Here is a 391,912-nt window from a genome sequence, read left to right on the forward strand (position 1 = left end):
CATAGCAGGAACAAACGACTCGCACGGCCAAGCCTGCGGTCGATCAGGCATTCGCTTAACATCTTTGACGCCGCCAATGCCACCGGTTATGAGAAATGCCCACAGATGCCGGGCACGGGAACTGCTCGCAGCCCAAAAAACTTGCGCCGCCGCACGCTATGGTCTATAGCCAGCGCCATCCGCGTAGACACCCTTGGAGGCAACGCGGAATGGAGCGGTCCGGTCTTTCACCTTGTGACAGACAATACGGGCTGTTTCATGTCGTTTGTTGAAGCATGATCCCGAAAAGTGGAAACCGGTTTTCGGACAAGATCATGCGCAGATTATACAGCGAGCGACACTCCAGTAACATCGAAAGGAAATGCCATGAGCGAGACTTACGTGCTCAAGGCCGATCTGCGTACCCGGGTTGGTAAGGGGTCCTCCCGCGAACTGCGTCGCAACGGCCAGATTCCTGCAGTCATCTATGGCGACAAGCAGGAACCCCTCGCAATCGCCGTCTCCTACAAGGAGATCTTCTACAAGATTCATGGCGGTGGCTTTAAGACCACTGTTGCCACGATCGAAGTAGACGGCAAGAAGATTCAGGTCCTCCCGAAGGACTACCAGCTGGATCCGGTCCGTGACTTCCCGCAGCATGTCGACTTCCTGCGCGTTTCCGCGAAGTCGGTCGTCCATGTGAATGTTCCGGTTCACTTCAAGAACGAAGAAGCAGCTCCGGGCATCAAGCGCGGCGGCGTTCTCAACATCGTTCGTCACGACGTTGAACTGATCGTTCCGGCCAATGCAATTCCGGAAGCACTCGAGTTCGACCTGACCGGCCTCGAAATCGGCGACTCCGTCCACATTTCGGCAATCAAGCTGCCGAAGGGCGTGACCGCTGCCATCCAGGATCGCGACTTCACCATCGCCACGATTGCTGCTCCTGCCGGCCTGAAGTCGGAAGAAGCTGCTTCGGAAGGTGCTGCGGAAGAAGAAGCCAAGGACGGCGAATAATCGCTTTCCGCACAGAAGCGCTAACGCGCTTCTTATCCGAAAACCGGTTCCCACTTTTCGGGAAGCGCTACAGAAGGGGCTCCGAACCATGCTGCTCATTGCAGGTCTTGGCAATCCGGGCCCCAAATATGCGCATAACCGGCACAATATCGGTTTCATGGCGGCGGATGAAATATTCCGCCGCCATCGCTTTTCCAACTGGCAGAAGAAGTTTCAGGCCGAGATTGCCGACGGCGTGATCGACGGCGAAAAAGTGCTGCTGGTCAAGCCGCAGACTTTTATGAACCTTTCGGGTCAGTCCATCGGCGAAGCCATGCGCTTCTACAAGCTGACACCTGCCGATCTCGTCGTGATCTATGACGAACTCGATCTCATTCCGGGCAAGCTGCGCATCAAGACCGGCGGCGGCTCCGGCGGCCATAACGGCATCAAATCCATCGACGCGCATATGCAGGCCTTCCCCGGCGGCCAGAATTATCGCCGCATGCGGCTTGGCATCGGCCATCCGGGTGCGAAGGAACTCGTGCATAACTATGTCCTCGGCGATTTCGCCAAGGCCGACAATGAATGGCTGGATACGCTTCTGGGCGCTATTGCCGACAATGTGGGCCTGCTTGCCGCCAAGGGCGAAGACAACAGTTTCATGAACCGCATTGCGCTCGCCATGGGCGACGGCAATCAACGGCCCAGCGGTTTCAAGGCCGATCCCGCACAACTGGAAAAGGCGCCACCAAAGGCGCAGAGCCATATTCGCCAGGCGCGGCAGAACCAGAAGAAGCCGAATATTCCTGCCAGCGGCCCGATGGCTGAAATGCTGAAAAAGCTGCTTGGGAAAAAGGACTAAAACAGTTCCAGCAAAAGTGCGAAGCGGTTTTGCATGGGAGAATGCGTAAAAGTAAGCCGTTCCCAAGGGCGCGACGCCTCCGCCTCTTGACGCTTCACGGTCCGATGACGCATAGCCACAACAATAGAATTCTAGTCTGATAGGTACGATCATGGGTTTCAAATGCGGCATCGTCGGTCTGCCAAATGTTGGCAAGTCGACGCTTTTCAACGCGCTGACCAAAACGGCCGCCGCACAGGCCGCAAACTATCCGTTCTGCACCATCGAGCCGAACACGGGCGAAGTGGCGGTTCCCGATCCGCGCCAGAACGATATCGCCCGGATTGCCGGTTCGAAGGAAATCATCCCGACCCGCATCAACTTCGTTGATATTGCCGGCCTCGTGCGCGGCGCATCGAAGGGTGAAGGTCTCGGCAACCAGTTCCTCGCCAATATCCGCGAAGTGGATGCCATCGTGCATGTGCTGCGTTGCTTCGAGGATGACGATATCACCCATGTCGAAGGTCGTATCGATCCGGTATCGGACGCCCAGACGGTTGAAACGGAGCTGATGCTGTCGGACCTCGAAAGCATCGAGCGCCGCATCGTGCAGATCCGCAAGCGCGCTACCGGCAAGGACAAGGAAGCCCTCACCATTCTGCCGGTGATGGAAGCAGCACTGGAACTGCTTCAGAACGGTCAGCCGGTCCGCCTGATGCTGAAGGATATTGCCACAGAAGACCTGCTGACGCTGAAGGGCCTGAACCTTCTCACCTCCAAGCCGGTTCTTTATGTCTGCAACGTCGCTGAAGGCGATGCGGCCAAGGGCAACGAGTATAGCGCTGCCGTCGACAAGATGGCCGAGGAACAGGGTGCCCAGACGGTCATCATTTCGGCTGCAATCGAAGCGGAAGTTGCGCAGCTTCCCGATGAGGAAGCCAAGGAATATCTGGAAAGCATGGACCTTGAGGAACCGGGTCTCGATCGCCTGATCCGCGCCGGTTACAAGCTTCTCGACCTCATCACCTATTTCACCGCAGGGCCGAAGGAAACCCGCGCCTGGACAATCCGGCGCGGCACCAAGGCTCCCGGCGCTGCCGGTGTCATCCATACCGATTTCGAGCGCGGCTTTATCCGTGCCCAGACCATTGCCTATGAAGACTACGTCAAATACAATGGCGAAGTCGGAGCGAAGGAAGCCGGCAAGGCAAGGGACGAAGGCAAGGAATACGTCGTCCATGACGGCGATGTGATGCTGTTCCGCTTCAATACCTGATACGTTCAGGCCGCCGAAAACCGGCGGCCTTTTCTTTATGCCTACTCGGAGGAGATCGAGGGTGAGCAAGCCTCTGCCTAAATATGCTTATGAGGATATGGAGCCGGGAATGACCCTTCCCTTCGGTCCTCGTACGATCAACAAGCAAGAAATCATCGAGTTTGCCAGCGAGTTCGATCCGCAGCCGTTCCATCTTGATGAGGAAGCAGGCAAGGCGAGCGTGCTCGGCGGGCTGGCGGCATCAGGATGGCAGACCACCTCCCTCATCATGCGCATGGTCTGCGATGCCTATCTTACAAACTCAACGTCACAGGGTGGTCCCGGCGTCGAATTCACGCATTGGAAACGCCCCGTACTCGCGGGCGATACGCTGAATGGTGTGACGACCATCAAGGACAAACGCATTTCCAAATCGCGCCCGGCAATCGGGTTGGTGACGTTCCACCATGAACTGTTCAATCAGCGTGGTGAGAGCGTGTGCGAAATGCAGCATCCATGCATGATGCTGCGCCGCGATTACGATGCGACGGCAGGAGGGGCGTCATGAGTTTCCTGGAAGAAAATCTCGGGCAGAACCTCGTCATCGGCAGCTATACGTTTACTGCCGAGGAAATCATCGATTTCGCCAGAAAATATGATCCGCAGCCGTTCCATCTGGACAACGAAGCGGCAAAAAAGAGCGTCTTCGGCGGACTTTGTGCTTCCGGCTGGCACACCACTGCAGTGTTCATGAAGCTCAATGTCGCTTCCATCGTCAAGGCAACGAAGGAAGCTCTGAAACGCGGCGAGACGCCGCCGACATTCGGCCCCTCACCCGGCTTTGAAAACCTGAAATGGTCAAAGCCCGTCTATGCCGGAGATACGATCACCTACAAGCGCCTGGTCCACGCCATAAGGCCGCTCGCCTCCCGCCCCGGCTGGTCGATGCTGACCATGACGACGAGCGCCCATAACCAGAATGGCGAAGAGGTGCTTTCCTTCGACAATGCGGCGATGGTGAAACTGCCGCCCAAGGCTGATGCCTGAAATAACAAAGCCCGGAGCAATGTCCGGGCTTTTTCGTATTCTCAGTCGCCTTCAAAGGCCACGAGCGTGCGGACCGGCACGCCAAGAGCTTCCAGCTTCTTGCGTCCGCCGAGATCCGGCAGGTCGATGATGAAGCAGGCTGCGACGATCTCTGCGCCCATCTGAAGCAGAAGCTTCGCTGCCGCTTCCGCCGTTCCGCCCGTGGCGATCAGATCGTCCACCAGAATGATCCGTTCGCCCTTTTCAATCGCGTCGCGATGCATTTCCATTTCATCGATGCCATATTCAAGGCTGTAGGCAATGCGCACTGTATCGCGCGGCAGCTTGCCCTTCTTGCGGATCGGTACGAAACCAGCCGAAAGCTGATGTGCAATTGCGCCGCCGAGAATGAAGCCACGTGCTTCGATGCCCGCTACCTTGTCGACCTTGTTGCCTGCATAGGGATAGACCAGCTCATCGACGGAACGGCGGAATGCCTGCGCGTCGCCCATAAGCGTCGTCACGTCACGGAATTGGACGCCCGGCTTGGGATAGTCCGGAATGGTGCGGATCGCATCCTTCAAGCTGGCTTTAAATCCGGATTCCATTTTCCATCCTTTCAGGCGGCCTGCGGGCCGGTCAAGTTAATCAAGGCAAAGTTGGGACCAAGGACCTTTACACCCTCAAACGGGCAAATTGCAAAAGAAACCGCCCATTTCTGCCAAGAACATTGCGGCGACGCACGGTCATTTGCATGGCCTAATTGTGGCAAGGCTGATCTTCCAGTTCCAGCACAAAAAAATGGGCGCCCACGGCGCCCATCTTTTAATTCAGGTTGATCTATTGTCAGTGTTTAACATCCGACCAGATCGAACGCTTGGCGACATAAACCAGACCGGCAAAAAGGATCAGGAATATGATGACCCGGAAACCGGTCCGCTTGCGATCTTCCAGATGCGGCTCTGCAGCCCACATCAGGAATGCCGAAACGTCGCGTGCATACTGATCCACCGTTTGCGGCGAACCATCGTCATAGGTGACTTGGTCGTCGCTCAGCGGCTTTGCCATGGCCAGCGACTTGCCGGCGATGAAGTATGGGTTGAAATGCGTCCCTTCCGGAACATGCATCCCCGCTGGTGGCTGTTCATCATAGCCGGTCAGCAGAGAATGGATGTAGTCCGGACCTGCTTCGGCATATTGCGTGAATATGTCGAAGATGAAGGTCGGGAAGCCGCGTTCAACACCACGAGCCTTCGCGATCAGCGAGAAGTCTGGAGGAGCTGCACCGTTGTTCGCGGCCGCAGCTGCGTTCGCATTCGGAAATGGCGCCGGGAAGTGATCAGTCGGGATCGCCTTGCGGGTGAACATTTCGCCATCCGCATTCGGCCCGTCCTGCACTTCATATTCAGCGGCAAATGCCTTGACCTGCTCCGGTGAGTAGCCGAGACCTTCCAGCGTGCGGAAGGCCACCAGGTTCATCGAATGACAGGCCGAACAAACTTCCTTGTAGACCTTCAGGCCACGCTGAAGCTGTCCCTTGTCATAGGTTCCGAACGGACCGGCAAAGCTCCACTTTTCCTGCTTGGGATGGTGGATCGGGAAATGTTCCGGCTCCGCGGCATTGCCGCCTTCCTCAGCCGAGGCACCACCCAGGGCGATACCAAGCGCGACCAGCGGAGCAATACCGAAGGCAGCGAAATTCTTGAGGATGTTTTTCATTGTTACGTCCTTCATCTCTCTCGCTGGTTCAGCCCCGAGTTTCAACAGGGATTTCCACGGGGGTAACCCCGGCCTTGCCGCTCTTCTCCAGAACCGCCTCGGTGATCGAGTTCGGCAAACGCTTCGGCGTTTCGATCAGGCCGATGACCGGCATGATGATGATGAAGAAAGCAAAGTAGTAGAGCGTACCCAGCTGCGCCATGAAGACGTAGGAACCTTCCGCAGGACGCGAACCCAGCCAGCCGAGGAAGATGGCGTTGATCACGAACAGCCAGAAGAACAGCTTGAACCACGGACGATAGACAGCCGAACGAACCTTCGACGTATCGAGCCACGGCACGACGAAGAGGATTGCGATCGAACCGAACATGGTCAGAACGCCGCCGAGCTTCGAGTCGATCGGGCCGATGTTGAAGGTGATGGCGCGCAGCATCGCGTAGAACGGCAGGAAGTACCATTCCGGAACGATGTGAGCAGGTGTCTTCAGAGAATCGGCCGGGATATAGTTATCCGGATGACCGAGGAAGTTCGGCATGTAGAAGACGAAGTAGGCGAAGAACACGAAGAAGACGAGCGCGCCGAAAGCGTCCTTGATGGTCGCATAAGGCGTGAACGGCAGCGTGTCGGTCTTGGATTTGACTTCAATGCCGGTCGGATTGGTCTGACCCGTCACATGCAGCGCCCAGACGTGCAGGATGACGACACCGGCAATCATGAACGGCAGCAGATAGTGGAGCGAGAAAAAGCGGTTGAGCGTTGGATTGTCGACCGCAAAGCCGCCCAGCAGAAGCTGCTGGATCGGTTCGCCGATGATCGGGAAAGCCGTGAAGAAGCCGGTGATAACCGTCGCACCCCAGAAGGACATCTGGCCCCATGGTAGCACGTAGCCCATGAAGGCGGTAGCCATCATGAGAAGGAAGATCACCACGCCCAGAATCCACAGAAGCTCGCGCGGCGCCTTGTAGGAACCGTAATAGAGACCGCGAGCGATATGGAGATAGACGGCAATGAAGAAGAAGGATGCACCGTTGGAGTGCATGTAGCGCAGCAGCCAACCGGAGTTGACGTCGCGCATGATCTTTTCGACGGAATTGAACGCAATGCCCGTATCGGCAGCATAATGCATGGCCAGCACAACGCCGGTCAGGATCTGCGAAATGAGCATGAAGCTCAAAATGCCACCAAAAGTGTACATGTAGTTCAGGTTACGCGGCGTCGGATAGGCCACGAAGGAATCATAGACGAGACGCGGCAAGGGAAGCCGTTCGTCCACCCATTTTTCGATGCCGGTCTTCGGCGTGTATGTGGAGTGTCCACCACTCATGTCTTCTCTCCCCAAGACCTGTTAGCCGATCCTGATGACCGTATCGGAAGCGAACGCATATTGCGGAATGTGCATGTTCTCCGGAGCCGGACCACTGCGGATACGTCCGGCAGTGTCATAGGTCGAGCCATGGCATGGGCAGAACCAGCCACCGAAAGAACCGGATTCACCGAGCGGCACGCAACCCAGATGGGTACACACGCCGATCATCACCAGCCAGTTTTCCTTGCCCTCGCCTGCCGAGCGGGCGACATCGGTCGCCTGCGCATCCGCTGCGAGGTTGGCGTTACGTGCGTTCTGATCCTTGAGATCACCAAGAGCGGTTGTCTTGGCATCCTCGATTTCCTTGGCGGAGCGGTTACGAATGAAAACCGGCTTACCACGCCATTTGACAGTTAGCGATGCTCCTTCCGTCAGGGACGAAACATCAACCTCGATGGACGCAGCCGCGAGTGTCGAAGCGTCCGGACGCATCTGGTCGATAAACGGCCAGGCCAGTCCGCCAACTCCGACGACACCGGCCATTCCCGTCGCAATATACAAAAAATCACGCCGTGTCGGCTCAGCCGTGTCGTGTGCGCTCACGTGCCAATTCCTTTTCAACCTGCATGTTCAATTGAACTCTCCCCTCGTCCTCTTTTGCACTTGCGCAAAAGTAGTCCTGCAAGTGCTCACAGGACGAAATTCCCTCCATTTCACTATCCGGTTTATGCGCGTAAAAATCGCTTGTCCAGACACCAACCCCTTATGACGGCACGATGTCGCAGGCGGATTTGCTTGCTCAATTCAGGGAATGCACAGCAAAGCGATAACGCATTACAGACAGTGGAAAGCTTTCAGCTTTCACCGTTCCTCCCTATGAAACCGCCCGACTGGCGGGCCCAAAGTCCCGCATAGATGCCACCGCGGGCGATAAGTTCGTCATGCGTTCCCTCCTCCACGATGCGGCCTTGATCCATCACAACGAGACGATCGAGCGCTGCGATGGTGGAAAGGCGGTGAGCAATCGCAATAACCGTCTTTCCATCCATAAGGCGTTTCAAATTCTCCTGAATCGAAGCTTCGACCTCCGAATCGAGTGCGGAAGTTGCCTCATCGAGGATGAGGATTGGCGCGTCCTTCAAAATAGCGCGAGCGATAGCAATGCGCTGGCGCTGCCCGCCGGAAAGCTTGACGCCGCGCTCGCCCACAAAGGCATCGAACGACCGCCGCCCCTGGAAATCCTCCAGACTGGCAATGAACCCATCGGCTTCGGCCTGACGTGCTGCCTGCAGCAGTTCTTCGTCGGTCGCATCGTCGCGCGCCAGCATGATGTTGTCGCGCAGCGACCTGTGCAGCAATGCAGTTTCCTGACTGACGACCGCGACCGCCCGACGCAGCGAGGTCTGGGTGACATCGCGAATGTCCTGACCGTCCACGAGGATCGCGCCTTTCTCGACATCGTATAGGCGCAGGATGAGATTTACGAGGGTAGACTTGCCCGCCCCGGAATGCCCGACGAGACCGACGCGTTCACCACCGCGCACAGTGAGGTTGATATTGTCGAGAACGCCCGCAGCCTTGCCGTAGTGGAACGTGACATCCTGAACATCGATACGCGCCTTAGTCACCTGCAAGGGTTTGGCACCGGGCCTATCCTCAAGACCGAGCGGAGCAGAAACCAGCCGCATGGAATTCTCGATCAGTCCGAGCTGGCGCAGCATGCCATTGAGCTGCATCATGAGACGGCCAAGGAGCATATTGAGGCGCAGCACGAGGCCAAGCGTGAACGACACCTGCCCGACCGTGATGGCATTGCGCGTCCACAAATCGATGGCAATCGCCGCAACCGTCACGATCATCAGGCCGGAAAGTGCCGTGAGCGAAACCCGAACGCCGGTGAGTGAACGCATGAACGGAAGAAGCGCAGCAATGTATCCTTTGAAACCGTCGCGCAAATATTGAACATCGTCATTGACGGTATTCAGTTTGATTGTCTGGATGTTGGAATAGCTGTCAACCAAGCGTCCGTTTATCAGCGACCCCGCTTCGGCAGAAGCTTCCGCCTGGCGTCGGATTCGCGGCAGAAAATGACGTGCGATCAAAATGAAAACTGCAATCCATGCCAGCACGACCGCTGCCAGCGTCCAGTCCAGTCTTCCAATTAGAAATAGCGTGCTGATGCTGTATATGAGCATGAACCATACGACCTGGATCAAGCTTTGAATGAAATCTCCTGCAGCCTGACCGGCCTGCCAGACCTTGGTTGCTATACGCCCTGCAAAATCATTCTGAAAAAACCCATAGGACTGCTGTAATACATATGAATTGGCCTGCCATCTTATCAGGTTATAGAAATTGGGACCCATCACCTGCTCTTCCAGCAGCGTGTTGATCGCCGTCACGACGAGGCGGATTACAAGGACGGTTATGCCCATGAACAGAAGTTCTGGCCCTGCCGCTTGCAAAAGCGCCGACCAGCTTCGTTCGACGCCACCCTTACCCACCTGATCGAGAATATCGACCAGCCTGCCTGTGAAATAGAACAAGCCTGCCTCGACCAGCGGCAGCAATCCGCCAACCGCAAGCGAAACGGCGAGCGGCCATTTCGCTTGCCTCGCATAATGCCAGAGAAAGCCGAGAGTGCTTGAAGGCGGTCTCAGCCGGTCCGGTTCACGAAAGGGATCGACCCAACGTTCGAACAGGCTGTAAACCGCTTTCATCAATGGCTTCTGTCCTTATTGTACCAGCGCATCCTCGGGATTTTCATCGAATCCGAGGAAACCGCCGGACTGGCGGGCCCATAGACTTGCATAAATGCCGCCGAGCGCCACAAGTTCCTCATGCGTGCCATCTTCGACGATGCGCCCCTTGTCCATCACCACGAGACGATCAAGCGCCGCAATGGTGGAAAGGCGGTGCGCGATGGCAATCACGGTCTTGCCTTCCATCAAGGTGTTGAGACTATCCTGAATGGCTGCTTCGACTTCCGAATCGAGCGCCGAGGTCGCCTCGTCCAGAATGAGGATCGGCGCATCCTTCAGCATCACACGCGCAATGGCAATGCGCTGGCGCTGTCCGCCGGAAAGCTTGACTCCCCGTTCGCCGACATGCGCATCCAGCCCCTGCCGTCCCTTCGGGTCGGTCAGCAGCGGAATGAACTGGTCGGCCTGCGCCAGACGAATGGCCTGCTGGAGCATCTCTTCGGTCGCATCCGGCCGCCCATACATGATGTTCTCACGAACCGAACGGTGCAGAAGCGAGGTATCCTGCGTCACCATGCCGATATTGGCGCGAAGCGAATCCTGCGTGACTTTGGAGATGTCCTGCCCATCGATCAGAATGCGGCCCTTCTCCAGATCGTAGAAGCGCAACAGCAGATTGACCAGCGTGGACTTGCCAGCACCGGACCGCCCAACCAGACCCACTTTCTGGCCCGGCTGGATCGTGAGCGTGAGATTTTCGATAACCCCTTTGCCCTTGCCGTAATGGAAGCCGATCTTGTCGAAGTCGAGTTCGCCTCTGGTCACCTGCAATGCCGGTGCACTGGGGACGTCCACGACCTCATGCGAACGCGCAATCGTCGTGATCCCGTCCTCCACCGTACCTATATTTTCAAACAGGGCCGACATTTCCCACATGATCCACTGCGACATGCCGTTGAGGCGCAGAACCAGACCAATGCCCACAGCAACGGCGCCAACGGAAATCGCTTCATTCATCCAGAGCTGGATGCCGATTGCACCCACCGCAAACAGCAGAATGCAGTTCGCCATATAGAGCGTGAAATGAAACAAAGTGATGAGTCGCATCTGCCGATGCACCGTACCGAGGAAGCCATCGAGGCTTTCCTTCACATATGATTCTTCCCGGCTTGAATGCGAAAAAAGCTTCACGGTTGCGATATTGGTGTAGCTGTCAACGATACGTCCCGTCATCGATGAACGCGCATCGGCCTGCTGTTCCGAAATCACGCGCAGACGCGGGATGAAAACGCGCAGCAATATGATGTAGACGACGAGCCAGACGGCAAACGGGATCATCAGCACCAGATCCGCAGACGCTGCAATGAACAGCGTACCCGCGAAATAGACGATCACATAGTTGAGCACGTCCAGAAGCTTCATCACCGTTTCACGAACGGCGAGCGCAGTCTGCATCAGCTTGGTTGAAATGCGCCCGGCAAACTCATCCTGAAAGAAAGCCATCGACTGGCGGATCAGGTAACGGTGCATCAGCCAGCGCACGCGCATCGGATAATTGCCGAGCAATGTCTGGTGGATAAGCAGCGAATGGATCAGTACCACGCCCGGAAGGACGACCAGAACAACACCAGCAATCAGCGCAAGCCGCCAGCCTTCATTGCTCAGAAATGTCTCTCGCGACTGATGTGACAGCCAGTCGACAATATTGCCCATGAAGGCAAAGAGCGACACTTCGATCACGGCGATGAGCGTGGTGAAGATTGCCATGCCGATGATCCACGGCCAGGCACCGCGGGTATAATAAAGGCAAAAGGCTACCAGTCCGCGCGGGGGCTCGCGGGGCGGCTCTTCGGGATAGGCTTCGAGTCGTTTTTCAAACCATCTGAACATGGTGCACCTTTTAGGTGGTCCCGGAAGAATTGCCAAGACGGAAGAGGAACAAAACGGGAATATTTCTACAGATGTTTTCTGTAGAAATCACGACACCGGAGCTGTTGATGTTCCGGCTATTGCCGCTTTCGGTGCTTGCGGCGATCTGCATTTCGCGTTACCCGCATCATATGGAACTGCGCGTCGCACTTTACCAGCCCGACATTCCCGGCAACACGGGAACCATCCTGCGTATGGCCGCTTGCCTCGGCTTCGCGGTCGACTTGATCGAACCTGCCGGGTTCGACATTTCCGACCGGTCCCTGAAGCGTGCCGGCATGGACTATCTGGAGCAGGCAACCCTCACTCGCCATGCGGACTGGCACCACTTCGAAGACTGGCGCCTGCAGGCCAAGCGCCGGATCGTGTTGCTGTCCACCAAGGCAGCGATCCCCTATACGGATTATCGGTTTCAGGAAAATGACATTCTGCTCTTCGGGCGTGAGTCGTCGGGCGTACCCGACAATGTCCACAATTCCGCCGATGCACGGCTTCTGATCCCGATGATGCCCGGCGCGAGATCGCTAAATCTTGCGGTTTCGGTTGCGATGACGGCAGGCGAAGCTCTGCGCCAGCGGAGGGACAAGGTCGATTCCCTCCGGCAGGAATGACAACGCCAGAATTGCGCTTCGCGAAAGGACCGGCTTCGCAAAGCACCCCCGCCCCATCCGGTCTGAAAGGCTCGCTTCGTCCATGAACCTGTCTGTTCGTACACTCACTCTTGCTGCTTCCGCCGCTTCCCTGCTGGCAAGCGCTCCGGCTTTCGCCAAGGAGGCTTCGCCCATCGCGCCAAAGGTGATGGTCATCACCATGTTCGGCGAAGAAGCCAAGCCATGGCTTGAAGGCGAAAAATTCACGCAGAAGATCAAGCTGCCGGGCCTGAGCCCCGAATATCCAGAGATCGACTGCACCGCCGAAGGCCTCTGCCACATGACGACGGCGATGGGCTTCGCCAATGCCGCAAGCGCGACGGCGGCTATGGCGCTGAGCGACAAGCTCGACCTCTCGCACACCTATTTCCTGATCGCAGGCATTGCCGGTGTCGACCCGAAGCACGGCACACTCGGATCGGCGCATTGGGCAAAATATTCCGTCGATGCCAATCTGAACCACCGCATCGACATTCGGGAAGCACCGGAAGGCTGGCCAACGGACTTTTTCGGCCTCGGCGCTGCAAAGCCCGGCGAAAAGCCGAAATGGGCTGCCGGCACTGAAGTCTTCGAACTGAACGGCAAGCTGGCCGATTACGCACTGGCAACAACCAAGGGCATCGAACTTCTCGATAGCGACGCAGCGAAGGAATACCGCAAGCACTACACGCAGGAAGCGGCGACCGACGCACCAAAGGTCACGATCTGCGATACCGCTTCGGGCGATACCTACTGGCACGGCGCGAAGCTCGGCGAAGCCATGACCGAATGGTCAAAGCTTCTGACCGACGGCAAGGCCGACTACTGCACATCCCAGATGGAAGACAATGCCACGCTGACCTCGCTGAAACGGGCTGCCGACGCTGGCAAGCTCGATTTCAACCGCATCGCATTGCTGCGCACCGCGTCGAACTTCGACCGTCAGGGCAAGGACCAGACGGCTGCTGAATCGCTTGCCGCAAATTCCGGCGGCTTCCCGCTCGCCACAACCAACGCCTATCGCGTCGGGAAGGCCTATGCCGACAGCATCATCCAGAACTGGAATGCATGGGAAAAAGCACCGCAGACTGCAGGGAAATAAAACTCCAATCATTGAGCTGGCAGTTTTTTTGAATATAAATTGCCAGCTCAAACAAGCGGTTGATTCAAAGTATTATAAAAATTACTCCATCTCAAATTACACTATAATTGATATGGGGCTAGATAATGAAGAAAATTATATTCTTTATTTTTTTATATTCTTTGAACTGCAGCAATGCCATTTCGGCGGATATTTCAAATCAGAAAACCACAGATGTAAATTATACATTTTCTGGAAGCATCGGATACTCCTGGATCAAAGCTGACGAACTAGTCTACGACGAAGACAATAGAATAAGTCATCTTATCTGGAAGTCTCAAATGCCGATCTTAAACGGCAAGATAACGGCAGACATTGGTTCTGACCTTACATTCTCAGGAAACTTGAACGTCGGTCTGACTGGAAGCGGAAATTTACACGATTATGATTGGCTTTCCGACGTGGGTGGTTTCAGCGGATACGACTTTAACAACTGGACAGATCACTCTCTAAGTGAAACCGATTTAGACCGCTACATCAGTTTTGATGTCGCCCTGGGGCATAACTTCGTTATCAATCCGCAGAATACGCTGAATATTCATGGCGGATTTAAGTATACGAACGTGAAGTGGACGGCTTATGGCGGCGATTATGTCTACAGTTCGACCGATTTTCGTGACACTGAAGGAACATTTTCTGACGGAAAAGTAATAAGTTACGAACAGCGTTTGCCTGCGCTTTTCATTGGTTCTGAATGGACCACCAAGCTGGATCGATGGTCGTTCAGCGCTCTCGGACGTGTTGGTGTCACCGTTTCCGGCAAAGATGTCGACGATCACTGGCTACGCAACCTGCGTTTCAACGAAACATTTGACAGTGCGCCATACTTTGAACTTCAAGCCAACGCTTCCTATTCGTTTAACGAACAAACAAGCCTTTACGTCACTGCCGGGTTTGAAAAGCACTTGAAAATGAGAGGTGACACCCAAACTTTCGATCACTCCGACAACACGGTGAGCTTCGTGCCAGACGGCGCTGGCGCTTCGCTTCAGGCAGCAACTGTATCAGCTGGCCTGAAAGTAAAATTCTAGAACTTTGTTTCGATCGTGTCGAACAGACTCACGTTGAAACCAAAGCTTCCAACGTGAGGCAAAACGGGTAACGATATAACGAACCAGAATTGAAAGCGCCCCGGGCTTTTGCCGCAGGGCGTTTTTACAATGTCCTAATTGGAATCTCGATTCATTGAATTAAGCCGCTGGGCTGAACCAGTTCGCTAATCCGCAGTCGCCAGCCGGCGCATGGTAAACTCGATCACGTCATCCGGGCGCTCGCACCAGCTCTCGATTTCCGTCCAGTAGGCCGCTTTCGGGAATGTCTCGAACCATTCACGCGCTTTTTCACGTGCCGCCAGCCTCGGCAGGGTGAATGTCTCGCGAACGAAACCGTCGCGCGGCATCCGGCTTTGCTTCAGGCCTTTCTGGGCGCGACTCTTCTGCAGCTGCTTGCGCAAGCCTTCGAGCGGTGGACGGGGCGGTGCTGCTGTCATGCTATGCCCTCCCGGCAAAACCGGAAATGAATGACTTCCAAACCCTAGGTAGAGAAAGATAGGGGAGCGGGTCTACAAAGACGAGTCTTTTCTTGGGGAGAGGGTCTATACTACCCTGTGATCGCGCGCTTCGTGCTTTGCGCCTGCAGCGGACTTTGATAAGCCAAGAAATAATAGTTCATCCATTTACCCTTGGCTGCCTGATACCGCCGAGCGATCCGGCAAACCGCGCCGGAAGGAAACAGACAATGCAACGCGACGAAATTCCAGCAATCATCCCCGCGGACATCGAAGAGAAGAAACAGGCGGCACAGCGCTGGTTCGAGGAACTGCGCGACCGTATCTGTGCAAGCTACGAACAACTTGAAGATGAATTGCAGGGCCCACTTTCAGATCGTGAGCCCGGACGTTTCGTCCGCACGCCCTGGCAGAAGGACGAAGGCCGTGGCGGCGGTGGCGTCATGTCGATCATGCATGGCCGTGTCTTCGAAAAGGTCGGCGTGCATGTCTCGACGGTCTATGGCGAGTTCTCGCCGGAGTTCCGCAAGCAGATTCCCGGCGCAGAGGAAGATCCGCGTTATTGGGCGAGCGGCATTTCGCTCATCGCCCATCCGCAAAACCCGAATGTGCCTGCCGTCCACATGAACACGCGCATGGTCGTGACCACGCGCCAGTGGTTCGGCGGCGGTGCCGACCTGACGCCAGTTCTGGACAGCCGCCGCACGCAGGACGATCCCGATACACTCGCCTTCCACAAGGCTTTCCGTTTCATCTGCGAGAAGCACAAGGACATCGTCGACTATCAGCGCGTGAAGGACTGGTGCGACGAATATTTCTTCCTGCCGCATCGCAATGAACCCCGTGGCACCGGTGGCATCTTCTATGATTGGCTGCATTCGCCGGACGAAAAAGGCGGCTGGGACGCGGATTTTGCCTATACGCGCGACGTGGGACGCGGTTTCTCGGTCGTCTATCCGCATCTGGTGCGCCAGAACTTCAACAAGGACTGGACCGACGCGGATCGCAACGAACAGCTCATCCGCCGTGGCCGCTATGTCGAGTTCAACCTGCTTTACGATCGCGGCACGATCTTCGGCCTCAAGACCGGTGGCAATGTGAATTCCATCCTGTCTTCCATGCCGCCTGTGGTGAAGTGGCCGTAAAAAACTGAACGAAAAGGGCCGGTTTCCCGGCCCTTTTTTATATGTTGAATGCGGTATGATAGGCGACATCGCCCTGTGGCATATCGGGCCCGAAGGCCAGACACTGAAAATATTCCGCGGGCACACCCGGCAGTTTCAGCCGCGCATCGGCCTTGAAGCCGAAACGACCGTAATAGCCGGGATCACCCAGAAGAACGCAGCCTTTAGCTCCAGTCGCACGCAATAGCGCAAGGCCTTCGCGGATCAGCTTGCCGCCGATCCCCTCGCCTTGCCGGTCTGGACAGACCGAAACAGGGCCAAGCCCGTACCAGCCCTTGTCCTCGCCGCCGATCAGGACGGGCGAGAATGCGACATGACCCAGAATTTCGCCCTTATCTTCGGTAACCAGCGACAGAGTGAGTGCCTTTGCAGCGCGAAGCGCATCGACGATCTCTCCTTCCTTCTGGTTGCTGTAAGCCACGGTGCGGAATGCCTCATCCGTGAGGTGACGGATTTCGGCGGCGTCTTCAGACGTTTCCTTGCGAATATGCATGACGCTCTCCTTCACCGGTTATTGAGCTGAGCGCGAACATTTTCGCGCCCTTTGAACGAGATGCGATAAGGACTGCCCATTCGGGATTCGATCAGCCGCTTACGGCGCAATTGCTGGAAAACTGCCATCGTGCAATCGGAAAGCAGATAGCCTTCACGGGTAAAGCATTCGATTTCGCAGATATGTCCGTCTTCGCGCAGATGGCGGATGTAACCGCCCTGCGCCAGCACGTGCAAGACGCGCTGTTCCATGCGTGAGATATTCATTGTTGTTCTTGCCTGGATGGAAACCATGACAAGCACCAGCTCTCGCGGATGGTGAACCATCCACGGCCAATGCCGTTTCCGCTCCTGAACACTGCCAGTCAGACGCTCTCAGCGCCTGCCATCTTGCAGCTTGTTCGGAACGATCAAAGGCTTCCTACAATCTCCGGCATCAACAATTCCTCGTCATGGTATTCCCGGCAAAACCCAAAATGGCAGTGCGGCAGGGAACACATAAAAACAGGAGGGCGATAAGCCCTCCTGCACATTTATAAGCGCTGAGCGCCGCTGTCAAACCGTCCAGTTTTTCGGCTGGTTGCGCAGCTTTTCGGCTTCCGCATAAAACTTCTTTTCCCACTCATTGTGGTTATCGAGCCCCTCCTTGATGAACGGCGTGAAGATCGCAAGGTTCATCAGGCACCAGTTGACCAGTCGAGCCGGGAACTTGAGCGGCTTCACAAAGTCGACGAAAAGGACCACGCGCGTCTTGTCGGTATGGTTCCACGCCTCATGCTCATAGGCATCGTCGAAAATTAGCACCTTGCCTTCCTGCCAATGACAGACCTGATTGTCCACGCGGATGGCAAGCTGGTCATTCGGTTCCGGCACGATGAGACCAAGATGCAGGCGCAGCACGCCATTATAAGGTCCGCGATGCGGCGGCAGATGCTTGCCCGGTTCGAAGATGGAGAACATTGCCGTCGTCAGGCCGGGAATCTTGTTCACGATACGCCAGGTTTCCGGGCATGCCTTGATGTTCTGTTCCGACTTCACACCGAAACCGAGCAGGAAGAATGTCTTCCAGCGATTATCGGTCGAGATCGTTTTCACATCGGTCGAAATATCCTGAAAGGAAGGCAGCTCACTCTGACGCAGCAGAATCGTATCCAGCTCCTTGCGGATGGCAGGCCATTCCTTCTCGATCTCGGCGGACCAAGGGAAAGTCGCATTGTCGTAGACGGGCGGATTGCCGAGCTTGGCATATTTCAGATTGAGACCTTCGGCCCAGGATACGATCCCCATGAAAAAACGGGTGATCGGGCTTGGCCGGTCCATGGCGGCGATGCCTTCGGTGCCAAACTTCTGCTTCGGATCGGTCGCTGCTTTGTCTTGTATCGATGTATCGGGGTTGGACATCTCATATTCTTTCAAAACGCGCGCTGAAAAGTTTTCTTTGCCAGTATTGGGCCTGTTTTGGGTATGTTTCGCCCCAAAACCGGTTCCCACTTTTGGGAAACATGCTCCAGCTATAAAGCGATGAAACTACGGCTGAAATTTGCAAGCAAGCCATTAGCTATTCATTTTCAGGGCATTTCCAACAAAAGTGAGACACGGTTTTGTGTTCGGAAATGCCTGAGAAAAAGCGGTTAGAGCGAAACCGCTCTAACCGCGATCAAGTTTGTCCAGAAGCGTGGCACGGTCAAGACTAAAACCGGAGTCAATCCAGAAAGTTTCGAGAGACCGCAATGTTTCTCCAAGACCGGGGCCTTTTTCAATGCCCAAAGCCAGAAGATCACTGCCCGTGACAGGGAAAACAGGCGCATCGTAATGTTCGGCAGCATCGAGAAGACGTGCGAAACCACCGGCGCGGATCATCGCATCGTCGCTGCCCGCGGCATCGGCCCTCGCCGCCGCATAGGCCAGACGAATGCGGTCAAGCACAGCCTGCTTGCTGCCGCGATAGATAGTCTTCTTCAAAGCTTGCTCGGAAAGCTCCGGCTTGACCGCATCGGCCCGTGCCCAGGCTTCAAGCCGCGCCCTTTCCGCATTGGACATTTTCAGCCGCTTGCCCATCTCCTCCATCCGCACGCTGTCGGGTGGAATAATGCTTTCAAGCCGCAGCAGCGGATCAGGCTGCCAGCCAAGATCGGCCTCGGTCCGCACCAGCCCATGAATGGCGTCGATGCCCCATTTCTCGCTTTCAGGCAGAATGAGATTCAAGACACCGGCCTGTCGCATCCACAAAAGCGCGCGCGACGGATCGGGAGCGGACAGGAGTTTCTTCAGTTCCGACCAGACCCGTTCGGCGGAAAGTTGTGAAAGACCGTCCTTCAATCGTGCGCTGGCGCGCAAGCCCTCAGCCTCGGGCCGTCCCGAACCATACCAGGCGAAGAAGCGGAAAAAGCGCAGGATGCGCAGGTAATCCTCTCGAATGCGCTGTTCCGCATCGCCGATGAAGCGCAGTGTCCGGCTCTCAATATCGCCAAGCCCGCCCACATCATCGATCACGATGCCATCAGCCGTCACATAAAGTGCATTGATGGTGAAGTCGCGCCGTTCCGCATCGGCTTTCCAGTCGGTGCCGAAGGCGACCTTGGCATGGCGGCCATTGGTTTCAATATCCTGCCGCAGCGTCGTGACCTCGAACGGATGGCCCTGCACGACAACAGTGATCGTGCCATGCTCGATACCGGTCGGCACCGGCTTGAAACCGGCTTCATTTGCCAGCCTCACCGTATCCTGCGGCAAATGCGTCGTTGCCAGATCGACATCGCTCACCTTGGTGCCGAGCAGCGTGTTGCGCACTGCGCCACCCACGACACGCGCCTCGCCGCCATCGCGGTTCAGCGCCTTGAACAGGGCTTGCAACGGCTTTGCTTTCAGCCAGTCCGCCTTGCCGGAAATATTCATACTCTCGCTCAAACGTAGAGCCTTTCATAAAGTCCGCGAATGATACCGGCGGTCGCCCCCCAGATGAATCGCTCGTGATAAGGCATGGCGTAATAAAAGCGTTCCTTGCCGTTGAATACCCGGCTTTCACGCCGATGGTTCTCCGGGTTCATCAGGAAGGAAAGCGGCACCTCGAAAATATCGGCGACTTCATCCGGGTTCGGATGCACGTCGAACGGCGTTTTCACCACCGCCAGAATGGGCGTGATCGAAAACCCGCTACCGGTGAGATAACGCGGCAGATTGCCGATGATCTCGGCACGATCCGCCGCAAGCCCGATTTCCTCATTCGCCTCGCGTAGTGCAGCCCGTTCCGCCGTGCCGTCCTCCGGGTCGATTGCGCCGCCCGGAAAGGCGATCTGACCGGAATGCTTGCGCAGCGTATCGGTGCGTTGCGTCAAAAGCAGTGTGGCTTCCGATCCGCGATCCACCACCGGCACCAGCACGGCGGCGTCGCGCATCTTAGCCATCGTCATTAATTGTGTAATATCGGGATTGAGCGAATGATCGCCAGTCAGATCATCCCGGCTGGGACGCCACTGCCGAACCCGCTCGGCAAAATCACCGGCTGAAAAGGCTGGGAATTCACTCATTGCAGTGCAGCCTCCAGCGCATCGGAAGCCATGATCGGAAAGACCACGCCGCCAGAGCGAACCGCAAATGTCGGCACGCCGTCGACTTCGATTTCTTCGCCCAGCGCCACCAGATCATACATCACAGCACGCGCAATCAGCGCCTCCAGCCGCCCACGAACCAGCACATAGGGCTTCAATCCACCGCTTGTCCGCTCGATCACGAAGCGCAGGGGATGTTGCGCGTCGGCGGTCACGACATCTCCCACATTGGTGCGGAAGGTCAGCACCTGCGCATCGCCTTCGCCAGACACTTCCATCTCGACGACAACAAAATGCGCATCCTCGACGCGAATGCCGACTTTTTCCACTGGAGTTACGAGATAGGTCTGGCCGTCGTCGTCCTTGCGCAGCACAGTCGAAAACAGCCGCACAAGCTGTTTGCGCCCAATCGGCGTACCCATATAGAACCAGGTGCCATCAGCCTTGATTTCCATATCGAGATCGCCGCAAAAGTCAGGGTTCCAGCGCTCAACAGGCGGGATTCCGCGCTCTTTCGTCGCCGGACCACTTTGCGCATCCGCATGGGCGCGCGCAATCAGGGCTTCCAGCCCGCCGGTTCCTTCCGCGGTGCGCATCGAACTTTGCGGCGCGTCTTTGCCTTCAGGGGTGCTTTTTATCATCCGACTCGGTTATTCCTGCTCGAATGTGTTTAATATGCTCGAAGTCATGAAATAGTCACCGTTTCGCGGCTTGTCAGCACTATATGCGATTTATAAGGCACTTCCGCCAGAGCGGTCATATTGCGAGGTCCACATGAGCGTTATCGTTACGCCTGAAACCGCCAATCCCGAACAGATCGTCGCGGAGGCCGAACGGGCGCTCGCGGACATCGCACGCATCAAGGAAAGCGTCGGGACTGTGATCTTCGGTCAGGAAAACGTGATCGAGCGCACGCTCGTCGCCGTTCTGGCTGGCGGGCACGCCTTGCTGGTCGGCGTACCGGGTCTCGCCAAGACCAAGCTGGTCGAAACGCTGGGCACCGTGCTCGGCCTTTCCGGCCAGCGCATCCAGTTCACGCCCGACCTGATGCCATCCGACATCATCGGTTCGGAAGTCATGGAACAAGATGCCGACGGGCGCCGCTCCTTCCGCTATCTCAAGGGCCCGATCTTCGCGCAGCTCCTGATGGCTGACGAAATCAACCGTGCTTCGCCGCGCACGCAGTCTGCGCTTTTGCAGGCCATGCAGGAATATCATGTCACGGTCGCGGGCCAGCGCTACGACTTGCCCGCACCGTTTCATGTGCTTGCGACACAGAACCCGCTGGAACAGGAAGGCACCTATCCGCTGCCGGAAGCCCAGCTCGATCGCTTCCTGATGCAGATCGACATTCTCTATCCGGAACTGGATGCGGAACGCCGCATTCTTCTGGAAACAACCGGCGTTTCCGAGGCCAAGGCCTATGAGATCATCAACGCCGAACGGCTGATCGAAATGCAGACTTTAGTGCGACGCATGCCGGTGTCGGAAAGCGTTGTGGAAGCAATCCTCAAGCTGGTGCGCTCCGCCCGTCCCGATGCCGATAACGACCATGCGAAGAAGCACATCGCCTGGGGTCCCGGCCCCCGCGCCAGCCAGGCATTGATGCTCTGCGCACGCGCTCGCGCGCTCTATGAAGGCCGTCTCGCCCCATCCGTAGACGACGTGAAGGCACTGGCCGAGCCAGTCCTTCAGCACCGCATGGCGCTCAACTTTGCTGCGCGCGCCGACGGCATGCATATTCGTGACGTCATCGCAAATTTGGTAAAGGCTGCCGTCTGATGGTCATTGGCGCAGAAGTTTCCACCGCAGATCGCAAGGAGACACTTGCTCGCGCCCGTGCGCGGGCAGCGGCTATCCCCGATCTGCTGGTTGAAGCTCAGCGCGTGGTCAACACCGTCATGAATGGCTGGCACGGACGGCGCAAACGCGGTCCCGGCGAAAATTTCTGGCAGTTCCGCCCCTATGTGGACGGCGAATCCCTTGCCCGTATCGACTGGCGGCGTTCCGCGCGCGACGATCATACCTATGTCCGCGACCGCGAATGGGAATCCGCCCATACGGTCTGGCTCTGGTGCGATTTCTCGCCCTCAATGCTCTATCGCTCGCAGCTCGCGCCTGTTTCCAAGGAAGCGCGTTCGCTCGTGCTGACGCTCGCTCTTGCCGAACTTTTATCGCGCTCGGGCGAACGCATTGCCTTTCCGGCGCTGATCCAGCCTTTTTCTGCCCGCAACGGAGCTGAACGTCTGGCGGCAGCGCTGATGCACGAAGCGCCGGTTGCAGCACTGCCCGACATCACCCAGATCCGCCGTTTTTCGGAAGTCGTCCTCGTATCGGATTTCCTGCATCCGTTCGATGAACTGACCGATCTTCTCGACCGTCTGGCACAACGCGGTGTCCGCGCGCATCTGGTTGAAGTTGCCGATCCTGCCGAAGAAACATTTCCCTATTCGGGCCGCACCGAATTCCGCGATCCTGAAACCGGCGCCACGCTCGTCGCCGGTCGGGCCGAAACCTATGCGGACGATTATCGCCGCCTCTACATTGCGCGCCGTGAAACCCTGTCGGATTTCTGCAAGCGGCTCGGCTGGAGCTATACGGTCCACCGGACAGACAGGCCGACGGCGGAAGCACTGGCACGGCTTCACGATGCGCTGAGCACCAGCGGAAACTTGAGCGCCGCCCTGCCTGCAGCGGGAGGCGCGCGCACATGAATTTTCTGCCGCTCGCCTTCGGTTCGCCGCTCATTCTCGCGGGGCTGATCGCCCTGCCGGTCATCTGGTGGCTTTTGCGCATGACGCCGCCGCGTCCGCAGGAAGAAACCTTTCCGCCGCTTCGCATTCTGGCGCAGGTTTTCAAGCGCGAGGAAGTGCCGTCGAAAAGTCCATGGTGGATGACGCTGCTGCGGCTGCTCATCGCCGCGCTCGTCATTCTCGCACTTGCCTCGCCGGTCTGGAATCCGCGTCCGGTCGCACTGTCCGGCAATGAGCCGCTTGCCATCGTCATCGACAATGGCTGGGCTTCCGCCGAGGACTGGCAACAGCGGGTCAATGCTGCCGAAAAACTCATCTCCGATGCAGAGGGCAGCAATGCTCCGATCTACATCGTGGGTTCGGCGGAACCGGCCAACGCCGAAATCGGCCCCTATGACGGCAAGAGTGCTGCCGAGCGCCTTCAGGCACTGGAGCCGCGCCCGATCCCGGTTGACCGCAAGTCGGCAATGGACCGACTGGCTTCCACCTTGCCCGCGGATACAAAGGTCCGCCTTGCCTTCATGAACGACGGACTGGCATCATCAGATGATGCGGAAACCTTCGCAGAACTGGACAAGTCGGGGCATCTCGCCTCCGTTCTCTGGTATGGCGCGAGCCTCAGCCGCACTTTGGCGCTGACCGGCATAGACAACAAGGCTGACAGTCTGGAAGCCGTCGCCATCCGCCCGGAAGGCGTATCGGCTCCGCGCACGCTCACTGCCGCTGCCTATGACGACAAGGGACGCCGCATCGCCGAGGCGCCGCTTTCCTTCGCGCTTGGAAGTGCGGAAGGCACGGCACGGTTCAACCTGCCAGTGGAGCTTCGCAACGATTTCCGCCTGATCCGTGTCGATGGTATCGAACAGGCAGGCGCAACACGGCTGATTGATGCAGGATCGGAACGGCGCACCGTCGGCCTTATCGCCAGCGGTGACGGCGATCTGGCGCAGCCCCTTCTCTCGCCGCTGCATTATATTTCCCGTGCCCTGTCGCCCTATGTCAATCTGATCGAACCACGTTCTGCCGATCTTCTGCAATCCGTGCCGGAAGTGCTGGATGCAAAGCCGTCGATCCTCATCATGGCCGATATCGGCACGCTGCCACAGCCTGTCACCGAACAGCTTTCCAAATGGATCGAAGATGGCGGCACGCTGGTGCGGTTCGCAGGCCCGCGCCTTGCCGGTGCCAGCGACAATGATCCGCTTCTGCCGGTGAAATTGCGCAAGGGCGAGCGCGCCTTGGGCGGCACGCTGTCCTGGTCCGAACCGCAGAAGCTGCGCATTTTTCCTGACAAGGGACCTTTTGCCGGTCTGGCTGTCCCCGATGATGTGACCGTCACCCGGCAGGTTCTTGCCGAGCCGTCGTTCGATCTCAACGACAAGGCTTACGCCGTTCTTCAGGATGGAACGCCGCTTGTGACCGGCGAACAGCGCGGACGCGGCAATATCGTGTTGTTCCACATCTCTCCCGATGCCAGCTGGTCGAGCCTGCCCATTTCGGGTTCCTTCGTGGAAATGCTGCGCCGCATCGTGTCGCTGTCACAGAGAACCGGCGCGCAGGAAAATCAGGCTTCGGTCTCTCTGCCGCCCTACCAGCTGCTTTCGGCTTCCGGCGCGCTGACCCCGCCGACATCCGAGGCCAAGCCACTGATCGTCGAAAAGAACAAGCAGGCCAGCGTCAGCATCAACACGCCGCCCGGCTTTTATGGCAATGAGGACGGCTTGAAAGCGCTCAACATCTTCGAAGGTGCGAACATCAAGCTGCAACCCATTGCCCAGCCGACACTTTCCGTCGGAATAACACCTGCCTCCTATACATCGGACCAGTCGATTTCACTGGCGGGTCCATTCTTTGCGATCGCCGCAATGCTTCTCGCACTCGATACGCTTTTGATGCTGTGGCTGCGCGGGGCCTTCCGTCGCCGCATGAAAGTGCGTGCCAAGGTGGCGGGAATAGCTGTTCTGTTGGCCGGTTCCCTCGCCTTCAACCTTCTTCCTTCCGGAATGGGCGAAGCAAAAGCACAGACTCAATCCCAGTCTGGGGCTCAAGAGCAGGTGCATGACGACAGCAAGCCCGGAGACGAGACGATCATCAACTCCGTCTCGCAGACGCATCTTGCCTATGTCATCACCGGCAGCGCCCAGACCGACGACATCAGCAAGGCAGGCATGCGGGGCTTGAGCTTCGCGCTGATGGACAAGACCGCACTCGAACCGGGCGACCCTATCGGCGTCGACCCCGCCAAGGACGAACTGGCCTTTTATCCGCTGATCTACTGGCCTATCGACCCGCAGGCACCGATGCCGAGCCCGGAAGCGATTGCCAAGGTCGATGCCTATATGCAGCAAGGCGGCACCGTGCTTTTCGACACGCGCGACCAGTTGCAGGCCGGAGCCAGCCTCGATCCGTCCGCCTCACCCGCCAACCAGCGCCTGCGCGCCATTCTCGACGGCATGAACGTTCCGCCGCTGGAACCCGTGCCTGACGATCATGTGCTGACCAAATCCTTCTTCATCATGCCCGATTTTCCGGGTCGCTATGAAGGAAGCCCACTGTGGGTGGAGGCTTCGACACCGAACGCTTCGCCACGGGAGCGCCCCGTGCGCACCGGCGACGGCGTGACGCCGATCATGATTACAGCCAATGATTTCGCTGGCGCATGGGCTGTGGATGAGCAAGGCAATCCGCTGCTCCCGACTGTGCCAAACGATCCGATGCAGCGCATCTATGCCATTCGCGGCGGCGTGAATATCGTGATGTATATGCTGACCGGCAACTACAAATCCGATCAGGTCCACGCCAAGGACCTCATCGAACGGCTGGGGAACTAGCATGATGTTTTGCAGCCACGTCATCGCCCGATCCCGCTTCTCTTTTCCCCTCGTTGTGAACGCGAACGGCGGTAGGAGGTGAGAATGGATATCGAATTCGAACCGTTCCTCTCCACGCCCTGGCTGATTGCCATCCTCGTGCCGCTGGCGCTGTTGGTGCTGGCCACGATTGCGTTACGGATGCGCGGCGGTCTGATCCGTCTGCTGGCTGCGGCGGCACTTGCGCTCGCGCTTTTCAATCCCGTCATCATCAATGAAGAACGCGAACCGCTGAAAAGCGTGGTCTCGGTGGTCGTAGATCGCAGCCAGAGCCAGGAACTCGGCAGCCGTCGTGCCGACACTGATGCTGCCTTGAAGGCGGTGCAGGACCAGCTTGCCACCATGCCGCAGTTTGAAACCCGCGTGGTAGAAGCAGGTAAGCCCGGCGAAAACGAAGACGGTTATGCAACCCGGCTTTTTGGGCCGCTGGCACGTTCGCTTCTCGACGTGCCACCGTCCCGCGTCGCGGGCGCGATCATGATTACCGACGGTCAGGTGCACGACATCCCAGGTAACAAGAATGCGCTCGGCTTCGATGCGCCGCTGCATGGTCTCGTGACCGGAAAGCCGGACGAATTCGACCGCCGCATCCGCTTCAACAAGGCACCGCGTTATGGCATCAGCGGCAAGCCGCTCGAAATGTCGTTTACGGTGATCGATGAAGGCAAAAACCTCGGCAGCCCTGCGCCGGTCGAAATCCGCGTCAATGGCGAAACCGTCAGCGAGGAAGAAGCGCAGGTCGGGCAGGAAACACCCGTCACCATCACCTTGCCGCGCGCCGGTGTCAACATTGTCGAAATCGCCACGCCAGCGCTTCCCGGTGAAGTAACAGACACCAACAATCGCGCTGTCGCAACCGTGGACGGCGTGCGCGAGAACCTGCGCGTGCTGCTCGTTTCCGGTGAGCCGCACAATGGTGAACGCACATGGCGCAACCTGCTGAAATCCGATGCCGCCGTCGATCTCGTTCACTTCACCATTTTGCGCCCGCCGGAAAAGCAGGACGGCACTCCGATCAACGAATTGTCGCTGATCGCTTTCCCGACCCGCGAACTCTTCGTGGACAAGGTCAACGAGTTCGACCTCATTATTCTCGACCGCTATCAGCACCGCGATGTGCTGCCGCTCCTCTATTACGATTACATTGCGCAATATGTGGAGAATGGCGGTGCCTTGCTGGTCGCAGCCGGCCCGGAATATGCAGGCGAAATGTCGATTGCCCGCACGCCGCTTTATAGCGCCCTGCCCGCCATGCCGACTGGTGCCGTGACGGAAAAGGCGTTCTATCCGCGCCTCACGACGATCGGCAAACGCCACCCCGTCACGCGCGGGCTTGATGGCAGCGAACAGGAGCCGCCGCACTGGAGCCGCTGGTTCCGCACCATCGACATCACCGCGCCGCAGGGCGAAACAGTGATGAGTGGCGCGGACAACAAGCCGTTGCTGGTTCTCAACCGCGTCGGAAAAGGCCGCGTCGGCATGTTCCTCTCCGATCAGGGCTGGCTTTGGGCGCGCGGCTTCGAAGGCGGCGGCCCTTATGCTTCGCTCTATCGCCGTATCGCCCATTGGCTGATGCAGGAGCCGGAACTGGAGGAAGAGGCACTGACCGCCTCCGGCAATGGCCGCACCCTTTCCATCCGCCGCCAGACCATGGGCGATAATCCGGGTGTTGCAACCGTCTCGACCCCATCCGGCAAGGAATTGCAGGTCAATCTTGCGCCCAGCAAGCCAGGCCTGTTTGAAGGTTCGCTGCAAACGGACGAGATCGGCATCTTCCGGGTGAAAAACGGCGATCTGGAAGCACTGGCCCATGTCGGGCCGATCGATGCGCCAGAATTTGCGGACAGTATCTCCACAACGGATCGTTTGAAGCCACTCGCTGAAGCGGCCGGTGGCTCGGTCCATCGCGTGCATGCAAGTGCCGATAGTTCGGTCCAGGTTCCCACGATTACCGCAATCAGTGGCAACCGTAGCGCCAGCGGCAACGACTGGATTGGCCTGCGTGAAACCTCGGATACGCAGCTGAAAAGCGTCAATCGCCTGCCGTTGTTCTCTGGCTTCCTGGCGCTCGGCCTGCTGCTCTTCGTCTTCGGCAGCATGTGGTATCGCGAAGGGCGGTAAACCGCCCCTCGCTTTCCCCTTATTTAACTATTTTGCCCGGTTGGCGTGGCGCACGATGCCGCTGACACCGTTCAGCGCACCGGTTGCGAGTTCGCAGGCAAGCATCCGGCGCGGATCGACCGATGCTGGCATGACCATGGAGCCAGCAGGCACCATCTTGAAACCGAACGGACCGTAGTAGGGCTCGTCGCCGACGAGAATAACCAGCTTGTGACCGGCCTTCTTCGCCGCTTCCAGCGACATGCGCATCAGCTTGCCGCCAATGCCCCGCTTCTTCCACTCAGGCCGCACAGCAAGTGGTCCAAGCAGGAGTGCGGGCGTCTTGCCGACGATAACCGGCGTCTGCCGTACTGAGCCAACGACGATGCCGCCCATCAGCGCAACGAAGGAAAGGTCGAGGGCGTGCGGACCACCTTCACGGATAAAATGCGCGGCCCGGGTAAACCGGCCGGGTCCGAAGGCTTCGGCATTGATGGCTTCGATTTCAATGTCGTGCGCCGGGCATTCCTGCGCGTAGGTCAGTTCAAGCTGCTGCATGGGCTTAGATCGCAATAGGAGAAGTCGGGGACCATCAGGTCAATGGAATGCATTCCGCGCTTGGGCGCGGTTCAAGTTTCATCGTCGGATGAAAAGCATTTCCATTAATCGTTCTCCTTGGCGGTCGGCGTTTGAATGACCGCAATTTGGAAGTTGCATTACACCAAAATGGACAAAGGTAAAACTATTTTTTTCAAAATGGCGGTTTAGACTGATCTTTTTGGAACCGTTACGCACTGTTCACGGCTTGCAATGCTGCAAAATGGCGGTTCTCGCCCTATTCTCTTTGCAAAAGGAGAAATCACATGGGACTTCTGGTCGATGGCAAGTGGCACGATGTCTGGTACGACACCGAGAGCACGAAAGGCCGCTTTGAACGTTCGAAATCACAATTCCGCAACTGGGTAACGGCAGACGGCAGCGCCGGTCCGACGGGCGAAGGCGGCTTCAAGGCCGAGCCTGGGCGCTACCATCTCTACGTTTCATATGCCTGTCCGTGGGCGCATCGCACGCTGATCTTCCGTGCCCTGAAGGGACTTGAAGACGTCATCTCGGTATCGGTCGTGGACTACCTGATGGCGGAAGAAGGCTGGACCTTCTACGGCACGACCGGCAGCACCGGCGATGCACTTTACGGTGCGAAGCGTTTGCATGAGATCTACACTCGTGCCGATCCAAATTATTCCGGCCGCGTCACGGTGCCGGTGCTCTGGGACAAAGAGCGACAGACAATCGTGTCCAACGAGTCAGCGGAAATCATCCGCATGCTCAACACTGCTTTCAACGATTTCGGTGACGCTTCGCTCAACTTTTACCCGGAAGCGTTGCGCGGTGAAATCGATGCCCTCAACGATTTCGTCTATCCCAATATCAACAACGGGGTTTATCGCGCCGGTTTCGCCACCACGCAGGAAGCCTATGAGGAAGCGTTCGGGCAATTGTTCGCGGCACTCGATTCGCTTGAGGATCGGCTTTCGCGCCAGCGTTATCTGACCGGCGACCGCATGACAGAAGCGGACTGGCGGCTGTTCACGACGCTCTTGCGTTTCGATCCGGTCTATGTTGGCCATTTCAAGTGCAATCTGCGCCGTATTGCCGATTACCCGAACCTTTGGAATTACACGCGTGAACTCTATCAGGTGCCGGGCGTGGCCTCGACCGTGAACATGGAGCATATCAGGGGCCACTATTATCGCAGCCACAAGAACATCAATCCGACGGGCATTGTGCCGCTCGGACCAGAGATCGACTTCTCTGCGCCGCATGACCGCGATCGGTTTCCGAAAGCCTGACCGGACGGGACTGCGTTTTTCCTGCAACACTATTGTTAGAACATCAGCACTCTCTCAAATCTCTTGCGCCCCTTTGATTTCGATCAATGGGGCGTTTCGTTGCGCGGTCCAGATTGCACACATCACTACCCCCCAAGGCTAACAAGACTGACAAGACCGAACACGACTTAAGGAGAGAGAAGATGAACCGCTTCACGAGGGGATTGCTGGCCGCAACCGCGCTGACCTTTGCCGCGCCGGCAGCATTTGCTGCGGACGCCGTTGTAGCGCAGCCTGCATCTGAAATTCAGGCCATTCCGGAAGCCCTGTCGCCATGGCAGATCCGTGTGCGCGCACTCGGCGTCATCCCCCAGAATTCCGGCTATGTGAACGGCATTTCGGGTTCTGATCTCGACTATTCGAAGTCGATCACACCTGAACTCGACATCACCTATTACTTCACCGATAATTTCGCTGCCGAACTCATTCTCGGCACGACCTATGCCAATATCAACGGCGCTGGTTCGATCGACGGATTGGGCAAGATCGGCAAGGCATGGATTCTGCCCCCCACCCTCACCCTGCAATATCACTTCACCAATTTCGGTGCCTTCAAGCCGTATGTCGGCGCGGGCGTGAACTACACCATGTTCTACAATCAGGATGCGACTGGCGTTGAATATCTCAAGGTCAAGAATGCATTCGGCGGCGCGCTGCAGATTGGCTTCGACTACATGCTCAACGAGCATTGGGGCGTGAACTTCGACGTCAAGAAGCTGTTCCTGGAGCCCAAGTTCGATGCCACCCTGATCGGCGGCACGGAAGTCAGCGGCAAGGCCAAGCTCAATCCATGGCTGATCGGTACGGGTGTTACCTACCGCTTCTAAAATTACGCATGTCACGGTGAAGGCGCAGCCAATGTGCCTTCACCAAAGCGGAAGCGGTTCCAGATCGTGAAGCGCTTCCTGCAGACGCCGCTTGGTTGACGGCGTCGTCCCTTCCGGCAAATCGTCCAGAGGAAAGAAACCGCATTCTGCGATTTCCCGGTCCGGCAAACGCGGGGCCGTCTGTTCGAATTTCCTGCATACATAAAGCGCCACGTGGTCGCGCGGCGACGCATGCGCATTCTTGTAAAGCGCAAAAAGCTGCGGTGGGCCTTTCAGAACGATGTTGGCCTCCTCGCGCAGTTCCTTTTCCAGCGCCTGCCCGAAGGTCTCGCCGCGTTCGACGCCTCCGCCCGGCAGTTGCCATCCGGGCACATAGGTATGCTTCACAAGAAAAACGGAATTCTTGTTTTCATCGAAGACAATAGCCCTGACGCCCAGCGTCATCGGGCGTCGCATTAGAAAATAAGTATGAAATATGAAATGACGAAAGCGCATACCGTCTCTCCGCGAGGCAATATACCTCTATCCAAAACAGCAATGACATCAACAAAAAGTCGCTAAACAGGTTTCGGTTTCACGCATTATCCAGTAAATGGGCCTTATGTTTCGTCTCGCCCATATCTCCGATATACACCTTTCGCCTCTGCCGCGCGTGCGATATCGCGAATTGGCATCGAAGCGTATCACCGGCTATATCAACTGGCTGCGCAATCGCAAAAACGCGATGCACGGAACCGTGCTGGACACTCTCATTGATGATATGCAGGCGCAAACGCCGGATCATATCGCGGTGACGGGTGATCTCGTCAATCTGGCGCTCAATCTCGAAATCGATATTGCCCACGACTGGTTGTCCAAACTGGGTAGTCCGGACGATGTATCGGTCGTTCCCGGCAATCATGATGCCTATGTTCCGGGCGCGCTCGACAAGTCGTGCCGGAAATGGGAACCGTGGATGCGTGGTGACGGCATCGACAACAAAGACAATCGCCCGCAATTTCCCTATATGCGCGTGCGCGGACCCGTTGCGCTGATCGGCGTTTCGTCAGCGCGTGCGACGGCCCCCTTTATGGCGAGCGGCGACTTCCGGTCTGAACAAGGAAAACGTCTGGCCGCAATGCTGGATGAAGCTGGCGCTCGTGGGCTCTACCGTATTGTGATGATCCATCATCCGCCGATCTATGGTGCAACGCCTGCCCATAAACGCCTCTATGGTATTCGCCGTTTCCAGAAGATCATACGCAAACACGGTGCAGAGCTGGTTCTTCACGGCCATACGCATCTTATCACGCATTACGAGATCGACGGGCCGAACGGCAAGATTCCCGTTATCAGCGTGCCGTCTGCAAGCCAGAATTTCGGCGGCCATAAACCGGCTGCCCGCTATAATATATTCAATATCGATAAGCGGCCTGACGGCAGCTGGTCATGCCTCATGGAAGAGCACGGCGTTTCCGATGCCAGCGAGAAAATAACCAAGCTCAACGAGCGCGTGCTTTATTAATTCCAAAACAAAAACGGCGCCGAAGCGCCGTTTCTTGTCCGATTTTGGCTGATTCCCTAAAGTTGACGCAGTTTTCGCCGGGAACGGCAGCTCCAACTGATTTCTAAGAATTGCGGAACGTGATGTTGCACCCCTTCTGTCCTGCAGCTCGTTCCAGAGCCTGCATCTCGCCCTTTAGACGAGCAACTTCCGCAGCCTTGACACCATTTCCCTCATTGAACAGCAATACTGGCCAGAACAACACCAGACCGACGCCTGTTTTGATTGCATCATTTTTTGCTGCCGAGTTTTGACGCCCAACCGCCGTCGCCGCACTGGCAGAAAGACGAACACCTTCTTCTTTGAGAGCACGACAGGAAAGAGAACCATAAGCCGCTGATGATGCGTAACTTGGTTCAATTTTATTTGCCTGCGACGCACATCCGGAAATAACGGTTAAAGAAACAACACATAGTAAAATACGATTCATTGAACACCAATTAGTTTTAAATAATACACTAATCGATCTAAATGAAACGTTATCACATTTCAAAGGCTAATAATTGGAGGCTATTTTCGTGAACCGCCTCAACAATTGATAATTACCACAAGATAGGAAAAAGGCGGCACGATGTGCCGCCTTTCACTAGCGTTATGCTATTGAAACTACTTACCAATCACCCGGTTGGCAGCCGAGACAATAGCTTCCAGCGAAGCGCTGACGATATTGTCGTTGATACCGACGCCAAACAGCTTGCCGCCCGGATGAGCCATTTCGACATAGGAGATGGCCGAAGCATCCGAACCTTGCTGTAGCGAATGTTCGGAATAGTCAACGACCGACATCTTCACGCCGAGATATTTCGACAGCGCGTCGACAAAGCCGTCAATCGGTCCCGTTCCCTTGCCCTCGATATTCTTGGTCACGCCGTTATCGGTGATTTCGGCGGTCAGGATACGACGGCCCTTCTGTTCCGGATCGGGCATGGTGTGATGATCGACGAACTTGATGCGGGCATTGGGCTGCGTCACATAAAGCTGCTGGAACGCCTCGTGAATGCGCTTCGACGGCAGTTCCTTGCCTTCTTCATCGGTAATGTTCTGAATGATCTCGCGGAACTCGACCTGCAGGTTGCGCGGCAGGTTCAAGCCATAATCCGCCTGCAGGATATAGGCGATACCGCCCTTGCCTGACTGCGAATTGATGCGAATGATCGCTTCATAGGAACGGCCCACATCCTGCGGGTCGATCGGCAGATAGGGCACTTCCCAGATCGGCGAATTGGCCGAACGGCGCGCCTTCATGCCCTTGTTGATCGCATCCTGATGCGAGCCGGAGAAAGCCGTATAGACCAGCTCGCCGACATAAGGATGACGCTCGGCAATCTTCAACTGGTTCGAATATTCATAGACTTCCTTCATCCGGTTGATGTCGGTGCAGTCCAGCTCAGGGTCCACACCCTGCGTATACATGTTGAGCGCCAGCGTCACCACATCGACATTGCCGGTGCGTTCGCCATTGCCGAACAACGTGCCTTCAACGCGGTCGGCACCAGCCATCAAGCCCAGTTCGGTTGCAGCAATGCCCGTGCCACGGTCATTATGCGGGTGCAGCGAGACAATCAGGTTCTCACGATTGTCGAGGTTGCGGCACATCCATTCGATCTGGTCGGCATAGATGTTCGGCGTGTTCATCTCGACGGTCGAAGGCAGGTTGACGATCAGCTTGTTGTCTGCGGTCGGCTTCACGATCTCGATGACCGCATTGCAGATTTCCAGCGCCACATCCAGCTCAGTGCCGGTAAAGCTTTCGGGCGAATACTGGAAGCGATAACCGCCCCCCGCTTTCGCAGCCATATCCATGATCATCTTTGCAGCGTCGGTCGCGATCTGCTTGATACCGCCAACATCCTTGGCGAAGACCACGCGGCGCTGCAATTCACTGGTGGAATTGTAGAAATGGATGATGGGGGTCTTCGCCCCTTCAAGCGCTTCGAAAGTGCGCGTGATCAGTTCTGGGCGGCACTGGACCAGAACCTGCAAATCCACTTCGTCGGGAACATTGCCCTGTTCGATGGCCCAGCGGCAGAAATCGAAATCCGTCTGCGAAGCGGACGGAAAACCGATTTCGATTTCCGGGAAACCCATATCGACCAGCAGGCGGAACATGCGCTCCTTGCGGTCATGGCCCATGGGGTCGATCAAGGCCTGATTGCCATCACGCAGATCGACCGAACACCAGATCGGTGCCTTTTCGATACGCTTGGACGGCCAGGTGCGGTCATCGAGCTGCGGAACCGGGAAAGGCGAATATTTGCTGCCTGCAGTAGGCATGCCTTTGCGCTCGGAAATGGATTTCGATTGCGGCGTGGCGACGGACTGATTCATTTTCGTTTCCTCCCGGCTTTCGACGGCATTCAAGCCCGTCAAGCGCGGATACTACTGATCGATTATAAGGGTTTTCTGGAAAGGAGCACGGGCCTGCGACCGGAGATCGACCGCCGGACGCTCCTTTCAGCGAGCCCGGCGATCGCCGCTAAGGCCGAGGGTAAGAAGCGAGTTTAGAACGCAAACATCAACGCGCGCGCCGAAGGCGGCTGCGGAATGTTCCAAGGATGTTGCGTTTCTGATCGTCATGGAAAAGCTTTTACACGCGCGATTTGTACTGTGCAAGACAGTATTTCATTCAGGCGAAGGGCACCGCGCTGGTTCCCGGCGGCAGCTTGGCCTCATCCTCCGGCTCGACGTGGATCACCACGCGCGCGCTGTCGATCTGCTTCTTCAGGGCATCTTCGATACGGTCGCAAATCACATGGGCATCGCCGACGCTCATTTCCGCCGCAACGACCAGATGAAACTCGATGAAGGTTACACGGCCAGCGATACGGGTCTTCAGGTCATGAACTTCGATAGCGCCGCCCGCATTGGCCGAAATCACATCGCGAATGCGCATTTCCTCGGTCGGCTCGACGCCGATATCCATCAATCCCTGCACCGAGGAATTGATGACATGCCAGCCCTGCCAGAGAATGTTGATTGCCACCAGAATAGCAAGCAGCGGATCGAGTATGGCCCAACCGGTCACGACCGCACCGACAAGACCAACCAGAACGCCCACGGAGGTGAACACATCGGTCATGATGTGCTTGCCGTCGGCTTCCAGCGCAGGTGAGCGGAACTTGCGACCAGTGCGGATCAACAATGATGCCCACAAGCCGTTTATGACTGCGGCTACCGTGTTGATGCCAAGGCCAAGCCAGGGTTCATCGAGCGTTCGCGGTGATTGAAGCGCAAACCAGGCTTCGCGGAAGATCAAAAGTGCGGCGACCGTAATCAGAACGCCTTCCACAACAGCCGAAATATACTCGGCCTTGTGATGACCGAAGGGATGATTGTCATCGGCGGGCAGATAGCTGACGCGAATGGCCCACCAAGCGCCGATTGCCGCGATCACATTGACGATGGATTCCAGCGCGTCCGAATAAAGGGCCACGGAACCGGTCAATGCATAGGCCAGATATTTCAGACCCATCACACCAAAAGCAACGGGAATAGACCAAGCGGCAAGCCGCCGAACCTTTGCACTCGCGTCCATGATGAACCTTTGAATATCGTTATCTTGTCCCGAAATCGAGACGGGCCTACGCACAGCCCTTCACTCATTTGCTAGAGCGCGATTCGATCTGATTGAATCAGATCGGCGCTCTACGTGTTTGTTTTGAACCGCGCATCTGATCCGAAAACCGTTTCACACTTTTCGGGATACGCTCCAGCGCGCGGGACACATCCACAACGCATCTGGCATATGCAGCAGCAATTCACCGCCGTTCTATACCCCAGAAAAGCGAAACTTCGTACCCCTGTTTTTTCAGTTACGGCATTTAATTTTCTCCTGCAAATGCAAGGCATTACAGTTGCAAATGAGTTGCCAAAGCAGACAATGGGCAAGCATAGCAAGCGCACAAAAAAGCCAGCCGCAGCGATGGCTGCGGCTGGCTCGAAATCGGAACGAAAAGCGTTCGATCAGTAGTTGGTACGGCGCGCCTTGTTCTTGCCCGCCAGATGCGTCACCACATTCTCGATCATGCGCATTCCGGCGTTATGACCAAGCGTCATGATGGATTCCGGATGGAACTGAACGGCGGCAACCGGTTCCTTTTTGTGCTCGAAAGCCATGATGACACCGTCTTCCGTTTCCGCTGTGACCAGGAAATCGTCCGGCAGACGTTCCGGATCGGCGAAGATCGAATGATAGCGCCCGACCGTCACTTCCTTTGGCAGGCCCGAGAATATCCGCTCCGGCTTCGACACGCGAATGCGCGACGGCTTGCCGTGCATCGGAATACGCAACTGGCGCAGCGTACCGCCATAGGCTTCTGCCAGTGCCTGCAATCCAAGACAGACACCGAAGATCGGCAGTTCCCGCTTGCGCGCCTTGTCGATGGTCGCCTTACAATCGAAATCCTGCGGCGTGCCCGGTCCGGGTGACAGAACCACGAGGTCAGGCTTGACCCTGTCGAACACATCTTCGGCAACAGGCGAACGCACCGTCGAGACCGTAGCGCCGGTCTGGCGGAAATAATTGGCGAGCGTGTGCACGAAGGAATCTTCATGATCAACAAGCAGGATCGATATCCCCTCACCCACCTTTGCCGCCACGCGTTCTTCGGCAATTTGATTGCTCTTCTGCGCTTCACGCACAGCCGAGATCATCGCCGATGCCTTCAATTCAGTTTCGGCTTCTTCCTCTTCCGGATTGGAATCGAACAGAAGCGTTGCACCAGCCCGAATTTCGGCCACGCCATCCTTCACGCGGATGGTGCGCAGCGTCAGGCCGGTGTTCATGTCTCCATTGAAGTGCATCATGCCGATGGCGCCGCCATACCATGCACGCGGGCTACGTTCGTTTTCCTCGAGGAAACGCATCGCCCACAGCTTCGGTGCGCCGGTCACGGTCACAGCCCATGCATGGCTGAGGAACCCGTCGAAAGCATCCATGCCGTCGCGAAGCCGCCCTTCAATATGATCGACCGTATGGATCAGGCGCGAATACATCTCGATCTGACGGCGACCGATGACGCGCACCGAACCCGGCTCGCAGACACGGCTCTTGTCGTTGCGGTCCACGTCCGAGCACATCGTCAGCTCGGATTCATCCTTCTTGGAATTCAGCAGTTTCAGAATCTGTTCCGAATCCGAAATCGCATCTTCGCCGCGCTTGATCGTGCCGGAGATGGGGCAGGTTTCGATACGCCGTCCGTTGACCCGCACAAACATTTCCGGCGATGCGCCGACCAGATATTCGTTGTCACCCAGATTGATGAAGAACGAATAGGGTGACGGATTAATCGTCTTCAACCGGCGGAAGATTTCCGATGGCGCGGTATGGCAGCGCTCATAGAAGGTCTGGCCCGGGACCACTTCAAAGAGGTCGCCGCGCTTGAAGCTTTCCTTGGCGCGCTCTACGAGCTTCGCATATTCGCCCGGATTGTGATCGCCGCGCGCAAGCTTGGCTTCCGATGGTTTGAAGGCCTGTGCAGGCGTTGCCCGTGCGAGACCATGCGTGGATGAGCCACCGCAGGCGAATTCATAACGATCCACCCAGGCACGCGCCGCATAGTGATCGGCCACGAAGATTTCATCAGGAATGAACAGCACCAGATCGCGCTGATCGTCGGGACGCTTCAGCTTGTACTGAACGGGATCGAACTGGAACGCCAGATCGTAACCGAAGGCACCGTAGAGGCCGAGATTGGCGTCTTCCTCAGAGAAGAACAGACCGACAATAGCGCGCAGAACGGTGAAGACCGAAGGCATACGCGAGCGCTCTTCCTCGGTGAAGGTTCCGCTCGGCTCGGCAATGGTCAGCTCAATGCGGTTTTCTTCGGCCTTGTCGACCGTCACCTCGGCAAGCGCCTTCACTGTGTCCAGGATAGGCCGCAGAAGAATGACGCCGCGGGCATTCAGCGCTTCGATGCGCATGGTGCGGGCGCGCGAGGTGATGACCACCGGAGGATCGACGATAGCCGTGTCCCATCGCGTATAGCGGCCCGGATATTCGTAGTTCGACGAAAACACCGCACCACGCCGTTCGTTCAGCGCATCGATATAGGTCTCGATCGCGCCCTTATAGGCAGTGAGGTGACGCACGCGCTCGACGACGATGCCGCCTGCCGTCTCGTGCTGGAATATCTCGCTATCCGCAATCTTCGCATTCATGATCGGCTATCCCAAATCTCAACTGTTTCCGAATATTTCCAGAACCCGGTTTCCCCGCCAGTCTTATTCAAACAGCCAAACAAAAAGGCCGCCCGGATAATCCCAGCGGCCTGTTTTCTAAACGCAAATGCACAAACGCCTGCGTGGCCGCTTTTAGCGGGCCCACCACCAACCGTTGATGACGATATTGCGCGAAATGTTCATGGACGTACTGTTAGCGTTCAATGTGTTCGCTTGCAACCGGAAAATTCAGCCACCCAAATGTGCCACGCAGGCCATCTTCGGGACGAAGTTCCACAGGTCTCGCAAAAGAAAATCCGGACAGTTTTGGGGCTGTCCGGACTTCCTCAGAACCGGGATAAACGAAACGGAAGGAATGGGACGATTCCTCCAGTTTCAAACACCCCCTTACCCCATGCCAAAATTTACAGGTGCAATATAACTTTCAGTATGCGCACTATCCTTATCACAGGTTGCGCATAATTTACAACCTGTGATTGTTATTTGCATATATGCTTACGTTTAAGCCGAATTCATCCGAGTAGTTCAAAAATTTGTAGGACCACCCAACAAGTTTCATCTTGCGTCGGGGACCGATTTCGGATTGATTTCCGTGGCAACTCAAACACATATGCAAAAATCAAGAACAGAGCCGTCACACATAAGCGGCCATTGGGGACAACTGATGAAGAATCTCGATGCGATGGACAGGAGTATTTTGCGCGCCCTTCAGGAGAACGGGCGTCTGACCAATACCGAACTGGCCGATCGCATAAATCTCTCGCAGACGGCAACTGCCGAACGCGTCAAACGACTGACCCGTGAAGGGTATATTCTCGGCTATTCGGCGCGGCTTTCACCCAAGATGCTCGACCGGGCCATGCTGGTCTTTATCGAGATCAAGCTTGATCGCACCACGCCGGAAGTCTTTGAAACCTTCTCGACCTTCACCCGCAACAATCCCGACATTCTGGAATGCCACATGGTTGCGGGCGGCTTCGATTATCTCGTCAAAGCCCGTGTATCCGACATGGATCACTATCGGCGTTTCCTTTCGGAGGCGCTTCTTTCTCTGCCCGGCGTGCGGGAATCGCACACTTACGCCGTGATGGAGGAAGTGAAGGAAACCGCCTATATCGCCGTCTGAACCGGCGACAAGCCCTTCCTGAAGACATCGTTGCTGTCAGCAGAATGGCAGCAACGAACTCCCTACTTTTCACTTCAAACTTGCTATCGCTTATTTACGGGTATATACCCGCAATATGTCACATCCGTGTTTTTGTATCCTTCTGCGCCAGGCTGCCCGCAAGACATCGAGCGTCTATGACAACGCTCTGGCACCGCTTGGCATCAATGTCGCGCAGTTCAGTACGTTGCGAAAAATCCGTCGTGCGGGTTCCATCTCGCTGACCGAGCTTGCACATCTGTCCGAGCTGGATCGGTCGACCATGGGCCGCAATGCGAAGGTTCTGCAGCGCATGGGGCTGATCGAGCCTGCGGCCAGCGAAGACCATCGCGAGACCAGCGTAACGCTGACGGCAGACGGTCGCGATCTTGTGGAACGCGGCGGCCCGCTCTGGGATCAGGCGCAGGAAGAAATCGAAGCCAGGCTGGGAGAGGATGGCGTGGAACAGCTGGAAAGCCTGTTACGCAGCCTCGATTGACCGGAGACCGGCTGTCCCTTGACTGAAAACAATGACCTGAAGCCACGCGCCCGTTATGGAGCGAACGGTTTCGCCATCAAACGTATGGCTGGCCAAAAGCCAGCTTGAAACCAGCTTAAACCCGAAAGCGCCAAAGATGATTTCTGCCCGCCTTGCCAGCTTTCTCGCCCAGAGGAACATCCATTACGGATGGGTCGTCGCCGCCATCACCTTTCTGACCATGCTGGCGACAGCAGCTGCCATGGGGTCTGCGGGTATCCTGATCGAACCGCTCCAGCGTGAATTCGGCTGGACGAATGCGAATATCTCCTTCGCAATGGCGCTTCGCCTCGTTCTTTTCGGCCTGATGGGGCCGTTTGCGGCAGCCTTCATGAACCAGTTCGGCTTGCGTCGTGTGGTTGCAGCCGCTCTCATCATGATTTCACTGGGGCTTGTCGGTTCCATTTTCATGACCGAGGAATGGCAGATGGTTGCGCTCTGGGGCGTGGTGATCGGCCTTGGCACCGGCATGACGGCGCTCGTGCTCGGTGCAACCGTTGCAGCACGCTGGTTCGAAAAGCGGCGCGGTCTGGTCGTCGGCCTGATGACAGCCAGTAATGCCACCGGCCAGCTCGTCTTCATGCCGATCCTTGCCAGTGTCAGCCAGACCATCGGCTGGCGAACGTCGCTCACCATCGTCGTTTGCTTCCTTGTTGCCGCGCTTGTGTTGGTTCTCGCTTTGATGCGTGACCATCCGGCGGATATCGGCTTGAAGCCTTACGGCCGCACAGCGCCGCTCCCGGCACCCGGACCCAGAATGAGCTTCGGCACCATGCTGGCCTCACCCCTCGTCACGTTGCGCGAAGCGTCTTCAACGGCAACTTTCTGGGTCCTGTTCCTGACCTTCTTCGTTTGCGGCTTTTCCACAAACGGCCTGATCCAGACGCACTGGATCACGCTTTGCGGTGATTTCGGAATTGCGCCGGTCGGTGCGGCTGGCATCCTTGCCGTGATCGGCGCATTCGACCTGATCGGCACGATCATGTCCGGCTGGCTTTCCGACCGGTTCGACAATCGCTGGCTTCTGTTCTGGTTCTATGCGCTGCGCGGTCTCTCGCTGATCTATCTGACCTTCACCGACTTCACCGTCTACGAACTGGCATTGTTCGCCGTCTTTTACGGGCTGGACTGGGTGGCGACCGTGCCGCCAACCGTCAAGCTCGCCGCCGAGCGTTTCGGCCCGGAAAAGGCCGGGCTGGTTTTCGGCTGGGTGTTCACCGGCCATCAGATCGGGGCCGCAGCCGCAGCCGCTTTCGCCGGGCTCGTGCGCACCGACTATGACAGCTACACCCCTGCCCTGATCCTCGCCGGTGCCATGTGTTTTGCCGCTGCGGCCATGGTGTTCATCATCAACCGTCCTGCTGCAAGGCCAGTCCTGCAGGCTTCATGATGCTATACGCTTCCTGCCCTTCCTGTTCAGTGCCAGCACGCCGAGACTGATCAGGAAGGCGGCGAGCGTGTCGGTCCAACCGGGCACCTCGCCCAGAAGAACAAGCGCCAGAACCAGAGTGACGACAGGGATCAGTGCTGATAGCGCTGCCCCTGCCGCCGTTCCCAGCAGCACAACGGCACGGTTGAAGGCAAAGACGCCAAAGGCCGAAGTAAGTACGCCCTGATAAAAACCCTGCAAGGCAATATCACCCCAGGATGTCGCGCCAAGCCCCTTGGGCAGGAAGAACATATAGATCGGCAAATAGACAATTGCCGAGGTGACGGCCGCAATAGCGGTTGCATGCAGCCCGTCCATTCCCTTTCTGCGAAACACCATGACATAAATCGCCCACACGAGTGCCGCGACGAAAAAGAAAAAGTGCCCGAGCATTTCCGGTCCGCCCAGTTGCGACAAACCGGCGATCAGCATGGCGCCGATCAGGATCAGCACGACCCCGAACCAGCGCGATGGCGCAAGACGTTCCTTGAGAAGCGCCATACCCAGAACGGCAACCAATGCTGTCATCAGCCCCGGAATGAGCGCTGCTGCATGGGATGCCGGAGCATATTGCAGACCACAGGTGGTCAGCAGCGCATAGGGAACACCTGCTCCGGAAACCAGAAGCACAAAGCCGAGCGGACCGAGCTTGCGAAAGCCGAACCCTTTCATCAGAACCACCGGCAACAGCACCAGCCCCGCCACGCCGAAACGCAACGCGATGATGTCGAAAGGCGTCAGTGCGGTCTTGAACCCGAAACGGGTCAGGACGAACGAACCGGACCACACGAGAACCCCGGACAGCCCCCAGGCCAGACCGCGTATGGTATCGGAAGTCGAGCTTGTCGGGGTGGTTTCGGTAATTGCCGTCATGGTCACTCGCTGCAGGATGAGGGAAGAGCGCAGACTATTGCATCCCTGATATGCGCAAGCGTCACGGATAAGCGAGATATGAGATATTAGAGTTTCTTATGCCGCTTTGCTTCTGGCGTCCTGCGCCACGTCGCAGAACCGTTCGACCAGATGCCGGACCGGACTGTCGGCCCGAAAAACAATATAGACGGTGCGAAACGTCGGCGGATTGAGGCGGCGCGCCCGCAATCCGTGCAGATCGGCCCCCGGCAGACTGATTTCTGACAGAAGCGTCGTGCCGATGCCATGGCGCACCATTTCCAGCACCGTGGCAACGTCGCGGGTGCGCACCTGCTCGCTGCGCATTTCGCCGTCGCCATGAATGATCCTGTCGATAATCATTTCGCAGCCTGCTGCGGCGATCAACTGGCGATCCCGCAGGTCCCCGGCAGTGATTGTGTCGTTGCGCATGAAGGGGTCATCACGCCGTCCCACCACGACAAGTTCTTCACGGCCAACTTCCCGTGCTTCAAGCTCGGGCGTCGGCAGCGATGTAATGCCGAGATCGGCAATACCATCGCGCACCCATAGACTCACATCGTCGTGCCCGCCCTCGAAAGCGCTGAATTCAATGCCGGGATAAAGCCGCTGAAACGTCTTTCGCAGACCGGGCAGAACATATTCAAGCTGACTTGGAATTGCCGCGACGCGCAGCCGTTCGGGCGCGCTGGAAGCACTGCACCGTGCCTGCAGTTCTATCCGGTCGACTGCCGCGAGGGCGGCCTTGGTATCGGCAAGGATCGAATGCCCGAACGCCGTCAGGGCGGCTCCATCGCGCTTTCGCGCCAGCACATCGACCCCGAGGATTTTTTCCAATGTCGCAATCGCCTGACTGGCTCCCGATTGCGTGAGCCGCAAGCGCCGCGCAGCAGCACCGACACTGCCGGTTTCCGCGACAGCTTCAAGCAAACGTAACTGGACCAGACTGATCTTCATCGCTTTGGTTCCGGGCTTTGGCTCCAGCTCAATCTTTCAATAATGCATCGCCCCAGTCGGCGCGACGTGCCCAACGGAACAGATCGCCGTCGCGCTTGGCCAGAAGGCGTTCTTCCGCCCTGCCGTCATCCTTGCAGAGTTTAACCGAAACTTTGCCGCCGCCAACCCGTGTCGGCGCGATAACCCGCGCTTCCACTTCATCGACCGTCTCGCGCACCGCAGCAAGATAGATGAACTTCTCATCCTCCCACGGCACTTCGGCTTCCTTGGTCAGACGATGAATACGCGAGCGCGCAACGCGGCGCGAAAAATGGCACCAGTCAGGGGTGACCAGCGGGCAATCGAGCTGGTGCGGACAAGGCGCTGCAATGATTGCGCCTTCCGCAATAAGCGCCCGGCGTGCATCGAGAATGCGCTGCCAGCCTGCCGGTGTGCCGGGTTCCACGATCACCAGCATTTGCCGTGCCGACGCCCACAAGCGCTCAATCAGTGCCTGCCGCTTTTCAGGAGCAAGCTCGTCAAGCACATAGGCAATGGTCACGAGATCGGCTTGCGGAAAATCAAGTTTCTCCCGAACCACATCCCCTGCCCGCCAGTCGAGGTCGGAAAATCCGCAATTTTGCGAAAGATCGCTGCCCACAGCTCTGATCGCAGGGCTTGCCTCGATCATCGTTGCCGAATGAAGCATGGGCCAGCATTGCTTTGCCGCCCAAAGGGCGGTTCCCGGTCCTGCACCCACATCGAGCATGGATTGCGGCGCGAAATCGGGACAAACCTCTGCTGCACTGTCCATACTGGCGCGAACCGCCGCATAGGTCGCAGGCAAACGTGCTGCCAGATAGGCCTTCGCGGCAAGATCATCGGAAATATGCATGCGTCCGTCCCGCGTCTCGGCGCGGTAACGGCGTGAAAGCATTTCAGATGCGCGCTTCAGATCGGCCAATGCCACGCCCTCAAGCGCAGCATCCACCGCCTGTCGCAATGAAGCTGGCAGTTCCATTGCCGGTCAGCGCTCCAGAACCTGTTTCACATCGACCAGATTCGAACGGACACGCAGAATGTAGAAACCCATCGTGGTCAGATGCGACGGCGTGAACCATGCATCCGGGCTACCGTTGGAAACGATAAAAGGCTGCATGTCGAGCGCGGCCCGCATCTGCTTTTCCATCTCGTCCCACACACCGTCGAGGTGCTTTTCAGCCAGAACACCGCGGAAATCCGAATGTGCGGCGCGCAGCAGGCCGTAATAGGCATAGAGCTGACCATAGGCGAACCAGAAACGGTCATCTGCACGCGTATCGAACCAGCCGGCGTGGTAATTCTCGGCACGGTCCTTGAGGATGGCCGAAGTCGAACCGAGGTCGCTTGCGATACGGTCGACAAACTGGATCAGATTGTCGGCGCGGGCATCGAAGGTAGCCTGACAGTTTTCAAGCCGTCCGTTGAAGGAGCGCAGATCCTTGATCGCCGAACGGTAATAGCTCGGCGTCGGCGTCTTCGGACCGAACGGGCTCAGGCCGAAATACCAGGAATCTTCAGCAAACTGCAGATTACCGCGCGCCTTTTGCAGATCGCCGTCGATCTGCGACGTGCCGCGCAAACGGCCGATATTGTCGACGAGTTCAATCGCGGTACGGCGTACCGCTGCATTGATGCCGCGCTGGAACGACGCCTTGTTGTCGAGGAATGGCGTGCGATCCCAGTCCAGACCGAAAAGACCGGTCTTGTAGAGCAGCATGGATGAAATCCACGCGTTCTGGTTCACGTTGAAATCGGTGAGATCAGCGGCAACTTCCGCTATCGCCGAGCGTGAGCATTTGCGAGCTGAAGATGGGATTTGTGCCGCCTGAACCGGCTGATTCGCGGGAGCGGCATCGCCAGTCTGATTGGTTTCAGGCGTGGCAGCAGGCTGTTCCACGGGCGCTGCGGTGGACGGCGCTTCGGCCGGTGCGGCCTGCGCCTTTACCTCTTCGCCGGGCGTGGTCGCATCCTGATAGCTGTACTTGGCCGGATAGTCGGGATCGAAATTCGTCCATACCTGAGTCTGCCAGATGAAATAGACGTAAAGACCGCCAAGACCGATCACGACGACCGCAACCGCAACTTTCCACAAAATTCCGAGCCGCAGGAAAAGCCGCCACAAACCGCCGAGCGGAATGGCAATCAGGCGAGCAAGCGCGGCGATGAAACGGCCCAGGAAGGAAAAAACGCCCTTTACTGCATTCCACACTGTAAAAAATCCTTCCTTTTGCCCGAAAATCCGGGCTTTCCACCGCTTCTGCATCGCCCATGGACCTATGCATTACAAGTCCCGTTAGCAAGCAGCCAAGCCTGAAAAGGCTCCACGCTCTCAAATAGAGTGTGCTCATCTTTTCGACAACCTCGAAGCCCCATCCAACTGATTTTATCCGTCATTTTCCGCTGACAGGGTTGAATCCCGAGGGCCGATCCGTAACATGGCGCCAACTCGCTTCGGCCAAATGCGTGGCAATCCAGCCCGTTTCCCCTTGGCCGACGGTTCCGGAAAATGATGAGTGACAGCAGTTTCAAGTCAGGTGCGAAACGGTTTTCCGCCGGAAACTGCGACCAACGTCGCAATCGAGAACATTTTCGCCGCTGTGGTACTTGAATGGCGCAATCTTTGGTGTTTGCTAAAGCTGGAACCGGAAAAACAATCAATCCGTCAAAACGGCCCGGTAAATGGAGAGAACAATGAAGCCCGTATCGACCTATATGCTTACGCTTGCCTTGGGTGGGCTTGCCACGGGAACGGCAATGCTGAGCGCGCCTGCAACCGGTTTCGCCGCCGAACCTGAAAGCTGTTCGACCGTCCGTTTCTCGGATGTCGGCTGGACCGACATCACCTCTACGACCGCGGTGGCGACAGAAATCCTGAAAGGTCTCGGCTACAAGACGGACATCAAGGTTCTCTCCGTGCCGGTGACCTATGCATCGCTGAGCAAAAAGGACATCGACGTCTTCCTCGGCTACTGGAACCCGTCCATGACCGCCGACCTCCAGCCCTATCTGGACAACAAGACCGTCGAGACGCTGCGCACCAATCTGACCGGCGCGAAATACACGCTTGCCGTGCCAAAATATGCTTATGACGAAGGCCTCAAGGACTTCAAGGATATCGCCACGTTCAAGGACAAGCTCGGCGGCAAGATCTACGGCATCGAGCCGGGCAATGACGGCAACCGCCTGATCCTCGACATGATCAACAAGGATGCCTTCGGCCTCAAGTCATTCGAGCTGGCGGAATCGTCCGAGCAGGGCATGCTGGCGCAGGTCGCGCGCAGCATCAAGAGCAAGGAACCGGTCGTCTTCCTGGCATGGGAGCCACATCCCATGAACAAGCGTTTCGAAATCGCGTATCTCACCGGCGGTGACGATTTCTTCGGCCCCAATCTCGGCGGCGCCAAGGTCGAAACCAACGTTCGCACCGGCTACACGCAGGAATGCCCGAATGTTGGCAAGTTCCTCACCAATCTGGAATTCAAGCTCGATATCGAAAACGACATCATGGGCAAGATTCTCGATGATGGCGAAGAGCCTTCGAAGGCTGCGACCAACTGGCTGAAAGCCAATCCGGGCGCTCTCGACCAGTGGCTCGCCGGTGTAACCACCGTCGACGGCAAGGAAGGCCTGCCAGCCGTAAAGGCGGCACTCGGTCTTTAATCCCGACATGCTGCCGGGCGGTGACAAACGCGGCCCGGCAGTTTCAAGGATGCCCGCACCCTTTCTCTTTGTTTTACGCATTATCCTACGCAAATCGCATCGCACCTTTGCCGGAAATGCTCTAGCACGCAGCAGGAGACTTGATCGTTGAACTGGCTGACGGACTACAAGATCCCTGTCGGACCGACCGCCAAATCCGTGGTGGACTGGCTGACGGACAATATGGGCGGCTTTTTCGATACCCTCGCCGCCGTCATGCAGAGCCTCATTGACGGGCTGCTTTTTCTTCTCAAGCTCCCGCACCCTCTGCTTCTCATCGCAATCTTCGCTGTCATCGCGTGGCTGATCCAGCGTCGTATCTCGGTGGTCGTGCTGACCGTGATCGGCTTCCTGTTCATCATCAATCAGGGTTACTGGGATCGAACGCTCGAAACCCTGACCCTCGTTTTGTCAGCTTGCTTTCTCTGCATGGCCATCGGCGTGCCGCTCGGCATCGCCGCAGCCCATCGCCCCGCGCTTTACGCCGCAATGCGTCCTGTGCTCGATCTGATGCAGACCCTGCCGACATTCGTCTACCTGATCCCGGCCATTGTCTTCTTCGGCATCGGTATGGTGCCGGGTCTGCTTGCAACGGCAATCTTCGTTCTGCCTGCGCCGGTGCGATTGACCCACCTCGGCATATCGTCCACACCCTCATCGCTGATCGAAGCGGGTGAAGCGTTCGGTGCGTCGCGTTCTCAGCTCTTGTGGAAGATTGAGCTGCCTTATGCCATGCCGCAAATTCTTGCCGGTCTGACTCAGACAATCATGCTGTCGCTTTCGATGGTGGTCATTGCAGCCCTTGTCGGCGCAGATGGCCTCGGCGTACCGGTTGTCCGGGCGTTGAACTCAGTCAATACCGCACTCGGTTTCGAGGCTGGACTTGTCATCGTCGTGGTCGCCATCGTGCTCGACCGTATCTTCCGCGCCGGACGCGAGAAATAGCATGATCCCGAAAAGTGGAAACCGGTTTTCGGAACAGATCATGCTCCAACAAAGATCAGGAGCACGCGGATGACCATCATCGCACTCGAAGACGTCTGCATCATTTTCGGCAGCAATGTCGATGACGCACTTGCTCTTGCGGATCGCGGCGCCACCCGTTCCCAGATTCAGGCTGAAACCAATCTCGTGCTGGGCGTGCACAACTGCACACTCAACATTGAGGAAGGTGAAATCCTCGTTCTGATGGGGCTGTCAGGCTCTGGAAAATCCACGCTTCTTCGCGCAATCAACCGGCTCAATCCGATTTCACGCGGGCGCGTCCTCGTGCGGGAAGGCGAGCGCGCCATCGATGTCGGCAAGGCCGACCGCGGAACCCTGCGCCATCTGCGCACCGAACTCGTCTCCATGGTGTTCCAGCAGTTCGGCCTGCTGCCCTGGCGTACGGTTGAAGAAAACGTCGCTTTCGGCCTGGAAATTTCCGGTATGGGCAAGGAAGACCGCCTTGCCAAAGCGCGCGACCAGCTTGAACTTGTCGGTCTGCAGGACTGGGCCAAGCGCAAGGTTGGAGAACTTTCCGGTGGCATGCAGCAACGCGTCGGGCTTGCCCGCGCTTTTGCAACCGGCGCACCGATTCTGCTGATGGATGAGCCATTCTCGGCCCTCGATCCGCTGATCCGCACGCGCCTGCAAGACGAGTTGCTGGCCTTCCAGTCACGATTGAAAAAGACCATCGTTTTTGTCAGCCACGATCTCGATGAAGCCATGAAGATCGGTAATCGCATCGCCATCATGGAAGGCGGGCGTATCGTTCAGTGCGGCACGCCGCAGGAGATTCTCCTGCAGCCTGCCGACGATTATGTCGCTGACTTCGTTGCCCATATGAACCCGCTCGGCGTGCTTCGGGCAGGCGACATCATGGTGCCCTTCGATCGCCAAGCAGCGCCACGTCCTTTTGCGGCCACTGCCCGGCGCGAAACGCTGGTGCGCGAGTTGATGAATGCGGTGGCAGACAGCAGCGGCGATGTTGGCATCATCGAAAACGGCGCCATCGTCGGCAAGATTGCAGCAGATGACATCGTGCGCGCCCTCGCCTGGCATCAGCAACGCGGAACGTCCAGCTAGAGCGGAATGCGCTTATATTCGTTCGCGCTTTTGCTGGAGATGCTCAAAACAAAAAACCGCACATTTTCATGTGCGGTTTTTTCATTTCAGACTGCATATAGATGTAGATCAGCTATGCGCTGCCTGTCTGGCAGCAGCGCGTGCTTCCACGCGAGCCTTGATGGCATCGACATCCGCACGCGGCGTCGCAGCAAAAAGCTTCTTCGTATAGTCATGCTGCAGATTGTTGAAAACGTCGTCGCGCGAGCCGTATTCAACCACCTCACCGAAATACATCACCATCACCTCATCGGCAATGTAGCGCACGACCGAAAGGTCATGGCTGATGAAAACATAGGTGAGACCAAACTCTTCCTGCAGATCAGACAGCAGGTTCAGAACCTGCGCCTGCACGGACAGATCGAGCGCGGAAACCGGCTCGTCGAGAATGAGCAGCTTCGGGTTGAGCATCAGCGCACGCGCAATGGCGATACGCTGGCGCTGGCCACCGGAGAACATATGCGGATAGCGGTTGAAGTGTTCGCGACCGAGGCCAACCTTCAACAACATCTGCATAGCCTTCGCGCGGCGCTCCTCGGCTGACATGTTCGTATTCAGCAGCAGAGGCTCGGCCAGAACGTCACCGATCTTCTGGCGCGGATTGAGCGAGCCATACGGGTTCTGGAAAACGATCTGCACCTTCTGACGCATTTCGGGCGTCAGGCCATCGCGAGCGATATCCACATCCTTGCCGCCGATCTTCAGTTCGCCGGATGTCTGCGGGTCGATCATGGTGAGAATGCGTGCCAGCGTGGACTTGCCGCAACCCGATTCACCAACGATCGCCAGCGTCTTGCCTTTTTCGACCTTGAAGCTCACGCCCTTGACGGCATGAACCACTTTTGCCTTGCCGAACAGACCACCGCCAACATGATAATCGCGCTTGATGTCGCGCGCCTCGAGAACAATCTCGCTCATCGCGCTTCTCCCGCACCATTATTTTCAAAGACGAAATCGGAAACCGTCGGAAGACGATCACCGGTCGCATTTTCCGGCAGGGCCGAGAGCAGCGCACGGGTGTAAGGGTGCTTGGGCGCAGAGAACAGCGACAGCACGTCGGCATCCTCCATCTTGTGGCCCTTGTACTGCACGATCACACGGTCCGCCGTTTCAGCCACGACACCCATATCGTGGGTAATCATGATGAGACCCATGCCGTGTTCCACCTGAAGCCGCATCAGAAGATCGAGAATCTGCTTCTGAATCGTAACGTCGAGAGCCGTTGTCGGTTCGTCGGCGATAAGGAGCTTCGGGTTGCAGGCAATCGCGATAGCGATCATGACGCGCTGGCACTGGCCACCCGACATCTGATGCGGGAAGCTTTTCAGGCGTTCCGCAGCATCGCGAATGCCGACGAGTTCCAGAAGCTCGATAGCACGCGCACGGCTCGCCGAGCCGTTCATGCCCATATGCTGCTTCAGCACTTCCTCAAGCTGATACCCGACCGTGAAGCACGGGTTTAGGCTGGCAACAGGTTCCTGGAAAATCATCGAAATATCACGACCGATGATCTTGCGGCGCTCCTTGTCGGACATTGCCTGCAAGTCCTTGCCATCGAAGGTCATGGTGTCTGCGGTAACAGTTGCCGTCTTGGGCAGAAGCCCCATGACGGCAAGCATGCCGACCGACTTGCCCGAACCGGACTCGCCGACAATCGCAAGCACTTCGCCTTTGTCGACCCTTATGTCGATCCCGTCGACCGCCCTGAACGGGCCGGTCGAGGTGTCGAAAGAAACCGTGAGGTTCTTGATTTCAAGCAGAGCCATCGATCAGCTCCTCTTCAGTTTCGGGTCAAGCGCATCGCGCAGACCGTCGCCAATCAGGTTGATGGCGAGAACAGTGATCAGGATTGCCAGACCCGGGAAGGTAACAATCCACCAGGCGCTGGTGATGAACTCGCGCGCCGATGCCAGCATGGTGCCCCATTCCGGTGTCGGCGGCTGTGCGCCCATGCCGAGGAAGCCGAGCGCCGCCACGTCGAGGATGGCGTTGGAAAACGACATCGTTGCCTGCACCACAAGCGGAGCAAGGCAGTTCGGCAGAATCGTCTTGAACATCAGGCGCAGCTTGCTTGCACCGGCAAGCTTGGCCGCGGTCACATATTCGCGTTCCTTTTCCGCCATGACGGCAGCGCGGGTGAGACGCGAGAAGTGCGGCAGCAGAACCAGCGTGATCGCCAGAACGGCATTGATCAGACCCGGCCCGAGGATCGCCACCAGAACCAACGCCAGCAGCAGCGACGGGAATGCCAGGATAACGTCCATGATGCGCATGAACACCGTATCGACGCCGCCACCGAAATAGCCGGTGATAAGGCCGATGGTGATGCCGAGGCACATCGAAATGATGACAATGACAAAGCCCACGAGCAGCGAATATTGCGCGCCATAGATCAGGCGGGACAGAATATCGCGCCCCACTTCGTCAGTACCGAGGAGGAACTGGGTCGAACCACCATCTTCCCAGAAGGGCGGAACCTTGAGGAATTCACGGAACTGATCCGTAGGACCGTGCGGCGCAATCAATGGAGCGAAGATCGCCACCAGAATAATCGCGAGAAATACGAAAAGACCGATCACAGCGCCACGGTTGACGCTGAAATAAAACCAGAAGTCCTTCAGCGCACGCATCTTGCCAATGTCGCTCGCGGCTTCCGGCTGAATAGCTGAGTGTGTCATGATACCCTCACTTGTGCCGGATACGCGGATTGATAAGGCCGTACAGCAGATCCACGACCAGATTCACCAGCATGATGATGAATGCAATCAGCAGCAGTCCGCTTTGCACGACCGGATAATCGCGACGGAAAATGGAATCGAGCATCCATTTGCCGATACCGGGCCATGAGAAGATCGTCTCGGTCAGGATCGCACCGGCCATCAGAACACCGACCTGCAGGCCGATGGTCGTGATAACAGGGATCATCGCGTTGCGAAGTGCGTGCAGTCCGACAACGCGACGAACCGGCAGGCCCTTGGCGCGAGCGGTGCGCACATAGTCCTCGCCTAAAACTTCCAGCATGGCGGAGCGGGTCTGACGCGCAATAACAGCGAGCGGAATGGTCGCAAGCACGATGGTCGGCAGAATGAGATGCGAAACCGCCGAGGCGAAAGCCCCCTTCTGGCCCGACAGCAGGCTGTCGATCAGCATGAATCCTGTCACCGACGGAAAATAGTAGAGCAGCGATATACGACCGGAAACCGGTGTCCACTGCAGCACGCCCGAGAAGAAAATGATGAGCAGCAGCGCCCACCAGAAAATCGGCATCGAATAACCGACCAGCGAAATGCCCATCAGGCCCTGATCGAACCACGAACCGCGCTTGACAGCAGCGATGACGCCGGCAGGAATGCCAAGGAGAATAGCCACGATGATCGCGCAGATGGACAACTCGACAGTTGCAGGAAACAGCGCGAAAAATTCGACGAGAACAGGCTTCTTGGTCACCAGAGACTGACCGAAATCGCCATGCAGCAGGTGCCAGACATAGTCCAGATATTGCTGCCAGATCGGGCGATCGAACCCAAGTTGCGCCATCAGCTCGGCATGGCGCTCAGGGCTTACGCCGCGTTCGCCGGCCATCAGAAGCACAGGATCGCCGGGAAGAACCCGGACGAAGGCGAAGGCTACGATTGTAATGCCTATGAAGGTCGGAACCAGATAGACGAGTTTGTTGAATATGAAACGGAACATACAAAAACTCCGACCGGGTGCAGGGGATCACCCTACACCCGGCCGCTTGTGTTGTCAGATTTTACTCGGAAATATCAACGTCTTCGAAGCGATAATCGCCGAGCGGGCTCTGTTTGAAGCCCGTAACCTTGGCCGACATCGGCACAAAGACCGTCGAGTGAGCAAGCGTATTCCAAGGAGCCTGCTCCTTAAAGATTACCTGTGCTTCTTCGTAAAGCTTCGTGCGCTCTTCCTGGCTGGTCGAAACCTTGGCCTTCTGGATCAGGTCTTCGAACGGCTTGTAGCACCACTGGGCGCGGTTGTTATTGCCAACACCGGCGCAGCCGAGAAGCGTACCCAGGAAGTTGTCCGGATCGCCGTTGTCACCGGTCCAGCCGAGGATGACGGAGCCGTCGCGGTCCTTGTCGGACGACTTCTTGAGATATTCACCCCATTCCATCGAAACGATTTCAGCGCTGACGCCAACCTTGGCCAGATCGGACTGCATGAGTTCAGCAGTACGACGTGCGTTCGGCATGTACGGACGGCTGACAGGCATGGCCCACAGCTTCATCTTCAGATCCTTGACGCCAGCGGCTTCGAGAGCCTTCTTGGCAGCTTCCGGATCGTACTTGTCGTCCTCGACCTTGTCGTTGTAGCCCCACATTGTCGGCGGGATCGGGTTCTTGGCAACCTGGCCCTGACCCTGGAACACGGCATCGACGATGGCCTGCTTGTTGATAGCCTGGTTCAGCGCCTTGCGCACTTCCGGCTTGTCATAAGGTGCCTTCAGCGTGTTGTACGCGAAGTAAGCCACATTGAGGCCAGCCTGTTCGTCAACCTTGAGGTTGGAATCGGCCTGCAGGCCCTTGATGTCTGCCGGAGCAGGATAGGACATCAGGTGGCATTCGCCAGCCTTGAGCTTCTGCGCGCGAACAGCAGGATCGGTCGTGATTGCGAAGACGAGATCGTCGATCTTCGGCTTGCCACCCCAATAGTTTTCGTTGGCCTTGAAGCGGACGACGGCGTCCTTCTGGTAGGCGACGAACTGGAAAGGACCAGTACCGACCGGAACCTGATTGAGATCGTCCTTCTTGCCGTCGGCGGCAAGCTTGTCCGTGTATTCCTTCGAAATGATCGAAGCGAAAGGCATCGAGATATTTGCGAGGAACGGTGCTTCTGGACGGTTCAGCACAAACTTGACGGTATAATCGTCAACCTTGGTGATTTCCTTGATCAGCGCACCCATTTCCATGCTGTCGAAATATTCGTAGGTGATGCCAGCGGTGTACTGGTGCCAAGGATTGTCCTTGTTGCGCATGCGATCAAACGAGAAAATCACGTCGTCGGCGTTGAAATCACGGGTCGGCGTGAAATAGTCGTTCGAATGGAACTTGACGCCCTTGCGCAGATGGAAGGTGTATTCCAGACCATCGGCGGAAACATCCCAGCTTTCTGCGAGACCCGGCACAACTTTCGTCGTTCCGTTTTCGAATTCGGCAAGGCGGTTGTAGACCGGATGCGCCGAGGCATCGAACGTATCGCCGCCGGTATAGGCAGCCGGATCGAAGCCTTCAGGCGAAGCCGGCGAGCAATATACAAAGGTCTTTGCCGATGCAGCACCGCTCATCAGAGCCACCAGCGCGGTTGCTGCCAGGAGTTTTTGGTAGAATTTCATTATTGTCCGCCTCCACGGAAAAGCATGCCGCGCGCACCCCATTGCCCGCAGCTTGCGCTTATCGAAACGCGTGGACTGTCACTTTGCAAGCGCAATCTGTAGAACCAGTTCTCATTCTCAACGGGTTTTGGCCCCAATGGTTAGATTTTTATTCCATCAATCGATACAATTTCGAAATATTGCGCTAAAGCCCCTTGATTTATAATATTATTCGCACGCATTTTGCATGGGATAATGCAACTTATGCATCACCGACTCAGGCGCGACATCAATGCGCCCGATCAATCGGAAATTGCTTGCAGTTTTGAACGTCCGGCATAAGGACTCCACCGAATTCGCTGGCTCTATCGAATAAGGCACAGTACTAAGTGGACAATATGAGTCATATTTGAGTCTGACAGCCATGCCTGAAACCAATCCAATTCGCCCGACCACGCCTGAAGCCATTCAGCTTGCCAAAACCCTGTTGCGGACATCGCGCTACGGTGCCATCGCCGTTTTCGACGCTGCGACCGGCAGGCCACTGGCAAGTCGTGTCTCCGTAGCGACGGATATGGACGGAACGCCTCTCATTCTGGTTTCCGGATTGGCGGCACACACACCGGGGCTGCTGGCAAACCCGGCCTGCTCGCTTCTGCTCGGCGAGGTTGGCAAGGGAGACCCCCTCGCCCATGCGCGCGTCACGCTTCATTGTCAGGCCCGGAAAGTTGAGAGAACAGCGGCTGACTACCCCCGCATTCGGCGACGCTATCTCAATCACAATCCGAAGGGTTCGCTTTATTTGGATCTCGGAGACTTTGTCTTTTTCCGGCTTGAACTGGAAAGCGCCAGCTTGAATGGTGGCTTTGGCAAGGCATTCAACCTGACACAGGACGACTTGCTCTGCGCAGCGTCGATCAGCGCGGACTTTGCCGAAAGCGAGCAAAATGCGCTCGACAGCATGAACGAGTATCACGCACCAAAAATTGCGCAAATTGCTCAACAGCTTTTAAAAGCAGGAACCGTCAAAGATCAGCAGAAGGTGATAGGATTGGATCCGGATGGCGTCGACATCGCCAATGGCGACCTTGTTCTGCGTTACGTTTTTCCTTCGAATCCACCTTCCGTAAGGGAAGCTGTTACAGCACTGACCAAACAGTAAATAAAGCCCCCTGAAACAAAACCGCATTTTTTTTGGGACGAAATTGCACGTCTTTATACTGGATTGAATATAAGCAAGGGCTTTTCAAATTCTGCATATGGCATTATTTTCAATATGCATGCTTATGAAAATTCGCATGTATATTTTTAACTTTGTCGAGTCTTACGGGGGTATGACGGCAAATGAGCAACGAGAATACTTTCTTTGATTTAATTGAAAATGTAGATCAGGCTGCCGACTTCCTGTCGGCACTTGCTAACAATAAGCGATTACTAATTTTATGTAAGTTGCTTCATAATGAAATGTCGGTAGGTGCGCTTGCCAAGGCGATTGACCTTAGCCAATCCGCCTTGTCTCAGCACCTGGCAAAATTGCGAGCCCTTGACCTCGTTTCTACCCGTCGCGACGCGCAGACCATCTATTATATGGTCTCTTCGCCGCATATCGAGTTGATGTTGTCGACACTTTCAAGTCTGTATATGAGTCCAACACCGCGCAGACATAATCTGGCGGCAGTCGCTCACGCATAATCACATGAGGTCACAGCCGTGCGATGAACCAAGACACTCATTCGCACGGCTGCGTCCAGCAGATCGACGATCCGAACGACATCCGCTTGTCCCCTTATCGCGATATTCGCGAAAAGGATCTTGTAGGACGCCAGCAGCGGTTTATCGCTGAAGGTAAAGTGGTTCTGAACGTTCTGTTCTCATCTTCGGCACGTTTTGAGACAGAATCACTGCTCGTTCTGGAGAACCGGCTTGCGGGCCTCGGCGAACAACTCAGCCAATTGCCCTCAGAGGTTCCTGTCTATTCCGTTCCACAAACTGTTATGGACGCGGTCGCGGGATTTCATGTCCATCGCGGCATTCTTGCAGTAGGCCGTCGCAAGACGCCGCCAAGCCTTCAGGCAATGCTGGATACCCTGCCCGCAAAATCACTCGTCGTCGTTTTGTGCGGCATTTCCAATCACGACAATGTCGGTTCGATCTTCCGCAATGCCGCCGCTTTCGAAGCCGACTGCGTCCTGATGGACGATACGTGCTGCGACCCGCTTTACCGCAAGGCTATTCGGGTATCGGTCGGCGCCACGCTGAAAGTTCCCTATTTCCACGGTGGAAGCATTGATGAGATCATCGCTGCGCTGGGCGATGCCGACTTCAACCTGCTTGCGCTCAGCCCGTCATCGTCGCTCAGTGTCTACGATGCGACCAAGTACGGCCGACAGGCGCTCCTGCTCGGCACGGAAGGCGAAGGATTACCGCCACGCCTGCTTGAGAAGCTGCAAACAGCGCGAATTCCCATGTCCACTGCGTTCGACAGCCTGAATGTTGCAACCGCATCCGGCATCGCCTTGTCGCGCTTCAGCAAGTTTCAGTAGATTTCTCGTTGGCCTGACGATGGCAATACCGCTGCTATCAACCGGCCGTCGATGGCTGCCAATCCTGCGGCGATCATTGCCATGCCGATCAAATGCTTGGCTTGCAAAGTCTCGCCAAGAAAGAGCACTCCGAGCAGGATTGCACTAACGGGAATGAGAAACGTCACCAGCATGAGATTGACCGCGCCCGCCGTCGAAAGAATACGGAAAAAGAGAACATAAGCGAGTGCTGTTGAAAGAAGCGCAATACCGGCCAGCGCTCCCCAGACTGCCGCGCTCGGAGCGGCCAGCGTCCAGGGATGATCGACCAACAAAGCCACCGGAATGAGCATGACGGTCGTGGCCGTCACCTGGCCGGTAGCGGTTATCAACGGCGCGACCCCCATCGCTTTGAAGCGACGACCGAAAATTCCCGCCAGCGAATAAGAAAAAGCAGCACACAGAACCGCAAGCTGCGGCCACAGATTGCCTCCAAGCCCGCTGATGGCATCGGGTCCGATCATGATTGCTACACCGCAAAAGCCGATCAAAACGCCAGCAATCTTGTTCCTGGTGATCTTTTCATCCACCGTCAGAAAATGCGCAACAATGACGCCGAAGAGCGGTGTCGTGGCATTGAGGATGGAAGCCAGCCCGCTGGCAATCTGGGTCTGCCCCCAGACGATGAGACAGAAAGGCAGCAGATTATTGAGAAAGCCCATTCCGAAAAACGCCAGCCATACACGGCGGTCTTTTGGCAGCGACAGGCCCATCATGCGAATCAATACGACCAAAGCGAGCGCAGCCAGCCCCACCCGTAGCGTGACGATACTGAAAGGCGGCAATTCTCGAACAGCAATGCCGTTGAAGAAGAATGAACCGCCCCAGAGAACGGAAAGAACAAGAAGCATCGCCCATTCCTTCCACCCCATCATTTTCTGCGCCGTCATCTTCAAGACCTCTGAAGCCAAAGCTTGGAGTGCATCCCGAAAAGCGTGAAACGGTTTTCGGATAAGATGCGCATCAAAACAAAAAGTTGGAGCGCCGATCTGATTCGGCCGGATCAAAACGCGCTCAAAATACCGCTCACTATGAGCTTAGACGCAGCCAGTGCAATTGACTTCCCGTTTGTCGCTTTCAAACTCTGGAGCATGTATCTCGAAAGTGGAAACCGGATTCGGAATAAAGACATGCATAACAACGAATGCTCTAACTGAGATAGCATCTTGCTGACACACATAAAAAAAGCGGATGCTCTCGCACCCGCTTTTCATTCATCGATCAGAAAAAGCTTCAAGCTGCCGAGGCACTTGCCGTGTTGGCGACAAGGCGGCGCAACATCTCTTCTGCCTGCGGCTCGCGTTCCGAACGGCCAATAAAGCCGCCGCCAAAGACGCGCGCAGTGTTGCTTTCATCGGAATAAAGCACACAGGCCTGTCCCGGAGCGATACCGCTTTCACCATCGACCAGCTCAACCCAGGTCTGGCCATCGGCATGGCGCAGCACGGCAGGGCGTGGCGGTCGAGTCGAGCGAACCTTCGCGAATACTTCCGTTCCGCCTTCAGGCAAATCGCTGATCGGCGCATCGCCCAGCCAGTTGATGTCGCGCAGGAAGACTTTGTGCGTTTCCAGCGCTTCACGCGGACCGACGATAACCCGCGCATTGGCGGCATCAAGATGCACGACATAAAGCGGTTCACCCGTGGCAACGCCAATGCCACGGCGCTGGCCAACGGTGTAGTGTACAATGCCATCGTGGCGGCCGAGCGTACGGCCATCGATATGGACAATATCGCCGGGATTGGCCGCTTCCGGCTTCAGTTTGGAGATAATGTCGGAATATTTGCCCTGCGGCACGAAGCAAATATCCTGGCTGTCCTGTTTCTTGGCAACAGTCAGGCCCATTTCCTCTGCAATTTCACGCACCTGTGCCTTCGGCAGATGACCGAGCGGGAAGCGCAGATAATCGATCTGCTCCTGCGTGGTTGCAAACAGGAAATAGCTCTGGTCGCGATCCGTATCGACCGGACGATAAAGCGCACGGTGCGCACCATTGGCGCGGCTGCGAATGTAATGCCCTGTCGCCAGCGCGTCGGCGCCAAGATCGCGTGCGGTCTGGAGAAGATCGGCGAACTTGACCGTCTGGTTACAGGAGACGCATGGAATCGGTGTTTCGCCGCTGACATAGGAATTCGCAAATGGATCGATCACAGCTTCGCGGAAACGCGCTTCGTAATCGAGCACATAATGCGGAATGCCGAGACTTTCCGAAACGCGGCGGGCATCTTCGATGTCCTGTCCCGCACAGCAGGAACCAGCGCGATGAACGGCTGCGCCATGATCATAAAGCTGCAGCGTCACGCCAACGACATCGTAACCTTCACGTTTGAGAATCCCGGCCACAACAGATGAATCGACGCCGCCCGACATGGCGACGACAACGCGCGTGTCTTCCGGCTTTCCCGGCAGATCGAGGCTGTTCAGGCTCATGATTGATTCCAGCTTCCGGGCATACGCCCTGCTTCTCAAAATTTAGATTTCTGCGCCCTATATAGGCTAAAGTGCGGCAATTTGCCAAGGGTCCGGGAACAATCATTGTCCAGATTGCGACAGGCAAGGCACACTTCCCCGTGAGGTTTTCCAGACATATGTCGCAAAAACGCCGGCAATAGGGCGAAAACGAAAATTTTTCCAAGTCTTACCAGAGAGTTACCAGCTGCTTAGGTAATTTTTAAAGCTGTCGCGTTAGTCTCACACTCGATTAGGTCCTTGAGTGTTGTGTAGAGAGTACAATGACCGATCTGGTAAGACCGCGTATAAAATATGTTATCGGTCCTGATGGCAGCCCGCTGACCATCGCGGACCTTCCCCCCGCCAATACAAGGCGCTGGGTCATCCGCCGCAAGGCCGAAGTTGTCGCTGCTGTTCGCGGCGGACTTCTGAGCCTTGAGGAGGCATGCCAGCGTTATACATTGACGGTGGAGGAGTTTCTTGGCTGGCAATCCTCGATCGACGAGCATGGTCTCGCCGGTCTCAGGACCACCAGAATACAACAATATCGTCACTAAGACCTGTCTCGCCAAAACCGGGACAGGTTTTGGAAGGACGGGGATCATGGCCTCGGTGGAGCAATATCTTCCGCGCTTGTCATGGATCGACAAATCGAAAACCGGCCCACGTGGCCGGTTTTTATTTGCACATTCCGTTCCTATGTTGTGAACTTGATGCGTTGATCAGGACACGTATTTGTTCAGGAGGATGGCATGAGCGGGACTATCGAGATTCGCAAGGAAGACAGCTCCGACGGCGGACGCTATGCGGCTGTTCTTGACGGCAGCGAAGCCGAAATGACCTATACGAAGCTTGGTCCCTCATTGATTTCCATCGACCACACTTTCGTGCCGGATACGATGCGTGGCAAAGGCGTCGCGCAGGCGCTTGCCAAGAATGCCGTTCTGGACGCGCGGCGCAGCGGATGGAAAATCATCCCGCGCTGCAGCTTCATGCACGCGCAGGCGATGCGTCATCCCGACTGGTCGGATGTTTTCGGCAAGGAATAATCGCTGAACTAAAGCATGTCTCCCAAAAGTGGGAACCGCCTTCGCGGGGAAATCAGTCCACTGGGCTGATTTCTGATTTCGCAACAATGGGATAAAGATGCACGTAAAAACAAAGAGATAGAGCATTTCCAACGATTCGATTTAAACTGGAAATGCTCTATTGCAGGTCGCGAATGCGGCGCGCCAGACTTTTGGGGCCGGATTTCTTGTCTTTTCCTGTGTCAGATTTTTCTGCCGCTTCAAGAATTGAATGGATCGGAGATTCCGGTCCTTCTTTTTCAGCGGTCGCAGCCACCATGCGGGCGGCGAGCACGGCCATTTCTTCACGAAGCGCTGCATTCTCGCGTTCGATTTCGGCCAACTCGGGGCTGTCACTCGCGCCAGCATTCTTACGGCTATAGCGCTCGATTTTTTCCTGCGCGTCGGAAAGCTCGGATATCAGCTTTTCAAGCTTCTGCTGCAGTTCACCATTGCGCCGCTTTTCGCTTTTCAGTTCCGTTTGTGCAGAGGTCAACTGGGTCGAAACTTCGTTGTAACGTGCTGCGGCTTCCTTGCGATCTCGACGCATTTCAGTCATCTCGTTTGTCAGACGGCTGTACTCCGTCTCGCTTCCACTTATTTCGATACGCAAGGTATCGGCCAGTCCCTCGAGCGCGCTGTAGTGGCTTTGCATCCGTTCCAGTTCCGCCTGGAGGATTTCTGCCTTTTCCAGCGCCGTGTCACGCGCCGTCTCGGCTTCTTTCGTCACCCGCTCGTGCTCTTCCAGTTGCTTGTCGATCTCAGCCTGGCTTTCTTCGAGCAGCGGAATGCGTTTCAGCTCTTCATATTGCCGGGCGAGCGTCACCTTCTGTTCCGCGTTCTTGTGGCGTTCGAGCTTCAGCAATTGTTCCTGACGGCTGACCGCAACGGCGTGTTCGGCGCGCAACCCGTCGCGGTCGGCACGTATCTCGGCCAGCGTTATCGGCAGTTCCGCCTGAACCTGCCGGCGCGCCAGAAAAAAGGCGCGGCGCCAGACCGAAGGGCCGAGCAGAACCACGACGAAAACTGTCACAAGAACGCCGAATATGAAAAAGAGAGCGGACTGGATCACGATTTCAAATAGGCCCGAACGGTTTCAGACAAGTATTTCCTATTCATAGTGCGCAATCGACCGTCTTTCCAGCCAGCTAAAACAATCTCCGGCTGAAAAGACACCTATGCGCAACTAATCCTTAAAACGGATTCCACGTCGGCGCAGCGGACAGCTTCAGATAACCGATATTCACGCCCAGCCTCGCGCCCACACCGGTGCGGATCGGCACCAGCATGATGTTCTCGCGTTTCAGGACGTTGAAGCCGACACCCGCAATGACATAGGCAGAGCCTGCAACACCGGCATAACGACCGTAAAGGTTCTGGATGTCGTCGAGATTGTAGACGAGCATCATCACACGAGAACCCTGCCCGCCGAAATCCCAGCCAAGCGAGGGGCCTTGCCAGTAGGTCTTATGGTCGCCTGCGTTCTTGGTATAGAGCGTGCCTTCGCCGTAGGTCAGGCCACCGATGAAAGCGCCGGAGCCTTCTTCACCAAGAATATAGCCGTTGGGCAGACCAAAACTCTGGAACGCCTTTTCGACCGCGCTTGCGATGCCACCCGAAGTCGACCCGAAGAACCTGTGACCAGATTCGACGATTTCCTCGGCAGTGTATGTGTTCTGTGCTCTGGCCTGATTTGGCAGAGCGATGAAAGAAACAAACAGCGCCGCAAAAAACGCAACGAAGCACGCCGCATTGCGGAATCTGATTTGCGACAGGGATTGTATGGCCATGTAAAATTCCTTTTGGCTCTCCGCTCCTCTGTCTGACGGCCCTGTTAAAAGCCAGACCACGTCTCTTACGGACATTTCGGTCGAATCGCGCCTATTTTAGACCCGAATTTATTGTCCAAACCTTTAAGCATCGAAATTGGCTTTACGAAGGCATACGATTTCCAGCTTTTCACACTGATGTGAGGGAATGCCCGAGCCCGAAAGAACCGAAAAGAGAGCTTTGTTGCGGCGGTCCGATGGCGCGTGTATCCAGTTAAATCGATATTCCGGGCGATTCGCCCACCTTCATGCAGCGCGCAAACTCTGGCTTTGCGAACTGTCTCGTCAACCGATAACGGTCTGCTCATCCAATACGCTCGGACGAGCGGGATCGATCCGCGTTCCGGAGAAAACGCCATGCCAATGCCCGTTACCCTTTCTGCGCTCGACCTCGGTGCGCTTCTGTGCAGCAGGATCTGTCATGACATCATTTCGCCGGTTGGCGCGATCAATAACGGCCTGGAACTGCTGGAAGAAGGCGGAGCCGACGAAGACGCCATGGCGCTCATCAAGTCGAGCGCCCGCAATGCCTCCGCCCGCCTTCAGTTTGCCCGCATCGCTTTTGGCGCTGCAGGTTCGGCTGGCGTGCAGATAGACACAGGCGATGCACAGAACGTCGCCACTGAATATTTCAAGAACGAAAAGCCGGAATTCACCTGGGAAGGCACGCGTGTCCTTCTGCCCAAGAACAAGGTCAAGCTGCTTCTGAACATGCTTCTGATCGGCAATGCAGCCATACCACGTGGCGGCTCACTGGCTGTGCGCCTCGAAGGCGGAGATACCGAACCGCGCTTCGTCATCACCGTGAAGGGTCGTATGCTGCGCGTTCCACCGAAGTTCCTTGAGCTTCACTCGGGTGCTGCCCCGGAAGAGCCGATCGACGCCCATTCCGTCCAGCCTTACTACACTCTGCTTCTGGCCGAAGAAGCCGGTATGAAGATTTCCATCCACGCCACTGCGGAAGACATCGTATTTTCTGCTGAATAAGCGCCCCTGAGCGCGGGGCCGACCCGCGCTCACACTGGCAAACAGTCATAAAACCCTCTATCAGTCAGGCAACGCATTTCCAGTGAGATGTGCGTCAGAAGATATTCAGCGAAGGCGTGACAGCCAACACGCATTTGTGGAGGGGGACTGCATGGCGAATGAACCAATGACAGGTTGTTGCCTGCTGGTCGACGATTCCTCCGTCATTCGCAAAGTCGCGCGCCGCGTCCTTTCCGAAACCATTGCAGAATTTGCTGAGGCCTCAACCGGCCGGGAAGCGCTCGAAACCTGTTTTGCGCGCATGCCAGACGTCGTTCTGCTCGACTATGACCTTCCGGACATGACAGCGCTGGAGGTCGTAACCGAGCTCCGCGCCATGCCGGGCGGCGACCGCCCCCGCATCATCCTGTGTCTTTATGAACTCGATGTGACCCGCATTATGCGGGCGAAGCGCGCAGGCGCCAATGGCTACATCCTGAAGCCGTTTGACCGCGCCTATCTCACCGAACAATTTTCAGGCATCCTGTCCGCCTAAATCCGAAAGCAGTCCCCAAAAAGCAAAAGCTCCGCCGAAGCGGAGCTTTTTACATTTCGAAGCCTGTTGCCGATCAGGCGCTTTCGCGCATTTCCGCATCCGGCTCACGCAGCACATAGCCGCGACCCCAGACAGTCTCGATGTAGCTCTGGCTACCGGAAACAGCGTCAAGCTTCTTGCGCAGCTTGCAGATGAAGACGTCGATGATCTTCAGTTCCGGTTCGTCCATGCCACCATAGAGATGGTTGAGGAACATTTCCTTGGTGAGCGTCGTACCCTTGCGGAGCGAAAGAAGCTCCAGCATCTGGTATTCCTTGCCGGTCAGGTGAACACGCTGGCCGGAAACTTCGACCGTCTTCGCATCCAGATTGACCACCAGGTCGCCCGTCGTGATGACCGACTGAGCATGTCCCTTCGAACGGCGCACAATCGCATGAATACGTGCGATCAGCTCGTCCTTGTGGAACGGCTTGGTCATGTAGTCATCGGCGCCGAAGCCCAGACCGCGAACCTTGTCCTCGATACCGGCCATGCCGGAAAGGATAAGGATCGGCGTCTTCACCTTGGACAGACGCAAGGTGCGAAGAACTTCGTAACCAGACATATCCGGCAGGTTCAAGTCCAGCAGGATGATATCGTAATCATATAGCTTGCCGAGATCGATGCCTTCTTCGCCCAGATCGGTCGTGTAGACATTAAAACTCTCGGACTTAAGCATCAACTCGATGCTCTGTGCGATAGCACTGTCGTCTTCAATCAAAAGGACGCGCATCTCTTATCCCCTTTCCGCAGCCGACCCGATGTCCCTCACGGCAGCACACGGAACTATCGTTGCCTGTGCATGAAGGTGCCAGCAAATGGTTAACAAAATATGATTCTGCTTGGCAAGCATATTTCTGCCCTGTTTAGAAAATTCTCTTACGCGCCTGAATCATAAAGACATTCTCATTCTGATGACTCTAAAGCATCGCATTAAGAATCTTCGCTAAGCGATTCATCTGACTCTAGCTTTCGCCTGTTGCCGAAAAACCACACGAGGTTTACCGAGCCTTAAGTCCTAACGCGTATGATTAACTTCGCCGGTAAAGGAATGGTTACCAAACGAGCGAATTCTTAACTTTTTGTTTCGCTTGTTGAGCCCTTTCGGAAGAACGGCTGCGATGATTTCCCCTTTAGGGGCTTGGATTCGCAAGGAGATTCGGCGGTGGATCGGGTGCGTTTTGCTCGTTTACACCTGTTAATAAAGTCGGGGGGAACGCCCCAACACATGAAGCTGGTTGGTGTTCAAGGAGTATTGCGTATGAAGCCACGTGAAAGCCTAGTCAGGCTGAAACTGTTCCAGGTGAAGGAAAAACGCCGTCAACTGGGCCAGCTCGACCTGATGATCGGCGAGTTCGAACGGATGGCCGGAGAACTCGACGCCCAGATTCTATCGGAAGAGAAAAAAGCTGGCATCACTGACATCAATCATTTCGCTTATCCGACCTTCGCCAAGGCGGCACGCCAGCGGCGCGACAATCTCTTCGTATCGATTCGCGACCTGATGTCCCGGAAGGAAGCGGCCGAAGCCGAATTGTCGGCTGCGGAAACCGAACTGACGAAAGCCGAAGCGCTCGAAGAACGCGACGGTGGCAAGGCTCCGCGGGAAGTGATCGAGCGCCCTGTCAACCAGCGCCGCGCCATGATCGGCTGATCGAAGCGGCCATACGGAAATTCAAGACGCTGCTTTTGTGGAAAAGCGGCGTCTTGCCGTTTGCTGCAAGCACCTCATTTTCCTCAGTATATTGATATTTAGAAATCAATATTTCCCGAGTAAAATCGGATTTGCATAGCTTCCTCCCCAGATGTAGTGAGGAAGGGCAATGCAGAAAACCTCCCCCTCAGGGCCGAATTCGACCCCAAGCAAATTCAGTTTCAGGAACAGAGCCAAGCCAATCCAATGGGTCTTGCTGGCTGTGTTTTCCGCTATTCTGATTTTTGCAGGGGAAGTGCTGCAGCTACCTGCCGCCATGCTCCTTGGCGCGATGCTCGGCGCAATCCTGATGGCTGCAGGCGAAAGCACCTTGCGGGTTCATCGCTGGCTGTCGCTGTTAGCCCAAGGCGTTGTCGGCTGCCTTATCGCCCGTTCGATCACGGCGGAGTTTTTCACCAGCATGGGGCAACACCTGCCCGTTATCCTGCTCTCCGTCGGCTATGTGCTGTTTACCAGCACTTTTATCGGCTATCTGCTCGCGCGGTTTCGCATCCTGCCCGGAACAACTGCTGTATGGGGATCTTCTCCGGGCGCTGCCACCGCAATGACGCTGATGGCCGAAGCCCATGGAGCCGATGCTCGTCTCGTCGCCTTCATGCAATATCTGCGTGTAGTGCTGGTCGCCACAGCCGCTTCGCTCGTCCTGCGCCTCAGCACAGGCGTGGAGACCGTTGCGCCTGTCGAAATCGTCTGGTTTCCGCCCATCGACTGGTCCACCCTCGGCCCGACAGTGCTTCTGATTGTCGGCGGCTCGTTCCTTGGAGAAATTCTCCGCATCCCCACCGGCGCCATGCTCGTGCCGCTTATACTGGGCGCACTGCTTCAGGACACCGGTTTCATCACCATCGACCTGCCACCATGGCTGCTCGCGGTAAGCTACCTGCTTATCGGCTGGCGCATCGGCCTTGGCTTCTCACGCGCCATCATCGCTCATGCCGCGCGGGCTTTTCCAGCGGTGCTGACATCCACGCTGCTCCTCATTGCCGTTTGCGGACTGTTCGGCATGGCACTCGGTCACGTGCTGGGACTCGATCCGCTGACCGCCTATCTCGCTACCAGTCCGGGCGGCGCCGATACGGTCGCAATCATCGCAGCATCAAGCAATGTCGACCTGCCCTTCATCATCGCGATGCAGACCAGCCGCTTCTTCATCGTGCTTCTGGCAGGCCCTGCCATCGCCCGCTTCATCGCTGCGCGCATCGATAAGCGGATCATGAAAAAGAACCTTTAATACCAAGTCTCGTTGCGTTTGACTCATCGAGACTTGGTTAAGCCCGTGCGGCGATTGAGCATTCTCAGGGCGTGATGCGTTAGCATCTTAGCGCCCTGCTATAACAGCCCGATTGCCGAAACTGGCGGGGCCGTGTTACGCTTTCTGAATGACACAGGTTTGCACCCATCTCATGTTTCAGGGCAGTGCAGGCGCAGCTCTGGAAACATATCGTTCGATCTTTCCCGACTTCCTGATCGAGTCGATCAAAATCTATGACGAAGCGAGCGGCAGTCCCGGCAAGGTGCAGATTGCGCGTGTGACCTTTGCCGAACACCGGCTGATCGTCATCGACAGCCCCATTCCGCATCAGTTCGATTTCAATCCATCCATATCGCTGTTCGTCGATTTCCATGATGAGGAAAGCCTGACCAGCGTTTTTGAAAAGCTTTCAGAAGGTGGTGAGACGCTGATGCCGCTCGACAATTACGGGTTCAGCAAGCTTTTCGCCTGGATCAAGGACAAATACGGCGTTTCCTGGCAATTGAACTTACAGGCATGACAAATAAAAAACCCGGCTTTCGCCGGGTTTTTCGTCAATGAGGTTGAGATAGATCAGGCCTTCTTTCCGTGGAAACCACGGATGGCGCCGATGATCTTGTCATGATCGGCTTCCGACAGATAGGGGTGCATCGGCAGGCTCAGAATGCGGTTCGGCAGGCTTTCCGAAACCGGAAGTCCACCCGGCGCAACCGGGTAATGCTTGTATGCCGTCTGCTGGTGCAGCGGCTTCACATAATAGATGACCGAAGGAATGCCTTCCGCCTGAAGATGCGCCTTCAGGCCGTCACGGTTTTCGCTCTCGATGGAATACTGAGCCCATGCCGAACGGTTGCCAGCCGGAAGGGCGGGAACCTTGACGACATCCTTCAGCGCTTCGTTGTAGCGCTTGGCGATGCGGTCACGTGCTTCCATTTCGTCTTCCAGGATCGCAAGCTTTTCCAGAAGGACCGCAGCCTGGATCGTATCGAGACGCGAGTTGATGCCGATACGGACATTGTCGTACTGGGTTTCGCCCTTACCGTGGAACAGGACCGAGCGCAGCGTATCGGCCAGTTCGGCGTCGTTGGTGAACATGGCACCGCCGTCGCCATAGCAGCCGAGAGGCTTGGCCGGATAGAAGCTCGTCGCGCCGACATGGCCGAAAGCACCACACATGACATTGTCACGCTTGCCGCCGATCGACTGTGCAGCGTCTTCGATGACGAACAGGCCTTCGCGGTCAGCGATGGCGCTGATGCGGTTATAGTCAGCAGCCAGACCGAACAGATCGACCGGGATAATCGCTTTCGGCTGCAGACGGCCTTCCTTACGGATAGCGGCGATGGCAGCTTCAAGCTGTTCGATATTCAGATTGTATGTATCCGCGTCTACGTCGATGAACACCGGCTCTGCGCCAACCAGCGCAACAACTTCCGCCGTGGCAGCGAAGGTGAAAGACGGAACGAAGACGGCATCACCCGGACCGATGCCGCGTGCCATCAGGGGCATCTGCAAGGCGTCGGTGCCGTTGGCGCAGGCGATGACGTGTTCCACGCCCAGATATTCACCGAGCTTCTTTTCGAATTCGGCCACTTCCGGTCCAAGAATATAACGGCCTTCCGCAACAACCTTGGAAATGGCGGCATTGAGACGGTCTTCGATACGCGCGCGCTGCGCTCCAAGATCAATAAACTGCATGTTGGCTCCAATATATCTGGCCCGCACAAATGGATATGCGAATCCTCGGCAACCTATTTATTCGCTTGCGCCCTGCCCGGCTATGGCCAGAGCGTTCAAAGTTTTGCGATTCCTGTAACACCGCTTGACGCAGTTGACGCGGATCGCACGGCTCCCCTTTAGTGCGGGTGCCGGACAGTGCCTTCCGTGAGGATACGCAGCACACTGATTGCTTCCTTGCCATCGGTACGCGGCTTTTCGCGCGTCTCGATGCAATGCAGGAAATGCTGCAATTCGCGTGTCAGCGGCATGCCTTCCTCAACCGGGATATAGACAGGCTCGACGGATTTGAAAGACCACTGGTCGTTTTCCCGCCAGACTTCATGGCTGTAGAGCGCAAGCTTGCGATCCCATGGTTCGCCGTCATCGAAGACAGCCATGCCCTTTGTGCCGGTAACGGTCAGGCGGCGCTCACGATAGGCATTCAGGCGCGACGCAAACAGGTGGCCGCGGATGCCATTCGGAAAATCGAGATGAAGATGGGCGATGTCGGTGAGATGATCGAGTGTCGCAACACCCTCTCCGCGAACCGCGCCCGGTTCTTCCCCGGTGATAGCCAGGATCATCGAAAGATCGTGCGGCGCAAGATCCCACAGGGCATCGAACTCGTTGTGGAACTTGCCGAACCCGACACGATGCGAATGCACATAGCGAATGTCGCCGAGCTCACCGCTTTTCACCATGTCGAGAAGCTTCTCGAAGGCCGGGTGGAAACGCAGCACATGGCCAACCATGAACACGCGACCGTTTTCGCGGGCAGCTTCCACTTCGGCTTCTGCAGCCGGAATGTCGAGCGCGATCGGCTTTTCGACCAGAACGTCCTTGCCGTTTTTCACTGCCTGAATGGCATATTGTGAATGAAACTGAGCTGGCAGCGCCAGAACGATGCCATCAATGTCTGGATGCGTGAACAATTCATCGACGGGAATGCTCGGAACATTGAACTCGGTCGCGAAGCGTTCCGCCTGTTCTGCCCTTGAGTCCGAGACTGCCTGAAGGGCACCGAGGCTCTTCAGGGTACGAATGTGATTGCCGCCCCAATAGCCGCAACCCAAAACCGCAATACGAGGTGCCATAAAACTATGCCTTTGCTGATGCCAAGTTCCTTATCGGTGCAAATGATAGAAAACAAGACGAAAGCTATGCGAAGAGTGCTTGACAGCATTTCATTCCGCACATATACCGCCGCCATTCCTTGCAGGAACAACGATTTGTCCCACCGGAAACGGCGATCATGAAGTTGTCTCTGTAAAGCGACGCGTGGCGGAGTAGCTCAGTAGGTTAGAGCAGAGGAATCATAATCCTTGTGTCGGGGGTTCGAATCCCTCCTCCGCTACCATCGTTCTCCCTCTCCAGACATCTGTGTCAAATGCCTATAGCTTGACCGGCTATCGATGCGCTTTATGTTGTGCGCGTCATTATTTAACGTCGGCACCTTCATGCAAATCATCGCTCTCGATCATGTTCAACTGGCAATGCCTGAAGGTCAGGAGCAGAAAGCGCGCGATTTTTATGGTTCGACCCTCGGCTTTGCGGAAGTTCCAAAGCCTGAGAATCTGGCGGCTCGCGGCGGTTGCTGGTTTGAGAATGGAGCAATCAGGCTTCATCTGGGCGTCGAACGCCCTTTCGCACCTGCGCGCAAGGCACACCCTGCATTTCTGGTCGATAACCTCCATGACACGATCGCGCATCTGACGCGAGCGGGCATCGAAACCATCGGGGATGAGCCGCTGCACGGTTATGAGCGTTGCTACATCCACGATCCGTTCGGCAATCGTATCGAATTGATGCAAAAGATAGCCTGACGGCGATGGCCATCAGGCTATAAGTTTTAATTCGCTGCAGCTGCGATGATGCGACAAAGCCCTTCGCGTACCACCGACTTGCTGGTCGCCTGCCCCGCCTGAATACTGAAGATCGCATCGACACGAGTGCCTTTACCCTGCGCCCGTGCAGTGACGCGCAAGGTCTGGATGCGACCCGATCCGGTTGTTTCCTGAAACGCGTCAATCGAAGCGAGCTGCTTGTTGATCTTGATGCCAGAAAAGCCTTCGGCTGCGACGGCTTGCGCCAGACGCTGCAAGGCGGTCGACGATTTCACACCGGCAAAGCTTTGTGTCGAGCGATAGCTAATCGCTGTTACGAGTGGAACACCCTCGGACTTGAAATTCTGTTCGCACGAAGCAGCAAAGCCTGCCCCGGTTGTCGCCAGGGTCAACAGACCCGTAAGCAGAAACACCCGCATTCATCTCTCCCTCAACTATATTAGACAGTTAGACTATTAAATCGTGGCAGCGGCTTCGCCAACGGGAAGTTGATGGCCATGCGGCAACACTTCACTGGATTGTGGCCGACGCAGCGACTATATCCGGCCCAAAGCCCGCTACCCGGCGAAAGGCAATCGACAAGCGATCATGACTGTTCTCATCAACCAGCCTCACCCGTCCATCGATCCGGTTTCAATCGAGAAACTGGTGGCCACTTTCTATGGACGCGCACGCGAGGATGAAGTCATCGGGCCGATCTTTGCCGATGCGGTTCATGATTGGGATCATCACATCGCACAGATCGCCGCGTTCTGGTCGTCGGTTATTCTCAAGACCGGCAATTATGAAGGCCGCCCCATGGCGCCACATCTGAAACTGGGACTCAAGAACGAACATTTCGACCGTTGGCTCGACCTTTTCGAGACAACCGCACGCGAAATCTTCCCGCCGGAAGCCGCGATCATTTTCATAGACCGGGCACGGCGCATTGCCGACAGTTTTGAAATGGCGATTGCTACCAATACGGGTCAGATTTCCGCACCACGGCATTCGCGCCGCCCTCTTTAACCAAAAGAGGACGCAACCCTTACGGGCAATGCCACCCATCTTGTCATCGAATATTTAACTATATAAGCACGTCCGCAGAATAGCCGGGCCGCAATTCAGTTGCGTCAATAGAAAATAAAGGCTTGCGGGAGCAGATAAAGCCTGACGCACGATGGTGTGCTTGCGGATTAACTAATATTCGCAACATATCACTTGCATAAAGGGGCAGAATTTCGAACAGTTACCGCAGCTTTTTTGAAAGCTCGATAGATCGTGTATCGCGTCAACCCAGACGTGAAGTTTCGACTTGAGCGGATATGCAGGGAGTTAAACTATGAATGAATCCATTCGCGAACTTTTGGCCAAGGTCGGCGGCCTGCCGGGCCCGGTGACGGACATCGCCGACGATGCCGACCTTTACAGCGCGGGCCTGTCCTCCTTTGCATCGGTCCAGCTCATGCTTGGCCTGGAAGACAAGTTCGACATCGAATTTCCAGACCAGTATCTCAATCGCAAATCTTTTGCGAGCATCAAGGCCATCGAACAGACGATCACCCAAATTCTCAAGGACAAAGAGGCCGCATAATGAATGCCGGGGCGGGAAACAGTCTTTCAGAGCGCGTGGGCCGCGTTGCGGCCATAGCGGGTAAATTTTCCGATAGCGTCGATAAGGAAGGCCGCTTCCCGTGTGAAGCAATCGATGCGATGAAGGCCGAAGGTCTGCTGGGCATTCAGGTGCCGAGCGAATTCGGCGGCGAGAGTGCAGAGATCGACCAGATTGCAGAGCTGTGCTGTGTTCTTGGTCAGTCTTGTGCATCGAGCGCAATGATTTTCGCCATGCATCACATCAAGCTTTCAAGTCTGGTGGAGCACGGCCAGACGGTTGAATGGCACCGGGACTTCATGCGCAAGGTCGCAAAGGACCAGCTGCTGCTTGCTTCGGCTACGACCGAAGGCGGCATTGGCGGCGATCTGCGCAACTCGATCTGCGCCATCGAGGTCGAAGGTGATATCTGCCGTCTGGAAAAGAACGCCACCGTCATTTCCTATGGTACCTATGCGGATGCCATTCTGATCACATCGCGCTCCCACAAGGATGCCGCATCGTCGGATCAGGTGATGACCGTGTTCCTGAAGGACCAGTACACGCTCGAAAAGACCCATGACTGGGACACGCTCGGCATGCGTGGCACCTGCTCGGAAGGTTTTGTATTCCGTGGCGAGGCGGACAAGGTGCAGATCCTGCCGCATCCCTTTGCCGAAATCGCAGCCCAATCCATGCTGGCGCAGTCGCATACGCTGTGGAGTTCGCTCTGGTATGGCATCGCCGTCGATGCGGTCAACCGCGCGCAGGCATTCGTGCGCGCCGCAGCGAAGCGCAATCCGGGTGCGCCGCAGCCGGGCGCTCTGCGCGTAGCCGAAGCGTCCAACATGCTTCAGATGCTGAAATCCGAAATCGTCGCTTGCCTCAAGACCTATCGCGAAGCAAAGCACGATCCGGACAAGCTGGCCTCGATGGGCTTTGCGATTGCGATGAACAATCTCAAGATTGCCGCATCGCAGACGATCCTTCAGATCATCAATCATGCCATGCTGGTCTGCGGCATCATGGGCTACAAGAACGGTACGCCTTTCAGCCTCGGCCGCCATCTGCGTGACGCGCATTCGGCGCAGTTGATGATTTCAAACGAGCGCATCCTCGGCAATACAGCCACCATGCTGCTCATTCACAAACAGAACACCAGCCTTTTGGGGTAATTGCCATGGATGCTCAGAGATCATTTCTAGACCGGCTTTTCGATTCCGGTCTCCTGATCGACACCGGCGTGGAAGGCCTATACGGACGTTCCGGCCAGTTCGAAGATGTCATCCAGGCGTTTGAACGCCTGATCGACCGTACCGGAGGCAATGACGGCGCCGAAGCGATCCGCTTTCCACCCGGCATGAACCGCGCTTTTTTCGAAAAAAGCGGCTACATGAAAAGCTTCCCGCAGCTGGCCGGCACCGTGCACAGCTTCTGTGGCTGCGAGCTTGACCACGTCAATCTCATCAAATGCATGGATGAAGGCACGGACTGGACGCTGGAGCAAAAGGCAACAGACATCGTGCTGACGCCTGCGGCCTGTTATCCACTCTATCCGACTGTGGCCAAACGCGGACCGCTGCCGCAGGGCGGCGGGCTTTACGACCTGCAATCCTATTGCTTCCGTCATGAACCGTCGGTCGACCCTGCCCGCCAGCAGCTTTTCCGCATGCGTGAATATGTGCGCATGGGCACCGAAGCCGATGTGATGTCGTTCCGCCAGCTCTGGATCGACCGTGGCACGGAAATGATGAAGAAGGTCGGACTGCCGGTCGAAATCGACGTCGCCAACGACCCGTTCTTCGGACGCGCAGGCAAGTTGCTGGTCAACAACCAGCGCGACCAGAACCTGAAATTCGAGCTGCTGATCCCGATCACCAGCGTCGAAAAGCCGACCGCTTGCATGAGCTTTAACTATCATCAGGACCAGTTCGGCGTGAAATGGGGCCTCTCCCTCGATGACGGTGCGGTGGCGCACACGGCCTGCGTCGGGTTCGGACTGGAGCGCATCGCGCTGGCGCTCTTCCATCATCACGGTCTGGATGTTGAAATCTGGCCGGAAAACGTACGCAAGGAATTGTGGGGCTGATCACCACCATGCAGGCAGTTTTTCCGAACATCGCGCCCGACCGTTACACGCCGCACGCTTTGCATGCCCAGACGCGTATCTGGCCGGAAACCAACTGCTATGTCGATCTTTGGATCGAAGTGCTGGCAACATTGGGTGTCGCTCCGGAAGCCATGCTCGGTTTCACGCTGACACAGGATTTCGAGGGCGACCAGTTCACCTTCTTCAAGGTGCCGCTGGAAGACCTCGAAGCCCTTTATGGCGTGCGGGCGACGGAGCTTGCGATTTTCGACCGCGTGGAAAGCCATGTCGCCGAGCAGATCGCGCGCGGACGCCTCTGCATGATCGAAATGGACAGCTACTTCATGCCGGATGCGCATGGCGTCAGCTATCGCACGGAACATGGCAAGACGACCATCGCCATCAACCGTATGGACGTCGAAAACCGCTTGCTGGACTATTTCCACAATGGCGGTTTCTATCATCTCGAAGGTGAGGATTTCGACGGTGTCTTCCAGCGTCATCTGACGGAAGCCGAACTGCCCTTCCTGCCCTATACGGAATTCGCCAAGTTTCCGAAGCATGTGCCGGATGAAGCGCATCAGCGACGCGTTGCCGAAATCCTTCTGCCCCGCCACTTTGCCCGCAGGCCGAAGGAAAACCCTATTCGTGCCTTTGCCAGCGTGTTTCCGGGACAGGTTGAAGCAATCGCGGAACGCCCGTTCGGCTTCTTCCATAAGTATGCATTCAACACGCTGCGCCAGCTCGGCGCGAATTTCGAACTCGCGGCAAGTCATTTCGACTGGCTCGGGCAAGGCAGGCGCTTTGCAACGGCCTCGGCAGATGCCTTGCAGATTGCGGAAACGGCAAAGGCTGTTCAGTTCCAGCTCGCCCGCGCCGTCATGCGCAAGAAATTCGACGCATTGGCCGGAACGCTACAACCGGCGGCAGATGCCTGGGATCGGTTGACGGCAGCGCTTGCAGCGGAACTTGGTCGCGATGCGGCTTGAACTAAACCCGACCAAACGACCGCTCTCGACCGGCTGGCGGCTTGCTGTCACCGGCCCGGATGCGGCGCAAACGCCGCATGATGCCAAGTCCAGTACGGCGATCAATGGTGCGCCGGTGCCCGGCACAGTGGCGGAAGCTCTGGAAAAATCGGGGCATTTCGACCGAAACAATCCCGTAGCGCTCGATAGCAGGCAAGCCTGGTATTTCCTTGATATCGAGGAGACACCCGGCCCCGCCACACTCCATTTTGGCGGGCTTGCCACGATTTGCGACATCTTTTTCAATGGCGAATTGCTGCTGCAAACCGACAGCATGTTTCTCGGCCATGATCTGCCCGTTACACTGACCGGCAAGGACGAGCTTGCCCTCTGTTTCCGCGCGCTCGCGCCTCGCCTCAGCCAAAAAGGCCCGCGTGCCCGCTGGCGCACGCAACTGATGAACACGCAAGGTCTGCGCCTCATTCGCACGACCGCGCTTGGCTATATGCCAGGCTGGTGCCCGGAAGTGCATGCCGTGGGTCCATGGCGTCCGATTTCCATCAGCCGTTCTGATACGGAGACCATATCCGACATCGCCATTCAGGCAAGACTGACAGAAACCGGCGATGGCGAACTTCAGGTCAGTTTTACCTATAGCGGCAAGGCCGAGGCACCCACTCTCCATTGCGCGGGGCAGCAGATCGCCTGCGAGCGCCAGACTGACAATCATTGGACGGCAAGGCTGACGCTTCCCAATATTGAACCATGGTGGCCACACACGCATGGTAATCCAACGCTTCACAATGTCGAACTTTCGCTCGACGGCGGACTACGCCTGCTGGGGCGCACCGGGTTCCGCCGCATCGAGGTCGATCGCGGACCGGACCGCAAGGGTTTTGCACTCAGGATCAATGGCGAGAAGGTTTTCTGTCGCGGCGCAGTATGGAGTTCTGCCGATATCGTCCGCCTTCCCGGCGCGCGCGACGATTACGAACCATGGCTGAAGCTCGCGCAGGAAGCGGGCATTAACATGCTGCGGCTGAGCGGCATCACTGCCTATGAGACACCAGATTTCTATGCCCTCTGTGACGAGCTGGGCATCATGGTGTGGCAGGACTTCATGTTTGCCAATTTCGACTATCCGGTAAAGGACGAAGCGTTTGTCGCAAAAGTGCAGGCCGAAGCTTCACAGCTTCTCACCGCTGTCAGGCATGCGCCTTCGCTGAGCATCCTCTGCGGCGGTAGCGAAATCTATCAGCAGGGCGCAATGATGGGCCTGTCGGAAGCGACCTGGAAAGGCCCGCTTACCGAGGAAATCCTGCCCGGTATCGCCGGTAAACTTTGCCCGAATATTCCCTATGTGCCGAACTCGCCCTGCGATGGCGCCCTTCCCTTCATCAGCAATGAAGGCGTCAGCCATTACTATGGAGTCAGCGCTTATTGCCGTCCGCTGGACGATGCGCGGCGCGCGGAAGTACGCTTTGCGACCGAATGTCTGGCCTTCTCCAACGTGCCCGAAGCGCGCACGCTGAAAACCCATCTCGATGTACCCCCGGTTCACGATCCGCGCTGGAAAGCACGCGTGCCCCGCGACCGTGGTGTGTCCTGGGATTTCGAGGATGTGCGGGACGCCTATCTGGAGATGCTGTACGGCTATGATCCGGCACGGCTGCGGCGCGAGGATGTGGAACAGTATCTCCACCTTTCCCGCGCTGTCACGGCGGAAGTGATGGAAGCGACCTTCGCCGAGTGGAGACGACCGGGAAGCACCTGTTTCGGTGCACTTCTCTGGATGTTTCAGGACCTGCTGCCCGGTGCCGGTTGGGGCATGATCGATGCGACCGGCGAACCCAAAGCCTCATGGCATGGTTTGAAACGCGCCTTCCGTCCACAGCAGGTCGCCTTGACCGATGAAGGCGTCAATGGCCTCGCGATTCATGTTCTGAATGAGCAGGCAGAATCCGCTGATCTTTCGCTTGAACTGACCTGTTTGCGCGCCGGTTCGCAGCCGGTGGTTTCCGGCCGCCGTGATCTTTCAATTGCCAGTCGTTCAGCGATCACCATTGCCGCAACGGATTTGTTCGGCGCATTCTTCGATGTCACTTACGCCTATCGTTTCGGCCCTCCGGCCCATGACGTGACCGTTGCGCGACTGAAGCGCAATGACATTACGATTGCCGAGGCATTTCACTTTCCGCTCGGACGAACAAAGGCATTTCACGACGCCACTATCGAAGTAGCTCCCATCGAAGAGAACGGAAACTGGTTCCTCGATCTGAAAACGCCAGTTCTGGCCCAATCTGTCAGCATCGATGCAGGTGACTGGCGGGCTGTCGAGAACTGGTTTCACCTTGCTCCCAACGAGACGAAACGCATCGCCCTTGTTCCACGTAAGGCAACACTCGAAAAACCGTCTGGAGAAATCCGCATCGCCGGTTCGTCACGGATCGTCTGGTTCTAACCCCGCAAGGCCATTGCGCGGATCGCGCCGATATAAATCTCGCGCGAATGTTCCGGCGTCAGATTATGATCGGCATCCGGAATGATGGCGACTGACGCATTGTCGAAGCCCTGCAGCTTGGTGCCCGCCTGATCAAAATAGAAATTGAAATGTTCGCGCCCGATATCCTTTTCGGCATAGACCAGCGCCAGCGGCACCTCACGCTGCTTCAATTCGTCAAAAGCCGAATAGACTGCCCGTCCTTCCACTGTGCGGCTGCGCAGAAGCTTGCGTGCAAGCCCGCGAATACGCCCGACAACCCCGCGCGAGATGTTACGCAGGATGGCACGGATATCCAGTTCACCGCGAAACAAGCGCTGGAATGTTTCGGCGCGGAGCGCGCGGCTGCCATAATCCTCCAGCGTACGCTTGCCGTCGCGAACGGCATCTTCCACAGAGCGTCCCGGCGCCCAATAGAACGTCTCCGGATTGACGAGGACTGCACCGGAAATGCGCTCGTCTTTCAAGGCACTGTGGAACCCCAGAAAGGCACCGCTGCATCGTCCTGCGATAATGGGACGGCCCCAACCAATAGTGTCGAGATAGTCGAGTGCTTCGGCAACATCGGCCTCTGCCCCATTGGTATAAAGCACCTGTTCCGGCATCCCCGGATTGGGCGGGCTGTCGCCTGCATTCGCAATATCGAAGCGCAGCGACGCTGTCCCTTCCCGCGCAAGCTTGCGCGCCATATCGACGGTCGTACGCCCCCACCCGACACGTCGATCATAGGCTGCGGAGAGGAACAGGACCGTTCTGCCGCGCCGCTCACCCACGGGTGCGCAGAGAACACCTGAGAGGCGATTGCCGGAGCCGAACGAGACAGGTGTTTCCACAAAACCGTCACCCGTCAAAGTGCCGCCGAGTGCCTTTTCATCCGGCTTGTTCTGCGCAGGCTGCGAACCTGCCAGACCTGCCGCCCAGTCGACAAGCCGGTCCGCGACTTCCAGCGGCAGGCGCGAGATGACCGGGTTCGAAATCAGCTTGTCGTAATCGGTAAAAGCTTCAACCGTCACATCGGCGCCCAGCCCTTCCAGATGCGTTGCCAATTCGGCATCGTTCGGACGGTCCGTCCGCGCCAGCAAAAGGCATTGAGGCGCAGGCTTCGTCTCCAGCGACAGAAGATTGATCTTCTTTACATCGGCGGCCACTTCCGGCTGCATTGTCAACGATGCGATGGAAACGCTGTTCTTGATCCTTTGCTCGTCCGTCAGGCCCAGATCGGCATCGACCATACTCGACCAGACGGCCAGTTCACGCGTGTAGAACCGCCCGGAAATGACCGGCGCCAGAAGCGCCAACGCTGCGATGCCTTCGATCCGGGCCGCAGTTTCGGCAGCAATCGCTGCACCAAGGCTCTGTCCAATGATGATGACGCGGCTTGCCCCGGACAGGTCACGCGCCTTCCGGGCAGCTTCAGCAAGCGTATTGCGCCAGAGCTCCAGCCCTTTGGAAAATTCGATGTCGTCGCGTCCATCGCCCGTACCGGGCCAATCGAAGCGGAAGGAGCCTATCCCCTGCACCGAAAGTCCGTCGGCGATGATGCGCCAGAATTTGCGTGTCGTGCAGAGCTCTTCCAGCCCCCAGGGGCTTGCGAACAAGACAACCGTATCAAGAGATGGGCCAACAGGGGCCTGATAAAGGCCCAGCGTGTCGCAGAAGACGACCGGACTGGCGGCAGACCGCACAACATTCGCCGGTTGCCTGTAGGATGTTTCGTTTTCCACCCTGTCGCCCATGCCTGATGCACCCCATCACAGAAATCACATCCTGCAATAATGGAAATCGCGCAAGGCACCAAGGATTTATCGCAGCGACTGCGAAAACGTGCCCCTGCCGTGCATCAAGCGCGGCAGGGTTGCAACAGGTAGAGCCCGTCTTCCAAAAGTGGAAGCTGGTCAAAAGACCGGATCAGGCCGCTGGCTTGGTCTTTTCGCCTTCCAGCAGCTTTTCGTGACGCAGCAGCATGCCATAGAGATCGCGAGGCTCATCTGGATCGGCAAGAAGATCCAGCTTTTCGTAGAAGCTCGTGTCCTTCAGCTTGTCACGCACATAGCGCAGGGCCGAAAAATCCTCGGTCGCAAAGCCGACGGAATCGAACAGCGTAATCTGGCGGGCATCGTTGCGTCCGGCGATCTTGCCGGTGATGACTTCCCAAAGCTCCTTGACCGGATAATCTTCCGGCAGCTGCTGGATTTCGCCTTCGATGCGGGTCTGCGGTGGGTACTCGACGAAGATGTCCGAACGGCGCAGAATATCGCCGTGCAGTTCCGTCTTGCCCGGGCAATCGCCGCCAACCGCATTGATGTGCACGCCAGCGCCAACCATGTTGTCAGTCAGGATCGTCGCATTGGCCTTGTCGGCGGTGACGGTGGTGATGATGTCCGCACCCTCGACAGCCTCTTCGACCGTCTTGCAGGCAACGATGTCGAAACCGGCGCCCTGCAGGTTGCGCATGCACTTGGCAGTCGCTTCCGGATCAAGATCGTAGAGACGCAGCTTGTCGACGCCGAGCAGTGCCTTGAAAGCCAGAGCCTGGAATTCACTTTGCGCGCCATTGCCGATGATGGCCATCGTGCTGGAATTCTTCGGGGCCAGATGCTTGGCGGCTACTGCCGAAGTCGCGGCAGTGCGCAGCGCAGTCAGGATGGTCATTTCGGTCAGCAGCATCGGATAGCCGCTGCCCACATCGGCAAGAACGCCGAATGCCGTAACGGTCTGGAGACCTTCACGCGTGTTCTTCGGATGGCCGTTCACATATTTGAAGCCATAGAGCGTTCCGTCGCTCGTCGGCATCAGCTCAATCACGCCTTCCTTCGAGTGCGACGCCACACGCGGCGTCTTGTCGAAGTTTTCCCAGCGGCGGAAATCTTCTTCGACATAGTCGGCGAGTTCCTTGAGGAAGGTTTCCACGCCGACGGACAGCACCAGCTTCATCATATGATCGACGCTGACGAAGGGGACGATATTGAGGTTCGGTTGGGTCATTATTGCTCCTTGAGCGCATCCCGAAAAGTGCGAAGCGGTTTTCGGAACAAGATGCGCGTAATACAATTAGCTTGAGCATTCTGCCGCCGGATGGAACCACCCGGCGCTTCACGAATGCGGCCTCCTGAATTCAGTAATTGATGGTTGGACGGTCCATGACGCTGCGGCCCAAAAGGCTCGCCATCAGGTCGACCATCACCGTTGCGGTACGTCCGCGTTCATCGAGAAACGGGTTCAGCTCGACGAGATCGAGGCTCGTCACCAGATCGCTGTCATGCAGCATTTCCATGATGAGATGCGCTTCACGGAAGGTCGCTCCGCCCGGAACCGTGGTGCCGACAGCCGGCGCAATCGAAGGTTCAAGGAAGTCGACATCGAGGCTGACGTGCAGAAGGCCGTTTTCGTCCTTCACGCGCTTAAGGAAGCGACGCAGCAAGGCAGCAACACCATGTTCGTCGATAAGGCGCATGTCATAGACGGCAACATCGGTCTGCTTGATTGCAGCGCGTTCTGCCGGATCAACACTGCGAATACCCATCATGCAAACATTGGCGGGATCAATCGGTGCCGCCAGGGCCGGGAAGTAGCCCTCAAAGCCCTTCTGGCCCGTGTAATAGGCAACAGGCGTGCCGTGCAGATTGCCGCTGCCAGTCGTTTCCAGCGTGTGGAAATCCGTATGCGCATCAAGCCACAGCACAAATTGCTTGCGACCCTTTTCTGCGGCGCGGCGCGCAATGCCGGGAACAGTGCCTGCTGCAAGCAGATGATCGCCACCGAGGAAGATCGGAAAACCGTCTGCACTCTCACGATAAGCAGCTTCGCTGATTGCTTCGATCCAGGCGACAGCCTGCGGCAAAGCCTTGATCGCAGGATTGGGATGGGTCAAAGGGCGCAGTTCGGTCGGAGCCAGATTACCGAGATCGGTAAACTCATGGCCGAGTTCACGAATCGCATCCGCAATACCAGCAGCGCGATAACCGTCAGGGCCCATATTGCAGCCCAGACGACCAGTGCCTTCCTGAACAGGCAATCCCAAAATCTTGCAATGCATAAACTGCTACTCCAGAGAAATTATTGCCCTAGATTGACCATTTACGCTTGGCGATGTGAAGCAACCGGATTGGCAATTTTAACGGTTTGGTTTATCAGAATGTCGGATTGGCTTTTCAAAATGGAGAAAACATGGACGATCTGGATGAAAAGCTCATCACGCTTTTACGTCACAACGGACGGCGCAGTATTTCGGATGTGGCAATCGATCTTGGCGTTTCCCGCGCAACGGTCCGCGCCCGTATGGAACGATTGGAACAGTCCGGCGACATCATCGGCTACACGGTGATCCTGCGGTCCGATGCGGTTGATCTACCGGTACGCGGTATCATGATGATCGAAATCGAGGGCAATGTCGCCGACCGTGTGGTCAAGGCGCTCGGCGGTTTCTCGGAAGTTTCCGCCGTTCACACCACCAATGGCCGCTTCGATCTGGTAGTGGAACTGGGTGCTGCGACGCTCACCGATTTTGATGCCGTGCTGCGCCGCATCAGGCTGGTGCCGGGCATCAAGGCCAGCGAAACCAACCTGCTGCTTGCCACACCGCGCTCGACGCGGGCGCGTCTGTAACAAAAAGCCCGGCAATTCGCCGGGCTTTTTTCGCTGTTAGGCAAGAATCGGATAATCTGTATATCCCTTGGCGCCGCCGCCATACATATGCTGCTGGTCCAGCTCATTGAGCGGAGCATTATCCTTCAAGCGACGCACAAGATCAGGGTTCGAGATGAACGGCTTGCCAAAGGCCACGACGTCAGCGCGACCGCTTTCTATCTCTTCTTCCGCCAGTTCACGATCATAGCCATTATTGACCATCCAAGCAGCTTCGCCGCCAGCATCGCGATAAACCTGCTTAAGATGTGCATAATCGAATGGCTGCGGGCCCTGTTGGAAGTCCCGCGGACCGCCCGTTGCACCTTCAATGATATGAACATATGCAAGACCGTAAGCCGCGAGCTTGTCGAGCACATAGTCGAACAGCGGCTGTGGATCGGAATCCGACGCGTCATTGGCGGGCGTCACTGGCGAAAGACGAATGCCGACCTTGCCCGGCGCAACCGACTTGGTGATCGCATCCACCACTTCAAACAGGAAGCGGGCGCGGTTTTCGATGGAGCCGCCATATTCATCGGTACGATGGTTGCTGTCCGAACGCAGGAACTGATCGATCAGATAGCCGTTTGCCGCATGAATTTCGACGCCGTCGAAACCAGCCACTTCAACGGCATCCTTGGCAGCCTTGGCATAGGTCGCAATGATTTCCGGAAGCTCGCTCTTTTCAAGTGCACGCGGTTCAGAGGTTGGCGCAAATTCGCCGGTGCCATCGGGATGCACAAGATAGGTCTTTGATTTGGCGATGATGGCCGACGGCGCAACCGGCTTGCCGCCATTTGGCTGCAACGTGTTGTGTGAAATACGCCCCACATGCCACATCTGCACGACGATCTTGCCGCCTGCGCTGTGCACTGCGTCGGTCACACGTTTCCAGCCTGCCAACTGTTCGGCGGAATAAAGGCCCGGCACATCGGCATAGCCCTGTCCCTGATGGCTGATCGGCGTTGCCTCCGTGATGATGAGGCCCGCACTGGCGCGCTGTTCGTAATAGGTGACGTTGAGATCATTCGGCACGGCGCGCGGTGAGCGATTACGCGTCAGCGGTGCCATAACAATACGATTGGCAAGCTTCAGATCGCCGATTGTAACTGGATCGAACAATGTGGCCATGGATACATTCCTTCAAATGGGAAAGATTGGGCAAATGGGAAAGATTGGACTGGTGAATTAAAGATCGGATACAGCTTTGATGAAGGCGGCTATCGCCTCTTCATCACGCTTGTAGAACGTCCATTGGCCAACGCGGTGGGGCATGATCAGCCCCGCCTTTGTCAGCACGGACAAATGAGCAGAAACGGACGACTGGGAGAGGCCGCACCGTTCGAACTGGCCCGCGCACACGCCCATCTCCAGAGGCATGTGCTGATCGGAGAAATGGTTCTCCGGTTCCTTGAGCCAGCTCAAAATGTCGAGCCGCACTGGATTGGCGAGCGCCTTGAGTATCTCGTCCAAGGGTATAGATTGAACATCCGACATCGCAGTCACCTCGCTGATCTTTTGATACGTATCGTCATTTCCCGATATAAGTATTGAGTGAATCCGATTTATAAAGGGGTGTGCCGTTCACATGCGCGTGAACGGGAAAAGCGACGCCTTTCCTGTGGAACATCAATACTGCCTTGATTGCGCCGAACCGGCATCCGACTATGTTCGCCGTGACAGTCGAGAATTGGAAAATACATGGCGGACATTACCAAGCGCATTGCCGGGATCATCGCGGCGGAAATCAACGCAAAGCCGGATCAGGCACTGGCGGCCATCGGCCTGCTGGACGAAGGCTCAACCGTGCCTTTCGTCGCCCGTTACCGCAAGGAAGTCACCGGCGGCCTTGATGATACACAGCTGCGACAGCTTTCAGAGCGCCTCGCTTACTTGCGCGAACTTGAGGCGCGGCGCTCGTCCATTCTGGAATCGATCCGCGGACAGGAAAAGCTCACACCAGAACTCGAACTAAAAATAGCTGGCGCTCAGACCAAGGCCGAGCTTGAAGACCTCTATCTGCCCTATAAGCCCAAGCGTCGCACCAAAGCGGAAATCGCCCGCGAACGCGGTCTTGGACCGCTTGCCGAAGCCATTCTGACCGACCGCAGGCTGGTCCCCACCGAGATTGCTGCGCAATATGTCACCGGTGAAGTTGCCGATGTGAAGGCAGCACTGGATGGTGCGCGCGACATCGTCGCAGAAGGCTTTGCGGAAAATGCCGAACTGATCGGCAATCTGCGCAACTATCTCAAGGAACGCGCTGTTCTGCGCTCACGTGTGGTCGATGGCAAACAGGATGCAGGCGCAAAATTCTCGGATTATTTCGACCATTTCGAGCGCTGGGCAAATGTTGCAGGCCACCGGGCTCTGGCCATGCTGCGCGGACGCAACGAGGATTTCCTGTCGCTCGACATTGAAATCGACGCCGACGACACCTCGCCGGTAAAGCCGGTCGAACGCAAAATTGCAGCCGCCTATAATATCGGCGCAACCCTGCCCGGCGACCGCTGGCTGATGGAAGTTGCAGGCTGGGCTTGGCGCGTCAAACTCTCGCTCTCCCTGTCGCTCGACCTGATGCGCGACCTGCGTGAACGCGCCGAGGAAGAAGCCATCAACGTCTTCGCCCGCAACCTCAAAGACCTGCTGTTGGCCGCGCCTGCCGGTTCGCGGGCCACCATGGGCCTTGATCCGGGCATCCGCACCGGCGTTAAGGTCGCAATCGTCGATGGCACTGGCAAACTGCTCGACACAACGACGGTCTATCCGTTTCCGCCAAAGAACGATGTGCGTGGTACCCAGGCCGAGCTCGCAAGCCTGATCCGCAAACACAAGATCGAACTGATTGCCATCGGCAACGGCACAGGCAGCCGCGAAACCGAACGGCTTGTCGTTGATATGCTCACCGACATGCCAGCGCCAAAGCCGCTCAAAGTCATCGTGTCGGAAGCAGGTGCATCGGTCTATTCGGCGTCAGAAGCCGCAGCGAACGAATTTCCGCAGCTCGACGTATCGCTGCGCGGTGCCGTTTCCATCGCCCGCCGCTTGCAGGACCCTTTGGCGGAGCTCGTCAAGATCGAGCCGAAATCCATCGGCGTTGGCCAGTATCAGCATGATGTCGATCAGTCCCGTCTGGCGCGTTCGCTCGATGCGGTAGTCGAAGATGCAGTGAACGCTGTCGGCGTTGATCTCAACACGGCATCCGCCTCACTGCTGGCACGTGTGTCCGGTCTCGGAAAGTCTCTCGCCGAAGCAATTGTTGCGCATCGTGATGCAGCCGGTGCCTTCAAGAACCGCAAGGAACTTCTGAAAGTCGCCCGCCTCGGCAATCGCGCTTTTGAACAATGCGCGGGCTTCCTGCGTATCGCCAACGGCACCGAGCCGCTTGATGCATCCTCCGTTCACCCGGAAGCCTATGGCGTTGCCAAAAAGATCGTTTCCGCCTGCGGCCGCGATGTGCGCAGCCTCATGGGTGATAGCGCAGCACTCAAGGCGCTCGATCCGCGCGTCTTTGTCGATGAGCGTTTTGGTCTGCCAACCGTGCGTGACATCATCGCCGAGCTCGACAAGCCGGGCCGCGATCCGCGCCCTGAATTCAAGACCGCGACCTTTGCCGATGGCATCGATGACATCAAGGACCTGAAACCCGGCATGATGCTTGAAGGCACCGTCACAAACGTTGCTGCCTTTGGTGCCTTTGTCGATATCGGTGTGCATCAGGACGGACTTGTCCATGTTTCGCAGCTCGCCGACCGCTTCGTCAAAGACCCGCATGAAGTGGTCAAGGCTGGCGATGTGGTGAAGGTACGCGTGACGGAAGTGGATGTGCCACGCAAGCGCATCGGCCTGACGATGAGAAAGGACGGCGGTGAAGCCCCTGCCCCACGTGGTCCTGCAAACCGCGACCAGCGGCCTGCCAAAAACTTCACTCCACAGCGCAAGCAGGAACAGCCATCAACCGGTGGTTTCGGTGCCGCACTTTTGGAAGCGATGAAGAAAAAATAAGCTAAATCTTATTGCCGATTGGGAAGCCGGTTGAGACTTTTCTCACCGGCATTTCATCAGTGGGAATGATCCAGCCACCGCGAATGGCGATGCGAACCTCGTCGCCTTCTTCCAGTCGCACCGGATCGCGCAGTTCAAAATGCAGGTGAATATCCGGCTTTGTCAGAGGCGATGCCTCGATGCGGGAACCACCACCGCGATAGACTGAACGTTTGACCCGCACGGGGATGCCGCCGGTTTCGGTCAATGTCAAATCTTCTGCACGAACGCAGAGCTGTGCATTGGCACGCGGCATTTCAATGCCAGAACAACGCACCTGCGTCCGGCTTCCCAGCACCAGCGCCTCGCACTGTCCCGCCTGCGCAAAGGACACGACCTCCGCAGGCAGAACCATGCCATGCGCGATAAAGGACGCGACCATTTCGCTGGCCGGTTCCTCGTAAAGCTTGCGCGGCGTATCGAACTGCTGAAGCTTGCCATGATCAAGCACCGCAATCCGGTCGGCAAGCGCCATGGCCTCGGCCTGATCATGCGTGATGTAGATGATCGTCGTGCCGGTGCGCTTGTGGAAAGCCGCAAACTCGTCTTCCATCGACGCACGCAAATGCACGTCGAGATTGGCAAGCGGTTCATCAAACAATACCAGCGAAGGGGCTGCCACCAGACAGCGGGCCAATGCCACACGCTGCCGCTGACCGCCCGAAAGATTGGCCGGACGGCGATCACCGAAACCGTCGAGATCGACCAGCGCGAGCGCTTGCTTCACACGAGCCTCGCGCTCGGCTTTGGCAACTTTGGCCACCCGCAGACTATAGCCGACATTCTCTTCGACCGTCATATGCGGCCAGAGCGCATAGTTCTGGAAGACGATACCGACCTGTCGCTTCTCCGGCGGCACGTTCCCGTCAACATGGGAAACGCGGCTGTCACCAATGTGGATTTCGCCGCCATCGACGTCTTCAAAACCTGCAATCATCCGCAGAAGCGTGGTCTTGCCGCAGCCGGACGGTCCGAGAATAGCAACAAACTCGCCGTCCTTCACATCGAGCGACACTTCAGACAGGGCCTGAAACTCGTTGAAGGCCTTGGAAACAGAAGCGATTTTCAGTCGCGCCATGGCAGCACTCCGTTTGGAAGACGCCGCGCAAACAGATTTGTTGCAAGCATCAGCATGAATGTCACCGCAACGGCCAGAATGGATATGGCAGCCGCATAGGCGGAATCGCCCGCCTGTTCGAAAGAAAACATCACCACGCCCAGCGTTTCCGATCCCGACGCCCAAAGAAGCGCTGAAACCGTCAGCTCACAGAAGGCGGTCATGAAAATGAGCACGCCGCCTGCAAGCGTCGCCGGGGCGACCAGAGGGAATATAATGGTCCGCAGCCGATAGAAAAGCCCCGCCCCCGCAACGCGCGCTGCTTCTTCCAAAGCACGGTCGATCTGGTGCAGCCCGGCAACCGTTGGCCGCAGCGCCAGCACGAAGAAGCGCGCAAGATAGGCAAAGAGGATGATCCAAAGCGTGTTGTAGAGGCTGACACCAACCACTGGCAGCGGCTTTAAGAACATCAGCAGACAGGCAATCGCGAGAACTACGCCCGGTAACGCATAGGGCATCTCGGCTGCGAAATTGAGGATCGGCGTCCAGCGCCGTTTACGCCATGCCAGCATATAGGCAAGCGGAACTGCTATCAGCACCGCAAAGAATGCTGCCGCCAACGACAGAACCGCACTGTTGCGGAAAGCGCGCGCAGCACCAGCATGTTCAAGCAGCACGAAACGGAAATTCTCGGCTGTTGCCGTCGCAAATGTCAGCGGCACACCATAGGCCGGAACCAGAGCGGACAACGTAAGACCGATCAACGGCAGAAACAGCACGATAACAATCAGGAGCCATGCCGCGGCTTCCACCAACACGCGCCAGCGGCCAAGCGCGAAGGGTGCAGCTGGAAGCGACGTCGAAACAATGCGGAAATCACGACGACGCGAGGCATAATCCTGTGCTGCGATCCCTGCCATGGCGATCAGACCAATTAGCACAGAAAGCACCGCGACGCTGGAGAGCACCGCTGGCCCACCGCCTGCAAGACGCTGATAAATCAGCGTTGGCAAAACGAGATAATTCGACGGAATCCCCAGAAACGCCGGGATGCCGAAATTGCCGACACACGACACGAAAGCCAAGGCAGCAGCGCCGATAATCGATGGCGTCATCAGCGGCAGGATGATGGTGCGCAAAACGGTCCATTTGCTGGCACCGGCACTCAGACCCGCTTCCACCAGTTCGCGTGGGAGTTTGCGCAGGCCTGCCCGCACGATCAGAAAGACCAGCGGTCCATATTGCACGCCAAGCAGAAAAATAATGCCCCAGACAGAATAGAGCGGATTGCGGCTGCCAAGCGGCGGCGCCATGCCGATGATCTTGAGGAACTGGCTGGAAGGCCCGAAAAGCTGGAGCCACGCCAGCGCTGTTACCTGCGGGGCGATCAGCAGCGGGGTGACGTAGAAAAGCACAAAGACATTGCGCCCGCGCATGTTGGTGAGACCGACGAGCAGCGCCGCAACAATGCCAAACGCCAGCGCCAGCAGCGTGCCGCCAATGCCGATCTGCAGCGAATGCCATGTCGCTACCCAGGTCGACTGGCTGCCAAGCGTTTCCACCAGCGCCGAGGTCGAAAACTGCCCCTGCGGCGCGACCAGTTCGACCAGCAGCCTGCTCATTGGCAGAAGCGACAGAACCGCCACGATCAGGGTTACGCCAGCAATCAGGGCCGCATCGCGGCCCTGAAGATCTTTCATGATGCGCATCGAAATGCCTTATCCACCAAACAGCTCGGAGAACTGCTTCTTGTCGGCATCAGTCTGGTTGAGAACCTTCTGGGTGTCGATAGACATGATATTGAACTTGGTGCCTTCCGGCAGCCATGCCGGGCGACCAACGCCTTCCTTGGCAGGCAGATAGCCCTGCTCAAGTGCCAGCTTCTGGCCATCATCCGACAGGATGAAATCGACGAACTTCTTGGCACCGTCGACGTTCTTGGCGGTCGCCATGATCGCAACCGGTTCGGTCACGGCAGGCACACCTTCCGATGGGAAGACGAACTCGATCGGCGAACCCTTGGCCTTGGCATTGAGCGCCATGAAGTCAACCAGAATGCCATATGGCTTTTCACCGCTCGCAACCGACTTCAGCACGGCGCCATTGCCCTTGACGCTTGCCAGCTCATTGGCCTTGAGGTTCTTGAAGTAATCCCAGCCAATATCCTTGTTGAGTGCAAAGCCGCTCAGGAGATAGGCAGCAGCGCCCGAATAAAGCGGGTTTGGCATGACCACCTGGCCTTTGTAATCGGCCTTGGCGAGATCGGCCCAATGTTCCGGCTTCTGTGCGGCACCCGTGTTGTAGGCGATGCCAGTGGTGATCAGTTTGGAGCCGAAATAGGTCTTGTCGGCGTCATAACTATCCGCAGCAAAACCATCAACCTTGGCTTCCGGATAGCTAAGCAGGCGCTTGTCCTTCTTGAGACCTTCCATCGTCACCGCATCAGCGATCAGCAGAACGTCAGGCTGCGGCGCGCCAGCCGAAAACTCGGCGGCAAGCTTGGTGAGGAGTTCGCTCGTGCCAGAGCGGAAAATCTGCACATCGGTGTCCGGATTGGCCTTGCGGAAAGCTTCAACCGTCTTTGTCGCATCCGCTTCCGGCTGTGACGTATAGAGCGTCAGCGTATCAGCCTGTGCCACGGCAATGGAAAGAGCAAGAAGCGCAGGTACGACAGCAGCCCGCTTCAGCATCTTGTTCATGGGATTCGCTCCTCGAATTTCTGTATAATGTTCGCCAGCATGACCAGCGATGCCGGTACAATCCTGACGCGTGCGAAGTGATAGCGCGCAGATACTGCCATGGCGATAGGCACGATCATTTCCATTCATGGTGCACCTGTCAAACATCCTGCAACGTGAATCCGGAAAAGCAAAAGCCTCCCGGCGGAATCATAACCATCGGAAGGCTTGTAAGACATTGAATGTTTTGCCGAACAGCCATCCGTATCTCCAAGTATGGAGAAGATGCGGATGGCATTAGAGGAATTGCAATGCGGTTTTATGACAACCGCAAACGCATTCCCGGTAAAAAGATCAACAGATCAGATAACAATCTCGGCGACATGTGCAACCTGCGCACCCGCCTCGTAATAGGCTTCACGCAGACCGCGGAAATTCTGTTCCTTCGGATCGCTGACCGGCAGCGGCAGATCGTCTTCGTTAATCTCGCCTGAAACAAGCTGCGAAAGCAGTTTTCCGAAGACTGTGCCCGGCGCGATGCCACGGCCGTTGTAACCGGAGAATCCAACCACATTGCGCGCGAGGCGATGGAATTTCGGCAGGCTGTCATTGGTCATGCCGATCTTGCCATACCATTCGGCTTCGAACTCGACCTCGCCAATCTGCGGAAAAAGACGCTTCAACGATTTCTTCGCCCATGCCTTATGCACGGCAGCGCCGGTATTGCGCAGTGCGCCAACGCTTCCGAAGACAAGGCGGCCCTGTTGGTCGAAACGGAAGGATGAAAGGACTTCCTTCGTATCCCACACACCCTGACGTTCCGGCAGAATGCTCTTTTTCAGATTATCCGACAGTGGCCTTGTAGCCATGTTGAAATATGGCAGATGAACCAGCTCGGCGCGCACTTCCGGCCATGGCGCATTGGTGTAGGCATTCGTCGCCACAACCACCCAGTTGGCCGTCACGGAACCCTTGGCAGTCTTGACCACCCATTTGCCGTTCTTTTCTTCGGCACCGATCACCGGGCTTCCGGTAAATACTGTCGCGCCAGCGGTAATGGCGGCATGGGCAAGCCCGCGCACATAAGCGAGCGGCTGGATCGTACCGGCGCGCAGATCGAGCAGCGATCCAGCATAGGCCTTGGTTCCAACCTTGACTTCGGTTTCTTTGGCGTCGAGCAGCTTCACATTGGCGCCGCGGCGCGCCCACTGCTCATGGCGGTCTTCAAGTTCCTTCAGGCCCTTCTTGCCAACAGCGCAATGAAGCGTGCCCTGCTTCTCGACTTCACAGGCGATCTTGTGCTTCTCAACGATTTCGAAGACGAGCTTCGGCGCATTGCCGAGGACATCGAGCAACCGGTCACCATATTTCTGGCCAAGCACGCCGGGCAGATCATCCGGCATGACCCACATGCCCGCATTGACCAGACCCACATTGCGGCCCGAACCGCCATAGCCGATCTCGATACCTTCGAGAACGATGGCTCGCGTGCCTTTTTCGGCCAGATGCAGAGCGGTCGAAAGACCGGTGAAACCGCCACCCACAATCACGACATCCGCAGTCAGATCACCTTGCAGCGCATTCGTCTCGGGGGCGGCAGGGGCGGTCTTTTCCCAAAGACCATGGGAGCGCGGATCGTTCAGCATTGAGAGCAACCATTTTAAATAGTGGAATACGGGCACCCTGCCCGACTGTTTCTATTTCACGCCGCGAAAGCCGGTTGGACAGCGTTATTTGCGCAACAATTCATTCCGGTTTGGAATGAACCAACGGCGAATGATCCGTATTCCCTACCTGCCCGGCGATCCACTGACAAAACACCTGCGTCAGCGGATTTTCCAGCTTTCCTTCCGGCACGACGAGATAATATTCATTCTCGGTTCGCATCGGCTTCTCGAAAAGCATGACCAGCTCACCGCTGAGCAATTCCTGTTCAATCAGATAAAGCGGCAGGAGCGCGAAACCCAGACCGGCCAACGCCGCGCCAATGACCATCGAGAACTGATCGAAGCGATGCCCCCGATAGGCCGACCGCCCCTCGACACCGCAGCTTTCAAACCATTGCGCCCACATTTTGGGCCGCGTCGCAAGATGCAGCAAGGGCTCATTCTCAAGCTCTTCCGGGGCCGACGGATGACGCGCTTTCAACAGGGCCGGGCTGGCAACCGGCACGATGACCTCGCTGCACAGGAAAGTGCAGGTGGCATGTGCCCAGACCGGCTGTCCATAATGGATAGCCAGATCGAACGGCTGTTCCTCGAAGTCGAAGACACCGGAGCGCGACGCGACATTGATGGCAATGCCGGGATGCTTTTCGATGAAATCGGAAATGCGCGGCATCAGCCAGCGCGTGCCGAATGTCGGCAATGTAGCCACACTGAAAGAAGACGTTGATTGCGCCGAAGCCATGGCGCGCAACATCGTGTCCTCCGTCTGGTTCAGAAGACGCCGCACTTCCGGCAAAAATTTCCTGCCTGCGTCGGAAAGCAGAATGCGCTGGCGGATGCGTTCGAACAACAGAACACCGAGCTGGCTTTCAAGATCCTTGATCTGACGGCTGACAGCGCTCTGGGTGAGATTGAGCTCATGCGCAGCCTGCGTGAAACTGCCGTGACGGGCGGCACACTCGAATGCCTGCAGCGTGGCGATGTCCGGGATCAGTCTTCTGCTCAGCTTCATTCCATTCTCGCATTAACATAGTTGCTTTCGTCGCAAGCATAACCGCAAAACGGTCTATATGATACATTTTCATCATAATCCATGCATGTTCCTCCCAAACAAGACATGCACCACCCGAAGATGCCCCACTCGACGGAAATTTTCGCCATGAAAGACCAGAAATTCGTTTCACCGGACGCCATTCGCTCGGCTTTTTCGGCAGCAATGTCCGCCATGTACAAGCAGGAAGTACCTGCTTATGGCACATTGATGGGACTCGTTGCCGATGTGAACGCCAAGGTGCTTGCTGATGACAGTCACCTGCATGAACGTCTGACGGAAACAGATTCGCTTGAACGCATCTCTGAAGAACGTCACGGCGCGATCCGCCTCGGCACAGCTGCTGAACTTTCCATGATGCGCCGTGTTTTCGCGGTCATGGGCATGTTCCCGGTCGGCTATTACGACCTCAGCGCCGCAGGCGTTCCAGTTCATTCGACCGCCTTCCGCCCGGTTGACGATGCGGCACTGAAGCACAATCCGTTCCGTGTCTTCACCTCGCTTCTGCGCCTCGACCTCATCGCCGATGAAAAGCTGCGCGCTGAATCGGAAGAAGTCCTGTTGAAGCGCAACATCTTCACTGCCGGAGCCATCGCTTTTGTCGAAAAGGCTGAAGCCGAAGGCGGCCTCAACGACGACGACGCGAAAGCCTTTGTTGCTGAAGTACTGGAAACCTTCCGCTGGCACGATCATGCCAATGTCAGCGCCAAGCTTTACCATCGCCTGCATGACGCGCATCGCTTGATCGCCGATGTCGTGTCGTTCAAGGGCCCACATATCAACCATCTGACGCCGCGCACGCTCGACATCGACGCCGTGCAGGTTCAGATGCCGGATCGCGGTATTAACCCGAAAGCCGTCGTTGAAGGTCCTCCGACCCGCAAGTGCCCGATCCTTCTGCGCCAGACCTCGTTCAAGGCGCTGGAAGAAGAAGTATCCTTCGTCAATGCAGACGGCACCTGGACGCCGGGCTCGCACACTGCCCGTTTCGGTGAAATCGAACAGCGGGGCGTAGCGCTCACGCCGAAGGGCCGCGCGCTTTACGACAAGCTGCTCAACGACACCCGCGCCGTTGCCCGCCCTGCCCCAGACGGCTCGAATGCAGCTGAATATGTGAAGGCGCTGAGCGACACTTTTGCCGCTTTCCCGGACACATGGGCTGGCGTGCGTGAAGAAGGCCTCGGCTACTTCGCTTATTCGGTCAAGGACGCTGCAAAGCTTGAAGCTTACAAGCCGGGCACCGATATTGAGGTTCTGATTGAAGCTGGCGCGGTTCAGTTCGACCCGATCATCTATGAAGACTTCCTGCCGGTGAGTGCTGCCGGTATATTCCAGTCCAATCTGGGCGACGACGAAACACAGGAATTTGTTGAAAGCCCGAACCAGAAGCGTTTCGAGGATGATCTGGGTGCGAAAGTGCTTAATGAGTTCGAGCACTATGCCCGCATCGAACGCGAATCCATCGAAGCCGTTCAGGCAGGTCTAAAGGGCCTCGAAGCGGCAGAATAAACGCATAGCCCCGAAAAGTTGCAGACTTTTTGGACAGGACTATGCGCAAACAACTCATACAGAGAGGAATGCCATGAACACCGCTGTTAGAAAAATCGACGTGAAGAAGGAAGCCGCCGATCTGCTTTCCAAACTCGGCGTCGATGCATCCGCTTATACCGGCGGCGACCTTGCCGGTTTCAGCCCTGTTTCGGGCGAACAGATTGCTGCGGTCAAGACCCACAGCAAGGAAGATGCTGTCAAGATCATCGACAAGGCCGATGAAGCCTTCCGCGCCTGGCGCAACGTTCCGGCACCGAAGCGCGGCGAACTGATCCGCCTGCTCGGTGAAGAACTGCGCGCTTCCAAGGAAGACCTCGGCCGTCTTGTTTCGCTCGAAGCTGGCAAGATTCCTTCGGAAGGTCTCGGCGAAGTACAGGAAATGATCGACATCTGCGATTTCGCCGTCGGTCTGTCGCGCCAGCTCTACGGTCTCACCATTGCAACCGAACGCGCTGGCCATCGCATGATGGAAACCTGGCATCCGCTCGGTGTTGTCGGCGTTATCTCTGCCTTCAACTTCCCAGTTGCTGTCTGGTCGTGGAATGCTGCTCTTGCAATCGTTTGCGGCAACTCGGTTGTCTGGAAGCCGTCTGAAAAGACCCTTCTGACCGCTCTTGCCTGCGATGCAATCTTCAAGCGCGCGCTGAAGCGTTTCGGCGATGCACCGGAAGGCCTCTCGCTGCTTCTGCTCGGCGACCGTGAAATCGGTGAAGTCCTCGTCGACAGCCCGAAGGTTCCGGTCGTTTCAGCAACCGGTTCGACCCGCATGGGCCGCGAAGTCGGTCCGCGTCTGGCCAAGCGTTTTGCTCGCGCAATTCTCGAACTCGGCGGCAACAATGCCGGTATCGTCTGCCCGTCGGCCGATCTCGACATGGCTCTGCGTGCGATTGCTTTCGGCGCAATGGGCACTGCCGGTCAGCGTTGCACCACGTTGCGTCGTCTCTTCGTACATGAAAGCGTTTACGACGCTCTCGTTCCGCGTCTGCAGAAGGCTTACGCCAGCGTCACCGTTGGTTCGCCGCTCGAAACCAGCGCTCTGGTCGGTCCGCTGATCGACAAGGTTGCTTTCGACAACATGCAGAAGGCCCTCAAGGAAGCTGCTGCTCACGGCGGCAAGGTACAGGGCGGCGAACGCGTCGATGCTGGCCATGAAAATGCTTACTATGTGCGTCCGGCCATCGTCGAAATGCCGAAGCAGCAAGGTCCGGTTCTTGAAGAAACCTTCGCACCGATCCTTTACGTCATGAAGTATTCGGATTTCGACGACGTGCTGGCAAGCCACAACGAAGTTGGCGCAGGTCTGTCCTCGTCGATCTTCACGCTCAACCTGCAGGAAGCAGAACGTTTCCTCTCGGCTGAGGGTTCGGATTGTGGCATTGCGAACGTCAATATCGGTACTTCGGGTGCTGAAATTGGCGGTGCATTCGGCGGCGAAAAGGAAACCGGTGGCGGTCGTGAGTCGGGTTCGGATGCGTGGAAAGGCTATATGCGCCGCGCAACCAACACCATCAACTACTCGAAGGCTCTGCCGCTCGCACAGGGCGTTTCCTTCGACATCGACTAATCGATCTGATTTCAGATCAAAAGAAAACCCCGCTTCGGCGGGGTTTTTTATTGGGTGCGCCGAGCATGGCGCGTGGTGCGCAAGCATCGCTCGACCGGGATGGTATCCGTTCGATGACTTGGAGGTGAAAGTCCTCTACGGGCCCTGGTGATGGGAACCGTTAGCCGAACAGCAAGGGCGTTGTCGTAAGGCGGGGTCTGAAGGAAGCTGTAAGCAAAGTGCCGGCCTGACGAACAGGAAGCGCATAAGAGGCAGTCGCATCAGGGCAAGGGGGCCCATTTACCCAAAGCCCGATATCACCCGGATGATGCGGCTGTAGATGCGACAGGTATATGGCATGAAGGTCACGCGTCTTACCTCGGGAGATCTGTCGCCTCGCCACCGGCAACGGTGTGCTACCGCCGCTGAGAAGCGACGGAATAGGGCGGCAGAAGTCAGCAGATGCCGTAGTAGCCGTACCGGACGGCGAAGGGCTGAACATGAAGTGTCGGATGGAGAACGATCTTTCGATGACGACAGCAGATGCAGATAATGGAGCTGAAACGCCCCATGCCCATGCGGAAGGTAGTGGCCGGAAGCTGCGAGAGGATGCCTTGGGCGCATCAAACGTCACGGCAGGATCGTCCAACTCACAACCGAAGGACGCGATGCAACTGATGGAAATGATCGTCAGTCGCGATAACATGATAGCGGCCTTACACCGCGTGGTGTCGAACAAGGGAGCGGCGGGCATCGACAAGATGAGCGTTGGCGACCTGAAGCAGCATCTCGTATCGCATTGGCCGCGCATCAGGGAAGACCTGCTGGCGGGTCGGTATGAGCCAGCGCCGGTGCGCGGGGTGGAAATCCCCAAGCCCGGCGGCGGGAAACGCCTTCTTGGCATTCCCACGGTTCTCGACCGCCTCATCCAGCAGGCGATACATCAGGTGCTGATGCCGATCTTCGACCCAGGCTTCTCCAATTCCTCTTTCGGCTTTAGGCCGGAGCGGAGTGCCCATGATGCGATCCTTGCCGCACGGTCCTATGTGGCCGACGGTTACCGCGTTGTGGTTGATCTTGATCTGGAGAAGTTCTTCGACCGGGTAAACCACGATGTGCTGATGGCACGAGTGGCACGCAAGGTCTACGACAAACGGGTGCTGCGGTTGATCCGCCGTTATCTGCAAGCCGGGTTGATGATGGGCGGGATGACGACAATGCGAAGCGAGGGAACGCCGCAGGGCGGTCCCCTGTCTCCGCTATTATCGAACGTCCTGCTCGACGATCTGGACAAGGAACTGGAACAGCGCGGACATCGCTTCTGCCGCTACGCCGACGACTGTAATATCTATGTGCGGTCAATACGTGCCGGTCAACGGGTGATGGCTTCGCTCACCGCCTTCCTTGGAAGGAGACTGAAGCTGAAGGTCAACGCCACCAAAAGTGCTGTTGACCATCCATGGAACCGGGTCTTTTTGGGTTATACGATGACGTTCCACCGTATGCCCCGCCTCAAGGTGGCGGTACAAAGTGTGAAGCGTCTTCGTGGCAAACTGAAAGCCCAGTTCCGGGCTGGGCGTGGCCGGGCCATTGACGCCACCATCAAGGACCTAGCGCCGATCCTGCGCGGCTGGACAGCTTACTTTAAGCTGGCTGACGTGAAGGGGACGTTCGAGGAAATGGATGGATGGGTTCACCGCAAGCTGCGGGCTACCCTGTGGCGGCAATGGACGAAACCAGCCGCGCGCGCAAGAAACCTGATGCAACGAGGCATAAAGAAGGAGCGTGCATGGATAAGTGCCAGCAATGGCCGGGGACCATGGTGGAATGCCAGAACCTCACACATGCACGAAGCCCTACCGAATGCCTACTTCACCAAAATCGGGCTGATCTCGTTCCTGAAGGAACACCGACGCCTATACTACGCTTCATGAACCGCCGTATACGGAACCGTACGTACGGTGGTGTGGGAGGAGGGCCTAAAATGCCCTCCTACCCGATCACAATGCATCGACCGGTTGAGATTTTTGCAATGACGCGGCGAAAATGGTGCTTTCTCGAGAACCGGAGCGGAGTGTACTTTAAGGTACATGAGCACCGGAAGCGCAGAGAAGCGCCATTTGCAGACCGTCAGTGCGTAAATATCGACTGGTCGATCAGCCCATACGTTCGGAGGCGAAAGAACCAGGCGAAGCCGGAAATACAACCGTGCGATTGCCGTTGAGGAACGAGCGATGATGAATATGCGCGTGAACAGCGCGTGCCAGAACCTGCGCTTCGACATCACGTCCGATAGACACATAATCCGCCGCACTCTGTGCGTGCGTGATACGGGCGACATCCTGTTCGATGATCGGACCTTCATCAAGATCAGCGGTGACATAATGCGCCGTGGCTCCGATCAGTTTCACACCGCGCTCGTAGGCCTGCTTGTAAGGGTTCGCGCCCTTGAAGGATGGCAGGAAGGAGTGGTGGATGTTGATGATCTTGCCCGACATCTTCTGGCAAAGCTGATCGGACAGAACCTGCATATAGCGCGCAAGAACCACCAGCTCGGTGCCTGTATCATCGACAATATCCAGAAGGCGCTGTTCAGCTTCCGGCTTGTTGGCCTTGGTCACGGCGATATGGTGGAACGGGATGTCGTGATTGACGACAACCTTCTGATAATCGAAATGGTTCGACACGACACCAACAATATCGATTGGCAGAGCGCCGATCTTCCAGCGATAGAGCAGATCGTTCAGGCAATGGCCGAAACGGGAAACCATCAGCAAGGTTTTTGTCCGTTGGGCGTTGTCGTGGAATTCAAATTCCATCTCGAACGGAGCTGCCACGGGCGCAAAGCCTTCACGCAGCACATCAAGCGCTACGCCTTCTTCGGAGATGAAGCTGACGCGCATGAAAAAACGACCGGTATCCAAATCATCGAACTGGGCGCTATCGATGATGTTGCAACCCTTGCCCGCAAGATAACCCGAGATTGCGGCAACGATACCACGAGTGGACTTGCAGGTGACGGTCAGGACAAAATTATGCATCGGACTTCCTCAATTTTCGAAGGCGCAAGCCAAAGCGCGCGCCTTGAAACTAGTTCACGATGCGGCCTCCGCCATGCCAGAATGCGTAATGCACTGACCGGATTGCGCTATCAAGCGACTTTGGAAGAAAGATCGCTCTAATTTGATCAAAGATGCGGATTGCGGTCACGATACCGGGCGACAAGTTCCCGGTTCACCTCACCGGAGCCCGGCATGTTGGCGCTCAGATAAATTGGTGCGTCGCCCTTGCCCACCAGCTTCGCCGCCACATCGGCAAAAATGGCATTGAGGATCGTGACACCAAGCGCCGTCGAAACCGGACCGACCTTCAAAGAACTGCCTTCCACTTCCAGCACCGCATCGCCCGCTGGCGCATCATTATCCAGCACGACATCGGCCAGAGAAAGCAGCTGCGTGCGGCCCTTGGCGATGACGTTGGAATAGGTGACGGAAGTGACCGCGATCACGGCAGCCCCCTTCTCCCGTGCATAGCGCGCAGCCTCAATGGGAGCGGCATTCACACCGGAGTTCGACACGACGATCAGCACGTCACCTTCACGGATGCCATAGCGTTCGAGGATCGGCAGCACAGCTCCTTCGATCCGCTCGAAATGCGAGCTGGCAGCCGCTCCGTCCTGCAGCATGATTGCCCCGCAAAGGATCGGCACAGTGATTGCCAATCCGCCCGCGCGATAGTGCAGTTCTTCCGCCATCATGTGCGAATGGCCAGTACCGAACACATAGACGCGGCTGTCTGCCAGTGCGGCAGCAGTAACCAGCTCGGCGGCTTTGGCCATCGGCTCGGCAAGGCGATTACGCAGGCCGGTGAGCCGCGCAATGAGGTCATCAAAATAACGATCTGTAATTTCCGTCATCGACCTTACCCCGAAATCTGTTTTCCGCCAGAAAGCCATGTGGCTTTCGCAAACAGCCCATCGTCAAGATGGACGGCGTCCATCCGCATGCCGGGACGGAACGTTCCGCGATCGTTGAGATGCAGATAGCGCGCCGGATAATGGCTCGCCATGCGCAGTGCCTCGGCCAGCGTCAGCTCCAGTTCGGCCACGCCGAAACGCACCGCCGACGCCATATCGAGATCGGAACCAGCAATGGTGCCATCTGCCAGAACAAGCTTGGAGCAGATGCCGCCTGGCACACGGCGGACGGCACGCCCGTTGATCTCGAAGCTTTCGGAATCCGAACCGACCAGAGCCATGGCATCCGTCACGAAGAACAGGTGGGCATCTCCCCGTTTCGCCCGAAGAGCAAGCCGCAGCGCCATCGGATCGACATGATGGCCATCGGCAACGATACCGCACCAGATGTCGGGATGATCAAGTGCCGCACCAGCCAGCCCCGGTGCACGATGGCCAATCTGGCTCATGGCGTTGAAAAGATGGGTCACGCTTCGCGCACCGGCATCGAAACGCTTGAACGCCTCATCTGCCGTCGTGTCGCTATGGCCGATACTGACGACCACACCGCCGTCGCTCAAACGACGCACCTGATCAGGCGTGACCTGTTCGGCAGCAAGCGTGACCAGCAAGATGCCGATCTGCTTTGCCGTATGGATATAGAGCGCGATATCGACATCATTGACGGGGCGCATCAGTTCCGCCAGATGGGCGCCTTTGCGAGCCGGTGCCAGATGCGGTCCTTCCAGATGCAAACCGACAACGCCCTTGTCGGCCTTGACTGCCTCAATTGCCGCTTCAATGGCGCGATCGCGCACCGGCGTCGTGTCGGTGATCAGCGTCGGCAAAAGGCTCGTCGTTCCATATTTGCGATGCCCCTTGGCAATCGTGAACATGGTCTCGGGTGTCGGCAGGTCATTGAGCATACGCCCGCCGCCGCCATTGACCTGCGCATCGATGAATCCGGGTGCCAGAACGCCACCGTTCAGGCGCTCGACATCATAGGCTTCGCCTAGTGACGCTTCCGGCACGATGGCTTCGGTCTTGCCATCGCTGAACACCAGTGCGCTTTGGTCGTGAAAGCGCTCGCCGTCGAAAATGCGCGCGCCTGCTATTGCCGATTTTCTTGTCATACCGTCACCGTAACCTTGTTGAGATTGCGCGGCTTGTCTGGGTCAAAACCCTTGCGGCGCGTGACCGCTTCAATGACGCGGTAATAATTGATGAGGGAAACCAGCGGATCGAGATGCGCATTGCCTGTGCTAGCCGATGGCAGTCGGAAGCCCGGCGTTTCCGCATCGGATAGCGACACGATGCTCGCTCCAAACGAATGCAGCCGCTTCAGGGCCTGCATGTTGGTGTCGAACGCTTCATCGCGCGGCAGGAAGGAAATAATCGGGAAACCTTCTTCCACCAGACGCATCGGACCGTGCATCAGCTCTGCCAGAGAGAAGGCCTCCGCATGGATATTGGCGGTTTCCTTTGCCTTCAGCGCAGCCTCAAGCGCGATTGCAAAGGCCGTGCCGCGACCGCCGGTATAAAGCGAGCGGGCATTGAAAAGGAGATTTTCAACCGCTTCGCGACCGTCAGGACGTGTTGCAGCAAGCGCCTCCGGCAGGCGCTGCAGTCCGGCCTGCAGGCTTGCGTCACCGCTGGCCGACGCGACCACACCCGACAATGCCGCGACTGCGGCAATGAACGACTTGGTGGCAGCAACACTCTTTTCTTCACCAGCATTGAGCGCGAGTACCACGTCGGCGGCATTACCCAGCGGGCTATCGACAACGTTCACGACGGCAATTGTGGTGGCACCACCTTTTTTGGCAGCGTCCTGCGCTGCAACAATGTCCGGGCTCGCGCCGGATTGCGACACGGTAAAGTGCAATCCGTTCTTGAGCTTCAGCTTGGAACCGTAGACCGACGCCACCGAAGGCCCGATGGAAGCCACCGGAATACCCATGGTGATTTCCATCAGATATTTGAAGAATGTCGCCGCATGATCGGACGAACCACGCGCGGCGGTGGTGATGACGGCAGGTTCGTTCTTCTGGAAAATGCGCGCGATTTCCGCAAAGGTGCCTGCCTCCTTCTCAAGCAGACCGGCGACGACGGCAGGCGACTGTTCGGTTTCCTGCAGCATCAGGGAGGAAGGGCTGTTCATGGTCATTCTCCAATTTTCAGTTCGGCGACGAAGTCATAGGCATCGGCGCGATAGTGCGAACGGGTATATTCGACGATCCGGTCGTCCTCGAGATGCGAGACACGCTCGATCAAAAGTGCTGGCGCGCCCCGGTGGACACCGAGCAGGCGTGCCGTGCCGGGGTCGAGTGTAACCGCCGTCAAGCGCTGCAAGGCGCGCACCGGCTTATGGCCACGCCTTGCCAATGCGCCATAAAGCGAGGTTTCTTCGACGCGGTCCTGATCCAGATAATGGCGCGGGACCACAGCCCGCTCGAAGGCCATCGGCACACCATCGGCAAGGCGCAGACGATCCAGCCGCACCACCGTCGTATCAACGCCGATTCCCAGCCGGAAAGCCTCGTCGGGCGACGGCCTGTCAACCTTGTTGGTGACAACGCGTGCGCCCGGCTCCTTGCCACGCGACAGCATATCCTCGGAAAACGAAGTCAGGCGCCAGAGATGCTGGCTGATGCGGGCCGGGCGTTCGGCAACGAAGGTGCCACTGCCGCGCCGCGCCTCGACCGCGCCCTGGGTCAGCAGTTCCTTATACGCATTGCGAACGGTGATGCGGCCGACGCCAAGCTGCTCCGCCAGATCGCGCTCCGGAGGCAGTCCGACAGCGGGCGCAAGTTGCCCCTCCTCGATCAGTTCACCGAGAATACGCGCAAGGTTCCGGTAAAGCGGCCCCGTAAGCTGCGGATCGTGCAAACCGCGCTCTTCGATGGCCGTGATCAATGTGGTTCTATTCATGCTTCACATAATAGAACCTATATAGAACCAATAGCAAGTGACAATCTCATGAAAAAAGCCCGGTCATGACCGGGCTTTTTGTTTAATGCGATTGCGGAGCGGGATGCGCCTCGGCTGGTGGCTTATCTACGCCATGCTCGGGCTCCTTGATCCGGAACCAGGCGACATAAAGTGCCGGCAGGAAGAGAAGCGTGATTGCCGTGCCCGCTATGATGCCGCCCATCATGGCATAGGCCATTGGTCCCCAAAACACTTCACGCGCAATCGGGATCAGTGCCAGACTTGCTGCCGCCGCCGTCAGCGCGATGGGTCGCATTCGGTGCTGACTGGCCTGCGTCACCGCATCCCACGGGTGCATGCCCTCGGTGATATGCTCTTCGACCTGCACGATCAGAATGACCGAGTTTCGGATAAGAATACCGACCAGTGCCAGCACACCAAGGATGGCCACGAAGCCGAGCGGTTTGCCGCTCGGTAACAAGGCAGCCACCACACCGATCAGTCCAAGCGGCGCCACGGCGACAACAAGGAACAAGCGCTGGAAGCTTTGAAGCTGGATCATCAGGATTGTCGCCATGACGAACAGCATCAGAGGCACCACGGCAGCAATCGGCCCCTGGCTCTTACCGCTCTCCTCCACCGTGCCAGCAATCTGGATCTGATAACCGGACGGCAACTGGTCGGCGAAAGTCTTGATGGCAGGTGCCAGATCCTTGACGATCGTATCCGGCATCGTCTTGTCGATAATGCCTGCAGCAACCGTGATCGTAGGAATACGCGACCGGCGATAGACAACCGGCTGTTCCAGCTCATATCGGAAATTGGCAATCGCGGCCAATGGCACCGACGTCCCGTTACCGGTTGCGATCTGAAGACTTTGCAGCGTATCGATCGAATCGCGTTCGTGTTTCTGTGCCCGCACAATAACGTCGATCAGATAGATCGAATCCCGCACCTGAGTGATGGTGATACCGCCGACAACGCCATTCAGGGTCGTTGCAATATCCTTCGAGGAAATGCCGAGCTTTCTCGCCTTGTCCTGCATGACGTCGACGCGGATAACCCGACCCGGCTCGTTCCAGTTGTAGCTCACCACTCCAAGCCGCTTGTCGGAACTGAGGATGCCGGCAAAGTCCTGTGCGACACCGCGCAGTTTTTGGACATCCGGACCCGAGATGCGATATTGCACCGGACGGCCAACTGGCGGTCCAAGCTCCAGATACTTCACATAGACATCCGTCCCGACATAATCCTTGCGCAGAACCTCGTTGAATTTCTGCTTGAGCCTGTCACGCGCTTCGAGGTCCTTCGCGACAACGACCATCTGCCCGAAATAGGGATTTGCTGGCTGCACGTCGAAGGAGAGAATGAAACGGATAGCACCTTCCCCGACATACGTGCTCCAGTGATCCACATCGGGATTGTCCTTGAGCATCGTGGCTTCAAACTTCTCCATCTGGGCCTTGGTGTCGGTGATGGAACTGTTCTGAGGCAAGGTCCAGTCGAGCACCAGTTCCGGACGGTCGGATTCCGGGAAGAACTGCCGTTCGATAAAGCCCATGCCGAAAACCGAAACGAGGAAAAGTGCAATGGTCGTAATGATCGTGATCCACTTGTGCCGCATGGACGCAAGCAGGACCTGCGAAAATATCTGGAAAAGACGGCTGTGCTTTTCCTCATGCGCCTTCATTTTCTTCGGCAGGAAAGTGACACCCAGCAAAGGCGCAAACAGAACTGCCACGATCCAGGAAACAAGCAGCGAAACCGCAATCACTACGAACAATGTGAACGTGTACTCACCCGCCTGACTGTTGTTCAGTCCGATGGGGATGAACCCGGCAATCGTAACCAGCGTGCCTGTCAGCATCGGGAAAGCCGTATGCGAATAGACATAGGTCGCAGCCTTGTTGATGGGATCGCCGTGCTCAAGCCGGGCCACCATCATTTCCACCGCAATCATCGCGTCATCGACCAGGAGGCCTAGCGCGATGATGAGCGCACCGAGCGACACGCGTTGCAGGGAAATATCCATCAAAGACATCGCCAGGAAGGTGATTGCCAACACCAGCGGGATCGAAAGCGAAACGACAAAACCCGCTCGCACCCCAAGACTGACGAAGCTCACCGCCAGAACGATGATAACCGCTTCAAACAGAGCTTCGGTAAAGCCCGAAACAGCGTCCTTGACGACTTCCGGCTGATCGGCAACCTTGAAGACCTTGACACCGACCGGGAGTTCCGCCGTCACCTGGCTCATCATTTTGTCGAGTGCCGCGCCAAATTCGAGCAGGTTGCCATTCGGCTTCATGCCAATGCCGAGGCCGATCGCATCGTGCCCGTTCACCCGGAAAATGGATGCGGGTGGGTCGACATAGCCGCGCGTAATCGTCGCGACGTCGGAAAGACGGAAGAAGCGATCATTAACGCGCAGGTTTACCGCACGCAGATCCGCTTCCGAATTGAACTGTCCGCTGACGCGCACGCTGATGCGCTCCGGCCCGGCTTCGACTACACCGGACGGCGTAATGGCATTCTGGTCCTGCAAGGCCTGCAGGATTGCCTGCTGATCCAGTCCAAGCGCTGCAATCTGGCGGGTCGAAAACTCCAGATAGATCGCTTCGTCCTGCGCGCCGATCAGCTCGACCTTGCCCGCATTGGGCAATGTCAGAATTTTCGTCCGCGTGCTTTCGGCATAGTCCCGCAACTGTCGCATGGAAAGACCATCCGACGTGAATGCATAGACGTTTCCGTAAACGTCACCAAACTGGTCATTAAAATACGGTCCGAGAACGCCCTGAGGCAGCGTATTCTGAATATCGTTCAGAAAATGACGCACTTCGGTCCATGACTTTTTGACCTGCTCGGCCCGCGTCGTATCTTTCAGAAAGACGAACACAACCGACTTGCCCGCCGTGGTTATGCTGCGCGTATAATCGAGCGTATCCAGTTCTTCGAGCTTCTTTTCCAGCCGGTCCGTGACCTGATTGAGCGTTTCGTCGACGGAGGCGCCGGGCCAGTTGGCCTGTACAACCATCGTCTTGACGGTGAAGTCCGGATCCTCCTCACGACCAAGGTCAAGATAGGAAATCAGGCCCGCCACCAGAAAGACGAGCATGAAATACCAGACCAGAGACCGATGATTCAGAGCCCAGTCAGACAGATTAAATCCCTTCTTCACAGGCCCGTTCCTTTCTCGTCCAGGCGGACTTTCTGTCCTTCTTTCAACTCATGCACACCGGCAATCGCAACATAGCTTCCGACATCCACGCCACCGGCAACGAAACTGTTGCCGCGCCGTTCAGTCACCTGCACGTCATGAAGAGAGACCGTCTGTTTATGCGGATCGATAACCCAGATGCTTGTCTTGCCGTTTTCGTCGAGCAAAGCCTGTATCGGCATCGTCACAAGATTCTGTTCAGACCCGGCTTTGGCTGCCCGGATCGTCGCGCCAAGGCGAAAGCCTTCCGGAGGGTTGTCGAGAGCAATACGCACACGGCGTGTGCGTGTCTGCGCATCAGCCTGCGGCGCCACCTCGCGTACTGTTCCCTGCCCTGTCACTTTCGGATCGGCCTGGAGCTGTACATTGAATGGCGTGCCCTGCTCAAAATATTGCGTCATGCTGTCAGGAATATCGAGCACCGCTTCGCGAATATCGGGACGCGCAACCGTCATAACCGTCTGGCCAGCGGCAACCACCTGCCCGACTTCGGCATTCGTTGCAGAAATGACGCCATCATAATCCGGACGCAGCACAGCGTAACTGCGCTGATCCTGCGCCTTTTTCAGCCCTGCCCTGGCTTTTTCCAACCCGGCCTCTGCGCTGTCACGCGCCTGTCTGGCGGCATCATAATCGGCTTGCGAAACGTTGTTGCCCTTAAGCAGGATGCTCTGGCGTTCTTCGCTCGCCGCAGCGTTGGCATATTGTGCTTCGGCGCTCGCCAGATCAGCCCTCGCAGACTGAACGGCAAGATCGAGGTTGGATGGATCAACCATCGCAACCATCTCGTCCTTTTTCACAATATCCCCCACCTGAACAGGCCGATTGATAATTCGCCCAAGCACACGGAATGCAAGATCAGTGGAATAGCGTGGCTCAATCGTGCCTGCAAAACCCGTCTGCGTTACGGGCTTGGGCTCGACCACCATATAAAGAACCGGACGGACAGGGTCCGTCTCAGCCGTGTTCTCTTCACCTTTTCCGCAAGCGGCAAGCGCAAGCATGGCAGCGATAACAGCAATACTGCTCATGGTGCGGATGTTAGGAAACTGGATTGTCGCCTTCATTGCGCAACTTGTCCTTCCTGTTCCTGCACGACTTCGGTCGGTTCGCCGGAACGCAGCATTTGTGCGCCCTTCGTGACGATCAGCTCGCCTTCCTGCAGCCCGCCTTCCACGAGTAGCCGCCCCTTTTCGTATGAAAGCACCTTGATCGGAACCAGCGTTGCCACCTTGGAATCCTTCGAGAGCCTCCAGACGGCTGTACGCCCGGCATCCGAAGTCATTGCGCTCCATGGCAAAACGACCACCTTCACCGTGTCCATATGAACCGTGCCGGTCACTGTGGCCCCGAGTGCCATCTGAGGCGGGGTTTGCGCTATGCCGACCTTTAACCGTACGGTTCCAGTCTGCGCATCGACCACCGGCGAAATCTCACGAACCTTGCCTTCGGCACTTATCGACGCATCGGACAGCAGCGCAATCGTTACGTCCATTCCGATTTTGGCATGATTGACCAGTGTTTCCTGCACATCGAATACCGCGTCGCGTGGACCATCCTCGGCAATCGAGAACGCTGTCTGCGCAGCCTGCACGACCTGCCCGGCCTCGACATTGCGCGCCGTAATCACGCCTGAAACGGGTGCCTGCAATTCAGTGTAGGAGAGCTGATCGCGTGCATCGTTGAGCTGGCTTTCAGCGCTGGCAAGAGCGCTTTGCGTCGTTTGCAGGTTCTGGTTTGCCTGATCGTAGGTGCTGCGAGTGGTGAACCCTTGTGCCAGCAATGCCTTCTGTCGCGCAAAATTGGCCTGGGCCTGCACCAGCTGCGCCTGCGCGGCATCTTTCGACGCCTGTGCAACGCGCAGATTGGCCTGTTGCTCAACATTATCGATGCTGGCGAGAGGCTGCCCCTTTTCCACGTGCTGGCCGATCTCGACCAGACGCTGCACAACCTGACCGTTCAGACGAAACGAGACATTGACAAGCGACCGTGCCGCAATGGCGCCGGATAAGGTCAGTTTCGGTTGATAATCGCTGGCGACTGCCTTTACCGCTGCCACCGGCACGATGTCGAGCGAGTCGGCATGCGCCTGCAACATTGCGCCCGGCGCAAGCAGCCCCAGGCAAAAGAGCAGTATACGGGGTGCTTTGAAATGGGGAGCAAGCTGGCCCATAACGCGCCTCCACCCATTCTGCACGCTGTAAATGAATGGTTTTGCTGCCATTTACACGATTCTCACTGGTTTGGTTCTGTTGAGAATGCAACTAAAGCTTTGCAGAGAAAAGCGGCGTTGTAAAAGATGATGAATCATAGTTATCGCTATTAAGGTCTTTTCGAAAACACTTACTCAGGAGCAATCGGCAGGCATTGCCTTCGATCAGAGAATTTATAAGTAGAAATATATAGTTGTGTTGAATTTCAAGAATATAGGCGGCGGCTAACTCGTTGCCTCCTCGACAAGCCTTTTACCGGCAACATTCAATTCGTAACGTGTGCGTTGCGTGCGCGGATCGCGCTGTTTGATCCGCACATAACCATGGTCCTGCCCGAGCACTGAAATTTCCCGAAGCACAAGTGCATGAGCGATCCCCAGCGAACGCGCAAAAGTTCGGCTATCCGACGCGATATCCAGCGCTAGCGCGGCGATGATCCCGGCACCAAGCCCGGTCAAATTGCTGGACGCCGTCATCAAAGCGTCGACGAACGCCATATATTCCGCTTCGCCCTCATCCATCATGCAGCTGCCGATTTAAGGGGGCGGAACGAAACGATCACCGATTTCGATGTGGGCGTGTAGCTTTCATCACCAGAACTGGCGAGCGGCACCAGCACGTTCATTTCCGGATAGTAGCCCGCAATACAACCGCGCGGGATGTCATAGGGCACGAAGCGGAAGTCGCGCGCGATACGCTCCACGCCGTCATCGAATTCGCCAACAATATCAGCCCGGTCACCGGCCTCGACACCGATATCCGCCATGTCAGCTTCATTCATGAAGACGACCTGTCGTTCGCCATAGACACCGCGATAGCGGTCATCCATGCCATAAATGGTGGTGTTGTACTGGTCGTGGCTACGGAAGGTCTGCAGCACATAACGCCCCGGCGTGCCGCGTGCCTGCTGATGCTCGACAGCTTCCGGAAGGGCGCCGGTCCAGAATGTGGCCTTGCCCTTTGTCGTATTCCATTCCAGCTCACGGGCAGAATTGCGCAAATGGAAGCCACGCGGAACCCGTACACGAGCGTTGAAATCGTAGAAGTCCGGCAACACACGGGCGATATGGTTGCGGATAAGATCATAGTCGTCGGCAAGCTCCAGCCAGTTGACCGGCTGCGGCCCTAGCGTCGCCTGCGCCATACCCGCAATGATCGCCACTTCCGAACGAAGATGTGATGAAGCAGGCGCATTAATGCCGCCCGAACCGTGCACCATGCTCATGGAATCTTCGACTGTTACGATCTGGGCCACACCTCTGGAATTGAGGTCGATCTCGGTGCGGCCAAGGCAAGGCAGGATGAAAGATTCCTGCCCCGGCACCAGATGCGAATGGTTGAGCTTGGTTGCGACATGAACCGTCAGGCGCTGGCCGGAAAGCGCTTTTGAAATCAACGGACTATCCGGAGTGGCCCGGGCGAAATTGCCGCCGAGACCGATAAATGCCTGAGCCGACCCGTCGAGCATGGCACCGATGGCACCCAGAACGTTGTGCCCCGGCTCACGCGGAACATTGAAGCCAAATTCCTTTTCCAGCGCATCAAGAAATGCGACTGGAGGCCGTTCGTTGATGCCGACGGTGCGATCACCCTGCACATTGGAATGACCGCGCACCGGACAGAGACCCGCACCGGGCCTGCCAATATTGCCGCGCAGCAGCATGAAATTGGTGATTTCGCGGATCGTGATCACCGAATGACGATGCTGGGTGATGCCCATCGCCCAGGTGCAGATGACCCGATCCGATTCCATATAGATCTTTGCGGCGCACTCAAGCGACTGCCGGAGAAGTCCCGACTGGTCTTCGATTTCTTCCCACGACGTGCTGTCCACCGCAGCGCGATAGGCTTCCAGTTCCGCTGTATGTGCGCTGAGAAATTCCCGGTCGAGGATTGATGGCTTGCCTGCGGCGAGTGCGGCATCATCCGCTGCGAAAACCGCCTTGGCCATACCGCGGAAAGCGGCAAGATCACCGCCAAGACGCGGCTGGAAATAATCGCTCGCTATGGCTTCGCTGCCGCCATGCAGCATTTCAAGCTTGTTCTGCGGATCGGCAAAACGCTCCAGCCCGCGTTCGCGGATCGGATTGAAAACGACAATGCGCGCACCGCGCTCGGCAGCACGACGCAAATCACCCAGCATGCGGGGATGGTTGGTGCCCGGATTCTGACCGACAACGAAAACGGCATCGGCCATTTCGAAATCTTCCAGCAGGACAGTCCCCTTGCCGACGCCAACCGACTGTTTCAGCGCAACGCCGCTAGCCTCGTGGCACATGTTGGAGCAGTCGGGGAAATTATTGGTCCCATAAGCGCGTACGAACAACTGATACAGAAACGCAGCCTCGTTCGAGGCGCGGCCCGACGTATAGAACTCGACCCGGTTTGGGCTGTTGAAACTCTTGAGAATGTCGCCGATAGTCCTGAACGCCTCATCCCATTCGATGGCTTCATACTGATCGGTCGAAGCATTGTACCGCATCGGATGGGTCAGGCGCCCGGTATTTTCCAGATCGTAATCCGTCCAGTTGCGCAGCTGCGAAACCGTATGCTCCCGAAAAAAGGCAGGCGTCGTGCGCCGGTCGGTCGCCTCCCAGGCGACAGCCTTCACACCGTTTTCGCAAAATTCAAAAGATGAGCCATGTTCCGGATCACCCCAGGCACAACCTGGGCAATCGAAACCGTCCGGCTGGTTCGCCTTGAGAAGCGTGCGCGCGCCGGAAAGAGGAGCGCCACTTGCAAGCAATTGCTTGCCGCAGCTTTTCAATGCACCCCATCCACCCGCTGCAGCGGCTCGCTTGCCGATGAAACCGGTTTTGGTGGCCTTGCTCATCCGTTACCCTCTAACCCAGTTGCGGGACCGCCTTCTTCGAGTGGCAAAGATGCCTTGGGCGGGTGCCAATATCATAAGTGGAATTACACGGTCCTTCAATTAACCGCGAGGCAATTGTTATTCGATACTTGTTCGTACTTGATTTCGGCCGCGCGATCCGTCATGCGATTGGTCAAGAAAAATTACCACAAGGGGTGGGATAGATGCCCAACATCGTTGAAATCGCCGATCTGAAGCGGCTTGCCCAGCGCCGCGTCCCCAAGATGTTCTTTGATTACGCGGATTCTGGCGCATGGACCGAGTCGACCTATCGCTCAAATGAAGACGACTTCAAGAAGATCAAGCTGCGCCAGCGTATTCTCGTCGACATGACGAACCGTTCGCTGGAAACGACGATGATCGGCGAGAAAGTGTCCATGCCGGTGGCTCTCGCACCGACCGGCCTGACGGGCATGCAGCACGCGGACGGTGAAATGCTGGCAGCACAGGCTGCCGAAGCCTTTGGCGTTCCCTTCACCCTTTCGACCATGAGCATCTGTTCCATCGAAGACGTCGCTTCGGTGACAAAGAAGCCGTTCTGGTTCCAGCTATACGTGATGAAGGACCGCGATTTCGTGAAGAACCTGATCGGTCGCGCCAAGGCGGCTGGCTGCTCGGCATTGGTGCTGACACTCGATCTCCAGATTCTGGGTCAGCGCCACAAGGATATCCGCAACGGCCTTTCCGCTCCGCCGAAATTCACCCCGAAGCATATCTGGCAGATGGCAACCCGTCCCGGCTGGTGCCTCGGCATGATGGGCACGCAGCGCCGTACGTTCCGCAACATTGCCGGTCACGCCAAGAACGTTACCGACCTTTCTTCGCTCTCCTCGTGGACGGCTGAACAGTTCGATCCGCAGCTCAACTGGAACGACGTTGCCTGGATCAAGGAACAATGGGGCGGCAAGCTGATCCTTAAAGGCATTCTCGATGTGGAAGATGCCAAGATGGCAGCCAAATCAGGTGCCGACGCGATCATCGTGTCGAACCATGGCGGACGTCAGCTGGATGGCGCACCGTCCTCGATATCCATGCTGCAGCCGATCGTTGATGCCGTTGGCGACAAGATCGAAGTGCATGTCGATGGCGGCATCCGCTCCGGCCAGGATGTGCTCAAGGCCCGCGCACTTGGCGCTCAGGGCGTGTATATCGGTCGCCCGTTCCTCTATGGCCTCGGCGCCATGGGCAAGGACGGCGTAACGCTGGCACTCGACATCATCCGCAAGGAACTGGATGTCACGATGGCGCTCTGCGGCAAGCGGGATATCAACGATATCGATAAGTCGATCATCCATTCGATAAACTTCTGATAACGACAGGAGCCGGCCTCGCGTCGGCTCCTATACTTTAGAAATTGCTTGCCTAACATCGCGTCACACGCGAGTACCGGCGACTGATGCACCGCAAGGTTACTTAAAAATAACCAAGTGTTAAACATATCTCTTTACCATATCCGGCAGTACGGCTTGTGAGCCGTTTTTCTGTTCGGATTTGGAGTGGGAACCGATGAAGTGCACTTCCGCCATTGCCATCGTGGCTATCAGTCTGATGGCGGGATCAGGAGCGGCGTTTGCCGCCGACATAATTGCAGACCCTGTTATTGAACCCATGCCGGAACCGGTTAATTCGTCCGGCTGGTATATTCGTGGCGATCTCGGTTACAATTTCAAATCCAGCACGGATGGCGACTGGAGCTTCTGGAACCAGTTCGATCCGCCCTATCGCGGCATTGACGACACGCTGCGCTACGATGATTTCGACCTCAAGGCAGGCGCAACTTATGGCGTGGGTGTTGGTTACCGCTTCACCGATATGTTCCGCGCCGATGCCACGCTCGACTTCTTCCGTGCAGGCATCAACGGTCGCACCGCCTGTCCGAGCTATGTGAAATCTGCCAAGGGCTTCAATCCGGTCGAGGACAACTGCAACTACGAGGATTCCTCGACAGCCAATATCTGGACGGCCATGGCAAACGCCTATGTCGACCTGCCGCGTGTAGGACCTGTGACGCCTTATCTCGGCGCGGGTCTTGGCGCCGCCTATGTGCAATATGACGACTGGAAAACCCACGAAGTCTGCGCAGGCTGCACCTATTCCAGCGAAAAGGACGGCCTCGACAGCTGGCGCTTCGCAATGGCTCTCATGGCCGGTGTCAGCTACGATCTCACCGAGCAGCTCAAACTTGATGTCGGTTACCGCTATATGCGCATCAATGGTGGCAAAGCCTACGGTTTTGACGCAGCCGATCGCAGCACCAACCCTTACGGCAATGCCGAAGGACGGGGCGCCACCGGAACGCAGGCCAAGGACAATGGCTTCAACATGCACACGATCCGCGCCGGTCTTCGCTACGAATTCCGTTAAAGAAAGTGATCTTTCGGATAGAAAGCCCGGTCAGTGCCGGGCTTTTTTTCATTTCAGCCGCGTGAAGTCGGTGCTTTTGACAGAAGCACCGTGCGGATTGCGAAACTGGAATGGATGCGCGCGACACCGGGCAATCGCGACAGGATTTCCTTGTGAATGATCTCATAAGCCGCAGCGTTTTCGGCTTCGACGCGCAAAATGTAATCCGCATCGCCTGTCATGAGATAACATTCCTGAACTTCGGGGTGCCGCCGCACCGCTTCCTCGAAACGATTCAGAAACTCCTCTGTCTGCCGGTCAAGCGTAATGCGTACGATAGCGACGAGCCGCTCATCGCCGTCGGATGAACCGACGATGGCCGTATAACCACGGATAACGCCGCTTTCTTCCAATATCTGCACCCGCCGCAGACAGGCGGACTGCGAAAGCCCTACTTCGCTGGCGAGATGGCTGTTGGTCATGCGCCCATCACGGCGCAGGCAACGGATGATATTGCGGTCGATACTGTCGAGCGTTGGCATGAATAATCTTCAACCCTGGAGCTAAAATATGCGCAAGATGTGCGAAAATTCGCATAATATGCGACAAATAGCAAAAACATTCGAATAGTCTTCGACTAATATGCGAGCAAGCTTTGGGAGTGATGAGTCACAAGGTTTCTCAACCGAGGCTTATATGCTTTGGGCGGCAGACGATCCATATCGACAATGACCTTCCAGGCGTTCTCGTAGCGTAGTGAGCAGTTTGGAAAGAACCGTGCAAATGGTTGAGATGTCGATGCAATTTTCACAGGATGAGCGCGATCTTGCCGCCGGTGGCGTATTGACCATCGACCTGTCGGCGCTGCGTCACAATTATTCGGCCATTGCCCGTCATATCGCCCCCACCCGCGCTGCTGCCGTTGTGAAGGCAGATGCCTACGGGCTCGGCGCCAGTCGTGTTGCGCCAGCTTTTTACGATGCCGGTTGCCGTGACTTCTTCGTCGCCCATCTCGGCGAAGCGATAGCGCTGAAGCCGTTTCTCCAGCCCGACGCGACGCTCTACGTTTTGAACGGTCTTCAACCGGGAACCGAAGAAGCCTGCGCCCGCGAAGGCATTCTGCCAGTTCTCAACTCGCTGGAACAGATTGAAAACTGGGCGGCACTCGCCACCAGACAGGGCAAGAAGCTGCCCGCCCTGCTCCAGCTCGATACCGGCATGTCGCGTCTCGGCCTGTCGCCGAAGGAATTTGAACGCTTTCTTGAGAACGCCACGCTTCTGGATGCCATCGACATCAAGTTTGTCATCAGCCACCTGGCCAGCGGTGACGAACCGGAAAATGCGGCAAATGCCCGTCAGCTTGCCAATATGACCGCGCTGCTTGCGCGCCTGCCAAAACTGCCGGTTGCTTTTGCCAATTCCGGCGGCAGCTTCCTCGACAAGACCTATCATTTCGACCTCGCCCGCCCCGGTGTCGCGCTTTATGGCGTTGGACCGAAAAGCGAGATCATTCCTGTCCTCACCCTTTCGGCACGCGTCATTCAGGTGCGCGAGATCGACAAGGGGGCGGCGGTTGGCTATGGCGGCGCCTATATCGCCGAAGGGCCGATGCGGGTTGCAACGATTGCTGTCGGATATGCCGATGGCTGGTTCCGTTCTCTCAGCAACAAGGGTGCGGCCTTCTTTGGCGATACGCGACTGCCGATCATCGGCCGTGTGTCGATGGACTCAATCACGCTCGACGTCAGCGCATTGCCGGAAGGCACGCTGAAACTCGGCAGTCTTGTGGAGCTGATCGGCCCGCACCAGCGCCTCGAAGACGTGGCGCGCGATTGCGACACTATTCCCTATGAAATTCTGACTGCGCTCGGCAACCGTTATGCACGTGTCTACGTGGAGAGCGGCGCGAGCGACATAAAAGTATAAGACAAGAGGCGAACATGCAGATCACCATTCTCGGCAGCGGCGTCATTGGCGTTACGACCGCCTACTACCTCGCCAAGCTCGGTCACGAGGTAACCGTTGTCGACCGCGAAGAAGGCCCCGCACTGGAAACGAGCTTTGCCAATGCCGGTCAGGTTTCGCCGGGCTATGCCTCGCCATGGGCCGCGCCCGGCATTCCGTTCAAGGCCGCGAAATGGCTGTTCCAGAAGCACGCGCCACTAGTTTTGCGTCCGACTTGCGATCCGGTTCAGTATAGCTGGCTCCTGCAGATGCTCGCGAACTGCACCGACAGCCGTTACAAGGTCAACAAGACCCGCATGGTGCGCGTAGCCGAATATGCGCGCGATTGCCTTGTCGATCTGCGCAAGGAAACCGGCATCGAATACGACCAGCGCATGCAGGGCACGCTCCAGCTTTTCCGCGAGCAGTATCAGCTCGACGGTATCGGCAAGGATATTGAGGTACTGCGTCAGGATGGCGTGCCGTTCGAAGTCCTCGACCGCGAAGGCTGCGCCAAGGTGGAGCCGGCACTTGCCCGCGTGAAGGACAAGTTCGTCGGCGGCCTGCGTCTTCCGCATGACGAAACCGGCGACTGCTTCAAGTTCACCAATGCGCTGGCAAAGATTGCCGAAGGACTCGGTGTAAAATTCCGCTTCGGCGTCAACATCAAGTCGTTACTGATGTCCGGCGGCAAGGTTTCCGGCGTCGAGACCTCCGAGGGTGTCCTGACCGCCGACCGTTATGTCGTCGCTCTTGGCAGCTATACGCCTGCGCTCGTCAAATCGCTTGGCCTTAACGCCCCGATCTATCCGGTGAAGGGCTATTCCATCACGGCACCGATTGTCGACGAGGATCGCGCTCCGGTTTCGACGGTGCTCGACGAGAGCTACAAGATTGCGATCACCCGTCTTGGCGACCGCATCCGCGTTGGCGGTATGGCGGAAGTCTCGGGCTTCACCACGGACCTGCCTGCCGCGCGGCGCGCAACGCTCGATCTGTCGGTAACGGACCTGTTCCCCGGCGGCGATCTGAAAGCGGCAACCTTCTGGTCCGGCCTGCGCCCGATGACACCGGATTCCACGCCGATCATCGGTGCAACGCGCTACGACAACGTGTTCATCAATGCCGGTCACGGAACGCTCGGCTGGACGATGTCGTGCGGTTCCGGCAAATTGCTCGCCGACCTTATTTCCGGCAACAAGCCGGATATCCGGGCCGACGATCTCGGTATTTCCCGCTACGAATAGACTATTTGCACGAAATTGAATCGCCTTCCTCAAGGCGATTCAAAAACTCGGCGGCGTGCAGGCGCTGACGATTTCGCATGGCACCGGTCCGACGCAACGGAACCGGTGCGGCAGCTTGCTGGAAAAGTAATAGGCGTCACCCGGCCCCAGAATGCGGCGTTCACTGCCGACCGTCACTTCGATGCGGCCAGAAATGACGATGCCGCCTTCCTCGCCCTCGTGCATCAAAAGCACTTTTCCCGTATCGGAACCCGGCTCATAACGCTCCTTCAGCATCTGTAAAGAGCGCGAAAACAGATGGTCTCCCACCTGCCGATAGGAAATTGGGCCCTTGCCGATTTCCACCAGTTCCTCGGCCTGATAGAATACCTTGTGCGGCGCATCCGGTTCGAGCGCGAAAAACTCGGCCATGCCGATGGGAATACCGTCGAGAATGCGCTTCAATGCACCGACGGACGGATTGGACTGATTGGCCTCGATGAGGGAGATGGTGGAGTTGGTCACACCTGCCCTTTTGGCCAGCTCACGCTGCGACAGATTCTGCCGCATGCGCACATAACGAAGCCTCCCGCCGATATCGATGCTCATCGAACTCTTCCCCATGTTTATGATGTTCGATATAGCACAAACTTGATAATTATCCCACATAAAAACAATAGCTTAATATCTTGAAGAAAAGGACTTGTTGCACCTCGCAAAGCGTGGCCTGCTGCTTACAAATAGGAGGTAATTATGCTCACCAAAACCAACACGCCAAGCCTTGAGAACTTCTGGATGCCGTTCACCGCGAACCGGCAGTTCAAGGCAGCGCCTCGCCTGCTCGCAAGTGCTTCGGGCATGTATTACACCGACACCGATGGCAATCAGGTTCTGGATGGCACGGCTGGTCTCTGGTGCTGCAATGCCGGTCATGGCCGCAAGCGCATCACCGAAGCTGTCGAGCGCCAGATTTCGACCATGGATTTCGCACCGACCTTCCAGATGGGCCATAATGTGGCTTTCGACTTTGCTGAAAAGCTCGCGGCCATCGCGCCGGGCGGACCGGATGCAAAACTTGACCGCGTATTCTTCACCAATTCCGGTTCGGAATCGGTCGATACCGCACTGAAGATCGCCATCGCCTATCAGCGCGCCATCGGCCAGGGCACCCGCACCATGGTTCTGGGTCGCGAAAAGGGCTATCACGGCGTTGGTTTCGGCGGCATTTCCGTCGGCGGCCTTGTCAATAACCGCCGCGTCTTCCCACAGATTCCTGCCGACCATCTGCGTCATACGCTCGATATCGAGAAGAACGCCTTCTCCAAGGGCCTGCCTGCAAACGGCATCGAACTTGCCGACGATCTGGAACGTCTCGTCCAGCTGCATGGCGCTGAAAAGATCGCTGCGGTTATCGTTGAACCGATGTCCGGTTCGGCTGGCGTCATCCTGCCACCGAAGGGCTATCTGGAACGCCTCCGCGCTACGGCAGACAAGCATGGCATCCTCCTGATCTTCGACGAAGTCATCACCGGTTTCGGCCGCCTCGGCACGCCGTTTGCCGTTGATTATTTCGGCGTCGTGCCCGACCTCGTGACAACCGCCAAGGGCCTGACCAATGGCGCCATCCCGATGGGCGCAGTCTTCGCTGCCCGCAAGGTCTATGATGGCCTCATGACCGGCCCCGAAAACGCCATCGAGTTGTTCCATGGCTACACCTATTCCGGCCATCCGGTTGCCGCTGCTGCCGGCCTTGCAACACTGGAAGTCTATGCCGAGGAAGGCTTGCTGACGCGCGGTGCGGAACTTGCCAATCATTGGCAGGAGGCACTCCATTCGCTCAAGGGCGTTTCGAACGTCATCGACATTCGCAACCTCGGTCTGGTTGGCGCCATCGAACTCTCGTCGCGCAAGGATGCACCGGGCGCCCGCGCCTACGATGTTTTCGTGGATTGCTTCAAGAAGGGCCTGCTCATCCGCGTAACCGGCGATGTGATCGCGCTTTCGCCACCGCTGATCGTGGAAAAGGAACAGATCGACACGATCGTGTCCGTCATCGGTGACGCCATCAAACGCGCAGCCTGACCTTCACCCAAGTCATGCTGCCTTTTAGAGCGCATCCCGAAAAGTGTGCAACGGTTTTCGGACAAGATGCGCTCTATTTTTAAACTACGCATCGATTTTTAGACCGATGCGCTCGCCGCCGCTGTTCCCCTGCGGCGGCTTTTTTTTGATAACAGCAATTCATTCGCCGCTATCGGGAAATATCAAACCGCGATACTATTCAGAACGTATATTGTCTTGTTTCGGGAACCTTTTGGCCTCGCATACATCCAATGAAACTCCACAGGAGTTTGACCCATGCGTGCAAAAACAGCGTTACCCGCCACCTCTCCAACATTTCAGGATGATCTTGTCCTCGCCCAGTGCGCAAAAATGCACGATCTGGAAGCGCTGCGCAAAGTCATGCAGACCAACAATCAGCGGCTCTATCGTCTGGCCCGCGGCATCGTGCGCAACGACAGCGAAGCGGAAGATGTGGTTCAGGAGACCTATTTTCTGGCTTTCAGGAGTCTTGATCGCTTTCGCGGCCAATCCAGCCTGACCACGTGGCTATCCCGTATTGCAATTCACGAAGCCCTCGGTCGTCTGCGCAAAACCCGGAAGGTCGAGAAGCTTCTTGAGACCACACCCGACACAAACAATATCATCCCGTTTCCATCCGACATGAGCGTGAATGACCCCGAATGCAGTTTTGCGCAGCGCCAGATATTGCAGCTGGTCGAACAGGCAACGGATAATCTGCCGGAAATTTTTCGCCTCGTATTCGTCGCACGGGTCATTGAAGGCTTGAGCGTGGATGAAACAGCCGAATTGTTGAATCTGCGCCCGCAAACCGTAAAGACACGTCTTCACCGCGCCCGATATCTGTTGCGAAAACAGCTGGACGAGAAAATCGGCCCTGTATTACTGGATGCCTTTCCCTTCGCAGGCAAACGCTGCGAGCGGATTATAACCGCCGTTTTGGCGCGGCTGGACGAACTGACATAATGTCAGGAACCTTTTGAACTCTCCTGCATCCAATAGCTGTCACTAGAGCATTTCCAGCAAAAGTGCGAAGCGGTTTTGCGTAGGATAATGCGACGAAACAACTATCTGGAGCCCGTAAAAAGGCGCCGGACAAGGGAGAGTTCCATGTCTATTCGTTCAGTTGTATCCGTTGCTACAATTTGCATTTGCGGCAGTCTGTCTTTGGCAATTGCCCATGACGGAAAATTACACGATCCGGCGATAGCCCATATCGCCTACACGGCAGGCGCCATCGATGTCGCGGCTGCCAAACAGGCCCTCGAAAAATCCAAAAACAAAACGGTGCTTGAGTTCGCACAGACCATGCTGCGTGATCATGAAGCGGTCAATCAGCAGGCGCTCGCTCTGGTCAAGAAACTGAACGTCACACCGGAGGATAACGACACAAGCAAAGCCTTGTCCAAAGCGGCAGCAGAAGAACTGACCAGGTTGAGCAAGCTCGATGGCGCAGCTTTCGACAAATCCTATGTCGACAACGAGGTTGCCTATCATAAGGAAGTGAACAAGGCGCTGAAAACCGCACTTATCCCGTCCGCCAGCAACACTGAACTGAAGAGCCTGCTCAAAACCGGTCTCAAATTGTTCCAGAGCCATGAGCAACATGCCGAACACATCGCCATGTCTTTGAAATAGGACCGGTCCGATGAGATATGTTCAAGCTGTCACCATACTTGCCGGGCTGCTGATTATCAGTGTCCCGGCAGAGGCGAAAACGATTGAGATTACGGTCGAGAAACTTGCTTTTTCGCCGCAGAACATTGAGGCAAATGTGGGCGATGTGATCGAATGGAACAACAAGGACCCCATGCAGCACACCGCAACCGTAAAGGGAGGATGGGATATTCTCCTGCCACCCGGGAAGGTTACGAGACAGGTTCTGAAATCGCCAGAAGCGGTCAAATTTTACTGCCGTTTTCACCCCGATATGATCGGAAAGCTAACAGTCAAACCATGACGAAAAGCGCGCCGATGCGTTTGCCGGGCCGTAATGTGCAGGACCAGCCATTTATCCTCCCTGCGATGGCGTGAAATTCGCCACCAGCGCATGGCTGTCGCCGGGATAGGTAAAGCGTACATGTGTTACCGGCTGGTCAGCATTCCAGGTCTGGCGCTCGATCACCAGACAGGGCGCCCCCAGCGGAATACCGAGCATGCCAGCATTTTCCTGCGTGGCGGCAATCGCACGTATCGAGTGTTTTGCGCTACTCCACGGCACGCACGAAACCAGCCATGGTCCCGGTGAATTTTCAGCAAAGTCAGTCTGCGCAGCGGTCGGAACCGCATCCAGACTGATGATGCGCTCTTCCAAAGCGAAGACACGCTTGCCCGCATAGTGACGGCAGACGAGTTCAACCAGCGGCGTATGGCGCGGCATGTCGATATGCCTTGCATCGGCTGGTCCGCTCAATCGCTCGCGCCGGCTCGTCAGCTCGAACCTATAAGCGGCGCCAAGCGCTGCTACTTCATCACGAATATCGTGGATTTCGAGGATCGCTGCCTGCGATTGCGGAAAGGAAACAAAACTGCCGGATCTCCGCTTGCGCTCAATCAGACCGGCTTTCGCCAGCTGCGTCAGCGCCTTGTTCACGGTCATGCGTGAACAGCCATATTGTTCCGTCAGCTCGTGTTCGAACGGGATGCGATGACCGGGCAGCCATTCTCCCGACAGGATGCGCGATTCAATATCGTCCAGAATACGCTGATGCAGCGAAAGCACCGGTGCGTCCTTTACGATCAAATCTTCGCCAGCCATGCCATCTCCTGTCAGGCGAGTAATTCGCCGATCACTGTCTGGAAAGCACGCTCGGCTTCATCGCGCAAGCGGTGACGCCCGCCTTCCACCTGTTTAACGCCGCGCACCCATACATCGGACGGTCGTGCGCGACCGCCAAAAATCCAGCCATCGAGCACTGCGTCGCCTTTTGCATGTGGCAGACGCGCCGCATCAAGTGCGACGAAATCGGCCGAAGCCCCCGCTTCCAAGCCATCGCTTGCACGTCCCATGGCGATATTGCCGCCCGTCACCGCGCCATCGAACAATGCGCGGCCTGTCGAGCCTGCGTTCTCGGCCAGAACATTGCGCGCGCGGTGCAGGAGACGCTGCGAATATTCGTACTGGCGTAACTCATCGCTAATGCCGATCAGCACATTGGAATCCGAGCCGACGCCGAACTTGCCGCCTGCTTCGTGGAAGACCGTGGCATTGAAGGTTCCGTCGCCAAGATTGGCCTCCGTCACAGGACAAAGACCAGCAATCGCGCCCGCCTCGGCCATACGCTGTGTTTCATCATCGGTCATATGGGTCGCGTGGATGAGGCACCAGCGCGACGACAATTCCTGATGGTCAAGCAGCCATTCAACAGGTCGCTGGCCCGACCATGCAATGCAGTCGTCCACTTCCTTGACCTGTTCGGCAATGTGAATATGCACAGGCGCATCCGGCAAAAGCTTTGCCGCAAATGTCAGCTCATCGGGGGTGACAGCACGCAAGCTGTGCGGGGCGACACCAAGCACGGCACCATCGAAACCGACAAGCGCCTTTTGGCAGCCTTCGATTAGGCGCGCAAAGCTTGCTTCATCATTGATAAACCGACGCTGGCCTTCATTCGGAGCGGCACCGCCAAAGGTCGAATGCGCATAAAACACTGGCAGCAATGTCAGGCCGATACCCGCTGCCCCAGCCGCAGAAACAATGCGATCCGCCATCTCGGAAATATTGCCGTAAGGTGTGCCGTCGCGGTCATGATGCAGATAGTGAAACTCGCCAACGCGGGTGAAACCGGCCTCCAGCATGTCGACATAAAGCCGCAGCGCCACAACTTCCGCCTGTTCCGGCGACATGGTGAGCGCAAATTTGTACATGATCTCGCGCCAGCTCCAGAAGCTGTCAGCAGAAGGTCCACGCCGCTCAGCCAGTCCTGCCATGCCATATTGGAACGCATGGCTGTGCAGATTTGGCATGCCTGAAACGATCACTGTATGGTGTTCGTCGCCCGGCTGCGCGCTGACGCCAGTTTCCACAGATGCGATTTTTCCATCGACAATGCCAAGCCGCACATCATCCGCCCAACCTGTTTGCAGAAGCGCCTGACCGGCATGGATAAATTGCGTTTTTGTGGCTGCGGCAGACATTCGAACAAGCTCCTCATTTCGCCAAATTCACACGCCGATCTTTCAACAGATCGCAAATGGATGCATTTTTTCTCTTGGCGGCTCCGTTAATATGTATATACATTATTGAAAAACAGGGGAAGCGAGAAAACGCTCATGCCAGATAAAACAAGCTACATTTTCAGCAACGCCCGTATCGCCACCTTGGGTGAAAACGCCGAGGGTCTGGGGCTCATCGACAATGCAGCGCTCGCCGTGAAAGACGGCAAGATCGCTTATGTCGGTCCGGAAAATGCTCTGCCTGCTGAATATGCATCTTTCGAGAAAATCGACTGCGAGAACCGCCTGATCACACCCGGCCTGATCGACTGCCACACGCATCTTGTCCATGCTGGCAACCGCGCCCATGAATTTGAGCTGCGCCTGAATGGTGCCACTTACGAAGAAGTGGCACGTGCAGGCGGCGGCATTGTTTCCTCAGTCAAGAACCTGCGTGCTGCCAGCGAAGATGATCTGGTGCGCGAAACCCTGCCCCGTCTCGATGCACTGATCGCAGAAGGTGTCACCACCGTTGAAATCAAGTCCGGCTATGGCCTCGACCGTGACAGCGAAATCAAGTCGTTGAAAGCCGCCCGCCGTCTTGGCGAAGAGCGCGACGTGGCGGTCCGCACCACCTTCCTTGGCGCGCACGCCCTGCCGCCGGAAATGAATGGCGACAAGGCCGCCTATATCGACCGCGTCATCAACGATATGCTTCCGGCTATCGCCGCTGAAAATCTGGCCGATGCGGTTGACGGTTTTTGCGAAGGCATCGCCTTCCTGCCGGATGAAATCACCCGCGTCTTCGATGCGGCCAAGGCGCATAATATTCCGGTCAAGCTTCATGCCGACCAGTTGTCCAATCTGCATGGTGCGGCTCTAGCAGCATCTTATGATGCGCTTTCAGCGGATCATCTGGAATATACGGATGCGGACGGCGCTGCCGCTATGGCCAAGGCCGGAACGGTAGCTGTGCTGCTGCCCGGCGCCTACTACTTCATCCGCGAAACACAAAAGCCGCCGGTCGAGCTTTTCCGTGCTGCGGGTACGAAAATGGCGCTCGCCACCGACAACAATCCCGGCACCTCGCCGCTGACCTCGCTTTTGCTCACCATGAATATGGGCGCAACGCTCTTCCGCATGACGGTCGATGAATGCATTGCAGGCGTGACCCGCGAAGCAGCGCGCGCACTCGGGCTTCTTGATCAGACCGGCACGCTGGAAATTGGCAAGGATGCCGACCTCGCAATCTGGGACGTCGAGCGCCCGGCAGAGCTTGTTTATCGCATCGGCTTCAACCCGCTCTGGAAGCGTGTGTTCAAAGGCCAAATCTGAGTTTTTGTTTCAACGCGCATCTTATCCGAAAACCGCTTCACGTTTTTCGAGATGCGCTCTTTGGGAGTTTTCCATGACCCTCGTATTGAAGCCCGGCAGCGTGCCGCTTGAAACACTTGAAACAATCTATCGCGAGGGTCTCCCCGTCCGCATCGACACTGCTTTTCACGCAGGCGTCGAAAAGGCTGCGGCACGCATTGCGGAAATCGCGGCAGGGGATAAACCGGTTTACGGCATCAATACCGGCTTCGGAAAACTTGCCTCGATCCGTATTGCGGCGGGCGATGTCGCCACGCTCCAGCGCAATCTGATCCTGTCGCATTGCTGCGGTGTCGGCGAACCACTTTCGGAAAACATCGTGCGCCTCATCATGGCGCTGAAGCTGATTTCGCTCGGTCGTGGCGCTTCCGGCGTACGACTTGAAGTCATCACCCTCATCGAAGACATGCTGGGAAAAGGCGTGATCCCGATGATCCCGGAAAAGGGTTCCGTCGGCGCGTCCGGTGACCTTGCACCGCTGGCGCACATGACTGCGGCCATGATCGGTGAAGGTGAAGCCTTTTATCAGGGCGAACGCCTGCCGAGCGCGAAGGCGCTGGAAAAGGCCGGGCTGAAGCCGGTTGTGCTTGCTGCGAAGGAAGGGCTGGCGCTGATCAACGGCACGCAGACCTCGACTGCTCTGGCACTGGCAGGTCTTTTCCGTGCGCATCGCGCCGCACAGACAGCGCTCATCACCGGCGCATTGTCCACCGATGCCGCCATGGGATCGGACGCACCTTTCCACGAGGAAATCCACACGCTACGCGGCCATAAGGGCCAGATCGACGCTGGCCGGGCACTGCGCGCCCTGCTCGAAGGTTCCATCATCCGCCAGAGCCACCTTGAGGGCGACCAGCGCGTGCAGGACCCCTATTGCATTCGCTGCCAGCCGCAAGTTGATGGCGCTTGCCTCGACATTCTGCGTCAGGCAGCCCGCACGCTGGAAATCGAAGCCAATGCGGTCACCGACAATCCGCTCGTTCTCTCGGACGGTCGCGCCGTGTCGGGCGGCAATTTCCATGCCGAACCTGTTGCCTTCGCCGCCGATCAGATTGCGCTGGCCGTCTGCGAAATCGGCGCGATTTCGCAGCGCCGCATCGCGCTTCTGGTTGACCCCGCCCTCTCCTTCGGTCTTCCGGCCTTCCTCGCCCGCAAGCCGGGCCTCAATTCCGGCCTGATGATCGCAGAAGTCACCTCTGCAGCACTCATGAGCGAAAACAAGCAGATGGCGCATCCGGCTTCGGTCGATTCCACCCCGACCTCGGCCAATCAGGAAGACCATGTGTCCATGGCCTGCCATGGCGCGCGCCGTCTTCTTCAAATGACCGCCAACCTCAACGCCATCATCGGCATCGAAGCACTGACCGGTGCGCTCGGCGTCGAACTGCGCGAACCGCTGACCACCAGCCAGGAACTCTCCAAGGTCATCGCCGTGCTGCGCGGCCGCGTGCCGACGCTGGAAGACGACCGCTATATGGCTGACGACCTCAAGAATGCCGCTGAGCTGGTGGCTGACGGTGCACTTGCCGGGGCGGTTTCGAGCGGCATCCTGCCCGCGCTGGAGGCGTGATCATGAACCCGTTCGAAGTTCGTCAGGGAACCTCGCCCGTCATTCTGGGCCTTCCCCATACGGGCACGGATGTTCCCGACGACATCTGGTCACGGCTCAACGACAATGGCCGCATCCTTGCCGATACCGACTGGCATATTCACCAGCTCTATGATGGCCTTATTGATGGCGCAACCACGGTGCGCGCCACCTTTCACCGCTATTGCATCGATGCCAATCGTGATCCGGCAGGTGTCAGCCTCTATCCCGGCCAGAACACCACGACGCTGATCCCGGAAACCGACTTTGACGGCATTACCATCTGGAAAGACGGCGAAGCACCAAAGGAAGCCGATATTGCCGACCGCATCACGCGCTTCCACAAGCCCTATCACGACGCGCTTTTAGCCGAGATCGAGCGTGTGAAGGCGATCCATGGCGTCGCCATCCTTTATGACTGCCATTCGATCCGCTCGCATATTCCGTTCCTGTTCGAAGGCAAATTGCCGGATTTCAACATCGGCACGGACATGGGCAAGACCTGCGATCCGAAGATCGAAGCTGCCGCCGTTGAGGTTACGGGACGGGCCGAAGGCTACACGTCGATTCTCAATGGCCGCTTCAAGGGCGGCTGGACGACGCGCCATTACGGCAAGCCGGAAACTGGTGTTCACGCCATCCAGATGGAGCTTGCCCAATCCACGCATCTTGCGACCGAAGCGGTTCCCTTCGCCTATGACGAGGCCAGGGCGGACAAGCTTCGCGTGCATCTCAAAACCCTTTTGCAGCGGCTGGAAACAATAGCCGCAGAACTGAAATCCTGAGGAGAACACCATGTCCAATCCACGCCATAACGAGCGCGAAGTCCGCGCGCCCCGCGGAGACGAACTCAACGCCAAGAGCTGGCTGACCGAAGCGCCGCTTCGCATGTTGATGAACAACCTTGACCCCGATGTCGCCGAACGCCCGCACGAGCTGGTCGTCTATGGCGGCATTGGCCGGGCGGCCCGGACATGGGATGATTTCGACAAGATTGTCGCGACCCTCAAGACGCTCAATGAAGACGAAACCTTGCTGGTGCAGTCGGGCAAGCCGGTGGGCGTGTTCCGCACCCACAAGGATGCACCGCGCGTTCTCATCGCCAATTCCAACCTCGTGCCGCATTGGGCGACCTGGGATCACTTCAACGAACTGGATAAGAAGGGTCTTGCCATGTATGGCCAGATGACCGCCGGTTCGTGGATCTACATCGGCGCGCAGGGCATCGTTCAGGGCACCTACGAAACCTTCGTGGAAGCCGGTCGCCAGCATTATGATGGCAACCTCAAGGGCAAATGGATTCTGACCGGCGGCTTGGGCGGCATGGGCGGCGCACAGCCTCTGGCAGCCGTCATGGCAGGCGCTTGCTGCCTTGCGGTCGAATGCGACGAAACCCGCGCCGATTTCCGCCTGCGCACCCGTTACGTCGATGAAAAGACCCATAACCTCGACGAAGCGCTGGCCAAGATCGATGAATGGACCAAGGCAGGCGAAGCCAAATCCATCGCGCTCATCGGCAATGCGGCTGAAATCTATCCGGAACTCGTCAAGCGCGGCGTGCGCCCCGACATCGTCACCGACCAGACCTCGGCGCATGATCCGGTGCATGGCTATCTGCCAATCGGCTGGACCGTCGCCGAATGGCGCGCCAAGCAGGAAAGCGATCCGAAGGGCGTTGCGAAAGCCGCCCGCGCTTCGATGAAGGTGCAGGTTCAGGCCATGCTCGACTTCTGGAATGCTGGCATTCCAACCGTCGATTACGGCAACAACATCCGCCAGATGGCACTTGAAGAAGGTCTGGAAAACGCCTTCGATTTCCCGGGCTTCGTCCCTGCCTATATCCGCCCGCTGTTCTGCCGCGGCGTCGGCCCGTTCCGCTGGGCTGCCCTTTCCGGCGATCCGGAAGATATCGCCAAGACCGATGCCAAGGTGAAGGAGCTGCTGCCAGACAACAAGCACCTGCACAACTGGCTCGACATGGCAAAGGAACGTATCGAGTTTCAGGGCCTGCCAGCACGCATCTGCTGGGTCGGTCTCGGCGACCGCCATCGTCTCGGCCTCGCCTTCAACGAAATGGTCCGCAATGGCGAGCTGAAGGCACCAATCGTTATCGGTCGCGATCACCTCGATAGCGGCTCGGTGGCTTCGCCGAACCGCGAAACGGAAGCCATGAAGGATGGCTCGGACGCAGTCTCCGACTGGCCGCTGCTCAATGCTCTGCTCAACACCGCTTCGGGCGCAACGTGGGTGTCACTCCATCACGGCGGCGGCGTCGGCATGGGCTTCAGCCAGCATTCCGGCATGGTCATCTGCTGTGACGGCACCGAAGATGCCGATCAGCGCATCGGTCGCGTGTTGTGGAACGACCCGGCCACCGGCGTCATGCGCCATGCCGATGCGGGCTACGATATCGCGCTCGACTGGGCGAAGCAGCAGGGCCTGCGCCTTCCAGCCATCCTTGGCAACTAAGAAATCAATGAAAGGCGGCCCTTCCGGGGGCCGCCTTTTTCATAGCTGGATAATACGTAAATACTGGGGAATAACGATGACAGACGTAGCGCTTGGCCGTAATGAGCCCTCTCGTGGATCGGCGGCTTTGAAACTGGTCATATACAGCTTCATAGGCATATTTTTCTTTTTCGTGCCCGTCACCATTGGCGGTAAATCGACCATCCTGCTCGATCACGCCGCGACCGCGATTGCCACGCAGCTTCGCCCTGCCGCTCTCGTTTTCGTCTGCTTGCTTATCGCTTATGGTGCCTTTGCACCTTTCGTAACGGGCACGTGGAAAAAGAATGTAACCGAAAGAATTTTCTCGGTTCTGCGTCTGCTCGGCCTCATTGCGACTGCCATGTATCTCGCCAATATCGGTCCGGCTGCACTTTTCACGCCCGATATGCTGCCGTTCCTGTTCGACAAGCTCGTATTGTCGGTCGGCCTGATCGTGCCGATCGGTGCACTGGCACTGGCTTTCCTGATTGGCTATGGCCTGCTCGAATTTACCGGCGTCATCGTACAACCAGTCATGCGCCCGATCTGGCGCACGCCGGGCTGGTCGGCCATCGATGCCGTGGCATCGTTCGTCGGCAGCTATTCGCTGGCACTTCTCATCACCGATCGCGTCTACAAGGAAGGCAAATACACCGCCCGCGAAGCGGCAATCGTCGCCACCGGCTTTTCCACGGTATCAGCCACCTTCATGATCATCGTCGCAAAGACGCTGGGCCTTATGGACGCGTGGAACCTCTATTTCTGGACCACTTTCTTCGTGACTTTCATTGTCTCCGCGATCACCGCACGCATCTGGCCATTGAGCCGCATGGATCATCCGGGCGACCGCGATACCCCATTGCCCGAAGGCAAAGGCCGTATTCAAACGGCAATCGACACCGGCATCCAGCAGGCACAAAATGCCCCCAAGCTTCTGCCGCTTCTCGGGGCGACGTTCCTTGATGGCCTGCGCATGGCAGCCATGATCCTTCCCAGCATCATGGCGGTCGGGCTTCTCGGCCTGCTTGCGTCCAAATATACGCCGATCTTTGATCTTCTGGGTCTGGCGCTCTATCCGTTTACATGGCTTGCGCAACTGGCCGATCCGATGCTTGCCGCAAAATCCATGGCGTCCGGCCTTGCAGAAATGTTCCTGCCAGCCATCCTCTTGAAGGACGCCGATGTCGTTTTGAAGTTCGTCGCCGCCGTTGTCTCGGTCAGCCAGGTTCTCTTCCTGTCGGCCTCAATCCCTTGCGTCCTTGCCACCTCGATCCCGCTCAAGTTCCGGGACCTGATCGTGATCTGGTATATCCGCACGGCACTCAGCATCCTGCTAACGGCACCAATTGCCTTCTGGGCAGCATCCAATGGATGGCTCGGTTGATGGTCGAAATTCTCAAGGCCGAAAGTCATCGCCGTATGCCATGGAAAAATGGCGGCGGCGTTACGGTCGAAATCGCCGTCCATCCGGAAGGCGCGTCAGTCGATAATTTCGACTGGCGCATTTCCATGGCGACCGTCGCCAGCGATGGCCCGTTTTCCGTCTTTCCCGGCATCGACCGCACATTGTCGGTGCTGGAAGGAGACGGCATCTTGCTCGATGTCGAAGGACAGCAGAGCACCCTCACCTGCGAAAGCGTACCGCTGTTCTTCGCTGCGGATGCTCAATCCAGCGCACGGCTGATCGGATCGGCCATTACCGACCTCAATGTGATGACCCGGCGCGGACGGTTTGCCCATATGGTCCGGCGCCTGCCCGTCAACGGCACTACGCTCACCCAGGCCAATGGCAATCTGGTTCTTCTTTTCTGTGCCGAAGGTCAGATCGATCTGACACTCGCGGCGAAAACGACGAAACTTGAGCAGCATGATTGCGCGGTCGCCACAAACTGCGACGCCTTGCCTCTTGAACTAAAGGGGAAGGGAGCCGCTTACCTGATTTCGATTAGCCCAATCTGATCAGTAGTTTACGACTATTCCATCGAGAATGAAGTATTCAAAGAACCGCAACGAACTCTCTGGACAGACGATACGGTCCTGTTAATTTGGCAGGAGTAAGAGACAAAAAAGTCTCACTATAAAAGGGGTACTACACATGAAGAAATCATTGCTTGCCGGGGCGGTACTAGCAGCTTTCACGTTAACGTCTGCGGCGCACGCTGAAACTGCCGTTTCCCTTGGCTTTTCCGGCTGGACCGGCTTTGCTCCGCTGACGCTTGCCAAGGAAGCCGGAATTTTCAAGAAGAATGGCCTCGACGTCACACTGACCAAAATCCCGCAGGCAAGCCGCCATCTGGCCCTCGCTTCCGGTGATATCCAGTGCGCGGCCACCACCGTTGAAACATGGATTGTCTGGAACGCGGCTGGCGTGAAGACCAAGCAGATATTCCAGATGGACAAGTCCTACGGCGCCGATGGTATTGCGGTGCGTGCCGATGTGAATTCCTTCGCCGATCTGAAGGGCAAGACGGTTGCCGCTTCTGCTCCGGGTACGTCGCCCTATTTCCTTCTCGCCTTCATGCTCGCCAAAAACGGTATGACGACCAAGGACGTCAAGGTCGTCAATATGGAGCCGGGACCGGCTGCACAGGCTTTCGTGGCCGGCCAGAACGATGCCGCCATGACCTACGAGCCTTATCTTTCCACCGTGCGCGCAGCACCCGACAAGGGCAAGATTCTTGCCACCACGCTCGATTATCCTGCGGTCATGGACACGGTCGGCTGCACGCCCGATTTCCTTGAAAAGAACCCCGAAGCCGCCAAGGCGCTTGCCGACAGCTACTTTGAAGCGCTGCAGATGATCGCTTCCGACAAGGCGAAGTCCTATGAAATCATGGGCAAGGACGTGAAGCAGTCGGGCGAGGATTTCGGCAAGTCGGCAGACTATCTTCGCTGGCAGGACAAGGCAGCCAACCAGAAGTTCTTTGAAGGTGAATTCAAGGAGTTTTCAACCGAAGCCGCCGATCTTCTGCTGAAGGCGGGTGTGATCAAGTCGAAGCCCAATCTCGATGACATCGTGGATACAAGCTTCATCAAGTAACATCGCTTCATATGCAAGCCCGGACGACACGTCCGGGCTTCCTTATTTTCTGCCCGTCGAGTGCGGCGGATGCGCGACTAAACAGGAAAATATATGCAGCCCTTGCAGCCTATAGGCAGTCAGACCCGGATATTACTGGGCATTCTATTCTTCGTTCTCTTCTTTGTGTTCTGGGGTATCGCCACTCTGGGCGGTTTCGTTTCCCCGACATTCCTCGCCGACCCGATCACCATGGTCAAAGACGGTTGGGATCTTATCGCCAATCAAGGCTTTATGTCCGATATCGGAATGACTGTCTGGCGCGTGCTTGGCGGCTTCGTACTCGCTAGCGTCGTTGCCATTCCGCTCGGCATCGCCATGGGCGCATACAAGCCGATTGAAGCGCTGCTGGAGCCCTTCGTCTCTTTTGCGCGCTATCTTCCCGCTTCGGCTTTCGTTCCGCTGTTGATCCTCTGGTCAGGCATTGGTGAAACACAGAAGCTGCTCGTCATCTTCATCGGCGCGGTGTTCCAGATCATTCTCATGATCGCCGTGACGGTCTCCAATACGCGTCGCGATCTTGTCGAAGCAGCCTACACGCTCGGCGCGTCGAACAGCGGCATCATTCGCCGCGTGCTCATGCCTGCCAGCGCGCCAGACATTGCCGAAACATTGCGCCTCGTGCTCGGCTGGGCATGGACCTATGTGATCGTGGCCGAACTCATCGGCGCATCGTCCGGTATCGGCTACATGATCATCAACTCTCAGGCCCTGATGGCCACCGGCCAGATCATCTTCGGCATCATCGTGATCGGCGTCATCGGTCTGATCTCGGACCTTGCCTTCAAATATTTCAACCGCTGGCTCTTTGCATGGAGGTTCGCATAATGGTTACCCAAAGCGACCAGGAACTTGTCATCAAGGGCGTGAGCCGCACCTTTCCGGGCGTGCATGGTGGCAAGCCGACACTGGCATTGCAGCCGACCGACCTCGTCATCCCGAAAAATGATTTCGTGACCGTTCTCGGCCCCTCGGGCTGCGGCAAGTCCACGCTTCTTCGCATCATTGCCGGTCTCGACAAACCGACCACCGGCACCGTGACGCTGGAGGGCAATCCTGTCACCGGACCGGGTGCAGATCGCGGCATGGTGTTCCAGTCCTACACGCTGTTCCCATGGCTCACCATCCGGCAGAATGTCGGCTTCGGGCTTCGCGAAAAAGGCGTGCCGGAAAAGCAGGCGCGTGAAATCGTGGACAGCTATATCGACAAGGTCGGACTACGCGGCTTTGAAGATCACTGGCCAAAGCAGCTTTCGGGCGGCATGCAGCAGCGTACGGCGATTGCCCGCGCGCTCGCCAACGATCCCAAGATCCTGCTTCTCGACGAGCCGTTCGGCGCTCTGGACAACCAGACCCGCGGACTGATGCAGGAGCTTCTGCTCGGCATCTGGGAGCGGGAGCACAAGACGGTCATCTTCGTCACCCACGACATCGAGGAAGCCATATTCATGGCAACCCGCGTGGTCACGATGACGGCTCGTCCGGGCAAGATCAAATCGATCACGCCGGTCGATATCGCGCATCCGCGCACCTACCACGTCAAGGCAAGCCCGGAATTCTCCGAACTACGTCTGAAGTTGACCGAGGAAATCCGCAGCGAAGCCATTGCGGCAGCAAAGCAGGCTGCCTGAAAATAGCTGTTTCCCATTGCAGCCGACTGACCTATGAAAAGACTGCGACTTGATCGCAGTCTTTTCGTTTCAGGACACATCCAATCATGGCCGTTTCAGCAGAAGAACTTGAAAACCGCATCGTCTATGTCAACGGCGAATATGTTTCCGCCCGCGATGCGCGCATTTCCATCTTTGACCGTGGCTTCCTGTTCGGCGACGGTATTTACGAAGTGACTGCCGTGCTCGAAAGCAAGCTCATCGACAGCGAGCCGCATATGCGACGCCTGCGCCGCTCGACCGGCGAGATCGGTATTCCGATGCCGATGAACGAAGACGAGATCGTTGCCATCGAGCGTGAGCTGATCCGCCGCAACAATCTGACCGAAGGTCTGGTCTATCTGCAGGTGACACGCGGCGACGGGCGCGACCGTGATTTCGTGCCCGCGAAAGGCATGAAGCCTTCGGTTGTCCTGTTCACGCAGGAAGCCAATCTGCTCGACAAGCCTGCGCTGAAAACCGGTGCCCGTGTGCTTTCGCTGGATGATCTGCGCTGGAAGCGCCGCGACATCAAGACGGTCTGTCTGCTGCCACAAGCGCTTGCCAAGGAAATCGCCAAGAACGCCGGTTGCGATGAAGCGTGGATGATTGAAGACGGCTATGTAACCGAAGGCGCATCGTCGACCGCCTATATCGTGACCGAAGATGATGTCGTCGTTACACGCCCGAACAGCAACTCCATTCTGCCCGGCTGCACACGGCTTTCGCTCCTGCAGCTGATCGCCGAGACCGGCATGAAGCTGGAAGAGCGGCTCTTCACCATTGATGAAGCCTATGCGGCAAAGGAAGCTTTCCTCACCAGCGCAGGCACATTTGTCACACCGATCACCGTCATTGACGAGAAAACCATCGGCACGGGTAAACCGGGTCCAGTTGCCCAGCGCCTGCGCGAAATCTATCTCGACCATGCCCGCCGAACGGCAATCTGAAAACTGAACCGCCGCACGTCAGTGAAGCGGCTAAGATTTTGGTTATGGCGAGCCGAAAATGGTGGAGTTTGAGAACCGGAGCGGAGCGTACTAAAGGTACGTGAGCACCGGAAGCGCAAAACAACGCCATTTGCAGGCCGTCAGAGCCGAAATATCAGCGTTTCTGGTTATAGACGTCGATACAAACAGCCCCCAGCAGCACGATCCCCTTGATGACCTGCTGATAGTCGATACCGATGCCGAGGATCGACATGCCGTTGTTCATCACGCCCATGATGAGCGCGCCAATCACAGCACCCGTCACACGGCCCACACCGCCATAGGCGGAAGCACCGCCGATGAAGCAGGCCGCGATCACGTCCAGCTCGAAGCCGATACCGGCCTTGGGCGTTGCCGTGTTAAGGCGCGCCGCAAAGACCAGGCCAGCAAGCGCCGCCAGCACACCCATATTGACGAAAGCCAGAAATGTCAGCCGTTCGGTCTTCACACCCGAAAGCTTGGCTGCATGCCGGTTCCCGCCGACCGCATAAATCTGCCGCCCGAGCACGGTTCGATTGGTGAGGAACGCATAGGCCGCAATCAGAACGGCCATAATGATGAGGACGTTCGGCAATCCGCGATGCATTGAAATCAGCAACGACAAATAGGCAATCGCCGAGAAGAACAGGATGTTCTTGATGACGAAAAGGCCAAAAGGCTCGGTTTCCACTTCATGCGCGATATGACGCTGACGCGATTTGACATTCTGCCAGATCATGAAACCGGCCAGCAGCACGCCGATGATGAGCGATGTCAGATAGACGCCACCCGTCGTGCCGATGATTTCCGGAATAAAGCCGGACGATAGTTTCTGGAACACGACCGGGAACGGGCCGACCGATTGTCCGCCAAGCACGGCAAGCATCAGGCCCTTGAAGACTAGCATGCCCGCCAGTGTGACGATGAAGGACGGAATATTGAAATAGGCGACCCAAAAGCCCTGAATCGCACCGATAATGCCGCCTGCCAGCAGGCACAAAATGGCTGCGATGGGAAACGGCACGCCCCATTTGACCATCATCACAGCCGCGAGCGCACCGATAAACCCGCAGACCGAGCCGACCGAAAGGTCGATGTGCCCGGTGACGATGATGAGCAGCATACCGAGCGCCATGATGACGATATAGCTGTTCTGCAGGACCAGATTGGTAAGGTTCAGCGGCTTCATCAGCACGCCGCCAGTCACGATCTGGAAGAAGATCATGATCGCGACCAGCGAGATCAGCATGCCGGATTCGCGCAGATTGTTCTTGAGATAACGCCCCACGCTGCTTGCCGGAGCTTTCGATCCACTGCTTCCGATAATATTCTCGCTCATGGCCGTTTTCCCTTGTTCCGCATGATGGCGCGCATGATGTTTTCCTGCGTTGCGTCCTCGCCGGCGACTTCGCCGACAAAGGCACCTTCATGCATGACGACGATGCGGTCGCAGATGCCGATCAGCTCTGGCATTTCCGAAGAAATGACGACCACGCCCTTGCCGCTATCCGCCAGTGAATTGATGATTGTGTAGATGTCATATTTCGCGCCGACATCGATGCCGCGCGTCGGTTCATCGAGGATCAGCACGTCGGGCCCAGTGAAGAGCCATTTCGACAGCACCACCTTTTGCTGGTTGCCGCCCGAAAGCGTGCCGGTCTCCTGATAGACATTGTGGCAGCGAATGCTCATCTGTTCGCGATAGGAGTTCGCGATCTTCATTTCGCGAATATCGTCGATGATGCCTTTCGGGCTGACGCCGCGTAAATGCGCAAGAGAGATGTTGCGCGAAATGTTTTCGCCCAGGACAAGGCCGAGCTTCTTGCGATCCTCGGTCACATAGGCAAGCCCCGCCTTGATGGCCCGCGCCACAGTGGAAATATCGGCATTGTTGCCGTTGATACGCGCCTCGCCGCTGATATTCGTGCCCCATGAACGCCCGAACAGGCTCATGGCGAATTCTGTGCGTCCCGCCCCCATCAATCCGGCAATACCGACGATTTCACCTGCCCTCACCTTAAACGACACATTCTTGACCGAGTGCCGTTCCGGATGCAGCGGGTGATGCACCGACCAGTTGTCGACTTCGAAAATCACCTCACCAATCTTCGGATCGCGCTTCGGGTAGCGGCTTTCCAGATCGCGGTCGACCATCTTGCGAATGATGTCGTCTTCCTCGACCTCGCCCGCATTGCAGTCAAGTGTCGCCACTGCCTTGCCATCGCGCAGCACCGTGATCTTGTCGGCAACTTCGCGGATTTCATTGAGCTTGTGCGAAATGAGGATCGAGGTGATGCCTTGAGCACGAAACTCGCGCAGAAGCGCCAGCAATGCCGCGCTGTCCGTCTCGTTGAGGCTTGCGGTCGGTTCGTCGAGGATCAGAAGCCGCACGCGCTTCGACAATGCCTTGGCAATTTCGACCAGCTGCTGCTTGCCGACTCCAATATCGGTGACGAGCGTATCGGGCGATTCCGACAGGCCAACCTTCTGCAAAAGCTCGCGGGTACGCTTGTGCACCGTACTGCGGTCGATAACGCCATAGCTCGCCGGCGGATTGACGAGGAAAATGTTCTCGGCAATCGTCATGAGCGGTATGAGCGCCAGCTCCTGATGGATGATGACAATGCCAAGCGCTTCGGAATCGTTGATGTCGCGAAACTGTCGCTCTTCTCCGTCGAAGAAGATCGACCCCTCGTAGCTGCCATGCGGATAGACACCTGACAGCACCTTCATCAAGGTCGACTTGCCTGCTCCGTTCTCGCCGACAAAGGCATGAATCTCGCCCGGCATGACCGAGAAATTGACATCGCTCAGCGCTTTGACGACGCCGAAAGACTTGCTGATGCCGCGCATTTCCAGAAGCGGCTTGCCGGCGATTTCCGGCTTACCGTCAGACTGCTCGCGCAGGACAGGATTGGCTACATTCATCGCTCGCTCCCATTACAAATCTGCTTTGCCATTGCCCTCAACAAAAAGACAACGCTGTCAATCGCCGAGCCTACCCCAGCCGAAAGGCTGGGGATTTGGGGCAATGGCATGCAGAAAGGTTACGGGCATATCCTCCGATACGCCCGAGACCGCATTACTGGATCTGGTCTTCCTTGTAGTAACCGCTATCGACCAGAACCTGCTTCCAGTTCGACTTGTCGACGATCACCGGCTTGAGCAGATAGGACGGCACGACCTTGACGCCATTGTCATAGGTCTTGGTGTCGTTGACTTCCGGCTCCTTGCCGGTCATCAGCGCGTCGACCATATCGACCGTGACCTTGGCGAGTTCGCGCGTATCCTTGAAGATGGTCGAGTTCTGTTCGCCAGCGAGGATCGACTTCACCGAAGGCACTTCCGCATCCTGACCGGAAACGACCGGCATCGGCATGTCGCCACTGCCATAGCCTACACCCTTGAGGGACGACAGGATACCGATGGAGATGCCGTCATAAGGCGACAGGACTGCATCGAGCTTCTTGTCGGAATAATAGGCCGAAAGGATGGAATCCATACGGGCCTGAGCGGTTGCACCATCCCAGCGCAGCGTTGCGACCTTGTCCATGCCGGTCTGGCCGCTGCCGATGACTACCTTGCCGCTATCGATATAAGGCTGCAGAACGGACATCGCGCCGTTGTAGAAGAAGTAGGCGTTGTTATCGTCCGGCGAACCGCCGAAAAGCTCGACATTGAACGGACCCGGCTTGTTCTTGAGGTCCAGTGCGGTTTCGATGGACTGGGCCTGCAGCACGCCGACCTGGAAATTGTCGAAGGTCGCATAGTAATCGACATTCGGCGTATCGCGGATCAGGCGATCATAGGCGATGACCTTGATGCCCGCATCGTGGGCCTTGGCCAGAACATCGGAAAGCGTCGTGCCGTCGATGGATGCAACGACGAGAACCTTGGCGCCCTTGGTCACCATGTTTTCGATCTGCGCCAGCTGGTTAGGTACGTCGTCTTCAGCATACTGAAGATCGGTCTGGTAGCCGCGTTCTTTCAGCACCTTGACCATGTTGTCGCCATCGGCAATCCAGCGTGCCGAAGACTTCGTGGGCATGGCGACGGCGACAAGACCCTTGTCTTCCGCATGCGCCAGACCGCTAAAGGCAAGCGCGGCCATCGCGACTGCCAATGTTAGAGATTTCATGCCTGCCATTGTCTCACTCCCAAATTGGGACAGGCTTTTCCGCCTGTCGTTCTCCCAAAATTTCCGCCCCCGCCTTCCGGCCATGCGGAATTCCTCCGGAACAAGTTCTCAAGGGGCCGTCAGCCCGCGATCTTGTCCCATGCCGCAACCGCGCGCTCGGCGCGTTCGCGAACCTCAGCAACCGTCAGTCCGGCTTTGTAAAGACTGGAACCGAGTCCGAAGCAGCTCACTCCCGCTGCCCGATAGGTCGCAAAATCAGCCTCGGAAACACCGCCCACGGCGCCGACCGGAATATCCTTCGGCAAGACGGCGGATATCGCCTTGATACCGTCCGCGCCGAGTACGCTTGCCGGAAAGAATTTCAGCGCCGATGCGCCTGCACGGATCGCCGAAAAGGCTTCCGTCGGCGTGAAAACGCCGGGCATCGTCACCATGCCGTGCTGTCCCGCGCGGCGAATGACATCCGGCTCGACATTGGGGCTGACAAGAAGTCTGCCGCCAACATCGTTAAGACGGTCCACATCTTCGACGCTCAATACCGTCCCGGCCCCGATCAGCACGCCCGCAGGCGCAAGCTTCGCCGCCTTCTCAATCGAGACGAAAGGCTCCGGCGAATTGAGCGGAATTTCAATCGCCTCGAAACCCGTCTCGATCAGCGCTCCGACGATTGCTTCCGTTTCTTCCGGGCGAATGCCGCGCAGGATCGCGACCAGCGGATAGCGCAGCTTTGGCCATGCGATGCGGTCGCTCATTGCGCAGCTCCTTCGAAGGCGTGTTTTGCAGCCATGAACAGACCGTCTCGCACCAGCTCATCGGCTGAAACGCGCCTGACTGTCAGCCCGGCGATTTCAAGCGCGCTGGCATAGAGCGCGCCCATAGTGTCGTCTGAAAGGAGCAGCACTTCTTCGGGTTTGCCATAAAGCATGCGCCCGCCTGCCACTTCCAGCCCGATCAACAAGCCCGACAAACGGGCCAGCTGGTCGATCGGCTTGCGATCATGGACGAGCCAGCCTGCGCGAATGGAAAAAAGCGCGTTGGAAATCAGTGCCGGGTTTTCGAGTGACGCTCTGACACCGGCAGCGAAAGCCTCACCATTCGGATCGACCGCGCCTGCGCCTTCCAGCGCCCCGGCCAGCACCGACTTCTCCTTCAAAAGCGCGAACAATTCGCCCGTCATGAAGGTGCGATAATCGGCAAGGCCACCGTCGGCAATCCGCACCCATTTGGCATGGGTGCCGGGCATGACAACAACCGCATCATGCGTGCCGCCGTGCACAAGACCGAGCAGTTTTGTCTCCTCGCCACGCATAACATCGGGTGCCGTTTCGTCCCGACGCGCGACGCCCGGCAACATGATGACGTGACGGCGCGCGGGCACGCGCACCGCAGCCTTCACGATGCCATCCAACCCGGCGGGCAAGCTCATATAGGGCGCTTCGATCCAGCCGGTCCGCGAACCGGCCATGCCACAGATCACCACCGGCAGATCGTCCGACGCGCCGACAGAAGCAAGGTGCCGTTCGAGCGTTGGCTCGAAACCAGCTTCCTTTGCCTGCAGCAGACCGTCATCGCCACGGCTTTCGCCCAGCACATTGCCATCGACATCCAGCGTCCAGAGGCGAAACCGGGTGGTGCCCCAGTCCGCAACTGCCGCAAATGGCTTTTTATCGAGAGCCATCCGGGGAACCTTAGTGGTTATCTCGCGGCAGGCCACGCGTATGCGCGATATCCTGATACTTGACCGCGTTTTCGAGAACTGCACCGGTTTCCATCTGGCCGACAACGGCGCGCTGGATTTCCTGCCATGGTGTCTGGCTTTCCGGATATTTGTAGCCACCGGCAGCTTCCAGAGCCTTGCGACGCTCCGCCAGTTCTTCGTCAGAGATCAGAATGTCAGCGCTGCCGCGACCAAGATCGATACGCACGCGGTCACCGGTCCTCAGAATAGCCAGACCGCCGCCAGCAGCAGCTTCCGGGGAGGCATTGAGGATCGACGGCGAACCCGACGTGCCCGACTGGCGACCGTCGCCGATGCATGGCAGTGAGCTGATACCCTTTTTCAGAAGGTAATTCGGCGCGCGCATGTTGACGACTTCCGCCGCACCCGGATAACCGATGGGGCCAGCGCCACGCATGAACAGCACCGTATTCTCGTCGATTTCCAGTGCCGGATCGTCGATGCGGTGATGATAATCTTCCGGCCCGTCGAATACGACCGCCTTGCCTTCAAAGGCATTCGGGTCCTTGTCGTCAGACAGGTAGCGATTGCGGAACTCGTCCGAAATGACGCTGAGCTTCATGATCGCCGACGAGAACAGATTGCCGCGCAGCACGCGGAATCCGGCATGCTTCTTCAGCGGCTGATCGTAGGTCTTGATGACATTGCCGTCTTCGATGGTCGCGTTCTTGCAATTCTCGCCGATGGTCTTGCCATTGACGGTCAGCGCATCTTCATTGATGAGGCCCTGCCCCATCAGCTGATTGACGACGGCTGGCACACCGCCCGCATGATAGTAATCTTCGCCAAGATATTCACCGGCAGGCTGCAGATTGACCAGAAGCGGAATTTCCTCGCCATATTTCTGCCAGTCATCGACCGTCAGCTCCACGCCGACATGGCGCGCAAGCGCGTTCAGATGGATCGGCGCATTGGTCGAACCGCCAATAGCGGAATTGACGCGGATGGCATTGACGAAGGCATCCTTGGTCAGAATGTCCGACGGCTTCAAATCCTCATGCACCATTTCAACGATGCGGCGTCCCGATAGATAAGAAACTTCCTGACGGTCGCGATAAGGCGCCGGAATGGCGGCGGAGCCCGGAAGCTGCATGCCGAGCGCTTCGGCGAGCGAATTCATCGTCGTGGCCGTGCCCATCGTATTGCAATAGCCCGTCGATGGAGCCGAGGAAGCAACGAGCTTGACGAAGCCCTGATAGTCGATTTCGCCCTTGGCAAGCAGCTCGCGCGCCTTCCAGACGATGGTGCCGGAACCTGTACGTTCGCCACGGAACCAACCGTTGAGCATCGGGCCGACCGAGAGCGCAATCGCCGGAATATTGACAGTCGCCGCTGCCATCAGGCAGGCAGGCGTGGTCTTGTCACAACCGATTGTCAGCACGACGCCATCGAGCGGATAGCCGTAAAGCACTTCCACGAGGCCGAGATAGGCAAGGTTGCGGTCCAGACCAGCGGTCGGGCGCTTGCCGGTTTCCTGAATTGGATGAACCGGAAATTCAATGACAATGCCGCCCGCCTCGCGAACACCTTCGCGCACGCGCTTGGCCAGCTCCAGATGATGACGGTTGCAAGGTGAGAGGTCGGAGCCCGTCTGCGCGATGCCGATGATCGGACGACCGGACTGCAGCTCTTCCTGGCTCAGGCCATAATTCATGTAGCGCTCCAGATAGAGCGCCGTCATATCGACATTATCAGGATTGTCGAACCAGGCGCGCGAGCGGAGCTTTGGCGTTTTCGGAGAGACGGGCTTGTTCATTTCATTGTCCTGCGTGGGTGAGAGGCCGCGTTACGACAACCTCGATTCCTAATCTTCAAAAGCTTCGACGACATGCCGCTTTCCGAGCAGAAACGCATCGGCCACATGGGTCAGTGGAGCGAGATCAACATCCGAACGCCCCGCGCCGATCAATTGCACGAAACGCTTGTAAAGTCGTTGATATTCGCGGTCCGGCTCGGCCATTTTCTCGGTCCCGGCGATGGTGAGGCGGCTGCCGCCATGGCTGAGCAGAACCGTGCCCTTGTCGGTCTCGACGCGAATATCCCAGGTCTGCGGACCGGTCTGCCGCCAGTCCAGTTCGAACGAAACCGGTATGCCGCTTTCCGTTTGGAACTTGAGGTTGGCTGCGATGGGCGCCGCACGGTTTTCTGGAAAATAAAGATCGGATTGCGTCAGGAAGAAGCGCTCCGGCAAAATATGCGTAACGATGGAAAGCGCATTGATGCCAGGATCGAACACGCCAAGGCCGCCCGGTTCCCAGATCCATTGCTGGCCGGGATGCCAGTGGCGGACATCTTCCTTCCACGTGACCGAAACCGAACGAATTTCCGCATCTTTCAGGAATTCCCGCGCCGGCTCGACCGCTGCGGCTTCGCGCGAGTGCCACGTGGCGTAAAGCGTCACGTCTTCCGCTTGCGCAAGACGCTCCAGCGCCTGCACTTCCGAAATGGTTGCACCCGGAGGCTTCTCCAGCATCACATGCTTGCGCGCCTTCAAGGCTGCGTAGGCCTGGCTAAAGCGCCCTTGCGGCGGTGTGCAGAGCGACACCGCGTCAATGGCAACGTCGCTGCCCAGCAGCTCATCGATGTCGTGAAAAGACGGCAGGCCGTCCAGCCCGGCATTGCGACTGGCAATGGCTTTCAGCTCAATGCCATCGACGGCTTCAATCGATGGCAGATGCTGGTCACGCGCAATCTTGCCCAGACCGACGATTGCGAGAGCGATGTTCGGTTCCGCCGCCATGTTCAAAGCGCCTTCACGACAAGGTTTTTAGCTGCCGCCTGAGCCAGCCTGTTGACCAGCGGATAACGGAACGGCTTGGCAGAAATCTCGAACTGGTCGCCAGCTTCCGTCTTCACGCCTTCTGAGAAAGACAAGGTTGCCGTGCCAAAGAAATGAACATGAATGTCGCCCGGACGGCGGAACAGCTCATATTTGAAATGATGGTGTTCCAGATTGGCGATCGTATGTGACATGTTCGCTTCACCCGAAAGGAACGGCTTTTCAAAGATCACCTGATCGCCGCGACGAATGCGCGAAACGCCCTCCACATGGTCAGGCAACGCCCCCACATATAGCTCCGGCCCCAACGCGGCCTGACGCAGCTTGGAATGGGCAAGCCAGAGATAGTTCTGCTTCTCGGTCACATGATCGGAAAATTCATTGGCAAGGCAGAAGCCAAGCCGGAACGGCGTACCATCCAGGCCAATCAGGTAGATGCCTGCCAGCTCCGGCTCTTCGCCACCATCCTCGGCAAAGGAAGGCGAAACCAGTTCGCCGCCGGTTGCCACCAGCGCCGAACCGTCACCCTTGTAGAACCATTCCGGCTGCACGCCAGTTTCACCCGGCTTCGGTTTGCCGCCTTCGACACCCATCAGGAACATGCGCATGGAGTCGGTCGGCTTTTCAGCAGACTGCGCGGCCTTATGCATCTTGTCGCGACCGTCGGCGGAGCCAAGATGTGTGAGGCCCGTGCCGGCAACAATCAGATGTGCCGGATCGGCATGGGTGATGGGCAGACCGACGCGACCAGCCGCCAGGGCAGCGTCTATATCGACGGCTTCGCCCTTGCCGCTGCGTACGACTTGTTCCTCAAGGCTGATACCCGCTGCAATGGCTGCCGAGGCTAGCTCATAGGTCGTTGCTACGCCCTTGACGACATGCGCCGCTCCCTCCTCACTGCAGGCAGCCACACGCATTTCTCCGCTTTCATCGCGGAACTGGACCAGACGCAACATTAAACCTCCCATTTTCCGCATACCCGTTGCGGAATTCACCCCGACCGCTTGAGAAACGCCATAAGACGCCAATTTACGGCTCGTGTTATTAATATGACTATTTTGCCGTAATCCGCTTTGTCAAGCAAGCAGACGCCCCCACCGGGGCAGTTCGCGAGCCCTGCCCCTCTCGCACGAATACAAGCCTTTGTTTTATATATATAAATAGCAATATTGCGCGTTTGTCGCACCGGCATTTTATTGGGAAACGTCGAAAGGCTCTTGCCATAAAGTAATATTATATGCTTCATAAATGCGAAGGCCGGGAGGGCCTTATTGGGAGGAACCATCATGAAACGCACATTGACGGCCCTGACGGCCGCATTTTCTTTTGCCCTGATTTCGAGCGCATCTGCTGCATCGCTGACGGTTGGCTTTTCGCAGATCGGTTCGGAATCGGGCTGGCGTGCTGCAGAAACGGCCCTGACCAAGCAGGAAGCCGAAAAACGCGGCTATACGCTCAAGTTCGCCGATGCACAGCAGAAGCAGGAAAACCAGATCAAGGCCGTTCGTGGCTTCATCGCTCAAGGGGTTGATGCAATCCTGATCGCACCGGTGGTCTCCACAGGTTGGGACGCCGTTCTGAAGGAAGCCAAGGAAGCCGAAATTCCGGTCGTCCTGCTCGACCGCCAGATCGATTCTCCGGAAGACCTTTATCTGACCGCCGTAACCTCCGATCAGGTTCATGAAGGCAAGGTGGCCGGTGACTGGCTGGTGAAGGATGTGGGCGACAAGCCGTGCAATGTGGTCGAGCTTCAGGGCACCACCGGTTCCTCGCCCGCCATCAACCGCAAGAAGGGTTTTGAAGACGCCATCAAAGGTCATGACAACATCAAGATTTCCCGCTCGCAGACGGGCGACTTCACCCGCACAAAGGGCAAGGAAGTCATGGAAAGCTTCATCAAGGCCGAAGGCGGCGGCAAGAATATCTGCGCCGTCTATGCCCATAATGACGACATGGCTGTCGGCGCCATTCAGGCAATCAAGGAAGCTGGCTTGAAGCCGGGCACGGAAATCAAGATCGTGTCGATCGACTCCGTGCCGGACATCTTCCAGGCCATGGCGAACGGCGAAGCCAACGCGACCGTCGAACTGACGCCGAACATGGCAGGCCCGGCCTTCGACGCGATTGAAGCCTTCAAGGACAAGGGCACCGTTCCGCCGAAGTGGATCCAGACGGAATCGAAGCTCTACACGCAGGCTGACGATCCGAAGGCCGTCTACGAAGCCAAGAAGGGTCTCGGTTACTGATCCTCTCGTCCTCGGGCCGCGTTTGTCGCGGCCCGGAATGACCTTTGCAAAATGCAATGGAAGACTGCCATGGCTGCAAAAGACGCTCCATCGGCGGCCGCTATGCCGCTTCTTGAAGCCCGTTCGATCACCAAATCCTTTCTGGGCGTGACCGCGCTCGACCATGTCGATTTCACGCTCAACCGCGGGGAAATCCATGCATTGCTCGGCGAAAACGGCGCGGGTAAATCCACGCTTATCAAGATATTGACCGGCGCTTACCACGGCTTCGGTGGTTCGATCCTGCTTGAGGGCCAGCCGATTGCGCCTGCCTCCGTGGCAGAGGCGCAGACATTTGGCATCGGCACGGTCTATCAGGAGGTCAACCTTCTCGAAAATCTGACGGTAGCAGAAAACCTGTTTCTGGGACGCCAGCCGAAACGTTTCGGACTGGTCGACCGGGGCCGGATGGAAAAAGATGCGACGAACCTTCTTTCCCGCTATGGCCTCACCATCGATGTCGGCGTGCCTCTGTCCGCCTATTCAGTCGCCATCCGCCAGATCATCGCGATTGCACGTGCCGTCGATCTCTCGGGCAAGGTGCTCGTCCTTGACGAACCGACCGCCAGTCTCGATGCACGCGAAGTCGAAATGCTGTTCGGCGTGCTGCGCCAGTTGAAGGCAGAAGGCCTCGGCATCATCGTCATCACCCATTTTCTGGATCAGGTCTACGCCATCGCCGATTGCGCCACCGTATTGCGCAACGGACGGCTGGTCGGCAGCCGCAACCTGTCGGAACTGCCGCGCACCGATCTCATTTCCATGATGCTCGGCCACCAGCTGCAGGAGACTGTGCGCCGCCAGCTGACCGAGGAAGTAAGCCGCGACACGATTGCCCCGATCCGTTTTGCAGGCTTCGGCAGACAAGGCAGCGTTGCGCCGTTCGATCTCTCGATCCAGCCGGGAGAAGCCGTTGGCATTGCCGGGCTGCTTGGTTCCGGCCGCACCGAAACCGCGCTGTTGATGTTCGGTGTCGATCAGACCGATAGCGGCACCTTGACCGTCGACGGCAAGGAAACGAGGCTCCCCTCGCCCGTTGCGGCCATTGCGGAACGCTTCGCCTTCTGCCCGGAAGAACGCAAGACCGACGGCATTATCGGCGATTTCTCGATGGCGGAAAACATCGCGCTGGCGGTTCAGGCGAAGCGCGGCTGGTCCAGACCGATTTCATCGCGCGAGAAGACGGCGCTTGCGCAGCGTTACATCAAGGCGCTCGATATTCGCCCGCCCGATCCTGACAAGCCGATCAAGTTCCTGTCCGGCGGCAACCAGCAGAAAGCCATACTGGCACGCTGGCTTGCCACCGACCCACGCCTGCTGATCCTCGATGAGCCGACGCGCGGCATCGATATCGGCGCCCATGCTGAAATCCTGAAGCTCATCGGCGAACTTTGCGCTGAAGGCATGTCGCTGGTCATCATCTCGTCGGAATTCGAGGAGCTTGCCGCCGTTGCCAATCGCGTCATCGTCCTGTCCGACCGTCGCCATGTGGCGGAACTGAAGGGCGAGGAAATCACTGCCGACAATATCGTGCGTGCAATCGCTGAGACCGGAAGCGAAAAGGAAGCTGCAGCATGATTGCCCGCATGACCAGAAAACTCAAAAGACTGGCGCCGCAACTGGCCGCCCTTGTGCTCATTCTGGTGGCGAACACCGTCATCGCGCCTGGCTTTCTCGACATCTCGTTCCAGAACGGACGGCTTTATGGAAGCCTGATCGATATTCTGGTGCGCGCCGCACCCGTCGCCATTCTGGCTGTCGGCATGACACTGGTGATCGCAACGCGCGGCATCGATCTGTCAGTCGGTGCCGTCATGGCGATCAGCGGTGCTTTTGCCGCCTCACTCATCGTCGCGGGCTATCCACTTGCAATCGTCATTCCGGCAGCGCTTGGCGTCGGCCTTCTGTGTGGCTTGTGGAACGGCTTTCTGGTTGCGGTCTTCGATATCCAGCCGATCATCGCGACGCTTATCCTTATGGTGGCAGGTCGCGGCATCGCACAGCTTATCACCGAAGGCGCGATCCTGACCTTCAACAATGATTCCTTTGCGGCGCTTGGCTCCGGCTCCTTCCTCGGCGTGCCTGTTCCAGTCCTGATATGGATTCTGGCCGGTCTGGTCGTGGGCCTCGCAGTGCGTACCAGTGCGCTTGGCTTCCTGATCGAGGCGACCGGCATCAACCGTCGCGCAGCGATGCTGGCGGGGGTCAAGGCACGCTTTCTCCTGTTCAGCGTCTATGCGGTTTCCGGCGTCGGCGCTGCCCTTGCAGGGCTTATCGCGGCGGCGGATATTCGCGGCGCAGATGCCAACAATGCCGGGCTGTGGCTTGAACTCGACGCGATTCTGGCGGTCGTCATCGGCGGCACCTCGCTTAATGGCGGGCGTTTCTCGATCATGGCCTCGCTGCTCGGCGCGCTCATCATCCAGTCGATCAACACAGGCATTCTGATGGCGGGCTTTCCGCCGGAATTCAACCTCATCATCAAGGCCGTCATCATCGTGATCGTGCTCACCTTCCAGTCGCCGGCCATTGTCCAGCTCATTACCTTCCTACGCTCGGAACGCAAGGGCAATGGAGCCAATCCGGTCCGTCAAAGCCAGCAGGGAGCACGGCAATGAGAGCACTGCGCAATCTGCCCTTCCTGACGACGGTTGCAATCTTCCTGCTCGCCTATGCGATCTGCATCGTCCAGTTTCCGAACATGCTGTCGACACGGGTAATCGGCAATCTTTTGACGGACAACGCCTTCCTCGGCATAGCCGCCGTCGGCATGACATTCGTGATCCTTTCCGGCGGCATCGACCTGTCGGTCGGCTCGGTCATCGCCTTCACCAGCGTTTTCGTTGCCGTGATGGTCGGGCAGCTCGGCGTGCATCCGCTCGTGGCATTCGGCCTCGTTCTTGTGATCGCTGCATTGTTCGGGGCGTGGATGGGCATGATGATCCATTTCTTGCGGATCCCGCCTTTCGTGGCCACACTTGCGGGCATGTTTCTGGCTCGCGGTGCGGCATTCCTCATCTCGACGCAATCCGTGCCCATCGCGCATCCGTTTCTCGATACATTGCAGGGGCTTTATTTCCGCCTGCCGGGCGGCGGCAGGCTGACATTCATCGCCATGCTCATGCTCGCGGTCTTCATCGTTGGCGGCATCATCGCCCATCGCACGCGCTTCGGCGCCAATATCTACGCGCTTGGCGGCAACCAGCAGTCGGCGGAGCTGATGGGCGTTCCGATTGCCCGCACGACAATCGGCATCTATACGATGTCGGGTATCCTTTCCGGCCTCGCCGGGATCGTCTATACGCTTTATACTTCGTCCGGCTATTCGCTCGCGACGGTGGGGGTAGAACTGGATGCCATCGCTTCGGTGGTGATCGGCGGGACATTGCTGACAGGTGGCGCAGGCCTTGTGGCCGGAACATTCGTCGGCATTCTCATACAGGGGCTGATCCAGACATACATTGTATTCGACGGAACGCTGTCTTCCTGGTGGACGAAAATAGCAATCGGTATATTGCTGTTCCTGTTCATTGCTCTGCAACGAGGACTTGCGTGGTTCTCGGATCTAGGGCGCATCCCGAAAAGTGGGAACCGGTTTTCGGGCAAGATGCGCATTGAAACAAATAGCTAGCCAGGCAACGAATGAAGGAGGCCTGAATTGGGATTGCTGGAAACGGCCATAACCGGACGCAAGCGCCATAACAGCCACGCTGTCGTGGTGGGTGAACTGGGCCGCGGCATCGTCGCGGGAACCATTCCTGCAGGGTCCATCCTTCCGGGCGATCATGAATTGTCGCTGCGCTTCGGCGTTTCCCGCACCGTTCTGCGCGAGGCGATGAAAACCCTTGCCGCCAAGCGCCTCATCGAACCCAAGGCCAAGGTCGGCACCCGTGTTCTGGGCCATGCGAGCTGGAATTTCTTCGATCCCGATGTGCTGACATGGCGCTTCGAGGCAGGCTTCGATGAAGTCTTCGTGGACCATCTGGCGGAAATGCGCATGGCACTGGAACCGGCAGCCGCAGCGGCCGCTGCTGAACGCGCCACCAGTGACGAGATTGTCGAGCTTTACGCGCTCGCCGCCAAGTTCGATGATCCGAACCACACGCCGGAGTCCATCGCCAAGGTTGATCTGGAATTCCATCTGGCCATTGCGCGCATGTCCGGCAATCCGTTCATGCGCTCGGTCAGCGGATTGATCGAGGCGGCGCTGGCAATCTCGTTCCAGCTTTCATCACCCGCCTCATCGCGAGAAGGCATTGCCGAATGCGCAGCCAATCACCTGCGCATTGCCCACGCCATTGCGTCGCGTGATCCACAAAAAGCACGACTGGCCATGGAAAGCGTTATCAAGCTCGGCGTCGATCGTATCCGCGATGTGATCTGAGCATTTCCAGCAAAAGTGGGAGCCGGTTTTGCGTTCGGAAATGCGGTAACAAAGAGACAGAGCGGTTCTTACGGTTCTATCATACAAGAACCACTCTGAAGGTTACGATACCTTCAGATCAAACTGCGGCTCGCCGCGCAGCGTATTACTGACCGTGCAGATTTCCTCAGCCATTTCGGCGAGACGATGCTTTTCGTCGTCGGTCAGGTCACCGCCGAAATGGAAGGTGATGTTGAACCGTTCGATACGCGACGGTCCTTCATGCGCCTTGTCGCCCTTCACTTCCACCCGCACATCGGTCAGCTTTTCCCTTAGTTCGAGCTTCGTTGCGGCGATACGAGCGCTCAACGCCATGCAGGCCGCAACCGACGAATAGATGAGATCGAGCGGATTGAAGCCCGCCTGACTGACGCTGGTGACGATTTCAACCACACCGCCGGTCGGCGTGGTGATGACAGGCAGCTTTCCCTGCTGCGTTTCGGCGACGGCGCCCGTCTCGCGGGTTCTGACTTTCAGTTCGCTCATTCTTGAATTCTCCTGTAGTCCACATGCCGTGCCAGCCAGCAGCCGACGGTCATGCCTGTTATCTCGCCTTTGGCGTCACGATGGAAGACAAGTTTCCATTCGCCCGGCGACGGCGCGTCCATCGAGCGCTGCACCGGCAGCAGCCAGACATGCGGTCCTGCCTCATAGAGCGAATACATATCGCTCTTGCCGAGAAATCCTTCAAAGGCCCCGTAAAAAGCGCCGCCCTCATTGACGATCAGAAGATCGGCCTCAAGTTCGTCGCTGCGATAACGTCCAGCAATATCCTGCTTCGCCGCGCCTTTCAGGCGCTGCATCGTCAGGCTCAGATTTTCATCTTCACGCGCCAGATGGATCGTGTCGCCATCGCGGCGGATCGCGGTCATCGCGGAACGCGCCTCGTTCTCGCCTATTACGTCCATGATTTCCGGGCCGGTGCCGAAACGTGCCTTCATGCGTCCGCGTCCGGCATCTTCAAGGCTCAGCACGAGACCGGTTTCATGGTCGAGCCATGAGCCGAACCATGCGGCATCGGCTTCAACGCGAACCTGTTCCGATGTCCGAACGCCAAGCGCAATATTCATCAGCTTGAAGGCGACGTCGGAAGCTCCGCCTTCAAAATTGAACATGGCGATTGTCGAAAGGCGCTCATCGGCGCAATGCCAGCGCTGGCAGCGCCAGCCGCGCAAAGCCCCGCCATGGCCGGTCAGGCGCTTGCCGCCCGTTTCCTCGAATTTAAGGCCAAGACCGTAAGGCGCTGCTGCACCGTCGCTGAAAGTCTGCGGGCCGCTCAGGCGACGATAGATTCCGCTTTCGTCGTCGCGGGTCGCATCGATCAACTGTTCCCAGGCAATCATGTCGTCCAGCGACGCGCAGATGCCGGCATCGCCCATCCAGTGGATGCGATTGACGGCAGGCAGGAAGCCACGCACCGTGTCGCCCTCATAGCCCGTGCATTCATTGAACTGCGCGGTATCGGGAATAAGTTCTGCGGTCGTCATGCCCGCCGGCTGAAAAATGCGTTCCGACAGAAGTTCGATAAGCGTCCGGCCTGTATGCTGCTCGATCAGATCAGCCAGAATGCGGAAATTGCCGTTGCAGTAGGAATAATGCGTGCCCGGTGCAAAATGCGTGGTCTTCAGGCGGCGCAGCAGGCTTTGTGCCTGTTCGGGCAGAAAGACGCCTTCCGGATCGGCCCCGCACAGAACCGTCAGCGCCCAGTAATCGCGCAGGCCCGACTGGTTGTTGCACAGATCGCGCACGCTGGGACGCTTTTCAGCAAACTTGTCGAGATAGGCGGCAAGCGCATCATCAAGAACTTCCGGCTCGCCGACACTGTCGAGCAGAACGGCGCAGGTGAACTGCTTGCTGACCGAACAGATCGGCATGCACGTTTCGGGCGTCATCGCCTTGCGAGTGGAAAGATCGGCAAAGCCCCATGCATGGCGCAGCACGACCTTGCCATCTTTCAGCACCGCGACCGCGCCACCTGGCCCTTTATAGTGCTGCGGAATGGTGCGAACGAAGGTTTCAAGCGCGGAAAGATCGAATTTTGACATGATGCTCAGGCGACTCAGATGAAAATCAACAGCCGCCACGAGGCATCATTTTGTCCGTTCGATCAAGGCCATGGCCGCATGCGGATTATGCGCCTTATAGCCGCTGATCACATAGAGATAGACATCGCGGGCGATATGGTCCGCAACAGGCGGCGTCACGGTCTTCAACCCTTCGGCGGGTTCTCCCGCTGCTATCGCCTTGGCGCGTGCAGCCCACTGATCGAGATGACTTTCACCATAGCCAAGCGGCTCGCTTTCCTTCGTTCCCATGATGCGAAGATAGGCGAAAGGTGCGGTCATATCGGCGAATTGCGGAAAGTCGCTGTCGCCTGCAATCACCACCGCTACGCCATATTCGCGCAGCAAGGCGATGAAGTCCGGTGAATTGAAACTGTCGTGGCGCACTTCCACCGCATGACGCACATCGCGCCCGTCGACACGCTTCGGCAGAAGCTTCAAAAACGCCTCGAAGTCCACGGGGTCGAACTTCTTCGTTCCCATGAATTGCCAGTTGACCACGCCGAGCTTGTCCTTCAGTTCCATCATGCCGCCGGTCATGAACCGTTCAATGCTCTCACCCGCCTCCGCCAGGACACGGCGATTGGTGGAAAAACGCGGTGCCTTCAGCGAAAACACAAAGCCTTCCGGCGTTTCATCGTGCCATTTGGCGAAGGTCGTGGGTTTCTGCGGACCGTAATAAGTGCTGTTGATCTCGATGGATGTGAGCTTGCTCGATGCATATTCAAGCTGGCGCTTCTTCGACAGTTTTTCAGGATAGAAGCTCTTGTCCCACGGTTCATAGGCCCATCCGCCAATACCGACGCGGATCTTACCCGTGTTTTCCCTGGCCATCGCCATTCCTCCATACCGGTGCATCATGAGTTCATACAGTTTAGTCATGATGTTTAATCTGTATTCGCACCGCTGGCTATGTTCATATCAGCGTGCTTGACTGGGAGGAGAAGCAGGCGGCTGAACGTAAACTTTGCCGCGAGACTGAGGTTTATGCACCTGTCGGCCATTTGGGTGCGTCTGACCATGAGTTCCCGTTCCCCCAACACATGGATTGTCCCGGTTTTCGGGAGGATCTTTTTGAAAAGAGGCGGAGAAACCGTCCTTGCAAGGCGAGCCGGAATGGCGAGCGAGACATGGTGAGATTGAGGAAATGCATACAATGACGAGCAAACCCAATGCCCGTACCGGAGGCCAGATTTTGGTGGATGCGCTGCGCATCCACGGCACCGACCGGGTCTTCTGCGTCCCCGGCGAGAGCTATCTCGCCGCGCTTGACGCCTTTCATGATTCCAGCGACGCGATTGACCTGATCGTCTGCCGGCAGGAAGGCGGCGCGGCCTATATGGCGGAAGCCTATGGCAAGCTGACCGGCAAGCCGGGCATCTGCTTCGTCACACGCGGTCCCGGCGCAACAAACGCCTCTGTCGGTGTGCATACAGCTTTTCAGGATTCGACACCGATGCTGCTCTTCATCGGTCAGGTCGCCAGCGATCAGGTCGAGCGCGAGGCATTTCAGGAAATCGATTATCGCCGCATGTTCGGCCAGATGGCCAAATGGGTCGTCCAGATCGACGATGCCGCCCGCATTCCGGAACTGGTCAGCCAAGCCTTCCACCGCGCCGTCAACGGTCGCCCCGGCCCGGTCGTGATCGCCCTGCCGGAAGACATGCTGACATCCTATGCCACCGTCAGCGACGCACCAGCCTTTAAACAGGTTCAGATGCATCCAGGTGCCGACCAGTTGCAGGACATGCAAGCGCTTCTTGCAAAGGCCGAACGGCCTCTGGTGATCGTCGGCGGTGGCGGCTGGAATGCGAGAGCCATCAGCGATCTGCGGAAATTTGCCGAGAACATGCACCTGCCCGTCGCGGCATCCTTCCGCTGCCAGGACATGTTCGACAACACTCACCCGCTCTATGCAGGCGAAATGGGAACCTCGATCAGCCCCAAGCTGGCGCAGCGCGTGCGCGATGCCGATCTGCTGATCGTGATCGGTGCCCGCCTCGGCGAAATGACGACGCAGGGCTACGAACTCGTCTCCATTCCGGTGCCAAAACAGAAGCTCGTCCATATCCATCCGGGCGCGGAGGAACTGGGCCGCGTCTATCATGCAGACGTTCCGGTCAATGCTTCCATGCCTGACTTCTGTGCGGCGACGGCAAAGCTTGCGCCGGTTGCTGACCCGCGCTGGAAGGCATGGACCGACAGCGCCAATGCCGATTACCGCGACAACATCAAATCGCCGGTCATCCCCGGTGATGTGCAGATGGGCGAAGTGATGGAGTGGCTGCGCGCGCATCTGCCCGCCGACGCCATCATCACCAATGGCGCGGGCAACTATTCCGCATGGCCGCATCGCTTCTACCAGTACCGCACCTATCGCAGCCAGCTGGCTCCCACCAACGGCTCGATGGGCTATGGCGTACCGGCTGCGGTCGCCGCCAAGCTCACCGCGCCGGAACGCACGGTTGTTGCCTTTGCAGGTGACGGCTGCTTCCTCATGAACGGACAGGAACTGGCAACAGCAGCGCAGTATGGAGCCAATGCCATCTTCATCGTCGTCAATAACGGCATGTATGGCACCATCCGTATGCATCAGGAGCGCACCTATCCGGGCCGCGTTTCAGGCACCGGTCTCGCCAATCCTGACTTCGCAGCGCTTGCCCGCGCCTATGGCCTGCATGGCGAAGTGGTGGAAAAGACGGCTGATTTTGCACCGGCCTTCGAGGCTTGCGAAAAGTCCGGCAAGCCGGGCCTCATCGAAATCCGCATCGATCCGGAAGCGCTTTCACCGAAGATGAGCCTCAGCCAGATGCGCGAGCAGGGTCTGGCCAAGCAGCGATAGACGGACGCCAAATAAAAAAGCACGCTTTCTTCTCGGCCAAGAAGGAAGCGTGCAAAAAGACATTTTCAATCACAACGCCCCCGGCGTATCTATGATCCGGTGCAAGGGGGTGTACCGCACCGATAAAATGCCTTTCGGTCGCCGGAACGAGTGTCCCGGCAATCCCACGATCAGGCCTGCGCTTCTCCACAGACCTGCTGTTTGTCGAGCGCTTCGATCATCAGCTCCACCGCTGACGAGATCGGCGCGACAATCGGAATATCGAAGCCGCCACGCAGTTGTTCCGCAGCTTCCCCCAGCGGCCCACCGCCGATGATGACCGCTTCGGCTCCATCCATGATGCAAAGCCGCACCGCCGCTTCCAGTTCTGTACGCAGACGCGCGCCATCGCGCGCCAGCTTCTCAGGGTCTCCCGGCGTGCAGCGAATACCCGTATAAAGATGCGACAGACCTAGGCTTTCCGCCCGCGCCGCTATTGCATCGGCAAGATCCGGCGTTACCGTCGCAATGCCGAACCGTCGTCCATTCCGTGTTGCCTCGACCATCGAGGCCTCGCAAATGCCGAGAACCGGTACGGCCAGGCTCTCCTGCAGATGCACGACACCGGGATCGCCATAAGCGCTGACAATGACCCCGATGCAGTGTGAATTCTGCCCCCTGCCGATTTCTATGACCTGCGCCGCTGAAGCGTGCAGCTGCTCGTCATTGACGATCATCGAAGGGCTGCGTGTCGCAGTGGCGGCTTCGATCCGAAGCCGCCCGTTCGCCTTCCGCCTGGCAATATCGAGCATCATCCCGCTCGTTGCCTCTGAGCTGTTTGGATTGATCAGCAGGACATAGGGGGATGATGCAGTCATGTTCAGGCCTGTTCTTTAGCAGTTTTTGTGAAATCGACCGTCGGCTCGTCGGCTTCCGCCGGCTGCGTCAGGTCTTCCATGGACCGACCATAGGTTTCCGGCCCAAGCTGGATGCAGAATGCGAAGATGGCATACATCGATGCGGCAAGGCCGAAGACACCGAGCATTCCGTATGTGTCGAACAAGGCACCCGCAATCGTTGGCACGAAGGATCCGGCAGCCGAACCGCTCGCGAGGATGAGTGCCACACCGAAGCCGCGGATACGGGTTGGATAGAGTTCCGGCGCGTAAATCCAGATCGACGTGTTGAGCAACAGGACGAAGAACTGGAACAGCGCTCCGAAGAACAGCACCAGATAGATGTTCGTGCCCAGATAGATGATCGAAAGCGCTGCGGCACAGGCACAGACCGCACCCAGGCTGAGAACTTTCTTGCGCGGAAAGTAATAGCCGAATGCCGATGCTGCAATGGCACCGAGCACGCTGCCGCTCTGGATGATCATGCTGTAAAGAAGGCTGCCCGAAAGCGTGTAGCCCATCGAAACGAAAATCATTGGCATCAGCGTCAGGACGGAAAGTTGTGCGCCGTAGCTCATCAGGATCGCGATCGCCACAGGGACGGTGCGGCCAAGATAAGGCGCCTGGAACAGTTCCCTCCAATTGCCCTTGACTGGCTTGGTGTCACTGTCTTCCGACTTCGACAGATATTCAGTGACTTTCAGGTTCTTGGGTCGGAGTGATCCGGACGCCAGAATGGAAAGTACCTTGTTTGCTTCGTCGATCTTGCCTTGCGAGGCCAGAAAACGCGGTGTTTCCGGCACGTAACGGCGAAAGAAAACAACGAGGAAAGCGGGGATCGCCAGAACGGCGAAGAGCCAGCGCCAGTTGTCGTCGCCCGGAAAGAGCGTGAAAACCAGCAGACCGAAAGCCGGGGCGAGGAAGTTGCCGAAACCGCCTGCGCCGACATTGACGAGACCGGCTGCAGTTCCACGGAACTTCGGCGAACAGAATTCGGCAAGCATCGTAACGGCAGTCGAAATTTCGCCGCCGACACCAAAGCCGACAATGGCGCGTGCGAGACAGAGCCAGCCGAAGCTCGGTGCGAGCGCACAAAGTGCGGAACCGACGGTGAAGAGAAGAAGATTGATCGTCAGCATGACACGGCGGCCGTACCGGTCGCCAAGAATGCCAGACAAGAGACGGCCAATGGCCGCGCTTGCGAAAGTGATGGTATTGAGGAAGCCGATATCGGCGCCCGACAGACCCCATTGTTCGCGAAGGATCGGCCCGACGAGGCCAATCGTGTTCTGCTCGAAACTGTCAAAGAGACAGCCGATCAGGATCAGCGCGAGAATCTGCTTGTGCGCAGTTGTCACGCCGATATTTCCCAATGCATTTTCCATCTGCTTGATGGCCGGTGACGTCGCACCGGATTGTATCATTTGTTCCCCTGCCATAACGGTCCAACTCCCATGATATTAGCCGTATGAAATTATTTTTTCATAATCAAACATCAGAAAATCAATTTTTACAAGCATTTTTTTATCGTTTATTTTCAGATAGATAATCTGCTCAAAGCTTAGGCGAAAAAGATGCAAAAATAGTCAAAAGCTGCTAATAGTTAGGCAATCTGAAAATATGATTTCATCAGGCGGCACATGAAACCCACCGAAAAGTCCTTTCTGACCCGCGTAAGAGACGTTATGGACGAACTGCCGCCAGCCGAAAAAAGGCTGGGTGAATTCGTATGTGATTTTCCAGGGGAACTGGCGAGCTATTCGGCGTCGGAACTGGCAGCTCTCGCCCATGTTTCCAACGCGACCGTGACGCGTTTCGTACAGCGCCTCGGTTATGACACCTATGAAGAATCCCGACGCCATGCCCGTGAGGAAAAACAGACGGGATCGCGTCTGTTTCTGTCGAGTGCCACCGATGCGGAGAGCGGCCAGTCCCTGTCTTCGCATGTCGGTCAGGGCATCGCCAATCTGGAAAAGACCTTTCTTTCCATACGCGAAACACAGATCGATGCCGTTGTGGAAGCAATGCTCGGCGCACGCAAGACATGGGTATTCGGCTTTCGCAGCAGCCAGCCTTTTGCGGCCTATCTGCAATGGCAGATGATACAGGTGGTGGACAATATCGTTGCGGTTCCCGGACCGGGCCAGACACTTGGCGAATATATTGCCAGCATCAGCCCCGACGATATGGTCATCGTCTTCGCGCTTCGCCGCCGTATTGCAAAAATGGACGACATCCTTGCCGCCATCGAAAAGCGTGGTGCGAAACTTCTCTACATCACCGATGAAGGCGCGCCGTTCCGGGCTTCCGCGCAATGGCATTTTCATTGCCAGACACTGGCGCCCGGCCCGTTGTTCAATCACGTTGCGGTCATGGCGCTCTGCCATTTATTGACCACGCGGGCCATTGAAAAAGCAGGCGCTTCCGGACGAAAGCGCCTGCGTGATATCGAAGCCTCCGGCGACCTGCTCGAAGAGCTGTAAACCGGTTATTTTACAGGCGGCGCATACATGAGCCCGCCCTTGTTCCACAGCGCATTGATGCCGCGGTCGATCTTGAGCAGGCTGCCCTTGCCGATGGTGCGTTCAAACATTTCGCCATAATTGCCGATCTTGGAGACGACATTATAGGCCCATTTCGGCTCAAGGCCGAGCTGTTGGCCGCTATCGCCTTCCGATCCGAGGAAACGGCGCACGTCCGGCTTCTTGGAGTTCAGATCCGCATCAGCGGTGGCTTGCGTAATGCCCAGTTCCTCGGCCTCAAGCATTGCAAACAGCGTCCAGCGAACGATGTTGAACCATTTATCGTCGCCCTGGCGGACGGCAGGTCCAAGCGGTTCCTTGGAAATCACTTCCGGCAGAACGGTGAAAGCATCAGGTTCGGCAAGCTTCAGACGTTGCGCATAAAGTGCGGACGCGTCGGTCGTGTAAACATCGCAGCGACCCGTTTCAAATGCTTTCAGGATGCCATCGGCAGAATCAATCACCACCGGTTCATATTTGATACTGTTGGCGCTGAAAAAATCAGCGGCGTTCTGTTCGGTGGTCGTGCCCTGCTCGGTGCAGACCGAAGCGCCGTCGAGCTTCAAGGCGCTATCGATACCCAGATCCTTACGGATCATGAAACCTTGACCGTCATAATAGGCGGTGCCGACGAAATGGATGCCCATGCCCGCATCACGCGAAAGCGTCCAGGTGGTCTGGCGCGAAAGCAGGTCGACCGTGCCGGATTGCAACGCCGTGAAGCGTTCCTTGGTCGAAAGCGGAATGAAGCTCACCTTGTCAGGATCGCCAAAGACTGCCGCCGATACCGCACGACAGAAATCAATATCGAAGCCGGTCCATTTGCCCTGATCGTCTGGCGACGAAAAGCCTGCAACGCCCTGACTGACGCCGCAATTGATCTTGCCGCGCTCCTTCACGGTCGAAAGCGTATCCGCCTGCGCCCCACTTTGAGCGGACATGGCAAAGCCCGCCGCCAACAACGAACCCAAAACTATTTTTTTCATTGTTCCTCCTCCCAGAGTTTCAGGCCAGAGTTTCAGGCCAGAGTTTCGGCCCAGAGTTTCGGCCCAGAATTTCGAAAAAGCCGATCCATTGCCCGGCAGCACGCCGCCGGGCTTGTTGTTTGTTCAGTTATCCGACTACGAACTACTTCAGTGCAGCCGCGAAGCTGTCCTCCAGAACGCTCAGCAGATGATCGGCATTGGCACGTGTGAAGATCATCGGCGGGCGCATTTTCAGGACATTGTCGAACGGACCTTCAGTCCCCATCAGAATGCCGCGTTCGCGCGCGCCATCATTGATCTTCTTGGCCAGAGCCGTTGCCGGTTCCTTGGTCTTGCGATCCGTGACCAGCTCGATACCGAGGAACAGCCCCTGCCCGCGCACATCACCGATGATATCGAAGCGCTTCTGCATCGAGCGGAACCCGTCGATGAGATAGTTGCCGATATCAAGCGCGTTGCGGCGCAGATCGTTGCGCTCAATGACATCCAGCACTGCCAGACCTGCCGCGCAGGAAACCGGATTGCCGCCAAACGTGTTGAAATATTCCATGCCATTGTTGAAGCTGCTGGCTATTTCACGGGTCGTTACCACTGCCGACATCGGATGGCCGTTGCCGATAGGCTTGCCCATGGTGACGATATCCGGCACCACATCCTGCATTTCAAACGCCCACCAGTGGCTGCCAACACGGCCGAAGCCAACCTGCACCTCATCCGCGATGCAGACACCACCAGCCGCCCGCACCTTCGCGTAGACTTCCTGCAGATAGCCTTCCGGCAGGAAGACCTGACCGGCGACGCTCGGGATCGACTCGGCAATGAAATAAGCCGGGCCGCGTCCAAGGCTTTTTACGGCTTCGATCTGCTCGGCAATACTTTCAGCAAAGCGCTTGCCATGTTCTGCCAGCGGCCAATTTTCCGGCGCGCGGTAGCTGTCGGGGATGACGGCCTCAAACACGTGATCCGGACGTCCTTTGCCGCCCTTGCGCTTGTATTTATAGGGACTGAGATCGATCAGCTCCTGCGTTGTACCGTGATAGGCCCAGTCGAGCACCAGCGCATCGCGCTGGCCCGAATGCGCACGTGCCATACGCAGCGCCAGACTGTTCGCCTCACTGCCCGAGCAGGCAAACGAGGCCACCGTCAAACCTTCGGGCAAAGTCGCCGTCAGGCGCTCCGCATAGGAAACGATGTTGTCGTGCAGATAGCGCGTATTGGTGTTGAGGATCGCGGCCTGTCTGGCAATCGCCTCCACCACCTGCGGATGAGCGTGGCCGAGATGGCAGACATTGTTGAAGCAATCGAGATAGGCGCGGCCCCGATTATCGATCAGCCATGCGCCTTCACCGCGCACGAACTTGATCGGCTCGGAGTAGGAGATGGAGAGGTTCGGCAGCAGAATATCCTTGCGGGCGCTGACGATCTCGGTGCGCGTGCGACCGGTCTGGTGGAAGGCTTCCGCCGGAATATCGGCAAGGACTGCGGCATCCGGGAAGATATCGGCCCAGACATCAAGATAGGCATGTTCGCCGACGCCCAGAATTTCCGCTGCCGTGAGGCCGGTATCCGTCGAAATCTGGAAATGGAGATGCGGCGTCCAGCCACCATTCTCGTGCATGTCGCCCATCTGGCCGACGAGATCACCGGCGGCCAGTTTCTGCCCCGGCTTCAGGCGGGACACAGCCTCATGCGCCATATGGCCCCACAGCGTGATGAAAGGCGGGCAGCCTTCCGGCTGATGTTCCAGCGCAATCAGGCCGCCATAGCCAAGTGGCGCGGTCTCGATCTCGACGCTTTTCACAGTAGCTGCAAGCGGCGTGTAGACGGGCGTGCCTGCAGGCATGAACAGGTCAAGGCCCAGATGGTGGACACGCCGCTCGCCTTCGACAAAGCGTGAACGAAACGCCTCATCGGTATAGACAGTACGCTTTTCGCCCCATGGACCGATGCCGAGCTGCACATGGTTGCGGGCGCAGAAATCATCCCACCAGGCGGTGGCTTCCTTTGGGCGCTGCCCGGCAGAATCGACCGTCATCACATGAGCCGGGTCGCCATAGGGCACCAGCGCCTTGGTCATCGTCGCCGGATGCGGGCGAACGATGGGGGCGAGGTTCTTTCGGTTGGCATTGATCCATTCACGCACCGCACCAGCACCGTCTACAGCATCGAAACCGCATGCCTTGCGCAGGATGGCGGTGGCGAAGCGCGGGTTCATGGCATCAAGCTTGTGCAGAAGCCGCCATGCAGGTGCTTCGCTGATCGCAAGATAAGGATTGTCACCGGTCTTTTCGCGGCGCGAAGCCGACAGCGTGACGCTGGTGACGAGACGCATCGCAATCAGATCGAATATGAGATCGATTTCCTGCGGCAAAAGCGGATATCTCGCATGGAACCCGGCAGCGAGGGCTGCGGCTGCACCAATCGGGTCGTCCATATCCAGAATGGAATAGGCAGCGGCAATCGCCACTTCGGCAACCAGAAAAGTGTGAACCGCATCGCCAAAATCGATCAGCCCGGCAATACGTTCATTATCCTGCGGATCAACCAGCACATTCCAGTCATTGGCATCGCTATGGATCACCTGTGCACGCTGGAGCGGCAGCTTCGGCGCGATATCGCGCTCGAAACGGACAAGGAAGCGCTCGACGACAGCGCGGTCTTCCGGCTTGTCGATGAAATGCAGACGGTCACGCGCCCGTCCGGCGTGGCGCACATCCCAGTCAAAATCGCGCAAGGCACCCGGATGGATGAAGCCCTGCAAGGCGCGGTCCAGCTGCCCCAGCGCACCGCCCAGATTGTGCATCAGCGCCTTGGTGCGCTTGACCTCGGCCAACGGCGTGCCCGGCAGCCAGCTTGCCACCCGCAGCGCATGGGGCTTGCCCTTTTCCTTTTCGATAGAGGCCAGTACCTCCCCCGACAGGCTCGCTTTCAGGCGCGGTACGGCAAGCACCGGATCAGCCTTGGCCAGATGCTGCAGGAGCGCTGTCTGGAATTCGCTTTCAACGCGCGGTTCACTGGCATTCACGACTTTCAGAATCCAGTCTCCCGATCCATTGCCCGTCTTCAGCCGGAAATTGCGATCACGCTCGCTGTCGAGCGGCGAGGCACTCGCCGTCACGCCGAAATGAAGCTGGGCCAGCACTTCAGCCTCTTGCGGAGAAAAATCGGGGGCGGGATGCGAAATATCTGTCATGGGAGGCGCTTCACGGGTTGAATATGAATGGGAAGTAACAGGATGAGCTTGGCATGTCCGCGATTTTCAGGCATCAGACAAGGCGTCGGTCAGACCGGCACTTTGCCGGAATGGACCGGCACATTTACGATAATACGAAAGAACCGACCATGCGGGAACTGGATGCGAAGGATCGCGAGATACTGGCCATTCTCTCCAAGGAAGCGCGCATTCCGCTGAAAACCCTGGCGGGACGCATCGGTCTTTCGCGCAGTGCAACCGGAGAGCGTGTCGCCAATCTTGAGAAAAATGGCGTCATTCGCGGTTACAGGGCAGACATCGGCCAGATCGACAGGAACGTCATCCGCGCCATGATTCTGGTCAGCCTCAAGCGTACACCGGCGCTTGGCCTTCTCGATGAGTTGGCGCGCCATGCCGAGGTGCGCCGGGTATCGTCGGTGAGTGGCCAGCTCGATTTGATCGTTGAGGTTGAAGTCCCCACCATAGACCGCCTCAACAGCCTGCGTGATCTCATCGCCACCCATGAAACTGTAGAGGATCTCACTACCGCAATCGTGCTTCGCCGGGATATCGAGCGCGAAACCGTCTAAAATTCAGTTATACAACTTTAGTTTGGACTATTACAATTTAAGGTAGACATTCTACCATAAGTCGAACATAACGCCTCCGGGTTGAAAAGGAGGGGACATGAAGACGCTTAATCTATTCATTATCGGGTTCGGCTTTACCGCACTCGTCATTACTTGCATTTTCGCCATCGGCGGCGGCACTATCTGATCAGTAACGAACGACAATATCATGCCCTCAGCAGGGGTTCCCCGAGGAAGATTGCTGAAGATTCGCGCACAGCGCGGATCATGAAATCGCTCAGCACCCGGATTCGCGGTGCAGCCACCACATCTATGTGACAGCTCATCCAATATTCACGCACCAGATGCATCTCGCGCGGCAGAACCGGAACCAATTCCGGATGCCGGCTGGCGATGAAATAAGGCAGCACGCACAAGCCATAGCCAATCTGCGTGGCGATCAGTTGCGCATGAATACTGGAACTTTGATAGGTGCAGCGCTGCCCTGGCAGGATTTCGCGCATGTAATCAAGGCCCGGCGTGAAAACCATGTCGTCGATGTAACCAATGAACGGATGCCGGGCCATGTCCTCGCGTGTCCTGATCGGCGGATGCCGCTCCAGATAATCGCGATGACCATAGATGAAGAGCCGATAGGGCGTCAGCTTCTCGCTGTGATAGGGACCGGTACGCGGCATATGCAGCGTGATCGACAATTCCGCCTCGCGGCGCGACAGCGACATGATCTGCTGGATCGTCACCACTTCCACGAACAGGCTCGGATAGGATTGCGCCAGCACAGGCAGACGGTCGGCAAGAAAGAAATTGCCGAAACCTTCCAGCGTCGAGAGACGCACGACACCTGACAGCGCCGCCAGATTGCCGGTAGCCTCGGTCTGGAATTTCATCGCCTCGCGCTCCATGACCTCGGCAGAGTTCACCAGCCGTTCGCCGATGGGCGTCAGCAGATAACCGCGCGGATTGCGCTCGAAAAGCTTGGTCGCAAGGGCCTGTTCCAGGCGGTCGATCCGGCGCAGAACAGTGACATGGCTGGTGCGCAACTGTCGCGCCGCCGTGGAGAGCTGGCCGGTGCGCGCAACCGCCAGAAAATATTGCAGATCGTCCCATGTGAACTGCCGCATGCACCCCTCCCAAACAGTTGCGGTGGCTCCTGTCTCTCTGTCTGTACGTTTTCGAACAGACAGTGTTCAAAAATTGTTGTTCGTGTACGCATTTGTCAATGCTACCGTTTCAAAAAGTAGCTCCGTCGAAAATGCCAGACAGGTTTGCGTCAGGAGCTGCAATAAAGAAAGAAACGCCCGGGGCGGAGGAACAAATCGGGCGGAAGCAGAGGGCGAACGGCACAGAGGAAAAGCCGTTTCCTGATCTCGAAAGACTGCTTCACTACAGCATTAGCCGGAAAATCGGAATCGATTTTCAGAAAGCACAATGCGTAGATTCAATAGTTTAGAGCGTCGTTTGTACGTCCGTAAGGATGCATGGCGCTCTGAAGAATGCCGTGCGGGTTTTCCGTGGCGGTTTTGGTGTTATTGGGAGGAGCACTTCATGAAATGTCTCGCACTTGCAACGGCAGCGCTTTTCGCCGCCACGGCTATCTCGTCGGCAGCGGAAATTTCCGACGGCAAGGTCAAGATCGGCATTCTGAACGATCAATCCGGCGTTTATGCCGACTTCGGCGGCAAATGGTCGTTCGAGGCTGCCAAGATGGCGGCTGAAGATTTCGGCGGCAAAGTGCTCGATGCGCCGATTGAGATCATCACGGCGGACCACCAGAACAAGCCGGACGTCGCCTCGAACATCGCGCGCCAGTGGTACGACACCGAGCAGGTCGATTCCATCATGGAACTGACAACCTCGTCGGTCGGCCTCGCCGTACAGGCCCTGTCCAAGGACAAGAAGAAGATCACCATCAACACAGGTGCGGCCACGTCGGAACTGACCGGCAAGCAGTGCACGCCTTATGGCTTCCATTGGGCCTATGACACCCATGCGCTTGCAGTCGGCACCGGCGGCTCGCTTGTGCAGCAGGGCGGCGATACCTGGTACTTCCTCACTGCCGACTATGCTTTCGGCTATTCGCTGGAAGAGCAGACAAGCAAATTCGTCGAATCCAAGGGCGGCAAGGTTCTGGGTTCCGTGCGCCACCCGCTGGCAACCACCGATTATTCCTCCTTCCTGCTGCAGGCACAGGCCTCCGGCGCCAAGGTGGTCGGCCTTGCCAATGCAGGTCTCGACACGTCCAACGCCATCAAGCAGGCGGCTGAATTCGGCATCGTCGCCGGTGGCCAGCGCCTCGCGGCCCTGCTCTTTACCCTGTCGGAAGTGCACGGTCTCGGCCTCGAAGCCGCTCAAGGCCTGACGCTGACCGAAGGTTTCTACTGGGATCGCGACGATGAATCGCGCGAATTCGGCAAGCGATTCTTCGAGCGCACGGGCCGTATGCCGAACATGATTCAGGCAGGCACCTATTCCGCTGTCACCCAATATCTGAAGGCGATCAAGGAAGCCGGGACCGACGAAACCGAGGCCGTTGCCAAGAAGCTTCATGAAATGCCGGTCGAGGACGTCTTTGCCCGTCGCGGCAAGGTCGGTGCCAACGGACGCATGATCTACGACATGTATCTGATGGAAGTGAAGAAGCCTGATGAAAGCAAGGCGCCTTGGGATTACTATAAGGTTCTTGCAACCATTCCCGGCGATCAGGCCTACATGAAGCCGGAAGAAAGCGGCTGCCCGCTGGTAACGCAGTAAAAAGAGGCTGGTTGAATGAACGCAGCAACTGGCAATATGACGGCCCTGCATGAAGCAGGGCCGAACGATGGTGGCTCATCCGGCAAGACCGTTCTGTCGGCACGCGGACTGGGCAAGTCTTTTGGCGGCTTTCATGCAGTCAAGAATGTCGACCTCGATGTGGAACATGCTCGTGTTCACGCGTTGATCGGCCCCAACGGTGCAGGCAAGACCACTGTTTTCAACCTCCTGACCAAGTTCTTGCAGCCATCGAGTGGCGAGATCACACTTCTGGGCGAAACCATTACCAAGACCGATCCGGCCAAGGTGGCCCGCATGGGTTTGGTGCGCTCGTTCCAGATTTCGGCCACCTTTCCGCACCTGACCGTGCTGGAAAATGTAAAGGTCGCATTGCAGCGTCCCAATGGGCTTGCCACACAGTTCTGGCGCTCGCTGTCAGCACTCGACCGGCTCGACGCGCAGGCCATCGAGCTTCTGGAGCGAGTCGGCCTTGCCGATGCCCGTCATGCGCTGGCCGCCGATCTGTCCTATGGCCGCAAGCGCGCGCTCGAAATCGCCACCACGCTGGCGCTCGATCCGAAGGTTCTGCTGCTCGATGAGCCGATGGCGGGCATGGGCCATGAAGATGTCCATACCATTGCCGCCCTCATTGCCGATGTGGCGAAGGATCGCGCGGTCTTGATGGTCGAACACAATCTCAAGGTGGTGGCCGACATTGCCCACCACGTCACGGTGCTGCAGCGCGGCGAAATTCTCGCCTCCGGCGATTATGCCACCGTCTCCAAGGACGAGCGCGTGCGCACCGCCTATATGGGAACCGAACATGAATAGAGGCCAACCGCTATTATCCGTGCGCGGGCTCAATGCCTGGTATGGCGAAAGCCATGCCCTGCACGGCGTCTATAACAGCAATATACAGATGCGACAGATGGGCAAGATAGAGATGCGACATTTTTAGGTCGCGTGCTCTGTTCAGATCGAACGAGGAAAGGAAGACTGGCTCTCTATTGATGTGTATCAGTTTAGAGAGTTGCCATGTCTTGTTTGATTACTATGTCGCAGAGAGAACTCAATCGATTGGAAGTCATTCAGAAGATACGGGATCGCCGCCTGACCGTTATACAGGCCACCGCATTGCTCGATCTCAGCCGCAGCCAGATTCATCGTCTTTTACAGGCTTACGATAAACTTGGGAGTGCTGGACTGGTTTCGGGAAGACGCGGTCGCCTGAGCAATCATCGTTACAGCGAAGATTTCCGCAATGGTGTTCTGGATTTGGTGCGGGGTTATTATCGGGATTTCGGTCCGACACTGGCCTGTGAGAAGCTTGCCGAACGACACCAGCTTTCGGTCAGCAAGGAGACGCTGCGGCAATGGATGACGGTGGCTGGGTTGTGGACGTCGCGTCGTGAACGCAAGCGACAACTGCATCAGCCGCGCGGCCGGCGGGATTGTTTCGGTGAACTGGTGCAGATCGACGGGTCGCATCACTGGTGGTTTGAGGAGCGGGGTCCCAAATGCGCCCTCCTCGTTTATATTGACGATGCCACCGGCAAGCTTCTGCATCTGCGTTTTGCCGGATCAGAGAATACATTCGATTATTTTCATGCGACGAAGGCCTACTTGCAGGAATGGGGCAAGCCGCTGGCCTTTTACAGCGACAAGCATGGTGTGTTTCGCTCCACACATGGTTCAGAGAAAGATCGAACAAGCGGCCTGACACAGTTTGGTCGGGCACTTTATGAGCTCAACATCGATATTATCTGTGCCAATACTCCGCAGGCCAAAGGCCGTGTCGAGCGGGCCAACAGGACTTTGCAGGATCGCCTGGTGAAGGAATTGCGACTGCGCGGCATTGATACAATCGAAGCAGCAAATGCTTATGCGCCGGAATATATTGCAGACTTCAATGCCCGGTTTGGCAAGGAGCCGCGCAATCCGAAGGATATGCATCGACCGCTGGCCGGGCATGAGAACATCGACAGCGCGATGTGCCGGAAGGAAGTACGGACACTTTCGCAAACACTGACGCTGCGTTACGACAAGGTGCTGTTCATCCTGGAGCCGACGGAGCTTGCAAAGCGGCTGGCCCGACAGAAGGTGATTGTCTGCGATTATCCGGATGGCCGTCTGGAGATCATGCATGGAACGGACACCCTGCCCTATACAACCTTCGACAAGCTTCGTTCTGTTCACCGGTCGCCTGTTGTCGAGAACAAGCGATTGGATGACATGCTATCGATTGTGGCCGAGATGCAGGCAGGTCGGGAATTGCAACGCAGTAAGAGTGGACCACGCAGAACGGGGCAGACGAACCACATGTTTGGTGTTCGCGACGGCAGCACAGCCAACGGTTATCAGAAGCGTGAGCGCAAATCGCGCACCGCTTACATGAACGATCCTGAAGTTACTGCACGTCGGGAAAAAGCATTAGCCCGGTTGGCTGCAGCCGAGTGAAATGCCCATCTTTAATGACATTTGGCACTCTCAAAGCTAAAGCCGAAGAGGTGGATATTCACCCGCCCCCATTCCTCGCTTGCAACCCTGACCAGCCTCTCGGAATGGGGGCTGAACGTCAGCACCTGTCGCATTTCTATCTTGCTAAAAACGTCGCATCCCTAACTTGCTAAAACAGCGTCGACCTCGATATTTGGCCCGGCGAAACCATCACGCTTCTGGGCCGCAACGGCGTCGGCAAGACGACGACGCTGCGTGCCATCATGGGCATCATCCGCAAGCGCACCGGCACCATCACGCTCGACGGCAAGGACATCATGCGTGTGCCGCTGCATCGCATCGCCCATGCCGGTCTCGGTTTTGTGCCCGAAGAGCGCGGCATCTTTGCCACCTTGAGCGTGCATGAAAACCTGCTTTTGCCGCCTGTCGTCGCCAAAGGCAGTCAGGGCACGATGTCGCTTGACGAAATCTACGAACTCTTTCCCAATCTGCATGAGCGCCGTAACAGCCCCGGCACCAAGCTTTCGGGTGGCGAACAGCAGATGCTGGCAATTGCGCGCATCCTGCGCACCGGGGTCAAGGTGCTGCTGCTCGACGAGCCGACCGAAGGTCTTGCGCCCGTCATCGTGCAGCGCATCGGCGATGTGCTGGTGGAGTTGAAAAAACGTGGCATGACGGTGTTGCTGGTCGAGCAGAATTTCCGCTTCGCCGCCAAGGTCGCCGACCGCTTTTATCTCATGGATCATGGCGTGGTGACGGAAAACTTCCCCACCGCCGAACTGCCCGCCCGCATGGCGGCGCTCAACGAAGCGCTGGGGGTATGACACGATGACAATGATTTTTGGAATACCTTTGCAGGCACTTCTCGGGCAGCTGCTGGTCGGCCTCATCAACGGCTCCTTCTATGCCATGCTAAGTCTCGGCCTTGCCATCATCTTCGGGCTTCTGCGCATCATTAATTTCGCCCATGGCGCGCAATATATGCTGGGTGCCTTTGTCGGCTATCTGCTGTTGAGCTGGCTTGGCATCGGCTACTGGCCAGCGCTGATCCTCGCCCCGCTTATCGTCGGCCTCGGTGGCGCGATCATCGAGCGCGTGGCCCTGTCGCGGCTCTACAATCTCGATCCGCTCTATGGCCTGCTCTTCACCTTCGGCCTTGCCCTCGTGATCGAAGGCACGTTCCGCTATTATTATGGCGCTGCCGGTCAGCCCTATGCCGTGCCGCCCTCGCTTGCGGGCGGGCACAATCTCGGCTTCATGTTCCTGCCGAACTATCGCGCCTGGGTGGTCGTCGCCTCGCTTTTCGTCTGCCTCGGCACCTGGCTCCTGATCGAAAAGACCAAGCTTGGCGCCTATCTGCGTGCCGCGACGGAAAACCCCACTTTGGTCAAGGCCTTCGGCATCAATGTGCCGCTGCTGCTCACCTTCACCTATGCGCTGGGTGCAGCGCTTGCCGGTGTTGCGGGCATCATGGCCGCGCCGATCTATCAGGTCAGCCCGCTGATGGGGTCCAACATCATCATCGTGGTCTTTGCCGTGGTGGTCGTCGGCGGCATGGGCTCGATCCTTGGCGCCATCATCACCGGTTATGTGCTGGGACTGGCGGAAGGCCTCACCAAGGTCTTCTACCCCGAGGCTTCCAGCATCGTCATCTTCGTCATCATGGCTATCGTCCTTCTGGTTCGACCCGCCGGACTGTTCGGGAAGGAGGCCTGATATGGCTGATACTGCTCTCAAGACCGCTCTCAGGGCCACCGCAGCCCCGCGCGAAAGCAAGGCGCCTGCCGTCAACAGCCTCTCGGTCATCGTCCTCGGCATTGCCCTTGTGGGACTACTGGCAGCGCCCTTCATGGTCTACCCCATCTTCCTGATGAAGATGCTGTGCTTTGCGCTGTTCGCCTCTGCCTTCAACCTTCTGTTGGGCTATACCGGCATTCTGTCCTTCGGCCATGCAGCCTTCTTCGGCGGCGCGGCCTATATCACGGCCCATACGGTGAAAGTCTGGGGCGTCACGCCGGAATTCGGCCTCGTACTCGGCGTTCTCGCCGCAGCCGCCCTTGGCCTCGTCATCGGTTATCTCGCCATTCGCCGTCAGGGCATCTATTCGACGATGATTACGCTGGCATTGGCGCAGATGTTCTTCTTCTTCTGCCTGCAAGCCACCTTCACCCATGGCGAAGACGGATTGCAGGGTGTGCCGCGTGGATATCTCTTCGGCATCATCGACCTCAACCAGCCGATGAACATGTATTATTTCGTGCTGGCCGTGTTCGTTCTTGGCGTCTTCGTCATCTGGCGCATCATCAATTCGCCCTTCGGCATGATCCTGAAGTCGGTACGCGAAAACGAGAACCGCGCGGTTTCGCTCGGCTATTCCGTCAACCGCTACAAACTTGCAGCCTTCGTCATGTCGGCAGCACTCGCGGGTCTTGCAGGCGGCCTGAAGGCGCTTGTCTTCCAGTTTGCAACGCTGACCGATGTCGGCTGGCAGATGTCGGGCGAAGTGATCCTCATGACGCTTCTGGGCGGTATCGGAACACTCATAGGCCCCATCGTCGGCGCTGCCTTCGTCGTTGCGCTGCAGAACTATCTCGCAACATCCGACTTCCCGGTAACGATCGTGACGGGCGTCATCTTCATGGCATGCGTCCTCCTCTTCCGTAAGGGAATCGTAGGCGAGTTCTATGCATCGCGAATTGGAAAGAAACTCTTCGGCTAACCAACATTTCGGGAGCCGCACGCTCGTTCGATAGCGGCTCCGCCTTTTACTGGATATGAGATCATGACCGACACCTACGATTACATCGTGGTTGGCGCGGGCACGGCAGGTTGCGCCCTCGCGAACCGGCTTTCCGCAGACCAGAACCGCTCCGTGCTGCTGCTGGAGGCAGGCGGAAAGGACAATTACGCCTGGATCCACATCCCGGTCGGCTATCTCTATTGCATCGGCAATCCGCGCACCGACTGGTGCTTTACCACGGAGGCCGAACCGGGGCTGAACGGTCGTTCGCTCGGCTATCCGCGCGGCAAGGTATTGGGCGGCTGCTCCTCCATCAACGGCATGATCTATATGCGCGGTCAGGCCCGCGACTACGATCTGTGGCGTCAGGCCGGATGCGAAGGCTGGGGCTGGGACGATATCCTGCCACTCTTCAAGAAATCAGAAGATTATTTTGCAGGTGCCAGCGATCTGCATGGCTCGGGCGGCGAATGGCGCGTCGAGAGCGCTCGCCTGCACTGGGATATTCTGGATGCTTTCCGCGATGCAGCCGTCTCGGCGGGCATCCCCGCCACCGACGATTTCAATCGCGGCGACAATGAAGGCGTGTCCTATTTCAAGGTCAACCAGAAGCGCGGCATTCGCTGGAACACGGCCAAGGCCTTTCTGCGCCCGGCATTGGATCGCAAGAACCTCACCGTCGAAACCGGCGCGCATGTGCGCCGCATCGAGATCGAGGAGTTGCGCGCCACCGGCGTCACCTTCGACCAGAACGGCACCACCCGCACGGTGAAGGCAAAGCGTGAGGTCATTCTTGCTGCCGGTGCGGTCGGCTCGCCGCAAATTCTCGAATTGTCGGGCATCGGGCGCGGCGACGTGCTGCAGCAGGCGGGTATCCCGATCAAGCTGGAGCGCAGGCAACTCGGCGAAAACCTGCAGGATCACCTGCAATTGCGCTGCGCATACAAGGTCACCGGTATTCCGACGCTCAACGAAAAGGCAAGCAAGCTTGTCGGCAAGGCAATGATCGGGCTGGAATATCTGCTGCGCCGTTCGGGGCCTATGTCCATGGCGCCAAGCCAGCTCGGCGTCTTCACCCGCTCCGACCCGTCCTACGAGACCGCCAATCTGCAATATCACGTGCAGCCGCTCAGTCTGGAAAAATTCGGCGAGGCCGTGCACCCCTTCCCTGCCTTCACGGCAAGCGTTTGCAATCTGCGCCCTGATAGCCGCGGCTCGATCCACATCAAGTCACCGGATCATCGTTCACAACCGGCGATCAGGCCGAATTATCTCGCCACCGAAAGCGACCGCCGCGTTGCCGCCGACGCCATCCGCATCACGCGCCATATCGTGGCACAGGCTCCACTGCAGAAGTTCCGCCCGGAGGAGTTCAAGCCTGGCCCTGCTTACGAAACGCAGGAGCAGCTGGAAAAGGCGGCGGGCGATATCGGCACCACGATTTTCCATCCGGTCGGCACCTGCCGCATGGGGCAGGATGCGGAAGCAATCGTCGATCCGCGCCTGCGCTTCAATGGCATTGCGGGCCTGCGCGTGGCCGACGCCTCGGTCATGCCGACCATCACTTCCGGCAACACCAACTCGCCGACTCTCATGATCGCCGAGAAGGCCGCACAGATGATTATCGCCGATAACCGCTAGAACCAGATTTCCGAGTGCCCGGTCAGCGGAAATGGCAATCCGCTCACCGTCTCGTGAACGCAATTTCGGCATCATGGCTTCGACAAATTCTGAAATAATTTTCCTTGTTTATTGCCTGACAAAAGGGAATTATCGGCAACAAGGTGGGCAGGGGGAGAAAGATCATCTCAAAAGATCGCTTTCCGGGACCGGCTCTCCAAAGTTTTTAAACAAGGAAAACAAAATGTCGTCAGTCCTTTCCCGCTACACGCTGACCCGTCGCGCCGGTCTGAAAGCCCTTCTCTTCACCGCAGCCGCACTGACTGTCGGCTTCGCGTCGGCACCGAGCCACGCAGAAGACAAGACCATCAAGGTCGGCATCATGGGCGGTGAAGACGAAGACGTCTGGAAAGTCGTTGCCGAAGAAGGCAAGAAGCACGGCCTCAACATCGAGCGCGTGACCTTCAACGATTACAACCAGCCGAATGAAGCTCTGGAACGCAAGGAAATCGACGCCAACGCCTTCCAGCACAAGCCTTATCTCGATGAGCAGGTCAAGCAGCACGGCTACAAGATCAGCGTCGCCGGCTACACCGCCGTCTGGCCGATCGGCATCTATTCGCGCAAGCACAAGAGCCTTGACGAGCTGAAGGAAGGCGCTGTCGTCGGCGTGCCGAACGATCCGTCGAACGAAGGCCGCGCCCTTCGCGTTCTCGAAGAAAAAGGCCTCATCAAGCTGAAGCCGGATGCAGGCATTCTGGCCACGCCGATCGACATCGTCGAAAACCCGAAGAAGCTTGAGATCAAGGAACTCGACGCCGGTGTTGTCGGCCGTTCCATCGATGACCTCGATGCAGCCATCGTGAACAACGATTGGGCAGCAAAGGCAGGCCTCAAGAAGGAAGAGGCAATCGGCTGGGAATCGAAGGAAAACAACCCGTACAACAACTTCATCGCGGTCCGCACCGAAGATGAAAACGCCGAATGGGTGAAAAACCTCGTGGCTTCGTTCCAGAACGACGCCGTGAAGGCCGAAATCGACCGTGCCTACAAGGGCACCGGCATCCCGGCCTGGAAATAATCGCTTTTGAAGCTTGAAAGACCGCGCCGGAACCGTTTCCGGCGCGGCTTTTATTGACGTACCGACAAAAATTGCCCTAAAGCATCGCCACAGCAAAAGCTGATGGCTTGAGCGAGGCATCATCCTTCCTTGAACCTTAATAAAACAGCCGCTGTTCGCAGCGGCCTATCCAGACATAGAAGAAACGACCGTGACCATTGAAAAGCCACCCGCCACATCAGCGCCCATCGTCGAGATGAAAGACGTGCGCCGAATGTTCGGCGATACGGCAGCTATCAACGGCGTTTCGCTTTCCGTCGCGCGCGGCGAAATTCTCGGCATCATCGGTCGCAGCGGCGCGGGCAAGTCCACGCTGATCCGTTGCGTCAACGGCCTTGAAAAGCCGGATGCCGGTTCGATCCTGATCGAAGGTCGCGAAATCACTGGTCTTGGCGAAGACGCACTGCGCCCCTTGCGCCGCCGCATCGGCATGGTGTTCCAGCATTTCAATCTGCTTTCGGCCAAGACGGTTGCGGAAAACATCGCTTTGCCGCTGAAGATCGCGGGCAAGCCGAAGGCCGAACGCGCCAGGCGTGTTGCGGAACTTCTGGAACTGGTTGGCCTTTCCGACAAGGCAAAGCATTACCCAGCCCAGCTTTCCGGTGGTCAGAAACAGCGCGTCGGCATTGCCCGCGCCCTTGCTGCCGAACCGGCTGTGCTGCTTTCGGACGAAGCGACATCCGCGCTCGACCCGGAAACCACGCAGTCCATTCTCGCGCTGCTGAAAGACATCAACACCAAGCTCGGCCTTACCATCCTGCTCATCACGCATGAGATGGAAGTCATCCGCCGCATTGCCGACCGCGTCATCGTGCTCGACCACGGCGCTATCGCCGAGGAAGGTCCGGTCTGGAAAGTCTTTGCCAATCCGCAATCGCCCGTCACGCAAAGCATGTTGCAGGTGCTGACGCCGGAACTGCCTGCCGTCTGGCGCGACCAGCTGGAAAAATCCGGCGCCCTCGCCGTGCTGAAGGTAAAGCTGTCAGGCGCAGCCGCAAAAGGCGCTTTCTTCAACGATGTTTCCGCTGCCACCGGCGTGGCACCGCAGCTGATCCACGGCAGCATGGATACGATCCAGGGTGAGCCGGTCGGCACGCTCTTCATCGGCCTGCCCGCTGAGGACAAGGCGAAACTCGACGCCGCAATCACCTATCTCAACACCCATGCAGACGCCACGGAGGTACTCGGCTATGTCTCAGGCGATGCTTGATCTTCTCTGGCGCTCCTTCTGGGAGACCATCATCATGACCGGCTTTTCGAGCCTGATCTCGCTCGTCGTCGGTCTGCCGCTTGCCCTCATCATGATCCTGACTGAACGGGGTGGCCTCGCACAGAACCTGACGCTGAACACGATCCTCGGCGCCATCATCAATGGCTTCCGCTCGGTTCCGTTCATCATTCTGCTGGTGGCGCTCATTCCCGTCACGCGCTTCATCGTCGGCACGTCCATCGGCACATGGGCCTCCATCGTGCCGCTTTCCATTGCCGCTATTCCCTATTATGCGCGTATTGCGGAAGTGTCGTTGCGTGAAGTGGACCACGGCCTCATCGAAGCCGCGCGCTCCATGGGTGCAAACCGCTGGACCATCGTGCGCGAAGTGCTGGTTCCGGAAGCCCTGCCGGGCATCATCGCGGGCTTCACGGTCACGATCATCACTCTGGTCGGCGCATCGGCAATGGCGGGCGCCATCGGTGCTGGCGGTCTCGGCGATCTTGCCATTCGCTATGGCTATCAGCGCTTTGAGACGCAGATCATGATCGCAGTCGTGATCATCCTCATCATCATGGTTTGCGGCATCCAGTGGATCGGCGACCGGCTGGTGAGCCGTCTGGACAAGCGCAACCTGCGCGCCTGACCCTTTACTGGTCCGTTTATCTTTTCCTCTCGCGGAAACCCGCTTCCAGCGTGTTTCCGTCGGGATCGAAGACCAGTGCCGCGTAATAGCCCATCTCTTCCGGTCCCTGATAGCCCGGGCCGCCGCTATCCCTGCCGCCTGCCTTCAGCGCGGCCTCATGAAACGCCTCCACCGCCTCGCGGCTTCCGGCTGTAAACATCAGGTGCAGGCGGTCGCCGGGCTTGTCCTCGCCAGCGCCTGCACCATCGTGGCTGCCATGGATCCACAGAAACGGAACCGGCGCCCGCTCTCCCCCGCTGACGAAGAAACCGCTGCCTGATCGGGCAATGACCTCCAGGCCAAGTTCAGGCATGCAGCTTTCGTAAAAGGAAAGGCTGCGATTGACGTTACGGGCTTTGAATCCGATGTGATCGAAGAGCGACATAAGATTCAATATATCGCGGCCAACTATAAAGAAAAGCGGCGCTTTCGATTTTGGAAAACGCCGCTATCACTCTTCAATTCTTGATAATATCGAAGGTTATCCGCGTGTGCGGGCCAGACCGTCTTTTGCAGGCTGGTATTTCGGATCAAGCTGTACCGCGCGCGAATAGGAATTCGCAGCCTTGGCCTTGTCGCCATTGTGCTCGTAGACAAGCGCCTGATTGGCCCAGCTTTCCGCAATATTCTGATCGAGCGTAATGGCTGTGTTGAAATCATCGAAGGCATTGTCGTAGTCGCCGAGCGCCACATAGGAAATGCCGCGACCGTTATAAGGTTCCGGTGCCGTGGAATTGAGCGAAATTGCCTTGGAGAAATCCTCGATGGCCTGCTTGTGCTGGCCCTTGGCCTGATAGATCAGGCCGCGATTATGGTAAGCGCGACCGTCGGTGGTCTGCAGGGCAATAGCCTGATTGAAGTCGCTGAGCGCCTGATCAAGACGACCAGCCTGACGATAGACATTGCCGCGCCCGATATAGGCAGCGTCATATTGCGAATTAAGCTGGATGGCCTTGCTGTAATCCTGCACGGCCTTGGTGCTGTCGCCCATATAGCGATAGACCAGCGCGCGATTGGCATAGGCCTGATAGAAATTCGGGTTGAGCGCTATTGCCTGATCGAAATCGCGCAGCGCTTCCTTGTAGCGCCCGGACTTGCCATAGGCGGAACCACGCACATTGTAGCCTTCCGGATCGCGCGGATTGCTCTGGATCACGCTTGTCAGCGAACTGATGTTCTCGCTCGACCCCTGCGCCTTATCGACAGTGCTGAGTGCGGTGGTTGTGGAGCTTTGGCAGCCGGCAACGGTCAAAGCCAGAAGTGCGGTGGCAATGAGAAGGCCGTTTCGACCTGTTCCAGACGATTGCATCATCTTCAAGCGCGTGGGCAACGACTGCATTCCTTTCAGCTCGCATAGGGGCGCAAGGCCCTTCTGCCTCTTTTCCATCCCGTGCCAGCCCGGTTTGCGGGGCTAATTCATGCCGGGCTATTCTGTCTGTTACGGTATTATACTGGTCTCAACCAGCAGATAAAAACAGCAAAAAGGCGGCATATTCTTAAGCTTGGCTTGCCTTCGGATAACCCGCCTGACAGTTGAATATCCTAATTATTTGTTTTTACACATAATGGCGTGCAAGAAGTCCAGAAACTTTTCGTAACGCTGCATTAAAAATAGAGGCTCGAAGTTATGAAAATACATCTAGTGGTCTGATTCCGACGTTTGAAACGGGATTAATGTCGGACGGGTATCAAACGTCAAATTCAATCCACTAGCCGACATAAAATCGCTTCACACTGCGCGGGAAACAACCTCAAATATCTGAAGTCAAAACGTGCAAAATCCGGCGCAAGCTGAAGCCAGCACCGGAAAGCAAAAAAGGCGCTGTCCAGCAGCGCCTGTTTTCAAGGTCGATCAGCGAGCGCCCGGACGGCCGCCGATGAGGCCTTCACGCTGAGCGCGCTTACGGGCCAGCTTGCGTGCACGACGAACGGCTTCTGCCTTTTCGCGAGCGCGCTTTTCGGACGGCTTTTCATAGTGGCCGCGCATCTTCATTTCGCGGAAGATACCTTCGCGCTGCATCTTTTTCTTGAGAGCGCGGAGAGCCTGATCAACATTATTATCGCGGACGAGTACCTGCACGTGTATTCCCGTATCGGTTAGAATTTCGGTTAAGCCTGAGGCCGTTAGGGGGTCTTTTAACGATTTCAGCCGGTCTGACCGGCCGAGCAACGCCCAAAGGCTCCCAAGCTTCGCAACGGATACGCTGCAAATTGGTCGTGGCTAATACCAGAAAGAGCCTAGCCTGTCCACCTCAAGATGCAACTTTGCCCACCGGCTTGCGTGAAATACCGGCTTGCACACGAATTACTATGGCCGCAACCGCGCGAATAGGCTAAGCGGCACGCGTTTCCCGCATAATTCGGCCTCAATAGCTATGCATAGCATTTTGCCAGCAAACCGATAATGCCTCCTCTCAATTTATCCGATTCTCCCGATGCCCCTCCGCAAACGACTCGTTATCCAGTTCACAGGCTATGAAGGTCTGCACCCGAAAGCCGTCCGCGTGCGCCACGCGCAGGCCCTGAAGGATTTCGACCGCCTGTGGAAGGCAAAGACCAAGCTTCCGCCCATGACCGAGGGGCCTGACGATTGCGGCACAACCACTGCCGTCACCGTGGGCAATGGCTGGCAGACGGAAACCGAATTCTGCCAGTTCGGCACTGCGGATATTTTTGACGATTACGCCGCGCGCTCCACACCGAAGCGGATGCTGACCGGCTTTCACGCATTCCTGAACATCCTCTTCACCGGAACGCTGTGGCGCTATCTGACAACGAGCTGGCGCTTTGTCCTGTTTTTCCTTTGGCCGTTTCTGCTGTCGCTGGCGATTCTGGCTATCGCCGCCCTGCTCGCTTTCGCGCCAATGGCAACAGGCCTTTCCGCGCTGCATCTCTTGTGGTCGGTTCCACTTGCCGCCGTCGTCGCAACCCTGCTCGTGCGCAAACCCGGCGACCGGTTTTTCATGTCCTATCTGCTCGACGACTGGTCTGCGGCCTATGATCGTATCCACGGGCGCAACGAGAAGCTCAACCAGCGGCGCAAGGCTTTTGCCGAAGCCCTGAAGCAGAAGATCGAAGCCAGCAATGCCGATGAGGTCGTCATCGTTGCGCATAGTCTTGGCACGGTTCCGGCAGTGGAGGCGCTTGCCGACCTGCAGCGTGTGCGTCCCGATCTTCTGGCAAAACAGCCCGTGTCGCTGCTCGCCATCGGCTCATGCCTGATGATGATCGCTCTCCATCCCAAGGCGAAATCATTGCGCGAGGACGTGCGCGTAGTGATCGAGGAAAGCCCGGTCCTGTGGTCGGAATTCCAGGTGCTGACCGACATTATCCACTTCTACGGCTCGGACCCGGCCAAGGTTCTGAAGCTAGAGACCACCAACCCGCCGCTTATCAACCGCATCCGCTTCAAGAACGTGCACAGCGAAAACCGCTACAAGCGGTCGAAGGGCAATTTCTTCCTGATGCATCTGCTTTACATGCGCGGGGCGGAGAAGAAGAATTTCTACGATTTCGGCATGTTCCTGCACGGCCCGTTCTTCTTCCGCGATCTGATGACCGAACACAAAGGAAAAGCCGCCCCTCTCGATGAAGAAGGACGGCTTCCAGTTCGGCATAGCGAAGCGGCTTGAACTGCTTAAGCCTCCGGCGGCTCCACGACGGCAATCGTCAGCCAGGTGGCCGTCAGCGCAGGCTTCAGCGAGTTTTCGATTTCCAGCGTCACATCATAATGATTGACCACGCGACCTGACGGGCGGATATCCGCATCCGCCAGCTTGAAGCGGGCGCGCACGCGGGCGCCGGTCTTGACTGGCGACATGAAGCGCAGCTTGTCGAAGCCGTAATTGATGCCCATCGTAGCACCTTCCAGCATCGGAAGCGCTTCATAGGCCAGCGTCGAGAGCAGCGACAGCGTCAGGAAGCCATGCGCGATGGTGCCGCCAAACGGCGTTTCCTTGGCGGCGCGTTCCGGGTCGACATGGATGAACTGATGATCGTCGGTCGCATCCGCGAACTGGTTGATCATTTCCTGCGTGACTTCGCGCCACTCGGAACATCCGACTTCCGTGCCGATTGCCTCGCGCAACTGGTCGAGCGTGATTGCGTCTTTCATTCGCTGGCTATTCCTGCTGATGTGATTTGCCTTGTGTTTAACCCATAAAACTCAGGCGGCAACCAGAATTTCCCGTGCTATATCATCCCAGTGCGAGAAAACCCTATGCGCACCCCTGCCCGTCAATTTTTCGGCGTGCCCGGTATAAGTATGTCCGCCGCCCGTATAGCCGAATGCCGTCATGCCTGCTGCGATAGCGCCTTCGACACCGAAGGGAGAATCCTCGATCACCACGCAACGCGCCGGATCGATGCCCATCTTGTCGGCTGCAAACAGGAACAGGTCTGGCGCCGGCTTGCCGCGCTTGACCATGCTGGACGAGTAAACGGCATCGCCGAAATAATGGCTGATGCCGGTCTTTTCCAGGCTGAACGCGATACGCTCCGGCTGCGACGACGATGCCACGCAACGCTTTTGCGGCAGATCGCGCAGGAAGTTGGCAATGCCGATGGTTGGCTGCAGAGCCTCCGCGAACAGGATTTTCGTCTCGGGCCAGAACTGGCTCGTGGCCTCCTCCGGCAGACGGTGCCCGGTCATGTCCTCGATCATCTTCATGATATCGGCCTGCTTCATGCCGATGCCCTTGGCGACCGTTCCTTCCGGCAGCTTCATGCCGTGATTGGCATAGACCTGCTCGAAAGCCAGACAGGAAAGCGGCTCGCTATCGACAAGAACGCCGTCACAGTCGAAGATCACAAGATCGAAAGGGGATACGCTGCTCATTTTGGCTCCAGTGGCCCACTAAAGGGATGCATATTTTGTCGCGCAGTTTGGGGATGCGCGTCTGTCAGTGTTGATATAGAGACTGTTCATCCAATACGCATCTATAACAACATAAGCGTGACAAAATTACCGCGAAGAAGCGGCCTTGAAGTTTTGCGGAGAGTTTCATGACGACAAATGTGGCACTGGTAGGACTGGCGCGCGATCTCGCAGCGCGAGCGGAAACCGGCAAGCCGATCCGCATCGGTCTGATTGGCGCTGGCGAAATGGGCACCGACATCGTCACGCAGGTGGCGCGGATGCAGGGCATCGAAGTCGGCGCGCTCTCTGCCCGCAGACTGCCCAACACTTTCAAAGCTGTCCGCACCGCCTATGGCGACGAGGAAAACGCGCGAGAAGCCCGCACAGAATCCGCAATGACCAGCGCCATCGAAAACGGCAAGATTGCCGTCACCGATGACAATGACCTGATCCTTTCCAATCCGCTGCTCGATGTCATCATCGATGCGACCGGCATTCCGGAAGTGGGTGCCGAGACCGGCATCAAGGCCATCCAGAATGGCAAGCATCTCGTCATGATGAACGTCGAGGCGGATGTCACAATCGGGCCCTACCTCAAGGCCGAGGCCGACAAGCAGGGCGTGATCTATTCCCTTGGCGCGGGCGACGAGCCGTCATCCTGCATGGAACTGATCGAGTTCGTTTCCGCCATGGGGCACAAGGTCGTGGCCGCTGGCAAGGGCAAGAACAATCCGCTCAATTTCGACGCGATCCCAGACGATTATCAGGAAGAAGCCGACCGCCGGAACATGAATGTCCGCCTGCTGGTGGAATTCGTCGATGGTTCCAAAACCATGGTTGAAATGGCGGCCATCGCCAACGCCACCGGGCTTGTGCCCGACATTGCGGGCATGCACGGCCCCAAGGCAGCCATTGACGAGCTGAACCGCACTTTGATTCCGAAGGAAGAGGGCGGCGTGCTCAACAAATCGGGCGTGGTCGATTATTCCATCGGGCGCGGCGTATCGCCGGGCGTTTTCGTGATTGCCAAGATGGAGCATCCCCGCCTGGTCGAGCGCCTGGAAGACCTGAAGATGGGCAAAGGCCCTTACTTTACCTTCCATCGGCCTTTCCACCTCACCTCGCTGGAAGTGCCGCTCACCGTGGCGCGCGTCGTGCTGCACGGCAAGACCGACATGGTGCCGCTGCCAAAGCCTGTGGCGGAAGTCTGCGCCGTCGCCAAGAAGGATTTGCGTCCGGGCGATCATCTGGATGCCATCGGGCAATATTGCTACCGCTCGTGGATCATGGCGACGCCTGAAGCGCGTGCGGCCAAGGCCATCCCCTGCGGCCTGCTCCAGAACGGCACGGTCATCGCGCCGATCAGGAAGGGCGAACTCATCACCTATGCCAATGCGGCACCGCAGCCGGGCTCCAAGATCGCCGAACTGCGCGCGTTGCAGGACAAGATGATCTACGGCTGAAGCCCGATCAAAAACTCAAACAAAAAGGCGGCTCGAAGCCGCCTTTTTGTTTTCCAACCGGGCGCCCCGGCCTTATGAGATTCGGGGAAGTGGCGTGCCGAAAATGGTGAGGTTCGAGAACCGGAGCGGAGTGTACTTAACGTACATGAACACCGGAAGCGCAGAACCGCGCCATTTGCAGGCCGCCAGAACCCGAATATCGAAGGACTAGTGATCGAGGGCCTTCACAATACTCTCCACCATCTTCTTCGCATCGGCGAAGAGCATCATGGTGTTGTCGCGGAAGAACAGTTCGTTTTCCACGCCCGCGTAGCCGGAGCCCATGCCGCGCTTGATGAACAGAACCGTGCCAGCCTTGTCGACATCGAGGATCGGCATGCCGAAGATCGGTGACTTCGGATCGGTCTTCGCCGCCGGATTGGTGACGTCGTTCGCGCCGATCACGAAAGCCACATCGGCCTGCGCGAATTCCGAATTGATGTCTTCCAGCTCGAACACTTCATCGTAAGGCACGTTGGCCTCGGCCAGAAGCACGTTCATATGGCCCGGCATACGACCGGCCACCGGATGGATGGCATATTTGACTTCCACGCCTTCGGCCTTCAGCTTGTCAGCCATTTCGCGCAGCGCGTGCTGCGCCTGCGCCACAGCCATGCCATAGCCCGGCACGATGATGACCTTGGAAGCGTTCTTCATGATGAAGGCCGCATCGTCGGCAGAACCCTGCTTGACCGGGCGCTGTTCGACCTCGCCAGCCGGACCGCCGGACGTATCGCCGCCAAAGCCGCCGAGAATGACCGAGATGAACGAACGGTTCATGCCCTTACACATGATGTAGGACAGGATCGCGCCCGAAGAGCCGACCAGCGCGCCGGTGATGATCAGCGCCAGATTGCCGAGCGTGAAGCCGATGCCTGCCGCTGCCCAGCCCGAATAGGAATTGAGCATGGAGACCACGACCGGCATGTCTGCGCCGCCGATTGGCACGATGATCAGCACGCCGAACACCAGCGACAGAAGCACGATCAGCCAGAACACGAAATGGCTTTCGGTGTTCACCAGCACAACGACCAGCAACACGATGGCTGCGGCCAGAGCGGCGTTGATGACATGGCGTCCCGGCAGCATGATCGGCTTGCCCGACATGCGACCGTCAAGCTTGAGGAAGGCGATGATCGAGCCTGTGAAGGTGATTGCGCCGATAGCCACGCCCAGCGACATTTCGATCAGCGCCTGACCGTGGATCTGGCCCACTTCGCCGATACCGAAGGAATGCGGCGAGTAAATTGCGGCAGCGGCCACCAGAACGGCGGCAAGGCCGATCAACGAGTGGAACGCGGCAACAAGCTGCGGCATGGCCGTCATGGCGATGCGGCGGGCAATAACGGCACCGATACCGCCACCGATGGCAATACCGATGACGATCAGGACCAAACCGCCGAAGCTTGGACGCGCCAGCAGAAGCGTGGTGACGATGGAAATCGCCATACCGATCATGCCATACATATTGCCCTGACGGCTGGTCGTCGGATGCGACAGGCCGCGCAGCGCCAGAATGAACAACACGCCGGAAACGAGATAAAGGAAGGCTGCGAGATTAACGCTCATAATGGTTCAGCCTCACTTTTCTTTTTTCTTGTACATGGCGAGCATGCGCTGGGTGACCAGGAAGCCGCCAAAAATGTTGACGCTCGCCAGAATGAGCGCAATGAAACCGAAGCCGGTTGCCCAGCCCGAAAGCGAAAGGCCGACGGCCAGAAGCGCGCCCACCACGATCACCGATGAAATGGCGTTGGTAACGGCCATCAGCGGGGTGTGCAGCGCAGGCGTGACCGACCACACCACATAATAGCCGACGAAAATCGCCAGAATGAAAATCGCAAAGCGGAACACGAACGGATCGATCGCGCCGCCCGATGCGGCATGCGCGGCAGCCGCCGCAGCATCGCCCAGACCACCGGCGTTTTCCGCGGCCTGACGCACGGCGTCCACAGCCTGATTAAGGCCCTCAAGGGCTTTGTCGAGATTTGTATCGGCCATTATGCCTCTCCTCCATCAACTGGAGACTTGGGGGAAGACGTCGTCTTCGGCGCCTTTGCAGGTGCGTTTTTCGCAGGTTTGGCAGCTGCCTTCGGCGCCGCTGCCTTTGCTGCCGGTTTTTCCGCTTTCGGTTTCGGCGCGGCTTTTGGCTTGGCAGCCTTTTCAACAACAACCGGAGCCGGTGCTGTCTCAGCCTTGGCGAACGCCGGATGCAGGATCTTGCCCTGATGGGTCAGAAGCGTAGCCTTGACCAGCTCTTCTTCCGGGTCGATTTTCAGGACCTTGGCTTCCTTGTCGACCAGCGTTTCGACGAAGGCGATCAGGTTGCGTGCATAAAGCTGCGATGCGCTCGCGGCGATGCGGCCCGACACATTGAGGTGACCGACGATCCTGACACCGTTCACGTCAGCGATCTGACCCGCAACTGCGCCTTCGACATTGCCGCCGCGCTCGACCGCGAGATCGACCAGCACGGAACCCGGACGCATGGAAGCGACCATTTCCTTGGAAACCAGACGCGGCGCCGGACGCCCCGGAATGAGCGCCGTTGTGATGACGATATCCTGCTTGGCGATATGGTCGGCAACAAGTGCGGCCTGCTTCGCCTGATATTCCTTCGACATTTCCTTGGCGTAGCCGCCGGAAGTTTCCGCAGCCTTGAACTCTTCGTCCTCAACGGCGATGAACTTCGCGCCGAGCGAAGCGACCTGCTCCTTGGCGGCGGGGCGAACGTCGGTTGCCGTCACGACAGCACCGAGACGGCGCGCCGTTGCAATGGCCTGAAGACCGGCAACGCCTGCCCCCATTACAAACACCTTGGCGGCAGGCACGGTGCCCGCTGCCGTCATCATCATCGGCATGGCGCGGTCATAGACTTCCGCCGCATCGATCACCGCCTGATAACCGGCGAGATTGGCCTGCGACGACAAGACGTCCATCACCTGCGCACGGGTGATACGCGGCATGAACTCCATCGTGAAAGCCGAAATTCCGGCCTTGGCGAGTGCCGCCACGGCGTCTTCATGTCCGTAGGGATCAAGCATGGCGAAGAGCGCTGCGCCCGATTTATACCCTTTGAGTTCCGCGTCCGTCGGACGCCGCACCTTGAGCACCACATCCGCCGTTTTGGCATCCGCCACTGTGCCGATGCGGGCACCGGCTGCCGTAAACTCGGCATCGGGAATGCGCGATTTCTCGCCAGCGCCTTTTTCCACCACAACGTCGAAACCGAGCGCGATGAACTTCTTCACCGTCTCCGCCGACGCAGCAACGCGGGTCTCGCTGGGGTCACTCTCTTTCGGGATAAATAACGTCTGGGCCAAGCTGGTTTCCCTTTCGTGGCGTTCTTCCGGGGTTCCCCCGGTCAGGCGGCATTACGGGCTTCCGGGAAGAAGCCCTTTTAGAGCGCGTTTCGAACTGATTGAATCAGATCGAAACACGCTCTAACTATTGTTTTGTAACGCGCATCTGGTCCGAAAACCGTTTCACACTTTTCGGGATGCGCTCTAAAAATGAACTACAGACATGCATAAACCCTCGGCACGGTACCCCATGCCAAGGCATTCGATCAAATCGTGCGGGTTAATCCCGGTTCAGCACCAAAGCTGCATCGTGCGTCACCGGTTGGTCTCCATCCGGCAACGAAAGGATGCGCTAGAGGATGAACCAGGCAGCGACACAAACTAGAATGAAAAGAACGGTCGCAGAGAAGAAACCACCAGCAAAAAAGCCGAACGCCATGGCAATCATAAGGGCGACGAGCGCCACCGTGCCCCATTTAACCAGGCCCGTGAAACCGGCATAAGTTTTCTCATGCTCGGAATAATCCATCGGTGCGCCAAGTTCAGCCGGAGCCGTCGTATGATGTTCTGCCATTTTAGTTCCACCCATTCAGAATTTCCGCCCATACACCGTCATGTTAAGCGAAAATAACTGCAATCTTCAATGCGCGACCGAACAAACCGATGCTTTGACAGCAAGGCTTTTCGTCGCACCACCCTCTCTCCGCAGAAGCGGTTCCGCAATCTTCGTAAAGCGAAACCACCCCTCTGGCTACATTTAATTGTTTAATATCCGGCGATGTTTTTAGATTCTTATACGCCGAGGCCAGTATATTTCGCCGTCGGCAAAATCGTCAGCGGCACGGAACTGCTGCGCATGTCACCAAACATCGCATGGCGTTCATGCGGCTGCGACTTGAAAAACGGAAAGCGCACCGCCACCGCATCGCGAATATTGCGGATAGGTGCGGAACCAAGCCCGACCCTGATTCCATAGCCTTCATGTTCGCGCGCATCGGCCATGACAGAGGTGCCGAATATGCGCTTATAGAACGCCATATGTTCCGGCTTCACCGAGGCAAGACATTGATCTGCCGCGAAAAATTCGGATGCCATCGCCGCTATGCGCAGCGTGATATAGGGAATGGCCGGATATTCGCTCAATAGCTCGGGATCGGCGGCAAAACGGGTCGGATCGACAAAATGCATGCCGCTATTGAGCAGCGGATCAAGAATATCCGGGAACAATGCATAGCTCGTGCCGCGACGATGATCGGGCGTAATATGATGGATGCGCAGCGTGCTGACCAATTGCCCGTCCACATACACGCCATAGACGAAGGCATGGCTATCGCGGTCGATATCATCAACGATAGACGGCACTTCCGCCTCATGCATGACATTGCGCGTCCGGTAGGAACGGTAACGCAGACGGCCGATTTCCTCGAGGTCCTCCGCATGGACGATGCGGCGATATTCCACCCGGTCGAGAAACTGCAACAGCTGTCGCGCGAAATTGGACAATGGCGGTTTATCGCCTGTAACAGCTGTATTCGTCATGCAATCGATTTTCCGCACCCCACAAATCAGTGCGCAGAATATGCGCCTTTATCAGCGTGTAAAGATATAACTTTTTGCATTGCCTTTTTATTGCCCCATAAAAAACACTCCTTCGCCACAATTGGATTGTGCTTTTACACGTGACGAACGCGATAAAAATGCAAAATGGCCCCATCAGGGGCCATTTCACGAATTTGCCTTGATTTGAAAACGAGCCTTCAAAGCGCGTTGGCGATAGCCTGAAACGCATACATCGTTTCGTCCTTCATATCCTGCCCGTCGACATTGTAATTGGAATATGCCGAGGTCTTGGCAATGACGACACCTTTGGCAGGATTGACATAGATGAACTGCCCATAGATGCCAACGGCACTATAGTCGCCTTGCCAGTCAACCGGCGTCCACCACTGATAGCCATAACCGAACGGAATCTTGCCCAGTGCATCCTTGCGACCGGGCATCAGATAAGGCGCATCCGGCGTTACCGAATCGTGCACCCATTGCGCCGGCACAAGCTGCTCGCCCTTGAAGTTGCGACCCTCATTGAGATAGAGCAGGCCGAAACGTGCATAATCGCGAAGAACGGCGTTCATACCGGCCCCGGCAGCAGCTTCACCGGTGGGATCCACCGCCCAGTAGACATCGGCTTCCGCGCCAAGCTTTGACCAGAGTTTGTCTTTCAAATAATCCTGAAAACGAACACCAGTCGCGCCTTCCAGAACCAGCCCGAGCACATGCGTATCCGCCGACACATAGTGGCTGAGCGTTCCCTGGGGGCGTTCATTTTTCAGATGCGCGGTGAAATTTGTGATCGAGCCAGTCAGAAGTTCGACAGCATACCGAACGATATCGGAATTGAGATCACCATAGTTCTCGTTAAATCCGATGCCAGACGCCATCTGCAGCACGTTCTTGACCGTCACGCCCTTGTATCCGCCCTCGGCCAGCACCGGCGCATAGCGGTCGACCGGCTGGTTGATATCGATCAGACCGTCCCGAACGGCATTGCCGACAAGGAAGGAAACGACAGATTTCGACATGGAGAATGCGATGCTCTGGGTGGCCTCGGTATTCCCGTGATCATATTCCTCGTGGACGATCACGCCGTCTTTCAGAACAATGAAACCGGTCGTGCCGCCGCGCTTCAGCCAGTCGGAAATCTTGCGGGTCTCACCCTTGTAGACAAAAGTCTCCGGCAAGGGCCGCTCTTCTTTCGCCAACTGGCTGACTTCGCCCTCATGCGGGATTCGCACCGATGGATAGCGCCTGTAAACATTGCGGAAGTTTTCAAAAATTTCCGGCCCCCTGAACATCTGGGCATATTGATAGACCGCCCAGCTTTCGTGGATTTTCGTCCAGAAGACCGCAGTACCAACACCGGCAAGAACAACAAGCCCGATCAGTCCATATAAAGCATAGCGAAAAAATCGTTTCATCGCCTCCCCTTTAAATATTCAAATTGAATTTGATAGACATTTTATAAGCAAATAACGAAATACTTATATACATCCTCCTAAGACATTAAGAGCATGATACGTGCATCTCAAAAAATCCCAATTATTATATTTATATTCAAATTCCTGTGATTTACACGAGAAGTGGCAACGACATTGAGCGTCGTAGATGAGACATGCCAAACACTTCGCAGTACTTTGAAAAACCGCGAGAAGCTCGTCCAACACAAACAGTTAAATCTGAAATAATCAGGCGACGGTTCGCCCGCCGTCGCGGCGCGCTGCGGCTTTCGTGGTCATAGCGCTGATCGCTTCCACAGGCACAGGCATACCGAGAAGATAGCCCTGTACGAGATCGGCACCCGCCGCCACACGGATCAGCGCAAGCTGTTCCTCTGTTTCGACACCTTCGACTGTCACGCCCAGCCCAAGCTCGTGCGAAAGCTGGGTAACGCCGCGAAGCAGCATGAGCGAGCGCCGGTCGGTGGTGATGTCGCGCACGAAGGAACGGTCGACCTTCACCTTGGTCAATGGCAAGGTGTTGAGATAGCTGAGACTGGAATAGCCGGTGCCGAAATCATCCAGCGCGATATTGATCCCGGCATTCTTGAGCCGCTGCAACACCATCGAAGTCTTGTTGCGGTCCGAGATGATGGCGCTTTCCGTCACTTCCACCTCAAGGCGGTGAGCCGGAAGGCCTGATTTCTGCAAGGCATTGGCGATGTCGCGGGCGATGTCATTGCTTTTCAGATCGATGGCCGAAAGATTGACCGAAACGCCGATGCGGTCGCCCCATGACAGACAGTCGGCACAGGCCTGCGCCAGCATGAAGCGGGTAATGTCGGTGATGATGCCCATTTCTTCCGCAAGCGGAATGAATTCCGCAGGCGGCACAAAGCCAAGCTGCGGATGCTCCCAGCGCGCCAGCGCTTCACACGCAACAACGCGCAGGGACTGCGCGCTGACGATGGGCTGATAGACGACCTTGATCTCGCCATGCTCGATGGCAAGCCGCAAATCGGCTTTGAGTTTCTGGCGCCCGCGATATTTGGTGTCCATCGCATCGATGAAGATGGACCAGGGCTTGTCTTCCATGCTTTTGGCTTCGTAGAGCGCCAGATCGGCGCTGATATGCATGCTGCCGACATCGCATCTTCCGATTTCCTCGATCGCGATGCCCGCGCTGATATCGATATGCACCTGATCGCCGTCGAGATCGTAGACGCCGGTCACGACGGTCATGATATGATCCATCACGCCTGCAACGTCGGCCTCGCTGCGCAGATTGAAGACGAACACCACGAATTCGTCGCCGCCGAAGCGTGACGCGACGAAACGCTGCGGATCGAGCGAGTTCAGCCGCTCTGCAAACAGGCGCAGCAATACGTCACCGGTATGATGCCCCAACGTATCGTTGACATGCTTGAAATGATTGATGTCGATGACGATAAGCGCAGCCTGCGTGCCTGCTTGCTGGTGGGAACGCATGGATCGCACCAGGGTTTCGAAATAATTGCGGTTCGGCAGGCCTGTCAGGCCGTCATAACGCGCCATATGCTGAATGCGCGCTTCCGCTTCCACGCGCTGCGTCACATCCTCGAACATCAGGACGGCCCCCTCATTGAGGGTCTGATTGCCGATACATTCGATATAACGCTGGTTCGAAAGCTGGAAAATATCGCGCGTGCGCTTGCCCAGCAGAAGATCCTGCATGCGCACATGCACGCTTTTCAGGTCGTTTTGCGGAAACAGTCCCTTCTTCGCGCAATAGCGCAGCAGGACATCGAGCTTGCGGCCATGCAGCTTGGTGTGTTCGGCGATCTGCAACATCGCCTTGGCCTTATTGTTGATGACCGCAATGCGCTGCTGGCTGTCGAACATCAGCAAGCCCTGCGGCATGTTGTTGAGCGCCGCATCGAAACGCCCGGCCACAATGGACAGGCGACGTTTGCCCATGACTGCAGCGAAGAGAAACTCGCGCAGACCGTTTGCCATCTGGATGTTGGACAGGAAATACGGGATCAGCAGCAGGCCAATGATGACGTGAAACGGCGTTCCCGCCAGAATAAGCCCGGCCAGAACCGGAATCAGCGTGCAGGCCGACATCAGAACAACGGCTTTCGCCGATGCATAATTGCGGCCCACAATGGAAACGACCGAAGCAAGCAGCACGGTCAGGCTGGCAAGTTCGGCAAAGGAATCCCTGAGCACATAGCTTGAGAAGAAACACAACATGCCGAGCGTCAGGCAGACGGCGGATGCGCCGATCAGATAGCGTGTTTCCCAGCGGTCGAGATCGGCATGGGACAGCGACTGCTGTTTTGCCTGGTCGAACTTGTGCATGTCGAAGATGCGACCAACAGCAATGATGGCGAACACACCGCCAAAAACCAGATAGCGCCAGTCATCGGTTTTCACATAGATGACGACACAGGCTACAACGTGCGCGAGCAAGCCAAACCAGAGCGTGGTACGATTACCATACAGCGCTCTGAGAAAAGATAGCCGCACATCTGCAGGTATCTCAGGTTTACGGCTTTGCCACATATCGATGCATTTATCCCTTATACGGGGAGGCAATATCGCACTAATGACTTAAAAATATCTTTCGGGATATTAAACCACAAGCTGTCACGACAACCACCATAAGATGTATTCAGATATTTTTTAAGGAAAACCACAGACGCACAACCCTCAACGGGCAATCACAACCATCGGCATACATGTTTTAGTCGTCCTAATATTACTGAAATGGCTAAAATGGGAGAACAGGGACAGGTTAGTTTCCGCATTCCCGAGAATTAATCCAGATTAGTCGATGTGGATATTCTACCGCCAGACCCCCGTCCGTTAGAGAAAAAACCTGCCATACAAGTCACGACGCGGGAAATAACCGCTAAAGAAACTTCCAACCTTGTCAGAGCTGATGACCGCCATCCACGGTAATGACGGAACCCGTCATATAGCGACTGGCATCGGAAGCCAGCATCAGCACAACCCCGTCCAGATCCTCAGGCTCGCCGAGGCGCCGCATCGGGTTCCGCCCTTTGAAGTAGCCCCCGGCAGGACCTTGCAGCTGGTCTTCATTGATTCGCGTTGGAAACCATCCAGGGGAAATCGCGTTGACGCGAATATCGTGCGTGGCCCATTCCAGCGCCAGCGCCCGCGTCATCTGCGTCACGCAGGCCTTGGACATGGAATAGGCAGCGGCACCCTTCTGCGGACGCTCGCCCAGGATGCTGGTCGTATTGACGATGGAGCCGCCCTCGCCGCGTTCGATCATGCGGCGCGCTGCTTCCTGCGCCACAAAAAACGCACCGGCGACATTGACCTCGAATATATGCTCCAGCATATCGCGCGTCGTGTCGAGCGCGCGTGCCATATGCGCGACACCGGCATTGTTGAAGAGCGTCGTTATCGGTCCGAAGCGCTCTTCCGCTTCGTCAAAAGCACGCACGATTTCATCCGGATGGGTTACATCCGCCATGATTTCGAGCACTTCGCCGCCCGATGGGCAAATGCTTTCGCCTGCATGGGTGCGCGAGATCGAAATCACGCGCGCACCGTGCCCCGCCAGCACATGAACCATGCGCAGGCCCAACCCCGAAGACCCTCCCGTCACGGCAATAACCTTGCCCCTGACGGAGAAAAGCTGATCGTCAGTCATTCATCCCCTCAACTGCCAATCCCTCTTTATACCTTCCTAGAATATAGAGATCGGCATTTGAACCATCTTCGACCGTAAAAATCGGCTCAAATCAACACAATACACAGAAGGCACGACGAAAGACCTATGGCGCAGCCGAAAGACGACACCTGTTCGTGATTGCGCGACCCATTGCGGAGAAGTAAGGAACAGCGCAGATAAGAGCATAATCCGACTGGTGGATACGAACATTATGCCCAAGACTTCTCGCCCTCTCGTTGCCGTGCCGACAGATGTGAAGCCATTTGAAAACTACACCTGGCACGCAGCACCCCAGCAATATCTGGCAGCCGCCATCGACGTCGCAGGTGTAACGCCGCTTCTGGTGCCAAGTTTTGGCGACAAGATGGATCTCGATGCCATTCTGGATGCGGTGGACGGCGTTCTCGTCACAGGCTCCAAATCCAACGTCAATCCGGCGCTTTATGGCGTCGAACCGAGCGCCGCGTTCGAGCCCTATGACAATGCCCGCGATGCGACATCGCTGCCACTCATCCGCGCAGCCATCGAAAAAGGTGTTCCGGTGCTGGCCATCTGCCGCGGCATACAGGAGCTGAACGTCGCATTGGGCGGCACACTCGCCACCGAAATTCAGGAAATGGAAGGCCGGATGGACCACCGCGCCCCGGAATCCGAAAGCCAGGCCGAGCGCTTCGCCATCCAGCACCCGATCAAGCTCAACCCGAACTCATGCCTTGCGGAAATCCTCAAAGAAGAAAGCGTGCGCGTGAACTCCGTTCACCGTCAGGCCATCGACAAGCTTGCACCGCAGCTTGAAGTCGAGGCGGTGGCCGAAGACGGTACGGTTGAAGCCGTCTCCGTGAAGAATGCGAAGGGATTTGTCGTCGGCGTGCAGTGGCACCCGGAATATTGGGCGCATTCCGATGCTCCGTCGCGCAAGATATTCGAGGCGTTCGGAGAGGCTGTGCGTCAACATCGGGCAGTAGGACAGTAGGGGTAAAAGTTCGTTGCGGTCGTCCGCAATCAAAACATATTCCCCTACTCGCCTGACAGACTGCTTTAACCTTGCGCATGCACCGTTTCCGGCACCGGCGTGATCGCCTTGCCGGTGTCGAACCATGCAATGAGATTATCGATCACCAGATCCGCCATGGCCTGACGGGTCTTTTGCGATGCGGATGCGATATGCGGCAGCAAAACCGTGTTGGGCGCATCAAGCAGGCCTTGTGGCACTGACGGTTCGTTCGCGAAAACATCCAGACCTGCAGCAGCGATTGTGCCATCGTTCAGCGCTGCGGCCAGCGCATCTTCATCAACCAGCGAACCGCGCCCGACATTGATCAGCACACCGTCCGGACCGAGCGCCTTCAGCACTTCGGCATTGACTGCCTTCGCGGTTTCCGCGCCGCCCGGTGCGACCAGAATAAGTGTGTCCACCGCCTTGGCCAGCTCGAGCAGGGTCGGATAATAATCGTAGGCGACGCCTTCAGCCTTGCGACGATTGTGATAGGAAACCGGCAGTCCGAAAGCTTCGACACGATGGGCGACCGCCTTGCCGATGCGGCCAAGGCCGAAAATGCCGACCTTGCGCCCACGCAAGGATAGCTTCGACAGCGGATAGCGGCCTTCCTTCACCCAATTGCCTGCACGCAGGAATTCCTGCGACTTCGACAATTCCCGCACCGTATCAATCAGAAGGCCAAGCGCCGTATCGGCTACTTCATCGGTCAGGACGTCAGGCGTATTGGTGACCATGACATTTTTCGTACCGGCATGTTTTGCATCGACCGCATCATAACCGACGCCAAAATTGCCGATTATTTTCAGATTGGGCAATGCATCGATCAGCGCCGCATCGACGGTGGACATGCTGGCAATACCATATATGTCGCCTGCCCAGTCGGCATCGACCAGCGCCGCGTCACCGCGTGGTATGCGGCGCACCGAAAACTCACCGGACAGACGCTCGACGGCATAATCGTTGAAGTTTCCGAGCACCAGAACGGTTGCGTCGCGCTTGGTCATGACAATATTCCTCTGGATTCCTCTGGACAGCATGTCGCAGTTCGTGAGGGACCGGCGACCGGTCAACCCAAAGGCTGCAACCGGAGCCGGAGCGGGGGAAATCAGCCGTGTTTCGGCTTGGATGTCGATTGCCGGATATGCAGTTCCGGTTTGATAAGTTCCTGCATCGAAGAAACCTCGACGCCGTTGAGCTGGTCCAGCAGTGCGCGAGCGGCACGGCGTCCCACTTCACGCTGTCCGTTCCAGACGGTCGTCAGCGCTGGCGTTGCGATCGCCGCTTCCTCGAGATCGTCATAGCCGGTCACGGAAATGTCCTCGCCCGGCACCAGCCCGGCGCGAGCAATGCCGTTCATCAGGCCGATGGCGGTCAGATCGTTCCAGCAGACCGCAGCCGTCGGCTTGTCTTTCAGCGCCAGAAATTGCGGCGCGACTTCAAAGCCGCCCTGCTTCGTGCGCGGCCCGGCAATGCGCCAGTCGGGGCGAACCTCGAGCCCGGCCTTTTCCATGGCCTGCACATAGCCGCGATAACGGTCACGGCCCGTCGAGGTCTGGTCCGTGCCGCCGATCATCGCGATGCGCGTATGACCGAGCGAAATAAGGTGATTGGTGGCAAGGCCGATACCATAGGCATCGTCACCCCGGAAAACCGGCGCATGAACACCCTCGACGCTACGCGCGATCAGCACGACCGGCAGGCCGTTATCTTCCGCAAGCTGGATGTCTTCCGGCGGCGTGCCGATAGCGGGCGACATAATGACCCCATCCGCGCCGAGCTGCAAAAGCGTATCCATGAAGGTGCGCTGCTTTTCGAGCTGATCGTAATGGTTGGACAGGATGAAGGTCTGCCGCGAGCGGTCCAGTTCCGTTTCGATGGATTTGAGAATTTCCGCGAAGAACGGATTCATGATGTCATGCACCACGACGCCGACAATGCCGGAGCGTGAGGTGCGCAGGCTCGCAGCGCGACGGTTATAGATATAACCGATGGCGCGGGCATGTTCCTTGATCTTCTCGCGGGTCTGGTCGGCAACGAGGGGACTGTCGCGCAAAGCGAGCGAAACTGTGGCTGTCGAAACACCAAGCGCATCCGCGATGGTCGATAGCTTTATTTTCTGGGCCAAGTCGCCTCCCCAAAATGGTCCGTGCCGCAGTCGGAGACGCGGCCGCAACCTGACAAGGTGAGACGCGACCGTTCGTCTTGCGAACGGTTATGCCATTGCAAACCTTGAATTGGAAGCATTTTCGATAGCACGCATCTTGAAAAGTGTTTCACGGTTTCCCGCCAAGATACGCGTCAAAACAAATAGTTAGAGCTTGATAAGCGACAGGCCTATTCCACGTCGTCCTCTTCAAGCACTTCCGTTTCAGGCTCATCGGGAATGCGCGTGACGCCGCGAAGCGCAAGATTGCTCTCCATCCGGCTCAGCATCTTGAGGAAGGTCTTGCGATCTTTCTTGTCGAGCCCCTTCAGCATGTCCTTTTCAGTCTTGCGAATGGATTTCTCGATCGCCTTGATAGTCTCGAGACCGGTCTGCGTCAGATAGACATGCGACTGGCGCTGATCGGTCTCCGAGGCGCGCTTTGCCACAAACCCCTGCCCCTGCAGACGCGCAATGGTTTTGGTGATGGTCGGCGGACGCACACCCAGCCGCTGTGCAAGCACGCCCGGCGTCAGTCCGTCTTCCGCAGCCAGCTGCAGCATGACTGCATCCTGCCCTGCATAGAGCCCCTGTTCCAGAAGCCGCGTGGCCAGCACCGTCCGCGACAGTCTTGCCACGGATTGCAGCCGGTAAAGTACAACCGCCTTATTGTCCTTGCTCATCGCCACCTCGCCCTTGTTGGCACTTTGATGCGCATCCCGAAAAGCATCCAATGGTTTTCGGACAAGATACGCTGTTCAAAATAAACCAGTTGCTGTCGCCTGATCGATAGTCCCATCCATTCATATATCGTAAAATATTGTCCGACTTATGAAACAACAAGGCCCGGTTGCTGTCATGGCTAACGGACGTTACGCTCTGGGGCTCCATGAAATGAAAAAAGCGAGGAAAACATGACCGATCTGCGCGATCAAAACAGCGACATGATTGTCGTTCTGCCCCTTGGCGCTCACGAACAGCATGGGCCTCATTTGCCGTTTGAAACGGATACGATCATCGCCGAAGGCATTGTCGCGCGTGTCAGCGATGCGCTGCCTGCCGAGTTGAACGTCAATTTCCTGCCTGCACAGCCGGTCGGCTATTCCATCGAACACATGGATACGGAAGGGACCCAGAGCCTCGCCTTCGCCGAGGCCGTGAACCAGTGGATCGGCATTGGTGAAAACCTTCACGCTGGCGGCATTCGCAAACTGGTCATGCTGAACGCGCATGGCGGAAATTCGCCATTGATGACAATTGTCGCAACGGAACTGCGCACGCGGCTCGATATGCTGGCGGTCGCCACAAGCTGGACCCGCTTCGGCCTGCCGGAGGGCCTGATTACGCCGGAGGAAAAAGCGCTCGATATTCATGGCGGTTTCATCGAGACATCGGTGATGCTGGCGCTGCGCCCCGATCTGGTGGACATGTCGAAGGCACGCAATTTCTCCAACGCCCAGTCACGTTACGCCGAGGAATTCAAGTTCCTGCGCGCCTATGGCCCTCATGCCTTCGGCTGGAAGATGCACGATCTCAACCCGGAAGGGGTTGCAGGCAACGCTGCTGCCGCAACGGCAGAAGCCGGGGAAAAGCTGATCACCAACGCGGTGACGGGCTTTATCGAACTGCTGCGCGATGTCGACAGGTTCGATCTCGCCCGGTTCGAATTGCAACGTCTCGCCAATCAGGCAGGTTAGACACTGCAAGGCCCGTGTTCCAACTGGCGTGAATGTGATTAGGCGAATGTAATATTATAGCATTGCATATGGCATTCACGCTGCCCTTCCCTTATATGAATTGTCCTATCCGAGGTTTCGGTGCTGTGCCGCTCGCGCTGGCCGCGCACTGGCCATCCCGGACCACGATTTCAAAAGGCCACAACTTCAAGAGGCATAACCATGAGCCAGGCTGAAGCCCAAACCGAAGCTCCGTCTGAAACCAAGACGACCACTGAAGCTGGCCGCATTCCCGTGACCGTTCTGACCGGTTATCTGGGTTCGGGAAAGACCACTCTTCTCAACCGTATCCTGACCGAAAATCACGGCAAGCGTTACGCCGTGATCGTCAATGAATTCGGCGAGATCGGCATCGACAACGACCTGATCGTCGAGTCGGACGAAGAAATCTATGAAATGAACAATGGCTGCATCTGCTGCACCGTGCGTGGCGACCTGATCCGCGTGGTGGAAGGCCTGATGCGCCGTCCGGGTCGTTTCGACGCCATCGTTGTGGAAACGACCGGCCTTGCCGATCCGGTTCCGGTTGCGCAGACCTTCTTCATGGATGATGACGTGCGTGCCAAGACCGGTCTCGACGCCGTTGTCGCCCTTGTCGATGCCAAGCATCTGCCGCTGCGCCTGAAGGACAGCCGCGAGGCGGAAGACCAGATCGCCTTTGCCGATGTGGTGCTCATCAACAAGACCGATCTCGTGACGCCGCAGGAGCTGGCGGCCATCGAGGCGACCGTTCGCGCCATCAACCCGCATGCCATCATCCACCGCACCGAGCGCGCCTCCATTCCGCTCGACCGCGTGCTGGATCGCGGCGCCTTCGACCTGAAGCGCGTTCTGGACAACGATCCGCACTTTCTCGACCATGATCATCCCGATCACGTATGCGGACCGGATTGCGACCATGATCATGACCATCATGGTCACGACCATGGACATCATCATCATGCGCATGATCACGATCATCATGACCACCATCATGACCATGACCATGTGTGCGGTCCCGACTGCGGTCATGACCATCACCACGATCACGCCTCGCCGATCCATGATGTGACGGTGAAGTCAGTATCGCTCAGGGCTGGTGAAATCGACCCGGCGAAATTCTTCCCGTGGATTCAGAACATCACCCAGACGCAAGGCCCGAACATTCTGCGCCTCAAGGGCATCATCGCTTTCAAGGACGATCCGGACCGCTATGTGGTCCAGGGTGTGCACATGATTATCGAAGGTGACCACCAGCGTGCCTGGAAGGAAGACGAAAAGCGTGAAAGCCGCCTCGTCTTCATCGGACGTGAACTCGACCCCGCCGCCCTGAAGGCCGGCTTCGAAAACAGTCAGGCCCGATAAAGCGCTTCCGGTTCTGTTCGAACCGTGAAATGCTCTATCTGTCCATTTTTATGCATTTCCAGTAGAACTGCGCCAAGCATTTGCTGGAAATGCTTTTATCAATAGAGCGCATCCCGAAAAGTGTGAAACGGTTTTCGGATATGATGCGCGTTAAAACAAACAGTTAGAGCGCCGATCTGATTCAATCAGATCGAAACACGCTCTAGAACAATACCGGAAGCCGATGCCTACAGTAGCTCCGCTCGACCTTGAAGGTCATTGTCTTTATGCGCGCTTTGTCGGCGGCATTCCCTTCTTCGCAATGGCCGATGGCTCGATCCATCAGCTCAACAACGGCAGCAAGACTTCGGCAGCCCATGACGGACTGTTGAGCGCGACCGTTTCCGTTGACGGAAAGTCGCTCATCACTGGCGGCGAAGACGGTCGCGTGTGCCGTACCGACGCCGATGGGACGGTAACTGAACTTGCGAAGATCCCGCGCAAATGGATGACCGCCGTGGCAGCAGGCCCCGGCGGAACTGTCGGTTTTGCATCGGGTCGCACCGCCTGGGTGCGCACGTCTGACGGCAAGGTGCAGGAATTTGCGCAGGAACGCAGCGTCGAAGGCATTGCCTTTGCGCCAAAGGGCCAGCGGCTGGCGATTGCCCGCTATAATGGTGCAACCCTGATCTGGACCGGAACGGCGGCGAAGCCTGTCGAACTGGAATGGAAAGGCGCACATATCGGCGCAATCTTTTCACCCGATGGTCGCTTCCTCATCACCTCGATGCAGGAAAATGCCCTGCATGGCTGGCGTCTCGAAGATACGAAGCACATGCGCATGACCGGCTATCCGGCCAAGGTGAAAGACTGGTCGTGGAGCGCCAAGGCCAAGTGGCTGGCCACCTCCGGCGCCCCGGCAGCAATTGTCTGGCCTTTTGCGGGCAAAGACGGCCCGATGGGCAAGGCTCCCCTGGAACTCGGTCTTCGTGGCGATAGCATGGTGACATCCGTTGCCTGCCATCCGGTCGAGGACATTGCAGCCATCGGCTATAATGACGGCATGATCCTGGTTGCTCGTTTCGCCGACAGCAAGGAAGTTCTGCTGCGCCGCCCCGGCAAAGGCGCTATCACCAGCATGGGCTGGGATGAACAGGGCCAACGCCTCGTCTTCGGCTCCGAGGCCGGGGATTGCGGTGTGGTTTCGATAGCGGATTAGAGCGCATCCCGAAAAGTGTGAAACGGTTTTCGGAAAAGATGCGCGTAAAAACAAATGATTAGAGCGCCGATCTGATTCAATCAGATCGGCGCTCTAATTCCTGAACAGAAGCCGCAGGTCGCGGGGGAAACAGTCCAACGGACTGATTCCCCGTTTCATCCACACAAGCAGACTGCTTGCAGATCCTCAGACCTGACCGTTTCGTTTGGCACGAGCCATACCGAAAAGACCCGAAATCACCAGCGCAACACCGACGCCCATCACCCCATAACCCAATGCATTCGACGTTATGTCGGTCTGATTGGCAGAGGCAATGGCTGCAGCAGCTTCCGACGCGCCAGAGCCACCAGCCCTGGCATCCATCATCGCGACCATGCCGGGCTCGTTGCATTTCGGCAGCAACGACGATTTGGCATCGGCATTATCACCATAAATATTCTGGATGATTTGTTCGCAGCGCTGTTGATCCGCGCTGGAAACAGACGAACCACTGGCTTGGTAATAAAATCCGCCTGCCACAAGAGCCGCACCAATTACGGCCATCAGGACAGAAGAACCTTTAGCACTTCTTAGAATCATACGATTTCCTTATTTAAATCTAGAGTTGCTAATAGACCATACCAACACCGGACCAACAATCGTAATCCATCTTCAGCGGTTTTATCCTGTTCATACAGGAGGAAGAGAATTTCAGTATGCTTTCACGTCGTTCTATTGTCCTCGGCGGAGTATCGGCAGTCTTTTCGACAAATCTGCTCGTTGAAAAGACTTTCGCAACCGCCCCTGCCGCTGAGGTTGAACCGTGGGCACAAAAGCTGATTGCGGCAGCGGAAAGCCAGGTGGGAACGACGGTTCACTATGACCCCGCCTATACGCAGCTGAAATATCCCGGCGGGGACGTTCCTCTCGATCGAGGCGTCTGCACCGATGTCATCATCCGCGCCTATCGGCAGGGGTTGAATGCGGACCTGCAGGCCTTGGTTCACAAAGATATGCGGAAAGCTTTCACGCAATATCCGAGAAACTGGGGCCTGAAGCGCCCCGACCCGAATATCGACCACCGTCGCGTGCCGAACCTTGCCGTTTTTTTCAACAGGAGCAAAGCGGCCTTACCGGTTACAAAAGTTGCTGAGGATTATCGTCCCGGCGATCTCGTCGCGCAGATGCTTCCGGGAAACCTGCCGCATATAGCCATCGTTACACAGCGCTATAATGCCGAGGGCACACGTCTGTTGGTTGTTCACAATATTGGTGCGGGAACCCGGATAGAAGACCGGCTGTTTGAGTTTCCCATTACCGGTCACTTTCGCTACCGCGCAGATGCATGATCGCGAAGCCCGATCAGGGAAACTGACCGGGCTTCAATCAAGTCGATATTATTGTCCGCGTCTTGCAACCGCAGGCGCACCATCTGGTCCGAGCGATGCCACCCATTGAGTGATGGCAGCGATATCCTTTTCACCCAGCATATGATCCGCATCGATGGTGCGGGCATCGACGCGGGCGCCACCGGAGCGCAGAAGTGCGGAAAGCGCTGGCGCAAACGGTGAGTAGAGCTTGTCCTCTTCGCCTGTGATGGTCAGAACGCGCGCCTTGCTCAGATTGGCGACAGGAGCGTTATCCAGAACCGGCATCGAGCGCATCAGAATGGCGCGCTTCACCAGATCGGGGTGCAGCATCATGGTTGCAGCCAGAAGATTGGCGCCGTTCGAATAGCCCACGAAGGTTGCGTGGGTGAGGTCGAGATCCTTGTCATCGGCCAGACGCGTCAAAAAGGTCACGAATGCATTGGCTTCGAGCTTCACGTCCTTCTGGTCGAACTTGACCGGCGAGATGCGCTTGTACCAGCGTGTACCGCCATCTTGCATCACGCGACCGCGAATGCCGAGCAGTGTGGCGCGCGGCCAGATCTTGGAAGCCAGCGGCACAAGGCTGGTTTCATTGCCGCCCGAACCGTGCAGCAGGATCACCAGTTCATTCGAAGCATTTTCCGGTTTGTAGAAGCGATGAATGAACTGCTTGCTGCGCGAAAAATTCTGTTCCGGGGTCGTTTCCGTATCCATTTTCTTCTCGCGCATTGTCACGCCTTCACCCAGCTTGGGAGCGCCCTGCTCTTCTTTCATCGATGCAGCAATAGCGCTCAGAACCTTGCCCTGACCGTTCGTCGAAACGGGCTGTCCTTCGGCCAGAGCCGAGTCAGCCGCCACCGTGAATGCAGCTGCCGCCAAAGCGGCAATAAACATCTTCTTTACCATGATCTCAATATAGCCAATGAGACGTTAACGAAGGTTTGAAGGCAGCTCTTCCCGGGTGCGTCCCCACCCCTGCCGGCGATAATCACATGACCCGACACATCTCTCCGAAATCGCCCATGCTTTTGCGGGAAGCGCTTTCGGGATGCGCTAATGTAATGCCGTTAACAGCAGAGTTTTAGCGAGAATATGGCAGAATGCACGAAAAGTTACATTGTGTTACAATTCTGTTACGCCTTCACGCGATCTCAACAATGCGTGAACAACATCGTGTTCGCAAATTATCCATGCTTTTGACGCCTTTACGTGGGATCGTATCTGCAACAGCAGGCTAATCGTTTTGGAAGTGGGAGAGACCATGAGCAGCTTCAAACCCGGGCGTTTTTCATCCGCCCGTCTCACTTATGACGCGGTGACGCCCAAGAGCCTCTATCTGAACCGTCGCAACTTCATGGTTGGCGCGGGTGCGCTGGCCGCGGCTGGTGTTGCATCAACCGCCTTTGCCGAACCGCTCAAGGCGAAGGCTTCCGCCTATAAGGTCGATGAAAAGCTCACACCGCAGGATGCTGTCACGACCTACAATAATTTCTATGAATTCGGCACCGACAAGAGCGACCCTTCCGCCAATTCCGGCAGCTACAAGCCGCGGCCCTGGAAGCTCACCGTCGATGGCCTCGTGAAACAGCCGAAGGAATTCGACATTCAGGAACTGATTGCCAGGATGCCGCTTGAAGAACGCATCTATCGGATGCGCTGCGTCGAGGCATGGTCGATGGTCATTCCGTGGATCGGGTTTCCGCTCGCAAGCCTTCTGTCGCAGGTGGAGCCGCTTGGTTCCGCCAAATACATCGCCTTTACCGGCGTGGTGCGACCGGAAGAAATGCCGGGCCAGACCGGCCTCTTTCAGGTTCTCGACTGGCCCTATATCGAGGGTCTGCGTCTCGACGAAGCCAATCATCCGCTGACGATCCTTTCGGTCGGCCTTTACGGCGAGACATTGCCCAATGCGAACGGCGCGCCGATCCGGCTCGTGGTGCCCTGGAAATACGGTTTCAAGGGGATCAAGGCGATCACGAAGATCAGCTTTGTCGAAAAGCAGCCGCCAACCTCATGGCAGCAGCAGGCCGCCAACGAATATGGCTTCTATGCCAATGTGAATCCGGAGGTCGATCATCCGCGCTGGAGCCAGGCGACCGAACGGCGTATTGGCGAAGGCGGTTTTTTGGGTTCGGGCCGCCGCCCCACCTTGCCGTTCAACGGTTATGGCGAGGAAGTCGCCTCGCTTTATGCGGGCATGGACCTGAAGGTGAATTACTGACATGGCAGCAGCGGCCCAGACAGGCAAAAAGAAGACAGTTCGTCCCGGTGAATGGAAGATCTGGCTGCTCTATGCGGTCGGTTTCGTTCCGGCAGTCTGGACGTTCTATCTGGGCGCAAGCGGCAACCTTGGTGCCGATCCGGTCAAGACTTTCGAACACACGCTTGGCCTGTGGGCTCTGCGCTTTCTCATTCTGACCCTCTTGGTAACGCCGATCCGCGACCTGACAGGCATGGCTTTTCTGCGCTACCGTCGGGCGCTCGGCCTGCTCGCCTTCTATTATGCACTGATGCACTTCGCCACCTATATGGTGCTGGATCAGGGCCTGAACATTTCCGCCATCGTCACCGATATCCTGCGACGGCCTTTCATCACCATCGGCATGATCAGTCTGGTCCTGCTGGTGCCGCTGGCGCTGACCTCCAACAACTGGTCGATCCGCAAGCTCGGCCGCCGCTGGAACAGCCTGCACAAGCTGGTCTATGTCGCAATCGCTGGCGGCGCGATCCATTTCATCATGTCGGTGAAAAGCTGGCCCGCCGAACCGGTCATCTATGCCGGGATCGTCAGCGCACTGCTTCTATGGCGTCTGGTGCGTCCGCACGCCCGCAACCGCAAGCCTGTTTCCCGCCCGCGCGGCGAAGCAATGGCAGTAAAGAAATAAGCCCTGACACACCAATAACTTTCTACGGTTTCTAATGTAGAAACTTAAATTTACTATTCTAACCGTTACCCCATGACATAGGGATGCAAATCATGTCAGTATCCCGCCGATTTCCGCACACAGAATAATTCCTGACAGCGGCAACCGACGAATACGGAATGCATATGTCATCTCTCCTGAAATCGGCTCCCGTCCGCATCGCAGGCAAGTTCGTCTTCATTTTATTCGTCCTTATCTTTGCGATATGGGCCAGCTTTGCCATGTGGTTCCAGTTGCCCTTCGGCGATGCCATGCGCGGATCGATCATCGCCGTCTGGCTTCTGATCGCTCTGGGCGTGATTGCAGGCGAAAGACATTACAGCTGCTGGCGCAGGCGACTGGTCTTCTGCCTTCTGGCGCTGGTGATGCTCGGGGCATGGTCCACAGTCCGCCCCTCCCTCAACCGCATCTGGGCGCCCGACGTCGCCCGCACGGTGACGGGAAAGATCAATGGCGACATCGTCACCCTTTCCAATGTCCGCGATTTCACCTGGCGAACGACAGAAGATTTTACGCCCAACTGGAAAGACGAAACCTACGACCTCAGCAAGATTGCGACGGTAGACGTTTATCTGTCCTATTGGTCGGGCCCGGCAATCGCCCATACGCTTCTGTCATTCGGCTTCGAGGATGGCCGTCATGTGGTCTTTTCCGGCGAAATCCGCCGCGAACACCATGAAGTCTATTCGCCCATCGCCGGTTTCTTCCGCAAATATGAGCTGGCGATGATTGCCGCCGAAGAGCAGGACATCATTTATCTGCGCACCAATGTCCGCAAGGAAAACGTCTATCGCTACCGCGTGAAGCTGCCGCCGGTGGGCGCGCGCGAACTTTTCCTGTCCTATGTCGAGCTTGGCAATGAGCTGGCAGAGCAGCCGAAATTCTATAATACGCTGACCGCAAACTGCACCACGATCATCTTCCACATGGCGCGGGTGCTGGATCCGACCTTCCCGTTCGACTACCGCATCCTCCTGTCAGGCTACCTGCCCGGTTATCTGTACGATCACGGCTGGATCGAGAATGGCGGCACGCTGGAGGAAGCACGCAAACGCGCGTCAATCGACGCAAGAGCGCTCGCGGGTGGACGGGACGGCTTTTCGCAACGTATCCGCGAATAAAAAAACCCGCCGAAACCGAAGCTTCGACGGGGTTCGCATCGATATGAAGAAATTACACCGCAGCGGTGATGATGACTTCAACCTTGTAGTCTGGCGTTGCCAGCGCTGCTTCGCCGGTGGCGCGGGCAGGCGTGTGAGCCGGATCGACCCATGCATCCCAGACAGCGTTCATTTCGCCAAAATCCTTCATGTCGGCGAGCCAGATGATGGCCTGAAGGATCTTGGTCTTGTCGGAGCCCGCTTCCTTGAGAAGGCGGTCCACCTCGACCAGAACGGCCTTGGTCTGTTCGGTAACGCTGGCGCCCGGATTTCCCACCTGACCGGCGAGATAAACAGTGTTGCCGTGAATTACGGCCTGGCTCATGCGCGGGCCGACTCCAATGCGACGGATGCTCATGGTGAACTCCTCTCAATAATGCTCTTCTGCGGGACCAGTCCCGCATGTGAAAATGTTGCGCATCCTTATTAAAGCCCTAGTCTGCTTTGGCAATGCCAATGCCGGTCCGAATGATGCAATTTCAGTAAAAAGAACATTTCCAGCAAAAGTGCGAAGCGGTTTTGCGTGAGGATAATGCTACGAAACAAATACTTGGAGCAGTTCCAGCGACACCGCTCCAACTGGAACCGCTCCGAAGAGGAGGACAGCCATGTCGGAACCACTCGCCGAGATTTATCGCGACTATATTGCATGCCTGAACCGGCAGGACTGGGACGACCTCGGACTTTATGTGCACGAGGAGGCCATTCACAATGGCAGACCTTTGGGGCTTGGCAGCTATCGCACGATGCTGGAACAGGATTTCGAGGCGATTCCCGACCTGCGCTTCAACATAGAATTGCTTGTCAGTGAGCCGCCCTATATTGCCAGCCGGCTCAGTTCGACTGTACGCCGAAAGGGCTACTGTTCGGCCTCCCGGTCAACGGCAAACGGGTCCGGTTCGCAGAGAATGTTTTCTATGAGTTCGAGAATACGCTCATAAGGAAAGTCTGGTCAGTCATCGATAAGGCTGCGATTGAAGCACAGCTGTGATCATATCAAGCATGTCTTTTTCCCATCATAGCGGGATCAGAAATCAGTCCAGTGGACTGATTTCCCCGTGAAGGCGGCTCCCACTTTTGGGAGACAAGCTTTAGCGCCCGTCACCATTGACTCTTTGCCCCCCTCCCCCTATAAGCCGCGTCACGTTCGCCCGCGCGGTTTTACGGATGGTTTTGTGCTGTCCGTCGCAAGGGACAAGAACCAGCTCCTGTTCAATAGAGCGTGATCCCGAAAAGTGGAAAACAGTTTTCGGACAAGATCGTGTTCAACGGAAAAACAGAATCAAGAAGGGCCGCACACCGCGGTATTAAATAAATGAAGCGCACTTACCAGCCATCCAAGATCGTCCGCAAGCGTCGTCACGGTTTCCGTGCACGCATGGCAACCACCGGCGGCCGCAAGGTTCTCACCGCTCGCCGTTCGCGCGGCCGTAAGCGGCTTTCCGCTTAATCTTTTCCCGCGCTGCAGCGCGGTGAATAAAGAAATGAACAAGCCGAAACAAATACTCCGCCTTCGCAAGAGAGCGGAGTTTTTGGCTTTGAGGAATGGTGAAAAGCGACGTGGTCCACTGTTTCTTCTCGAAGTCCGCGAGCGGACCGAAGAAGAATCGCAAACCGCCAAAATCGGCGAAAAACCCCGTGCAGGTTTCACCGTAACGAAGAAAAACGGCAACGCCGTGATACGAAACCGCATCCGCCGCAGGCTTAGAGAAGCGGTTCGTTGTCACGCAGGGCGTGACATGGCGCCTTCGACCGACTATGTGATCGTAGCGCGCGAGCAAGCCCTCACTGCGCCCTTTTCGCGACTGACCGAAGAACTCTCCCGCCGCATCAAGGCGAAGAGTGAACGGCGGGGCGATGGGAAACGCCGAACGGAAAGACCGGAATCAGGACCCGTCAATGGAAAATAATCGTAATTTCTTCATCACCATTGCCCTGTCCATCCTCGTGCTAACGCTGTGGCAAGTGTTTTATCTGGGTCCGAAAACGGAAGCCCAGCGGGAGCAGGCACGCATTGAGGAGCAGCAGCAGCAGAAACAACAGGCGACGCAACAACAGGCGCAAAGTGGCGACACGCCGCAGATGCCCGCCACGTCAGGAAATATTCCCGGCCATAGCGATGTTGCAGCCGCTGGCGGCACGCTGACCCGCGAGGCAGCCGTTGCCCAGACGCAGCGCGTCGAAATCGATACGCCTTCGCTGCGCGGTTCGATCAACCTGACCGGCGCGCGCCTCGATGATCTCTTCCTGAAGAGATATCACGAGACCGTCGATGATAATTCGCCTCAGATCGAACTGCTCGCGCCCTCGGCGCTGAAGCAGGGCTATTTCGTCGAACTCGGCTTCACCGGCAACGACACGACCGGCCCGGTTCCGGGTCCGAACACGGTCTGGACCGTGGAAGGCAACAACAAGCTGACGCCATCCACGCCGGTCACGCTGACCTATACCAACGAGAAGAACATCACCTTCAAGCGCGTCATTTCGGTCGACGACGCCTATATGTTCGCCGTTGAAGACACGATCACCAACAATACCGGCGCGCCGATCTCGCTGGCCTCCTATGGCCGCGTGACCCGCTTCAACCAGCCGGAACATGCCAGCGCCACCTATGTGCTTCATGAAGGCCTGATCGGCGTCATGGGTCAGGACGGCCTGCAGGAAATCAAGTATTCCAAGGTCGAAGACGACAAGGACATTTCGTTCAAGGACGTGAGCGGCGGCTGGCTCGGCATCACCGACAAGTACTGGGCGGCAACGCTCGTTCCGCCGCAGGACGAAAAGTTCACCGGTCGCTTCTCGCACTTCACCAATGATCGCCCGCGCTACCAGACCGACTTCCTTGGCGCGCCGATGACCATTGCACCCGGCCAGGCACAGACGCTGAAGAACCATGTCTTCGCCGGTGCGAAAGTCGTTTCCAACATCAAGGCCTATGAAGAAAAGCTCGGTATCAAGCAGTTCGAACTGCTGATCGACTGGGGCTGGTTCTACTTCATCACCAAGCCGATGTTCTACCTCATCGACTGGATCTACAAGTTCTCGGGCAATTTCGGCGTCGCCATTCTGGTCGTCACCGTTCTCCTCAAGGGCCTGTTCTTCCCGCTTGCCAACAAGTCGTACAAGTCGATGGCACGCATGAAGCTGGTGCAGCCGAAGCTGACTGAAATCCGCGAGAAATATGCGGATGACAAGATGAAGCAGCAGCAGGAAATGATGCGGCTCTACAAGGAAGAGAAGATCAATCCGCTCGCAGGCTGCTGGCCAGTGCTGGTGCAGATTCCGGTGTTCTTCGCACTCTACAAGGTGCTCTATGTCACCATCGAAATGCGCCATGCGCCGTTCTTCGGCTGGATTCAGGATCTTGCAGCGCCCGATCCGACCTCGCTCTTCAACCTGTTCGGCCTCCTGCCTTTCGGCGTGCCGCACTTCCTGATGATCGGCGTCTGGCCGCTCCTGATGGGCATCACCATGTTCCTGCAGATGCGCATGAACCCGACGCCTCCGGATCCAACGCAGGCCGCCATCTTCACCTGGATGCCGGTGATCTTCACCTTCATGCTGGCTTCGTTCCCGGCTGGTCTCGTGATCTACTGGGCATGGAACAACCTGCTCTCCATTACCCAGCAGGGCATCATCATGAAGCGCCAGGGCGTGAAGATCGAGCTCTTCGACAATCTCAAGGGCCTCTTCAAGCGAAAGCCGAAAGAGGCGAAGAAATAGACTTGAAAGAACCCCGCTTCGGCGGGGTTTTTTGTGCCTTCATGTTGACAATACGGCTCATAACATTGATGCGTGTACACAAGAGAACATACCGACCGGGACAGAACCATTGAACCAGCAGGATAAGAAGCAGGCGGCGATCAGGGCCGCTCAGGCAGCGGCGGATGCGGTCCGGGAAGTCCAGGCGGCACTCGTCGAGGAAGGACGCCTGCTTTTCAAGAAATCGTGGATCTTCATCCGTGGCGTGCCATCGATGAAATTCTTGCCGCCGGAAGGTCCGGTCGAAATCGCTTTCGCAGGCCGCTCCAATGTCGGCAAGTCGTCACTGATCAACGCGCTCGTCAACAAGAAGGGCCTTGCGCGTACATCCAATACGCCGGGCCGCACGCAGGAACTGAACTATTTCGTGCCGGACGGCTATTCCGGCGAAAACGGCGATCTGCCACCGCTCGCACTGGTCGACATGCCGGGCTACGGTTTCGCCGAAGCACCGAAAGCACAGGTCGATGCCTGGACGCGCCTTGTGTTTGATTATCTGCGCGGACGCACCACACTGAAACGTGTCTATGTGCTGATCGATGCCCGCCATGGCATCAAGAAGAACGACGCGGAAGTGCTCGATCTTCTTGATAAGGCGGCCGTCTCCTACCAGATCGTGCTCACCAAGATCGACAAGATCAAGCCCGCGGGCGTACCGCGCCTTCTGGAAGAAACGCACAAGCTTACCTACAAGCGTGCCGCCTGCTTTCCGGGCATCATCGCGACCTCGTCGGAAAAAGGCGAAGGCCTCGACGAGCTGCGTGCAGCAATCGCATTGCTTATCAAGGAAGCCTGATACTATCTATTCTGACGCATGTCCTAATCCCAAAACCGGTTCCCACTTTTGGGGACATGCTCTAGCTCGGGCAGCTTTCCGGCTGCCCGTCCAGCCCTTGATTGAGGCGCTCGAAACGAGCGCTTACATGCCCCTCGCCGCGCTTGATACGCAGCACATAGATGCTGTCGAAATCATTGCCGCGCCATTTCGGCACCGCAGCTTTATCTCCGCCATTGTCCTTGAGCAGATTTCTGGCCAGCTTGTAGAGCTGCTTGTGTTCCCAGCCGACCAGTATCGTCGCATTGCTGTATTGCGGCTGCCCAAGTACCGCCTGCAATTTGCCGATCTCATCATAGCCGAAGCGCGTATCGACCGGCATCTGAAAACGGATGGCGGTCGGCTCCACCGTCGCCAGCGGTCGGTTATAGGCATAGGAAATACCGCTATCCTTCTTTTCCTTGGCAGGATCGGGCGCGAAAATGGCATCGGGCTTGCCGAAATCTTTTGCAATGACGGCAGGCAGTTTCAAGGAACGATTGAGCCCACGACAGCTGAGCTGTCCCATGCCACCTTTGGGCTTTTCTCCATGCCGGATGAGGATGATCGTTTCAGTCGTTGCTGCAGGCGCAGCACAGGATGCAGATGTGCCAAGCAGGCAGGCAAGAACAGTGAGGAATATTTTGCGCATGATGCGGTCTCTGAAAATCATTCCGGGTAAAAACCTGCATAGAGCGCAGACCGGCTTTTTGTTGGGCACGTTTCGGGCCGCAAATTCAAATAATCGCGACCGGGAAAGCGAAAAATAAGCAACTGCGGATTCCAATTACGATGAATCCGGTCTAGAAAAGCCTGCCTCTTTTTGCCCTGTCGCCTGCCATGGAGCCCGCGATGACGACACTTGAAAATCCCGAAATGCAAGCGCAACTCCTGTCCGCGGCCCTGCCCTATATGCAGCGCTACGAGAACAAGCATGTCGTTGTGAAATATGGCGGCCACGCCATGGGCAATCCGGAACTGGGCAAGGCCTTCGCGCGCGATATCGCGCTTCTGAAGCAATCGGGCATCAATCCGATTGTCGTGCATGGCGGCGGCCCGCAGATCCAGGCCATGCTGACCAAGCTCGGTATCGAATCCCGCTTTGAAGGCGGCTTGCGCGTCACCGACGAAAAGACCGTCGAAGTGGTGGAAATGGTTCTGGCCGGTTCCATCAACAAGGAAATCGTCGCCCTCATCAATGCCGAAGGCGAATGGGCGATCGGTCTTTGCGGCAAGGACGGCAACATGGTCTTTGCGCAGAAAGCGCACAAGACCGTCATCGACCCGGATTCCAATATCGAGAAGGTGCTGGACCTCGGCTTTGTCGGTGAACCGGCGGAAGTGGATCGCACCCTGCTCGATCTTCTGGCGCGCTCCGAAATGATACCGGTCATTGCGCCGGTCGCACCGGGTCGCGACGGCCATACCTACAATATCAACGCCGACACGTTTGCAGGCGCGATTGCCGGGGCGCTCGCCGCAACGCGCCTCCTGTTCCTGACCGATGTTCCGGGCGTGCTGGACAAGGACAAGAACCTCATCAAGGAACTGTCCGTTGCCGATGCGCAGGCGCTCATCAAGGACGGCACCATTTCCGGCGGCATGATCCCCAAGGTGGAAACCTGCATCGAAGCAATCCGCCGGGGCGTCGAAGGCGTTGTCATTCTGAATGGCAAGACCCCGCATTCCGTGCTGCTGGAGCTTTTCACCGAACATGGTGCCGGCACCTTGATCGTGCCTTAAGGATCGACCATGACCGATATTCCGGACAGAGCTGCCTTCGCCCATGTCACTGACTGGGTGTTCGACCTCGACAACACGCTCTACCCGCACGCCGCCAATCTGTTCTCGCAGATCGACGTGAAGATGACGAGCTATGTCGAGACTTTGCTGAAACTGCCACGTGACGAAGCGCGCAAGATTCAGAAGCAGTTCTATCTGGAATATGGCACCACGCTGAAAGGCCTGATGGAGTGCCATCAGATTGACCCGGACGATTTTCTGAGACAAGTCCATGACATCGACTATTCCTGGCTGACGCCCGATCCGGCGTTGGGACGGGCGATCAAGGCACTGCCGGGCCGTCGCTTCATCTTTACCAATGGTGATCGCGGTCATGCCGAACGCGCTGCCAGCCAGCTCGGAATTCTCGATGATTTCGACGATATTTTCGACATCGTCGCAGCTGGCCTGACACCGAAGCCTGAACGGGTCACCTATGACCGCTTCCTCGGCGCCTTCGGCATCGATGCGGGCAAGGCCGTGATGTTCGAGGATCTGGCGCGCAATCTGGTCGTTCCCAAAGCCCTCGGCATGAAAGCGGTGCTGGTCGTGCCGAACAATTTTGAGCCTACATTTTCCGAGATATGGGAAAGCGATCCCGAGTTCACCGATCAGGTGGACTATGTGACCGATAATCTGACCCAGTTTCTGGAAACCATAATTGCAGACCGATAGGCAATTCACCGGCCTTGAAAGACGCATCGACAAGGCCGCCCACCGCCTTCTCGACAATCTGCCGCGTCACCGGATCAGCGATGCGCTGATCGAGTTTCTGGTCTTCGGGCTGAAACAGGCATGGGCCTGCCTTTTCGGTGGCGCCATGCTGGCGCTCATCATCCTCACCCGCTGGTTCTGGCCGGATGGCGGCGCGGGGTTTATCACGCGCTACGATTTCCTGTTCCTGTCCGCCCTTGCTATCCAGCTTGCCATGCTGGTCTTCAAGCTGGAGGCGTGGGAGGAAGCCAAGGTCATCCTCATCTTCCATGTGGTCGGCACAGCGATGGAAGTGTTCAAGACCCATGCCGGTTCATGGGTCTATCCGGAGGAAAACTTCTTCCGCATTGGCGGCGTTCCTCTGTTTTCCGGCTTCATGTATGCAGCTGTCGGCTCCTATATGGCGCGCATCAATCGCATCTTCGATATAAGGCTGAACCACTATCCACCACTCTGGATGACCGTTGTTCTGGCCGCCGCGATCTATATCAATTTCTTCGCGCACCACTTCATCTGGGATATGCGCTGGCTGCTGTTTGCTGCGACCTTCGTCCTTTTCTGGCGCACGACGATGCATTACCGCGTCTTCCGCTTCCGGCTCAAAATGCCGTTGCTGGTCGCCTTTCTGCTGACCTCGCTCTTCATCTGGATTGCCGAGAACATCGGCACATGGTCGAAGGCCTGGCTTTATCCGAACCAGCGCAATGGCTGGGAACTCGTTTCAATGAGCAAGCTCGGCTCGTGGTATCTCCTGATGATTATCTCGGTCGTGCTGGTGACACTCGTTCACCGCCCTCGTCCCTATCGAGCAGAAGAAGAGCCGCAAAAGAAAACGCCCGACCATTTGGCCGGGCGCATCGAACAGAAAATCCGGGGTGATCAGAGCTTGTAAAAATCCTTGATCTGTTCCCAGGCTTCGTCGGCGGTTTCGACAAAGTTGAGCAGTTCGATATCGGCAGGCGAAATCGTGCCCTGCTCAGCCAGAAACTCGATATTGATCGCCTTGGTCCAGAACTCCTTACCGAACAGTATCAGCGGCACGCGCTCCATACGGTTGGTCTGGATCAGCGTCATCGCCTCGAAAAGCTCGTCCATCGTTCCAAAGCCGCCGGGGAACACGCAGATCGCCTTGGCGCGCATCAGGAAGTGCATCTTGCGGATCGCAAAATAATGGAAGTTGAAGCAAAGGTCAGGCGTAACATAGGCGTTGGGCGCCTGTTCGTGCGGCAGCACAATGTTGAGACCGATCGTCGGCGCACCGACATCGGCGGCTCCGCGATTGCCCGCTTCCATGACGCCGGGACCGCCGCCCGTCACCACGATGAATTCGCGATAATAGGTCGTCGCGGAATATTCGGAACAAAGCCGCGCGAATTTGCGCGCTTCTTCGTAATAATGCGCATTGGCTTCAAGGTTCTTCTTCTGAACCTCGTTCTTGGCTGCCCATGCCTCGCCGCCGGGCTCCGGAATGCGCGCACCGCCAAACATGACGACAGTGGACTTGATACCCCGGTCGGCCAGAATCATTTCAGGTTTCAGAAGCTCAAGCTGCAGCCGGATCGGCCGCAGTTCGCGCCGCGTCAGGAAATCATCGTCCGTGAAAGCAAGGCGATAGGCAGGGGCTTCGGTCTGTGGCGTCTGCGGTACGGTGCGCGCCTGCTTGACCGCTTCCTCAGAATTCGGGAATGGCGTCCAGCCAGACTTCTCCATCGGGTTCATGCTCTCACCTGCTCCTTCATTATCGCCATTCAACGCGTAATACCAGGGCGCTGAGATGCTGACGCTATCCAAGCCCTGAAAATGCTCAATTGCCGCACGGGCTTATCCAAAACTCGATGAGTCAAGCTCATCGGGTTTTGGTATAACAGCATCCATTCTGGCGCTAAATGCTTAATCTGTCTCAAACGTGGCACTGCAATCGGATCATGAACGACATTGACCCTCATGGCGCCTTCGCTTAATCAATTTCCCAGCAAACAGGCCGGACTTGTCCACGCCTGCCTTCCGCCGCCCCTTCATGGAGATCGCACCCTATGACCAAGCCAGACCTCGCCTCCCTTGAGAAGACAATCGACAAGGCTTTTGACGAGCGCGACGGTATCAACACGGCAACGCGCGGCGAAGTGCGCGAAGCCGTCGAACAATCGCTCGTTCTGCTCGACCGCGGTGAAGCCCGTGTCGCAGAAAAACAGGCGGACGGCAACTGGCAAGTCAACCAATGGCTGAAGAAAGCAGTTCTGCTCTCCTTCCGTCTCAACCCGATGGAAGTCATCAAGGGCGGCCCCGGCCAGTCCTCCTGGTGGGACAAGGTGCCATCGAAGTTCGACGGCTGGACAGCCAATGAATTCGAAAAGGCAGGCTTCCGCGCCGTACCGAACTGCATCGTGCGCCACTCGGCCTATATCGCGCCAAACGCGATCCTGATGCCATCCTTCGTCAATCTCGGCGCTTATGTCGATGAGGGCACCATGGTCGACACCTGGGCCACCGTCGGCTCCTGTGCACAGATCGGCAAGAACGTTCACCTTTCCGGCGGCGTCGGCATCGGCGGCGTTCTGGAACCGATGCAGGCCGGTCCAACCATCATCGAAGACAATTGTTTCATCGGTGCCCGCTCGGAAGTCGTTGAAGGCTGCATCGTGCGTGAAGGTTCGGTCCTCGGCATGGGCGTTTTCATCGGCAAATCGACCAAGATCGTGGATCGCGCAACCGGCGAAGTCTTCTATGGCGAAGTGCCGCCCTATTCGGTCGTCGTTGCAGGCACCATGCCGGGCAAGAACGTTCCCGGCGAAAACTGGGGTCCGAGCCTCTATTGCGCCGTGATCGTCAAGCGCGTCGATGAAAAGACCCGCTCCAAGACCTCGATCAACGAATTGCTGCGTGACTAGAGCATGCCTCCCGAAAGTGGGAACCGGTTTCGGGATAAAGACATTCTTAAAACAAATGGATAGCGCGTTTCGACAATGACTGAGAGCGTGCTTAAAAACAAAAGGCGACGCTGCTGGCGTCGCCTTTTTGCATTTAATGGTCGCCCCTTCGGATGGCGCAATGCCTCTGATCCGGGCAGTCCGGGGAGACACTGACGCCATCCTCCGGGGAGATTTCTTGGCAGCCCTTCGGCTGCCCCGCGTGTCACATGCGTGAGGGGGAGGAACGCAACGGACGATGCAGGGCGACCGACAGGCTCAGCCGTCAGAACAAATTAGTTCTGGTAGCTGGACGGGGAAGCGTCGCCGAAGCGATGAGCCGAGCCGTCCTGATTAACTGGCGCAGACTGACGAATGGCAGCCGGAGCCGTATAGTCGATGTTGCTGCGGGTCGAAGCGACCGGCGTTTCGCCAGGAAGAATGAAAGCCTTGTCCTGAGCAGCCATTGCAGGCGGCTGGCCAACGAACGGGTTTTCGGCATAGGCAGCACCAGCGCTAAGAGCGACAGCAAGAGCGGCGAGAGCAAACTTCTTCATTTCTTTATTCCTTTTCTCCATGGCGTCCCCGGCATCGGTGCTTAACCGGCTGAACCTTGAGACTGCATCTCAGGCATAGAGGGGACATTTGGTTAGCTGGGCCTTCGTGGCCCGCCCTACGGTGTCAGGCACATCTGGGAGGAAATGCCCCGACACCTTCGGGAATACATGCAATGTGGGTATTTCATTCATGCCCGGTCCGTCTGGACCGGAGAGGCTAAAAGTCCGAGCGGACTTTTAGTTCTGGTAAGAGGAAGGCGATGCGTCACCGAAGCGGTGAGCCGAACCATCCTGATAAACCGTTGCCTTGTTGATCGAGGCAGGAGCCGTGTAGTCGAGCTTCTGGCTCTGCGTTGCAACCGGCGTACGGTCATTTGCATAGAGATCGGCAGGTTCGCCGACATGTGGGTTTTCTGCAAAAGCGGCACCAGCGGTAAGAGCAAGAGCAGCGGCAGCAAGAACAATCTTCTTCATTTTCCTATCTCCTTGGAAAGTGGAGCGGCGTTTGTTCGTCGTTCCGATGCAGCTGAAATGGGTGACAGTGGGCAAAAGTTCCAGTCACGAAAATGTTTTCTTTATCACACATTTGTGCGGCCATTTTCTTGGAGGACGATAATTGAAATTATAAAATAATAACAAAATCAAATATTTAATTGATATACCAGCAATCACACGACTGTTACAAAGTGTCTTTTGTTCAAAATGAGCGAACAGTCTGTCCCAATATATTGTCCAATGAGAGTGAACAATGATGCGATTTTTCGCGAAATCGGTCCTTTGCAAACGACGCAAGCTTCGTCGAAATGACACCCTGATTTGCGGCTGGCATCGTTCAGCCAGTCAAATCAGCCCATACTCAAAAGAAAAGCCGCATCGAAATGCGGCTTGATGACATTCAATTGGACCAGCTCTTGATTGAACGCTGTAACCCCGATCAGTTGTTTGCAACAGCGACCGAACGCCCGGCAATGGAAACCCACTGACCGGAATTGGCAGGCGACTGCATCTTGATATAGCGGTACGAAGTTTTCTCGACCGGCAACACCTCGTCGCGCAGATTGTCGAGGATATAGTCGCCATGATCTGTGCGGGCGGTCAGGACGACATGCGGCTCGCTGCCCTGTACCAAAGTAATGAGAAGCTGTGACGGGCTGATACCCCGCGCCATCAGCTGGGCCCGCTTCATCAGGACATAGTCTTCGCAATCGCCCTTGCCGTTGACCGGAATGGTCCAGTAATCGCGCTTGCCATAATTATCCTGATCGGAGACCGGTTTGATGCGGCGATTGACGGAGCTGCTGACCGATTGCAGCAGCTTCGCGCGCTGCGGGGTCATCTTCATCGGCGGCAATACGCGATGCGCACCGCAATCGCGCTTGTTACGATCGCAGTACTCCTTGTGTCCGTAAGGAATGCTTGTAAGCCCGCCTGCTTCACTCCATTGCGCGGCCTTGGCCGGTATTGTCGTCGCCCCGAAGAGCACCATCATGCCTGCTATCGCAGAAGTGACAAAACGCATGCGCAGTTTCCCATTTAAAAAGAGTCCCCGTTGAGCGGCCCTTTGCGGGTCTCGTTATCAACTTATTTTTAACTAACGATGACAGGCCCCCTCCGGTCAAGGAAATTTCGTTCCCAAATTGAAACCGGTTGAGAAAAACAAGTGAAAGGCGAAACGATGCCGCCTGCGCGCAACCATCGGATTGCTGTTTCATCCGCCGGCTTCCGGCCTGTTTTTTCAACGCGCATCCTGTTCCGAAAACCGCTTCGCACTTTTCGGGATGCAGTTTGTTTCAACGCGCATCTTATTCCGAAAACCGCTTCGCACTTTTCGGGATGCGCGATAATCTCGCCGTCAGACGATTCCCTTTTCAAAAAAGTCCCGATCTCATGAGCTTAGCCGTCAATCCCGCCGATAACCTTGCCGCCCTCATCCGTTGTGCATCCGTAACGCCTGCCGAGGGCGGTGCGCTGACGGCGCTGGAAGCAATGTTGAAGCCGATGGGGTTTTCGGTGGAACGACCTGTCTTCCACGATGAAGACACGCCCGACATCGAAAACCTTTATGCACGCAAATCGGGCAATGGCCCGCATCTGATGTTTGCGGGACATACCGATGTCGTGCCTCCCGGCAATGAGGGCGACTGGAAACACCCGCCCTTTTCTGCCGCTATTGAAGAAGGCGTGATGTACGGTCGCGGTGCGGTTGACATGAAGGGCGGTGTCGCCTGTTTCGTGGCCGCAGTTGCCCGTCACATCGAAAAGCACGGCAGCATCAAGGGCAGCGTTTCGTTCCTCATCACCGGCGACGAGGAAGGCCCGGCCATCAATGGCACGGTCAAGCTTCTCGACTGGGCGAAGCAGCGCGGCGAAAGCTGGGATGCATCCATCGTCGGAGAGCCGAGCAACCCCAACGCGCTCGGCGACGCAATCAAGATCGGACGGCGCGGTTCGCTGTCCGGCACGATCACCGTCCATGGCGTGCAGGGCCATGCCGCCTATCCGCATCTGGCCGAAAACCCGGTACGCGGCATTACCACGCTGGTCGACAGCCTGCTTTATCCGGCTTTCGACCAAGGGACGGCCAATTTCCAGGCCAGCAATCTGGAAGTGACGAGCATCGACGTCGGCAACAAGGCCACCAACGTCATTGCGAACAAGGCAACGGCCTCGTTCAACATCCGCTTCAACGACACCTGGACGGCAGAGACCTTGCAGGCCGAAATCATCGCGCGCCTCGAAAAAGCCGCCAGCGACAATCGCTTGCGGCCGGGTCGCGAAACACCGATCAAATACGAACTCACCTGGCGCGAGCATCCGAGCCATGTGTTCCTGACCCGTGACGAAAAGCTGATCGGCACCTTGACGGATTCCATCGAGGCCGTAACGGGCAAACGCCCGGAACTGTCGACATCAGGCGGCACATCCGATGCCCGTTTCATCAAGGATTACTGTCCGGTGGTCGAGTTCGGCCTTGTCGGACAGACCATGCATATGGTTGACGAGCGCGTGGCCCTTGCCGACCTCGAAGGCCTGACACAGATTTATGAACGCTTCATCGCCGATTTCTTTGGGTAACGCATAGTCCCGGAAAGTCGCATGACTGTTCCGCCAGGATTACGCGAAAAATTGGGAATCTCATGCCAAGCCTGGACGATATTTTCAGATATTTCTGGGGCGTCTGGAAAATGATGCTCGGGCGCAAGGAAGGACTGGGCTATCTCGACATTTCCGCCGAGGGCTTCTGGTCGTCCTTCTTTGCGATAGCGATTGCACTGCCGCCGCTCTTCGCAAGCTGGGTCGCTTATGCCGCGGATCTGACGGCAGGTCGCGAGGAGGCAGGCTTGCGCTTTGCCATCGTCACGCGCGCAGCCTTCGTGGACATAGCGGCCTGGATTATTCCGCTCGTCATCATCGGCCTTATCGCCAAGCGGATCGGCATTGCCAAGCGTTATGCGGCTTTCGTGATTGCCACCAACTGGGGCAGCGCACTGCTTTCGTGGGTCTTCGCACCCATTACACTGCTACAGCTCTTCTTTCCCGGACGGTTCGACATCGCGACACTGTTTGCCTTCATCATGTTCGGCGCATCCATTGTGCTGAGCTACCGGCTGACTTTTGTCGCGCTGCAGCGCCCACATGCCTATGCGGCACCATTCTTCGCCTGCATCGTCTTTGGCTCACTGTTCCTGACCGTCCTGCTGCAGCAACTGCTCGGGATCGGCTTTGATCCGCACGCCTATTAAAGCGAAAGCCATTATATCGGCACGGGATGATTGAGGGCGCTGGCGATCTCGGCCATGACGGCACGGAGAGCCGGAACCGTCTTCATATCGGAATGAACGACCATCCACACCTCGCGTATGAGCGGGGCATGATCCGGCAGCGCTGGCACCAGCTGCTCCTGCGTCTCAGCCATGAAATCAGGCAACATGGCTATGCCTGCGTTCTCTCTTACAAGAGCGAGCTGCATCTCCAGCGTATTGGCGCGCAGGGCGATTGGCCGGGCACCAGCCAAAGCAAGCAAATGGGCCTGCTGCGGAGCGTCTTCCAGACTTTCATCATAAGCAATGAACTGCCATTCTTCAGGAGGAGTTCGCGCCAGATAATCCCGGCTCGCATAAGGGCGGAAAGCTTCCTCGCCCAGCCTGCGAATGGTGAGATCGCCGGTTGTCGGGCGCGCCAGGCGAATAGCTATATCCGCCTCCCTACGGTTCAGTGAACTGAAGCGCGCTTCTCCCATCACACGCATATGGATACCCGGATATTGTTCTGACACGGCAGCGAGCGGCTTCGTCAGTCTTGCAACCGCATAGGACGGCGGCGCGGTGAGCGTGATGGTCGCGCTTATGCCCGTATCCCGAACTGCGCTGAAACGGCTGATGGCTTGTGCCTCGGCCTGCATCTTGCGGGCAATCGCCGCAATCCGCTCGCCGTCTTCCGTCAGCAGAAAACGCCGCCCCCGGCGATCAACCAGTTTCAAACCGGTTTCGGATTCCAGAGCTGCCACACGTCGCGCAATCGTCGCATGTTCTACATTGAGCAAACGCGCGGCACCGGACAGAGTCCCCGTATCGGCCAAAGCCACAAAGTAACGCACGCTTTCCCAATTCACCATTGTGAAATTTTTCCCATACGCTGCGATCAAATCGGCAATTTTTTCCCGTTTCTCTATCCGCGATACTGCCACGGATTGCAACGGAGGCTGACTGATGGACTACGAGATCATTCTGAACGAAACAGGTGAAGCAGGGCTGCTTCAGACAGTCCCGCAGACACCCCGAAGCCCCGGTGCGGGCGAGATACGTCTTCGCCACGAGGCAATCGGCGTGAACTTTGTCGACATATACCATCGGACCGGCCTCTATCCGCTGCCGTCCTTTCCGGCAGTGCTCGGCGTCGAAGGTGCAGGCGTGGTGGAAGCTGTCGGATCGGATGTAACCGACCTCAAGCCAGGCGACAGGGTTGCCTATGCGGGCCTGCCAGTGGGGGCATATGCTTCAACCCGGCTTCTACCGGCCCAAAGGGCGCTGCTACTGCCCAGCACAATTTCCTCGCAGTCGGCGGCAGCGACCATGCTGCGCGGTCTTACCACCCACATGCTCCTCACCAATACATTTCCCGTTGGCCCGGATACAATCATGCTGGTGCATGCAGCCGCAGGCGGACTGGGCACTTTGCTGACCCGCTGGGGCAAGGCTCTTGGAGCAACTGTGATCGGAACGGTCAGCTCGGAAGACAAAGCCGAAATGGCGCGCAAAAACGGTGCCGATCATGTGCTCGTTGGACGCGATTGCGATTTCGTCACAGCCACCCGGCGTCTCACGGATGGACAGGGCGTTCACGTCGCCTATGACGGGATCGGTGGTGAAACTCTGGCCAAAACGGCACAATGCGTGCGCCCGTTTGGAACTCTGGCGAGCATCGGTCAGGCCGGTGGAAAAATCTCCCAGACCGTCATTGATGCACTCGGCAATCAAGCAGATCTTTCTTTCGTCCGGCCAAGCGTGATCGCTTACATCAACGATCTGGATAACTACCGAAACTCCGCTTCCAAGCTTTTCGACATCATGGAAAAGGGACTGACTGGAACGATTGGGGCAACCTATCTGCTGGGCGAGGCAGCACAGGCCCATCGTGCGCTGGAGACGGGAAAATCATCCGGAAGTTTGCTCTTGATTCCCTAGCGCGCGCTTCGCGTCTCAGTACGGAAAGGCGTAGTCCACACCAATCAGATAAAGCCCATAGGGCGGGGCAACCTGCCCGCAGGCCCTGCGATCTTTGGCTTCCAAAGCCGCCTGCAGATCATCCGCCGTCCAGCGGCCAACACCCACTTCCATCAGGCTGCCTGCGAAGGACCTGACCTGATTGTGCAGGAAAGACCGCGCCGAAACGCGCATTTCCACGTAATCGCCGTTGCGGATGACATCGAGCCGGTCGAGCGTCTTGACTGGGCTCTTGGCCTGGCATTGCGTGGCGCGAAACGTCGTGAAGTCGTGCTCGCCCAGGAGCCGCTTTGCTGCTTCGTGCATCGCTTCAGCATCAAGTCGCTTCTGCACCCACCATGCGCGCTGATAATCAATCGCCAGAGGCGCACGGCGATTATGGATACGATAGAGATAATGCCGGGCACGCGCTGAAAAACGCGCATCGAATGTGTCCGTCGTCTTCTCGACATTCAAGATGCTGACGCGCTCATCCGCCATGACGAGGTGCGCATTGACCGCATCGCGCACCTTGCCTGCACCCCAATCCTTGGTGAGATCGACATGCACGACCTGTGCGGTTGCATGCACGCCTGCATCGGTGCGGCCAGCCGCACTCAGCGTCAAATCTTCCCCGCAGAACTTCTTGAATGCCAGTTCGATGGCATTCTGCACCGCATGGCCGTTTTCCTGCCGCTGCCAGCCGACATAGGGCGTGCCGTCATATTCGACAGTGAGCTTGTAGCGCGGCACCGCTTACAGAACCTTCGAAACCTGTGCGCCACGCAGAAATTCTTGCGCGGGCAATGGCTTGCCGCCGGAACGCTGCAGCGTAACGAGCCGCACGGCCCCTTCCCCGCAGGCAACCGTCAGGCGATCATCCAGCACCGTGCCCGGTTCGCCGGACCCCTCACCCAGCGCCGAGCGCTGAAGCTTCACACGTTCGACAGCGCCATTGATTTCCATCTCGCACCATGCACCCGGAAAGGGCGACAGACCGCGAATGGTATTGTGCACGTCCTGTGCCGGCTTCGACCAGTCGATGCGCGCCTCGGCCTTGTCGATCTTGGCGGCATAGGTGACGCCTTCTTCCGCCTGCGGCTGCAAGGCAAGGCTTTCACGCTCAAGCGCGCCCAGCGCACGGATCATCAGGTCGGCACCGATCATGCTCAGACGGTCATGCAGTTCGCCTGCCGTCATGTCCGGCGTGATCGCAACCTTTTCGGCCATGGCAACGGGACCGGTGTCGAGCCCGGCATCCATCTTCATGATCATCATGCCGGTTTCGCTATCGCCTGCCATGATGGCACGCTGGATCGGAGCAGCCCCGCGCCAGCGCGGCAGCAGCGAGGCATGGCCGTTATAGCAACCGAGGCGCGGTGCATCCAGAATGGCTTGCGGCAGCAGCAGACCATAGGCCACGACAATCGCGACATCGGCTTCGAGGCTTGCGAAAACGTCCTGCTCTTCCACGCCCTTGAGGCTCTTCGGCGTGAACACCGGAATACCGAACTGTTCGGCCTTTTCATGCACCGGTGACTTGGTCAGCTCCAGCCCGCGACGGCCCGCCGGGCGCGGCGGCTGCGTATAGGCCGCAACAACCTCATAACCGTGACCGATGATGGCGGTGAGGATCGGCACGGAAAATTCCGGTGTCCCCATGAAAACGACACGCATTAAAGCACTTTCCCGGGCGCGCGCTGGCTGGCGAGCTTCTTGAACTTCTTGATGACCATATCGCGCTTCAGCTTGGAAATATGATCGATGAAGAGCACGCCGTTCAGATGATCGATCTCATGCTGCAGGCAGGTAGCCATCAGCCCGTCGGCTTCGATCAAATGCTGTTTGCCATCTGCATCGAAGTAATTGACCTTGATGGCGGCTGGCCGTTCCACTTCGGCATAATAATCCGGTATCGAAAGGCAGCCTTCCTCATAGGTGCTGACTTCATCCGTCACGCCGACAATCTCGGGATTGATGAAGACATGCGGCGCTTTCGGTTCATCTTCCTTGGCAAGGTCGATGACGAGCATGCGGATCGGTTCGCCTACCTGAATGGCGGCGAGGCCAATGCCCGGCGCATCATACATGGTGTCGAACATGTCGCCGGCAAATTTGCGCAGCTGGTCGTCAAAGCGCTCCACAGGCTTGGAAACCTGGCGCAGGACGGGATCGGGAAGGATGACAAGCGGTTTTACAGACATGGGCTTTCACGTAATGGCTCACGCGAGAATCGTCAATTACACTTTGCAAAATGTTCTCGTTTTGATCTCATCAAGACGATACGAATCAGCTAAGCTCTCTTCATGGAAAATCAGAATCTCCTGAATGAGCCGATTCTGCAGCTCGGTGCCACATCCTTCACGCTGGGGAATATCCTGCTGGCGGGTATCGTCGTGCTGGTGCTGTGTCTTGCGATTTTTCTGATCGCGGCGACGCGCTCTGCCCGACTTCGCGCGGTTGCGGAAGCACAGGCCGAGGACCGTGCCCGGGATGCAGAATATCGCATGGCGGAAATCCTGAAGGCACAGGCCGAGATGCAGGGCCGGATGCAGACCATGGCCGAGGTATTCGGCTCACGGCAGGCGGAACTCAACCAGTCGATCCGCGAACGGCTCGATGGCATGACGCATCGCATCGGCCAGACCATGACCGAACAGACCCGCTCGACGCATGAAAATCTCGCCAAATTGCAGGAACGTCTTGCCGTCATCGACACGGCGCAGAACAATATCCAGTCGCTCGCCGGACAGGTGGTGCAATTGCAGGCGATCCTCGCCAACAAGCAGACGCGCGGCGCTTTCGGCCAGTCGCGCATGGAAGCGATCATCGCCGACGGCCTGCCGCAGGGTGCCTACGAGTTTCAGGCAACGCTTTCCAACAGCACCCGTCCCGACTGCCTTGTACGGATGCCGAACAATGCACCCTCGCTCGTGATCGACGCAAAATTCCCGCTCGAAGCCTGGAATTCGATGCGCGAAACGGAACAGCCGGAGGCGCGCAAGGCAGCAGTCGCCCAGTTCCGCCGCGACATGGAAGTGCATATTAAGGATGTCTCGGACAAATATCTGATCCCCGGCGAAACACAGGATACGGCTTTTCTGTTCGTGCCGTCGGAGTCCATCTTCGCCGATATTCACGAGCACTTCGAGGCCCTGATCCAGCGTGCGCATCGGGCGCGGGTCGTCATTGTCTCGCCGTCGCTGCTGATGCTGTCGATTCAGGTCATTCAGGCAATCCTGAAGGATGCCCGCATGCGCGAGCAGGCGCATGTGATTCAGGGCGAAGTGATCCGCTTGATGGAAGATGTGGGCCGTTTGGACGAGCGCGTGCGGAAGCTGCAAACCCACTTTGTGCAGGCCAACAAGGATATTGACGATATTCTTGTATCTTCCAACAAGGTCACCCGACGCGGCGCGAAGATCGAAGCGCTGGAATTTGGCCCTGCACCCGCAGAGGAAGCATCCCGCCCGCAAACGAGACAGGCGGAAAACACTCCCGCTCAAATGCGCCTGCGCGTGGTGGATGAGGACTAATTTCTTCGGCTAGAATAGCGACGCCGCTATTTCCCTCATCCTGAGGAGGCGCGAAGCGCCGTCTCGAAGGACGAGGGAAACGCACAACTCGACCCTCATTCTCAGCCTGTCGAAGAGGCGGATAGCACAACGGCTCATCAAGTATTGGCTGGCCGGTCCGAATGACCGAGATCGCGTTCCGGCCAGACCAGATCGCGCACGCGCTGCTTTAACACCTTGGCTTCCGGAAATCCGCCGTCACGCTTGCGTTCCCAGATGAGTTCTTCGCTTCCATCCGGCATATAAACACGGATTTCAAACACTCCACCAGTCCCCGGACGCAACGCCACTTCGCCTAAATCCTGCCCGAAAGTCTGTAACAGTTCCTGCGCCATCCACGCAGCACGCAGCAGCCAGTTGCATTGGGTGCAGTAGGTAATGGAAATGCGGGGATGTTCGGACATTGATTTCACCTTCTGAACACGAGCAATCTTCAAGTCGATTGCCACAACTTGTTAGGCAGGCAAACTTGCATCAACATCTATCTTCCAACGACAAGCGGGGGCAAGTCATGGAAGTAACTGTCTATATTCTGCGTTGCGCGGACGGTTCATATTACACCGGTCTCACCAAGCAGAACATCGAAGCCCGGTTGTGGGAACACAATGAAGGCATCTACGAGAGTTATACGAAGAAGCGTCGACCAGTCGTGCTTGTCTTCACTGAAACCTATGACCGCATTGTCGATGCAATCGCTCGCGAACGTCAAATCAAAGGATGGTCACGTGCAAAGAAAGAGGCGTTGATTGCGCTAAATTATGAGGGCCTGCCTGCACTGTCGAAGCGGGGATGAGATCGGGACGTCTACCTCGTCCCGCCTCCCCCTCATCCTGAGGAGGCACCCTGAGCGTAGCTCATGGGAGCCGTCTCGAAGGGCTGAGGGGAGCGCTGTCGCCCTCGTCCTTCGAGACGCCTCCTTCGCAAGCTCAGGAGGCTCCTCAGGATGAGGACGAAATTGGCATAGTCAAAGTTCAAAAAGAAAGGGTGCCGAGGCGCCCCTAAAACAACTTGAGATCAATCATCGCCCATCTTGAGCGCCTGAATGAAGGCTTCCTGTGGGATTTCGACCTTGCCGAACTGGCGCATGCGCTTCTTGCCTTCCTTCTGCTTTTCCAGAAGTTTGCGCTTACGCGTCACATCGCCGCCGTAGCACTTGGCTGTCACGTCCTTGCGCAGCGCCGAGATCGTCTCGCGCGCCACAATACGACCGCCGATGGCCGCCTGGATCGGGATCTTGAACATGTGCTGCGGGATCAGCTCTTTCAGCTTTTCGCACAGCGCGCGACCGCGCTTTTCCGCCGCCGAGCGGTGAACCAGCATCGAAAGCGCGTCGACCGGCTCCTCGTTCACAAGGATCGACATCTTGACCAGATCGCCCTCACGGTAATCCGAAAGATTGTAGTCGAACGAAGCATAGCCCTTCGAGATCGACTTCAGGCGATCGTAGAAATCGAACACCACTTCGTTGAGCGGCAGATCATAGGTGATCATGGCGCGGGGACCAACATAGGTCAGATCAATCTGCAGACCACGGCGCTCCTGGCAGAGCTTCATGATCGCGCCGAGATAATCATCCGGCGTCATGATGGTCGCACGAATCCATGGCTCTTCAATCGCATTGATCTTCACCACATCCGGCATATCGGCCGGGTTGTGCAGCTCTTTCTGCGATCCGTCCTGCATGTTCAGGCGATAGACAACCGAAGGCGCGGTCGTGATGAGGTCGAGATTGAACTCGCGCTCAAGACGTTCCTGAATGATTTCCAGATGCAGCAGGCCAAGGAACCCGCAGCGAAAGCCGAAACCAAGCGCAGCAGAGGTTTCCATTTCGAACGAGAACGACGCATCGTTGAGGCGCAGCTTGCCCATGGCAGCGCGCAGGTCCTCGAAATCCGCCGCGTCGACCGGGAACAGGCCGCAGAACACGACCGGCTGCGCGGGTTTGAAGCCAGACAGCATCTTGTTCGTCGGGCGGCGATCTTCGGTGATCGTATCGCCGACGCGGGTGTCGGCCACTTCCTTGATCGAAGCGGTGATGAAGCCAAGCTCGCCGGGACCGAGTTCGTCCACCTGAACCATCTTCGGCGTGAACACGCCGGTGCGTTCCACCGGATATTTCGCACCCGTGCCCATCATGCGGATGGTCTGGCCCTTTTTCAGGACGCCATCGATGATGCGCACCAGAACGATAACGCCGAGATAGCTATCGTACCAGCTATCGACCAGCATGGCCTTGAGCGGCGCATTGCGGTCGCCTTCCTTCGGCGCGGGCAACTGGGTGACGATGGCTTCGAGCACATCCTCGATGCCAATGCCGGTCTTGGCCGAAATATGCACGGCCTGCGCGGCATCGATGCCAATCACTTCCTCGATCTGCTGCTTGACGCGCTCAGGCTCGGCAGCGGGCAGGTCGATCTTGTTCAGCACGACCACGATTTCATGATTGTTGTCGATGGCCTGATAGACATTGGCCAGCGTCTGCGCTTCCACGCCCTGAGAGGCGTCCACCACCAGAAGCGAACCTTCGCACGCGGCCAGCGAGCGCGAGACTTCATAGGCGAAGTCGACGTGTCCGGGCGTGTCGATCAGGTTCAGCACATAATCTTCGCCGTTCTTCGCCTTGTAGCTGAGACGGACGGTCTGCGCCTTGATGGTGATGCCGCGCTCGCGCTCGATATCCATCGAGTCGAGAACCTGATCCTTCATCTCGCGCGTGTCCAGCCCGCCGGTCAACTGAATGAGGCGGTCGGCCAGCGTCGATTTGCCGTGATCGATATGGGCGACGATCGAAAAATTGCGAATATGGTCAAGTGGTGTGCTCATGCGCGCGATTTAACAGCAAGAAGCGGAATCTCAAAGCGGTTTTCGGATAAGTTCACGCTGAAACAAAAAAACGAACATGGGAAAAAGTCTTGCTATCATGATCGTGACAACAAGTCCCCTTTGCCTTGTGGCCAAAAGGCGATAAATCACCGGCAATATAGATGCATCGTGGCCGCTCATCGCAAGCGGCGCAACTGGCTTTCATGCAGGAGTTTAGGATGAAGACCGAACCGAACGAAGTCCACAACAGGCCGAAACTGGTCACCGTTTTCGGCGGCTCCGGCTTTGTCGGGCGCGCGGTCGTCGCAAGTCTCACCAAGCGCGGCTATCGCGTGCGCGTTGCCGTGCGCAAGCCGGAAGTTGCCTATTACATGGCTCCGCTCGGCAATGTCGGCCAGATTCAGATGGTCCAGGCCAATGTCCGCAACCGCGCTTCGGTCGAACATGTCGTCAAGGGTTCCGACCATGTCGTGAACCTCGTCGGCATCCTTGCTGAAAGCGGTCGCCAGCGTTTCAACACCGTTCAGGTGCTGGGCGCGAAGAACATCGCCGAAGCCGCCAAGGCCGCAGGCATTCGCATGACGCATCTGTCCTCGCTCGCAGCCGACGTCAATTCGCCATCGGATTACGCACGCACCAAGGGCGAAGGCGAAAACGCCGTTCTTTCCGTTCTGCCGGAAAGCGTCATCCTGCGCCCCTCGATCATTTTCGGCCCTGAAGACCGCTTCTTCAACCGCTTCGCCAACATGGCGCGCTTCTCGCCGTTCCTGCCAGCTATCGGCGGCGGCGAAACGAAGCTCCAGCCGGTCTATGTCGGTGATGTTGCGGAAGCCGTCGCCCGCGCCGTCGATGGCAAGCTGATGCCGGGTGGCGTCTATGAACTCGGCGGCCCGGATGTGCAGCCGTTCAAGAACTGGATGAAGGACATGCTCGGCGTTATCGCCCGCAAGCGCCTCATCATTTCCATGCCTTGGTGGGTTGCCCGTTTGCAGGCATCGATCCTCGGCCTGCTGCCGAACCCGATGCTCACCAACGATCAGGTGACGCTGTTGAAATTCGACAATGTCGTTTCCGAAAAGGCGATCAAGGAAGGCCGCACGCTGGAAGGCATGGGCATCACGCCGGAAGGCGTTGACGCCGTGCTGCCATCCTATCTGTGGCGCTACCGCGTTGCCGGCCAGTACACCAAAACCGGTTTTGCGTGAGACATTCCGCTCATCGGAAAATGAACAAGGGGCCGAAAGGCCCCTTTTCTTTTGCCCGATTTTTTATACGCCGAGCTTTGTCTGAATTTGACGACGTTCATCCCCAGACGAGAAGCGCAGCCAACCCCACCGATCCGACGATCAGGCGCCACCAGCCGAACAGCTTGAAGCCGTGGCGGGACACATAGTCAAGCAGATAGCGCACGACGAAAACGCCCGAGATGAAAGCCATTACGAAGCCGACCCCGATCAGCGCACCGTCGTTGAGCGACAGGATATTGCGGCTCTTGTAGAGGTCATAGGCAAAAGCGCCTGCCATGGTCGGCATAGCGAGGAAGAACGAAAACTCCGCCGCCGAGCGCTTGTCGGCCCCCAGCAGAAGCGAGCCGACAATGGTGGAGCCGGAGCGCGACACGCCTGGTATCATGGCCAGGCACTGGATGAAGCCGATGGCGAGGCACATGGGCAGCGGATAATCCATCACATCATGATAGCGCGGACGCAGATTGAGCTGGTCCACCCAGAGCAGGATGAAACCGCCGATGATGAGCATGATGCAGACAAGCATCGGCGTTTCAAACAGCACGCTTTTGATGAAGCCGTGCGCCAGCGCGCCGATGACAGCAGCGGGCAGGAAGGCAACCAGAATGCCGAAGACGAAGCGCCGCGTGCGGGCATCGCGAGGAAAATCGGTCAGGATTTTCAGAAGTTTTGCCGAATAGACAGTCAAGATGGCCAGAATGGCACCAAGCTGGATCAGAACCTCGAAGGTTTTTCCTGTGGATTCAAAACCAAGAAAATGGCCGATCAGCAGCAAATGCCCGGTGGAGGAAACCGGGATAAATTCGGTCAAGCCTTCGATAAGACCGAGAAACGCGGCTTCCAGCAGATTAAAAACATCCATGAAGTCAGCACCTTAGAATATTGGGCACCATGATGGCAGCAAGACCGGGCCGCGATTGCGGTTGCCGAGGCAAAAACGAGCACTTCCAGCGATTGCTTGTCTCACGCAGACATAGCCCTTATAGACTTTATATTCCGTTGAGGCGGCGTCGAATCGCTCGGTAGCAGGAATAGCCTGCTGCATGCGCAAACGCCAGCCGCCGTGCTATCTCCGGACGTTCAATTCAAGCTTCAGTCGAGAGTATCGCGTCGATCATGCTTACGCTTTTTCATCATCCCATGTCTTCGGGTTCGCGCTATGTGCGGCTCATCCTCGGCGAGTATGGCGTTGAAGCGGAGTTGATCGAGGAACGACCGTGGTCACGTCGCAAAGAATTTCTGGCGCTGAACCCGGCGGGCACCCTGCCCGTTCTTCTGGCTGAAAATGACCTTCCAGTCGTCGGCGCGACGGTGATTGCCGAATATCTGGACGAAACCCGTGGCGCCTTGAAACGCAGCCGCCGCCTTCTGCCGGAAAGCCCGATGGAGCGCGCCGAAGTGCGCCGCCTCGTTGACTGGTTTCTGCTGAAATTCGAAAATGAAGTCACACGCCACATCGCGCGCGAACGTGTGTTCAAGCTGCAGATGGCAGCCGAAATGGGCGGTAGCGCGCCGGATTCGACCGCTATCCGCGCCGCCCGCACCAATATCCGCCAGCACATGAAATATATCGACTGGCTGGCCGCGACCCGCGACTGGCTGGGTGGCGCGCATCCAAGCTATGCCGACATGGCTGCTGCTGCATGCATTTCCGTGCTAGACTATCTCGGCGAAATCGAGTGGGGCGAAACCAAAGCGGCGCGTGACTGGTATGCACGCATGAAATCGCGCCCGGCCTTCCGCCCATTGCTTTCTGACCGCGTGCGCGGGCTTGCCCCGGTGGCCCATTATGGCGACCTCGACTTCTAGTTCGAAAACCGAAAAGCTGAAGCGCTTCCTGATCGAAGAGGCGAAGGCGGTTGGTTTCGATGCCGTCGCCTTCACCACGCCGGATGCAATTCCGCAAGCGCCCGAACGGCTGCGCCAATATATTGCCGATGGCCACCACGCCGACATGGAATGGATGGAGGAAACCGAGGCGCGCCGCAGCGATCCAAGCGTGCTGTGGCCGGAAGTCCGTTCCATCATGATGCTGGCGATGAATTACGGGCCGGATGCCAACCCGCTCGCCATTCTGGAGCAACAGGATCGCGCGGCCATATCGGTCTACGCGCAAAACCGCGACTATCATGACATCATCAAGGGCAAGCTCAAGCATGTGGCGAGCCGTTTTGCCGCGCGCGCCGGACAGGATGTCAAAGTCTTCGTCGACACCGCGCCCGTCATGGAAAAGCCGCTGGCTGAGGCCGCGGGGCTCGGCTGGCAGGGCAAGCACACCAATCTGGTAAGCCGCGAGCTTGGCTCATGGCTGTTCCTCGGCTCCATCTTCACAACGGCGGAAATTCCGCCCGACAAGCCTGACCGCGACCATTGCGGCTCCTGCCGCGCCTGCCTCGACGCTTGTCCGACCAAGGCCTTCCCCTCGCCCTATCGCATCGACGCAAGGCGCTGCATTTCCTATCTCACCATCGAGAACAAGGGGCCGATCCCGCACGAATTCCGCAAGGCGATGGGCAACCGCATCTATGGCTGCGATGACTGCCTTTCCGTCTGCCCTTGGAACAAGTTTGCGCAGGCAACCAGCGAAATGAAGCTGAAAGCCCGCGACGATCTGAAAGCGCCGCGTCTGGCCGACCTGTTGACACTGGATGACCCCGCTTTCCGCACTTTGTTTTCGGGTTCCCCGGTGAAACGGATCGGGCGCGACCGCTTCCTCCGCAATGTGCTGATCGCCACCGGTAATTCCGGTGATAAAACGCTTCTGCCAGATGTCGAACGACTGCTGGAAGACGAAGCGCCTGTCGTGCGCGGCGCAGCTATATGGGCCTTGAAGCAATTGGCCAATCCCGACCGTGTGGCTGAAATGCAGAAACGTCTGGCCTCATCGGAAGAGGATGCTACGGTGCGGGCAGAGTGGAATACGGAGATAGTCTGATATGCGCGTTTTTCTGTTCGGAGCCGGTTATTCTGCCCAAGCCTTTGCTCAAAGGATGACAGGTGAGGCGGAACGCATCGACGGGACAACGCGGCACGAGCAGAAATTCCCGCTCCTTGAAAAGGCAGGCATAAAGCCGATGCTCTTTGACGGTGAAACACCTTCGCCCGACCTTCTGGACCGGCTTGCCCAATCGACCCATGTTGTCGTTTCGATTTCGCCCGGCGAAAGCGGCGACCCGGCGGTCGCCGTTGTAGAAGAAGCGCTTCGTCGCCCCGACAACACCATTCGCTGGATCGGCTATCTGTCGACGGTCGGCGTCTATGGCGACCATCAGGGCCAATGGGTGGACGAGACTGCTCCCTGCAAGCCTGCGTCCCGCCGCAGTCTGGAGCGGGTGGAAGCCGAAGAAGCATGGGGACAATTGAGCAAACGGCACGGAACGCCGCTCGCAATCTTGCGTCTTTCCGGCATTTACGGGCCGGGCCGCAACGCCTTCATTAATCTGGAACGCGGTACTGCACGGCGTATCATCAAAGACAATCAGGTCTTCAACCGCATCCACGTCGATGACATCGCCGGTAGCCTGCGTTTTCTGGCAGGAACCAACACGGGCGGAATCTTCAATATCACCGACAATGAACCAAGCCCGCCACAGGATGTCGTCACCTATGCAGCCGAACTGATGGGCGTGACGCCGCCGCCGGAAGTCCCCTTCGCGGAAGCCGACATGACGCCGATGGCGCGCTCCTTCTATGGCGAGAACAAGCGTGTCTCCAACCAGCGCATCAGGGATCTCGGCTATGAATTTGCCTATCCCGACTACGAGACCGCCTTTTCGGCCATGTGGCGCGACGATAGCTGGCACTGATTTGCATTGTTCAGATGCGGCTGTTAAAAATGCATCCGTAATCGAACCGGGACAAAACAGAATGAGCAGCACCGAACTCGCAACCAGATAAGCCGCAACAGCCTTTCCGACCTGTTGCGGCATCTGCCCCGGACCAATTTCCCTTAAAGCGCATCCCGAAAAGTGTGTAACGATTTTCGGATAAGACACGCGTTGTAAAGCAGGCAGATCGCCGCCCGAATTCTTTCTCGAGCGGATGCTTCGTCATGCCTTTTGATAACAAACAAACTCCACGCTGGAGTTACTCCCTGCCATTTGCGCTCGCGCTGATGGCCCCTTTCGACATTCTCGCCTCGCTGGCCATGGACATCTACCTGCCGGTCGTGCCGTCCATGCCCGCCATCCTGCAAACGACACCCGCCATGGTGCAGCTGACGCTCAGCCTCTACATGGTGATGCTGGGTGTCGGGCAACTGCTGTTCGGCCCGTTGTCGGACCGCTTCGGACGCAGGCCCATCCTGCTTGGTGGCGGATTGGTTTTCGCCCTTTCGTCCTTCGCGCTGGCGATTACCGACAATGCCGCGCTATTCGTGGCGCTTCGCTTCGTACAGGCAACGGGCGCCTCGGCGGCACTTGTCGCCACTTTCGCAACGGTGCGCGACGTCTATGCGACACGTCCCGAAGGCGCGACGATCTACGGCCTTTTCAGCGCCATGCTTTCCTTCGTCCCTGCGCTTGGCCCGATTGCCGGTGCACTGATTGCAAAGGGTTTCGGATGGCGGACAATCTTCGCATTGCTGGGCCTGTTCGGTCTCATCGCAACATGGCGCGCCTTGCGCCACTGGCACGAGACACGACCGACCGGCGATGCGCCAAACGCCGGCAGTCTGGGGCGGATCATAAAGGATTTCCGCTTCTGGACCTACACGCTCGGCTTTGCCACGGCGATGGGCACGTTCTTCGTATTCTTTTCTACCGCACCGCGCATTCTGATCGAACGCAGCGGCTTCGGCGAAACAGGATTCAGCCTTGCTTTCGCAAGCGTTGCCGGCGTCATGATCGCCGCCACGCGCATCCTGCCGCGCCAGACGCAGAAATGGGGTGCCCATACAAGCGTGGCCCTTGGCATGGTCGTGCTCCTTGCCAGCGCACTCCTGCTTCTGGCGGGCGAGACACTGCTGCAACCATCATTCACAAGCCTCATCGTCCCGATGTGGCTTGCCGCTGTCGGGATCGTTCTCACCGCATCGATAACGGCGAATGGTGCGCTTGCAGCTTTTGACGACAATGCGGGCATGGCGGTCGCAGTCTATTTCTGTGTTCAGAGCCTGATCGTCAGTCTCGCAGGAACCGCACTGGTCATTTTCCTGCCTGGCGATACTGCCTGGCCATTGATCACCTTCTGCACCTTCATGCCGTTGCTGGTTCTGGCCATGCTTGCAAGGCTACGAAAGAGCTGAGGGAAATGGCGGTCGGCAGCACAAACTGTCGACCGCCATTGAAGCCCTGCCGTGGACACCGCATAATGCCCGCAATCCGGTTGTCTTGATTCGCAGCCGCAGCCCCTAGAGCGCCGTGCGTCCATATGGACGCACAAAGGATGCTCTAACCGATCGAATCTACGCATCGTACTTTCCGAAAATCGTAATCGATTTTCGGGCCGATGCTGTAGGCAAAACATGGAACTGCCCCATGATCGCAAACAGATTGAAGAAGATCATTCTCGCAGCCTCGCTGGCCGCAATGATCGCGCCCGACTTCGCGCCAATGGCCATGGCGGAAGACATGCCGGCCAAACAGGCTTTCGGCGGTGAAAGGCTTCCTGTGCTGACGCAGCAGCCACAATCCATCGGCTTTTATGCCAAAGGATGTCTTGCCGGGGCGGTGGCATTGCCGACGGACGGACCGAACTGGCAGGTCATGCGCCTTTCGCGCAACCGCCGCTGGGGTCATCCGCGCATGATCGGTCTTCTGGAGAAACTGTCCCGCGATGCAGCACAGGACGGCTGGCCCGGCCTGCTCGTCGGTGACATCTCACAGCCGCGCGGCGGCCCGATGCTCACCGGTCATGCCTCGCATCAGGTCGGCCTCGATGCCGATATCTGGCTGACACCGATGCCGAAAAAGCGGTTTTCCGATGCCGAACGCGAAAGCGTTTCCGCCGTTTCGATGCTGAAACCGGATTCGCTTTATGTGGACCCGAAAAAGTGGACCCCTGCCCGCACGGCCCTCATCAAGCATGCCGCAAGCTATCCGGAAGTCGAGCGCATCTTCGTGCATCCGGGCATCAAGAAGCAGCTTTGCGACACAGTGACGGGCGACCGAAGCTGGCTCGGCAAGGTTCGCCCCTATTGGGGGCACTTCTACCATTTCCACGTGCGCCTGACCTGCCAGCCCGGTTCGCCTCAATGCAAGGGACAGCCGAAAGTGGCTTCTGGCGACGGTTGCGACAAGTCGCTCGCCTGGTGGTTTACCGACGAGCCATGGAAGCCTGCAAAGCCGTCGAAGGAACCGCCAAAAAAGCCGCGTCCGGTGATGGTTTCCGATCTGCCGAAGGCCTGTGCCGCCGTCCTCAACGGCCCTGCGCCGAATTCGGTTGCGGATGTCACCTACGGCGTGCAGTAAAGGCTTTTAGCGCTTTTCAGGTCTTTGGCACTTCGCTATAGATTTAAAACGATTTAGAATGCTAATGACAAGGTTATCAACTCGTAAGGTTGCTCATTCATGACGGAACGCCTGCGCATCGCATTGATCGCCCACGACCAGAAGAAGGATGACATGGTCGCCTTCGCCAAAGCGCATGAGCAGGCTTTGGCCCGCTTTGACATCGTGGCGACGGGGACGACCGGCAGCCTCATTCTGGATGCCTGTCCTTCACTCAGCATTCAGCGTGTGAAAAGTGGGCCGCTCGGCGGAGACCAGCAGATCGGCGCGATGATCGCGGAAGGCACGGTGGAAGTGCTCATCTTCTTCATCGACCCGCTGTCCCCGCTTCCGCACGATGTCGATGTGAAGGCGCTGACACGCCTTGGCAGCGTCTACGATATTCCAATGGCGCTCAATCGCGCGACAGCGGAAAAACTGATCAAAGCGCTTGATTAAAGCGCATCCCGAAAAGTGTGAAACGGTTTTCGGAAAAGATGCGCGTAAAAACAAATGATTAGAGCGCGATCTGATCCAATCAGATCGAAACGCGCTCTAATCCTGCACAAGACAGGCTCGCCCGCGGAAGACCACCGCGGGCGGAAGACATGACCAGGGAGAGGGCATGCTGGCGAAGTACAGCATGTCTCCCAAAAGTGGGAACCGGCTTTGGGACAAAAACATGCATGAAAACAAAGAGATAGAGCTGGTCGAACAGGGGTTCCGGTTTCCAGTACTCGTCGGCGATATCGGCGGCACCAATGCCCGCTTTGCTATCCTGGTGGATTCCAATGCAGAGCCGAAGGAATTTCCCGTTCTCCAGACAGCGGATTATGCAACCATCGATGAGGCGATACAGAGCGCCATTCTTGATCACACTTCGATCCGGCCACGCTCCGCAATTCTCGCCGTCGCCGGTCCCGTCGACGGTGACGAAATCGACCTCACCAATTGCGACTGGGTCGTGCGCCCGAAGAAGATGATCGCCGATCTCGGTTTCGAGGACGTGACCGTGCTGAACGATTTCGAGGCGCAGGCGCTTGCCGTCGTGTCTCTCGGCAGCGATCATCTGGAACAGATTGGCGGCAAGCCGGAAGAAGTGATTGCCACCCGCGTCGTACTCGGACCGGGCACGGGGCTTGGCGTTGCCGGTCTTGTCCGCACACGCCATGCATGGGTGCCGGTGCCTGGCGAAGGCGGCCATATCGATATCGGCCCACGCACTGAACGCGATTATCAGGTCTTCCCGCATATCGAGCGCATCGACGGCCGCGTCGCTGGCGAACAGATCCTGTGCGGCCGCGGCCTGCGCAATCTCTATCTTGCCATATGCGCCGCCGACAAGGTGACGCCAACGCTGGAAACACCTGCCGACATCACTTCAGCAGGGCTCGATGGCAGCAATGCGCAGGCGGAAGAAACCCTGCATCTGTTCGTCACCTATCTCGGACGCGTTGCAGGCGATCTGGCGCTGATCTTCATGGCGCATGGCGGTGTCTATCTTTCCGGCGGCATTCCGCAGCGCATCCTTTCTGCGCTCAAGTCCGGCGCTTTTCGCGAAGCATTCGAAGACAAAGCCCCGCACAAGGCCATCATGCGCGACATTCCTGTCCGCGTTATCACGCACCAGCTTGCAGCCCTCACAGGGCTTTCCGCCTTTGCGCAGGCCCCCGCCCGTTTCGAAGTTTCGACCGAAGGACGCCGCTGGCGCATTAGAGCATGATTCCGAAAAGTGGGAACCGGTCTTCGGGTAAAATCATGCTCAAACAAAAATTTAGAGCGGGATGATGGTTCAGCTTAAAAACATCCCGCTCTGACCGACAAAGCTTGAGGATGGTCAAGCCGCACGGATAACGTTATAGAAACGCTGCACTGAAATTGCCGATGGCTTTTTCAGTGCAGCGTTTCCGTATGGGAAGTCGTATTTTTCAACGATAGCCGCCGGACCTGCCGGAGGGCTAAGAGACAAAAAGCGCTTTTGCACGTGAGTCTATTTAAGAAGAAAAACAAGAAGATCGATACGGGCGAAGCAACCCGCGTAATCCGGCGCATGATGTCGGAAAACATCCGCGAATATAAAAAGAACTACATTATCGCCATTCTGGCATCGCTCATCGTCGGCGGATCGAATGGCGCATTGGCCTATATGATGAAGCCGATGATCGACAAGATCTTCTATGAGCAAAATCTCGCTCTGGTCTGGGTCATTTGTGGCACATTGCTGGCCATCTTCGTATTGCGTGGCATTTCCGGCTATATACAGGCTGTGGAACTGGCCAAGATCGGCAACAATCTGGTCGCGCGTTACCAAAAGCGCATTTTCGACCATCTGATGAAGCTCGGTCTCGATTTCTATAACGACACCCGTTCCGGTCATCTGGCAGCGCAGATCAATCAGAACGTTTCCGGCATTCGCGATCTGCTCAACATGACGATTTCGTCGATCGCGCGCGATTTCATCTCGCTCGTCGGTCTCGTCGGCATGATGTTCTACATGGATCCGGTTCTGTCCGTTGCGATTTTCCTGATCGGACCGCCGCTTATTCTCGCCGTTGCCTATATTTCGCGCCGCATTCGCTCTGTCACCCGTGATCTCGTGCATCTCAATTCCCATCTGCTGGGCGCGATGCAGGAATCGATTCAGGGCATTGCCATCGTCAAGGCCTTTACGATGGAAGACCAGTTGCGCGCCAAGATCGGCAAGCTCATCGACCAGTCCGAAGGCCGTAGCAACAAGATCGCCAAGGTCTCCGAGCGCACGACGCCCATTTCCGAAATGCTGGCAGGTTTTGCCGTCTCCGGCGTGCTGGCCTATAGCGGCTACCGCGCCATTCTCGAACAACAACCGCCCGGCGCAACCTTTGCTTTCATCACCGCAATGCTGCTTGCCTATGATCCGGCTCGCCGCCTCGCCCGCCTTCAGGTCGGGCTGGAAAAGGCGCTCGTCAATGCGCGCATGATCTATGAAGTGCTGGATATAGAGCCGCGCCAGCGCGATCTTCCAAACGCCGTGGAACTGAAAGCCGGTCCTGGCGAAATCCGCTTCGAGGATATCTATTTCTCCTACAACGAGACCGCGCCGGTGCTTCACGGCGTCAGCTTCGTCGCCAAGGCGGGCGAAACCACTGCCGTGGTCGGCGCGTCAGGCGCGGGCAAATCGACGCTCATCAATCTTGTCCAGCGCTTCTACGATCTCGACAGCGGCAAGATCCTGTTCGACGGACAGGATATCGCACAGGTCAAGAAACGGTCGCTGCGCCATGCCATCGCCTATGTCTCGCAGCAGCCCTATCTGTTTGAAGGCACCATTGCCGACAATATCCGCTATGGCCGCCCGGACGCGACGGATGAGGAAATCATCGAGGCGGCGAAACTTGCCCATGCGCATGAATTCATCCTGCAACAGCCGCAGGGCTACGACACGCCGGTCGGCGAAAACGGCGTAACGCTTTCTGGCGGCCAGCGCCAGCGCGTCTCGATCGCTCGCGCCATCGTGCGCAATGCGCCGGTTCTCCTGCTCGACGAAGCGACTTCCGCCCTCGACAACGAATCGGAGAAGCGGGTCCAGCAAGCGCTGGAAGGCATCATGCAGAACCGCACCACAATCGTGATCGCCCATCGTCTTTCCACGGTGGTCAATGCAAATCGCATCGTGGTGATGGAAGCTGGTCGTGTGGTGGAAGAAGGGCGTCACGACGATCTGATCGGCATCCAGAACGGCGTCTATGCCCGCTTTTATCAATTGCAGAGCGGCAACGGCGATATCATCACCGAAAAAACGGCAGAAGAATTGCGGACAGGAGAACCCCGATGAGCGGAGAAACGCAGAACAGCGAAGTGGGCCTCGTCGTCGTCGGCGCTGGCGGACGCATGGGCCAGACGTTGATCCGGACCATCCAGACCATCGAAGGCGCGAAACTGGTCGGTGCCATCGAACGCTCCAGCTCTCCACTTCTCGGCAGGGATGCGGGCGAAGTCACCGGCATTGGCCCGCTCGGCGTGACAATCACCGACGATCCGTTGCCGGTCTTTGCCAAGGCGCAGGGCGTCCTCGATTTCACAAGCCCTGCGGCAAGCATGGAATTTGCAGGGCTTGCTGCGCAAGCGCGCATCGTGCACGTCATCGGCACGACGGGCTGCTCGGCCGAAGACGACGAGAAAATCCGCGCCGCCGCCCGCCATGCAACCATCGTCAAATCCGGCAATATGAGCCTCGGCGTCAATCTTCTGTCCGTTCTGGTGCAGAAAGCAGCGCAAGCGCTCGATCCTGCAGATTTCGACATCGAAATTCTCGAGATGCACCACAAGCACAAGGTCGATGCACCGTCCGGCACCGCGCTGCTTCTCGGCGAAGCGGCAGCCAGGGGACGCGATATCGCACTGGCGGAAAACAGCGTGCGCGTGCGTGACGGTTATACAGGCCCGCGCGAAACCGGCTCCATCGGCTTTGCAACATTGCGCGGCGGTTCGGTCATCGGCGACCATTCGGTGATTCTGGCCGGTCCCGGTGAACGCGTCGTTCTCTCCCATCATGCCGAAGACCGGTCGGTGTTTGCACGCGGTGCCATCAAGGCCGCACTCTGGGCCCATGGCAAAAAGCCCGGTCTCTATTCGATGCTCGATGTTCTCGGGCTGAACGACTGATCGTTTCCACCGGAGCGCCGATCCGACCTGTTCAGATCAGCTCTCCAGAGTTTTGTCTTATCGCGCATCTTATCCGAAAACCGCTTCACACTTTTCGGGATGCGCTCTCTAACGGAGCGTTGCATATGTCTCGTACTCTCGTCCTGGTCCGCCACGGTCAAAGCGAGTGGAACCTCAAGAACCTCTTCACCGGATGGCGCGATCCGGGCCTGACCGAACAGGGCCATGCCGAGGCGAAGGCCGCAGGCCAGCGCCTGAAAGCTGCCGGTCTGAAGTTCGACATCGCCTATACGTCTGCGCTGTCGCGTGCGCAGGTGACCTGCCAGCACATTCTGGACCAGCTCGATCAGTCTGATCTCAAGACGATCCGCGATCAGGCCCTGAACGAGCGCGACTATGGCGATCTGTCCGGCCTCAACAAGGATGATGCCCGCGCCAAGTGGGGCGAGGAACAGGTCCATATCTGGCGCCGTTCCTACGACGTCCCGCCTCCGGGCGGCGAAAGCCTGAAGGATACCGGCGCGCGCGTTTGGCCGTACTATCTGCACACAGTGCAGCCACACGTGCTGCGTGGCGAAACCGTTCTGGTTGCAGCCCACGGCAATTCGCTCCGCGCACTGATCATGGCGCTCGATGGTCTGACACCGGAACAGATTCTCAAGCAGGAACTCAACACCGGTGTTCCGGTCGTTTACCGGCTCAATGCCGATTCGACTGTCGCTTCGAAGGAAATTCTCGAAGCCTGATAGCTCTTTGGCTGTGAATTTGTCGGGCGCGTCAGCGCGTCCGTCCCTCTTTTCAACGCGAAAAAAGCATTGGCTGAAAAAAAGCTGGCTGAATGTCGAAAACGCGATTGACAGAGGCAGATCGACCCCTTAGATGGGTCCTCGTCGCCCAGATGGCGGAATTGGTAGACGCACCAGCTTCAGGTGCTGGCGCTCGCAAGGGCGTGGAGGTTCGAGTCCTCTTCTGGGCACCATTTCCAAGTCTTCGGACCACTACCAAGGTCCAGAAGCACCCCAAAAAGCCCGCGCAAGCGGGCTTTTTTGTTTCTGGATTGTCGTTCCGACAGGATCAGCTTCAAGCCGGTTAATCCGACCAACAGATTTGGCAGTCGATGCAGTTTTCTCCCTCCGAACGCGACGCTTTCTTCGAATTGCTGAAATGGCGGCGCGATGTCCGTCACTTCAGCGATAGAGCCATAGACGGCGGAACCATCGATGCTTTGCGCGAAGCGATGGATTATGCTCCCTCCGTCGGCAATGCCCGCCCCTGGCGCGTGATTTCGGTTGAAACTGCTGCAATACGCGCAGCGGTGCACGACAACTTTCTGGAAGCCAACCGGTCGGCCGCACAAATCTATGAAGGCTCGCGCGCGGAGCATTACCGCGATTTGAAACTGGAAGGCATCAGCGTTGCTCCAGTGCAGCTTGCCATTTTTACCGAGACTGCGCCCGTCGAAGGGCAAGGCCTCGGCAGACAATCCATGGCCATTACGCTGGAGCACAGCACGGCAATGGCGGTCCAGAATCTCAATCTGGCGGCAAGATCGTTCGGGCTTGGCGTCGGTATGGTTTCCATTCTCGATCCACATGCAATGGAAACGCTTTTCAAGACTCCGCCCAGCTGGCGCTTCAGCCTCTATCTGTGCATCGGCTGGCCGCTGGCTGATGACGACTCACCCCTGCTGCACCGAAACGGCTGGCAGAAAAACAAAGCGACGATCTGGCATCGTTCCTAGAGCGCAAGAGACGCAAGGCGGCAGAAATACCTCCTGACAGCCCGCATCTATCCTGATCCGCCCCTACCTTGTAAGGTAGGCCCCGCGTGGCGGGCTTTCTGGGAGGAAAATCATGCGACGGATCATTGTTGGAACGTTCCTGAGCCTCGACGGCGTGATGCAGGCGCCGGGTGGGCCGGAGGAGGATCGTACCGGCCAATTCGAATATGGCGGCTGGACAGTGCCCTATTGGGACGATGTGGTTGCCGAAGCCATGGGCGAAAGCTTTTCCAAGCCGTTCGACCTGCTTTTGGGCAGACGCACCTACGATATTTTTGCTGCCCACTGGCCGCATCAGGTAACAGACCCCAACGACCCCGGCTTCGTATCCGGCGAAGGCGAGATCGCCAAAATGTTCAATGATGTAACGAAATATGTCGCGACGCACAGGCCGGAAAGCCTGAACTGGCAGAACAGTGAACTGCTGGGCGACGATATCATCGCCTCACTGAGAGCCATCAAGGCCACGGAAGGCCCTGACCTGTCAGTCTCGGGCAGCAGCGAACTGGTCCATCAGTTACTTGCCAGCGATCTGGTCGATGAGTTGCGGCTGTTGATCTATCCGGTCGTCCTTGGCAAAGGTAAGCGTCTCTTCGACGGGCAATCCGTGCCATCAGCCTTCAAGCTGGTCAGCTCCACCACATCGCCCAGCGGCGTCATCATTGCCAATTATCAGCGTTCAGGCGAACTCAAGACCGGATCTTTTGCGATGGACCACCCATCGGAAGAAGAAATCGAGCGACGTAAGAACCTTTCCTGATTCCAGCCGGGCTTCCCGAACCATTGGAGTAGAGAACCCGCCCCTTCGGTAAGGCTTTGTCAACAGCCCTATGAATTGTGCCTATTGCGCTGATCTCGCAATTGGCGGCACAATCCGACGTCCTTTGCTCTAATTCATTTGCTTACAAATATAATAACGGGGAGCGAATATGCGCCGTAAAGGCTTGCTGGAATTCGGGAGAAACAGAACGCTCTACGGCCTGTTTCTGTTCTGCGCGATCTGCGCCATTGCGGGCAGTCTCATGAGCTATAATGGCGAGGATTCCGCCTGGCGCCGGCTGCACTATCTGACCAAGCCAACCGCAACCCTACTGCTGCTCGCCGCCGTCCTTTGCGCCGAACGCCCCAAATCGAAATCCTATGGCTTTGCCGTCGCCTTTGGCCTGGCTTTTGCAGCACTCGGGGACTTTTTCCTGATGTTGCCCGGCGATTATTTCATGGCGGGCCTGATCTGCTTTCTCATCACCCATTGCGCCTATATCTATGCGCTTTGCCGCCATACGCGCTTTGCCGCGCATAAAGGCGTTTTCGTCCTTTTTGCCATCGCAGCCTTGGCCATCATAGCAGGCCTTTGGTCGTCGCTGCCGACGTCGATGAAAATCCCGGTCGTCATCTATGCCGCAGCGCTCGGCATCATGGCGGCGCAGGCGATGAGCCGCGCGCTCGGCACCGAGCCGGAAATGCCACAGCGCTATGCCGCATGGCTCGCGGCAGCAGGCGGCCTCTTCTTCATGGCAAGCGACACGCTGCTTGCTTACGGACGCTTCAGCCTCGACATTCCGCTGAACGGTCTGTGGGTGCTTGCAACCTATTATGCTGCGCAATTCCTCTTTGCCCGCTCGACCGAGGATTTTGCCTATGGCGACTGAAGAACAGGCATTGCAGCTCTCATTCGAGCGCCTGCGTCACGCATGGCTTGAAGACCGCCCGGCCTATCAGCAGCGTCTGGACGACCTGAAGCGCCTGCGCGAGCGGCTCGAAGCAAGACTGGATGAAATGGCGAAGGCCATCAGCGCGGATTTTGGTAATCGCTCGCTGCACGAAACCCTGCTCGGTGAAGCCAGTGTCGTCTTTGCCGAAATCGATGATGCCCTGCACAATCTCAAGCGCTGGATGAAACCGAAACGCCGTAAGGCAGGCTGGAAAATGTGGCCAGCCAAGGCCGAAATCCGTTATGTTCCGCTCGGTGTGGTGGGGATCATCGCGCCGTGGAATTATCCGGTCAATCTGGCCTTGGCGCCGCTTGTCGCGGCAATAGCAGCTGGAAACCACGTTTTCCTGAAACCGTCCGAACACACACCGCGCACAGCCGAATTCCTGCAAAGCCTGCTTGCCGATGTGTTCCCGGAGGATCGTGTTACCGTGGCGCTTGGCGATGCTTCCCTGTCAGCGCAATTTGCATCACTGCCATTCGACCATCTCTTTTTCACCGGCTCCACAGCTGTCGGGCGCAAGATCATGGCGGCGGCGGCACCAAACCTGACCCCGGTGACGCTTGAGCTTGGCGGCAAGTCACCTGCCATCGTCAGCGAAAACGCCAATCTCAAACGCGCCGCCCGAGCGATCGCGACAGGAAAATTCTTCAACGCGGGGCAGACCTGCATCGCACCTGACTATGTTCTGATCCATCACAGCAAGCGCGACGAATTCGTGAACCTTCTGCGTGCCGAAATGCAGGCACGTTACGGCAGCGCATCAGCGGAAAAAGACCGCACGACGATCATCAACGATGCTCAGGAAGCGCGACTGTCGGAACTCTTGGCCGATGCCGCAAACAGGAGCGAGGCCGTCATTGAGCTTCCGGCAAGCTCCGAACAGCCGCGATCAATGGCGCCTGCGCTCGTGCTGGAACCTGCCGCCGACAGCACGATCATGCGGGAGGAGATTTTCGGCCCGCTTCTGCCAATCGTCAGCTATCGCCTGCTCGACGATGCAATCGGCTTTGTTCTCAAGCTTGACCGCCCGCTGGCGCTTTACTGCTTCAGCGATAACACTGCAGAAATTGAAATGATGCTCAGCCGTATCGTTGCGGGCGGCGTCTGCGTCAACGACACGCTCTACCATTTCGCCTGCAGCAGCCTGCCATTCGGCGGGGTGGGTGCAAGCGGTATGGGCCAGTATCATGGCCATGACGGTTTTCTGACCTTTTCCAAGGCAATGCCCGTCCTGACCAAATATGCCCCGGCTCCGAGCGACCTCATCAAGCCGCCCTATACCGGCCTCACTGACAGGCTGATCCGTTTCATTGCAAGATGAGGTTGGGAACTATGCCAACATCCTCCGCGTTCGGATATTGAGATCGCCTGATTGTGTAGGGAATTGCTATTCAAACAGAGATACAATCTGACTATATAAAGACTGATCGCCGGTTCATTTCTCCGGCATAGTCATAGTCTTTCAGAACAGAATACCTGACAGGTGAAAAACGGGTGCTGAAAAAGAAAGAACCAAACCGGATATCGAAGTCCATCCTGACTGCTATCCGGAACAGGCCGGGTTTCAGGCCGCTCAACGCCAATATTACCGGCGGTGATATCGTCATTGCATCCTACAATGTCCACAAATGCATCGGTATCGACAAACAGTTCAACCCGCAGCGAACGGCTGAAGTCATCAGTGAAATCGACGCGGATGTGATTGCCCTGCAGGAAGCCGACAGGCGTTTCGGCGAGCGTTCCGGCCTGCTTGATCTCGGCCTGCTTGAGCGCCGCCATGGGCTCGTTCCAGTCCCCATCACCGCAACAATGCCCAAGGGCCACGGCTGGCACGGCAATGTGCTTCTGTTCCGTGAAGGTGTGGTGCGCAATGTGCAGCAGCTCAAGCTTCCCGGTGTCGAACCGCGCGGTGCACTGGTTGCGGACCTGCAGTTTCCGGCAGGCCCCCTGCGCGTGATCGCCGCGCATCTTGGCCTTCTGAAACGCTCCCGCGAACAGCAGGCCGAAAGCATTCTTACTGCCTTGCAGGAAGCCGATACGGTGCCGACCTTACTGATCGGCGACCTCAACGAATGGCGCATCGGCAAGCGCTCGTCACTCGCTGCCCTCATGCCGACATTCAACCATGTCGCCACAGCAGTCCCGAGTTTCCCGTCGCGGTTCCCGGTTTTTGCGCTGGATCGCGTGCTCGGAGCACCGCACAATCTCGTTACATCGGTTGAAGTGCACAACACGCCACTGGCGCGCCTGGCATCCGATCACCTGCCCATCAAGGCGCATCTTGACCTCAAATCGGCAACGAACCTGCTGGAAGAATTCAGCCCGGAAATATTCACGAGCAGGACGGGATAATTCTCAGAGATAAGGCGAACCCAGCCATATAATCCGGTCCAGCAGACGCTCCAGAAATGGCCTGTTCTTGAGACGCGCAAGATTGACCTCGCGGCTACCCTCGATCACCTTGCCGATGCGTTCTTCCACCTGACGCGCCACGTCGCGGTCGAGAATTTCAAGATCGACCTCGAAATTCAGTCGCAGCGAGCGCGGATCAATATTGGACGATCCGACATAAGACCAAGCACCGTCGATGGTCATCAGTTTCGAATGATTGAAAGCGCCGCCTGCCCGCCAGATGCGGCAACCATCCTTCAACAGTTGGTCGAACTGCGCGCGCATGGCGCGATCCACCAGCTTCAGATTGTTGACGCCCGGCACGACGATATCGACTGACACGCCGCGCCGCGCCGCCGTCACCAGCGCGCTGATCAGTTCACGGTCCGGCAGAAGATAAGGCGTCATGATGAGAATATGCTGCTCGGCAATCGAGAAAGCGCCCATCATCATGCGCTGGTTGGTTTCCACATTCTTGTCGGGGCCTGACCCGACGACACGCACCAGCGTTCCCGTTCCCGGCGGGTTTTCCGGCGGCGCTATCTTCCATGCCTCGCCGGTCAGAAGTTCGCCGGTCGCAAAGCGCCAATCTTCGGATGCAATATGGAAGAGATCGGCAATCGCCGGGCCTTCAAGCTTGAAATGCGTATCGAAGGCAACCGCTTTGCCCGCGATCGCACGCACGAAACCCGCTCTGATATTCATGCCGCCGGTAAAGGCGATCTTGCCGTCAACAATGAGAATTTTGCGGTGGGTGCGCAGGTTCGCATAAGGCAGGCGCAACCCGATGATGATGTTGCCGTTGAACACATCGACGGCAACACCCTTGTCCTTCAAAAGCTTCACGATGCTCGGAAAGGAATAGCGCGCGCCAACAGCGTCGACCAGCACCCGCACTTCCACACCGCGCTTGACCGCATCACCCAGAGCATCGGCAAATTTTTCGCCAATGGCGTCCCGGTCGAAAATATAGGTTTCCAGCATGATGCTGCGCTCGGCTCTGCTTATCGCGTCGAGCATTGCGGCGTAAGCTTCGTCCCCCGTTTCCAGCATCTCGATGCTGTTGCCGCTGGTGAAATCATAGAGGCTGACGGCATCGCCCAATATCTTCATCGCCCCGAACTGGCGTCCGAAGGCGGCGCGCACGAGGTCGTTCGTCGTATCGAAATGCGACAGGTGATAGAGCGCGATCTTGCCCATATTGGCGCGCTGGTGGGTGAGCGTCGACCGCCGGATACGGTTCACGCCCGCAATGGCATAGACCACCGCCCCGACGATGGGCGACAGCACGATCACGCCTACCCAGCCGATGGCCGTGCGTACCTCGTCCTTCGTCATCGTCGCGTGAATGGCGGCAATCGCGCCCAGAACGCCCGACAGAACGAACAGGATATGCGGCCAGTAGTGGGAAACGAGATCGAACATCACATGAACTTTAAGCGGAAAACGACTGCAATAGCAAAGAGATATAATGCGCGGTCGAGCGAACGAACAGAGTAGACAACTATGATCCCACACGCCTCGCACAAAAGCTGGTCAAATCCCGGACATGCCTTATATTGTTCCCGAGGCATGACAATTTGAGGGACGTCTCATGGCAACAGCTCATAATGATTTCGACCGCCCGACCTTTCCAAAGGAACTTTCCAGCAAATGGGGGTGGTTCGTCGCCCTTGGGGTCGCACTGCTGATCCTCGGAGGCATCGCCTTCGGTAATCTCGTTCTGGCCACCGTAGTCTCGGTCTACTATGTCGGCCTGATGATGCTGATTGGCGGCGTCATCGAGATCATTCACGCCTTCGGCGTCAAAACATGGGGCAGCTTCTTCTTCTGGCTCCTGAGCGGCCTGCTCTACACGGCAGCCGGTATCGTCGCCTTCATCAATCCGGTGCTAGCGGCTGGCGTGATGACCTTCCTTCTGGCGGCAGCTCTTCTCGGCTCCGGCGCTTTCCGCATCTGGCTCGGCTTCAAATCGAAACCGTCCGCCGGTTGGGGCTGGATCGTCGCAGCCGGTGTCATCACCATGCTGCTCGGTCTCATCATCGCCATGCAATGGCCGGTCAACAGCCTGTTCATTCTTGGTCTTTTCCTGGCGATAGACCTGATCTTCCAGGGCTGGTCCTTTATTGCCTTCGGCCTTGGCATCAAGAGCCAATAAACATCACAGATCACTGGCAAAGCGGCGCGCACTGCGCCGCTTTTTCATTTGAACTCGACCTTTCGGCCAAGTCCTGCTAGATGCTCCCCAACATCTTCGCGGCGCGCTTTCACGCGCAGCCCAACGTTTCGCCATCACGAGTTTCTTCATGCCCGCTGACCATCCCGTTTCCAAGCGCCGCACATTCGCGATCATCGCGCACCCGGACGCCGGTAAGACCACGCTGACCGAAAAGCTGCTGCTGTTCGGCGGCGCCATCCAGCTCGCCGGTGAGGTGAAGGCCAAGAAGGACCGCATCCAGACCCGTTCGGACTGGATGAACATCGAACGCGACCGCGGCATCTCGGTCGTCACCTCGGTGATGACCTTCGAATACAAGGATTGCATCTTCAACCTGCTCGATACACCGGGCCACGAAGACTTCGCAGACGACACCTACCGCACGCTGACTGCTGTGGATTCCGCCGTCATGGTCATTGACGCCGCCAAAGGTATTGAGCCGCGCACGCTGAAGCTGTTCGAAGTCTGCCGCATGCGCGATATTCCCATCGTCACTTTCGTCAACAAGATGGACCGCGAAGCGCGCGACCCGCTCGAGATCCTCGACGAGATCGAAGAAAAGCTGGCGCTCGACACGGCCCCGATCACCTGGCCTATCGGCTCAGGCAAGAGCTTTGCAGGCACCTTCGACCTGCATAACGACACGATGCGTCGTCAGGACAATGAAGAGCAGCCGACCAAGGTCAGCGGCCCGGAAGAAGCCGCCGCACTGCTGCCTGAAAACGAACGCGAGGCATGGCTCGAAGGCGTGGAACTGGCACGCGGCGTCTGCCGTCCGTTCGACCTCGCCTCCTTCCGCGAAGGTCATATGACGCCGGTTTATTTCGGTTCGGCGCTGAAGAATTACGGCGTGCGCGACCTCATCGAAGCTTTCTGCGATTTCGGCCCCTCACCCCGCGACCAGCAGGCCGACACGCGCATGGTTGGCTCCACCGAAGACAAGATGACCGGTTTCGTGTTCAAGATTCAGGCCAATATGGACCCGAACCACCGCGACCGCATCGCATTCCTGCGCGTCTGCTCGGGCAAGCTGTCGCGCGGCATGAAGGCAAAGCTGGTGCGCACCGGCAAGCCAATGAGCCTGTCTGCGCCGCAATTCTTCTTCGCACGTTCGCGCCAGATTGCCGACGAAGCCTTTGCGGGCGACGTGGTCGGCATTCCGAACCACGGCACGCTGCGCATCGGCGACACGCTGACCGAGGGTGAAGATATCCTGTTCCGTGGCGTGCCGAACTTCGCGCCGGAAATCCTGCGCCGCGTGCGTCTGGACGACGCCATGAAAGCCAAGAAGCTGCGTGAAGCGCTGCAGCAGATGGCCGAAGAAGGCGTCGTACAGCTCTTCGTGCCTGATGACGGTTCTCCAGCCATTGTCGGCGTCGTCGGCGCTCTTCAGATCGACGTTCTGACCGAACGCCTGAAAGTGGAATATTCGCTGCCGGTCGGCTTTGAAATGTCGCGCTTCTCGGTCTGCCGGTGGATTACGGCAGATGATCCGGCCGAACTCGACCGTTTCATCGCCTCGCATCGTGCCGATATCGCCCACGACCTCGATCACGATCCGGTCTTCCTTGCCCAGAACGGCTTCTCTCTCAATTACGAAGCCGAACGCTGGAAGGATATTCGCTTTGCCACCGTCAAGGACTATCAGGTCCGCGACAAGGCCTGATACGGTAAGGTGATATGACCGATCCTGTTCTGGCTGCTCTCGATTTGCCCGATGCACTGCTGCATCGGCTTACCGGTTATAGCAGCCAGCAGGATGAGCTTGGCCGCTCGACCGCCAATGTCCTGCTTCTCGATCATGACGAACATGAACCGCTCGTTCTGAAAATCGAACCGGCAAGTACCGTCAGCGAACTTGCCGGTGAAGGCGCCCGGCTCGAATGGCTCGCAACGCAGGGATTGCCTTGCCCCAAGGTCGTTACGTACGAGACGCAGGCCGACCGCCACTTTCTTTTGATGACGCGCCTTGCCGGATCGGACCTCGCCTCATCTGTCGGCACTCTCCCGGCGGACCGCATCGTCTCCATTCTCGCGAAAGCCTTGAAGGCGCTGCACAGCGTCGATCCCGCCGCTTGTCCCTTCGACCACCGGCTGGACCGTCGCATTGAAGACGCGCGCAAGCGGGTCGAAGCCGGTGCCGTCGATGAAGATGATTTCGATGACGAGCGCGAAGGCCGCAGCGCCAAAGACCTGTTCACCGAACTTTGCCGCCTGAAACCGTCACAGGAAGATGTGGTCGTGACTCACGGCGATGCTTGCTTGCCAAATTTCATGGCCAGCGAATGTGCATTCACAGGCTTTATCGACTGCGGCAGGCTCGGCCGTGCAGACCGCTATCAGGATCTTGCACTAGCCTGCTGGAGCATTCGCTACAATCTGGGCGACGAATGGGTACAGCCTTTTCTCGACATTTATGGCGGCCCGGCAATCGACGAAACGAAAATTGCCTATTACCGTTTGCTGGACGAGTTTTTCTAAACCGGCATCGCTCAAGAACGCTTAGCCTTTCGTTTCCAAAAGCCGCTCAGCAATCTTCTCCGCCAGTTTTTCAGCCACTTGTTCCTTGCTCATTTCCGGCCATTCCTCGATGCCGGAACGGCTTAGAATGCGGACATGATTGCGGTCGCCACCCATGACGCTGCTGCCATCCGGCGCATGCGAAACATCGTTGGCGACGATCCAGTCCGCGCCTTTCTTCTCAAGCTTGGCTCTCGCGTTTCCGGCCACGTCCTGCGTTTCAGCCGCAAAGCCCACCACAAGACCGGGGCGCTTGTCGCTATGACCGACGCCGGCCAGAATGTCAGGGTTTTCGACCATGGCAAGCGTCGGCGCGCTTTCACCGGGTTTCTTCTTGATCTTCTGTCCGGCTTCATTGGCCGTGCGCCAGTCGGCAACCGCTGCAACCATAATTGCCGCATCGGCAGGAAGATGCCGCTCCACAGCAGCCTTCATTTCACGCGCCGTCTCGACATGAATGACATCGACGCCTTCGGGGTCAGGAATGATGACCGGGCCGGACACCAGATGCACCGTCGCACCAAGCCGCGCCAGCGCCGCCGCAATAGCGTGGCCCTGCTTGCCCGACGAACGGTTGGCAATGTAGCGCACCGGATCAATTGGCTCGTGCGTGGGGCCGGACGTCATGACAATGGTTTTGCCTGCAAGTGGCTTTGCCTGCGGAGCAAGCAGGTTCTCGATTGCCGCGACAATCGCCAGTGGCTCGCTCATCCGGCCCGTTCCGGCTTCACCGCTTTCCGCCATCTCCCCTCTCTCCGGGCCGATGAAGCGAACGCCGTCTTTTTCAAGCGTCAGGCGGTTGCGTCTGGTCGCGGGATTCTCCCACATGGCCGGGTTCATGGCAGGCGCAATCAGTACTGGAACTTTGCGCGCCAGCAGAACAGCGCTGGCCAGATCATCGGCAAGCCCGTTCGCCATCTTCGCCATCAGGTCCGCAGTCGCAGGCGCGACGACGATCAGGTCCGCATCGCGGGCAAGCCGGATATGCCCGACATCCTGCTCGTCCTCACGCGAGAACAGATCGGTGAAGACATGATCGGCAGAAACTGCGCCAATGGTCAGCGGTGTCACGAATTGCTGCGCTGCAGCCGTCATCAACGGGCGCACATGCGCGCCACGTTCGCGCAGACGGCGGATGAGGTCCGGCGTCTTATAGGCGGCAATGCCACCACCGATAATGAGAAGAATGCGCTTCCCGGCCAGCGACGCACCCGCGCCGGGAGACACTGCAACAGCCTGCGGAGCTATATCCTGCCCCGCCAACAGAATGCGCGCTTCCTCTTCCATGGAGCGCCCGTTCTGCGCTGCCCTGATACGCAGCCGTTCCTTGGCGTCATCATCGAGATTACGGATGGTAATGCTGGCCATTTGATTGCACCCGCTTGTTACAAGTGCAATCATTGAAATCACTTTAGAAGGTAGATGTCACCTTAAAAGTGATCCTACAGCCAAATATAAAGCTTAATCGCTATCGCTGCGAGTGAGACCGCAATCACCACCTGCGCGATGCGACCCCAACGTGAGTGGCGCGCTTCAGCCCGGCCGATAGCTTCTGCCGTCGCTTCGTCAAAGCGCAATCCGTTCGCAGCCATATCGTCCAGAGCAACGGAAACACGTTCCACACGCGCAACAAGTTCCGGTGTCTTACGCGTGAAATGCAGCAGCGAATAAGCACTGTCCTTCGCATCGGCAAGCATACCTTGCGGTCCGAGATTCTTGGCGATCCAGTCGCCCACCACCGGTTCCGCAGCCTTCCACATGTTGAAATGCGGATCGAGCGTGCGCGACACACCTTCGACCACAACCATGGTTTTCTGAAGCATCAGGAGTTCCGGTCGGGTCTCCATGTCGAAAAGCTCGGTTACTTCGAACAGCAGCGTGAGCAGCTTGGCCATGGAAATGGTTTCCGCCGGCTGACCGTGGATCGGCTCGCCAATGGCGCGGATAGCCTGCGCAAAGCTCGCCACATCATGCGTATGCGGCACGTAGCCTGCTTCGAAATGCACTTCCGCCACGCGCATATAATCACGCGTGATGAAGCCATAGAGAATTTCGGCAAGGAAACGCCGCTGCTGCTTGTTGAGCCGCCCGGTGATGCCAAAATCGACCGCAACGATAATGCCTTGCGGATCGACGAACAGATTGCCCGGATGCATGTCGGCATGGAAAAAGCCATCGCGCAGCGTATGGCGCAGGAAAGACTGGATCAGCGTTTCGGCCAGTTTCTTGAGATCAAAACCGGCTGCGGCCAGCGCCGAAATATCCGACATCTTGGTGCCGTCGATCCATTCGAGCGTCAGCACATCGCGACCGGTGCGCTCCCAGTCCACCTGTGGAACGCGGAACCCCGCATCACCCTTGATGTTCTCGGCAATTTCGGACAGTGCTGCCGCTTCCAGCCGCAGATCCATCTCGATGCGGGTGGTCTGCTGCAACGTCTCGACAACCTGAACCGGGCGCAGGCGGCGCGTAAACGGAACATGACGTTCCTGCATGCGCGCGACCATGTAGAAACCTTCAAGGTCGCGGACGAAACGCTGGCGCACGCCCGGACGAATGACCTTGACCGCAACCTTCTGGCGCGTTCCGTCTTTCATGATTTCAGCCGGGTGAACCTGCGCCATCGACGCCGCCGCTATCGGCGCATCGAAATGCAGGTAAAGATCGTCAACCTTGCGGCCAAGCGAACCTTCGATAGCAGCAACCGCGTCGACCTGCGGGAAGAAGTCGAGCCTGTCCTGCAAAAGTTCGAGATCCGCTGCGACATCGCGCCCGACAATATCAGGCCGTGTTGCCAGAAACTGGCCGAGCTTCACATAGGACGGACCAAGCTTGTTCATGGCCCGCGACATACGTTCGGAACGCTGCATGTGGCGTGCGCGCGGACGCGCCAGAAGACCGGCAATCTTGTGCCCGAATGCCGGAAGGCCAGAGAGCCCTTCCACCGGCAAGGCGCTGATAACACCTTCACGTGTCAAAACCCATCCGGCCCGCATCAGCCGGAAAGCGGCGGATAGATTACTCATGCCCCGATGCCCCGTTCCTGACCCCAACTCATCACAGGCACAATCAAAGCTTCCAGCCGGAATGCAGCGCGGCAATGCCACCAGTGAAATTGCGATAGCTCACGCGCTCGAAACCAGCCTTCTCGATCATCGCGGCAAAATCCTGCTGCTTGGGGAATTTGCGGATCGATTCGACCAGATAGCTGTAGGAATCGGCATCGCCGGTAATCATCTTGCCGATACGCGGAATGGCGTGGAACGACCACTGGTCGTAAACCTTGTCGAGAACCGGCAGTTCAACCTCGGAGAATTCGAGGCAAAGGAAACGACCGCCCGGCTTCAACACGCGATAAGCTTCGGACAGCGCCTTGTCGATATGTGGAACATTGCGAATGCCGAACGAAATCGTGTAAGCATCGAAGCTCGCATCTTCAAATGGCAGCTCTTCGGCACTGGCTTCAACAAATTCGAGATTGTCGGCAAGGCCCTTCTTGATCGCCCGTTCACGACCGACGCCGAGCATCGAGCCATTGATATCAAGAATGGTGACATGGGCCTGACGACCGGAAGCCTCCACAATGCGGAAAGCAATATCGCCGGTGCCGCCTGCAACGTCGAGCGAGGTCCAGCCGGGGCGCTTCGATGGTGCCAGCCATGCGATCATCGCATCTTTCCAAACGCGGTGCATACCCGCCGACATGAGATCGTTCATCACGTCGTATTTGCTGGCGACCTTATGGAAAACGTCGTTGACCAGGCCCTGCTTTTCGCTTTCATCAACTGCCTTGAAGCCGAATGAATGCTCCATGCCACCTTGTGCGCCCACGCGGTTCGCATTGCCGTTCTGCTGGCTCATAGCTCATCCTGCTTTTGAATATTAAGACGAAAACGATTTCCGTAATGCATATAAAGCTTGTGCCAGACGATACAAGCAGAGACCGTCCTCCACTACCCCTTTTGTGATCCGGCACTTGTGAACTGTCTTGCGTTAGCGTTTAAAAATGGCCAAAGAGACATAAAACTGTGTGCGCGCGCTTGGCCCGGCGTTTTCTCCGGCGCAAACTGCCGCTAAAGTCAAAAAGATAACAAGAAAAGTGGAAAGATCATGGGCGTTACAGTCGTCAGCCATCCGCTTGTCCAGCACAAGCTCACCATCATGCGCAAGAAGGAAACGTCCACAGCCAGCTTTCGGCGGCTGCTGAAGGAAATATCGCTGTTGCTCTGCTATGAAGTGACACGTGATCTCGAACTGACCACCATGCCGATCGAAACCCCGTTGATGCCAATGGATGCGCCGGTCCTTGAAGGCAAGAAGCTTGTCTTCGCCTCGATCCTGCGCGCAGGCAATGGTCTTCTCGAAGGCATGCTCGATCTGGTACCCGCCGCGCGCGTCGCCCATATCGGCCTTTATCGTGATCACGATACGCTGCAGCCGGTCGAATATTACTTCAAGGCCCCGGAAGACATCGTCAACCGCCTCATCATCGTGGTCGACCCGATGCTCGCCACCGGACATTCGGCAATTGCAGCCATCGACAAGCTGAAGGAACGCGGCGCGACCAATATCCGCTTCCTCTGTCTGCTGGCTGCACCGGAAGGCATCAAGCGCTTTACCGAAGCCCATCCGGATGTCGACGTGTTCACGGCCTCCATCGACGAACGTCTCGATGAAAAGGGCTATATCGTTCCCGGCCTCGGCGATGCCGGCGACCGTATGTACGGCACGAAGTAAGCACCAGCGCGCATCCCGAAAAGTGTGAAGCGGTTTTCGGGCCAGATGCGCGCTAAAATAAACAACGCAGAGCGGCCCGCGCCTGCTAATGTGCCTGGAAACGGGGGCAGCATGGCGCGGGTTTTTACGATCCTTCTGGTATTTGCAGGACTGGCAATTGCCTTCCCGCTTCTGTTTGAAAAATTCGGGCAACAGCCTAAAGCCGGTTCAAACACATCCGCGACAGCTTCGACTGCTCCTTCGCAAAACCCCGCGGCCTATAGCGGACGCCGCACGCAGATCACACCGGACAGTCGTGGCCATTTCATCACGGACATAAAAATTGCCGGGCAATCCCTTCGTGCAATGGTGGACACGGGGGCGAGCGTGGTTGCGATCAACGCAAACGCCGCGCGGCGCATCGGCCTGTCGCTCAAACCCGATGATTTCAAATATCGCGTTTCGACCGCCAATGGCGAAACCGTCGCTGCATCCGCCATCCTGCCCAGCATCGAAATCGGGCGTATTCGTGTAGAGGATGTGGAAGCCATGGTTCTGCGTGACGATGCCTTGTCCGATACGCTCCTCGGCATGAGCTTTCTGAAACGTCTGCGTCACTATGAAGTTTCAAACGGCGTACTCGTGCTGACGCAATGATGTGATACCGTACTTCCGATATGGATCGAAAGCGGCTAAACCCCGCTGACCACCGACGCCCAAATACCAATGGAAGCCAGCCATGACACCGGACCAGCGCCTGACCGAGCTCGAAATTCGCGTAGCCGAACAGGAAAAGACAATCGACGAGTTGTCATCCGTTCTGGCCGAACAATGGAAAACCATAGACCAGCTTTCCAAGAAGCTCGGCGCGTTGACCGACCGCTTTCTGGAACTGGAAGAACAGACTGCTCCGGACGTACCGGTCACCAAACCACCGCACTGGTAACACCATGCTTCAGATTGCCTCCCTCGCCGACCGCCCCGATCTCGTGCCCATTTGTGCCGCGTGGAACCATGCGGAATGGGGCGAATTTAGCGGCTCCACCCTCGAACAGACCGTCAAGGCTTTTAACGACATCTCCCGCGAAGACGGTGGACAGGTGGCGCGAGTTGCTCTCTGGAACGAACAACCCGCCGGTCTTGCCCTTCTGATCCACAACGATCTGGAAACACATCCGCATCTGAAGCCATGGGTGGCAAGTGTGTTCGTCGCGCCTGACTATCGCAGTAAAGGCATTGCCAAAGGTTTGGTTGGCGCCATCGAGGATGCCGCACGGGAACTCGGCTACGCGGAAGCTTATCTTTACACAGACAAGCCCGACCTTTACCGCCAGATCGGCTGGAGCGATTTCGAGCATCTGGAAGGCGACTATGCCGGGATGCTGATCATGAAAAAGAAAATCGCGCGGTAAGGACCGCGCGATCTGTTGATTACAGCCCGCTTATTGTGCCAGCGGGATCGGGCAGCTCACGCCAGTGCCGCGCAATCCGCAATAACCATTCGGGTTCTTCGCCAGATATTGCTGGTGATAGTCCTCGGCATAATAGAGCTCCGGCGCATCCTCGATTTCCGTGGTGATCGGACCGAGACCACGACCGGCAAGCGCCTGCGAATAGGCTTCCCGGCTCTTTTCCGCCACATCACGATCTGCCTTGTCGAAAGTATAGATGACTGAACGATAGGTCGTACCGATATCGTTGCCCTGCCGCATGCCCTGCGTCGGATCATGCTCCTCCCAGAAAAGGGTCAGCAGCTCATCGAGGCTCACGACCTTCGGATCGTAGACAACCAGCACAACTTCCGCATGGCCGGTCAGCCCCGTGCAGGTTTCCTCATAGGTGGGGTTGGGCGTGACCCCGCCCGCATAACCGACAGCCGTTACATATACGCCTGGCACCTGCCAGAACAGGCGCTCGGCACCCCAGAAGCAGCCCATTCCGAACAGAACCTCCTTATAGCCTTCCGGCCATGGTCCTTTCAGCGGGCGACCATTGACGAAGTGGGTCGCAGATGTCGGGATTGGTTGCGCGCGCCCCGGCAAAGCTTCGTCCGTCGAAGGCATCTGCGTCTTCTTGCGATAGCTGTCCAAGAAACTCATGGTATCCACCTCCTGATTATCGAGCGGTGAAGCGCCCCAGAGGACGCTCCCGACGATGACCGATTGCATAGAATAAAAGGGCGAGAATGCCGAAAAGAAGCCAACCCGGTTGCTCAAGCAAAGGGATGCAGACGGCATTCCAAGCTCCTGCCCCTATATAGTGTGTCACGAACGTTTCTACATCGGCCAATGTCTCGGGTGCGTTGCGCGACCACATGGAAAAAAGCGGCTTCGCTATGAACTGCGACGCGCCGACGGAACGCGCGCCGTCAAGGACCGCGAAAATCACCGCCAAAGCCAGAAAAACAACCGCAAAACTACGCAATACAAATCGGATCACGATTCTCTGCCCCGGATTTCCTACCTTGATTTCGACGCCGGTTTTCTGACCGGTCTCCCGAAGATTTGTCTTTTTGATGTTGCTAAAGCATAGCACACAGAACCCGTCAGGCTCAAAGCCAAGCTGGAACACTATTGCACGATTAAAATAAAATATAATAATTTCAGACAGTTATATCGTTGATATCACTCTTTACACAGGCTCTGCGATTTAGACGCAAAAACTTGCAAATAGCTGTTGAACATATGCATTTTCTGGCTATATTCGCGCCGCACCCGCTAGTTGGCGATTAACCAGCGCCTGTTTCGAAAAGCGGTGTCACGTTTGCAGTCAGTTTTCGCCGTGAGACACGGTTTCCCGACAGCAAGGCAGACGGAGAGGTGGCCGAGTGGTTGAAGGCGCACGCCTGGAACGCGTGTATACGGGAAACCGTATCGAGGGTTCGAATCCCTCTCTCTCCGCCATTTTATTTTCCCCACAACAGACGCGAGTTACCTCTTTCAAGACGGTAAACCGGTTACGGCATCCGCAACTCAGGCAATAAAACAGCCGGAGGTTTGGACCTCCGGCTGTGATTTTTAGTTCAGGCCTTCTTCCTTGAATGCCTTCTGCACGTTCGGGCGGGCCAGCACACGTTCGCGCAGTTTCAGCGCCTTGGGATAGGCGCTCAAATCGAGCTTTTGACCAACGCCCCAACCGATGATCACCGACGCATAGGCATCTGGTTGAGTGAAGTCATCGCCAAGCCAGTAGGCGTTCTTGTCCGACAGCATGGCTTCGAGCTGACCCAGACGACGATTGATGTTGGCGATGACGCCAGCCCTCGCTTCCTCGCTCAGGTTGGGCGCGAACAGGCCGCTAAAGGCCGCATGCAAATCCGAACAGAAGCCCAACGCTTCCTGCAGGCGTGCGCGTTCGATTGAACCATAGGCGGGCTTGAATGCTGCAACATCGGAATGATCACCGATATATTGGAGAATTGCCGCATTCTGCGTGATGACAGTGCCGGGCTTCACTTCCAGCGCCGGGACCGCACCGCGCGGATTGACTGCGAAATAATCGCCACCGTCCGCTGTCTTCTTGGCCTTGAGATCCACGGCCTCCAGCTCATAAGGCAGGCCCGCCTCGCTCAGAATGATGTGGGGTGCGAGCGAACAAGCGCCGACCTTGTAGTAAAGCTTCATAAAAATCTCCCATCAGTTTCGATGAAAGACCTCTATCAATTCTGGTGCGCCCCGCAAGGAATTGGGGATCACAATTCCTTGTGTAATTGCATTGGAGCGTTTTTCGATCAGACTGAATCAGATCGGCGCTCTAGCGGTTTGTTTTGACGGGCAATTTATCAGAAAAGCGATGCGATCCGCGCAGGCTTCGAAGACTGCATTCGTGTCACCACAACCATCTTGTTGAACTCGCCGCGCTTGAAGGCGCGCAGGAAGCGCGGATAGTCCTTGAACACGACACAACCATTGGAATCGCCACGGCGCCCCAGCATGAAAGTATGCGCCAGAAGGCCATCGCGATTATAGCGGTTGTTGCCGTCGACAGGCGTGAGGCGGATCGCCTCGACGCCATGGAACAAGGCCTCGCGCATGCGCAGATCATAGGTATGTGGCGGCGTTGGCCCGCGGTTTTTCTGGTTCACATAACGCGGATTGTCGCGCATCGGACCGAGGCCGGAATGGGCTTCAAGGCGCTCACCGCTCGGCAGGTAAACAGTGGCTGCAGAAATATCGTAGATGGCAACCTTGCTGCGTGCAGCCTGATTGAGAAGCGGGCTGAACAGGCCGGGACGCGGTTCTTCGGTTGCACCGCTTTCCGGCGCATAAGCGAGCTCGGTCTTCTCATGCATGCGGGAGCGGCGCAGCGAAGGCTTGGCGCCCGGCAGCGGCACATCATCGGGCAGGAATGCATCCCGGCTGGCTTCATCCTCTGCGGCCATGTCGGTTTTCTGATCCGGAGCAAGCTGCGGAACAGGAACGGCATTGCCGGTAGGAAGATGTGCCCGCCTTTCAACGGCGTCCATTTCTTCAGCTTGCGAAAGCGGATCAATCTTGTTGAAGGCCGCCGCTGCGTTCGGTGCGGTCGGCACTGGCGCATAGGCAGCCACAGTCACGCCAGCCGTCGCGGCAGGTTGCTTTTGCTCGACACTCGCCACAACAGGCTCGTCGCGCCTGACGCGATCAGCGCGCAATTCGATGAGGGATGCCGTATCGACTGACTTGTCCTCGATCACGGAATCGGGACCGATATCAGCAATGATCGGCTGATCGTTTACGTTTTTGGCCCGGTGCCAGTCGAGGTTGGAATAGGCCGCATCAGCAGTGTAGGCATTGATGAAGCTCTGCCTGATCCGCCGCGATGGCGCGATCTTGTGATCAACGACGGCAAGTGCCTGCGGCGCGGTCAGGGAAACACGGCGCATGATCGGGGCAACAGGCGCAAAGGCCGGCACGACCGTTTCCAGCGTGCCGAGCGCAGTCATCATCCAGCTTCCGGCCACAAGTCCCGTCGCGGCGAAAATCGCAACGCGCGTAAAACCTTTGAAACCGAGCGGAAGTCTGATGCCGTTGCTGCGCGGAGCTGCGTAGCCATACACTTCTGTTACACACGCCATGATACAAAATCCGAATGGAAATCAACTTTCGCGGCACCGCTTTGCATGTCAGTTCGGCAAAAAGACGAACAAGACATGGCAAAGCGGTGACTGGAAGGTCATCTCCAGCATCGTCAATTATGGTAACCAAATCCTTTACGGAATGAAAAAATCCGGTTCAGCTGGCTTCGGAAACCAACTCAAGCGGTCAGCAGATAGGCGCCCTGTTTGGCGCTCGGGAATTCCAGCCCCTCCACCGCAACGCGATTGCGTCCACGGTGCTTTACCCGCATCAGGGCAAGATCGGCACGTGCGGCCGTTTCCCATAATGTTTCAGCGCCGCGCACCATGGCGATGCCGAAACTGCATGTCATGCGGCGGTCTGCAGGCAACATGGGAAAACTGTGTCGGGCCGCGCGCCCGCAAAGCCTATCGCCCAGTCGCTCACATGTTTCGGCATCCCCCCGGACCAGAAGAACAAATTCTTCGCCACCGACGCGACCGACAATCGTTGTATTTGCTGCCACTGTTTGCAGAATGCAGGCAAACTCAACCAGCACCTGATCGCCGGTTGCATGACCCAGCTCGTCATTGATCGACTTGAAGTGATCTATATCCGCGATAATGACCCCATGATCACCACGCTGGGCCTCGGCCAAACGCATAGTCGCATGACGCTCAAGGCCGCGACGATTGAGAACACCGGTCAGCGGATCGGAGTCACGCTCTGCCTGCAATTCCTTGACCACATCCGAAGTTGTCACCACCAGAAGAACCAGACCGGCAAAGACACCCGCAAAGGCACCGAATATCATGATGCCCTGCCAATAGCGCGAATGAATGAGTTCCGACGGCCGCGTGATGTCGGCGGGGAGCCCAAGCGCCATTCCAGCCTGTACAAAGAAATGCACCATCAACAACAGCAATGCACCAAACAGCACGCGCTCAATCCAGCTTCGGCGTGCAAGATTGCGCGCCTGAATGCAAAGCACGGCCACCAGACTGCCCAGAGTCAGTTGGACAGTAGGCGCAATTCGCGAATAGCTCGTATCATTCGCAATGAAATAGGCCATGGCTCCAAGAAGACCGAGCCCGATCAGTCCCGATGCAAGGCGGGAATAACGTCCGCCCATGCGTATCATGACACCCTCGCAAAGCAGCCAACCGCCCAGAAAATGGAAAGTCGTGGCAACCGGCGAGGTCAGGGTCAAGTTGTTCGAGATCAGCGAGATAGGAACCAGAAGCCCGAAAGCAAAACTGGCGAAGCTCAGGCCGAAAAGCAAAAGATGCCTGCGCTTCGTGTCGAGCATCCAAATGCCTAACATCGTCGCAGCAAACAGCAATACTACCAGCGGCGGCACAAACTTCACGAACAGGCCCTAAATCGGTTGAAAATGAGAATGCTAAAACGCTATTTCAAATTGAACCCAATGTGCAATTACAAACCAGCATCAAAGTCAAGTTGTAAGCTTGCAATATTGATGAACACTAAAACCTAAAAGAGCAACACTGAGAATAAGCGATTGCTAAAAATAAATTGAAAACAACATCATTCAGCGAAAAACTCTTTTCACGCAGTTTTTACCTTCAGATTTATCCCCAGAAGCTTTTCGGCGATCATGCGGCCGATGGGTATGGAAGACGTCGCGGCCGGTGACGGCGCATTACACACATGCAGCATTCTCTCCGTTTCCTTGAAGAGAAAATCATGCACCAGCGTGCCGTCATCAAGAACGGCTTGCGCCCGTATTCCGGCGCCCGGCGCGCCAAGATCGGCAAGCTCCAGCGTCGGGCAATATTTGCGGCACTCTTTCAGATAGCGTGTGCGAGACGCGGAATTGCTGAACTCGGCTAAAGCCGAGCGCCAGTTCTTCATCGCCATCTTCCAGAAGCCGGGAAACGTCGACATATCTGCGACATCACCTGCACGGAAACTGCCTTTGTCGTAGCCTTCTCGCGAAAAACCCAGAACTGCGTTCGGGCCGACCGTGACACCGCCGTCAATCGTACGCGTCAGGTGAATGCCGAGAAATGGCAGGTCGGGATCAGGGATCGGATAGATCAAATGCTTGACGATATTCGCCTTCGATTTCGGCAAGGTGTAGTATTCACCGCGAAACGGCACGATGCGATGGCTGATATCCAATCCGGCAAGCCGCGCAATGCGGTCTGACTGCAACCCGGCGCAAGCGACCAGCTTGGAAGCACGCAAGGTCTCGCCATTTGCCGTTACCGCAACGCCTTTGCCATCCTCCCGGATTGCCGTAACCGGCGCCTTGAGCCGCACGATACCGCCGCGCTCAATGATTTCCGCAGCCATCGCCCGCGATATTTTCGCATAATCAACAATGCCCGTCGCCGGAACGAGCAGTGCCCCGAGGCCTGCAACCGCAGGCTCGACCTTGCGCAGAGCCTGCTGGTCCACATGCTGGAAGGTGATGTCGTTCTGGACCGCGCGCTTGGCGAGCGACTCCATGCGTTCGACTTCTTGCGAAGAGGTTGCGACCAGAAGCTTGCCGCATGTTTCAAAAGGAATGGAATATTGCCTGCAAAAGGCTTTCGTGGCTTCCGCACCCGCCCGGCACAATTGCGCCTTCAACGAACCTGGCTGGTAATAGATACCGGCATGGATGACGCCACTATTGTGTCCTGTCTGGTGGCGCGCGAAATCGCTTTCCTTCTCCAGCAGGATGATCCTTGCGCCCGGCTCCGCTTCCTGCATGGCTTTTGCTGTCGCAAGCCCGACAATGCCGCCGCCGATAACGCAATAATCATAATCTGCCACGAAGTCCCCTCCTCATACCCTTTCCCGGCGCAAGCGCCCTGCCTTGCTACCGCTCGACAGGATGATTACCTGTTACTTATACGATTGCGGCCTTGGTTGCAGCACCGCAAAATGGCATTCTTTGCCAAACCCGTTCCCCCATGCGGAGAAGTTCCATGCGCCATCAGTTCGACCTTTTTGCTCTTTCCCCAGCGGAAGGAGAGGAACGGGCAGAACTGCGCCCTGCCCGCGCCAAGCCCGGCAAGACGACCGGCATCGATGAAGCGGAAATGGTGCAGCGCCTGAAAGACAGCGGGCGTTACCGCATCCTGCAGCGGCTTGATCCGCCACCGACGGTACCGGATGCCGACCGGATCGCCTTTCCGCGACTGGGCGTCGTTGTCGACACGGAAACGACCGGCCTCAATCCCGCGAAGGAAGAAATCATCGAGATCGGTGCAGTTGCTTTCCGCTATGCGGATGACGGCTCCATTGGTGATGTCTGCGTCACGTTCGGCGCGCTGCAGCAGCCATCCAAGCCAATACCCGCTGACATTACCCGTATCACCGGCATTACCGACGATATGGTGAAAGGCCAGACGATCCCGCGTGAGAAGCTGGATGCGCTCATCGCCGAAGCCGATATCATCATCGCGCATAATGCCGGTTTTGACCGTCCGTTTCTCGAGCGTTTCTCAATCGCTTTCGCCAACAAGCCTTGGGCCTGCTCGGTCAAGGAGATCGACTGGACCGCACGCGGTTTTGAAGGCACCAAGCTTGGCTACCTGATCGGCCAGAGCGGCTATTTCCACAACGGACACCGAGCCGAAGATGACTGTCAGGCCCTGCTCGCGGTACTGAAAGAACAGTCTGGCGACACCACGCCCTTTGCCGAATTGCTGAAAGCAAGCCAGCGCGCGCGGATGCGCATCTATGCAGAAAATAGCCCGTTCGAAATGAAAGACCACCTGAAGGCGCGCGGCTATCGCTGGTCGGATGGCACGGATGGACGTCCGAAATCATGGTGGACGGAAATCGGAGAAGAGGAACTCGGAGCCGAGCTCGAATATCTGCGCACCGAGATTTACAACTGGCGCGATGCCGAACCGCTGATCCAGAAGCTGACCGCCGTGGACCGTTACAAGGAACGTGCTCCGCTTCGCCCGAAGAAATAAAAAGGCCGCAGATACGGCCTTTTTGTTACGGCGCGACTGATTCCGTCTATGGGTAGCCGAAAATGGTGGCACTCGAGAACCGGAGCGGAGTGTACTTAACGTACATGAGCACCGGAAGCGTAGAGCGACACCATTTGCAGGTAGCCAGAGGCGGAATCTAGAGGACTGGCCATGGCTTCTGCACGGGCCGCATCTCTTCATAAGCCTTTGCCAACCGCAGCACGCCGAGATCGTCGAAGCGCTGGCCGAAAATCTGCAGGCCGATGGGTAGTCCTGTCGACGTGTAACCGCAATTGATCGAGATCGCGGGTTGTTCCGACATGTTCATCGCAACGGTGAAGGCGATGTGCTCGAACGGACGTTGCGGATCATTGACCGGAGAGGCCCATTCCGCCGGATAGGTCGGCATTGGAGCAGTCGGCGAAATGGTGAAATCGAACCCCTTGGAAGCGGCAAGCGCCGCATTGCGCATGGCGTCCATCTGCGCAAAGCCGAGATAGACTTCCTCGCCGGAAAGCCCTTCCGCCCTCTCGGTCCACTGATAGATATAAGGCAGTATTTTCGCACGGTTTTCCGGCGTCATCTTTTTGATGTCCGACCAGGAACGTGCGCGCCAGAAACGATCCAGACCATCGATCATGGTGCGGTTCAGGAATGGCGCAACCGGTTCGATGATCGCGCCTGCATCAGCGAAAAGCTTTGCCGCAGCTTCCACGGCAGCTTTCGTTTCTTCGCCAACTTCTTCGCCAAAACCGGCATCCAGCCAAAGGCCGATCTTCAAGCCCTTGACGTCGATACCGAGGTTCATCCAGTCGATATCCTGCTGGGGCAGGCTCATGCCGTCGCGGCGATCCGGTCTCGACAGAACCGACATATAGAGCGCGCTGTCGGCGACCGTGCGCGTCATCGGGCCTGCGACACGCCCCAGAAATGCCGGATCGATCGGGATACGCCCGAAGGACGGCTTCAGACCGACGAGACCGCACCAGCCGGCAGGCAGGCGAATGGAGCCGCCAATGTCGGTGCCGATATGCAAGGGGCCGTAACCGGCGGCACCGGCGCTGCCCGCACCAGCACTCGATCCACCCGGATTGGTGTTCAAATCCCACGGATTGCGCGCGAGCTTGTGGAAGCTCGACAGGCCTGAAGACAACATGCCGAGATCGGGCATGGTCGTCTTGGCGAGCAGCACGCCGCCAGCCTCGCGGGTGCGCGCAGCAGGCGGGGCATCGGCGACGGCAGGCTTCAGCGGCAGTGCCGCGCAGCCAAGCGGAACGGCGGTCCCTTCCGTCGCGATATTTTCCTTGATCGTCAGCGGCACACCATCGATGGGACCGGCAGGTTCACCCTTCCCCCAGCGTGCTTCGGAAGCCTTTGCCGAAACCCGCGCCGCATCCGGATCGTAAGCCCAGAGTGCATTGAGCTTCGGCTCATAGGCTTCGATGCGCGTGATCACGGCTTCCGTGACCTCGACCGGCGAAAGCGACTTCGCCTTATAGGCGGACACGAGTTCAACGGCTGACAAATCGGCTAGATTCGACATTGGATATTTCCTCAAATCACTCAGGCAATTTCAGTATGGAGCTTGGGCGTCGCACGCGCTTGCGGCGCCCCGAAAACGGTTTTGGCACGGCATCAACCAGCGCACGCGTATAATCATGCCGCGGATTGTCGAAGACCTCATTCGTTGGCCCCTGCTCGACAATATTGCCGCGATAGATCACGGCAACACGGTCGGTGATGGCGCGCACGACACCAAGATCATGGCTGATAAAGAGATAGGAGAGGCCGAACTTCTCCTGCAGGTCCATCATCAGGTTCAACACCTGCGCCTGAATGGAAACGTCGAGCGCCGAAACCGGCTCGTCCGCGACGATCAGCGCCGGTTTGGTGATCAGGGCGCGCGCAATGGCAATACGCTGGCGCTGCCCACCGGAAAACTCATGCGGATATTTTTCCGCCGATGCTTTTGGGAGGCCCACGGCTTCCAGCACTTCAGCCACGCGGTCGTCGCGGTCCTTGGAACTGGTGCCGCTTTCCAGCGACACAATCGGCTCGGAAATAATCCGCTTCACCGTATGACGCGGATCAAGCGAGCCGTAAGGGTCCTGAAAAATCGCCTGAAAGCCTTTGCGCGCTTCACGCAGGCCCGAGCGATCCAGCGCGTAGATATCCTGCCCGTTGATAAGAATCTGTCCCGATTGCGGGCGTTCCAACCCCATCACGGCGCGAGCCAGCGTGGATTTTCCGGAACCACTTTCACCGACAATGCCAAGGCTTTGGCCGGCCTCGATCTCCACATTCACACCATGCAGCACGCGCAACGCGCTCGTTCGTGAAAAGAAGGATGCCCGCGGCAATTGATATTCGCGCACCACATCGCGCACCTGCAAAATCATGTTGCTCATAACACCACCTCGCCGTCTCGCGGGTGAATACAGGCGGCGCGATGCGCGATGCCGTCATTCTCGGCGATGAAATCCAGCCCCGGTATCGCCCTTCGGCAATCGTCCTGCACGAAGGCGCAGCGGTCGGCAAAGGTGCAATAGGGCGGACGCGCCAGCGGGTCCGGCACAACGCCGGGAATGGCAGCAAGGCGCTGGCGTCCCGTGCCGTGACTGCGTACAAGTGCCGCCCCATGTGGAGAAGCCTGAAACAGCCCCCTTGCATAAGGATGCGCCATGCGATGGAACACCGCTTCCGTGCGCCCGGTCTCGACGATGCGGCCCGCATACATGACTGCAATACGGTCGGTCATTTCTGACACCACGCCAAGATCATGGGTGATCAGCATCAGGGCCGTGCCGGTTTCGTCGATCAGCTCATCCATGAGATCGAGAATTTGCGCCTGCACAGTCACATCGAGCGCGGTGGTCGGCTCATCGGCGATCAGCAAATCAGGCTCACAAGCGATAGCCATGGCAATCATCACGCGCTGGCGTTGCCCGCCGGAAAGCTGGTGCGGGTAAAGATCGAGATTGAAGCGCGGCGCAGGCAGCCCCACGCGATCAAGCAACTCGCGCGCCTTGCGCTCCGCATCGGCCCGGCTTTCGCCCAAATGCAGACGGCGACCTTCGGCAATCTGTGCGCCTATGGTCTTGACCGGATTGAGCGCCGTCATCGGTTCCTGAAAGATCATCGCCATGCGCCGCCCGCGCATCCTGCACAGTTCCGCCTCCGGCTTGTTTGCCAGATCCTCACCGTCAAAACGCAACGTGCCGCGCACGCGCATACGGTCCGGCAGCAGGCCCATGGCGGCAAGGGCAGTGATCGACTTGCCGCTGCCGGACTCACCCACCACGCCAAGGCGTTCACCGCGATTGAGCGTCAACGTGATATCGGACACGATATCCGCGACCTTGAGGCCAATAGGCAATTCAACGGACATATTGTCCATTTCAAGCAAAGGTGTTGTCATCTCTGCCTCCTGACGCGCGGATCAAGCACATCGCGCAATCCATCGCCCAGCATGTTGAGACCGAGCACGGCGAGCGTGATGGCAAGGCCGGGGAAAATGGCGAGCCATGGCGCGTCGTAGATAAAGGTCTGTGCATCGTTGAGCATCTTGCCCCAGCTTGGCATCGGCGGCTGGGTGCCAAGCCCGACATAGGAAAGGCCCGCCTCGGCAACGATGGCGAGTGCGAACTGGATCGTCGCCTGCACGATCAGCACATGGTTGATATTGGGCAGCACATGCAAAAGCGTGATCGAGACATCGCCACGCCCGGCGCAACGCGCAGCCTGCACATATTCGCGCTTCCACAGGCCCAGTGATGCGCCACGCGTGACACGCGCAAACACCGGGATATTGAAAATGCCGATGGCGATCATGGCATTGACGGCACCGGGCCCGAAAATTGCGGTGATGATGACGGCGGTAAGAAGTGCCGGAAATGCAAAGGCCAGATCGGTCATGCGCATGACAAAGCCGTCCACCATGCCGCCGCGTGCAGCCGCGAAGGCACCAAGCGGGATCCCGATACCGGCACCAACGAGCACGGCAATGATGGAAACGGCGATGGAGTTGCGCGCGCCGACCATAATCATGGAAAACACGTCGCGCCCGAAATTATCCGTGCCGAACAGATGGCTGAAACTCGGACCTTGCAACTTGTCACGGAAGTTCATGGCGGTCGGCGAATAGGGCGTCCAGACATAGGAGATAACGGCCATCGCGACGAGGATGACCGTGATCAGTGTACCGACAGCCAGGCTGCGGCTCAGCAGCACTGTTTTGAACACACCCGGTTTCGGAAGAGCTTGCGCTTCACTCATCGGCTGCCTCCTGTCGAAAGGCGCGGATCGATGAAGCCATAGACAAGATCGACAATGAAATTGACCGCGATCACGGAAGCGGCAAGCAGCGTCACCAGTGACTGCACGGTGACGAGATCGCGCTGCGCGATGGCTTGAAACACCAGTCGTCCGAGACCGGGCAGATTGAAGACGTTTTCGATGATGATGGTTCCCGCCAGCAGAAAGGAAAATTGCAGGCCGATGATGGTGACAACCGGGATCAGCGCATTCGGAACCGCATGACGCCAGAGTGCTGCCTTGCGGGTCAGCCCTTTAGCGCGTGCGGTGCGCACGAAATCCTCACCCAGCGTCTCGATGACGGCGGATCGGGTTACGCGGGCCAGAATGGCGGCAAGCGGCAGCGCCAGCGCCAGCGCCGGCAGGAACAGCGAACGGATGCCATTCCAGAAGCCGCCTTCCCAACCCGCAAAGCCAGATGCAGGAAACCAGCCGAGCTGCAAGGCGAAGAGCAGGATCAAAAGCAGACCGAGCCAGAAATTCGGAATTGCAACACCGACCTGTGCCACGCCCATGGAGAGCACATCGCCGGTCTTGCCGCGCTTGGAGGCTGCATAGACGCCAACAGGAATGGCAACAGCAACGGACAGGATCATGGACAGAAGCGCCAGCGGCAGCGTGACCATGATGCGTGGTCCGAGCAACTCGCTGATCGGGACGGAGTAGGTGTAGCTCGTACCGAAATCACCTTTCAGAAAACCGCCAATCCATTCGAGATAACGCCACCAGAGCGGTTGATCGAGGCCGAGCTGCTTGTGAAGTGCTGCCAGCGTTTCAGGTTGCGCATTGATGCCGAGGATCACCGCCGCCGGATCCCCCGGTAGCACCTGCATCAGCAGAAAGACGATGACGGAAGCCGCAAGCGTCGTAAGCAGAAGCGAAACCAATCGCCCGGATATATAAGCCAGCAAAGCGACCTCCTTGAAAAGACGGATACCCGCTTTCCACATTCCAACTCGCCGCACGCCCTCCCCTTATCTTTATGGGGTGCGCGGCCATTCGCGTAAAACCGCCCCGCCGAGCAAACGACGGGGCGAACCTTGTTATTCAGCCCAATAGGCTTGCGTCAGGTCGTCAGCCGGAATCGGCATGTTCTTCCACAGACCCTTGACGTTCTTGTTCCACACACCGATTTTCGGCAGCGCATAAAGGAAGACATTCGGCTCGTCGGCGGCGAGTTTCTCCTGCAGCTTCTTGACGAGTTCGAGCTGTTCCTCATCGCTGCCAGCCTCGGCATAGGCCTTGTAGAGCGCCTTATATTCCGGGTTGTTATAGTTGAAGTAGTATTTGTCGCGGGCATAGATATCGAGATCGCGCGCTTCGGTGTGCGCGATGATCGTCGCATCGAAATCCGACCGCTTGAACACCTGATCCAGCCATTGCGCAAATTCGATCGGCACGAGATTGGCCTGAATGCCGACTTCCGCCAGCATCGCCGCAATGATCTCGCCGCCGCGACGTGCATAGGCCGGAGGTGGAAGCGTGATGGTGATCGAGGTGCCAGCCGGAACGCCAGCTTCTTCCAGCAATTGCTTCGCCTTGGCCGGATCATACGGATAGGTTTCCGACAGATCGATATAGCCCGGATCGACCGGCGCATAATGCGAGCCGATGGGCGTACCGAAACCCGAATAAACACCTTCGATCAGCGCCTTGCTATCGATGGCATGGGCCAGTGCCTGACGCACCTTCAGATTATCGAAAGGCGCCTTGGCATTGTTGAGCGACAGCAGAACCTTGCCTGCCGTATCGCCCACTTCGACCTGCAGCTTGTCGTCGCTCTTGAAGCGGCTGATAAGCTCCGGCGCCTGAAACATCGGGAACACGTCGATGTCACCGGCAAGGATGGCAGCGGCAGCAGCCGACGGATCGCTCACGAAGCGGAACGTGACGGCGGAAAGCTTTGCAGGTTCACCCCAATAATCCGGGTTACGCTCCAGTTCGACGCGGTCGCCCTGCACCCAGCGCTTGAACTTGAACGGACCCGTGCCCACAGGCTTGGTCTTGTTGTCGGCAGCCGAATTCAGCGCGACCATGACCGCGTCACCCCAGCCCATATTGAACAGGAAATTCGAGGTCGGGCGCTTCAGCGTGACAACGGCGGTCGCCGGGTCAGGACATTGCGTGCTTTCAATCGGCGCGAACAGGCCCTTCTGCGCATTGGTGGAATCCGGAGCCACTGCGCGTTCATAGGAGAACTTCACGACCGAGCAATCGAAGGGCGTTCCATCGTGAAACTTCACGCCCTGACGCAGCTTGAACGTATAGGTTTTCTTGTCGTCGGAGACGGTCCAGCTTTCAGCCAGAAGCGGCTTCACCGTGCCGTCTTCGACAATGCGCACCAGACCTTCATAAAGGTTGGCATAGGTAACCTGCCGGATACCAGCAGCAGCGTTGGCTGTCGGATCGAGGCCCGGCGGCTCAAGCACTTCGCCGACCACCAGCGTATCTTTTGCAAATGCACCGTTGATCGATGCCAGCATCGCGGCTGTTATCAGCCCGGCTTTCAGCAGTTTACCCATTGTTCCTCTTTGGCTCCCCTCGTCTCTTTTTTTAAATCGAACGCCCACCATCCACGTCGAGCGCAACCCCTGTAATCATAGAGGCAGCGGGCGAGCAAAGGAAAGCCGCCGCTTCAGCCAGATCGTCGGGTTTCAACAGGCGGCCCATCGGGATGGAATCGCGGAATTTTTTACGGATTTCCTCGGTGTCTTCGCCCATGAAGGTGGTGAGAAGCGGCGTTTCACCGGCAACCGGGTTCAGTGCAACCACGCGAATCTTTGCTGGAGCAAGCTCGATAGCCAGCGCCTTGGTCACGGAAACGACCCAGCCCTTGGTGGCATTGTACCAGGCGAGGTTCGGACGCGGGCGCCCAGCGCCGGTCGAAGCGACGTTCAGAATAACGCCTTCGCCATTGCCCTTGAAATGCGGAATGAGCTTGCGCGTCATGAGATAAACGCCGCGCACATTGACGCCAAGAATACGGTCGAACTCTTCCGGCTCCACCAGTTCGGCATTTTGCGGCTTGTGACCGATACCGGCATTGTTGATCAGAATATCGACCTTGCCGAATTTCGACAAAGCGGCTTCCACTGCCGCATCGACATCGGCTTCCCTGGAAATATCGGCGGCCACGGCCAGTGCCGCATCGCCGATTTCGCCTGCGACGCGCTCAGCGCCTGCCTTGTCGCGGTCAACGATGACGACCTTTGCGCCGCCATCGGCGAAGCGCTTTGCCATGCCTTCGCCAAACCCCGAACCTGCTCCCGTGATGAGCGCGACCTTACCTTCAAGCGACACTGTAATTCTCCCGAATGCTATTTTCAGCCGTGATACACGGAAATCGTTTTCAGCGAGGCAAACCCGTAGAGCGCCTCAAAACCCTTCTCGCGGCCATGGCCGGATTTCTTGACGCCGCCGAACGGCAGTTCGATACCGCCGCCTGCGCCGTAATTATTGATGAACACCTGACCGGCATGGATGGCATGCGCGAGGCGGAACTGACGTCCGCCGTCATTGGTCCAGATGCCGCAGACGAGGCCATAGGATGTGCCATTGGCAATCGCGATGGCTTCTTCTTCGGTATCGAACGGCAGGATGACCTGCACCGGACCAAAGATTTCCTCCTGCGCCAGTCGATGATCGGCAGGCACGTCGCGGATCAGCGTCGGCAACACATAGGCCCCGCCTTCCGGCGCGTCTTCGGTCAACACACCTTGCGCGGCAATGGACAATCCGCCTTCCTTCGCCAGATCGAGATAGCTTTCGACAATCGCCTTCTGACGCTGCGACACGACCGGCCCAACGGACGGATCGGCACTTGCTGGCCCTACCTTCAATGCGCGATAACGCTCGCTCATACGGGCGACAACTTCTTCATAAATGCTGCGCTCAACCAGAATGCGCGACGAAGCCGAGCAGGTCTGACCGGCATTCTGGATACCGGCATTGACCAGAAACGGCAAAGCGCGATCGAGATCGGCATCGGCGAAAACGATCTGCGGCGATTTTCCGCCAAGTTCCAGCGTCACCGGCACGGTGTTCTTCGCAGCCGCTGCCTGCACCGCTTCACCCGTGCGCACCGACCCCGTAAACGAGATATGGTTGACATCGGGATGTTCGGAAAGCGCTGCACCCGCTTCCGCGCCAAGCCCGGTCACCACATTGAGCGCGCCGACCGGCAGACCAGCCTTTTCGGCAATCTTCGCAAATTCCAGTATGGTCAGGCAGGCTTCCTCGGCAGGCTTGACCACGGCTGCATTGCCCATGGCCAGCGCTGCGCCAAGGCTGCGACCCAGAATCTGCATCGGATAGTTCCACGGAATGATATGCCCCGTGACCCCATGCGGCTCATAGATCGACAGAACCGTAAAGCCGTTCTGATAGGGCAGCGTGTCGCCATGCACCTTGTCGGCGGAAGCGCCATAAAACTCAAGGTAACGCGCCAGCGCCACCACGTCGGCGCGGGCCTGTGTGACCGGCTTGCCGACATCTTTCGATTCCAGATCGGTCAGGAGATCAATGTTCTTCAGCACTTCTTCCGAAATGCGATGCAGCACACGACCGCGCTCGGTCGCGGTCAGCTTGCCCCAGTCGCCGGAAAGCGCCTTGCGAGCTGCCGTCACGGCCTGATCGATATCGGCCTTGGTGCCGCGCGCAATCAGCGCCAGATCGCTGCCATCGGAAGGATTTCGGAGCGTGATATGCTCGCCGCCAACGGCATCCTGCCATTCGCCTGCGATGAAATTTCCATAACGGAGCAAGCCGGCTCCTCCCGTCTTGTTCTCATGTTTCATTTTCATTCTCCCGAAGAGGCATTTCCGCCTCCAGTCTCGCGGTTGTGGCGCGAATATGCGCCCGCGCCAGCCGCTCGGCTTCCTCCCCATCGCGCGAAGCGATGGCTTCGACAATTGCACCATGTTCGCGGATTGCATCGCGCGCCCTGTCGACGGACAACGAGAACGAAGGCGCAAAAACCTGCGATGTCATCCGCAGAAGCGGCACGAAGGCGATCAGCGACGCGTTGCCCGCCGTGTTCATCACCGCCATATGAAAATCGACATTTGACTGGGTATAGGCTTTCGGGTCCCATGGATCGACGACCGTGCCCTGCCCCGCAACATGCGCACGCAGTTTTGCAATATCCCCATCGCTCGCCCGCTCGGCGGCAAAGCGCGCGGCCACACCGTCCAGCACTTCGCGCACGGCATAAGCATCGATCAGGCGGGTGAGATCGGCAGAAGCGACACGCACCCCCCGACCTGGCAGGTGAATGACGAGCCCGTCACGCTCCAGAACGCGCAAGGCTTCACGCAAGGGCGTCCGGCTGATGCCGAACTCAGCCGCTATATGTTCCTGCCTGAGTATCGCGCCCGGCGCATAGTCACCAGCATAGATTCGCTCACGAAGTGCCTCTGCCACTTCGTCCAGCAAACGGGTCTGACTGCGCCATTCAAAAGCCGCCAATAGAAAAGCCTCCCAACTTTTCTGGACACAATATCCTGGATACAAAATCAGTCAATCTGAAAACGGATGTGCTTTTCAGAAATTAAACAGAGAATGAAAGACCGGAAATTTCCTGAAATACACTCGAAACGATACAATCAATCAGAGCAAGCAATTGTCGAGGGAGAGCACGGGTCGGCGGCCTGTCTGAGACCTTCTCAGTCTCCGACAATCTCCGCCAGCATTTCTGCAAGCTGACGGATCTGGTCGGGGCCGTTGTCCATGTGCCGGATGACGATTTCCATCGGCTCGACGGACGGCAATCCTGCTGCGGCAGGCACCACCTGATGACCGGGAAGCGCAACACGCGTCGGCAGCAGGCTGACACCCAGCCCCTCGGCGACCGCACTTTGAATACTCGCCAGACTGGAGCTGGTGAAAACCACATGCCAGCGCCTGCCCACCCGATCGAGAGCCTCCATCATGTCGCTGCGATAAAGCCCGTTCGGCGGGAACACTACGAGCGGCAGCGGATCAACATGGGAAACGGGAAAATCGGCACTATCGAGCCAGGACAGCGGCTCCGACCAGTGCATGGTCCCAACCGTTTCGCCACGTTTTTGTTTCACCATGACAAGGTCAAACTCACCGGTCTCGAAACCTTTCTGCAAGTCACGGCTGAGCCCGCTCGTCACCTCAAGTTTCGTGTTCGGATGTGCGCGCATGAAACGCGCCAGCGCAGGCGTAACCAGCCGTGAGGCGAAATCTTCCGGCAGGCCGAGGCGGAACACGGCAGCAAGTGCTGTGCCGGTCATCGCGGCTGCCGCCTCGTCATGCAAGTGCAGGATACGGCGCGCATAGCCCAGCAGCTTTTCGCCTGCATCCGTCGGGCGCACATCATGCCGGGCACGTTCCAGAAGCGCCTGTCCAACAGCTTCCTCCAGCCGTATGATCTTCTGGCTTATGGTCGATTGGGTCGAGTGCAGCTGCAAGGCCGCAGCCGTAAAACTACGGCTGTCGACAACGGCCACAAAGGCCCGCAAAAGATCGAGATTGAAAGAAGTATTCATAAACCCACTGGATATCAGTTCAACATTTAATTTCCAAATATGACACCCTGCTTGTATGAACGCAACAAGCAGGAGAACCAGCCGATGCGTCAAACAATATTCAGCTTGAGTGCCTTGGCATTGATTGCAGGGACGATAGTTATGACCGAACCGACATTGCCGGGCCACCACGCCGCAGCCCAAGCCCAAGCCCAAGCCCAAGCCGAAACGTCTCTTCTTCAGGCCGCAGCGGCTGGCGATCTGGCGGCGGTCAATGCAGCCATCAAGGCCGGAACAGACCTCGAAGCGCGGGGCAAGAATGGCGAGACGGCACTTCTGGCGGCAACCCATGCCAATCACGTCGATGTCGCCCGTGCGCTCATTGATGCTGGCGCCGACGTCAATGCCAAGGATGCCATCAAGGACAGCCCCTATCTTTATGCGGGCGCACGCGGACACCTCGAAATTCTCAAGATGACGCTTGCGCACGGTGCTGACCTGAAGAGCACCAATCGCTATGGCGGAACGGCACTCATTCCCGCTTCCGAACGCGGGCATGTCGAAACGGTGCGCACGCTGCTCGCGGCTGGCGTCAAGGTCGATCACGTCAACAATCTTGGCTGGACGGCGCTCCTCGAAGCCATCATGCTTGGCGACGGTGGCCAGCGCCATGTCGATATCGTGAAGCTTCTCATCGACGCCGGTGCCGACGTCAATCTGGCAGATAATGACGGCGTCACGCCGCTTCAGCATGCCCGCAGCCGCGACTATGCGCCGATGGCGTCCCTGCTGGAAAAGGCTGGCGCGAAATGAACAACGACAGCACATATCTCAATCAGGCCATAAAGCTCGCCTTCGACAATGTCGAACAAGGCGGACGTCCGTTCGGAGCCGTGGTCGTCAAGGGCGGCAAGGTCATCGCCACAGGCGTCAATCGCATGCAGGCCGATTGCGATCCGACCGCCCATGCCGAATTGCTGGCACTGCGCGCGGCGGGCAAGACGTTGCAATCGCCACTGCTCGACGGCTGTGAAGTCTATGCCAGCGGCCAGCCCTGCCCCATGTGCTTTGCCGCGATGCGCATGGCCGGTGTCAAAAAAATCCGCTTCGCCTATTCCAATGAGCAGGCCGAACCCTTCGGCCTTTCGACCGCGAAAATCGCCGTTGAACTCGCCAAGCCTCTCAGCGCACAGACCGGCATCAGTTTCGAACATTCCCCGCCGGAAAACGATCCGAAACTCTATCAAGTATGGGAAAGCAAGAAGAAGACTGGCGCCTGAAACATGCAGACTACCATCCATCCGGCGACCGGCAGCAAGAACACAGCAAGTCTCGCCCTCATCACGCTCGTCGTCCTGATCGGCCTCAACCTGCGTCCATTCCTGACCGCACCGGGGCCGGTACTTTCGAATATCGCAGCCGATACCGGCATGGGTTTCGGTGGGTTATCCCTGCTCACCTTCCTGCCAATGATGCTGATGGGGCTTGGCGCTTTAGCGGCTCCGCGTATCCAGTCGCTGTTCGGCACCCGGCGCAGCATGTTCGCAGCACTTGCCATTCTTGCGGCAGGCTCCCTCCTGCGCGGCTTCGTGCCAGATGGCGTTTCGCTAGTGCTAACCGCCGTTCTGTGCGGTGCTGGTGTTGCAATGATTCAGGCCTTGATGCCCGGCCTCATCAAACCCAATTTCCCGTCGAGCATCGCCACCGTGACAGGGCTCTATTCTGCCATGATAATGGGCGGCGGAGCTCTCGGCGCGCGGCTGACACCATGGCTTGCGGGCAGTCAGCATAACTGGCGCTTCGCCCTTGCCGTGCTTGCAATCCCCGCCGTCCTGGCTTTGCTGACGGCACTGCCCATCCTCCGCGAGACGTCATCGTCGGGCAAAAAATCCGGAATAACCGGGCACCTGCTGCGGCGCCCTCGCACCTGGGTGCTGATGGCTGCTTTCGGTCTCGTCAATGCGGGCTACTCGTCCATGGTCGCCTGGCTCGCGCCCTATTATCAATCGCTGGGTCTTGCCGCCTCCACCACCGGCAATCTCGTCGCAGCGATGGCTGTTGCACAGGCGCTAGCGGCTTTCGGACTGCCGCTCGTCGCGCGCCACAGTACCGACCGCCGCCCGTGGCTGCTGTTGACATTGGCTATGCAGGCAATTGGCTTCGCAGGCCTTGCCTTGGCACCCCAGCTTTCGCCTTTCTTCTGGTCTGCGATCTGCGGCGCAGGTCTCGGCGGCAGCTTCGCACTCGCCATGATTACATCGCTCGATCACCTGCCCAAACCGGAAGAAGCAGGCGCACTGGCTGCCATGATGCAGGGCGGTGGCTTTCTGATCGCGGCTCTCGGTCCCGTCGCGACCGCTTTCCTGCATGGCCTGACCGGTTCGTTTGCTTCCGGCTGGATCATGCACCTCGTTCTGGTCGCGAGCATCTGCCCGCTCTATCTGAGCTTCAATCCGCACAAGTATGCGCATGTCATGAAACTGCCGGTTCAGGCGGAAAGTGGCACACAATAGCGTTACTCGACCAGTTTATGGCCCGAAAACAGTTTTCGTCCGGCAATTTTCGGCTAGATAACTTGCCGACCTTCCCAATAGGGTTAAGGTTACAGGAAACCTGTTTTTATTTGTGGCATTTGAAGCGGTTCCGGCGAACATGGAAGCGCCAGCCATATTAATCCGAATACTGGTCATAATATGAAGCACGAAACCGCGATCCATCAAGGCACGTCCGTCGCTCCGGACGGTTTGCCCAAGCCGAGAATCTATTGGGCATGGGCAACCCTGATGGTGGGCCTGACGCTTGCCGTCATCGATGGCACCATCGCAAATGTCGCCCTCCCGACGATTGCCGCCGATTTTTCGGCCGGTCCTGCAGCCTCGATCTGGATCGTCAACGGCTACCAGCTTGCAATTGTGGTCACCCTGCTTCCGCTTGCAGCACTTGGCGAAATCTATGGCTACAGGCGTGTCTATCTTGGCGGCGTGGCATTGTTCACCGTCGCTTCCGTCGCCTGCGTTTTCTCACGCTCACTGGAAGCGCTCACTTTCGCCCGAATCATACAGGGACTGGGTGCAGCAGGCCTGATGAGCGTCAACACCGCCCTTTTGCGCTATACGGTGCCGCAGGCGAAATTCGGTACAGCCATCGGCCTCAATGCACTCTTCGTCGCCGTTTCGTCGACCATCGGGCCGACGCTTGCCGGTGTCATGCTATCGTCCCTGAGCTGGCCGTGGCTTTTCGTCATCAATATTCCACTCGGCATTGCTGCCGTCGTGATGGGCCTCAAAAGCCTGCCCGAGAATGAGCACTCCGCACGCAAATTCGACGTGGTCAGCGCCATCCTGTCAGCGCTCACCTTCGGCCTTCTGGTCACAACCATCGACAGTGCAGGCAACGAAATCGGGTCCTTCGTCGTGCTGTTGCAGGCGGTGGGCTGCGTAACCGCGGCTGTTCTCCTCACACGGCGGTCGCTGCGCATGGCCGATCCGCTGCTGCCGCTCGACCTCTTGCGCATTCCCGTCTTTACGCTTTCCATCTGCACTTCGATCATGTCGTTTCTGGCGCAGATGATGGCGTTCATCTCGCTGCCGTTCCTCTTTCAGGTCGTCTTTGGCTTCAGGCCGATCGAGGTTGGTTTCCTGATGATGCCCTGGCCCATTGCGCTTGCCATCGTCGCGCCGCTTTCGGGCAAACTGTCCGACAAACACTCACCGGCAATTCTGGGCCTGCTTGGGCTCATCATATTCGCCATCGGCCTTGCTCTGGTGGGCATGTTGCCGGAACATCCATCGATCCCGGATATATGCTGGCGCATGGCAATTTGCGGAATTGGTTTCGGCCTCTTTCAGGCACCGAACAATCGCATGATGATTACCTCGACGCCGCGCTCACGCAGCGGTGCCGCGAGCGGCATGCTGGGCACGGCGCGCCTTCTCGGCCAATCGCTGGGGGCGGCTTTCGTCGCCTTTCTGCTGTCGCAATGGGGAGTGGAAGGAACACCCTATATTCTCTTCTTCGCATCCGGCTTCGCACTGTTTGCCTCGCTGATCAGCGTCACACGCCTCGGGCGTTGACTTCATCCACAGCTTTGGAGGGAACCGGAAAATATCTTGCACAAAGAAGCAAATTTCCCTGTTGCAATCTCCGGAGCGTTGGTCCATATAGCGCCTGCCTGACGGAAACGAACGGTTTCCGGAATGACTGGCGCGAGCGGGTGTAGCTCAGGGGTAGAGCACAACCTTGCCAAGGTTGGGGTCGAGGGTTCGAATCCCTTCGCCCGCTCCAGTTTTCCAAACAAAATCAGCAAGTTAAAAGGCGCCGTACGCGGCGCCTTTTGCTTACAAAGGAATTCTAGGCGTTGTTGTAAGCGCTTTGTAAGCACAAAACAGGGTGATTTTGGATATCGTTGGCTAAATTTGACGACCGCGTGGGACAAGCTTCCGACATCCTGCGCTGACATTGTTCAAGATTCGCCCTTCGTATTGTGGATATTGATCGGCCGATACTCAAACCGGTTCCCTCCTCGTCGGGAGCCAAAGCCGGAGAAAGCCTGCCACCCATCAACACACCAGTGTGGTTAGCGTCTAATTTGGTCTGCCCTCTTAAAAGTTGTCCTCCATGAAGTAGGCTATTGAGCCTGAGAGAGGATTTTGGAATGCCCCAAAAGAAACACAAGTCGGAAGAGATTATCGCAAAGCTGCGCCAGATCGATGTTCGGTTGGCGAGGCGGTCCGTTCGAACGGCGTGACGCAGTTTACGTATTGCCGCTGGCGCAAGGAGTTCAGCGCCCAGAAGGCCGACGCTGGAAAAGCTGATCCTAAAAGAGTCTGCCTCTGGAAATCACCCGCCCGTCGCCGTCTCTGCGTCGATCATGTGACAGCGAAGTTCACCGTCTCGGAGCGCTCTGCTTGACGCGCTGCGCCAAAGCGCGCCGATGGGCGCCATCGTTGAGCATGTCGAGGCTGATGTCCTGATTGCCTGACCTGTCGAGCACAATCTGCGTACACTCGGCGTCGGCAGCGGCTTGATATCGCAATGCCTTGCGCTGGACATCTGTTCCTTCGTCATGGCATCGTCCTTGAACACGCCCGACGTGATCTCGTGGGCGCGATATGTTTCGCATCTGCATTATCCAGATCGGTTCTCGGCGTTGCTACCCAATCAAGAGTGCGTTGCGGCGGCCCCCGCAAGCGTCATCAAAAACCGGTTGGGTACGACCTTCTGTAATTGAAGAAGACATGTGGACCCATCGCAGCACCTCATGCAGCCTTCCGCATGCCGGACTTGTTCGGACCATTCACCCCTCTTTCGAGCGCGAGCAGCGCCTGCTCGACCTCATCAAGGCGCGAGGGGCGGCCGTTCTCAGGCATGCCCTCGTTGGTGGCCTGATCGATCAGGAATTCGGTCCAGGCCCAGTTCATCAGGATCGACCGCCTCGCATCAAGGGGGAGCCGGTTGTCGGCCACGAAATCCATCGGCGAAGCCCAGCCGCCATCCCCATCATTGCGATTGGCGTCATTCGACATGGCTCGACGGTACTTGTCCGAAAGCCCGACGAGGCCAAGCTTGCCGAGCGTCGCATCGGAGAATGTGTTTCGCTGTTCTCCAGACTTATCCATGGTAATCCTAGCCTTATCCTTTGGTACGTCCACGACATAGCAAAGACCCTGCCGCTGCGCGTAACGGATCGCAGACGCCAGCGTCGGGAACTTAAGCTCGACCTGCTTCAGTGTGTCCCGGCTGCCCGTGTGAATTAGCCCCCGAAAGGCCCGGACATGCTCCCCCACTTAGCTAAGTGGGTAGGAGTAATGTTGGTACTATGACTATCACCACCCATAAGATGCAGGTCCTTTCCGGGCCTGAACGGCGCCGGCGCTGGAGCACAGCGGAGAAGCTGGCCATTATCCAGGAAACCTACGAGCCGGATGCGACGGTGAGCATCGTTGCGCGACGACATGGCATCCAGCCGAACCAGTTGTTCGCCTGGCGCAAGCTGGCGTCACAAGGCGCGCTGACGGCGACGGCCGCCGAAGAGGAGGTTGTCCCGGCCTCCGAATACCGGGCGCTTCAGAACCAGGTAAAGGAGTTGCAACGCCTGTTGGGCAAGAAGACGATGGAAGGCGAAATCCTCAAGGAAGCCCTCGAAATCGCCACCGGCTCAAAAAAACAGATGTTGCGCTCGCTCTCTCTTCCGAGAGGGATTTTAGGATGAAGACCGTCTGCGAGACGTTGGGTGTCGCCCGGTCGAATATCGCTACGCGTGCCGCGTGCTCCCCTTCCAGAGCCAGAGGACGCCCGCCACTCCCGGATCGGGAACTGGTGGAGGAAATCAAGGCCATCATCGCCAACATGCCCACCTACGGCTATCGGCGTGTCCATGCCATTCTGCGCCGCAACGCCCGCAAGGCCGGGCGTTCGTGGCCCAATGCCAAGCGCGTCTATCGGGTCATGAAGGTGCATGATCTGCTGTTGGTGCGCCACACTGGAGCGGCCGATGATCGCCGCCATGACGGTCAGGTCGCTGTCGAACGCTCGAATATCAGATGGTGCTCCGACGGCTTCGAGATCGGCTGCGACAATAAGGAGAAGGTCAGGGTTGCCTTCGCCCTCGATTGCTGCGACCGCGAGGCCATCGCCCATGTCGCCACCACCGAGGGCATCAAGAGCAAGGACGTCCAGGACCTCGTGATCACCGCCGTCGAGAACCGCTTTGGCCGCATCAACATGTTGTCCGAGCCCATCGAATGGCTCACCGACAACGGCTCCTGCTTCATCGCCAGGGACACCGCGTCCTTGCTCCGCGACATCGGCATGGAACCGTGCACGACGCCGGTGCGCAGCCCGCAATCGAACGGCATGGCCGAGGCCTTCGTCAAAACCTTCAAGCGCGATTACGTCGCGGTGAACCCCACCCCGGATGCTGAAACCGTCATGGCACAGTTGCCGGTCTGGTTCGACCATTACAATAATCTTCACCCGCACAAGGCGTTAGGATATCAATCCCCGCGCGAGTTCATCAACTCGCAATCTCAAACCTGAGCATGTCCGGTCTTTTGGGGGCAACTCCACATATGGAACGGACACTTGCGCGTGGTTGTTCGCCACAGGGTGTAAACGCCGGGTTGGCCCTCCTTTGGGGCGATTCTGCTCAGGCGGTGATGATGTCATGCCCAAGTGTGAGCGAGGCGCGCTTCGATCGTCAATACTGCCGATGCTGCTTTCCCGGCGGCGCTCGAAAGCATTCCGGCGGCAGAAGACAGCCAGGATCTTCAAGATCGCCTAGCATGTGTGCATGACCTCCCGTGCCTTCGGCAGCGGGAGGGAAGCCACTGTCGAGCATAGTCGCCGGCCCGTCGGTTCGGCATCTTGCTCGGCTGTACCGCGTTATCTGGATATGGAAGGGTTATCATGAATAAGCTCGTCGATCGTAGGACCGCCTTGTCGCTGGGCGGAAGCGTACTGGCAGCAGCGGCCGCAGCGTCGATCCTGCCCGCTCGCGCCGCGGACAATGAACCTGTGAACACAGGCAGTCTTGGGACAGGCGGCACGACAGATCTTGTCGAGTCCACGCCTGCTTTTGCCACGCTTTTTCCGCTGACCCGGTACTTCGAAATCGACTCCGAGATCGCCGGTGCCCGCTTCTCGGCTTTCGTCACCGTTCCCATGCAATACGACGCCGACGAAACGCAGCGCTATCCGGTCGTCTATCAGATCGATGGGAGTCTCTACTTCGCGGCCACGGCGCCGTTTCACATGCCGGGACAGTTCGACGTCATGTCGCCGCTGCGGCCCTTCATCATGGTCTCCATCGGCTATTCACAAGAGGAAAGCCACGCCTGGGACTGGCTCCGCGTGCGCGACCTCGTCCCGCCCGGCGAAGTGGTTCCGGACCTGTTTCATCAAACCCTGGACGGAAATGTTGCAGCCGGCTTGGTGTCCGAGGACGATGCCCAGCGCTATCGCGCACTGCTCGCCAACCCGGCAGCGGACAAGTTCCTCGGGTTCCTGGAGCATGAACTTCATCCGCTTCTCACGGCAGCCTATCGCATCGATGAGAGTGATGTGGGGCTTTGGGGCTTCTCCTACGGCGGGCTCTTCACATCCTATGTCATGCTGGAGGGGTCTGATCTGTTCAGGCGTGTCGGCGCGGGCAGTCCGGGGATCATGGGGGAGAGCCAGATCTTCAAATTGTATGATGATGCCGTCGCTTCCGGACGGGATTTCTCTGGCCGGCAGCTCCATGTCACGATCGGCGCGCGCGAAGCGGCCGATCAGGGCGTCTATCAATGGCTCACGGCGCGAGGAACAGGCGAACTGCTCGCGCAGACCTCTCTCCGGCCTTTGCCCGGCTTGCAGGTGTCCAGCGAGATCATTCCATTAGAAACGCACCTGACCGGCGGGGTGCCGGCCTGGTTCAGCTTCCTGCGTGCCTGCTACGGGCGTTCTTAAGGCTGCACAAACGGCCGTCGAGTAATATGGCAGCTTTCGCGGGCACCTCCGCGTAAGCTGCCTGTCCGCAATCCACCCCTAACTTGCCATTTGATGTCGTGGGGGAAGGCCTTCCCCCTGGTCGGCATGGGCATTGCCGACGCCCCCCCCATCAGCGGTGAGTCCCCGCAACGCCCCCCTGAGAGTGAGAGTGCGGACGGGTTTTCCGTGACGGGTTGAGGGCTGGAAGAGAGGCTTCCGGCACCCGTCGCGGAGATTATCCCGATGGCCAGACAAGATCGCGCCGCCCCCGACAGTGGCGCGCGCAGCAACCTTTACGACGACATCACCCACAAGATCATCGCCAAGTTGGAGCAAGGGCGGCTGCCCTGGGTTCAGCCCTGGGGGACGGCGGCGGCGAAAGCGCCCCTTGCCATGCCGAGGAATGCGACGACCTCCCGGCAATATTCCGGGATCAATGTCCTGATCCTCTGGGGTGCTGTGATCCAGCATGGCTTTCCAACCCAGAATTGGCTGACCTTCCGACAGGCGCTTTCGCTCGGCGGCAATGTCAGGAAGGGCGAGCGCGGCACCACCGTCGTTTATGCCGACCGTTTCACGCCCGAGGACGAAAAGCGTCGCGCCCGCGAGACCGGCGAGGAACCAGGCCGCATCCCGTTCCTGAAGCGCTTCACCGTATTCAACGCCGCGCAATGTGAGGGCCTGCCGGAGGAAATCGCAACCGACGCCCCGCCACCGCCACCCGGCCTGATCGAGCCGAAGGTCGAGGCGCTCATCAAGGCGACCGGCATCGACTTCCGCATCGGCGGAGATCGCGCCTTTTATATGCCGTCTCTGGACTATGTTCAGGTGCCGCCTCCGCAAGCCTATTTCGAGCCAATCAACTGGCACCGCACGGCCCTGCACGAGATGGGGCATGCGACTGGCCATGCCTCGCGACTTGGGCGGGATTTCTCGGGCAGCTTCGGCACTAAGAAATACGCCTTTGAGGAGCTTGTCGCCGAAATGAACGCGGCTTTCTGCTGCGCCACGCTGGGTATCGTACCGACCGTGCGCCACGCCGATTATATCGGGTCGTGGCTGGAGTGCCTTCGCGAGGATAATCGCGCCATTGTCCGCGCCGCCTCGCAGGCCAGCAAGGCGGCGGACTGGCTGTTGTCGCACCTGCCCGATGAAGATGCCGGCGATACGGATGCGGGCGTAACCGAACGGAGGGCTGCGGCATGATCCTCCTGACCGATATGCAGCGCGACCGGCTGCTGGCCAATGGCCGCCAGCGCGATCAGGATCACATCCCGGTCGTGAAGTTCTTCAATCCCCTCGGCGCGGGCGTCTGGCTCGCCACCGAACTGGATGAGGATGGAGACATCATGTTCGGCCTGGCCGATCTCGGTTCCCCCGAACTGGGCTCGTGGAGCCTTGAGGAGCTGTCTTCGGTCCGGCTGCCCTTTGGCATGGGCATCGAGCGTGATCTGCTGTTCACCGGGGATTTCCCGATCTCGGTCTGGGCCGAGGCCGCTCGCGAGACCGGCAGCATCCGCTCCGCCGAGCGTCTGCTCTACCGCGTCGGGGCGATCTTGCCTCGTACATCCCCCGATACGGAAAGCCGGAGTTCCTGATTGACGGCTTTCAGGTTCTGCGGCTGGCGTCGCTCTCTTCAGAGGAAGAGGGCGGCGCTTCGCTTCGTGACGGGCTGATAGCCGGAGAGAGAGGCTCACCGGCGTCCGTCATGGAGTACCTAATATGGCCACTGCCGTTCAGAAAATCGCGCTTTCGTCCTCGCGGGACATTCCCTTCAACAAGCTGGTGCTCAGCCAGTCCAATGTCCGGCGCGTCAAGGCCGGTGTCTCGGTCGAGGAATTGGCCGACTCCATCGCCCGGCGCGGCCTGATCCAGTCCCTGCATGTCCGCCCGGTTGTGGACGGCGAGGGCAAGGAAACCGGCATATTCGAGGTTCCGGCCGGCGGTCGCCGCTTCCGCGCACTGGAACTGCTGGTCAAGCAAAAGCGCCTCGCCAAGATCGCGCCGGTTCCGTGCGTCGTGTCGGAGGCCAGTGCCGATGTGCTGATCGACGAGGTGTCGCTCGCCGAGAACATCGAGCGCGCGCCGCTGCATCCGCTCGACCAGTTCCGCGCCTTCCAGGCCATGCGGGAAAAGGGCATGACCGAGGACGCAATCGCGGCGGCCTTCTTCGTGGATGCCAAGGTGGTAAAGCAGCGCCTGCGCCTGGTCTCGGTCTCGCCCACATTGCTCGACATCTATGCCGAAGATGGCATGACGCTGGAACAGCTCATGGCCTTCACCGTCAGCTCCGACCACGCCCGTCAGGAGCAGGTATGGGACGCGATCAAGGATGGCTGGCAGAAGGAGCCCTATACCATCCGCCGTCTGCTGACCGAAACCACGGTCCGCGCCGCTGACAAGCGGGCGGTCTTCGTCGGCATCGACACCTATGAGGCAGCAGGCGGTTGCGTGCTGCGCGATCTCTTCCAGCAGGATGATGGCGGCTGGCTGCAAGATCCGGTGCTGCTCGACCGGCTGGTGGGCGAAAAACTGAAGGCGGAAGCCGAATCCATCGCCGCCGAGGGCTGGAAATGGATCGAGGTCGCCATCACCTTTCCCTATGGTCACGATCATGGCCTTCGCCAGATCGTCGGCACCACGGTCGATCTAAGCGAAGAGGAACGCGCCACCCGCGAGGCTCTGCGCGATGAATATGACCGGCTTGAAGCCGAATATGGCGAGGCTGACGAGCTGCCTGACGAGATCGACGCCCGCCTGGGTGAGATCGAACAGGCGCTGGAAACCTTCGAGCGCCGCCCGATGGTCTTCGAGTCGGACCAGATCGGCAAGGCGGGTGCATTCATCAGCATCGACGCCGATGGCTCCTTGCTGATCGAACGCGGCTATGTTCGCGCCGAGGATGAAACACCGGCCGAACCCGACGTTGAGATCGTTGACCCCGACACCGGCGAGGTGATCCAGCGGACCGAACCGGCCGTCACCCATCAGCGCGCCGTCATCACGCTTGGGGGGCAGCCGGTCGAACAGGAGGAAGACGACGAGACCGAGACCATCAAGCCGCTGCCAGATCGTCTGGTCAGCGAATTGACCGCGCACCGTACGCTGGCGCTGCGGGATGCCGTGGCAGCGAACCCGCATGTCGCCATGACGGCACTGCTGCACCGGCTGGTCATGGATTGCTTCATGCCGCATGCCAGCTCCGGATGCCTGGAAGCACAGGTCCGAGAGGTTCATCTGCCCGCACAGGCCGAGGATCTGCGCGATAGCGCGTCGGCCAAGGCCATCGCTGACCGCCACGAACGCTGGGGCGATCATGTCCCGGCAGACGATGCCGCCCTCTGGGATTGGCTGACCGATCTGGACGATGGTTCGCGCATGGACCTGCTCGCCCATTGCGTCAGCTATGGTGTGAACGCGCTCTATGAAAAGCCGAACCCCTATAGCGGCTCGGGCGTCAGCCAGCACGGGCTGGACATCCGCCTATCGCAGGCTGATCGGCTGGCGCGCTCGACCGGTCTCGATATGGTTGCCGTGGGCTGGCGGCCGACGGTTGAGAACTATCTTGGCCGCGTGACCAAGCCGCGTATCCTTGAGGCTGTGCGTGAAGGGGCCGGAGACCGGGCCGCCGAACTGATCGGGCACCTGAAGAAGGGTGACATGGCCAAGGAAGCCGAGCGCCTGCTGGCGGACACCGGCTGGTTGCCCGAGCCGCTGCGCATGGTGGATGATGGCATTGACGCGGACCCGACGACGGGAACCGACAGGGAAGCCGACGAGCTGCCCGATTTCCTCTCCGGTGATGGCGAGGACGATCCGGCTGATGACAAGGAGGAACAGCATATGGTCGCTGCTGAATAGCATTCATACGGGGCGGCTTCGGTCGCCCCGTTTCAGCCACCCCGTTTGTGCAACACGCCCGGTTCTCTTGACCCGGCTTTTCCTTTCGGAACTATGCGGGCGAAGCCGTTGGTCAACGCCGAGTGGAAACCGCCCGACCTAAAAAGGAAAAAGTATGTCAGACAAACCTTGCGTATACCTGACAGGGGCGTCTTGCTCCGGTGTTTCAACACTGGGTTCGATCCTGTCGAAGCGTTTCCGTGTCCCGCAAATTGATGTGGACGATTACTATTGGATGCCCACCGATCCCCCTTACAGCACCAAGCGTGCTCCCGAGGAGCGCGTCCAACTGATTAAAGATCGCCAGAGTTGTCTCGTTGGATGGATACTCACAGGATCGTTCATCGGATGGGGTGAATCACTTATCCGGGACGTTGATTTGATTGTTTTCTTGCACACGCCAACGCCCGTTCGCCTTCAGCGTCTCGACCAACGAGAGGCAGCACGCCATGGCTCTCGCATTTTGCCAGGAGGAGACATGCATGACGCTCACTTGGCGTTTCGGGATTGGGCATCACGTTACGACGACCCGGAGTTCACCGGGAGGAATTTTACGCAGCATCAGAAATGGCTGAGTAAGCAATCAGCGCCGGTGCTGAGGTTGGATGGCGAGCATGACAGTGAACTGCTGGCCGATCAGGTGGCAAGACAACTCGACTTGGCCCGATATCCGACCGGCGGCTAAGGGCTCTTCGCATTGAATACATCCACTGCTCCAACTCCACCTTCACCATAACAGCCGTCATCCCTGCACATGGGCGAGCGGCAGCCATCTCTGGCCTGAAGGGAACACGATCCTGTTGCCAGCATGGTAGCAAGGCTGCCACGGCGGAGCATCAGCGACGGGTATCCGGCATCCTGTCAGATGCGAAAAACCACCCCCGCTTCCATTCGCAAACCTTGGTCCGATCCGTCTCTTACACAATCAACCCGTGAAGGGTCGGCTTACGCGAGCGTGCCGCCCTCGGGGATTCGGAAAAAGTCCGAACACCCTCGGGTGATTGCAGATCCGGTCAGACACTTCGGGCGCCTGTCGCGCGGGGGATGGTCCCCCGCCTCCAAAGACAGGAGCCGGAACCCATGTCCTATGCAGATGCCACCGCCTTCGCCGCCAGCCTTGCCGCCACGCTGATGGTTTCGATCGTTGTGTTCCAGGCCGGAGATGGCACCCACGCTGCTTGCCCCGCCGCCGAGTTCGACGGCGACGACGACATGGTGAAGCTGGAACTGGACCCGTGGGAATAAGGCGCGAAAGCGCATTATTCCCGACGGCCCGAGCGCGGCAGCCCGCGCTTCGGGCCTTCAGCGCCTCACGATGATCCCCATCGTCGGCAGCGGAACCGGGAACAAGCCCGGTCAGAGAAGAAGAGTGCGGGCCGTTCGGCCGTGACGGGTTGAGGGCTGGAGAGAGAGGCTCGCCGGCGCCCGTCATGGAGTGACCCCGATGACCTTTGCCCGTTCCGAAACCTTCCGCTCCATCGGTCAGATTCTTGCGGCCGATGTTCTGCCAGTGCTTTATCGGGCGCAAAAGCTGCCGCTGCGCCTCTCCTGCCTGGGCGTCGCCAGTTATGGCGCCAGTGATGACGAAAACAGCTTCGACCGCATGATCGCGCTTGGCGAATGCCCGTCACCGGAGGAGGCAATACAGGCAGCCGCTTTGCGCCTGTCACGCGGTGATATTTGCACGGGGCCAGACAGCTTCCCCTGTTTCCAGCCTCGTATCATGCTCATTCAGGATCACGATCATCGCCTGGTCCTCGCCGGCGAAATCCGTGCCGGTATCATCCTCTGGCAACAGCCAGTCTCATCCTATGCCGAGGCACGCAGGATTGTGACGGAGGCCAGCCGCCTGCGCGGGATGGCATTCCGGGCGGTGGCCTCAACCGAGGCTCGGGCTTTGCGCTATCGCGCGGCGGCACTGGAAGCCCGCCTGGTCGATCCCTTCTGGCGCGAAACCTCGGCCGATCTCCTCCGCCTGCCGCAAGCGGCGTGAGACTCACCCATTCCCCGTCATCCGCCCGGTCCTGAGCCGGGCTTTCTTGTTTCAGGAGGCTCCCATGGCCGACTATTTTACCCACTTTTCCTGCCTGCTCGACGTGGGCACCCCCGAAAACGCCGCCCGCGCGCTCGATCTCTACAACGCCATGGCGGAGGACAATGCCGCCGAGGATCCGCCCTCGGACGGTTTCCTGCTCTCGATCCAGCCCGAACATGGCGGCACCCAGCTTTGGATGTGCGATGATGTCACCGGCGATCCCGAGCATGTCATCCAGTTCGTCAAACGCTGTGCGAAAGCGTTTGGCCTGACCGGCTTATGGGGGATGCAATACGCCAATAGCTGCTCGAAGCCCCGTATCGACGGTTTCGGCGGCGGCGCGCATGTCCTCGATCTTGCCACCGGCGAGACGGTGGACTGGATCTATACCGATGGCTGGCTTTCCACCGTGCTGGAGGGAGGTGATCCCCATGCCTGAGATCATTGAAACCACCGTCTATCGGCTCGATGAACTGTCCGATACAGCGAAGGACAAGGCCCGCGCCTGGTATCGCGAGGGCGGCTTCGACTACGAGTGGTATGATGCCGTCTATGAGGATTTCCAGCGCATCGCGGAAATCCTTGGCATCGACTTCAGGATCCGCGCCGTCCGCCTGATGGGCGGCGGCACGCGCCGCGACCCCTGCATCTGGTTCCGGGGCTTCTGGTCGCAAGGCGATGGCGCCTGCTGGGAGGGGTCGTATTCCTACGCCAGAAATGCCACGGCCAAAATCCGGGCCTATGCGCCGCAGGATCAGGAGCTTCATCGGATCGCTGACGCCCTGCAGGCGGTCCAGCGCCGAAACTTCTACCAGCTTCGCGCCGAGGCCTGCCATCGCGGGCATTATTATCACGAGTATTGCATGGCGATCTCGGTCGAGCGCGACAGTTCGACATATCAGGACATGACCGAGGATGCCGAGGACGGCGTGACCGAAGCGCTGCGCGATCTCGCCCGCTGGCTCTACAGGCAGCTCGAACGCGAATATGAGTATTTGTCGTCAGACGAAGCGGTCGACGAGACGATCAGCACTAACGGATACACCTTCACCGAGGCCGGCCGCCGGTTCGGCTGAAAGCCATCACGCTTCGCGCACGCCGCTGTATCCGACCGCCTGCGCAGCCTTGACGAACTTGCGGTCGAAGCTGGCCATGCCCTCGCAATGCGCCGCCTTCCCGAGATGCAGCGCGTCGGCGAAATCCATGCCGCGCTCGGCGAGATCGAGCGCGGCCGCGACGACCGCGCCGTCCTCCACCGTGACGGTCGGCAGGCCCGCGAAGCCGCGCAGCACACGGGCAATATCGGCCGGGCGATACTCATAGGTGCTGCGCAGCACCCACTCGGTTTCGAGGATGACGGTGACGGGGGCAAATACCGGCTGGCCGTCGATCAGCTCCTGCGCCTTAGCAGACTGTTTCGGATGGTCATTAGTCAGGTAGCGAACGACGACATTCGTATCAATCGCGAGCATGCCGACGCCTTGCCTCAGTGAGCACGCCCGCATCCATATCCGCGATCGACTTCGGCTTGCCCTTATAGGGCAGCGCACCGAAGACATCTTCCGGCCGCGTTTGGGCAAAGGCCGGCGCGGGCTTCAGCAGCACACCGTCATCGGTTTCCTCAACCGTCAGTCGCGTTCCGGCGCTCCACTCGCGCCGCTGCCGGATCGCGCTCGGCAGAATGACCTGTCCCTTGGTGGAGACGGTGATCGTGAGTTTTTCCGTGGCGGCCATCGGCCGATCCTTTCCGATGTAAGACAAACGTAAGATAGTGCGCTACGGCTCAGCGTTCAAGACCAGCGGTCAGAGGGAGAGTGACGCCGGTTCGGATAGCCCGCATGGTGAGCGTTGGTCCTCGACGGAAAGTGTTCCGGGCCTGATCTACAGCACACCCTCGATGTCGGTCCGTGCGAAATCGTCCCCGACATAGAGCAGCGGCGCTTTCCGCTCCTTCGCGGCCTCATAGGCAAAGCAATCGCCGAAATTGAGCGATGCGCGGTGAACACCTTTCCCCCACGCTTCATAGGCCGCCGCGACACGTTGCGCCGACGCGGCGGTCACATTGATGATCTCGAATCCGAGGTCATCAAGCAGACGCATCATCTCCTCACCGACATTCCGGCGGTTCGCCACGATCAGCGCCTCGGCCACGGTGCCAGCCGAGATCAGCAATTCCTCTTCCGCCTCAAGCGCCGCGATGCAGGCGTCCGCCTCCGGCTCATCGAGCAGAATGGCCATCAGCGCCGAGGTATCGACGACCATCATTGCGGCAGGCCGTCGTCATCATAAAGGAAGTCCTGACTCCGCGCGGCGGGTGCTCCCGCCAGCGCCTTCGCCGCACCGGATTTCCGAAGCGCCTCAAGAAGCGTCCGGCGATCCTTCCGGCCCGGCAAATTGCGGACAGGGACAAGCCGCACGGCGGCATGGCCATGGCGGGTCAACACCACTTCATCGCCGGCCTCTGCACGGCGCACCAGTTCCGTCAACTGGCCTTTGGCTTCGGTCACGGAAATTCGCATGACGCCTCCTTCTGGACCGCTCAATAGTCCATTTCTATCGGAGAAATGGACCATTCGATGGTCCATGTCAAGGCGCGCGAAGCACGGGCCGCCCGTTCCTGCTTGAGAGGGAGAGGAAGGCCGGGACGGGTTTGAGCCGGTGCGGTCGAGAGAGAGCGCTGCGCGGCTAGATCCTGTCCCGCTCTCCGAGGCTCATCCCATGACCTACACCTCTGCCGCCGCGGCCCTTCCGGTCGGGCCGACCCTTGCAGCCGTCGATACCGCCGTCGCCATCCACCAGGCCGGACTTCTCCTTCTTCCCCATCTCGAACGCGGCCAGCGTATCGACGCGGCCACGCTGCGCGCTGCGATGGAGACCGCCTTCGGCGGCTCCGACACGACCGGCGCGTGGAGCTGGAAGGATGCCTACGAAGCCTGCGAGGCCGCGACCGTCCTGTTTCTGCGCAAATACGGAAAGGCGCTTTTCCGTAAAGCCGGGTCTCAGGGCGCCAGCCTGCCGCTTCTGACCAGAATCGCCGGACTTCTGCCCACCCATACGCGCCGCTCCGAAGAGAGCCAGACTTTTCAGCAGTTCTCGACGCCGATTCCGCTCGGCCTGATCGCCGCCTCTGCCGCCGCCATCACGCCGGCCGACCGGGTTCTCGAACCTTCGGCGGGCACCGGACTGCTCGCCATCCTCGCCGAGATCGCCGGCGGATCGCTCACCCTGAACGAGTTGGCCGATACCCGCGCCGATCTTCTTGCGCATCTTTTTCCGGCCAATCCCGTCACCCGCTTCGACGCCGCGCAGATCCACGATCACCTCGATCCCGCCATCGTGCCGAGCGTCGTGCTGATGAACCCACCATTCTCGGCGATGGCGAACGTCTCAGGCCGGATGGCCGAAGCCACCTATCTCCATGTCGCCTCGGCGCTGGCGCGTCTGGCCGAGGGCGGGCGGCTGGTGACGATCACCGGCGCGAACTTCGCCCCCGATGCGCCGGCCTGGCGCGACGCCTTCATTCGGCTTCAGGAGCATGGCCGCGTGGTGTTCACCGCTGCCATCGACGGCTCGGTCTATGCCAAGCACGGCACGACTTTTCCCACCCGGCTAATCGTTATCGACAAAATACCCGCCGACGATCGGGCCGCATTTCCGGCGTCGCCCGGCATCGCGCCCGACGCCGCCACCCTGATCGGCTGGGTTGGCGAGCATGTGCCCGCACGCCTGCCGGTCGATCCGACGATCCTGGCTCCTGTTGCCACGGCCGCGCCTCGCACCGTTCGCCGCTATCTCGCCCGCGCCGCCACCTCCGCGCCGCCGCGTCCCGCCGCCGAACCCGAGGGCGTCGAACTCGCCTACGAGACCGTCGACTGGACGCCCGCCGACGACGGCCGCATCACCGATGCCATCTACGAAGAATACAGATTGCAGGCGATCCGTATTCACGGCGCGCAGGCCCATCCCACCAAACTCGTGCAATCGGCGGCCATGGCTTCGGTCGCGCCGCCCCGACCGAGCTACCGCCCGCGTCTGCCCGCCAATCTCGTCACCGAGGGCCTGCTGTCCGACGCCCAGCTCGAAACCGTCATCTATGCCGGCGAGGCCCATTCGGACTTCCTCGCCGGATCGTGGATGCTCGACGAGACTTTCGATGTTGTCTCGGCCGCGCCCGACGATGCGCCAAATGCCGTCCGCTTCCGTCGCGGCTTCATGCTCGGCGACGGCACCGGCGCCGGCAAAGGCCGCCAGTCTGCGGGCATTCTCCTCGACAACTGGATGAGAGGCCGTCGCAAAGCGGTGTGGATCAGCAAGTCTGACAAACTGCTGGAAGACGCACAGCGCGACTGGTCGGCGCTCGGCATGGAACGCCTGCTGGTCACGCCCCTGTCGCGGTTCCCGCAGGGCAAGGACATTCGGCTGCCCGAAGGCATCCTCTTCACCACCTACGCCACCTTGCGTTCCGACGAGCGCGGCGAAAAGGCGTCCCGCGTCCGCCAGATCGTCGACTGGCTCGGCGCCGACTTCGACGGCGTGATCGTCTTTGATGAAAGCCACGCCATGCAGAACGCGGCGGGGGGCAAGGGCGAGCGCGGTGACGTTGCTGCCAGCCAGCAGGGCCGCGCCGGGCTTCGTCTGCAGCACGCGCTGCCGAACGCCCGCATCGTCTATGTCTCGGCGACCGGCGCGACCACCGTTCACAACCTGGCCTATGCCCAACGGCTCGGCCTGTGGGGCGGCGAGGATTTTCCGTTCGCCACCCGCGCCGAGTTCGTCGAAGCCGTCGAAGCCGGGGGAGTCGCCGCCATGGAGGTTCTGGCCCGCGATCTTCGCGCGCTCGGCCTCTATACCGCCCGGTCGCTCTCCTATGATGGCGTCGAATACGAGCTGGTCGAACACCAGCTCACGCCCGAGCAGACGCGCATCTACGATGCCTATGCCGGCGCTTTCGCCATCATTCACAACAATCTTGACGCGGCGATGGAGGCCGCCAACATCACTGGCGGCGACAGCGGCTCCGGCACGCTGAACCGGCAGGCCAAGTCCGCCGCGCGCTCGGCCTTCGAGTCCGCAAAGCAGCGCTTCTTCGGGCATCTGCTGACCAGCATGAAGACGTCGACCCTGACCCGCTCGATTGAGCGTGATCTGGAGGACGGCCATGCCGCCGTGATCCAGATCGTCTCCACCGGCGAGGCTCTGATGGAACGCCGGCTCGCCGAACTGCCGGCCGAGGAATGGAACGACGTCCGGGTGGACATCACCCCCAGGGAATATGTCCTGGACTACCTCGCGCATAGCTTCCCGGTGCAGCTCTACGAGCCGTTCACCGACGCCGATGGCAATCTCTCCTCGCGCCCGGTCTATCGCGACGGTCAGCCGGTGGAGAGCCGCGAGGCCGTCGCCCGCCGCGACCGTCTGATCGAGAAGCTCGCTTCGCTGCCTCCCGTTCCCGGCGCGCTCGACCAGATCGTCCAGCGTTTCGGCACCGACCTCGTGGCCGAGGTGACGGGTCGTTCGCGCCGCATCGTCCGCAAAACCGGCCCCGGCGGCATCGACCGGCTGGCCGTCGAGAACCGCGCCGGATCGGCCAACTTCGCCGAGACCGCCGCCTTCATGGACGATCAGAAACGCATCCTGATCTTCTCGGACGCGGGCGGCACCGGCAGATCGTATCACGCCGACCTCAATGCGAAGAACCAGCGCCTGCGCGTGCATTATCTGCTGGAACCGGGCTGGAAGGCCGACGCCGCGATTCAGGGCCTCGGCCGCACCAACCGGACCAACCAGGCGCAGCCGCCGCTCTTCCGGCCGATCTCGACCGATGTGAAAGCTGAAAAGCGCTTTCTCTCGACCATTGCCCGCCGTCTCGACACGCTGGGCGCGATCACGCGCGGCCAGCGCCAGACCGGCGGTCAGGGCCTGTTCCGGCCCGAGGACAATCTGGAATCGCACCATGCCCGCGACGCGCTGCGCCAGCTCTACATGCTGCTCGTGCGCGGCAAGGTCGAAGGCTGCTCCCTCCAGATGTTCGAGGCATCCACCGGCCTCAAGCTAATGGACTCGACCGGCATCAAGGACGAGTTGCCGCCGATCACCACCTTCCTCAATCGCCTGCTGGCCCTCACCATCGACTTGCAGGGCATCCTGTTCACGGCGTTCGAGCAATTGCTGAACGCCCGCATCGAGGGCGCCATCGCATCCGGTAGCTATGATGTCGGGCTGGAAACGCTGCGGGCGGAGAGCTTCACCGTCACCGACCGCCAGACGATCCATGTCCATCCCGCCACCGGCGCCGAAGCCCGGCTGCTGACCATCACGCAGCGCCAGCGCAACCACCCGGTCACGCTGGCCGAGGCGCTCGATCTTCTCGCGGATCGGCGGACGAAGCTGCTCATCAACGAGCGCTCTGGCCGCGCCGCAGTCCAGACCCCGACCACCAGCGTCATGCTGGACGACGGGGAGATCGAGCGGCGCGTTCGCCTGATCCGGCCGATGGAGGCGCACAACATCCCCGTAAGGATGATGGGTGAGACCCATTGGGTCGAAGCGGACGAGGCCGGCTTCGCCTCGGCATGGGCGGCCGAAGTCGCCGAGGTTCCCGAGTTCGCCGACAGCATCATCCATGTCGTCAGTGGTCTGCTGCTGCCGATCTGGAAACGTCTCCCGGCCGAGTCGACGCGCGTTTACCGACTCCAGACCGATGACGGCGAGCGCATCGTCGGCCGCCGCGTCTCGCCAGCCTGGGTCGCGGGCGCTGTTGCAACCGGCGCCTCGACGCTGACGCCCGATGACGCCTTCACCGCGCTTATGGATGGCCGGACCATCCTCGATCTGAGCGAGGGGCTTCAGCTTCGCCGCAGCCGCGTCATGGGCGCCAACCGCATCGAACTCACCGGCTTCACCGACACGATGCGGGATCGGTTGCGCGCCTATGGCCTGTTCCACGAAATCATCTCGTGGAAGCTCAGGATGTTCGTGCCAACCGATGCCAGCGGCCCGGCCATTCTGGCCAAGGTGCTCGAACGCTATCCGGTCGAGCGCATCGGTGAACGGGAGGCGGCGTAAATGGTCCGCCAGACCGCTTCCGAACTTGCCCATCGTCTCGGCCGGGAGGCCGAGGCGGTGTGCCGCCACTATCTGTCCAACGGGCGGCGCGAGGGACGCTACTGGATGGTGGGCGACGTGCGCAACACCCCCGGACGTTCCATGTTCGTCCGGCTCAAAGGCCCGGAATCCGGCAAGGGAGCTGCTGGGCGCTGGACCGACGCCGCAACGGCCGAGCATGGCGATCTGCTCGACGTGATCCACGAAAGCTGCGGCCTGATCGACTTCCGCGATGTCGCCGACGAAGCCCGGTCGTTCCTCAGCCTGCCGAGACCGGAGCCTCAACCGGCTTCTCCGCCGTTGCCGGGTAAAGCGCCGCCGGGATCGCCCGAAGCGGCGCGGCGTCTGTTCGCCATGGCGCGGCCGATGACGGGCACAGTCGTAGAGGCGCATTTGCGGAACCGTGCGATTACGGCTTTGCACGACACGGCGAGCCTTCGGTTCCACCCGCGCTGCTACTACCGTCCGGAAGGCGATGGCCCGACCGAGACCTGGCCTGCGATGATCGCATCCGTCACCGACCTTGCCGGCGTCCAGACCGGCGCGCATCGCACCTGGCTTCGGCCCGATGGCGGCGGGAAGGCGCCCGTCAGAACGCCGAGGCGGGCGATGGGTCATCTCCTCGGGCACGGCGTCCGCTTCGGCAGGGCGCAGGATGTCCTGGCGGCGGGCGAAGGCATCGAGACCGTGCTGTCGGCACGCTCGGGTCTGCCCCGCATGCCGATGATCGCCGCGCTCTCTGCGGCGCACCTCGCCGCCATCCTGTTCCCGGTATCGCTGCGCCGGCTCTATATCGTCAGGGATCGCGATCCAGCCGGGACACGCGCGCGAGACCTGCTGGTCGAACGGGCGAGCAGCGCCGGGATCGAGGCGGTTGTCCTGTCGCCGGTGTTCGGGGACTTCAACGAGGATCTCAGACGCCGCGGCATCGAGGCGCTTCGGGCGGCCTTACAGGTTCAGATGATCCCCGAGGACGTCAGCCGGTTTCTCGCTGCGTGAGTGCGGGATCGGTCTGGCAGGGGGATGAGCCACAGCACCCCGAAACCTGCCGTATCCGGTCGTGGTGGTCCCCTGATGCGTCGGAGGGACCGCCGCCCACGGCCTTCTGAGAGGGCGATCGGCCCATAAACGGGCTGGTCAGGCAATGGCCGCGCGACTTGGCTATTTTCCGCCGGCGCCAGACCACCCCATGCGGCAAGCCGCGTGGGGACCCCGGATCAGCCGCCTTTGCAGCGCGAAACAAAATAGCCGTGCCCGGCCATCAAGGCCCTCGCGCGAGCGCGAGGACTGCCAGCCCGTCCCGCCCATGGGCTTCGACGCCTGCGAAGGCCGCGATGGGCGCGGTCGATCCGACAAGGCGAACACTATGATGACCGACTACGATGACTTGAGGTTCGAGCCGCAGCACAGCTCATCCCCCACCGATCACGTCCTCACCGAACTCCAGCTCTACGGCTACCGTCCGTTCAAGGATGAACCCGATCCGAGGCCGCTTCCCGAAGGCAACGCTGTTGCCGGGGCCGTCGCCGACATCTTCGATGCCCTGATCGTCACACTCGGCGACACCCGCCTCGAACCCGACCTCGACGAGCTGCTCTGGTCGACCGTCAATCTCTTCCACCGCGCAACCGGCCGCATCGAGCGCGATCTGGACGACAACGAGCTGGCGCAGCGCCGCCTTCAGCGCGAACAGGACGGCAGCGAGGTGAAGTCGGTCGAGCTGGAGCGGCTCACGGCCGAGGGGCAGACCTTCATCGAGCGGCGCAACAGCATGGAACTCTTCCGCGACGTCGCCGCCGAGCAGTTCGAGCGCCATACCGGATCAGCCTGGCGGCCGCGCTCCGGGTCGATGGTCAACCATCGCAACCTGACCTCGGCAATGATCGACAGCCGCGATTTCCTCGCCGCCAAGCGCCGGGCAGAGGCCGAGGTGATGCTTCCCGCCGGTCCCAGGGTCGCCTTCACCGGCGGTCTCGACTTCAACGATCACCGCCTGATCTGGGCCAAGCTCGATCAGGTCCACGCCAAGCACCCGGACATGGTGCTGCTGCACGGCGGATCGCCGAAGGGGGCCGAGCTGATCGCGGCAAAATGGGCCGACAATCGCAAGGTCCGCCAAGTCGCCTTCAAGCCCGACTGGACCAGACATGCCAAGGCCGCACCCTTCAAGCGCAACGACGCCATGCTCGATACGCTCCCGGTCGGCGTCCTCGTCTTCCCCGGCACCGGCATCCAGGAGAACCTCGGCGACAAGGCTCGCAAGCTCGGCATCCCGGTCATGAAGATCGACGGCGGCGCATAAAGCGCCGCCCTCGGGCGGCTGTCAAAGCCGCCAATTCTTGACGGGGAACCTATTTTTCGGTCACATAAGCCATCCTTGCAGAAACGGCGAAGCACCATAGTCGCAGGCGGCGCGCATCTCCTGGCGGCCTGTCGTGATCGTTTGTCCGTTCATGTGGAGGTTTCCATGTCTCTTATTCTGCTCGCCATCTTCCTTTCCGTCGTGGCCTGCATCGTGGCCTATCATCTGGCGATCTACGCCTTGCCCTTCATGGTCGGCCTGACGGCCTTCAAATATGTCTATGCCACGGACGCCGGATTCTTGATGTCCGGCCTTGCCGCCATCGGCGCGGCGCTCTTGTCCATCGCCGTCGTGATCGCGGTGCTGGGGTTTGCGAAAAACCCGTTTCTGCGTCTCGGCGCGCTCGCCGTCTTCACGATACCCGCCGCCATCGCGGGCTATGCGCTCGTCTATGGCGTTACCAAAAACGCGGTGGATTCCACTCTCGCGCTCAACATCCTCGGCAGCGTGGGTGGCCTGTTCATCGGCGTCGCGGCCATGCTCAATCTCAATGCTCTGGGAACCGCCGTCCTCTCACGCTGAACCGGACAGGCGATGCGTGGCGGCGTCCCGGCGCTCCCCATAGTGATGAAACCCGAGGGCCTGCGTCGCCGGATCTCCGACGCTGCCCGATCAGGGTGGACAGATCGGCATGGAGATGACCTACCGTTATCGCCCCGGTCCCTTCGCCCGGTCAGCCTTGAAAATCGGTCATCGGCTCGGTTCTCGCAAACCGTGCGACAGCATCGCAGCCCGCTGGTCAGCCCGTCGTTTCGCCGGGCGGTTACGACCGCGATCACCTTCATCGTCGCCCTTCCCAATATCCGCCGGATCGCGCCAGCGGCCCCGGATGGTTCTGGCGATGCCATTCTACTGAAAACCCGACAGCACATTCTTCTCGTCCCGGCCTGCCTTCCGGGCGGGGACGCGGATGGTCGGTGAATAAGGCCGGCGCCCGCGCGGGGTGGTGCGGACAGGGCCATGAGAGCACTGTTGGCAGCAAGGACGATGTTTGTGCTGTGCGTCTCAGTCCGTGTGCGTTCCGAGGCGCCAATCCCTCCGACTGACTGATCCCCTAAGTCCGTTCGGTTTCCACCAGCAACCCCCGCGGCTCCCAGCCGTGTTGCCGCGCGAGCGCGGCTGCCCGCTCCACTTGGGGCCTTAGGGGCGAGCTGCCGTGAGGACGGCAGTTGCGGGAGTCTCCCGACAGCCTTGGCCGGGTCTCGTCGGAGGGATGGTCCCTCCGAAGAAGCAACGGAGACTTACAATGCAGAACATCGTCATCCTCGCCGGCAACATCGGTCAGGACCCCGAAGCCCGCATCACCCAGGGCGGCACCGGCATCACCCACTTCACCCTGGCCACCTCGCGTCCCCGCTACTCGGAAGGCAAGGTTGTCCGGGACGAGAACGGCTATCGGGTGCAGGATACCGAATGGCACCGCATCACCGCCTTCAACGGCCTCGGCAAGACGATCCAGCAATATTGCGAGAAGGGTATGAAGGTTCTGGTTCGCGGTCGCATCCACTACACGAAGTGGACCGACCAGCAGGGCAACGATCGCTACGGTTGCGAGATAATCGCCGAGACAGTCGATTTCCTCAGCCGGGCCAGGCAGACCGAAAACGGTCAGGCCCAGCGCGACCTGGACGACGATATCCCCTTCTGACAAGGGCCAGAGCCCGGCGGCAGAAGCCGCCGGGTTCCTTTCGTGCCCACAGAACCATGTTCGTTAGCCTTAGCCGCAAGATATACTTGAGATAATCCGTGAGTTCTCATCAAAGAAGACGTTCATCCTCTCGCGGCCGAGATCCGAGGTCACCGCACAGGTAGAACATGCCATCCGCCAGGTTACGTCGGCTGGCTTCTTGGGAAGAGAGTCCAGCGGTTCGCCGACAAAGCCCTGAAACTGGGACGCACGACATTGATCCCCGAAATAATACTTGCGTGAGCCATCCGCGCTTTCAGCGATCCAAATCATGGGATCGTGCGGATGATTACGAATCGTGGACCCCTCGGGAGCCCAATAGATGAAAGGCGGCTCAGGATCAGCGTCAATGATCACATCAGGCTCACCCAGCACCTCGGATGGTATTGGGTCGTTTTGTGCGGACGCATATCCCACCGTCGTGCTTATCATCGCCACGGCTGCCGCAAAATACCTGACAGATTTCAGCAACAGGCTTCCTCATCATTCCTGCCATCGAAACACGATGACAAGACGTCAAATTACTACGTCGAAAATATGTCCCTGAACACTAACCTCCCGTCTGTCCGGCTCGAAAGGACGACCGAATCAGTCGCAGTTGCGTTGCTCAAATAGGCGTATAGGGCGTCCGATTCAGGTGGATTTCGTCCAAACTCCGACTATTATAGCCGTAGTTGTGGCGCGCTTTTATGTGCCGGTGGGAGGTGATCATGCATGATCACCGCACATCAAACACGAGCCGCGCGCGCATTGCTTGGTTGGACACAGGAGATGCTTGCCGACAGGGCCAGGGTATCGCTCACCGCGCTCAAGCGCATGGAGTCGATCAATGGCCTGCGCGTCTATGAAAGCACCGCCGATCAGGTGCGTCGCGCGCTCGAAGCGCAAGGCATCGTCTTTATCAATTCGGGCCCGCATATTGGAGTGATGGTCGATGTTTCGCAGTTGCATACATACAAATAGGATGGGACGCCGCTTTTGCTCCCCGTCTTCCCCGATAACTATCGTCGCTCTCCGCCGTTTCCCGGTCACTTCGTTGCGCTATGCGTCGGATCGCTTTAGGTGCTGCGTCACACATAGTAGGAGGTAGAATGACCACGTTATCCTTTCTCGACGAGGCGCCGACCGGGGATCTGCTGACCGAATACGACCGGCAGAACGTAAAGCTCTATGTCCGTCTGCTTGATGCGGAGGAAGACGGGGCATGCTGGGAGGAGGCTGTCGAAGTGCTCTTCGGCATTGATCCAGATGCCGAGCCGGAACGTGCGCGCAAAATCCATGACAGCCATCTGGCGCGCGCACACTGGATGACCGAACATGGCTACAAGATCTTACGGCGAGGCCGGCCGAACTAATTTCCCTCTCTGCCGCCGATGACCGTATTGCCGCCAGAGCAAGGCGGCTTGCGGCTCGCGGTAATTGCTCTGTGGATGACTCGCCGCGATCCTCTGCCCTGATTGGCGTATCTTGTTGAGCGGGAGGAGTGTCATGAAACCCAACACATCACTCTGGCGCGTTGCGTCGACTTACGACTTCGTGGATCACGCAGGGGTCGACGATATCGCCTGGGAATGTCTGAGGCGAAACCGGGACTATCAGAAGGACTATGCCGGTCTAAAAGCGCGCAGTGCGCTCGATCGCCCTGTGCCTGCGGAACTGGAGCGCCGCTGGGGGTTGCGATTTCGCCGCCCGTCCTCGCCTCGCAGCCGCTGACCAGCCGATCTTCTGGAGCGAACACGCCAATACGGGCGTCCTTCGCCTGGCTGCCGCTGGCGGGAGTGGTGAGGAGGACCAGGCAACCCTCCGAACATTTCTCGGCGACGAAATCAAAGCGGCCACCGAGGCTCTGCATATTCTGCGCAGGAGCATTAATCCCGACCAGCACCTCATGATCGATCCGAATTGCAGGCCGGACGATCCTCTGGAAGCGCGCATTTCCATCAGCCGCGATGGGCTTGATCGCCTGGCCGCGCTCGAGCGGCTGCTGCGCCAATTCCTCGGCTACAAGGTTCCAGCCGACAGGCGGATGACCGACCAGCAACGCCGGCGCCTGAAATCCATGTTCCGCGCGGTCGACGCACGCCAGCATAATGCCAGCCAGCGCGAGATCGCCGGTGTCCTCTATGGCGTCGAGCGGGTTGCTTCCGAACACTGGAAAACCTCATCCTTGCGCGACGCCGTGAGCGAACTGCTCAAATATGGCGATGCAATGATCGGCGGCGGCTATCTCAAGCTCCTGCGCTTCCGCCGCCGATTGTAGCCGCCTGTCCGATCAAGGGTGGGGGAATTTAGCACCCCCTGAATTCCCCCTCCCTCTGCGCGATCGTTCTTCGCCACCGTGACCTGTGTCCGCCGCTTCGAACCAGCGGCTCCACAGCAAACCACGGAGGCACCCATGCGACCCGATCCTGCTCTTTTACCGCCCCGCTTCCTGCGCACGAAAGAAGCGGCAGCCTTTCTCGGCCTGTCCGCACGCACGCTGGAAAAGCATCGAACCTATGGCACCGGCCCATCCTATCGCAAGCTCGGCGGCCGCGTGGTCTACACCATCCATGAGCTGGAAGCCTGGGCCGAAAAAGGCACGGTCACCTCGACCTCGGACCCGCGCGGCAGCGTGCTGCCCGCCAAGCGGCAGGAGCTGACATCTTCTGGTCATTCCGGCCGCTACGCACGCTGAGGTCGGGCCATATGTCGCGTTATCGACCACCAGCCTCCGAACGGGCCCAGCTCGATGCGTTCGTGATCGCAACGGGCGATGCAAGCCCGCGCGATCAACGGGATCTCATGGAACGGCCGTTCTTCTCGCTGGCCAAGGCCAAGAGGATCGTTCCGATCCGCTACGCATCGGGCGATGTCCGAGTCGAGGTGTTCGCAGTTCCCGAACACGGCATGGCGACCATCTGGGACGCCGATGTTCTCATCTGGGCCGCGAGCCAGATCGTCGAAGCCCAGAACCACGGGCTCGTCACGTCCCGCTTCCTGCGTTTCACACCCTACCAGCTTCTCACCGCAACCGGCCGCGGCACAGGCATTCGCGCCTACGAACTGCTCAAGGGAGCGCTCGACCGGCTGCAATCGACCTCGATCCGCACCACCATCCGTCACGACAAGCAATGGCGGCGGCATCAGTTCTCCTGGATCAATGAATGGGAAATGCTCACCCGGCACGACGGCCGCGTCGAGGGGATGGAATTCGTCCTGCCAGACTGGTTCTATCGCGGCGTCATCGACCGCACATTGGTGCTGGCGATCGACCCGGCCTATTTCCGGCTGAGCGGCGGGTTGGAACGCTGGCTCTACCGCGTTGCCCGCAAACATGCCGGTCGCCAACCGGAAGGCTGGCGCTTCGAGTTTTCCCATCTTCACAGGAAGTCCGGTTCGCTCGCACGACCTTCGGATTTCGCGCTCCACATGCGCCGGCTGATCATGCGCCAGCCGCTGCCGGGCTATCGCTTGGCACGCGAGATCGAGGACGGCCGCGAGCTGCTCCGCATCCAGCCTGTGCGCCTGTGGAAAGCCTGTGGACGAAGTGTGGACGGCATCTGTACTTCGAACGCATCCACTATCTGTACTTCGCACGCAGCAGGCACTGTACTTCGCACGCAGGGACAGCAGTTAAGCCTTTGGCCTGAAAAACGAATTCCGGCCCTTAACTTATCTAACCCTCTTGAATCTAACTTTTGTAGAGGCGCGCGCCCTGGGGAAAACCGGCTTCTCGACACCGCTGGCGACGCCTCCGACGGTCGGCTGACCGCGCAAAACATTCGGCTTTTCGCAAAGCGTGAACGGGGGCCGGAAGATGACTGAACGGTCCCGCAACTCGTGGTCTCGCGTTCCTTTAATCGTTGAACGGAATTCCCCGTTAATCGTGGACTCGCTCATCGACGCCTTACCGTCGCGAAGCACCGGCAACGGCCCACGATTGGCCTGCCAAACGCCGTCGACACGGCACGCGCTAATCATCAAATCGACAGGATTAAAGCCATGAGGCCGCCCGCCGACGTGCGCGCCGCCTACAAGGCCGCGCCCCATCTCACCCATGTGGAGCTCACCTGGCGCCAAGACCGGATCGAACACTGGCTGCGCTTCGGCCATCCAGTCGCCGAGCAACGGATCGATTATGCCCGCCGTATCGCCAGCTTCGCTCCCGGCCACGTCTTCGCCTTCGTCCGTTGGGCCTCGAACGCCTATGGCACGGTGCTTTCGCGCATCGACATCGTGCGCGTCGTCGGACCCGGGGAAGCCTACCAGACGCTGCCTTTCGTGCGGCGCGGCGGCGACATCCTGCTTCGCCTTGACGGCTGGCCGCAGGTGGAAAAGATTCTCCAGGCGATCGACGCCATAGAGGCGCTCGGCCTCGATCCGGCTGATGTTGCGCCCGATCACTGGCGCCATGTCCACAATCGCCTGACCGTCGGTCTGGAGCCGCACGCCTATACGCTTGCGCAGCACAACGCCTGGCTCAAACGGCGGAGGATTCAGTCGTGACGATCCTCGCCGGCGATTGCCGAGAGCTTATGCCCGCGCACGGTCCCTTCGACATGATCATCGCCGATCCGCCTTATGGCGACACATCGCTTGCATGGGACCGGCGCGTCGAAGGATGGCTGCCGCTTGCGCGGGCAGCCCTCGGCCGCACCGGATCGCTCTGGGTTTTCGGCTCGCTGCGCTGCTTCATGGCCACGGCCGACCGCTTTGCCGATGCAGGTCTTCGCTATGCACAGGAGATCGTCTGGGAGAAGCAGAATGGCTCCGGTTTCCACGCCGACCGCTTCAAGCGCGTGCATGAGCTGGCCGTCCAGTTCTATCGCGCCGAGACGCCATGGCGCGACGTTTACAACGATGTGCAGACCACCCCTGATGCGGTCGCCCGCACCGTTCGCCGCAAACGCCGTCCTCCCCATACCGGCCATATAGACGCTGGCTATTACATCAGCCAAGACGGCGGTCCGCGCATCATGCGGTCAGTCATCTATATCCGCAATGCGCACGGCCGCGCCATTCATCCGACCGAGAAACCGACATCGCTCCTCGAAATCCTGATCCGGACAAGCTGCCCTGAAGGCGGTCTTGTTGGCGACTGGTTTGCCGGATCGGGCGCCGCGGGAGAAGCGTGCCGGCTGTCCGGCCGGCACTATATCGGCTGCGAGCTCGATGCCGATATGGCTGCGCTTGCGCGTGCGCGCATCGCCGCCGTCCTGCCGCTGCACGGCGGCGATGCGCGCCGCGAGCCAGCCGGGGACAAGCCATGACCGCGCGCAAGGCCATACTGGCCGCGATGCTCGCCAGTGCAGCGCTCATCGCGCTGCCGGCATGGACCGGGCATGGGCCACGGCTCATCTGGAACGCATCGGCCAGCGAGCCGATCGGGCTCTACACAGTCACACCGGCGACAGAGATCGAAGTCGGCGATCTGGTCGCGGTGCTGCCGCCCGAAGACCTCGCCATCTTCTTCGACACGCGCGGCTACCTGCCGCGCGGTGTGCCGCTCATCAAACGCGTGCTCGCACTTTCCGGCACAAAGGTCTGCCGCCACGCGGCAACGATCATTGCCTACGGTCACGCCTATGGCGAAGCGCAGGCGCGTGACCGCTTCGATCGCGACCTGCCTTCCTGGCAAGGCTGCCGCACACTCGCCGAAGGCGAAGTGTTCCTGATGAACTGGGACGCTCCCGACAGCCTCGACGGCCGATATTTCGGGCCATTGCCGCTTTCCTCCATCACCGCCCGCGTCACGCCGGTCTGGACCGACGAGAACGGCGACGGGCGCTTCCAATGGCGGGCGTCAACGCGGTGAGCGACCCGTCCGTCGGCCGGCGCTCCCCTTGCCGGCCGTCACCATCACCGCAGCAGAAAGGACCAGACCCATGCCACAGATCGGCGAATTCACCCGCGAGAGTTTCGGCTTTTCCGGCCGCATCCAATCGCTCTTCCTCGACCGGACGATCGCAATTCTCCCAGCCGAGCCATCGGAGGTCGAGAACGCGCCCAACCACCGCGTCTATCTCGGCGGCGACGGCGATGGGCCGGAGATCGGCGCGGCATGGACCCGCACCGGCGAGAAAGCCGGCGAGTATCTCTCCGTGCTGCTCGACGATCCGTCCCTTCAGCATCCGATCCGCGCCAACCTGTTCCAGAATGGCAGCGACGCCGTCTCCTGGTCGCTGCACTGGAACCGGCCCCCCAAAGGCGATGGAAAGGACTGAGCGATGCCACTGCCTTGCATCGGGCATCGTCAGACGCGGGCGTTCGGGCGGCATCACGCCGCCCGGCGCATCGCGTTCCTTCTCCTTTCCGGCCTTTTCCTCGCCACCACATCGGCGGCGGCCGCGAGAGCTCAGAACGCACCATCCGTCCTGCAAACGACAGGCGGTCCTATTGCGGCCCATGTGACGGAAGCCGCAGAGCGATTCTCGATTCCCGAGCACTGGATTCGCGCCATCATGCAGACGGAAAGCGCCGGCGATCGCTCCGCCATATCCTCGGCCGGCGCCATGGGTCTGATGCAGGTCATGCCCGACACATGGACGGAACTGCGCTTGCGTTACGGCTTCGGCAGCGACCCGTTTGCGCAGCGCGACAACATACTCGCGGGCACCGCCTATCTGCGCGAGATGCTCGACCGATACAGCAATATCGGCGCGATGCTCGCCGCCTATAATGCCGGGCCGGCGCGTTACGACGAATATGTTTCGACCGGCCGCGCCTTGCCAGCAGAAACCCGTGCCTATGTCGCGGCACTCGTCCCTCTTCTCGGTGGGGAACCGCTTCCTCATAACCTCGCAAATGCTTCGCCATCGGTCACCGACTGGCGCGACGCCGGCCTCTTCGCGGTGTCCGCCAGCAGCCCGGAAACTGCGCCCGGCTTGCACGGCGAGCGTTACGCGAGCGGCACACTGGCGGCACCGACATCGCACCACAATCCGCTCGTGCCAGCACAACCGGACGCCCTGTTTCCGGTGCGGACTTCCCAGGGAGCCCGGCCATGAGACGCAGCGTGCAACCTCGCATCGTGGCGCAATGCCGGAAAGGAGGTGCGGCAGGAAGGGCAGCGTTAGCGATAGTGCGAACGGTAGGGCAAGTTAAAAGCGCCTGCCACGAACGCCCTAAGCCTCTGACTAAGCTTGGCTTTTACGTGGCAGGCGGGTCGGTCGCGTGCAAAGGGCACGAATTTGGGCAAGGAATTCAAGGGCTCGGCGTGGCAGGAGCCAGCCGGGCTGCGCGAGGTGTCCGGCGATGACCGACAGCGAGCACGAATTCCGCATCCGCCCGGGCAAGCCGCGATCTACCCGCGCGCCGCAGGCCAAAAGCTTCGTCAACCAGGTGCTGCGCGCCGCCCAGAAGGCAGGCCACACCCGTTCTCCAGGCGCATCGCGCTCTTCAGGCCGATTATCCGGTTCAGCGCCATCCACCTTCGGCCGCGGTCATAGCAAGTTCGGCCGTTCACACCTCTTCGCATCCAATCGCCGCGTCATCGCCAAGGCCCGCATCGCCCGCCACAAAGGCCGCGCCTTCCGTGCAGCGCCGATGGCGGCGCATCTCGCCTATCTCAAGCGCGAGGGCGTCAGCCGGGACGGCGAGCGCGGGATCATGTTCGACGCCGAGACCGATCGCGCCGACGATCTCGGTTTTGCCCGGCGCTGCGAAGAGGACCGGCATCACTTCCGCTTCATTGTCTCGCCCGAAGACGCCGCCGACATGGACGACCTCAAGGGCTTCACCCGCGATTTGGTCAAGCAGATGGAGGCCGATCTCGGCACAAAGCTCGACTGGGTGGCCGTTGATCACTGGAACACCGACAATCCCCATGTTCACCTCCTGGTGCGCGGGGTCGACGAAACGGGAGCCGACCTGGTTATCTCCCGCGACTACATCAGCCGCGGCCTTGCCTCCCGCGCCCGCGATCTGGTCGATCTCGAGCTCGGCCCCAAGCCCGAACACGATATCCGCAACGCACTTGAGCGCGAGGTGACCGCCGAGCGCTGGACCCGACTTGATCGTGAGATCACCCGGCAAGCCAACGAACTGGGCTACATCGATCTGCGGCCCGAGGTGAAAGGCCCCGACGATCCCGAAATCCGCAGGCTGATGATCGCGCGGCTGCGCCATCTCGAACAGGCCGGCCTCGCGACCGACGCGGGCATCAACGAATGGTTTGTCGAGCCGGGAGCCGAACGCACATTGCGCGATCTGGGCATCCGCGGCGACATCATCAAGACCATGCATCGCGCTTTTGCCGAACGTGGCTCCGAGCGCGGCGCCGCGGACTTCGTGATCGATGCAGCGCGCGAGGGCCCGCCGATTATCGGACGGCTCATCGACAAGGGGCTCCATGACGAGTTGACCGGCGAAGCCTATGCCGTGATCGACGGCACCGACGGCCGTGCCCATCATGTTCGCCTGCGCGGCATGGAGGCGTTCGCACATGCGCCCGACGTTGGCGGCATCGTCGAAGTCCGGCGCTTCGGCGGGCCGGACGATCCGCGTCCAACCCTGATCCTCGCCAACCGTTCGCATCTCGATCTGAACGAGCAGATCACCGCACCCGGCGCGACGTGGCTCGATCACCGGTTGGTCGAGCGTGAACCCATGCCGCTCGCCACCGGCGGTTTCGGAAAGGAGGTTCGCGAGGCCATGGACGCCCGTGCCGAGCACCTCACTGACGAAGGCCTTGCCAGGCGTGACGGGCAGCGGATTGTCCTGCAGCGAAATCTGCTGAGCACCCTCCGCCGCCGCGAACTCGATGCCGTCGGTGCTGAACTTTCGGCCGAGACCGGAATGCCGCATGTGACGGCGCAGGCCGGCGAATACGTATCCGGCACCTACAGCCGCCAGATCACGCTCACCTCAGGGCGCTTCGCCATGATCGAGGGACGCGGTCCTGACGGCGGGCTCGGCTTCCAACTCGTGCCCTGGTCACGCGAGATCGACGACAAACTCGGCCAGCACATCTCCGGGGTCGCGAAATCCGGCAGCGGCATCGAATGGTCGCTGGGACGCAAACGCGATCTCGGCCTTTGACGAAAGGAATCTCTCATGTCCGGCACGAAAATCCTCTGGGGCCAGATTTCCATCGTCTTCCTGATCGTGCTCATCTCGGTCTGGTCAGGCACGCAATGGGTCGCCTGGCGGCTCGGCTTCCAGCCTCAGCTCGGCCCGGCCTGGTTCGAGGTGATGGGCTGGCCGGTCTATTATCCACCGGCGATCTTCTGGTGGTGGTATTTTTACGACGCCTATGCCCCGCGCATCTTCGCCGAGGGCGGCATCATCGCGGCGTCGGGCGGGTTCCTTGCAATCGGCATCGCCATCACCATGTCGGTGATGCGCGCCCGCGAGGCGGCCGATATCGATACCTATGGTTCGGCGCGATGGGCAGAGCGGCCCGAGATCGAGAAGGCCGGGCTGCTCGGCCCCGACGGCGTTGTGCTCGGAAAGCTCGATCGGGATTATCTGCGCCATGACGGGCCGGAGCATGTGCTGTGCTTTGCGCCGACACGATCGGGCAAGGGCGTCGGCCTCGTGGTGCCCTCGTTGCTGACTTGGCCCGGCTCGGCCATCGTCCACGACATCAAAGGTGAGAACTGGGAGCTCACGGCGGGCTTCCGAGGAAAGCACGGTCGCGTGCTCCTGTTTGATCCGACCAATGCGGCATCTGCCGCCTATAATCCGCTGCTCGAGGTGCGGCGCGGCGAATGGGAGGTTCGCGACGTCCAGAACATCGCCGATGTGTTGGTCGATCCCGAAGGGTCACTCGAAAGGCGCAACCACTGGGAAAAGACCAGCCATTCGCTCCTGGTCGGCGCCATCCTCCACGTCCTCTATGCGGAGAAGGACAAGACGCTTGCCGGTGTCGCGGCTTTTCTCTCCGATCCCCGTCGCACGATCGAAGCCACGCTCGATGGTATGATGGCCACCAGGCATCTGGGCGAAGCTGGCCCGCATCCCGTGGTCGCCTCGACCGCCCGCGAGCTCCTGAACAAATCCGACAATGAGCGTTCCGGTGTGCTCTCGACCGCCATGAGCTTTCTCGGCCTCTATCGCGATCCTGTCGTTGCGGCCGTCACCGCGCGCTGCGACTGGCGCATCGAGGACCTGATTGCCGACGCAAAGCCTTCCACACTCTATCTCGTGGTGCCGCCATCCGACATCTCCCGCACCAAGCCGCTCATCCGCCTGGTGCTCAACCAGATCGGCCGCCGCCTAACCGAGGATCTCCATACGAAAAAGCGCAAACATCGCGTCCTGATGCTGCTCGACGAGTTTCCGGCGCTCGGCCGGCTCGACTTCTTCGAGAGCGCGCTGGCTTTCATGGCCGGCTACGGTATCAGGAGCTTTCTGATCGCCCAGTCGCTCAACCAGATCGAAAAGGCCTACGGCCAGAACAACGCCATCCTCGACAACTGCCATGTGCGTGTCAGCTTTGCCACCAATGACGAGCGCACGGCAAAGCGCGTTTCCGATGCGCTCGGCACAGCAACCGAGATGAAGGCGATGCAAAACTATGCCGGCAGCCGGCTTGCGCCCTGGCTGGGGCACATCATGGTCTCGCGCTCCGAGACCGCCCGCCAGCTCCTTACGCCCGGCGAGATCATGCAGCTTCCGCCCGATGACGAGATCGTCATGGTCGCCGGCACGCCGCCGATCCGCGCGAAGAAGGCGCGGTATTTTGAAGATCAGCGTCTCAGTGAACGCATTCTGCCACCGCCAGATCCCGCAAAACTCGTCGTCACCGCGCGGCCGGATGGCTGGTCGGTGCTCAAGCCGGTCAAACCGGACGAAACACTGATCGCTGCCGCCGAAGAGGCCAGGAAGAAGAAGGAAGACAAGGCCAATTCCAGCCTGCGCCGTGAGCCCGAACTCCCCGACCATGTCGAGATCGTCCACGAGAAGAAGGAACCCGCTCCCGAAAACGAGTTCAGAATCATGCTCGACGATGATCAGGAGGACAACGCCCGCCAGCGACAGGCGATCCGCCGCCAGATGGGCCGTATCGCCCGGCAGACTTCACTCAATCCCGATGACGGTATCGAACTGTAAGGAATATGGCCATGCGCGATCGTCTCAACGCCTCCCTGCCAGTTGCCCTGATCGATCAGGTCGCCGAACTTGCCGCGCGCAAGAAAATAACGCGCTCTTCAATTGTCGAGGCGGCGCTCGAATCCTTTTTCTCGCCCGACAATGCCCAGATGCAGGAGGCAGCACTTGCCAGACGCCTCGACCGGCTTTCCCGACAGGTCGCCCGGATTGAGCGGGATCTTGGCATCTCGGCCGAAACGCTTGCGCTGTTCGTGCGCTTCTGGCTCACAGTCACACCGCCCATAGCGCCCGATGCCTATTCTGCAGCACAAGCCAAGGGTCGAGTGCGGTTCGAAGGATTCGTCGACACGCTCGGCAAGCATCTGCAGTCCGGCCGAAGCTTCTTGAAGGAGATACCGGAGGATGCTGCTGCAAGTTCAGCGGATCGCGTAGACAACTAGATTCACCTGTTTCGGGTGCCGGCACATCGTAAATGCTTTGATGTATATTCGGAAGGTGTCCACGCCCCATTTCGCAAAAGTGTTCCAATCAGGCAGTTCGCAGGCTGTGCCGCACCCTAAGGAATCCCGCCTCCATGTAAATGAAGTCGAGGTCTCGCGCGAAGATGAAGCCGTCATCCTGCGTCCCGAGGCCGATAAATGACACCGTTGGGCTTCGCTGCACGCCGCTGTCGCGCGAGATGACGATAGTAAGGAACAACACAGGGAATTCTCCTACGTTCCAGACCTGCGCCTTGAAGATTAGGCCATCATTTAGCCCCGGGCGTCAGTGAACTCCCTCTCGCTTTTAATTCGTCGGCGGCCCCTAAATCTCACGCAGACCTATCGAGCCAATTCCGCCGTTTTCCTGTATTTACACGCTACGCTACGACGCCTGCCGAAACTTCTTGAACTGCCGCGCTTTGTGGCTCTTTTAGTCATCCCCATCCGGGGATCGCCAATCACCTCCTCCCCGGCGGAACGGGGATGAGATGGCCGGAAACAACCAGAAACGGGCAACGACCGAACGCGGCGCGCGCATGCTGCGAACCGCGCTCGGGCCTGCCATCTCAACTCTCCTGCAAGACAAGTCCATCGTCGAGGTTATGCTGAACCCCGATGGTCGCATCTGGGTGGATCGGCTGTCCGAGGGCCTCTCCGACACCGGCGAACGGCTGACTGCAGAGGACGGTGAGCGTATTATCCGCCTCGTCGCCCATCACGTCGGGGCCGAGGTCCACGCCCGTTCGCCGCGAGTCTCGGCCGAACTTCCCGAAACCGGCGAACGGTTTGAGGGACTATTGCCGCCCATCGTGGGCGCGCCCGCCTTCGCCATCCGCAAGCCCGCAGTGGCGATATTCAGCCTCGACGACTATGTGGCGGCCGGCATCATGAGCGCCGCCCATGCCGCCACGCTGCGCAATGCCGTCGCTTCCCGCGCCAATATCCTCGTCGTCGGAGGAACGAGCACCGGCAAAACGACGCTCACCAATGCGTTGCTCGCCGAGGTCGCCAAGACGGCAGATCGCGTCGTCATCATCGAGGACACGCGCGAGCTGCAATGTGCCGCACCGAATTTGGTGGCAATGCGGACCAAGGATGGCGTGGCGACGCTTTCCGATCTCGTCCGCTCCTCGCTGCGCCTGCGCCCCGACCGTATCCCTATCGGCGAGGTGCGCGGCTCCGAAGCCCTGGATCTGCTCAAAGCATGGGGGACCGGACATCCCGGCGGAATCGGGACCATCCATGCTGGTTCCGGCATCGGCGCGCTGCGCCGTCTCGAACAACTCATTCAGGAAGCCGTTGTCTCTGTCCCGCGCGCCCTCATCGCGGAGACGATCGACATAGTAGCAGTCCTTGCCGGGCGCGGTTCCGCGCGCCGGCTGGTGGAACTTGCCCGCGTCGAAGGGCTCGGCCCGGATGGCGATTACCAGCTTTCGCCCGCCCTTCCAGACCCCACCCCAAACGACCCTTCAGGAGAACCCGCATGATCCGCCGCGCCTTTCGCATCCGCCGTCACATCGCCACTGCCAACGCCTTCACTTGGGTCGCTCTTATGACGTCGCCGGCGCTCGCCTCCGGCTCGTCCATGCCGTGGGAGGCACCGCTTCAGTCGATCCTCGAATCCATCGAGGGTCCGGTGGCGAAAATCGTCGCCGTCATCATCATCATCGTGACCGGCCTGACGCTCGCCTTCGGCGATACCGGCGGCGGCTTCCGGCGGCTGATCCAGATCGTTTTCGGGATTTCGATCGCGTTCGCCGCCAGCTCCTTCTTTCTCAGCTTCTTCTCCTTTGGTGGCGGGGCGCTGATCTGATGGCGACCGTTCTCGAACAGCTCGACGCCGTGCCGGGGTTCACCGCCCCGGTTCATCGCGCGCTCAGCGAACCCATCCTACTGGGCGGTGCGCCGCGTTCGGTAGCGATCCTCAACGGCACGCTTGCCGGGGCCGTGGGTCTCGGCCTTCAGCTCTGGCTCGCCGGCATCCTGATCTGGGCAGCAGGCCATCTCGCAGCCGTATGGGCGGCGCGGCGCGATCCCCTCTTCATGGAAGTAACGCGCCGACACCTGCGCGTTCCGGCTTTTCTTTCGGTGTGAGGCGCAGGCCATGATGAACCTCGCAGAATATCGCCGTACCGCCGCGCGCCTCGCCGACTACCTGCCCTGGGTGGCGCTGGTCGGTCAGGGCGTCGTCTTGAACAAGGATGGATCGCTCCAGCGTAGCGCAAAGTTCCGCGGGCCGGATCTCGACTCGGCAGTCGCAGCCGAGCTGGTCGGCGTCGCCGCGCGCCTCAACAATTCCTTCCGCCGCCTCGGCTCCGGCTGGTGCATTTTCGTCGAGGCGCAGCGGTCCGAGGCTGGCACCTATCCGAACGACGTCTTTCCCGATCCGGCATCCGCGCTGGTCGATGCCGAGCGCAAGGCCGATTTCGAGGAGGAAGGCAGCCACTTCGTCTCCGACTACTATCTGACCTTCCTCTGGCTTCCACCCGCGGAGGACGCCGCCCGCGCCGAAAGCTGGCTCTATGAAGGCCGGGAGACCTCCGGCGTCGATCCCTGGGAGCTGGTGCGCGGCTTCGTCGATCGCACCGATCGCGTGCTGGCGCTCCTCGACGGCTTCATGCCCGAGTGCCGGTGGCTCACCGACGCCGAGACGTTGACCTATCTTCATTCGACCGTCTCGACCAAACGGCACCGCGTCCGTGTGCCAGAGACCCTGATCTATCTGGACGCGCTGCTCGCCGACGAGGCGCTGACCGGCGGGCTCGAACCGCGCCTCGGCGCCGCGCATCTGCGCATCCTCACCATCACCGGATTCCCGAGCATCACGACGCCCGGCCTGCTCGACGACCTCAACCGGCTGGCTTTCCCCTATCGCTGGTCGACCCGCGCCATTCTGATGGACAAGACGGACGCGACCAGGCTGCTCACGAGAATCCGCCGCCAGTGGTTTGCGAAGCGCAAGAGCATCGCCGCCATTCTGAAAAAGGTGATGACGAACGAGCAATCGGCGCTCGTCGACACCGATGCCGCCAACAAGGCTGCCGATGCCGACCTGGCGCTACAGGAACTCGGCGCGGACATCGCCGGCATCGCCTATGTCACCGCGACCGTCACGGTCTGGGACGCCGATGCCGCCCGCGCCGACGAGAAGCTGCGGCTGGTCGAGAAGGTCATCCAGTCCCGCGATTTCAGCGTGATGGTCGAGACGGTCAACGCCGTCGACGCCTGGCTCGGCTCCCTGCCGGGCCACGCCTACGCAAATGTGCGTCAGCCTCCGGTCTCGACGCTCAACCTTGCCCACATGGTTCCTTCGTCCGCCGTGTGGGCGGGGCCGGAACGGGACGAGCACTTCGGCGCACCCCCGCTGCTGTATGGCAGGACCGAAGGCTCCACCCCGTTCCGGTTCTCCCTTCATGTCGGTGATGTCGGCCACACCCTAGTCATCGGCCCCACCGGCGCTGGGAAGTCCGTGCTTTTGGCGCTCATGGCCCTGCAATTCCGTCGTTATGAGGGCGCGCAGGTCTTCGCCTTTGACTATGGCGGGTCCATCAGGGCAACCGCCCTTGCCATGGGCGCTGACTGGCACGATCTCGGTGGACGGCTCACCGAAAACGCCGAGATTTCCGTCTCGCTCCAGCCGCTTGCCCGCATCGAGCAGACGCAGGATCGCGCATGGGCCGCAGACTGGATCATAGCGATCCTAGCGCGCGAAGGCGTATCCGCTACGCCCGAGGCGAAAGAGCATATCTGGACCGCCCTCACGTCGCTGGCGTCGGCTCCCGTCGAGGAACGAACGATCACCGGCCTCTCGGTGTTGCTCCAGTCCAACGATCTCAAGCTCGCACTCCAACCCTATTGCATCGGCGGTCCCTACGGCCGGCTGCTCGACGCCGAGTCGGAAACCCTGGGCGAAGCCTCTGTCGTCGCTTTCGAAACCGAAGGGCTGCTGGAGACCGGCGCGGCTCCAGCCGTCCTCGCCTATCTCTTCCACCGGATCGCCGATCGCCTCGACGGCCGCCCGACCATGATCGTCATCGATGAAGGCTGGCTTGCGCTCGGCGATCCGGCCTTCGCCAAACAATTGGGCGAGTGGCTGGTCACGCTGCGCAAGAAGAACGCAAGCGTTGTCTTTGCGACCCAATCGCTCGCACAGCTCGAAAAGAGCAGCATCGCGCCGGCGATCATCGAAAGCTGCCCGACGCGGCTGCTTCTGCCCAACGACCGTGCCGTTGAACCGCAGATCACGGCCATCTACAGGCGCTTCGGGCTGAACGATCGGCAAATCGAGATCCTGGCCCGCGCTATCCCGAAACGGGACTATTACTGCCAAAGCCGCAGGGGAAACCGGCTGTTCGAGCTGGGCCTGTCCGAAGTCGGCCTCGCGCTCTGCGCGGCGTCCTCCAAGTCCGACCAGGCATTGATCGCCGATATCCTCGCCGAGCATGGCCGCGACGGTTTCCTCGCTGCATGGCTCACGGCGCGCGGCGTCGAATGGGCGGCCGATCTCATTCCCAACCTCACCAACATCACCGCCGCTGCGGAGCCCCTCGCGCCCGGCGCGGTGCTCGCGGCGGCGCTCGACCTCACCGATGCCCTTGAACTCGACCCAGAGGAGATCATGCCATGACCCGACACCGCTTTCCCCGTCTCGCCGGCGCTTCATTGCTCGCGCTGTCCCTTGCCGCGCCGATGGCGCTTTCGCCGGTCTTCACCACGCCGGCCCACGCCCTCTTCGGCTTCGGCCGGATCGTTTACGACCCGACCAACCATGCCGAGAACCTTCTGACTGCCGCGCGGACGCTGGAGCAGATCAACAACCAGATCACGTCGCTCCAGAACGAAGCGCAGATGCTCATCAACCAGGCGAGGAACCTGGCGAGCCTCCCCTTCAGCTCGCTTCAGGCGCTCCAGCAGAATGTGCAGCGCACCCAGCAGCTTCTCGGAGAGGCGCAGAACATCGCCTTCGACGTTCAGTCGATCGACAGCATGTTCCAGCAAGACTACGGCAAGCTCTCCCTCTCGGCCACCGACAGCCAGTTGATCGCCGATGCGCGCAGCCGGTGGGAAACGACCGTCGGCGGCTTGCAGGACGCGATGCGTGTCCAGGCCGGGGTGGTCGGCAACATCGACACCAACCGCTCGCAGATGTCGGCCCTCGTCGGCGAGAGCCAGGGTGCGACCGGCGCGCTTCAGGCAACCCAGGCCGGCAACCAGCTCCTCGCCCTGCAAAGCCAGCAACTCTCCGACCTCATTGCCGTGATCTCGGCCAATGGCCGGGCGGATGCCTTGTCCGAGGCTGAACGCGCCACGGCGGCCGAGCAGGGCCGCATCCAGCGCGAACGCTTCCTGACGCCCGGCTCCGGCTACCAGCCGGGCAATGCAAGCATGTTCAACAACTGACAGGCCGGAAGGGGGACATCATGGACGGCAAGGTGCTGGCCCGGATCGCGGCCATCATATTCGTCGCCGTCGCCATCACGGCGACGATCATCGAAATGACCCGCGAGGAAAAGACCGGGCCGGCGCCGGCCACGCCTGCGCTTCAGCCTGCAGCCGATCCGCTGCGGCTGGAACAGCGTCGTTGCCAGGAGCTGGGTGAAGCCGCCGCAAATGACGCCGCTTGCCTGCGCGTCTGGGCCGAGACCCGCGATCGCTTCCTCGGCCGCTCGCCCGCACCGGCAGCTCCTGCCCCGAACGAAGGGCGGTGAGCGCATGGGCGGCACCGGAGTAATCGACAACTTTCTCGGCATCTTCACCAGCTACATCGACAGCGGGTTCGGCCTCCTCGGCGGTGAGGTGGCCTTCATCGCCAGCACCTTGATCGTGATCGACGTGACGCTCGCCGCCCTGTTCTGGGCGTGGGGCGCGGATGACGACATCATCGCGCGTTTGGTCAAGAAGACCCTCTTTGTCGGGGTGTTCGCCTACATCATTTCCAATTGGAACAACCTCGCGCGCATCGTCTTCGAGTCGTTCGCCGGCCTCGGCCTCATGGCGTCCGGCACCGGATTCTCTACCGCCGATCTGTTGCGTCCCGGCCGCGTCGCCCAGACCGGCCTCGATGCCGGCCGGCCGCTGCTCGAATCCATCTCGGACCTTATGGGCTGGATCGCGGTCTTCGAGAACCTCGTGCAGATCCTTTGCCTGTTCTTCGCCTGGGCGCTGGTGATCCTCGCCTTCTTCATCCTGGCGATCCAACTCTTCGTCACCCTGATCGAGTTCAAGCTCACGACCTTGGCGGGATTCGTCCTCATTCCTTTCGGCCTGTTCGGCAAAACCGCGTTCATGGCCGAGCGCGTGCTGGGCAACGTGATCTCCTCCGGCATCAAGGTGCTGGTCCTGGCGGTCATCATCGGCATCGGCTCCACCCTCTTTGGACAATTCACCGCCGGCTTCGGCGGCGCGACGCCAACAATCGACGATGCCATGGCAATCGTCCTGGCGGCCCTTTCCCTTCTCGGCCTCGGCATCTTCGGGCCGGGCATCGCAACCGGCCTCGTTTCCGGCGGCCCGCAGCTCAGCGCCGGTGCTGCGGTCGGAACCGGCCTCGCTGTCGGCGGCGCTGCCGTCGCGGCGGGTGGCGCCACCATGTTGGCCGCGCGCGGTGGAGCCGCCGCTCTTTCCGGTGGTGCGGCACTGGCGCGTGGCGGCGCAACGGCCGCCGGCGCAGCATCCTCTGCCTATACACTCTCCTCGATGGGCGATACCGGCGCGGCCAGCGTTGCGGCCGGTATCGGCGGTGTTGCGCGTGCCGGTGTAACCGCCGCCGTCTCTCCCCTGAAACGCGCGGCTTCCCGAGCCGCTGACAGCCTCAAATCCAGCCATGACGCCGGCGTCAAAGCTGGATTCGAGAAGACCGGCGGCAGTTCTTCCATGGGAACCATCGGTGGTGGCATCTCGTCGAGCCCGGCGAGCACTCCGTCTTCCGATGGAGCGCCAGCCTGGGCGCAACGCATGCGCCGCAGCCAAGCTCTGAGTCACGGCGCCTCGGCCGCCGCCCATGCCGTCCGATCCGGTGACAGTCACGGCGGCGGCGCCTCCATCAGCCTTTCCGAAAGCGACCGCACATGAACATCTTCAAACGCCCCACCACCCATTTCGGCAAGACGCCGGAACCCGTCACGCCCTATCAGAAGGCAGCCCAAATCTGGGATGAGCGCATTGGCTCGGCGCGCGTGCAGGCCCGCAACTGGCGCTTCATGGCCTTTGGCTGCCTGATATTGTCGGCCGGCTTCGCCTCGGCGCTTGTCTGGCAATCGGCCCGAGGCACCGTCGTTCCATGGGTGGTCGAAATCGACCGCCACGGCGAGGCCCGCGCCGTCGAATCCGCCATCGCCGACTATCGGCCCACCGACCCTCAGGTCGCCTGGCACCTCGCCCGCTTCATCGAACAGGTGCGCAGCCTGCCATCCGACCCGATCATCGTCCGCCAGAATTGGCTTCGGGCCTATGAGTTTACGACCGATCGTGGCGCAGTAGCGCTCAACGACTATGCGCGGGCGAACGATCCATTCACCCGCGTTGGCCGCGAGCAGGTCTCCGTGGAGGTCTCCAGCGTCATCCGCGCCTCGCCAGACTCCTTCCGCATCGCCTGGACCGAGCAGCGTTACGAAAACGGGCAACTTGCCGCCACCGAACGCTGGACAGCGATCCTCACCATCGTCCTCCAGCAGCCCCGCACCGCCGAGCGTCTCCGTGCAAACCCCCTTGGAATCTTTGTCAACGCGATCTCGTGGTCGCGGGAGATGAGTCAATGACCAGAAATTCAGCAAAGGCCGGACATCCGGCTTTCCGTAAACCCGCAATGGCGGCTTGCCTGCTTGCAGCAACAGCGCTCGCCGGATGCGCCACCAACCGCACGCCGCAGTTCAGCTACGACGATAACGTGCCCCCATTGCCCGTGGTGCGAACCTCGGCGACCAACGACACCCCAAGGCCGCTCCATACCCCTCCGGCCTGGAGGGTCGCGCGGGGCGGAGCTGCAGCGGGCACACCAACAGGACAGGTGGGCAACGCCAATGCGGCTGCGCGTGTCGAGCCGCGCCGCGAGGGCTATTACAATGCGATCCAGATCTATCCCTGGTCGGAAGGCGCGCTGTTTCAGGTCTATGCCGCTGTCGGACAGATCACCACCATAGCGCTGGAGCCCGGCGAAAGCCTGACCGGCGCTGGCCCGATCGCTGCGGGCGATACCGCGCGCTGGATCATCGGCGACACTGAAAGCGGTTCGGGAACGACGCGGCGCGTCCATGTGCTGGTCAAGCCGACCCGCGCCGGCATCTCGACCAATCTGGTCATCACAACAGATCGCCGAACATACCTCATAGAGTTGCGCGCGAACGACGAGACGTGGATGCCTGCGGTCGCATGGGCCTATCCTGCGCCGCCCGCCACCCAGCGCATGACCACGCCCCCCGCTCCGATCATTCCGGCCGAGACTGCGCGGAACTACCGCTACGGCCTCTCCGGCGACAACCCGCCCTGGCGGCCGATCTCCGTCTTCGACGATGGGCGCCGGGTCTATGTCGTGTTCCCACGCGGCATCATCCAGGGAGAGATGCCGCCCCTGTTTGTCATCGGATCGGGCGGCGAACCCGAGATCGTTAATAGCCGCATCTATCAGAACGTCCTCATCGTCGATCGCCTCTTCGGCGCGGCCGAACTGCGGCTGGGCTCCGGCAACCGGCAACAGACCGTCAGGATCGTCCGCGTTCAGCCCGGCCAGACCGCCGCCGCGACCAGCAGACAAGGCACGGCAACGGGAGGGTCGCCGTCATGAGCGAGACCGAAGGCCGGAAGGAGGAAGGGATGGAGCTGGCCGGAGCGGCCAACGACAAGGCGGGCTCCATGCGCCTGCGCGCCGAAGCGCCGCGCGTCACGCGCATCTCGCGCAAGGTTCTCATGGGCGCGGGCCTGGTTGCCGGTATCGGCATCGGCGGCGCGTTGATCTATGCGCTTCAAGGCGTCGATCGCGGCGGGCAGCCCGAGGAGCTGATCTCAACCGATCGCCGCCAGACCGCAGACGGCTTGCAGGGGCTTCCCGGCAGCTATGGTGACGTGCCGGTCCTCGGCCCGCCGCTGCCCGGAGATCTCGGCGGGCCGGTGCTGCGCGCCCGCGAGGAAGGCCAGCCCATCCCCGCGACCCCGATGCCGGTTCCCGCGGCCGATCCCGAGGAGCAGCGCCGCCTCGCCGAGCTGGAAGCGGCCCGCACCAGCGAGATCTTCTTCCAGATCAGGGCAGGCCAAAACACTGGCTCGCCGTCGATCCCGGCCGTTCCGGGCATGTCCGGCCTGGCGGGCGCCGCAACGCAGGACAGGCACCTTGCCTTCCTCAATGCCGAGGTGGATCGACGCACCGTCGCGACGGATCGTGTCATGGGACCCGCGTCGCCTTACATTCTTCAGGCCGGCGCGGTGATCCCTGCCGCGCTAATCACCGGCATCCGTTCGGATCTGCCGGGACAGATCACAGCCCAGGTGACGCAGAACGTCTATGACAGCCCGACCGGCGCGCTCCTGCTCATCCCACAAGGAAGCCGCCTCATCGGCGAATACGACGCCGGCGTGACCTTCGGCCAGCGCCGCGTCCTCTTGGTGTGGAATCGTCTCATCCTGCCCAACGGCCGGTCCATCGTGCTGGAGCGCCAGCGCGGTGCCGATGCGTCGGGCTATGCGGGCCTGGAAGATGGAGTGGACTACCATTGGTGGGATCTGATGAAGGCGGCGGGCCTCTCGACGCTTCTTGCCGTCGGTGCGGAGCTGGCCACGAGCGATGAGGACCGTCTTGTCCGCGCCATCCGCGAAGGGGCGCAGGACACGGTGAACCAGGCCGGCCAGCAAATCGTCCAACGGCAGCTTCAGGTCGCCCCAACGCTCACCATTCGCCCCGGCTTTCCGGTCCGCGTGATCGTCGCCCGCGATTTGGTCCTCGAGCCCTATGGAGCGCATTGATGAGCAATCTCAAACTCGGTCCATTGCCCAGACTCGGCGTGGTGCGCATCACCGTCTCGCTGCCGGAGCCACTGAAGGAGGAACTCGACCTCTACGCCGCCGAATATGGCCGGCTCTATGGCGAGGTCGATACCGCAACCCTGATCCCCCACATGCTCGAATCCTTCCTGCGGTCGGATCGCGGCTGGCGGAGCCGCAAGGCCAAGGCTGTTGGTAAATCACGACCCACGACCGGAGGCCAGCCTGGCGCGGTCGGCCGGACGAATCCGGCCGACACCGATCATTGAGCACGCCGGCCTTGCTGCTTGACGGCCAGTTCCCGCGCGAAGCTCAGGAAGCGCCGCAGGGCCGGATTGTCGCTTGAGGGTGACCAGACGGCGCTGAACGGCACGATGTCCTCGTTCGCGGTCAACGGACGCAGGGTCAGATCAGCATGGGACATGCTGGTCCAGCCCTGGGAAACCAGCGTGATGCCCTCGCCAATGGCGACCATGTGCATCAGCGTCTCGACCGTGACCTGACGATAGCTCACATCAGGATAGGTGCTGTAATCGGCGATGCGGCGCACGATATAGTCATGGACCTCCGGACCGGGCTCCATACTCGAGACGATGAACTGCTCCTGCCGCAGTTGCGGCCAGTCCACGGCATTGCTGTCCGCGAGCGGATGCTCGGCGCTCATGGCCACATGGACCCGCTCGCGCCAGAACTCCTCGACATCACAACCGGCAAGCGGCGCGTTGCCGGTAAAGAACGCGACATCCAGCTGCCGCGCACGGATTGCGCGCAGATGATCCTGTCGCCCGCCATCGAATATAACGAGCCTGACACCCGGATAGCTTTGACGATAGGTCGCGATCAGTTCGCGAAGGAATCCGCCACCAAGTGTGGTGATAATCCCGACTTTGACCGTGCCCTCTTCGACCCTGCCTGCGGCGCCGGCGCGTTGCAGGACGGCCTCCGCCATCTGGAGAACAGGAATGATGTCATCGAGCAGCTGGCTGCCGGCATCGGTGAGGCGCACCCCGGAGGTGGAGCGCTCAAACAGGGAGATGCCGATAGCATCCTCGAAATTGCGTACCTGACGGCTGACGCTGGACACTTTCATTCCAAGGGCGCCGGCGGCACCGGAAAAACTCATCTGCTCGGCAGCGGCGAGGACATAGCGCAACGCCCTCATATCAAATGGAAGTCCGTCCGAAGGCCAACGTACAGGCCGCTCCCAACGTGGCGCGTTCGATTTCTCCATCGCCGGCCATCCTCCCTCGTGTCCCTCTCCCTTCGTTCGCGCTAGGTTTCCTCGTTGGCCGCTCCCATCGCAGTCCTTATAAATGAGACAGCATCCTCGCTCGCCCATTCGGCCGGACCGTTCATATGGGCGAGAAGACACCCCTCTCCATTAACCAACAGCGTAACCGGCAGGCCCAGCGCTAAGCCCTGCTTCTTAAGGCCGTTGAATAGGGAGAGTGTCTGTTCGCTATAGTATCTAAGATTGTCGATCCCGATTTCCTTGAGAAAAGCCAGCGGTTTGTCATTTCCGCCGGTATCGAGGTTTACGGCAATAACCTCGAATTTTTCGCCTCCCACTTCATTTTGAAGTGCGTCGAGCGCCGGCATCTCCTCACGACAGGGAGCGCACCATGTCGCCCACAGATTAATCAGCAGCGTTTTTCCCTCGAAGTCGCCGACGCTTACTGGTGATCCGTCCGGCCCACTGAATGTCATTCCACGCATAGATCGCGGCTTTTCTGTCGTAAGCATTGCCGCGACCGCGCCCTTTGAGGCACTCCTTATCGCCGTCAACTGATCTGGCGAAACTGAGCAACTATCCGATACCGCGGCTTCAGCGACGCTCTTTTGCCTTTCATCGGAAAAGCCGCCTGATACCAAAATGCCACCCAGTCCGGCCAACATTCCAGCAACCATAGCTAAAACTATCCAGACACCGGTAGACGGCCCGGCGTTGTCTTTTGCCATTTGTAGCAACCTCCCGATTATTGATTCGCCATTACGCCACGAGCGCTGATCAGTATTTATCCATCCCGTTGACGGATCAGGCGCTTCAACTTCGAAAGCATGACACTCGCTTCTTCCTCGTAGTCCATGGTGCCGAAAAACCTTCCGTCCGCATCCATGAGGATAACGCTGGCCGTGTGATCCATCGTATAATCACCACCCTCGAGCGGGACCTTCGCATGGTAGATCTTGTATGCCTTTGCGACGGAATCGATCTGTTCGGCGGTGCCGGTAAGCCCGATGATGCGGTCATCGAACGCCTCGAGATACTGCTTCATCTCCTCAGGCCCATCGCGCTCTGAATCAACAGAGACGAACACGAAATTGAGCTTGTCCGCATCCGGACCGAGCTGCTTTGCTAATGTTGTCAGTTCGAACAACGTGGTCGGGCACACATCCGGGCAGTATGTGAAGCCGAAGAAGACTGCGCTCGGCTTGCCTAGCAGATCTTTCTCCGTCACTGTCTGGCCTTCGGTTCCAACCAATTGGAACGGCCCGCCTACAGTGGCGACACCAGTGCTTCGGAACTGAATATTCGGTTGTCGCTCCTTGGAGATGATAGTAACGGCTGCGAGGGCCATGCCGACTGCAAGCACCGCAGCCGAAAGTAGTCCGATCGTTCTCCCTCGCATCAGTTTTCTCCATCATGCGATGACGCAGAGCCACCCTGATGATCCGACTGCGCCTGGCCGAGGGCCCCGGCCGCGAACTCAACCTCTACCGAACCGGCCAACTCAAACTGAAGAGTGACTGGCACCATGTCCCCTTCTTTGATCGGCTTGACGAGGTCGATCAGCATGAGATGGTATCCGCCTGGGGCGAGCTCAATCTTGCCACCGGCGGAAATGACCATCCCGTCAGGCACCGGGCGCATTTTCATAATGCCGTCGCTCATTTCCATTTTGTGGATTTCGACGCGTGATGCCGCGGTAGAGCTGGCCCCCACGAGCCTGTCAGTCACGGCCCCATTGTTGACCGCGTCGAAATATCCGCCGCCAACCTTTGCTGCCGGAGACGTAGCACGTGTCCAGGGATGATTAATCACGATGTCGCCAACACGAAAATCATGCGCGAACGCTGTGGATGCAGAGACGAAGGCGGCAGTTGCCGCGAGGATACGGATATACTTGAGCATTGATTTCTCCATGCAACAAAACGAGCGCAGGAACGCGCCGGATCGATTTTCTGTCAGATGAAGAATGAAGGTGGCGCCCGCGCTCCGAGGGACGGGACGACGAGTATGTCCGGCGGATCACCCTTTTCGAGCGGCTGCATGCGCTCTCCGGGCGAACCATGCGGTATCAGCGCAAGCAGATCTAACCATACCGGAGGCACCGTCGGCCCTGATGAAGCGGCAGACTTGCAAAGTGCCGCGCAACAGTCCTTACCGAGAAATCCGAGCGGGTTATCCGGGCTGCTATATTTGTTGCCGGACGGCGCACAGATGACGAACACTGGTGCAGACGGGCTGATAATCATAACCGTCTTGGCGTAAGCCGATGCCAGGCCCTGAAGCAAAATGAGGTAAGCAAGCAAGCCGACGGCGAGACCGGTTATCCAGCATCCACTTCTTATTCCGCGTGCAAGTTGCATGGCTAAAAGCTTAACTGGCCCCGTCAATACCGTCGATGTGACATGTCGCAACACTCAATCGGCGGCAACTCGGAATGAAACGACATAATGAGCGTCGCATGGAACAAGATCTCTAAAGGATTATAGAGCTTTCATGCAGCGGGATGGCAGCACCTTCCTTTGGTTCAGGCTTTGCGCTGCCATCCAGTATTGATTTGTCAGACAGGTTCAGGCCGCCGGAACGGCATTCAGAAGTTCGTCAAATAGCTTCTTTGCTTTAGGAGGGTGTTTGGCTGCTCTGGCGTCTTCCAGATTGACGGGAGCTCCAACAGAAATGAGCATCACCATTCCCATTCCGTAGTGAGGTGCGCATTTCACACCATAAACTCCTTCCTTTTCGATAGTGATGGTGATTTCCTCATTGAGTTTTCCTGCAAACGCCTGAGCTCCTTCGGGAAGCATCTCCTTGATGCTAACTGCGTTGTGAGACTTATCTGTAGGAACGAATGTCACCGTGTCGCCGGGAGCTGCCCGAACAAAGTCGGGTTCATACACCATGGGACCTTTCTTTCCCTTGTTCAGCATCTGGACCTTGTGATTGGTTCCGGACTGTGCGCGCGCAGACAACCCAGACACGACCGTAAGCGCAGTTGCACCTGCGAGTATCTCGCGTCTTGTCAGCATATCAAACTCCTTGATGTTGTTAGCGGTGAACTCGTTCCCCTTGCCTGACTCCTTTCGGTCAGGTTGTTTGCGATTTTTGCATCGGTTAACGGGCGAGGGACGTCCTGCTCTCTCGGCGTTAGCGAATGCGAGATGCGATAGACCGATGCGGGCGGAATGTTTCGGATGACGCTTCCGAGCAATTCAGCTTTCAATCCGCATTTAAGAAGGATGCCTGCAGGAGCAGGGCAGCGTATGCCATAGGTGAACTGAAACATGTGGCCGCTCGGCTCAAGCCTGAGCGCCGCGCTCCGGACGATCCGGTAGATGCTCCGGGCAGACATCGACAGAAGTGGCAGACCGCTTACGATGGCATCGTATTTTGCATCCTTATCGACCCCTGCCGCCGACAGGCGCGCGGCGTTGCCTCGAACGATCCTGATGCCGGGGAAACGTTCAGAGAGCAAATCTGCGAAACATTCATCCAGTTCGACCAGGGTTAGTTGGTCCCGAACAAGCCCCCGCGCCAATAGGGCCTCTGTAAAGACACCTGTGCCTGGTCCAAGCTCAAGGACCCTTCCGTCGGTGTAACCGACTGCATTTGCCATAAGCCCGGCCAGAACCGGGCTGGAAGGCATGACCGCGCCTACCGTCAGCGGATCAGCGACCCAACGGCGAAGAAACGTCAGATATTGCGACCTCTGAAACACTATCGAGCGCTGCCTATGTTCGGATTCCCCGCCATGCGAGAAGGCGCATCGCATTGGCGGTGACGAGAACGGTTGCGCCGGTATCAGCAAGGATCGCGGGCCAGAGCCCAGTAATCCCGAGCACGGTCGTTACGAGGAAAACGGCTTTCAGCCCAAGCGAGATAACGATGTTCTGCCAGATGTTGCTCATCGTCAGCCGCGACAGGGACACCATGTTCGCGACGTCTTTCACCCGGCCATGCAAGATCGCAGCATCCGCCGTTTCGAGCGCAACGTCGGTTCCACCGCCCATGGCAATGCCGATGTCGGCGGCGGCAAGCGCGGGCGCGTCGTTGATGCCATCGCCTACCTTGGCTACAAAACGGCCTTCCCGCCGCATTTCGCCGATCATCCGCTGCTTGTCCTGCGGCATCAGCTCAGCGCGAGCTTCCATTCCAAGCGAAGCGGCGATGGCTTTCGCGGTACGAGTGTTGTCGCCGGTGAGCATGACAGAGTCCGCCCCGAGTTCGCGCAGAAGCGCGATACCCTCTTTTGCGTCCTCGCGCGGTTCGTCGCGCATAGCGACCAGACCGGCAATCTCTTTGCCGGCAAGAAGCACGGAAACTGTCTTGCCTTCATCGTTGAGCGAGGCGATCCGGGCGGCAAGCGCGGCATCGATCTGAACCTCCTCTGCGGCCGCACGGGGCGATGCAAGAAACAGCTTTTCGCCGTTGAGCGTGCCAACCACTCCTTTCCCGCCAACCGCACCGGCCTCCGACGCAGTGGTCAGCGGCACGCCTTCGCTGTCAGCTTTTGCAAGGATGGCGACGGCAAGAGGATGGCTCGATCCCACCTCGAGCGCCGCCGCGAGACGCAGGGTCTCCCGTTCATCCCTTGCGACACCGATGATGTCGGTCACCTTCGGTTTGCCTTCCGTCAGGGTTCCGGTCTTGTCAAAGGCGACCCGGTTTACCTTGCCGAGATTCTCCAGCACCGAGCCGCCCTTCATCAGCAAGCCACGTCGCGCGCCCGCTGAGAGTGCGGCGGCGATTGCCGCCGGTGTCGAGATGACCAGCGCACACGGGCAACCGATCAGCAGGACCGCAAGGCCGCGATAGATCCACGTGGCCCATTCCGCGCCAACGACTAACGGGGGAATGATTGCGATCAGCGCAGCCACCACCATCACGCCGGGCGTGTAATATCTGGAGAAGCGGTCGATGAAGCGCTCGGTCGGGGCCTTGGTCTCCTGCGCTTCCTCTACGAGAGTGATGATACGGGCAATCGTGTTGTCGGCAGCAGCGGCCGTAACCCGCACCCGAAGCACGCCTTCCTGATTGACGGTACCGGCGAATACGTTGTCGCCTTCTTCCTTGCGCTTAGGCACCGACTCGCCCGTAACCGGCGCCTCGTCGACAGCACTCTCACCCGACAACACCACGCCGTCAGCCGGCACACGATCGCCGGGACGCACCAACACGATAGCGTCGACCGTAAGGCTCTCGGCCGGGACGGTCTTCGTCGCACCGTCTATCTCGAGCAGGGCCGTTTTAGGCATCAGTGTTGCAAGAGCGCGAATGGATGCTCGCGCGCGCCCGGTTGCAATGCCTTCGAGAAGCTCACCCACGAGGAACAGGAAAACGACAACCGCCGCCTCCTCGGACGCATCGATGATCACGGCGCCTACGGCCGCTACCGTCATCAATGTCTCGATCGTGAACGGGCTGCCGTTCAACGCGCCGAACAGGGCACGCCGGGCGATGGGGACGAGCCCGACCGCCATGGCAACGACGAAACCCCAAGGCTGCGTCTGGGGGTAAAGCTGTGCAAGGCCGAAAGCGATCGCCAGCGCGGCCCCGCATAATATGGTCAGTCGCGCCTTGGAGGATTTCCACCATGGCCCGTCAGAAGGTCCGTGATCGTGCCCGTGCAGGCCCGCGAGAGCGTCCGACTGGCCGGTGCTCTCACTCGAATGATTGTGAGTTCCCTCGGCATGATCATGGTCGCAATCGGGGCCGTGACGATGCACCGCGCCTTCCATTGCGACGGGAGAATCCGTCGCGGTAATCGGGACGGTCTTGTATCCGAGGCTACCAATCTTTTTGGCGAGTGCGTCTATGTCAATGCGGTCGCCATGGGTCACGGTCATTGTTCCGGCCACAACCGAAACCTTGACGTCTGCGACGTCGTTGAGGCGACGTACAGCAGTGTCGATCTTCGTGGCGCAGCTTGCGCAATCCATGCCCTCGACCCTGAAGCGGGTCTGGCGTTCAGCAGCACTCATGGCTGGTCTCCTGTCATACAGGAGCAAATTTATAAAACCTCAGGTGGCTGGAGGGTCAAGCACAATTATCGATTTGGTGCGGCTTGTTGACTTTTACCGACAGGTCCGTGAATTGGCAGATTTAATAGAGAAAGCGTGGGGGCATTTTGTCTGTTTGCCGTCGTCGTCTGGCCGACTTCTTCATTCCATTGGTCGCTCTGGCGCAGGTTATCTATTTTGGAGCCCAGCTCGGTTCGCACCTGCTTGCCCGTGATTTGTGGGCAGCGGACATGGCGAACTTTGTTCGGCCACACCTTCTCGCTGCGGGAATAGGGCTGTTTGCAACTGGCCTGCTGTTGCCATCCCGGCTAACGCGGGTGGGCGCTGTGATCTCATGTCTTGCTGCTATTTTTCCGTTCGTCTTCCTGCCCGCCCCGGCCAGCGAAAGCGACGGCGTTCGGTTCACGATTGTTTCCGCTAATGTCCTCTCGGACAATCGCAACCCACGACCGTTTCTCGCCATCGCGGAAGTCGCTTCGAGCGATATCATCGTGCTTCAGGAAGTGCGTCCCGTCTGGCAGGACGCGCTGGTCGACAGCGGATTATGGCGCTACGAAAGCAACCGCGACCTTCGGGCAAATACCGACATGAAGGTGTTCAGCCGCTTTCCGATCGTCAGCGAGGAGGTTGTCTCACCAGCAAGCCGTGACACGGGAGGCCGGCACCCGCTCAGGCTCGAGCTCCTGATCGAAGGCAGGCCGGTGGTTCTCTATGCTGTTCACGCGCAAACTCCGCGGAGGCCATCGATGTGGCGAGAGCGGGCCGCGTATTTTCGCGATCTGACACAAGCGCTACAGTACGAAGATGGTGATGCAGCTGTCATGATCGCTGGAGACTGGAATATGCCACCCTGGTCGCTCTTTTTTCAGGACTTTCTCGCAGAAACTGGCTACCGCACTACGGAATCCGCGTGGTGGCCAGCACCTACGCGATTTAGCACCCGCTTCGGCAACATACCCGCGCTGGGCACACCGATCGACAGGATTGTCATCTCGCCTAATATGGGGCTTGTCAGCCTCAATCTCGGACCGCGCTTTCAATCGAACCATCTTCCGGTTATCGCGCGGCTTTCTCTCCCCTAAATTTGGGTCCTGTTTCGCTTGATCAAACGGTTGCCAGGAAAAATCTCGTGCGCTCGCGAATATTGTTGTCTCTGCTGGCCGGTACCGCTTCCACCATTGCAGTTACTATTGCCGCAAATGCCATGCCGACCGGCGTCTTTCTGTTCCATCCTGGTGCCACGGCTCCTAGCGCAGACGAATGCCGCAGTCTTACTGTGCGTGTCCGGCCCTCCGTGGAAAAAGCTGAGGCGTGGTACTGGGGACGCGCGCCGTTCGGCTCGGATTTGGAGTTCTACATGTTCCTGAGTCAAACAAGGATGGAAACGACGTTTTCGGCCGAAGGCGACTACGACACGGGCGAGCTTCGCAATCTGCAAACGAAAGGCGATGAGACCACCTTTGACCTGATACCCGACGAACATCCCGCGGAAATCATAAGGGGATCGATCAGGCAGAGCGGCGACGGGTCGGTGCTTGCCATTACGCTATATGGCGTTCCCATGAGTGCGGCCGAAACGGACCGAGTTACGTATTACTGCAGCTTCGATGCGGACACGCAAACCTGATGGTCAGTGTTCGGTTGTGCAGAGATCGTGGTTCGCGAGCGATCTGATGACATAGCAATCCTTCATATGGCCATCGTGACACGTGCCGACCATCCGGGCGAGTTCGTGCTCGAGTCGCGCCAGTCGGTCGATCTTGTCACGAACCATATTCAGTTGGCGTACGGCAATCTGATCGGCATCCTTACACGGGCGCTCGGGATGAGCGCTAAGATCGAGGAGTTCACGGATAGCCTCAATAGTGAAGCCGAGATCACGTGCATGCTTGATGAACGCCAGGCGTTCCCCGTCCGACGGTTCAAAACGGCGCTGATTACCCTCCGTCCGGTCTGCGGGCTTCATCAAGCCCATTTCCTCATAGTACCTTATGGTCGGGACCTTCACCCCTGTCTGCTTTGACAGCTCTCCAATGGTCAGCAAACATTGTCTCCTTTTTCATTCTCAGCCCAGACTCATGTCCTCCCCGCCGCTCTGCAACAGGGCATATTGTCCGACGCGCTGAACTATTTGTGATCATCGTCAGTGAACGCAGACCTGTATCTTGGGCAATCCTCCGATTGGGCAATCATGAAGCCAAACCTGTACCACCTCCTCCTGACCGTAGCTTTGGTTCCCGGTTTTACAGCTGACGCCGGTGCTCGGGAAATTCAAGTATCGCACGAGAGTTCATCGCAAGTGCTTCAGATCGAGCATGCAGAGGTGCTCATCTCCTCCGCAGATACTTCGTCGTCGACGATGTATCTGACGATATGGAACGGAACGACATCCTCCGAAAATCTTGTCAGTGTCGAAAGCGACAGCTTCACCGGCTTTAGGGTTTCCAGAAACACCTTCGGCCGGCGTGAGCGAATAAGCAACGTTCTGACGATCCCCGGCCATGCCGAGCTGAAGATGGTGGAACCGGGAATTCATCTGGCGCTTGACGGATTTGTCGCCAATCCACTCCGGCCAAATACCATTCCAATCACATTACGCTTCGAAGGCGGCGGCTCCATCACGATGAATGCCAAAATTGTGCAGGACAAAGGAGACCTGACCCACCATCGTCATGGCGAACAAGATACCCCGTTCAAGTGATGCGCGATGACCGTAATCGGTCGGTAAATGCAACGCTAAAAAGCGCAGATAGATTTTCAAGACATTTGAATCTAATTTATCATATTGATTTTATTTGATTTTTCCCGCTTTCGCATAGGTTGTCTCCGTCAACAATCGGAGAGGCCGAGCAATGAGGATTATCTGGGGCGCAGCAATTGTTTTTCTCATGCTTTGCTCAGCAGCGCTGGCAAGCGCAGCGCATTACAATCCCACGCAATCCGGTCGCAATAACATGACGACGTTTGGGGTAACCTCGGTACCGTACGGCTACTATGACTACTGTCAGCGTTACAGTGATCGCTGCGCACGCCGGGCGGGCGGCACGATGATCGAACTGACGCGACCCGCATGGAGCGACATCGTTCGCATCAATGCTGAAGTGAACAGCATTCCCGCCTTCACGGACATGGAAATCTACGGCGTAGAGGAATTCTGGGAATACCCGACCAGCGCAGCGGATTGTGAAGACTACGCCCTTCTCAAACGCCAGCGACTGAACGAAATGGGCTATCCGCTGGGCGCGCTGCTGCTGACGACTGCACGAGATGCCAGAGGCGGCGGTCACGCTGTACTCACCGTCGTCACTTCGCTGGGAGACTTCATCCTCGACAATCTTGAACAGAAAGTTCTGCTGTGGAGCGACGCGAAGATCTACTTCCTCAAGCGCCAGTCTCAGCGCAACCTCAACCAGTGGGTGAGCCTGCGCACCGACGAGGAACTCCTTATATCGTCCGGCAACAGCCAGGCGCCTTCCACAGCTGCGACAAATGTGAAGAAGTAAACGGCGAAATCTCCGTATATCATCTCCATGGAATTGTGACCGAGAACCAGACACGCCAGAGCAAACACCAGTGTCAGAGCGCCGTAAGCGGCGACACCCGCAGCAAAGAACGAAAATACATAAAGCAGCATTAACTGGACCGCATGTCTCCCAAGACTGCGGTCCATTGTTTCACGGGAGAATGGAACCGACCATTCAAAGCTGGGTGATCCAGATGTTACCCCTGCGTCGACACCGCTACAGGAGGACGTGTCTCGACTCGTATGTGATACAGGCTGAAGCTGAACACAGCGGCGATGAAAAGGACGAGCCCGAGAAGCACGACCATGTTCATTTTTGATCGGCGGCGAGTGAGTCGCTGCGTTTCTTCACTACTCAGTTGTTCCAAAATCTTAACCGTTCCAAATTGTTAAGAAACTCCCCAAGCGGAGTTTTTCCCTTTAAACCTCGTCCGATGCGAGTAACAGGCGGGCCGCTGCGGTGATGTGTCGCTCGCGGATTTGTCAGGCGCAACGGGTCATTAACTATGATAGCTACAGAATACGGATGGTGTTCTCCGTCGCTTGGCGGATCGGGTCTGGTTCTGTTTCATGCTGTATGCGCTCAAAGCAATTTCTATCGGCCTTGTTGTCATGTCGCTCAGCGGTTGCGTCTCGAGTGTGCTGGATGTGGACAATAAGGCTGCCCAGCCTATTCCCGCCTCCCTCGTCGCCGAGATGTCAAGAAAGTCGATGTCTCCCGCATCGCCGATCCTTGTCCGCATCTTCAAACAGGAGAGCGAACTGGAAATATGGAAACAGGATCGTACCGGCAAATACGCTCTCCTGAAGACGTACCCGATGTGCCGATGGTCGGGAAGACTTGGTCCGAAGACCCGCGAAGGCGACCGTCAGGCACCAGAAGGATTTTATCACGTCAATGCGGGAATGCTGAACCCCACGTCCCAATATTACCTGTCGTTCAATCTGGGCTACCCAAACCGGCTTGAAGCGGCATTGGGGTATTCGGGCGACGCTCTGATGGTGCACGGCGCCTGCACCTCCTCAGGATGCTATGCGCTAACAGATGATGGGGTCGCCGAGATTTATGCAGTTGCGCGCGAGGCATTGAAGGGCAGTCAACAGTCCTTTCAGGTTCATGCATTTCCATTCCGCATGACGCCGCAGAACATGGCGAAGCATCGCGAGGATCCCAACTTCGCATTCTGGACCGACCTGAAGCGCGGCTATGACAGCTTCGAGGTCACCCGTCGTCAGCCAAAGATCTCTTCTTGTGACGGCCGATATGTTGTCGATACGGAATTTGAAGGCGGCGAGCCACGCAACCCTCTGGCTGCCTGCCCTCCGCCCGTCAATTCGCCTCATTCAGAGATAGCCGGGCGCACACAGACTGACTTACGGCAAGCTGACCTTCTGGTTTCAAGCGGGAACGCGTTGTCCGCGCATTCTTATGTAGACGGCGGGATGCATCCAAGCTTCCGCCGGCTGCTGGAGCGGAACGGTCAGGATGCGTTGGCTAAGCGAACATCACCCCGCTCTTCTGTGCCTGTCAGCCGACCCGACGCAGCGCTCGCGGATCCGCACTCTCCGGACGAGTGACAGATATGTTGCGTGGCTTTCTGACATTGCTGACCGCTCTATTGCTGACCCTGCATTTGAGCGCTGCCGCGTCCATCGCAGCACCGGCAACAGACGGGCGCAGCCTGGTTTCATCAGATCTCTTCATAAATACTGGAGAAAGCGCCGAAATCTCTGCGGTCGACGACAACAATCCCGCGCCGGAACCCCTCCCGTCATCCTGTCACGATCATTGCGCCAAACTGATGGCCTACTCCGCATATCCCTCGGTGCCATCAACTGTCGAACCATGCAGGGATTTTGGCGAGTTCCGCTTGGAGTCAGCCGGCATTTCCGGCTTACTCCGACCTCCCCGATAGCAAGACGCAAGGGGTGTGAATACGACGGCGGGCAAGCCTTTGACCGTCGAGCAATGTATCGCACTTCGCCCTTCAGTACGACCGCTAATCGCGGCGATATTGTCAGCTATAAGGAGCGAAGCTTTGAGCTCGAATTATCAAGACGTGATGCTATCGCGTCGCAAACTTCTCACTGTGGCTGCGGCTGCGACAGCAACTGTGGCTCTGCCAGGCTGTGCGACAATCCAGGTTGCGCCAGCCACTCCCGAACCCGAAAAACCTGCTGTAGATGTCGGATATGCCCGGATGTATGGGGCGATGCCGGAGGAAGACTACCCAATCCCTGCTGTCGATTTAAGCAAGGTGAAACGTCGCTTCTATCGTCAACTCGTCAACGATCCGACCGGCGAACGGCCGGGGACGATTGTCGTCAACACCTCCGCATTCCACCTCTATCTCGTGCTGCCCGATGGGAAGGCGATGCGCTACGGCGTGGGGTTGGGGCGTCAGGGTTTTACATGGTCAGGGTCTGGCGTCATTCAGTACAAGCGGCGCTGGCCGCGGTGGACTCCTCCTGAGGAAATGATTGCGCGACAACCAGAACTGGAGAAATACAGCGCAGCCAATGGCGGCATGAATCCAGGGCTTAACAACCCGCTCGGTGCACGCGCGCTCTATATCTTCCAGGACGGCGTGGACACGCTTTATCGAATTCACGGCTCGCCGGAATACTGGACCATCGGCAAAGCCGTATCGAGTGGATGCGTCCGGCTGATCAACCAGGACATCATCGACCTCTATAATCGTGTTTCGACGCCCGCGCCGGTGATCGTCCGCGGCAGTTCGACCGCTTAGATGTCAGCACGAAAAATCACTTGAACCTCTAGCGGGCAGAGCTTGTAGCCTCCGGCTTTCAAAAGGATTCACCCATGAAACGTCGCACTTTTCTCATCGGCACTTCAGCCATGGCGCTGGTTTGCGCTGCATCGCCACTAGCATTTGCACAGCCAACCGAGCAGGAGCTTCTCGAGCCAGGGGCCCTGCCGGACAAGACATTCGGCACCGACGATGCACCTGTAACTATCATCGAATACGCGTCTCTGACCTGCCCGCATTGCAGAACATTCCATATCGACGTCTGGCCCGGCCTGAAGGAGAAATATGTCGATACCGGAAAGGTGCGCTTCATCATGCGCGAATTCCCGTTCGACCCGCGCTCCACCGCCGGCTTCATGCTGGCGCGGTGCGCGGGCGACGAAAAGTGGTATCCGACCCTCGATCTTCTTTATCGAACCCAGGAGACATGGGCCCGCGCCTCAGACGGAACAGGCGCCATGAAATCTGTCATGGGCATGACCGGCATGGACGAAGCCGCGTTCGAAGCATGCCTTCAGAATGAGGAACTGATGCAGCAGGTGCAAGCGGTTGCAGAAGTTGGGCGCGGCTTTGGCGTCGATTCCACCCCTACGTTCTTCATCAATGGCAAAATGTACAAGGGTGCTCTGAGCGTCGCGCAGTTCAGCGACACCATCGATCCGCTACTTGCAGCGTCGGGCCAGTAGGGACGCAATCAGATGACAATCTTATTTTCCAACTCTTCAAGAAGCCTGCGTCGGATCGCCCTGTCTCTTCTGATGACCACGGCATGCAGTTCGGCATTCGCACAGTCGGAAGACGTTGTCGCCCGCGTGAACGGTAGCGACATAACACGTGCAGACGTCGCGGTGGCTCAGGAGATGTATGGTTCCCAACTCGGGACCATGCCAGACGATGCCAGACTCTCTGTTATCGTCGATACGCTGATCGAAATGCGGATCATTTCCGACGCAGCGAAGAAAGCAGGTATCGCAGATCAGGACGAATACAAGCGCCAGATGCAGTTCTTTGAACAGCAGACACTGCGGGCCAATTTCATGGAGCAGAAGGCCGCTGAAGCCGTTACCGACGACGCTATCCGCCAGATCTACGATCAGCAGGTCGCTTCGATACCGGTGGTTACCGAGCGACGGCTGCGCCATATCCTGGTGGCATCTGAAGACGAGGCGAAGCAGATCATCGCTGCTCTCGGAGAAGGGACCTCCTTCGCCGACCTTGCCGCCAAGAGCTCCCTCGATGCCGTGTCGAAAGTAAACGGCGGAGATCTGGGCTTCGTCCCCGAGGGGCAGACAGTACCGGAAGTCGATGAGGCGGCCATAAGGCTGAAGACAGGCGACTACACCAAAAAGCCGGTGCGCTCTCCATTCGGGTTTCACGTCATCAAGCTCGAGGAGAGCCGCGACAGGCCGCCACCCGCCTTTGAGTTGGCCGAACCGCAAATTCGTCAATCTCTGAAGGCTGCCGAAGAACGTCGGATTTCAGTTGAGTTGCGGGCCACAGCAAAGGTCGAGAAGCTCGTGCCGGATGTTAGGGCTCCGCAGGAGGATGATGGCCATGACCATTGACCGTCGGGCGTTCGGCTTTGGCCTTCTGGCTGCCGCTGCGGGTTCTCTCACGCCGGTCAGCGCCTTCGCAAATGCTCGCCCTGTTAAAGTTGAGCCGCGTTTCCTTCCCCAACGAGTCAGGCACACATTCTCGGAGCCTATCGGGACAATCATCGTCGCGCCGCGTGAGCGGTTTCTGTACCTCCTGGAAAGCCCAACCCTGGCACGCCGTTACGGAATAGGGGTCGGCAAAGCCGGGTTGGCGTTCAAGGGTAGCGCAATTATCGAGCGCAAGGCCAAATGGCCCTCATGGCGCCCCACACAAAACATGATCAAGCGAGACCCGCAACGCTATGCCAAACACGCAGGCGGCGTTCCAGGCGGCCCGAACAACCCCCTCGGCGCGCGCGCTCTCTACCTCTATCGAAATGGACGCGACACCTACTACCGCATCCATGGTACCAATGAGCCATGGACGATCGGCAAGGCGGTGTCGAACGGATGCATCCGCATGCTCAATGATCACGTCCGGGAACTCTATGAGCTAACGCCCATCGGGACGCGCGTCGTGGTAGTGTGATGGATCGGTACGTCCTCGTCATCGGGGCGGGCCAGGCCGGTCTTGCCGCAGGCTACCATCTGCGCAGGGCCGGCCTTCCATTCATCATCGTTGAGGGAAGCAACCGTGTTGGCGACGTGTGGCGTCACCGATATGACAGCCTCACTTTGTTCACCACACGCCAGTTCAGTACGTTGCCGGGATTGCAGATTCCGGGCAACCGCGACCGCTATGCCCATCGAGACGATTTCGCTGAGTATCTCGAAGCTTATGCCCGGCACTTTGAGCTTCCGGTCAAACTGGGATCGTACGTATCGCGACTGGCCAAATCTGCCGATGGTTTTGAAGCGACCCTCTCAAATGGCGAGATCATTGCTGCATCCGAGGTACTAATCGCCACAGGATCATTTCAGGTTCCGATTGTTCCTCCCATCTCAGCGGAGATGGGTTACGAAGTGCTCCAGCTGACAGCAGCAACATTCCGTAACTGCAATCAGTTGCCTGACGGGCCCGTCCTGGTAGTCGGAGATGGAGCAAGCGGACGCGACATTGCGATCGAATCCAGGAAGCGCCAACCCGTCTTTCTCTCCGTTGGCAAGCCAAGAAAGCTGTTGCCAGAACATATTCTCGGAAAGTCGATCTGGTGGTGGCTCAACCTTGTTGGAGCATTGGAAGCACCCGCGACATCTTTCCGCGGCCGAATGGTGAGGAAAACCGACGCTTTCCCGGACAGAAATCTGCGGGACGAGGTGTTACAGAAACGTGGCATCAGGCTCATGAGTCGACTCGTAGGGGCTGAAGCAGATGTCGTGAAGTTTTCTGACGGAAAAGTCGTTCAGATCCGCACGGTGATCTGGGCGGTGGGCTATCGGGATGAAACAGATTGGGTCGACATCAAAGGCGCGGTTGATGCCAAGACCGGTTTCCTCCACACAGAAGGCGTGTCTCCGGTTAAGGGCCTCTACTTCGTAGGGAGGCCATGGCAGCGCGGTCGCTCTTCCGCTCTGATTATGGGGGCGGGGCCCGACGCCGCGTCAGTGATCCGCAAACTGATGGCTGATCACTGACGGGCATGAGGACATGCTTGTCGTTCCATGACGTAATTGTCAACAAATCTACGATAAGAATGAATTTGTGAAAACGTCCGCACGGCACAAGTGCGCGGGTTCCCGGCGGAAGGCTCCTACAATCCCGGCAGAGTGCCGCATCCGTGACAAACCGTCTCGCACAGCTCACCGCGATTGATCCCCCCGTGCCATTCTGCTTCACTCTTTTCAGAAATTTCTGAAAAGAGTGAAGCAGAGAGCCATGAACCTGTCCCCGACCATCCAGTCGTTCGTCCTTCATTTCGGGGAGATGGGCAGCCGCTGGGGCATAAACCGCACGGTCGGGCAGATTTACGCCCTGCTTTATGTTTCACCGAAACCGCTATGTGCGGATGCCATAGTGGAGGCGCTCGGCATCTCACGCTCCAACGTCTCGATGAGCCTGCGCGAGCTTCAGGCATGGAACCTCGTGATTCTCCGCCACGTGCCCGGCGACCGGCGTGATTTCTTCACCGCACCCGAAGACGTCTGGCAGATTTTCCGTACGCTGGCCGAAGAGCGCAAGAAGCGGGAGGTCGATCCGACCCTGTCGGTGCTGCGCGACCTTCTGATGCTTGAACCCGTCAATGACGACGAGCGCTATGCCCGCGTGCGCCTGTCCGAGATGCACGGCCTGATCGAACAGGTCACCAACTGGTATGACGATGTCAAGAAACTCGATACCGGACGGCTCGCATCGCTGCTGTCGCTCGGCTCGAAGGTCACGCGGTTTCTCGATGCGCGCGACAGGATCATCTCGATAGGACGCGGCCGCCGAAAGCTGGACAATTGATGAGCGGTTCGCGGACCCTGAACGGGCACTCCACGGCAACCGCACGCGCCGGCGCTGGTGCGGGTGACGCACCCTTGCGCACCGACGGCCCGGACGTAATAGCGGCGACGACCAGTCTTCCCCGTTTCGCCACATTCCTCCAGCTCTCAGCGTCGCTGCTGTGGATTCCCCAGGCAGCAGCGATCGCTTTCGCCATCGGCAACGTAGCAAATGCCGCTTCTGCACGCGCTGCGATATTGCCGGCTCTCTGCGTCTTAGTCCTCGGTGTTATGCGCGCAGCGCTCGAGCGCGCAGGCGCCACCCGCGCCTATGATGCCGCCCGCGCCCACCTCTCGACCCTGCGCGCCCGCGCCGCAGCCGCCGTTGCAACCCGTTCCCCACTCGATGCCTCCCGGCCTTCGTCCGGTCTCGTCGCCAGCACGCTTACCGAGCAGGCCAACGCCATCGTGCCCTATCTGGCAAGGTTCCAGCCGCTACGCATGCGCGCCGCCGTGGTGCCGCTGGTCATTTTCGGCCTCGTCTTCGCCTTTTCATGGGTAGCTGCCCTCGTGCTGCTGATGGCCGCGCCTGTCATCCCGATCTTTATGGCGCTGATCGGCTGGCAGGCTAAGGCGGTCAGCGAAAGGCAACTTGCTCGCTTAGGCGACATGAATGCCTTCCTGCTCGACCGGCTGCGCGGGCTCGCTACCATCCGTGCCTTCGAGGCGGTGGATGCTACCGCGCTGCAGTTGCGCGCCAATGCCGAAGACCTGCGAGCCTCCACCATGGTGGTGCTACGCGTCGCGTTCCTGTCGTCTGCGGTTCTGGAACTGTTCGCTGCGCTCGGCGTGGCGCTGGTCGCCGTCTATATCGGCTTCCATTTCCTTGGAGAACTGAATTTTGGCGCGTGGGGAGAGAAACTCACGCTGGCGCAGGGCCTGTTCATCCTGTTGCTCGCACCGGCCTTCTTCGAGCCGCTACGCGACCTGTCGGCGGCCTGGCACGACCGCGCCGCTGGGCAGGCCGGATTGGAAGCTCTCGAGCGCAACACGCACGGCGGCACGCAAATCGTCGGCAATATCGAAAGCATGGCCGGCGGATCATCAGGCCCGCTTTCAGTCCAAGTTGATGGCCTTGCCTTTCGTCATGCCGGATCTGCGGTCGATACCTTCGCTGATTTCGACCTATCCATCCGTCCCGGGGAACACGTCGCGGTGATGGCGCCCAGCGGTGGTGGAAAATCCACACTGCTGGCCCTTGTCGCGGGCCTCGCATCACCCGATGCGGGCACAATCCGCCTCGGCAGCAAGCCTTTGAATCATGCGAATGCCGCCCGGCTGCGCACCCGAATCGCATGGCTTGGCCAGCCGCCTCATATCTTTTCAGGCACGCTTGCCAGCAATATCGCTCTCGGCAGACCGTACCTTCGCAAGCCCGAGATCGCTCGGGCGCTGGAAGTCGCACGGCTTGGCGATGTGGCCGCGCGGCGTGGCTCTGCCCCTATTGGTGAAAATGGCGATGGCCTCTCCGGCGGCGAAGCCCTGCGCCTGGCACTGGCGCGCGCGGCTGCCGGTCCGCGCCCCGGGCTCATTCTTGTCGACGAGCCGACCGCACATCTCGACCGCGAAACCGCCGACGAACTCACCGAGCGACTGATTGCCGTGGCGCAGGGCGCCACGCTTGTCGTTGCAACGCACGACCCCGCGCTGGCCGTGCGCATGGATCGTGTCGTCCGGCTTCCCGCCATCGACGCGCCGACACAGCAGGTGCCCGCATGAGGCGGCTCTCCAACCTTCGTCCTGTCGTTGCGCTGTTCTGGGGGGACGATCGACACATGCTCGTTTACGGCGTGCTTCTGTCGCTATCCACCGCGCTCGCCGGCATAGCACTGCTTGGCCTGTCAGGCTGGTTTATCGTCGCAACATCAATTGCCGGGGCGACATCAGCCACCGCGCTCGCCTTCGATGTGTTCATGCCTTCAGCGGGCATCCGGTTGCTGGCCATCAGCCGCACCGCCTCCCGTTACGGCGAGCGGCTCACCACCCACGATGCGACACTGCGCGTTCTGGCGCGTTTGCGGGAGACCGTGTTTCGTGGCTATGCCAGTGCAAGGGCGGCGCGCAGTCTGGCGGCCAACCCATCGCGTATGCTCTTCCGCCTGACAGTCGATATTGACGCACTCGATTCCCTGTATCTGCGCGTGATCTCGCCAGTTATTGCCGCCGGTATCGCGGCGATTTTCGTTGCGGTCGCTCTTGCCTTCGTACATTCGGTGCTCGGCCTTGCCGTCGGTGTCGCGCTCATGGCTGGCGGTCTGGGGCTTCCTTTGCTCGTGTCTCGCCGTGCCGCCGCATCATCCCGACGGCGTGCCTACGCGCTTGAGGTGCTGCGATCACGCTCTATCGATCTTGTACGCGGTCAGGCCGACCTGGCCATGGTCGGCCGTCTCGGCGCGCATCTGCGTGCGATCGAGGCCGCTGATATCCGTCTGGGTGAAGCCGACCGGGCACTGAACCGGGCGGAAGCAGACACGGGCTTTGGCCTCGGCATGCTCTCGGCGGTACTGCTTTCCGGTGTCCTTGTCGCGGCCGCCTTCCTCGCCGAAGCCGGCACCATTGGCGCGCCCGGCGCCGCGTTCGCGGCGCTGCTGGTGCTCGCCAGCCTGGAGCCTTTCGGCCTGCTGCGCAGCGGCGCGGTGGAATTCGGCCGCACAGTTCAGGCCGCGGCGCGGCTTGCCCCCCGGCTGGAGCCCGATCCGGCGCGCCGACCTACGCAAGAAGGCGAGCCCGCCAAGGCGGCTGTGGCGCCTGACATTGCGGTCCGGCTCGACGATGTCGAGATTCGCCATCCCGGCGCTGGTCTGCCGGTCCTGTCCGGCGTCACCCTTACCATTCGTGCCAGCGAGAGGGTTGCGCTCGTCGGCGCCAGTGGAGCCGGCAAGTCAACGTTTCTATCCCTGCTTGCCCGCGAATTGACGCCGGCAAGAGGCGTCGTGCTCGCCTGTCGGCTGGCCGTGCTCACCCAGCGCACCGAGCTATTTCGTGACACGCTGCGCGGCAACCTTGCAATAGCCCGGACCAGCGCAACCGACAAAGAGCTGCTCGAGGCTCTGAGTCAGGCCGGTCTTGCCGACCATGTCGCGTCTCTCGCAACTGGGCTCGATACGATGCTAGGCGAAGGTGGTGCGGGGCTGTCGGCCGGGCAGGCGCGGCGGCTTGCACTGGCGCGACTTCTGCTGCGCGATCCGCCGCTATGGCTGCTCGACGAGCCGAGCGAGGCACTCGATGGCGAAACGGCGCGTGACCTGCTGGCGCGCTTGCACGCCTGCGCAAGAGGTCGAACTGTACTCATCGCAACACATTCACGCCGCGAAGCGGACCTGGCCGATCGCATCCTCGTGATGCGCAACGGCCATATCGTGGCCGACATTGCGCGCGGCACAACCGAATTCAATGCAGAACTTTGCCAACTGAGGCCCGATTGAAAATGACCTGCCGGAGCCAGTCATGGAACTGAACATTGTCGACCTGTCGCGGCTGCAATTCGCACTCACCGCACTGTACCACTTTCTCTTCGTGCCGCTCACCATCGGCCTGTCAATCCTGATGGCGATCATGGAAACAGTCTATGTCATGACCGGCCGCGACATCTGGCGCCAGATGACAAAGTTCTGGGGCACCCTGTTCGGTATCAACTTCGTGCTCGGTGTCGCCACCGGCATCGTGATGGAGTTCCAGTTCGGCATGAACTGGAGCTACTACAGCCACTATGTCGGCGATATATTCGGCGCGCCGCTGGCCATCGAAGGCCTGATGGCCTTCTTCCTTGAAGCCACCTTCGTCGGCCTGTTCTTCTTCGGATGGGACAAGCTGTCGAAGCTCGGACACCTCGCCGCGACATGGGCCGTGGCGCTCGGGTCCAACTTCTCGGCGCTATGGATTCTCATCGCCAATGGCTGGATGCAGAACCCGGTCGGATCCGTCTTCAACCCGCAGACCATGCGCATGGAGGTGGAGGACTTCTACGCCGTTCTTTTCAACCCCGTTGCGCAGGCCAAGTTCGTTCACACCGTGTCGGCGGGCTACGTGGTGGCCTCGGTCTTCGTATTGGGCGTCTCGGCGTGGTATCTGCTCAAAGGACGGCACATCGCGCTCGCCAAGCGCTCGATGACCGTCGCGGCTTCGTTCGGACTGGCCTCGTCGCTATCCGTCGTGGTGCTGGGCGACGAAAGCGGGTATCTCTCCACCGAACACCAGAAGATGAAGCTCGCGGCCATCGAGGCGATGTGGCACACTGAGCCGGCCCCGGCCGCCTTCACCATCGTCGGCCTGCCCGATCAGGCCGAGCGTAAGACACACTATTCCGTCCAGGTTCCATGGGTTATGGGCCTGATTGGCACCCGCTCGCTGACAACGGAAATTCCCGGCATCCACGAACTGGTCGAACTGGCCGAGACGCGGATCCGGCAGGGCATCATGGCCTTTGATGCACTCCAGTCGATCCGAGAGGCGGGCAGCAGCGCGGCCATACCCGCCGAAGTCGCTGACCGCTTCGAGGATACAGGCCAGTATCTCGGCTACGCGCTGCTGTTGCGGCCCTACCTCGATGACCCCCGCGAGGCGACGGATGAACAGATCACCCAAGCTGCGTGGGATACGGTTCCCAATGTTCCGACGTTGTTCTGGTCCTTCCGGATCATGGTCGGGCTCGGGATGTTCTTCATCCTGCTCACGGCCACCTTTTTCTACCTGTCTGCGCGCCACCAGCTCGACCGCTATCCGTGGCTGTTGAAAGTCGCCGTCTTCTCGATCCCGCTGCCGTGGATTGCAGCCGAGGCGGGCTGGATCGTCGCCGAGGTCGGGCGCCAGCCATGGGTGATCGAGGGCGTTCTACCAACCGCCGCCGCCGTCTCCGATCTAGGCGCGACGACGGTGCTTTTCACCATTGCCGGCTTCACGGCCATCTACACAGTGCTGTTCATCATCGAGATGACGCTGATGCTCGCCGCGATCCGCAAAGGCCCCGAAGAAGACCACGAGCCGGAGCAGAAGCTCCTGCCCGAAGCGCTCGAACCCGCGGAGTGACCATCATGATCCTGCACGAACTCATCGACTACGAGACCCTGCGCCTGATCTGGTGGCTGCTGCTGGGCATCCTCATCATCGGCTTCGCTGTGATGGACGGCTTCGACCTCGGCACCCAGACGTTGCTGCCCTTCGTGGCACGCACCGATATGGAGCGCCGCGTCGTCATCAACGCCGTCGGCCCGGTCTGGGAAGGTAATCAGGTCTGGCTCATCCTCGGCGGCGGCGCGATCTTCGCCGCATGGCCGCCGCTCTATGCCGTGTCTTTCTCCGGCTTCTATCTCGCGATGTTCGCCATCCTCGCCGCTCTCATCCTGCGCCCGGTCGGCTTCAAGTACCGGTCGAAGCGCGACAGCCACCGCTGGCGTAACGGCTGGGACTGGGCGCTCTTCGTGGGCGGGATCGTGCCGGCGCTGATCTTCGGCATCGCCGTCGGCAACGTGCTTCAGGGCGTGCCCTTCCGGCTCGGTCCCGATCTGCGCATCTTCTATGACGGCACCACCCTGTTCGAACTACTCAACCCGTTCGCGCTGCTTTGCGGCCTGCTCTCCGTTGTCATGCTGACGATGCACGGCGCGTCGTGGCTGGTGCTCAAGACCAGCGGCGCAGTCGCCGACCGCGCCCGTCGCTTCGGCACATTCGCCGCGACGGGCACGATCGTTTTGTTCGCGCTCGGCGGCCTTTGGGTCGCAACCGGCATCGATGGTTTCCGTTTCGTCTCGGAGATCGTCACCGACGGCCCGTCCAACCCGCTCGCCAAGACAGTCGAGCAGGGTGCTGGTGTCTGGTTCACCAACTACACCGCCCATCCATGGATGATCGCCGCACCGGCCCTGGGGTTTGGCGGCGCGCTACTGGCGCTGGCGTTGCTGGCGCTGCGCCGCGAGGTTCTGTCGCTTCTGTCGAGCGGCCTGTCGGTGCTCGGAATCATCGCCACGGTCGGTCTGGCGATGTTTCCCTTCATCCTACCCTCCTCGATAGACCCGCGCTCCAGCCTCACTGTCTGGGACGCCTCGTCCAGCCACCTGACGCTGTTCATCATGCTGGTCTCGACAGGAATCTTTCTGCCGATCATCGCGCTCTACACCACGTGGGTCTACCGCGTGCTGTGGGGGAAGGTGGACGAAAAGCAGATCAGCGACGGCTCCGGCCACGCCTATTGAGTCGCATCGGGCCGGAAAATCGGGAAACCGATTTTCGGTTGAATCCGATACGCAAGTAAAAGAAAGGAGAACCATCATGTGGTATTTCGCCTGGCTGCTCGGCCTGCCGCTCGCCGCCGCCTTCGCCGTCCTTAACGCCATGTGGTACGAATTGATGGAAGACAATGAGAAATAGGATACGTCGTCTTGAACGACCTTCCCAGTCAGCGCCTATTAAGTCCCGGCGGAATTATGAGGAATGATGCGCAGTGCAAAAGCGCACAATCTAGAGATATCTAGCAAGCGGTATAATGATGCCCAACATGATCGGCTGGTGTAGCAGGTAGATTGTCAAACTGTGCCTGCCCATCCAGGCCAGCTTGTTGCCGTGCCGGCCGGCAGGCACGAGGCGGTCGAGCGCGTATTCTTTCCCTTTGTCGACCAGAACTTTTGCGCCGGACATACCGATGAGGGTAATGCCAACCCACGGAAAGATCGGTACGAAATCGTTGCTCGGCGGTACGTTTTGCGCAAATCCAATCCAGGCAAGCCAACGTGTGTCAAAGAGTTCCGACTGCCATAAGGAAGGAACCACCAGCATGCCAACGCCAGAAGCAAGGCTTAGCCACCAAGGCGTACGCTGGAATAATGTACCAACTAACGTCGCAACGGCGATCGCATGCAAGATGCCGAAGTAAATGAACGTTGCCGGAAAAACATACCAGGTCACCAGCGTAATGGCCGCGGCTGCGACGCCAATTTTCGTAAGTCGAAGCAGATAGGCGCTCGGCCGGAACGGAGAGCGAGAGGAGAGGGCGAGGCTGACTCCGACCAGCATCACAAAGCTTCCGGCTAGAACACGCCCGAAGCCGAGCCAGAGTGGATGGTATGCGACGCCCGAAATGAAGCCAGTAAATTCCAGATCCCATACGAAGTGGAACAGCACGACGCCCGCGATTGCCAGACCGCGCCACGCATCGACCATATAAACACGGGCTATCACTGCGATATCGATTCTCCTTTCGACGGAACCGTTTCGTAGAAGCTCATCCGGCTAGAGGGTCAAGATGTCGCTGTCGCAAGGCATTGAACCTCCAGCAGGGTGAGGTTGTAGACGCGGGTATGGGTTTTGAGATCTCGAATATCGGCGTGGTGGCGGCAATCGCTGCTGGTGCAGTTTCCTTCCTGTCGCCTGTCCGGGATCAGCACCTATGGCACAGAATTGAGGGTGTGATTTAAGGAGTGTTCGGTTCTCGTCTAAGACGAAGGAGCGAACATGAATACGAAGACGACTGGCGGCAAACGCTCTGCCGAGCATGTGGTCAAAGACATCCGGCGTGCGACACGGCGGCATTTTTCCTCGGAAGACAAGATCAGGATCGTGCTGGATGGCCTTCGTGGCGAAGACAGCATTGCCGAGTTGTGCCGCAAGGAGGGGATTGCCCAGAGCCTCTACTACACTTGGTCGAAGGAATTCCTGGAAGCCGGCAAGCGGCGACTGGCAGGCGACACGGCCCGTGCTGCGACGACCGGCGAAGTGCAGGACCTTCGTCGCGAGACCCGCGCGCTGAAGGAGGCCGTCGCCGACCTGACGCTGGAGAACCGTCTGCTCAAGAAAAGCATGATCGCGGATGGGGGCGACGACGAATGAGATACCCCGCATCCGAAAAGCTCGAGATCATCAAGATCGTCGAGCAGTCGCACCTTCCGGCGAAGAAGACGCTGGATCAGCTCGGCATTGCGCGGCGCACCTTCTACCGTTGGTATGACCGCTACGTTGAAGGCGGCCCGGAGGCGTTGGAGGACCGTCCTTCCCGACCGAACCGGGTGTGGCATCGCATCAGCGCCGAGGTCCAGAGCCAGATCATCGACATGGCGCTGGAACAGTCCGAGCTGTCACCACGTGAGCTGGCGGTGCGCTTTACCGATGAGAAGCGCTACTTCGTGTCAGAGGCGACCATCTATCGCCTGCTTAAGGCCCATGACCTCATCACCAGCCCGGCCTTCGTGGTGATCAAAGCCGCCGACGAGTTCAGGGACAAGACCATGCGTCCCAATGAGATGTGGCAGACAGACTTCACCTACTTCAAGATCATCGGCTGGGGCTGGGTCTATCTGTCGACCGTGCTCGACGACTTCTCCCGTTACATCATCGCCTGGAAGCTGTGCACGACCATGCGGGCCCAGGACGTGACCGAAACGCTGGAACTGGCCCTTACGGCTTCAGGCTGCGACAGCGCTAGGGTGTTGCAAAAGCCAAAACTGCTCAGCGACAACGGGCCGTCCTACATCGCCAGCGAACTCGCCGACTGGATCGACGCCAACGGCATGAGCCATGTCCGCGGCGCTCCGCTTCACCCGCAGACCCATGGCAAGATCGAACGCTGGCATCAGACGCTCAAGAACCGCATCCTGGTGGAGAACTACTTCCTGCCGGGCGATCTCGAACGCCAGATCGAAGCCTTCGTCGAGCATTACAATCACCGACGCCACCACGAGAGCCTTGGCAACGTGACCCCGGCCGACGCCTACTTCGGCAGGGCATCTGCTATCATCGAACAACGAGAAAGGATCAAACGACAGACAATTGAGCTCAGGCGCTTGCAGCACCGCAAACTCGCCGCTTAACATCAACCAAAGATCGAGGCCGACACCCCGCTAAATCAAGCAGCCATCAGCGCCAAATGTTCTGACGACGGACACTTTCACGCGAGCTTCTTTTCGAAAAGATGGAATCACTGCACCGTCCGACACCGGGGGAGGATTGAGGAAAGGGCCCGCGCCTTCATTCAACCATGACGGCTTCCTGCCCCTCCTGGTTTTCCACGGGCGTAAAGAAGACATCCGCATGCATGTCCTCCCTGCGAAGACCACGCGCGAAGGTCGCTTCCATCGCCGCCTCGACCATCGCCGGCGGGCCCGCCACATAGGCCTTCCAGCCGTCGAACTCTGAAAAATCCTCGATGACGGCCTGGGTCACGAAACCGGAGCGGTGCTGCGGTACGTCTCCCTGTTCCGACAGCACGGCGGTGAAGGTCAGATTGGGGTGCCAGGCTGCAAGTGTCTGAAAATGCTCGACCATGTAGAGATCGCGCTCTGTACGGACGCCGAAGTACAGATGGATCGGCTGCTTCATGCCATGCGCGAGCGCTGTCTCGACTATCGACTTGACCGGCGCCAGTCCCGAACCGCCGGCGATGCACAGGATCGGCCCGGTGTGATGCTGACGCAGGTAGGACGAACCCAGCGGAACTTCGAGCGTCGCGCAGTCTCCTACCTTGAGTGCGCTGTGGACATGACCCGAGGTGACGCCGCCCGGCACGCGCCGGATGTGAAACTCCAGTTCCGTGTCGCCGTGCCGGTTGGCCATCGAGTAACTGCGAGCTGGCACGCCATCGAGCCCGACCTGTGCATATTGCCCGGCAGTGAACAACAGCGGCGCGCCATCGAGCGGTGCGACGCGCACCCGCCTGATGTCGTGCGTGAGGTCCTCGATCAGCGTGACCGCAGCCTTGAGCTTTCGGGCAGGCGGAACCGCGTCGTCGTCATCGTTGCCGAGCCAGGCGACCGCCACATCCGTCGTCGGCAGTGCACGGCATGCGAGGATCATCCCGTCCGCCTTCTCGTCCTCGGTCAGGGCGAAGCGCGAATGCTGGAGCAGATCCACCTCACCCTCTATCAGCCGCGACTTGCAGGAGCCGCAACGGCCGGACTTGCAACCATGCGGATAGGGAATCCCGGCTTTCAGCGCGGCGTCGAGGATGGTCTTGCCATCATCGACGACGAGTTTCGTGCGGGCCTGCCTGATTTCGGCGAGCTTGCCGGCCATGGCACCCTCCTCACGCGCCGAAGAAGCCGAGAGCCTTCTCGAGGCCCGGCTTCTGACTGAGGAATGTGCCGTAGAACACCTCGGATCCGACGATGGCGATCGGCGCTACCCGGACGCCCGTGCGCGCCTTGGCCTCTTCCGCGATTGCGGGATCGGTGAGGTCGCGCTCCTCGTAAGCCACCCCCTTCTGGGCAAACCAGCGCTTGATCGCGTGGCAGTCCGGGCATGTAGGGGTTGTGTACAGGAGGACGGGAGGGTAGCCGGATTGTTCCATGATCTTGCCTTTCATGACGAAGCGACCTTCGGGAAGGCCGAATGGAGAGGTCCGGACGAGACATTTGCGTTTCTCCGGAATATCTGGAGGCAAGGTGGGGTTTCCAACGATGGGAGGGTCAAGGGGGCAATCGTAAGATTGCAGCGGCGCGAACCCCGGCTTCACTACCGATGAAAGTCTCCAGCGGTTTCATGCAGGTGACTTTTCTGTTATAATAGCCAGTATTGGGACGGAGTTCCCCTTTAACCGTCTTTCTGGCTGAGACTCCTACCGCAACAGGGAATCCCTTGCTTGTCGATGGTAGGTTCCGCCTTCGGCTTGCCGAAATGGTTCCCATAGAAGGCAGAGGTAAAGGTGAATTATCTCATCGTATTTATTGGGGCTGGAATGGGCGGTATGGCGCGCCACGCGGTCAACGTCGCATCAGTTCGATTTCTTGGTGTCGGCAGCTTTCCTTTGGGTACCCTAGGGATCAATGTAATGGGGTCGTTCCTGATGGGGGTAGTCGTCGAGTATTTTGCGTTCCGAACCGGTCTGTCTCAGCAGGCCCGGCTGTTTCTGACGACCGGTATTCTCGGCGGTTTTACAACGTTTTCGACATTTTCACTGGAAGCAGGTCTTCTCATCGAGCGCGGTCAGGGGTGGCTCGCCGTGGTCTACATAGCCGGTTCCGTGATCCTCTCGATTGGGGGGCTCTTTACGGCGATGATGATTATGCGGCAAGCCCTCCCTTGAACACACATTGCCTTGTCGAAATCTCAACAAGACAGTCTATGCATTGTGATTGCGAGTTCCTTCGGTAGATTGCACGCAAAATATCCGGGGAGTTTGCGCAAAGGTGTCCCGATGACGAATGCGCATGCCCCAACGGTCAGGATTTGAGATGAATACGCGTAACACGAAAGATGGCGCTGTCGCAGATCAACGCCATGCCGGCCACAAACATAGCTTGGCAGCGGAACAGGTTATTGATCATTCCTCATTGTCGCAGAACGAGATCACTATCCTGGCGGAGACCTTCCGCTTGCTGGGGGATCCGTCGCGGCTCAAAATCCTCCTGAGTTGCATGCCGGGCCCGATCTCCGTCGGCGATATCGCGGAACGGCTGGATCTGTCTCTATCTCTGGTCAGTCACCATTTGCGGCTCCTGCGCGGCGCTCGTCTCGTCAAAGGGGAACGCCACGCCAAGCAAATATTCTATGAAATTTCCGACCAGCATGTGAGCCAGGTCCTGCAGGATATGGCGATCCATATATCGGAGGACCATGGCGAGGAATAGCTCCAAACCTCTGGGCGAGGCCTAACCGAGGAACGGCATCCCCTTTACATACAATGCTTGAATATCTGTTCAATCGTGTTATTGATCCTTTCAACGCCATGCAAGGCACCAAGGGCGAGCGTGCCCGCCGCGCCGGTTGAAAGGACCACTCAATGACAACAGCACTAATCGGATCAGCCGCCGGCGAGCGGCTTGGATTTCGGGTCGACGGTATGGATTGCGCCAGCTGCGTCGGCAAGATCGAGACCGCTCTTGGTCGGCTGGGCGGCATTTCGGATGTCAGCGTCAGCTTCACCACCGAGACACTGACGCTCGCGCGCGATTCCTCAAGCAAGACGACAGCCAGGGACATCGCGAAGAAGATTCGCTCGCTCGGTTTCGACGTGACGGAGCTCCCTGCTGCCGCTCTCCCCTCCGAGCCGCTTCCGCGAGCAGCCGCTCATGGCCAGCACCGTCATCATGGAGGATGTTCAGGCGATCACCACCATGAAGATCAGCATCGTGACCATGGCGGCGGTCACGCCCATTCGCATGACCACGGCGCCCATGACGATCACGGGCACGGCGGCGCCTGCGGCGGCCACCACGGGCATGACCACAGCCATGCACACGCGGGCCACGATCATGGCCATGATCACGGAAGTTGCGACAGCCACGACCATGCGGCACCCGTCGCAGTGCCCCGCGCGGCACCTTCTGCGCCGCCCAACGTTGCCATGCGTGTCGAGGGGATGGATTGCGCCAGCTGTGTCGGCAAGATCGAGACCGCTCTTGCCCGCACGCCCGGCGTTTCCGACGTGCGCGTCAACTTCACGACCGAAACCCTCGAGCTCAATCTGGCCTCCGAATCGAGCACCCAGCTTCGCGATATCGAAAAAGCGATCAAGAGCCTTGGATTCGGCGTTTCCGATGTGCGCCAGCCCTCTCAAACCACTGAGGCGCAGGTCACATCGGTACCCGTGCCGACCATCCGCGAGCAGCGCTGGTGGCAGACGCGCAAAGGCAGGCACGTCATCAGTCTCGGTCTGCTGATGGGCTCCGCCTATGCGGTCGCACAATTCGTGCCGCTTTATGCCGGATGGATCTTTGCCGCCGCGGTGGTCGCCGGCGTGATACCATTCGCGCGCAAAGCCTTTGCGCTTGCCATGTCCGGGTCACCCTTTTCGATCGAAACCCTGATGTCCGTCGCCGCGATAGGCGCGCTGATTATCGGCGAGGCCGAGGAAGCTGCCGCGGTTGTTTTCCTGTTCTCCGTCGGCGAACTGCTTGAAAGCGTCGCTGCCGGCCGGGCGCGCGCCGGCATCCGGGCGCTTGCCTCTCTGGTGCCCAAGACGGCGGTGCTGCTAGGTGCCGGCGGCACCCAGAAAACCGTCGAAGCCGCTGCTCTGCGCGTGAACGACCTCGTGCTCGTACGCCCCGGCGATCGCGTTCCGGCTGATGGCGAGATCGTAGAGGGTACCTCCAGCCTCGATGAATCGCCTGTGACCGGGGAATCCGTTCCCCGCCCCAAGGTTTCCGGCGAAAGCGTTTTCGCGGGTTCGATCAATGTCGATGGCGTTCTCAAGGTTCGGGTCGAGAAGACCGCCGCGGACAACACCATCGCCCGCATCATCCAACTCGTCGAACAGGCCCAGTCGTCCAAGGCGCCGACCGCCCGCTTCATAGAGAAGTTCAGCACTTACTATACGCCGGCAGTTATGCTGATCGCGGCGCTCATCATCATCGTCCCGCCGCTGGCGATGGGCGGTGACTGGGACACATGGGTCTATCGCGGCCTGGCGTTGCTCCTGATCGCCTGCCCCTGCGCGCTGGTCCTCTCGACGCCCGCGGCAATCGCCTCCGGACTGGCTGTCGGCACACGCCGGGGCCTTCTCATCAAGGGTGGCAACGCGCTGGAGACAATCGGCAAGGTTCGGGCAATCGCCTTCGACAAGACCGGCACGCTGACCGAAGGCAAGCCGCATGTCACAGATGTCATCGGCTTCGGCAATCGCAGCGAGAACGATGTCGTCGCGCTTGCGGCGGCCGTCGAAACTGGCTCCAACCACCCCCTCGCCAAGGCCATCATCAGCCGCGCCGAAACCGCTGGCGTAACGATTCCCGAAGCGAGCGAGGCTTCCGCAACACCCGGCAAGGCGGTCCATGCCACGGTTGACGGCCGGAAACTGGCGATCGGATCGCCAAATCATGCGGCGCAGGTCGCGGATATTTCTGATGAGCACCGCAGGCGCATCGAGGGCCTCGAAGACGGCGGCAAGACGGTGGCTGTCCTGTTCGATACGCAGTCGCGTGACGTCCTGGGCCTGGTGGCACTTCGCGACGAGCCCCGTCGCGACGCCCGTGACGGTGTTTCTCAGCTCAAGGCGATGGGCGTTCGCTCTGTCATGCTAACCGGCGACAACCGCCGCACCGCCCAAGCGATCGCCAACGGCTTGGGAATCGAATGGAACGCCGAGCTACTGCCTCAGGACAAGCTCGATCTCGTTAACAAGATGAAAAAGAAGACAAAGGTGGCTATGGTCGGTGATGGCATTAACGATGCCCCCGCCCTTGCAACGGCAGATGTCGGTATCGCGATGGGTGGCGGCACGGACGTTGCCATCGAAACCGCCGATGCTGCCTTGCTCAAAAGCCGAGTGACCGACGTTGCGCACCTTATAGCGCTATCACGCGCAACAATGGCCAATATCCGCCAGAACGTTGTTTTTGCGCTTGCGCTGAAGGCATTGTTCCTGGTCACCAGCGTGCTCGGCATCACGGGCCTATGGGTGGCGGTGCTGGCCGACACCGGCGCCACCGCGATCGTCACGCTCAATGCGCTTCGCCTGTTGCGCTTCAAGGGGGGAGCGACCGCTCGTGCCGATGAAAGTAATGGCGCTCCTACCTATGAGGCAGCGGAAGCTGGTTCCTGAACATGGGTGATACCAACCAGTGATGGAATGGTTTGGAGAGATTTATTCCGCCATCGATATCTCGATGGTGGAATAATGTTGATAGGAGAGCATTATATGTCTCTAAGTATTGGAGATATGTCGGAGATCGCGGGGGTAAAAGTACCGACAATCCGATATTATGAAGAAATCGGGTTGCTGCGCAGTAAGCCGAGAAATAAACTCAATCATAGGCGATACGATAATAGCTCTTTGATGAGATTAATCTTCATTCGTGAAGCTAGGATGCTTGGTTTTGATATAGATATCATCCGTGATTTTCTTCGACTATCTGATGGTATTTGCACGGAGTCGGAGTCAATGGAAATTTTATCGGTGAGCCTGAAGGACGTACGTAACCGCATTCGCCGGTTGCAATTACTTTCGGTACAATTAAATCGTATCGTCAAGCCATCGACGAGCGATGCAATCCCTCCCAACAATATCCTGACAGCCCTCTCTTGATGAGGTTCTTCTCGATAAGACGTCGATTAACATGAAGGTGACATATGCATAAAGGCTCTGACCTTCTTGTCGCGGCGCTCGAAAACGAGGGCGTCGACCGCATTTTCGGCGTTCCGGGTGAGGAAAACCTTGATATTGTCGAGTCGTTGCGGTGTTCTAAAATCGAATTGGTGCTGACACGTCATGAGCAGGCGGCAGCGTTTATGGCTGCAACGCATGGGCGCCTTACCGGCCGTCCCGGCGTATGTATAGCCACACTCGGCCCTGGCGCCCTCAATTTCTCGACCGGCGCCGCTTATGCCCACCTCGGTGCCATGCCAATGGTCATGATCACCGGCCAGAAGGCGGTCAGAACCGCTAAGCAAGCGCGTTTCCAGATCGTCGACGTAGTTGCCTCGATGCGTCCGTTGACCAAAATGACGCGCCAGATCGTCAGCCCGTCCAGCATTCCGGCCATGGTGCGCGACGCCTTCCGAGTCGCTATGGAGGAGCGACCTGGCCCGGTCCATCTCGAGCTGCCCGAAGATGTTGCCGCAGAGATGACCGAAGATATCGGCTCGATCCCCCTTCATCGCCTGCCCCGGCCTGTCGCACCCACAGAGGCGCTGGACTTCGCAGCGGAGATGATCGCCGCAGCCAGGAATCCGCTGGTGATGATCGGTGCGGCGGGGAACCGCCCGCGCCTTATAGAGCCGCTTTCAGCCTTTGTTCGGGCCGCAGGGCTTCCCTTTTTCAACACGCAGATGGGCAAGGGTGCCGTCACAGGCGGATCCAACCTCTATATGGGAACCGCAGCACTGTCGGAAGGCGACTACGTCCATGAGGCGGTTGCGCTCGCTGATCTTATCGTCGCCGTGGGCCATGACACGGTCGAAAAGCCGCCTTTTCTGATGCGTAGCGCCGGCGGCCCGAAGGTAATTCATATCGGGTACGAAGCGGCCACCGTCGAGCAGGTCTACCACCCAGAGGCCGAGGTCATCGGCGACATCGGCGCAACCGTGAGCGCGCTTGCCGAACGGCTCGCAGGAAAGCTTCCGGCCCAGTTGAAGATGATGGAGTTGCGACAGCGCATTCTGGCACGGATCAATGCCGGCGCGGAAGAAAACAGGTTCCCGGTGACGCCGCAGCGTCTAGTCCACGACGTGCGCGCGGTGATGCCGGAGGATGGCATCGTGTGTCTCGACAATGGCATGTACAAGATCTGGTTCGCGCGGAACTACCGCACCCATGTCGCCAACACGCTACTGCTCGACAACGCGCTGGCGACAATGGGCGCCGGCCTGCCTTCCGCGATGATGGTGGCGATGCTGCATCCCGGCAGGCGCGTGCTGGCGATTTGCGGCGACGGTGGTTTCATGATGAACAGTCAGGAGATGGAGACCGCGGTGAGACTGGGGCTGAACCTCGTCATACTTGTTCTCAACGACGGTGCATACGGCATGATCCGCTGGAAACAGGCAGTCGACGAATTTCCCGACTTTGGGATGACCTTCGGCAATCCCGATTTCATTCGCTATGCCGAAGCCTACGGAGCCACTGGGTGGCGCATAAACTCCACCGACGCGCTCACCGTCACGCTCGACAGGGCATTTGATGCCGGCGGGGTCCATCTGGTGGATTGCCCGATTGACTATTCCGAAAATACTCGCGTGCTTGTCGAGGAGTTGCGCAACAAGGTCCCCGACATTGACCTGGCCTGATGTGCTGAAGCATTTGCTGATGGTCGTACGCGGCCACTGACCCGTAAGGGTCAGTGGCCGTAACTATCATATTTTTGCGCTGCGCAGCCGGAGCGAGTTCGCTATAACGCTGACCGACGACAGTGCCATAGCGGCGGCGGCTATGACCGGCGAAAGCAGGATGCCAAACGTCGGGTAGAGAATACCCGCCGCGACCGGCACACCCGCCGCATTATAGATGAAGGCGAAGAACAGGTTCTGCCGGATGTTGCGCATCGTGGCCCGGCTGAGCTGCTGAGCGCGCACGATGCCCTGCAGGTCGCCTTTTAGAAGGGTCACGCCCGCGCTCTCGATCGCAACGTCCGTGCCGGTTCCCATCGCGATGCCGACATCGGCGGCGGCGAGCGCCGGCGCATCGTTGACACCGTCACCTGCCATTCCGACGATTCGGCCTTCCTTGCGAAGACGTTCGACGATCGCGCTTTTGTCCTCCGGCAGGACTTCCGCCTCGACCTCCGAGATGCCAAGCTGACGGGCGACCGCCTGCGCGGTGGTCTTGTTGTCGCCGGTCAGCATGACCACGCGGATGCCCTGCGCCGTGAGTTCGCGGACAGCCTGGGGAGTCGTTTCCTTGATCGGATCGGCGATAGCGAACAGTCCTGCCAGCACACCGTCCCGCGCCATGAAGATGACTGTCGCTCCCTCGTCGCGCAGTTCTTCGGCTTTGGCGTTCATCGGGGAGATGTCGATCCCCTCTTCGCCCATGATCCGGTGGCTGCCGAGGATCAGCCTGTGCCCTTCAACCGTGCCGGTGACACCTTTGCCGACGGGGCTGTCGAAATCCTGCGCGTCACCCAGTGCCATGCCTCGCTCGCCTGCCGCGTTGACCACTGCAAGCGCCAGGGGATGTTCGCTCGACCGCTCCAGTGTCGCCGCCTGACGCAGCAGGTCGGTTTCGGTGATACCATCAGCCGTTATGATCGCTGTAACCTTTGGGCGGCCTTCTGTCAGCGTGCCGGTCTTGTCGACGACCAGCGTATCGACCTTCTCGAAGCGCTCCAGCGCCTCGGCGTTCTTGATGAGGACGCCGAGCCCCGCGCCACGGCCGACGCCGACCATAATCGACATCGGTGTCGCCAATCCGAGCGCACAGGGGCAGGCAATGATGAGAACAGCGACGGCAGCCACCAACGCATGGGCAAATTGCGGCTCCGGCCCGACCATGAACCAGGCGAAGAAGGCGACGATGGCGACCAGGATGACCGCCGGAACGAACCAGCCCGACACGTCGTCGGCAAGCCGCTGGATCGGCGCGCGTGACCTTTGCGCATCCGCCACCATCTGCACGATACGGGACAGCATCGTATCGCGCCCGACCTTGCCGGCTTCCATCACAAAGCCGCCGGTCTGGTTCATTGTGCCGGCTATCACCTTTGATCCTTCCAATTTGGTAACAGGCATGGATTCGCCGGTGATCATAGATTCGTCGATCGAACTGCGTCCCTCGACCAGCGTGCCGTCGACCGGCACTTTCTCGCCCGGGCGCACCCGCAGACGGTCACCTACGACGACGGCATCCAGCTCGATGTCCTCGTCGCTGCCATCGGCATTGACCCGGCGCGCGATCTTCGGAGCAAGGTCAAGAAGCGCGCGGATCGCGCCGCCGGTCTGCTCGCGGGCGCGCAATTCGAGAACCTGACCCAGGAGAACTAGGGCCGTGATGACGGCAGCCGCCTCGAAATAGACGGCGACCGCGCCACCCATCGTCTGGAACGTTGCGGGGAAGAGGCCCGGCGCCACCGTTGCCAAAACGCTGTAAACCCAGGCCACACCGGTGCCCATCGCGATGAGCGTGAACATGTTGAGGTGCCGCGTGACTACCGATTGCCAGCCACGCTGGAAAAACGGCCAGCCGGCCCAGAGCACGACAGGCGTAGCGAAGAGCAACTGCAGCCAGTTCGAAGTCTGCGGCGCGACGAGCATGTGGAGCGACGGGAAGAGATGCCCGCCCATCTCCAGCGTGAAGACAGGTATCGTCAGAAGCAAGCCGACCCAGAATCGGCGGCGCATGTCGAGATATTCCTCACTCGGGCCGGTCTCCAGAGACGGCATCTCAGGCTCCAGCGCCATTCCGCAGATCGGGCAGTTTCCTGGACCCTGCTGGCGGATTTGCGGATGCATAGGACAAGTGTAGATCGTCCCCTCGGCAACCGGCGCATCGGCTCTGATCTGCTTCTTCTCCGGGTGTGCATAGGCGGCGGGATCGGCCTCGAACTTGCCCTTGCAGCTGACAGAGCAGAAATGAAACATCGATCCATGATAGGTCGAATGATGCTCGGTCTTCTCGGGATCGACATCCATGCCGCAAACCGGATCTTTCACCGTTTTTGCGAACGAATGCGCATGGCCGGAATGACTCTCGTGTCCCGCGCCGTCATGGTTGTGCCTGTGTTGCTCATCGGTCATTGGCGTTCCCTTCACGAACTCCGTAAATCACACAGATTCATAGTGAAATATCTGATGGGGGACGCGCTTCGGCACTTACGAAACTCTCGCGTAAAGCCGACTCGCGACGGTTCTTGTCTTCCACACGACTACTGATCATGCCTGACGTCAGAATCATGGTCGCGTCGTCTCGGGCCGACGAGCCAGCGAATCAGCTTCCTGAACGGATTCCGCGTCTCGCCCGATGCGTTTTTCCGAGCGCCTTCTCCTGCGACCGGACGTCCGGCTGAGTGTTCTCCTGGCTGGAAAGAACCAGCGGCATCAGCACCCTCACATCTGCGCTGAACCCGCATGATGGAGGAATGCTCTTCTTTCCGATCACACACGCCCTCCTCCTTTACCTTCTTGGAAAGTCATATTGCGGCTTCCAACTGTTGTAAGGTCAAGAGGCAAACAGCAGGCGCAGCCGGATGGCGTCGAGCGACAAAAAATGCACGACACTACTTGACAAATCAATATATGAACAACTATTCAACTGTCGAATTCAAACGCGACGGAAGAACCCATGTCAAACCCCTCCCCCACCTCACACGACAATCACGCCGGACACAATCATGATGACCACGCCGGTCACAGCCATGCCCCCGCGGTAACGAACCAGAATGAGCGCAGGATTCTGATCTCGTTCTTCATGATCTTGACTTTCATGGTCGTCGAAGCGATCGGCGGCATCGTATCCGGTTCGCTTGCGCTGCTCGCCGACGCCGGTCACATGCTGACCGACGCGATCGCCCTTGGCCTTGCCTATGTGGCCTTCCGCCTCGGACGCAAGGCGGCGGACGGCAAACGTACGTTCGGATACATGCGCTTTGAAGTGATCGCCGGCCTCGTCAACGCGCTCACCCTGTTCGGAATCGTCGGCTGGATCATGTACGAAGCCTATGAGCGCTTCCAGCAGCCCGGCGAAGTCCTCGCCGGACCAATGTTCCTCGTGGCTGTCGCCGGTCTGCTCGTGAACCTTTTCGTGCTGTGGTACCTGACGCGGGGCGAGACCGATCACGTCAATGTCAAGGGCGCGGTTCTCCACGTCATGGGCGACCTGCTCGGCTCGGTCGGCGCCATCGCTGCGGCCATCATCATCTGGTACACGAACTGGACCCCGATCGACCCGATCCTGTCCGTCGTCGTCTCGCTGCTGATCCTGCGCAGTGCCTGGGCCCTGCTGAAGAACGCCCTGCACATCCTGCTGGAAGGCGCACCCGACAATGCCGATGCCAACGACATCGCTGGCTGGGTGGAAAGCACCGTCCCCGGCGTGGAAAAGGTCAGCCACGTCCACGTCTGGTCGATCACTTCGGGCCGCACCCTCGCTACGCTTCAGGTGAAGCCCCGTGACGGCGCGGACATCCTGGCCACCGTCCGCCAGGTCGCGGAAGGACTGAAGGAGAAGTTCAAGATCGAACATCCGACGGTCGGCATCGATTGGGAGGAGAACGGCGATTGCAGCCTCGGCAGGCAAAGCGTGATCTCGCTCCACGCCGGACACGCACACTGAACGATGCACGGGCGGAGGAGAAATCCTCCGCCCGCAAACTTTAAAAGGGGTTGCCTGTGTTGCCCGCAGAAACGCTTTCCCCGGAAGAGACCGACCATCTGTCAGAAACGTTCCGCCTGCTTGGCGACCCGAGCAGGCTTCGCATCGTCCTGGCCTGCGCCGTCGGCCCGAGAGCCGTCACCCGGATCGCGAACGATCTGGGACTTTCGCAATCCCTCGTCAGTCATCACCTCAGGCTGCTGCGTGCCGCCAGGCTCGTCAGGGGAATACGCCGGTCGAAACAGGTTCTCTACGAACTCTCCGACCCGCATGTCATGTCAGTGGTGCGCAGCATTGTTTGCCATCTGGTTGAAGAGAAATAGCAATATCAAAGAAACGACATTGCTAATGCTCTTTGATGAGATGCTCTCAGTAAACAGTCTTCTTCAACAGGCCAACCACCTCAGGGAGGTCCGCGACATAACGCGCAAATCACCAATCAAGCACAAATTACACTTGAACACACATTGAACTGTGCCCATCTTTTCATTCAGACTGATAGGCAATCACGTTATGAAAAACGCGAGCCATGAAATGCAAAAGGCTTTCAGATCGGTTCGGACCCGACATTCCCTGTCGGTTCCCCCTGAACAGGCGCTGGCATTCATACTGGTGATGCAACTCGACATCACAGTACATTTTTCAACCGTAGATCGATAAGAAAGGATCTTTCATGTCTGTAAAAGGTAAGGCAATCTTGGTGACGGGTGCCAGCCAGGGCATCGGGCGCGGTATCGCCCTGAGACTTGCAACAGACGGGGCGGATATAGCCCTGGTGGACATCAAGGCAGACAAGCTTGAAAATGTTCGCAAGGAAGTCGAAGCTCTGGGCGTGAACGCCACCACCTTCGTCGCCGACGTCAGCAGCCGCGACGAGGTCTATGCCGCCATCGATCATGCTGAGAAGGAACTCGGCGGCTTTAACGTCATCGTCAACAATGCCGGTGTCGCGCAGGTCAAGCCGCTCTCTGACGTGGAACCAGCAGACCTCGACCGGATTTTCCGGATCAATGTCGACGGCGTCGTCTGGGGCATTCAGGCCTCAGCGAAGAAGTTCGCAGACCTCGGGCAGAAGGGCAAGATTATCAATGCTGCGTCTATTGCCGGACATGATGGTTTTGCCATGCTCGGCGTCTATTCGGCCACCAAGTTCGCTGTGCGTGCGCTGACCCAGGCGGCGGCCAAGGAATATGCCAGCAAGGGGATCACTGTGAACGCGTACTGCCCCGGCATCGTCGGTACAGACATGTGGGTAGAGATAGACGAGCGTTTCGCCGAGATTACCGGTTCTCCGAAGGGCGAGACATTCAAGAAATATGTCGAAGGCATCGCGCTCGGCCGCGCTCAGACGCCGGAAGATGTTGCCGCCCTCGTCGCTTTCCTGGCAAGCGACGATTCCGACTACATCACCGGGCAATCCATCCTCACCGATGGCGGTATTGTCTATCGCTGAGGGAGCAAAGGCGGACGATAATGCGGTTCATGCCGTCGGATGCGGGAAAATCCCCATCCGGCGGCGCAAAACTGGCCGCAGTTCCTCTCGGCCTTGAATTAATGGCCGGACATCTCTTGAAATATCCACTCCAGGGGGATAGGATATTTCAATGTCAGACTCGTCTTTCGTACACACCTCTCACGACGCCGTGGTCAAGCGTCTCAGGCGCGCCGACGGCCACCTGCGAAGCGTCGTCGAGATGATCGAGGCCGGGCGATCGTGCCTCGACATCGCCCAGCAACTGCATGCTGTCGAGAAGGCCATTTCCCAGGCCAAGAAAACGCTCATCCAGGATCACCTCGACCACTGCCTCGAGGACGTCGTCGGGCCGATTGCGAAAGAGCAACGCCGGTCAATCGACGAGTTCAAGGAAATCACGAAATATCTTTGAGGCGGTAACGATGCTGCAGGTACTGTCGAATCGCACCTACAGGCATCTTTTCCTTGCCCAGGTGATTGCACTTGTGGGAACGGGGCTTGCCACCATAGCGCTGGGACTTCTGGCGTTCGAGCTCGCTGGCCCCGATGCCGGCGCCGTGCTGGGAACCGCCCTCGCCATCAAGATGATCGCCTATGTCGGCGTTGCCCCGATCGCATCCGCCTTTACCGAGCGCCTTCCCCGGCGCGCCATGCTCGTCTTTCTCGACCTGGTGCGCGCATGCGTGGCCATGTTCCTGCCGTTCGTCACCGAAATCTGGCAGGTCTATGTGCTGATCTTCGTGCTTCAGGCCGCCTCAGCCGCTTTCACGCCGACCTTTCAGGCGACGATCCCCGATATACTTCCCGACGAAAAGCAATATACGCGGGCGCTGTCGCTATCCCGGCTAGCCTACGATCTGGAAAGCGTGGTCAGTCCGATGCTAGCAGCCGCGTTGCTGACGGTGATTTCCTTCCACAGCCTCTTTTCCGGAACGGTTGTGGGCTTCATGGCCTCCGCTGCTCTTGTCCTGACGGTGGTGCTGCCCAGCCCGCGCCCGACCAAACCACGCGGCATCTATGACCGCACGACACGCGGAATGCGGATCTATCTCGCGACGCCGCGGCTACGCGGCCTGCTCGCGATCAATCTTGCTGTGGCATCGGCGGGAGCGCTCGTGATCGTCAACACTGTCGTCTATGTGCAGTCCGCGTTCGGTCTCGACCAGACGGCGATGGCGCTCGCACTGGCAGCCTTCGGCGGCGGCTCGATGCTGTCGGCACTGATCCTGCCACGACTGCTCGACACCGTGCCGGACCGCCCGGTGATGCTCTCAGGCGCTATTCTGCTCGCAGCCGGCACGGCGGCGGCGGCATTGTTGACGTCCTACGGCTGGCTTCTGCCGCTCTGGTTCGTCCTCGGTCTCGGCTATTCGACCGCACAGACGCCGTCAGGCCGTCTCCTGCGACGTTCCTCGTCGCCGGAGGACCGCCCGGCCCTGTTTGCCGCGCAATTCGCGCTGTCCCATGCATGCTGGCTGATCGCCTATCCGCTTGCCGGATGGGCCGGGGCTGCGTTCGGCCTGCCCGGCACGGCTCTCATTCTGGCTGCGCTAGCGGCGACGGCCATCGGCGTGGCGTTCACTACCTGGCCCGCGAGGGATCCGGAAATCCTCACCCATGAGCATAAGGAGCTGCCGCAAGACCACCCGCATTTGCGGGAGGCTCATGGCCGAAGTCATTCCCACCCCTTCGCCATCGACGATCTTCATCCCGCCTGGCCGGTGAAGGGATGAAGTAGTTGGAGCAAGTTTTGGCGCTCGCGGGGTTGTTCTCCGTTGCCTTCCTCGCAGCGACGATCCTGCCTGCACAGTCAGAGGCGGCTTTCATCGCCTTGCAGGCGCTCGGCTACCCGGCAGTCCTTCTCGTCGTCGTAGCCGGGTTGGGCAACACGCTTGGAGCCGTGGTGAACTGGATCATCGGCCGTGGTGTCGATCGCTATCGCGAAAGGCGCTGGTTTCCCGTCTCGCAGGCCGCACTCGATCGTGCCTCACGCTGGTACAGCAATTGGGGCCGATGGAGCCTTCTGCTCTCTTGGGCTCCACTCGTCGGCGATGCCCTGACGGTTGCCGCGGGGGCGTTGAGAGAGCCCTTTTGGAGCTTTCTTTTTCTAGTCGCTGTGGCCAAGACCTGCAGATACATCATCCTGGCGATGGCTGTCGCGGAAGTGACTCCCTAACGCAAACGGCTTCTGATCGCCTCCATCTGCTGGATCTCTTCGCGCTGGGCATCCGTGATCTGTGCGCACAGGCTGACAAGTTGAGGGTCCGACAGCGATGCCTCACGGCACATCAGAATGGCTCCGGAATGATGCGGGATCATGGAATCGATGAACTGCCGGTCATCGATCAGCGCCTGGCTCCGCGTCGCCCAGAAAGAGCCCACGGTCAGCGCGGCGAAGAGAACGTAGAGCGCCAGGTTCATCTCCCTGTTTGGGAACATGCCCGGCATCGTCGCCAGCATGAAGATGCCCATCGGCGCCCACATAGTCAGGGCCATGTAGAACATGTTCATGTTGTTGCGAAAATCGCTCCAGCCGTCGATCATCGAGAACATGACGACGTACATGACCACCAGCCCAAGGGTCATGTTGATCCAGAACATCAGATAGGGGCGGCCATGCGATCCATGACCGCCGCCGGTGTTATGAGCGCCATGATGCGTCTTTCGGGGACTACCATGCGCCACGTGATCGTGAGACATCACTCTCTCCTTCGGTCGTTCAGTGCCCCATGCCCATCGGCTTGAAGATCATCCAGAGCGCCATGCCGATCATCATCAGGTTCTCGGTGAGCGAGACGAAGCCGAGCGGCACATTGCTGTCACCGCCGACGCAGGCGCATTTCAGCTCGCGCTTGTCGATGTAGACGGCTTTGAACACCGAGATCGCACCGATGCCGCCGATGAACAGGGCGACCGGCACGGAAACCCACATCAGTGCACCGGCCATCATCAGCACGCCCGCAAGCGCCTCGGCGAACGGATAAATCTTGCCGTAGGGAATCCAGCGCTGCGCCAGCAGGTCGTAGTTGAGGAACATGGTGGCGAAGCCGTCGACGTCCTTCAGCTTCTGGAGCGCGAGCAGACACATCGCGATGGCGACGAACCACTCCGCCGCCTGCACGGTCGCGAGACTGCCATACGCAGCCCAGCTCGCCGCCAACGCCATCAGCGCCGCCATGGCGAAAAGCGCGATGACCGGCTTGTAGGTCACGGCGTCCTTGTCCTTGACCTCCTTGCCGAAGAAACGGACGAGATCGTCATAGCCGCCGATCCGCTTGCCGCCGATGAAGGTCTGCGGCGTCGACTGCACATTGTGCTTTGCCTTGAAGGCGTCGGTTTCCTCGCGCGTCGTCAGGTGCCGGTCATCGACTTCGTAGCCCTCGCGCTTGAGAAGATCGAGCGCCTTCAGCCCCCAGGGGCAGGTGTGGTCGGCCATCACCATGCGGTGCAATTCGGCGCGCTTGGCTTCATGCGTTGCCATTTTCAAATCCCTTCGTTCTCAAAGCTTCGCCTTCGCGAAGACCTCGACCAGTTCGTCAAACTTACGGCGCTGGAGAATCGGATCGCCGGATGCCATCGCTTCCTCCACGCAACATGCCGCATGAGACCGCAATACGCGGTCCTCGACCTTGGAGAGTGCCGCCTTCACGGCATGCAGCTGATGCAGGATATCGATGCAATAGCGATCGTCTTCCACCATCTGGCCGATGCCTCGAACCTGGCCCGCGGCCCTGTTCAGGGACGAGGTGATCGCTCTCTTGTCTCTCTGGCACATAAGATACCCATACCCTGTCAGGGTACATATGCGCGTCGAGCAGATTTGTTCCCTATGGGAGCAATTCTTCTGCTCCATCGCATAGTCAGGCATCTGCAAATTTCAAGAATGTCAGCAGCGGAGGCGCGTCACGCACCGCCGTTCAGTCGCCCCGAGCGGCCCTCGCCTCACGGAAGAAAGCGACGAGATCGTCGTGGCCGCCAATCCGCTTGACGCCGATGAAGGTCTGCGGCGTCGTCTCAACGCGGTGCTCAGCCTTGAACGCATCGACCGCATTGTGGGTCTTGAGGATATGTTCTTCCACCTCGTATCCTTCGCGGCGGAGAAGTTCGAGCGCCTTGGTGCCGAACCCGCAGACAAGTTCGGGCGTGGCCATCCGATAGAGGACCGCATGCTTGACGGGGTTCCTTGCGATGGCCGGCGCAACGTCCGGCCTCGACATTCTTGAAGACCGGCAGGCCTACTGGACGGTGCGTGCCACTGCGCCCGCGCGTGGAACGATCGAAAAGTCCTCATCCGCCTGATCGGTCTCGAGGCGTTCCAATATCGGGCAATGTGGACGATGATCGCCCTTGCAGGCGTTGACGAGCATGGTCAGCGTATGTGCCATGTCCTGGAGATCCTTGATCTTCTTATCAAGGGCGCTGATGTGCCCCTGTGCAAGGCGCTTGACCTCGGCACTCTGGCGCGTCTCGTCCCGCCACAACCCGACGAGATCACCGATCTCGGCTATGGAAAAGCCGAGATCGCGCGCTCGGCGTATGAATCGCAGCATGTGCACGTCCGTATCCGAGTAGTCGCGATAGCCCGATTCCTTGCGGTCGGCCGGCGGGATGAGCCCGGTCTGCTCGTAGTAGCGGATCATCTTGGCGGAAACGCCCGATGCCTTGGCGGCTTGTCCGATGTTCATCTTTCTTCTCCCATAGAAGTGGCGGCTGGCCCTTATATAGGACCAGCCGCCCCGGTTTTTCAGCTTGCGACCTTGAAGGTCTTGAGCCGCAGTGCATTGCCCAGCACGAAGACGCTGGAGAGTGCCATCGCGCCCGCCGCGAAGACCGGCGAGAGCAGGATCCCGTAGGACGGGTACAAGAGTCCCGCCGCAACCGGGATCAGGGCGGCGTTGTAGACGAACGCCCAGAACAGGTTCTGCCGGATGTTGCCGATCGTCGCCTTCGACAGCGCGATCGCATTCGGCACGCCCTGCAAGCTGCCCGACATCAACACCACGTCCGCCGCCTCAATGGCGATATCCGTGCCCGTGCCGATGGCGAGGCCGACATCCGACTCGGCAAGAGCCGGAGCATCGTTGATGCCGTCGCCGACAAAGGCGACCTTGCCGTACTGGCTCTTGAGCCGGCGAACCGCCTCGACCTTGCCGTCCGGCAGCACTTCAGCCACCACTTCGTCGATCCCCAGCTTTGCCGCGATGGCCTTGGCCGTACGCGCATTGTCTCCGGTGATCATCGCCACCTTGAGACCGAGGTCATGCATGGCCTTGATCGCGGCCGGCGTCGTCGGCTTGATCGGGTCGGCCACTGCGATGATCGCAGCCAACTTGCCGTCGATCGCAGCATAGAGCGGCGACTTCCCCTCATTGCCCAACCGCTCGGCGACCTTGGCGAAGCCGCCTACGTCATGGCCCAGCTGGATCATGTAGCGGTCGGCGCCGATCTCGACGCCCTTGCCGTCGGCGCTGGCCTTCACGCCCAGGCCGGTGACCGACTCGAAGTCCGATACGGCCGGCAATGCGATGGCTTCCGCCGCAGCGGCATCCACGATCGCACGGGCAATCGGGTGTTCCGACCTGGCCTCGACGGCGGCCACCAGCCCCAGAACCTGCGACCGCTCGAAGCCGAGCGCCAGTTCGAGATCGGTCAGAGCCGGCTTGCCTTCGGTCAGCGTACCCGTCTTGTCGACAGCGACGACCTTGGCGTCCTTCAGCAACTGGAGTGCCTCACCCTTGCGGAAGAGCACGCCGAGTTCCGCGCCGCGACCCGTACCGACCATGATCGAGGTCGGCGTGGCCAGGCCCATGGCGCACGGGCAGGCGATGATGAGCACCGCAACCGCATTGACCAGAGCGAAGGTCAGCGCCGGCGACGGGCCGAAGTAGAGCCATGCCGCGAAGGTCAGGGCCGCGACGGCGAAGACGACGGGCACGAAGTACATCGTCACCTTGTCGACCATCGCCTGGATAGGCAGCTTGGAACCCTGCGCATCCTCGACCATGCGGATGATCTGGGACAGCACCGTGTTGCCACCGACCGCCGTCGCCTTAATAGCGAAGGCGCCTTTCTGGTTCACCGTGCCGGCAACGACCTCACTGCCGTTCTTCTTGGAAACCGGGATCGGTTCGCCCGTGATCATCGACTCGTCGACATAGCTTTCGCCATCAACCACCTCGCCATCGACCGGAACACGCTCGCCGGGACGGACCTCGACGATATCTCCGTTCGCCACCGCATCGATGGCGACCTCGACCACCTTTCCGTCACGGCGCACTCGCGCAGTCTTGGCCTGCATACCGACCAGCCGCTTGATCGCTTCCGATGTCCGGCCCTTGGCGCGAGCCTCAAGCAGGCGTCCGAGCAGGATCAGCGTGACGATAACCGCAGCCGCCTCGAAATAGACGTTGATCGTGCCTGCGGGCAGGAAGCCCGGTGCGAAGGTCGCGACCAGCGAGTAGCCATAGGCGGCGAGCGTACCGACCGCGACCAGCGAGTTCATGTCGGGGGCGAGACGCCAGAGCGCCGGGATGCCCTTTTCATAAAACCGGATGCCCGGAACGAACAGCACGATCGTCGTCAGCACGAACTGGAGATACCAGCCGTTCTGCATGCCGATGGTGGAATCGATCAACGCATGAACGCCGGGAATGACGTGCGAGCCCATCTCCAGAAGAAAGACCGGCAGGGTCAACGCAGCCGCGATGGTGAAGTCGCGGGTGAGTTCCCGACGCTCCGCCTCCTTCTTCTCGGCGCGGTCGTCCGTTGCGGGCTGGCCGCCGGCGGCACCGGCAACGGAGAGCAATTTCGCCTCATAGCCAGCATTCCCGATAGCCGCCACCAGCGCGGCGCCATCTGCGGAGCCACGGATGGTAGCCTTTTCCGTCGCGAGGTTGACCACCGCCTGCGTGACGCCCGGCACTTCCTTCAGCGCGCGCTCGACACGGCCCACGCACGACGCGCAAGTCATGCCTTCGATCGCGATCTCCACGGCGCGTTCCGAAACGGTCGAATTGATGAGCTTCGCTTCATAGCCGGACGCCTCGATAGCGGCCACCAGCGCGGCATTGTCCGCCGAACCCTTGATGGTGGCCTTCTCGGTGGCGAGGTTGACGACCGCTTCGGTCACGCCGGGGACGGCTTTAAGCGCTCGCTCGACGCGGCCCACGCAGGACGCGCAGGTCATGCCTTCGATCGCGATCTCGACCGGACCCGAAGCAGCCGGAGCGGCGGCTGGAACAGCAAGAAAGCTGGCGGGAACCTCGTAGCCAGCCTTCTCGACCGCCTTGACGAGCGCCGCACGATCGATAGACGCGTCGGCGGTAATGCTTGCCTTCTCGGTAGCGAGATTGACGACAGCATCCGACACGCCGGGCACAGCCTTCAGCGCCTTCTCGACACGTCCGACGCAGGATGCGCAGGTCATGCCTTCGATGGGCAGGGAAATCGCTGCATTCTTTATGTCCGCAGCTCGAACAGGGGCATTCATCGCCGCCTCCTTTCTGGATGGGAATTCGAGTTCGGACAGACATATGGTCCTTCCAACAATGGGAAGGTCAATAGCAAAATATCTGTTTGTCGGCCCTTGACCTTGCCATCGTTGGAAACCCCATCTTCCCACCATGAGAACAATAAAGGAGCTTTCTCATGGAACTTCGAGTTGAAGGCATGACCTGCGGCGGCTGCGCCAAGTCTGTCACCAAGGCAATCCAGTCCGTCGATCCCGATGCGAAGATTGAAACCAACCCTGCCGCCCGAAGCGTCACGCTTGAGACGACCGCTTCCCAGGCAGCTATTCAGGAAGTTCTGGCAGAGGCCGGCTATCCTGCAACCGTGAACTGACAGGAGATTCTTATGAACAAGCTTACGCCGATCTTCATCGCCGGAGCCATCGCTCTCAGCGCCGGTCTGGCGCTCGCACAGACCCAGATGAACAACGGCCAGGATCAAAACATGCCGGGCCACAATATGTCCAACATGGCCGCCGATGCAGCAATAGATAGCCCGTCGACAAAGGCATACGAACAGGCAATGGACGCGATGATGAAGGACATGATGGTGCCCTATACAGGTGATGCCGACGTGGACTTCATGCGCGGCATGGTCCCGCACCATCAGGGCGCAATCGACATGGCAAAGGTCGCGCTTGAATACGGCAAGGACCCCGAGGTCCGCAAATTGGCCGAGGAAGTAATCAAAGCTCAGGAGGGCGAAATCGCCTTCATGCAGAAGTGGCTCGCCGACCGGAGCAAGTAAAGCGCTTCGGAAAACAGGCGCTTGTACAAAGCGTTAGGACCCGGATCGCATTGCGCGCGCCGGGTCTTTTCGCTGCTGGGTGGGGCGAGTGAACACTCAGGTTCGGCATTCTCCGCCAAATGCCCACAAAGAGGCTTACTTTGGGGCGAAGGGGCTTACCCACCCGCCCCCGCCCTGCCCATCAGGCGTAGCCTGCGGAAAGGCTTCCGCTAGGTAATTGAGAATACGCTCGCGATCCTCGGGATCAAGTTCCCACATGCCGTGACGCTCGACCATCACGGTCAAGGTATTGTCCCACAGCTCGCGCGTCATTCCCTGGCGGGCGACAACTTGAAAGCTATGGCAGGCAGAGCAATTGTAGAACGTATCCTCGCGCGCCTCGCCTGCGGGGAGATCCTCCGGCTCGGCATAAATCTGCAATGGTTGTGACAAAACAGGAGCGCCCGTCACAATCACGGAGGCGGCGACAAGCGACGCCCCCGCCAGAATGGTCCTCATTCCCATCCCCGTCAACCAACGAGAACCGCAAGGCGGTGCATCGGATTCCCACCATAACCCTGCGGGTTCCAGTTTCCAACCACATGCGGTTGCATGGTCCCGTCCTCGCCTGTCGCGCGTGCCCATATTTCGTAATAGCCATCCGAGGGCAGGTCTATCGCCGCCGTCCAGCGCCGCCAGTCGTAGCGGTTGCGCGGCTCCTGTAAATCTACCGCGTGCCACGTCGCACCAGCGTCGAGCGAGACGTGAACCGCCGACACCGCAACGTCGCCACCCCAGGCGGCGCCGCGCAATTCCAGCTTTCGCGTTCCTGCCGGAAGCCGGGTTCCGTTTGCCGGCGAAGACACAATCGAACGCAGCGGCATCGATTCCAGAATCCTGAATTCAACCCCTTCCGGTCCTGAGCCTGGGATCATGGGTGTAGCCGGGACCCTGTATGACGTGCCCGTCATCCCTGGTCCATCGTGCTCATCGTCACGAATGAGGATCCGTGTCAGCCATTTCTGCGAGGCAGAACCCGGCCATCCCGGTATGATCAGCCGCAGCGGGCCGCCATGAACGAGTGGCAGATCCTGGCCGTTCATCCCCCAGACAATCATCGAATGCTCTTCCAACGCCTTCTCGATACGCACGCCACGGGAGATGACCTCGCGATCGGCATCGCCTGAAAGATGGGAGTCGGCTCCAAAATGCCCCGTATAGGCTGCTGAGGGCTTAAGCCCGGCTGCCAGCAGAACATCGCGCAACCGGACGCCGGTCCATTCGGCGCAACCAGCGCCCCCGTTTGTCCATTGGTTTCCGCGTGCAGGCGGATTGAAGAAGGAACGTCCGTTGCCCCCGCATTCAAGCACCATGCGGAACGTTACATTCTCAAATCGCTGCTTCAAGTCAGCCAGGGTCAAGGTTAACGGATTGTCGACGCTGCCTTCCACGATGATGGACCACGCCTGTGCGTCGCCAGGAGCCTCGGGGGGAATTCCGTTTTGGCGGACGAAGAACTTGTCGATAGGAGTGGTATCGTCATTCAGAAGATGCTCGGGCGCTTCGGCGACGAACGGGCGGTCTCCAATGACTGAGAGACCCGAATTTTTCCCGACTTGAGCCAACATAGCTGCAGGGTCCGGATTGTCCTGGGCATAGGCGGTCGACACAAATCCCCCCGGCATGTTTCGCGCAAGGGGAAGGGTCGCACCCAGCACTGTGACTGCACCCGCCAGCCCGAGAAAATCGCGCCGCCCTGTACCCTGCGCTTGCTGAGAACTTCCTTCGTCGGCCCTGACATCACGGTGCGGGGTCTTCATTCCGGTATCCTTTCAAGTCTGGGAATGTTGTGCCTGGCTGTGATCATTTAGGAGAAAAAGCTACCTGTTTTCCACAGTAACGCAAGGTTATTCTGATAAATATCAATGCGTTATATATGACCAAACACATCGTGTCGCTCGGTAGAGGAAAAGTACCCGGCCCGGCTGATAGAAAAACGCCGCAATGATGTGCCTACTTGCCGCGCACGGCAAACTTGATGATTGAATGTTTTGTTTAATTACTTGAGCTCCACTGTCGCCGCGCAGGACTGCCGGAGGCAACAACCAGCGTGCGTCCATGATGATGGTGACGGCTATATCGCAAATGCGGACGTAGCGAGAAAAGTAACGGCGCGCCGGTTCTCGAAGACGATTTCATAGTCTCCGCGCCGGGTGAAGTCGTCACGTTCGTGCCTGCCGACAAGGGGCACAACGCGGAATTTAGGAAAGGTATGTCACCCAAAGACGCGGCCACATTCAAAGGTAAAACAGAGCAGACCACTGTCTCGGTCGAAATGCAGCCGTCCACGGTGCGGAAGTTCACGTTCAGTTACGCCATGGAATGGTGGCACTGATCGTTGTCGGCGAGCCAGTGAATGTTAACGAGACGAAAGTTGTCGAACACCTTTGAAAGGCCGCTGGCATAGATTCCGGCGATTTGACGCCTAGAGTTGTGGCAACTGTTTCGCCGGAAAGGGAATTGCGTAAACGAACGCGCCGCACCACCTGAGAAACCGGCCGTCAAAATTTACTACCGGCCGATTTTCACTTAGAAATCGGATCATCACAGTGCTCATAACTTTTCGACCGTAGACAATTGACCCGGACGGTCTACCTGAACGGTTACATGGTCTATATTATAGCGGTGTTTCAGCCAGTCTGCCACCAGAACTGGCAGCATCAAAGGGTCGATCCCGTTGGCCGGCGTCACATGCAAAGTAGCCACGACGGTATCGTCAGTCAGCGTCCATGCATGGAAGTGACCAGCTTCGGCAATCTCCGGAAGTTCTGCAAGTTGAGCTTCCGTTTTTCTCGCATCGATCCCACGAGGCACAGCCTGCAACAGCACACGAATGGACTCGCTTACGAGCCCCCAAGCCGACCTTACAACCAAAATGGCTACGAGCACCGACAGTATCGGATCGAGCATCATCCATCCGGTCAACATGATTCCAATCGCAGCCGCGATCGCGCCCACCGAGCCAAGAAGGTCGCCGACGACGTGAAGCAGTGCTCCACGGAGGTTGCTGTCTCCTTTGGTGCCCCTCATAAGTATCCAGGCGCCCGCGATGTTAACGAACAGACCCACCGTCGCTACGATGAGCATCGGACCGGCAAGTACCTCGACCGGCTGGTTGATGCGGTTGATGGCCTCCCACGTAATCCACGCCACGAGAAGAAGTAGCGTCGCGCCGTTTGCAAGTGCTGCGAGAACGCGGACACGATGGAAGCCATAGGTACGCGTTGCATCTACCGGTCGACGTGCCACGCGATAAGCGATGAGAGCCAGAAGCAGAGCCGCCGCGTCGGAAACCATGTGTCCGGAATCTGCTATCAACGCCAGGGAACCCGAAAGCCATCCCCCTATGGCCTGGACAGCAGCGTAGCTTGCCGTGAAAATTAGTACGTATCTAATACGCCGCTCGTTGCCAGCGGTCACCGACGTTCGGTGATCATGGCCATCATCTTCACTGTGAGACACCTTTTTGACCATTTGTCTTCCGGTCATTCCCATCCCCTTGCTAGCGGCGGGAGATAACAATCTACGACCGCAAGACAACCATAATCATGCACGTACGGGCAAGTCACCATCGAAAATTTACGCAGAAGACCCGGAGCAATAAGTTTATCGGAAAACTAATTGAATCTAAATCTAAAATTATTCAAAAACATTAATTGTGAAATATACAAATATAAGCATTATCTATATAACAATATCAAATTATTTAGATAATTTTATTCAATTCATTTTTCGTAAAATCATTGACACCGGTTATACTAAACCAGAAATCGCGCAAGTTGCATAATAATTGCAAGCATAATTGGCTGATGAAACAGATAGATAATCAAGCTACGCTTCCCAAGCCAGACAAGGGCGTTTTTTGGGCGTCCGATTGGTAACATATGATCAAGCGCGTATTCTTTCCTATTGTCGATCAGCACTTTTGTCCCGGCCATACCCATGAGCGTGATCCCTACCCACGGGAAAACAGGCACGAAATCGTTGCTCGGCGGTACGTTTTGCGCAAATCCAATCCAGGCAAGCCAACGTGTGTCAAAGAGTTCCGACTGCCATAAGGAAGGAACCACCAGCATGCCAGCGCCCGAAGCAAGACTTAGCCACCAAGGTGTCCGCTGGAATAATGTACCAACTAACGTCGCAACGGCGATCGCATGCAAGATGCCGAAGTAAATGAACGTTGCCGGAAAAACATACCAGGTCACCAGCGTAATGGCCACGGCTGCGACGCCAATTTTCGTAAGTCGAAGCAGATAGGCGCTCGGCCGGAACCGAGAGCGAGAGGACAAGGCTAGGCTGATCCCGACCAGCATCACAAAGCTTCCGGCCAGAACACGCCCGAAGCCGAGCCAGAGTGGATGGTATGCGACGCCCGAAATGAAGCCAGTAAATTCCAGATCCCAAACGAAGTGGAACAGCACGACGCCCGCGATTGCCAGACCGCGCCACGCATCGACCATATAAACACGGGCTTTCATTACGAAATCGATTCTCCTTTCGGCGGAACCGTTTCGTAGAAGCTCATCCGGCTAGAGGGTCAAGATGTCGCTGTCGCAAGGCATTGAACCTCTAGCAGGGTGAGGTTGTATACTTGGGTATGGGTTTTGAGATCTCAAATATCGGCGTGGTGGCGGCAATCGCTGCCGGTGCAGTTTCCTTCCTATCGCCCTGCGTGCTGCCGCTGGTGCCCGGTTATGTATCGTTCATCGCCGGCACCGCCACTCAGGATAAACGCAGCGATCCGGATCGCGGCAAGCTGTCCGTCGCCTGGCTGAGCATATGTTTCATCCTCGGTTTCTCAACGGTGTTCGTCATACTCGGAGCGGGAGCCACAACCCTTGGCCAGTCGCTTCGCTCCTACAGCTACGAAGCGGGCATCATCGGTGGTGTCATTGTCATCATCTTCGGCCTTTTCACCACCGGAGTTCTACGTCTCCCCATGCTGCAAAGGGATGTCCGCTACCACGGCAGCCTGTTAACAGGCGGGCCGACGGGCGCATATCTGCTTGGTCTGGCATTTGCGTTCGGCTGGACGCCTTGCATCGGCCCGATTCTCGGAGCGATACTGACAGTCAGCGCTGTGTCGGCAACGGCACTGGATGGTGTCGCGCTCCTGGCTCTCTACTCTCTCGGGCTGGGAATACCCTTCTTTCTGGCCGCGCTTTTCACAGATCGGCTGATCGTCTTGCTTCCCGGCCTGCGTAAGACTGGTCGAGCGCTTCAGGTAACCGCCGGCGCCATCATGATCGTTATGGGCCTTGCCATGGTGAGCGGCTACATGACCTGGTTCGCATTCTGGCTATTGGAGAAGTTTCCGGTTTTTGGGTCAATCGGCTGAAAATCTGTCAATCGCACGAACCCTGAAAGTTTAGACCGGCTCGGATCGACGAAGGGCTCCGCGGGGATCGACCTGAACGGTTACATGATCGATCGCGTAGCGCTCCTTCAGCCAGGCCGTTATTACGGACGGCAACTGAAGCGGATCGCCACCCATTGCCGGCGTAACATGGACGGTCGCGACTACAGTGTCGTCCGTCAGCGTCCACGCGTGAAAGTGCCCTGCCTCCTCGACAAGCGGCAACTGGCTGAGTTCCAATTCAACGTTACGGGCATTCAGCCCGCGAGGCACCGCCTGCAGGAGCACCCGGATCGACTCGCTCACCAGAGTCCAGGCTGAACGAACGACAAGCAGCGCCACGAGAACCGAAAGGATCGGATCGAGCGCCCTCCAACCCGTCAGCATAATGCCGATGGCGGCAGCGATGGCTCCGACAGATCCCAGTAGATCGCCGACGACATGGAGGAACGCTCCGCGAAGGTTACTATCACCTTGGGAGCCGCGCATGAGAATCCAGGCTCCCCCCAGATTGACCAGTAACCCTATAGTCGCGACAATGAGCATGGGACCCGCGAGAATTTCTATAGGCTGGTTGATCCGGCCAACAGCTTCCCACGCGATCCAGGCAACCAGAAGAAGCAGACTCGCCCCGTTTGCCAGCGCGGCAAGGACGCGCACGCGGTGGAATCCGTAGGTCCGGCTATTGTCCGCAGGCCGCCTCGCTACCCGATAGGCAATCAGCGCAAGAAGTAGTGCTGCCGCGTCCGACACCATGTGACCGGAGTCCGCGATCAGCGCGAGCGAACCGGAGAGCCAGCCGCCGATTGCCTGTACAGCGGCGTAACCGGCAGTGAAGATGAAGACGAGCCGAATACGCCGCTCATTGCCGGCTGTCACCGCCGTTCCGTGATCATGCCCATCATTCGACCCGTGGATTTGCGAATTCATTCTCCAGGTCCCTCCAAGGGTCTCACTTCCGGTTAGCAGTTAAATTCGGCTTCAACCGGGGATGATACTCATCTGAACAGTATCTAATGCGAACGTTCCGCGCACGGACTCGTCCTACTGAATACTATGCGGTCTCTTAGATCGCCAGAAACGGAACGCGGATGCCAAAAACACTCGCAAGCAATGTAAAATTAAGTGCGAGAACGATCGTGGCACCGACGAACGCAAGCCATTTCGTGCCCGGCCGCATGGCGTAACTACCCATCACATCCCGTCGCGAGGTGAAAATGATCAAAGCGATCATCGGCACGGGCAGGGCAATCGACAAAACGACCTGACTCATCACCAATGCCTGGGTCGGGTTGACGCCCATGGCAACGACCACGAAGGCAGGCAGCATTGTCACGAGGCGTCGGAGCCATATCGGGACATGGAAATGCAGAAAGCCCTGCATGATTGTTTGGCCCGCCATGGTGCCGACCACGGAGCTTGAAACGCCCGAGGTAATCAGGGAAACGAGAAACACCGAAGCGGCTGCGGTACCGAGCAGCGGTGTCAGCATATGATAGGCGGTCTCGATCTCGGCGACGTCGCTGTTGCCTTGATGAAAGGCGCTTGCGGCCATGATAACCATCGCCATATTCACCATGCCTGCGATGGCGAGGGCAACCACAACCTCAATGTTGGAGTATCGCAGTACCTTGCGGCGATCATTCTCGTTCCGGATCCGGACGCGGGACTGAGTGAGGCTCGAATGCAGGTAGATGGCGTGCGGCATCACCGTAGCGCCGATGATTCCCACTGCGATGGTCAATGCAGCTGCGTCCGGAAGCTGTGGCGTGATCAGACCTGTGGCGGCCTCTGTCCAGTCGACAGGGGCTATCACCAGTTCGATAAGATAACAAAGGCCGATGATCGCGACCATCGAGCCGATGATAAGCTCCATCGGCCTGAAGCCATGTTTCTCGAATACCAGTATACCATACGTCACTATAGCCGTGACCGACATGCCCCAGAATATGGGAAGGTCGAAGAGCAGCGCCAGACCGATTGCGCCGCCGAGAAACTCCGCCAGATCCGTCGCCATGGCCGCCACTTCGCTCACCGCCCACATCACCCAGACAACCGGCGCAGGGAAGTGGTCGCGCGACATTTCAGCAAGGTTCTTCCCCGTCACGATGCCAAGGCGGGCGGACAGAGCCTGGAAAAGCATGGCGATAAGGTTTGCCAGAAGCACAACCCAGAGTAACTGGTACCCATAGCCTGCGCCGGCCTGAATGTTGGTTGCGAAATTGCCCGGATCGACATAGGCGATTGAGGCGATCACTGCCGGTCCGACAAAAAGGAGGCGGCCGGTAAAGCCGCGACGTTGGCCGGAAAGCACTTCAGCCATGGCGTTACGCGTGCGCTCTGTATCGTACATAAGGGTACCTAAATGCAATTGTGGGAACTTTTATAGCCGGTGCTATATTAAGTGCAATAGGGTAATATAATAAGTTTCATGCATGATGGTAACGTCGAATTTGCCAATTCGCGGAAACAAGTTTACCCTTGGCTAAATTTGAGCCGCGGGCTCATCTCTCCGATTAGGTGACCGACAGATACAGATGACAAAGCCCAACAACTCTCCGCCTCGCCCCGCCCAGCACGCGCGTCGCTTCGCACATGTCCGGGAATGTCAAGCAAGCGCGCTCATCGAAGACTATGTCGAGATGATCGGCGACCTTATTGAAATCAATGGAGAGGCAAGAGTTGCAGACATCGCCGCGCGAATGGGCGTGGCGCAACCTACAGCAACCAAGGCTGTCGCGAGACTAAAACGCCAGGGTCTGGCAACGTCAAGGCCCTATCGCGGGATATTTCTGACCGACGAAGGCAAGCAGCTCGCGGACCGTGTACGGTCACGCCACCTCATCGTCGTTCAATTCCTCGTCGCTCTTGGAGTGCCAGAGGAAACAGCCGAGATTGACGGCGAAGGCATCGAGCATCACGTGTCAGATCAAACTCTCTCTGCATTTGAGAAATATTTAGCATTTATCAAATCAAAATGAAAAAATTGAACATTAACTAGCCAGACCGCATCTCTGAAAATATATGAAATGATATATTTTTCTCAGAATTGAAAGTATTGTTTGCATTTATAGCTCGTGAAGATAGGATAGTCCCGACATATAAGGGGTTGATTGCCGCTGACGCCGGAATATCAAGTGCTGCGGCGCTTGAAGTATCTATCGGAAATCTTCTTGGATGCAGGCATGATTGAGTCGCCTAGCGTGTTACTAGAACGGCTGTGTCGGAGCGTGCTCAAACTGGAACGCTAAAATTCAGTCCGCTTATTGGTCATATCCAACCGGCGGCGCACCGGCTTCGAAAGGTCCCTTTTGGCGAGCCGTTTCGATTGCATCAGCAAGGGGTTTCTTTCCGACTGCCCCCTCGATGATCTGCTCACCGGCAATGAACGAAGGCGTACCCGTCAGCCCAAGGCGTTGCGCAAGCGCGATGTTAGCTGAGATGATGCTCTCCACCGCAGGCTTGGCCATCTCTTCAGACAACTGTTTGCGATCAAGGCCCATCTCCTCTGCCAAGCCTAACGCACGGTCACGGTTTATTTGTCCCTGCATATCCATCAGTCTGACATGGAAATCGGCAGCGACAGAGTTGCCTTTCAGTCGGCTTACGGAAAGCGCCACCTTCGCAGCCTCAACTGAACCCGGCCCAAGAATCGGAAAATTCTTAAGAACGACCCGCAGCTTGGGATCCTCGGCCACGAGGGCTTTGACGTCTGGAGCTGCCCGCTTGCAGTAGCCGCAGTTGAAGTCGAAGAATTCAACCAGCGTCGTGTCCCCATCAAGATTTCCAAGGAGTACATCGTTGCCTGAGCGAAGCAGTGTATCCGCTTCCGCCTGTATCGTCTGTAACCTGGCTTGGGCTTGAGCCGCCTGGGTCCGCTTTTCAAGTTCCCCGAGCGCTTCCTCGATGATCTCGGGATTCTGCAAGATGTATTCCCGGACGATCTTTTCCACCTCTCCGCGATCAACTGTTTGAGCGAACACAGGCGAGGACGCTAACAGCATCGCGTAGGTAAAGCAGCCTAGCCGGCTTATACGCACAACTTCCATGATTGATCCCCTTCGGCGTTAGTCGAACAATCGGCCGAGGAATGAGCCGTGCCTTCGACCATGACCGCCATGGCCATGGCGGTCATGGTCGCTATAGTCGCGACGATGGTCATCGCGACAGTCGCTGGACGCATTGCGTGCTGGCGTTTGGGCACGTCCGCGATCTAGCTGTTGCTGGGGATAGTGAGCGTCTTCAGCCACGCTGCGCTCGATGATCTTGTCGAGCTCACCTCGATCCAGCCATACCCCCCGGCATTTTGGGCAGTAGTCGATCTCGATACCTTGTCGCTCGCTCATGACGAGGTCGACCCTGCAAAGCGGGCAAAGGAGGCTGTGACCTTTCGCGCCAGATACCTGGGAAGTTCCTAACATTTGTTCTCTCCTGGCAATCGCGTGGGCGACTAAAGCATCCTGTTGCCAGAACGTAGGACCTCCAGCAGGTTGAGGTTCAAGGGCGAAAATGTCGCAAGATTCTGCTCAAACACGACAGTGCTGCTGCCGGTGTTTGGACACCGGCTCGGTTTGCAGCCCGTTACATCTGCAACAGATGCTCGATCAGGATCATCGATCCAAGGCAACTAGGCACAAGGCCTCCGACCAACTCAGCCTTCTCACAAGGCGGGCCGAAAAGGACAAAACGAAGATAGAAGCGGTGGCAGATAAGGGCCCGTGCAAGGGCTTGCTCTACAATGGGAGCTGCCAACCAGAAATCACAGCAGCCTGTCGCAGCTCTTCAATCACTTCAATGCCGATGATACCGGCGAGGAACCAGCTGACGTCTTTTAGCGACCGAATGAATGTCTGCGACTGGACAAGAAGAATATCCTCACTTTCCGGAACATGGAGGCGCGGAAAGAAACGCGGCACGCGGGCCATGTACAAAATGTAATCCGCCCCAAACAGGCTAAGAAGCCTCTTTTCTTCATTCTTGATCACAGATCTGTAGTAACCAAAAAACACGATGGCGCTTATCACCGCCAAAGAAATATTCTGTGCCGCGAGGCATACGCCAATCAGCCCGAGGAAGGAGAAAAAGTAGAGTGGATTTCTGCTGAGCGAATACGGTCCGCTTTGGCATAAATCCAGATCCTTTCGTCCTCCGATGTATAAGGTGCACCAGAGCCGACCAAGGACTGCCGCAAAGACCAGAAAGAAGCCAACAAACTCGACCAGGCTGTAGCTAAGTGTTTCAAAACCTTCCGGCTGAGTTGCAATGAGCATGGTCAGCCACGCTGGAGCCAACAGCCAGGTAACCAAGGTTCTTTTTCGCTCGACCGGCGACTTCGCATGCATCGACTTCAACAGTTATCTAGCTCCAGCCGCCACCAAAGGTGCGATAAAAAATATGCGATCCGATTTGGGTCATGCGCTCCATGGAGCGAGCCCAACGCGGGCTAACGTAGGTGGCATTGTAGTGGGTCGATGACGCGACTTCGGGTAAGAATATCTTCCCACCGGTGACTGCCATCGCCACATCCGTTGCCAGACGATACGCGCGTCGATCCGCAATGACATCTGGAATGCCGTCGCAGGCAAAGGAAAACTGGCATCTGTTGATCAAGCTGTCGTTTTGATAAACTACGTCGCAGACGCTTGCTGGATATGCAGGGTTTCGCACACGATTGAGAATGACCTGCGCGACCGCGGCCTGGCCCTTAACCTCTTCGCCTCTAGCCTCGAAATAGATCGCGGTTGCAAGGCACTTTTGCTCGGCGCTTGAAAAGACGGATTTCGGAAGGGGCTGCTTCATCCAATCGTGGTCACCTTCCATCGTGGGCGGGACGAAGCGACCGGCTTCCTCATCGGTCCCCAGCAGCGCTGCGAAGGCACCGGATGAAGCATGGAACCCGTCCTTTGGGGCATAAGCTGTGGCCAGGATGTCTGCGCCATCGTTGTTGACCAGTTCAGCAAGAACCTCTGGTATTCCGACGAGACGATCGTCCGCAGGGCTATGAAAGGTCGACTGACCCGACGCGAAATCAGCATCAGGGTTTGCAAATCCTCTTAGAAGATAGGCTGTATAAGTTTCCGACTCGAATATGCGCGCTGACAGCGCCTGACTGACAAGCCGAGCCTCCGGGCTCTTTCGGGATGCCACACTAAGGAGACGTGGCTTCTTTGTTTCTTCGACCACTCTCTGAGATGTGAGGGAGAGTTCTCGGTTTACAGGCAAATTGATGCGCTGGCCCGGGACTACCAGATCCAGATTTCCGACGTTGCCGGGAATATTTGCATTGCGCAGGCGGAGCTCCTGCAAATGGGAACAGTTGTCGGATCGCTCGACATAGGCCGCCCACCGATCTGCTGTCGGACCGATCTCACGTTCCGATTTAGCGTCCCGGATCCCGGTGGGCGACGCAAAACCGAATACCAGCCAACTCGCGCAGAGAACTGCAAGCACCCGCTGGCGACCGCCCAATGATCGTCGCTGGGCAGCGACCTTCGATTTCGACCGCAAAATCTCATTCCTCCGAATGCCCACACGCGGAAAAGAATCGAGTGTTAACCTTGATAGAAAGTTAACGCCAGTGTGACTGCACGTCGCGATGTCACGGCTGATCCATATGCCCAACTGCGCCTTTACCATCGAGAGAGCAGTGCGGCAGTTGTTCAACATCGACGCTGTGAAGGTTTCGCTGATCGACCAAAGCGCACTCGTAAAACACGACGGTGGCAAGGTGTCCCAAGGTGTTATTTTCGAGGCTGTCAAAGGTGCTGGCTACGACGTGCCGCGATGAGAACCTCAGGATTGCAGGCGATAATAGTATTTTCTGAGCCGACAAAGCGCGGAACCATTGAGCTAGCTTCGGCATCGGAAGTGTCGAGGTAATGACGAACTTCTGAAGCGCGTCCTGATGCCGCTTGCGAACGCGCAGGTGGCGCGGGATTTTTTGATGCTCCTATTCGTCAGAGCTGCGCGATAGAACCGCATCCATGGTGATGTCTCAGGGTAGTGGAAGCGTTCGAGGCGGTCGGACACACCATCACGAGACCACGGCCCCTTGTTGCCTCGAGTCGGTGCTCTACCGCGATTTCTGGATTAGCGATCCCGGTAGGGAATTATTCTCGGCAGGGGACTTGAACCTCATCCAACTCGAGATGCTACCGTTCCCGGCCACTGCTTGTTTCGTCAAGTATTTTTGATTTGCTCGCCTCTCATGAAGCGAGGGGCTGGAAGATGTCCTGCGGGAGCGACGGTATGATTGTTGAGCTTGGGCATTTTGCGCTGGTGCTGGCCTTCTCGTTGGCCGCCATACAATTCGCCGTTCCGCTTGCCGGTACTCAGTTTGGTGATTCCAGATTGGCAGCCGTTGCAGGCCCGGCTGCGACGATGTGTTTCCTACTCACTACGCTGTCATTTGTCGCACTGACGTCCGCCTACGTTCAGTCAGATTTCTCGGTAGCAAATGTTTGGGCGAATTCGCATTCTGCAAAGCCAATGCTATTTAAAATCACAGGTGTGTGGGGAAATCACGAGGGATCGATGCTTTTATGGGTCCTGATTCTTACATTATTCGGTGCGTTAGTGGCTTGGTTTAGCAATAATCTGCCACCGACGCTTCGGGCGAATGTGCTTTCGGTGCAAGGGTTGATTGCAGCGGCGTTTCTGCTCTTCATCCTGACGACGTCGAATCCTTTCATTCGGATTAATCCCGCGCCTGTCGAGGGGCGAGATCTCAATCCGATACTTCAGGACATCGGCCTCGCGATACATCCGCCACTTCTTTACTTGGGTTATGTTGGCTTCTCGGTTTGCTTCAGCTTTGCCGTTGCTGCTCTCGTTGAGGGAAAGATCGACGCTGCGTGGGCGCGCTGGGTTCGGCCATGGACGCTCACTGCCTGGATATTCCTAACCGGCGGGATCTCGATGGGCTCTTACTGGGCGTATTACGAACTTGGTTGGGGAGGTTGGTGGTTCTGGGATCCCGTGGAAAACGCATCTTTCCTGCCTTGGTTGGCGGGTACCGCATTGCTGCATTCCGCAGTGGTGATGGAAAAGCGCTCGGCCCTGAGAATCTGGACGCTCTTGCTGTCTATTCTCACCTTCTCGCTTTCGTTGCTGGGAACCTTTCTCGTCCGATCGGGGGTTTTGACGTCGGTTCATGCTTTCGCCAGCGATCCTGCACGAGGCGTCTTTATCCTGATGATCCTCATAATGTTTATTGGAGGTGCGCTATCCCTATTCGCGCTGCGCGCCAATAGGTTGGCGCCCGGCGGGCTGTTTCATCCGATTTCGCGCGAGGGAGCCCTGGTTTTCAACAACCTTTTTCTGGCAACCGCAGCCGCGACGGTCCTGATCGGGACGCTCTATCCGCTCGCGCTCGAGGTGGTAACCGGCGAAAAGATTTCAGTTGGCGCCCCCTTCTTCAATCTAACCTTTGTCCCGCTGGTGGTTCCGTTGTTGCTTGTGGTCCCGCTCGGCCCTCTTCTTGCCTGGAAGCGTGGCGATCTCTATGCCGTCTCGCAACGCTTGTACGTTGCCTTGGGAGCAGCGCTGCTGGCGGCACTCATAGGCTTCTTCATGGTTGATGGAACCAACGCGTTGGCCGCCTTTGGAGTGGGGCTCGCATTCTGGTTGATGTTCGGGTCGCTTACCGACATCGCACTCAAATCTGGCATAGGAAACCTCAGACTCTCAGTCGTCTGGAGACGCTTAAAGGGTTTGACGCGCTCGATCTATGGGACGGCCTTAGCACATCTCGGGCTGGGCGTTACGGTGCTGGGCATCGTCGCCGTCACATCGTTGGAAATCGAGCGGATTGTCGTCATGCGTCCCGGCGATACATTGACGATCGCGGCCTATACACTCAGTTACAAAGGCATTTCGCCCTATCAGGGGCCGAATTTTTCCGAGGATCGAGCTCAGTTTGAATACTTCGATAAGGCTGGTCGCCTCCGGGGTGAAATCACCTCATCAAAGAGGCTCTACACTGCGCGCCAAATGCCGACCACCGAGGCTGGAATTGCTACGCGTGGCTTTAGCCAGCTCTACGTATCAATAGGCGACGTCACACCCGGCGGCGGTCTAGTGGTGCGCGCATGGTGGAAACCGCTGATTTTGCTTATCTGGCTTGGCGGTGCGGTTATGATGCTGGGCGGCACTCTATCACTTTTGGATCGAAGACTGCGAGTCGGGGTACCTTCAGCGCGCAAACTGAAAAGTGCCGTCCCGGTGAAGGCTGTAGCATCATAGATTCAGCCCCCTGTTTCATGTGCTCGATCTTGCCACCAGCGAGACGGTCGACTGGATCTAGGCACACGGATGGCTTCCCACCGCTTGGGAGGGAGGCAAACATAATGTCTGGAGTCATCGAGACCACCGTCTATCATCTCGCCGAATTGACGGACACGGCTAACCAGCGACGCTCACACTCGACCTTCGGCGGCAAGACGCCCGACGAGGTCTATGCTACGGCACAAATGACGGAGCGATTAGCGGGGAGAAACGAACCCGATCCACCTGAGCCAAGCCGCCAGACTGTCTCACCAGCCGGCACCACCTCAATTCACTCTGGCCTGGCCTCACGCGGCTTGAAACTCTTCAGCGTTTAGGAACGCCTTCTCCTCCGAACTGTCCAACAGCGACGCGATCTCGTCACATGTGCGCGTGACCGCGAGTTTCAGCGCCTCATCGATATGAACATAGCCCTGAGTTACACTCTGGGCCGCATGGCCGAGCAACGCCCGGATCGTCAATTCGGAGAATCCAAGATCTCCCGCAACGCTTCCGAACGTGTGTCGTAGAGTATGGGGTGTTACGCCCTCAATTCCAACGCTTGCACAAAGTCTAGCTAAGCATGCCTTACTAGCTGTGAAATGGCCGTCGCCGACATCAGACGGGAAGACATAGGGACAGTTCTGTTGCACCGGCTGGCTGGCAATTAGCTTCGCTGCAGCAGGTCCGATCGCGCGGACCTGTGCGTCCCCCTTGGTATCGGGAAAACTAATGTAGCCTGCATCCGCGTGAATCCAGGCGCGCTGCATCGCTTGGCCTTCGGAAATACGAAAACCCGTGAGCAAAAGAAGCCGGACGATTGCGAGGCCAACAGGATGTTCGCCATTGCGCTCCGCATGCCGCATTGCCATGCCAAGCTTCTTGATCTCAGCCACACTCAGGCGTCGGGTCTTCCTTTTGCCCGCGAGCTTTCGCGCACCACGGCTTGGATGATTCTCGATCTTGCCGAGACGGGCAGCATGACCAAGGATAGCCTGAAGTGTCCCGACTGCCCGAGACGCAACGCCAGGCCCGCCGGCGGCAACGCCGCCGCGGCCTTTGCCTCTCGATTTGGCTGTCTTTCCGGCAACGATGTCGGATTGCATGCCTTCGATGTCGGCGACCTTCAGGGTGTGAGCCAGGCGATCGCCCAAGAGCGGCTTGATGTGCGTTTCGATGCGACTCTTGTCCATGCCAAGTGTCGACTTCTTGATCGGTCGATTGCGGCGTCCAAGGATGCGTCCCGCTTCCGCCTCTGTAAGGTACCAGTCGCAGAGCATCGCAACAGTTGCCTGATGGTGGGGATCATCATCCGTGTCGGCCGGATCCTCTCCAGCGGCAATGGCGCCAAGCTTGATCCTCGCCTTGTCTCTTGCTTGTTCGACGGTAATCACGCCGAAACGACCAAGGTTGATACGCCGCTCTTTGTTGGCAGTGTTGCGGTACTGCAAAATGAATGTTTGCAGACCTGAGGGGAGCAGGCGTACCCCGAAGCCACGCAATTCGCTGTCCCATAGAAAAGACTGCTTGCCTTTTGCCGGCGGGTCCATCGCCTCAAGCGCCCTTTTGGTAAGTTTGGCCATAAGGACCTCCCCTAACTGCATCATCGAAGTTTGCTTACAATAGCACGACGCCTTCGGCTTTGTAAGCAAATTGTAAGCAACACAGGGAAATCAGCAGGCATGAAACGGCGACAGACGGCGATCTAAATTCTGGTTTTGCCTTATATTAACGTACCTTAGACAAGTGCTGGATATAGCAGAGTGGGTAGATAACAACCTTGCCAAGGTTGGGGTCGAGGGTTCGAATCCCTTCGCCCGCTCCATTTTTTCTTCAGATCAGGTTTTACGAAGGCTGCCGACAGGCGGCCTTTCGTGTTTCAGGGCAATGTTTCTGGAAGTGTACCATTGCTAGAGCAGCTTGAATGGCAGGCCTGAAACAAGCACCTTTATATAGCGTTTCTTCTGAAAATAGCCGTTGAGTGAAATACGCGGAATCGCTGCAGCTGGCATCACACCTGTTTGCTGCAGCACACCAGGCTGGGTGGTCACGCCCACATCGAACCCGCCTTCTGAAACCGCCCTGATCTCGCGTTCGCCAACGGCCGCCTTCCATCCATATGGATAGGCAAAGGATCGCGGCCTGTAACCAGCATAGCGTTCTACTGATTCGGTCGAGTCAGCGATTTCCTTGGCCAGTCTTTCGTCGTCGACACGACGTAAATTGACATGAGTGACAGTGTGCGCGCCAAGATGCACAAGCGGATCGAGCGCAAGAGCGCGCAATTCCGATGGGTTCATCACCGATTCATCGACAAGCGAAATTGCGTCGATCCCGACCGTTTGTGCAGCTGCGTCTATGCGGGCTACTGCCTCGTCTTCATCGAAACACTGCATGAACTGCACAAGCTGGGCAAAGGCCGCTGATTTCTGGGCCGGAGTTGCTGCGCGCACATCGAGAACACCGCCGCCAAAGTCGAACTGGAAACTGTCGGCCTCCGTCACCAGAGCCGCAATGGTCCGCCACCACATGGATCGCTTGCGTTCCACGAAACCCGTCGTGATGAAAATCGTGTAGGGAATGCTGTATCTGGCAAACACAGGGGCCGCGAAGTCTGCATTGTTCCGATAACCATCGTCCAGCGTGAAGGCGACATATTTCCGGGTGCTGCCTTGTTCGGAAAGCAGCCTCGGCAAGTCATGCAAATGCACCGGCACAAGGCCCGCTTCCAATGCCGCTTCTATCGCCATTTCAAGCGTTTGCGGCGTAATCGAAAGAATGGCGTTGGGGTCTGACCGATCTGTCGCACCTTCCGGTTTGACGTGATGCATCGTGAAGACGACACCGCGCCCACCGGCAGAAGGGAAAAGCGCCGACGCACCGGAAAAGGCAATAGCCTCCAGCCCCGCACGGATCAGCGGATATTTCAAACTGCCCTTAATAGACCGCAGCGACATCTTCTCGAATATACTTCCCCCGAAGGCCAGACTTGGCGCGGGATCGTGCGCCAGCCGTGAACCCCTCTCGCCTATAGCAATTTCATCTCGCCACGTGAATTGCTTTCGCCGCATCTTAATCCTAGAGCGCATTTCGATCTGATTGAATCAGATCGGCGCTCTCAATATTTGTTTTGGAGCGCATCCCGAAAACCGTTTCACACTTTTCGGGATGCGCTCCAGCAAAAAGGCCGCACGCAAAGCGTACGGCCTTTTATCATTTTGTTCGTTAAACTTGACGCTCAAAGCGAAGTCGAGCTCTTCCACCAGTCGGTTCCGCCATCATGCGCATACTGGTCAATTTCAGCCAGTTCCTCGGCACTGAATTCCAGTCCCTTCAGAGCACCCAAAGAGTTTTCAAGCTGCGCGACCGAGCTTGCCCCGATGAGCGAAGAGGTCACGCGCGGATCGCGAAGCGTCCACGCAATTGCCATCTGGGCCAAAGTCTGTCCACGACGCTCCGCAATGACGTTCAATGCCCGGATGCGCCCCAGCAGTTCTTCGTTCTCTGCGCTGGCTTTCAGGGAGCCGCCCTGATTCGCCCGCGCACCTTCCGGAATGCCGTTCAGATAGCGCGATGTCAGCAAACCCTGAGCCAGCGGCGAAAACACGATGCAACCGGCGCCCAGCTCATCCAGCGTATCGAGAAGCCCATTCTCGATCCAGCGGTTGAACATGTTATAATTCGGCTGGTGAATGAAAAGCGGCACGCGCTCTTCCTTCAGGATCGCCGCCGCCTTCAGCGTCAGTTCCTGCGAATAGCTCGAAATACCGACATAGAGCGCCTTGCCCTGGCGATGCAGATGCGCGAGCGCTCCCATCGTCTCTTCCAGAGGCGTCGTGGCATCGACACGGTGCGAATAGAAGATGTCGACATAATCGAGTCCCATCCGCTGCAGCGACTGGTCGAGACTGGCAATCAGATATTTGCGGCTGCCGCCAATGCCACCATAAGGCCCCGGCCACATGTCCCAACCGGCTTTCGATGAGATAATCATCTCAACGCGATAAGGCCGGAAATCGCTGGCCATGATGCGACCGAAGTTTTCTTCGGCAGATCCGGGAGGCGGGCCATAATTGTTCGCTAGATCGAAATGGGTCACGCCCAGATCGAAGGCGCGACGGAGAATCGCGCGACCGTTTTCGTAGACATCCCGGCCACCGAAATTGTGCCAGAGGCCAAGCGATATCGCTGGCAGGTCGATGCCGCTCCGACCGGTGCGGCGATAGAGCATATCTGACTGATAGCGATCAGCCGCTGCAGAATAATGCATAACGCATCTCCATGAGTGAAATGGTTTGACCACGCATGGAAGACAGCGCCGATCCCATGCATAACAGGTGTGACGCATATTTGATCCCGAAGGGGAGTCGAGGCAATGCTAATCTGCTGAATGTTACTCAACGAAAGAATGACGAATAATCAACAACGGCTCTTAACGTGATCCGACTTCCTCAGCGACCACCAATTTCGCGAGGCCCTGGTCTTCGCGGATGAGATCAATCAGCCGCCGCAAACCAGATGGAACCTGTCGTCTGCTTGGATAATACATGGTCAGGGGCGGACCTTCGGAAGCCCAGTCCGGTAGCACGGCTTCAAGTGTACCTGCGTCCAGATAGTTCTTGACCAATGGCTCCAGACAATAGGCAAAGCCGATCCCGCCCAAAGCGGCTTCCACAGCCTGTTCGGTTTCATTGGCGCAAATCGGTCCTTTCACATCGACTCGGCGCAAGGAAGCACCGTTCCCCAATTCCCATGCATATCGGGAATTGTCTCCGAGCCTCGTCTCTATACACGGCAAGCGGAGCAGATCGTCCGGCGTTTCGGGGCACCCTGCCCTCGATATCAAAACCGGAGAACCAACCACAATCCATTGCAAAGGCCCGGTTAGCGCAACGCCGATCATGTCCTGCGGCACCCGGTCGCCATAACGGATCCCCGCATCGAAACCCTCAGCGACGATATCAACCATCTGGTCATCTATAGTGATGTCGAGATGCATGTCGGGATAGGTTTGCGTATAGCGCGGTAAGATGGGCGCGATGATCAGTCGTGCGGCATCACGCAGCGCGTTGAGCCTTATGCGCCCCGATGGAAAGCGCGCTGACTGGTCAGAGCTTCCAAGGCTTCCCCTATCGTCCGCAGTCCGTTTTCAAGTTGTGTCGCGAGTGCCGCACCGGCTTCGGTCGGCGTGAGGGAGCGGCTGGTACGGTTGAGCAATCGCACACCCAAATCCGCCTCCAGTTTTTTCATACGATGACTGATAGCGGAGGTTGTTACACCGAGCTCGATTGCAGCCATTTTCATGCTTTTGCGGCGTACGATTGTCACGAATATGTTGAGATCAGCCAGTGCGGAGCGATCGAGGTTCACGATTGTCTTCCTTTGATAACGAGGCTGTTTGATAGCTTAAACGGGTCAGTTTGTCGTTATGGTCGGGACGGGGAAGTTTTGCGGCTGCGCCAAGCTGCTTTGGTCAAAAAAAAGCCCGCGTTGCGGCGGGTTTTGATTTGGTTTTTGGCTGGTGCCTGGTTGCGTTTGTCGGGGGATTGTTACGCTGGATCGTTTCTTTTTGCTGCCCACCCTTGGGGTTATGAGCGCGCTGCGGTGCGTGCGTATAGAACTCGCTTCCGTGCATCGATATTAGGTCGAACGGTCTTCTGGGAGAAGCCGGAGCCAGTTCGCAAAGATACGAACATCGGTTATGCTTGAGAGATTTCGTGTATTTTTGTGGGAATTTGGTTGCGGGGGCAGGATTTGAACCTGCGGCCTTCAGGTTATGAGCCTGACGAGCTACCGGGCTGCTCCACCCCGCGCTATGGGTGTTTTGTATGTATTTGAGAAGATGATTTGATTTGTGTTCTTGGCAGACCTGGCAGCGACCTACTCTCCCGTGTCTTAAGACAAAGTACCATTGGCGCTGGAGCGTTTCACGGCCGAGTTCGGAATGGGATCGGGTGCAGCCGCTCCGCCATAACCACCAGGTCGGCGAAGAACACAAATATGAGAAGCTGGTTGTCTTTCGTGCAGATAATTCAGCGATAAACGCTGATAAACAATAAGCACACGACTGTGTGCCGGCCGGAGGCCGCGCCCGCGTGAGCGTCTGGCGGAGCCAAACTGGCGTGAGCGCTATAAATTCATCGAAGTTTGTTCGATGGATATTGTAAATGGGAGTGATCAAGTCGATCGAGCTATTAGTACCGGTAAGCTACATGCGTTGCCGCACTTCCACACCCGGCCTATCAACGTGGTAGTCTTCCACGGCTCTGATAGGGAATACTCGTTTTTAGGTGGGTTTCCCGCTTAGATGCCTTCAGCGGTTATCCCGTCCGTATATAGCTACCCTGCTATGCCGTTGGCACGACAACAGGTCCACCAGAGATACGTCCATCCCGGTCCTCTCGTACTAGGGACAGATCCTATCAATATTCCTACACCCACGGCAGATAGGGACCGAACTGTCTCACGACGTTCTGAACCCAACTCACGTACCGCTTTAAATGGCGAACAGCCATACCCTTGGGACCTGCTCCAGCCCCAGGATGCGATGAGTCGACATCGAGGTGCCAAACAACCCCGTCGATATGGACTCTTGGGGGTCATCAGCCTGTTATCCCCGGCGTACCTTTTATCCGTTGAGCGATGGCCCTTCCACGCGGGACCACCGGATCACTATGACCGACTTTCGTCTCTGCTCGACTTGTCAGTCTTGCAGTCAGGCAGGCTTATGCCATTGCACTCGACGAACGATTTCCGACCGTTCTGAGCCTACCATCGCGCGCCTCCGTTACTCTTTAGGAGGCGACCGCCCCAGTCAAACTACCCACCATACACGGTCCTGGACCCGGATAACGGGCCGCAGTTAGACATCCATATAGGCAAGGGTGGTATTTCAAGGATGACTCCACAATGGCTGGCGCCACTGCTTCAAAGTCTACCACCTATCCTACACATGCCGACACGAATGCCAGTGTAAAGCTATAGTAAAGGTGCACGGGGTCTTTCCGTCTAACCGCAGGAACCCCGCATCTTCACGGGGAATTCAATTTCACTGAGTCTGCGTTGGAGACAGCGGGGAAGTCGTTACGCCATTCGTGCAGGTCGGAACTTACCCGACAAGGAATTTCGCTACCTTAGGACCGTTATAGTTACGGCCGCCGTTTACTGGGGCTTCAATTCAATGCTTGCACATCTCCTCTTAACCTTCCAGCACCGGGCAGGCGTCAGACCCTATACGTCGTCTTGCGACTTCGCAGAGCCCTGTGTTTTTGGTAAACAGTCGCTACCCCCTGGTCTGTGCCACCCCCACCTAGTTGCCTAAATGGAGGTCACGCTTCTTCCGAAGTTACGCGTGCATTTTGCCGAGTTCCTTCAACGCAGTTCTCTCAAGCGCCTTGGTATTCTCTACCAGTCCACCAGTGTCGGTTTAGGGTACGGTCTATATGCAGGAGCTATTTCCTGGAACCGCTTCGCTGCAAGATCAATCCAATAAGACCTTACAACACACGCGATCCGTCACTACCTGCAGGCCCACGAATATTAACGTGGTTCCCATCGACTACGCCTTTCGGCCTCGCCTTAGGGGCCGGCTAACCCTGCTCAGATTAACTTTAAGCAGGAACCCTTGGACTTTCGGCGAGGGAGTCTCTCACTCCCTTTATCGTTACTCATGTCAGCATTCTCACTTCCGATACCTCCAGGATGTCTCACGACTGTCCCTTCACAGGCTTACGGAACGCTCCGCTACCACGCACAAATGTGCATCCACAGCTTCGGTGTATGGCTTTAGCCCCGGTACATTTTCGGCGCAAAGACCCTTATTTAGACCAGTGAGCTGTTACGCTTTCTTTAAATGATGGCTGCTTCTAAGCCAACATCCTGGTTGTTTTGGGATCCTCACATCCTTTCCCACTTAGCCATAACTTAGGGACCTTAGATGGTGGTCAGGGTTGTTGCCCTCTCCACGACGGACGTTAGCACCCGCCG

General features: G+C 58.2%; 375 protein-coding genes, 5 tRNA genes, 2 rRNA genes and 4 pseudogenes (1 of these 386 running past the window's edge). 214 read left to right on the forward strand and 172 right to left on the reverse strand.

Annotated elements, in window-relative coordinates; all coding sequences use genetic code 11:
* The first annotated feature begins 366 nt into the window (after positions 1-366).
* From ABDF71_RS11050 to ABDF71_RS11070, 5 genes are all read left to right on the forward strand, one after another.
* Complete coding sequence (locus ABDF71_RS11050) at positions 367-996, forward strand: 50S ribosomal protein L25/general stress protein Ctc (RefSeq protein ID WP_010659617.1); 630 nt, start codon at positions 367-369, stop codon at positions 994-996.
* Between the two features lie 88 nt (positions 997-1,084).
* Complete coding sequence (pth, locus tag ABDF71_RS11055; RefSeq protein WP_010659616.1) at positions 1,085-1,840, forward strand: aminoacyl-tRNA hydrolase; 756 nt, start codon at positions 1,085-1,087, stop codon at positions 1,838-1,840.
* Positions 1,841-1,991: 151 nt separating this feature from the next.
* Positions 1,992-3,095 carry a redox-regulated ATPase YchF gene (ychF, locus tag ABDF71_RS11060; RefSeq protein ID WP_151663635.1) on the forward strand — a complete coding sequence of 368 codons (1,104 nt, stop codon included), beginning with the start codon at positions 1,992-1,994 and terminating at the stop codon, positions 3,093-3,095.
* A 61-nt stretch (positions 3,096-3,156) separates the two neighbouring features.
* Entirely contained in the window at positions 3,157-3,642 is a 486-nt protein-coding gene (locus ABDF71_RS11065; RefSeq protein ID WP_151663634.1) for a MaoC family dehydratase, read from the forward strand.
* Entirely contained in the window at positions 3,639-4,121 is a 483-nt protein-coding gene (locus ABDF71_RS11070; RefSeq protein WP_151663633.1) for a MaoC family dehydratase, read from the forward strand. The genes ABDF71_RS11065 and ABDF71_RS11070 overlap by 4 nt, the downstream gene beginning before the upstream one ends.
* A 41-nt stretch (positions 4,122-4,162) precedes the next feature.
* Here ABDF71_RS11070 and ABDF71_RS11075 read toward each other — a convergent pair whose 3' ends face one another.
* The 6 genes from ABDF71_RS11075 to ABDF71_RS11100 all read right to left on the reverse strand — a co-directional run bounded on the left by ABDF71_RS11075 (position 4,163) and on the right by ABDF71_RS11100 (position 11,717).
* Positions 4,163-4,708 carry an adenine phosphoribosyltransferase gene (locus ABDF71_RS11075; protein ID WP_010659612.1) on the reverse strand — a complete coding sequence of 182 codons (546 nt, stop codon included), beginning with the start codon at positions 4,706-4,708 and terminating at the stop codon, positions 4,163-4,165.
* Between the two features lie 238 nt (positions 4,709-4,946).
* On the reverse strand, positions 4,947-5,819 hold the full coding sequence (locus tag ABDF71_RS11080) for a cytochrome c1 (protein WP_192799913.1): 873 nt from the start codon (positions 5,817-5,819) through the stop codon (positions 4,947-4,949).
* 28 nt (positions 5,820-5,847) lie between these two features.
* The gene (locus ABDF71_RS11085; RefSeq protein WP_010659610.1) at positions 5,848-7,143 is read right to left on the reverse strand and encodes a cytochrome b; all 1,296 of its coding nucleotides are present in this window, start codon (positions 7,141-7,143) and stop codon (positions 5,848-5,850) included.
* A 21-nt stretch (positions 7,144-7,164) separates the two neighbouring features.
* On the reverse strand, positions 7,165-7,728 hold the full coding sequence (gene petA / locus ABDF71_RS11090) for a ubiquinol-cytochrome c reductase iron-sulfur subunit (RefSeq protein ID WP_010659609.1): 564 nt from the start codon (positions 7,726-7,728) through the stop codon (positions 7,165-7,167).
* Between the two features lie 251 nt (positions 7,729-7,979).
* A complete protein-coding gene (locus ABDF71_RS11095; protein ID WP_151663632.1) occupies positions 7,980-9,845 on the reverse strand; it encodes an ABC transporter ATP-binding protein in 1,866 nt (621 codons plus the stop codon).
* A 15-nt stretch (positions 9,846-9,860) separates the two neighbouring features.
* Positions 9,861-11,717: an ABC transporter ATP-binding protein gene (locus ABDF71_RS11100; protein WP_010659607.1), complete on the reverse strand. Its 1,857-nt coding sequence runs from the start codon at positions 11,715-11,717 to the stop codon at positions 9,861-9,863.
* Between the two features lie 170 nt (positions 11,718-11,887).
* Here ABDF71_RS11100 and ABDF71_RS11105 point away from each other — a divergent pair, with 170 nt between their 5' ends.
* The 3 genes from ABDF71_RS11105 to ABDF71_RS11115 all read left to right on the forward strand — a co-directional run bounded on the left by ABDF71_RS11105 (position 11,888) and on the right by ABDF71_RS11115 (position 14,557).
* The gene (locus tag ABDF71_RS11105) at positions 11,888-12,367 is read left to right on the forward strand and encodes a tRNA (cytidine(34)-2'-O)-methyltransferase (protein ID WP_010659606.1); all 480 of its coding nucleotides are present in this window, start codon (positions 11,888-11,890) and stop codon (positions 12,365-12,367) included.
* 82 nt (positions 12,368-12,449) lie between these two features.
* Positions 12,450-13,487: a purine-nucleoside phosphorylase gene (locus tag ABDF71_RS11110; RefSeq protein WP_151663631.1), complete on the forward strand. Its 1,038-nt coding sequence runs from the start codon at positions 12,450-12,452 to the stop codon at positions 13,485-13,487.
* A 125-nt stretch (positions 13,488-13,612) separates the two neighbouring features.
* The gene (locus ABDF71_RS11115) at positions 13,613-14,557 is read left to right on the forward strand and encodes an omptin family outer membrane protease (protein WP_036563636.1); all 945 of its coding nucleotides are present in this window, start codon (positions 13,613-13,615) and stop codon (positions 14,555-14,557) included.
* Positions 14,558-14,742: 185 nt separating this feature from the next.
* On the opposite strand, the gene ABDF71_RS11120 is transcribed toward ABDF71_RS11115, so the two are convergent.
* Complete coding sequence (locus tag ABDF71_RS11120; protein ID WP_010659602.1) at positions 14,743-15,015, reverse strand: hypothetical protein; 273 nt, start codon at positions 15,013-15,015, stop codon at positions 14,743-14,745.
* Positions 15,016-15,263: 248 nt separating this feature from the next.
* Here ABDF71_RS11120 and hemF point away from each other — a divergent pair, with 248 nt between their 5' ends.
* Complete coding sequence (hemF, locus tag ABDF71_RS11125; RefSeq protein WP_010659601.1) at positions 15,264-16,178, forward strand: oxygen-dependent coproporphyrinogen oxidase; 915 nt, start codon at positions 15,264-15,266, stop codon at positions 16,176-16,178.
* A gap of 37 nt (positions 16,179-16,215) precedes the next feature.
* Here the strand turns inward: hemF and ABDF71_RS11130 are convergent, their stop codons facing one another.
* The 6 genes from ABDF71_RS11130 to ABDF71_RS11155 all read right to left on the reverse strand — a co-directional run bounded on the left by ABDF71_RS11130 (position 16,216) and on the right by ABDF71_RS11155 (position 20,898).
* Positions 16,216-16,710: a GNAT family N-acetyltransferase gene (locus ABDF71_RS11130; protein ID WP_151663630.1), complete on the reverse strand. Its 495-nt coding sequence runs from the start codon at positions 16,708-16,710 to the stop codon at positions 16,216-16,218.
* An 11-nt stretch (positions 16,711-16,721) separates the two neighbouring features.
* Positions 16,722-16,976 (reverse strand): YjhX family toxin, encoded by a 255-nt coding sequence (locus ABDF71_RS11135; RefSeq protein WP_010659599.1) that lies wholly within the window; start codon positions 16,974-16,976, stop codon positions 16,722-16,724.
* A 288-nt stretch (positions 16,977-17,264) separates the two neighbouring features.
* Positions 17,265-18,110, reverse strand: coding sequence for an ornithine lipid ester-linked acyl 2-hydroxylase OlsC (gene olsC, locus ABDF71_RS11140; RefSeq protein ID WP_151663629.1), 846 nt, complete (start codon positions 18,108-18,110; stop codon positions 17,265-17,267).
* Between the two features lie 246 nt (positions 18,111-18,356).
* Positions 18,357-19,616 carry a CCA tRNA nucleotidyltransferase gene (locus ABDF71_RS11145; protein WP_192799914.1) on the reverse strand — a complete coding sequence of 420 codons (1,260 nt, stop codon included), beginning with the start codon at positions 19,614-19,616 and terminating at the stop codon, positions 18,357-18,359.
* Positions 19,613-20,236, reverse strand: a complete 624-nt coding sequence (locus ABDF71_RS11150) for a CoA pyrophosphatase (RefSeq protein ID WP_029929155.1) — start codon at positions 20,234-20,236, stop codon at positions 19,613-19,615. Before ABDF71_RS11150 ends, ABDF71_RS11145 begins: the two co-directional genes overlap by 4 nt.
* Positions 20,233-20,898, reverse strand: a complete 666-nt coding sequence (locus tag ABDF71_RS11155; RefSeq protein WP_151663628.1) for a DUF1285 domain-containing protein — start codon at positions 20,896-20,898, stop codon at positions 20,233-20,235. The genes ABDF71_RS11150 and ABDF71_RS11155 overlap by 4 nt, the downstream gene beginning before the upstream one ends.
* Positions 20,899-21,031: 133 nt before the next feature.
* Here ABDF71_RS11155 and ABDF71_RS11160 point away from each other — a divergent pair, with 133 nt between their 5' ends.
* The 4 genes from ABDF71_RS11160 (at position 21,032) to ABDF71_RS11175 (ending at position 28,001) form a co-directional block, all read left to right on the forward strand.
* Positions 21,032-22,039 carry an AAA family ATPase gene (locus ABDF71_RS11160; RefSeq protein WP_010659594.1) on the forward strand — a complete coding sequence of 336 codons (1,008 nt, stop codon included), beginning with the start codon at positions 21,032-21,034 and terminating at the stop codon, positions 22,037-22,039.
* A complete protein-coding gene (locus ABDF71_RS11165) occupies positions 22,039-22,971 on the forward strand; it encodes a DUF58 domain-containing protein (protein WP_010659593.1) in 933 nt (310 codons plus the stop codon). The genes ABDF71_RS11160 and ABDF71_RS11165 overlap by 1 nt, the downstream gene beginning before the upstream one ends.
* Positions 22,968-25,841 (forward strand): DUF4159 domain-containing protein, encoded by a 2,874-nt coding sequence (locus ABDF71_RS11170; RefSeq protein WP_151663627.1) that lies wholly within the window; start codon positions 22,968-22,970, stop codon positions 25,839-25,841. Before ABDF71_RS11165 ends, ABDF71_RS11170 begins: the two co-directional genes overlap by 4 nt.
* Before the next feature lie 84 nt (positions 25,842-25,925).
* Positions 25,926-28,001, forward strand: a complete 2,076-nt coding sequence (locus ABDF71_RS11175) for a glutamine amidotransferase (RefSeq protein ID WP_151663626.1) — start codon at positions 25,926-25,928, stop codon at positions 27,999-28,001.
* Between the two features lie 27 nt (positions 28,002-28,028).
* Here ABDF71_RS11175 and ABDF71_RS11180 read toward each other — a convergent pair whose 3' ends face one another.
* Entirely contained in the window at positions 28,029-28,538 is a 510-nt protein-coding gene (locus tag ABDF71_RS11180; protein ID WP_010659590.1) for a GNAT family N-acetyltransferase, read from the reverse strand.
* A 305-nt stretch (positions 28,539-28,843) separates the two neighbouring features.
* Between ABDF71_RS11180 and ABDF71_RS11185 the strand changes: the two genes are divergently transcribed.
* A complete protein-coding gene (locus ABDF71_RS11185) occupies positions 28,844-29,830 on the forward strand; it encodes a glutathione S-transferase family protein (protein ID WP_151663625.1) in 987 nt (328 codons plus the stop codon).
* Positions 29,831-30,012: 182 nt separating this feature from the next.
* Positions 30,013-30,696 (forward strand): OmpW/AlkL family protein, encoded by a 684-nt coding sequence (locus tag ABDF71_RS11190; RefSeq protein ID WP_012091644.1) that lies wholly within the window; start codon positions 30,013-30,015, stop codon positions 30,694-30,696.
* A 39-nt stretch (positions 30,697-30,735) separates the two neighbouring features.
* On the opposite strand, the gene ABDF71_RS11195 is transcribed toward ABDF71_RS11190, so the two are convergent.
* Complete coding sequence (locus ABDF71_RS11195; protein WP_151615358.1) at positions 30,736-31,191, reverse strand: NUDIX domain-containing protein; 456 nt, start codon at positions 31,189-31,191, stop codon at positions 30,736-30,738.
* A gap of 106 nt (positions 31,192-31,297) precedes the next feature.
* Between ABDF71_RS11195 and ABDF71_RS11200 the strand changes: the two genes are divergently transcribed.
* Positions 31,298-32,200, forward strand: coding sequence for a metallophosphoesterase family protein (locus ABDF71_RS11200; protein WP_151663703.1), 903 nt, complete (start codon positions 31,298-31,300; stop codon positions 32,198-32,200).
* Positions 32,201-32,303: 103 nt separating this feature from the next.
* Here the strand turns inward: ABDF71_RS11200 and ABDF71_RS11205 are convergent, their stop codons facing one another.
* The 3 genes from ABDF71_RS11205 to ABDF71_RS11215 form a co-directional block, all read right to left on the reverse strand.
* Entirely contained in the window at positions 32,304-32,669 is a 366-nt protein-coding gene (locus ABDF71_RS11205) for a hypothetical protein (RefSeq protein ID WP_500061554.1), read from the reverse strand.
* Between the two features lie 176 nt (positions 32,670-32,845).
* The gene (gene leuA, locus ABDF71_RS11210) at positions 32,846-34,567 is read right to left on the reverse strand and encodes a 2-isopropylmalate synthase (RefSeq protein ID WP_029929172.1); all 1,722 of its coding nucleotides are present in this window, start codon (positions 34,565-34,567) and stop codon (positions 32,846-32,848) included.
* Positions 34,568-34,865: 298 nt separating this feature from the next.
* On the reverse strand, positions 34,866-35,774 hold the full coding sequence (locus ABDF71_RS11215; protein ID WP_010659582.1) for a cation diffusion facilitator family transporter: 909 nt from the start codon (positions 35,772-35,774) through the stop codon (positions 34,866-34,868).
* Between the two features lie 114 nt (positions 35,775-35,888).
* Between ABDF71_RS11215 and ABDF71_RS11220 the strand changes: the two genes are divergently transcribed.
* Entirely contained in the window at positions 35,889-36,209 is a 321-nt protein-coding gene (locus ABDF71_RS11220) for a hypothetical protein (protein WP_151615360.1), read from the forward strand.
* Here the strand turns inward: ABDF71_RS11220 and ABDF71_RS11225 are convergent.
* Positions 36,203-38,398 carry an anthranilate synthase component I gene (locus tag ABDF71_RS11225; protein WP_029929173.1) on the reverse strand — a complete coding sequence of 732 codons (2,196 nt, stop codon included), beginning with the start codon at positions 38,396-38,398 and terminating at the stop codon, positions 36,203-36,205. The two genes, ABDF71_RS11220 and ABDF71_RS11225, sit on opposite strands and share 7 nt — an antisense overlap.
* A gap of 685 nt (positions 38,399-39,083) precedes the next feature.
* Between ABDF71_RS11225 and ABDF71_RS11230 the strand changes: the two genes are divergently transcribed.
* From ABDF71_RS11230 to ABDF71_RS11240, 3 genes are all read left to right on the forward strand, one after another.
* Positions 39,084-39,545 carry an Lrp/AsnC ligand binding domain-containing protein gene (locus ABDF71_RS11230; protein ID WP_006472719.1) on the forward strand — a complete coding sequence of 154 codons (462 nt, stop codon included), beginning with the start codon at positions 39,084-39,086 and terminating at the stop codon, positions 39,543-39,545.
* 115 nt (positions 39,546-39,660) lie between these two features.
* Positions 39,661-40,062: a MarR family winged helix-turn-helix transcriptional regulator gene (locus ABDF71_RS11235; RefSeq protein ID WP_151615361.1), complete on the forward strand. Its 402-nt coding sequence runs from the start codon at positions 39,661-39,663 to the stop codon at positions 40,060-40,062.
* A gap of 136 nt (positions 40,063-40,198) precedes the next feature.
* Positions 40,199-41,491 carry an MFS transporter gene (locus ABDF71_RS11240; RefSeq protein WP_010659578.1) on the forward strand — a complete coding sequence of 431 codons (1,293 nt, stop codon included), beginning with the start codon at positions 40,199-40,201 and terminating at the stop codon, positions 41,489-41,491.
* On the opposite strand, the gene ABDF71_RS11245 is transcribed toward ABDF71_RS11240, so the two are convergent.
* From ABDF71_RS11245 to ABDF71_RS11260, 4 genes are all read right to left on the reverse strand, one after another.
* Entirely contained in the window at positions 41,486-42,403 is a 918-nt protein-coding gene (locus tag ABDF71_RS11245) for a DMT family transporter (protein ID WP_151615362.1), read from the reverse strand. The two genes, ABDF71_RS11240 and ABDF71_RS11245, sit on opposite strands and share 6 nt — an antisense overlap.
* 96 nt (positions 42,404-42,499) lie before the next feature.
* Entirely contained in the window at positions 42,500-43,378 is an 879-nt protein-coding gene (locus ABDF71_RS11250) for a LysR family transcriptional regulator (RefSeq protein WP_151615363.1), read from the reverse strand.
* Between the two features lie 28 nt (positions 43,379-43,406).
* Positions 43,407-44,378: a small ribosomal subunit Rsm22 family protein gene (locus ABDF71_RS11255; RefSeq protein WP_151615364.1), complete on the reverse strand. Its 972-nt coding sequence runs from the start codon at positions 44,376-44,378 to the stop codon at positions 43,407-43,409.
* 6 nt (positions 44,379-44,384) lie between these two features.
* Positions 44,385-45,662, reverse strand: a complete 1,278-nt coding sequence (locus tag ABDF71_RS11260) for a DUF2333 family protein (RefSeq protein ID WP_151615365.1) — start codon at positions 45,660-45,662, stop codon at positions 44,385-44,387.
* Between the two features lie 428 nt (positions 45,663-46,090).
* Between ABDF71_RS11260 and ABDF71_RS11265 the strand changes: the two genes are divergently transcribed.
* From ABDF71_RS11265 to choV, 3 genes are all read left to right on the forward strand, one after another.
* Positions 46,091-47,059, forward strand: a complete 969-nt coding sequence (locus tag ABDF71_RS11265; protein ID WP_500061555.1) for a choline ABC transporter substrate-binding protein — start codon at positions 46,091-46,093, stop codon at positions 47,057-47,059.
* A 147-nt stretch (positions 47,060-47,206) separates the two neighbouring features.
* Positions 47,207-48,043 (forward strand): choline ABC transporter permease subunit, encoded by an 837-nt coding sequence (gene choW / locus ABDF71_RS11270; RefSeq protein ID WP_012091632.1) that lies wholly within the window; start codon positions 47,207-47,209, stop codon positions 48,041-48,043.
* A gap of 69 nt (positions 48,044-48,112) precedes the next feature.
* The gene (gene choV / locus ABDF71_RS11275; protein WP_010659571.1) at positions 48,113-49,165 is read left to right on the forward strand and encodes a choline ABC transporter ATP-binding protein; all 1,053 of its coding nucleotides are present in this window, start codon (positions 48,113-48,115) and stop codon (positions 49,163-49,165) included.
* A 108-nt stretch (positions 49,166-49,273) separates the two neighbouring features.
* On the opposite strand, the gene ABDF71_RS11280 is transcribed toward choV, so the two are convergent.
* From ABDF71_RS11280 to ABDF71_RS11300, 5 genes are all read right to left on the reverse strand, one after another.
* Positions 49,274-50,122, reverse strand: a complete 849-nt coding sequence (locus tag ABDF71_RS11280; protein ID WP_500061556.1) for a dipeptide ABC transporter ATP-binding protein — start codon at positions 50,120-50,122, stop codon at positions 49,274-49,276.
* Positions 50,119-50,970: an ABC transporter ATP-binding protein gene (locus ABDF71_RS11285; RefSeq protein WP_010659569.1), complete on the reverse strand. Its 852-nt coding sequence runs from the start codon at positions 50,968-50,970 to the stop codon at positions 50,119-50,121. Before ABDF71_RS11285 ends, ABDF71_RS11280 begins: the two co-directional genes overlap by 4 nt.
* A 3-nt stretch (positions 50,971-50,973) precedes the next feature.
* Positions 50,974-51,882 (reverse strand): ABC transporter permease subunit, encoded by a 909-nt coding sequence (locus ABDF71_RS11290; RefSeq protein WP_151615366.1) that lies wholly within the window; start codon positions 51,880-51,882, stop codon positions 50,974-50,976.
* 7 nt (positions 51,883-51,889) lie between these two features.
* The gene (locus ABDF71_RS11295; RefSeq protein WP_500061557.1) at positions 51,890-52,897 is read right to left on the reverse strand and encodes an ABC transporter permease subunit; all 1,008 of its coding nucleotides are present in this window, start codon (positions 52,895-52,897) and stop codon (positions 51,890-51,892) included.
* Positions 52,898-52,958: 61 nt separating this feature from the next.
* Positions 52,959-54,554 (reverse strand): ABC transporter substrate-binding protein, encoded by a 1,596-nt coding sequence (locus ABDF71_RS11300; protein ID WP_010659566.1) that lies wholly within the window; start codon positions 54,552-54,554, stop codon positions 52,959-52,961.
* A gap of 403 nt (positions 54,555-54,957) precedes the next feature.
* Between ABDF71_RS11300 and ABDF71_RS11305 the strand changes: the two genes are divergently transcribed.
* The 3 genes from ABDF71_RS11305 to ABDF71_RS11315 all read left to right on the forward strand — a co-directional run bounded on the left by ABDF71_RS11305 (position 54,958) and on the right by ABDF71_RS11315 (position 57,076).
* Positions 54,958-55,695 (forward strand): HugZ family pyridoxamine 5'-phosphate oxidase, encoded by a 738-nt coding sequence (locus ABDF71_RS11305; RefSeq protein WP_500061665.1) that lies wholly within the window; start codon positions 54,958-54,960, stop codon positions 55,693-55,695.
* Positions 55,696-55,877: 182 nt separating this feature from the next.
* The gene (locus tag ABDF71_RS11310; RefSeq protein WP_010659564.1) at positions 55,878-56,225 is read left to right on the forward strand and encodes an ArsR/SmtB family transcription factor; all 348 of its coding nucleotides are present in this window, start codon (positions 55,878-55,880) and stop codon (positions 56,223-56,225) included.
* 23 nt (positions 56,226-56,248) lie between these two features.
* The gene (locus ABDF71_RS11315) at positions 56,249-57,076 is read left to right on the forward strand and encodes a TrmH family RNA methyltransferase (protein WP_010659563.1); all 828 of its coding nucleotides are present in this window, start codon (positions 56,249-56,251) and stop codon (positions 57,074-57,076) included.
* Here the strand turns inward: ABDF71_RS11315 and ABDF71_RS11320 are convergent.
* Positions 57,070-58,005: a DMT family transporter gene (locus tag ABDF71_RS11320; RefSeq protein ID WP_010659562.1), complete on the reverse strand. Its 936-nt coding sequence runs from the start codon at positions 58,003-58,005 to the stop codon at positions 57,070-57,072. The two genes, ABDF71_RS11315 and ABDF71_RS11320, sit on opposite strands and share 7 nt — an antisense overlap.
* 343 nt (positions 58,006-58,348) lie before the next feature.
* The gene (mnmA, locus tag ABDF71_RS11325; protein ID WP_192800297.1) at positions 58,349-59,545 is read right to left on the reverse strand and encodes a tRNA 2-thiouridine(34) synthase MnmA; all 1,197 of its coding nucleotides are present in this window, start codon (positions 59,543-59,545) and stop codon (positions 58,349-58,351) included.
* Positions 59,546-59,847: 302 nt separating this feature from the next.
* On the opposite strand from mnmA, the gene sciP reads away from it, so the two are divergent.
* Together sciP and ABDF71_RS11335 are read left to right on the forward strand one after the other, a co-directional pair.
* Positions 59,848-60,123 (forward strand): CtrA inhibitor SciP, encoded by a 276-nt coding sequence (gene sciP, locus ABDF71_RS11330; RefSeq protein ID WP_010659559.1) that lies wholly within the window; start codon positions 59,848-59,850, stop codon positions 60,121-60,123.
* Positions 60,124-60,318: 195 nt separating this feature from the next.
* On the forward strand, positions 60,319-60,615 hold the full coding sequence (locus ABDF71_RS11335) for a GNAT family N-acetyltransferase (protein ID WP_010659558.1): 297 nt from the start codon (positions 60,319-60,321) through the stop codon (positions 60,613-60,615).
* A 157-nt stretch (positions 60,616-60,772) separates the two neighbouring features.
* On the opposite strand, the gene ABDF71_RS11340 is transcribed toward ABDF71_RS11335, so the two are convergent.
* Both ABDF71_RS11340 and ABDF71_RS11345 read right to left on the reverse strand, forming a co-directional pair.
* Complete coding sequence (locus ABDF71_RS11340) at positions 60,773-61,681, reverse strand: coiled-coil domain-containing protein (RefSeq protein ID WP_029376051.1); 909 nt, start codon at positions 61,679-61,681, stop codon at positions 60,773-60,775.
* Positions 61,682-61,826: 145 nt separating this feature from the next.
* Positions 61,827-62,423 (reverse strand): DUF1134 domain-containing protein, encoded by a 597-nt coding sequence (locus ABDF71_RS11345; protein WP_010659556.1) that lies wholly within the window; start codon positions 62,421-62,423, stop codon positions 61,827-61,829.
* Positions 62,424-62,819: 396 nt separating this feature from the next.
* Here ABDF71_RS11345 and chpT point away from each other — a divergent pair, with 396 nt between their 5' ends.
* Positions 62,820-63,449, forward strand: coding sequence for a histidine phosphotransferase ChpT (gene chpT / locus ABDF71_RS11350; protein WP_006467394.1), 630 nt, complete (start codon positions 62,820-62,822; stop codon positions 63,447-63,449).
* Positions 63,450-63,600: 151 nt separating this feature from the next.
* On the forward strand, positions 63,601-63,984 hold the full coding sequence (locus ABDF71_RS11355) for a response regulator (RefSeq protein WP_125300039.1): 384 nt from the start codon (positions 63,601-63,603) through the stop codon (positions 63,982-63,984).
* 73 nt (positions 63,985-64,057) lie between these two features.
* Here the strand turns inward: ABDF71_RS11355 and ctrA are convergent, their stop codons facing one another.
* Positions 64,058-64,756, reverse strand: coding sequence for a response regulator transcription factor CtrA (gene ctrA, locus ABDF71_RS11360; RefSeq protein WP_010659553.1), 699 nt, complete (start codon positions 64,754-64,756; stop codon positions 64,058-64,060).
* Positions 64,757-65,284: 528 nt separating this feature from the next.
* Between ctrA and ABDF71_RS11365 the strand changes: the two genes are divergently transcribed.
* From ABDF71_RS11365 to ABDF71_RS11375, 3 genes are all read left to right on the forward strand, one after another.
* Positions 65,285-65,677, forward strand: a complete 393-nt coding sequence (locus tag ABDF71_RS11365; RefSeq protein WP_500061558.1) for a flagellar export protein FliJ — start codon at positions 65,285-65,287, stop codon at positions 65,675-65,677.
* 169 nt (positions 65,678-65,846) lie between these two features.
* Entirely contained in the window at positions 65,847-66,968 is a 1,122-nt protein-coding gene (locus ABDF71_RS11370) for an AbrB family transcriptional regulator (RefSeq protein WP_029929194.1), read from the forward strand.
* Positions 66,969-67,116: 148 nt separating this feature from the next.
* Positions 67,117-67,509 (forward strand): VOC family protein, encoded by a 393-nt coding sequence (locus ABDF71_RS11375; protein WP_012091620.1) that lies wholly within the window; start codon positions 67,117-67,119, stop codon positions 67,507-67,509.
* 53 nt (positions 67,510-67,562) lie between these two features.
* On the opposite strand, the gene ABDF71_RS11380 is transcribed toward ABDF71_RS11375, so the two are convergent.
* Both ABDF71_RS11380 and ABDF71_RS11385 read right to left on the reverse strand, forming a co-directional pair.
* On the reverse strand, positions 67,563-68,687 hold the full coding sequence (locus ABDF71_RS11380) for a DegT/DnrJ/EryC1/StrS family aminotransferase (RefSeq protein ID WP_010659550.1): 1,125 nt from the start codon (positions 68,685-68,687) through the stop codon (positions 67,563-67,565).
* A 158-nt stretch (positions 68,688-68,845) separates the two neighbouring features.
* The gene (locus ABDF71_RS11385; protein WP_010659549.1) at positions 68,846-69,802 is read right to left on the reverse strand and encodes a Gfo/Idh/MocA family protein; all 957 of its coding nucleotides are present in this window, start codon (positions 69,800-69,802) and stop codon (positions 68,846-68,848) included.
* A 186-nt stretch (positions 69,803-69,988) separates the two neighbouring features.
* Here ABDF71_RS11385 and ABDF71_RS11390 point away from each other — a divergent pair.
* Positions 69,989-70,065 (forward strand) — tRNA-Met (locus tag ABDF71_RS11390).
* Positions 70,066-70,165: 100 nt separating this feature from the next.
* Positions 70,166-70,531, forward strand: coding sequence for a VOC family protein (locus ABDF71_RS11395; protein WP_010659548.1), 366 nt, complete (start codon positions 70,166-70,168; stop codon positions 70,529-70,531).
* A 26-nt stretch (positions 70,532-70,557) separates the two neighbouring features.
* Here the strand turns inward: ABDF71_RS11395 and ABDF71_RS11400 are convergent, their stop codons facing one another.
* Complete coding sequence (locus tag ABDF71_RS11400) at positions 70,558-70,971, reverse strand: hypothetical protein (protein ID WP_010659547.1); 414 nt, start codon at positions 70,969-70,971, stop codon at positions 70,558-70,560.
* Positions 70,972-71,140: 169 nt separating this feature from the next.
* Between ABDF71_RS11400 and ABDF71_RS11405 the strand changes: the two genes are divergently transcribed.
* From ABDF71_RS11405 to ABDF71_RS11430, 6 genes are all read left to right on the forward strand, one after another.
* Positions 71,141-71,560: a group III truncated hemoglobin gene (locus ABDF71_RS11405; RefSeq protein WP_010659546.1), complete on the forward strand. Its 420-nt coding sequence runs from the start codon at positions 71,141-71,143 to the stop codon at positions 71,558-71,560.
* Between the two features lie 313 nt (positions 71,561-71,873).
* Complete coding sequence (locus tag ABDF71_RS11410) at positions 71,874-72,125, forward strand: acyl carrier protein (protein WP_006467457.1); 252 nt, start codon at positions 71,874-71,876, stop codon at positions 72,123-72,125.
* Positions 72,125-73,297 (forward strand): acyl-CoA dehydrogenase family protein, encoded by a 1,173-nt coding sequence (locus ABDF71_RS11415; RefSeq protein WP_010659545.1) that lies wholly within the window; start codon positions 72,125-72,127, stop codon positions 73,295-73,297. The genes ABDF71_RS11410 and ABDF71_RS11415 overlap by 1 nt, the downstream gene beginning before the upstream one ends.
* 5 nt (positions 73,298-73,302) lie before the next feature.
* Complete coding sequence (locus ABDF71_RS11420; protein ID WP_010659544.1) at positions 73,303-74,211, forward strand: amino acid--[acyl-carrier-protein] ligase; 909 nt, start codon at positions 73,303-73,305, stop codon at positions 74,209-74,211.
* An 8-nt stretch (positions 74,212-74,219) separates the two neighbouring features.
* Positions 74,220-75,200, forward strand: a complete 981-nt coding sequence (locus ABDF71_RS11425; protein ID WP_192800286.1) for a DUF1839 family protein — start codon at positions 74,220-74,222, stop codon at positions 75,198-75,200.
* Positions 75,190-77,640, forward strand: coding sequence for a glycoside hydrolase family 2 protein (locus tag ABDF71_RS11430; protein WP_500061559.1), 2,451 nt, complete (start codon positions 75,190-75,192; stop codon positions 77,638-77,640). Before ABDF71_RS11425 ends, ABDF71_RS11430 begins: the two co-directional genes overlap by 11 nt.
* Here the strand turns inward: ABDF71_RS11430 and ABDF71_RS11435 are convergent.
* The 3 genes from ABDF71_RS11435 to rocF form a co-directional block, all read right to left on the reverse strand.
* Positions 77,637-79,415, reverse strand: a complete 1,779-nt coding sequence (locus ABDF71_RS11435; protein WP_151664337.1) for an alpha/beta fold hydrolase — start codon at positions 79,413-79,415, stop codon at positions 77,637-77,639. The two genes, ABDF71_RS11430 and ABDF71_RS11435, sit on opposite strands and share 4 nt — an antisense overlap.
* Before the next feature lie 172 nt (positions 79,416-79,587).
* Positions 79,588-80,664: an ornithine cyclodeaminase gene (gene ocd, locus ABDF71_RS11440; protein ID WP_500061560.1), complete on the reverse strand. Its 1,077-nt coding sequence runs from the start codon at positions 80,662-80,664 to the stop codon at positions 79,588-79,590.
* Between the two features lie 130 nt (positions 80,665-80,794).
* Positions 80,795-81,715: an arginase gene (gene rocF / locus ABDF71_RS11445; RefSeq protein ID WP_151615379.1), complete on the reverse strand. Its 921-nt coding sequence runs from the start codon at positions 81,713-81,715 to the stop codon at positions 80,795-80,797.
* A 131-nt stretch (positions 81,716-81,846) separates the two neighbouring features.
* On the opposite strand from rocF, the gene ABDF71_RS11450 reads away from it, so the two are divergent.
* Positions 81,847-82,284: an Lrp/AsnC family transcriptional regulator gene (locus ABDF71_RS11450; RefSeq protein ID WP_010659538.1), complete on the forward strand. Its 438-nt coding sequence runs from the start codon at positions 81,847-81,849 to the stop codon at positions 82,282-82,284.
* A 36-nt stretch (positions 82,285-82,320) separates the two neighbouring features.
* Here the strand turns inward: ABDF71_RS11450 and ABDF71_RS11455 are convergent, their stop codons facing one another.
* Together ABDF71_RS11455 and ABDF71_RS11460 are read right to left on the reverse strand one after the other, a co-directional pair.
* Positions 82,321-83,436: an alkene reductase gene (locus ABDF71_RS11455; RefSeq protein WP_151664339.1), complete on the reverse strand. Its 1,116-nt coding sequence runs from the start codon at positions 83,434-83,436 to the stop codon at positions 82,321-82,323.
* Between the two features lie 57 nt (positions 83,437-83,493).
* Positions 83,494-83,802 carry an ArsR/SmtB family transcription factor gene (locus ABDF71_RS11460; RefSeq protein WP_012091525.1) on the reverse strand — a complete coding sequence of 103 codons (309 nt, stop codon included), beginning with the start codon at positions 83,800-83,802 and terminating at the stop codon, positions 83,494-83,496.
* Between the two features lie 204 nt (positions 83,803-84,006).
* Here ABDF71_RS11460 and ABDF71_RS11465 point away from each other — a divergent pair, with 204 nt between their 5' ends.
* On the forward strand, positions 84,007-86,310 hold the full coding sequence (locus ABDF71_RS11465) for a Tex family protein (protein ID WP_151664340.1): 2,304 nt from the start codon (positions 84,007-84,009) through the stop codon (positions 86,308-86,310).
* Position 86,311: 1 nt separating this feature from the next.
* Here ABDF71_RS11465 and ABDF71_RS11470 read toward each other — a convergent pair whose 3' ends face one another.
* From ABDF71_RS11470 to ABDF71_RS11490, 5 genes are all read right to left on the reverse strand, one after another.
* Positions 86,312-87,427 (reverse strand): ABC transporter ATP-binding protein, encoded by a 1,116-nt coding sequence (locus ABDF71_RS11470; protein WP_500061561.1) that lies wholly within the window; start codon positions 87,425-87,427, stop codon positions 86,312-86,314.
* On the reverse strand, positions 87,415-89,115 hold the full coding sequence (locus ABDF71_RS11475; protein WP_151664342.1) for an ABC transporter permease: 1,701 nt from the start codon (positions 89,113-89,115) through the stop codon (positions 87,415-87,417). Before ABDF71_RS11475 ends, ABDF71_RS11470 begins: the two co-directional genes overlap by 13 nt.
* 9 nt (positions 89,116-89,124) lie before the next feature.
* Positions 89,125-90,105 (reverse strand): ABC transporter substrate-binding protein, encoded by a 981-nt coding sequence (locus ABDF71_RS11480; protein ID WP_500061562.1) that lies wholly within the window; start codon positions 90,103-90,105, stop codon positions 89,125-89,127.
* Between the two features lie 341 nt (positions 90,106-90,446).
* A complete protein-coding gene (locus tag ABDF71_RS11485; protein WP_151664344.1) occupies positions 90,447-91,730 on the reverse strand; it encodes an NAD(P)/FAD-dependent oxidoreductase in 1,284 nt (427 codons plus the stop codon).
* 100 nt (positions 91,731-91,830) lie between these two features.
* Complete coding sequence (locus ABDF71_RS11490) at positions 91,831-92,763, reverse strand: LysR family transcriptional regulator (protein ID WP_151664345.1); 933 nt, start codon at positions 92,761-92,763, stop codon at positions 91,831-91,833.
* Between the two features lie 147 nt (positions 92,764-92,910).
* Here ABDF71_RS11490 and hglS point away from each other — a divergent pair, with 147 nt between their 5' ends.
* The 3 genes from hglS to ltrA all read left to right on the forward strand — a co-directional run bounded on the left by hglS (position 92,911) and on the right by ltrA (position 97,830).
* Positions 92,911-94,311 (forward strand): 2-oxoadipate dioxygenase/decarboxylase HglS, encoded by a 1,401-nt coding sequence (gene hglS / locus ABDF71_RS11495; RefSeq protein WP_500061563.1) that lies wholly within the window; start codon positions 92,911-92,913, stop codon positions 94,309-94,311.
* A 73-nt stretch (positions 94,312-94,384) separates the two neighbouring features.
* Positions 94,385-95,917 (forward strand): L-piperidine-6-carboxylate dehydrogenase, encoded by a 1,533-nt coding sequence (amaB, locus tag ABDF71_RS11500; protein WP_010659528.1) that lies wholly within the window; start codon positions 94,385-94,387, stop codon positions 95,915-95,917.
* A gap of 509 nt (positions 95,918-96,426) precedes the next feature.
* Positions 96,427-97,830 carry a group II intron reverse transcriptase/maturase gene (gene ltrA / locus ABDF71_RS11505; RefSeq protein WP_011982869.1) on the forward strand — a complete coding sequence of 468 codons (1,404 nt, stop codon included), beginning with the start codon at positions 96,427-96,429 and terminating at the stop codon, positions 97,828-97,830.
* Positions 97,831-98,052: 222 nt separating this feature from the next.
* Here the strand turns inward: ltrA and purU are convergent, their stop codons facing one another.
* The 10 genes from purU to ABDF71_RS11555 all read right to left on the reverse strand — a co-directional run bounded on the left by purU (position 98,053) and on the right by ABDF71_RS11555 (position 111,045).
* Positions 98,053-98,937 carry a formyltetrahydrofolate deformylase gene (purU, locus tag ABDF71_RS11510; RefSeq protein ID WP_010659527.1) on the reverse strand — a complete coding sequence of 295 codons (885 nt, stop codon included), beginning with the start codon at positions 98,935-98,937 and terminating at the stop codon, positions 98,053-98,055.
* Positions 98,938-99,083: 146 nt separating this feature from the next.
* Entirely contained in the window at positions 99,084-99,812 is a 729-nt protein-coding gene (locus ABDF71_RS11515) for an SIS domain-containing protein (RefSeq protein WP_500061564.1), read from the reverse strand.
* 5 nt (positions 99,813-99,817) lie between these two features.
* Positions 99,818-100,984 (reverse strand): N-acetylglucosamine-6-phosphate deacetylase, encoded by a 1,167-nt coding sequence (gene nagA, locus ABDF71_RS11520; protein ID WP_500061565.1) that lies wholly within the window; start codon positions 100,982-100,984, stop codon positions 99,818-99,820.
* On the reverse strand, positions 100,981-102,012 hold the full coding sequence (locus ABDF71_RS11525; RefSeq protein WP_010659524.1) for an SIS domain-containing protein: 1,032 nt from the start codon (positions 102,010-102,012) through the stop codon (positions 100,981-100,983). The genes nagA and ABDF71_RS11525 overlap by 4 nt, the downstream gene beginning before the upstream one ends.
* A gap of 2 nt (positions 102,013-102,014) precedes the next feature.
* Entirely contained in the window at positions 102,015-102,782 is a 768-nt protein-coding gene (locus ABDF71_RS11530; protein WP_010659523.1) for a GntR family transcriptional regulator, read from the reverse strand.
* An 82-nt stretch (positions 102,783-102,864) separates the two neighbouring features.
* Positions 102,865-105,960, reverse strand: a complete 3,096-nt coding sequence (locus ABDF71_RS11535) for an efflux RND transporter permease subunit (protein WP_500061566.1) — start codon at positions 105,958-105,960, stop codon at positions 102,865-102,867.
* Positions 105,957-107,030: an efflux RND transporter periplasmic adaptor subunit gene (locus ABDF71_RS11540; RefSeq protein WP_374710375.1), complete on the reverse strand. Its 1,074-nt coding sequence runs from the start codon at positions 107,028-107,030 to the stop codon at positions 105,957-105,959. Before ABDF71_RS11540 ends, ABDF71_RS11535 begins: the two co-directional genes overlap by 4 nt.
* Before the next feature lie 32 nt (positions 107,031-107,062).
* A complete protein-coding gene (locus ABDF71_RS11545) occupies positions 107,063-108,097 on the reverse strand; it encodes an efflux RND transporter periplasmic adaptor subunit (protein WP_373418740.1) in 1,035 nt (344 codons plus the stop codon).
* Between the two features lie 339 nt (positions 108,098-108,436).
* Positions 108,437-108,736: a hypothetical protein gene (locus ABDF71_RS11550; protein WP_010659519.1), complete on the reverse strand. Its 300-nt coding sequence runs from the start codon at positions 108,734-108,736 to the stop codon at positions 108,437-108,439.
* Positions 108,733-111,045, reverse strand: a complete 2,313-nt coding sequence (locus ABDF71_RS11555; RefSeq protein ID WP_500061567.1) for an FdhF/YdeP family oxidoreductase — start codon at positions 111,043-111,045, stop codon at positions 108,733-108,735. The genes ABDF71_RS11550 and ABDF71_RS11555 overlap by 4 nt, the downstream gene beginning before the upstream one ends.
* 203 nt (positions 111,046-111,248) lie before the next feature.
* On the opposite strand from ABDF71_RS11555, the gene ABDF71_RS11560 reads away from it, so the two are divergent.
* A complete protein-coding gene (locus ABDF71_RS11560; protein ID WP_036585574.1) occupies positions 111,249-112,394 on the forward strand; it encodes an alpha-hydroxy acid oxidase in 1,146 nt (381 codons plus the stop codon).
* Positions 112,395-112,590: 196 nt separating this feature from the next.
* Positions 112,591-113,448: an outer membrane protein gene (locus tag ABDF71_RS11565; protein WP_151663754.1), complete on the forward strand. Its 858-nt coding sequence runs from the start codon at positions 112,591-112,593 to the stop codon at positions 113,446-113,448.
* 53 nt (positions 113,449-113,501) lie between these two features.
* Here ABDF71_RS11565 and ABDF71_RS11570 read toward each other — a convergent pair whose 3' ends face one another.
* Entirely contained in the window at positions 113,502-113,969 is a 468-nt protein-coding gene (locus ABDF71_RS11570) for an Lrp/AsnC family transcriptional regulator (protein ID WP_010659515.1), read from the reverse strand.
* Positions 113,970-114,210: 241 nt separating this feature from the next.
* On the opposite strand from ABDF71_RS11570, the gene alr reads away from it, so the two are divergent.
* Together alr and ABDF71_RS11580 are read left to right on the forward strand one after the other, a co-directional pair.
* A complete protein-coding gene (gene alr, locus ABDF71_RS11575; RefSeq protein ID WP_010659514.1) occupies positions 114,211-115,353 on the forward strand; it encodes an alanine racemase in 1,143 nt (380 codons plus the stop codon).
* A 14-nt stretch (positions 115,354-115,367) separates the two neighbouring features.
* Complete coding sequence (locus ABDF71_RS11580) at positions 115,368-116,618, forward strand: D-amino acid dehydrogenase (protein ID WP_010659513.1); 1,251 nt, start codon at positions 115,368-115,370, stop codon at positions 116,616-116,618.
* A gap of 39 nt (positions 116,619-116,657) precedes the next feature.
* Here the strand turns inward: ABDF71_RS11580 and ABDF71_RS11585 are convergent, their stop codons facing one another.
* Positions 116,658-117,206: a cupin domain-containing protein gene (locus ABDF71_RS11585; RefSeq protein ID WP_010659512.1), complete on the reverse strand. Its 549-nt coding sequence runs from the start codon at positions 117,204-117,206 to the stop codon at positions 116,658-116,660.
* 144 nt (positions 117,207-117,350) lie between these two features.
* On the opposite strand from ABDF71_RS11585, the gene aptA reads away from it, so the two are divergent.
* From aptA to ABDF71_RS11605, 4 genes are all read left to right on the forward strand, one after another.
* The gene (gene aptA / locus ABDF71_RS11590; protein WP_010659511.1) at positions 117,351-118,679 is read left to right on the forward strand and encodes an omega-aminotransferase AptA; all 1,329 of its coding nucleotides are present in this window, start codon (positions 117,351-117,353) and stop codon (positions 118,677-118,679) included.
* A gap of 276 nt (positions 118,680-118,955) precedes the next feature.
* A complete protein-coding gene (locus tag ABDF71_RS11595; RefSeq protein ID WP_500061568.1) occupies positions 118,956-119,645 on the forward strand; it encodes an RNA polymerase sigma factor in 690 nt (229 codons plus the stop codon).
* 144 nt (positions 119,646-119,789) lie between these two features.
* On the forward strand, positions 119,790-120,317 hold the full coding sequence (locus tag ABDF71_RS11600) for a DUF4142 domain-containing protein (RefSeq protein WP_010659509.1): 528 nt from the start codon (positions 119,790-119,792) through the stop codon (positions 120,315-120,317).
* A 10-nt stretch (positions 120,318-120,327) separates the two neighbouring features.
* Positions 120,328-120,639: a cupredoxin domain-containing protein gene (locus ABDF71_RS11605; protein ID WP_010659508.1), complete on the forward strand. Its 312-nt coding sequence runs from the start codon at positions 120,328-120,330 to the stop codon at positions 120,637-120,639.
* Positions 120,640-120,690: 51 nt separating this feature from the next.
* Here ABDF71_RS11605 and hutC read toward each other — a convergent pair whose 3' ends face one another.
* Both hutC and ABDF71_RS11615 read right to left on the reverse strand, forming a co-directional pair.
* The gene (gene hutC / locus ABDF71_RS11610) at positions 120,691-121,437 is read right to left on the reverse strand and encodes a histidine utilization transcriptional repressor HutC (RefSeq protein ID WP_010659507.1); all 747 of its coding nucleotides are present in this window, start codon (positions 121,435-121,437) and stop codon (positions 120,691-120,693) included.
* Positions 121,438-121,448: 11 nt separating this feature from the next.
* Entirely contained in the window at positions 121,449-122,816 is a 1,368-nt protein-coding gene (locus ABDF71_RS11615) for a formimidoylglutamate deiminase (RefSeq protein WP_151663755.1), read from the reverse strand.
* 135 nt (positions 122,817-122,951) lie between these two features.
* On the opposite strand from ABDF71_RS11615, the gene hutI reads away from it, so the two are divergent.
* From hutI to ABDF71_RS11665, 10 genes are all read left to right on the forward strand, one after another.
* A complete protein-coding gene (gene hutI, locus ABDF71_RS11620; RefSeq protein WP_151663756.1) occupies positions 122,952-124,169 on the forward strand; it encodes an imidazolonepropionase in 1,218 nt (405 codons plus the stop codon).
* A gap of 73 nt (positions 124,170-124,242) precedes the next feature.
* On the forward strand, positions 124,243-125,778 hold the full coding sequence (gene hutH, locus ABDF71_RS11625; RefSeq protein WP_500061569.1) for a histidine ammonia-lyase: 1,536 nt from the start codon (positions 124,243-124,245) through the stop codon (positions 125,776-125,778).
* A gap of 2 nt (positions 125,779-125,780) precedes the next feature.
* Positions 125,781-126,581, forward strand: coding sequence for an N-formylglutamate deformylase (gene hutG / locus ABDF71_RS11630; protein ID WP_433760556.1), 801 nt, complete (start codon positions 125,781-125,783; stop codon positions 126,579-126,581).
* Positions 126,582-126,591: 10 nt separating this feature from the next.
* A complete protein-coding gene (gene hutU / locus ABDF71_RS11635) occupies positions 126,592-128,265 on the forward strand; it encodes a urocanate hydratase (protein ID WP_125300011.1) in 1,674 nt (557 codons plus the stop codon).
* 76 nt (positions 128,266-128,341) lie between these two features.
* The gene (locus ABDF71_RS11640) at positions 128,342-129,670 is read left to right on the forward strand and encodes a YjiH family protein (protein WP_010659501.1); all 1,329 of its coding nucleotides are present in this window, start codon (positions 128,342-128,344) and stop codon (positions 129,668-129,670) included.
* Positions 129,667-130,245 (forward strand): HutD/Ves family protein, encoded by a 579-nt coding sequence (locus ABDF71_RS11645; RefSeq protein ID WP_125300375.1) that lies wholly within the window; start codon positions 129,667-129,669, stop codon positions 130,243-130,245. Before ABDF71_RS11640 ends, ABDF71_RS11645 begins: the two co-directional genes overlap by 4 nt.
* A 136-nt stretch (positions 130,246-130,381) precedes the next feature.
* Positions 130,382-131,326 (forward strand): ABC transporter substrate-binding protein, encoded by a 945-nt coding sequence (locus ABDF71_RS11650; RefSeq protein ID WP_125300010.1) that lies wholly within the window; start codon positions 130,382-130,384, stop codon positions 131,324-131,326.
* Positions 131,327-131,419: 93 nt separating this feature from the next.
* Positions 131,420-132,193, forward strand: a complete 774-nt coding sequence (locus ABDF71_RS11655; protein WP_500061570.1) for an ABC transporter permease — start codon at positions 131,420-131,422, stop codon at positions 132,191-132,193.
* Positions 132,193-132,996: an ABC transporter ATP-binding protein gene (locus ABDF71_RS11660; RefSeq protein ID WP_151663762.1), complete on the forward strand. Its 804-nt coding sequence runs from the start codon at positions 132,193-132,195 to the stop codon at positions 132,994-132,996. The genes ABDF71_RS11655 and ABDF71_RS11660 overlap by 1 nt, the downstream gene beginning before the upstream one ends.
* An 86-nt stretch (positions 132,997-133,082) precedes the next feature.
* Positions 133,083-133,964 (forward strand): D-amino-acid transaminase, encoded by an 882-nt coding sequence (locus ABDF71_RS11665; protein WP_010659496.1) that lies wholly within the window; start codon positions 133,083-133,085, stop codon positions 133,962-133,964.
* Between the two features lie 154 nt (positions 133,965-134,118).
* Here the strand turns inward: ABDF71_RS11665 and mmsB are convergent, their stop codons facing one another.
* The 8 genes from mmsB to araD1 form a co-directional block, all read right to left on the reverse strand.
* Positions 134,119-135,321 (reverse strand): multiple monosaccharide ABC transporter permease, encoded by a 1,203-nt coding sequence (gene mmsB / locus ABDF71_RS11670; protein WP_500061571.1) that lies wholly within the window; start codon positions 135,319-135,321, stop codon positions 134,119-134,121.
* Positions 135,318-136,910 (reverse strand): multiple monosaccharide ABC transporter ATP-binding protein, encoded by a 1,593-nt coding sequence (gene mmsA / locus ABDF71_RS11675; protein WP_500061572.1) that lies wholly within the window; start codon positions 136,908-136,910, stop codon positions 135,318-135,320. Before mmsA ends, mmsB begins: the two co-directional genes overlap by 4 nt.
* A 154-nt stretch (positions 136,911-137,064) precedes the next feature.
* Positions 137,065-138,129 (reverse strand): multiple monosaccharide ABC transporter substrate-binding protein, encoded by a 1,065-nt coding sequence (gene chvE, locus ABDF71_RS11680; RefSeq protein ID WP_010659493.1) that lies wholly within the window; start codon positions 138,127-138,129, stop codon positions 137,065-137,067.
* Between the two features lie 110 nt (positions 138,130-138,239).
* A complete protein-coding gene (locus tag ABDF71_RS11685) occupies positions 138,240-138,872 on the reverse strand; it encodes a 2-dehydro-3-deoxy-6-phosphogalactonate aldolase (protein ID WP_012091489.1) in 633 nt (210 codons plus the stop codon).
* Entirely contained in the window at positions 138,869-139,798 is a 930-nt protein-coding gene (locus ABDF71_RS11690) for a 2-dehydro-3-deoxygalactonokinase (RefSeq protein ID WP_500061573.1), read from the reverse strand. Before ABDF71_RS11690 ends, ABDF71_RS11685 begins: the two co-directional genes overlap by 4 nt.
* A 10-nt stretch (positions 139,799-139,808) precedes the next feature.
* Positions 139,809-141,614 carry an IlvD/Edd family dehydratase gene (locus ABDF71_RS11695; protein WP_010659490.1) on the reverse strand — a complete coding sequence of 602 codons (1,806 nt, stop codon included), beginning with the start codon at positions 141,612-141,614 and terminating at the stop codon, positions 139,809-139,811.
* Positions 141,615-141,662: 48 nt separating this feature from the next.
* A complete protein-coding gene (locus tag ABDF71_RS11700) occupies positions 141,663-142,598 on the reverse strand; it encodes a Gfo/Idh/MocA family protein (protein WP_036580521.1) in 936 nt (311 codons plus the stop codon).
* A gap of 2 nt (positions 142,599-142,600) precedes the next feature.
* Entirely contained in the window at positions 142,601-143,593 is a 993-nt protein-coding gene (araD1, locus tag ABDF71_RS11705) for an AraD1 family protein (protein WP_010659488.1), read from the reverse strand.
* A 330-nt stretch (positions 143,594-143,923) separates the two neighbouring features.
* Here araD1 and ytfQ point away from each other — a divergent pair, with 330 nt between their 5' ends.
* The 5 genes from ytfQ (at position 143,924) to ABDF71_RS11730 (ending at position 149,306) form a co-directional block, all read left to right on the forward strand.
* Complete coding sequence (gene ytfQ / locus ABDF71_RS11710; RefSeq protein WP_010659486.1) at positions 143,924-144,883, forward strand: galactofuranose ABC transporter, galactofuranose-binding protein YtfQ; 960 nt, start codon at positions 143,924-143,926, stop codon at positions 144,881-144,883.
* Positions 144,884-144,952: 69 nt separating this feature from the next.
* Positions 144,953-146,500: a sugar ABC transporter ATP-binding protein gene (locus tag ABDF71_RS11715; protein WP_043062248.1), complete on the forward strand. Its 1,548-nt coding sequence runs from the start codon at positions 144,953-144,955 to the stop codon at positions 146,498-146,500.
* Positions 146,497-147,540 (forward strand): ABC transporter permease, encoded by a 1,044-nt coding sequence (locus tag ABDF71_RS11720; RefSeq protein WP_010659484.1) that lies wholly within the window; start codon positions 146,497-146,499, stop codon positions 147,538-147,540. The genes ABDF71_RS11715 and ABDF71_RS11720 overlap by 4 nt, the downstream gene beginning before the upstream one ends.
* Positions 147,537-148,553, forward strand: a complete 1,017-nt coding sequence (gene yjfF, locus ABDF71_RS11725) for a galactofuranose ABC transporter, permease protein YjfF (RefSeq protein ID WP_029929273.1) — start codon at positions 147,537-147,539, stop codon at positions 148,551-148,553. The genes ABDF71_RS11720 and yjfF overlap by 4 nt, the downstream gene beginning before the upstream one ends.
* A 27-nt stretch (positions 148,554-148,580) precedes the next feature.
* Positions 148,581-149,306 carry a FadR/GntR family transcriptional regulator gene (locus ABDF71_RS11730; protein ID WP_010659482.1) on the forward strand — a complete coding sequence of 242 codons (726 nt, stop codon included), beginning with the start codon at positions 148,581-148,583 and terminating at the stop codon, positions 149,304-149,306.
* Between the two features lie 102 nt (positions 149,307-149,408).
* On the opposite strand, the gene ABDF71_RS11735 is transcribed toward ABDF71_RS11730, so the two are convergent.
* The 3 genes from ABDF71_RS11735 to ABDF71_RS11745 are packed head-to-tail and all read right to left on the reverse strand — an operon-like array spanning position 149,409 to position 152,242.
* Complete coding sequence (locus tag ABDF71_RS11735; protein WP_500061574.1) at positions 149,409-149,831, reverse strand: OsmC family protein; 423 nt, start codon at positions 149,829-149,831, stop codon at positions 149,409-149,411.
* Positions 149,828-151,390, reverse strand: coding sequence for a D-aminopeptidase (locus ABDF71_RS11740; protein ID WP_500061575.1), 1,563 nt, complete (start codon positions 151,388-151,390; stop codon positions 149,828-149,830). Before ABDF71_RS11740 ends, ABDF71_RS11735 begins: the two co-directional genes overlap by 4 nt.
* 45 nt (positions 151,391-151,435) lie before the next feature.
* Complete coding sequence (locus ABDF71_RS11745) at positions 151,436-152,242, reverse strand: DUF72 domain-containing protein (protein WP_010659479.1); 807 nt, start codon at positions 152,240-152,242, stop codon at positions 151,436-151,438.
* A 322-nt stretch (positions 152,243-152,564) separates the two neighbouring features.
* Between ABDF71_RS11745 and ABDF71_RS11750 the strand changes: the two genes are divergently transcribed.
* Positions 152,565-154,250, forward strand: a complete 1,686-nt coding sequence (locus ABDF71_RS11750; protein WP_500061576.1) for a thiamine pyrophosphate-binding protein — start codon at positions 152,565-152,567, stop codon at positions 154,248-154,250.
* Between the two features lie 170 nt (positions 154,251-154,420).
* Here ABDF71_RS11750 and ABDF71_RS11755 read toward each other — a convergent pair whose 3' ends face one another.
* On the reverse strand, positions 154,421-155,107 hold the full coding sequence (locus tag ABDF71_RS11755; RefSeq protein ID WP_151615408.1) for an aspartate/glutamate racemase family protein: 687 nt from the start codon (positions 155,105-155,107) through the stop codon (positions 154,421-154,423).
* Between the two features lie 2 nt (positions 155,108-155,109).
* Positions 155,110-156,564: an MFS transporter gene (locus tag ABDF71_RS11760; protein ID WP_010659476.1), complete on the reverse strand. Its 1,455-nt coding sequence runs from the start codon at positions 156,562-156,564 to the stop codon at positions 155,110-155,112.
* A gap of 201 nt (positions 156,565-156,765) precedes the next feature.
* Here ABDF71_RS11760 and ABDF71_RS11765 point away from each other — a divergent pair, with 201 nt between their 5' ends.
* Positions 156,766-157,608 carry a MurR/RpiR family transcriptional regulator gene (locus ABDF71_RS11765; protein ID WP_010659475.1) on the forward strand — a complete coding sequence of 281 codons (843 nt, stop codon included), beginning with the start codon at positions 156,766-156,768 and terminating at the stop codon, positions 157,606-157,608.
* A 5-nt stretch (positions 157,609-157,613) separates the two neighbouring features.
* Here ABDF71_RS11765 and ABDF71_RS11770 read toward each other — a convergent pair whose 3' ends face one another.
* Positions 157,614-158,633, reverse strand: a complete 1,020-nt coding sequence (locus tag ABDF71_RS11770) for an amino acid ABC transporter substrate-binding protein (protein WP_500061577.1) — start codon at positions 158,631-158,633, stop codon at positions 157,614-157,616.
* Between the two features lie 142 nt (positions 158,634-158,775).
* Positions 158,776-161,826: an aminotransferase class III-fold pyridoxal phosphate-dependent enzyme gene (locus tag ABDF71_RS11775; RefSeq protein WP_500061578.1), complete on the reverse strand. Its 3,051-nt coding sequence runs from the start codon at positions 161,824-161,826 to the stop codon at positions 158,776-158,778.
* A 149-nt stretch (positions 161,827-161,975) separates the two neighbouring features.
* Here ABDF71_RS11775 and ABDF71_RS11780 point away from each other — a divergent pair, with 149 nt between their 5' ends.
* On the forward strand, positions 161,976-162,416 hold the full coding sequence (locus ABDF71_RS11780) for an Lrp/AsnC family transcriptional regulator (protein ID WP_010659472.1): 441 nt from the start codon (positions 161,976-161,978) through the stop codon (positions 162,414-162,416).
* Between the two features lie 206 nt (positions 162,417-162,622).
* Here the strand turns inward: ABDF71_RS11780 and ABDF71_RS11785 are convergent, their stop codons facing one another.
* Positions 162,623-163,537, reverse strand: coding sequence for a LysR family transcriptional regulator (locus ABDF71_RS11785; RefSeq protein ID WP_012091474.1), 915 nt, complete (start codon positions 163,535-163,537; stop codon positions 162,623-162,625).
* 424 nt (positions 163,538-163,961) lie between these two features.
* Between ABDF71_RS11785 and ABDF71_RS11790 the strand changes: the two genes are divergently transcribed.
* The 11 genes and pseudogenes from ABDF71_RS11790 to ABDF71_RS11840 all read left to right on the forward strand — a co-directional run bounded on the left by ABDF71_RS11790 (position 163,962) and on the right by ABDF71_RS11840 (position 174,960).
* Positions 163,962-165,167, forward strand: a complete 1,206-nt coding sequence (locus ABDF71_RS11790; RefSeq protein ID WP_151663774.1) for an ABC transporter substrate-binding protein — start codon at positions 163,962-163,964, stop codon at positions 165,165-165,167.
* Between the two features lie 15 nt (positions 165,168-165,182).
* Positions 165,183-165,998 carry an ABC transporter ATP-binding protein gene (locus ABDF71_RS11795; protein ID WP_010659468.1) on the forward strand — a complete coding sequence of 272 codons (816 nt, stop codon included), beginning with the start codon at positions 165,183-165,185 and terminating at the stop codon, positions 165,996-165,998.
* Positions 165,937-166,068 (forward strand): annotated as a pseudogene (locus ABDF71_RS11800) (ABC transporter ATP-binding protein); the annotation flags it as partial. The gene ABDF71_RS11795 and the pseudogene ABDF71_RS11800, both read left to right, overlap by 62 nt.
* 134 nt (positions 166,069-166,202) lie before the next feature.
* A complete protein-coding gene (locus ABDF71_RS11805) occupies positions 166,203-167,624 on the forward strand; it encodes an ISNCY family transposase (RefSeq protein ID WP_151610612.1) in 1,422 nt (473 codons plus the stop codon).
* A 191-nt stretch (positions 167,625-167,815) separates the two neighbouring features.
* Positions 167,816-168,448 (forward strand): ABC transporter ATP-binding protein, encoded by a 633-nt coding sequence (locus ABDF71_RS11810; RefSeq protein WP_500061666.1) that lies wholly within the window; start codon positions 167,816-167,818, stop codon positions 168,446-168,448.
* Between the two features lie 4 nt (positions 168,449-168,452).
* Complete coding sequence (locus tag ABDF71_RS11815; RefSeq protein ID WP_010659466.1) at positions 168,453-169,340, forward strand: branched-chain amino acid ABC transporter permease; 888 nt, start codon at positions 168,453-168,455, stop codon at positions 169,338-169,340.
* Position 169,341: 1 nt separating this feature from the next.
* Positions 169,342-170,343, forward strand: a complete 1,002-nt coding sequence (locus tag ABDF71_RS11820) for a branched-chain amino acid ABC transporter permease (protein WP_151615413.1) — start codon at positions 169,342-169,344, stop codon at positions 170,341-170,343.
* A 63-nt stretch (positions 170,344-170,406) separates the two neighbouring features.
* Complete coding sequence (locus ABDF71_RS11825) at positions 170,407-172,005, forward strand: GMC family oxidoreductase (protein ID WP_029929292.1); 1,599 nt, start codon at positions 170,407-170,409, stop codon at positions 172,003-172,005.
* 223 nt (positions 172,006-172,228) lie between these two features.
* Positions 172,229-173,065 (forward strand): MetQ/NlpA family ABC transporter substrate-binding protein, encoded by an 837-nt coding sequence (locus ABDF71_RS11830; RefSeq protein ID WP_010659463.1) that lies wholly within the window; start codon positions 172,229-172,231, stop codon positions 173,063-173,065.
* A gap of 190 nt (positions 173,066-173,255) precedes the next feature.
* A complete protein-coding gene (locus ABDF71_RS11835) occupies positions 173,256-174,314 on the forward strand; it encodes a methionine ABC transporter ATP-binding protein (protein WP_010659462.1) in 1,059 nt (352 codons plus the stop codon).
* Positions 174,295-174,960, forward strand: coding sequence for a methionine ABC transporter permease (locus ABDF71_RS11840; protein WP_010659461.1), 666 nt, complete (start codon positions 174,295-174,297; stop codon positions 174,958-174,960). Before ABDF71_RS11835 ends, ABDF71_RS11840 begins: the two co-directional genes overlap by 20 nt.
* Before the next feature lie 16 nt (positions 174,961-174,976).
* Here ABDF71_RS11840 and ABDF71_RS11845 read toward each other — a convergent pair whose 3' ends face one another.
* The 3 genes from ABDF71_RS11845 to rpsU all read right to left on the reverse strand — a co-directional run bounded on the left by ABDF71_RS11845 (position 174,977) and on the right by rpsU (position 177,079).
* The gene (locus ABDF71_RS11845; protein ID WP_010659460.1) at positions 174,977-175,384 is read right to left on the reverse strand and encodes a VOC family protein; all 408 of its coding nucleotides are present in this window, start codon (positions 175,382-175,384) and stop codon (positions 174,977-174,979) included.
* Between the two features lie 96 nt (positions 175,385-175,480).
* A complete protein-coding gene (locus tag ABDF71_RS11850) occupies positions 175,481-176,338 on the reverse strand; it encodes a tetratricopeptide repeat protein (protein ID WP_500061579.1) in 858 nt (285 codons plus the stop codon).
* 513 nt (positions 176,339-176,851) lie between these two features.
* Positions 176,852-177,079 (reverse strand): 30S ribosomal protein S21, encoded by a 228-nt coding sequence (gene rpsU, locus ABDF71_RS11855; protein WP_010659458.1) that lies wholly within the window; start codon positions 177,077-177,079, stop codon positions 176,852-176,854.
* Positions 177,080-177,434: 355 nt separating this feature from the next.
* Between rpsU and ABDF71_RS11860 the strand changes: the two genes are divergently transcribed.
* On the forward strand, positions 177,435-178,631 hold the full coding sequence (locus ABDF71_RS11860) for an alpha/beta hydrolase (protein ID WP_500061580.1): 1,197 nt from the start codon (positions 177,435-177,437) through the stop codon (positions 178,629-178,631).
* Between the two features lie 5 nt (positions 178,632-178,636).
* On the opposite strand, the gene ABDF71_RS11865 is transcribed toward ABDF71_RS11860, so the two are convergent.
* Complete coding sequence (locus tag ABDF71_RS11865; RefSeq protein ID WP_010659456.1) at positions 178,637-179,113, reverse strand: MaoC family dehydratase; 477 nt, start codon at positions 179,111-179,113, stop codon at positions 178,637-178,639.
* A gap of 51 nt (positions 179,114-179,164) precedes the next feature.
* Positions 179,165-179,836: an HAD family hydrolase gene (locus ABDF71_RS11870; protein WP_012091465.1), complete on the reverse strand. Its 672-nt coding sequence runs from the start codon at positions 179,834-179,836 to the stop codon at positions 179,165-179,167.
* A gap of 167 nt (positions 179,837-180,003) precedes the next feature.
* Here ABDF71_RS11870 and ABDF71_RS11875 point away from each other — a divergent pair, with 167 nt between their 5' ends.
* Positions 180,004-181,320 carry a 1-deoxy-D-ribulose 5-phosphate reductoisomerase gene (locus ABDF71_RS11875; protein WP_500061581.1) on the forward strand — a complete coding sequence of 439 codons (1,317 nt, stop codon included), beginning with the start codon at positions 180,004-180,006 and terminating at the stop codon, positions 181,318-181,320.
* A gap of 207 nt (positions 181,321-181,527) precedes the next feature.
* On the opposite strand, the gene ABDF71_RS11880 is transcribed toward ABDF71_RS11875, so the two are convergent.
* The 8 genes from ABDF71_RS11880 to ABDF71_RS11915 form a co-directional block, all read right to left on the reverse strand.
* A complete protein-coding gene (locus ABDF71_RS11880; RefSeq protein ID WP_010659453.1) occupies positions 181,528-182,928 on the reverse strand; it encodes an NAD(P)(+) transhydrogenase (Re/Si-specific) subunit beta in 1,401 nt (466 codons plus the stop codon).
* A gap of 12 nt (positions 182,929-182,940) precedes the next feature.
* Positions 182,941-183,360 (reverse strand): proton-translocating transhydrogenase family protein, encoded by a 420-nt coding sequence (locus ABDF71_RS11885; RefSeq protein ID WP_029929302.1) that lies wholly within the window; start codon positions 183,358-183,360, stop codon positions 182,941-182,943.
* Positions 183,360-184,682, reverse strand: a complete 1,323-nt coding sequence (locus ABDF71_RS11890) for a Re/Si-specific NAD(P)(+) transhydrogenase subunit alpha (RefSeq protein WP_151615418.1) — start codon at positions 184,680-184,682, stop codon at positions 183,360-183,362. Before ABDF71_RS11890 ends, ABDF71_RS11885 begins: the two co-directional genes overlap by 1 nt.
* A 331-nt stretch (positions 184,683-185,013) precedes the next feature.
* The gene (locus ABDF71_RS11895; RefSeq protein ID WP_010659450.1) at positions 185,014-185,235 is read right to left on the reverse strand and encodes an aa3-type cytochrome c oxidase subunit IV; all 222 of its coding nucleotides are present in this window, start codon (positions 185,233-185,235) and stop codon (positions 185,014-185,016) included.
* 218 nt (positions 185,236-185,453) lie between these two features.
* On the reverse strand, positions 185,454-186,200 hold the full coding sequence (locus tag ABDF71_RS11900) for an N-acyl amino acid synthase FeeM domain-containing protein (protein WP_010659449.1): 747 nt from the start codon (positions 186,198-186,200) through the stop codon (positions 185,454-185,456).
* Positions 186,201-186,418: 218 nt separating this feature from the next.
* On the reverse strand, positions 186,419-187,636 hold the full coding sequence (locus ABDF71_RS11905) for a serine hydrolase domain-containing protein (protein ID WP_500061582.1): 1,218 nt from the start codon (positions 187,634-187,636) through the stop codon (positions 186,419-186,421).
* Positions 187,637-187,903: 267 nt separating this feature from the next.
* The gene (locus ABDF71_RS11910) at positions 187,904-190,201 is read right to left on the reverse strand and encodes a putative bifunctional diguanylate cyclase/phosphodiesterase (protein WP_151615420.1); all 2,298 of its coding nucleotides are present in this window, start codon (positions 190,199-190,201) and stop codon (positions 187,904-187,906) included.
* A 370-nt stretch (positions 190,202-190,571) separates the two neighbouring features.
* The gene (locus tag ABDF71_RS11915; protein ID WP_010659446.1) at positions 190,572-191,321 is read right to left on the reverse strand and encodes an SDR family NAD(P)-dependent oxidoreductase; all 750 of its coding nucleotides are present in this window, start codon (positions 191,319-191,321) and stop codon (positions 190,572-190,574) included.
* 232 nt (positions 191,322-191,553) lie between these two features.
* On the opposite strand from ABDF71_RS11915, the gene ABDF71_RS11920 reads away from it, so the two are divergent.
* On the forward strand, positions 191,554-192,315 hold the full coding sequence (locus ABDF71_RS11920) for a gamma-glutamyl-gamma-aminobutyrate hydrolase family protein (protein WP_080900350.1): 762 nt from the start codon (positions 191,554-191,556) through the stop codon (positions 192,313-192,315).
* Positions 192,316-192,380: 65 nt separating this feature from the next.
* Here the strand turns inward: ABDF71_RS11920 and ABDF71_RS11925 are convergent, their stop codons facing one another.
* The 3 genes from ABDF71_RS11925 to ABDF71_RS11935 form a co-directional block, all read right to left on the reverse strand.
* Positions 192,381-193,346, reverse strand: coding sequence for a 2-hydroxyacid dehydrogenase (locus tag ABDF71_RS11925; RefSeq protein ID WP_029929311.1), 966 nt, complete (start codon positions 193,344-193,346; stop codon positions 192,381-192,383).
* Between the two features lie 101 nt (positions 193,347-193,447).
* Complete coding sequence (locus ABDF71_RS11930; protein WP_006471199.1) at positions 193,448-194,467, reverse strand: LacI family DNA-binding transcriptional regulator; 1,020 nt, start codon at positions 194,465-194,467, stop codon at positions 193,448-193,450.
* Positions 194,468-194,676: 209 nt separating this feature from the next.
* Positions 194,677-195,168, reverse strand: coding sequence for a MarR family winged helix-turn-helix transcriptional regulator (locus ABDF71_RS11935; protein WP_012091455.1), 492 nt, complete (start codon positions 195,166-195,168; stop codon positions 194,677-194,679).
* Positions 195,169-195,399: 231 nt separating this feature from the next.
* Here ABDF71_RS11935 and ABDF71_RS11940 point away from each other — a divergent pair, with 231 nt between their 5' ends.
* The 3 genes from ABDF71_RS11940 (at position 195,400) to ABDF71_RS11950 (ending at position 198,763) form a co-directional block, all read left to right on the forward strand.
* Complete coding sequence (locus ABDF71_RS11940; RefSeq protein ID WP_010659442.1) at positions 195,400-196,182, forward strand: creatininase family protein; 783 nt, start codon at positions 195,400-195,402, stop codon at positions 196,180-196,182.
* Positions 196,183-196,383: 201 nt separating this feature from the next.
* Complete coding sequence (locus tag ABDF71_RS11945) at positions 196,384-197,565, forward strand: CobW family GTP-binding protein (RefSeq protein WP_151615423.1); 1,182 nt, start codon at positions 196,384-196,386, stop codon at positions 197,563-197,565.
* A 223-nt stretch (positions 197,566-197,788) separates the two neighbouring features.
* The gene (locus ABDF71_RS11950; protein ID WP_010659440.1) at positions 197,789-198,763 is read left to right on the forward strand and encodes a WD40 repeat domain-containing protein; all 975 of its coding nucleotides are present in this window, start codon (positions 197,789-197,791) and stop codon (positions 198,761-198,763) included.
* A gap of 186 nt (positions 198,764-198,949) precedes the next feature.
* Here the strand turns inward: ABDF71_RS11950 and ABDF71_RS11955 are convergent, their stop codons facing one another.
* Positions 198,950-199,342: a hypothetical protein gene (locus ABDF71_RS11955; protein WP_050897434.1), complete on the reverse strand. Its 393-nt coding sequence runs from the start codon at positions 199,340-199,342 to the stop codon at positions 198,950-198,952.
* Between the two features lie 116 nt (positions 199,343-199,458).
* Between ABDF71_RS11955 and ABDF71_RS11960 the strand changes: the two genes are divergently transcribed.
* Positions 199,459-200,091: a DUF1287 domain-containing protein gene (locus ABDF71_RS11960; RefSeq protein ID WP_500061583.1), complete on the forward strand. Its 633-nt coding sequence runs from the start codon at positions 199,459-199,461 to the stop codon at positions 200,089-200,091.
* 48 nt (positions 200,092-200,139) lie between these two features.
* Here the strand turns inward: ABDF71_RS11960 and ABDF71_RS11965 are convergent, their stop codons facing one another.
* Positions 200,140-201,018, reverse strand: coding sequence for an alpha/beta hydrolase (locus tag ABDF71_RS11965; protein ID WP_151665068.1), 879 nt, complete (start codon positions 201,016-201,018; stop codon positions 200,140-200,142).
* A 355-nt stretch (positions 201,019-201,373) separates the two neighbouring features.
* Here ABDF71_RS11965 and msrP point away from each other — a divergent pair, with 355 nt between their 5' ends.
* The 3 genes from msrP to ABDF71_RS11980 all read left to right on the forward strand — a co-directional run bounded on the left by msrP (position 201,374) and on the right by ABDF71_RS11980 (position 204,157).
* The gene (gene msrP, locus ABDF71_RS11970; RefSeq protein WP_500061584.1) at positions 201,374-202,333 is read left to right on the forward strand and encodes a protein-methionine-sulfoxide reductase catalytic subunit MsrP; all 960 of its coding nucleotides are present in this window, start codon (positions 201,374-201,376) and stop codon (positions 202,331-202,333) included.
* Position 202,334: 1 nt separating this feature from the next.
* Positions 202,335-202,997, forward strand: a complete 663-nt coding sequence (msrQ, locus tag ABDF71_RS11975; protein ID WP_500061585.1) for a protein-methionine-sulfoxide reductase heme-binding subunit MsrQ — start codon at positions 202,335-202,337, stop codon at positions 202,995-202,997.
* A gap of 164 nt (positions 202,998-203,161) precedes the next feature.
* Complete coding sequence (locus tag ABDF71_RS11980) at positions 203,162-204,157, forward strand: Lnb N-terminal periplasmic domain-containing protein (RefSeq protein ID WP_029929320.1); 996 nt, start codon at positions 203,162-203,164, stop codon at positions 204,155-204,157.
* Between the two features lie 52 nt (positions 204,158-204,209).
* Here ABDF71_RS11980 and ABDF71_RS11985 read toward each other — a convergent pair whose 3' ends face one another.
* A complete protein-coding gene (locus ABDF71_RS11985) occupies positions 204,210-204,554 on the reverse strand; it encodes a RidA family protein (protein ID WP_010659433.1) in 345 nt (114 codons plus the stop codon).
* A gap of 250 nt (positions 204,555-204,804) precedes the next feature.
* Here ABDF71_RS11985 and ABDF71_RS11990 point away from each other — a divergent pair.
* The 5 genes and pseudogenes from ABDF71_RS11990 to yihA all read left to right on the forward strand — a co-directional run bounded on the left by ABDF71_RS11990 (position 204,805) and on the right by yihA (position 208,754).
* Positions 204,805-205,187 (forward strand): annotated as a pseudogene (locus tag ABDF71_RS11990) (ester cyclase).
* 324 nt (positions 205,188-205,511) lie between these two features.
* Positions 205,512-205,646, forward strand: coding sequence for a 50S ribosomal protein L34 (gene rpmH / locus ABDF71_RS11995; protein ID WP_010659431.1), 135 nt, complete (start codon positions 205,512-205,514; stop codon positions 205,644-205,646).
* Positions 205,647-205,680: 34 nt separating this feature from the next.
* A complete protein-coding gene (gene rnpA / locus ABDF71_RS12000) occupies positions 205,681-206,106 on the forward strand; it encodes a ribonuclease P protein component (RefSeq protein ID WP_500061586.1) in 426 nt (141 codons plus the stop codon).
* The gene (yidC, locus tag ABDF71_RS12005) at positions 206,096-207,919 is read left to right on the forward strand and encodes a membrane protein insertase YidC (protein WP_010659429.1); all 1,824 of its coding nucleotides are present in this window, start codon (positions 206,096-206,098) and stop codon (positions 207,917-207,919) included. Before rnpA ends, yidC begins: the two co-directional genes overlap by 11 nt.
* Before the next feature lie 208 nt (positions 207,920-208,127).
* Complete coding sequence (yihA, locus tag ABDF71_RS12010; RefSeq protein ID WP_036563705.1) at positions 208,128-208,754, forward strand: ribosome biogenesis GTP-binding protein YihA/YsxC; 627 nt, start codon at positions 208,128-208,130, stop codon at positions 208,752-208,754.
* A gap of 61 nt (positions 208,755-208,815) precedes the next feature.
* On the opposite strand, the gene ABDF71_RS12015 is transcribed toward yihA, so the two are convergent.
* On the reverse strand, positions 208,816-209,424 hold the full coding sequence (locus tag ABDF71_RS12015; protein WP_029376034.1) for a hypothetical protein: 609 nt from the start codon (positions 209,422-209,424) through the stop codon (positions 208,816-208,818).
* 200 nt (positions 209,425-209,624) lie between these two features.
* Between ABDF71_RS12015 and argB the strand changes: the two genes are divergently transcribed.
* The 3 genes from argB to ABDF71_RS12030 are packed head-to-tail and all read left to right on the forward strand — an operon-like array spanning position 209,625 to position 212,160.
* Complete coding sequence (argB, locus tag ABDF71_RS12020) at positions 209,625-210,515, forward strand: acetylglutamate kinase (RefSeq protein ID WP_010659426.1); 891 nt, start codon at positions 209,625-209,627, stop codon at positions 210,513-210,515.
* A 9-nt stretch (positions 210,516-210,524) separates the two neighbouring features.
* On the forward strand, positions 210,525-211,229 hold the full coding sequence (locus tag ABDF71_RS12025; RefSeq protein ID WP_500061587.1) for a pyrimidine 5'-nucleotidase: 705 nt from the start codon (positions 210,525-210,527) through the stop codon (positions 211,227-211,229).
* On the forward strand, positions 211,216-212,160 hold the full coding sequence (locus ABDF71_RS12030) for a DUF817 domain-containing protein (RefSeq protein WP_500061588.1): 945 nt from the start codon (positions 211,216-211,218) through the stop codon (positions 212,158-212,160). Before ABDF71_RS12025 ends, ABDF71_RS12030 begins: the two co-directional genes overlap by 14 nt.
* Here the strand turns inward: ABDF71_RS12030 and ABDF71_RS12035 are convergent.
* Positions 212,148-212,987 carry an LOG family protein gene (locus tag ABDF71_RS12035; protein WP_012091443.1) on the reverse strand — a complete coding sequence of 280 codons (840 nt, stop codon included), beginning with the start codon at positions 212,985-212,987 and terminating at the stop codon, positions 212,148-212,150. The two genes, ABDF71_RS12030 and ABDF71_RS12035, sit on opposite strands and share 13 nt — an antisense overlap.
* 314 nt (positions 212,988-213,301) lie before the next feature.
* Here ABDF71_RS12035 and dapD point away from each other — a divergent pair, with 314 nt between their 5' ends.
* On the forward strand, positions 213,302-214,156 hold the full coding sequence (gene dapD / locus ABDF71_RS12040; protein WP_010659422.1) for a 2,3,4,5-tetrahydropyridine-2,6-dicarboxylate N-succinyltransferase: 855 nt from the start codon (positions 213,302-213,304) through the stop codon (positions 214,154-214,156).
* 314 nt (positions 214,157-214,470) lie between these two features.
* Here the strand turns inward: dapD and ABDF71_RS12045 are convergent, their stop codons facing one another.
* The 3 genes from ABDF71_RS12045 to ABDF71_RS12055 all read right to left on the reverse strand — a co-directional run bounded on the left by ABDF71_RS12045 (position 214,471) and on the right by ABDF71_RS12055 (position 216,217).
* Positions 214,471-214,731 (reverse strand): hypothetical protein, encoded by a 261-nt coding sequence (locus ABDF71_RS12045; protein ID WP_500061589.1) that lies wholly within the window; start codon positions 214,729-214,731, stop codon positions 214,471-214,473.
* A gap of 237 nt (positions 214,732-214,968) precedes the next feature.
* A complete protein-coding gene (locus ABDF71_RS12050; protein ID WP_010659420.1) occupies positions 214,969-215,205 on the reverse strand; it encodes a hypothetical protein in 237 nt (78 codons plus the stop codon).
* Between the two features lie 460 nt (positions 215,206-215,665).
* Positions 215,666-216,217 carry a transglutaminase-like cysteine peptidase gene (locus ABDF71_RS12055; protein ID WP_500061667.1) on the reverse strand — a complete coding sequence of 184 codons (552 nt, stop codon included), beginning with the start codon at positions 216,215-216,217 and terminating at the stop codon, positions 215,666-215,668.
* 401 nt (positions 216,218-216,618) lie between these two features.
* Here ABDF71_RS12055 and dapE point away from each other — a divergent pair, with 401 nt between their 5' ends.
* Entirely contained in the window at positions 216,619-217,806 is a 1,188-nt protein-coding gene (gene dapE, locus ABDF71_RS12060) for a succinyl-diaminopimelate desuccinylase (protein WP_500061590.1), read from the forward strand.
* A gap of 62 nt (positions 217,807-217,868) precedes the next feature.
* The gene (locus ABDF71_RS12065; RefSeq protein WP_010659416.1) at positions 217,869-218,474 is read left to right on the forward strand and encodes a hypothetical protein; all 606 of its coding nucleotides are present in this window, start codon (positions 217,869-217,871) and stop codon (positions 218,472-218,474) included.
* An 11-nt stretch (positions 218,475-218,485) separates the two neighbouring features.
* On the opposite strand, the gene ABDF71_RS12070 is transcribed toward ABDF71_RS12065, so the two are convergent.
* A complete protein-coding gene (locus ABDF71_RS12070) occupies positions 218,486-219,346 on the reverse strand; it encodes a LysR family transcriptional regulator (RefSeq protein WP_151615435.1) in 861 nt (286 codons plus the stop codon).
* Between the two features lie 94 nt (positions 219,347-219,440).
* Between ABDF71_RS12070 and ABDF71_RS12075 the strand changes: the two genes are divergently transcribed.
* Entirely contained in the window at positions 219,441-220,415 is a 975-nt protein-coding gene (locus ABDF71_RS12075; RefSeq protein WP_029929333.1) for a quinone oxidoreductase family protein, read from the forward strand.
* A 15-nt stretch (positions 220,416-220,430) separates the two neighbouring features.
* Here ABDF71_RS12075 and truA read toward each other — a convergent pair whose 3' ends face one another.
* From truA to def, 3 genes are read right to left on the reverse strand one after another with little or no spacing between them, the layout of a single operon-like run.
* Entirely contained in the window at positions 220,431-221,186 is a 756-nt protein-coding gene (gene truA / locus ABDF71_RS12080) for a tRNA pseudouridine(38-40) synthase TruA (RefSeq protein WP_029929335.1), read from the reverse strand.
* A 3-nt stretch (positions 221,187-221,189) separates the two neighbouring features.
* Positions 221,190-222,110, reverse strand: a complete 921-nt coding sequence (gene fmt / locus ABDF71_RS12085; RefSeq protein ID WP_151615436.1) for a methionyl-tRNA formyltransferase — start codon at positions 222,108-222,110, stop codon at positions 221,190-221,192.
* Entirely contained in the window at positions 222,110-222,637 is a 528-nt protein-coding gene (def, locus tag ABDF71_RS12090) for a peptide deformylase (protein ID WP_010659411.1), read from the reverse strand. Before def ends, fmt begins: the two co-directional genes overlap by 1 nt.
* A 102-nt stretch (positions 222,638-222,739) precedes the next feature.
* On the opposite strand from def, the gene ABDF71_RS12095 reads away from it, so the two are divergent.
* Entirely contained in the window at positions 222,740-223,969 is a 1,230-nt protein-coding gene (locus tag ABDF71_RS12095; RefSeq protein ID WP_029929339.1) for a DNA recombination protein RmuC, read from the forward strand.
* Positions 223,970-224,106: 137 nt separating this feature from the next.
* On the opposite strand, the gene ABDF71_RS12100 is transcribed toward ABDF71_RS12095, so the two are convergent.
* Positions 224,107-224,412 (reverse strand): Rdx family protein, encoded by a 306-nt coding sequence (locus ABDF71_RS12100; RefSeq protein WP_151615438.1) that lies wholly within the window; start codon positions 224,410-224,412, stop codon positions 224,107-224,109.
* Positions 224,413-224,519: 107 nt separating this feature from the next.
* On the opposite strand from ABDF71_RS12100, the gene ABDF71_RS12105 reads away from it, so the two are divergent.
* On the forward strand, positions 224,520-224,801 hold the full coding sequence (locus ABDF71_RS12105; protein WP_151615439.1) for a GIY-YIG nuclease family protein: 282 nt from the start codon (positions 224,520-224,522) through the stop codon (positions 224,799-224,801).
* 221 nt (positions 224,802-225,022) lie between these two features.
* Here ABDF71_RS12105 and lepA read toward each other — a convergent pair whose 3' ends face one another.
* Positions 225,023-226,831: a translation elongation factor 4 gene (gene lepA, locus ABDF71_RS12110; RefSeq protein ID WP_010659407.1), complete on the reverse strand. Its 1,809-nt coding sequence runs from the start codon at positions 226,829-226,831 to the stop codon at positions 225,023-225,025.
* Positions 226,832-227,049: 218 nt separating this feature from the next.
* On the opposite strand from lepA, the gene ABDF71_RS12115 reads away from it, so the two are divergent.
* Entirely contained in the window at positions 227,050-228,036 is a 987-nt protein-coding gene (locus ABDF71_RS12115; RefSeq protein ID WP_029929346.1) for a complex I NDUFA9 subunit family protein, read from the forward strand.
* A 97-nt stretch (positions 228,037-228,133) separates the two neighbouring features.
* Here the strand turns inward: ABDF71_RS12115 and ABDF71_RS12120 are convergent, their stop codons facing one another.
* Entirely contained in the window at positions 228,134-228,940 is an 807-nt protein-coding gene (locus ABDF71_RS12120; protein WP_010659405.1) for an undecaprenyl-diphosphate phosphatase, read from the reverse strand.
* Between the two features lie 254 nt (positions 228,941-229,194).
* Here ABDF71_RS12120 and ABDF71_RS12125 point away from each other — a divergent pair, with 254 nt between their 5' ends.
* The 16 genes from ABDF71_RS12125 (at position 229,195) to ABDF71_RS12200 (ending at position 244,997) form a co-directional block, all read left to right on the forward strand.
* Complete coding sequence (locus ABDF71_RS12125) at positions 229,195-229,887, forward strand: glutathione S-transferase family protein (RefSeq protein WP_010659404.1); 693 nt, start codon at positions 229,195-229,197, stop codon at positions 229,885-229,887.
* Complete coding sequence (gene queG / locus ABDF71_RS12130; RefSeq protein WP_500061591.1) at positions 229,868-231,013, forward strand: tRNA epoxyqueuosine(34) reductase QueG; 1,146 nt, start codon at positions 229,868-229,870, stop codon at positions 231,011-231,013. The genes ABDF71_RS12125 and queG overlap by 20 nt, the downstream gene beginning before the upstream one ends.
* A gap of 1 nt (position 231,014) precedes the next feature.
* The gene (locus tag ABDF71_RS12135; RefSeq protein WP_454622909.1) at positions 231,015-231,884 is read left to right on the forward strand and encodes an SDR family oxidoreductase; all 870 of its coding nucleotides are present in this window, start codon (positions 231,015-231,017) and stop codon (positions 231,882-231,884) included.
* A gap of 245 nt (positions 231,885-232,129) precedes the next feature.
* Entirely contained in the window at positions 232,130-233,323 is a 1,194-nt protein-coding gene (gene cml / locus ABDF71_RS12140; RefSeq protein WP_500061592.1) for a CmlA/FloR family chloramphenicol efflux MFS transporter, read from the forward strand.
* Between the two features lie 232 nt (positions 233,324-233,555).
* Positions 233,556-234,488, forward strand: a complete 933-nt coding sequence (gene mepA, locus ABDF71_RS12145; protein ID WP_029929355.1) for a penicillin-insensitive murein endopeptidase — start codon at positions 233,556-233,558, stop codon at positions 234,486-234,488.
* 99 nt (positions 234,489-234,587) lie between these two features.
* Positions 234,588-234,965 carry a methylglyoxal synthase gene (locus tag ABDF71_RS12150; RefSeq protein WP_010659399.1) on the forward strand — a complete coding sequence of 126 codons (378 nt, stop codon included), beginning with the start codon at positions 234,588-234,590 and terminating at the stop codon, positions 234,963-234,965.
* Positions 234,966-235,188: 223 nt separating this feature from the next.
* Positions 235,189-236,229 (forward strand): glucokinase, encoded by a 1,041-nt coding sequence (locus tag ABDF71_RS12155; protein WP_012091428.1) that lies wholly within the window; start codon positions 235,189-235,191, stop codon positions 236,227-236,229.
* Positions 236,230-236,490: 261 nt separating this feature from the next.
* Positions 236,491-238,320, forward strand: coding sequence for an ABC transporter ATP-binding protein (locus ABDF71_RS12160; protein ID WP_029929357.1), 1,830 nt, complete (start codon positions 236,491-236,493; stop codon positions 238,318-238,320).
* A complete protein-coding gene (gene dapB, locus ABDF71_RS12165; protein WP_500061593.1) occupies positions 238,317-239,150 on the forward strand; it encodes a 4-hydroxy-tetrahydrodipicolinate reductase in 834 nt (277 codons plus the stop codon). Before ABDF71_RS12160 ends, dapB begins: the two co-directional genes overlap by 4 nt.
* 125 nt (positions 239,151-239,275) lie before the next feature.
* Positions 239,276-239,896, forward strand: a complete 621-nt coding sequence (locus ABDF71_RS12170; RefSeq protein WP_433760662.1) for a 2,3-bisphosphoglycerate-dependent phosphoglycerate mutase — start codon at positions 239,276-239,278, stop codon at positions 239,894-239,896.
* A gap of 146 nt (positions 239,897-240,042) precedes the next feature.
* Positions 240,043-240,129: transfer RNA gene (locus tag ABDF71_RS12175), tRNA-Leu, on the forward strand.
* A gap of 138 nt (positions 240,130-240,267) precedes the next feature.
* Entirely contained in the window at positions 240,268-240,891 is a 624-nt protein-coding gene (gene bluB / locus ABDF71_RS12180; RefSeq protein ID WP_500061594.1) for a 5,6-dimethylbenzimidazole synthase, read from the forward strand.
* A 112-nt stretch (positions 240,892-241,003) separates the two neighbouring features.
* The gene (locus tag ABDF71_RS12185; protein WP_151615444.1) at positions 241,004-241,690 is read left to right on the forward strand and encodes a dihydrofolate reductase family protein; all 687 of its coding nucleotides are present in this window, start codon (positions 241,004-241,006) and stop codon (positions 241,688-241,690) included.
* Positions 241,691-241,859: 169 nt separating this feature from the next.
* Positions 241,860-242,579 carry a lysoplasmalogenase gene (locus ABDF71_RS12190; protein WP_500061595.1) on the forward strand — a complete coding sequence of 240 codons (720 nt, stop codon included), beginning with the start codon at positions 241,860-241,862 and terminating at the stop codon, positions 242,577-242,579.
* Positions 242,569-243,966, forward strand: coding sequence for a coniferyl aldehyde dehydrogenase (locus ABDF71_RS12195; RefSeq protein WP_151615446.1), 1,398 nt, complete (start codon positions 242,569-242,571; stop codon positions 243,964-243,966). The genes ABDF71_RS12190 and ABDF71_RS12195 overlap by 11 nt, the downstream gene beginning before the upstream one ends.
* A 173-nt stretch (positions 243,967-244,139) precedes the next feature.
* Entirely contained in the window at positions 244,140-244,997 is an 858-nt protein-coding gene (locus ABDF71_RS12200; RefSeq protein ID WP_010659390.1) for an endonuclease/exonuclease/phosphatase family protein, read from the forward strand.
* Between the two features lie 3 nt (positions 244,998-245,000).
* Here ABDF71_RS12200 and cls read toward each other — a convergent pair whose 3' ends face one another.
* Complete coding sequence (gene cls, locus ABDF71_RS12205; RefSeq protein WP_010659389.1) at positions 245,001-246,461, reverse strand: cardiolipin synthase; 1,461 nt, start codon at positions 246,459-246,461, stop codon at positions 245,001-245,003.
* 169 nt (positions 246,462-246,630) lie between these two features.
* Between cls and ABDF71_RS12210 the strand changes: the two genes are divergently transcribed.
* The 3 genes from ABDF71_RS12210 to ABDF71_RS12220 all read left to right on the forward strand — a co-directional run bounded on the left by ABDF71_RS12210 (position 246,631) and on the right by ABDF71_RS12220 (position 249,735).
* Positions 246,631-247,194 carry an HdeD family acid-resistance protein gene (locus tag ABDF71_RS12210; RefSeq protein ID WP_151615447.1) on the forward strand — a complete coding sequence of 188 codons (564 nt, stop codon included), beginning with the start codon at positions 246,631-246,633 and terminating at the stop codon, positions 247,192-247,194.
* A gap of 148 nt (positions 247,195-247,342) precedes the next feature.
* Positions 247,343-248,920 (forward strand): peptide chain release factor 3, encoded by a 1,578-nt coding sequence (locus ABDF71_RS12215; protein ID WP_010659387.1) that lies wholly within the window; start codon positions 247,343-247,345, stop codon positions 248,918-248,920.
* 14 nt (positions 248,921-248,934) lie between these two features.
* Positions 248,935-249,735, forward strand: a complete 801-nt coding sequence (locus ABDF71_RS12220) for an APH(3')-II family aminoglycoside O-phosphotransferase (protein ID WP_010659386.1) — start codon at positions 248,935-248,937, stop codon at positions 249,733-249,735.
* A 21-nt stretch (positions 249,736-249,756) separates the two neighbouring features.
* Here the strand turns inward: ABDF71_RS12220 and coaBC are convergent, their stop codons facing one another.
* The 3 genes from coaBC to ubiE all read right to left on the reverse strand — a co-directional run bounded on the left by coaBC (position 249,757) and on the right by ubiE (position 253,635).
* On the reverse strand, positions 249,757-251,142 hold the full coding sequence (coaBC, locus tag ABDF71_RS12225; RefSeq protein WP_235918646.1) for a bifunctional phosphopantothenoylcysteine decarboxylase/phosphopantothenate--cysteine ligase CoaBC: 1,386 nt from the start codon (positions 251,140-251,142) through the stop codon (positions 249,757-249,759).
* A 74-nt stretch (positions 251,143-251,216) separates the two neighbouring features.
* Positions 251,217-252,800, reverse strand: a complete 1,584-nt coding sequence (gene ubiB / locus ABDF71_RS12230) for a 2-polyprenylphenol 6-hydroxylase (protein WP_151663794.1) — start codon at positions 252,798-252,800, stop codon at positions 251,217-251,219.
* A gap of 43 nt (positions 252,801-252,843) precedes the next feature.
* Positions 252,844-253,635: a bifunctional demethylmenaquinone methyltransferase/2-methoxy-6-polyprenyl-1,4-benzoquinol methylase UbiE gene (gene ubiE / locus ABDF71_RS12235; RefSeq protein WP_151663795.1), complete on the reverse strand. Its 792-nt coding sequence runs from the start codon at positions 253,633-253,635 to the stop codon at positions 252,844-252,846.
* A gap of 249 nt (positions 253,636-253,884) precedes the next feature.
* Here ubiE and upp point away from each other — a divergent pair, with 249 nt between their 5' ends.
* The 4 genes from upp to ABDF71_RS12255 all read left to right on the forward strand — a co-directional run bounded on the left by upp (position 253,885) and on the right by ABDF71_RS12255 (position 255,902).
* A complete protein-coding gene (gene upp / locus ABDF71_RS12240) occupies positions 253,885-254,511 on the forward strand; it encodes a uracil phosphoribosyltransferase (protein WP_006467614.1) in 627 nt (208 codons plus the stop codon).
* Between the two features lie 111 nt (positions 254,512-254,622).
* Positions 254,623-255,147, forward strand: coding sequence for a retropepsin-like aspartic protease family protein (locus ABDF71_RS12245; RefSeq protein WP_125299967.1), 525 nt, complete (start codon positions 254,623-254,625; stop codon positions 255,145-255,147).
* 82 nt (positions 255,148-255,229) lie between these two features.
* A complete protein-coding gene (locus ABDF71_RS12250) occupies positions 255,230-255,436 on the forward strand; it encodes a SlyX family protein (protein ID WP_021587137.1) in 207 nt (68 codons plus the stop codon).
* 4 nt (positions 255,437-255,440) lie between these two features.
* Positions 255,441-255,902: a GNAT family N-acetyltransferase gene (locus tag ABDF71_RS12255; RefSeq protein ID WP_151663796.1), complete on the forward strand. Its 462-nt coding sequence runs from the start codon at positions 255,441-255,443 to the stop codon at positions 255,900-255,902.
* Between the two features lie 30 nt (positions 255,903-255,932).
* Here ABDF71_RS12255 and msrA read toward each other — a convergent pair whose 3' ends face one another.
* Positions 255,933-256,589 carry a peptide-methionine (S)-S-oxide reductase MsrA gene (msrA, locus tag ABDF71_RS12260; RefSeq protein ID WP_029929376.1) on the reverse strand — a complete coding sequence of 219 codons (657 nt, stop codon included), beginning with the start codon at positions 256,587-256,589 and terminating at the stop codon, positions 255,933-255,935.
* Between the two features lie 16 nt (positions 256,590-256,605).
* Positions 256,606-256,929 carry a hypothetical protein gene (locus ABDF71_RS12265; protein WP_029929378.1) on the reverse strand — a complete coding sequence of 108 codons (324 nt, stop codon included), beginning with the start codon at positions 256,927-256,929 and terminating at the stop codon, positions 256,606-256,608.
* A 374-nt stretch (positions 256,930-257,303) separates the two neighbouring features.
* On the opposite strand from ABDF71_RS12265, the gene ABDF71_RS12270 reads away from it, so the two are divergent.
* Positions 257,304-257,393: transfer RNA gene (locus ABDF71_RS12270), tRNA-Ser, on the forward strand.
* A gap of 114 nt (positions 257,394-257,507) precedes the next feature.
* Here ABDF71_RS12270 and gst read toward each other — a convergent pair.
* From gst to lhgD, 4 genes are all read right to left on the reverse strand, one after another.
* Positions 257,508-258,113, reverse strand: coding sequence for a glutathione transferase (gene gst / locus ABDF71_RS12275; RefSeq protein ID WP_010659377.1), 606 nt, complete (start codon positions 258,111-258,113; stop codon positions 257,508-257,510).
* Positions 258,114-258,271: 158 nt separating this feature from the next.
* Complete coding sequence (locus ABDF71_RS12280) at positions 258,272-259,546, reverse strand: DUF2778 domain-containing protein (protein WP_500061596.1); 1,275 nt, start codon at positions 259,544-259,546, stop codon at positions 258,272-258,274.
* Between the two features lie 179 nt (positions 259,547-259,725).
* Positions 259,726-260,895 (reverse strand): GGDEF domain-containing protein, encoded by a 1,170-nt coding sequence (locus ABDF71_RS12285; RefSeq protein WP_151664393.1) that lies wholly within the window; start codon positions 260,893-260,895, stop codon positions 259,726-259,728.
* 200 nt (positions 260,896-261,095) lie between these two features.
* Positions 261,096-262,310: an L-2-hydroxyglutarate dehydrogenase gene (gene lhgD / locus ABDF71_RS12290; protein WP_010659373.1), complete on the reverse strand. Its 1,215-nt coding sequence runs from the start codon at positions 262,308-262,310 to the stop codon at positions 261,096-261,098.
* Between the two features lie 155 nt (positions 262,311-262,465).
* Between lhgD and ABDF71_RS12295 the strand changes: the two genes are divergently transcribed.
* A complete protein-coding gene (locus ABDF71_RS12295; RefSeq protein WP_500061597.1) occupies positions 262,466-263,464 on the forward strand; it encodes a 3'-5' exonuclease in 999 nt (332 codons plus the stop codon).
* A 157-nt stretch (positions 263,465-263,621) separates the two neighbouring features.
* Here ABDF71_RS12295 and ABDF71_RS12300 read toward each other — a convergent pair whose 3' ends face one another.
* The 10 genes from ABDF71_RS12300 to ABDF71_RS12345 form a co-directional block, all read right to left on the reverse strand.
* Complete coding sequence (locus tag ABDF71_RS12300; RefSeq protein ID WP_151664395.1) at positions 263,622-265,007, reverse strand: amidase; 1,386 nt, start codon at positions 265,005-265,007, stop codon at positions 263,622-263,624.
* Between the two features lie 16 nt (positions 265,008-265,023).
* On the reverse strand, positions 265,024-265,872 hold the full coding sequence (locus ABDF71_RS12305) for an ATP-binding cassette domain-containing protein (protein ID WP_010659370.1): 849 nt from the start codon (positions 265,870-265,872) through the stop codon (positions 265,024-265,026).
* A complete protein-coding gene (locus ABDF71_RS12310) occupies positions 265,869-266,882 on the reverse strand; it encodes an ABC transporter ATP-binding protein (RefSeq protein ID WP_010659369.1) in 1,014 nt (337 codons plus the stop codon). The genes ABDF71_RS12305 and ABDF71_RS12310 overlap by 4 nt, the downstream gene beginning before the upstream one ends.
* Positions 266,879-267,739, reverse strand: a complete 861-nt coding sequence (locus tag ABDF71_RS12315) for an ABC transporter permease (protein WP_010659368.1) — start codon at positions 267,737-267,739, stop codon at positions 266,879-266,881. The genes ABDF71_RS12310 and ABDF71_RS12315 overlap by 4 nt, the downstream gene beginning before the upstream one ends.
* On the reverse strand, positions 267,736-268,689 hold the full coding sequence (locus tag ABDF71_RS12320) for an ABC transporter permease (RefSeq protein ID WP_071632588.1): 954 nt from the start codon (positions 268,687-268,689) through the stop codon (positions 267,736-267,738). Before ABDF71_RS12320 ends, ABDF71_RS12315 begins: the two co-directional genes overlap by 4 nt.
* A gap of 132 nt (positions 268,690-268,821) precedes the next feature.
* A complete protein-coding gene (locus ABDF71_RS12325) occupies positions 268,822-270,300 on the reverse strand; it encodes an ABC transporter substrate-binding protein (RefSeq protein ID WP_151664397.1) in 1,479 nt (492 codons plus the stop codon).
* Between the two features lie 31 nt (positions 270,301-270,331).
* The gene (locus tag ABDF71_RS12330; protein WP_010659365.1) at positions 270,332-271,078 is read right to left on the reverse strand and encodes a glucose 1-dehydrogenase; all 747 of its coding nucleotides are present in this window, start codon (positions 271,076-271,078) and stop codon (positions 270,332-270,334) included.
* A gap of 23 nt (positions 271,079-271,101) precedes the next feature.
* Positions 271,102-272,574: an aldehyde dehydrogenase family protein gene (locus tag ABDF71_RS12335; protein WP_036596346.1), complete on the reverse strand. Its 1,473-nt coding sequence runs from the start codon at positions 272,572-272,574 to the stop codon at positions 271,102-271,104.
* On the reverse strand, positions 272,564-273,244 hold the full coding sequence (locus tag ABDF71_RS12340; RefSeq protein WP_151664398.1) for a GntR family transcriptional regulator: 681 nt from the start codon (positions 273,242-273,244) through the stop codon (positions 272,564-272,566). The genes ABDF71_RS12335 and ABDF71_RS12340 overlap by 11 nt, the downstream gene beginning before the upstream one ends.
* 197 nt (positions 273,245-273,441) lie before the next feature.
* Positions 273,442-274,293, reverse strand: coding sequence for a LysR family transcriptional regulator (locus tag ABDF71_RS12345; RefSeq protein WP_010659362.1), 852 nt, complete (start codon positions 274,291-274,293; stop codon positions 273,442-273,444).
* 141 nt (positions 274,294-274,434) lie between these two features.
* On the opposite strand from ABDF71_RS12345, the gene ABDF71_RS12350 reads away from it, so the two are divergent.
* The 6 genes and pseudogenes from ABDF71_RS12350 to ABDF71_RS12375 form a co-directional block, all read left to right on the forward strand.
* Complete coding sequence (locus ABDF71_RS12350) at positions 274,435-275,085, forward strand: ankyrin repeat domain-containing protein (protein ID WP_500061598.1); 651 nt, start codon at positions 274,435-274,437, stop codon at positions 275,083-275,085.
* A complete protein-coding gene (locus ABDF71_RS12355) occupies positions 275,082-275,552 on the forward strand; it encodes a nucleoside deaminase (protein ID WP_029929404.1) in 471 nt (156 codons plus the stop codon). The genes ABDF71_RS12350 and ABDF71_RS12355 overlap by 4 nt, the downstream gene beginning before the upstream one ends.
* Positions 275,553-275,555: 3 nt before the next feature.
* Positions 275,556-276,785 (forward strand): cyanate transporter, encoded by a 1,230-nt coding sequence (locus tag ABDF71_RS12360; RefSeq protein ID WP_500061599.1) that lies wholly within the window; start codon positions 275,556-275,558, stop codon positions 276,783-276,785.
* Between the two features lie 180 nt (positions 276,786-276,965).
* A complete protein-coding gene (locus ABDF71_RS12365; protein WP_010659358.1) occupies positions 276,966-278,345 on the forward strand; it encodes an MFS transporter in 1,380 nt (459 codons plus the stop codon).
* 136 nt (positions 278,346-278,481) lie between these two features.
* A tRNA-Gly gene (locus ABDF71_RS12370) sits at positions 278,482-278,556 on the forward strand.
* A gap of 370 nt (positions 278,557-278,926) precedes the next feature.
* Positions 278,927-279,054 (forward strand): annotated as a pseudogene (locus ABDF71_RS12375) (IS3 family transposase); the annotation flags it as partial.
* A gap of 103 nt (positions 279,055-279,157) precedes the next feature.
* On the opposite strand, the gene ABDF71_RS12380 reads toward ABDF71_RS12375, so the two are convergent.
* Together ABDF71_RS12380 and ABDF71_RS12385 are read right to left on the reverse strand one after the other, a co-directional pair.
* A complete protein-coding gene (locus tag ABDF71_RS12380) occupies positions 279,158-279,394 on the reverse strand; it encodes a hypothetical protein (RefSeq protein WP_143851078.1) in 237 nt (78 codons plus the stop codon).
* Between the two features lie 136 nt (positions 279,395-279,530).
* A pseudogene (locus tag ABDF71_RS12385) lies at positions 279,531-280,022 on the reverse strand (ETC complex I subunit); the annotation flags it as partial.
* Positions 280,023-280,111: 89 nt separating this feature from the next.
* Here ABDF71_RS12385 and ABDF71_RS12390 point away from each other — a divergent pair.
* The 10 genes from ABDF71_RS12390 to ABDF71_RS12435 all read left to right on the forward strand — a co-directional run bounded on the left by ABDF71_RS12390 (position 280,112) and on the right by ABDF71_RS12435 (position 289,752).
* Positions 280,112-281,310, forward strand: a protein-coding gene (locus tag ABDF71_RS12390) for an IS3 family transposase (protein ID WP_374828140.1) whose coding sequence is annotated in 2 segments (ribosomal slippage) — positions 280,112-280,423 and positions 280,426-281,310 — 1,197 coding nt in all. Because the reading frame shifts where the segments join, the coding sequence is not laid out codon by codon here.
* A gap of 369 nt (positions 281,311-281,679) precedes the next feature.
* Complete coding sequence (locus tag ABDF71_RS12395) at positions 281,680-282,720, forward strand: alpha/beta hydrolase (protein ID WP_094514371.1); 1,041 nt, start codon at positions 281,680-281,682, stop codon at positions 282,718-282,720.
* Between the two features lie 264 nt (positions 282,721-282,984).
* Complete coding sequence (locus tag ABDF71_RS12400; RefSeq protein ID WP_094514370.1) at positions 282,985-283,947, forward strand: ArdC family protein; 963 nt, start codon at positions 282,985-282,987, stop codon at positions 283,945-283,947.
* Positions 283,944-284,339 carry a DUF2958 domain-containing protein gene (locus tag ABDF71_RS12405; RefSeq protein WP_094514368.1) on the forward strand — a complete coding sequence of 132 codons (396 nt, stop codon included), beginning with the start codon at positions 283,944-283,946 and terminating at the stop codon, positions 284,337-284,339. The genes ABDF71_RS12400 and ABDF71_RS12405 overlap by 4 nt, the downstream gene beginning before the upstream one ends.
* Before the next feature lie 124 nt (positions 284,340-284,463).
* The gene (locus ABDF71_RS12410) at positions 284,464-286,602 is read left to right on the forward strand and encodes a Spo0J and enkurin domain-containing protein (RefSeq protein ID WP_094514367.1); all 2,139 of its coding nucleotides are present in this window, start codon (positions 284,464-284,466) and stop codon (positions 286,600-286,602) included.
* Positions 286,603-286,756: 154 nt separating this feature from the next.
* Positions 286,757-287,326 carry an ATP-binding protein gene (locus ABDF71_RS12415; protein WP_094514366.1) on the forward strand — a complete coding sequence of 190 codons (570 nt, stop codon included), beginning with the start codon at positions 286,757-286,759 and terminating at the stop codon, positions 287,324-287,326.
* Between the two features lie 395 nt (positions 287,327-287,721).
* Positions 287,722-287,886, forward strand: coding sequence for a hypothetical protein (locus ABDF71_RS12420; protein WP_009450567.1), 165 nt, complete (start codon positions 287,722-287,724; stop codon positions 287,884-287,886).
* Positions 287,887-288,085: 199 nt separating this feature from the next.
* A complete protein-coding gene (locus ABDF71_RS12425) occupies positions 288,086-288,634 on the forward strand; it encodes a hypothetical protein (RefSeq protein WP_167387113.1) in 549 nt (182 codons plus the stop codon).
* A 64-nt stretch (positions 288,635-288,698) separates the two neighbouring features.
* Positions 288,699-289,115 (forward strand): hypothetical protein, encoded by a 417-nt coding sequence (locus ABDF71_RS12430; protein WP_094514362.1) that lies wholly within the window; start codon positions 288,699-288,701, stop codon positions 289,113-289,115.
* A complete protein-coding gene (locus ABDF71_RS12435) occupies positions 289,108-289,752 on the forward strand; it encodes a DUF8835 domain-containing pootine (protein WP_094514361.1) in 645 nt (214 codons plus the stop codon). The genes ABDF71_RS12430 and ABDF71_RS12435 overlap by 8 nt, the downstream gene beginning before the upstream one ends.
* 6 nt (positions 289,753-289,758) lie before the next feature.
* On the opposite strand, the gene ABDF71_RS12440 is transcribed toward ABDF71_RS12435, so the two are convergent.
* The 4 genes from ABDF71_RS12440 to ABDF71_RS12455 all read right to left on the reverse strand — a co-directional run bounded on the left by ABDF71_RS12440 (position 289,759) and on the right by ABDF71_RS12455 (position 291,195).
* The gene (locus ABDF71_RS12440; RefSeq protein ID WP_094514360.1) at positions 289,759-290,148 is read right to left on the reverse strand and encodes a type II toxin-antitoxin system VapC family toxin; all 390 of its coding nucleotides are present in this window, start codon (positions 290,146-290,148) and stop codon (positions 289,759-289,761) included.
* On the reverse strand, positions 290,135-290,410 hold the full coding sequence (locus ABDF71_RS12445; protein WP_094514359.1) for an AbrB/MazE/SpoVT family DNA-binding domain-containing protein: 276 nt from the start codon (positions 290,408-290,410) through the stop codon (positions 290,135-290,137). Before ABDF71_RS12445 ends, ABDF71_RS12440 begins: the two co-directional genes overlap by 14 nt.
* 147 nt (positions 290,411-290,557) lie before the next feature.
* Positions 290,558-290,941, reverse strand: a complete 384-nt coding sequence (locus ABDF71_RS12450) for a type II toxin-antitoxin system VapC family toxin (protein ID WP_036589135.1) — start codon at positions 290,939-290,941, stop codon at positions 290,558-290,560.
* The gene (locus ABDF71_RS12455; protein WP_094514357.1) at positions 290,938-291,195 is read right to left on the reverse strand and encodes a type II toxin-antitoxin system Phd/YefM family antitoxin; all 258 of its coding nucleotides are present in this window, start codon (positions 291,193-291,195) and stop codon (positions 290,938-290,940) included. The genes ABDF71_RS12450 and ABDF71_RS12455 overlap by 4 nt, the downstream gene beginning before the upstream one ends.
* Before the next feature lie 199 nt (positions 291,196-291,394).
* Between ABDF71_RS12455 and ABDF71_RS12460 the strand changes: the two genes are divergently transcribed.
* From ABDF71_RS12460 to ABDF71_RS12485, 6 genes are all read left to right on the forward strand, one after another.
* Positions 291,395-295,741 carry a strawberry notch family protein gene (locus tag ABDF71_RS12460; RefSeq protein WP_094514355.1) on the forward strand — a complete coding sequence of 1,449 codons (4,347 nt, stop codon included), beginning with the start codon at positions 291,395-291,397 and terminating at the stop codon, positions 295,739-295,741.
* Positions 295,742-296,779 (forward strand): DUF7146 domain-containing protein, encoded by a 1,038-nt coding sequence (locus ABDF71_RS12465; protein WP_094514353.1) that lies wholly within the window; start codon positions 295,742-295,744, stop codon positions 296,777-296,779.
* Positions 296,780-297,146: 367 nt separating this feature from the next.
* Complete coding sequence (locus ABDF71_RS12470) at positions 297,147-298,082, forward strand: DUF2493 domain-containing protein (RefSeq protein ID WP_094514421.1); 936 nt, start codon at positions 297,147-297,149, stop codon at positions 298,080-298,082.
* 165 nt (positions 298,083-298,247) lie between these two features.
* On the forward strand, positions 298,248-298,664 hold the full coding sequence (locus ABDF71_RS12475) for a hypothetical protein (protein ID WP_094514352.1): 417 nt from the start codon (positions 298,248-298,250) through the stop codon (positions 298,662-298,664).
* A gap of 192 nt (positions 298,665-298,856) precedes the next feature.
* Positions 298,857-299,063 carry a hypothetical protein gene (locus ABDF71_RS12480; RefSeq protein WP_094514350.1) on the forward strand — a complete coding sequence of 69 codons (207 nt, stop codon included), beginning with the start codon at positions 298,857-298,859 and terminating at the stop codon, positions 299,061-299,063.
* A gap of 325 nt (positions 299,064-299,388) precedes the next feature.
* Positions 299,389-299,790, forward strand: coding sequence for a single-stranded DNA-binding protein (locus ABDF71_RS12485; protein WP_036589112.1), 402 nt, complete (start codon positions 299,389-299,391; stop codon positions 299,788-299,790).
* Between the two features lie 69 nt (positions 299,791-299,859).
* On the opposite strand, the gene ABDF71_RS12490 is transcribed toward ABDF71_RS12485, so the two are convergent.
* Positions 299,860-300,300 carry a hypothetical protein gene (locus ABDF71_RS12490; protein WP_199270306.1) on the reverse strand — a complete coding sequence of 147 codons (441 nt, stop codon included), beginning with the start codon at positions 300,298-300,300 and terminating at the stop codon, positions 299,860-299,862.
* Positions 300,301-300,543: 243 nt separating this feature from the next.
* Here ABDF71_RS12490 and ABDF71_RS12495 point away from each other — a divergent pair, with 243 nt between their 5' ends.
* The 14 genes from ABDF71_RS12495 (at position 300,544) to ABDF71_RS12560 (ending at position 311,306) form a co-directional block, all read left to right on the forward strand.
* Positions 300,544-300,792 (forward strand): helix-turn-helix domain-containing protein, encoded by a 249-nt coding sequence (locus tag ABDF71_RS12495; RefSeq protein WP_036589110.1) that lies wholly within the window; start codon positions 300,544-300,546, stop codon positions 300,790-300,792.
* 128 nt (positions 300,793-300,920) lie between these two features.
* On the forward strand, positions 300,921-301,184 hold the full coding sequence (locus ABDF71_RS12500; protein WP_094514348.1) for a DUF2285 domain-containing protein: 264 nt from the start codon (positions 300,921-300,923) through the stop codon (positions 301,182-301,184).
* 133 nt (positions 301,185-301,317) lie between these two features.
* Entirely contained in the window at positions 301,318-301,542 is a 225-nt protein-coding gene (locus ABDF71_RS12505; RefSeq protein WP_080692129.1) for a transcriptional regulator domain-containing protein, read from the forward strand.
* Positions 301,457-302,089 carry a DUF2285 domain-containing protein gene (locus ABDF71_RS12510; RefSeq protein WP_235819905.1) on the forward strand — a complete coding sequence of 211 codons (633 nt, stop codon included), beginning with the start codon at positions 301,457-301,459 and terminating at the stop codon, positions 302,087-302,089. The genes ABDF71_RS12505 and ABDF71_RS12510 overlap by 86 nt, the downstream gene beginning before the upstream one ends.
* 135 nt (positions 302,090-302,224) lie before the next feature.
* Positions 302,225-302,506 (forward strand): helix-turn-helix transcriptional regulator, encoded by a 282-nt coding sequence (locus ABDF71_RS12515; protein ID WP_036589108.1) that lies wholly within the window; start codon positions 302,225-302,227, stop codon positions 302,504-302,506.
* Between the two features lie 11 nt (positions 302,507-302,517).
* A complete protein-coding gene (locus tag ABDF71_RS12520; RefSeq protein WP_094514347.1) occupies positions 302,518-303,636 on the forward strand; it encodes a replication initiator protein A in 1,119 nt (372 codons plus the stop codon).
* Positions 303,637-303,813: 177 nt separating this feature from the next.
* Entirely contained in the window at positions 303,814-304,317 is a 504-nt protein-coding gene (locus ABDF71_RS12525; RefSeq protein ID WP_094514345.1) for a DUF2840 domain-containing protein, read from the forward strand.
* 29 nt (positions 304,318-304,346) lie between these two features.
* Positions 304,347-305,081: a DNA-methyltransferase gene (locus ABDF71_RS12530; protein WP_094514419.1), complete on the forward strand. Its 735-nt coding sequence runs from the start codon at positions 304,347-304,349 to the stop codon at positions 305,079-305,081.
* Positions 305,078-305,626, forward strand: a complete 549-nt coding sequence (locus ABDF71_RS12535) for a S26 family signal peptidase (RefSeq protein WP_094514343.1) — start codon at positions 305,078-305,080, stop codon at positions 305,624-305,626. Before ABDF71_RS12530 ends, ABDF71_RS12535 begins: the two co-directional genes overlap by 4 nt.
* A gap of 70 nt (positions 305,627-305,696) precedes the next feature.
* Entirely contained in the window at positions 305,697-306,035 is a 339-nt protein-coding gene (locus tag ABDF71_RS12540) for a DUF736 domain-containing protein (protein ID WP_094514342.1), read from the forward strand.
* A 3-nt stretch (positions 306,036-306,038) separates the two neighbouring features.
* Positions 306,039-306,818, forward strand: coding sequence for a lytic transglycosylase domain-containing protein (locus tag ABDF71_RS12545; protein ID WP_094514340.1), 780 nt, complete (start codon positions 306,039-306,041; stop codon positions 306,816-306,818).
* A gap of 247 nt (positions 306,819-307,065) precedes the next feature.
* Complete coding sequence (locus ABDF71_RS12550) at positions 307,066-308,850, forward strand: relaxase/mobilization nuclease domain-containing protein (RefSeq protein WP_500061600.1); 1,785 nt, start codon at positions 307,066-307,068, stop codon at positions 308,848-308,850.
* Between the two features lie 15 nt (positions 308,851-308,865).
* Positions 308,866-310,866, forward strand: a complete 2,001-nt coding sequence (locus ABDF71_RS12555; protein WP_094514337.1) for a conjugal transfer protein TraG — start codon at positions 308,866-308,868, stop codon at positions 310,864-310,866.
* Between the two features lie 11 nt (positions 310,867-310,877).
* Positions 310,878-311,306, forward strand: coding sequence for a ribbon-helix-helix protein, CopG family (locus ABDF71_RS12560; RefSeq protein ID WP_036589091.1), 429 nt, complete (start codon positions 310,878-310,880; stop codon positions 311,304-311,306).
* An 88-nt stretch (positions 311,307-311,394) separates the two neighbouring features.
* Here ABDF71_RS12560 and ABDF71_RS12565 read toward each other — a convergent pair whose 3' ends face one another.
* Positions 311,395-311,568: a hypothetical protein gene (locus ABDF71_RS12565; RefSeq protein ID WP_167387112.1), complete on the reverse strand. Its 174-nt coding sequence runs from the start codon at positions 311,566-311,568 to the stop codon at positions 311,395-311,397.
* 268 nt (positions 311,569-311,836) lie between these two features.
* On the opposite strand from ABDF71_RS12565, the gene trbB reads away from it, so the two are divergent.
* The 11 genes from trbB to ABDF71_RS12620 are packed head-to-tail and all read left to right on the forward strand — an operon-like array spanning position 311,837 to position 321,586.
* Positions 311,837-312,835 (forward strand): P-type conjugative transfer ATPase TrbB, encoded by a 999-nt coding sequence (trbB, locus tag ABDF71_RS12570; protein ID WP_094514336.1) that lies wholly within the window; start codon positions 311,837-311,839, stop codon positions 312,833-312,835.
* A complete protein-coding gene (locus ABDF71_RS12575) occupies positions 312,832-313,161 on the forward strand; it encodes a TrbC/VirB2 family type IV secretion system protein (RefSeq protein WP_094514334.1) in 330 nt (109 codons plus the stop codon). The genes trbB and ABDF71_RS12575 overlap by 4 nt, the downstream gene beginning before the upstream one ends.
* On the forward strand, positions 313,161-313,442 hold the full coding sequence (locus ABDF71_RS12580; RefSeq protein WP_094514332.1) for a VirB3 family type IV secretion system protein: 282 nt from the start codon (positions 313,161-313,163) through the stop codon (positions 313,440-313,442). The genes ABDF71_RS12575 and ABDF71_RS12580 overlap by 1 nt, the downstream gene beginning before the upstream one ends.
* Positions 313,443-313,452: 10 nt before the next feature.
* Positions 313,453-315,975 (forward strand): conjugal transfer protein TrbE, encoded by a 2,523-nt coding sequence (gene trbE / locus ABDF71_RS12585; protein WP_500061601.1) that lies wholly within the window; start codon positions 313,453-313,455, stop codon positions 315,973-315,975.
* Complete coding sequence (gene trbJ / locus ABDF71_RS12590) at positions 315,972-316,748, forward strand: P-type conjugative transfer protein TrbJ (protein WP_036589081.1); 777 nt, start codon at positions 315,972-315,974, stop codon at positions 316,746-316,748. The genes trbE and trbJ overlap by 4 nt, the downstream gene beginning before the upstream one ends.
* A gap of 20 nt (positions 316,749-316,768) precedes the next feature.
* Positions 316,769-317,056, forward strand: coding sequence for a putative entry exclusion protein TrbK-alt (gene trbK-alt, locus ABDF71_RS12595; RefSeq protein WP_094514329.1), 288 nt, complete (start codon positions 316,769-316,771; stop codon positions 317,054-317,056).
* Between the two features lie 4 nt (positions 317,057-317,060).
* A complete protein-coding gene (gene trbL / locus ABDF71_RS12600) occupies positions 317,061-318,419 on the forward strand; it encodes a P-type conjugative transfer protein TrbL (RefSeq protein ID WP_094514328.1) in 1,359 nt (452 codons plus the stop codon).
* Entirely contained in the window at positions 318,416-319,105 is a 690-nt protein-coding gene (trbF, locus tag ABDF71_RS12605) for a conjugal transfer protein TrbF (protein WP_094514326.1), read from the forward strand. The genes trbL and trbF overlap by 4 nt, the downstream gene beginning before the upstream one ends.
* The gene (gene trbG, locus ABDF71_RS12610; protein WP_500061602.1) at positions 319,102-320,127 is read left to right on the forward strand and encodes a P-type conjugative transfer protein TrbG; all 1,026 of its coding nucleotides are present in this window, start codon (positions 319,102-319,104) and stop codon (positions 320,125-320,127) included. Before trbF ends, trbG begins: the two co-directional genes overlap by 4 nt.
* A complete protein-coding gene (locus tag ABDF71_RS12615; protein ID WP_374828138.1) occupies positions 320,124-321,299 on the forward strand; it encodes a TraB/TrbI/VirB10 family type IV secretion system protein in 1,176 nt (391 codons plus the stop codon). The genes trbG and ABDF71_RS12615 overlap by 4 nt, the downstream gene beginning before the upstream one ends.
* Positions 321,299-321,586: a DUF2274 domain-containing protein gene (locus ABDF71_RS12620; protein ID WP_094514323.1), complete on the forward strand. Its 288-nt coding sequence runs from the start codon at positions 321,299-321,301 to the stop codon at positions 321,584-321,586. The genes ABDF71_RS12615 and ABDF71_RS12620 overlap by 1 nt, the downstream gene beginning before the upstream one ends.
* Here ABDF71_RS12620 and ABDF71_RS12625 read toward each other — a convergent pair.
* The 8 genes from ABDF71_RS12625 to ABDF71_RS12660 form a co-directional block, all read right to left on the reverse strand.
* Positions 321,580-322,548, reverse strand: a complete 969-nt coding sequence (locus tag ABDF71_RS12625) for a LysR family transcriptional regulator (protein ID WP_036589061.1) — start codon at positions 322,546-322,548, stop codon at positions 321,580-321,582. The genes ABDF71_RS12620 and ABDF71_RS12625 overlap by 7 nt on opposite strands.
* Before the next feature lie 41 nt (positions 322,549-322,589).
* Complete coding sequence (tlpA, locus tag ABDF71_RS12630) at positions 322,590-323,276, reverse strand: thiol:disulfide interchange protein TlpA (RefSeq protein WP_094514322.1); 687 nt, start codon at positions 323,274-323,276, stop codon at positions 322,590-322,592.
* Positions 323,277-323,332: 56 nt separating this feature from the next.
* The gene (locus tag ABDF71_RS12635; protein WP_094514320.1) at positions 323,333-323,947 is read right to left on the reverse strand and encodes an SCO family protein; all 615 of its coding nucleotides are present in this window, start codon (positions 323,945-323,947) and stop codon (positions 323,333-323,335) included.
* The gene (locus tag ABDF71_RS12640) at positions 323,947-324,450 is read right to left on the reverse strand and encodes a copper chaperone PCu(A)C (protein WP_094514319.1); all 504 of its coding nucleotides are present in this window, start codon (positions 324,448-324,450) and stop codon (positions 323,947-323,949) included. The genes ABDF71_RS12635 and ABDF71_RS12640 overlap by 1 nt, the downstream gene beginning before the upstream one ends.
* Before the next feature lie 53 nt (positions 324,451-324,503).
* Positions 324,504-324,908 (reverse strand): hypothetical protein, encoded by a 405-nt coding sequence (locus ABDF71_RS12645; protein WP_143851077.1) that lies wholly within the window; start codon positions 324,906-324,908, stop codon positions 324,504-324,506.
* A 207-nt stretch (positions 324,909-325,115) separates the two neighbouring features.
* On the reverse strand, positions 325,116-325,571 hold the full coding sequence (locus ABDF71_RS12650; RefSeq protein ID WP_094514317.1) for a pseudoazurin: 456 nt from the start codon (positions 325,569-325,571) through the stop codon (positions 325,116-325,118).
* Positions 325,565-326,188 carry a class I SAM-dependent methyltransferase gene (locus ABDF71_RS12655; RefSeq protein ID WP_500061603.1) on the reverse strand — a complete coding sequence of 208 codons (624 nt, stop codon included), beginning with the start codon at positions 326,186-326,188 and terminating at the stop codon, positions 325,565-325,567. The genes ABDF71_RS12650 and ABDF71_RS12655 overlap by 7 nt, the downstream gene beginning before the upstream one ends.
* An 85-nt stretch (positions 326,189-326,273) precedes the next feature.
* Positions 326,274-328,523, reverse strand: coding sequence for a heavy metal translocating P-type ATPase (locus ABDF71_RS12660; RefSeq protein WP_094514313.1), 2,250 nt, complete (start codon positions 328,521-328,523; stop codon positions 326,274-326,276).
* A gap of 146 nt (positions 328,524-328,669) precedes the next feature.
* Between ABDF71_RS12660 and ABDF71_RS12665 the strand changes: the two genes are divergently transcribed.
* A complete protein-coding gene (locus ABDF71_RS12665; RefSeq protein ID WP_235819904.1) occupies positions 328,670-329,644 on the forward strand; it encodes an endonuclease/exonuclease/phosphatase family protein in 975 nt (324 codons plus the stop codon).
* A gap of 47 nt (positions 329,645-329,691) precedes the next feature.
* Positions 329,692-330,189: a hypothetical protein gene (locus ABDF71_RS12670; RefSeq protein ID WP_192800269.1), complete on the forward strand. Its 498-nt coding sequence runs from the start codon at positions 329,692-329,694 to the stop codon at positions 330,187-330,189.
* Positions 330,190-330,192: 3 nt separating this feature from the next.
* Here the strand turns inward: ABDF71_RS12670 and ABDF71_RS12675 are convergent, their stop codons facing one another.
* On the reverse strand, positions 330,193-330,606 hold the full coding sequence (locus ABDF71_RS12675; protein WP_094514312.1) for a MerR family transcriptional regulator: 414 nt from the start codon (positions 330,604-330,606) through the stop codon (positions 330,193-330,195).
* A gap of 102 nt (positions 330,607-330,708) precedes the next feature.
* Between ABDF71_RS12675 and ABDF71_RS12680 the strand changes: the two genes are divergently transcribed.
* The 14 genes from ABDF71_RS12680 (at position 330,709) to cydX (ending at position 345,238) form a co-directional block, all read left to right on the forward strand.
* Positions 330,709-331,263, forward strand: a complete 555-nt coding sequence (locus ABDF71_RS12680; protein WP_143851076.1) for a copper chaperone PCu(A)C — start codon at positions 330,709-330,711, stop codon at positions 331,261-331,263.
* A 151-nt stretch (positions 331,264-331,414) separates the two neighbouring features.
* Positions 331,415-332,065: a transglutaminase-like cysteine peptidase gene (locus ABDF71_RS12685; RefSeq protein ID WP_094514309.1), complete on the forward strand. Its 651-nt coding sequence runs from the start codon at positions 331,415-331,417 to the stop codon at positions 332,063-332,065.
* A 590-nt stretch (positions 332,066-332,655) separates the two neighbouring features.
* Positions 332,656-333,663: a L,D-transpeptidase family protein gene (locus ABDF71_RS12690; protein ID WP_036589040.1), complete on the forward strand. Its 1,008-nt coding sequence runs from the start codon at positions 332,656-332,658 to the stop codon at positions 333,661-333,663.
* A gap of 485 nt (positions 333,664-334,148) precedes the next feature.
* A complete protein-coding gene (locus ABDF71_RS12695) occupies positions 334,149-334,835 on the forward strand; it encodes a L,D-transpeptidase (RefSeq protein WP_036589038.1) in 687 nt (228 codons plus the stop codon).
* Between the two features lie 74 nt (positions 334,836-334,909).
* A complete protein-coding gene (locus ABDF71_RS12700; protein ID WP_036589035.1) occupies positions 334,910-335,542 on the forward strand; it encodes a DsbA family protein in 633 nt (210 codons plus the stop codon).
* A 12-nt stretch (positions 335,543-335,554) separates the two neighbouring features.
* Complete coding sequence (locus ABDF71_RS12705) at positions 335,555-336,421, forward strand: peptidylprolyl isomerase (protein ID WP_500061604.1); 867 nt, start codon at positions 335,555-335,557, stop codon at positions 336,419-336,421.
* Complete coding sequence (locus ABDF71_RS12710) at positions 336,405-336,980, forward strand: L,D-transpeptidase (protein WP_196244982.1); 576 nt, start codon at positions 336,405-336,407, stop codon at positions 336,978-336,980. Before ABDF71_RS12705 ends, ABDF71_RS12710 begins: the two co-directional genes overlap by 17 nt.
* Positions 336,980-338,026, forward strand: coding sequence for a flavin-containing monooxygenase (locus ABDF71_RS12715; protein WP_036589031.1), 1,047 nt, complete (start codon positions 336,980-336,982; stop codon positions 338,024-338,026). The genes ABDF71_RS12710 and ABDF71_RS12715 overlap by 1 nt, the downstream gene beginning before the upstream one ends.
* 241 nt (positions 338,027-338,267) lie before the next feature.
* Positions 338,268-338,837: a GbsR/MarR family transcriptional regulator gene (locus ABDF71_RS12720; protein WP_158194152.1), complete on the forward strand. Its 570-nt coding sequence runs from the start codon at positions 338,268-338,270 to the stop codon at positions 338,835-338,837.
* Entirely contained in the window at positions 338,837-340,594 is a 1,758-nt protein-coding gene (gene cydD / locus ABDF71_RS12725; protein ID WP_158194153.1) for a thiol reductant ABC exporter subunit CydD, read from the forward strand. Before ABDF71_RS12720 ends, cydD begins: the two co-directional genes overlap by 1 nt.
* Positions 340,591-342,300, forward strand: a complete 1,710-nt coding sequence (gene cydC, locus ABDF71_RS12730) for a thiol reductant ABC exporter subunit CydC (protein ID WP_036589026.1) — start codon at positions 340,591-340,593, stop codon at positions 342,298-342,300. The genes cydD and cydC overlap by 4 nt, the downstream gene beginning before the upstream one ends.
* 22 nt (positions 342,301-342,322) lie before the next feature.
* Positions 342,323-343,900 (forward strand): cytochrome ubiquinol oxidase subunit I, encoded by a 1,578-nt coding sequence (locus ABDF71_RS12735; RefSeq protein ID WP_036589023.1) that lies wholly within the window; start codon positions 342,323-342,325, stop codon positions 343,898-343,900.
* A gap of 5 nt (positions 343,901-343,905) precedes the next feature.
* Positions 343,906-345,063, forward strand: a complete 1,158-nt coding sequence (gene cydB, locus ABDF71_RS12740) for a cytochrome d ubiquinol oxidase subunit II (protein WP_158194154.1) — start codon at positions 343,906-343,908, stop codon at positions 345,061-345,063.
* 76 nt (positions 345,064-345,139) lie between these two features.
* Entirely contained in the window at positions 345,140-345,238 is a 99-nt protein-coding gene (cydX, locus tag ABDF71_RS12745) for a cytochrome bd-I oxidase subunit CydX (protein WP_009452654.1), read from the forward strand.
* A gap of 90 nt (positions 345,239-345,328) precedes the next feature.
* Here cydX and ABDF71_RS12750 read toward each other — a convergent pair whose 3' ends face one another.
* A complete protein-coding gene (locus ABDF71_RS12750) occupies positions 345,329-346,045 on the reverse strand; it encodes a heparan-alpha-glucosaminide N-acetyltransferase (protein ID WP_244953680.1) in 717 nt (238 codons plus the stop codon).
* 273 nt (positions 346,046-346,318) lie between these two features.
* Between ABDF71_RS12750 and ABDF71_RS12755 the strand changes: the two genes are divergently transcribed.
* Positions 346,319-347,670 (forward strand): IS3 family transposase gene (locus tag ABDF71_RS12755; RefSeq protein WP_158194155.1). Its coding sequence is split into 2 segments (ribosomal slippage): positions 346,319-346,658 and positions 346,658-347,670, totalling 1,353 coding nucleotides; the frame shifts between segments, so codons are not numbered across the junction.
* A 157-nt stretch (positions 347,671-347,827) separates the two neighbouring features.
* Here ABDF71_RS12755 and ABDF71_RS12760 read toward each other — a convergent pair.
* Together ABDF71_RS12760 and ABDF71_RS12765 are read right to left on the reverse strand one after the other, a co-directional pair.
* Positions 347,828-348,871, reverse strand: coding sequence for a 2Fe-2S iron-sulfur cluster-binding protein (locus ABDF71_RS12760; RefSeq protein ID WP_158194156.1), 1,044 nt, complete (start codon positions 348,869-348,871; stop codon positions 347,828-347,830).
* 10 nt (positions 348,872-348,881) lie between these two features.
* Positions 348,882-349,160 carry a glutaredoxin family protein gene (locus ABDF71_RS12765; protein WP_425329539.1) on the reverse strand — a complete coding sequence of 93 codons (279 nt, stop codon included), beginning with the start codon at positions 349,158-349,160 and terminating at the stop codon, positions 348,882-348,884.
* Positions 349,161-349,499: 339 nt separating this feature from the next.
* Between ABDF71_RS12765 and crcB the strand changes: the two genes are divergently transcribed.
* The 5 genes from crcB to ABDF71_RS12790 all read left to right on the forward strand — a co-directional run bounded on the left by crcB (position 349,500) and on the right by ABDF71_RS12790 (position 355,519).
* Complete coding sequence (gene crcB / locus ABDF71_RS12770) at positions 349,500-349,880, forward strand: fluoride efflux transporter CrcB (protein WP_158194157.1); 381 nt, start codon at positions 349,500-349,502, stop codon at positions 349,878-349,880.
* Positions 349,881-350,028: 148 nt separating this feature from the next.
* Complete coding sequence (locus ABDF71_RS12775) at positions 350,029-350,424, forward strand: ArsR/SmtB family transcription factor (RefSeq protein ID WP_158194158.1); 396 nt, start codon at positions 350,029-350,031, stop codon at positions 350,422-350,424.
* A 152-nt stretch (positions 350,425-350,576) separates the two neighbouring features.
* On the forward strand, positions 350,577-353,336 hold the full coding sequence (locus tag ABDF71_RS12780; protein WP_158194159.1) for a heavy metal translocating P-type ATPase: 2,760 nt from the start codon (positions 350,577-350,579) through the stop codon (positions 353,334-353,336).
* 96 nt (positions 353,337-353,432) lie between these two features.
* Positions 353,433-353,819 (forward strand): MerR family transcriptional regulator, encoded by a 387-nt coding sequence (locus tag ABDF71_RS12785; protein WP_158194160.1) that lies wholly within the window; start codon positions 353,433-353,435, stop codon positions 353,817-353,819.
* 44 nt (positions 353,820-353,863) lie between these two features.
* Complete coding sequence (locus ABDF71_RS12790; RefSeq protein ID WP_158194161.1) at positions 353,864-355,519, forward strand: acetolactate synthase large subunit; 1,656 nt, start codon at positions 353,864-353,866, stop codon at positions 355,517-355,519.
* A gap of 66 nt (positions 355,520-355,585) precedes the next feature.
* On the opposite strand, the gene ABDF71_RS12795 is transcribed toward ABDF71_RS12790, so the two are convergent.
* Entirely contained in the window at positions 355,586-357,964 is a 2,379-nt protein-coding gene (locus ABDF71_RS12795; protein ID WP_158194162.1) for a heavy metal translocating P-type ATPase, read from the reverse strand.
* A 544-nt stretch (positions 357,965-358,508) separates the two neighbouring features.
* On the opposite strand from ABDF71_RS12795, the gene ABDF71_RS12800 reads away from it, so the two are divergent.
* From ABDF71_RS12800 to ABDF71_RS12825, 6 genes are all read left to right on the forward strand, one after another.
* Positions 358,509-359,498 (forward strand): cation diffusion facilitator family transporter, encoded by a 990-nt coding sequence (locus ABDF71_RS12800; RefSeq protein ID WP_158194163.1) that lies wholly within the window; start codon positions 358,509-358,511, stop codon positions 359,496-359,498.
* A gap of 56 nt (positions 359,499-359,554) precedes the next feature.
* Positions 359,555-359,860, forward strand: a complete 306-nt coding sequence (locus tag ABDF71_RS12805) for an ArsR/SmtB family transcription factor (protein WP_199270309.1) — start codon at positions 359,555-359,557, stop codon at positions 359,858-359,860.
* Positions 359,861-360,210: 350 nt separating this feature from the next.
* Complete coding sequence (locus ABDF71_RS12810; RefSeq protein WP_158194165.1) at positions 360,211-360,990, forward strand: acetoin reductase; 780 nt, start codon at positions 360,211-360,213, stop codon at positions 360,988-360,990.
* A gap of 151 nt (positions 360,991-361,141) precedes the next feature.
* Positions 361,142-361,423 carry a metal-sensing transcriptional repressor gene (locus tag ABDF71_RS12815; protein WP_158194166.1) on the forward strand — a complete coding sequence of 94 codons (282 nt, stop codon included), beginning with the start codon at positions 361,142-361,144 and terminating at the stop codon, positions 361,421-361,423.
* Positions 361,424-361,433: 10 nt separating this feature from the next.
* Positions 361,434-362,744 (forward strand): MFS transporter, encoded by a 1,311-nt coding sequence (locus ABDF71_RS12820; protein WP_158194167.1) that lies wholly within the window; start codon positions 361,434-361,436, stop codon positions 362,742-362,744.
* Between the two features lie 5 nt (positions 362,745-362,749).
* Positions 362,750-363,187 carry a YqaA family protein gene (locus ABDF71_RS12825; RefSeq protein WP_158194168.1) on the forward strand — a complete coding sequence of 146 codons (438 nt, stop codon included), beginning with the start codon at positions 362,750-362,752 and terminating at the stop codon, positions 363,185-363,187.
* Here ABDF71_RS12825 and ABDF71_RS12830 read toward each other — a convergent pair.
* The 6 genes from ABDF71_RS12830 to ABDF71_RS12855 all read right to left on the reverse strand — a co-directional run bounded on the left by ABDF71_RS12830 (position 363,184) and on the right by ABDF71_RS12855 (position 368,500).
* The gene (locus ABDF71_RS12830) at positions 363,184-363,711 is read right to left on the reverse strand and encodes a DUF305 domain-containing protein (protein ID WP_199270310.1); all 528 of its coding nucleotides are present in this window, start codon (positions 363,709-363,711) and stop codon (positions 363,184-363,186) included. The genes ABDF71_RS12825 and ABDF71_RS12830 overlap by 4 nt on opposite strands.
* A 19-nt stretch (positions 363,712-363,730) precedes the next feature.
* The gene (locus tag ABDF71_RS12835) at positions 363,731-364,492 is read right to left on the reverse strand and encodes a glutaredoxin family protein (RefSeq protein ID WP_158194169.1); all 762 of its coding nucleotides are present in this window, start codon (positions 364,490-364,492) and stop codon (positions 363,731-363,733) included.
* Between the two features lie 18 nt (positions 364,493-364,510).
* On the reverse strand, positions 364,511-364,786 hold the full coding sequence (locus ABDF71_RS12840) for a metal-sensitive transcriptional regulator (protein WP_158196189.1): 276 nt from the start codon (positions 364,784-364,786) through the stop codon (positions 364,511-364,513).
* Between the two features lie 142 nt (positions 364,787-364,928).
* Positions 364,929-365,228, reverse strand: coding sequence for a thioredoxin domain-containing protein (locus tag ABDF71_RS12845; protein ID WP_302701558.1), 300 nt, complete (start codon positions 365,226-365,228; stop codon positions 364,929-364,931).
* 18 nt (positions 365,229-365,246) lie between these two features.
* A complete protein-coding gene (gene cueR / locus ABDF71_RS12850; protein WP_158194170.1) occupies positions 365,247-365,696 on the reverse strand; it encodes a Cu(I)-responsive transcriptional regulator in 450 nt (149 codons plus the stop codon).
* Between the two features lie 59 nt (positions 365,697-365,755).
* Entirely contained in the window at positions 365,756-368,500 is a 2,745-nt protein-coding gene (locus ABDF71_RS12855) for a heavy metal translocating P-type ATPase (RefSeq protein WP_158194171.1), read from the reverse strand.
* A 158-nt stretch (positions 368,501-368,658) separates the two neighbouring features.
* Between ABDF71_RS12855 and ABDF71_RS12860 the strand changes: the two genes are divergently transcribed.
* Positions 368,659-368,853, forward strand: a complete 195-nt coding sequence (locus tag ABDF71_RS12860) for a heavy-metal-associated domain-containing protein (RefSeq protein ID WP_036589513.1) — start codon at positions 368,659-368,661, stop codon at positions 368,851-368,853.
* A 12-nt stretch (positions 368,854-368,865) separates the two neighbouring features.
* Complete coding sequence (gene copM, locus ABDF71_RS12865) at positions 368,866-369,267, forward strand: CopM family metallochaperone (protein ID WP_051517928.1); 402 nt, start codon at positions 368,866-368,868, stop codon at positions 369,265-369,267.
* Positions 369,268-369,402: 135 nt separating this feature from the next.
* On the opposite strand, the gene ABDF71_RS12870 is transcribed toward copM, so the two are convergent.
* From ABDF71_RS12870 to ABDF71_RS12885, 4 genes are all read right to left on the reverse strand, one after another.
* Positions 369,403-369,765 carry a hypothetical protein gene (locus ABDF71_RS12870; RefSeq protein ID WP_155269272.1) on the reverse strand — a complete coding sequence of 121 codons (363 nt, stop codon included), beginning with the start codon at positions 369,763-369,765 and terminating at the stop codon, positions 369,403-369,405.
* An 11-nt stretch (positions 369,766-369,776) separates the two neighbouring features.
* A complete protein-coding gene (locus ABDF71_RS12875) occupies positions 369,777-371,066 on the reverse strand; it encodes a sulfite oxidase (RefSeq protein WP_158194172.1) in 1,290 nt (429 codons plus the stop codon).
* Between the two features lie 793 nt (positions 371,067-371,859).
* Positions 371,860-372,795, reverse strand: a complete 936-nt coding sequence (locus ABDF71_RS12880; protein ID WP_051517930.1) for a cation diffusion facilitator family transporter — start codon at positions 372,793-372,795, stop codon at positions 371,860-371,862.
* A gap of 269 nt (positions 372,796-373,064) precedes the next feature.
* On the reverse strand, positions 373,065-373,784 hold the full coding sequence (locus tag ABDF71_RS12885) for a heparan-alpha-glucosaminide N-acetyltransferase (protein WP_244953682.1): 720 nt from the start codon (positions 373,782-373,784) through the stop codon (positions 373,065-373,067).
* Between the two features lie 119 nt (positions 373,785-373,903).
* Here ABDF71_RS12885 and ABDF71_RS12890 point away from each other — a divergent pair, with 119 nt between their 5' ends.
* Positions 373,904-374,644: a cytochrome c biogenesis CcdA family protein gene (locus ABDF71_RS12890; RefSeq protein ID WP_036589522.1), complete on the forward strand. Its 741-nt coding sequence runs from the start codon at positions 373,904-373,906 to the stop codon at positions 374,642-374,644.
* Positions 374,645-374,674: 30 nt separating this feature from the next.
* Here ABDF71_RS12890 and ABDF71_RS12895 read toward each other — a convergent pair whose 3' ends face one another.
* Both ABDF71_RS12895 and ABDF71_RS12900 read right to left on the reverse strand, forming a co-directional pair.
* Positions 374,675-375,592 (reverse strand): cation diffusion facilitator family transporter, encoded by a 918-nt coding sequence (locus ABDF71_RS12895; RefSeq protein ID WP_036589525.1) that lies wholly within the window; start codon positions 375,590-375,592, stop codon positions 374,675-374,677.
* A gap of 136 nt (positions 375,593-375,728) precedes the next feature.
* Positions 375,729-377,015, reverse strand: coding sequence for an Nramp family divalent metal transporter (locus ABDF71_RS12900; protein ID WP_036589528.1), 1,287 nt, complete (start codon positions 377,013-377,015; stop codon positions 375,729-375,731).
* Between the two features lie 184 nt (positions 377,016-377,199).
* On the opposite strand from ABDF71_RS12900, the gene mntR reads away from it, so the two are divergent.
* A complete protein-coding gene (mntR, locus tag ABDF71_RS12905) occupies positions 377,200-377,643 on the forward strand; it encodes a manganese-binding transcriptional regulator MntR (protein ID WP_036589530.1) in 444 nt (147 codons plus the stop codon).
* 282 nt (positions 377,644-377,925) lie between these two features.
* On the opposite strand, the gene ABDF71_RS12910 is transcribed toward mntR, so the two are convergent.
* From ABDF71_RS12910 to ABDF71_RS12925, 4 genes are all read right to left on the reverse strand, one after another.
* Positions 377,926-378,711, reverse strand: coding sequence for a DsbA family protein (locus ABDF71_RS12910; protein WP_158194173.1), 786 nt, complete (start codon positions 378,709-378,711; stop codon positions 377,926-377,928).
* Between the two features lie 18 nt (positions 378,712-378,729).
* Positions 378,730-379,083, reverse strand: coding sequence for a TFIIB-type zinc ribbon-containing protein (locus tag ABDF71_RS12915; RefSeq protein ID WP_036589533.1), 354 nt, complete (start codon positions 379,081-379,083; stop codon positions 378,730-378,732).
* Between the two features lie 312 nt (positions 379,084-379,395).
* Positions 379,396-380,004 (reverse strand): methyltransferase family protein, encoded by a 609-nt coding sequence (locus ABDF71_RS12920; protein WP_244953829.1) that lies wholly within the window; start codon positions 380,002-380,004, stop codon positions 379,396-379,398.
* A 16-nt stretch (positions 380,005-380,020) separates the two neighbouring features.
* On the reverse strand, positions 380,021-381,112 hold the full coding sequence (locus ABDF71_RS12925) for a cell wall hydrolase (RefSeq protein ID WP_500061605.1): 1,092 nt from the start codon (positions 381,110-381,112) through the stop codon (positions 380,021-380,023).
* A gap of 145 nt (positions 381,113-381,257) precedes the next feature.
* On the opposite strand from ABDF71_RS12925, the gene ABDF71_RS12930 reads away from it, so the two are divergent.
* Together ABDF71_RS12930 and ABDF71_RS12935 are read left to right on the forward strand one after the other, a co-directional pair.
* Positions 381,258-381,449 carry a heavy-metal-associated domain-containing protein gene (locus ABDF71_RS12930; RefSeq protein ID WP_500061606.1) on the forward strand — a complete coding sequence of 64 codons (192 nt, stop codon included), beginning with the start codon at positions 381,258-381,260 and terminating at the stop codon, positions 381,447-381,449.
* Between the two features lie 464 nt (positions 381,450-381,913).
* Positions 381,914-383,905 (forward strand): heme lyase CcmF/NrfE family subunit, encoded by a 1,992-nt coding sequence (locus ABDF71_RS12935; RefSeq protein WP_094514408.1) that lies wholly within the window; start codon positions 381,914-381,916, stop codon positions 383,903-383,905.
* 329 nt (positions 383,906-384,234) lie between these two features.
* On the opposite strand, the gene ABDF71_RS12940 is transcribed toward ABDF71_RS12935, so the two are convergent.
* The 8 genes from ABDF71_RS12940 to ABDF71_RS12975 form a co-directional block, all read right to left on the reverse strand.
* Complete coding sequence (locus ABDF71_RS12940) at positions 384,235-385,509, reverse strand: tyrosine-type recombinase/integrase (protein WP_094514284.1); 1,275 nt, start codon at positions 385,507-385,509, stop codon at positions 384,235-384,237.
* Between the two features lie 327 nt (positions 385,510-385,836).
* Positions 385,837-386,883 carry a polysaccharide deacetylase family protein gene (locus ABDF71_RS12945; protein WP_010659357.1) on the reverse strand — a complete coding sequence of 349 codons (1,047 nt, stop codon included), beginning with the start codon at positions 386,881-386,883 and terminating at the stop codon, positions 385,837-385,839.
* Between the two features lie 281 nt (positions 386,884-387,164).
* Positions 387,165-388,196, reverse strand: coding sequence for an L-glyceraldehyde 3-phosphate reductase (gene mgrA / locus ABDF71_RS12950; RefSeq protein ID WP_500061607.1), 1,032 nt, complete (start codon positions 388,194-388,196; stop codon positions 387,165-387,167).
* 162 nt (positions 388,197-388,358) lie between these two features.
* On the reverse strand, positions 388,359-389,006 hold the full coding sequence (locus ABDF71_RS12955) for a LysR substrate-binding domain-containing protein (protein WP_500061668.1): 648 nt from the start codon (positions 389,004-389,006) through the stop codon (positions 388,359-388,361).
* Positions 389,003-389,296: a LysR family transcriptional regulator gene (locus tag ABDF71_RS12960; protein ID WP_500061608.1), complete on the reverse strand. Its 294-nt coding sequence runs from the start codon at positions 389,294-389,296 to the stop codon at positions 389,003-389,005. Before ABDF71_RS12960 ends, ABDF71_RS12955 begins: the two co-directional genes overlap by 4 nt.
* 366 nt (positions 389,297-389,662) lie before the next feature.
* Positions 389,663-389,739: transfer RNA gene (locus ABDF71_RS12965), tRNA-Met, on the reverse strand.
* 54 nt (positions 389,740-389,793) lie between these two features.
* Positions 389,794-389,908 (reverse strand): 5S ribosomal RNA (rrf, locus tag ABDF71_RS12970).
* Between the two features lie 191 nt (positions 389,909-390,099).
* A 23S ribosomal RNA gene (locus ABDF71_RS12975) occupies positions 390,100-391,912 on the reverse strand; it runs 999 nt beyond the window's last position.

This window comes from Ochrobactrum sp. WV_118_8 (assembly GCF_039631535.1).
Classification (GTDB): domain Bacteria; phylum Pseudomonadota; class Alphaproteobacteria; order Rhizobiales; family Rhizobiaceae; genus Brucella; species Brucella anthropi.

What these genes read in the sequence shown, in the direction of transcription:
- ABDF71_RS11050 (WP_010659617.1), top strand. Translation starts at nt 367, where the DNA reads ATGAGCGAGACTTACGTGCTCAAGGCCGATCTGCGTACCCGGGTTGGT.
- pth (WP_010659616.1), top strand. Translation starts at nt 1,085, where the DNA reads ATGCTGCTCATTGCAGGTCTTGGCAATCCGGGCCCCAAATATGCGCAT.
- ychF (WP_151663635.1), top strand. Translation starts at nt 1,992, where the DNA reads ATGGGTTTCAAATGCGGCATCGTCGGTCTGCCAAATGTTGGCAAGTCG.
- ABDF71_RS11070 (WP_151663633.1), top strand. Translation starts at nt 3,639, where the DNA reads ATGAGTTTCCTGGAAGAAAATCTCGGGCAGAACCTCGTCATCGGCAGC.
- ABDF71_RS11075 (WP_010659612.1), bottom strand. Translation starts at nt 4,708, where the DNA reads ATGGAATCCGGATTTAAAGCCAGCTTGAAGGATGCGATCCGCACCATT.
- ABDF71_RS11080 (WP_192799913.1), bottom strand. Translation starts at nt 5,819, where the DNA reads ATGAAAAACATCCTCAAGAATTTCGCTGCCTTCGGTATTGCTCCGCTG.
- ABDF71_RS11085 (WP_010659610.1), bottom strand. Translation starts at nt 7,143, where the DNA reads ATGAGTGGTGGACACTCCACATACACGCCGAAGACCGGCATCGAAAAA.
- ABDF71_RS11095 (WP_151663632.1), bottom strand. Translation starts at nt 9,845, where the DNA reads ATGAAAGCGGTTTACAGCCTGTTCGAACGTTGGGTCGATCCCTTTCGT.
- ABDF71_RS11100 (WP_010659607.1), bottom strand. Translation starts at nt 11,717, where the DNA reads ATGTTCAGATGGTTTGAAAAACGACTCGAAGCCTATCCCGAAGAGCCG.
- ABDF71_RS11105 (WP_010659606.1), top strand. Translation starts at nt 11,888, where the DNA reads ATGGAACTGCGCGTCGCACTTTACCAGCCCGACATTCCCGGCAACACG.
- ABDF71_RS11110 (WP_151663631.1), top strand. Translation starts at nt 12,450, where the DNA reads ATGAACCTGTCTGTTCGTACACTCACTCTTGCTGCTTCCGCCGCTTCC.
- ABDF71_RS11115 (WP_036563636.1), top strand. Translation starts at nt 13,613, where the DNA reads ATGAAGAAAATTATATTCTTTATTTTTTTATATTCTTTGAACTGCAGC.
- ABDF71_RS11120 (WP_010659602.1), bottom strand. Translation starts at nt 15,015, where the DNA reads ATGACAGCAGCACCGCCCCGTCCACCGCTCGAAGGCTTGCGCAAGCAG.
- hemF (WP_010659601.1), top strand. Translation starts at nt 15,264, where the DNA reads ATGCAACGCGACGAAATTCCAGCAATCATCCCCGCGGACATCGAAGAG.
- ABDF71_RS11130 (WP_151663630.1), bottom strand. Translation starts at nt 16,710, where the DNA reads ATGCATATTCGCAAGGAAACGTCTGAAGACGCCGCCGAAATCCGTCAC.
- ABDF71_RS11135 (WP_010659599.1), bottom strand. Translation starts at nt 16,976, where the DNA reads ATGAATATCTCACGCATGGAACAGCGCGTCTTGCACGTGCTGGCGCAG.
- olsC (WP_151663629.1), bottom strand. Translation starts at nt 18,110, where the DNA reads ATGTCCAACCCCGATACATCGATACAAGACAAAGCAGCGACCGATCCG.
- ABDF71_RS11150 (WP_029929155.1), bottom strand. Translation starts at nt 20,236, where the DNA reads ATGAGTGAATTCCCAGCCTTTTCAGCCGGTGATTTTGCCGAGCGGGTT.
- ABDF71_RS11155 (WP_151663628.1), bottom strand. Translation starts at nt 20,898, where the DNA reads ATGATAAAAAGCACCCCTGAAGGCAAAGACGCGCCGCAAAGTTCGATG.
- ABDF71_RS11160 (WP_010659594.1), top strand. Translation starts at nt 21,032, where the DNA reads ATGAGCGTTATCGTTACGCCTGAAACCGCCAATCCCGAACAGATCGTC.
- ABDF71_RS11165 (WP_010659593.1), top strand. Translation starts at nt 22,039, where the DNA reads ATGGTCATTGGCGCAGAAGTTTCCACCGCAGATCGCAAGGAGACACTT.
- ABDF71_RS11170 (WP_151663627.1), top strand. Translation starts at nt 22,968, where the DNA reads ATGAATTTTCTGCCGCTCGCCTTCGGTTCGCCGCTCATTCTCGCGGGG.
- ABDF71_RS11175 (WP_151663626.1), top strand. Translation starts at nt 25,926, where the DNA reads ATGGATATCGAATTCGAACCGTTCCTCTCCACGCCCTGGCTGATTGCC.
- ABDF71_RS11180 (WP_010659590.1), bottom strand. Translation starts at nt 28,538, where the DNA reads ATGCAGCAGCTTGAACTGACCTACGCGCAGGAATGCCCGGCGCACGAC.
- ABDF71_RS11185 (WP_151663625.1), top strand. Translation starts at nt 28,844, where the DNA reads ATGGGACTTCTGGTCGATGGCAAGTGGCACGATGTCTGGTACGACACC.
- ABDF71_RS11190 (WP_012091644.1), top strand. Translation starts at nt 30,013, where the DNA reads ATGAACCGCTTCACGAGGGGATTGCTGGCCGCAACCGCGCTGACCTTT.
- ABDF71_RS11195 (WP_151615358.1), bottom strand. Translation starts at nt 31,191, where the DNA reads ATGCGCTTTCGTCATTTCATATTTCATACTTATTTTCTAATGCGACGC.
- ABDF71_RS11200 (WP_151663703.1), top strand. Translation starts at nt 31,298, where the DNA reads ATGTTTCGTCTCGCCCATATCTCCGATATACACCTTTCGCCTCTGCCG.
- ABDF71_RS11205 (WP_500061554.1), bottom strand. Translation starts at nt 32,669, where the DNA reads ATGAATCGTATTTTACTATGTGTTGTTTCTTTAACCGTTATTTCCGGA.
- leuA (WP_029929172.1), bottom strand. Translation starts at nt 34,567, where the DNA reads ATGAATCAGTCCGTCGCCACGCCGCAATCGAAATCCATTTCCGAGCGC.
- ABDF71_RS11215 (WP_010659582.1), bottom strand. Translation starts at nt 35,774, where the DNA reads ATGGACGCGAGTGCAAAGGTTCGGCGGCTTGCCGCTTGGTCTATTCCC.
- ABDF71_RS11225 (WP_029929173.1), bottom strand. Translation starts at nt 38,398, where the DNA reads ATGAATGCGAAGATTGCGGATAGCGAGATATTCCAGCACGAGACGGCA.
- ABDF71_RS11230 (WP_006472719.1), top strand. Translation starts at nt 39,084, where the DNA reads ATGAAGAATCTCGATGCGATGGACAGGAGTATTTTGCGCGCCCTTCAG.
- ABDF71_RS11235 (WP_151615361.1), top strand. Translation starts at nt 39,661, where the DNA reads ATGTCACATCCGTGTTTTTGTATCCTTCTGCGCCAGGCTGCCCGCAAG.
- ABDF71_RS11240 (WP_010659578.1), top strand. Translation starts at nt 40,199, where the DNA reads ATGATTTCTGCCCGCCTTGCCAGCTTTCTCGCCCAGAGGAACATCCAT.
- ABDF71_RS11245 (WP_151615362.1), bottom strand. Translation starts at nt 42,403, where the DNA reads ATGACGGCAATTACCGAAACCACCCCGACAAGCTCGACTTCCGATACC.
- ABDF71_RS11250 (WP_151615363.1), bottom strand. Translation starts at nt 43,378, where the DNA reads ATGAAGATCAGTCTGGTCCAGTTACGTTTGCTTGAAGCTGTCGCGGAA.
- ABDF71_RS11255 (WP_151615364.1), bottom strand. Translation starts at nt 44,378, where the DNA reads ATGGAACTGCCAGCTTCATTGCGACAGGCGGTGGATGCTGCGCTTGAG.
- ABDF71_RS11260 (WP_151615365.1), bottom strand. Translation starts at nt 45,662, where the DNA reads ATGCAGAAGCGGTGGAAAGCCCGGATTTTCGGGCAAAAGGAAGGATTT.
- ABDF71_RS11265 (WP_500061555.1), top strand. Translation starts at nt 46,091, where the DNA reads ATGAAGCCCGTATCGACCTATATGCTTACGCTTGCCTTGGGTGGGCTT.
- choV (WP_010659571.1), top strand. Translation starts at nt 48,113, where the DNA reads ATGACCATCATCGCACTCGAAGACGTCTGCATCATTTTCGGCAGCAAT.
- ABDF71_RS11280 (WP_500061556.1), bottom strand. Translation starts at nt 50,122, where the DNA reads ATGAGCGAGATTGTTCTCGAGGCGCGCGACATCAAGCGCGATTATCAT.
- ABDF71_RS11285 (WP_010659569.1), bottom strand. Translation starts at nt 50,970, where the DNA reads ATGGCTCTGCTTGAAATCAAGAACCTCACGGTTTCTTTCGACACCTCG.
- ABDF71_RS11290 (WP_151615366.1), bottom strand. Translation starts at nt 51,882, where the DNA reads ATGACACACTCAGCTATTCAGCCGGAAGCCGCGAGCGACATTGGCAAG.
- ABDF71_RS11295 (WP_500061557.1), bottom strand. Translation starts at nt 52,897, where the DNA reads ATGTTCCGTTTCATATTCAACAAACTCGTCTATCTGGTTCCGACCTTC.
- ABDF71_RS11300 (WP_010659566.1), bottom strand. Translation starts at nt 54,554, where the DNA reads ATGAAATTCTACCAAAAACTCCTGGCAGCAACCGCGCTGGTGGCTCTG.
- ABDF71_RS11305 (WP_500061665.1), top strand. Translation starts at nt 54,958, where the DNA reads ATGCCTGAAACCAATCCAATTCGCCCGACCACGCCTGAAGCCATTCAG.
- ABDF71_RS11310 (WP_010659564.1), top strand. Translation starts at nt 55,878, where the DNA reads ATGAGCAACGAGAATACTTTCTTTGATTTAATTGAAAATGTAGATCAG.
- ABDF71_RS11315 (WP_010659563.1), top strand. Translation starts at nt 56,249, where the DNA reads ATGAACCAAGACACTCATTCGCACGGCTGCGTCCAGCAGATCGACGAT.
- ABDF71_RS11320 (WP_010659562.1), bottom strand. Translation starts at nt 58,005, where the DNA reads ATGACGGCGCAGAAAATGATGGGGTGGAAGGAATGGGCGATGCTTCTT.
- mnmA (WP_192800297.1), bottom strand. Translation starts at nt 59,545, where the DNA reads ATGAGCCTGAACAGCCTCGATCTGCCGGGAAAGCCGGAAGACACGCGC.
- sciP (WP_010659559.1), top strand. Translation starts at nt 59,848, where the DNA reads ATGACCGATCTGGTAAGACCGCGTATAAAATATGTTATCGGTCCTGAT.
- ABDF71_RS11335 (WP_010659558.1), top strand. Translation starts at nt 60,319, where the DNA reads ATGAGCGGGACTATCGAGATTCGCAAGGAAGACAGCTCCGACGGCGGA.
- ABDF71_RS11345 (WP_010659556.1), bottom strand. Translation starts at nt 62,423, where the DNA reads ATGGCCATACAATCCCTGTCGCAAATCAGATTCCGCAATGCGGCGTGC.
- chpT (WP_006467394.1), top strand. Translation starts at nt 62,820, where the DNA reads ATGCCAATGCCCGTTACCCTTTCTGCGCTCGACCTCGGTGCGCTTCTG.
- ABDF71_RS11355 (WP_125300039.1), top strand. Translation starts at nt 63,601, where the DNA reads ATGGCGAATGAACCAATGACAGGTTGTTGCCTGCTGGTCGACGATTCC.
- ctrA (WP_010659553.1), bottom strand. Translation starts at nt 64,756, where the DNA reads ATGCGCGTCCTTTTGATTGAAGACGACAGTGCTATCGCACAGAGCATC.
- ABDF71_RS11365 (WP_500061558.1), top strand. Translation starts at nt 65,285, where the DNA reads ATGAAGCCACGTGAAAGCCTAGTCAGGCTGAAACTGTTCCAGGTGAAG.
- ABDF71_RS11370 (WP_029929194.1), top strand. Translation starts at nt 65,847, where the DNA reads ATGCAGAAAACCTCCCCCTCAGGGCCGAATTCGACCCCAAGCAAATTC.
- ABDF71_RS11375 (WP_012091620.1), top strand. Translation starts at nt 67,117, where the DNA reads ATGACACAGGTTTGCACCCATCTCATGTTTCAGGGCAGTGCAGGCGCA.
- ABDF71_RS11380 (WP_010659550.1), bottom strand. Translation starts at nt 68,687, where the DNA reads ATGCAGTTTATTGATCTTGGAGCGCAGCGCGCGCGTATCGAAGACCGT.
- ABDF71_RS11385 (WP_010659549.1), bottom strand. Translation starts at nt 69,802, where the DNA reads ATGGCACCTCGTATTGCGGTTTTGGGTTGCGGCTATTGGGGCGGCAAT.
- ABDF71_RS11395 (WP_010659548.1), top strand. Translation starts at nt 70,166, where the DNA reads ATGCAAATCATCGCTCTCGATCATGTTCAACTGGCAATGCCTGAAGGT.
- ABDF71_RS11400 (WP_010659547.1), bottom strand. Translation starts at nt 70,971, where the DNA reads ATGCGGGTGTTTCTGCTTACGGGTCTGTTGACCCTGGCGACAACCGGG.
- ABDF71_RS11405 (WP_010659546.1), top strand. Translation starts at nt 71,141, where the DNA reads ATGACTGTTCTCATCAACCAGCCTCACCCGTCCATCGATCCGGTTTCA.
- ABDF71_RS11410 (WP_006467457.1), top strand. Translation starts at nt 71,874, where the DNA reads ATGAATGAATCCATTCGCGAACTTTTGGCCAAGGTCGGCGGCCTGCCG.
- ABDF71_RS11415 (WP_010659545.1), top strand. Translation starts at nt 72,125, where the DNA reads ATGAATGCCGGGGCGGGAAACAGTCTTTCAGAGCGCGTGGGCCGCGTT.
- ABDF71_RS11420 (WP_010659544.1), top strand. Translation starts at nt 73,303, where the DNA reads ATGGATGCTCAGAGATCATTTCTAGACCGGCTTTTCGATTCCGGTCTC.
- ABDF71_RS11425 (WP_192800286.1), top strand. Translation starts at nt 74,220, where the DNA reads ATGCAGGCAGTTTTTCCGAACATCGCGCCCGACCGTTACACGCCGCAC.
- ABDF71_RS11430 (WP_500061559.1), top strand. Translation starts at nt 75,190, where the DNA reads ATGCGGCTTGAACTAAACCCGACCAAACGACCGCTCTCGACCGGCTGG.
- ABDF71_RS11435 (WP_151664337.1), bottom strand. Translation starts at nt 79,415, where the DNA reads ATGGGCGACAGGGTGGAAAACGAAACATCCTACAGGCAACCGGCGAAT.
- ocd (WP_500061560.1), bottom strand. Translation starts at nt 80,664, where the DNA reads ATGACCCAACCGAACCTCAATATCGTCCCCTTCGTCAGCGTCGATCAT.
- rocF (WP_151615379.1), bottom strand. Translation starts at nt 81,715, where the DNA reads ATGCATTGCAAGATTTTGGGATTGCCTGTTCAGGAAGGCACTGGTCGT.
- ABDF71_RS11450 (WP_010659538.1), top strand. Translation starts at nt 81,847, where the DNA reads ATGGACGATCTGGATGAAAAGCTCATCACGCTTTTACGTCACAACGGA.
- ABDF71_RS11455 (WP_151664339.1), bottom strand. Translation starts at nt 83,436, where the DNA reads ATGGCCACATTGTTCGATCCAGTTACAATCGGCGATCTGAAGCTTGCC.
- ABDF71_RS11460 (WP_012091525.1), bottom strand. Translation starts at nt 83,802, where the DNA reads ATGTCGGATGTTCAATCTATACCCTTGGACGAGATACTCAAGGCGCTC.
- ABDF71_RS11465 (WP_151664340.1), top strand. Translation starts at nt 84,007, where the DNA reads ATGGCGGACATTACCAAGCGCATTGCCGGGATCATCGCGGCGGAAATC.
- ABDF71_RS11470 (WP_500061561.1), bottom strand. Translation starts at nt 87,427, where the DNA reads ATGGCGCGACTGAAAATCGCTTCTGTTTCCAAGGCCTTCAACGAGTTT.
- ABDF71_RS11475 (WP_151664342.1), bottom strand. Translation starts at nt 89,115, where the DNA reads ATGCGCATCATGAAAGATCTTCAGGGCCGCGATGCGGCCCTGATTGCT.
- ABDF71_RS11480 (WP_500061562.1), bottom strand. Translation starts at nt 90,105, where the DNA reads ATGAACAAGATGCTGAAGCGGGCTGCTGTCGTACCTGCGCTTCTTGCT.
- ABDF71_RS11485 (WP_151664344.1), bottom strand. Translation starts at nt 91,730, where the DNA reads ATGCTGAACGATCCGCGCTCCCATGGTCTTTGGGAAAAGACCGCCCCT.
- ABDF71_RS11490 (WP_151664345.1), bottom strand. Translation starts at nt 92,763, where the DNA reads ATGAAGCTGAGCAGAAGACTGATCCCGGACATCGCCACGCTGCAGGCA.
- hglS (WP_500061563.1), top strand. Translation starts at nt 92,911, where the DNA reads ATGAAAGACCAGAAATTCGTTTCACCGGACGCCATTCGCTCGGCTTTT.
- amaB (WP_010659528.1), top strand. Translation starts at nt 94,385, where the DNA reads ATGAACACCGCTGTTAGAAAAATCGACGTGAAGAAGGAAGCCGCCGAT.
- ltrA (WP_011982869.1), top strand. Translation starts at nt 96,427, where the DNA reads ATGACGACAGCAGATGCAGATAATGGAGCTGAAACGCCCCATGCCCAT.
- purU (WP_010659527.1), bottom strand. Translation starts at nt 98,937, where the DNA reads ATGCATAATTTTGTCCTGACCGTCACCTGCAAGTCCACTCGTGGTATC.
- ABDF71_RS11515 (WP_500061564.1), bottom strand. Translation starts at nt 99,812, where the DNA reads ATGACGGAAATTACAGATCGTTATTTTGATGACCTCATTGCGCGGCTC.
- nagA (WP_500061565.1), bottom strand. Translation starts at nt 100,984, where the DNA reads ATGACAAGAAAATCGGCAATAGCAGGCGCGCGCATTTTCGACGGCGAG.
- ABDF71_RS11525 (WP_010659524.1), bottom strand. Translation starts at nt 102,012, where the DNA reads ATGAACAGCCCTTCCTCCCTGATGCTGCAGGAAACCGAACAGTCGCCT.
- ABDF71_RS11530 (WP_010659523.1), bottom strand. Translation starts at nt 102,782, where the DNA reads ATGAATAGAACCACATTGATCACGGCCATCGAAGAGCGCGGTTTGCAC.
- ABDF71_RS11540 (WP_374710375.1), bottom strand. Translation starts at nt 107,030, where the DNA reads ATGAGCAGTATTGCTGTTATCGCTGCCATGCTTGCGCTTGCCGCTTGC.
- ABDF71_RS11545 (WP_373418740.1), bottom strand. Translation starts at nt 108,097, where the DNA reads ATGTTGCAGGCGCATGCCGACTCGCTCGACATCGTGCCGGTGGCAGCG.
- ABDF71_RS11550 (WP_010659519.1), bottom strand. Translation starts at nt 108,736, where the DNA reads ATGATGGATGAGGGCGAAGCGGAATATATGGCGTTCGTCGACGCTTTG.
- ABDF71_RS11555 (WP_500061567.1), bottom strand. Translation starts at nt 111,045, where the DNA reads ATGAGCAAGGCCACCAAAACCGGTTTCATCGGCAAGCGAGCCGCTGCA.
- ABDF71_RS11560 (WP_036585574.1), top strand. Translation starts at nt 111,249, where the DNA reads ATGCCCAACATCGTTGAAATCGCCGATCTGAAGCGGCTTGCCCAGCGC.
- ABDF71_RS11565 (WP_151663754.1), top strand. Translation starts at nt 112,591, where the DNA reads ATGAAGTGCACTTCCGCCATTGCCATCGTGGCTATCAGTCTGATGGCG.
- ABDF71_RS11570 (WP_010659515.1), bottom strand. Translation starts at nt 113,969, where the DNA reads ATGCCAACGCTCGACAGTATCGACCGCAATATCATCCGTTGCCTGCGC.
- alr (WP_010659514.1), top strand. Translation starts at nt 114,211, where the DNA reads ATGGTTGAGATGTCGATGCAATTTTCACAGGATGAGCGCGATCTTGCC.
- ABDF71_RS11580 (WP_010659513.1), top strand. Translation starts at nt 115,368, where the DNA reads ATGCAGATCACCATTCTCGGCAGCGGCGTCATTGGCGTTACGACCGCC.
- ABDF71_RS11585 (WP_010659512.1), bottom strand. Translation starts at nt 117,206, where the DNA reads ATGAGCATCGATATCGGCGGGAGGCTTCGTTATGTGCGCATGCGGCAG.
- aptA (WP_010659511.1), top strand. Translation starts at nt 117,351, where the DNA reads ATGCTCACCAAAACCAACACGCCAAGCCTTGAGAACTTCTGGATGCCG.
- ABDF71_RS11595 (WP_500061568.1), top strand. Translation starts at nt 118,956, where the DNA reads ATGCGTGCAAAAACAGCGTTACCCGCCACCTCTCCAACATTTCAGGAT.
- ABDF71_RS11600 (WP_010659509.1), top strand. Translation starts at nt 119,790, where the DNA reads ATGTCTATTCGTTCAGTTGTATCCGTTGCTACAATTTGCATTTGCGGC.
- ABDF71_RS11605 (WP_010659508.1), top strand. Translation starts at nt 120,328, where the DNA reads ATGAGATATGTTCAAGCTGTCACCATACTTGCCGGGCTGCTGATTATC.
- hutC (WP_010659507.1), bottom strand. Translation starts at nt 121,437, where the DNA reads ATGGCTGGCGAAGATTTGATCGTAAAGGACGCACCGGTGCTTTCGCTG.
- ABDF71_RS11615 (WP_151663755.1), bottom strand. Translation starts at nt 122,816, where the DNA reads ATGTCTGCCGCAGCCACAAAAACGCAATTTATCCATGCCGGTCAGGCG.
- hutI (WP_151663756.1), top strand. Translation starts at nt 122,952, where the DNA reads ATGCCAGATAAAACAAGCTACATTTTCAGCAACGCCCGTATCGCCACC.
- hutH (WP_500061569.1), top strand. Translation starts at nt 124,243, where the DNA reads ATGACCCTCGTATTGAAGCCCGGCAGCGTGCCGCTTGAAACACTTGAA.
- hutG (WP_433760556.1), top strand. Translation starts at nt 125,781, where the DNA reads ATGAACCCGTTCGAAGTTCGTCAGGGAACCTCGCCCGTCATTCTGGGC.
- hutU (WP_125300011.1), top strand. Translation starts at nt 126,592, where the DNA reads ATGTCCAATCCACGCCATAACGAGCGCGAAGTCCGCGCGCCCCGCGGA.
- ABDF71_RS11640 (WP_010659501.1), top strand. Translation starts at nt 128,342, where the DNA reads ATGACAGACGTAGCGCTTGGCCGTAATGAGCCCTCTCGTGGATCGGCG.
- ABDF71_RS11650 (WP_125300010.1), top strand. Translation starts at nt 130,382, where the DNA reads ATGAAGAAATCATTGCTTGCCGGGGCGGTACTAGCAGCTTTCACGTTA.
- ABDF71_RS11655 (WP_500061570.1), top strand. Translation starts at nt 131,420, where the DNA reads ATGCAGCCCTTGCAGCCTATAGGCAGTCAGACCCGGATATTACTGGGC.
- ABDF71_RS11660 (WP_151663762.1), top strand. Translation starts at nt 132,193, where the DNA reads ATGGTTACCCAAAGCGACCAGGAACTTGTCATCAAGGGCGTGAGCCGC.
- ABDF71_RS11665 (WP_010659496.1), top strand. Translation starts at nt 133,083, where the DNA reads ATGGCCGTTTCAGCAGAAGAACTTGAAAACCGCATCGTCTATGTCAAC.
- mmsB (WP_500061571.1), bottom strand. Translation starts at nt 135,321, where the DNA reads ATGAGCGAGAATATTATCGGAAGCAGTGGATCGAAAGCTCCGGCAAGC.
- mmsA (WP_500061572.1), bottom strand. Translation starts at nt 136,910, where the DNA reads ATGAATGTAGCCAATCCTGTCCTGCGCGAGCAGTCTGACGGTAAGCCG.
- chvE (WP_010659493.1), bottom strand. Translation starts at nt 138,129, where the DNA reads ATGGCAGGCATGAAATCTCTAACATTGGCAGTCGCGATGGCCGCGCTT.
- ABDF71_RS11685 (WP_012091489.1), bottom strand. Translation starts at nt 138,872, where the DNA reads ATGAGCGACCGCATCGCATGGCCAAAGCTGCGCTATCCGCTGGTCGCG.
- ABDF71_RS11690 (WP_500061573.1), bottom strand. Translation starts at nt 139,798, where the DNA reads ATGGCTCTCGATAAAAAGCCATTTGCGGCAGTTGCGGACTGGGGCACC.
- ABDF71_RS11695 (WP_010659490.1), bottom strand. Translation starts at nt 141,614, where the DNA reads ATGAACAAGCCCGTCTCTCCGAAAACGCCAAAGCTCCGCTCGCGCGCC.
- ABDF71_RS11700 (WP_036580521.1), bottom strand. Translation starts at nt 142,598, where the DNA reads ATGGCGGCGGAACCGAACATCGCTCTCGCAATCGTCGGTCTGGGCAAG.
- araD1 (WP_010659488.1), bottom strand. Translation starts at nt 143,593, where the DNA reads ATGTTGCGTCTGGTCCAGTTCCGCGATGAAAGCGGAGAAATGCGTGTG.
- ytfQ (WP_010659486.1), top strand. Translation starts at nt 143,924, where the DNA reads ATGAAACGCACATTGACGGCCCTGACGGCCGCATTTTCTTTTGCCCTG.
- ABDF71_RS11715 (WP_043062248.1), top strand. Translation starts at nt 144,953, where the DNA reads ATGGCTGCAAAAGACGCTCCATCGGCGGCCGCTATGCCGCTTCTTGAA.
- ABDF71_RS11720 (WP_010659484.1), top strand. Translation starts at nt 146,497, where the DNA reads ATGATTGCCCGCATGACCAGAAAACTCAAAAGACTGGCGCCGCAACTG.
- yjfF (WP_029929273.1), top strand. Translation starts at nt 147,537, where the DNA reads ATGAGAGCACTGCGCAATCTGCCCTTCCTGACGACGGTTGCAATCTTC.
- ABDF71_RS11735 (WP_500061574.1), bottom strand. Translation starts at nt 149,831, where the DNA reads ATGAGCGAACTGAAAGTCAGAACCCGCGAGACGGGCGCCGTCGCCGAA.
- ABDF71_RS11740 (WP_500061575.1), bottom strand. Translation starts at nt 151,390, where the DNA reads ATGTCAAAATTCGATCTTTCCGCGCTTGAAACCTTCGTTCGCACCATT.
- ABDF71_RS11745 (WP_010659479.1), bottom strand. Translation starts at nt 152,242, where the DNA reads ATGGCCAGGGAAAACACGGGTAAGATCCGCGTCGGTATTGGCGGATGG.
- ABDF71_RS11750 (WP_500061576.1), top strand. Translation starts at nt 152,565, where the DNA reads ATGACGAGCAAACCCAATGCCCGTACCGGAGGCCAGATTTTGGTGGAT.
- ABDF71_RS11755 (WP_151615408.1), bottom strand. Translation starts at nt 155,107, where the DNA reads ATGACTGCATCATCCCCCTATGTCCTGCTGATCAATCCAAACAGCTCA.
- ABDF71_RS11760 (WP_010659476.1), bottom strand. Translation starts at nt 156,564, where the DNA reads ATGGCAGGGGAACAAATGATACAATCCGGTGCGACGTCACCGGCCATC.
- ABDF71_RS11765 (WP_010659475.1), top strand. Translation starts at nt 156,766, where the DNA reads ATGAAACCCACCGAAAAGTCCTTTCTGACCCGCGTAAGAGACGTTATG.
- ABDF71_RS11770 (WP_500061577.1), bottom strand. Translation starts at nt 158,633, where the DNA reads ATGAAAAAAATAGTTTTGGGTTCGTTGTTGGCGGCGGGCTTTGCCATG.
- ABDF71_RS11775 (WP_500061578.1), bottom strand. Translation starts at nt 161,826, where the DNA reads ATGACAGATATTTCGCATCCCGCCCCCGATTTTTCTCCGCAAGAGGCT.
- ABDF71_RS11780 (WP_010659472.1), top strand. Translation starts at nt 161,976, where the DNA reads ATGCGGGAACTGGATGCGAAGGATCGCGAGATACTGGCCATTCTCTCC.
- ABDF71_RS11785 (WP_012091474.1), bottom strand. Translation starts at nt 163,537, where the DNA reads ATGCGGCAGTTCACATGGGACGATCTGCAATATTTTCTGGCGGTTGCG.
- ABDF71_RS11790 (WP_151663774.1), top strand. Translation starts at nt 163,962, where the DNA reads ATGAAATGTCTCGCACTTGCAACGGCAGCGCTTTTCGCCGCCACGGCT.
- ABDF71_RS11795 (WP_010659468.1), top strand. Translation starts at nt 165,183, where the DNA reads ATGAACGCAGCAACTGGCAATATGACGGCCCTGCATGAAGCAGGGCCG.
- ABDF71_RS11805 (WP_151610612.1), top strand. Translation starts at nt 166,203, where the DNA reads ATGTCTTGTTTGATTACTATGTCGCAGAGAGAACTCAATCGATTGGAA.
- ABDF71_RS11815 (WP_010659466.1), top strand. Translation starts at nt 168,453, where the DNA reads ATGACAATGATTTTTGGAATACCTTTGCAGGCACTTCTCGGGCAGCTG.
- ABDF71_RS11820 (WP_151615413.1), top strand. Translation starts at nt 169,342, where the DNA reads ATGGCTGATACTGCTCTCAAGACCGCTCTCAGGGCCACCGCAGCCCCG.
- ABDF71_RS11825 (WP_029929292.1), top strand. Translation starts at nt 170,407, where the DNA reads ATGACCGACACCTACGATTACATCGTGGTTGGCGCGGGCACGGCAGGT.
- ABDF71_RS11830 (WP_010659463.1), top strand. Translation starts at nt 172,229, where the DNA reads ATGTCGTCAGTCCTTTCCCGCTACACGCTGACCCGTCGCGCCGGTCTG.
- ABDF71_RS11840 (WP_010659461.1), top strand. Translation starts at nt 174,295, where the DNA reads ATGTCTCAGGCGATGCTTGATCTTCTCTGGCGCTCCTTCTGGGAGACC.
- ABDF71_RS11845 (WP_010659460.1), bottom strand. Translation starts at nt 175,384, where the DNA reads ATGTCGCTCTTCGATCACATCGGATTCAAAGCCCGTAACGTCAATCGC.
- ABDF71_RS11850 (WP_500061579.1), bottom strand. Translation starts at nt 176,338, where the DNA reads ATGCAGTCGTTGCCCACGCGCTTGAAGATGATGCAATCGTCTGGAACA.
- ABDF71_RS11860 (WP_500061580.1), top strand. Translation starts at nt 177,435, where the DNA reads ATGCCCCTCCGCAAACGACTCGTTATCCAGTTCACAGGCTATGAAGGT.
- ABDF71_RS11865 (WP_010659456.1), bottom strand. Translation starts at nt 179,113, where the DNA reads ATGAAAGACGCAATCACGCTCGACCAGTTGCGCGAGGCAATCGGCACG.
- ABDF71_RS11870 (WP_012091465.1), bottom strand. Translation starts at nt 179,836, where the DNA reads ATGAGCAGCGTATCCCCTTTCGATCTTGTGATCTTCGACTGTGACGGC.
- ABDF71_RS11875 (WP_500061581.1), top strand. Translation starts at nt 180,004, where the DNA reads ATGACGACAAATGTGGCACTGGTAGGACTGGCGCGCGATCTCGCAGCG.
- ABDF71_RS11880 (WP_010659453.1), bottom strand. Translation starts at nt 182,928, where the DNA reads ATGAGCGTTAATCTCGCAGCCTTCCTTTATCTCGTTTCCGGCGTGTTG.
- ABDF71_RS11885 (WP_029929302.1), bottom strand. Translation starts at nt 183,360, where the DNA reads ATGGCCGATACAAATCTCGACAAAGCCCTTGAGGGCCTTAATCAGGCT.
- ABDF71_RS11895 (WP_010659450.1), bottom strand. Translation starts at nt 185,235, where the DNA reads ATGGCAGAACATCATACGACGGCTCCGGCTGAACTTGGCGCACCGATG.
- ABDF71_RS11900 (WP_010659449.1), bottom strand. Translation starts at nt 186,200, where the DNA reads ATGACGAATACAGCTGTTACAGGCGATAAACCGCCATTGTCCAATTTC.
- ABDF71_RS11905 (WP_500061582.1), bottom strand. Translation starts at nt 187,636, where the DNA reads ATGAAACGATTTTTTCGCTATGCTTTATATGGACTGATCGGGCTTGTT.
- ABDF71_RS11910 (WP_151615420.1), bottom strand. Translation starts at nt 190,201, where the DNA reads ATGTGGCAAAGCCGTAAACCTGAGATACCTGCAGATGTGCGGCTATCT.
- ABDF71_RS11915 (WP_010659446.1), bottom strand. Translation starts at nt 191,321, where the DNA reads ATGACTGACGATCAGCTTTTCTCCGTCAGGGGCAAGGTTATTGCCGTG.
- ABDF71_RS11920 (WP_080900350.1), top strand. Translation starts at nt 191,554, where the DNA reads ATGCCCAAGACTTCTCGCCCTCTCGTTGCCGTGCCGACAGATGTGAAG.
- ABDF71_RS11925 (WP_029929311.1), bottom strand. Translation starts at nt 193,346, where the DNA reads ATGACCAAGCGCGACGCAACCGTTCTGGTGCTCGGAAACTTCAACGAT.
- ABDF71_RS11935 (WP_012091455.1), bottom strand. Translation starts at nt 195,168, where the DNA reads ATGAGCAAGGACAATAAGGCGGTTGTACTTTACCGGCTGCAATCCGTG.
- ABDF71_RS11940 (WP_010659442.1), top strand. Translation starts at nt 195,400, where the DNA reads ATGACCGATCTGCGCGATCAAAACAGCGACATGATTGTCGTTCTGCCC.
- ABDF71_RS11945 (WP_151615423.1), top strand. Translation starts at nt 196,384, where the DNA reads ATGAGCCAGGCTGAAGCCCAAACCGAAGCTCCGTCTGAAACCAAGACG.
- ABDF71_RS11950 (WP_010659440.1), top strand. Translation starts at nt 197,789, where the DNA reads ATGCCTACAGTAGCTCCGCTCGACCTTGAAGGTCATTGTCTTTATGCG.
- ABDF71_RS11955 (WP_050897434.1), bottom strand. Translation starts at nt 199,342, where the DNA reads ATGATTCTAAGAAGTGCTAAAGGTTCTTCTGTCCTGATGGCCGTAATT.
- ABDF71_RS11960 (WP_500061583.1), top strand. Translation starts at nt 199,459, where the DNA reads ATGCTTTCACGTCGTTCTATTGTCCTCGGCGGAGTATCGGCAGTCTTT.
- ABDF71_RS11965 (WP_151665068.1), bottom strand. Translation starts at nt 201,018, where the DNA reads ATGGTAAAGAAGATGTTTATTGCCGCTTTGGCGGCAGCTGCATTCACG.
- msrP (WP_500061584.1), top strand. Translation starts at nt 201,374, where the DNA reads ATGAGCAGCTTCAAACCCGGGCGTTTTTCATCCGCCCGTCTCACTTAT.
- msrQ (WP_500061585.1), top strand. Translation starts at nt 202,335, where the DNA reads ATGGCAGCAGCGGCCCAGACAGGCAAAAAGAAGACAGTTCGTCCCGGT.
- ABDF71_RS11980 (WP_029929320.1), top strand. Translation starts at nt 203,162, where the DNA reads ATGTCATCTCTCCTGAAATCGGCTCCCGTCCGCATCGCAGGCAAGTTC.
- ABDF71_RS11985 (WP_010659433.1), bottom strand. Translation starts at nt 204,554, where the DNA reads ATGAGCATCCGTCGCATTGGAGTCGGCCCGCGCATGAGCCAGGCCGTA.
- rpmH (WP_010659431.1), top strand. Translation starts at nt 205,512, where the DNA reads ATGAAGCGCACTTACCAGCCATCCAAGATCGTCCGCAAGCGTCGTCAC.
- rnpA (WP_500061586.1), top strand. Translation starts at nt 205,681, where the DNA reads ATGAACAAGCCGAAACAAATACTCCGCCTTCGCAAGAGAGCGGAGTTT.
- yidC (WP_010659429.1), top strand. Translation starts at nt 206,096, where the DNA reads ATGGAAAATAATCGTAATTTCTTCATCACCATTGCCCTGTCCATCCTC.
- ABDF71_RS12015 (WP_029376034.1), bottom strand. Translation starts at nt 209,424, where the DNA reads ATGCGCAAAATATTCCTCACTGTTCTTGCCTGCCTGCTTGGCACATCT.
- argB (WP_010659426.1), top strand. Translation starts at nt 209,625, where the DNA reads ATGACGACACTTGAAAATCCCGAAATGCAAGCGCAACTCCTGTCCGCG.
- ABDF71_RS12025 (WP_500061587.1), top strand. Translation starts at nt 210,525, where the DNA reads ATGACCGATATTCCGGACAGAGCTGCCTTCGCCCATGTCACTGACTGG.
- ABDF71_RS12035 (WP_012091443.1), bottom strand. Translation starts at nt 212,987, where the DNA reads ATGAACCCGATGGAGAAGTCTGGCTGGACGCCATTCCCGAATTCTGAG.
- dapD (WP_010659422.1), top strand. Translation starts at nt 213,302, where the DNA reads ATGACCAAGCCAGACCTCGCCTCCCTTGAGAAGACAATCGACAAGGCT.
- ABDF71_RS12045 (WP_500061589.1), bottom strand. Translation starts at nt 214,731, where the DNA reads ATGAAGAAGTTTGCTCTCGCCGCTCTTGCTGTCGCTCTTAGCGCTGGT.
- ABDF71_RS12050 (WP_010659420.1), bottom strand. Translation starts at nt 215,205, where the DNA reads ATGAAGAAGATTGTTCTTGCTGCCGCTGCTCTTGCTCTTACCGCTGGT.
- ABDF71_RS12055 (WP_500061667.1), bottom strand. Translation starts at nt 216,217, where the DNA reads ATGGTGCTCTTCGGGGCGACGACAATACCGGCCAAGGCCGCGCAATGG.
- dapE (WP_500061590.1), top strand. Translation starts at nt 216,619, where the DNA reads ATGAGCTTAGCCGTCAATCCCGCCGATAACCTTGCCGCCCTCATCCGT.
- ABDF71_RS12065 (WP_010659416.1), top strand. Translation starts at nt 217,869, where the DNA reads ATGCCAAGCCTGGACGATATTTTCAGATATTTCTGGGGCGTCTGGAAA.
- ABDF71_RS12070 (WP_151615435.1), bottom strand. Translation starts at nt 219,346, where the DNA reads ATGGTGAATTGGGAAAGCGTGCGTTACTTTGTGGCTTTGGCCGATACG.
- ABDF71_RS12075 (WP_029929333.1), top strand. Translation starts at nt 219,441, where the DNA reads ATGGACTACGAGATCATTCTGAACGAAACAGGTGAAGCAGGGCTGCTT.
- fmt (WP_151615436.1), bottom strand. Translation starts at nt 222,110, where the DNA reads ATGCGTGTCGTTTTCATGGGGACACCGGAATTTTCCGTGCCGATCCTC.
- def (WP_010659411.1), bottom strand. Translation starts at nt 222,637, where the DNA reads ATGTCTGTAAAACCGCTTGTCATCCTTCCCGATCCCGTCCTGCGCCAG.
- ABDF71_RS12095 (WP_029929339.1), top strand. Translation starts at nt 222,740, where the DNA reads ATGGAAAATCAGAATCTCCTGAATGAGCCGATTCTGCAGCTCGGTGCC.
- ABDF71_RS12100 (WP_151615438.1), bottom strand. Translation starts at nt 224,412, where the DNA reads ATGTCCGAACATCCCCGCATTTCCATTACCTACTGCACCCAATGCAAC.
- ABDF71_RS12105 (WP_151615439.1), top strand. Translation starts at nt 224,520, where the DNA reads ATGGAAGTAACTGTCTATATTCTGCGTTGCGCGGACGGTTCATATTAC.
- lepA (WP_010659407.1), bottom strand. Translation starts at nt 226,831, where the DNA reads ATGAGCACACCACTTGACCATATTCGCAATTTTTCGATCGTCGCCCAT.
- ABDF71_RS12115 (WP_029929346.1), top strand. Translation starts at nt 227,050, where the DNA reads ATGAAGACCGAACCGAACGAAGTCCACAACAGGCCGAAACTGGTCACC.
- ABDF71_RS12120 (WP_010659405.1), bottom strand. Translation starts at nt 228,940, where the DNA reads ATGGATGTTTTTAATCTGCTGGAAGCCGCGTTTCTCGGTCTTATCGAA.
- ABDF71_RS12125 (WP_010659404.1), top strand. Translation starts at nt 229,195, where the DNA reads ATGCTTACGCTTTTTCATCATCCCATGTCTTCGGGTTCGCGCTATGTG.
- queG (WP_500061591.1), top strand. Translation starts at nt 229,868, where the DNA reads ATGGCGACCTCGACTTCTAGTTCGAAAACCGAAAAGCTGAAGCGCTTC.
- ABDF71_RS12135 (WP_454622909.1), top strand. Translation starts at nt 231,015, where the DNA reads ATGCGCGTTTTTCTGTTCGGAGCCGGTTATTCTGCCCAAGCCTTTGCT.
- cml (WP_500061592.1), top strand. Translation starts at nt 232,130, where the DNA reads ATGCCTTTTGATAACAAACAAACTCCACGCTGGAGTTACTCCCTGCCA.
- mepA (WP_029929355.1), top strand. Translation starts at nt 233,556, where the DNA reads ATGATCGCAAACAGATTGAAGAAGATCATTCTCGCAGCCTCGCTGGCC.
- ABDF71_RS12150 (WP_010659399.1), top strand. Translation starts at nt 234,588, where the DNA reads ATGACGGAACGCCTGCGCATCGCATTGATCGCCCACGACCAGAAGAAG.
- ABDF71_RS12155 (WP_012091428.1), top strand. Translation starts at nt 235,189, where the DNA reads ATGCATGAAAACAAAGAGATAGAGCTGGTCGAACAGGGGTTCCGGTTT.
- dapB (WP_500061593.1), top strand. Translation starts at nt 238,317, where the DNA reads ATGAGCGGAGAAACGCAGAACAGCGAAGTGGGCCTCGTCGTCGTCGGC.
- ABDF71_RS12170 (WP_433760662.1), top strand. Translation starts at nt 239,276, where the DNA reads ATGTCTCGTACTCTCGTCCTGGTCCGCCACGGTCAAAGCGAGTGGAAC.
- bluB (WP_500061594.1), top strand. Translation starts at nt 240,268, where the DNA reads ATGCAGTTTTCTCCCTCCGAACGCGACGCTTTCTTCGAATTGCTGAAA.
- ABDF71_RS12185 (WP_151615444.1), top strand. Translation starts at nt 241,004, where the DNA reads ATGCGACGGATCATTGTTGGAACGTTCCTGAGCCTCGACGGCGTGATG.
- ABDF71_RS12190 (WP_500061595.1), top strand. Translation starts at nt 241,860, where the DNA reads ATGCGCCGTAAAGGCTTGCTGGAATTCGGGAGAAACAGAACGCTCTAC.
- ABDF71_RS12195 (WP_151615446.1), top strand. Translation starts at nt 242,569, where the DNA reads ATGGCGACTGAAGAACAGGCATTGCAGCTCTCATTCGAGCGCCTGCGT.
- cls (WP_010659389.1), bottom strand. Translation starts at nt 246,461, where the DNA reads ATGTTCGATCTCGTTTCCCACTACTGGCCGCATATCCTGTTCGTTCTG.
- ABDF71_RS12210 (WP_151615447.1), top strand. Translation starts at nt 246,631, where the DNA reads ATGGCAACAGCTCATAATGATTTCGACCGCCCGACCTTTCCAAAGGAA.
- ABDF71_RS12215 (WP_010659387.1), top strand. Translation starts at nt 247,343, where the DNA reads ATGCCCGCTGACCATCCCGTTTCCAAGCGCCGCACATTCGCGATCATC.
- ABDF71_RS12220 (WP_010659386.1), top strand. Translation starts at nt 248,935, where the DNA reads ATGACCGATCCTGTTCTGGCTGCTCTCGATTTGCCCGATGCACTGCTG.
- coaBC (WP_235918646.1), bottom strand. Translation starts at nt 251,142, where the DNA reads ATGGCCAGCATTACCATCCGTAATCTCGATGATGACGCCAAGGAACGG.
- ubiB (WP_151663794.1), bottom strand. Translation starts at nt 252,800, where the DNA reads ATGAGTAATCTATCCGCCGCTTTCCGGCTGATGCGGGCCGGATGGGTT.
- ubiE (WP_151663795.1), bottom strand. Translation starts at nt 253,635, where the DNA reads ATGAGCCAGCAGAACGGCAATGCGAACCGCGTGGGCGCACAAGGTGGC.
- upp (WP_006467614.1), top strand. Translation starts at nt 253,885, where the DNA reads ATGGGCGTTACAGTCGTCAGCCATCCGCTTGTCCAGCACAAGCTCACC.
- ABDF71_RS12245 (WP_125299967.1), top strand. Translation starts at nt 254,623, where the DNA reads ATGGCGCGGGTTTTTACGATCCTTCTGGTATTTGCAGGACTGGCAATT.
- ABDF71_RS12250 (WP_021587137.1), top strand. Translation starts at nt 255,230, where the DNA reads ATGACACCGGACCAGCGCCTGACCGAGCTCGAAATTCGCGTAGCCGAA.
- ABDF71_RS12255 (WP_151663796.1), top strand. Translation starts at nt 255,441, where the DNA reads ATGCTTCAGATTGCCTCCCTCGCCGACCGCCCCGATCTCGTGCCCATT.
- msrA (WP_029929376.1), bottom strand. Translation starts at nt 256,589, where the DNA reads ATGAGTTTCTTGGACAGCTATCGCAAGAAGACGCAGATGCCTTCGACG.
- gst (WP_010659377.1), bottom strand. Translation starts at nt 258,113, where the DNA reads ATGAAGCTTTACTACAAGGTCGGCGCTTGTTCGCTCGCACCCCACATC.
- ABDF71_RS12280 (WP_500061596.1), bottom strand. Translation starts at nt 259,546, where the DNA reads ATGGCGTGTGTAACAGAAGTGTATGGCTACGCAGCTCCGCGCAGCAAC.
- ABDF71_RS12295 (WP_500061597.1), top strand. Translation starts at nt 262,466, where the DNA reads ATGCGCCATCAGTTCGACCTTTTTGCTCTTTCCCCAGCGGAAGGAGAG.
- ABDF71_RS12300 (WP_151664395.1), bottom strand. Translation starts at nt 265,007, where the DNA reads ATGTCGAATCTAGCCGATTTGTCAGCCGTTGAACTCGTGTCCGCCTAT.
- ABDF71_RS12305 (WP_010659370.1), bottom strand. Translation starts at nt 265,872, where the DNA reads ATGAGCAACATGATTTTGCAGGTGCGCGATGTGGTGCGCGAATATCAA.
- ABDF71_RS12310 (WP_010659369.1), bottom strand. Translation starts at nt 266,882, where the DNA reads ATGACAACACCTTTGCTTGAAATGGACAATATGTCCGTTGAATTGCCT.
- ABDF71_RS12315 (WP_010659368.1), bottom strand. Translation starts at nt 267,739, where the DNA reads ATGAGTGAAGCGCAAGCTCTTCCGAAACCGGGTGTGTTCAAAACAGTG.
- ABDF71_RS12325 (WP_151664397.1), bottom strand. Translation starts at nt 270,300, where the DNA reads ATGGGTAAACTGCTGAAAGCCGGGCTGATAACAGCCGCGATGCTGGCA.
- ABDF71_RS12335 (WP_036596346.1), bottom strand. Translation starts at nt 272,574, where the DNA reads ATGAAACATGAGAACAAGACGGGAGGAGCCGGCTTGCTCCGTTATGGA.
- ABDF71_RS12345 (WP_010659362.1), bottom strand. Translation starts at nt 274,293, where the DNA reads ATGAATACTTCTTTCAATCTCGATCTTTTGCGGGCCTTTGTGGCCGTT.
- ABDF71_RS12350 (WP_500061598.1), top strand. Translation starts at nt 274,435, where the DNA reads ATGACCGAACCGACATTGCCGGGCCACCACGCCGCAGCCCAAGCCCAA.
- ABDF71_RS12355 (WP_029929404.1), top strand. Translation starts at nt 275,082, where the DNA reads ATGAACAACGACAGCACATATCTCAATCAGGCCATAAAGCTCGCCTTC.
- ABDF71_RS12360 (WP_500061599.1), top strand. Translation starts at nt 275,556, where the DNA reads ATGCAGACTACCATCCATCCGGCGACCGGCAGCAAGAACACAGCAAGT.
- ABDF71_RS12365 (WP_010659358.1), top strand. Translation starts at nt 276,966, where the DNA reads ATGAAGCACGAAACCGCGATCCATCAAGGCACGTCCGTCGCTCCGGAC.
- ABDF71_RS12380 (WP_143851078.1), bottom strand. Translation starts at nt 279,394, where the DNA reads ATGCGAAACATATCGCGCCCACGAGATCACGTCGGGCGTGTTCAAGGA.
- ABDF71_RS12395 (WP_094514371.1), top strand. Translation starts at nt 281,680, where the DNA reads ATGAATAAGCTCGTCGATCGTAGGACCGCCTTGTCGCTGGGCGGAAGC.
- ABDF71_RS12400 (WP_094514370.1), top strand. Translation starts at nt 282,985, where the DNA reads ATGGCCAGACAAGATCGCGCCGCCCCCGACAGTGGCGCGCGCAGCAAC.
- ABDF71_RS12405 (WP_094514368.1), top strand. Translation starts at nt 283,944, where the DNA reads ATGATCCTCCTGACCGATATGCAGCGCGACCGGCTGCTGGCCAATGGC.
- ABDF71_RS12410 (WP_094514367.1), top strand. Translation starts at nt 284,464, where the DNA reads ATGGCCACTGCCGTTCAGAAAATCGCGCTTTCGTCCTCGCGGGACATT.
- ABDF71_RS12415 (WP_094514366.1), top strand. Translation starts at nt 286,757, where the DNA reads ATGTCAGACAAACCTTGCGTATACCTGACAGGGGCGTCTTGCTCCGGT.
- ABDF71_RS12420 (WP_009450567.1), top strand. Translation starts at nt 287,722, where the DNA reads ATGTCCTATGCAGATGCCACCGCCTTCGCCGCCAGCCTTGCCGCCACG.
- ABDF71_RS12425 (WP_167387113.1), top strand. Translation starts at nt 288,086, where the DNA reads ATGACCTTTGCCCGTTCCGAAACCTTCCGCTCCATCGGTCAGATTCTT.
- ABDF71_RS12430 (WP_094514362.1), top strand. Translation starts at nt 288,699, where the DNA reads ATGGCCGACTATTTTACCCACTTTTCCTGCCTGCTCGACGTGGGCACC.
- ABDF71_RS12435 (WP_094514361.1), top strand. Translation starts at nt 289,108, where the DNA reads ATGCCTGAGATCATTGAAACCACCGTCTATCGGCTCGATGAACTGTCC.
- ABDF71_RS12440 (WP_094514360.1), bottom strand. Translation starts at nt 290,148, where the DNA reads ATGCTCGCGATTGATACGAATGTCGTCGTTCGCTACCTGACTAATGAC.
- ABDF71_RS12445 (WP_094514359.1), bottom strand. Translation starts at nt 290,410, where the DNA reads ATGGCCGCCACGGAAAAACTCACGATCACCGTCTCCACCAAGGGACAG.
- ABDF71_RS12450 (WP_036589135.1), bottom strand. Translation starts at nt 290,941, where the DNA reads ATGATGGTCGTCGATACCTCGGCGCTGATGGCCATTCTGCTCGATGAG.
- ABDF71_RS12455 (WP_094514357.1), bottom strand. Translation starts at nt 291,195, where the DNA reads ATGCGAATTTCCGTGACCGAAGCCAAAGGCCAGTTGACGGAACTGGTG.
- ABDF71_RS12460 (WP_094514355.1), top strand. Translation starts at nt 291,395, where the DNA reads ATGACCTACACCTCTGCCGCCGCGGCCCTTCCGGTCGGGCCGACCCTT.
- ABDF71_RS12465 (WP_094514353.1), top strand. Translation starts at nt 295,742, where the DNA reads ATGGTCCGCCAGACCGCTTCCGAACTTGCCCATCGTCTCGGCCGGGAG.
- ABDF71_RS12470 (WP_094514421.1), top strand. Translation starts at nt 297,147, where the DNA reads ATGATGACCGACTACGATGACTTGAGGTTCGAGCCGCAGCACAGCTCA.
- ABDF71_RS12475 (WP_094514352.1), top strand. Translation starts at nt 298,248, where the DNA reads ATGTCTCTTATTCTGCTCGCCATCTTCCTTTCCGTCGTGGCCTGCATC.
- ABDF71_RS12485 (WP_036589112.1), top strand. Translation starts at nt 299,389, where the DNA reads ATGCAGAACATCGTCATCCTCGCCGGCAACATCGGTCAGGACCCCGAA.
- ABDF71_RS12495 (WP_036589110.1), top strand. Translation starts at nt 300,544, where the DNA reads ATGATCACCGCACATCAAACACGAGCCGCGCGCGCATTGCTTGGTTGG.
- ABDF71_RS12500 (WP_094514348.1), top strand. Translation starts at nt 300,921, where the DNA reads ATGACCACGTTATCCTTTCTCGACGAGGCGCCGACCGGGGATCTGCTG.
- ABDF71_RS12505 (WP_080692129.1), top strand. Translation starts at nt 301,318, where the DNA reads ATGAAACCCAACACATCACTCTGGCGCGTTGCGTCGACTTACGACTTC.
- ABDF71_RS12515 (WP_036589108.1), top strand. Translation starts at nt 302,225, where the DNA reads ATGCGACCCGATCCTGCTCTTTTACCGCCCCGCTTCCTGCGCACGAAA.
- ABDF71_RS12520 (WP_094514347.1), top strand. Translation starts at nt 302,518, where the DNA reads ATGTCGCGTTATCGACCACCAGCCTCCGAACGGGCCCAGCTCGATGCG.
- ABDF71_RS12525 (WP_094514345.1), top strand. Translation starts at nt 303,814, where the DNA reads ATGAGGCCGCCCGCCGACGTGCGCGCCGCCTACAAGGCCGCGCCCCAT.
- ABDF71_RS12530 (WP_094514419.1), top strand. Translation starts at nt 304,347, where the DNA reads ATGCCCGCGCACGGTCCCTTCGACATGATCATCGCCGATCCGCCTTAT.
- ABDF71_RS12535 (WP_094514343.1), top strand. Translation starts at nt 305,078, where the DNA reads ATGACCGCGCGCAAGGCCATACTGGCCGCGATGCTCGCCAGTGCAGCG.
- ABDF71_RS12540 (WP_094514342.1), top strand. Translation starts at nt 305,697, where the DNA reads ATGCCACAGATCGGCGAATTCACCCGCGAGAGTTTCGGCTTTTCCGGC.
- ABDF71_RS12545 (WP_094514340.1), top strand. Translation starts at nt 306,039, where the DNA reads ATGCCACTGCCTTGCATCGGGCATCGTCAGACGCGGGCGTTCGGGCGG.
- ABDF71_RS12550 (WP_500061600.1), top strand. Translation starts at nt 307,066, where the DNA reads ATGACCGACAGCGAGCACGAATTCCGCATCCGCCCGGGCAAGCCGCGA.
- ABDF71_RS12555 (WP_094514337.1), top strand. Translation starts at nt 308,866, where the DNA reads ATGTCCGGCACGAAAATCCTCTGGGGCCAGATTTCCATCGTCTTCCTG.
- ABDF71_RS12560 (WP_036589091.1), top strand. Translation starts at nt 310,878, where the DNA reads ATGCGCGATCGTCTCAACGCCTCCCTGCCAGTTGCCCTGATCGATCAG.
- trbB (WP_094514336.1), top strand. Translation starts at nt 311,837, where the DNA reads ATGGCCGGAAACAACCAGAAACGGGCAACGACCGAACGCGGCGCGCGC.
- ABDF71_RS12575 (WP_094514334.1), top strand. Translation starts at nt 312,832, where the DNA reads ATGATCCGCCGCGCCTTTCGCATCCGCCGTCACATCGCCACTGCCAAC.
- ABDF71_RS12580 (WP_094514332.1), top strand. Translation starts at nt 313,161, where the DNA reads ATGGCGACCGTTCTCGAACAGCTCGACGCCGTGCCGGGGTTCACCGCC.
- trbE (WP_500061601.1), top strand. Translation starts at nt 313,453, where the DNA reads ATGATGAACCTCGCAGAATATCGCCGTACCGCCGCGCGCCTCGCCGAC.
- trbJ (WP_036589081.1), top strand. Translation starts at nt 315,972, where the DNA reads ATGACCCGACACCGCTTTCCCCGTCTCGCCGGCGCTTCATTGCTCGCG.
- trbK-alt (WP_094514329.1), top strand. Translation starts at nt 316,769, where the DNA reads ATGGACGGCAAGGTGCTGGCCCGGATCGCGGCCATCATATTCGTCGCC.
- trbL (WP_094514328.1), top strand. Translation starts at nt 317,061, where the DNA reads ATGGGCGGCACCGGAGTAATCGACAACTTTCTCGGCATCTTCACCAGC.
- trbF (WP_094514326.1), top strand. Translation starts at nt 318,416, where the DNA reads ATGAACATCTTCAAACGCCCCACCACCCATTTCGGCAAGACGCCGGAA.
- trbG (WP_500061602.1), top strand. Translation starts at nt 319,102, where the DNA reads ATGACCAGAAATTCAGCAAAGGCCGGACATCCGGCTTTCCGTAAACCC.
- ABDF71_RS12615 (WP_374828138.1), top strand. Translation starts at nt 320,124, where the DNA reads ATGAGCGAGACCGAAGGCCGGAAGGAGGAAGGGATGGAGCTGGCCGGA.
- ABDF71_RS12620 (WP_094514323.1), top strand. Translation starts at nt 321,299, where the DNA reads ATGAGCAATCTCAAACTCGGTCCATTGCCCAGACTCGGCGTGGTGCGC.
- ABDF71_RS12625 (WP_036589061.1), bottom strand. Translation starts at nt 322,548, where the DNA reads ATGGAGAAATCGAACGCGCCACGTTGGGAGCGGCCTGTACGTTGGCCT.
- tlpA (WP_094514322.1), bottom strand. Translation starts at nt 323,276, where the DNA reads ATGGCAAAAGACAACGCCGGGCCGTCTACCGGTGTCTGGATAGTTTTA.
- ABDF71_RS12635 (WP_094514320.1), bottom strand. Translation starts at nt 323,947, where the DNA reads ATGCGAGGGAGAACGATCGGACTACTTTCGGCTGCGGTGCTTGCAGTC.
- ABDF71_RS12640 (WP_094514319.1), bottom strand. Translation starts at nt 324,450, where the DNA reads ATGCTCAAGTATATCCGTATCCTCGCGGCAACTGCCGCCTTCGTCTCT.
- ABDF71_RS12645 (WP_143851077.1), bottom strand. Translation starts at nt 324,908, where the DNA reads ATGCAACTTGCACGCGGAATAAGAAGTGGATGCTGGATAACCGGTCTC.
- ABDF71_RS12650 (WP_094514317.1), bottom strand. Translation starts at nt 325,571, where the DNA reads ATGCTGACAAGACGCGAGATACTCGCAGGTGCAACTGCGCTTACGGTC.
- ABDF71_RS12655 (WP_500061603.1), bottom strand. Translation starts at nt 326,188, where the DNA reads ATGCCTTCCAGCCCGGTTCTGGCCGGGCTTATGGCAAATGCAGTCGGT.
- ABDF71_RS12660 (WP_094514313.1), bottom strand. Translation starts at nt 328,523, where the DNA reads ATGAGTGCTGCTGAACGCCAGACCCGCTTCAGGGTCGAGGGCATGGAT.
- ABDF71_RS12685 (WP_094514309.1), top strand. Translation starts at nt 331,415, where the DNA reads ATGAGGATTATCTGGGGCGCAGCAATTGTTTTTCTCATGCTTTGCTCA.
- ABDF71_RS12690 (WP_036589040.1), top strand. Translation starts at nt 332,656, where the DNA reads ATGCTGTATGCGCTCAAAGCAATTTCTATCGGCCTTGTTGTCATGTCG.
- ABDF71_RS12695 (WP_036589038.1), top strand. Translation starts at nt 334,149, where the DNA reads ATGCTATCGCGTCGCAAACTTCTCACTGTGGCTGCGGCTGCGACAGCA.
- ABDF71_RS12700 (WP_036589035.1), top strand. Translation starts at nt 334,910, where the DNA reads ATGAAACGTCGCACTTTTCTCATCGGCACTTCAGCCATGGCGCTGGTT.
- ABDF71_RS12705 (WP_500061604.1), top strand. Translation starts at nt 335,555, where the DNA reads ATGACAATCTTATTTTCCAACTCTTCAAGAAGCCTGCGTCGGATCGCC.
- ABDF71_RS12710 (WP_196244982.1), top strand. Translation starts at nt 336,405, where the DNA reads ATGGCCATGACCATTGACCGTCGGGCGTTCGGCTTTGGCCTTCTGGCT.
- ABDF71_RS12715 (WP_036589031.1), top strand. Translation starts at nt 336,980, where the DNA reads ATGGATCGGTACGTCCTCGTCATCGGGGCGGGCCAGGCCGGTCTTGCC.
- ABDF71_RS12720 (WP_158194152.1), top strand. Translation starts at nt 338,268, where the DNA reads ATGAACCTGTCCCCGACCATCCAGTCGTTCGTCCTTCATTTCGGGGAG.
- cydD (WP_158194153.1), top strand. Translation starts at nt 338,837, where the DNA reads ATGAGCGGTTCGCGGACCCTGAACGGGCACTCCACGGCAACCGCACGC.
- cydC (WP_036589026.1), top strand. Translation starts at nt 340,591, where the DNA reads ATGAGGCGGCTCTCCAACCTTCGTCCTGTCGTTGCGCTGTTCTGGGGG.
- ABDF71_RS12735 (WP_036589023.1), top strand. Translation starts at nt 342,323, where the DNA reads ATGGAACTGAACATTGTCGACCTGTCGCGGCTGCAATTCGCACTCACC.
- cydB (WP_158194154.1), top strand. Translation starts at nt 343,906, where the DNA reads ATGATCCTGCACGAACTCATCGACTACGAGACCCTGCGCCTGATCTGG.
- cydX (WP_009452654.1), top strand. Translation starts at nt 345,140, where the DNA reads ATGTGGTATTTCGCCTGGCTGCTCGGCCTGCCGCTCGCCGCCGCCTTC.
- ABDF71_RS12760 (WP_158194156.1), bottom strand. Translation starts at nt 348,871, where the DNA reads ATGGCCGGCAAGCTCGCCGAAATCAGGCAGGCCCGCACGAAACTCGTC.
- ABDF71_RS12765 (WP_425329539.1), bottom strand. Translation starts at nt 349,160, where the DNA reads ATGAAAGGCAAGATCATGGAACAATCCGGCTACCCTCCCGTCCTCCTG.
- ABDF71_RS12775 (WP_158194158.1), top strand. Translation starts at nt 350,029, where the DNA reads ATGAATACGCGTAACACGAAAGATGGCGCTGTCGCAGATCAACGCCAT.
- ABDF71_RS12780 (WP_158194159.1), top strand. Translation starts at nt 350,577, where the DNA reads ATGACAACAGCACTAATCGGATCAGCCGCCGGCGAGCGGCTTGGATTT.
- ABDF71_RS12785 (WP_158194160.1), top strand. Translation starts at nt 353,433, where the DNA reads ATGTCTCTAAGTATTGGAGATATGTCGGAGATCGCGGGGGTAAAAGTA.
- ABDF71_RS12790 (WP_158194161.1), top strand. Translation starts at nt 353,864, where the DNA reads ATGCATAAAGGCTCTGACCTTCTTGTCGCGGCGCTCGAAAACGAGGGC.
- ABDF71_RS12795 (WP_158194162.1), bottom strand. Translation starts at nt 357,964, where the DNA reads ATGACCGATGAGCAACACAGGCACAACCATGACGGCGCGGGACACGAG.
- ABDF71_RS12800 (WP_158194163.1), top strand. Translation starts at nt 358,509, where the DNA reads ATGTCAAACCCCTCCCCCACCTCACACGACAATCACGCCGGACACAAT.
- ABDF71_RS12810 (WP_158194165.1), top strand. Translation starts at nt 360,211, where the DNA reads ATGTCTGTAAAAGGTAAGGCAATCTTGGTGACGGGTGCCAGCCAGGGC.
- ABDF71_RS12815 (WP_158194166.1), top strand. Translation starts at nt 361,142, where the DNA reads ATGTCAGACTCGTCTTTCGTACACACCTCTCACGACGCCGTGGTCAAG.
- ABDF71_RS12820 (WP_158194167.1), top strand. Translation starts at nt 361,434, where the DNA reads ATGCTGCAGGTACTGTCGAATCGCACCTACAGGCATCTTTTCCTTGCC.
- ABDF71_RS12830 (WP_199270310.1), bottom strand. Translation starts at nt 363,711, where the DNA reads ATGTCTCACGATCACGTGGCGCATGGTAGTCCCCGAAAGACGCATCAT.
- ABDF71_RS12835 (WP_158194169.1), bottom strand. Translation starts at nt 364,492, where the DNA reads ATGGCAACGCATGAAGCCAAGCGCGCCGAATTGCACCGCATGGTGATG.
- ABDF71_RS12840 (WP_158196189.1), bottom strand. Translation starts at nt 364,786, where the DNA reads ATGTGCCAGAGAGACAAGAGAGCGATCACCTCGTCCCTGAACAGGGCC.
- ABDF71_RS12845 (WP_302701558.1), bottom strand. Translation starts at nt 365,228, where the DNA reads ATGTCGAGGCCGGACGTTGCGCCGGCCATCGCAAGGAACCCCGTCAAG.
- cueR (WP_158194170.1), bottom strand. Translation starts at nt 365,696, where the DNA reads ATGAACATCGGACAAGCCGCCAAGGCATCGGGCGTTTCCGCCAAGATG.
- ABDF71_RS12855 (WP_158194171.1), bottom strand. Translation starts at nt 368,500, where the DNA reads ATGAATGCCCCTGTTCGAGCTGCGGACATAAAGAATGCAGCGATTTCC.
- ABDF71_RS12860 (WP_036589513.1), top strand. Translation starts at nt 368,659, where the DNA reads ATGGAACTTCGAGTTGAAGGCATGACCTGCGGCGGCTGCGCCAAGTCT.
- copM (WP_051517928.1), top strand. Translation starts at nt 368,866, where the DNA reads ATGAACAAGCTTACGCCGATCTTCATCGCCGGAGCCATCGCTCTCAGC.
- ABDF71_RS12870 (WP_155269272.1), bottom strand. Translation starts at nt 369,765, where the DNA reads ATGAGGACCATTCTGGCGGGGGCGTCGCTTGTCGCCGCCTCCGTGATT.
- ABDF71_RS12875 (WP_158194172.1), bottom strand. Translation starts at nt 371,066, where the DNA reads ATGAAGACCCCGCACCGTGATGTCAGGGCCGACGAAGGAAGTTCTCAG.
- ABDF71_RS12880 (WP_051517930.1), bottom strand. Translation starts at nt 372,795, where the DNA reads ATGACCGGAAGACAAATGGTCAAAAAGGTGTCTCACAGTGAAGATGAT.
- ABDF71_RS12885 (WP_244953682.1), bottom strand. Translation starts at nt 373,784, where the DNA reads ATGAAAGCCCGTGTTTATATGGTCGATGCGTGGCGCGGTCTGGCAATC.
- ABDF71_RS12890 (WP_036589522.1), top strand. Translation starts at nt 373,904, where the DNA reads ATGGGTTTTGAGATCTCAAATATCGGCGTGGTGGCGGCAATCGCTGCC.
- ABDF71_RS12895 (WP_036589525.1), bottom strand. Translation starts at nt 375,592, where the DNA reads ATGAATTCGCAAATCCACGGGTCGAATGATGGGCATGATCACGGAACG.
- ABDF71_RS12900 (WP_036589528.1), bottom strand. Translation starts at nt 377,015, where the DNA reads ATGTACGATACAGAGCGCACGCGTAACGCCATGGCTGAAGTGCTTTCC.
- mntR (WP_036589530.1), top strand. Translation starts at nt 377,200, where the DNA reads ATGACAAAGCCCAACAACTCTCCGCCTCGCCCCGCCCAGCACGCGCGT.
- ABDF71_RS12910 (WP_158194173.1), bottom strand. Translation starts at nt 378,711, where the DNA reads ATGGAAGTTGTGCGTATAAGCCGGCTAGGCTGCTTTACCTACGCGATG.
- ABDF71_RS12915 (WP_036589533.1), bottom strand. Translation starts at nt 379,083, where the DNA reads ATGTTAGGAACTTCCCAGGTATCTGGCGCGAAAGGTCACAGCCTCCTT.
- ABDF71_RS12920 (WP_244953829.1), bottom strand. Translation starts at nt 380,004, where the DNA reads ATGCATGCGAAGTCGCCGGTCGAGCGAAAAAGAACCTTGGTTACCTGG.
- ABDF71_RS12930 (WP_500061606.1), top strand. Translation starts at nt 381,258, where the DNA reads ATGTCACGGCTGATCCATATGCCCAACTGCGCCTTTACCATCGAGAGA.
- ABDF71_RS12940 (WP_094514284.1), bottom strand. Translation starts at nt 385,509, where the DNA reads ATGGCCAAACTTACCAAAAGGGCGCTTGAGGCGATGGACCCGCCGGCA.
- ABDF71_RS12945 (WP_010659357.1), bottom strand. Translation starts at nt 386,883, where the DNA reads ATGTCGCTGCGGTCTATTAAGGGCAGTTTGAAATATCCGCTGATCCGT.
- mgrA (WP_500061607.1), bottom strand. Translation starts at nt 388,196, where the DNA reads ATGCATTATTCTGCAGCGGCTGATCGCTATCAGTCAGATATGCTCTAT.